The sequence below is a fragment of the Clostridium nitrophenolicum genome, from assembly GCF_055391695.1.
Window position 1 is genome coordinate 1,960,829 of the sequence record NZ_AP042469.1, and the last position, 461,373, is coordinate 2,422,201.

At 30.5% G+C, this 461,373-nt stretch carries 422 protein-coding genes, 11 pseudogenes, 3 riboswitches and 1 other annotated feature (1 of these 437 running past the window's edge); of the genes and pseudogenes, 327 read left to right on the forward strand and 106 right to left on the reverse strand.

Annotation, left to right across the window (positions count from 1 at the left end; all coding sequences use genetic code 11):
• Positions 1 to 287 precede the first annotated feature (287 nt).
• The 6 genes from ACZ5N4_RS09130 to ACZ5N4_RS09155 all read left to right on the forward strand — a co-directional run bounded on the left by ACZ5N4_RS09130 (position 288) and on the right by ACZ5N4_RS09155 (position 9,880).
• Positions 288 to 1,019, forward strand: coding sequence for a YitT family protein (locus ACZ5N4_RS09130; RefSeq protein ID WP_464209205.1), 732 nt, complete (start codon positions 288 to 290; stop codon positions 1,017 to 1,019).
• Between the two features lie 214 nt (positions 1,020 to 1,233).
• On the forward strand, positions 1,234 to 2,607 hold the full coding sequence (locus ACZ5N4_RS09135; RefSeq protein ID WP_464209207.1) for a tyrosine-type recombinase/integrase: 1,374 nt from the start codon (positions 1,234 to 1,236) through the stop codon (positions 2,605 to 2,607).
• Positions 2,608 to 2,644: 37 nt separating this feature from the next.
• Positions 2,645 to 5,404: a hypothetical protein gene (locus tag ACZ5N4_RS09140; RefSeq protein WP_464209209.1), complete on the forward strand. Its 2,760-nt coding sequence runs from the start codon at positions 2,645 to 2,647 to the stop codon at positions 5,402 to 5,404.
• Entirely contained in the window at positions 5,385 to 7,340 is a 1,956-nt protein-coding gene (locus ACZ5N4_RS09145; protein ID WP_464209211.1) for a tyrosine-type recombinase/integrase, read from the forward strand. Before ACZ5N4_RS09140 ends, ACZ5N4_RS09145 begins: the two co-directional genes overlap by 20 nt.
• Entirely contained in the window at positions 7,286 to 7,888 is a 603-nt protein-coding gene (locus ACZ5N4_RS09150) for a hypothetical protein (protein ID WP_464209213.1), read from the forward strand. Before ACZ5N4_RS09145 ends, ACZ5N4_RS09150 begins: the two co-directional genes overlap by 55 nt.
• Before the next feature lie 408 nt (positions 7,889 to 8,296).
• Entirely contained in the window at positions 8,297 to 9,880 is a 1,584-nt protein-coding gene (locus ACZ5N4_RS09155) for a hypothetical protein (protein ID WP_464209215.1), read from the forward strand.
• A 1,215-nt stretch (positions 9,881 to 11,095) separates the two neighbouring features.
• Here ACZ5N4_RS09155 and ACZ5N4_RS09160 read toward each other — a convergent pair.
• Positions 11,096 to 11,590, reverse strand: a complete 495-nt coding sequence (locus tag ACZ5N4_RS09160) for a Csac_0668 family 2Fe-2S cluster-binding (seleno)protein (RefSeq protein ID WP_464209217.1) — start codon at positions 11,588 to 11,590, stop codon at positions 11,096 to 11,098.
• Between the two features lie 373 nt (positions 11,591 to 11,963).
• On the opposite strand from ACZ5N4_RS09160, the gene ACZ5N4_RS09165 reads away from it, so the two are divergent.
• A complete protein-coding gene (locus ACZ5N4_RS09165) occupies positions 11,964 to 12,392 on the forward strand; it encodes a hypothetical protein (protein ID WP_464209219.1) in 429 nt (142 codons plus the stop codon).
• A 235-nt stretch (positions 12,393 to 12,627) separates the two neighbouring features.
• Here the strand turns inward: ACZ5N4_RS09165 and ACZ5N4_RS09170 are convergent, their stop codons facing one another.
• Positions 12,628 to 12,972, reverse strand: coding sequence for a hypothetical protein (locus tag ACZ5N4_RS09170; RefSeq protein WP_464209221.1), 345 nt, complete (start codon positions 12,970 to 12,972; stop codon positions 12,628 to 12,630).
• A gap of 598 nt (positions 12,973 to 13,570) precedes the next feature.
• On the opposite strand from ACZ5N4_RS09170, the pseudogene ACZ5N4_RS09175 reads away from it, so the two are divergent.
• The 3 genes and pseudogenes from ACZ5N4_RS09175 to ACZ5N4_RS09185 all read left to right on the forward strand — a co-directional run bounded on the left by ACZ5N4_RS09175 (position 13,571) and on the right by ACZ5N4_RS09185 (position 15,457).
• Positions 13,571 to 14,605 (forward strand): annotated as a pseudogene (locus tag ACZ5N4_RS09175) (thermonuclease family protein).
• Positions 14,606 to 14,728: 123 nt separating this feature from the next.
• On the forward strand, positions 14,729 to 14,923 hold the full coding sequence (locus ACZ5N4_RS09180; RefSeq protein ID WP_464209223.1) for a hypothetical protein: 195 nt from the start codon (positions 14,729 to 14,731) through the stop codon (positions 14,921 to 14,923).
• A gap of 135 nt (positions 14,924 to 15,058) precedes the next feature.
• Entirely contained in the window at positions 15,059 to 15,457 is a 399-nt protein-coding gene (locus ACZ5N4_RS09185) for a metal-dependent hydrolase (RefSeq protein WP_464209225.1), read from the forward strand.
• A 53-nt stretch (positions 15,458 to 15,510) separates the two neighbouring features.
• On the opposite strand, the gene ACZ5N4_RS09190 is transcribed toward ACZ5N4_RS09185, so the two are convergent.
• Entirely contained in the window at positions 15,511 to 15,732 is a 222-nt protein-coding gene (locus tag ACZ5N4_RS09190) for a helix-turn-helix domain-containing protein (RefSeq protein ID WP_464209227.1), read from the reverse strand.
• A 121-nt stretch (positions 15,733 to 15,853) separates the two neighbouring features.
• On the opposite strand from ACZ5N4_RS09190, the gene ACZ5N4_RS09195 reads away from it, so the two are divergent.
• Positions 15,854 to 17,497: an ATP-binding protein gene (locus tag ACZ5N4_RS09195; RefSeq protein ID WP_464209229.1), complete on the forward strand. Its 1,644-nt coding sequence runs from the start codon at positions 15,854 to 15,856 to the stop codon at positions 17,495 to 17,497.
• A gap of 82 nt (positions 17,498 to 17,579) precedes the next feature.
• Here the strand turns inward: ACZ5N4_RS09195 and ACZ5N4_RS09200 are convergent, their stop codons facing one another.
• Complete coding sequence (locus ACZ5N4_RS09200) at positions 17,580 to 18,536, reverse strand: sulfurtransferase (RefSeq protein WP_464209231.1); 957 nt, start codon at positions 18,534 to 18,536, stop codon at positions 17,580 to 17,582.
• 449 nt (positions 18,537 to 18,985) lie between these two features.
• Here ACZ5N4_RS09200 and ACZ5N4_RS09205 point away from each other — a divergent pair, with 449 nt between their 5' ends.
• The 10 genes and pseudogenes from ACZ5N4_RS09205 (at position 18,986) to ACZ5N4_RS09250 (ending at position 32,472) form a co-directional block, all read left to right on the forward strand.
• Positions 18,986 to 22,810 (forward strand): YobI family P-loop NTPase, encoded by a 3,825-nt coding sequence (locus ACZ5N4_RS09205; RefSeq protein ID WP_464209233.1) that lies wholly within the window; start codon positions 18,986 to 18,988, stop codon positions 22,808 to 22,810.
• A gap of 502 nt (positions 22,811 to 23,312) precedes the next feature.
• The gene (locus ACZ5N4_RS09210; RefSeq protein WP_464209235.1) at positions 23,313 to 24,374 is read left to right on the forward strand and encodes a cyclic GMP-AMP synthase DncV-like nucleotidyltransferase; all 1,062 of its coding nucleotides are present in this window, start codon (positions 23,313 to 23,315) and stop codon (positions 24,372 to 24,374) included.
• Positions 24,355 to 26,013, forward strand: coding sequence for a ThiF family adenylyltransferase (locus ACZ5N4_RS09215; RefSeq protein WP_464209237.1), 1,659 nt, complete (start codon positions 24,355 to 24,357; stop codon positions 26,011 to 26,013). The genes ACZ5N4_RS09210 and ACZ5N4_RS09215 overlap by 20 nt, the downstream gene beginning before the upstream one ends.
• Positions 25,997 to 26,464, forward strand: coding sequence for a Mov34/MPN/PAD-1 family protein (locus ACZ5N4_RS09220; RefSeq protein ID WP_464209239.1), 468 nt, complete (start codon positions 25,997 to 25,999; stop codon positions 26,462 to 26,464). The genes ACZ5N4_RS09215 and ACZ5N4_RS09220 overlap by 17 nt, the downstream gene beginning before the upstream one ends.
• Positions 26,465 to 26,493: 29 nt before the next feature.
• Complete coding sequence (locus tag ACZ5N4_RS09225; RefSeq protein ID WP_464209241.1) at positions 26,494 to 28,179, forward strand: SAVED domain-containing protein; 1,686 nt, start codon at positions 26,494 to 26,496, stop codon at positions 28,177 to 28,179.
• Positions 28,180 to 28,609: 430 nt separating this feature from the next.
• Positions 28,610 to 29,296 carry a hypothetical protein gene (locus ACZ5N4_RS09230; protein ID WP_464209243.1) on the forward strand — a complete coding sequence of 229 codons (687 nt, stop codon included), beginning with the start codon at positions 28,610 to 28,612 and terminating at the stop codon, positions 29,294 to 29,296.
• Positions 29,297 to 29,398: 102 nt separating this feature from the next.
• Positions 29,399 to 29,860 carry a GNAT family N-acetyltransferase gene (locus ACZ5N4_RS09235; RefSeq protein ID WP_464209245.1) on the forward strand — a complete coding sequence of 154 codons (462 nt, stop codon included), beginning with the start codon at positions 29,399 to 29,401 and terminating at the stop codon, positions 29,858 to 29,860.
• 440 nt (positions 29,861 to 30,300) lie between these two features.
• Positions 30,301 to 30,441: pseudogene (locus ACZ5N4_RS09240) on the forward strand (YitT family protein); the annotation flags it as partial.
• A gap of 241 nt (positions 30,442 to 30,682) precedes the next feature.
• Positions 30,683 to 31,651, forward strand: coding sequence for a Gfo/Idh/MocA family protein (locus ACZ5N4_RS09245; protein ID WP_464209247.1), 969 nt, complete (start codon positions 30,683 to 30,685; stop codon positions 31,649 to 31,651).
• 302 nt (positions 31,652 to 31,953) lie between these two features.
• Positions 31,954 to 32,472 carry a class I SAM-dependent methyltransferase gene (locus ACZ5N4_RS09250; protein ID WP_464209249.1) on the forward strand — a complete coding sequence of 173 codons (519 nt, stop codon included), beginning with the start codon at positions 31,954 to 31,956 and terminating at the stop codon, positions 32,470 to 32,472.
• A gap of 57 nt (positions 32,473 to 32,529) precedes the next feature.
• Here the strand turns inward: ACZ5N4_RS09250 and ACZ5N4_RS09255 are convergent, their stop codons facing one another.
• From ACZ5N4_RS09255 to ACZ5N4_RS09265, 3 genes are all read right to left on the reverse strand, one after another.
• Entirely contained in the window at positions 32,530 to 32,868 is a 339-nt protein-coding gene (locus tag ACZ5N4_RS09255) for a hypothetical protein (protein WP_464209252.1), read from the reverse strand.
• 633 nt (positions 32,869 to 33,501) lie between these two features.
• Complete coding sequence (locus tag ACZ5N4_RS09260) at positions 33,502 to 33,861, reverse strand: hypothetical protein (protein WP_464209254.1); 360 nt, start codon at positions 33,859 to 33,861, stop codon at positions 33,502 to 33,504.
• A gap of 362 nt (positions 33,862 to 34,223) precedes the next feature.
• A riboswitch (cobalamin riboswitch) is annotated at positions 34,224 to 34,398 on the forward strand.
• Positions 34,399 to 34,598: 200 nt separating this feature from the next.
• Positions 34,599 to 35,471 (reverse strand): hypothetical protein, encoded by an 873-nt coding sequence (locus ACZ5N4_RS09265; protein WP_464209256.1) that lies wholly within the window; start codon positions 35,469 to 35,471, stop codon positions 34,599 to 34,601.
• Between the two features lie 220 nt (positions 35,472 to 35,691).
• On the opposite strand from ACZ5N4_RS09265, the gene ACZ5N4_RS09270 reads away from it, so the two are divergent.
• The 7 genes from ACZ5N4_RS09270 (at position 35,692) to ACZ5N4_RS09300 (ending at position 41,030) form a co-directional block, all read left to right on the forward strand.
• The gene (locus ACZ5N4_RS09270; RefSeq protein ID WP_464209257.1) at positions 35,692 to 35,868 is read left to right on the forward strand and encodes a hypothetical protein; all 177 of its coding nucleotides are present in this window, start codon (positions 35,692 to 35,694) and stop codon (positions 35,866 to 35,868) included.
• Between the two features lie 15 nt (positions 35,869 to 35,883).
• Positions 35,884 to 36,117, forward strand: a complete 234-nt coding sequence (locus ACZ5N4_RS09275; RefSeq protein WP_464209258.1) for a TIGR04540 family protein — start codon at positions 35,884 to 35,886, stop codon at positions 36,115 to 36,117.
• A gap of 409 nt (positions 36,118 to 36,526) precedes the next feature.
• Complete coding sequence (locus ACZ5N4_RS09280) at positions 36,527 to 37,072, forward strand: DUF4352 domain-containing protein (RefSeq protein ID WP_464210878.1); 546 nt, start codon at positions 36,527 to 36,529, stop codon at positions 37,070 to 37,072.
• A 414-nt stretch (positions 37,073 to 37,486) separates the two neighbouring features.
• Entirely contained in the window at positions 37,487 to 38,566 is a 1,080-nt protein-coding gene (locus ACZ5N4_RS09285) for a TPM domain-containing protein (RefSeq protein WP_464209259.1), read from the forward strand.
• A 558-nt stretch (positions 38,567 to 39,124) separates the two neighbouring features.
• Entirely contained in the window at positions 39,125 to 39,295 is a 171-nt protein-coding gene (locus ACZ5N4_RS09290; protein ID WP_178907396.1) for a hypothetical protein, read from the forward strand.
• Positions 39,296 to 39,495: 200 nt separating this feature from the next.
• A complete protein-coding gene (locus tag ACZ5N4_RS09295) occupies positions 39,496 to 40,755 on the forward strand; it encodes a DNA polymerase Y family protein (protein ID WP_464209261.1) in 1,260 nt (419 codons plus the stop codon).
• An 11-nt stretch (positions 40,756 to 40,766) separates the two neighbouring features.
• Positions 40,767 to 41,030: a hypothetical protein gene (locus tag ACZ5N4_RS09300; RefSeq protein ID WP_464209262.1), complete on the forward strand. Its 264-nt coding sequence runs from the start codon at positions 40,767 to 40,769 to the stop codon at positions 41,028 to 41,030.
• Between the two features lie 101 nt (positions 41,031 to 41,131).
• Here the strand turns inward: ACZ5N4_RS09300 and ACZ5N4_RS09305 are convergent, their stop codons facing one another.
• The gene (locus ACZ5N4_RS09305) at positions 41,132 to 42,844 is read right to left on the reverse strand and encodes a methyl-accepting chemotaxis protein (RefSeq protein ID WP_464209264.1); all 1,713 of its coding nucleotides are present in this window, start codon (positions 42,842 to 42,844) and stop codon (positions 41,132 to 41,134) included.
• A 372-nt stretch (positions 42,845 to 43,216) separates the two neighbouring features.
• On the opposite strand from ACZ5N4_RS09305, the gene ACZ5N4_RS09310 reads away from it, so the two are divergent.
• Positions 43,217 to 43,369, forward strand: coding sequence for a hypothetical protein (locus ACZ5N4_RS09310; protein ID WP_464209266.1), 153 nt, complete (start codon positions 43,217 to 43,219; stop codon positions 43,367 to 43,369).
• A gap of 312 nt (positions 43,370 to 43,681) precedes the next feature.
• Here ACZ5N4_RS09310 and ACZ5N4_RS09315 read toward each other — a convergent pair whose 3' ends face one another.
• The gene (locus ACZ5N4_RS09315; protein WP_464209268.1) at positions 43,682 to 44,173 is read right to left on the reverse strand and encodes a hypothetical protein; all 492 of its coding nucleotides are present in this window, start codon (positions 44,171 to 44,173) and stop codon (positions 43,682 to 43,684) included.
• Between the two features lie 198 nt (positions 44,174 to 44,371).
• The gene (locus tag ACZ5N4_RS09320) at positions 44,372 to 44,653 is read right to left on the reverse strand and encodes a YmaF family protein (RefSeq protein ID WP_464209269.1); all 282 of its coding nucleotides are present in this window, start codon (positions 44,651 to 44,653) and stop codon (positions 44,372 to 44,374) included.
• Between the two features lie 1,974 nt (positions 44,654 to 46,627).
• On the opposite strand from ACZ5N4_RS09320, the gene ACZ5N4_RS09325 reads away from it, so the two are divergent.
• The 15 genes from ACZ5N4_RS09325 (at position 46,628) to ACZ5N4_RS09395 (ending at position 66,044) form a co-directional block, all read left to right on the forward strand.
• Complete coding sequence (locus tag ACZ5N4_RS09325) at positions 46,628 to 48,079, forward strand: amino acid permease (RefSeq protein WP_464209271.1); 1,452 nt, start codon at positions 46,628 to 46,630, stop codon at positions 48,077 to 48,079.
• Positions 48,080 to 48,285: 206 nt separating this feature from the next.
• Positions 48,286 to 48,368, forward strand: a riboswitch (cyclic di-GMP riboswitch).
• A 109-nt stretch (positions 48,369 to 48,477) separates the two neighbouring features.
• A complete protein-coding gene (locus tag ACZ5N4_RS09330) occupies positions 48,478 to 50,181 on the forward strand; it encodes a methyl-accepting chemotaxis protein (RefSeq protein WP_464209273.1) in 1,704 nt (567 codons plus the stop codon).
• A 263-nt stretch (positions 50,182 to 50,444) separates the two neighbouring features.
• Entirely contained in the window at positions 50,445 to 51,152 is a 708-nt protein-coding gene (locus tag ACZ5N4_RS09335) for a lantibiotic protection ABC transporter ATP-binding protein (RefSeq protein ID WP_464209275.1), read from the forward strand.
• A gap of 1 nt (position 51,153) precedes the next feature.
• Positions 51,154 to 51,906 (forward strand): lantibiotic immunity ABC transporter MutE/EpiE family permease subunit, encoded by a 753-nt coding sequence (locus tag ACZ5N4_RS09340; RefSeq protein WP_464209277.1) that lies wholly within the window; start codon positions 51,154 to 51,156, stop codon positions 51,904 to 51,906.
• Complete coding sequence (locus ACZ5N4_RS09345) at positions 51,907 to 52,662, forward strand: lantibiotic immunity ABC transporter MutG family permease subunit (protein ID WP_464209279.1); 756 nt, start codon at positions 51,907 to 51,909, stop codon at positions 52,660 to 52,662. It begins immediately after the preceding gene.
• Between the two features lie 52 nt (positions 52,663 to 52,714).
• The gene (locus tag ACZ5N4_RS09350; RefSeq protein ID WP_464209281.1) at positions 52,715 to 53,374 is read left to right on the forward strand and encodes a response regulator transcription factor; all 660 of its coding nucleotides are present in this window, start codon (positions 52,715 to 52,717) and stop codon (positions 53,372 to 53,374) included.
• Positions 53,365 to 54,741, forward strand: a complete 1,377-nt coding sequence (locus ACZ5N4_RS09355) for a HAMP domain-containing sensor histidine kinase (protein WP_464209283.1) — start codon at positions 53,365 to 53,367, stop codon at positions 54,739 to 54,741. The genes ACZ5N4_RS09350 and ACZ5N4_RS09355 overlap by 10 nt, the downstream gene beginning before the upstream one ends.
• Positions 54,742 to 54,866: 125 nt before the next feature.
• Entirely contained in the window at positions 54,867 to 56,255 is a 1,389-nt protein-coding gene (locus ACZ5N4_RS09360; protein ID WP_464209284.1) for an aldehyde dehydrogenase, read from the forward strand.
• A 116-nt stretch (positions 56,256 to 56,371) separates the two neighbouring features.
• Positions 56,372 to 58,393 carry an N-6 DNA methylase gene (locus ACZ5N4_RS09365; protein WP_464209286.1) on the forward strand — a complete coding sequence of 674 codons (2,022 nt, stop codon included), beginning with the start codon at positions 56,372 to 56,374 and terminating at the stop codon, positions 58,391 to 58,393.
• Between the two features lie 109 nt (positions 58,394 to 58,502).
• Positions 58,503 to 59,744 carry an SGNH/GDSL hydrolase family protein gene (locus ACZ5N4_RS09370; RefSeq protein WP_464209287.1) on the forward strand — a complete coding sequence of 414 codons (1,242 nt, stop codon included), beginning with the start codon at positions 58,503 to 58,505 and terminating at the stop codon, positions 59,742 to 59,744.
• A gap of 161 nt (positions 59,745 to 59,905) precedes the next feature.
• A complete protein-coding gene (locus tag ACZ5N4_RS09375; protein WP_464209289.1) occupies positions 59,906 to 60,607 on the forward strand; it encodes a LysE family translocator in 702 nt (233 codons plus the stop codon).
• Between the two features lie 221 nt (positions 60,608 to 60,828).
• Positions 60,829 to 62,691, forward strand: coding sequence for a cell wall-binding repeat-containing protein (locus tag ACZ5N4_RS09380; RefSeq protein WP_464209291.1), 1,863 nt, complete (start codon positions 60,829 to 60,831; stop codon positions 62,689 to 62,691).
• 146 nt (positions 62,692 to 62,837) lie between these two features.
• Positions 62,838 to 63,773, forward strand: coding sequence for a sugar-binding transcriptional regulator (locus tag ACZ5N4_RS09385; RefSeq protein ID WP_464210880.1), 936 nt, complete (start codon positions 62,838 to 62,840; stop codon positions 63,771 to 63,773).
• A 225-nt stretch (positions 63,774 to 63,998) separates the two neighbouring features.
• Complete coding sequence (gene deoC / locus ACZ5N4_RS09390) at positions 63,999 to 64,646, forward strand: deoxyribose-phosphate aldolase (RefSeq protein ID WP_464209293.1); 648 nt, start codon at positions 63,999 to 64,001, stop codon at positions 64,644 to 64,646.
• A 216-nt stretch (positions 64,647 to 64,862) separates the two neighbouring features.
• Positions 64,863 to 66,044, forward strand: coding sequence for a NupC/NupG family nucleoside CNT transporter (locus ACZ5N4_RS09395; protein ID WP_464209295.1), 1,182 nt, complete (start codon positions 64,863 to 64,865; stop codon positions 66,042 to 66,044).
• A 44-nt stretch (positions 66,045 to 66,088) separates the two neighbouring features.
• On the opposite strand, the gene ACZ5N4_RS09400 is transcribed toward ACZ5N4_RS09395, so the two are convergent.
• From ACZ5N4_RS09400 to ACZ5N4_RS09430, 7 genes are all read right to left on the reverse strand, one after another.
• Positions 66,089 to 66,679 carry a 4Fe-4S single cluster domain-containing protein gene (locus ACZ5N4_RS09400; protein WP_464209297.1) on the reverse strand — a complete coding sequence of 197 codons (591 nt, stop codon included), beginning with the start codon at positions 66,677 to 66,679 and terminating at the stop codon, positions 66,089 to 66,091.
• Between the two features lie 31 nt (positions 66,680 to 66,710).
• Positions 66,711 to 67,478: a ComEA family DNA-binding protein gene (locus ACZ5N4_RS09405; protein ID WP_464209298.1), complete on the reverse strand. Its 768-nt coding sequence runs from the start codon at positions 67,476 to 67,478 to the stop codon at positions 66,711 to 66,713.
• A 16-nt stretch (positions 67,479 to 67,494) separates the two neighbouring features.
• Positions 67,495 to 68,214, reverse strand: coding sequence for a hypothetical protein (locus ACZ5N4_RS09410; RefSeq protein ID WP_464209300.1), 720 nt, complete (start codon positions 68,212 to 68,214; stop codon positions 67,495 to 67,497).
• A 39-nt stretch (positions 68,215 to 68,253) separates the two neighbouring features.
• On the reverse strand, positions 68,254 to 69,927 hold the full coding sequence (locus tag ACZ5N4_RS09415) for an AAA family ATPase (protein WP_464209302.1): 1,674 nt from the start codon (positions 69,925 to 69,927) through the stop codon (positions 68,254 to 68,256).
• Positions 69,928 to 70,025: 98 nt separating this feature from the next.
• The gene (locus tag ACZ5N4_RS09420; protein ID WP_464209303.1) at positions 70,026 to 70,805 is read right to left on the reverse strand and encodes a ComEA family DNA-binding protein; all 780 of its coding nucleotides are present in this window, start codon (positions 70,803 to 70,805) and stop codon (positions 70,026 to 70,028) included.
• A 6-nt stretch (positions 70,806 to 70,811) separates the two neighbouring features.
• Positions 70,812 to 71,354 (reverse strand): hypothetical protein, encoded by a 543-nt coding sequence (locus ACZ5N4_RS09425; protein WP_464209305.1) that lies wholly within the window; start codon positions 71,352 to 71,354, stop codon positions 70,812 to 70,814.
• Position 71,355: 1 nt separating this feature from the next.
• Positions 71,356 to 71,571, reverse strand: coding sequence for a DUF2997 domain-containing protein (locus tag ACZ5N4_RS09430; RefSeq protein ID WP_464209307.1), 216 nt, complete (start codon positions 71,569 to 71,571; stop codon positions 71,356 to 71,358).
• Positions 71,572 to 71,990: 419 nt separating this feature from the next.
• Here ACZ5N4_RS09430 and ACZ5N4_RS09435 point away from each other — a divergent pair, with 419 nt between their 5' ends.
• The 4 genes from ACZ5N4_RS09435 (at position 71,991) to ACZ5N4_RS09450 (ending at position 75,670) form a co-directional block, all read left to right on the forward strand.
• Positions 71,991 to 72,875, forward strand: coding sequence for a LysR family transcriptional regulator (locus ACZ5N4_RS09435; protein WP_464209309.1), 885 nt, complete (start codon positions 71,991 to 71,993; stop codon positions 72,873 to 72,875).
• Positions 72,876 to 73,091: 216 nt separating this feature from the next.
• A complete protein-coding gene (locus tag ACZ5N4_RS09440) occupies positions 73,092 to 73,934 on the forward strand; it encodes a 4Fe-4S binding protein (protein WP_464209311.1) in 843 nt (280 codons plus the stop codon).
• Between the two features lie 269 nt (positions 73,935 to 74,203).
• Positions 74,204 to 74,977: an EFR1 family ferrodoxin gene (locus ACZ5N4_RS09445; RefSeq protein WP_464209313.1), complete on the forward strand. Its 774-nt coding sequence runs from the start codon at positions 74,204 to 74,206 to the stop codon at positions 74,975 to 74,977.
• Positions 74,978 to 75,073: 96 nt separating this feature from the next.
• On the forward strand, positions 75,074 to 75,670 hold the full coding sequence (locus ACZ5N4_RS09450) for a sugar O-acetyltransferase (RefSeq protein WP_464209315.1): 597 nt from the start codon (positions 75,074 to 75,076) through the stop codon (positions 75,668 to 75,670).
• Positions 75,671 to 75,784: 114 nt separating this feature from the next.
• Here ACZ5N4_RS09450 and ACZ5N4_RS09455 read toward each other — a convergent pair whose 3' ends face one another.
• Entirely contained in the window at positions 75,785 to 76,639 is an 855-nt protein-coding gene (locus ACZ5N4_RS09455) for a DegV family protein (protein ID WP_464209317.1), read from the reverse strand.
• A gap of 135 nt (positions 76,640 to 76,774) precedes the next feature.
• Here ACZ5N4_RS09455 and ACZ5N4_RS09460 point away from each other — a divergent pair, with 135 nt between their 5' ends.
• Positions 76,775 to 77,353, forward strand: coding sequence for a TetR/AcrR family transcriptional regulator (locus ACZ5N4_RS09460; RefSeq protein ID WP_464209319.1), 579 nt, complete (start codon positions 76,775 to 76,777; stop codon positions 77,351 to 77,353).
• Between the two features lie 117 nt (positions 77,354 to 77,470).
• Positions 77,471 to 78,493, forward strand: a complete 1,023-nt coding sequence (gene splB, locus ACZ5N4_RS09465) for a spore photoproduct lyase (protein ID WP_464209321.1) — start codon at positions 77,471 to 77,473, stop codon at positions 78,491 to 78,493.
• A 246-nt stretch (positions 78,494 to 78,739) separates the two neighbouring features.
• Here splB and ACZ5N4_RS09470 read toward each other — a convergent pair whose 3' ends face one another.
• From ACZ5N4_RS09470 to ACZ5N4_RS09480, 3 genes are all read right to left on the reverse strand, one after another.
• A complete protein-coding gene (locus ACZ5N4_RS09470) occupies positions 78,740 to 79,351 on the reverse strand; it encodes a LysE family translocator (protein WP_464209323.1) in 612 nt (203 codons plus the stop codon).
• Positions 79,352 to 79,434: 83 nt separating this feature from the next.
• The gene (locus ACZ5N4_RS09475) at positions 79,435 to 80,895 is read right to left on the reverse strand and encodes a HAMP domain-containing sensor histidine kinase (protein WP_464209324.1); all 1,461 of its coding nucleotides are present in this window, start codon (positions 80,893 to 80,895) and stop codon (positions 79,435 to 79,437) included.
• A 1-nt stretch (position 80,896) separates the two neighbouring features.
• Positions 80,897 to 81,613, reverse strand: coding sequence for a response regulator transcription factor (locus ACZ5N4_RS09480; protein WP_464209326.1), 717 nt, complete (start codon positions 81,611 to 81,613; stop codon positions 80,897 to 80,899).
• Positions 81,614 to 81,925: 312 nt separating this feature from the next.
• Here ACZ5N4_RS09480 and ACZ5N4_RS09485 point away from each other — a divergent pair, with 312 nt between their 5' ends.
• The 42 genes from ACZ5N4_RS09485 (at position 81,926) to ACZ5N4_RS09690 (ending at position 120,696) form a co-directional block, all read left to right on the forward strand.
• Positions 81,926 to 82,837 (forward strand): ABC transporter ATP-binding protein, encoded by a 912-nt coding sequence (locus ACZ5N4_RS09485; protein WP_464209328.1) that lies wholly within the window; start codon positions 81,926 to 81,928, stop codon positions 82,835 to 82,837.
• Entirely contained in the window at positions 82,834 to 83,592 is a 759-nt protein-coding gene (locus tag ACZ5N4_RS09490; protein ID WP_464209330.1) for an ABC transporter permease, read from the forward strand. The genes ACZ5N4_RS09485 and ACZ5N4_RS09490 overlap by 4 nt, the downstream gene beginning before the upstream one ends.
• Positions 83,593 to 83,601: 9 nt before the next feature.
• Complete coding sequence (locus tag ACZ5N4_RS09495) at positions 83,602 to 84,336, forward strand: ABC transporter permease (RefSeq protein WP_464209332.1); 735 nt, start codon at positions 83,602 to 83,604, stop codon at positions 84,334 to 84,336.
• Between the two features lie 236 nt (positions 84,337 to 84,572).
• Positions 84,573 to 85,199 (forward strand): YhbD family protein, encoded by a 627-nt coding sequence (locus ACZ5N4_RS09500; RefSeq protein ID WP_464209334.1) that lies wholly within the window; start codon positions 84,573 to 84,575, stop codon positions 85,197 to 85,199.
• 14 nt (positions 85,200 to 85,213) lie between these two features.
• Positions 85,214 to 85,954, forward strand: a complete 741-nt coding sequence (locus ACZ5N4_RS09505; protein WP_464209336.1) for a polymer-forming cytoskeletal protein — start codon at positions 85,214 to 85,216, stop codon at positions 85,952 to 85,954.
• Between the two features lie 197 nt (positions 85,955 to 86,151).
• Entirely contained in the window at positions 86,152 to 86,910 is a 759-nt protein-coding gene (locus ACZ5N4_RS09510; RefSeq protein ID WP_464209338.1) for a polymer-forming cytoskeletal protein, read from the forward strand.
• A 375-nt stretch (positions 86,911 to 87,285) separates the two neighbouring features.
• Positions 87,286 to 87,765, forward strand: coding sequence for an S-ribosylhomocysteine lyase (locus ACZ5N4_RS09515; protein ID WP_464209340.1), 480 nt, complete (start codon positions 87,286 to 87,288; stop codon positions 87,763 to 87,765).
• A gap of 317 nt (positions 87,766 to 88,082) precedes the next feature.
• Entirely contained in the window at positions 88,083 to 88,568 is a 486-nt protein-coding gene (locus ACZ5N4_RS09520; RefSeq protein WP_464209342.1) for a hypothetical protein, read from the forward strand.
• Between the two features lie 160 nt (positions 88,569 to 88,728).
• On the forward strand, positions 88,729 to 88,863 hold the full coding sequence (locus ACZ5N4_RS09525; RefSeq protein ID WP_464209344.1) for a cyclic lactone autoinducer peptide: 135 nt from the start codon (positions 88,729 to 88,731) through the stop codon (positions 88,861 to 88,863).
• A 109-nt stretch (positions 88,864 to 88,972) separates the two neighbouring features.
• Positions 88,973 to 90,829, forward strand: coding sequence for an ATP-binding protein (locus ACZ5N4_RS09530; protein WP_464209346.1), 1,857 nt, complete (start codon positions 88,973 to 88,975; stop codon positions 90,827 to 90,829).
• Between the two features lie 185 nt (positions 90,830 to 91,014).
• Positions 91,015 to 91,362 carry a hypothetical protein gene (locus ACZ5N4_RS09535; RefSeq protein ID WP_464209348.1) on the forward strand — a complete coding sequence of 116 codons (348 nt, stop codon included), beginning with the start codon at positions 91,015 to 91,017 and terminating at the stop codon, positions 91,360 to 91,362.
• A 427-nt stretch (positions 91,363 to 91,789) separates the two neighbouring features.
• On the forward strand, positions 91,790 to 92,905 hold the full coding sequence (locus tag ACZ5N4_RS09540) for an ATP-binding protein (protein WP_464209350.1): 1,116 nt from the start codon (positions 91,790 to 91,792) through the stop codon (positions 92,903 to 92,905).
• Positions 92,866 to 95,283, forward strand: coding sequence for a DUF5682 family protein (locus ACZ5N4_RS09545; protein ID WP_464209352.1), 2,418 nt, complete (start codon positions 92,866 to 92,868; stop codon positions 95,281 to 95,283). The genes ACZ5N4_RS09540 and ACZ5N4_RS09545 overlap by 40 nt, the downstream gene beginning before the upstream one ends.
• On the forward strand, positions 95,276 to 96,406 hold the full coding sequence (locus ACZ5N4_RS09550) for a VWA domain-containing protein (RefSeq protein WP_464209354.1): 1,131 nt from the start codon (positions 95,276 to 95,278) through the stop codon (positions 96,404 to 96,406). The genes ACZ5N4_RS09545 and ACZ5N4_RS09550 overlap by 8 nt, the downstream gene beginning before the upstream one ends.
• A complete protein-coding gene (locus tag ACZ5N4_RS09555; protein WP_464209356.1) occupies positions 96,382 to 98,091 on the forward strand; it encodes a hypothetical protein in 1,710 nt (569 codons plus the stop codon). Before ACZ5N4_RS09550 ends, ACZ5N4_RS09555 begins: the two co-directional genes overlap by 25 nt.
• Positions 98,092 to 98,350: 259 nt before the next feature.
• Positions 98,351 to 98,677 (forward strand): hypothetical protein, encoded by a 327-nt coding sequence (locus ACZ5N4_RS09560; protein ID WP_464209358.1) that lies wholly within the window; start codon positions 98,351 to 98,353, stop codon positions 98,675 to 98,677.
• A 127-nt stretch (positions 98,678 to 98,804) separates the two neighbouring features.
• Positions 98,805 to 99,473 carry an SMI1/KNR4 family protein gene (locus tag ACZ5N4_RS09565; RefSeq protein ID WP_464209360.1) on the forward strand — a complete coding sequence of 223 codons (669 nt, stop codon included), beginning with the start codon at positions 98,805 to 98,807 and terminating at the stop codon, positions 99,471 to 99,473.
• An 87-nt stretch (positions 99,474 to 99,560) separates the two neighbouring features.
• Entirely contained in the window at positions 99,561 to 100,019 is a 459-nt protein-coding gene (locus tag ACZ5N4_RS09570) for a hypothetical protein (protein ID WP_464209362.1), read from the forward strand.
• Positions 100,020 to 100,058: 39 nt separating this feature from the next.
• Complete coding sequence (locus ACZ5N4_RS09575) at positions 100,059 to 100,208, forward strand: hypothetical protein (RefSeq protein ID WP_464209364.1); 150 nt, start codon at positions 100,059 to 100,061, stop codon at positions 100,206 to 100,208.
• Positions 100,139 to 100,591 (forward strand): CbrC family protein, encoded by a 453-nt coding sequence (locus ACZ5N4_RS09580; RefSeq protein ID WP_464210882.1) that lies wholly within the window; start codon positions 100,139 to 100,141, stop codon positions 100,589 to 100,591. Before ACZ5N4_RS09575 ends, ACZ5N4_RS09580 begins: the two co-directional genes overlap by 70 nt.
• 27 nt (positions 100,592 to 100,618) lie before the next feature.
• Entirely contained in the window at positions 100,619 to 101,332 is a 714-nt protein-coding gene (locus tag ACZ5N4_RS09585; RefSeq protein WP_464209366.1) for a HEAT repeat domain-containing protein, read from the forward strand.
• 176 nt (positions 101,333 to 101,508) lie between these two features.
• Positions 101,509 to 102,273 carry a YwqG family protein gene (locus ACZ5N4_RS09590; RefSeq protein WP_464209368.1) on the forward strand — a complete coding sequence of 255 codons (765 nt, stop codon included), beginning with the start codon at positions 101,509 to 101,511 and terminating at the stop codon, positions 102,271 to 102,273.
• 115 nt (positions 102,274 to 102,388) lie between these two features.
• Positions 102,389 to 102,967 carry a hypothetical protein gene (locus tag ACZ5N4_RS09595; protein WP_464209370.1) on the forward strand — a complete coding sequence of 193 codons (579 nt, stop codon included), beginning with the start codon at positions 102,389 to 102,391 and terminating at the stop codon, positions 102,965 to 102,967.
• A gap of 125 nt (positions 102,968 to 103,092) precedes the next feature.
• On the forward strand, positions 103,093 to 106,605 hold the full coding sequence (locus ACZ5N4_RS09600; protein WP_464209372.1) for a DUF4132 domain-containing protein: 3,513 nt from the start codon (positions 103,093 to 103,095) through the stop codon (positions 106,603 to 106,605).
• A 23-nt stretch (positions 106,606 to 106,628) separates the two neighbouring features.
• Positions 106,629 to 107,132 (forward strand): hypothetical protein, encoded by a 504-nt coding sequence (locus ACZ5N4_RS09605; protein WP_464209374.1) that lies wholly within the window; start codon positions 106,629 to 106,631, stop codon positions 107,130 to 107,132.
• Between the two features lie 82 nt (positions 107,133 to 107,214).
• Entirely contained in the window at positions 107,215 to 107,544 is a 330-nt protein-coding gene (locus tag ACZ5N4_RS09610) for a hypothetical protein (RefSeq protein WP_464209376.1), read from the forward strand.
• 38 nt (positions 107,545 to 107,582) lie between these two features.
• Positions 107,583 to 108,011, forward strand: coding sequence for a DUF6892 domain-containing protein (locus tag ACZ5N4_RS09615; RefSeq protein WP_464209378.1), 429 nt, complete (start codon positions 107,583 to 107,585; stop codon positions 108,009 to 108,011).
• An 80-nt stretch (positions 108,012 to 108,091) separates the two neighbouring features.
• Positions 108,092 to 108,535: a hypothetical protein gene (locus ACZ5N4_RS09620; protein WP_464209380.1), complete on the forward strand. Its 444-nt coding sequence runs from the start codon at positions 108,092 to 108,094 to the stop codon at positions 108,533 to 108,535.
• Positions 108,504 to 108,728: a hypothetical protein gene (locus tag ACZ5N4_RS09625; protein ID WP_464209382.1), complete on the forward strand. Its 225-nt coding sequence runs from the start codon at positions 108,504 to 108,506 to the stop codon at positions 108,726 to 108,728. The genes ACZ5N4_RS09620 and ACZ5N4_RS09625 overlap by 32 nt, the downstream gene beginning before the upstream one ends.
• Positions 108,729 to 108,808: 80 nt before the next feature.
• Positions 108,809 to 109,270: a hypothetical protein gene (locus tag ACZ5N4_RS09630; RefSeq protein ID WP_464209383.1), complete on the forward strand. Its 462-nt coding sequence runs from the start codon at positions 108,809 to 108,811 to the stop codon at positions 109,268 to 109,270.
• Between the two features lie 18 nt (positions 109,271 to 109,288).
• Positions 109,289 to 109,606 (forward strand): hypothetical protein, encoded by a 318-nt coding sequence (locus ACZ5N4_RS09635; protein WP_464209385.1) that lies wholly within the window; start codon positions 109,289 to 109,291, stop codon positions 109,604 to 109,606.
• 82 nt (positions 109,607 to 109,688) lie between these two features.
• Entirely contained in the window at positions 109,689 to 110,246 is a 558-nt protein-coding gene (locus tag ACZ5N4_RS09640) for an RNA 2'-phosphotransferase (protein ID WP_464209387.1), read from the forward strand.
• 183 nt (positions 110,247 to 110,429) lie between these two features.
• Positions 110,430 to 111,008, forward strand: coding sequence for an HD domain-containing protein (locus ACZ5N4_RS09645; protein ID WP_464209389.1), 579 nt, complete (start codon positions 110,430 to 110,432; stop codon positions 111,006 to 111,008).
• 87 nt (positions 111,009 to 111,095) lie between these two features.
• The gene (locus ACZ5N4_RS09650; protein WP_464209390.1) at positions 111,096 to 111,257 is read left to right on the forward strand and encodes a DUF7677 family protein; all 162 of its coding nucleotides are present in this window, start codon (positions 111,096 to 111,098) and stop codon (positions 111,255 to 111,257) included.
• A 45-nt stretch (positions 111,258 to 111,302) separates the two neighbouring features.
• On the forward strand, positions 111,303 to 111,827 hold the full coding sequence (locus ACZ5N4_RS09655) for a hypothetical protein (protein ID WP_464209392.1): 525 nt from the start codon (positions 111,303 to 111,305) through the stop codon (positions 111,825 to 111,827).
• 10 nt (positions 111,828 to 111,837) lie between these two features.
• On the forward strand, positions 111,838 to 112,500 hold the full coding sequence (locus ACZ5N4_RS09660) for an SMI1/KNR4 family protein (protein ID WP_464209394.1): 663 nt from the start codon (positions 111,838 to 111,840) through the stop codon (positions 112,498 to 112,500).
• A 169-nt stretch (positions 112,501 to 112,669) separates the two neighbouring features.
• The gene (locus ACZ5N4_RS09665) at positions 112,670 to 116,077 is read left to right on the forward strand and encodes a DUF4132 domain-containing protein (protein ID WP_464209396.1); all 3,408 of its coding nucleotides are present in this window, start codon (positions 112,670 to 112,672) and stop codon (positions 116,075 to 116,077) included.
• Positions 116,078 to 116,135: 58 nt separating this feature from the next.
• Positions 116,136 to 116,849 carry an endonuclease V gene (locus ACZ5N4_RS09670; protein ID WP_464209398.1) on the forward strand — a complete coding sequence of 238 codons (714 nt, stop codon included), beginning with the start codon at positions 116,136 to 116,138 and terminating at the stop codon, positions 116,847 to 116,849.
• 56 nt (positions 116,850 to 116,905) lie between these two features.
• Complete coding sequence (locus tag ACZ5N4_RS09675) at positions 116,906 to 117,640, forward strand: AAA family ATPase (RefSeq protein ID WP_464209400.1); 735 nt, start codon at positions 116,906 to 116,908, stop codon at positions 117,638 to 117,640.
• 100 nt (positions 117,641 to 117,740) lie between these two features.
• Entirely contained in the window at positions 117,741 to 118,811 is a 1,071-nt protein-coding gene (locus tag ACZ5N4_RS09680; RefSeq protein ID WP_464209401.1) for a suppressor of fused domain protein, read from the forward strand.
• A 52-nt stretch (positions 118,812 to 118,863) separates the two neighbouring features.
• Positions 118,864 to 119,739: a helix-turn-helix domain-containing protein gene (locus tag ACZ5N4_RS09685; RefSeq protein ID WP_464209403.1), complete on the forward strand. Its 876-nt coding sequence runs from the start codon at positions 118,864 to 118,866 to the stop codon at positions 119,737 to 119,739.
• 48 nt (positions 119,740 to 119,787) lie between these two features.
• Positions 119,788 to 120,696, forward strand: coding sequence for a hypothetical protein (locus ACZ5N4_RS09690; protein WP_464209405.1), 909 nt, complete (start codon positions 119,788 to 119,790; stop codon positions 120,694 to 120,696).
• A 516-nt stretch (positions 120,697 to 121,212) separates the two neighbouring features.
• On the opposite strand, the gene ACZ5N4_RS09695 is transcribed toward ACZ5N4_RS09690, so the two are convergent.
• Positions 121,213 to 121,455: a HAMP domain-containing protein gene (locus tag ACZ5N4_RS09695; protein ID WP_464210884.1), complete on the reverse strand. Its 243-nt coding sequence runs from the start codon at positions 121,453 to 121,455 to the stop codon at positions 121,213 to 121,215.
• 410 nt (positions 121,456 to 121,865) lie between these two features.
• Between ACZ5N4_RS09695 and ACZ5N4_RS09700 the strand changes: the two genes are divergently transcribed.
• From ACZ5N4_RS09700 to ACZ5N4_RS09710, 3 genes are read left to right on the forward strand one after another with little or no spacing between them, the layout of a single operon-like run.
• Entirely contained in the window at positions 121,866 to 122,633 is a 768-nt protein-coding gene (locus ACZ5N4_RS09700) for an ABC transporter ATP-binding protein (protein WP_464209407.1), read from the forward strand.
• A complete protein-coding gene (locus ACZ5N4_RS09705) occupies positions 122,620 to 124,590 on the forward strand; it encodes an ABC transporter permease (RefSeq protein WP_464209409.1) in 1,971 nt (656 codons plus the stop codon). The genes ACZ5N4_RS09700 and ACZ5N4_RS09705 overlap by 14 nt, the downstream gene beginning before the upstream one ends.
• Positions 124,591 to 124,642: 52 nt before the next feature.
• Positions 124,643 to 126,625, forward strand: a complete 1,983-nt coding sequence (locus tag ACZ5N4_RS09710; RefSeq protein WP_464209411.1) for an FtsX-like permease family protein — start codon at positions 124,643 to 124,645, stop codon at positions 126,623 to 126,625.
• A 141-nt stretch (positions 126,626 to 126,766) separates the two neighbouring features.
• Here the strand turns inward: ACZ5N4_RS09710 and ACZ5N4_RS09715 are convergent, their stop codons facing one another.
• A complete protein-coding gene (locus tag ACZ5N4_RS09715; RefSeq protein WP_464209413.1) occupies positions 126,767 to 126,901 on the reverse strand; it encodes a hypothetical protein in 135 nt (44 codons plus the stop codon).
• Between the two features lie 275 nt (positions 126,902 to 127,176).
• On the opposite strand from ACZ5N4_RS09715, the gene ACZ5N4_RS09720 reads away from it, so the two are divergent.
• Both ACZ5N4_RS09720 and ACZ5N4_RS09725 read left to right on the forward strand, forming a co-directional pair.
• On the forward strand, positions 127,177 to 127,908 hold the full coding sequence (locus ACZ5N4_RS09720; protein ID WP_464209415.1) for a response regulator transcription factor: 732 nt from the start codon (positions 127,177 to 127,179) through the stop codon (positions 127,906 to 127,908).
• Between the two features lies 1 nt (position 127,909).
• Positions 127,910 to 129,316, forward strand: coding sequence for a sensor histidine kinase (locus ACZ5N4_RS09725; RefSeq protein ID WP_464209417.1), 1,407 nt, complete (start codon positions 127,910 to 127,912; stop codon positions 129,314 to 129,316).
• 189 nt (positions 129,317 to 129,505) lie between these two features.
• Here the strand turns inward: ACZ5N4_RS09725 and ACZ5N4_RS09730 are convergent, their stop codons facing one another.
• From ACZ5N4_RS09730 to ACZ5N4_RS09740, 3 genes are all read right to left on the reverse strand, one after another.
• Entirely contained in the window at positions 129,506 to 130,864 is a 1,359-nt protein-coding gene (locus ACZ5N4_RS09730; RefSeq protein ID WP_464209418.1) for a hypothetical protein, read from the reverse strand.
• 86 nt (positions 130,865 to 130,950) lie between these two features.
• A complete protein-coding gene (locus ACZ5N4_RS09735; RefSeq protein WP_464209420.1) occupies positions 130,951 to 132,417 on the reverse strand; it encodes a sensor histidine kinase in 1,467 nt (488 codons plus the stop codon).
• Positions 132,392 to 133,093 carry a response regulator transcription factor gene (locus ACZ5N4_RS09740; protein WP_464209421.1) on the reverse strand — a complete coding sequence of 234 codons (702 nt, stop codon included), beginning with the start codon at positions 133,091 to 133,093 and terminating at the stop codon, positions 132,392 to 132,394. The genes ACZ5N4_RS09735 and ACZ5N4_RS09740 overlap by 26 nt, the downstream gene beginning before the upstream one ends.
• A gap of 358 nt (positions 133,094 to 133,451) precedes the next feature.
• Between ACZ5N4_RS09740 and ACZ5N4_RS09745 the strand changes: the two genes are divergently transcribed.
• Together ACZ5N4_RS09745 and ACZ5N4_RS09750 are read left to right on the forward strand one after the other, a co-directional pair.
• A complete protein-coding gene (locus tag ACZ5N4_RS09745; RefSeq protein ID WP_464209423.1) occupies positions 133,452 to 134,696 on the forward strand; it encodes a WD40/YVTN/BNR-like repeat-containing protein in 1,245 nt (414 codons plus the stop codon).
• A gap of 20 nt (positions 134,697 to 134,716) precedes the next feature.
• Positions 134,717 to 135,589 carry a hypothetical protein gene (locus tag ACZ5N4_RS09750; RefSeq protein ID WP_464209425.1) on the forward strand — a complete coding sequence of 291 codons (873 nt, stop codon included), beginning with the start codon at positions 134,717 to 134,719 and terminating at the stop codon, positions 135,587 to 135,589.
• Positions 135,590 to 135,622: 33 nt separating this feature from the next.
• Here the strand turns inward: ACZ5N4_RS09750 and ACZ5N4_RS09755 are convergent, their stop codons facing one another.
• From ACZ5N4_RS09755 to ACZ5N4_RS09765, 3 genes are all read right to left on the reverse strand, one after another.
• Positions 135,623 to 136,189: a hypothetical protein gene (locus ACZ5N4_RS09755; protein WP_464209427.1), complete on the reverse strand. Its 567-nt coding sequence runs from the start codon at positions 136,187 to 136,189 to the stop codon at positions 135,623 to 135,625.
• A gap of 382 nt (positions 136,190 to 136,571) precedes the next feature.
• Positions 136,572 to 136,781, reverse strand: coding sequence for a DUF1657 domain-containing protein (locus ACZ5N4_RS09760; protein WP_464209429.1), 210 nt, complete (start codon positions 136,779 to 136,781; stop codon positions 136,572 to 136,574).
• Between the two features lie 244 nt (positions 136,782 to 137,025).
• Positions 137,026 to 137,823, reverse strand: coding sequence for a polysaccharide deacetylase family protein (locus ACZ5N4_RS09765; protein ID WP_464209431.1), 798 nt, complete (start codon positions 137,821 to 137,823; stop codon positions 137,026 to 137,028).
• Between the two features lie 424 nt (positions 137,824 to 138,247).
• On the opposite strand from ACZ5N4_RS09765, the gene ACZ5N4_RS09770 reads away from it, so the two are divergent.
• The 6 genes from ACZ5N4_RS09770 (at position 138,248) to ACZ5N4_RS09795 (ending at position 146,773) form a co-directional block, all read left to right on the forward strand.
• Positions 138,248 to 138,445 (forward strand): hypothetical protein, encoded by a 198-nt coding sequence (locus ACZ5N4_RS09770; RefSeq protein WP_464209433.1) that lies wholly within the window; start codon positions 138,248 to 138,250, stop codon positions 138,443 to 138,445.
• A gap of 513 nt (positions 138,446 to 138,958) precedes the next feature.
• On the forward strand, positions 138,959 to 141,559 hold the full coding sequence (locus tag ACZ5N4_RS09775; RefSeq protein WP_464209435.1) for a polysaccharide deacetylase family protein: 2,601 nt from the start codon (positions 138,959 to 138,961) through the stop codon (positions 141,557 to 141,559).
• A 24-nt stretch (positions 141,560 to 141,583) separates the two neighbouring features.
• Positions 141,584 to 143,470 carry a glycosyltransferase family 2 protein gene (locus tag ACZ5N4_RS09780; RefSeq protein ID WP_464209437.1) on the forward strand — a complete coding sequence of 629 codons (1,887 nt, stop codon included), beginning with the start codon at positions 141,584 to 141,586 and terminating at the stop codon, positions 143,468 to 143,470.
• A complete protein-coding gene (locus tag ACZ5N4_RS09785; RefSeq protein WP_464209439.1) occupies positions 143,454 to 145,139 on the forward strand; it encodes a polysaccharide deacetylase family protein in 1,686 nt (561 codons plus the stop codon). Before ACZ5N4_RS09780 ends, ACZ5N4_RS09785 begins: the two co-directional genes overlap by 17 nt.
• A 15-nt stretch (positions 145,140 to 145,154) precedes the next feature.
• A complete protein-coding gene (locus ACZ5N4_RS09790) occupies positions 145,155 to 146,210 on the forward strand; it encodes a glycosyl hydrolase family 18 protein (RefSeq protein ID WP_464209441.1) in 1,056 nt (351 codons plus the stop codon).
• Between the two features lie 41 nt (positions 146,211 to 146,251).
• Positions 146,252 to 146,773 carry a flavodoxin domain-containing protein gene (locus ACZ5N4_RS09795; RefSeq protein WP_464209443.1) on the forward strand — a complete coding sequence of 174 codons (522 nt, stop codon included), beginning with the start codon at positions 146,252 to 146,254 and terminating at the stop codon, positions 146,771 to 146,773.
• Positions 146,774 to 146,845: 72 nt separating this feature from the next.
• On the opposite strand, the gene ACZ5N4_RS09800 is transcribed toward ACZ5N4_RS09795, so the two are convergent.
• A complete protein-coding gene (locus ACZ5N4_RS09800; protein ID WP_464209445.1) occupies positions 146,846 to 147,523 on the reverse strand; it encodes a uracil-DNA glycosylase in 678 nt (225 codons plus the stop codon).
• Between the two features lie 228 nt (positions 147,524 to 147,751).
• Positions 147,752 to 148,414, reverse strand: a complete 663-nt coding sequence (locus ACZ5N4_RS09805) for a cysteine hydrolase family protein (protein WP_464209447.1) — start codon at positions 148,412 to 148,414, stop codon at positions 147,752 to 147,754.
• 239 nt (positions 148,415 to 148,653) lie between these two features.
• Here ACZ5N4_RS09805 and ACZ5N4_RS09810 point away from each other — a divergent pair, with 239 nt between their 5' ends.
• The 10 genes from ACZ5N4_RS09810 to ACZ5N4_RS09855 all read left to right on the forward strand — a co-directional run bounded on the left by ACZ5N4_RS09810 (position 148,654) and on the right by ACZ5N4_RS09855 (position 158,727).
• Positions 148,654 to 149,304, forward strand: a complete 651-nt coding sequence (locus tag ACZ5N4_RS09810) for a hypothetical protein (RefSeq protein WP_464209449.1) — start codon at positions 148,654 to 148,656, stop codon at positions 149,302 to 149,304.
• Between the two features lie 369 nt (positions 149,305 to 149,673).
• Positions 149,674 to 149,805 (forward strand): hypothetical protein, encoded by a 132-nt coding sequence (locus ACZ5N4_RS09815; RefSeq protein ID WP_464209451.1) that lies wholly within the window; start codon positions 149,674 to 149,676, stop codon positions 149,803 to 149,805.
• A 229-nt stretch (positions 149,806 to 150,034) separates the two neighbouring features.
• Entirely contained in the window at positions 150,035 to 151,966 is a 1,932-nt protein-coding gene (locus tag ACZ5N4_RS09820) for an ABC transporter ATP-binding protein/permease (RefSeq protein WP_464209453.1), read from the forward strand.
• A gap of 43 nt (positions 151,967 to 152,009) precedes the next feature.
• Positions 152,010 to 153,503 carry a hypothetical protein gene (locus ACZ5N4_RS09825; RefSeq protein WP_464209455.1) on the forward strand — a complete coding sequence of 498 codons (1,494 nt, stop codon included), beginning with the start codon at positions 152,010 to 152,012 and terminating at the stop codon, positions 153,501 to 153,503.
• Positions 153,504 to 153,515: 12 nt separating this feature from the next.
• Complete coding sequence (locus ACZ5N4_RS09830; RefSeq protein WP_464209457.1) at positions 153,516 to 154,193, forward strand: response regulator transcription factor; 678 nt, start codon at positions 153,516 to 153,518, stop codon at positions 154,191 to 154,193.
• Positions 154,193 to 155,905, forward strand: coding sequence for a HAMP domain-containing sensor histidine kinase (locus tag ACZ5N4_RS09835; protein WP_464209459.1), 1,713 nt, complete (start codon positions 154,193 to 154,195; stop codon positions 155,903 to 155,905). The genes ACZ5N4_RS09830 and ACZ5N4_RS09835 overlap by 1 nt, the downstream gene beginning before the upstream one ends.
• Before the next feature lie 126 nt (positions 155,906 to 156,031).
• Positions 156,032 to 156,163, forward strand: coding sequence for a hypothetical protein (locus ACZ5N4_RS09840; RefSeq protein WP_281396112.1), 132 nt, complete (start codon positions 156,032 to 156,034; stop codon positions 156,161 to 156,163).
• Between the two features lie 233 nt (positions 156,164 to 156,396).
• A complete protein-coding gene (locus ACZ5N4_RS09845) occupies positions 156,397 to 156,936 on the forward strand; it encodes an AAA family ATPase (protein WP_464209463.1) in 540 nt (179 codons plus the stop codon).
• Between the two features lie 27 nt (positions 156,937 to 156,963).
• Positions 156,964 to 157,140, forward strand: coding sequence for a hypothetical protein (locus tag ACZ5N4_RS09850; protein WP_464209465.1), 177 nt, complete (start codon positions 156,964 to 156,966; stop codon positions 157,138 to 157,140).
• Between the two features lie 342 nt (positions 157,141 to 157,482).
• Entirely contained in the window at positions 157,483 to 158,727 is a 1,245-nt protein-coding gene (locus ACZ5N4_RS09855; protein WP_464209467.1) for a chloride channel protein, read from the forward strand.
• Positions 158,728 to 158,902: 175 nt separating this feature from the next.
• Here ACZ5N4_RS09855 and ACZ5N4_RS09860 read toward each other — a convergent pair whose 3' ends face one another.
• The gene (locus ACZ5N4_RS09860) at positions 158,903 to 159,307 is read right to left on the reverse strand and encodes a secondary thiamine-phosphate synthase enzyme YjbQ (protein WP_464209469.1); all 405 of its coding nucleotides are present in this window, start codon (positions 159,305 to 159,307) and stop codon (positions 158,903 to 158,905) included.
• Between the two features lie 163 nt (positions 159,308 to 159,470).
• Between ACZ5N4_RS09860 and ACZ5N4_RS09865 the strand changes: the two genes are divergently transcribed.
• From ACZ5N4_RS09865 to ACZ5N4_RS09885, 5 genes are all read left to right on the forward strand, one after another.
• Positions 159,471 to 161,423 (forward strand): serine hydrolase, encoded by a 1,953-nt coding sequence (locus tag ACZ5N4_RS09865; protein ID WP_464209471.1) that lies wholly within the window; start codon positions 159,471 to 159,473, stop codon positions 161,421 to 161,423.
• 74 nt (positions 161,424 to 161,497) lie between these two features.
• The gene (locus tag ACZ5N4_RS09870; protein ID WP_464209473.1) at positions 161,498 to 162,193 is read left to right on the forward strand and encodes a response regulator transcription factor; all 696 of its coding nucleotides are present in this window, start codon (positions 161,498 to 161,500) and stop codon (positions 162,191 to 162,193) included.
• Entirely contained in the window at positions 162,183 to 163,274 is a 1,092-nt protein-coding gene (locus ACZ5N4_RS09875) for a sensor histidine kinase (protein ID WP_464209475.1), read from the forward strand. Before ACZ5N4_RS09870 ends, ACZ5N4_RS09875 begins: the two co-directional genes overlap by 11 nt.
• 136 nt (positions 163,275 to 163,410) lie before the next feature.
• Complete coding sequence (locus ACZ5N4_RS09880) at positions 163,411 to 164,493, forward strand: GerMN domain-containing protein (protein WP_464209477.1); 1,083 nt, start codon at positions 163,411 to 163,413, stop codon at positions 164,491 to 164,493.
• Positions 164,494 to 165,079: 586 nt separating this feature from the next.
• Positions 165,080 to 168,472, forward strand: coding sequence for a collagenase (locus tag ACZ5N4_RS09885; RefSeq protein WP_464209479.1), 3,393 nt, complete (start codon positions 165,080 to 165,082; stop codon positions 168,470 to 168,472).
• 925 nt (positions 168,473 to 169,397) lie between these two features.
• Here ACZ5N4_RS09885 and tnpB read toward each other — a convergent pair.
• Positions 169,398 to 170,483: an IS200/IS605 family element RNA-guided endonuclease TnpB gene (tnpB, locus tag ACZ5N4_RS09890; protein ID WP_464209481.1), complete on the reverse strand. Its 1,086-nt coding sequence runs from the start codon at positions 170,481 to 170,483 to the stop codon at positions 169,398 to 169,400.
• Between the two features lie 204 nt (positions 170,484 to 170,687).
• On the opposite strand from tnpB, the gene ACZ5N4_RS09895 reads away from it, so the two are divergent.
• The 17 genes from ACZ5N4_RS09895 (at position 170,688) to ACZ5N4_RS09975 (ending at position 188,462) form a co-directional block, all read left to right on the forward strand.
• Complete coding sequence (locus ACZ5N4_RS09895) at positions 170,688 to 170,993, forward strand: PTS sugar transporter subunit IIB (protein WP_464209483.1); 306 nt, start codon at positions 170,688 to 170,690, stop codon at positions 170,991 to 170,993.
• 17 nt (positions 170,994 to 171,010) lie between these two features.
• On the forward strand, positions 171,011 to 172,288 hold the full coding sequence (locus ACZ5N4_RS09900; RefSeq protein ID WP_464209485.1) for a PTS sugar transporter subunit IIC: 1,278 nt from the start codon (positions 171,011 to 171,013) through the stop codon (positions 172,286 to 172,288).
• Positions 172,289 to 172,503: 215 nt separating this feature from the next.
• Entirely contained in the window at positions 172,504 to 173,823 is a 1,320-nt protein-coding gene (locus ACZ5N4_RS09905) for a 6-phospho-beta-glucosidase (RefSeq protein WP_464209487.1), read from the forward strand.
• Between the two features lie 40 nt (positions 173,824 to 173,863).
• Entirely contained in the window at positions 173,864 to 174,166 is a 303-nt protein-coding gene (locus ACZ5N4_RS09910; RefSeq protein ID WP_211144238.1) for a PTS lactose/cellobiose transporter subunit IIA, read from the forward strand.
• Between the two features lie 18 nt (positions 174,167 to 174,184).
• Positions 174,185 to 174,460: a hypothetical protein gene (locus ACZ5N4_RS09915; protein ID WP_464209490.1), complete on the forward strand. Its 276-nt coding sequence runs from the start codon at positions 174,185 to 174,187 to the stop codon at positions 174,458 to 174,460.
• 66 nt (positions 174,461 to 174,526) lie between these two features.
• A complete protein-coding gene (locus ACZ5N4_RS09920; protein WP_464209492.1) occupies positions 174,527 to 177,199 on the forward strand; it encodes a sigma 54-interacting transcriptional regulator in 2,673 nt (890 codons plus the stop codon).
• A gap of 26 nt (positions 177,200 to 177,225) precedes the next feature.
• Positions 177,226 to 178,116: a BadF/BadG/BcrA/BcrD ATPase family protein gene (locus tag ACZ5N4_RS09925; RefSeq protein ID WP_464209494.1), complete on the forward strand. Its 891-nt coding sequence runs from the start codon at positions 177,226 to 177,228 to the stop codon at positions 178,114 to 178,116.
• 10 nt (positions 178,117 to 178,126) lie between these two features.
• Positions 178,127 to 179,221, forward strand: coding sequence for a DUF871 domain-containing protein (locus ACZ5N4_RS09930; RefSeq protein ID WP_464209496.1), 1,095 nt, complete (start codon positions 178,127 to 178,129; stop codon positions 179,219 to 179,221).
• A gap of 673 nt (positions 179,222 to 179,894) precedes the next feature.
• Positions 179,895 to 180,170: a hypothetical protein gene (locus tag ACZ5N4_RS09935; protein WP_464209498.1), complete on the forward strand. Its 276-nt coding sequence runs from the start codon at positions 179,895 to 179,897 to the stop codon at positions 180,168 to 180,170.
• Positions 180,171 to 180,698: 528 nt separating this feature from the next.
• Positions 180,699 to 183,335, forward strand: a complete 2,637-nt coding sequence (locus ACZ5N4_RS09940; protein WP_464209500.1) for a hypothetical protein — start codon at positions 180,699 to 180,701, stop codon at positions 183,333 to 183,335.
• Between the two features lie 12 nt (positions 183,336 to 183,347).
• Positions 183,348 to 183,734: a hypothetical protein gene (locus ACZ5N4_RS09945; protein WP_464209502.1), complete on the forward strand. Its 387-nt coding sequence runs from the start codon at positions 183,348 to 183,350 to the stop codon at positions 183,732 to 183,734.
• Between the two features lie 442 nt (positions 183,735 to 184,176).
• Complete coding sequence (locus ACZ5N4_RS09950; protein WP_464209504.1) at positions 184,177 to 184,761, forward strand: transposase; 585 nt, start codon at positions 184,177 to 184,179, stop codon at positions 184,759 to 184,761.
• Between the two features lie 131 nt (positions 184,762 to 184,892).
• Positions 184,893 to 185,408: a DUF2247 family protein gene (locus ACZ5N4_RS09955; protein ID WP_464209506.1), complete on the forward strand. Its 516-nt coding sequence runs from the start codon at positions 184,893 to 184,895 to the stop codon at positions 185,406 to 185,408.
• Positions 185,409 to 185,625: 217 nt separating this feature from the next.
• Positions 185,626 to 185,802, forward strand: coding sequence for a phospho-sugar glycosidase domain-containing protein (locus tag ACZ5N4_RS09960; protein ID WP_464210886.1), 177 nt, complete (start codon positions 185,626 to 185,628; stop codon positions 185,800 to 185,802).
• A gap of 138 nt (positions 185,803 to 185,940) precedes the next feature.
• Positions 185,941 to 186,348, forward strand: a complete 408-nt coding sequence (locus ACZ5N4_RS09965; RefSeq protein WP_464209508.1) for a (deoxy)nucleoside triphosphate pyrophosphohydrolase — start codon at positions 185,941 to 185,943, stop codon at positions 186,346 to 186,348.
• 131 nt (positions 186,349 to 186,479) lie between these two features.
• A complete protein-coding gene (locus ACZ5N4_RS09970) occupies positions 186,480 to 188,021 on the forward strand; it encodes an AAA-like domain-containing protein (protein WP_464209510.1) in 1,542 nt (513 codons plus the stop codon).
• 63 nt (positions 188,022 to 188,084) lie between these two features.
• The gene (locus ACZ5N4_RS09975) at positions 188,085 to 188,462 is read left to right on the forward strand and encodes an HIT family protein (RefSeq protein ID WP_464209511.1); all 378 of its coding nucleotides are present in this window, start codon (positions 188,085 to 188,087) and stop codon (positions 188,460 to 188,462) included.
• Positions 188,463 to 188,528: 66 nt separating this feature from the next.
• Here the strand turns inward: ACZ5N4_RS09975 and ACZ5N4_RS09980 are convergent, their stop codons facing one another.
• The 6 genes from ACZ5N4_RS09980 to ACZ5N4_RS10005 all read right to left on the reverse strand — a co-directional run bounded on the left by ACZ5N4_RS09980 (position 188,529) and on the right by ACZ5N4_RS10005 (position 193,547).
• Positions 188,529 to 189,146, reverse strand: a complete 618-nt coding sequence (locus tag ACZ5N4_RS09980) for an ankyrin repeat domain-containing protein (protein WP_464209513.1) — start codon at positions 189,144 to 189,146, stop codon at positions 188,529 to 188,531.
• A gap of 825 nt (positions 189,147 to 189,971) precedes the next feature.
• Positions 189,972 to 190,259, reverse strand: coding sequence for a Dabb family protein (locus ACZ5N4_RS09985; protein WP_464209515.1), 288 nt, complete (start codon positions 190,257 to 190,259; stop codon positions 189,972 to 189,974).
• A complete protein-coding gene (locus ACZ5N4_RS09990) occupies positions 190,256 to 191,368 on the reverse strand; it encodes a hypothetical protein (RefSeq protein ID WP_464209517.1) in 1,113 nt (370 codons plus the stop codon). The genes ACZ5N4_RS09985 and ACZ5N4_RS09990 overlap by 4 nt, the downstream gene beginning before the upstream one ends.
• 24 nt (positions 191,369 to 191,392) lie before the next feature.
• Entirely contained in the window at positions 191,393 to 191,734 is a 342-nt protein-coding gene (locus ACZ5N4_RS09995) for a nuclear transport factor 2 family protein (protein ID WP_464209519.1), read from the reverse strand.
• 25 nt (positions 191,735 to 191,759) lie between these two features.
• Complete coding sequence (locus tag ACZ5N4_RS10000) at positions 191,760 to 192,560, reverse strand: SDR family oxidoreductase (protein ID WP_464209521.1); 801 nt, start codon at positions 192,558 to 192,560, stop codon at positions 191,760 to 191,762.
• A gap of 72 nt (positions 192,561 to 192,632) precedes the next feature.
• Positions 192,633 to 193,547: a helix-turn-helix transcriptional regulator gene (locus ACZ5N4_RS10005; protein WP_464209523.1), complete on the reverse strand. Its 915-nt coding sequence runs from the start codon at positions 193,545 to 193,547 to the stop codon at positions 192,633 to 192,635.
• A gap of 258 nt (positions 193,548 to 193,805) precedes the next feature.
• Between ACZ5N4_RS10005 and ACZ5N4_RS10010 the strand changes: the two genes are divergently transcribed.
• From ACZ5N4_RS10010 to ACZ5N4_RS10125, 24 genes and pseudogenes are all read left to right on the forward strand, one after another.
• The gene (locus tag ACZ5N4_RS10010; RefSeq protein ID WP_464209525.1) at positions 193,806 to 194,636 is read left to right on the forward strand and encodes a nitroreductase family protein; all 831 of its coding nucleotides are present in this window, start codon (positions 193,806 to 193,808) and stop codon (positions 194,634 to 194,636) included.
• Positions 194,637 to 194,861: 225 nt separating this feature from the next.
• The gene (locus ACZ5N4_RS10015) at positions 194,862 to 195,341 is read left to right on the forward strand and encodes a hypothetical protein (protein ID WP_464209527.1); all 480 of its coding nucleotides are present in this window, start codon (positions 194,862 to 194,864) and stop codon (positions 195,339 to 195,341) included.
• Positions 195,342 to 195,518: 177 nt separating this feature from the next.
• Positions 195,519 to 196,451 (forward strand): annotated as a pseudogene (locus ACZ5N4_RS10020) (phospholipase D-like domain-containing protein); the annotation flags it as partial.
• Positions 196,431 to 196,679, forward strand: coding sequence for a DUF3427 domain-containing protein (locus ACZ5N4_RS10025; RefSeq protein ID WP_464210889.1), 249 nt, complete (start codon positions 196,431 to 196,433; stop codon positions 196,677 to 196,679). The pseudogene ACZ5N4_RS10020 and the gene ACZ5N4_RS10025, both read left to right, overlap by 21 nt.
• A gap of 623 nt (positions 196,680 to 197,302) precedes the next feature.
• Complete coding sequence (locus tag ACZ5N4_RS10030; RefSeq protein WP_464209529.1) at positions 197,303 to 198,574, forward strand: restriction endonuclease subunit S; 1,272 nt, start codon at positions 197,303 to 197,305, stop codon at positions 198,572 to 198,574.
• Between the two features lie 112 nt (positions 198,575 to 198,686).
• Entirely contained in the window at positions 198,687 to 199,481 is a 795-nt protein-coding gene (locus ACZ5N4_RS10035) for a hypothetical protein (RefSeq protein ID WP_464209531.1), read from the forward strand.
• Between the two features lie 115 nt (positions 199,482 to 199,596).
• A complete protein-coding gene (locus ACZ5N4_RS10040) occupies positions 199,597 to 199,953 on the forward strand; it encodes a hypothetical protein (RefSeq protein WP_464209533.1) in 357 nt (118 codons plus the stop codon).
• Positions 199,954 to 199,966: 13 nt separating this feature from the next.
• Positions 199,967 to 201,868: an HsdM family class I SAM-dependent methyltransferase gene (locus ACZ5N4_RS10045; protein WP_464209535.1), complete on the forward strand. Its 1,902-nt coding sequence runs from the start codon at positions 199,967 to 199,969 to the stop codon at positions 201,866 to 201,868.
• Between the two features lie 12 nt (positions 201,869 to 201,880).
• Positions 201,881 to 203,329 carry a restriction endonuclease subunit S gene (locus ACZ5N4_RS10050; protein ID WP_464209537.1) on the forward strand — a complete coding sequence of 483 codons (1,449 nt, stop codon included), beginning with the start codon at positions 201,881 to 201,883 and terminating at the stop codon, positions 203,327 to 203,329.
• Between the two features lie 33 nt (positions 203,330 to 203,362).
• Positions 203,363 to 204,418: a hypothetical protein gene (locus ACZ5N4_RS10055; RefSeq protein WP_464209539.1), complete on the forward strand. Its 1,056-nt coding sequence runs from the start codon at positions 203,363 to 203,365 to the stop codon at positions 204,416 to 204,418.
• On the forward strand, positions 204,415 to 205,470 hold the full coding sequence (locus ACZ5N4_RS10060; protein ID WP_464209541.1) for a hypothetical protein: 1,056 nt from the start codon (positions 204,415 to 204,417) through the stop codon (positions 205,468 to 205,470). The genes ACZ5N4_RS10055 and ACZ5N4_RS10060 overlap by 4 nt, the downstream gene beginning before the upstream one ends.
• A 12-nt stretch (positions 205,471 to 205,482) precedes the next feature.
• Positions 205,483 to 209,541 (forward strand): hypothetical protein, encoded by a 4,059-nt coding sequence (locus tag ACZ5N4_RS10065; RefSeq protein WP_464209543.1) that lies wholly within the window; start codon positions 205,483 to 205,485, stop codon positions 209,539 to 209,541.
• Positions 209,542 to 209,543: 2 nt separating this feature from the next.
• The gene (locus ACZ5N4_RS10070) at positions 209,544 to 210,347 is read left to right on the forward strand and encodes a hypothetical protein (protein ID WP_464209545.1); all 804 of its coding nucleotides are present in this window, start codon (positions 209,544 to 209,546) and stop codon (positions 210,345 to 210,347) included.
• Entirely contained in the window at positions 210,334 to 211,494 is a 1,161-nt protein-coding gene (locus ACZ5N4_RS10075) for a hypothetical protein (RefSeq protein ID WP_464209547.1), read from the forward strand. The genes ACZ5N4_RS10070 and ACZ5N4_RS10075 overlap by 14 nt, the downstream gene beginning before the upstream one ends.
• Before the next feature lie 10 nt (positions 211,495 to 211,504).
• Positions 211,505 to 212,518 (forward strand): hypothetical protein, encoded by a 1,014-nt coding sequence (locus ACZ5N4_RS10080; protein WP_464209549.1) that lies wholly within the window; start codon positions 211,505 to 211,507, stop codon positions 212,516 to 212,518.
• A 25-nt stretch (positions 212,519 to 212,543) separates the two neighbouring features.
• On the forward strand, positions 212,544 to 214,232 hold the full coding sequence (locus ACZ5N4_RS10085) for a helicase HerA domain-containing protein (RefSeq protein ID WP_464209551.1): 1,689 nt from the start codon (positions 212,544 to 212,546) through the stop codon (positions 214,230 to 214,232).
• Positions 214,225 to 214,866, forward strand: coding sequence for a hypothetical protein (locus ACZ5N4_RS10090; RefSeq protein ID WP_464209553.1), 642 nt, complete (start codon positions 214,225 to 214,227; stop codon positions 214,864 to 214,866). Before ACZ5N4_RS10085 ends, ACZ5N4_RS10090 begins: the two co-directional genes overlap by 8 nt.
• A gap of 3 nt (positions 214,867 to 214,869) precedes the next feature.
• The gene (locus ACZ5N4_RS10095) at positions 214,870 to 216,327 is read left to right on the forward strand and encodes a protein kinase domain-containing protein (protein WP_464209555.1); all 1,458 of its coding nucleotides are present in this window, start codon (positions 214,870 to 214,872) and stop codon (positions 216,325 to 216,327) included.
• 239 nt (positions 216,328 to 216,566) lie between these two features.
• Positions 216,567 to 217,169 (forward strand): hypothetical protein, encoded by a 603-nt coding sequence (locus tag ACZ5N4_RS10100; RefSeq protein WP_464209557.1) that lies wholly within the window; start codon positions 216,567 to 216,569, stop codon positions 217,167 to 217,169.
• Positions 217,170 to 217,478: 309 nt separating this feature from the next.
• The gene (locus tag ACZ5N4_RS10105) at positions 217,479 to 217,874 is read left to right on the forward strand and encodes a hypothetical protein (protein ID WP_464209559.1); all 396 of its coding nucleotides are present in this window, start codon (positions 217,479 to 217,481) and stop codon (positions 217,872 to 217,874) included.
• 126 nt (positions 217,875 to 218,000) lie between these two features.
• The gene (locus tag ACZ5N4_RS10110; RefSeq protein WP_464209561.1) at positions 218,001 to 218,126 is read left to right on the forward strand and encodes a hypothetical protein; all 126 of its coding nucleotides are present in this window, start codon (positions 218,001 to 218,003) and stop codon (positions 218,124 to 218,126) included.
• A 102-nt stretch (positions 218,127 to 218,228) separates the two neighbouring features.
• Positions 218,229 to 218,378: a hypothetical protein gene (locus ACZ5N4_RS10115; protein ID WP_464209563.1), complete on the forward strand. Its 150-nt coding sequence runs from the start codon at positions 218,229 to 218,231 to the stop codon at positions 218,376 to 218,378.
• A 60-nt stretch (positions 218,379 to 218,438) separates the two neighbouring features.
• Positions 218,439 to 220,997 carry an FmdB family zinc ribbon protein gene (locus ACZ5N4_RS10120; protein ID WP_464209565.1) on the forward strand — a complete coding sequence of 853 codons (2,559 nt, stop codon included), beginning with the start codon at positions 218,439 to 218,441 and terminating at the stop codon, positions 220,995 to 220,997.
• 101 nt (positions 220,998 to 221,098) lie between these two features.
• Positions 221,099 to 221,605 carry a hypothetical protein gene (locus ACZ5N4_RS10125; protein WP_464209567.1) on the forward strand — a complete coding sequence of 169 codons (507 nt, stop codon included), beginning with the start codon at positions 221,099 to 221,101 and terminating at the stop codon, positions 221,603 to 221,605.
• 108 nt (positions 221,606 to 221,713) lie between these two features.
• Here ACZ5N4_RS10125 and ACZ5N4_RS10130 read toward each other — a convergent pair whose 3' ends face one another.
• The gene (locus tag ACZ5N4_RS10130) at positions 221,714 to 222,502 is read right to left on the reverse strand and encodes a ribonuclease H family protein (RefSeq protein ID WP_464209569.1); all 789 of its coding nucleotides are present in this window, start codon (positions 222,500 to 222,502) and stop codon (positions 221,714 to 221,716) included.
• Between the two features lie 417 nt (positions 222,503 to 222,919).
• On the opposite strand from ACZ5N4_RS10130, the gene ACZ5N4_RS10135 reads away from it, so the two are divergent.
• Both ACZ5N4_RS10135 and ACZ5N4_RS10140 read left to right on the forward strand, forming a co-directional pair.
• Positions 222,920 to 223,516: a protein kinase gene (locus tag ACZ5N4_RS10135; RefSeq protein ID WP_464209571.1), complete on the forward strand. Its 597-nt coding sequence runs from the start codon at positions 222,920 to 222,922 to the stop codon at positions 223,514 to 223,516.
• A 233-nt stretch (positions 223,517 to 223,749) separates the two neighbouring features.
• Positions 223,750 to 224,331: a sigma-70 family RNA polymerase sigma factor gene (locus tag ACZ5N4_RS10140; RefSeq protein ID WP_464209573.1), complete on the forward strand. Its 582-nt coding sequence runs from the start codon at positions 223,750 to 223,752 to the stop codon at positions 224,329 to 224,331.
• Positions 224,332 to 224,388: 57 nt separating this feature from the next.
• Here the strand turns inward: ACZ5N4_RS10140 and ACZ5N4_RS10145 are convergent, their stop codons facing one another.
• Complete coding sequence (locus tag ACZ5N4_RS10145; protein WP_464209575.1) at positions 224,389 to 226,662, reverse strand: hypothetical protein; 2,274 nt, start codon at positions 226,660 to 226,662, stop codon at positions 224,389 to 224,391.
• A gap of 419 nt (positions 226,663 to 227,081) precedes the next feature.
• Here ACZ5N4_RS10145 and ACZ5N4_RS10150 point away from each other — a divergent pair, with 419 nt between their 5' ends.
• Together ACZ5N4_RS10150 and ACZ5N4_RS10155 are read left to right on the forward strand one after the other, a co-directional pair.
• Positions 227,082 to 228,443 (forward strand): tyrosine-type recombinase/integrase, encoded by a 1,362-nt coding sequence (locus ACZ5N4_RS10150; protein ID WP_464209577.1) that lies wholly within the window; start codon positions 227,082 to 227,084, stop codon positions 228,441 to 228,443.
• 161 nt (positions 228,444 to 228,604) lie between these two features.
• Positions 228,605 to 229,174 (forward strand): annotated as a pseudogene (locus tag ACZ5N4_RS10155) (DUF4351 domain-containing protein); the annotation flags it as partial.
• Between the two features lie 366 nt (positions 229,175 to 229,540).
• Here ACZ5N4_RS10155 and ACZ5N4_RS10160 read toward each other — a convergent pair.
• Positions 229,541 to 229,702: a hypothetical protein gene (locus tag ACZ5N4_RS10160; RefSeq protein ID WP_464209579.1), complete on the reverse strand. Its 162-nt coding sequence runs from the start codon at positions 229,700 to 229,702 to the stop codon at positions 229,541 to 229,543.
• A 52-nt stretch (positions 229,703 to 229,754) separates the two neighbouring features.
• Between ACZ5N4_RS10160 and ACZ5N4_RS10165 the strand changes: the two genes are divergently transcribed.
• The 7 genes from ACZ5N4_RS10165 (at position 229,755) to ACZ5N4_RS10195 (ending at position 234,112) form a co-directional block, all read left to right on the forward strand.
• The gene (locus ACZ5N4_RS10165; RefSeq protein ID WP_464209581.1) at positions 229,755 to 230,192 is read left to right on the forward strand and encodes a MarR family winged helix-turn-helix transcriptional regulator; all 438 of its coding nucleotides are present in this window, start codon (positions 229,755 to 229,757) and stop codon (positions 230,190 to 230,192) included.
• Complete coding sequence (locus tag ACZ5N4_RS10170) at positions 230,182 to 231,294, forward strand: acyl-CoA thioesterase/BAAT N-terminal domain-containing protein (RefSeq protein ID WP_464209583.1); 1,113 nt, start codon at positions 230,182 to 230,184, stop codon at positions 231,292 to 231,294. Before ACZ5N4_RS10165 ends, ACZ5N4_RS10170 begins: the two co-directional genes overlap by 11 nt.
• A gap of 63 nt (positions 231,295 to 231,357) precedes the next feature.
• Positions 231,358 to 231,492: a hypothetical protein gene (locus ACZ5N4_RS10175; RefSeq protein WP_464209585.1), complete on the forward strand. Its 135-nt coding sequence runs from the start codon at positions 231,358 to 231,360 to the stop codon at positions 231,490 to 231,492.
• Between the two features lie 77 nt (positions 231,493 to 231,569).
• Positions 231,570 to 231,842: a hypothetical protein gene (locus ACZ5N4_RS10180; RefSeq protein WP_464209587.1), complete on the forward strand. Its 273-nt coding sequence runs from the start codon at positions 231,570 to 231,572 to the stop codon at positions 231,840 to 231,842.
• Positions 231,843 to 231,911: 69 nt separating this feature from the next.
• Positions 231,912 to 232,139, forward strand: coding sequence for an L-2-amino-thiazoline-4-carboxylic acid hydrolase (locus ACZ5N4_RS10185; protein ID WP_464210891.1), 228 nt, complete (start codon positions 231,912 to 231,914; stop codon positions 232,137 to 232,139).
• Between the two features lie 141 nt (positions 232,140 to 232,280).
• On the forward strand, positions 232,281 to 233,444 hold the full coding sequence (locus ACZ5N4_RS10190; protein ID WP_464209589.1) for a class I SAM-dependent methyltransferase: 1,164 nt from the start codon (positions 232,281 to 232,283) through the stop codon (positions 233,442 to 233,444).
• A gap of 80 nt (positions 233,445 to 233,524) precedes the next feature.
• Positions 233,525 to 234,112 (forward strand): hypothetical protein, encoded by a 588-nt coding sequence (locus ACZ5N4_RS10195; RefSeq protein WP_464209591.1) that lies wholly within the window; start codon positions 233,525 to 233,527, stop codon positions 234,110 to 234,112.
• 326 nt (positions 234,113 to 234,438) lie between these two features.
• Here the strand turns inward: ACZ5N4_RS10195 and ACZ5N4_RS10200 are convergent, their stop codons facing one another.
• Entirely contained in the window at positions 234,439 to 235,428 is a 990-nt protein-coding gene (locus ACZ5N4_RS10200) for a hypothetical protein (RefSeq protein ID WP_464209593.1), read from the reverse strand.
• Positions 235,429 to 235,596: 168 nt separating this feature from the next.
• On the opposite strand from ACZ5N4_RS10200, the gene ACZ5N4_RS10205 reads away from it, so the two are divergent.
• The 6 genes from ACZ5N4_RS10205 (at position 235,597) to ACZ5N4_RS10230 (ending at position 240,657) form a co-directional block, all read left to right on the forward strand.
• A complete protein-coding gene (locus ACZ5N4_RS10205; protein WP_464209595.1) occupies positions 235,597 to 235,989 on the forward strand; it encodes a hypothetical protein in 393 nt (130 codons plus the stop codon).
• A 74-nt stretch (positions 235,990 to 236,063) separates the two neighbouring features.
• The gene (locus ACZ5N4_RS10210; RefSeq protein WP_464209597.1) at positions 236,064 to 236,300 is read left to right on the forward strand and encodes a hypothetical protein; all 237 of its coding nucleotides are present in this window, start codon (positions 236,064 to 236,066) and stop codon (positions 236,298 to 236,300) included.
• Positions 236,301 to 236,622: 322 nt separating this feature from the next.
• Positions 236,623 to 237,522, forward strand: coding sequence for a phosphogluconate dehydrogenase (NAD(+)-dependent, decarboxylating) (gene gnd, locus ACZ5N4_RS10215; protein WP_464209599.1), 900 nt, complete (start codon positions 236,623 to 236,625; stop codon positions 237,520 to 237,522).
• A gap of 264 nt (positions 237,523 to 237,786) precedes the next feature.
• Positions 237,787 to 239,274 carry a glucose-6-phosphate dehydrogenase gene (gene zwf, locus ACZ5N4_RS10220; protein ID WP_464209601.1) on the forward strand — a complete coding sequence of 496 codons (1,488 nt, stop codon included), beginning with the start codon at positions 237,787 to 237,789 and terminating at the stop codon, positions 239,272 to 239,274.
• A gap of 13 nt (positions 239,275 to 239,287) precedes the next feature.
• Positions 239,288 to 239,917, forward strand: coding sequence for a cyclase family protein (locus ACZ5N4_RS10225; protein ID WP_464209602.1), 630 nt, complete (start codon positions 239,288 to 239,290; stop codon positions 239,915 to 239,917).
• A gap of 152 nt (positions 239,918 to 240,069) precedes the next feature.
• Positions 240,070 to 240,657 (forward strand): acyl carrier protein phosphodiesterase, encoded by a 588-nt coding sequence (locus tag ACZ5N4_RS10230; protein WP_464209604.1) that lies wholly within the window; start codon positions 240,070 to 240,072, stop codon positions 240,655 to 240,657.
• 79 nt (positions 240,658 to 240,736) lie between these two features.
• On the opposite strand, the pseudogene ACZ5N4_RS10235 reads toward ACZ5N4_RS10230, so the two are convergent.
• Positions 240,737 to 240,916: pseudogene (locus ACZ5N4_RS10235) on the reverse strand (hypothetical protein); the annotation flags it as partial.
• A gap of 229 nt (positions 240,917 to 241,145) precedes the next feature.
• Here ACZ5N4_RS10235 and ACZ5N4_RS10240 point away from each other — a divergent pair.
• Together ACZ5N4_RS10240 and ACZ5N4_RS10245 are read left to right on the forward strand one after the other, a co-directional pair.
• Positions 241,146 to 241,727 carry a TetR/AcrR family transcriptional regulator gene (locus ACZ5N4_RS10240; protein ID WP_464209606.1) on the forward strand — a complete coding sequence of 194 codons (582 nt, stop codon included), beginning with the start codon at positions 241,146 to 241,148 and terminating at the stop codon, positions 241,725 to 241,727.
• A 27-nt stretch (positions 241,728 to 241,754) separates the two neighbouring features.
• The gene (locus tag ACZ5N4_RS10245) at positions 241,755 to 242,513 is read left to right on the forward strand and encodes an alpha/beta fold hydrolase (protein WP_464209608.1); all 759 of its coding nucleotides are present in this window, start codon (positions 241,755 to 241,757) and stop codon (positions 242,511 to 242,513) included.
• A 320-nt stretch (positions 242,514 to 242,833) separates the two neighbouring features.
• Here the strand turns inward: ACZ5N4_RS10245 and ACZ5N4_RS10250 are convergent, their stop codons facing one another.
• The 3 genes and pseudogenes from ACZ5N4_RS10250 to ACZ5N4_RS10260 all read right to left on the reverse strand — a co-directional run bounded on the left by ACZ5N4_RS10250 (position 242,834) and on the right by ACZ5N4_RS10260 (position 244,601).
• Positions 242,834 to 243,541 carry a DUF5131 family protein gene (locus tag ACZ5N4_RS10250; RefSeq protein WP_464209610.1) on the reverse strand — a complete coding sequence of 236 codons (708 nt, stop codon included), beginning with the start codon at positions 243,539 to 243,541 and terminating at the stop codon, positions 242,834 to 242,836.
• Between the two features lie 11 nt (positions 243,542 to 243,552).
• Positions 243,553 to 243,753: pseudogene (locus ACZ5N4_RS10255) on the reverse strand (hypothetical protein); the annotation flags it as partial.
• Complete coding sequence (locus tag ACZ5N4_RS10260; RefSeq protein ID WP_464209612.1) at positions 243,747 to 244,601, reverse strand: AraC family transcriptional regulator; 855 nt, start codon at positions 244,599 to 244,601, stop codon at positions 243,747 to 243,749. The gene ACZ5N4_RS10260 and the pseudogene ACZ5N4_RS10255, both read right to left, overlap by 7 nt.
• A gap of 564 nt (positions 244,602 to 245,165) precedes the next feature.
• Between ACZ5N4_RS10260 and ACZ5N4_RS10265 the strand changes: the two genes are divergently transcribed.
• From ACZ5N4_RS10265 to ACZ5N4_RS10280, 4 genes are all read left to right on the forward strand, one after another.
• Positions 245,166 to 245,795, forward strand: a complete 630-nt coding sequence (locus ACZ5N4_RS10265) for an SOS response-associated peptidase (protein WP_464209614.1) — start codon at positions 245,166 to 245,168, stop codon at positions 245,793 to 245,795.
• Between the two features lie 199 nt (positions 245,796 to 245,994).
• On the forward strand, positions 245,995 to 246,150 hold the full coding sequence (locus ACZ5N4_RS10270) for a hypothetical protein (protein WP_464209616.1): 156 nt from the start codon (positions 245,995 to 245,997) through the stop codon (positions 246,148 to 246,150).
• A gap of 91 nt (positions 246,151 to 246,241) precedes the next feature.
• Positions 246,242 to 246,427, forward strand: a complete 186-nt coding sequence (locus tag ACZ5N4_RS10275; RefSeq protein ID WP_464209618.1) for a hypothetical protein — start codon at positions 246,242 to 246,244, stop codon at positions 246,425 to 246,427.
• Positions 246,428 to 246,572: 145 nt separating this feature from the next.
• Positions 246,573 to 246,917, forward strand: a complete 345-nt coding sequence (locus ACZ5N4_RS10280; RefSeq protein ID WP_464209620.1) for a phenylpyruvate tautomerase MIF-related protein — start codon at positions 246,573 to 246,575, stop codon at positions 246,915 to 246,917.
• A 503-nt stretch (positions 246,918 to 247,420) separates the two neighbouring features.
• On the opposite strand, the gene ACZ5N4_RS10285 is transcribed toward ACZ5N4_RS10280, so the two are convergent.
• On the reverse strand, positions 247,421 to 247,825 hold the full coding sequence (locus tag ACZ5N4_RS10285) for a spermidine/putrescine ABC transporter ATP-binding protein (protein ID WP_464209621.1): 405 nt from the start codon (positions 247,823 to 247,825) through the stop codon (positions 247,421 to 247,423).
• A 605-nt stretch (positions 247,826 to 248,430) separates the two neighbouring features.
• Positions 248,431 to 249,117: an ArsR/SmtB family transcription factor gene (locus ACZ5N4_RS10290; protein ID WP_464209623.1), complete on the reverse strand. Its 687-nt coding sequence runs from the start codon at positions 249,115 to 249,117 to the stop codon at positions 248,431 to 248,433.
• 150 nt (positions 249,118 to 249,267) lie between these two features.
• Between ACZ5N4_RS10290 and ACZ5N4_RS10295 the strand changes: the two genes are divergently transcribed.
• From ACZ5N4_RS10295 to ACZ5N4_RS10305, 3 genes are all read left to right on the forward strand, one after another.
• Positions 249,268 to 250,107, forward strand: coding sequence for an isocitrate lyase/PEP mutase family protein (locus tag ACZ5N4_RS10295; RefSeq protein ID WP_464209625.1), 840 nt, complete (start codon positions 249,268 to 249,270; stop codon positions 250,105 to 250,107).
• 113 nt (positions 250,108 to 250,220) lie between these two features.
• Positions 250,221 to 250,463 carry an antibiotic biosynthesis monooxygenase family protein gene (locus ACZ5N4_RS10300; protein WP_464209627.1) on the forward strand — a complete coding sequence of 81 codons (243 nt, stop codon included), beginning with the start codon at positions 250,221 to 250,223 and terminating at the stop codon, positions 250,461 to 250,463.
• Positions 250,460 to 251,020 carry a flavin reductase family protein gene (locus ACZ5N4_RS10305; RefSeq protein ID WP_464209629.1) on the forward strand — a complete coding sequence of 187 codons (561 nt, stop codon included), beginning with the start codon at positions 250,460 to 250,462 and terminating at the stop codon, positions 251,018 to 251,020. Before ACZ5N4_RS10300 ends, ACZ5N4_RS10305 begins: the two co-directional genes overlap by 4 nt.
• A gap of 142 nt (positions 251,021 to 251,162) precedes the next feature.
• Here ACZ5N4_RS10305 and ACZ5N4_RS10310 read toward each other — a convergent pair whose 3' ends face one another.
• A complete protein-coding gene (locus ACZ5N4_RS10310) occupies positions 251,163 to 251,531 on the reverse strand; it encodes a DUF3888 domain-containing protein (protein ID WP_464210893.1) in 369 nt (122 codons plus the stop codon).
• Positions 251,532 to 251,603: 72 nt separating this feature from the next.
• Between ACZ5N4_RS10310 and ACZ5N4_RS10315 the strand changes: the two genes are divergently transcribed.
• The gene (locus ACZ5N4_RS10315; protein ID WP_464209630.1) at positions 251,604 to 251,942 is read left to right on the forward strand and encodes a GNAT family N-acetyltransferase; all 339 of its coding nucleotides are present in this window, start codon (positions 251,604 to 251,606) and stop codon (positions 251,940 to 251,942) included.
• 123 nt (positions 251,943 to 252,065) lie between these two features.
• Here ACZ5N4_RS10315 and ACZ5N4_RS10320 read toward each other — a convergent pair whose 3' ends face one another.
• Positions 252,066 to 252,560: a DUF2127 domain-containing protein gene (locus tag ACZ5N4_RS10320; RefSeq protein ID WP_464209632.1), complete on the reverse strand. Its 495-nt coding sequence runs from the start codon at positions 252,558 to 252,560 to the stop codon at positions 252,066 to 252,068.
• A gap of 482 nt (positions 252,561 to 253,042) precedes the next feature.
• The gene (locus ACZ5N4_RS10325) at positions 253,043 to 253,870 is read right to left on the reverse strand and encodes a class I SAM-dependent methyltransferase (RefSeq protein WP_464209633.1); all 828 of its coding nucleotides are present in this window, start codon (positions 253,868 to 253,870) and stop codon (positions 253,043 to 253,045) included.
• 473 nt (positions 253,871 to 254,343) lie between these two features.
• On the opposite strand from ACZ5N4_RS10325, the gene ACZ5N4_RS10330 reads away from it, so the two are divergent.
• The 5 genes from ACZ5N4_RS10330 to ACZ5N4_RS10350 all read left to right on the forward strand — a co-directional run bounded on the left by ACZ5N4_RS10330 (position 254,344) and on the right by ACZ5N4_RS10350 (position 258,391).
• Positions 254,344 to 254,568, forward strand: a complete 225-nt coding sequence (locus ACZ5N4_RS10330) for a DUF1659 domain-containing protein (protein WP_464209635.1) — start codon at positions 254,344 to 254,346, stop codon at positions 254,566 to 254,568.
• Between the two features lie 33 nt (positions 254,569 to 254,601).
• Positions 254,602 to 254,820, forward strand: coding sequence for a DUF2922 domain-containing protein (locus tag ACZ5N4_RS10335; RefSeq protein ID WP_464209637.1), 219 nt, complete (start codon positions 254,602 to 254,604; stop codon positions 254,818 to 254,820).
• Positions 254,821 to 254,841: 21 nt separating this feature from the next.
• Entirely contained in the window at positions 254,842 to 254,994 is a 153-nt protein-coding gene (locus tag ACZ5N4_RS10340; RefSeq protein WP_211144639.1) for a YvrJ family protein, read from the forward strand.
• A gap of 232 nt (positions 254,995 to 255,226) precedes the next feature.
• Positions 255,227 to 257,134 carry an acyl-CoA dehydrogenase family protein gene (locus ACZ5N4_RS10345; protein WP_464209639.1) on the forward strand — a complete coding sequence of 636 codons (1,908 nt, stop codon included), beginning with the start codon at positions 255,227 to 255,229 and terminating at the stop codon, positions 257,132 to 257,134.
• Between the two features lie 57 nt (positions 257,135 to 257,191).
• Positions 257,192 to 258,391, forward strand: a complete 1,200-nt coding sequence (locus tag ACZ5N4_RS10350) for an FprA family A-type flavoprotein (protein ID WP_464209641.1) — start codon at positions 257,192 to 257,194, stop codon at positions 258,389 to 258,391.
• A gap of 113 nt (positions 258,392 to 258,504) precedes the next feature.
• On the opposite strand, the gene ACZ5N4_RS10355 is transcribed toward ACZ5N4_RS10350, so the two are convergent.
• Positions 258,505 to 258,969 carry a MarR family winged helix-turn-helix transcriptional regulator gene (locus ACZ5N4_RS10355; protein WP_464209643.1) on the reverse strand — a complete coding sequence of 155 codons (465 nt, stop codon included), beginning with the start codon at positions 258,967 to 258,969 and terminating at the stop codon, positions 258,505 to 258,507.
• A gap of 189 nt (positions 258,970 to 259,158) precedes the next feature.
• Between ACZ5N4_RS10355 and ACZ5N4_RS10360 the strand changes: the two genes are divergently transcribed.
• Positions 259,159 to 260,034, forward strand: coding sequence for an SDR family NAD(P)-dependent oxidoreductase (locus tag ACZ5N4_RS10360; RefSeq protein ID WP_464209644.1), 876 nt, complete (start codon positions 259,159 to 259,161; stop codon positions 260,032 to 260,034).
• Between the two features lie 55 nt (positions 260,035 to 260,089).
• Here ACZ5N4_RS10360 and ACZ5N4_RS10365 read toward each other — a convergent pair whose 3' ends face one another.
• Complete coding sequence (locus tag ACZ5N4_RS10365) at positions 260,090 to 260,482, reverse strand: metallophosphoesterase family protein (RefSeq protein WP_464209646.1); 393 nt, start codon at positions 260,480 to 260,482, stop codon at positions 260,090 to 260,092.
• Positions 260,483 to 260,719: 237 nt separating this feature from the next.
• On the opposite strand from ACZ5N4_RS10365, the gene ACZ5N4_RS10370 reads away from it, so the two are divergent.
• Positions 260,720 to 261,121, forward strand: coding sequence for a hypothetical protein (locus ACZ5N4_RS10370; RefSeq protein ID WP_464209648.1), 402 nt, complete (start codon positions 260,720 to 260,722; stop codon positions 261,119 to 261,121).
• 228 nt (positions 261,122 to 261,349) lie between these two features.
• On the opposite strand, the gene cooS is transcribed toward ACZ5N4_RS10370, so the two are convergent.
• Entirely contained in the window at positions 261,350 to 263,269 is a 1,920-nt protein-coding gene (gene cooS, locus ACZ5N4_RS10375; protein WP_464209650.1) for an anaerobic carbon-monoxide dehydrogenase catalytic subunit, read from the reverse strand.
• A gap of 350 nt (positions 263,270 to 263,619) precedes the next feature.
• On the opposite strand from cooS, the gene ACZ5N4_RS10380 reads away from it, so the two are divergent.
• Both ACZ5N4_RS10380 and ACZ5N4_RS10385 read left to right on the forward strand, forming a co-directional pair.
• Positions 263,620 to 265,011 (forward strand): glutamate synthase-related protein, encoded by a 1,392-nt coding sequence (locus ACZ5N4_RS10380; RefSeq protein ID WP_464209652.1) that lies wholly within the window; start codon positions 263,620 to 263,622, stop codon positions 265,009 to 265,011.
• Between the two features lie 223 nt (positions 265,012 to 265,234).
• Entirely contained in the window at positions 265,235 to 267,250 is a 2,016-nt protein-coding gene (locus ACZ5N4_RS10385) for a tetratricopeptide repeat protein (protein ID WP_464209654.1), read from the forward strand.
• Between the two features lie 360 nt (positions 267,251 to 267,610).
• On the opposite strand, the gene ACZ5N4_RS10390 is transcribed toward ACZ5N4_RS10385, so the two are convergent.
• Positions 267,611 to 268,132, reverse strand: coding sequence for a LysR family transcriptional regulator substrate-binding protein (locus ACZ5N4_RS10390; protein WP_464210895.1), 522 nt, complete (start codon positions 268,130 to 268,132; stop codon positions 267,611 to 267,613).
• A 111-nt stretch (positions 268,133 to 268,243) separates the two neighbouring features.
• Here ACZ5N4_RS10390 and ACZ5N4_RS10395 point away from each other — a divergent pair, with 111 nt between their 5' ends.
• The 8 genes from ACZ5N4_RS10395 (at position 268,244) to ACZ5N4_RS10430 (ending at position 275,795) form a co-directional block, all read left to right on the forward strand.
• On the forward strand, positions 268,244 to 268,756 hold the full coding sequence (locus ACZ5N4_RS10395) for an N-acetyltransferase family protein (protein ID WP_464209656.1): 513 nt from the start codon (positions 268,244 to 268,246) through the stop codon (positions 268,754 to 268,756).
• A 27-nt stretch (positions 268,757 to 268,783) separates the two neighbouring features.
• Positions 268,784 to 269,125: a GlpM family protein gene (locus ACZ5N4_RS10400; protein ID WP_464209658.1), complete on the forward strand. Its 342-nt coding sequence runs from the start codon at positions 268,784 to 268,786 to the stop codon at positions 269,123 to 269,125.
• 183 nt (positions 269,126 to 269,308) lie between these two features.
• Entirely contained in the window at positions 269,309 to 269,875 is a 567-nt protein-coding gene (locus ACZ5N4_RS10405) for a sigma-70 family RNA polymerase sigma factor (protein ID WP_464209660.1), read from the forward strand.
• The gene (locus tag ACZ5N4_RS10410; RefSeq protein WP_464209662.1) at positions 269,875 to 271,248 is read left to right on the forward strand and encodes a hypothetical protein; all 1,374 of its coding nucleotides are present in this window, start codon (positions 269,875 to 269,877) and stop codon (positions 271,246 to 271,248) included. Before ACZ5N4_RS10405 ends, ACZ5N4_RS10410 begins: the two co-directional genes overlap by 1 nt.
• A 457-nt stretch (positions 271,249 to 271,705) precedes the next feature.
• On the forward strand, positions 271,706 to 272,233 hold the full coding sequence (locus ACZ5N4_RS10415; RefSeq protein WP_464209664.1) for a GNAT family N-acetyltransferase: 528 nt from the start codon (positions 271,706 to 271,708) through the stop codon (positions 272,231 to 272,233).
• 433 nt (positions 272,234 to 272,666) lie between these two features.
• A complete protein-coding gene (locus tag ACZ5N4_RS10420; RefSeq protein WP_464209666.1) occupies positions 272,667 to 273,737 on the forward strand; it encodes an ABC transporter permease in 1,071 nt (356 codons plus the stop codon).
• A 29-nt stretch (positions 273,738 to 273,766) separates the two neighbouring features.
• Entirely contained in the window at positions 273,767 to 275,128 is a 1,362-nt protein-coding gene (locus tag ACZ5N4_RS10425) for an ABC transporter permease (RefSeq protein WP_464209668.1), read from the forward strand.
• A 1-nt stretch (position 275,129) separates the two neighbouring features.
• Positions 275,130 to 275,795 carry an ABC transporter ATP-binding protein gene (locus ACZ5N4_RS10430; protein WP_464209670.1) on the forward strand — a complete coding sequence of 222 codons (666 nt, stop codon included), beginning with the start codon at positions 275,130 to 275,132 and terminating at the stop codon, positions 275,793 to 275,795.
• 181 nt (positions 275,796 to 275,976) lie between these two features.
• On the opposite strand, the pseudogene ACZ5N4_RS10435 reads toward ACZ5N4_RS10430, so the two are convergent.
• A pseudogene (locus tag ACZ5N4_RS10435) lies at positions 275,977 to 276,117 on the reverse strand (IS3-like element ISBce13 family transposase); the annotation flags it as partial.
• A 466-nt stretch (positions 276,118 to 276,583) separates the two neighbouring features.
• On the opposite strand from ACZ5N4_RS10435, the gene ACZ5N4_RS10440 reads away from it, so the two are divergent.
• The 3 genes from ACZ5N4_RS10440 (at position 276,584) to ACZ5N4_RS10450 (ending at position 278,000) form a co-directional block, all read left to right on the forward strand.
• Entirely contained in the window at positions 276,584 to 276,934 is a 351-nt protein-coding gene (locus ACZ5N4_RS10440) for a Type 1 glutamine amidotransferase-like domain-containing protein (RefSeq protein ID WP_464210897.1), read from the forward strand.
• Between the two features lie 41 nt (positions 276,935 to 276,975).
• A complete protein-coding gene (locus tag ACZ5N4_RS10445) occupies positions 276,976 to 277,758 on the forward strand; it encodes an NUDIX hydrolase (RefSeq protein ID WP_464209672.1) in 783 nt (260 codons plus the stop codon).
• 107 nt (positions 277,759 to 277,865) lie between these two features.
• Positions 277,866 to 278,000, forward strand: a complete 135-nt coding sequence (locus tag ACZ5N4_RS10450; RefSeq protein WP_464211089.1) for a hypothetical protein — start codon at positions 277,866 to 277,868, stop codon at positions 277,998 to 278,000.
• 105 nt (positions 278,001 to 278,105) lie between these two features.
• On the opposite strand, the gene ACZ5N4_RS10455 is transcribed toward ACZ5N4_RS10450, so the two are convergent.
• Positions 278,106 to 278,396 (reverse strand): hypothetical protein, encoded by a 291-nt coding sequence (locus ACZ5N4_RS10455; RefSeq protein ID WP_464209674.1) that lies wholly within the window; start codon positions 278,394 to 278,396, stop codon positions 278,106 to 278,108.
• Between the two features lie 181 nt (positions 278,397 to 278,577).
• Here ACZ5N4_RS10455 and ACZ5N4_RS10460 point away from each other — a divergent pair, with 181 nt between their 5' ends.
• From ACZ5N4_RS10460 to hflX, 3 genes are all read left to right on the forward strand, one after another.
• Positions 278,578 to 278,961 carry a winged helix-turn-helix transcriptional regulator gene (locus ACZ5N4_RS10460; RefSeq protein WP_464209676.1) on the forward strand — a complete coding sequence of 128 codons (384 nt, stop codon included), beginning with the start codon at positions 278,578 to 278,580 and terminating at the stop codon, positions 278,959 to 278,961.
• A gap of 492 nt (positions 278,962 to 279,453) precedes the next feature.
• A complete protein-coding gene (locus ACZ5N4_RS10465) occupies positions 279,454 to 280,932 on the forward strand; it encodes an Lsa family ABC-F type ribosomal protection protein (protein WP_464209677.1) in 1,479 nt (492 codons plus the stop codon).
• Between the two features lie 82 nt (positions 280,933 to 281,014).
• A complete protein-coding gene (hflX, locus tag ACZ5N4_RS10470) occupies positions 281,015 to 282,283 on the forward strand; it encodes a GTPase HflX (protein WP_464209679.1) in 1,269 nt (422 codons plus the stop codon).
• 353 nt (positions 282,284 to 282,636) lie between these two features.
• Here the strand turns inward: hflX and ACZ5N4_RS10475 are convergent, their stop codons facing one another.
• Both ACZ5N4_RS10475 and ACZ5N4_RS10480 read right to left on the reverse strand, forming a co-directional pair.
• On the reverse strand, positions 282,637 to 286,011 hold the full coding sequence (locus tag ACZ5N4_RS10475) for a hypothetical protein (RefSeq protein ID WP_464209681.1): 3,375 nt from the start codon (positions 286,009 to 286,011) through the stop codon (positions 282,637 to 282,639).
• Positions 285,986 to 286,963: an endonuclease/exonuclease/phosphatase family protein gene (locus tag ACZ5N4_RS10480; protein WP_464210898.1), complete on the reverse strand. Its 978-nt coding sequence runs from the start codon at positions 286,961 to 286,963 to the stop codon at positions 285,986 to 285,988. Before ACZ5N4_RS10480 ends, ACZ5N4_RS10475 begins: the two co-directional genes overlap by 26 nt.
• Before the next feature lie 365 nt (positions 286,964 to 287,328).
• Between ACZ5N4_RS10480 and ACZ5N4_RS10485 the strand changes: the two genes are divergently transcribed.
• Positions 287,329 to 287,607, forward strand: coding sequence for a hypothetical protein (locus ACZ5N4_RS10485; protein WP_464209683.1), 279 nt, complete (start codon positions 287,329 to 287,331; stop codon positions 287,605 to 287,607).
• 37 nt (positions 287,608 to 287,644) lie between these two features.
• Here the strand turns inward: ACZ5N4_RS10485 and ACZ5N4_RS10490 are convergent, their stop codons facing one another.
• Positions 287,645 to 287,836, reverse strand: a complete 192-nt coding sequence (locus ACZ5N4_RS10490) for a helix-turn-helix transcriptional regulator (protein ID WP_464209685.1) — start codon at positions 287,834 to 287,836, stop codon at positions 287,645 to 287,647.
• Positions 287,826 to 288,053 (reverse strand): hypothetical protein, encoded by a 228-nt coding sequence (locus ACZ5N4_RS10495; protein ID WP_464209687.1) that lies wholly within the window; start codon positions 288,051 to 288,053, stop codon positions 287,826 to 287,828. The genes ACZ5N4_RS10490 and ACZ5N4_RS10495 overlap by 11 nt, the downstream gene beginning before the upstream one ends.
• A 336-nt stretch (positions 288,054 to 288,389) precedes the next feature.
• Here ACZ5N4_RS10495 and ACZ5N4_RS10500 point away from each other — a divergent pair, with 336 nt between their 5' ends.
• Positions 288,390 to 289,700: a S8 family serine peptidase gene (locus tag ACZ5N4_RS10500; protein WP_464209689.1), complete on the forward strand. Its 1,311-nt coding sequence runs from the start codon at positions 288,390 to 288,392 to the stop codon at positions 289,698 to 289,700.
• Positions 289,701 to 290,017: 317 nt separating this feature from the next.
• Here the strand turns inward: ACZ5N4_RS10500 and ACZ5N4_RS10505 are convergent, their stop codons facing one another.
• A complete protein-coding gene (locus tag ACZ5N4_RS10505; protein ID WP_464209691.1) occupies positions 290,018 to 290,278 on the reverse strand; it encodes a hypothetical protein in 261 nt (86 codons plus the stop codon).
• Positions 290,279 to 290,840: 562 nt separating this feature from the next.
• Between ACZ5N4_RS10505 and ACZ5N4_RS10510 the strand changes: the two genes are divergently transcribed.
• From ACZ5N4_RS10510 to ACZ5N4_RS10535, 6 genes are all read left to right on the forward strand, one after another.
• Positions 290,841 to 291,764: a MerR family transcriptional regulator gene (locus ACZ5N4_RS10510; protein ID WP_464209693.1), complete on the forward strand. Its 924-nt coding sequence runs from the start codon at positions 290,841 to 290,843 to the stop codon at positions 291,762 to 291,764.
• A gap of 24 nt (positions 291,765 to 291,788) precedes the next feature.
• Positions 291,789 to 292,751, forward strand: coding sequence for a helix-turn-helix transcriptional regulator (locus ACZ5N4_RS10515; RefSeq protein WP_464209695.1), 963 nt, complete (start codon positions 291,789 to 291,791; stop codon positions 292,749 to 292,751).
• Positions 292,752 to 292,847: 96 nt separating this feature from the next.
• The gene (locus ACZ5N4_RS10520; protein ID WP_464209697.1) at positions 292,848 to 293,477 is read left to right on the forward strand and encodes a type 1 glutamine amidotransferase family protein; all 630 of its coding nucleotides are present in this window, start codon (positions 292,848 to 292,850) and stop codon (positions 293,475 to 293,477) included.
• A gap of 533 nt (positions 293,478 to 294,010) precedes the next feature.
• Entirely contained in the window at positions 294,011 to 294,424 is a 414-nt protein-coding gene (locus tag ACZ5N4_RS10525) for a DUF3788 domain-containing protein (RefSeq protein ID WP_464209699.1), read from the forward strand.
• Between the two features lie 58 nt (positions 294,425 to 294,482).
• Positions 294,483 to 294,950 (forward strand): flavodoxin, encoded by a 468-nt coding sequence (locus ACZ5N4_RS10530; protein ID WP_464209701.1) that lies wholly within the window; start codon positions 294,483 to 294,485, stop codon positions 294,948 to 294,950.
• Positions 294,951 to 295,581: 631 nt separating this feature from the next.
• The gene (locus ACZ5N4_RS10535; protein ID WP_464209702.1) at positions 295,582 to 296,091 is read left to right on the forward strand and encodes a hypothetical protein; all 510 of its coding nucleotides are present in this window, start codon (positions 295,582 to 295,584) and stop codon (positions 296,089 to 296,091) included.
• Between the two features lie 23 nt (positions 296,092 to 296,114).
• Here ACZ5N4_RS10535 and nhaA read toward each other — a convergent pair whose 3' ends face one another.
• Both nhaA and ACZ5N4_RS10545 read right to left on the reverse strand, forming a co-directional pair.
• Positions 296,115 to 297,326, reverse strand: coding sequence for a Na+/H+ antiporter NhaA (gene nhaA, locus ACZ5N4_RS10540; RefSeq protein WP_464210900.1), 1,212 nt, complete (start codon positions 297,324 to 297,326; stop codon positions 296,115 to 296,117).
• Between the two features lie 114 nt (positions 297,327 to 297,440).
• Positions 297,441 to 297,497, reverse strand: a sequence feature (sodium ion sensor (DUF1646 type); this cis-regulatory element may regulate processes involved in with the transportation of sodium ions).
• Between the two features lie 109 nt (positions 297,498 to 297,606).
• On the reverse strand, positions 297,607 to 297,969 hold the full coding sequence (locus ACZ5N4_RS10545) for a YccF domain-containing protein (RefSeq protein WP_464209704.1): 363 nt from the start codon (positions 297,967 to 297,969) through the stop codon (positions 297,607 to 297,609).
• A 641-nt stretch (positions 297,970 to 298,610) separates the two neighbouring features.
• Between ACZ5N4_RS10545 and ACZ5N4_RS10550 the strand changes: the two genes are divergently transcribed.
• The 3 genes from ACZ5N4_RS10550 (at position 298,611) to ACZ5N4_RS10560 (ending at position 300,592) form a co-directional block, all read left to right on the forward strand.
• Positions 298,611 to 299,081 (forward strand): hypothetical protein, encoded by a 471-nt coding sequence (locus tag ACZ5N4_RS10550; RefSeq protein WP_464209706.1) that lies wholly within the window; start codon positions 298,611 to 298,613, stop codon positions 299,079 to 299,081.
• A gap of 417 nt (positions 299,082 to 299,498) precedes the next feature.
• A complete protein-coding gene (gene fosX / locus ACZ5N4_RS10555; RefSeq protein ID WP_464209708.1) occupies positions 299,499 to 299,912 on the forward strand; it encodes a FosX/FosE/FosI family fosfomycin resistance hydrolase in 414 nt (137 codons plus the stop codon).
• Positions 299,913 to 300,130: 218 nt separating this feature from the next.
• A complete protein-coding gene (locus ACZ5N4_RS10560) occupies positions 300,131 to 300,592 on the forward strand; it encodes a hypothetical protein (RefSeq protein ID WP_464209710.1) in 462 nt (153 codons plus the stop codon).
• A gap of 1,072 nt (positions 300,593 to 301,664) precedes the next feature.
• Here ACZ5N4_RS10560 and ACZ5N4_RS10565 read toward each other — a convergent pair.
• Both ACZ5N4_RS10565 and ACZ5N4_RS10570 read right to left on the reverse strand, forming a co-directional pair.
• Positions 301,665 to 301,949, reverse strand: coding sequence for a DUF4183 domain-containing protein (locus ACZ5N4_RS10565; protein ID WP_464209712.1), 285 nt, complete (start codon positions 301,947 to 301,949; stop codon positions 301,665 to 301,667).
• 82 nt (positions 301,950 to 302,031) lie between these two features.
• Positions 302,032 to 303,039: a DNRLRE domain-containing protein gene (locus ACZ5N4_RS10570; protein WP_464209714.1), complete on the reverse strand. Its 1,008-nt coding sequence runs from the start codon at positions 303,037 to 303,039 to the stop codon at positions 302,032 to 302,034.
• A 431-nt stretch (positions 303,040 to 303,470) separates the two neighbouring features.
• On the opposite strand from ACZ5N4_RS10570, the gene ACZ5N4_RS10575 reads away from it, so the two are divergent.
• From ACZ5N4_RS10575 to ACZ5N4_RS10590, 4 genes are all read left to right on the forward strand, one after another.
• Positions 303,471 to 303,893: a GNAT family N-acetyltransferase gene (locus ACZ5N4_RS10575; RefSeq protein WP_464209716.1), complete on the forward strand. Its 423-nt coding sequence runs from the start codon at positions 303,471 to 303,473 to the stop codon at positions 303,891 to 303,893.
• A 275-nt stretch (positions 303,894 to 304,168) separates the two neighbouring features.
• Positions 304,169 to 304,738: an RBBP9/YdeN family alpha/beta hydrolase gene (locus ACZ5N4_RS10580; protein ID WP_464209717.1), complete on the forward strand. Its 570-nt coding sequence runs from the start codon at positions 304,169 to 304,171 to the stop codon at positions 304,736 to 304,738.
• Positions 304,739 to 305,390: 652 nt separating this feature from the next.
• Positions 305,391 to 305,714: a CGGC domain-containing protein gene (locus tag ACZ5N4_RS10585; RefSeq protein ID WP_464209719.1), complete on the forward strand. Its 324-nt coding sequence runs from the start codon at positions 305,391 to 305,393 to the stop codon at positions 305,712 to 305,714.
• A 438-nt stretch (positions 305,715 to 306,152) separates the two neighbouring features.
• Positions 306,153 to 306,404, forward strand: coding sequence for a kinase to dihydroxyacetone kinase (locus tag ACZ5N4_RS10590; RefSeq protein ID WP_464209721.1), 252 nt, complete (start codon positions 306,153 to 306,155; stop codon positions 306,402 to 306,404).
• Positions 306,405 to 306,734: 330 nt separating this feature from the next.
• Here ACZ5N4_RS10590 and ACZ5N4_RS10595 read toward each other — a convergent pair whose 3' ends face one another.
• Positions 306,735 to 307,271, reverse strand: coding sequence for a flavin reductase family protein (locus ACZ5N4_RS10595; RefSeq protein WP_464209723.1), 537 nt, complete (start codon positions 307,269 to 307,271; stop codon positions 306,735 to 306,737).
• Between the two features lie 1,112 nt (positions 307,272 to 308,383).
• Between ACZ5N4_RS10595 and ACZ5N4_RS10600 the strand changes: the two genes are divergently transcribed.
• The 8 genes and pseudogenes from ACZ5N4_RS10600 to ACZ5N4_RS10635 all read left to right on the forward strand — a co-directional run bounded on the left by ACZ5N4_RS10600 (position 308,384) and on the right by ACZ5N4_RS10635 (position 315,977).
• Positions 308,384 to 309,817, forward strand: coding sequence for an esterase/lipase family protein (locus ACZ5N4_RS10600; protein WP_464209725.1), 1,434 nt, complete (start codon positions 308,384 to 308,386; stop codon positions 309,815 to 309,817).
• 135 nt (positions 309,818 to 309,952) lie between these two features.
• A pseudogene (locus tag ACZ5N4_RS10605) lies at positions 309,953 to 310,340 on the forward strand (GrpB family protein).
• A 188-nt stretch (positions 310,341 to 310,528) separates the two neighbouring features.
• Positions 310,529 to 310,642, forward strand: a pseudogene (locus ACZ5N4_RS10610) (N-acetyltransferase); the annotation flags it as partial.
• A gap of 389 nt (positions 310,643 to 311,031) precedes the next feature.
• Positions 311,032 to 311,979 (forward strand): Rossmann-like and DUF2520 domain-containing protein, encoded by a 948-nt coding sequence (locus ACZ5N4_RS10615; RefSeq protein ID WP_464209727.1) that lies wholly within the window; start codon positions 311,032 to 311,034, stop codon positions 311,977 to 311,979.
• Positions 311,979 to 312,806, forward strand: coding sequence for a 3-methyl-2-oxobutanoate hydroxymethyltransferase (panB, locus tag ACZ5N4_RS10620; protein ID WP_464209729.1), 828 nt, complete (start codon positions 311,979 to 311,981; stop codon positions 312,804 to 312,806). The genes ACZ5N4_RS10615 and panB overlap by 1 nt, the downstream gene beginning before the upstream one ends.
• Positions 312,807 to 312,827: 21 nt before the next feature.
• A complete protein-coding gene (gene panC / locus ACZ5N4_RS10625; protein WP_464209731.1) occupies positions 312,828 to 313,670 on the forward strand; it encodes a pantoate--beta-alanine ligase in 843 nt (280 codons plus the stop codon).
• Positions 313,671 to 313,806: 136 nt separating this feature from the next.
• Positions 313,807 to 314,337 (forward strand): CDP-alcohol phosphatidyltransferase family protein, encoded by a 531-nt coding sequence (locus tag ACZ5N4_RS10630; protein WP_464209733.1) that lies wholly within the window; start codon positions 313,807 to 313,809, stop codon positions 314,335 to 314,337.
• A 1,061-nt stretch (positions 314,338 to 315,398) separates the two neighbouring features.
• Positions 315,399 to 315,977, forward strand: a complete 579-nt coding sequence (locus tag ACZ5N4_RS10635; RefSeq protein ID WP_464209735.1) for a hypothetical protein — start codon at positions 315,399 to 315,401, stop codon at positions 315,975 to 315,977.
• Between the two features lie 163 nt (positions 315,978 to 316,140).
• On the opposite strand, the gene ACZ5N4_RS10640 is transcribed toward ACZ5N4_RS10635, so the two are convergent.
• Complete coding sequence (locus tag ACZ5N4_RS10640) at positions 316,141 to 316,350, reverse strand: DUF1657 domain-containing protein (protein ID WP_464209737.1); 210 nt, start codon at positions 316,348 to 316,350, stop codon at positions 316,141 to 316,143.
• A 583-nt stretch (positions 316,351 to 316,933) separates the two neighbouring features.
• Here ACZ5N4_RS10640 and ACZ5N4_RS10645 point away from each other — a divergent pair.
• Positions 316,934 to 317,695: a zinc dependent phospholipase C family protein gene (locus ACZ5N4_RS10645; protein ID WP_464209739.1), complete on the forward strand. Its 762-nt coding sequence runs from the start codon at positions 316,934 to 316,936 to the stop codon at positions 317,693 to 317,695.
• A gap of 245 nt (positions 317,696 to 317,940) precedes the next feature.
• On the forward strand, positions 317,941 to 318,459 hold the full coding sequence (locus tag ACZ5N4_RS10650; RefSeq protein WP_464209741.1) for a class I SAM-dependent methyltransferase: 519 nt from the start codon (positions 317,941 to 317,943) through the stop codon (positions 318,457 to 318,459).
• A 358-nt stretch (positions 318,460 to 318,817) separates the two neighbouring features.
• Here the strand turns inward: ACZ5N4_RS10650 and ACZ5N4_RS10655 are convergent, their stop codons facing one another.
• Positions 318,818 to 319,222 (reverse strand): spermidine/putrescine ABC transporter ATP-binding protein, encoded by a 405-nt coding sequence (locus tag ACZ5N4_RS10655; RefSeq protein WP_464209743.1) that lies wholly within the window; start codon positions 319,220 to 319,222, stop codon positions 318,818 to 318,820.
• Positions 319,223 to 319,893: 671 nt separating this feature from the next.
• Between ACZ5N4_RS10655 and ACZ5N4_RS10660 the strand changes: the two genes are divergently transcribed.
• Positions 319,894 to 320,526, forward strand: coding sequence for a CatB-related O-acetyltransferase (locus ACZ5N4_RS10660; RefSeq protein WP_464209745.1), 633 nt, complete (start codon positions 319,894 to 319,896; stop codon positions 320,524 to 320,526).
• Between the two features lie 245 nt (positions 320,527 to 320,771).
• Here ACZ5N4_RS10660 and ACZ5N4_RS10665 read toward each other — a convergent pair whose 3' ends face one another.
• Positions 320,772 to 321,425: a flavodoxin family protein gene (locus tag ACZ5N4_RS10665; RefSeq protein ID WP_464209747.1), complete on the reverse strand. Its 654-nt coding sequence runs from the start codon at positions 321,423 to 321,425 to the stop codon at positions 320,772 to 320,774.
• 123 nt (positions 321,426 to 321,548) lie between these two features.
• On the opposite strand from ACZ5N4_RS10665, the gene ACZ5N4_RS10670 reads away from it, so the two are divergent.
• The 4 genes from ACZ5N4_RS10670 to ACZ5N4_RS10685 all read left to right on the forward strand — a co-directional run bounded on the left by ACZ5N4_RS10670 (position 321,549) and on the right by ACZ5N4_RS10685 (position 323,970).
• Entirely contained in the window at positions 321,549 to 321,875 is a 327-nt protein-coding gene (locus tag ACZ5N4_RS10670) for a winged helix-turn-helix transcriptional regulator (protein WP_464209748.1), read from the forward strand.
• A 174-nt stretch (positions 321,876 to 322,049) separates the two neighbouring features.
• Complete coding sequence (locus tag ACZ5N4_RS10675; RefSeq protein ID WP_464209750.1) at positions 322,050 to 322,652, forward strand: DUF3137 domain-containing protein; 603 nt, start codon at positions 322,050 to 322,052, stop codon at positions 322,650 to 322,652.
• Positions 322,653 to 323,068: 416 nt separating this feature from the next.
• Positions 323,069 to 323,581 (forward strand): GrpB family protein, encoded by a 513-nt coding sequence (locus ACZ5N4_RS10680; RefSeq protein WP_464209752.1) that lies wholly within the window; start codon positions 323,069 to 323,071, stop codon positions 323,579 to 323,581.
• A gap of 23 nt (positions 323,582 to 323,604) precedes the next feature.
• Positions 323,605 to 323,970: a hypothetical protein gene (locus ACZ5N4_RS10685; RefSeq protein WP_464209754.1), complete on the forward strand. Its 366-nt coding sequence runs from the start codon at positions 323,605 to 323,607 to the stop codon at positions 323,968 to 323,970.
• A 334-nt stretch (positions 323,971 to 324,304) separates the two neighbouring features.
• Here ACZ5N4_RS10685 and ACZ5N4_RS10690 read toward each other — a convergent pair whose 3' ends face one another.
• Positions 324,305 to 324,922: a TetR/AcrR family transcriptional regulator gene (locus tag ACZ5N4_RS10690; RefSeq protein WP_464209756.1), complete on the reverse strand. Its 618-nt coding sequence runs from the start codon at positions 324,920 to 324,922 to the stop codon at positions 324,305 to 324,307.
• Positions 324,923 to 325,058: 136 nt separating this feature from the next.
• On the opposite strand from ACZ5N4_RS10690, the gene ACZ5N4_RS10695 reads away from it, so the two are divergent.
• The 6 genes from ACZ5N4_RS10695 to ACZ5N4_RS10720 all read left to right on the forward strand — a co-directional run bounded on the left by ACZ5N4_RS10695 (position 325,059) and on the right by ACZ5N4_RS10720 (position 328,558).
• Positions 325,059 to 325,610 (forward strand): HXXEE domain-containing protein, encoded by a 552-nt coding sequence (locus ACZ5N4_RS10695; RefSeq protein WP_464209758.1) that lies wholly within the window; start codon positions 325,059 to 325,061, stop codon positions 325,608 to 325,610.
• 127 nt (positions 325,611 to 325,737) lie between these two features.
• Complete coding sequence (locus ACZ5N4_RS10700; protein ID WP_464209760.1) at positions 325,738 to 326,328, forward strand: YdcF family protein; 591 nt, start codon at positions 325,738 to 325,740, stop codon at positions 326,326 to 326,328.
• Positions 326,329 to 326,616: 288 nt separating this feature from the next.
• On the forward strand, positions 326,617 to 326,877 hold the full coding sequence (locus tag ACZ5N4_RS10705; protein WP_464209762.1) for a hypothetical protein: 261 nt from the start codon (positions 326,617 to 326,619) through the stop codon (positions 326,875 to 326,877).
• A gap of 395 nt (positions 326,878 to 327,272) precedes the next feature.
• Complete coding sequence (locus tag ACZ5N4_RS10710; protein WP_464209764.1) at positions 327,273 to 327,422, forward strand: hypothetical protein; 150 nt, start codon at positions 327,273 to 327,275, stop codon at positions 327,420 to 327,422.
• A gap of 157 nt (positions 327,423 to 327,579) precedes the next feature.
• Positions 327,580 to 327,999 (forward strand): hypothetical protein, encoded by a 420-nt coding sequence (locus ACZ5N4_RS10715; protein WP_464209766.1) that lies wholly within the window; start codon positions 327,580 to 327,582, stop codon positions 327,997 to 327,999.
• Positions 328,000 to 328,096: 97 nt separating this feature from the next.
• Positions 328,097 to 328,558, forward strand: coding sequence for a hypothetical protein (locus ACZ5N4_RS10720; protein WP_464209767.1), 462 nt, complete (start codon positions 328,097 to 328,099; stop codon positions 328,556 to 328,558).
• A 364-nt stretch (positions 328,559 to 328,922) separates the two neighbouring features.
• On the opposite strand, the gene ACZ5N4_RS10725 is transcribed toward ACZ5N4_RS10720, so the two are convergent.
• Positions 328,923 to 329,615 carry a manganese catalase family protein gene (locus tag ACZ5N4_RS10725; protein WP_464209769.1) on the reverse strand — a complete coding sequence of 231 codons (693 nt, stop codon included), beginning with the start codon at positions 329,613 to 329,615 and terminating at the stop codon, positions 328,923 to 328,925.
• 211 nt (positions 329,616 to 329,826) lie between these two features.
• On the opposite strand from ACZ5N4_RS10725, the pseudogene ACZ5N4_RS10730 reads away from it, so the two are divergent.
• A pseudogene (locus tag ACZ5N4_RS10730) lies at positions 329,827 to 329,946 on the forward strand (DUF2935 domain-containing protein); the annotation flags it as partial.
• Between the two features lie 241 nt (positions 329,947 to 330,187).
• Here the strand turns inward: ACZ5N4_RS10730 and ACZ5N4_RS10735 are convergent.
• Positions 330,188 to 331,234 (reverse strand): alpha/beta hydrolase, encoded by a 1,047-nt coding sequence (locus ACZ5N4_RS10735; protein WP_464209771.1) that lies wholly within the window; start codon positions 331,232 to 331,234, stop codon positions 330,188 to 330,190.
• 409 nt (positions 331,235 to 331,643) lie between these two features.
• On the opposite strand from ACZ5N4_RS10735, the gene ACZ5N4_RS10740 reads away from it, so the two are divergent.
• From ACZ5N4_RS10740 to ACZ5N4_RS10785, 10 genes are all read left to right on the forward strand, one after another.
• Positions 331,644 to 332,048 carry a GNAT family N-acetyltransferase gene (locus ACZ5N4_RS10740; protein ID WP_464209773.1) on the forward strand — a complete coding sequence of 135 codons (405 nt, stop codon included), beginning with the start codon at positions 331,644 to 331,646 and terminating at the stop codon, positions 332,046 to 332,048.
• Between the two features lie 224 nt (positions 332,049 to 332,272).
• On the forward strand, positions 332,273 to 333,694 hold the full coding sequence (locus ACZ5N4_RS10745) for a L,D-transpeptidase family protein (RefSeq protein WP_464209775.1): 1,422 nt from the start codon (positions 332,273 to 332,275) through the stop codon (positions 333,692 to 333,694).
• A 242-nt stretch (positions 333,695 to 333,936) separates the two neighbouring features.
• Positions 333,937 to 334,701 carry a MerR family transcriptional regulator gene (locus ACZ5N4_RS10750; protein WP_464209777.1) on the forward strand — a complete coding sequence of 255 codons (765 nt, stop codon included), beginning with the start codon at positions 333,937 to 333,939 and terminating at the stop codon, positions 334,699 to 334,701.
• Between the two features lie 51 nt (positions 334,702 to 334,752).
• Positions 334,753 to 335,484, forward strand: coding sequence for an ABC transporter ATP-binding protein (locus ACZ5N4_RS10755; protein WP_464209779.1), 732 nt, complete (start codon positions 334,753 to 334,755; stop codon positions 335,482 to 335,484).
• Complete coding sequence (locus tag ACZ5N4_RS10760; protein ID WP_464209781.1) at positions 335,471 to 336,214, forward strand: ABC transporter permease; 744 nt, start codon at positions 335,471 to 335,473, stop codon at positions 336,212 to 336,214. Before ACZ5N4_RS10755 ends, ACZ5N4_RS10760 begins: the two co-directional genes overlap by 14 nt.
• 343 nt (positions 336,215 to 336,557) lie before the next feature.
• Positions 336,558 to 337,259, forward strand: coding sequence for a DapH/DapD/GlmU-related protein (locus tag ACZ5N4_RS10765; RefSeq protein WP_464209783.1), 702 nt, complete (start codon positions 336,558 to 336,560; stop codon positions 337,257 to 337,259).
• Positions 337,260 to 337,848: 589 nt separating this feature from the next.
• Positions 337,849 to 338,772, forward strand: coding sequence for an AEC family transporter (locus tag ACZ5N4_RS10770; protein WP_464210902.1), 924 nt, complete (start codon positions 337,849 to 337,851; stop codon positions 338,770 to 338,772).
• Between the two features lie 94 nt (positions 338,773 to 338,866).
• The gene (locus ACZ5N4_RS10775) at positions 338,867 to 339,256 is read left to right on the forward strand and encodes an FMN-binding protein (protein ID WP_464209785.1); all 390 of its coding nucleotides are present in this window, start codon (positions 338,867 to 338,869) and stop codon (positions 339,254 to 339,256) included.
• A 118-nt stretch (positions 339,257 to 339,374) separates the two neighbouring features.
• Positions 339,375 to 340,352 carry an alpha/beta fold hydrolase gene (locus ACZ5N4_RS10780; RefSeq protein ID WP_464209787.1) on the forward strand — a complete coding sequence of 326 codons (978 nt, stop codon included), beginning with the start codon at positions 339,375 to 339,377 and terminating at the stop codon, positions 340,350 to 340,352.
• Between the two features lie 109 nt (positions 340,353 to 340,461).
• Positions 340,462 to 340,824 (forward strand): VOC family protein, encoded by a 363-nt coding sequence (locus tag ACZ5N4_RS10785; RefSeq protein ID WP_464209789.1) that lies wholly within the window; start codon positions 340,462 to 340,464, stop codon positions 340,822 to 340,824.
• A 113-nt stretch (positions 340,825 to 340,937) separates the two neighbouring features.
• On the opposite strand, the gene ACZ5N4_RS10790 is transcribed toward ACZ5N4_RS10785, so the two are convergent.
• Positions 340,938 to 341,081 (reverse strand): thioredoxin domain-containing protein, encoded by a 144-nt coding sequence (locus ACZ5N4_RS10790; protein ID WP_464209791.1) that lies wholly within the window; start codon positions 341,079 to 341,081, stop codon positions 340,938 to 340,940.
• A gap of 399 nt (positions 341,082 to 341,480) precedes the next feature.
• The gene (locus ACZ5N4_RS10795; protein ID WP_464209793.1) at positions 341,481 to 341,798 is read right to left on the reverse strand and encodes a hypothetical protein; all 318 of its coding nucleotides are present in this window, start codon (positions 341,796 to 341,798) and stop codon (positions 341,481 to 341,483) included.
• Between the two features lie 248 nt (positions 341,799 to 342,046).
• Between ACZ5N4_RS10795 and ACZ5N4_RS10800 the strand changes: the two genes are divergently transcribed.
• The 3 genes from ACZ5N4_RS10800 to ACZ5N4_RS10810 all read left to right on the forward strand — a co-directional run bounded on the left by ACZ5N4_RS10800 (position 342,047) and on the right by ACZ5N4_RS10810 (position 344,946).
• Positions 342,047 to 343,033, forward strand: a complete 987-nt coding sequence (locus ACZ5N4_RS10800) for a tail fiber domain-containing protein (RefSeq protein WP_464209795.1) — start codon at positions 342,047 to 342,049, stop codon at positions 343,031 to 343,033.
• A gap of 323 nt (positions 343,034 to 343,356) precedes the next feature.
• Positions 343,357 to 344,571 (forward strand): LL-diaminopimelate aminotransferase, encoded by a 1,215-nt coding sequence (locus ACZ5N4_RS10805; RefSeq protein WP_464209797.1) that lies wholly within the window; start codon positions 343,357 to 343,359, stop codon positions 344,569 to 344,571.
• 123 nt (positions 344,572 to 344,694) lie between these two features.
• Positions 344,695 to 344,946, forward strand: coding sequence for an MBL fold metallo-hydrolase (locus tag ACZ5N4_RS10810; RefSeq protein WP_464210903.1), 252 nt, complete (start codon positions 344,695 to 344,697; stop codon positions 344,944 to 344,946).
• Between the two features lie 301 nt (positions 344,947 to 345,247).
• Here ACZ5N4_RS10810 and ACZ5N4_RS10815 read toward each other — a convergent pair whose 3' ends face one another.
• The 3 genes from ACZ5N4_RS10815 to ACZ5N4_RS10825 form a co-directional block, all read right to left on the reverse strand.
• Entirely contained in the window at positions 345,248 to 345,541 is a 294-nt protein-coding gene (locus ACZ5N4_RS10815) for a spore coat protein (protein ID WP_464209799.1), read from the reverse strand.
• A gap of 15 nt (positions 345,542 to 345,556) precedes the next feature.
• Positions 345,557 to 345,763 (reverse strand): hypothetical protein, encoded by a 207-nt coding sequence (locus ACZ5N4_RS10820; RefSeq protein WP_464209801.1) that lies wholly within the window; start codon positions 345,761 to 345,763, stop codon positions 345,557 to 345,559.
• A gap of 348 nt (positions 345,764 to 346,111) precedes the next feature.
• Positions 346,112 to 346,834 carry a PHP domain-containing protein gene (locus tag ACZ5N4_RS10825; protein ID WP_464209803.1) on the reverse strand — a complete coding sequence of 241 codons (723 nt, stop codon included), beginning with the start codon at positions 346,832 to 346,834 and terminating at the stop codon, positions 346,112 to 346,114.
• Positions 346,835 to 346,974: 140 nt separating this feature from the next.
• Between ACZ5N4_RS10825 and ACZ5N4_RS10830 the strand changes: the two genes are divergently transcribed.
• A complete protein-coding gene (locus ACZ5N4_RS10830) occupies positions 346,975 to 347,319 on the forward strand; it encodes a hypothetical protein (RefSeq protein WP_464209805.1) in 345 nt (114 codons plus the stop codon).
• 101 nt (positions 347,320 to 347,420) lie between these two features.
• Here ACZ5N4_RS10830 and ACZ5N4_RS10835 read toward each other — a convergent pair whose 3' ends face one another.
• Positions 347,421 to 347,891 carry a hypothetical protein gene (locus ACZ5N4_RS10835; RefSeq protein ID WP_464209807.1) on the reverse strand — a complete coding sequence of 157 codons (471 nt, stop codon included), beginning with the start codon at positions 347,889 to 347,891 and terminating at the stop codon, positions 347,421 to 347,423.
• Positions 347,892 to 348,092: 201 nt separating this feature from the next.
• Positions 348,093 to 348,773, reverse strand: a complete 681-nt coding sequence (locus ACZ5N4_RS10840; RefSeq protein ID WP_464209809.1) for an HAD family hydrolase — start codon at positions 348,771 to 348,773, stop codon at positions 348,093 to 348,095.
• Positions 348,774 to 348,915: 142 nt separating this feature from the next.
• Here ACZ5N4_RS10840 and ACZ5N4_RS10845 point away from each other — a divergent pair, with 142 nt between their 5' ends.
• Positions 348,916 to 349,833, forward strand: coding sequence for a LysR family transcriptional regulator (locus tag ACZ5N4_RS10845; protein ID WP_464209811.1), 918 nt, complete (start codon positions 348,916 to 348,918; stop codon positions 349,831 to 349,833).
• A gap of 109 nt (positions 349,834 to 349,942) precedes the next feature.
• Here ACZ5N4_RS10845 and ACZ5N4_RS10850 read toward each other — a convergent pair whose 3' ends face one another.
• The gene (locus tag ACZ5N4_RS10850) at positions 349,943 to 350,248 is read right to left on the reverse strand and encodes a hypothetical protein (RefSeq protein ID WP_464209813.1); all 306 of its coding nucleotides are present in this window, start codon (positions 350,246 to 350,248) and stop codon (positions 349,943 to 349,945) included.
• Positions 350,249 to 350,661: 413 nt separating this feature from the next.
• Between ACZ5N4_RS10850 and ACZ5N4_RS10855 the strand changes: the two genes are divergently transcribed.
• The 16 genes from ACZ5N4_RS10855 to ACZ5N4_RS10930 all read left to right on the forward strand — a co-directional run bounded on the left by ACZ5N4_RS10855 (position 350,662) and on the right by ACZ5N4_RS10930 (position 371,965).
• Entirely contained in the window at positions 350,662 to 351,357 is a 696-nt protein-coding gene (locus ACZ5N4_RS10855) for a response regulator transcription factor (RefSeq protein ID WP_464209815.1), read from the forward strand.
• Positions 351,354 to 352,607: a sensor histidine kinase gene (locus tag ACZ5N4_RS10860; protein WP_464209817.1), complete on the forward strand. Its 1,254-nt coding sequence runs from the start codon at positions 351,354 to 351,356 to the stop codon at positions 352,605 to 352,607. Before ACZ5N4_RS10855 ends, ACZ5N4_RS10860 begins: the two co-directional genes overlap by 4 nt.
• Positions 352,608 to 352,845: 238 nt before the next feature.
• Positions 352,846 to 353,508, forward strand: coding sequence for an ABC transporter ATP-binding protein (locus tag ACZ5N4_RS10865; protein WP_464209819.1), 663 nt, complete (start codon positions 352,846 to 352,848; stop codon positions 353,506 to 353,508).
• A 1-nt stretch (position 353,509) separates the two neighbouring features.
• Positions 353,510 to 356,122, forward strand: a complete 2,613-nt coding sequence (locus tag ACZ5N4_RS10870; protein WP_464209821.1) for an ABC transporter permease — start codon at positions 353,510 to 353,512, stop codon at positions 356,120 to 356,122.
• A 234-nt stretch (positions 356,123 to 356,356) separates the two neighbouring features.
• The gene (locus ACZ5N4_RS10875; protein WP_464209823.1) at positions 356,357 to 357,058 is read left to right on the forward strand and encodes a response regulator transcription factor; all 702 of its coding nucleotides are present in this window, start codon (positions 356,357 to 356,359) and stop codon (positions 357,056 to 357,058) included.
• A gap of 129 nt (positions 357,059 to 357,187) precedes the next feature.
• Positions 357,188 to 358,108, forward strand: a complete 921-nt coding sequence (locus tag ACZ5N4_RS10880) for an ATP-binding cassette domain-containing protein (RefSeq protein WP_464209825.1) — start codon at positions 357,188 to 357,190, stop codon at positions 358,106 to 358,108.
• Positions 358,101 to 358,853, forward strand: a complete 753-nt coding sequence (locus ACZ5N4_RS10885) for an ABC transporter permease (RefSeq protein ID WP_464209826.1) — start codon at positions 358,101 to 358,103, stop codon at positions 358,851 to 358,853. Before ACZ5N4_RS10880 ends, ACZ5N4_RS10885 begins: the two co-directional genes overlap by 8 nt.
• A gap of 190 nt (positions 358,854 to 359,043) precedes the next feature.
• A complete protein-coding gene (locus ACZ5N4_RS10890; RefSeq protein WP_464209828.1) occupies positions 359,044 to 359,952 on the forward strand; it encodes a sensor histidine kinase in 909 nt (302 codons plus the stop codon).
• Positions 359,953 to 360,124: 172 nt separating this feature from the next.
• A riboswitch (ZMP/ZTP riboswitch) is annotated at positions 360,125 to 360,209 on the forward strand.
• Positions 360,210 to 360,304: 95 nt separating this feature from the next.
• The gene (locus tag ACZ5N4_RS10895; protein WP_464209830.1) at positions 360,305 to 361,981 is read left to right on the forward strand and encodes a formate--tetrahydrofolate ligase; all 1,677 of its coding nucleotides are present in this window, start codon (positions 360,305 to 360,307) and stop codon (positions 361,979 to 361,981) included.
• Positions 361,982 to 362,558: 577 nt separating this feature from the next.
• On the forward strand, positions 362,559 to 364,481 hold the full coding sequence (locus tag ACZ5N4_RS10900) for an OPT family oligopeptide transporter (protein ID WP_464209832.1): 1,923 nt from the start codon (positions 362,559 to 362,561) through the stop codon (positions 364,479 to 364,481).
• Positions 364,468 to 364,818 carry a PqqD family protein gene (locus tag ACZ5N4_RS10905; RefSeq protein WP_464209834.1) on the forward strand — a complete coding sequence of 117 codons (351 nt, stop codon included), beginning with the start codon at positions 364,468 to 364,470 and terminating at the stop codon, positions 364,816 to 364,818. The genes ACZ5N4_RS10900 and ACZ5N4_RS10905 overlap by 14 nt, the downstream gene beginning before the upstream one ends.
• A 636-nt stretch (positions 364,819 to 365,454) precedes the next feature.
• A complete protein-coding gene (locus tag ACZ5N4_RS10910; protein ID WP_464209836.1) occupies positions 365,455 to 367,377 on the forward strand; it encodes an OPT family oligopeptide transporter in 1,923 nt (640 codons plus the stop codon).
• Positions 367,364 to 367,714 (forward strand): PqqD family protein, encoded by a 351-nt coding sequence (locus ACZ5N4_RS10915; RefSeq protein WP_464209837.1) that lies wholly within the window; start codon positions 367,364 to 367,366, stop codon positions 367,712 to 367,714. Before ACZ5N4_RS10910 ends, ACZ5N4_RS10915 begins: the two co-directional genes overlap by 14 nt.
• Before the next feature lie 386 nt (positions 367,715 to 368,100).
• Positions 368,101 to 368,892, forward strand: coding sequence for an ABC transporter ATP-binding protein (locus ACZ5N4_RS10920; RefSeq protein ID WP_464209839.1), 792 nt, complete (start codon positions 368,101 to 368,103; stop codon positions 368,890 to 368,892).
• Positions 368,892 to 370,529, forward strand: a complete 1,638-nt coding sequence (locus ACZ5N4_RS10925) for a hypothetical protein (RefSeq protein ID WP_464209841.1) — start codon at positions 368,892 to 368,894, stop codon at positions 370,527 to 370,529. Before ACZ5N4_RS10920 ends, ACZ5N4_RS10925 begins: the two co-directional genes overlap by 1 nt.
• A gap of 206 nt (positions 370,530 to 370,735) precedes the next feature.
• On the forward strand, positions 370,736 to 371,965 hold the full coding sequence (locus ACZ5N4_RS10930) for an MFS transporter (protein WP_464209843.1): 1,230 nt from the start codon (positions 370,736 to 370,738) through the stop codon (positions 371,963 to 371,965).
• A gap of 883 nt (positions 371,966 to 372,848) precedes the next feature.
• Here the strand turns inward: ACZ5N4_RS10930 and ACZ5N4_RS10935 are convergent.
• Entirely contained in the window at positions 372,849 to 373,583 is a 735-nt protein-coding gene (locus ACZ5N4_RS10935) for an alpha/beta fold hydrolase (RefSeq protein WP_464209845.1), read from the reverse strand.
• Between the two features lie 995 nt (positions 373,584 to 374,578).
• Between ACZ5N4_RS10935 and ACZ5N4_RS10940 the strand changes: the two genes are divergently transcribed.
• The 4 genes from ACZ5N4_RS10940 (at position 374,579) to ACZ5N4_RS10955 (ending at position 377,957) form a co-directional block, all read left to right on the forward strand.
• The gene (locus ACZ5N4_RS10940; RefSeq protein ID WP_464209847.1) at positions 374,579 to 375,184 is read left to right on the forward strand and encodes a GNAT family N-acetyltransferase; all 606 of its coding nucleotides are present in this window, start codon (positions 374,579 to 374,581) and stop codon (positions 375,182 to 375,184) included.
• A 181-nt stretch (positions 375,185 to 375,365) separates the two neighbouring features.
• A complete protein-coding gene (locus ACZ5N4_RS10945) occupies positions 375,366 to 375,791 on the forward strand; it encodes a gamma-glutamylcyclotransferase family protein (RefSeq protein WP_464209848.1) in 426 nt (141 codons plus the stop codon).
• A 224-nt stretch (positions 375,792 to 376,015) separates the two neighbouring features.
• A complete protein-coding gene (locus ACZ5N4_RS10950; RefSeq protein ID WP_464209849.1) occupies positions 376,016 to 376,840 on the forward strand; it encodes a MerR family transcriptional regulator in 825 nt (274 codons plus the stop codon).
• 70 nt (positions 376,841 to 376,910) lie between these two features.
• Positions 376,911 to 377,957: a serine hydrolase domain-containing protein gene (locus ACZ5N4_RS10955; RefSeq protein ID WP_464209851.1), complete on the forward strand. Its 1,047-nt coding sequence runs from the start codon at positions 376,911 to 376,913 to the stop codon at positions 377,955 to 377,957.
• Positions 377,958 to 378,408: 451 nt separating this feature from the next.
• Here the strand turns inward: ACZ5N4_RS10955 and ACZ5N4_RS10960 are convergent, their stop codons facing one another.
• Complete coding sequence (locus ACZ5N4_RS10960) at positions 378,409 to 379,248, reverse strand: AraC family transcriptional regulator (protein ID WP_464209853.1); 840 nt, start codon at positions 379,246 to 379,248, stop codon at positions 378,409 to 378,411.
• 167 nt (positions 379,249 to 379,415) lie between these two features.
• Here ACZ5N4_RS10960 and ACZ5N4_RS10965 point away from each other — a divergent pair, with 167 nt between their 5' ends.
• The gene (locus ACZ5N4_RS10965) at positions 379,416 to 382,757 is read left to right on the forward strand and encodes a DUF5107 domain-containing protein (protein WP_464209855.1); all 3,342 of its coding nucleotides are present in this window, start codon (positions 379,416 to 379,418) and stop codon (positions 382,755 to 382,757) included.
• Positions 382,758 to 382,762: 5 nt separating this feature from the next.
• The gene (locus tag ACZ5N4_RS10970) at positions 382,763 to 383,692 is read left to right on the forward strand and encodes a DUF5107 domain-containing protein (protein WP_464209857.1); all 930 of its coding nucleotides are present in this window, start codon (positions 382,763 to 382,765) and stop codon (positions 383,690 to 383,692) included.
• A gap of 314 nt (positions 383,693 to 384,006) precedes the next feature.
• Here the strand turns inward: ACZ5N4_RS10970 and ACZ5N4_RS10975 are convergent, their stop codons facing one another.
• From ACZ5N4_RS10975 to ACZ5N4_RS10985, 3 genes are read right to left on the reverse strand one after another with little or no spacing between them, the layout of a single operon-like run.
• Entirely contained in the window at positions 384,007 to 385,005 is a 999-nt protein-coding gene (locus ACZ5N4_RS10975; RefSeq protein ID WP_464209859.1) for a substrate-binding domain-containing protein, read from the reverse strand.
• A 20-nt stretch (positions 385,006 to 385,025) separates the two neighbouring features.
• On the reverse strand, positions 385,026 to 386,660 hold the full coding sequence (locus ACZ5N4_RS10980) for a response regulator transcription factor (protein ID WP_464209861.1): 1,635 nt from the start codon (positions 386,658 to 386,660) through the stop codon (positions 385,026 to 385,028).
• 23 nt (positions 386,661 to 386,683) lie between these two features.
• Positions 386,684 to 388,420: a sensor histidine kinase gene (locus ACZ5N4_RS10985; protein ID WP_464209863.1), complete on the reverse strand. Its 1,737-nt coding sequence runs from the start codon at positions 388,418 to 388,420 to the stop codon at positions 386,684 to 386,686.
• Positions 388,421 to 388,609: 189 nt separating this feature from the next.
• Between ACZ5N4_RS10985 and ACZ5N4_RS10990 the strand changes: the two genes are divergently transcribed.
• The 3 genes from ACZ5N4_RS10990 (at position 388,610) to ACZ5N4_RS11000 (ending at position 392,212) form a co-directional block, all read left to right on the forward strand.
• Positions 388,610 to 390,112, forward strand: coding sequence for a sugar ABC transporter ATP-binding protein (locus tag ACZ5N4_RS10990; RefSeq protein ID WP_464209865.1), 1,503 nt, complete (start codon positions 388,610 to 388,612; stop codon positions 390,110 to 390,112).
• Between the two features lies 1 nt (position 390,113).
• On the forward strand, positions 390,114 to 391,124 hold the full coding sequence (locus ACZ5N4_RS10995; protein WP_464209867.1) for an ABC transporter permease: 1,011 nt from the start codon (positions 390,114 to 390,116) through the stop codon (positions 391,122 to 391,124).
• A 62-nt stretch (positions 391,125 to 391,186) separates the two neighbouring features.
• Positions 391,187 to 392,212 (forward strand): arabinose ABC transporter substrate-binding protein, encoded by a 1,026-nt coding sequence (locus ACZ5N4_RS11000; RefSeq protein WP_464209869.1) that lies wholly within the window; start codon positions 391,187 to 391,189, stop codon positions 392,210 to 392,212.
• 180 nt (positions 392,213 to 392,392) lie between these two features.
• Here the strand turns inward: ACZ5N4_RS11000 and ACZ5N4_RS11005 are convergent, their stop codons facing one another.
• Entirely contained in the window at positions 392,393 to 393,844 is a 1,452-nt protein-coding gene (locus ACZ5N4_RS11005; protein ID WP_464209871.1) for a sigma-54 interaction domain-containing protein, read from the reverse strand.
• A gap of 299 nt (positions 393,845 to 394,143) precedes the next feature.
• On the opposite strand from ACZ5N4_RS11005, the gene ACZ5N4_RS11010 reads away from it, so the two are divergent.
• From ACZ5N4_RS11010 to ACZ5N4_RS11030, 5 genes are all read left to right on the forward strand, one after another.
• A complete protein-coding gene (locus tag ACZ5N4_RS11010; RefSeq protein ID WP_464209872.1) occupies positions 394,144 to 395,682 on the forward strand; it encodes an amino acid permease in 1,539 nt (512 codons plus the stop codon).
• Positions 395,683 to 395,997: 315 nt separating this feature from the next.
• On the forward strand, positions 395,998 to 396,780 hold the full coding sequence (locus ACZ5N4_RS11015) for an SDR family NAD(P)-dependent oxidoreductase (protein ID WP_464209874.1): 783 nt from the start codon (positions 395,998 to 396,000) through the stop codon (positions 396,778 to 396,780).
• Positions 396,781 to 396,866: 86 nt separating this feature from the next.
• Positions 396,867 to 398,267 carry an aminomethyl-transferring glycine dehydrogenase subunit GcvPA gene (gene gcvPA / locus ACZ5N4_RS11020; protein WP_464209876.1) on the forward strand — a complete coding sequence of 467 codons (1,401 nt, stop codon included), beginning with the start codon at positions 396,867 to 396,869 and terminating at the stop codon, positions 398,265 to 398,267.
• 30 nt (positions 398,268 to 398,297) lie between these two features.
• On the forward strand, positions 398,298 to 399,914 hold the full coding sequence (gcvPB, locus tag ACZ5N4_RS11025) for an aminomethyl-transferring glycine dehydrogenase subunit GcvPB (RefSeq protein ID WP_464209878.1): 1,617 nt from the start codon (positions 398,298 to 398,300) through the stop codon (positions 399,912 to 399,914).
• Between the two features lie 5 nt (positions 399,915 to 399,919).
• Entirely contained in the window at positions 399,920 to 401,041 is a 1,122-nt protein-coding gene (locus ACZ5N4_RS11030; RefSeq protein ID WP_464209880.1) for an ATP-NAD kinase family protein, read from the forward strand.
• 155 nt (positions 401,042 to 401,196) lie between these two features.
• Here the strand turns inward: ACZ5N4_RS11030 and ACZ5N4_RS11035 are convergent, their stop codons facing one another.
• Positions 401,197 to 402,075 (reverse strand): YitT family protein, encoded by an 879-nt coding sequence (locus ACZ5N4_RS11035; RefSeq protein WP_464209881.1) that lies wholly within the window; start codon positions 402,073 to 402,075, stop codon positions 401,197 to 401,199.
• Positions 402,076 to 402,413: 338 nt separating this feature from the next.
• Here ACZ5N4_RS11035 and ACZ5N4_RS11040 point away from each other — a divergent pair, with 338 nt between their 5' ends.
• The 6 genes from ACZ5N4_RS11040 (at position 402,414) to ACZ5N4_RS11065 (ending at position 410,928) form a co-directional block, all read left to right on the forward strand.
• Positions 402,414 to 403,796, forward strand: coding sequence for a radical SAM protein (locus ACZ5N4_RS11040; RefSeq protein WP_464209883.1), 1,383 nt, complete (start codon positions 402,414 to 402,416; stop codon positions 403,794 to 403,796).
• 231 nt (positions 403,797 to 404,027) lie between these two features.
• The gene (locus tag ACZ5N4_RS11045; protein ID WP_464209884.1) at positions 404,028 to 404,447 is read left to right on the forward strand and encodes a hypothetical protein; all 420 of its coding nucleotides are present in this window, start codon (positions 404,028 to 404,030) and stop codon (positions 404,445 to 404,447) included.
• A 649-nt stretch (positions 404,448 to 405,096) separates the two neighbouring features.
• Positions 405,097 to 405,645, forward strand: a complete 549-nt coding sequence (locus ACZ5N4_RS11050; protein WP_464209885.1) for a helix-turn-helix domain-containing protein — start codon at positions 405,097 to 405,099, stop codon at positions 405,643 to 405,645.
• 249 nt (positions 405,646 to 405,894) lie between these two features.
• Positions 405,895 to 407,208, forward strand: a complete 1,314-nt coding sequence (locus ACZ5N4_RS11055; RefSeq protein WP_464209886.1) for a DUF4434 domain-containing protein — start codon at positions 405,895 to 405,897, stop codon at positions 407,206 to 407,208.
• Between the two features lie 329 nt (positions 407,209 to 407,537).
• A complete protein-coding gene (locus tag ACZ5N4_RS11060; RefSeq protein ID WP_464209888.1) occupies positions 407,538 to 409,907 on the forward strand; it encodes a glycyl radical protein in 2,370 nt (789 codons plus the stop codon).
• 115 nt (positions 409,908 to 410,022) lie between these two features.
• The gene (locus ACZ5N4_RS11065) at positions 410,023 to 410,928 is read left to right on the forward strand and encodes a glycyl-radical enzyme activating protein (RefSeq protein WP_464209890.1); all 906 of its coding nucleotides are present in this window, start codon (positions 410,023 to 410,025) and stop codon (positions 410,926 to 410,928) included.
• Between the two features lie 189 nt (positions 410,929 to 411,117).
• Here the strand turns inward: ACZ5N4_RS11065 and ACZ5N4_RS11070 are convergent.
• Positions 411,118 to 411,534: pseudogene (locus ACZ5N4_RS11070) on the reverse strand (M56 family metallopeptidase).
• Between the two features lie 149 nt (positions 411,535 to 411,683).
• On the opposite strand from ACZ5N4_RS11070, the gene hpdB reads away from it, so the two are divergent.
• The 5 genes from hpdB (at position 411,684) to ACZ5N4_RS11095 (ending at position 417,246) form a co-directional block, all read left to right on the forward strand.
• The gene (gene hpdB, locus ACZ5N4_RS11075) at positions 411,684 to 414,392 is read left to right on the forward strand and encodes a 4-hydroxyphenylacetate decarboxylase large subunit (RefSeq protein WP_464209892.1); all 2,709 of its coding nucleotides are present in this window, start codon (positions 411,684 to 411,686) and stop codon (positions 414,390 to 414,392) included.
• 4 nt (positions 414,393 to 414,396) lie between these two features.
• Complete coding sequence (gene hpdC / locus ACZ5N4_RS11080) at positions 414,397 to 414,657, forward strand: 4-hydroxyphenylacetate decarboxylase small subunit (RefSeq protein WP_464209894.1); 261 nt, start codon at positions 414,397 to 414,399, stop codon at positions 414,655 to 414,657.
• 11 nt (positions 414,658 to 414,668) lie between these two features.
• On the forward strand, positions 414,669 to 415,607 hold the full coding sequence (gene hpdA, locus ACZ5N4_RS11085; protein ID WP_464209896.1) for a 4-hydroxyphenylacetate decarboxylase activase: 939 nt from the start codon (positions 414,669 to 414,671) through the stop codon (positions 415,605 to 415,607).
• A gap of 287 nt (positions 415,608 to 415,894) precedes the next feature.
• A complete protein-coding gene (locus ACZ5N4_RS11090; protein WP_464209898.1) occupies positions 415,895 to 416,770 on the forward strand; it encodes a Crp/Fnr family transcriptional regulator in 876 nt (291 codons plus the stop codon).
• A 164-nt stretch (positions 416,771 to 416,934) separates the two neighbouring features.
• Complete coding sequence (locus ACZ5N4_RS11095) at positions 416,935 to 417,246, forward strand: CC/Se motif family (seleno)protein (RefSeq protein WP_464210905.1); 312 nt, start codon at positions 416,935 to 416,937, stop codon at positions 417,244 to 417,246.
• An 85-nt stretch (positions 417,247 to 417,331) separates the two neighbouring features.
• Here ACZ5N4_RS11095 and ACZ5N4_RS11100 read toward each other — a convergent pair whose 3' ends face one another.
• The 4 genes from ACZ5N4_RS11100 to ACZ5N4_RS11115 form a co-directional block, all read right to left on the reverse strand.
• Complete coding sequence (locus ACZ5N4_RS11100; protein ID WP_464209900.1) at positions 417,332 to 419,296, reverse strand: FtsX-like permease family protein; 1,965 nt, start codon at positions 419,294 to 419,296, stop codon at positions 417,332 to 417,334.
• The gene (locus ACZ5N4_RS11105) at positions 419,286 to 420,050 is read right to left on the reverse strand and encodes an ABC transporter ATP-binding protein (RefSeq protein ID WP_464209902.1); all 765 of its coding nucleotides are present in this window, start codon (positions 420,048 to 420,050) and stop codon (positions 419,286 to 419,288) included. Before ACZ5N4_RS11105 ends, ACZ5N4_RS11100 begins: the two co-directional genes overlap by 11 nt.
• Before the next feature lie 75 nt (positions 420,051 to 420,125).
• Positions 420,126 to 421,142 (reverse strand): sensor histidine kinase, encoded by a 1,017-nt coding sequence (locus tag ACZ5N4_RS11110; protein ID WP_464209904.1) that lies wholly within the window; start codon positions 421,140 to 421,142, stop codon positions 420,126 to 420,128.
• Positions 421,126 to 421,842 carry a response regulator transcription factor gene (locus ACZ5N4_RS11115; protein ID WP_464209905.1) on the reverse strand — a complete coding sequence of 239 codons (717 nt, stop codon included), beginning with the start codon at positions 421,840 to 421,842 and terminating at the stop codon, positions 421,126 to 421,128. Before ACZ5N4_RS11115 ends, ACZ5N4_RS11110 begins: the two co-directional genes overlap by 17 nt.
• A 407-nt stretch (positions 421,843 to 422,249) precedes the next feature.
• On the opposite strand from ACZ5N4_RS11115, the gene ACZ5N4_RS11120 reads away from it, so the two are divergent.
• Positions 422,250 to 422,447, forward strand: coding sequence for a cold-shock protein (locus ACZ5N4_RS11120; RefSeq protein ID WP_308037795.1), 198 nt, complete (start codon positions 422,250 to 422,252; stop codon positions 422,445 to 422,447).
• Between the two features lie 68 nt (positions 422,448 to 422,515).
• Here ACZ5N4_RS11120 and ACZ5N4_RS11125 read toward each other — a convergent pair whose 3' ends face one another.
• Together ACZ5N4_RS11125 and ACZ5N4_RS11130 are read right to left on the reverse strand one after the other, a co-directional pair.
• A complete protein-coding gene (locus ACZ5N4_RS11125; RefSeq protein WP_464209908.1) occupies positions 422,516 to 423,439 on the reverse strand; it encodes a radical SAM protein in 924 nt (307 codons plus the stop codon).
• A 1-nt stretch (position 423,440) separates the two neighbouring features.
• Positions 423,441 to 423,665 (reverse strand): hypothetical protein, encoded by a 225-nt coding sequence (locus tag ACZ5N4_RS11130; RefSeq protein ID WP_464209910.1) that lies wholly within the window; start codon positions 423,663 to 423,665, stop codon positions 423,441 to 423,443.
• Positions 423,666 to 423,938: 273 nt separating this feature from the next.
• Between ACZ5N4_RS11130 and ACZ5N4_RS11135 the strand changes: the two genes are divergently transcribed.
• From ACZ5N4_RS11135 to ACZ5N4_RS11205, 15 genes are all read left to right on the forward strand, one after another.
• The gene (locus ACZ5N4_RS11135) at positions 423,939 to 424,670 is read left to right on the forward strand and encodes a hypothetical protein (protein ID WP_464209912.1); all 732 of its coding nucleotides are present in this window, start codon (positions 423,939 to 423,941) and stop codon (positions 424,668 to 424,670) included.
• A gap of 46 nt (positions 424,671 to 424,716) precedes the next feature.
• Complete coding sequence (locus ACZ5N4_RS11140) at positions 424,717 to 424,905, forward strand: DUF4250 domain-containing protein (protein WP_464209914.1); 189 nt, start codon at positions 424,717 to 424,719, stop codon at positions 424,903 to 424,905.
• A gap of 208 nt (positions 424,906 to 425,113) precedes the next feature.
• Positions 425,114 to 425,578 (forward strand): MarR family winged helix-turn-helix transcriptional regulator, encoded by a 465-nt coding sequence (locus ACZ5N4_RS11145; RefSeq protein ID WP_464209916.1) that lies wholly within the window; start codon positions 425,114 to 425,116, stop codon positions 425,576 to 425,578.
• Complete coding sequence (locus ACZ5N4_RS11150; protein ID WP_464209918.1) at positions 425,571 to 427,016, forward strand: MFS transporter; 1,446 nt, start codon at positions 425,571 to 425,573, stop codon at positions 427,014 to 427,016. Before ACZ5N4_RS11145 ends, ACZ5N4_RS11150 begins: the two co-directional genes overlap by 8 nt.
• Before the next feature lie 151 nt (positions 427,017 to 427,167).
• Positions 427,168 to 428,244, forward strand: coding sequence for a glycosyl hydrolase family 18 protein (locus tag ACZ5N4_RS11155; protein ID WP_464209920.1), 1,077 nt, complete (start codon positions 427,168 to 427,170; stop codon positions 428,242 to 428,244).
• 193 nt (positions 428,245 to 428,437) lie between these two features.
• On the forward strand, positions 428,438 to 430,444 hold the full coding sequence (locus tag ACZ5N4_RS11160) for a Na+/H+ antiporter (protein ID WP_464209922.1): 2,007 nt from the start codon (positions 428,438 to 428,440) through the stop codon (positions 430,442 to 430,444).
• Positions 430,445 to 430,663: 219 nt separating this feature from the next.
• Positions 430,664 to 431,851, forward strand: coding sequence for a sensor histidine kinase (locus ACZ5N4_RS11165; RefSeq protein ID WP_464209924.1), 1,188 nt, complete (start codon positions 430,664 to 430,666; stop codon positions 431,849 to 431,851).
• Positions 431,852 to 431,872: 21 nt separating this feature from the next.
• Entirely contained in the window at positions 431,873 to 432,523 is a 651-nt protein-coding gene (locus ACZ5N4_RS11170; protein WP_464209926.1) for a response regulator transcription factor, read from the forward strand.
• Positions 432,524 to 432,711: 188 nt separating this feature from the next.
• Positions 432,712 to 433,836 carry an ABC transporter permease gene (locus ACZ5N4_RS11175; RefSeq protein WP_464209928.1) on the forward strand — a complete coding sequence of 375 codons (1,125 nt, stop codon included), beginning with the start codon at positions 432,712 to 432,714 and terminating at the stop codon, positions 433,834 to 433,836.
• A gap of 156 nt (positions 433,837 to 433,992) precedes the next feature.
• Entirely contained in the window at positions 433,993 to 434,673 is a 681-nt protein-coding gene (locus tag ACZ5N4_RS11180; RefSeq protein WP_464209930.1) for an ABC transporter ATP-binding protein, read from the forward strand.
• Complete coding sequence (locus tag ACZ5N4_RS11185) at positions 434,673 to 435,797, forward strand: ABC transporter permease (protein WP_464209932.1); 1,125 nt, start codon at positions 434,673 to 434,675, stop codon at positions 435,795 to 435,797. The genes ACZ5N4_RS11180 and ACZ5N4_RS11185 overlap by 1 nt, the downstream gene beginning before the upstream one ends.
• 17 nt (positions 435,798 to 435,814) lie before the next feature.
• Positions 435,815 to 436,147 (forward strand): hypothetical protein, encoded by a 333-nt coding sequence (locus ACZ5N4_RS11190; RefSeq protein ID WP_464209933.1) that lies wholly within the window; start codon positions 435,815 to 435,817, stop codon positions 436,145 to 436,147.
• A gap of 49 nt (positions 436,148 to 436,196) precedes the next feature.
• Positions 436,197 to 439,286, forward strand: a complete 3,090-nt coding sequence (locus ACZ5N4_RS11195) for an efflux RND transporter permease subunit (protein WP_464209935.1) — start codon at positions 436,197 to 436,199, stop codon at positions 439,284 to 439,286.
• Positions 439,276 to 440,550, forward strand: a complete 1,275-nt coding sequence (locus ACZ5N4_RS11200; RefSeq protein ID WP_464209937.1) for an efflux RND transporter periplasmic adaptor subunit — start codon at positions 439,276 to 439,278, stop codon at positions 440,548 to 440,550. Before ACZ5N4_RS11195 ends, ACZ5N4_RS11200 begins: the two co-directional genes overlap by 11 nt.
• A 362-nt stretch (positions 440,551 to 440,912) precedes the next feature.
• Positions 440,913 to 442,337, forward strand: a complete 1,425-nt coding sequence (locus ACZ5N4_RS11205) for an erythromycin esterase family protein (RefSeq protein ID WP_464209939.1) — start codon at positions 440,913 to 440,915, stop codon at positions 442,335 to 442,337.
• An 82-nt stretch (positions 442,338 to 442,419) separates the two neighbouring features.
• On the opposite strand, the gene kynU is transcribed toward ACZ5N4_RS11205, so the two are convergent.
• Both kynU and ACZ5N4_RS11215 read right to left on the reverse strand, forming a co-directional pair.
• The gene (gene kynU / locus ACZ5N4_RS11210; RefSeq protein WP_464209941.1) at positions 442,420 to 443,703 is read right to left on the reverse strand and encodes a kynureninase; all 1,284 of its coding nucleotides are present in this window, start codon (positions 443,701 to 443,703) and stop codon (positions 442,420 to 442,422) included.
• Between the two features lie 237 nt (positions 443,704 to 443,940).
• The gene (locus ACZ5N4_RS11215) at positions 443,941 to 444,237 is read right to left on the reverse strand and encodes an Lrp/AsnC ligand binding domain-containing protein (protein ID WP_464209943.1); all 297 of its coding nucleotides are present in this window, start codon (positions 444,235 to 444,237) and stop codon (positions 443,941 to 443,943) included.
• A 243-nt stretch (positions 444,238 to 444,480) separates the two neighbouring features.
• Here ACZ5N4_RS11215 and ACZ5N4_RS11220 point away from each other — a divergent pair, with 243 nt between their 5' ends.
• Entirely contained in the window at positions 444,481 to 445,011 is a 531-nt protein-coding gene (locus ACZ5N4_RS11220; RefSeq protein ID WP_464209945.1) for a hypothetical protein, read from the forward strand.
• A gap of 286 nt (positions 445,012 to 445,297) precedes the next feature.
• On the opposite strand, the gene ACZ5N4_RS11225 is transcribed toward ACZ5N4_RS11220, so the two are convergent.
• From ACZ5N4_RS11225 to ACZ5N4_RS11235, 3 genes are all read right to left on the reverse strand, one after another.
• On the reverse strand, positions 445,298 to 445,897 hold the full coding sequence (locus ACZ5N4_RS11225) for a nitroreductase family protein (RefSeq protein WP_464209947.1): 600 nt from the start codon (positions 445,895 to 445,897) through the stop codon (positions 445,298 to 445,300).
• A 90-nt stretch (positions 445,898 to 445,987) separates the two neighbouring features.
• A complete protein-coding gene (locus ACZ5N4_RS11230) occupies positions 445,988 to 446,689 on the reverse strand; it encodes a pirin family protein (RefSeq protein ID WP_464209949.1) in 702 nt (233 codons plus the stop codon).
• 497 nt (positions 446,690 to 447,186) lie between these two features.
• Complete coding sequence (locus ACZ5N4_RS11235) at positions 447,187 to 448,986, reverse strand: aminopeptidase P family N-terminal domain-containing protein (RefSeq protein WP_464209951.1); 1,800 nt, start codon at positions 448,984 to 448,986, stop codon at positions 447,187 to 447,189.
• Positions 448,987 to 449,521: 535 nt separating this feature from the next.
• Between ACZ5N4_RS11235 and ACZ5N4_RS11240 the strand changes: the two genes are divergently transcribed.
• Complete coding sequence (locus tag ACZ5N4_RS11240) at positions 449,522 to 450,424, forward strand: DMT family transporter (protein ID WP_464209952.1); 903 nt, start codon at positions 449,522 to 449,524, stop codon at positions 450,422 to 450,424.
• Between the two features lie 218 nt (positions 450,425 to 450,642).
• Positions 450,643 to 450,918 carry a CD3324 family protein gene (locus tag ACZ5N4_RS11245; RefSeq protein WP_178910390.1) on the forward strand — a complete coding sequence of 92 codons (276 nt, stop codon included), beginning with the start codon at positions 450,643 to 450,645 and terminating at the stop codon, positions 450,916 to 450,918.
• A 71-nt stretch (positions 450,919 to 450,989) separates the two neighbouring features.
• Here ACZ5N4_RS11245 and ACZ5N4_RS11250 read toward each other — a convergent pair whose 3' ends face one another.
• Positions 450,990 to 452,099 (reverse strand): MGDG synthase family glycosyltransferase, encoded by a 1,110-nt coding sequence (locus ACZ5N4_RS11250; protein ID WP_464209955.1) that lies wholly within the window; start codon positions 452,097 to 452,099, stop codon positions 450,990 to 450,992.
• A 248-nt stretch (positions 452,100 to 452,347) separates the two neighbouring features.
• Between ACZ5N4_RS11250 and ACZ5N4_RS11255 the strand changes: the two genes are divergently transcribed.
• Positions 452,348 to 453,745 carry an MFS transporter gene (locus ACZ5N4_RS11255; protein WP_464209957.1) on the forward strand — a complete coding sequence of 466 codons (1,398 nt, stop codon included), beginning with the start codon at positions 452,348 to 452,350 and terminating at the stop codon, positions 453,743 to 453,745.
• A 216-nt stretch (positions 453,746 to 453,961) separates the two neighbouring features.
• Here ACZ5N4_RS11255 and ACZ5N4_RS11260 read toward each other — a convergent pair whose 3' ends face one another.
• From ACZ5N4_RS11260 to galU, 3 genes are all read right to left on the reverse strand, one after another.
• Complete coding sequence (locus ACZ5N4_RS11260; protein ID WP_464209959.1) at positions 453,962 to 455,818, reverse strand: LTA synthase family protein; 1,857 nt, start codon at positions 455,816 to 455,818, stop codon at positions 453,962 to 453,964.
• Positions 455,819 to 455,948: 130 nt separating this feature from the next.
• The gene (locus tag ACZ5N4_RS11265; RefSeq protein WP_464209961.1) at positions 455,949 to 457,913 is read right to left on the reverse strand and encodes a transglycosylase domain-containing protein; all 1,965 of its coding nucleotides are present in this window, start codon (positions 457,911 to 457,913) and stop codon (positions 455,949 to 455,951) included.
• A 54-nt stretch (positions 457,914 to 457,967) separates the two neighbouring features.
• The gene (gene galU, locus ACZ5N4_RS11270; protein ID WP_464209963.1) at positions 457,968 to 458,921 is read right to left on the reverse strand and encodes a UTP--glucose-1-phosphate uridylyltransferase GalU; all 954 of its coding nucleotides are present in this window, start codon (positions 458,919 to 458,921) and stop codon (positions 457,968 to 457,970) included.
• 504 nt (positions 458,922 to 459,425) lie between these two features.
• On the opposite strand from galU, the gene ACZ5N4_RS11275 reads away from it, so the two are divergent.
• The 3 genes from ACZ5N4_RS11275 to ACZ5N4_RS11285 all read left to right on the forward strand — a co-directional run bounded on the left by ACZ5N4_RS11275 (position 459,426) and on the right by ACZ5N4_RS11285 (position 460,783).
• Positions 459,426 to 459,944, forward strand: a complete 519-nt coding sequence (locus ACZ5N4_RS11275; protein ID WP_464209965.1) for a GrpB family protein — start codon at positions 459,426 to 459,428, stop codon at positions 459,942 to 459,944.
• Between the two features lie 191 nt (positions 459,945 to 460,135).
• Positions 460,136 to 460,348 carry a hypothetical protein gene (locus ACZ5N4_RS11280; protein ID WP_464209967.1) on the forward strand — a complete coding sequence of 71 codons (213 nt, stop codon included), beginning with the start codon at positions 460,136 to 460,138 and terminating at the stop codon, positions 460,346 to 460,348.
• Positions 460,349 to 460,393: 45 nt separating this feature from the next.
• On the forward strand, positions 460,394 to 460,783 hold the full coding sequence (locus ACZ5N4_RS11285; protein WP_464209969.1) for a VOC family protein: 390 nt from the start codon (positions 460,394 to 460,396) through the stop codon (positions 460,781 to 460,783).
• Positions 460,784 to 461,047: 264 nt separating this feature from the next.
• Here ACZ5N4_RS11285 and ACZ5N4_RS11290 read toward each other — a convergent pair whose 3' ends face one another.
• On the reverse strand, positions 461,048 to 461,373 hold the 3' portion of the coding sequence (locus ACZ5N4_RS11290) for a carboxymuconolactone decarboxylase family protein (protein WP_464209970.1). It continues 91 nt past the right edge of the window; only the last 326 of its 417 coding nucleotides appear in the window; the start codon falls outside the window, past its right edge; the stop codon is at positions 461,048 to 461,050.

A 461,373-nucleotide genomic window follows, 5' to 3' on the forward strand; every position in this document is an offset into this window, starting at 1 on the left:
TGGTAAATGCTTTTTTTTATTAATGCTACTAGATTGTGATTTTATTAAAAGAATTATTTCTTAGAATGTATTATGTAATAAGGGGCTGTCTCAAAATGATTAAAAAAATCATTATAAGAGGCAGCTCTTTTTATATTTAATTTCAGTTCATATATAATAACTAGCTTTATGTAACATAATATATTTAATTAAATAAGTAACTTTATTTGGAATGTGCAGTAATTATAGTGCATTTCTATAATTAAGTTGAAAATTCAATTCGCAATGTCACTTAATGGGGAGGTAAAATGGATACTAAATTTTTAAACAAAGATAACATTATAGACTTTTTATATATCATATTTGGAAGTTTTTTGGCTTCCATTGGTGTAAATATGTTTTTAATTCACGCTAAACTTTTAAGTGGAGGAGTTACTGGGCTAGCGCTCATAGTTCAATATTTATTTAAAATTGAAGCAGGGTATATAATTCTTTTATCAAATATCCCATTATTTATATTAAGCTTAAAAAGATTAGATAAAAAGTTTACTATATATTCTTTAGTGGGAACGTTATCTTTTTCTTTATCACTTGTATTAACACATTCTATATCTAATATTTTAAATATAAACGATAAATTACTTTATTGCTTATATGGAGGCGTTATTAATGGAATTGGTTTTGGATTAGTTTTTACACATAGGGGATCTACAGGTGGATTTGATATAGTAACTATGATAATTAGAAAAAAACGCTCTAATCTTAATATAGGTACAATATCCTTTATTATAAATTTAATAATTGTTAGTATCAGTGCTTTTATATTCGGACTTCCTAGTGCCTTATATACACTAATAGCAATGTATATAACATCTTTTGTTATGGATAATGTAGTTAAAGGATTACGTCAAACTAAATCAGTATTTATTATTACAGAAAAGGAAGAAGAGGTATCTAAACTTATAATGATGAATTTACATAGAGGAGTTACTTATCTTTATGGTGAAGGAGCTTATACAAAAGAACATAGTTGTTTATAATGAATATATATTTTGTACCACAAAGTCAAAACCTTATAAAATAAGGCTTTTTTTATTTTATAAGCAAAATTTAAAATGGTACAGTTTTTAAAAAAATATTTTAATTCTGACCCTTAGCAGGAATTAACGCTCTTGCATTTTTTTATCTTAAAAGATACAATAAAGTTATTATGAATTTAAAAGTGTACTACTTTTCAGGAAGGAGACTTCAATAATGATAGTTATAAGAGAATGCAAAAGAGGCAATGAAACTTATTACAAGAAACATTTGATTGACGAAAAAGGGAAAGACACCGTAATAGATGAATATTGTTGCAAATCAGCTTCGAAAGAGGTTAATGGTAAGACTTATTGGATTCTATTTGATAGTCAAATGAAGGTGATTGAAACTACATTTGATTTTATAAACTTCTATCGTATAGAGGAATTGAAACCCAACACAAAAAAACAGCATATGCAGGCGTTAAAATTGCTATTCTGTTATCAGGATATGGTAAAAAAAGACCTAAGAAACTTTTCACAAAATGAATTTAAAAGGTTCAAGACATTCCTGAAAGGAATAACAACCCTCGGAACAGTACTTCGTTTTGAACTGACAACAACAAGAGACCCTGATACAATAAATAACTATCTTTTGGCTTATAGAGATTATCTTACCTTCTTAGGTTGCACCAAACACTTTTTGTTTGATGTTACTAAAAAGAATTTTGATATAAGCATAAATGATGTGAATGTTCATGTTACAAAAGAAGTGCAAAAACATAATGAAAAAACACTAAAACCAATCATAGAAGTACCTCGGTATATATCTGTTGTTGAGTTTAAACGAATCCTTGAGGTGATAAGAAAAAAATTCACCCGTCGAGATGAACTTATTATACGCATAATGTGGGAATCTGGATTAAGAATCGGCGAAGTCCTTGGCTCTACCCTTGAAGATATTAGGACTGAAAAAACCAAAGAAAACCAATATAGGCAAGTTGTCTATATAAGAAACAGAGCCTCAGACAAGGAAGACCAAAGAGCTAAAACTTGTATGTATGTTTCTGACAAAAGCCAATACTCCTTACCTAAATACTCCGAACAAGGATACGATGTCGGATATCAAAAGCAACAGCTTACAAAAGGTGTGGTCAAACTTTTAGAGGAATATATTGAAGAGGAACGTCAAAAAATCATTGATAAGAAAGCAGAAAGGTTTAAAGAATGTTCCCTTGCCGATAAAGTAACAGAAGATTGGTACGGAGATAACTCCTATATATTCCTGAACACTCTCGGCAGACCATTATCGCAAGATTTGTGGAACAGGAGATTAAGAAAAATTCTTGATGAATCAGGTATATCAACAGATATAGCTAAAAGGGAGAATAACCTAAATCATAAATTCAGGCATGGTTTTGCCATGTATCAAATTCAAAAACGAGGTATGAAAATAGCTCAGTTGCAAAAACTCATGCGACATCAAAGTATTCAATCTACAAAGGTATACTACAATCCAACGGAAGATGACCAACTTAAACTCCTTGAAGGCTTTGAAGAATCATTACTTGAGGATATTCCAGAACTAACCGTAAGTGGGTGGGATTAGCAATATGTATAGTAAAGACTGTTTTTATAAACCATTTATGAAACAAAAAGAAGCAATGTTCGTAGATAGAGCCATGTATGATGTTGCAATAGCCTTTGATGAATACAATCGAAATATAAGATTCCATACAACCCGTAGCAAACGAGAGAATTCCAAACGTTTCGCTGAAACACTATCAAAATTCTTTGGAAATGTTGGATTAAAAGATGTATCCTCCTTCTTTGTTTTGGATGTACTTACAAGCCCTCACATTACTGATAAAGAAAGTAGAGACATAATAAGATTTGTCGTTTTTTTATTACAGGAAGAATATGTGAAAGACAACATCTTGTTTAGGCTAACAATATTTGATGGAAACATGAGTAATACGGGAAATAAAAGTGATATAATATCAAGCTTAACCATAAGCAAAATAATAAAAATTCTTACCTCAAAGAATTTTCATGAATATATTGATTCAGGGACACTGGTTGCAACATCAGGTAGTGAAGAAAATAGCCGTGAAATTGGTAAACAACTCTTCTTAATAGAATTACCAAACGAATCATGCTTTGATAGTGAAATGTATGAGTTTTTATCAAACCATTTTGAAGGTATTAAACTCAACACTACATTAAATGTACATACAAGAAAAGCGCAAGCTTTAGCATTTGTTGATGTTGCAAAAATCTTCTTTCAAAATATAACCAACAAGGACATTACAAGAGAATATCTTTATAACACCTTAAAGGATAATGAAAAAATCCTAACTTCACCAAAAGGGAAAAGAACAGTATCGGAGCTACATAAAGCTGTTTTATCAATGATTTCGAGAGGATTAATCAAAGATGAACAGTTGAGCCATTTAGCTACTTTGGGAGAACGTTTGCTTTTTGGAGTTCCTGTTATTGAAACTTTCTTGAATGTATTGGGAAATCCAGCAATAGACAAGTTTGTTCAAATACCCTATCCAGACGGATCAACAAAATTTTCTCTTTACCATGTAAATATACAAAGCAATGAAATTCGCGATGCTTTTATAGAGTTTGCTTTGAATTATAGTAATAGAGGATTCGGTTTCGTTAGGTTTTGTGAAGAATTCGATACATCATTGGGCGATTACCATGTCGAAAGAATTAAAGACTTAAATTTCAATACATATAAGTCTCATTTACTTCATTTCAATAAGTATGCCAATGATGAAAATAGAAGCAAAAGTAAAAGCACCTTTATCCTTGCTCCAATAACATCGTTTTACTTGTATATTAAGCAAACCTATAACGGTAATATTTTCGATAAATCAGGTGTTGACTCCAACATACTTGAAAGACTAAAAATAGGGCAAGAGATATTGGATGGTTACATACCAATCCCTTACAATCCCCACGAAGAAATTCCCGATGTTGATAAATGGTTGCTTTGTTATGGAGGTATGGAAACTAATAATTCTTCAGAATTAATATCTGTAACATCTTCTATTTTACTTGATTTTACACAAATAAAGTCAGAAACTTACAGGAAATTTTGCAAACACTATGTATGGTACTACGATTCAGGAATAGATGGCAAAAATAAAAATTTGAAGATAATCATTAAATTTTGCAATTATATTTCTGATCTAAAAAGTGGTGCTGTTCGATATTTAGGGGTTACTCCAACAAAAGATGAAAGAATCACAATGAACGAGATAATCGCCTTTAAATACTATGTAATAGATAGTCACGAAAATAATACCACTATAGCAACATATATATCTCCTGTACGTGTATTCTTGAATTTTATTTCTGAAAACGACTTTATGAATTTTGAAAATGGGGTATTCTGGCATCTAAAAGACATTCCAAGTTACAACAAAAGTAATGCAAATGCTATAGTAGATGAAGATTTGGACAAGGTTTCAGCATTGATGAAGAAAAAGACGGAAGAATCTGTATTTAATCATGTTTGCTTTTATGTTCTCTATCTAGCAATACACACTCCATTTAGGAGTTCCCATATAATTACATGGAAACTTGATGCTATCACAGATACGATAAAAGAGGGACAGTTTAGAACATATTCCAGAACCAAAACAAGTCATGGACGGAAACAGCCAATTCCAGTAACCGAACGCATAAAGAGGGCAATAGATAACGCAATCAGGATAACAGAACCGTATCGACAAGAATGTAAGAACAAAAAAATAAAGAATTATGTATTCATTGTTGAAGGTTTAAAAAAGGGAACTTATAGAGGTCTATCAACCCGAAGGTTTAATGCTTACTTTAGAAAATGCTGTGAGGAAGTTGGAATAAATCCTGAATATACATTGGCTAATTTAAGGGATACCCGAATGAGCAAAGCTGAGGTTGAGGTTGCTAAAAAAGGCTATTCAGATTTAGAACAGAGGGCATTAACACACCATAATGACGCAAATTCAATTAACAGCTATTCTGATATTGATATCAGGGAGTGTCTTGAAGCTGTATACCAAATATACATTGGAAATGTTGATATTAAAGGAAAGGTTGTTAAAAAGATTCCAAAAGATATAGCAACTGAAGAAAGGTCTGTATCCGAAGGATGTGGTTATTGCGGAACAAAATCATGTGATAATTACAGTTTCTTGGGTTGTCTTATGTGCAAACACTTTCAGACTTCTCCAGAACAAATTCCTTTTTTTCAAGAACAGATTAATATATGCGACAAAAAGATAGCAGAAGCTAAAATCAATCATGATAAAGAAGACTTTCAAGCTATAAAAAGATTGATGGTTGCTTTTCTTGAAAGACTAATACTAATCAAAGAGGAGGATAATAATGAACAGCACATCTCTTAAACTCGATAAGATAGCTGAAGACTTACAATATGAGCTTCAAGAAGGTGTTATCCTAAATACTCATGGGATAAAATCATACTTTGACCATTTGAAACTTATTGATAAACTCCCGTTTAGTAAAGTGGAAATTTATTATAGTAGTCCTATTTGGGATTTTTCCCCTCTACGCAAACTCAATATTGGTAAGGATAAAATGAGGCTAAACTTTCACCGAGCCAATCCTGCTTTTGTGGATGATATTAAAAAGTTCATACTTTTACAAATTCTTGATAACAAAAACAAAATACAAAGCATCAAGCATCATTGTGAACGAATAATAAATTTTTTTAATTATGTTGCTGATGAAAAAAAGTATTATTACTTCAAGCTCATCCCATCTAAATTAGTGGCAGAATACTTGAAAGCAGTAGAGACTGAAGCTAATGAGGAAGGCTTCATAGTAGATGACTCTTTAAAGAATGCAAAAGTAACAATTGAAGCTTTCTATACTTTTTATGCGGCTAATTTTGAAGACTTGTATACAACAGAGTTAAAAAAAATACTGAATCGAAAAAAACATCATAAAGCAAGAAAACAAATTAGAGAAAACAACAAAACACCTGATATACCTGAAGATTATTTTAATAAATTTCTTAGTGCCTTAATTAAGGTAATCGATGACGAAGAATCTCCATTGGAAATCCGTGCTATTGCATGTCTATTTTTAATAATGAGCCAAATAGGGCTTCGTTGGGGCGAGATGCTTGGTCTTGAAGCAGGACAATTAAAAACAACCAAACTTTCTACTGGAGAAACTGCATATTACGTTGAATATAAAACTTGGAAACGAGAAAAAGGAAATAACACCTACACTATTGCTAAAACATATTTCAATGAGTTAGCTAAAAAGGGGTATGATACATTGGTTGAGTTGCATAAGGAAAAGCGTGAAAGTATAAAGACGGATTTCCCATATCTTTATATGGGTGAAATTTATGAAGATACATCAGCTCATTTTCCTTTATCACCTACAAGCACATATAAAGTTCGACACAAATTTTATGTATATCTTGATAAGTATATAACTACGATAGACTTGCCTGTAGAACTGCGTAACGAAGGTTTTTCTCACATTGATGCATCCCTTGCTTGCTATGAACATCTTCAATCTTTTGGGATTAAGACGTTGACTTATCCAGATCCCAAACAATTCAGGGTGCATGTTTGTACTGAACTTTATGAAAAGCAAGTTCCATTGAGGTTTATCAAGAAGTTTATGGGACACCTTGCAAAAGAAATGGAAGGATATTATGTTAGGACAGAAAAACCAAGTATTCAAGAAGATGAAGTATATGCAGAAAAGGTTTTTAACAACATAGTGTCAGGACTCAAACCTATCGGTAGAACAAATCTGCAAGGACAAATATTCAGTTTTATCGAAAAAGGCAACTTCAACATAAATACTGACTGTGCTGCTATCGTTGCTAAATTAAAAGCCGAAATGCCTGTACGAGTCAAAACGGGCGGTTTTTGCTGTAAGTCTATGGTTGGATTCCCTTGTATGTCAAACGAAGACGCAAGTAATGATTTTTATTGTGCTTACGATGTGTGTCCAAACATCTTCTCCTTCTTCTACAACGCTGATGTTGCATATCGACAAATGAAGGAATTGGAGTTTGCTATTGAAGACAATAAAAAACGAGGACACAAAGCACAGCTTGAAAAACATTACATCAACTTGTGGCTTATTATCCACGATAAGCTCCTGCCAGAGCTTGAAGATTTGGAAGTTCAAATTGCTAAACACGGAGCAGAAACCATCATAGAGAAATATTCAGAGGATTGTCCAGATTTAAAACATATTATCGAAAACTTGGAAACTATATATACGGAGGTTGAAAAATGGAAAGTAGAGATACGAGCATCGGGAGTAAGGATACGAGAGAATGCGTCCTAAAAGCAAAAGTGGAAGCAGTAATGGACAAGGAAACAGGCAGAAATTATGACTATGATAGCCTAAAAACCAATGTAAAAGAACATCTGCTTAAAATAGAGTCCATTATCGAAGATAAGTTCATAAAAAGGGATGAAGCAACAAGTTTCTTGAAAAGCCATAAAGCAATCCCTTTTTCGCCAACATCAATAGCCGAAGAATTAGATATGTCACGTAACACCATTTATAGAAATAACGTTTTATTGCACTATATTGAGCATTATGATGCTGTTTTCAAAGAAGATAACCCATACATCGTCATCGATGAATTAAAGTGCTTTATCGCTGAATTACAGGCTGAGAATACCAAATTGAAACACGAAGCTATTGACACAGAAATTCTTAGACACACAATTCGTGAACAAGAGACGGAAATACTTGAAAAAACTACTGAAAGAGATGCAAAGGATGAACAGATTCAATTGCTTCAAGCCGATAAATATAAACTTGAAACCACTATTGCCAAGCTGAAATCAAGCTCAAATGTAAAACAATTCGGCACTCAAAAGTAATATAAATAACGAGTTTTCGTTACTATTTAGGAGGATAAAATGAAAGAAGAAATTAAATAAAGTAAGAGAATTAATTATCTTATGTATGTAAAATAATTATCTAACTGGTGTAAATTATGAGATAATTCGAAGAGTGTACCATGACACTCTTCTTTTTTTAGGCGATGTTAAAGAATAATGTTAAAAATAGCATTTTTAAAGGAACTTTTTGGAGTTCCTTTAGTTCGTTTTTAAGAAAGTTCCCACGTAAATTATTAATTATCTCTTACAATTATAATTTCATATTCATAACTTAACAATACTGACTCCCTTTTGCTTCAAATTAAAATATATTCGAAGTAATAGAAATATTATGAAATACCAGATATAATGAGGATAATGAACTATGTTAAGGGGTAGGGGTAAAGTATGGCAAAATTAAAAGAATTAATTAAAGGATTTGAATATGAAAACAAACAAGCTTTTCTTGAATGGAAACACCTTGAATTTAGTTCTATAAATAATTATATATCTTTTTTAAATAAAGTAACGATTCAAGAAAATAAATACCTTAAGTGTATTTTCAAATTAGATGATAAGGAAATAGACAATTTCACTTCAACACTAACCGTTGGCTCAATTAGTTCAATGTCATCTATTCTAAAAGCTTATCATGAATATTATGTAAAGTTTGTAGATGATACAGCAACAGATAAGGTGTGTGAAGCCTTAAAATCATTGAAAAAGAACCCAAACACATACTTAAAAGAAGTAACTAAGTATGTTACTTCAATTAATGAACTAATTGATATATGTGAACGTACTAAAATTAGCAAAAGAAGCACACTTGGAAAAATATTGACCTACATTGGGTTTAACACGAAAGAAATAGTATCTCTAAAGGTAGTAAATGTAGATTTCAATAACAAAACAATTTCTTATTTCGATAAAACCTATACTAATGTAGACGATAGAATATTAAGTGTAATAAGAAACAATATAAACGACATAGAGAATAAGAATGAATTCTTAATGAAAGCACTTAAAGGAAAAGAACAGTTAGGAAGTGCAGGATTATCAAGAATCATCGGAGAGTTACCAGAAGATAAAACTTTAAAACGTAGTATTACTAAGGAAATTAGTTATGATTATTTACGTAATGCAGGTATCCTATCTTATTATTCTACTCATGAAGATGAATTTATTGAAAATGAAATAACTGCTTCTAAGGTGGGCTTATTGAAGTTATATGGGAAATTAACACCTTCTGCAACAAGATATAGCATAGGTGGCGATGAGCTAATCAATAAAGTAAATGTTTTTAAACAAAATGCTATAGATACGACTCCTATGTTTAATGTGCAGATAGAAGTTACTGACGATGAAATAAAAAGATGCAAAACGGCTTACAATCAACTGAACAGTGCTGAATCAAAAGAAATTAATAACGGGATTAAACCAAAAGAGAAAGAAGAAACTGACGAGAGTATTCGTCATAGAATTAGTAAATCATACACTGAACAAGAAAGAAAAAATGATGATAAAAAACCTTGGTACGACAGTAAAAAGGAAAGTGGTAATGCTAACGAGAAATTAGTATTTGACACTTTAAAAAGCACTAAAGGTGTAGAGAGTGTAACTTACATGATGGACTTTAGTGGATATGACTTAAGGTTCAACATAGGAGAAACAAAACATAGACTTGAAGTAAAAACATTAAGTAGTAACTTAGAGTTTATGATTTCCATAAATGAAATAAATAGTATTTTTGATGATAACAAAGATAATTATTCAATAGCTGTTGTTAGAAATGACGAGATATACATAATAGAGGACGTTGAGAGAACATTGAATCTAGATAGAGTGATAATGTATAAAATCAACAATCTAGATAGTTGTAGAATATATACAGAAACATTCGTAATAAAGTTAAATAATAGTTTATTTAACAAGTTAAAGACTTTTGATAACTATATTAAAACATTAGTAGAAGACATTAAAACAATTGTATAAAAACATTTTATTGAATAAATTATGTGAAGATTACCTTACCTAAAGATACTATTGTAGAACGGTTTTACTATCCATGGCTTGGATGATGATTTCCTTGATGATAATAAATAATAAGAGGGGTTGTGGGTTAACTGCATCTCCTCTTTCTTTTAAATATGAATTTATCCTAAAGTGTCAAAACTTTACGGTATTGACATCATAAATTAATATCATAGCATCAATGCATAGAATGGTTTCAAAACTTATATTCAAAAGACAAAAGAGTATTTCTGTTCTTAATGCTACGTAATATAAGAAAAGTACATATTAAAAGTCCAAGGCATTTTTGATAGATTAATTACTGTCCTATATTTTTGTATATAATTTGTTAAATGACTATATTTATCGAATAAAAAATCATTTAGTTGTAGCTTTGTAATAAAGTTTGATCAAAGTATGCTTAACAAATGGCTTGAAATCGTTAGTGTTAAAATTAGTTTTTGAAAAAAAGTTTGATTAAAAAAAGTATTTTAGTAAGCATTTTATGATATTTTTTTAAATAAAGTTTAATCATTTGAAATGTGCCGATGGCTTATAATCAAAGTTTCCATGTCATTTTGATCAAACTTTGTTTTAAAATTTCAAGCATTATTTTAAAGTTACACTAGTGTAAATAATATGAAAGGGTGATAAATTATGATAATATCTTTTAAAAGAAATCTAGGAAGTTTTGATAGAACAGTAAGAATAATATTAGGTTCATTGCTTTTAGTAGAAGGAGTAATTGGTTATTGAATTATTTTGGATATGCTAGGTTGGTCAACCTATAAACCTGAAAATAAAGGTTAGATAGTCGTCCTTTTCTGGTTAACTATTTTGTGGATACTTAATAAAAGATGCTAGAAATGGGCGACTCTTTTATTGAGCAATTTTTGTTATTCAAACACTATCTTCAATGTATCTGTTAGTGCATAATTATAAACACCAATGAATTTAAATTCAGGAGTAATATATCATAATTTTATAATTCTTTCCTTTCGTTTGTAATTAATTCCTTACGATGATGTGCTATTTAAATTTAGTACATAATATTTTACTTATTTTGACTTTACGTACTAATATAATTATATAAATTCCTCTATTATAAATAAAGGAATTTTATTATAGTATATGAGTCTGTATCTACTTAGAATACAGGCTTTTTTAAATTTACAAAAAAGAATATGACATACTATTTCACGATTTCATGCTCAATGCTTTATTTATAGTCTTTCGAATAATCGAACTACAACATGTACCTAAAGGGTTATTAATCTCACATTTCGCATTTTTCATTGCTCCTGTAAGCCTTATAATATCCTTTGTATCTTTTGCTCCGTCATTAAGGACTGCATTAATAATTTGTTGCTCTGTTACTTGATTACAATAGCATATATATTTAGGATTAGTATCTTTTTTATACCAAATAGGAATTTTCATATCTTGTTTATTAAATATTACATTCTTATCTAAATTATAATAAACAACATCACAATTTTCATTTAAGCAAATACGATAATTACCTTCATTCACTTTTTTTACAAGACTATCAAGTATAAAATGCCTGACAGTTATTCCTTTTACTTCTTTAGCGTCTCCATTACATAAAGGGTATACAAAAAGTTGTTCTGCTGAACCAACAGAAGCTTCTTTACTTGCTCAACAAGACATCCTTATATCTTTACCTTTCATCTTTTACACCTCGAGAATTAAACCATTGGTTCGTATTTTTTTACTGAATATGACTTAATATATTAATATAATTATATAAAGTCATATAGTATAAATAAAGTAATTTTATTAAAGTATATGAGCCTGTATCTGAAAGTAGATGTAGGCCATTTTACTTTATTCTAAAATATTATTCCACAAAGTACTCCCATAATAAAAACACAAGCTATAGTTAAAAGTACATCTATTCTTATATAACTTTTCAATAATATCAACTCTAGTAAGATTATTGACAGTTAAAAATAAATTTACACTTGGGGTATTTCCGCATAATTTTAGAAGGGATATTTGGAAATACATAGAATATAAGTCATAAGAAGGAGAAGTGATATATGTGAATTTAAAGACTAAAATTATAATTGTATTAGGTATTGTAATATTAACATGTTGCGGATTAAGTTATTATAAATTACATAATATAGTTAAAGGTGATTTAGAAAAAGTAAAGGTTTTAGAATCTAAAAATGAGCAATTAAAAAATAGTATCTCTAGAATGGATGAAGAGGTAGCAATTCAAAAAGAGAGATTATCAATTATGAAAGATGAAATTAAAAATGAACCCAAAGCTGTTACTAAGGTTGCAAGTTTTAAAGAATTTTTAGAACAGAATCATGCACCAACACAAGAAGAATATGAAAAATATTATGCTAATTATATTTTCAAAAAGAAAGTTTTAGACAATAACAAGGAAGAATTAAATAAGAATCAAAAAGAAATAGATGAAATAAAAAAAGAGATAGCGAGGCTTAATCTGTTTAAATAGGGTGAGATCCTGCAATAAATTCAGACAACTGAGGTTATTTTTTTACTTAGAAAAATAACCTGACACTAAGCTAGAATCATGAGTTTATAATTAAAATAGACCGCAATAATTATTACGCAATTGTACAAACTATAAATATCCTCTATTTCACATTGGAATTTTATTATAGCAATAAATAGTCCTACATTCTTCTTGTTAAGAGTGTAGGACTTGTTAGTTTTACAATATAAGGTAATTATAAATTAAGCGTGTCTGCAGTATTCTCTTCTTTTTTAATTATTTCCTCCTCTTGTGTTAAATAATCTTTTTTGTTAACAATAGCAAAGTTCAAAAAATAAGGTATTAGACTTGTGACAAATACACTCTTATAAGTATCATAATCATTTTTTAACATTGTTAAATATTCTTTAGCTTCACTAAGTCCTGTAATAAAGTTATAAATTGGTGAAAGTAGAATAACTCCAGATATTAAATAGCAAACAAAAATAATAGATTTTAGATTATAAATTATGGGAATGCTATTTCTTTTTTTAGGTATTTTATAAAAAGGATCTAGAAATTTTCTGTTTTTAATTGGCATATATAATATTTTAAAAATAAAACCTAAAGTATTATAAATAGTTGGTTGTTTAAAATTTGAAACTATATATCCTATAATGAGATTAATAATACAAATAAGATATAGTATTAAGAAACATATGATAATCTGAAAGAATAAAAAAAATGGTATAAAAGAATATTTTGAGCAGTAATTAATTGCTTCATTTATATTTTTGCTAATACAACTAATTAACCCAAAGAAAATTAATATCATTAGCAGTAGACTAAAAAAAGCATCTAAATTACCTTCAAAATCAATATTATATTTTAATCTCATAAAAAATCTTAAAGAGTATGCACATACTAAATAAAGAAAAATTGCATAAATCATATATATAATAATCAATAAATATCTCCCCTTTTTTATAATAATTATACAGTTTATTACAATGAAGATAAAGGAATTTGATACTATTTGTAGAAATAAACCATCATATACATATATTTTAAACTAATTTTTATGGAAGAGGGGGATAAAAGTGGATTTTTTAAAAAGGAAAGCAGTATCAATTCCACTAGCTATTATTTTACTTTTAATTTTAATAGGAGTTTCACCTAAATTAGCAGGTGCGTTAATTATGATAGGTTCTATAACTAGAGGGGTATATCTTTATACCAAGAGCGATAAATTTAAGGCTTATAATAAAGGTATAAAAACATTAATTACGGCAGGGTTGGTATTTGCGTTTTTATTTGGTATAGGTGGGTTTAATTATGATCCACAACAGGCAGAACTACAAAAGATAGCTGCAGATAAAGCAAAAATAGAACAACAGCAAAAAGATGAAGCTGCAAATAAGGAAGAAGAGGCTAAAAAAGCAGAAGAAGCAAAGAAAGCAGAAGAAGCCAAAAAGCAAGCAGCTGCACAAGAAAAAGCAAATACTTTAGCAAAGTTCAATCTAAAAGAGGTATGGGTATCTCGGGTGGTAGATGGAGACACAGTAGAGCTTTCTGACGGGAGCAAGGTGAGATTAATAGGAGTTAACACTCCTGAATCAACTACACAGCATGAGCAATACGGAAAAGAAGCTAGTGATTATACAAAAAGTAATTTAACTAATAAATCAGTATACATAGAAAAAGATGTATCTTAAACAGATAAATATGGAAGACTATTAAGATATGTTTGGCTAGACATACCTAAAGAAATAAATGATGCAGAAATAAGAGCCAAGATGTATAATGCTAATTTACTACTTAACGGGTATGCTGAACAGTCTACATATGCACCAGATGTAAAATATGCGGAGTACTTTAAAAATTATGCTGCAGAAGCTAGAAACGCAAGCAAAGGATTATGGGTCATAGATCCAAACGGAACTACAAAAGGAGACACAGATAAGGCAGTTTCAAACAGCAGTGTATCAACCAATAGTAATTCTAGTAGCGCTAATAACTCTTCTGGAGAAAGTTCAAGTGCAAGTTCATCATCTAGTGGATTTAAACCTGCACAAAGTAATGTAAATCAATCAGGTGGAGAGTTTATTATCACAGCTACAGGTAAAAAATATCATAGATCTGGATGTAGAACTATAAAACAAGTTAAAGCTACTGTAAGTAGAGAAGAAGCAGAAAGCATGGGATATGGTCCATGTGGAGTTTGTCATCCATAGTGTTAAGATTAAGTTCTAGATTTATTCTAGAGCTTTTTTCTTTCTTTAGCTTCAGGGAAATAATAATAAATTATAGAATATAAAATAAAAAATAATTATGTAGATTGTATATTTATCTTAAAAATGGGCAAAATAATAATATTAGAAGATGATATATATAACCGCACAAAAGAAATTAAGATAAAAGACGTAATAGATGTACTAGCAGAAACTAAAGCAACAGTAGAATTCTGGATTGTCTGCAAGTGCAAGAGGCGTGAGCAGGTGCGAGGAATAAAATATATAGAAATTAAAAATATAAAAGATATTAAGTTATAAATAAATAGTACTATAGTATCATAGTTTAAATAAATGGTATAAAGTAAGTGAAATCAATAACTTAAGAAACATGAAGATATCCAATTCGTTGGATATCTTTTTTGATATGTTTTTAGATAGAGGTGATAAAAATTTATGATGAAAATAACTCATGTGTTTGCTGGAGCTGTTGCAACATTACCTTTTATAAATACAACTAATATTCTGTTTTTCCCTATAGTTTTAGCAGGATCTTCTGTAGCAGATTGGGATTATAAAGTGGGGCTAAAACACAGAGGGGTAACTCATACCATGTTAGCTCTATTGGCAACCTCATTAGCTTTAAGTTTATACAACGTAAAACTAGGATTATTATGGGGATTAAACTATGGAACTCATCTATTATTAGACAGTCTAACTGTTACAGGTATACCTTTGTTATATCCATTTAAAAACAAAAAGTATGACTTCAAAATATTTAAAACAAGGAGTTCTGAGGATATGTTTATTTGCTTAATCTGCATCTATTTAATATCCTACTTATTTTTATACTAATAGGGCAGTATAAAAAGTACTCTTGATAATATAATTTAGACATTGTCTTATTTTTATTTATCGAACAAATCCTCAACATTCACTCCTAATGCGTTAGCAATAAGTTTAACTTCATAGTCTGTGACTTGTCTAACTTGATTCTCAATTTTGGAAACTATAGTTTGGTCGAATTCAATACCATAAATATTTATACGTGCTGCAAGTTGGTCTTGAGTAATTTTTTTTGATTCTCTTATTAATTTTATTTTTCTTCCGGTTATATTCTTTCCTAACACAGCAACCATCCTTAATATTTAAAATAATATGTATTAATTTTAAAATAAAGAAAACAATAAAATATGCGATAATCGCATAAGTACAAAAATTTTAGTTTTATTTTAAGGTGGTGTAGTTTTAGTGGAAAAATATAAGCCTCAAGTAAAAGATATATCGCTATTTAAGGAAATAGCACAGAATATTGTAAATCCATTAGAAATTCTAAGAGAGGCTATTAGTAATTCACATGATGCCGAGTCAAAAATGATATCAATACTTGTATATAGAAATAAAAGTGGTAATTTTACAATAGAAATACAAGATGATGGTAAGGGTATGAAGATAAATGATATCCATAGATTTTTTAATCTTGGAGATTCAAATAAAAGTAATATAGGAATAGGGGAGAAAGGATTAGGTACTAAAGTTTATTTTAAAAGTAAAAAGATAACACTATATACACAAACAGAAGAAAATGAAGCCTATAAGGTAATAATGAGCAATCCCTGGAAGTCTTTATGTGATAACGAATTGCCAGAATATATTGTTGAAAAAAATGAAATTAAATTAGGGAATGTTGGAACAAGAATATTAATTGAGGACTATGTTATAGATAATCCTGAAAAATATTTTAATTTTGAAACTATAAAAGACTATGTACTTTGGTTTACTGCAGCAGGTAGTTTTAAAACTTATTTTGCAAATTATACAGAATTACATAAGTATATTAATAATATGCAAATAGCACCTAGAATTTTTATAGAAGATAAAATATTAAATTTAAAGGAAGAGATTGCAGGTGTACACCAATTTTCACCACCACAAGAAAACCCAAAAGAAGATGTAGGAGAGCTAATTTATAAAAGGTCTGTTAGCTATTGCAGACATTTTGGACCATATCATAAAGCAACAAATATTGATGGTGAATATGTATCATTTCAGATTTATGGAACTGTATCAGGAATAAATCATAGAAAGAAAATTGCAAAATTAAGACAAGGAGAATCATTAAAATCTAGGTTTGGGATATATTTAGCCAAAGATTTTATACCTTTTACTAAGAAAGTAAATTTAATGTCAGATCCTAATTTTCACCATTATCATTTGATAGTTAACTCTCAAGCATTTGAGTTAACAGCAGATAGAAATAATATATCTAATCTTGATGATGCTAAGGTTAAATGGGTTTTTGATGAAACTAAAAAAATAATAAATGAAAGTATAATACCTCTAGCTAATGATGGATATTTTAGACTAAGAAAAACTGAGGAAACAGAATACATAATAAAGGAAAAACATAGAAAAATTGTAGAAAGGTTAGAGTCATATAATACTATGGATAATTTATGTATAAATGAACTTCCTATTGTAAAAAAACCTGACAATGAAGCTCAGGTAGCATTGTTGTTTGCAATTATAATGTCTAATGAAAAAACTAAATATTTAATAAAATATATAAATAAAATAGGACATTATTCTCATCAAGCTACTACAGACATGATTTGTTTAGATTATAATAACAATAAGACATTAGTCGAAGTCGAATATAAATTAAGCAATTTATTTAAACATGATCATCCGTACAAAACCTTTGATTATGTAGTGTGTTGGTCAGTTGACTTAGAACTAAATGAAAAGAAAAAGCTAGGTGATGGGAATATATTGTGTTTAGCAAAGGAAAAAGATGAATGGTTATTAAAGTATGGAACACAAAAAATAATTCCTATAATAGAATTGAGAAAGATAATTAGCAAATTAAATAATTTAAATCAAGGGATTATTTAGAATCTATAACTGGTTATTGAGATAAAATATTTTAAAGGGGCTGCTGCAAAACTTTCATTTTGCAACAGCCCATTTTTTACAATTATTTTTCGATTTTTAGATTTTCATTGCCTGCCCATTCATAGAAGGATGCATCATAATTTTTAGCTTTATCGTAGCCCGCCATTCTTAGTACAATAGCCATATGACCAGATCTAATACCTTTTGTGCAGTAAGTAACTATTTCGTCATTTTTATTAATTCCCTTTGAAGAGAATAGAGCTTCCAAATCTTTTTGACTCTTAAAAGTACCATCTGAATTAAATACTTGAGTCCAAGGAATATTTATTGCTCCTGGTAAATGTCCACCTCTTTTTTCACCGTACTTTGTTGCCCCATTGTATTCGGAAACATCTCTTGTATCAATTATTTTGATTTTTTCAAGGTTAGCATTGATATAATCTGTAGTTGTATTTAAACTTTGATCCATTGATGCAATAGTAAAGTTTTTAGGTTCGGGAGTTGGTATATTAGCATCAGTTGGGTAGCCTTTTGCTTCCCAAGCATTCCATCCACCGTTTAGTATTTTTACATTCTTAACTCCTGCCATTCTGAGTGTCCATGCGATTCTACCATCTTCACCCCAGGTTTTTTCTGGTGCACCGTTGTAAATAACAACTGGTTTTGAACCATCTATACCAAGTTTTCCAATAACTCCAGAAAGTTTAGTAGGTTCAAGTAATGTTCCCCATCCCTTGTCACCTGGTTTTTTAGCCTCCATATCCGTAAATGGCTGCCATGCAACATTTACGGCGCCTGTTATATGTTTAGCTTTATATGATTTTGCCTCTCTTGTATCAAGTACTACTACATTGTTTAAATTGCTTTTTAGCCAGTCTGCATCGACTAGTAGATCAGGATGAGCGTATGTAGGGCTAGAAGCCTGTTGTTCTTGCTTAGGCTGCTCCTGTGTCTTATTAGTTTGTTTTTGTGAACACCCAGTTGCAAATAGAGAAATTGTCATAATTAATGATGCAGCTAACATTAATGTTTTCTTCATATTTATCCCCCTTTGTAACATTTTAAATTCCACTATAATAATAGCACAATTATATGCTCGCAATTATTTGAATGCTTAATAGTAAGATTAAGTAATATAAGATTAAGTAATATTAGAAAATGTAATGAAGGATAATATTTGCTACGAAACTTAATTTCACTAACATAAGGTCTCTTTTAAATTTAAATAGCCAGAATAAGGTTTTATATTAGTCTATAGCAATAGCCTTGTAATTTATTATTTAAAGATTTCATTGAATAAAAAGCTTATTTTCATACTAAGCAATTAAAAAAATAATTCATAACAATGTAGTTTTATGGTAAATGATATCTAGTTTTGTTACTATAAAAAGATGATGTGTGGAATAATATGTAATTATATGATATGATTAACCATGAAGTTTGATGTATAATGGTGTCTATTGTATTTTAAGGAGAGATTTGACGATTATGGAGTGGTTTAAAAAGTTATTTTGTAATAATAATCAAAGTGGTGCTATGGATAGTAAAGATATTAAAAATCTAAATTTGCAAAAACTAACTCCCACAAAATGTGATAACATGGAGTATTATAGGGAATCCTTAGATTTTGTATTTAATGATCCTGATTTATTAAACATTGCAATTACAGGTGCTTATAGTGCAGGTAAGAGCAGTGTTATTCAAACATATGAAGACTTACATAAAGATAAAAGATTTATTTATATTTCACTAGCGTATTTCGAACAGTTGAAGAACATCAATACTGATGAAAAAGAAGCTAGTAAAAAATCTAATGAAATAGAATTAGAAGGAAAAATAATTAATCAACTTATTCATCAAATTGATCCAATTAAAATACCAATGACACGATTTAAAATAAAGTATGATATAACAGGTGGTAAAGTTTTAAAACATACTATTCTATTAGGATTGTTTGCAATATTGCTATTATATGTGCTCAAATTTAAAGAATGGACAACAATTATAAGGCAATCTGACAGTACTGCTATGAAAGATATTTTATATTTTACAACTAGAAGTGAATCATTTATTTTTTCTCTTATCCTAGGTACAGTAGTATTTTCAAGATACTTATATCAAATTATAAAAATGCAGATGCAAAAACCTATTCTTAAAAAAGTCAAATTGCAAAACACTGAAATTGAGATTTTTGAAAAAGATGACGAATCATACTTTGATAAATATTTAGATGAAATTTTATATCTTTTCAAAAATGCAAATGTAGACGCTATAGTGTTTGAAGACATTGACCGTTATAATAATAATGTTATTTTCAGCAAACTAAGAGAGATTAATTTTTTAGTTAATAAGAGATCTGGGAAAAAGCCTATAAGGTTTTTATATCTTATTAGAGACGATATTTTTACATCTAAAGATAGAACAAAGTTTTTTGACTTTATGATGCCAGTAGTGCCAGTAATTGATAGTTCCAACTCCTACGATCAAGTATTAAAGTATTTTGCAGATGGTGGCATTATAAAAAATTTTGATAAATCTTTTTTAGAGAGACTATCATTATATATCGATGACATGAGAATCTTAAAAAATACTTACAATGAATATGTTATATATCATGGTAGAATTCAATCAACAGAATTAAATTGTAATAAGTTGCTAGCAATGATAGTTTACAAGAATATTTTTCCTAAAGATTTTAGTAATTTACAATTGAATTCTGGACTTGTATATCATATATTTGCTAACAAAGATACTACTATTGAAAGTTGTAAAAAAACGATAGATGCAAAAATTCAAAACAATTTACTTAGAATTAAATCTATAAAAAATGAACAATTAAATGACATAGATGAGCTAGACACTTTATACTTAACATCTGGATTATTTAACTATAACGTGAATGGAAAATATGATGATAGTTTTAATAGTAGACTTGAATATATTAAAAAAATAAAAAGTTCTAGTGGAAATATACAAATTATAAATAACTTGCATAATCAAAATTATACTTTTGTCGATATTCAAGTTAAATTAGATAAAATACATAAAATGCCTGATTATATAGAACGAAAAAGTATTATCGAACAAAAAATGAATAATGGTATAAATGAGCTACAAGAAGAAAATGTGAAATTACAAAATGAAAAAGATAGATTAGATTCTTTAAAAATGCGTGAACTTATTACAAAAGACAATAGAGATGAAGTATTTAAGTACAATCTTTTAGATGAAGACGGAAGGTTAACAAAGTTTGAAGATATTGTTAATAATCAATATTATGATTTGATAAAGTATCTAATAAAGAATGGATATATTGATGAAACGTATTTTGACTATTTAACATATTTTTATGAAAATAGCCTAACTAGATCAGATAAGATTTTCTTGAGAAGCATTACTGATGAAATAGCCAAAGATCGTAAATACAAGTTAAAGGATAAAGCCGCAATTGTTTCTCGACTAAAAGTTAGTGATTTTGAAAAGGAAGAGACACTTAACTTTGATTTATTAGATTATATTTTAGAAAATGAACACAGCTATTTAGGTACACTATTAAAACAAATTAAAGATAATCAACGCTTTGATTTTGTATGGGAGTATCTAATACAAGCTACAAATGTAGGAAAGTTTGTTAGAAAACTAAACGCTACGTGGCAAGAGTTGTGGATATACTTGCTATTGGATCAAAATATTACTGAAGAGCAAAGAAAAAAGTACATGATCTATACACTTTATTATTCTTCTGTAGAAGACATTCAAAGAATGAACATTAATGACTGTATTACTCTTTGCTTTTCTGCAAAGACAGACTTTCTTGATATTATTGAGCCCAATATTAATCTTATAATAAGTAAGCTTATTGCCTTAAATATTGAATTTAAATATATTGATTATGAAAAATCAAATAAAGAATTATTTAATGAAGTCTACAAAAATAATTTATATGATTTAAATTTCTCTATGATTAAGTTGGTATTAGAGAAAATATATAATTTCTCTAATATCGATGAGTTTAAAAGAAAAAATTATACCCTTATTTCTTCTAAGCCTGATGAGCCTTTAAAACTCTATATTGAGGAAAATATAAATTTATATATTAAAGTCTTGCTTGAGAATTTAGATGGTAGAATTATAGACTCTAAGGGTGACGTATTGAATATTTTAAATAATAATGACATTGAAATCAATGACAAAGTTTTATATATTAAAAACTTATCAACAGTTATTTCAGATATAAACGATATAAGCGATAAAGATAGTCTTTGGGAAGAATTATTAAGAAATAATATCATTGAATATTCTACACATAATGTGCTAGTTTATTACTTTATGTATGCAGCATCCATAGATGATACAATTATAAATTTCTTAAATGACAATCCTAGTACAATAATATTTAACTATGAAGATATTGAAAAAGAATTTGAAGGACAAGATATATTAAAATTCTTTGCTGAAATCATTACGAACAAAGCTTTAACTAACAAAAAATATGAAATGATTCTAAAAGGCTATCAGCATATAATAAATGAATTTACATATGAAGATATCGAAGATGATAAGTTGAAAATTATTATTCGACTCGGGATTATCGGTATGACAAAAGAAAACATTAAATTTGTAAGAGCGAATTACTCTAATTTGCTCATATACTTTATATGTAACAATATTCAAGAATATATTAATTGCCTAGATGATGAGATAACTAATCATGATGAGATTTTAAGCTTGTTAGATGAGGGCAATATTGCTGATGAACATAAAATCACTTTAATTGAAAAAACGCCTAATACCATTAGTTTAGTTAATCATGATTACTCTGAAGAAGTGCAGTTATTTATAATTAGGAACAAGTTTGATAACAATGATTTAGAATATCTTATTAAATTATATGAAAAAAGTTCTCCTGTTATAAAAGATGCTATACAAAAGTTATGCATTTTGAATATTGAAGAAATTTACGATAACCAGCTAATACTTTCTTATAATCTTTTATATGAAATAATGTCTAATGTTGAAGTAGATAGTAGTTGTAAAAAGAGAGTCTTATATTATCACTTAAATCTATTAAGTGTTGATAAAATAAAAAAATGCATGACTGATGCTAATTTAACTGATTTTGCAGGCCTTTTTGAAGGGAAAAGACCTAAAGTTCCTATCACAGATGAAAATCAGAATCTACTAATTTATTTTAAGGAGAAAGGTTGGATCGCTAGTTTTGATGAGGAAACCACAAGCCCCGGTTATTATCGTGTAAGAGGGAAAAAATTCACTGAAAAGCAAAACAATACACTACCAGTTGATTTACTTTAATATATGAGAATCTGAAGTTATAGGCTACTTTTTTAGACATTTAATAAAAAACGCAGTTATTAAAGATGTTTTGCTTACAGAACAGGATAAAGCTATATCTTTTTTAATGAACGTATAGCTGTTAGTGAAGATATTAATAAGATTTTAGTGAGTATATAAATTATATACAAATTTTTAGTTATAAGATCAATAAGCGCTCTAAATCTTAATTATGGTTGGAGCGTTTTGTTTTTTATTACTTTTCATAATAAACTTTTACAAAATTGGAGGAAAATATTATGAATTGTAGAATAATGTAATTGTAATATCTAAATTAGAAGATGTTTGTAATACATAATTTAGACTGAATTTAATAATAGTTTGACCATCAAGAATTGGTTTGATAGAAAATTATAATTTCTTAATGAATAGCTTAGTTTAATTTTTATGTATTTAGCTAGTGGTTGATATTAATGTCAATGGAGTAAGTTTAATAACAATTAAAAATAGGGGGAAAATGATAATGGCTATTTTGCAAAAGGAATTCAAAACTTTTTATAATGATGAGGTAAAATACTATGGGAATAAGGAAATAAGAGATAAAAAGCAAAAATTGAAAGATGATTTTACAAGTTCTTTTCCAGAAAAATTTAAAGATAAGTTTGAAGAAGAATTTAAGGTTTCAGATGTTAGATTTATAGATCAAGGAAGTTACTGTATAGGAACTACTATCAATCATGGAAATACAGCATTTGATATTGATGTAGCAACAATAATTAATTTGGATATCAGTAAATATGATAATCCTGTGGAAATAAAAAAAATAGCACAAGATGCTTTAAAAAATACTAATAGACAACCAGAAATAAAGGAGCCATGCGTTACAGTTAAATATACTAAAGCCGGTGAGGAAAAATATCACATTGATTTTCCTGTTTATGCAAATGATAACGGAACTCTTTATCTTGCAAGAGGGAGGAAGACAGCATCTGAAGAGGATAGGAAATGGGAGAAAGCTGATCCAGAGGGGTTAAATGAGTATTTCAAAAAGGATAATTTACAAATAGAAGGTTTGGATTTAACAGATGAAGAAAAAGAAAAAAGAAAACAAAAAAAACGTGTTATTAGATATGTAAAGTGGTGGAAGGCGGAGAAGTATGGAACTGCAAGGGGAGATCATCAAATCCCACCAAGTATAGCCTTAACAATATTAGTATGTCAGAATTTTAAAAGTTACAAGATAGATGATGAATATAATGATTTAAACTCATTATATGAAACAGTAAAAAACATAACTCAAGTAATATTTACTGTAACAAAAGATGAAAATGAAGAAGAATCTATAATCTTAAATGAATGTAGATTGCCAAAGAAACCAGGATCTGATTGTTTCTTTAAAATGAGAAATTCTGATTCATATATTAAAACTTTTTATACTAGGTGGACAACATTTGAAAGTAATTTAAAAGAAGCTGTAGAATCGGATAAAGAAAGAGAAGGTGGAGAAATAATGGTAAAAATATTTGGAGATAAATTTCCACTTCCTGAAACTGATGAGGTAAACAGTGAAGACAGTTTTGCATAATAAATATAGTAGTTATTTAGAATCAATAGAATGCATTTCAAATGTTGAAGTTTGGGAAGATGGCTCTATTAAATTTACTCTAAAATTGAATAGTGAATTGTACAATTTGATTTTTTGTTGGATAGATGAATATACTCTTCCAAAAGTATTATTATGTAATACTGAAGAAGCACCTAAACCTCATTATATGCAAGTGAAAAAAAATGAACTTTTTTTGTTATGTCTGTCAGTTAGAGAGGACATAAGTATTAGAAATAAAACTTATAAAGAGATTATTGATTATACTATTATTAGAATAAAAAGATTACTTACTATGAATGAGGAAGAGGAAAAAAGAGAGTTCAGAAAAGAATTTTTGTACTTTTGGAATTCAAATTCAAAGAATAAAAATAAAATTCAATTATATGCTAATACATCAAATAAAGTAAAGATGTTAAAGTCATATGAAAAGAAAAATATGTTAACATTTATTGATGATGATATTAAGCTTAATGGAACATTTTTTAATAAATATACAGAAAAAAGTTATCAAGTATTATATATTCCACTGATTAACAGCAACATAGTTATGCCACCAATTGAAAATCATAAATGGAATGTTAACACCATTAAAGAGATTTTTAATAATTGTATTAGTGAAGAAAATTTAGAAATTTTAGAACAGTTAATTGTTAAAAATGAAGATTTATTTGTAGTATTTGAAATGTATATACCTGGGGTCGTACCAATTACATTTGTAGCAAGATTGAATTTTAACCGCAATAAAATATTTAAGCTATATGAAAGTCTTAATTATATTGCATCAGTTCACTACTATAGTAGTGAACGATGTAATATGGATCACTTATTTAAAAGAATCGGTGTAATGAATGGTATTGCAGATAAAAATATCATCGTTATAGGAGTAGGTTCTTTGGGAAGTTATGTAGTTTCAGAGTTGCCTAAAATAGGAGTAAAAAATATTACTATAGTTGATTCAGATACTTTGCTTATGGAAAATATACCAAGGCATTACCTTGGAGCTATGAACGCAAACTACAGTAAAGTTGTTGGTATGAAATTTCAGTTACAGGCAAATTTTCCAGAAGTAAATATTAATCTAAAGAAGGGAAAATTTGACGTTAGTAGTATCGACACATACAATTTATTACAGTATGATTTAATTGTTATTGCAACTGGCGGAACCGACTACATGCTAAAGCTAAATAAATATTTTAAAGATAACAATATAAGTACATCAGTTTTATTTACATGGATCGAATCAAGAGGGGCGGGAGTACATGCTTTGTTAGTAGATTATAATAACAAAGGTTGCTTTAATTGTTTATACGAAGGTAGTAAAAATAATAAAGCTCATTTTAGTAACAGTAATAATTATAATGACGAGTTGACAGGTACTGGTTGTGGTGGTGTTATTAATAAGTATGGGAATATAGTACTGCTCAAAGGAACAGCAATGATAGTTGAGGTGATTTTAAATATATTACAAGGAACTAAATGTGATAAAAATTTATTATTTTCAGTTAATACAATGAATAAATATGATGATTGTGGTACTTATATTAGCTGTGGAGGGGAAGTAATAGCAAGTTATTCTTACATAAGTAAAGGGTGTGATATTTGTGGATCTGGAATTTAAAGTAGGTAATATAAGTATTCTGATAGAGAAAAACGTAGTGGTTAAGTTAAATAGATATAAACAATTATTTAGCAATGTACCAGAGAGTGGAGGACTATTATTAGGTAGAACAGATATAAATGGAAATACAAGAATTATAGATATAACAGAACCCGGAAGTAGTGACATACAATTAAGATGTTATTTTATAAGAAGAGATAAGAAGCATAAAGAACTACTATGCAAGGCTAAAAATAGATGCTTATATTTTAAAGGCAATTGGCATACACATCCAACTGAAAATCCAACTCCATCTATAGTGGATATTTTCTCATGGAAAAGGACCTTAAGAAATGATAAACCAGGAGATAGCGATTATGCATATTTCATAATTGTAGGAATTAATAGAATAAAGTTATGGGCTGGAAACATGAAAACAAAAGAATTTGAAGAGGCACTGTTGAGCGATTGAAAATGTATTTAAGACGAGGAGGAAATAAAATGAAATATAGATGGCTTCATTTATCGGACTTGCATTCATACTGTGATCAAATAAAAACTAAAATTATGAGAGAGTCACTTATTGATGAAGTTGAAGAACTTAATAAAGAAGATTCATTCGATTTTATTATAATAACAGGGGATTTAAGTGACAAAAATGTTGGGTATGATATTGCAGAGGATCTTATTTTAGAAATAATTGATAAAACAGGCGTATCTAAAAATAATGTTTTCATTGTTCCAGGAAATCATGATTTAGATAGGAATGTTCCCAAAGATAGAAAAGATATAGTTGAAGAACTTTGGCAAAATAATATTTTAGATAAGGATATTGAGGAAGATAAAATTAAAAAGCTTATAGGTGGTCAAGTCAGATTTTTTGAAACTTATAGAAATATTTTAGATAGAGAGTATCCTAAAGATAAAATTCATTTTGTGGAGAAGATAGATGACGGTGCAAATTTAATACATTTAAATACAGCATGGATGTGTTATGATTCAAATAAAGAAGATGGCAAACTTCATATTGGATTAAATAGCGTTTTCAGATGCTTTGACGGTGTAGAAAAAGAAGATTTTAATATAGTAATTGGGCATCATAGACTGGAGGATCTAAATAGTGAAGTTAGGAATAACCTAAAAACTTTATTTAAGTCAAAAGGTGTTGATATGTATTTGGGAGGTCACTGTCATGAGGCTATTGTAAAACATGATAGAAGAATTAATATAGAATTGTGTTTTTGTAAACAAGCAAGAGCAGAATATGATGAATATCCAGCTGGTTTTATAGTAGGAAACATTGATAGTGATAATAATCAAAGCTATTTTTTATTTTTTAATTGGATTACAGAATATTCAAAGTGGATTTATGATTATTCTGTAGATGTAGCTAAACATGGAAAGTATTATATTGAAGGAGAGAGATTTAACAAGAATAAATCAATGAAAAGAGATACTATTATAGATTTTAAGATAATGGGTCTACCACTTGATTATGCAAATATAAAAACAAAATATAATCTTGAAAATACTGCGGACTATAAATATGGGCATAAAAATATAAGACCTAATACAGATGAAGAGTGGAAGAACTATTTGAGAGACTTAATTAATTTTTATAATTCTATTATAGCCAATATTGATAGTGACAATATTCATATATTTCCTATAGCACCTATACCTTTGCTTGTTGCACTAGGTTACTTAATGCAAAATAATAATCCAAATATAAAGATATATCAGTATAATGAAAACGAACAAGAGTGGGTATTTGATGAGAAAGAGGATAACATCAAATTAGATTGTAATTATGTTGAAAATGATAGCAAACATTTAGCTGTAGCGATAAGTGTAAGTGGCTATGTAAAGGAAGACGATATTAAAGTGGTGATGAGTCAAAAATATGATTTGTTATCAGTTAAAGTAGATACACCTAAGCTTAGCTATTTAAGTTACAGAGCTGATGTATTAAACATAAAAAAAATAGTTAAGGATAGGCTAGATAGTATATATAGTAAATATAACGATATACACTTGTTTATAGCAGCACCTGCTGGAGTGTGTATTGAGGTTGGGAGAATTATAAGAGAAAATATGTATCCTAATACATACATTTATAATTACAGCATAGATGATGATATTCATTATAGGAAGATATATAACTTGAAAAAGATATTCACTACTTAGGTATTGAAAATTATCAACTAAATATTATAGAAATAGATATAAATCTAAATTGTTATGTTTTTAAAAGAACTACAAGAATTGGAGTTGTATTATTGGATTATCCACAAATAATATATCCCTTTCTCAGTTCTTCAATATTTTTTAAAATTAGGTATTGATAATTTTAACCTAATCTTTATTTTTATACCATCAAATGGTAATATAAAATCATAATGGTAAATAAAGGTGACATAATTACTTAACTTGAAAATGTAAACAAGGCTTTTGGACAACTAAACAATGCGGTGGCAGAAAATAGAAAACACTCATTATATTATAAAAATACGTTATGACAACATGAGAATAATGGTATAATTTACATGTAACACATAATTGAACTGTAGAATGTATTAAATATAATATTTTTTAATTTATACGAGGAGTGATTTAAATGAATAGGTTTAAAGAGTGTACTAAAAATAATAAGACAAAAGAGCCATCCCTACACAGTAATCTAAGTATTTTTAGCATACTTTTGATTATTATTGGACTATTACCATTCTTTATGATTATTATAACTGGAAGTCCTGGAGTTGATATGCTTCGATATATCTTTGGCAAAGAAATTATAGAATATATCCCCCGTTTAGATGAGCTTATTTTTTATACAGGGATAACCTTGGTATGTACAGCCTTGACTCATTTTTATATCAGAACAGATTTTGCCAGAAGGATTATTTTCTGTGAGATATTTATAGTTTTATTAATGTATTTTGCTGATATTATAATGATAATACCAAGTGGTTCAGGGACATTTGTTGAAATAATTCGTAATGGTATTTCAATATTGTTAAGTATATCCAATCTCATATGTTTCTATATAATATACCAATATAGTAAAAATATAAAAATTTCTTATTTACCAAGTATTGTTGGAGCATTAAATACTATACTTTTTATAACTGCTAATCAACTCAATATTATAATATATAAAGGTTTTAACACAGGTTTTGGAATCGAAAATTTTCCTCGTACTGTATGTATTATTCTATTTGTGAACTTAATGCCATCCTTTTTAGCTACAATAATTATAAAAATAACTGATGATATTAGAAGAGAAAAGAGAAATTTAGTATAATTTTGAGTGGCATAACAAATAGTAAAATCAATTTGCAAAATAATATAGACATAATAGTTAGAAAATGCGAAGTGATATATTTTGTTAGGTAGGTGTGTTTGTGTGGAAATTATAAAGTTGGAGAAAAATCATATTAGAAATGCTCTTGAGTTAGTGTGGACAGTATTTCAAGAATTTGAAGCACCAGATTACTCAAAACAAGGCATTGAGGAGTTCAGAAAATTTATATCATACAATTCTATCATTGAAAAATTTGATAAAGGAGAAATGTGCTTTTGGGGATGTATAGATAATGATAATTTAACAGGTGTAATTGCAACAAGAGGAGTTAATCATATATGCATGTTATTTGTAAATAAGGAGTACCATAGGCAAGGTATAGCAAGAAGTTTATTTGAAACAGTTGAAAAGATATGTAAAAGTCAGAATAATATTAACAAGATTACAGTAAATTCATCTCCATATGCAATAGAAGTTTATCATCGTCTTGGTTTTCTTGATACAGATGAGGAGCAAACTGTAGATGGTATTAGATTTACCCCTATGGCATATTTGCTAAAGTAAAGAAAAAAAGCAATACTTGTGGTTGAAGTTAAGACGCAATTTTCTTAAATTACGAATCTAAGGGAACTTCAAATTTGAAGCTCCCTTAATATATGCTTTAAAATCAACAACATTCTTAAACAGCACCTAATTTTAATAAAATACGCTACTTATATGCGTTTAAAACATTGATAATTCTTTCTTTATGTCCAAATGAATACTCCTCTTTGTTTTGACCTATTGGTTGTATTGCCCTCCTATAATGGTTATTGCTATCTTATTTGTTACCATCGCATAGGGGTTTGTTCATATCCTATACATTACTCTCCTACAATGGATAAGGTTATCCTATATACTACCTTTCTCTCATATAAAATGTACCACTATTCCATTGGCTATTCTTCTCTACTATTTAGTATTTATGTTATTATATATTAGTACATTATCTATATTCATGATAAAAGAAGATACTTTACTGTATTATACCCCTATCTCAATTACCTGAACTTAAAAATATTGTTACTAAAATAGATAGTAAAGCATTCATATCTATTTTAGATGCTTCTGAGGTTCAAGGAAAAGGTTTTAAAACTAGTTTATAATTTTATTTAATATCATAAGGTTTATTTGTTTTTGGAACCGGTAGGATTCTTAATTAAATCTGTTACTTTTGATTATATTATTTACACTAAAGCTAATGCTTAAAACTAAGCATTGGCTTTAAAATCATTTGATATAGATTTATACTTAAGCTATCAACAAGGGTACAAGGTATTGATAGCTGTTAGCAGTAGTATTACAATAATTTATAAGAGCAGAACTATTAAAGTATGAGGTGAAAATATGGATAAAATAAAATGGGCAATATTAGGACCAGGTACAATTGCAGCGGACTTTGCAAAGGCTATTGTTGAGGTTAACGGAAGTATATATGCTGTAGGGTCACGAACTCTTGAAAAGGCAAAACAGTTTGCAAATAATTATAATGTGCAAAAGATTTACGATAACTACGAGGAAATGTTAAGAGATGATGAAATTGACATAGTGTATATATCAACTCCTCACTGTAATCATTATGAATATATAATAGAAAGCCTTAAAAACAACAAGCATGTGCTTTGTGAAAAAGCAATAACCGTAAATAGCAAACAATTAAGAGAAATAGCTGATTTAGCAGAAAATAAAGGTTTGATGGTTGCAGAGGCCATGACCATTTATCATATGCCATTATATAAAAGATTACGTGAAATTGTTGACTCAGGAAAACTTGGAAAGATTAAAATGATTCAAGTATCTTTTGGAAGTCTTAAAGAATATGACGTTAATAATAGGTTTTTTAGTAAGGATTTAGCTGGTGGTGCACTTCTTGATATTGGCACATATGCGCTATCCTTTACTAGATATTTTCTATCAAGTCAACCGCAGGAAGTTTTAACAACAGTAAAGAAATTTGAAACTGGTGTGGACGAGCAATCAGGTATAATACTTAAGAATTCTGATAACGAAATGGCAGTAATTTCTTTGACAATGAGAGCTAAACAACCTAAGAAGGGCGTTGTAGCAGGAGAGTTAGGGTATATAACTGTAGATAATTTCCCAAGAGCAGATAAAGCTACTATAACTTATCCAGATGGAAAAGTGGAAGTTATAGAGGTTGGTGAAACTTCAAAAGCACTAATTTATGAGGTTGAAGATATGAATAACTATGTGCTAAATAAAAATAATAAGGATACCTTAGGATTGTCTATTGATGTAATGAACATAATGGATGAAGTTAGAGGTCAATGGGGAATAAAATATCCTTTCGAGTAAATTGAATTTAACTTTAAGATAAAAATAGAGCTTACCAAGAGGTGTGCTCTATTTTTATACTTAATTGACTATTTGGGGCAATTTACTTAAGTGGTATCAAAATGAAATGGATTTATACATTTTTATCGAATTGAGACTGAATGTATTTTCAAATTGATAAAATTCACGAGTCTTAATACAGATATCAAGAATTCTGATACTGGCATGCAAATTGCTTTATAAATAAATGTAGTTTTGAAGTAAATTTTAATATTAAAGCCTAATCCCTAAAATAAAAATACTTAAGAGCAGCCCTCCTGCACTTGAGTATTTTTAAATGCAAAATACAGCATGATAGCAGGCAGAATTGTATCCTCTATTGTTGTACGGGTACAGGAGTTTTAGTTCCTTATCTTTCTAACTATGTAGGTAAGGACGGTAAAGTTATAGCAATTGATATTGCTGATAAAATGCTGGAAGTAGCACAAAGTAAATATAACTTTGAGAATGTTTCATTTGTATGTGACGATATTTTAAAGGTAGATTTACCAAAAGAGAGTTTTGATTATATTATATGTTATTCTGTTTTTCCACACTTTGAAGATAAGTTAACAATGATTAAGACCATAAACAGACTTTTAAAAACTGGAGGTAAGTTCATTATATGCCATTCACAAAGCAGAGATGCAATAAATAACCTTCATAAGAATGTGTCAGAAGTAGTGGCAGAAGATAATCTACCGAATATGGAGAAGATAAAAAGTTACTTTCAACAGATTGGGATAACGACAATCAACCAAATTGATAACAATGAAATGTTTGTTATTATTGGACAAAGATAAGTATAACAGAGTAATATAATAAACCAGGTAGTACATGACTACCTGGCAAAAGTTTCACTAGATTATTGTGCAAAGAGGACTTCTTACTAATACTAGTCTTTCTCTAGCGTTTTCTATTTCAAAAACGATAAAAGCTTCGTCACCAACTATAAAGGTGCATTGAAGTTCTACAGTTGTTCCAGCCACAGCAGTAGGAACAGCAGTTAATATAGGACAAATACATACTCCTGCAGCTCTTAGTGCAGCAAATTGAGCAGCTGTAATTTCTATAACAATAACACGTTCAATTGGTGTTTCTATTTCTACAAGAAAAAAGAATCGTGTGCCAATTTGAACTATACATTGAGCACCTAAGGTAACAGCTTGATTATGGTTACATGGCATATTACATGACATATTATATTCCTCCTTTGTAATTATTTTTTATTATTGAGTCAAATCAGCATATATTATACTTGTCCGATTTTCAGGTAACTGATTATCCTCGCTATATACTATGGAGAAGATGAAGAAGTGTTACTATGAACATGAATTCTATTATGACAAAAGTTTTTAAATCTACCTTCAGCTTTTGAAACATATACCCTTGTATAAGTTAACTTTCTGGTTGATTTCTCTATATAGGGTTAAAAATATCCAAATTAACCTACACCTCAGAATATATTGCTGTGAAAATATGCATATTCTTATATCAAAATAATAATTACACCATATACTAATAGCAACAAATTTAATGTCAAACATTTGGTAATCGAGTAAGGGTTGGGTTAATCTTTTAAAGGAAGATTGGTGATCTCAGGAATTAGTTAAAAATTCTAATATCACTGTGGTAAAAACTATAGAGGACGCTTTGGATATAGTATATAAAGAAAAGGGAGAAAAAATTAAGACTTACTTGATGCCGCATGCTGCAAATACATTGCTAATGCTTATGAAACTTTAAGATACGCAAGTTTTTTTATTCGGATAAGTAATAAACAGAGTAATATAATAAACCAGGTAGTACATGACTACCTGGCAAAAGTGTTACTAGATTATTGTGCAAAGAGGACTTCTTACTATTACTAGTCTTTCTCTAGCATTTTCTATTTCAAAAACGATAAAAGCTTCGTCACCAACTATAAAGGTACATCTAAGCTCTACAGTTGTTCCAGCCACAGCAGTAGGAACAGAAGTTAATATAGGACAAACAGGTACTCCTGCAGCTCTTAGTGCAGCAAATTGAGCAGCTGTAATTTCTATAACAATAACACGTTCAATTGGTGTTTCTATTTCTACAAGAAAAAAGAATCGTGTGCCAATTTGAACTATACATTGAGCGCCTAAGGTAACAGATGGATCATGACATAGAGTATTATATTTCTCATTTAGATTGTTATTATATGACATATTACATTTCTCCTTTGCAATTATTTTTTATTATTGAGTCAAATCAGCATATATTATACTTGTCCGATTTTCAGGTAACTGATTATACTCGCTATATACTATGGAGAAGATGAAGAAGTGTTACTATGAACATGAATTCTATTATGAAAAAGCTTTTGTTAAGGAATTTTATAGGTTTTCTAAATGAAAACTTTGATTATACTCCCTTGCTATAACAAAACAGTAGGGGATTTTTTATGATTAGATAAAAATTTTCTTTTGTAGTTTTTATTAGTATATTTAAAATTATTTGTAAAAATTATTATAAGAATATGGTAATATAAAAAATGATATGATATAATAAATAATGTGTTAAAAAGAAAATTTAATATAAAGTTTTAGGTACTTTTATAATGTTTAAAAGGGAAAGTGGTGAAAATCCACTACAGCCCCCGCTACTGTATACGGAGACGAATTCTATATCCACTGGATTTATCTGGGAAGGAAGAAGGAGAACGACCCGTGAGTCAGGAGACCTGCCTTTTACTTTTAATTGCAATCTTTCGGAGGGAAAGAAAATGCATAGGGATTATGTTATATTTATAATAATATTATTCTAAATATAACATCGTATGTGTTTTTATAACTTGTTTATTAGGAACTTCGTAAGAAGTTCCTTTTATTTTTATACAATGGTGTTAATTTAAATATATTTAATCCTTTATCTTTGCACTTACTTTTAAGTAAGTGCAATTTTTTTATAACAAAAGATACATTGGATACAAGGAATAAGGGCATCTCCACCGTTGTATACATTTATCTACGTCTATGATTATAGGCTTCCATTCGTTATTGGTATCTTTAATAAACTGATAAATTTCTATATCAGTTCCATTTGTAAGCTGAAAGAATTGAAATTTATATTCATGTCCATCATTACCAGTTATATAGATATTTTTAATGTAGCCTTTTTGTTCAGTTGGATATCTTTTTTTAAGAAGCTTACACCAGTCTCCATAAACTGTATCTACATAAAATTCCGCATTATGTCTCCATCCGTGATAAGCCGCACATAGAAAATCTTCGCCTCTTAAGTCTATATCAGAAATTTTATATTTCCCATCTTCCTCCTCTATATATACAAACCCATAATAATATGCAAAACTTGTATTACCTTTTATAGAGGGCTCTATTGTTTCTATTTCAATAAAATATTTGTAAGTTCCCTTTGGAGTATTTTCATCAGTTACATTATTAAGCTTAATTAAGTTAATGTGTCCTATATCTTTGAAGAAATTTAAATAAGTTTTATAATCTACATTACTTTGATATTTTGAAGTAAAAAAGTTGTATGAAATAGGATATGGAAGTTTAACAAGTCCGATTGTGCCGCAGCCTCCTGTTGATATACTTTCTGCCTCTCTTAATATGCTAAAATAATTTATGATTGTATCTTCAGGAGAAGTAAATAGCCAATCAGGTAAAATAATTTTATTGTAGTTTCCACTTGAATATTTATCAAAAAAATCAAAATTAAAATTTTTATTATTTAAAGCTGGTAGCGGTGAAGGTCTGAAATATTTTTCATTAAGATTAGCTTCACTAGATCTAGTACTTTTTACATAGTTCAATGTATATACACTCCATATTAATACTAATCAATAATATTATATTCCACTTTAAAAAATTTTCTACTATGAAAGAGCTGTAAGTGGATTTTTAATCATTAATCTACCTATGGTTCTTTTTATTTTGTTGAATATAGGTTATAATTACTCAGGAAAGAGTGTTTAGAAAAGTAGTACTAATGTAAAAACTAAATATATGAACTTAAAGTTAGGAGAAGTTTTTATGAGGGATGTAGTTTCAATAATAATAAATATTGTAGTTATGGCTTTTATAGTTTATGGCTTTGTAATTACAGGTGGTAAATTGAGTATTTTTGGCATAATAATCAATGCTGTAGCTATAATAGCTGTAATAATTAGTACATATATAAATATTAAAAATCTTAAGAAAAGAAATTAAAGGAGTACATTAAAAATGAGAGCAAGTTACAAAAACCCAAAAGAATTAGCAAGTAAATTGAGAGATTTAGTTGATACATATCTAGAGGGCTTACTAAGTTATGAGGAACTAGAGAAAACAGTTGTAGCTATAATAAATGCTAATGGAGATAGAGTTTATAAAAATGGATTTATGCCAACAAAGTTATCTGGAGTTCTAGGTCCTGAAAGAGTGGATATTATAAATAAGATAGCAGAAACAATGAAGTAATTAGCATATTAAATTATGTTGGGGAATATTTAAGGTAAAAAGGCTAGTGGTTGATTTAAATCAATTACTGGCCTAATTTTAGCTGCTTATTCTTTTCTTCTGATAAATTATTATTTTTAGCTTTAAGTGATTTAAATTTAAATGTCAGTGTTACAGTTAAATTATAATATAACTGCGTAAAAATTAAATAGATTTATGCTGTATATTTTTCAAAAATTGAGATTGATTATGGTATTTTCCTCATATTTGCAAAAAACATAAAATTTTGATATAATTAATTCGAATTTTACATACTTATAAGGGGGAATTACTTATGGATAAAATGACAAATTGTAAGGTTTGCGGTAAGGAAATTGTTAAAGGAGTAAGCAAGTGCATTCACTGTGGAAAGGGCCAAAGAAACTTTTTCATGAAAACTAAAATAGTAAGTGTATTGTTAGTAGTTGCAATGCTAGGAATTATTGGAGGTTGTAGTTCTAAGCAAGACCAGCCTACTAAAGTAGCAGAAAACACTAGTACAAGCAGTAAACCAGCATCTGAGGATACTAAAAAGAATGAACCTAAAACATTTAAGGTTGGAGATGTAGTACAATTAAAAGACTATAAAATAACTGTTAATAAAGTATATCCTGTTAGCGGCAATGAGTTCGCTGCCCCTAAAGATGGAAATGAATTTATAGCCATAGATTGTACTGTAGAAAATATATCAAAAGAAGAAAAAACAGTATCTTCATTAGTAATGTTTAAGGTAGTAGATAAAGATGGTAGAGCTTGCGAATATTCTTTAATGGGACAAACAGCAGCTAATGCTGGTCAATTAGATGGCACAATTGGAGTTGGAAGAAAGCTAAGTGGAGTTTATGTAGTTGAAGTGCCTAAGGGAAAAACAGGATTAGAGTTAGTGTTTGACAGCTCATTGCTTACAGGTGGCCAAGTTATTGTTACTCTTAACTAAAAACAATATAATATAAAGTAATTAAGCCCTTAGGGGCTTTTTTTACAATAGATAGCATATTACTATAAAGAATATATATAGTGAAAATTAAAAAGGTAATTCATAAATCTTGTAAATTGGGTGTATATTTTAAATTTAAAACTTGACAATGTTGAAATATTAAAATTATTACAAGCATTAAGAGATGCACGAAGATATTCTATATATTGTTACGAGAATCATAAAGATGAAGAGGAACGAATAGGCATCAAATTTCCTGAAGAGTGTAGGGAGCAATATAATGTAATTATTTAAAAAGAGAAGAATATTAAAGACTGATTCTAGAATAAGACAAATAGAAGAACAAATTCAGGATATGCAATCTAATCTATTTACACTAAAAGATCTATAGAATGGACGTACGGAGGAAGAAAAATGAAAATAAAAACCAATCCAATTTTAACAAGAATTATATTATTTATAGTATTGGTATTATCATCTTTTAATGTAGTTGCTGCAGGGAACTATGTAAATGATGAAGCAAATGTATTAAGTTCCAATGTTATAAGTAAAGTTAACGATAACTTTGCTGAGTTAGAAAAAAATACAAAAGCGCAGGTAAAAATATATATACTTAAGTCCTTAAATGGTAAAAACATAGATGATATGGCCATAGAAATAGCTAATAAAGGGACATCTACGGATAAGTATGCTATTTTTGTGGTTGCTGTAAAAGAACATAAGAATAAATTTATAGTTGGCAAAGGGTTAAATGATGTATTTAGTCGGGCAGAGTTAGATAGAATAGCAAATTTACCTAATAGTTATTTTAAGAGTAATGACTTTAATACAGGTATTTTAAAAGTAGGTGAAGCCATAGATCAAGACATAACAACAAAAGCTGTTAAGACTGGCAAGGCTGTTGTCAAAAATGATGGATACAGTAAAACAGTAGAACCTAAAAAAAGTCATGCTTCATCAATAATATTAGCAATAGTCTTAGTTATAGCTGTGGTAGGGTTTATATATTATATTAGACGTAAATCTGATAAAAGGGTTAGAGAATTTGCTAGAAGACATGATTTAAATGATTCTTCTAGTAATAAGTTCAAATCAGCTAATATGGGAGAAAATACTTATAAGTCAAATAGTTCATCTACATATTCATACGATGAAGAACCGAGACATGCTAGTTATAGTGACCCAAGTTCACGGGTGGTGCATAATACAACAGTAATAAATAACGGTAATAATATGAATGGCTTTGTAGAGGGAATGTTAGTAAATGAAATGCTACATAATCATCATGAGCATCATTCTCATTACGATGAAAATAGAATTATAGATGATAGGCACTTAGATACAACACCTAGCTATACAAGTAATGATGATGACGAAAATAAATTAAGTAGTGGAGATTGGGGACTATCAAGTGGAAGTTCTGATTGGGGATCATCTAGCGACTCTGGATCATGGGATAGTGGATCATCAGATTCAGGATACTCAGATTGGTAATCAAAAAATTTGAGACATAATTCAGACTTAGTCCAATTTTATTTACTATATAATGAATGTAAAGCGAGATATGGCTATTAAATGAAATGGTCAAACAGCAGAGATTACAACTGTGTGACATCAGTAAAGCACTTGGAGAAATCTGAGTGCTAATTTATTTTAAAATAAATTAGGAATGTAATAAAATTGTCACAATAATGTAACATTAGACATTTATAATAGAAATTGTCCTAAGTTAATAAAGCTTAGAGGAAATAGCCAAAATCCCTTTTTATTCAATAATATATTCATATAGGCACTGGTAGGACTACTGGTGCTTATTATTTTGTGAGATATTAATGAGAAAAATGAAACTGAAATAATGATAGCTATAAAGTTAATAAAATGAATATTAACAATATTTAAAAAATATAATATAATATTATTAGATAATAAGTTTTGTTAGTGGTTGGTTTTAATTAAATCAATAGGCACCTTGGATCACATACCCCTATATGCAAATCCATTATAATAAGGATTTTAATTTAGGTACAAAGTTAATTGTGGAGGTGTAGATAAATGACAGACTTAACATCTCAAGAACAATCAAATAAAGATGAAAATATTGATCAATCAATTGAAGTGTTGGAAGAGGATAATGATACTTCGTCAGAAAGTAATGCAGAGACTATAGCGTTAACTGTATTTGCAATTATTATTATGGGTATATTAATAGTTTTGTTTATGTAGAGCCTTAATCGGGCTCTTTTTCATTTCAAAAACAAACAATAAGTGAGATGATGATACTGTAGTATGAGTGACATAAGAACTTAGACTAAGAATAAAAATGCTAAAACTCATGGATTTTTAACCAATAATTGGATTGACTACAAACATATGTTCGTATATAATGGAGTATATGTACAAATAATAGATTCAGGGTGATACTTATGAATGATAGCAAAAGAATTATATTCCATATCGATGTAAATTCTGCATTCTTATCATGGGAAGCAGCGTATAGATTACAGCAAGGAGAAAAAATTGATTTAAGAGAAATTTCCTCTGTAGTAGGTGGAAATGAAGAAAGTAGACACGGAATTGTGTTAGCGCAATCTATCCCTGCTAAAAAGTTTAGCATTAAAACTGGTGAACCTTTGTTTACAGCAAGACAGAAATGTCCTGAATTAGTTGTAGTTCCACCACGCCACAATCTATATCTGCATTGTAGCGATTCATTGGTGGAAATATTAAAGGATTATACTCCGGTAGTACAAAGATATTCTGTTGATGAATGCTTTTTAGATTTTACTAATATGGAACATATATATCCTGATATTATAAAACTAGCTAATAGTATAAGAGAACGTGTTAAAAGAGAACTTGGATTTACTGTAAATATAGGTATCTCTAATAACAAACTACTTGCGAAAATGGCATCAGATTTTAAAAAGCCAGATAAAGTTCACACACTATTTCCAGAAGAAATAAAAAGTAAAATGTGGCCTCTTCCTGTTGAAGATTTGTTTTTTGTTGGCAGAGCTACGCTTCCTAAGTTGAATAAGCTAAATATTTTCACAATAGGTGATTTAGCAAACTACGATTTAAATATTATAAAGAATATATTTAAAAGCCATGGAGTTATGATCTGGAATTATGCAAATGGCATAGATAACAGTGAAGTGAGAAAAAGTAACAGAGTCGAAACAAAGAGTATAGGTAATTCAACCACATTGCCTTTTGATGTGAAAGATAAAGAAACTGCACATAAAATTCTACTATCCCTTGCTGAAACAGTAGGAATGCGACTTAGAAAATCACAAAACTGCTGTAAGTTAGTTGCTATATATCTTAGAGATGCTGACTTCGTAAGCTACTCACATCAAATAAAGTTATATTGTCCAACAGATTCTACTAAAATAGTTTCGAGAATATGTTTCCAATTATTTGATGAGTGTTGGAAATATAGACCTTTAAGAAGTTTAGGAGTATCAGTTGGTGAGCTGTGCAGCAATGATTTTTGCCAGTCATCTATTTTTGACGATCCTAATTTAGAAAAGAATAGGTCTATTGATAAGGCTATGGATTCTATTCGTTTAAAGTATGGTAATAACTCTGTTATAAGAGGTACCTTTTTACACTCAGGGATTCATCCTACTACTGGTGGTATAGAATCCGAAGACTATCCTATTATGTCAAGTATTTTATAAGGAGATAGTATATGAAAGTAGTTGCAAGATCAATAGATATGGTAGCATGGTTCGATAAAAACGGGGTACCAAATCCGGTAAGATTTAGGTTAGATGGGGAAGAAGATGAGTCTATTATTATAAAAATAGATAAGATTATTACTAGAGATAAAGAGAAGTTAGCAGGCAATCATATGATTATTTTTAACTGCAAAGGATGTATTAATGGAACACAAAAGTTATTTGAAATTAAATACGAGTTAAGTACATGTAAATGGATACTGTATAAAATATAAAGATTAAATAAAAGAAATTAAATAGTGTTGCAAATAGTAAAAAGCACTCTTGAATATTCATGAGTGCTTTTAAATCTATTAAAATCTATAAACGTTGATATTTAAACCTTAAATTTTTGTATCATATTGTTAAGATTCTGTGCAAGTTCAGCTTGTGCTTGGGCAGATTTTGATACTTCATCAACAGCCATTGTTATCTCATTTATACTATTTGATATTTCTTCAGAGCTAAATACAGATTCTTCTGATACTGATGACACACTTTGAATGCCGCTAGACACTTGTTTTATTGTTTCGCTAATTTGTGTTGCTGCTGATGCTATGTCTTCAGACATATTGCTAATAAATTCCGAATCATTTTCATACTGGATTCCTGTTTTTAATAATAATTCATAACTTGGCTTTACATTATTTGTGATATAAGCAAGTATTTGAGTTCCACTATCTGATAAGTTGTCAAAGGCTAATTTAACCTGTTTAACCATGTCTTGAATTTGTGTAACAGCATAAGATGATTGCTCAGCAAGTTTTCTAACTTCATCTGCTACTACGGCAAATCCTTTACCCTGTTCACCAGCTCTGGCAGCTTCTATTGCTGCATTTAAAGCCAGAAGATTAGTTTGTTTTGATATATTTGCTATGGTATCTGCCATTACTTTTATTTCTTCAACTATTTTACCTTCTTCTATAGCTCTTATAATATTGGCGTGTTTTTCGTTATAGGTTTTATTTCCAATATCTATTTCTTTTTCTGCTCTAGCTTTTATGTCAATAGCACGTTTTCTAATCTCTCTTACTGAAATAGCTGAATTCGTTGATTTGCTTGCAAGGTCACCTGTTGTTGAGTTTATCTCTTCTGTTGAAGCACTGATTTCTTCTGTGACAGCGCTTAAATCTTGCGTGCCTTTTACTATTTGTTCTGTTGATTCATTTACTGCTTCCATATTTGCTGAAATTTCTTCAGTTGTAGCTGATAATTCTTCACTTGCAGCACTTATATCGCTAGCGTTGATAATTATATCGGAAATCAAATCTCTCACATTGTTACTTGCACTGTTTAATGATTTAGCGAGGTCTCCTATTTCATCTTTAGAATCAATATGTATTGTTTGAGTTAAATCACCTGATCCAAGAGCTTTAGCAAATACTACTACCTGTTTCAACTGTTTTGAGATTATAGAAGCAATTGTAAATCCTAGCACAATTGCTGTAAATAAGCCAAATATAATTACGCCGATCACAGTGATAAGAGATGTTCTATATATGGAGTTGTTTTTCTCATAATCTTTTTGAGCTAAATCCATATTAAAGTCAACATATTTATTTAGAACTTCAGACATCTTAACTCTTGTTACATCGGCTTTATGAAAGGCAGCTAGAGCCTCATCATAATTGCTAGCTTTTACTGATTTTACAACATCTTCCCTTGATATTCTATAATCCTGAAGGAGTTTAGTAAATTGTGAATACATTTCTCTATCCTGCTCTGTTGTAATTGTACTTTGGTAATCGGAAAGAAGTTTATCATTTTTATCTTTTAGTTGATTGATTTCGTTTTCAAGATTTTGAACTTTATTCCTATCTTTCTCGTATACTAATGACAACATATCTGTATGAATTTGCAAAATGTTTTGCTTTATTTCTCCTATAGTTTTTATACCCATCAAATCTACTTTATACATAGAAACAGAATTTGAATTTATTCTTGACATATTATACATACCTATAAAGCCTACTATGCCTATAAATAATGCAATTAAAGTAAAAGTGGATATTAATTTTTTAGCGATTTTAAAATTATTAAACCATTTCATAAAAATAATGCCTCCTAAAAATAAATATAATTAATTTTCGACTATATTCGAAAAATGTTTATATAAAAGTACATATTAGTTTATAATTTTACATATATTTATATTATATATGTAAAATTATACAATTTTATCATAATAGATAAAGAACCTAAATCTACTAGAGATCCAGGTTCTTTGGTTATATTACAAAGTAGGAATATTCTTCATTATTGGGTTATTTTTACATGTAAATACTTATAAAGACATATAGTCTATAAATGTTGATATATCTAAATTATTATATAAAAATATTCGATAGAGAATATTTAACGATTTTAATGGTATAGTATATTTTAAGTGGCATTAATAATTATTAATATGGAGATGGTAACATTGCAGATAGATTTATCAGAAAAAGAAATAAAATTATTAAAAAAAGCTATCATATCTACAGTTTCTATGGCATCAATATTAGACTTGAACGGAACTGAAGAACTGAGTGCTATATATGATAAATTAGATGAAACCAATGAAATGTCTGAATAAAAATACCGAAGGAAAAGCTTAAAAAATTGTGTTAGAATAATATCATAGAAGTTGTGTCACACAGCAGGGATTACAATTGTGTGGTAACAGTAAAGCACTGGTAGAAATACTGGTGTTTATTTTTTATTGAAATGTAACATTATAATAAATTAATCATATAATGAAATTAATTAGGATAAAATACATTAATTACCTCATGTTTATAGTGCTGGCAGAGATGTCAGCACTTATTATTTTTAAAGAAATTAGATAAAAAACAAACCGCAGCGTAAGCTGCAGTTATGTTTAATTGATTTAGGTATATATTTATTATTAATTTTGTCTATGATAGTGAGGATAATATGGATAATATGGATAGTATGGGTAATATGGATAGTATGGATAATAGTAAGGACGCTGATAATAAGGTCTTGGATAGTAAGGTCTTGGATAGTAAGGTCTTGGATAGTAAGGTCTTGGATAATATTGCCTGAATTCATCGCCATTAATGTTATAGTCATTTGCGTTATCATCATTGATGTTATCATCTCTATACATCATATGATCTCCACATCCGCATTTTCCTTTATGGTCCATGCTATATGGCATTGTCTGAGTAGGCATCGTTTGAGCAGGCGAAACCTGTGATGGATACATTTGATAAGGCATCATTTGAGATCCATACATCATAGGACAACACATTCCAAAATCATAATATCCATGATGATGGTGATGTCCATGATGGTGATGATGATGGTGGTGACGAGCATCATCTAAATTTTGATTAAGATCCTGTTCAAAGTCCTGATTTTCGTTTCTATACATTAATAAGCCTCCATAAAATTTTTACACACAATATATAATATGCAGAAGTTAAAAAAAGGTTACTAAATTAAAAAAAATGTGATGGATATATTAGCTTTGCAAAGTATTTATAGAAAAAGGGAGAATATACGGTTATAAAAGTAACTGCCATAAAATATGACAGCTACTTTGAAGTAGTAATATAAATATTCTCTTAAATTAATCAGCGCTTGTATAGCCACTCATATAGTGAATGTGGCCATCTTCAAATTCTACTCTGGTTCTAAAGGAATGATAATGACGTCCATCTGGTAGATCTATTGCAGGACTTGTTTCAGTAACATATCTGTGTTCATGACCATCATTAAAAGTTGTAATACCCCTCATACCGTGATCATGAGGTACTCCAGTTGGTGCCTTAGAAGTGATTCCTCCGTAATGGTGAATATGACCTTGATTATATGTTGTTGTACCTGAATAACTGTGAGAATGTTGTGGCATTGAAATTCCTCCAAGTTAATTTATACATAAATAATATATGATTATCTTAACCATAATGTTACACTTGAAAAACTATAATTAAAAATGTAGATAAATTTAGATACAGAATAAAGGACATTGAGGTAATAAAAAAGTTATTATATCTACAGTTTCTATGGCATCAATATTAGACCTGAGTGGAACTGAAGAACTGAGTGCTATATATGATAGATTACATGAAGCTAATGAACTGTCTAAATAAAAATGCCGAAGGAAAAGCTTAGAAAACTGTGTTAAAATAATATCGTAGAAGTTGTGTTACACAGCAGGGACTACAACTGTGTGGCAACAGTAAAGCACTTAAAGAAATCTAAGTGCTTATTATTTACAAGTTGTTAAAAAAGTATATGATTATTTAACAGTAATGACATATTCATGTAACAATTAGTATTTATAATAATAGTTATCCTAAGTTACCCAAACTTATAGGAAACATTAATGGTCCCCTTTAAAATACATATTTTATAAAGCACTGGTAGAAATACTGGTGCTTATTTTTTACAAAGTCTTAACATGAAGATAACTCATATTATACAATTTGATGTTACTATAAATGTGAGGGCAAAGCTAAGCATTAAAATATAAAAATTATAGCTAATTACCAACCTTACAATTAAATATATTCGACAAAGGCATTAGTAGAAATACTAGTGTCTTTTCATTTGATAATAAAGTTATATTAGATAGTGCTATAAGTGTTTATTTTCGAATGAATGTAGAAGATATATGCTAGTAACTAAAAAACCAGGGATTTTCATCCCTGGCATAAAGATTGTATCAACTGTATCAATATCAAGGCAATATTAAAACTGTTTATTGACAGCGAATATTACTATTAAAAGATATGCATTCAATGATACAGCCTTTATAAAAATAGAATGTGCTAAATTAGTATTATTATTCTGGTAAATATAGGTGATAAGGTTGGGAAATAAATAATTTATTATAGAAATTAAAGAAAAGGTCATAAAAAAGTGCTCCACTAAACCTAAGAATCAAAGAAAGTAATAGAAATTTTACAGTAAATTTATATATTGTAAATAATTTCAATATATTATAGAAGCAGCAAATAAAATAAAATTGGCAGAAGAGAGGAATGGGGTTTGAAAAAAGTAACAATAAACATAGTATGGGCTATTATAGCAACTGCAATGCTGCTTCCTTTCATATTAACAATAGTAATAAATGCTCCTAGAGCTATACGATGGATACTTAAATAAAATTTAATTTATGTCCAGATGTTTTAGCTGAATATAATATGTAAGGAGCTGAGATTTATGATATGGAATTTATAAAACAAAAAAGTACAGGCATCATTATAGATTTAAGAGAACTGGCAAAGATTCATTGATTAAAGGATTTTAAAGATCTTTGTGTATATTTAGAGAAGATGCAAGAAAATGTACTGAAAGCTATTTAGAATTTTAATATAATTTATAATAGAGTAATTACTTAAAGATGTGATTACTTTTTTTGACGTGATAAAAAATACTAGATGTTCTGAAAGAAACAAAAAGAATACTTCTATGAAGAAGAAATGAAAAACACGCAATATTACAAAAAATGATATAGAAATAAAACATTTAAACTATTTTTAGAATATTACAAAAATAATTTAATTTTATATTTTAATAAATAATATACATTTAATTATTAAATTTATGATTTAATAAGCATAAATTTAAATTTAATTCTAATCAGTACAATTATTAGAATTAAATTAATAAATTTGCAACAAAAAGTTTACATATTAAATATTGAAATTTTACACTAACATCCAGTCGGAAATGGATAATCAGAGGATAATACATACAAAAACCCTTCAAAAATGTCGTTGTCAACCAATTAAATCCATGATATTATATGTAACAATAAAATGATTTAAATAATTCATTTTGGAGTTATTTGAATTGCATTTAAGGAGGAAAAAAAAGAATGGAGAGCAACAACAAGAAATTAGGTTGGAACAACCTTGCCTTGATGGCTTTTGTAAGTGTTTGGGGATTCGGAAATGTAGTAAACGGTTTCGCAAGCCAAGGTATGAAGGTAGTTGTTTCATGGATATTAATGTTCTCATTATATTTCGTACCATATGCATTAATGGTAGGGGAAATGGGATCAACTTTTAAAGATAGTAAAGGCGGAGTAAGTTCATGGATTAAAACAACATCTGGTACAAAATTAGCTTTCTTAGCTGGTTGGACATACTGGGTAGTTCACGTTCCTTACTTAGCTCAAAAGCCACAGGGAGTATTAATAGCTTTAGGATGGGCTGTTAATCAAAATGGGTCTATGGTTAAAAATATGAATCCAATGATCCTACAGTCAATGTGTTTAGTAATTTTCTTATTATTTTTATGGATATCATCAAAGGGTGTAAATTCAATAAAGAGAATTGGTACTATAGCAGGTACGTCAATGTTTGTTATGTCAATTCTTTACGTAATATTAGCTATAGCAGCACCAGCTATAACTACTGCTCATACATATAGCATTGATTTCAGCATGAAGGCATTAATGCCAGATTTTAACTTTGATTACTTAACAACTTTAGCAATATTGGTGTTCGCAGTTGGTGGATGTGAAAAGATATCACCATATGTAAACAATATGAAAAATCCTTCAAAGGACTTCCCTAAGGGAATGATAGCTCTTGCAGTAATGGTTGCTGTAACAGCATTACTTGGTTCCTTTGCAATGGGAATGATGTTTGATCCAAACAATATTCCAAAAGACTTAATGATGAATGGTGCATACTATTCATTCCAGAAATTAGGACAATACTATGGATTAGGAAACTTTTTCTTAATAATATATGCAATTGCAAACACACTAGCACAAATTTCAGCTTTAGCATTCTCAATAGATGCTCCAATAAAAGTTTTATTGGCTGACGTTGATAACAGATTCATACCAAAGTCATTAACTAAGATTAATGAAAATGGTACACCAGTTAACGGATATAAGTTAACTGCAATATTAGTTGGAACACTTATAATAGTGCCTGCACTTGGAATAGGTGATATGACATCATTATTTAACTGGCTATTAAGATTAAATGCGGTAGTTATGCCATTAAGATACTTATGGGTATTCTTTGCTTACATGGCATTAAAGAAAGCTGAAGAAGGTAAGTTCCAGGCAACTTATCAGTTCACTAAAAACAAGACATTTGGATTCCTAGCAGGATTATGGTGCTTTGGATTTACAGCCTTTGCTTGTATAATGGGTATGTTCCCTAAGGGAGTTAAAACTTACTCAAGTGAATGGTACTTCCAAATAACACTTAATGTATTAACTCCAATCGTATTATTAGGACTAGGATTAATACTACCGATGATAGCTAAAAAGACAAATAAAGAAGAAACTGAAAATACAGTAGCATAGAAATTAACTCCCTAGTTAAAGGCAAATAAAACCTTTAGCTAGAGAGTTTTTTAGTCTTATAATCATTCCGTTTTTGACTGAATTTAATGGAAAAATTTTAAAAAATAAAATTGACCACTAGAACTTGATACAAACAAAATGGCAAAAATTGTTGAAAATAAAAGTCGTATATGGTAAAATATTCATGGTTAATATTACTTATAATTTAATTATATGGAAACAATGAAGAGCTTTCTATAAATGGGCACCATGAAAGCTTTGAGTTAGTGGTGCAACCGGCCTGTATTTATTAAACAGATATTATAATGTTGTCTGTTTATAATTTAGGCCTTTTTTTATAATTATATATATTTGAGAGGGGGAGTATATGATGTGGTTAACTACATCATATAAAGTGTATGGGGAAATTAGGACTAAAAATACTAAAAAGAGTAGGATTAATATTTATTTTTTCAATGATCATATTGTTTGCAGCTAATTTATTTATATTTCGCCAGGTGTCTTTAAAGATACAAGAGGATGTAGCAAACTGTGCTAGTAAAGCAGTGAGTTCTGTTGATGGAGATAAGGTAGACAAGATTATTAAAAATAAATCTATGAACAGTAAAGAATATAAAGAAATAAAGGAATCTCTTATAATATATAAAAATGATGCAGATGTAAAATTTTTATATATTATGGGTAAAGGAGAAGATAACAGTGCCTACACTTTAGTGGATGCAAACGTAAAGAAAAGTGACAATCTTGGTGAAAAATACGGCCTTGAAAAAGAAATGTCTGAGGCATTTGATGGAAAAATAACTTCTTCAAAAAATCCTGTTGAAGATAAAGATGGTATACTTATGTCTGGATATGCACCTATTAAAAACTCTTCGGGTAAGATTATAGCTATTATGGGAGCGGATATAGATGTACACTTACATACATATACTAAAAAGATTATGTACATAAGTCTTATAGCTACAGCTTTTATTATGTCTATTTTGACTGCTTTAATGACTTTTAGCTTATCAAAGAAAATATCATCAAATGTAAGAAAGATCAAATACGGACTTGATAAAATGTCACAAGGGGACTTAACAACTTCTATAAACGTTAGGAGTGGAGATGAAATTGAGGATATAGCGACATATGTTGATAAAGTCAGGATGGATATTAAAAAAATTATTGAAGATATAGGGTTAAGCTCAAATAGGGTAAAACAGCAGACAGAAAATCTATCTGCTACATCAGAAGAACTAGCAGTTGCTTCTGAAACAGCTGCTGAATCTATTGATGACGGTGCACGAAATCTAAATGTACAGTCGGAACAAATGTCAACTATAAGTAATGCAATGGATAATTTTGGAGGGAAAATTAATCAAATTTCATCATTAGCTGAGAAGTTAAATTCTGAAGTTCAAATTATAAATAATAAGGCACAGGATAGCAATAAGGATTTATTAATTTTTGAACAATCAATTAAGAATGTAAATTTATCTTTTGGTGATGTAAGAGATAAAATAAAAGGCTTTAGTATGCACCTAAATGAAATCAGTAAAATAACTAATATCATAAATAGTATTGCAGAACAAACGAATTTACTTGCACTAAATGCGGCTATTGAGGCTGCAAGAGCTGGAGAAAGAGGAAGAGGCTTCTCAGTAGTTGCTGAAGAAATAAGAAAGTTAGCAGAACAATCAAAGAATTCATCACAGAACATAAATTCTTTAATTGGAGTTATTATAAATGAGGGAGAGTTGATTACTGAGACATCAGAAGATATGAATTATAAGCTTAATGATCAGATGGTAAAGCTTGATAAGTCTACAGATAGTCTTAAGACAGTTATAACCTATATAGAAGGGATTTTTCCTAAAATTAATGATATACACAATAATATAGTTGTTATTAATGAAGAAAAACAAAAGATAATTGAAGATACTAAAGCTGTATCTTCTGCATCGGGGAATATTTCATCTTCTGTAGAAGAAATATCATCCTCTACTCAGGAGATAAGTGGTTCCTCACAAGAAATAGCAAGTGCAGCTGAGCAGCTGACTGATATAACACAGGATATGATAAAACATATAGATAAATTTCAAATTTCTGAAGTGAAATAAAATGTAATATAGCTTTAACAAAGGTTATATTAAATGCAAAAACTAAAGCACAAGCAATAGATAGTTATATAGATGTGGAACTATCAATTTCAATAAAAATAATAGAGAATTTATTATATGAGCCTGTATTCTAAGTTAGATGCAGGCTCTTTGATGTATTCAAAATTACATTTAATGTGAAATTATGATTCCGCAATTTTTCATTCCTTATAGAATCCTTATAATTAGCTATTATGATTTAATTGTACAGGAGGTTGGTAAGAATGAAGGATTTAATTTTAGAAACAAAAAATCTTTGTAAAACATTTAAGAAACAAAAGGTGGTACAGGATATATCACTGTCGGTAAGGAGAAATTCAATCTATGGATTGCTTGGACCTAATGGAGCAGGAAAATCTACAACTTTAAAAATGATAACTGGAATGCTTCGTCCAAGCAGTGGAGAGATTTTATTTGAAAATAAGCCATGGAGCAGAAAGAGCTTAAGCAATATGGGAGCTTTAATTGAGTCAGCACCACTTTATGAGAATCTCACTGCAAGGGAGAATCTGAAGGTCCGTACCACAGTTTTAGGACTGCCTGATGATAGGATTGATGAAGTATTGCATATAGTTGACTTAGAAAACACAGGGAAAAAACAGGCTCACCAATTTTCTATGGGAATGAAGCAAAGGTTAGGTATTGCAATTGCTCTCATTAATCATCCAAAGCTGCTTATTCTAGATGAGCCTACTAATGGGCTAGATCCCTTTGGAATACAGGAACTTCGTGAATTAATTCGTTCTTTCCCAAAGCAGGGGATTACAGTGATTTTATCAAGCCACATTTTAAGTGAGGTAGAACAGATAGTTGATCAGATTGGAATTATCTCAGGAGGGATCTTAGGATATCAAGGAGACATAAAGCAGGGGCAGGATTTAGAACAATTATTTATGGAAGTTGCGGGAAAATATAGAAGGGAAGGGGAATAATATGTATTCTTATTTTAAATCAGAAGAGTTGAAAATGAAGCATACCTTTGCAAGAAAGCTTATTTTTCTGGCGCCAATTTTTACAATACTGCTTTCCCTGGTTTTAGCTCCTATGTATTTTCAAATAGACTGCTATAACTGGTGGTATACCATGATACTTCCGGGAAGTATATCTTTAGGATGCACGCTAGTTGCCGTTAAGGATAAGAAGATGAAAAACAGGGCAGTACTTTCCTTGCCAATTAATCTTAGAAAGGTATGGACATCGAAAGTGCTTGTATGCACGGCTATGCTTATTGGAGCTTCTATGATTCTTTTCTTGGGAAGTTCAGTTCTAGGAGGCATTCTTAACTTAGACAAAGTAGGAAGAATCCCAATCTTCAATGGATTGGTAGGAATTTTGCTTCTAGCGATTACATTCTTATGGCAGATTCCACTTTGTCTATTCCTTGGTAGTAAGATTGGAATGTTTCCAACCATATTGATTAATATTGCTGCTTATATGGTATTGGGGATATTAGCTGCTACAGAAAATATTTGGTGGATGATACCTTATGCAATTCCAGCTAGGCTCATGTGTCCCATTCTAAAGGTTCTTCCAAATGGACTTCCAGCTGTGGAAGGAAGTATGACATTTAAACCGGAGCTATTGTCTAACAGTGTGATTTTGCCTGGAGTCATAATTACAGTAATTCTATTTATTATCTTGACAATGGTAACTGCAAAATGGTATGAAGGACAGGAGGCAAAATAGATGAAGACATTTCTTAGATTAATAACAGCGGATTTTCAAAAAATCCGCCGTAGTCCACTGCATTGGATTCATATTGTGATTCCAATGCTAACGGTAATATTGTTTCTTTCATATTATTCCTTTTCCAGAGCAAGTAGCCCTGGAAAGGTAGGAGGATATATGGAGGTTTTAGCAATAGCATTTCCGCTCCTAATTGGTATTATCAGTGCTAATGCTGTTGAACAGGAAGCTCTGGCAGGACATTTTCAAGAGCTTTTAATGGCAAGATATAAATTAATGAGTTTTTTTAGCAAGGTATGTATGCTGCTTTTGTTGGCATTTGGTTCACTTCTTATAGCAGTAGGCGGGTTTGCTTTTGGATTTCAATTTTTGCTTCATCAGAATATATTTTCAACTAACTTTTATGGAAAGATGATTTTGATTTTGTTTTCCAGCCAGATTTTTCTGTATTTATTACATATTCTATGCAGTTTTCGCTTTGGATCAGGAGCTTCTATAGGTCTTGGAATTGCAGAAAGTTTGGTTGCCGCCCTTATGCTTACGGGCCTTGGGGATGGAATCTGGAGATGGATTCCCTGCAGCTGGGGTGCAAGGCTTTGTAACTATTACATGCTATGGAACACTAATAATAGCGGTATTAGTATCTTTATGAAAGAGTTTCAAAGTGGGGCATTGATTTGTTTTATCATGACAGTTCTTTTGTTTTTTATTAGCTCATTCTGGTTTTACTATTTTGAAGGAAGAAATAAAAATTGAAGTTAATAATTTGGCAAAAAATAAGTTATAATGAATAAAAGGACGTGATAAGATGGCGAATATATTAGCAATTGATGATGAACAAGGAATTCTGGAACTGATAAAAACAGCATTGTCAAGAGAAGGACATCAAATCACCACGGTAAGTAACTTTTCTACATTTCCTGTGGAGCAGTGTTCACATTATGATTTAATTCTACTGGATGTCATGATGCCTGACGTAGATGGATTTACCCTATGCCGAAATATCCGTGACCTAGTAGATTGTCCTATTCTGTTTTTAACGGCCAAAACCATGGAAGAGGACATTATTAAGGGACTTGGTATGGGCGGTGATGACTATATTACAAAACCCTTTGGACTGGGAGAGTTACGTTCAAGGGTGGCAGCCCATTTAAGAAGGGAGCAGAGAGAAAAACATCACAATTTCATTATATCTGGACTTAAGTTCAAGCTATCAGCAAAAGAGGTCTTTGTAGGAGAGGAGCTGATTCCTTTTACAAAGAGTGAATATGAAATTAGTGAATTCCTTGCTCTACATCATGGACAGGTATTTTCAAAAGAAAGAATATATGAGGCAGTGTTTGGTTTTGACAGAGAAAGTGACAGCTCAGCTATTGTGGAACATATAAAAAACATCAGGGCAAAGCTGGCAAAAGTAAATTGCTCGACCATTGAAACGGTTTGGGGGATTGGGTATAAATGGATTTGAAAGGGAAGAGAAGTCTTCGTAGCATATTTATCAAGTATATACTATATTTCATATTGGGAACAGTTCTGCTGCTATTTTTGGATATAATGACATTTTCACTTATGCTCAATAGCAAGATAGTGCTGCCTGCAAATTACTTTGAACAGAAGATTGAAAGCAGTCGTGATACTATCTTAAAAGCAGATATGGTAACAAAGGATATGATACCAGAGGGATGCAGCTATGGAGTCTATAATGAGTCAGGTAAGATGCTTTATGGCAATTTCAATAGTAAAGCATCACAAAATGCCTGGACTGCCATGGAGGGCAACCAAAAGAGCGCAGGGGGAAAAAACTATTATAAGGTATTTCATAGGGAGAATCAGATTTGCATTGTTGAATATCCTTTGATGGCACAGTTTAATCATCCATTATTAAGAAAATACTTTGTAAATCCAGAATTATTCATGGGCATTTTATTAATTTGCCTTTTTATAGGAGAAGTGTTATTGTTGTCCGCTAGATTTGGCAGATATTTTTATAAAGAAATGAAGATTCTAATGAAGGCAACAGAGCAGATAAAAAATCAGAATCTAGACTTTCAACCTGAGCATTCCGACATTCGTGAAATTGAAGAGGTTATTGGCTCTTTAAATCAAATGAAAAGCGCACTAAAGGATTCCCTAGAAAAACAATGGAATATGGAAAAATCAAGGAAGAATCAAATCGCTGCACTGGCACATGATATTAAAACCCCTTTGACCATTATTAAGGGAAATGCAGAATTAATTAAGGAAACATGTCAGGATGCAGAGCAGGTAAAATACAATGATTATATTCTAAAAAGTGCAGATGAAATTCAGCACTATTTAAAAATGTTGATGGATATGATAAAGTCAGAAGAGACATTGATTTTAAACCCAGTTAGAATAGAAACTAAAGTATTTTTTAAAAAGCTTGTAGATCAGGAAAAAGCCCTAGCTTCTGAAAAAAATCTTGAGCTTATAAATGAACAGGACAAAATACCGGAATTTTTTTATGGAGATGAGGAGCTTTTATATCGGGCTATCATGAACGTAATTACAAATGCAGTTGAATATTCTCCTAAAAAGGGAAGGCTGCTTTTTAAAGTTCAAGGAACTGAAAAAAGTCTGCAATTTTTGATTGCAGATAGTGGAAATGGATTTTCAAAAGAAGAATTAGAATCTGCAACAGAACAATTTTATCGAGGAGATAAGAGTAGAAATTCTAAAAATCATTATGGTATAGGATTGTCCATTACAAAATCATTTATAAAATTGCACCAGGGAGAAATAGAATTATCTAATTCTACAAAAATGGGTGGTGCACAGGTGGTATTAAAAATCCCATTAGACGCAAGAATATAATAGATAGAATTCAAAGGTGGAACATGAATCTAATATAGGGTTTCTAATCCGAAAGTTAACATATCCCGGCGTATAAGTTAACTTTCTAGTTAGTTTCCCTATATAATAATCTAAGAGGGAAAATTATGATAAATATAGATAATGAAAAAATATTAGATGTTCTTAAAAAACAAAAAGAGTACTTCTATGAAGGGGAAACAAAAAACATTGATTTCAGGATAAAGCAGCTTCAAAAACTTAAAAGAGCCATTAAAGATAATGAAAAACTTATAATGGAGGCATTATACAAAGATCTTCATAAGCCAGAGTTTGAAGCTTACGCCACTGAAATAGGCTATATATATGATAGTATAGGATACTTTATAAAAAACTTAAAAAAATGGGCAAAGGTAAGAAGAGTAAAGACGCCAACGGTACATTTTGGTTCAAGAAGTTATATACATGCGGAGCCCTATGGATCAGTTTTAATAGTGGGGCCTTTTAATTATCCATTTCAATTAATAATAGAGCCTTTAATTGGAGCTATTTCTGCAGGAAATTGTGTAGTAATAAAACCATCTGAATATACAACGAATGTTTCGAAGATAGTATACAAAATAATAAAAGAAAACTTTCATGAAAAATATATAGAGGTTATAGAGGGGGGAAAAGAAGAAACCTCAATCTTAATTAATTCTCCTTTTGACTATATATTTTTTACAGGAAGTATTGCTGTGGGCAAGATAGTTGCGGAGGCAGCAGCTAAAAATCTCGTGCCTGTTACTCTTGAACTAGGTGGTAAAAGTCCTACTATTGTTCACAAGGATGCAAATATAGAAAGTGCTTCAGAAAGAATAATTTGGGGAAAGTTTATGAATGTGGGGCAGACCTGTGTTGCTCCAGACTATCTACTTGTTCATAAAGAAATTAAAGATCAATTAGTTTCTAAACTTGTAGAAAAAATAAAAATGTTCTATGGAAATAACCCTAAGACAAGTAAGGATTACGGGAGAATAGTCAATGAAAAGCAGCTCTCTAGAATTAAAGGATTAATTAATGAAGATAAGGCCATATTTGGTGGAGATTATGATGTAGAAGAATTATATATAGCGCCTACAATTATGAATAACATAACCTGGAAAGATAAAGTTATGGAAGAGGAAATCTTTGGACCAGTTCTGCCTATTTTAGAGTATGAGGATTTAAGTGAAATTATAAATAAAATAAACAGCAGACCAAAGCCATTAGCTCTATATCTATTTACTGAAAGTAGAGAAGTTGAGAAAAAAGTTGTAGAAAACATTTCTTATGGCGGCGGATGTATTAATGACACAATGACACATTTAGCTAGTCCATTCTTACCCTTTGGAGGAGTTGGAACTGCAGGGGTAGGTTCCTACCATGGACAAAGAAGCTTTGAAACTTTTTCTCATATGAAGAGTGTATTAAAGAAAAGTACAAGATTTAATTTAAAGTTTATTTTTCCACCCTATACTAAGAAGAAGATGGATATGCTCAGAAGAGTTATGAAGTAGCGGAAAAGCAACAAGCACTATCATTACAGTTGTATTGATAGTGTTTTATTTTTGATAAAGGTAAAAATAAGCTATAATATGTATATACAGCATGAGTATTCTGGAGGGAGAGATAAATGAGTATAGGCAATTTAATTAGAAGGTTACAAAACATTATGAGACAAGATGCAGGGGTAGATGGGGATGCACAAAGAATAGGGCAAATAGTATGGATACTTTTTTTAAAGGTATATGATGTCAAAGAAAAACTTTGGGAGCTACATGATGATTATGTTTCTATAATTCCCGAAGAGCTTAGATGGAGAAACTGGGCAGCCTACAATAAAGATGGTGAAGCGATGACAGGAGATACTCTATTAGATTTTGTAAATGAACAGCTATTTCCTACATTAAAGACTTTAGAGGTAAATGAAACAACGGAAAAGAGAAGTGCAATAGTAAAGAATGTATTTGAAGGCGCTTATAATTATATGAAAAACGGAGTTCTTTTAAGACAGGTTATAAATGCAGTAGATGAAATTGATTTTACAGAATATGAAGAAAGGCATGCTTTTAATGATATTTATGAAACAATACTTAAAGACTTACAATCTGCAGGAAAATCAGGAGAATTTTATACACCACGTGCTGTTACCGATTTTATAGCAGAGGTTCTTAAGCTGCAAATTGGAGAAAAGATAGCTGACTTTGCCTGTGGTACCGGTGGATTTTTGACTTCTGCATTGCGTATATTAGAGAAACAAATAAAGACAAGGGAAGACAGAGATCTGGTGCAAAAAAATATATATGGAATAGAAAAAAAGTCTCTTCCACATTTGCTTTGCATGACAAATCTTCTGCTGCATGATATAGACGAACCAAATATTGAACATAAGAATTCTTTGGGAAAAAACGTAATATATTACAAAGAAGAAGATAAAGTAGAGGTAATTATAATGAACCCTCCCTACGGAGGAATAGAAGAGGATGCTATAAAAACCAATTTTCCATTGGAAATTCAATCCTCTGAGACAGCAGATTTATTCATAGCATTAATACTATATAGACTTAAGGAAAATGGCAGAGCTGGAGTTGTATTACCAGATAGCTTCTTATTTAGTGATGATAATACATCAGTAAATATTAAAAGAAAGTTACTAGAAGAATGTAATCTGCATACCATAGTAAGGCTTCCAAAAGGAGTTTTTGCTCCTTATACAGATATACCAACGAATATATTATTTTTTACTAAGACTGGTTCAACTAACGAAGTTTGGTACTATGAACATAAGCTGTCTGAAGGATATAAAAGTTATAGCAAAACTAAGCCTATAAACAAGGAAGAATTTGAAGCAGAGTTAAAGTGGTGGAATGAAAGAGTAGAAAATAAATATGCATGGAAAGTATCTTTAAGTCAGATTATAGAAAACAATTATAACTTAGACATAAAAAATCCTAAGAGCAACATAAATACATATTCACAGATAAGCAATGATATGATATGTGAGCATTTTGATAAATCCAGTACTTCTATTATGAATTATTTAGAAAAAATAAGAAATGAATTGACAGAGCTAACTAAGAATAAAAATGAGATTGACTGTAATACTTACAAAATTGGTGAGTTGTTAACAAGAGTTAAAGAAGCAGTTAATATAGAGGATGAGGATTACTACAACAGAGTAACAATAAAAATAAATAATCAGGGAATAACATTAAGAGATACTAAAAAGGGGAAGGAAATCGGAACGAAGAGACAGTTTAGAGTTAGTAAAGGTCAATTTTTATTATCCAAAATAGATGCAAGGAATGGAGCCTTTGGAATAGTGCCTGAGGAACTTGATAGAGCAATAATTACAGGGAACTTCTGGGCCTATGAAGTAAATCATAAGCTTTTGGATATTGAATGGTTTAATTTATATGTATCGCTTCCTGAATTCATCGAAATTTGTGAGAAGACCAGTTCTGGTTCAACGAATAGAAAATATTTAAAGGAAGAAAAGTTCTTAGATTTTGAGATTGTTCTGCCGTCCTTGGAAGAACAGAATGAAATGATATGTAAGTATAATAGGATAAGAGAGAGTATGGAATGGGTTATATCCAAATTACAGGATAGTAAGGAATTGATACTGGCTAATTTGCTTAATTCATTTAAATAATTAGACTAATAATATAATAAAGGCTTATGAAATAGGTTTTAAAATTGCCAGTAGCATATTCTATGGGCATGTTACTGGAATTTTTGATGAAATAAAGTTGAGGAATAAAATGAAAAAGAAATTTAGGACATCAGTTTTTTTATCATTAATCATATTTTTGATTTTAAGTTTTTATGTTGGTTGTAGTAAAAGAAGTGAATCCATCCATTGGATTGGTGCATGGAATGGAAGTGCAACAGATTTTACTTTTTTTCAATTAAATTATAAAAATCAAACTTTGCGTACAGTAGTAACTTCAACCTTTGGAGGCTCAAAAGAAAGAATAAAAATTTCAAACGAGTTTGGAGCAGAGCCAATTAAAATTGGTGCAGTTAGTTTTGGCATAGTTAACCCTGATGGCACTATTCATAAGGATTCACAAAAGGCACTTACCTTCAACGGTGAATCGGCTGTAACTATTGAAAAAGGGGCTTTTGTATGGAGTGATCCTTTTGAAGTTAATATAAAAGTATTGGATAAGGTAGCTGTAAGTATTTATATTCCAAATGCGGTGAAAAATATAACTGGCGCTTGCGGAGGTGCAGAATCCTATTATTCACAAGCAGGTAATTTTACGAATTCAGTTGATACAGAAAAAGATTTTAAACCTATTGGTGTAAATGGAGTTCCAAAAGTATCTCCGTTTCTTACATCAATAGAAGTGATGACATCTGAAAAGAATGAATCAATTATTGCTTTTGGAGACTCAATAACTACCTTTTCCTGGCCAGACTACCTTGCAAAGGAATTGAATGATGCAAATATAAGAAACTTATCTGTAATTAGAGAGGCAATCGGCGGTAACAGAATCTTGCATAATAGTGAAAGCAAGATTCATGATTTGTTTGGACCCTCAGGAATTTCAAGATTTGAAAAAGCTATTACAGATCATCAAGGGGCAAAGTATATAATTGTTTTAGAAGGAGTCAATGATATAATGCATACAGGTCCAGGAGGACCAGCTCCCGCTTCTGAAATTGTAACTAAGGATCAAATAATTACTGGACTTGAAAAATACATTGAGTTGGCACATAAACATAACTTAAAGATATATGGAGCAACAATTATGCCTTTTAAAGGATACGAAGTATATACTGATGAGCTTGATATCAAACGTAAAGAGGTTAATGAATGGATCAGAACTAGTGGGAAATTTGATGGAGTAATTGATTTTGATAAGGCAACTCTTGATCCTGGCAATCCTTCGAAGTTGTTACCAAAATATGATAGTGGAGATCATCTTCATCCAAGTGATGCTGGTGGTGAGGCTATGGCAAAAGCCATTGATTTAAAATTCTTCTCTGGAAATTGAAATTATTGATTTTGAATACTTTTTGAGCTACTGGTGTTTAATCACGAAAAAACGCTGCTTAGGGTATAAAGAATGCTGAAAGTGAAAATATTATTAGAATCAATGACTAAAAATATTAAATTTTTTCAAGTATGTAGTTAGCCTAATAAGGAGTGAAACTAATGCCGCATATCTTTTTTAAAGGAATAATTATTGGATTAATAACGGGTATGCCTTTAGGGCCTATTGGTGCAATATGTTTAAGAACCACACTTACTAATGGAGCTCTATTTGGGTTTGTAGCAGGATTAGGGTCCTGTATAGCAGATTCTATTTATGCAAGTATAGCTGCCCTTGGCTTAACCTTCATTGCCAGGTTTCTTGCTAGACATCAGCATTATATTCGTTTATTTGGCGGCATACTACTATTAATATTTGGTATTCATGTTATTTTATCAAAGCAAGAAAATAAGCAGGAGATTTCAAATACTAAAACTCTTGCAAAGGCTTTTCTGACAACCTTTATGTTTGCTCTGGCAAATCCAGCAACGATTTTTTCATTCCTATTTATATTTGCTAGCTATGGCTCCAAAAATATTGGTCATGGTGTAATTGCAAGAGCTATTTTGATAGTAGGTGTATTCTGTGGAAGTTTCTGTTGGTGGGTTATCCTTGTTTTGGCTGCTGACAGATTTCATAATCATTTAAATCCTAAAAAAATTTCTACTATAAATAAGGTCATAGGATCTATAATAGTTTTTTCCGGTATAGTTTTTATAGTCAGCATAGGAAACTATAAAAAATACATCAGACCTTCTTATTTGCACTCAAAGCTTTTTGAAATAATACTACATTTAAAGCCTCGCCATCTCCATAAATTCTAAAAGGAACTTAATAAAAAGAGCTAATACTTGTAACCAGGTATTAGCTTTAAATTTTTTTGCAAAATAGCACTGATTATTGGAATGATAAAATACATGCTTATGTCTATATATGAAAAATATTTTATGGAATTGCGTTGTATATTAGGAAAACATATCTTGTATTTTTGAGATGGAATAGGTGTTAAAATAGTAACGAAATAAAATTATTAAAGGGGATGTCTATGAATAAAAAAATTAAATTATCAATTAAACTTTGTTTTGTTCTAATTCCAGTAATGCTTTTTACATCAAAAGTTCAAGCTGCACCACAGCTGGAAAGGCTTTCAGGGCAGGACAGATACGGAACAGCTGCAGCTGTATCCCAAAATGGCTGGAACACTTCGGATTATGTAATAATTGCTAATGGAGAGGATTTTCCAGATGCGCTATGTGCTTCGCCTTTAGCAAAGCTTTATAATGCTCCTATTTTATTAACTTCAAAGGATTCCCTAAATGTAGAGACAGAAAAGGAGCTAATAAGACTTAAAGTTAAAAAAGTTATTATTATAGGGGGAAGCGGAGTAGTAACTGATAATGTAGTGAATAAAATATCAAATCTGACTTATACAGGACAAACTCAAAAGATAGAGTATGAAAGAATATGGGGACAAGATAGGTATGGAACTTCACTAGCTGTAGCTCAAAGGCTAGGAAATTTTAGTGAAGTTGCCGTAGCATCAGGAGAGAATTTCCCAGATGCACTTTCTATAGCTCCTTTTGCAGCTAAAAGAGAAATGCCTATACTACTTTCTTCAAAAAATTCAGTTTCAGAGGATGTAGCTTCCTTTATAAATAGCAAGAAGGTAGATAAAAGTTATGTAGTAGGTGGTCCAGGAGTTATTTCAGATTCTGTAGTGAATAAATTTCCTTCAGCTGAAAGAATTTATGGACAAGATAGGTATGAAACAAATATAAAAATTATAAAGAGATTCGGGCAAGATGTAGATTTAAGCAAAACATTTGTAGCCTTAGGAGAAAACTTCCCAGATGCATTGTCTGGTTCTGCTATAGCAGCACAAAACTCATCAGCAGTTGTTATAACATACTCAAATCCACTAAGTATAACAAGAGATTATATATATGAAAATAAGAACAATATAGGCACAATGTATTTTATAGGAGGAGCAGGTGTACTTCCTGACTATATTGCAGAAACTTTGACTTCTAACAGACATCAAGGTAATACTGCGGCAAATATAAGTAACAATGGATATACTGCTAGGAATAGCGGTTATACTTTTGATGCCTATAGTGATACTTTTTTAAAAATGATTGGAGACAATGGAAATAGAATAGATATTATTGGAACTCAGTATCCTGAAAGTATAAATGTATTAGATAATTATGTATATTATATAGATACTCGACTAACTAAAAAAACATATAGATTAAATTTAGATAACTTAGTTTTAGAAAGTATTAATAATGTAGATGCACCAGAGAATTTATATGTTTATGGAAAATATATATATTATACCAACTTAAATGATAGGGGAAATATATATAGAATGAATTTAGATGGCTCTAATAGGACAAAGCTCACCGATGAAGGCAGCTGTCGATATATTAACGTTACAGATAACTACATCTACTATGTGCAAGGAGCTGTTCAATATGGTGGAGGAGCTATCTACAGAATGAACAAGGACGGATCAGGAAAAACTCTTATTAGAAGTGGAAACAATGCCTTTATGAATGTATATGGAGATTCAATATATTTTACTGATGAGCAGGATTATCGTTCCTTATGTAAAATGAGCATTGATGGCACTAATTTTACCAAGCTGACAAATGACGAGAGTTATTATATTAACATTTCAGGAGATACAATATACTATAACAATAAATGTGATAATGGAAATATGTACAGCATAAAAACAGATGGTACTCATAGAACAAGGGTAACAAATGAAAAGGCATATAATATAAATATCTCAGGTAATTACATTTATTACAAAACGGATTTTGAGTCAGGAGAAACACATAAAATTAAAATTCCTGCAGATAACACCTCGGAAACAACAATGTTCAAAGAATTAAGGTAAAATAAAAAATAGAGGATTGGAGTGAAGTTATACTCTGATCCTCTTTTTATTAGAGGACAATTGTCCTCTAACAAGATTTTGCTTTGTTTAAAAAAGCACTATATAATATGTATAGGAGAATAGTAAGAGGACAGGAAGTGAAAGCTATGGATAATGAAAAACAACAATTAAGTGTGGAAGTGGCAAGGCTATATTATCAATCAGATTATAGCCAGCAAGAGATTGCAACACAACTTGGTATATCAAGACCAACTATATCAAGACTTCTTCAATATGCCAAAGAAAAGGGATATGTCAGAATTGACATTATTGATCCATTTGCAGATTTAGATAAGTTAGCTAGCCAATTAAAGGAAAAATATAAATTAGAAGATGTTCGTGTTGTCTTTTCACCAAAAGACGATAATATTTCTATAAGAGAATATATAAGTAAAGAAGCTGCAGAATATTTGCAGGATACCATTAAAAATGGAGATATACTTGGAGTAAGCTGGGGAACAACAATGTATGAAGTTGCTAAAAGGCTTATGCCACAAAATGTTAAAGATGTAGAAGTAGTTCAGTTAAATGGAGGTATCAGCCATTCAGAGGGAAATACGTATGCCTCAGAGACAATAGCATTTTTTGCTGAAGCTTTTCAGACAATGCCGATATATTTACCGCTGCCAGTAATTTTTGATAGTGCTACTGTAAGACAAATGGTAGAAGAGGACCGTCATATCAAAAATATCATGGAAATGGGGGTTCATGCTAATGTAGCAATTTTTACAGTTGGTGCAATTCAAGATGAGGCATTACTTTTCAGCTTAAGCTATTTAAGCGAAAAAGAGAAAAAAGTTTTAAAGCAAAAAAGTGTAGGGGATATCTGTGCTCGATTTTTCAATGAAAAAGGTGAAATTTGTGATGAACAAATTGATAACCGTACTATAGGAATATCTTTAGATGCTCTTAAACAAAAAGAAAAATCTATTCTAGTAGCAGGTGGTAAATATAAAATAGGGGCAATTAAAGGGGCCTTAAGAGGAAAATGTGCCAATATTTTAATTACTGATCAATATACTGCAAAAAAGCTTTTAGAATAATATTTGGACAAAATCTCATTTATAAATTCATAAGTGTATAACTAATTGTGTAAAGAACAGCTATATTAAAAGCATACTTTTTGTAATCGTTTTTGATAAAAGGATTACAAAAGTATGCTTTTAATTTGTAAAAATATATTTGAACAAAATTTCTCAATATGCTTTACAAGTGTTCAAAAAGGTCTTATTATTAGTACTGTAATAAAGGTGAAAGGGAGATTTATAATGAATATTGCTAAAATGATTGATCATACCGCATTAAAACCGGATACAAAAAGAGAACAAATATTAAAATTAATAGAGGAAGCAAAAAAATATCAATTTGCATCAGTTTGCGTGAATCCATATTGGGTTAAAACAGCAAGTGATGAACTAAAGGATAGTGGAGTAGATGTATGTACTGTTATAGGATTTCCACTTGGAACTAACACAACTGAAACAAAAGTATTTGAAACTAAGGATGCCATTAAAAATGGAGCAACAGAAGTGGACATGGTTATTAATGTTGGCGAGCTAAAAGACAAAAATGATGCTTACGTAGAACAAGATATTAAAGCTGTTGTTGAAGCAGCAAAAGGAAAAGCATTAGTAAAAGTTATTATTGAAACTTGTCTTTTAACAGAAGAAGAAAAAGTAAAGGCTTGTGAATTGTCTAAAAAAGCAGGTGCGGACTTTGTAAAAACATCAACAGGATTTTCTAAAGGTGGAGCTACAGTAGAAGATATTGAATTAATGCGTAAAACAGTAGGCAAAGAGATGGGCGTTAAAGCTTCTGGTGGTATTCACAACAAAGAGCAAGCTATGAATATGATACAAGCAGGTGCAAGTCGTATAGGTGCAAGTGCAAGTATTGCAATTATTTCTGAAAAATAAGGATGGCAATTATTAACAGGATAAACAGCAAGCGCTTATTTAGAAGTACTATTTAAAAGTAATATCTAATTTTGTATGATCTTAGGTTACTAAGTTATACAAAATTGGATGTTAAGATTAATTTAAAGGACGTTAAAGATAAATAAAAAAATATGTAGCATAGTTTTTATATAACGTCGTAATAATAAACTCATAATTTACAGGGAGGACGTCATAATGAAGTACATTATAGGAATCGTAGGATTAGTTGTTGTCTTAGGGCTTGCATGGATTGCCAGTAGCGATAAGAAAAATGTGAAACACAAACCTATTATCACAATGATTATTTTAGAATTCATACTTGGTTTTATCTTACTAAATACAGAGATAGGCAATTTTTTAGTAGGTGGAATAGCAAAGGGCTTTCAAATACTACTTAAATGTGCAGCAGAAGGAGTAAATTTTGTATTTGGTGGATTAGTCAATGAAAATCAGTTTACATTTTTTATTAGTGTTCTTTTACCAATAATTTTTATTTCTGCTTTAATTGGTATCTTACAATATTGGAAGATACTCCCGGTTATAGTGAAATACATAGGATTAGTCTTAAGTAAAGTCAATGGCATGGGTAAATTAGAGTCTTATAATGCAGTGGCATCAGCTATTCTTGGACAATCAGAAGTATTTATTTCAGTAAAGAAGCAACTTGGTTTATTGCCAAAACATCGTCTATATACTCTTTGTGCATCAGCTATGTCAACAGTATCTATGTCTATTGTTGGTTCTTACATGGTCCTTTTACAGCCTAAATATGTTGTAACAGCGATTGTTTTAAATTTATTTGGCGGATTTATTATATCCTCAATTATAAACCCATACAGCGTAACGGAAGAAGAGGATATTTTAGTAGTTCATGAAGAAAAGAGACAGACATTCTTTGAAGTTCTTGGAGAATATATTATGGATGGATTCAAAGTAGCTGTTATAGTTGGGGCTATGTTAATTGGATTCGTAGCAATAATTGCTATGGTTAATGGAATCTTCCAGAGTATCTTTGGGATTTCATTCCAAAATCTACTTGGATATGTATTTTCTCCATTTGCATTTTTAATGGGTGTACCTTTTAATGAAGCAATACAAGCTGCAAGTGTAATGGCAACTAAATTAGTATCTAACGAATTTGTTGCAATGAACTTACTAGCAAGTGGTAGTGTACATCTATCAGTAAGAACAACAGCTATTGTTTCTGTATTTTTAGTTTCTTTTGCGAACTTCTCATCTATTGGAATTATTTCAGGAGCAGTAAAAGGACTTAATGAAGAACAAGCAAATGTGGTTGCTCGTTTTGGTTTAAAATTACTATATGGTGCAACACTAGTAAGTGTATTAACAGCAACTATCGTTGGATTAATTGTATAATGTAAAGCACTGTCATCACAGTTGTAATGACAGTGCTTTATTATTTATACTTTAAACAATTCTTTTACAGATTCAAAATCACCCATACCATTTATTAATATTTTTCCTTGAGAATCCATTCTTACTTCAATTCGATTTTTTATTTCATATAGGTTATCTTTTATGTGTTTATATCTATCTGTTAAAAAATGATATCTTTGATTAGAAGAGCCTACCCAAGGTCTGCTTAAGTCTTTTTTCTCTTTAATATATGGTCCGTCTATTAAAATATCTGTTATACCTAGCAAATTCTTAATATCATCATTTGAAGACTCTTGTAATTCCTCTAATAAATAGCCTGTAAAGGTAACAATAGATAAATTTTCTTTTTTTAATATTGCTCCAAGTTTACTTAAGGTTTGAGCTTGTTCAAAGGGTTCTCCGCCAACAAAGGTAACACCCTCTATTTTAGGGCCATTCAATATTTTTTGTGCCAATTCTTCTACAGTTATTTCATAACCTTTATTCTTGTCCCATGTAGATGGTGCCGCACAGCCAGGACAGTGCCTAGAGCAGCCCTGTACCCAGATGCAGGCTCTTTTTCCTGGCCCCTCCACATTAGTTGCAGATAAAAATCTGTGAATTCTAAGCTTCATTTAAATATGTATCCTTTCATGGTTACTCACTTTAATAATCAACAATTCTTCCCTTAAGCGGGTTATTTATATTGTCATTAATAATTTCTTCACTCTTTTTAACTACTTCACGTTTAGCAGAATTTTTCTTAAGGCTGCTAGTTTTGAAAGATAAATATTCCTTTAAATCTTCTGCTTCATGAGGTTTCAAGTTAAGTATGTCTATAATATCATCCAAGCATGTAAATATTACATTATTTTTTCTTTCAGATAATATTTTTTCTGCTCTTTCTAAAGTAAAGTAGGGAAGAGCAAGTAACTGGTCTAAAGACGCATCATTAATATTATTTAATTTATTTTTATGTTGATTATCTTGTATTATATCTATCTTATCTTCATTGCTTTTAAGTTTTGGTGTGTTTTTATCCTTTTTATCTATTTCATTTTTAATATCTAAAAGAAATTTAGCTAGCTTTTTACTTTGACCATCACCATAGATACAGAGATTATAAAAGTTATTTATTATTAAGTAATAATCTTTTAAACTAAAGTTAATTGAATCAATATCATCCCATAAAATTGAATTTTGACCAATTGAATCATCTTTCCAATATAAGCCATCGCTGCATATAGCTAATCCATTTTTACAACTTCCAAATACAGTGTTGTCATAAAGCGCAATGATTGCCGAAGTTTTAGGTATTCTAAAGCTTCCTATAGCATTTCTTAATTTTTTAGATGGTATATTTTGGTAAAAATATAAATCGTCGCATTCGTGTCGTTTACATATTTCTTTTATACTTTCAAATGAAATTATCATAGCTTTGACCTTTCTGTTAGATATTAATGGTTATAACAATAGAGTTATCCTCCATAACCTCTTCGCTTTCAATTTTATATCCTTTTTCTTCAACCTTAGTTTTTAAATTTTCATAGGTTTTGTTTTGAACATTACGTCTATAATCCTCATCTAAGTTATTTAAGTTCATGATCATATCTTTTAAGTCTTTTTCATTTTCTATCTCTATCATATAAGATGAGTTTTCATTAAGCTTAAATTTAAAAGTATGATTATCAATCCTACAATTTATAGTTCCATTACTTTGTGTTGAATAATTAACTCCATAATCATCTAGAGTTTTCATTAGTATACTTTTATCTTTAAAGTTTGTTGGATAGGATTTGGATACAACCGTATCTGTATTCTCATTTAAATTTGTAACAAATACCTTTCTACTTGAGGTCTTTTCTATTCTCTGCATAAACATAGCTATGTTTTCTTTTAAATCATATTTTGAAAATACTGCTGTCCACGTTCCATCTATAAGCTCCCAAAAGAAAAACTCTTTTTCACCATTAATATGAGTTTTTATACTCTCTCCCCACTGAACAGCATCAAAACCAGCTTTTTTTACAGTGCTAACAAGTTCCTTCTCATCTTTAAAATTTGTTTTAATTTTAACCTGTGAGGCTTCAACCATTTCATCAAATCTTTTTTTTCCCATAACACCACGCACAACTAATGCTAATGGTATTAATGCTAATGATATTGACATTTAAAATTCCTCCTATTCACTATTATTTTAATAAAGTTTTTAAAAATCTATTGCTCTTCCGCCTCTAGTGGATTTAATGTCTTCAGGATTGTTAGAACTTCCTTCAGATTTATTTTCTTCACCAGTTTCTCTTGCTTCATAATTGGTACGATCTTCTCTAGGGGTCGCTGCTACTGCACGTACATTAGCCCATTCACGTATAGCTCTGATTTGTTCTGCCTGAGTTACAACAAGAGGCACTGTATTCTTTATGGTTTTTTCAAAGTCTTCAAAAGTAATACTTCTATCTTCAGAATAAGCTTCAAATAAAGCAGAAATTACTGCCTGTTCGATCTCTGAACCGACAAAGCCTTCAGTTATTTGAGAAAGCTTATTTAAAACTTCATCAGTTAGAGTAAACTCTCCCTTTACAAAGTCATCCTTTACTCTCTTATTTATATGAACCTTAAATATATCTTTTCTTTCATTAAAAGTAGGTAAATCTACAAAAAATATTTCATCGAAACGTCCTTTACGCAATAATTCAGCAGGGAGCTGACTTATATTGTTTGCAGTTGCTACAACAAATACTGGCTCTGTTTTTTCCTGCATCCAGGTTAAAAAGGTTCCAAATATTCTTGTGGTTGTTCCACTATCACCAGAGCCTTGACCACTAAGTCCTTTTTCAATTTCATCTATCCAAAGTATTGATGGTGAAACTGCTTCTGCAGTTTTTATAGCTTTTCTCATGTTTTCTTCACTACTTCCAACAATACCGCTAAAGATTCTACCCATATCAAGACGTAAAAGGGGAAGCTGCCACATAGCGCTTATAGATTTTGCAATTAAACTTTTACCACAACCAGGCACACCAGTTATCAAAACTCCTTTAGGTGCAGGTAATCCATATTTTTGAGCAGAATCAAGCCAGGATTTATTACGTTTCATAAGCCATCTCTTTAGATTTTGTAGTCCTCCTACATCTTCAATGTTTAAGTCACTTTTTATGAATTCCAAAATACCAGTCTTTTTAATAACCTGACATTTTTCATCTAAAATTAATTCTATATCGTTACCATCCAAGCTTCCATCTTGAGCCATTGCACGAGCAAAGGAGTTTTCAGCTTCTTGAAAGGTCAAACCTAATGCAGCTTTTGCTAATCTTTCTTTCTCATCCTCATTAAGATTTATGTTAATTCTTCCAGTAGCTCCGTTTACATTAATCATTTCGTTCAGTAAAGACTTTATCTCCTCAGCAGTAGGAAGATTGAAGTCTAATATACTTATATCTTTTTGTAAGTCTGTAGGTAGCACTAAGCTTGGCGAAACAAATATTACATTTTTAGGTCTAGGGCTTTGTTTTATATTTGATGCTATATCTCTTATCTTTCTTACTATTTCGTTATCTTGGTTTCTTCCGTTAACTCCGAAAAATACGTGAAAATCCTTCAATATAAATACTGCTGCTTCTGAATAATTTTCTATAAACTCTAAGGCTTTAATAGGTGATTTTGTCTCTTGTGAGCCTTTTTCTGCTTGTCCGATTATTCCGGAGGTCAAACTCCAGGTAAATATCTGCCTAGGAGTCCTTATAGTATCTTTATCGCTAGCTACATCTTTTATTACCGATAAGACCCTGTCTTCTTCCCATGTAGGAATATATATGTATGGAAATCTAGCTTTTAATAAACTGCATAAATCTTTTTTAAATTTGTGTGTAGTGTTTTTCTCCATTTGTATCTCTCCTTGTATGCTAAATTATTAAAATCATATTTATATAGAATTCATAAATAAGGTATAGATAACATAAAAGCTATCTATACCTATATCTATTAAAAGTCGACTATTCTTCCACTTGTACTAGAAAACTCATTAGTTTTGTACTCAGGTTCAATTTTATTCACTATGATTAAAGGCTTAATCCTTTCAAGTACATGGGGTTTCAAAGATAAAATTTCTGCAAATTCATCTATTGAATTGAAAGATTCTTTAGTTTCTCTATGATTTATTGCCTTTTTAGCAAGTATTGAGCCTATACCAGGTAAGGAAGCTAATTCACTTTCAGAAGCTGTATTAATATCTATAGATTTATTTTTATAATCTTCTTTATCAGGTTTTTCTGATTCTATAGGTGATTCTTTAACTTCAGTCTTTGCACTTTTTTCAACGCTGAAGCTAGGTTCTACAACATCATTTTTACTAACAGATTGTTGATATCCAATGTCTTCTAAATTCATTTTTGAAAGTTTTATTGTGGTTATAATTTTTTTTACCTCAGAATCAGATAAAACTTTACCTTTTTCAATAGCTTCCAATCTAATAAGATATTCTGTCCTTATCATAAAGGCATGAACTATGCCGATTATTCCCAAAATTATAGTTAAACCAGCTACAAAATCATTAGCTCCTCCTGTTACCATAACTAATATAAAAGGTATTGAATAGATTATTCCACTAAATATCCATTTTTTGCATTTGACCTTACGTCCAATGTGGAAAAAACTTATCCAGTTAAAAAAAGCTAAAGTAAAAGTAAAAAGAATCCATAAAGAATTTAATATTTCCCATTTTTTGCCTCGTGATGTAATACTCATTTTCATACCAACTTTCATAAAATATTAGAAATCTATTATTCTTCCTCTATCTTTTGTTTCATTATCTTTAATATTATTTTCTTTATTTTTTGAGATATCTTCATTTGAAATTATATTTTCAGATTCTTGTGTTAATGTTGAATTTCTATTCTCCGCATAAAAGGGCTCCTTTTCAGCAGAGGTGTTTTGAGAATTTATTCTAGTTTCATTAATAAGTTCGTCTATATCAACGTCATCTAAATACTTACTTTTTATAAATCTACCACCACTCTTTAGCATTCTATCATATCTAATAAGGTATTCTTCTCTTATATTAAAGACATGGACTATACTTATTATTCCTGAGATTATTACTCCATAGAAGGTTAAGTCTGTAAATTTTCCCATTATTATAGTTAAGATTAAGGGCAATGCATAAAGCATACCGTAATACATCCACGTTTTACATTTTACTAACCAACCGCAATATAAAAAAGTAAACCAGTTGAAAAAGCCTAAAAAGAAAGTAGGTAATACAATAATAGAATTAATAATTTCCCATCGTTTACCCCTATCTGTAACAGCCAATTTATTCACCAGCCTTTAATTCTTGATGTTCAACTTCATCTAACATTACTTTTTCTGTTTCATAGTATTCTTTTGTATAATCAGAATCTACCGTCTCAGCATGTAAAATATCTTCTAATATTTTAATGTAATTAGTGCACTTTTTGCCTTTTACTCCTTGAACTTCTGCTTGTACAGTTCCATCTTCAAAAATCTGAACCTTAATTCGTTTTGTCAATTTTACTCCCCCTCAGTAAGCGCAATTTTTGTAGAGTTGTACCATTATATGAATTTAATAGTATACAGGTTAATTATATATTTTTAGAAGGGTTTTTTCAACATTTGCCAATATGTTAATATAATTCCAAGTTCAATTTGTACACAAATAAAAACTAAAAGTTTAAAACTATTTTTAAACTTATTACGAATATATAATATAGATGAAAAAAACTACATAAGAGTGTGAGAAAAATATGGAGAAGAAACTTATAAAGTAGATAAGAAAAGGAAATAGATCAGCTTATTTCTAAATGCTATAAAGAAATATACACAAATGAACTGTCAACGCTAAGGATTATGGATTTTTATCTATGGTTATGATATCATGAACCCGTTAATTCATATAATCAATAATTTCTATAATAGGAGATGGACAATATGGATATGAGACAATTAAAAACATTTATAACCATTGCAAGACTGAATAGTTTTACTCAAGCAGCAAATCATTTGGGATATGCACAGTCATCTATTACTTCTCAGGTTCAGTTATTGGAAAAGGAATTAGGCACTCAGCTATTTGAAAGGTTTGGTAAAAATATATCTCTTACTTCAGAAGGAAAAGAGTTCCTTTTATATGCTAAACAATTACTTGATCTTTGGGAAAAGGCTAAAGGTGTAGTGGCTTTTTCGGAAATTCCTAAAGGTACTCTTACTATAGGTGTGGTAGAATCTATCTGCGCTGTCAAACTGCCTAAATTTTTAAAAGAGTATAATAGATGTTATCCTGATGTAGAAATTGTCTTGAAAATTGGTACTTCATGTGAACTTCAGTCATTACTAAGGGAAAATCAAATTGATGTAGCGATTTTACTTGACCAAAAAATTTCTTCTCCTGAATTTATTATAGAATTTCAGCAACAGGAACCAGTATTGTTACTAGCTGCTCCTGACCATCCTTTAGCAGGAGAAGAGAGTCTTTACCCTGAAGATGTATCCAAGTATTCATTGATACTTACAGGACAGGACTGTATTTGTCGAAATCTCTTCGAAAAATTTTTAAAAGATGCAAATGTAACTCCAAAGTTAACTATTGATACAAGCAATGTTCAAACGATCAAAGAGCTTGTTATTTCAGGCTTCGGTATAACGCTTCTGCCTCGATTTGCAGCTGTTGACGAAGTGGAAAGTAACCAGTTAACAGAGCTTTGCTGGTGTGGTACAGCTCTTGATATCATGACACAAGTTATTCGTCATAAAGATAAATGGATTTCCTCGGCCATAAGAGAATTTATAACAATGATACAAAAAACTAAATTTTAATCGATTCAGTTTTTTTGTTGCAGTTAAACTTTCAAGTTAGATCAATCGATTTTTTCGAATTATGAGATTAAAATTATCAATTTTACTAATAACAAAGTGTATGATATCATAATAAGCATAGGAGGAATTAATTATATTAGGCGACATTTATAACCAAATATAATTAATCTTAAAAGATACTAGCAGTGTATAGGATTATGATTATGGAGGGATTGTATGGACAAGCAGGACATAATAAAAATGGCGACACATTTTGTAGAGAACTCAGAAGAAAACATTATAACAAAGCAAATAGCGCTTTCAGAAAACGTTGTAGGAATGAAGATTTTTGATGCTCCTATTTTTGCCTTTGGTGATGCAAATGATGAGTATTTTAAATTATTAAAAGAACCATCTGCAGTAGGTAATCATTTTTGGCTTCCAGAAGAGTGGTTACCGCAGTCCAAAACAGTTATATCAATCTTTTTGCCATATACAGAAGCAGTAAAAGGTGGCAATAGAAGAAATATGTCATGGCCATCCGAAGAATGGTTACATGGACGTATTGAAGGTGAAGTTTTGTTAAATAAGTTATGTGAGTATTTGAAGTCTAAATTGATAGATAATGGATATAAAAGTATTATACCGTCTTTGGATGAAAGGTTCTGGTATAAAGCAGGATATAATAACGCCACGCCCCATCGTGATGTATCGTTTACAAGTAATTGGTCTGAAAGACATGTAGCTTTTGTTTGTGGACTTGGAACATTTGGCCTTTCTAAAGGGCTTATAACTAAAAAAGGTATTGCTGGTAGCTTTGGCAGCATTATAACTGAATTATATTTATCTCCAGATAAAAGAGAATATGAAAGCACCTATGAATACTGTTCCATGTGTGGCGCATGTATAAAAAATTGCCCTGCAAATGCCATATCCATAGATAAAGGGAAGAACCACATTTTATGTTCTAATTTCTTAGATAAGACAGAAGAAAAACATAAACCAAGATATGGTTGTGGAAAGTGCCAAGTAGGGGTACCATGCCAAAGCAGTATCCCTAAGCAATGTAAAGTTAAATAAGAATGTCTTTTACCAAATCTACTAATTTATCTAATTTGCATTGCAAAATATATAACTAAATCTAATAATGAATCGGGAATAGCTCGTGCAACTAATAACTTCATTATGTCAAAGAATTAGGATATTTTTAAAAATAAGTATTAGCAATAGCGCTGATGCTTATTTTTGTTTAAAGCTTGAAAGGTTGTACCTAAAAAGTGTAAAATTTAGAAGAAGTTAATTTATATAAAAAATGTGATATCTTATTAGTAATAAGGAGTTGATCGTTAATGAGTACAACTATTTACTATTTCACTGGTACAGGAAATTCCCTTAAAATAGCTAAGGATTTAAAAAATGAATTAGAAAATGCTAATATTATACAGATATGCAAGCATAATATGAATATAAATAGTGATATGCAATCAGAAAGGATAGGCTTTGTTTTCCCAGTTTATCTTAGAGGACTGCCACACATGGTAAAGAGGTTTATAGAAAATCTTACTATTAATACTAATGCGTACTTTTTTGCAGTTGCAAGTTATGGAAGTTATGCAGCTTTATCTTTTGAACAGCTACATAGTTTACTTAAAGATAAAGGGGCTGTGTTATCTGGAGCATTTGGAATACCTATGCCTGGAACTATGTGGTCGATGTATTACCCACATCCTAAGGAGGATTATATTAGTAGAATTGAAGCTCAAAAAGAAAAAGCTATAAATATTGCTAAAGAAATTAATAATAAAACTGTAGTTAAACTTCAAAATATACCTATGAGAGCTTCTGAAGAAAAAATGTATAAAGCTTTTCAGCCTGCTGGTGAAGATAAAGACTTTTGGACAGATGAAAAATGCGATGGATGTGGAATTTGTTCTAAAATATGTGCTGCTAATAATATAAATATAATAGATAAAAAACCTACTTGGCAGCATCAATGTGAGCAATGCTTAGCTTGTCTTCATTGGTGTCCTAAAGAATCTATTCAGTATAAAAAGGATTCTTTAAATAAAGAACGATATCATAATCCATATATTAAAGTACAGGAGTTATTTCAAAAAATCTAAATATATAAAAATATATAAATTTCAATGACTTTTCTATAGTATTATATTTCCTTACAGAGTATTTCAATAGATTATTACATATGGAGGTAATGAGTTATGACAGAAAAAGAAAAAATGTTAAATGGGAAACCTTATAAATCCTTTGGAAAAGAATTATTTGATGAACGCCAATATGCAAAAGAAATGGTATTTGAATATAATAACTTATGCCCAAATGAAATTGATAAGAGAAATGAAATTATAAAAAGATTATTTGGTAAGGCTGATGATAATTTCTTTATAGAACCACCATTTAGATGTGACTATGGATATAACATTTTTATTGGGAAAAATTTTTATTCTAATTACAATTGTACTGTTTTAGATTGTGCCAAAGTTACTATTGGAGATAACGTTATGTTTGCGCCAAATGTCAGCCTTTTTACAGCAGGCCATCCAGTTCATTTTGAGCCACGTAACGAAGGGGTTGAGTATGCATTTCCAATTACTATAGGTGATAATGTTTGGATAGGTGGTGGTGTAATTATAAATCCAGATATCACTATTGGTGATAATGTAGTAATTGGTTCTGGCAGCGTGGTAACAAATAATATTCCTTCTAATTCTATAGCGGTAGGTAATCCCTGCAGGGTAATACGAGAAATTACCGACGAAGATAAGCAATACTACTTTAAAAATCTTAAAATTGAATGATTTGATATCCTAATTCATAATTAAGTTTCTATTAATTAAAAAGTAGCTTCATGGAGTTTGATAACCATGAAGCTACTTCAATTTAAGCAAAATAACAATTTAATTTCTGCTATATTAAGAAGAACTTTTATTTATCCAAGAGAGACCAATACTTCTAGTTCCTGTATGGACGCTTATTACAGGGGAGAGTTCTTCAATCATGATTTCAAGTTCAGGATAGATACCCAGCAGCCTTTCCTTTAAATCCAATGCATAATCATATCCATTTGCATGTGCTAGAATAATTTTTGAATCTCTAGAAAGCTTTGCATTTGCAATTTGTTCAACTAAATTATCATATACTTTTCTCATTGTTCGCACTTTCTGATTTACTAATATTTTACCTTCTTCAAAAGATAAGATTGGTTTTATGTTAAACATTTTACCAAAGGAGGCCGCAGACAATGATATTCTTCCTGTACGATGTAAATGGCCTAAATCATCCACCACCAATAATATTCTTGAATTTGCTCTTATGTATTCAAGATTCTTAATGATATCTTCAATACTAGTTCCATTTTTAATCAATTCCAAGGTTTCAATTGCCATTTGTTTTTGAATAGTAGATGTAAATAGAGAATCAAAAACAGTTATTTTATCTTCTGAAATCTGAGCTCTAGCTAACATCCCTGTTTGAAATGTACCGCTCAACTTAGAACTAATAGTTATATATATAATGTGATCGTATTTTTCTACTAATTCTTCTAAAAGTTTAAAAACATCTCCAGCAGATGGCTGCGAAGTAGTTGGTAGGTCTAAAGATTCGTCCATCTTTTTACAGAATTCACTTGGAGTTATATCTAAACCATCCCTAAAATCTTTACCATCAACCATTAGATGCAATGGTATTGAGTATAAATTGCTATTATTTTCAATTATTTCTTTATCAATTACAGCAGTGCTATCAACAACTACAGCTATTTTATGCATATAATCCACCTCAAAAAAATGTTATAAATGTTACAAGTTATACACTTGTAACACTTGTATACTTATAATATAATACTATAAAGTGTGAAGTCAATTAAATATAATAAGTTACACAAATAAGGAGAAAAGTTACAAATGAATCAAATCAAAGAAAAAGTTAATCCTATAACTTTGAGGTCTAAAAGTTTGATTGTAAAATCACTAATCGAATTAATGGATAAAAAACCTTATAGTGAAATAACTTTAAAAGAAATTGCTGAAAATGCAGATTTAACTAGACAAACAGTTTATAGAAACTTTGCTAAAAAAGAAGCCATATTAGAATATTATGTAGATGGATTTTACAATGATTTTATAAATGCAATTTCAGCTAAAAATGATATAACATTATATGATCTGCTTATTACATATTTTGAATACTGGTATGAAAATAGGGAATTTCTTAAAAAACTTGTAGATAACAATGTATATCAAATATTACTTGAGCTACATTTAAAATATTTAAATTCTATGGCAACAGATGAAAATTTTAAAGATTTAACTTTTGTATCAAATAATAGTTATTTTAATCATTTTTCGGCAGGAGGATTATGGTTCGCCCTTAAAAAGTGGGTTGAGGATGATACAGAAAAAACTCCGAAGGAAATGACAAATATTATTTTAAACTTCTACCAAGTGAAGGGCCTAAATGTGAAAAATATGAAGAGAGAGTAGAATAAAAATAGAGCCTCATTTTTATGTACATAATATTATCTAAAATCGTAGAAATTAAAGTATAGATAATATTATTGTAAGGAGAGGAGCAGAGCTTAAAAGCTCTGAAGTATAGACATGTTTATTCCTAAGAGAGTAATATTTGAAAAAGGTTCTTTAGATTATGAAATAGGTAAAAATATATACAATAAATTTAAGGATAACTCTGATGTAGAAATAATAAAGCTAACCTCTAATAAAGTTAAAGAAAATATTCCTGGTGAAGGACTGTTTAATTTTTATAGAGAAGGTAAAAGGACATTGGTGGTTGGAGTGAAGAAGGGGGTTAAGTTTCAGTCATGTAAGCCTTCAGCTCATTATCAATTACCAATAGTGTCTGGCTGCATAGGACAGTGCCAGTATTGCTATTTAAATACCAATTTAGGTGATAAGCCTTATATAAAAGTTAATGCTAATTTAGATGATATTCTAGAGCAAGCACAAAAATATATAGATGAAAGATTGCCTGGAGTAACAATATTCGAGGGTTCTGCGACATCGGACCCAGTACCGATAGAACCATATACTAATGCTTTAAAGAGAACTATTGAATACTTCGGCAAAAGTGAAAAAGGAAGGTTTAGATTTGTTACTAAGTATAGTGATATAGACACACTACTTGATGCAAAGCATAATGGTCGCACAGAGATAAGATTTACACTGAATACAGATAAGGTAATTAAGGAATATGAAAATAGAACTGCATCAGCTGCTAAAAGGATAGAGGCCTGTGTAAAGGTAGCAAAATCAGGATATCCTATTGGATTTATAATAGCGCCGGTATTCTTGTATGATAATTGGAAAGAGGATTATAGAGAGCTATTATTAGAGTTACATAAGCAGTTGCCAAATAATTTAGACTATCCTTTGATGTTTGAGGTTATATCTCATAGGTATACTACGAGAGCTAAGAATATAATATTAGAGGTATTCCCCGATACAACACTGCCTATGAATGATGAAGACAGAAAATATAAGTATGGACAGTTTGGATATGGTAAATTTGTTTACACAAAAGAGCAGCTGCAGGAAATGAAAGAATTCTTTAAAAATGAGATAGAATCTATATTTGAGAATAATATTATAAAATATATAATATGAAGTAAACTAGTTATAAACTTAATTAAGCAATAGTTACTTAATAAATAGTAAATTTTGGGACTTTAAAAAGCAGAACTATAGGTGAATCCATAGAAGGTTATCACCTATGGTTCTTTTGGATTATAGAAGAATAGTTATGGGGCTGATTTTAACGCATAGGCACATACTCCACAGTTTTAGCGCATTTTATTAAGACTTCGGTAGCACAAGACGGGGACATGAAAGCCACAGCTGCTATGCAAATAACTATGGCTTTTTTACTGCAGTTTTTATTCCAAAAGCAATTAATACTAGTCCCACAATTATATTCAATGAATTAAGAATAGATGACTCTAAAAAATTATTTATAAAACTACCTGAGATTGAAATAATTGTTAGAAAAAATAGGGTTGATAACACTGCACCAAGCCCAAAGGAATACATATCCTTTTGCTGCATCTTTTCTTCAGAAATTTTTGTGGAAAAAACGCCTGCCCAAAACAGTATAGTTAGTGGATTAGATAGAGTTAATATAAGCGTTTTCAAAAAAATACCTTCCATACTTTGTTTTGATAGAAAATTTAAGCTTGGTATTAGAGAAATTCCGAAAACTCCAACTACATTGCTTGTACCAAAAATAATAAGTACAAAAGCTCCAAAGTATTTTATCATCTCCTTTGCTCTTTCATATTTATTAAGTATGGTTCCAATGCCAAAGATTGCTGCTAGTATATATAGACCATCAATAATTGTTACGCTCAATACCCCTGTCTCTGCTGCTAAAAAGCCTGAGGAAGCTGCAGTTTGAAAAATAAATAAGCAGATTGGACCAACTGCAATCTGTAATAACATTCCAAATCGAAACCCTTTTAAAATCATATAGAAACCTCCTGTTCAGTACTATTTCTCTTAGTGCCGATAAAACAATTAAGATATTTAATTTTATATGAAACTCCTCTTCCTTACGTCGGAGGAGTAAGCGATTCACACAAAATCACAGATTTTGGTTCTCTGCTTAAAGTTAAGGTTAGAGTAGTACCAATTCCTATTGTGCTCTCTATAGAAATAGAAGCTTCATGAATATCTATTATCTGTTTTGCTATAGCCATACCTAAACCAGAGCCTTCCGTTGAAGATGAGGTGTTTGTTCCTCTATAATACCTTTCGAATATGTGCTTTAAATCTTCAGAAGAAATACCAGTTCCAGTATCTTTTATTTCTATACAAATATCATCCTTTTTATAAATAGAAACATCAATTTTAACATTTTCATCATTGTGAATTATTGAATTAAAAATCAAGTTAACTAAACATCTTTTAAATAAATCTTCATCTACATAGGCAAATATGTTTTCTTCTGAAGCATGAAAGTTTATCTTTCTATTTGCGTATAAGGGGTGATTTAGAATTCCTATAATTATATTTTGAAGTAGATTAACAAGATTTACTTCTTTTTTATTTAGGGTAAAGGCTTTATTTTTTATCTTATAGGTTAAATTTAAATCACCGATTAAGCTTTCAATATATAAAGCTTTATCATAGATTATATTTGAATAATCTAAAATCTCTTCTTGAGAAAAGCTGTATTCATTATCCTTCATAAGCTCTGAATATCCTTTAATAGAGGATAGAGGAGTTTTTATATCATGAGATATAGAAGAAATCCAGGTATCTCTCATTTTATCTAATTCATCTCGCTTATTTTTATTTTCTCTAAGAGTTATTCCTAAATTATTTAGATTACTAAGCACATTTTTATATATACCTTTTTCTTTAAAGTTAACTTCATAGTTTCCTTTAGAAAGTTGATTTATGCCATTTATAATATTTTCTAGAGGCTTACCCATTCGCATACCAAATAAAAAATAGGATAAGATTATTGCTACAAAGATATTTATACACATTAAAATAATAAATCCATTCCAAGCAAAGTTTCTCATTGCAGAAGGATTAAAGATAAGAGTATATTTCGCAATAGTATTAGTAGGAAAACCTATAATATAAGTAAAGCTTTTATTATTAATAACTTTTTCACTTACAAATACGGAGGAATTTGCAACATCATATTTATAAATATGTGCAAAATTTATTGGAGTATATTTTATAGGAACTTCCTTTGGTTTATCAAAGGAATAGACTTCCTTAAAGTCGTTATCTATTATTTGAAGCCATGCAGAATTTTTTTTAAGCTTTTCTTTGCCATCAGCTATTAAATAAGGTGTATTATCACTTATCTGTATATTATCAGAAAAATTTAAAGTGAATCTTTGAGGGCTAAAATGGGACAGATCTTGAGTATATACAATTACCTCAAAATAGATAACTAAATTTAATATAAACTCTACAATAACTATAATTATAAGTGTAACTAAAAATTTTCTTGTTATCGATAGATTAGTTTTTAGCTTATTTATAATCTTCATTTTATACTTCCTTTATCAATTTGTATCCTAATCCTTTAATAGTTATTATATGCCTAGGGTTAGAAGGATCAACTTCTATCTTTTCTCTTAGCTTTCGTATATGCACCATTATAGTGTTGTCATATCCTTCAAAATCGTCTCCCCATACTGCATCGCATAACATTTGTTTACTCAATATCTGATTTGAGTTTTTAGCCATGTAAGATAATAGCGTGTATTCTCTTGGAGTAAGGGAAAGTAGTTCACTATCTTTCACGACCTCTCCTTTATGTAAATCAATCATTACATTTCCAAAGCTTATTTTTTCTTCTTTTAAAGATAACTCATTTTTTATATATATGTTTCTTCTTAAATGAGCCTTAATTCTAAAAGCCACTTCCTTTGGACTGAAAGGCTTAGTAACATAATCGTCAGCACCTAGTCCTAGAGCTAAAATTTTATCTACATCTTCAGATTTAGCAGATAAGAAAACAATTGGAACAAAGGAGAATTCCCGTATTTGTTTGCATACCTCAAAACCATCTATATGGGGCATCATTATATCTAAAACAATTAAATCTGGTTTTTCGCTTTTGCATAAGCTGATGCCTTCTAGGCCATTAGTAGCCTTAATTATTCTTCTAAAACCTTCCTTTTTTAGAACAGTCTCTATAAGTTTTAAAAGTTCAATTTCATCATCAATTAAAAGAATTTTTCTATCTAAAATTTCATCATACACGATTATAGACCTCCTAAGTTTAGATACATAATATCTGGCATTTTTAATTATAGCATTTATTCTTATATATTTAGCAAGATGTTGAAATTTTAAGGTTCCCTTAAGGTTCCAATAAAGATGTGTTAAGTTTGACAGCTTAGGATTATAGTTGACAATTGACATTGGACAGAGGACAGTGAAGGTGAGTTTTCTTCCTTACGTCAGAAAACTATTATATTTTTAAGCTCGTTTCGCTAAGGTGAAACATCGATTCATAGTATAAAGTATTAATTCAGTAAAACATTTTATTATTAAAGAAAGGTAGGACTAAAAATGTCACAATTTATTATTGAAACAAAAAATTTAAATAAAAGCTTTGAGGGATTTAAGGCAGTAAATGAATTAAATTTACAGGTAAAGAAGGGAAGAATATATGGGTTTCTAGGACCTAATGGTGCTGGAAAATCTACAACTATCCGTATGCTTTTAGGACTTATGAAACCAACAAGCGGAGAAATAAAAATCTTTCAGAAGAATTTAAGTGAAAACAAAATGGAGATTTTAAGGAAAATAGGGTCTATTGTAGAAGCGCCCTCATATTACGGAAATTTAACTGCATATGAAAATTTACAGGTAACAGCAAAGCTTTTAGATATTAATTACAAAACTATTGATGAAGTGCTTGAAATAGTAAGACTTACTGAGTGGAAAAATAAGCAGGTTAAAAAGTTTTCTCTTGGAATGAAGCAGAGATTGGGTATTGCTCAAGCTTTAATTTCAAAGCCAGAACTGTTGATATTAGATGAGCCGACAAATGGTCTTGATCCTGCAGGAATACATGAAATAAGAGAACTTATAAAAAGCCTTCCTAAAATCTCAAATATTACAGTAATAATATCCAGCCATATTTTAAGTGAGATAGAGCTTATGGTAGATGATATTGGAATCATAAATAAAGGTAAGCTTTTATTTCAAGGAACTCTTGAAGAGCTGCACAGTAGAAGTAAAGGGGAAATTTGTATAGCTTCCTATAACTTAGATGAAACAGTGAAAACTTTAAATGATTATGGATATAGAACAACAGTAAAAAATAGCAGCATATTTATAAACCCTAAAGAAATTAGTGCAGATGAATTACTTAGGCAATTAGTATTGAAAGGCAATAAAATATTTAAATTTGTAGAGGTTGAAAAAAGTCTTGAACAAATATTTATGGATGTTACTGAAGGAGGAAAGGCTATATGAGCTTAGCATTAATTTTAAGATCTGAATTTATGAAGTATAAAAGAAGCGCTTTATATAAAGTAGCATTTGCCATTCCTATACTTTCTGTTGTTCTATTTTTTATAAACTTGCATTTAAGATTTGATTGGTTAACTTCTGGTAAAAAACTTGAACAAGCAATAAAAATGGGAATAGGCGATAAATTAGGTATATTAATTTATACAAATCATCTAGGCACATTATGGTTTTTCTTTTTACTCACACTAATCGTTCTGCTGTCTGTTATAGTAAATTATACTGAATACAGTGAAAATACTTGGAAGCAGATACTATCAAGGCCAGTAGATAGGTGGAAAATATATTTTTCAAAATGGGTAGTAATTTTTACATTTACCACTATAGCTATAATCATAAATACTCTCGGATTAATAGCTATGAAAAACATTTTTAAGGTAGATGGGAGTTATGCATTAATAGTAAAATATTTTGTATTTCAATTTGCTACTGCTTTAGGAGTTATAAGTATTCAACAGTTTATTAGCTGTTATATTAAAAATTCTTTGATGGCAGCAGGAGTAGGCTTTGCAGCTGTAATGAGTGCCTACATGATGGCTCAAAGTGAGATTTTGGGGAATATTTTTCCTTATTCATGCTTTTTAAGAGCGATGCCTTTTGAAGATGGAAGTGATCCACAAATAGCAGCGATTTTTGGAGTTATTTCCTGTGTTATATGGTTATCTGTAGGAATTTTAGAGTTTAAAAATAGAGAGGTTTAGGAGGCTATTATGAAGAAGTTATTAGAAGCAGAGTTATTAAAGCTAAAACATTCTAACATCCTTGCTTTGATAATGTTTTTGCCACTGTTTTTTGTAGCATTAGGATTTACGAACTTTATAAGGTATAAGGAGTTATTTACATCAAAAGGACAAAATATATGGCAGCAGATATATACTCAAAGTGCAATGTTTTATGGATTATTCATACTTTCTTTATTTGTTACTATAGTAATGTCTATAATAGTTAGAATAGAAAATAGTGAAAATAATTTTAGAAGAATTTTAACTCTTTCAGTGAAAAGAAAAGAAATTTATTTAGCAAAGTTCTTGGTGGGAACTGGTATTGTATTTTTGAACTTACTTGGGTTTATGCTTATGGTTATAGCAGCAGGAAGTATTTTAGCGGGAACTAGTAAAATGCCTTTGGGTATAGTGTATGGCCCTCTATTAGCCTTTGTTGCACTTATTCCGGTTATGGCAATACAATACTATTTAAGCATGAGGTTTTCTAATATAGGAGTTGCATTAGGTATAGGAGCGGTATTTTCTATTCCTTCAGTATTAATATCTAATACTAAATTTTGGATTTTTTTCCCTTGGACATATTCAGGAAGAGCTATTTTGAGTGGAGCAAATGTGAATCCTTTTGAAACAGGATGGTATATGTATGCTATTGGTATAGTTGTAGCTTTATTGTTTACTCTTAGAGGTATGCATGAATTTAGTGAAAAAGATATTGTGTAGCAATGATGGAGCATAGTTTTATGCTTCATTTTTTTATAATGTAAATAATATCATATATATAGCTATAGTCCATATAAATTATCCGCAGCAAATTAGATTCAAGAATTCATAAAAATTCTATTTACAGCGTAACAATGTTATGTTACACTTGATTCATAGAAAGTGAATTGATGCTTTAAAATAATAAGTAGTATATTTTAACCAAAGCTATAAAGTATTAGAGAGGTGTTTATTATATGGAGCAGGATTTAATATCTAAAAAGGATTTACTTGAGCTTACGGGTATCTCTTATGGCCAACTATATAGGTGGAAAAGGAAAAATTTAATTCCTGAAGATTGGTTTATTAGGAAATCTACCTTTACAGGCCAAGAGACATTTTTCCCAAAGGATAAGATTCTAACAAGGATTGATAAAATAATAAATATGAAGGATGACCTATCTTTAGATGATTTGGCAGATATGTTTTCTCCAAATCCTACTGAAACTATACTGAACAAAGATGAAGTAGTGAAACGTAACATTGTTTCAAAAGTGACGCTTAACTTTTTCATAGAACAGCAGGGATATTCCGAGGAGTTTTCTTTTGAAAAGATACTTTATGCTTATATACTGGAAAAATTGCTTCAAACAGGTGAAATCAGTTTAGATGAAGGAAAAATTCTTCTTCAAGTGCTATCCGATAGTTATAAAAAATTTGAAGGTAAAAACTGTGAATTGATTTTTATTCGTAAATTTGGAATTTCTACATGTTTCTTAGTTTCAATTCCTAGTGAAATCTACTTCGAAAGCGGTGTGAAGGTTGTTGCTAGATTTAACCTAGCAAACTGTATTGAAGAGTTAAAAATTAAAATGAATGATTAGTGGAGGTTTATATTATGGAGAATAGATTAAGAAATAATCTTAAAATCACTGGAGAAGGTACTGCATCAGGTGGATTTTATAATAATGTAGTAGTTACCGGGAACGCTGATATAAATGGTGATTTTGATTGTATTGATTTTAGAATACTTGGAGAGTGTAATGTTAATGGAAATCTAAAGTCAAAAACTGGTAAAACCACTGGAGAAGTTAAAATTAAAGGAAACTTAGAATCAGAAGAATTCAAAATAAGTGGCAACTCCGATATCCAAGGAGATGTTGCAGTAAAAAAGCTTAAAATTCAAGGTGCAGCTAACATTGAAGGCAATATCTCATCAGAAGAAGTTAACCTTTTTGGTGAAGTAAAGGTTGAAGGTGACTGTAATGCTGAAGCTTTCATTTCAAAAGGTGCTTTTACAATTGGTGGGCTATTAAATGCCGGTGAGCTTAATATTGTATTATACTCAAAATCAAAGGTAACTGAAATAGGCGGAGAAAAAATAACTGTTAAAAAGGCCATAGCTTCTAAAATAAAAAAAATAATTAAATCTCTTTTTCTCCCATCAGATTTCTTTGATGGAAAATTATATACCGAATCTATAGAAGGCGATGATATATATTTAGAAGATACTAAAGCTAAAGTTGTACGAGGTAATAATGTTACTATAGGGCAAGGCTGTGATATCGAACTTGTAGAGTATAGAAACAGCTTTGAACAACTTGGTAATTGCAAAGTTATAGAAAATAGGAAGGTATAAAGTATTAGTAATTTATAGTCTTATATAACACTATCATTATATGGTGTATAAATTATTGGAGGTTAAAGTCCTAAATGGACTTTAATAGGTAATTTTGCTAGGTAAAAGTTCTAAATGAACTTTTACGGGTAACTTGTGAGCGGAAGCGAAAATCTTAAGTTACCCAGTACCCGAAGGGAAACAAGCAAAATTACCCAGTGTTTCGACTGAAAGGAGGAATTAAAATGGAAAATAGACATGATTTAAAGATTTCAGGTATGACAACTTCATCTGGAGGATTTTATAAGGATGTAGTAGTTAGTGGAACTGCACGAATAAACGGCGACCTAGATTGTATGGATATCAATATTGATGGGGTTTGTAAAATAATAGGTAATGTAAAAGCAAAAGATATAGATATAAATGGGGAAAGTAAACTTGATGGAGACTTAGAATGTGAAAAAATTAAAGTTAATGGTCATTCCAAAATCAGTGGTAATGCAGTAGTTAAGGATATAGATATTTCTGGTGCTGTTAACCTTAGTGGAAGTATTTCAGCGGATAATGTGTCTATTCAAGGTGTTTTAAAAGTTAATGGTAATTGTGATTCTGAAAACTTTGTCTCAAAGGGAGGATTTAATATATCAGGACTTTTAAACTCAGGAAATGTTGAAGTAGAGTTATGCACTAAGTGCAAAGCAAAAGAAATTGGTGGAGAAAAAATCAATGTAAGAAAGGGTGCAGCTTCAATATTTGATAAGCTTATGAAACCTCTTTTTACTATGATGGACATTTACGATGGTCTTACTGTTGAAACCATTGAAGGTGATGATATTTATTTAGAGAATACTAAAGCTAAAGTAGTAAGAGGAAACAATATAAGAATAGGATATAACTGCGAAATTGACCTTATAGAGTATAAGAATAGCTTTGAACAGTCTCAAGATACTAATGTTAAAGAAAGTAGAAAAATATAAATATATAGATATATCTTCATCAAATTGAACTCAATAGATTTTAATGTTATGATATAAGATATTGCAAATTAATGTGCAATATCTTAATTGTTTTAATTTTAAATAAAGTAGCTTTAGGTAAATTTTATTTTAAGCAGGCATCCAAAATCTCTGATTTTGAGATGATCGCTTAAGCAGAGAACTCAAATCTTAAGTAGATATCCCAAATCTTAAGTAGGCATCCAAAATCTATGATTTTGAGATGATCACTTACACAGAGTGCTGATTTGGTGATAGTCACTTACACAGAGTGCTGATTTGAAGTGAATCGCTTACTCAGCGAGTACTCATTCGACAGTATGGAGAAGGAGTTTCATATAATAAGGAGGAAAACAGATGGAGAAAATTACAAGCTTCACTATAAACCATTTAGAACTATATCCTGGTGTTTACGTTTCAAGAAAGGATAACGTTGGACAGTCAGTTGTTACCACTTTTGATATTAGAATGACTAGACCCAATGCCGAGCCTGTTATGAACACTGCAGAGATGCATGCTATAGAACATTTAGCTGCAACTTTTTTAAGAAATCACAGTGACTATGGCTCAAAAATAGTTTACTTTGGACCTATGGGCTGTAGAACAGGATTTTATTTACTTTTAAGTGGAGATTATGAGTCAAAGGATATAATTGATCTATTATCAGAAATGTTCCGTTTTATTGCAAGCTTTGAAGGAGATGTACCTGGTGCTTCTGCAAGAGATTGCGGTAATTATTTAGATATGAATTTACCTATGGCAAAATACTTAGCTAATAAATTTTTAAATGAGGTTTTATTAAATATAACTGAAAAAAACTTATATTATCCAGATTAATAAAAACTTTAGTTAATTTATAATTACACCCCCTGTTGTCGAGAAACAACAGGGGGTTTTGTCTTATTGAGGAAGTTTTTAAAAGCAAGTTGCGGAAGAAGAAGCCGTGATGTACGGCGGAATTATGATGGAATTAAGACAAAAAATATAATTAAAATAAAGTAGAGTTAATTCAATAAAGTAAGAAGGAATTTCACAATTAATATCGAATAATACAATATATAGAAAAAAAGTCAAAGTATATGAAGAAAATTATATATTTGTAAAAAATAAATATTTATTTCCTGTAAAAAATCATAAAATTGTGAAGAAAGGTTATGAAAAATATGATGAAGCTCCATTATATAGAAATTTTATTGAGAAGTATTCCTGAAGCTTTATTGATAATTTTGGGGATATGCATAGTAGCTAGAAAATCAATTGATATGAAAATTTATGTATTTTCCGGCATAATAATAGGGATAATCAACTTTTTTATAAGAATGCTTCCGATTTATTTTGGAATACATACATTTATTGATGTTGTTTTGATTATATGTACTATGGTTATTATTGGTATACCAATAGTAAAGTCAATATATGGCACTCTACTTATGACCTTAATATTAAGCTTAAGTGAATATTTAAACATAGCAATGTTAAGATTACTAAATGTCAATACAAATATTGGATTTATAAATCCTGTTATGAAATCTGTATTTGGTATTCCATCATTAATTATTACAGGCTTATTTATTATAATAATTCACTATTTTATAAAAAGAAAAGAAGAATTTAAAAATATCACTGGCTGCAAGACTTGAAGTTGCTATTGGAAGAAAGACTAGATTAGTTTTAGTTGCTCATGAAGGTAAAGAATAAAATATTTTATAAGTTAATCATATCAACTGTAGTATTAATAATGATGATGTTTATATTACATAAAATTATATTAAAACTATGTTGTTGAAAGGAGGAAGCATCGTGAAAAATAAGGTTGTAAAGTTGTTTGTTAGCCTTGCTACACTAATATGTACATTAGCGGCTTTATCAACTTCAGCTTCAGCTTGTAATTGGGTTTTTTATCAACCAGAAGAGCCTAAGTGCCTTAGGGAATAAGGCGTGAAAAATTATAAATAACCATTTTTGAAGGTAAAAATTACTGATTTATCAATTGGTAATTTTTATCTTTTGTTAAGGATGTCTAGCTTTGGGGGGAGATTTATTTATGAAACAGGATATAAATGAAAATGAAAATAATATACTTATAATATTATCTATTATGAAGATTTCGATAATAGCATTCATTTGTATAATTATATATATTAATGCACCTAGTTATTGGGTAGTTATAAATATAAAAAATAACGATGAATTTAGCTTATGTAGTGCAACGATACTTTTTTTCTTTTCAGTATTAACCTTTGTGACTTGGATAATAATTAATTTAAAATTAAAATTAGTAGCTAAGAGTTCATGGTTAATTGAAAATATTTTTTTTATATTAATTATATCTTTACCCATATATTTATTTAACACATACAATAATGAATGTAAGTATTTATTTTTATTATTAATAACATGTTCAGTTATTAAATATGGGCTACGATATGGAATTCTCACCTCACTTTTTTCATCAATATTTGTCCTTGGAGCAGATTTATTATATACTCCAACAGTTAATGGAATCAATATGAACTTTCAAAAAGATTTAATAATGGTGAGCATTTTTATTTTTATTGCATGGGTTCTTGGGTATTATGTGGAACTAGAGAATGAAAATAAAAGGAAGAAGGACAATCAGCTTAAATTATTGAGTACTGAATTAGAGGAACAGAATACAGAGAGACGTATAATTGAGGAATCATTATTGAAAAATAAAGTATGCTACGATATATTATTTGAAAACTCACAAAATGCTATCATTGTTCATGCTGATGGCAAAGTTTTGTATGCAAATAAGAGTGCAGCTAGATTACTGGGATATGAAAATCCTCTGCAATTAAATGATAAATTAATCTATAAATATTACTCACAAAATAATATAATGTCTATAAAGGAAAAGTATTTAAATATAGTTAGCGATAAGCTTTCTAAAGTTACATATGAAGAAACCGTACTAAACTGCAAAGGTAACTCAATTGCAGTACGTAATACATCTTCTTTTTATATATATGAGGGAAAACCTTCGGTATTGACTTTTTTACTTGATATAACATCAGAAAAACAAATAGAAACATTAAAGCATGATGTAGAAAAAAATTTAAAACTATTGAATGAATCTAGAGAATTTAATACACTTATAACAGAGTTTTTTACTAATATTTCTCATGAATTTAAAACACCAGTTAATGTTATTTCTATTGCTATTCAAACAATGAGTTTGTATTTTGAAAATTTTAACATTGATAATATAGATAAATGCAAATCATATTTAAAAATAATGAAACAAAATTGTTTTAGAATGACCAGATTAATAAATAATCTTATGGATATTACTAAAGTTGATTCTGGATTTGTTAAGGTCAACAAAAGAAATGATAACATAGTCAGTGTTATTGAGGATATTACTCAGTCCGTAGCAGCTTATGTAAAAAGTAAGGATATAGAACTTATATTTGACACTAATGTTGAAGAAAAAATTATGGCTTTTGACCATGATAAAATAGAACGGGTAATATTGAATTTACTAGCTAACGCTTTTAAATATACCAATCCCAACGGACATATATATGTAAATTTAGAAGATAGAGGAGAAAGCGTTATTATTACAGTAAAAGATGATGGACAAGGTATTCCTCAGAACATGATTAATGTTATATTTGAACGTTTTGGACAAGCGAATCGGTCACTTTCAAGACAATGTGAAGGAACGGGAATAGGATTGTATCTTGTTAAATCCTTTATTGAAATACATGGTGGCAAAATAAGTGTCACTAGCGAAGAAGGAGAAGGATGTGAATTTACAATAGTATTACCTGTAGAATTAGTTACTAATGAAAATTATGAAGATAAGGCTTTTTGTGAAAGTAAGGTAGAGAGGATAAATATAGAATTTTCTGATGTATACTCAATATCAACTTAATAGGATGTATTTGATTATGGTTTGTCTTCACTATTAAAACCTAGGAATATACATGGCTGTATTAGAGAAATCTGATACGGTTTTTATATGTTCAGCATGAATTAAAAATACCTTTAGAGTTTTGTAACAAATTTAATAGTTCATGCATACTCTGCTAGTAGATAGAAAGTTAGTAGGAGAGTTATATGGGAAAGCCTAAATTAAAAACAAAACGCCTTACCGTTAATTTAGAGGATTATGTTATAGATGCAGCTAAACAAAAAGCGGAAACTATGTTCAGAGGAAATTTGGATAATTATATCAATTGGCTTATATGTAGCAATAATAGACAGGTAATTAAGAAAAAGATAAAGGAATTAGATAAGGAAGCAGAGAAGAAGAAGCCTGAGGCTATTCCAGATACAGATAAAACAGCTATGTATAATAATGTCTGTGATTACTGCAGTGAGCCTATTTATCAGGGAGATGATATATGTAAGGCTGAGGGCTATGAAAACTATATCCATAAAAATTGCTGTAGGAGAGAGGAATAATTTTAAAGCAAGAATGCAACAGTAATTATTTAGTTTAATTTTTTAGCATAGGTATAGAAATAGAAGTTAAATAAAAGAACTGTAAGTGGATTTTTAACCAATTAATCTACTTACAATTCTTTTTTAGTTTATCCGATGACTTACCCGCTCTAATACTCCACTCTACTTCAAGTGAGAGTAAAGAGCGGCTATGTCCCTGGATAACGACTTCTAAGCTTCAGATGGAGGTTAATGCCTAAATGGCATTTAACGGGTAGAATTGTCCAGTGGTCGTAGACAAACTCCACCTGAAGCCAAGAATTCTGTTTATACAGACCCGAATATGAGTAATGGTTTAAGAAATTATAAAGAATGTCGAGAATAGTAAATATATAACTAAATATAAAATACATGTAAATTAACTATATATTTCATTTGGAGGATTAGAATGAAAAATTTAAATGCTTTAAAACCACCAGTAGAAATTTTTTATGAGGAAGAGCTTAGAGCTTTAGAAGAAAATGATAATGAGCCTAAACCTAAAAATTGGAGATTGTCTCCAAAGGCTGTAAAGACTTTTATATTAGGAAGCAGTAGAGCTATTGAGTATAATGACAAAAAGATTAAGATAAAGAAAAAATTTTATGGAGATGATAGTCTTATAGAAAGATGCATAATAACTTTAGCAGGAAATAGAGGTCTTATGCTGGTAGGAGAGCCTGGAACTGCAAAGACTATGCTCAGTGAACTTTTAAGTGCAGCTATCAGTGGTACAAGCACTAATACAGTGCAGGGAACAGCAGGAACTACAGAGGACATGATTAAATATAGTTGGAATTATGCCATGCTTTTAGGTAAGGGACCTACAAAAGAGGCATTAGTACCTTCACCTCTTTATGTAGGTATGAGCAAAGGTATAATAACTAGATTTGAGGAAATAACCAGATGCCCTTCAGAAGTGCAAGATAGTCTAATAAGTATAGTTAGTGATAAGGTTTTAAACATACCAGAATTAGGGGATGAAGGATTACTATTTGCACAACCAGGTTTTAATATTATTGCTACAGCTAACATAAGAGACAAGGGCGTAAATGAAATGAGTAGTGCCCTTAAAAGAAGATTTAACTTTGAAACTATATTCCCTATAAATGATGTCTCTTTAGAAGCTAAAATTATTGAGCAAGAAGTGCAAAAGTTAGTAGAAGAGTCAGATGTTAAGGTGAAAATAGATAGAGATGTGGTCAATCTATTAGCAACTACTTTCCACGAGCTGAGAGAAGGGGTTACAGCAGAAGGAAGTAGAATAGATAAACCTGCTGCAGTTATGAGTACTGCTGAAGCTGTATCTGTGTGCTACCAAACAGCAATGAGTGCTTATTACTATGACAAGCCAAAAATGAAGGTAGATTCAATGGTACAAAATATATTAGGAACTGTAGTTAAAGAAAGCAGAGAAGATATAGACAAACTAAAAAATTACTTCAATATAATTGTAAAATCTAAAAGCTTAAAAGAAGGTGGATTATGGAAGGAATTTTACGAGGCAAGGAAATGGATAAAATAGAGGAGATATACAAAAGAGCTTATGATTTATCAAGTAATGTAGTATATTTTCCAGTTAGACACCACAGTCCTGCTTGTTCTTTTCATTTAAAGAAGGTAATAGATGCTTATATGCCGCAGGTTATCTTGATAGAAGGGCCTTCAGATGCCAATTCTGTAATACCTTATATTGGCGACGAGGACACAGAGGCGCCTGTATGTATTTATTACAGCTATACAGACGAAAAGAAACTGGTTACAGAAGGTGGAGAAAAGTATAAATGCTATTATCCTTTTTTAGACTATTCTCCAGAGCTTTTGGCTATAAGAGAAAGTAAAAAAAGAAATATTTTAGCTGAATTTATAGACTTACCTTATGGAGAAATATTAATAAATAGTGAGGAAGGAAAAGGTCTTAGAAAAACTGAAGAAAAGAATTCTTATAATGATGATTACTTATTTCAAAAAAGTAAGTTCATAAATTCTCTTTGTGAAAAACAAGGCTGTGGAAGCTTTAATGAACTATGGGAAATGTTATTTGAAATAGATGGACTAAAAATAGAAACAGAGAGTTTTATGAAAAATATGATTGCCTTTTGTTATCTTTCTAGATGCTTTGAAAGTGAGGAAATGCTTAAAGAAGATGGATGTATTGCCAGGGAAAAATACATGGCTTCTAAAATAAAAGAATTTACTTCAAAGTATAATAAAATCTTAATAGTAACAGGAGGATTCCATACCTCAGGACTTATAAAGCTCTCAAGTGAAAATATAGAGATTAAGTTGCATAACATTAGTGAAAAAAACATAGGGGCTTATGCTATGGTATATTCCTTTGAGGAAAGTGATCAGTTAAATGGTTATGCTAGTGGAATGCCTTATCCAGCTTTTTATCAAAGAATATGGAATAACTTATGTGAGAAGATTGAAAACCCATATGAAAAAGCTGTATTGCATTTTATAGTAAGGTGTGGAAGAAACATAAGAAACTCAGTAGGTGGTTTGTCTACTGCAGATGAAATTGAAGCACTAAATATGGCAAAAGGACTTCAAAAGCTTAGAAGTAAATCAGAATGTGGAGTTTATGAACTGCAAGATGCAGTAAGAGCTACTTATATAAAAGGTGAGCTGAACATGGCATCAGATGCTCCACTATTAGATTTGCTGAAGCTCTTAAGAGGTAAAGGTATGGGACGTCTTTGCAGTAATGCAAAAGTACCTCCTATTGTTTTAGGTTTTAGAGAGCTTTGCAGTAAATATAAGATAAAAGTTAACAGTACTTTGCAGCAGGAAGTGGTACTGGATCTTTATAAAAGCAATAAGCATAAAGAAATAAGTGAATTCCTTCATAGAATGAAATTTTTAAATACAGGTTTTTGTTTAAATGTTAAAGGACCGGATTTTATAAATAAAAAAGATGTAAATCTTATAAGAGAAACTTGGAATTACAAATGGAGCGTTAACGTAGAAAGTAGTCTCATTGAAAATTCAGTCTATGGTGGAACAGTAAAAGAAGCAGTAGAATCCTTACTTTTGAAAAAGCTGTCTAGTAATTCAAGTGACAGCGGTGTTATGTCTGAATGCCTTATAGAAGCTTTTATGATGGGATATAAAGATATTATTTTAAATGCTTTATCCACTATAAAAGATATAGTTATAAATGACAACAATTTTTATTCTGTAGCTGAATGTACGTATAATATCTATTTTTTACACAGCGGTAATATGTTATTTTCAGCCTCACAGGATGAAAATATAAGTAAGCTTTTAGTTCAATGCTATAACAAAGCTGTGACTTTAGTTCCAGAGCTTTATGCGGTACCAGAAGAAGAGGAAAATAAGGTTATAGATAAGCTAAAAAATTTATATCATATATGTTTAGAACCAGAATTTGAAGCTCATATAGATATATTTAAAGAAGCTCTATGGGCTATTATAAATAAAAGCTCTCCAAATGCAGCCTTAGAAGGAGCAGCTTTAGGTTTACTACTTGGATTTAATGAAGTTGACACTTCTTATATATTAAAAAGGGCAGAAGGATATCTCTATGGTACTGGAGAGAAATTTTTAAATTCTGCTGCTTTCTTAAAAGGATTATTTTCTACTGCAAGAGATGTAGTTTTAAGTGAAGAAAAAATGATTATAGGAATAGACAATGTCTTAAAAAATCTTAATGAAGAGGACTTTTTAAGACTTTTACCTGAACTTAGACTTTCTTTTAGTTTCTTTGTACCTAATGAAATAGATCAAATAGGTAAGAGCATAAGTGAGCATTATGAAATAAGTGAAAGAAAGCTATTTAATGTAGAGGCAGTAGATCCTGAAGAATTAAATTTAGCTTTAGAACTTGATAAGTTTGGGAAAGAAGCTTTAAGGGAGTTGGGATTATTAAATGAGTAAGGATATAAGCACTATTAACAGATGGAGACTGGTTTTGGGCAAGTATTCTAGTAATCACTTAACTTTTTCTGAAGATAATATAAACTATGCGGATATGGATACTTTACTGGAATTTTTATATGAAAGAGAGTATGGAGAAGAAAGAGGAGTAAGAACTGATAAAAGAGCTGGTTCTTTGGATCCCTCTAATCTTACGGTGCCTCAGTGGATTACAAAGATAAAAGAATTATTCCCAAAAGAAACGGTAGAAATATTAGAAAAACATGCTTTAGATAAATATAACTTAAAGGAATTGCTTACAGATAAAACTGTTCTTGAAAAGTTAGAACCAAATCCAGAGCTTTTAAAAAGTATTCTTCAAATGAAACATCTTATGAAGGGCGAAGTTTTAGAAACTGCAAAGAAAATAGTAAAAGTTACAGCGGAGGAAATAGCTAAAAAGCTAGAACAAGATATAAAAACAGCTATTAATGGTAGACTAGATAGAAATAAATATGGTGGGATAAAGTCTTCTCGAAACATAGACTTCAAAAGAACCATAAAACACAATTTGAAAAATTTTGATAGGGAGTTAAACACTCTCGTGGTGGATAGAGTCTATTTTAATAAGAGAGTAAAGCCTTCTAATCCATGGAATGTAATAATTGCAGTAGATGAAAGCGGCAGTATGTTAGATTCAGTTATTCATAGTGCCATTATGGCTGGAATATTTTCTAAATTACCTATGCTAAAAACAAATCTAGTTATATTTGATACGGAAATAGTTGATCTTACAGAATATGTAGAGGATGTTGTACAAACTTTAATGAGTATTCAATTAGGAGGAGGAACGAATATATCTAGAGCACTTCAATATTGTAATGGATTGATGGAAAATCCTCATAAAACTATAGTGATATTGGTGACAGATCTTTATGAAGGCGGAAGTTATGGAACTATGTATGCTAGAGCAAAGGATATAGTTGAGTCTGGAGCAAGACTTATAATACTTCCTGCTCTTGGTATAGATGCAGAGCCTATATATGACAGAGGTGCTGCAGAAAAAATGGCGGCTTTAGGCGCAAAGGTGGCTGCTGTAACTCCAGGAGGGCTTGCAAAATGGATAGCACAGATAATTTCTTAAAGAAAATAGGAGAATTTTTATTAGCTATAGATGATGAATTTTTAATAGGAATAAGTAATAAAGGTATATTTAATAGAGCTAAAAAGGATTTAGAAAAATCAGGACAAATAAAAGTAGAAACAGAAGGCACATCGTTAAAATGCATCTTAGAAGATGGAACAGAGTGTATCATAAATGAAGATATTAAAGCTTATAAATGTTCCTGCCCTTCAAGAACTACATGTAAGCACGTAGTTATGTGCTATTTGTATATAAAAAATAACTTAAATTCTTTGTTTGGTATAGAAGAGAATAGTTTAAATGAAAATGAAGAAAATAAAAAATTTGATTTTGATGAGTTTTTAAATATAGATATTGAAAGTCTATCAAAATTGCTAGGAGAAAAGGATTTTAATGAAATAGTAAAAAGAATAAATTTTGGTGTACAGATAGAAATAGAAGAGACTTCTCTGCTTACTATAAGATTCAAAGATGAAGAGTATGAGGTTAAGATAATTCCAAATACTAAAGAAAAAATCTCACCTAAAGAAATTTTGGAAGAAGCTATATGCTCCTGCAAAAGTAAAGATATATGTAGGCATAAAGTTGAAGCTGTAATTCATTATGAAATTTTTAGAGGGCTTATAAAAAAAGAAGATTTAGCTATTTTAAATAAAAAATCTAAAGTTGAAAAAACACTTTTGATTGAAGGTGTACTTCTGGTTAAAAAGCTTATGGAAGAGATTTTATTTATAGGAGTATCTAGGCTTCCAGAAAATATTATAGATAAAGTAGAGAGTACGGCGGTATTATGCCACAATTACAATATACCTAATTTAGAAAAAATGCTTAGAAGCGTTAAAAGCGAAATAGAACTTTATATGAATAAAAACGCCTCCTTTTCAATAGCTTCCTTAAGAAAAAGAATAAGTTATATATATACTACTGCTTTAGCTATAGAAAATTGTAAGGATGAAAATAAGCTTTATAAATTATGTGGAGAACATAAATCCGCTTATTATGATATACCACCAATTATCTTATATGGTATAGGAGCAGAAGCTTGGAGTTCTAAATCAGGTTATGAGGGAGTTACATATTACTATTTTGAAGAAACTAGAGGAAAACTACTTACTTATACGAGCTCAAGACCAACCTATTATGATACAAAAAAAAGAAACTATGGAATTGCTTACAGTGAAGTCCCAAGTTGGGGTATAGAAGGTAGTTTAGAGGAAATATCACAACATGTAATAAGACTTACTAAGGGTAAAATTAACGATGAGGGAAGAATTTCCTCCAGCGAACAAAGTAAAGGAGAGCTTTTAGAAAAAACTGATATATATAAATTAAATTTTAAAGAGTTATTTATAGATAATTGGCAGAAGTTTTTAAAAGTTTACTCTAAAGAAAATAGAAATATATATATTATTAAGATTGCAAGCTATGAAAAAAGTTATTTTAACAACATAAATCAAAGATTTATATTGCCTATTTATGATGAAGAAAAAAATATGATTTATATAGAGATAGGCTATTCTAAAGAGAAAAAAAGAATGATACAAAAGTTTGAAAGAATGGAAAGGCTGAAAAAATATCCTGATAGAATTCTTGTACATGCTTATTTTAAGGAAGGCCAGATTAGAGTGACACCTATTGTAGCCTATTATGAAGATGGAAATATGGTGCACTTAACCATAAATTAAAGACTAGTTATCATGCACTATACGCTAACCAAGGATGTTTTTCTATACTTAAGGCATCTTCAAAAAAATAACTAGTCAGTATGCTAGTCTATTTTGCGTCATACTGCGTCTGCAGAATCCTTAGATAGTGCTGACTATCTGCGGAACCTGCCTCCTTGTCTGACACAAAATATCCGTCGCATCATTGACTTGATATTTTCTTTCAGATGCCTAAGAAAAACGTTCTATCTAACTAATAAATGTTGTAAGGAGAGCTTTTATGAGAAAATACGATAATTTATACTTGCTTATTCAAGATGTTGAAGGACTAATGGATAGTATGCTCATAAGCGGTTTTAATGTAGTAAATACAGGATTATTAGATACTATGACTGAAATTTATGAAAACTGTGAAAGAGTTGGATTAAGCTTTGCAGCTGAAACTCTTAAAGAAATTATACAAGCTCAAGAGAAAAAAAGACATGATATGAACTATGACTATAAAGAAATTATAAGTAATTACTTTTTATTAAATAATTATATAGAGATTATTAAAAGCAAACTAGAGCTAGAAAAAGCAAAAAGAGATATGGAGTTAAGTAAATAAGGCAACTGCATTAAGAACAGAAATGAATGAAAATTGGGGAGGGGAGTATGGATAACAATAGAGAAATATTAAAAAACTTGATATCAATTGATAAAAATTAATTTTATTGGAAGGTAAATGATATATTATGGACAAGCATAAAACAATTATAAATAAAATACAAAATTATTTAATTAAAAATGGATTTGATGAGGATAAAATAAACAATGCATTCTCACCTTGTTTAGATAAGGAAAAACTAAAGCCTCTAACAGATTTACATAATTTTTTTAGTTACTGGTCATCTGTATTTTATGAAGAAGATGGTGAGCTTTTAGCATTGAAGAATTATAAAGTGCCTAATAATGTGATTAGTTTTTATAAAAGCTTTGAACCAGGAGAAATTCCTCAATTAGGTGGTGGGGTAGACTTACTAGATCTTAATGGTATTAAGGAAGAGAATTGCAATCTTTCACCAGGAGCCTATCTTATTCAATATGGGCTTATTACGTTTGCTACTACAGTTGGTGGGAATGTAATTTGCATGGACTTGAATACAATAAATAATGGTGAACCAAGAATAATCTATGCAGATAAGTCATGGTTTTTATTTAATGAACAAGAACGTAAGTTAGAATTTAGTTTTTATCCTTTTGAAATACAAGAGGAAGATGAATTTTTAACACAAAGCATTATAAAAAAGTATATGCCGGAAATTAGTAGTACATTTACTGAATTTCTTGAAATGTTGTGTTCAGAAGATGAGTGGGATGCTGAAGATTATTATGAAAAGGTTGGAAATAAGGTTGAAAAATAGAGAGTGATTACAAATGAACAATTGGATTTCAATTGCTTTAGTTTAATACACTTGAGAAATAACATTAATAAAAGGAAAAGGTGATTATTGTTGAGATACAAAGAAGAAATTAGTTTTTTAGAAAAGGTTGAAGATAAAAAGAAAGCTGAAATGAATGAGCGTAAAAAGTGGACAAATGAAGAAATAACGGAATTAAGCCTGCAGTATCCAGGTATTCCAGAAGATTATTTAGACTATCTTAAGGAAATAGGAACAGGATCATTTAGAGAATGTCAATTTATAGTTCATGGAGCTTTAGAAACTATAGAGGATCTTACAGGGCATGATTTGTATGATTTGGATGATAAGAAATTTTTAGTTTTTGGAGATAACTATAGTGGTGATTTTTCTGGATTTCTTATTGAAGAAGAATGGAAGGTTGCTGAATTATGGCATGAAAGTGAAGAGCTGTATATTGCTGGACAAACCTTTCAGCAATATATAAGACATCAGATGTTGATGGACGAAAGTGGTGGAGATAGAAGAATAAAAGCTACTAGTATATAGGAATTAAAACTAGATAAAGAGGAGAGGAATAAATGAACAATGGATTGCGATAGAGTCTTGCCAGAGTTTAAATATAATTTAAATCCAATAGAAAATGGAATTATTGTAAGAAAACAGCAATATGTTCTTGTTGTAATGAAAAAACAGAATTTGTATACGAAGGACCATTCTATTCTATTGAAGATGTAGAAGTTATATGTCCTTGGTGTATAAAGGATGGAAAAGCTGCACAAAAATATAATGGTCAATTTCAAGATATATCAGCTAGTGAGAAAGTTATAAGTAAAGAATCGCTAGACGAGTTTATTTATAGGACACCAGGGTACTCTGGATGGCAGCAGGAAGTGTGGCTAAGTCATTGCGGAGATTTTTGTACTTTTGTTGGATACGTCGGATGGTCAGAGATCGAAGAATTAGCAGACGATCTAAAAGAAGACTTAGATAAAGTAAAAAGAGATTATAATTTAACACAAGAAGAATTGGAAAATGATTTAGAGTATGGATCGCTACGAGGATATCTATTTAGATGTGTTGTATGTGGCAAACATAGATTAGCAGTAGATTGTGATTAAATAACATTACTAAAAGGAGATATAAAAATGAAATATGAAGAACTTAACAGTATATATAAAACTCATATGCCTTTAGAGATTTTAGAAGTGTTAGAGGATCATAGTCACAAACAAGAGCAAAATAAATTTTTTATCAGATTAATGGAAATAGATGAAATATTAGAAATGAAAGATTTTTTTGATGAGTTCGAGGTCTTTAGAAGCTTAATACCAATGTGGACTGATGATAACTCTAATTATGTTTGTATGTACTATTTGGGACCATTAAAGTATAGAATTTGTTATTTAAATCATGAAGAAACCGATATTTCACCAAAATATAGAAGTGTACAAGCATTTGTTACTGAACTTGAAAAAGATGAGGATTGTGACTGGGAAGAATTAATGAAAGATTATCCTGATAGAGGTAAAATGAATAGAAATGACGTAGAGGCAGATTTTAGTTCAATTAAAGAGTTAAACTCAGCATTGGATAATAGTGATTTAAATGAGGATTTGAGAACTCAAATAATATATTCTATTTTAGCATTAACTCCATATGATCATTTAGATAGTATAGTTAAATACTTAGATGATGAAGATGATTATGTACAAGAAAGAACATGTGACATAGTTGGATTCCATAGGTATAGTCCAGCTATCAATAAGCTAAAAGAACTTTGTATAACTGGAATGGTTAATGTGCCAGGAGCAGCGGAAAGGGCATTGAGAAAAATGGAAAATAGTAAAGAGGAACTGTAGTATAAGTTAGACGACTGGTATAGCTCTCTATTAGATAGATTTGATAAAAAAGTAATAAATGAAGTAATAAATATCAAAGGTGATAATGTATGTAAAAAATCATTTTTAGATTTTTCAAGAAAAAAATAAGCAGGCCAGTACAGAAAGGTCTTAGTGATAAGAAGGGGAGAAGTAGAGTGTTATCTAATAATTTAAAATTAAAATTAGAAGATGTTATAGAAAAAAATAATTTAAATGACATTCAATCTTTAATGCTTAAAGATTCGGAGCCGTGTTTTAGTATATATATTGAAGAAAAAGAAGATTACAAAATAACTGACAATAGTAGAATTGCTGGCTATCCAGATTTGCCTCCATCTATACAATGGCCAGTTGAAGATGACAACTATTATACATTTATCGCTCAAATAAATTTATCGGAACTTCCAGAAAACAATATCACTTTTTTACCTAATAAAGGTATAATGTATTTTTTCCTTGGATTTGATGATATGGCATCAGATGTAGAGCATAAAGTACTTTATTATAATGGAGATTTATCCATGCTAAAAAAGACTATGTCACCTGAAGGCAAGGAAGAAGTAGACTTTGAAAACCGTGATTTTACATCTTACAAAATTTCATTTGAAGAAGATATATCAATATCCTCTGATAGTGAAACTGCTGATTTATTATTTGAAAATAATGAAGATATTTATGATATGTTTTGTGCTGGAAGGGATATGCTGTGGGGACATCCTGAAACTATTTATGGAGGTAATCCTTGTGAAGAACTTGATGAAAATGGGGATAAAAGATGGCACTTACTTCTTAAGCTTACATCCATAGACGAAGTAGGAATGTGTTGGTGGGATGCAGGTTATTTAGAATTTCTAATTGATACTAAGTGTTTGAGTAAATTAGATTTTTCTAAAACCCATGCTTGCATAGAAACCAGTTAGAGAATTTTAATATTAGCTTATATTTACTAATTGTAAATTCATAAAAGAAAACAGCTTAAAGTATATTATAGAAAGTTGCTAATACACAAATAAAAATAAAGGGAGGAGACAACTAATGAAAGACCTTATTGCAGATTTAAAGCTTCCACAAGAGACAAAGGATTTTTTATATAATACAAAAATCAAAAAGAATGAATTTGAAAGTATAAATATTAAGTTTTTTAGTAAAGAACAGGGATTCTTATGTGATGTTGTGGAGTGGACAAAGATAAATGATTGTACACTAAAGGAGTTCAATGAAGAATTTGTGAGAAAATTTCTAGGAGAACTTGAAAAGTTTAGGCCATACTATGTTATTGCTGAAAATTATAATAGCGGTAATTTAATAGCTATACATGAGTTAACAGGAGAAGTTTTTGAGCTTGAACATGAGGTTACTGAAGAGGTTGTAAGATATTTTGTGAATTCTTCTTTTACTCAAATGTATGAAAGCATGAAATATTTTAAAAAAATAAAAAGTGGAATTATTAAACTTAAAGAACAGGAAGACGAAGAAGAACTTGACCTATTATTTGAAAAAGCTAAGAAAGATTTAATTTTAATAGATAGTAAAGTAGTTATTAATGATGATGAGTATAATAGGGAATTTTGGAATGGAGTGCTGGAAAGCTATAAAGAGTGGTGCTTAGATTAATACTGAAAATACTAAATATAATTATGAATTGATAATTATATTAAATGAGATGATTTCTAATGTGCTAAAAAATTTTTATTTAAAGTAAAAATGAACAGCGACTAATAAATAGAGAGGAGTTAATAATGATGGGATTACAACAACACTTAATAGAAAAAATAAGTAATGTGTTATTAGAACTCGGGCTATCTAATGAAGTTATTGATAGCTTTGAAGCGTATATAGAAGAAACTTTAGAAGAACAGGAGTTCTTCAAAAGTCTTCCTAATATAGATATGGATAATTTAAATGCTGATTTAGTAGAACAAATGGTCAGTACCTATAAATCCTTAGATAAACATAAAGTCTATGACTATCTTTCAAAGTATATAAAAATATTATTCCAAATGGGAAAAGTATCTGTATTTTCAATCATAGATAAGACAGCCTATTATTATGGAGACGAGTATTGTAGAAGGTTTTTAAAATACAATATAAGTCCATCATTTGTCATAGCATATTATGCTAAGTGTATTACTAGACAAGAACGTACTTTAGAACGAGGATTTATTAAGTTTTATGATAGTCTTTATGAGGAATACAAAGATGCATTTAAAGAAGCCTTTGATATTAGTAAGATAAACGAGCAAGCAATCATAGCAACTTATTTAATTCAGAAAGAAAAAGACAAAGAACTTTGTAGCTGGCTAGAAGAAGATATGGTTAATTCCATAGGTGCTCTATTCAATAATAACATATCCTCTCAGGAAACAAACATTTTGGCGAAATACTTAAAAGGTGAGACTTCAGATTTAGAAGAAACAATAGAACTATTAAAAAGTAATAATAGCTTAGCCTTAAATATTAATACATATATTTTAAAATTCCTTATAGGAATCAGCTCTACCATATCTAATGAATCAGATATAGCAAATAGGTTTATTAAATTTGCTATATTATTCGATTATGAGAAATCCTTTGATGGCTTATATAACTATCTTAAATATAATAGATATAACAAAATTACAAAACTTATGGACGAACTTCAAATTAAAAAAGAATTATATATTGCATGGATGGGAAATTTCAATTCTCTTAGATATCATGATTATACCTTTGAAAAGGAGTTAAAAGAAGAATTAGTTAAAAATAAGGAAGAGTTCACAAAGGCCATTGTAATGTGTAGTGGTATTAATAAGGCTTATATGGCTTCACTTCTTTGGCAAAAAGGAGAGGGGTTAGAATTTGTAGGTGAAGGAGAAGATGTTTTTATTCATGAATTTTCTATGCTCATGGATAAAGTAAATATTGAAATAGATATTTACGAAAACTTTATTGAATATTTAAGAGGTAATATTTCTTTTGATAATATAAGCAAAACATTACAAGGATTATTAGGAAAAAAAGATATGTATATATATAATTCTAATTTTTGTAAGGTCTTGTTTTGGTTAAAAGATGTATCTCCTATGTTTGAAAAAGCTATGAAGATATTCATTACTATAGGAAATCCGGACATATTAAGACACATATATGATGCTTATAAAAAATTTAAAGGTATGAAAATTGGAGATGAGGACTTAAATTCTTTTATAGAATTATTAGATAGTTATGGAGCTTCAATAATGAATTATACCTCTTTCTTAGGAAACTATGCCTTTGGTAATTATGTTAAAGAAATATTACGTAATCAATCAACAAGTATTATTGCGAAACTAATTGAAAAGGATGAAGAGCAGTTTATAGAAAATATACCTTATTGTCAGGCTGAAGCAAGAGCAGGTTTTTTAGAAATATTATTTAAACATTGTGATGGGTCTAAAGGTGCAAAGGCTCTTATAGAGTATTTAGGAGATTCTTCAAAGATTGTAAGGGAAAGAGTTGTAGAACTTTTAAATTTAAGTGAAAAAAGTCATGAAGTAGTAATACCTAGTTTAAGTGCTAAAAAACAAGCAGTTAGAGAATCAGCAGTAAAAATACTTTCAAAGAGCAGTAATGAAAAAGTAATTGAAGCATTAAATAAAGCCTTAGAAGTAGAAAAAAGCGAAAAAATAAAGGCACTTTTAAGAGAAGCTTTAAATGTGGAAAGTGATTTAGAAGAAAATAATGAGGAACTAGATATTTTAGAATACTGTAAAAAAGCTTTAAAGGGTAATAAAGCGGCAGGCTTGAAGTGGTTAGATTGTGATACCTTACTAAAGGTAAGATTTAAAGATAGTGAAAATTTTGCAGAGGATGAAATTATAAAATATATGCTTATATGTTATTCTTCCTGCATTGAAATAGGTTTAAGTAGTGAAGCGAAAATGGTAAGTGAACTTTTAGATGCAAAAGATTTAGCAAAATTAGCTTTGGAAGTTTTTGAAAGATGGCTTAATAGCGGAGCAGAAAGCAAGAAAAAATGGGTGCTCCCTTTTGCAGCGGTTTATGGAGATTATGATGTGATTAGCGCATTGAAAAAGAATATAGAAGAGTGGGCAAAGAATTCAAGAGGGGCTATAGCTAGTGAGGCTGTAAAGGCTCTTGCACTTAATGGAAGTAATGAAGCTCTTATAATAGTGGACAATATAGCAAGAAAGTTTAAATTTAAGCAGGTTAAAAATGCTGCAGCTACTGCACTTCAATTTGCCTCCGAACAAATGGGTATAGATATGGAAGAACTTTCAGATAGAATAGTTCCAGCCTTAGGTTTTGACATAAAAGGAGAAAGAGTTTTTGACTATGGAGATAGAAAGTTTATTGTAACCCTTACTCCTGAGCTTACTTTAGATGTACAAGATGAAAGTGGCAAAAAGTTTAAAAACCTTCCAGCACCAAATAAAAAAGATGATGAAACTAAAGCAGCAGAAGCTTCATTAGAATTTAAGAACTTAAAAAAACAGTTAAAAACAGTGGCAAATATACAGGCTATTCGTTTAGAGTTGGCGCTATCTAGCAATAGAAAGTGGACAAAAGAAGCATGGATAAAGCTCTTTGTTGAAAATCCTATTATGCATCAATTCTCCATAGGTCTCGTATGGGGCGTTTATGAAGACAATATTTTAACTGATAGCTTCAGATATATGGAAGATGGCAGTTTTAATACTAAAGATGAAGACGAATACGAATTAAAGGATGGAGTGATAATAGGAATTGTTCATCCAATAGAATTAAGTAAAGAAGATATGGAATTATGGAAAGAACAGTTTGAAAACTATGAAATTAAACAACCCCTCGAACAGTTAAATAGAGAGATATTTACGATTACTGAAGAAGAAAAAACTAATAAAAAGGTAGAACGTTTTGGAGGAATCATGTTAAATGGTTTATCTTTATTAGGTAAGTTAACTAGCTTTGGATGGAGTAGAGGGCCAATTGGAGATGGCGGCGGTTACTATACTTTTTACAAGGAAGATAGTACTTTTAAAATAGATGTTGAATTAAGTTTTAGTGGTGTAAGTGTGGGATATGAAAATGAAGAAGTGACAGTATATGACTTAACTTTTTATAAAGAAGGAACTGCATCAAAATATAGTTATATAAATGACAAAATATATGAGCAGAATGTTGTATCACCAGAGACACTTCCCAAAAGATTCTTTAGTGAAATTCTTTATCAAATAAATAAAGCAACGGCTTCAAAAACAGGAACTAATGAGAATTGGAGAGAAGAGAAGTAGAGATTTTTAATGTGGAGGAATCAATGTCAAAGGATATTATCGAATGTAAGATTGACGAATTTTTAAAAGAGCTTGAAGGGATTAATTGGTTAAAACATGCTGGTGATGAAAGTGATATATATAGAGTTGTACGTTCTTTTACCGAAGCATGGGATGGTTGGAATGATAAAATGCTTAAAGTATGGCTCAAGGAAAGTAAAAATATAGAGAAAGTTGCAATAGACTCTATTGGTGATGAAGCTATTGATTTAATATTTAGCAGAATCGCTGAGGCAATGGGACCAAGAATTGCTGAAGGATTATTAAAGTTTAAAGATAAAATTGAAAATGATGGGTTGGATAACAATACATATGGATTAGATTATGAAATAATCGATTTTATAAAGCGGGATATGGCTTGGGCTTGTGTTGAGAGGATTACTGATAATATAGGATTTTTCAACAAAGTATTAGGAGTTTTGGTCGAAGGTCGCTGGGCATGTGCCTGGGAAGGAAATTATCCATCAGGACGATTTGTAGTAATGTGATAAGGAAGTCTTTTAATCCTAAAATGCTTAAAATTAATCCGTGTAGTATATGCTGCAGGATATATTTAAAGGAGAAACTTATATGGGAAGTATTGCTATAAAATTAGATCCATCAAAAATGGACAATCCAGATTTAGATTTAAGATATATAATACCAGATAAAATTGAAGAGTTGACAAAAGGAGCAGTTAAAGATGATGGATATGACTATTCGTCTGATGGAACAAATTCTATTATTATTTTTCTAAAGTGTGAAAATCCTAAAAAATATGTAAATGAAGTTTTAGATATTTTAAGAAATGAAGATTTTTTGGACAATAATATTTATGAAGTTGGTGTAGTAGCTATTGATGATGGAGATGGGCTTAAAGTAATTCATCCTAGTAATTATGAAGGTGATTTTGATTTATAGAAGAATAAGGATAAGTAAAGATTATTTAAGGAGAAATAATGAAAATGGGAAAATATATAGATAAAATGGGTATCTTTGAAGATTTCAATTTTAAATTGGTAGTGATTGATGCTTTGCTAGATAAAAGCCCCTCTTTTCAAAAAGAGTTAGAATTATTGGTTGAAAAGTATGCACAAAATTATGAATGGTATACGGGAGCAGGACTCATTAAAGAGATGCTGGAATTTTTTTCTGAGTTATATATTGAGCAAAAGGATTTAGATAAGATTACAGAATTGTGCTTTGATGGTGGCAATGAAATCTACGGTTATATACAACCTGATTGGGATGGGGAAGATTTTTTCTTTGATATTCAATCCGTAAAGGGATTTGAACATATTAAAAATTTAAAATCTGTAGAGTATATCAGTATGGTGGATGAAGAAGTTTTAGAACCAATGAAAGAACGAGGGATTACTATTAGCTAAGGATATACAGTGTGACACTTGAATGTCTTCATTCCACATATTTTCTAATATTGAAAATAGCACAGAAGGAAAGAATTAAAATGCAAAATTGTTTTTTTGAATTTGAAATTAATAATGAAGATAAGTTTAAAAAGTTACAAGACTTTTATTATGCCATAAAATTAAGTAAGGATGAGGAAATAATTATATCAAGTGATTCGAAATGGCTTGATTATTTTGATGAAGATACTCTTATGAAATTTTGGTGGCCTTCATCAGAGGAGATTGAAGAGTATGCAAGGTTGTGGACAGAAACTCCAGTGGAAGAGCGCTTTACATGTGCAGCATTGCAACATCCATGGGATTTTGAATCAATGATAGATGCATTCGCTAATGGAGAGTATCATTTCATATCATGCGAAAAGCTATCTGAAAGAAAAGGAAGAATTGAATATAATCCATGGTGCTGGCCATACGGTGGAGCTGATTCTTTTAGAGCATTAATAGAATATCATGGATTTAAAATACTTAGAGAAAATATTTAAGACATTTCTTAAAGCACTTTTGGCATTTGCACCTTTAATAATGTTTTTTTTCTTAACAACTAATTTAATATTATCAATCATAGATTTAAGAAGAAAAAATAGAAAGAAAATCCTTTCTATTATAGCTATTGTTCTTTCAAGTTTGTATTTTTTATCTATAATTGGTGGAATAATTATTGCTTTATTAATATAAATGATACGGAAACTAATAAATCGAATTATCAATAGATATTGATTTTATTGATATAATTTTAAACTTACAGGAGGAGAAAAATGAATAAAGAAAGAATAAAAAAAACTTTACAGGAATTTGGACTACCTGAAAGTGTAGCAGACTACTATGCTAATCTTGAGATGAAGGATAAGTTTGCATGGTTAGCTGCATTTCGTTTTGTAAGACCGTTAAATAATAGTCTTGAATTTTATAAAAATGAATATGGAGATATGTTAAGGAGTAGAATTGAAAGAGATTTAGAAAATTCAGAAGTTGAAACAGAACTTTTAAAAAAAGGAGCGACACCTGAACTATTAGGCCAATTCGCTTATGAAATAGCTTTAACAGCATTTAATGAAGCTCTATATCGTTTATCAGACCCTGCAGGAGGCGATTACGATTTAGAAAATGAAGGAGAAGGATTACCAGCTTGGAGCTTGAGGGAAAGAGGATTAAACTATGAAGTTACAGAGAGACCTTTAGCTGAAACGCATAGTTTAATTCCGTTTTCAAATTTATAATGAAAAGAGGAAAATTTTATGAGTTATAACTTACATATAATTCGAGAAGATAATATAAATAATTCAATAACTTATGATGAAATAGTTAGGTTAGTAAATACATACTCAGAATTAAATTTGAGAGACAAAATGGAAATTAAACTACCAACAGAGGAAGTAATGACAGTTACAGGGACTTATATAATATGGAATAAAAATGAATTTAATGTTGTGTTAAGTTATCATGAAGGAAAAATAAGTTCAAATTATACAAGTGATGATGGTATAAGCAAATTAAAAGAAATAGCACACCAGTTAAAAACCAAAGTTATAGGAGATGAGGGAGAGGAATATTAACATATAAAAAATAGAGTAGGTTAAGTAAAATCAATTGATGTAGCATAATACACACTAGATACTAGAAGGATGTGGAAATTATATGATAAGTAAAAGAGATATGAAATTTAGTAAATTTATAAGCTTAGTATTAAGACATAAACCTGAAATAATAGGTTTACATATGAATGAAGAAGGATATGTAAGCGTAAATAAACTTATTGAAGGCATGAATAAAAATGGTATGGATATTACAAAACAGGACTTAGATAGAATAGTTGCTGAAGACAATAAACAAAGATATTCTTATAATTTATCTAATGATGAACCTAGAATTAGGGCTAATCAAGGTCATTCTATTCAAGTAAATCTTAATTTAAAACAAGTGGTTCCTCCTACAGAATTATACCATGGAACAGCTAAGAGATTTCTTAATAGTATTCTTAAAGAAGGTATAAAAAAGGGTAGTAGACAATATGTGCATTTATCAAGGGACATTGAAACAGCTACCAAAGTTGGTGCTAGGCATGGTGAAGTAGCAGTATTAAAAATAGATTCTTATAGCATGATTAAGGATGGGTATGAGTTTTATTGTTCAGAAAATGGTGTTTATTTAACAGACAATGTACCAACAAAATATATAATAAACAATAAATTTTAAGTTGAAATTGGATAATAAGATATAGATGAATACAACTTTAATCTAGGGGGAAGTTAAAGTATGAATTTAAAAGCAAGTAATTTAATGCTGGATTTAGAAAAATTAGATGATAGATATAAGTGTTATACAACTTCTTATATTAAAATTATAGGACAAACTATATATTAAGCGAGGTAGAAATATATGAATACAAGACAACTTATCAATATAATGTCTGTTGCAGAAAAATTAAAAAATAATACTCGTCATTCATGGACATCATCTCATCGTCACGAAAGTGTTGCAGAACATAGTTGGCGTTTGTCTTTGATGGCGTACTTGATAAAAGATGAGTTTCCAAACGTTGATATAAACAAAGTTATTCTAATGTGCATATTTCATGACTTAGGTGAAGCTATTACAGGGGATATTCCCGCTTTTAATAAATCGAAATGTGATGAAATTGTTGAGAGCGATGCAGTTTCTCAACTACTTTGTAGTTTACCGCAGCCATATAAGGCAGAATTATCTGATCTATTCGTAGAAATGAACGAACAACAAACGATAGAAGCTAAAATTTATAAGGCACTTGATAAGATGGAGACACTAATTCAACATAATGAAGCGGAGATATCAACATGGATTCCGCTTGAATATGAGCTGAATCTGTCATATGGAACAAAGGAAGTTGATTTTTCAGATTATATGAAAGAATTAAAGCAAACGATATATAAGGATTCCATACAAAAAATAAAGACTGCAAAAGAATCCAAAAATTTTTAAAGGAACAAAAACTAATTTAATAAGTAATTATTATGGCACATTTTTCTTAAGTTGTGTATACATAACACATGAAGGAAGGTTATATAAATGAAAAAATTGAGTAATTCATTTAGTGGAGCTCTAAGGACATTTTCATTTTGGATTGCAAATGGAACAGTCGGTTTTCCATTATTAGAGGATATTGACTATTCATGTATATTTGACGAACCAAGTGCATTAGAGCAAGCATATGCTATATTTGCGAAGTAATAAGTGCGTTTTGAGAGCTAAATATATGAGGAGGTAGTAACAGTTATGTTAAGAAAAGAATTACAACCACCCCCAATTAATAATGAGTTAGTAGAAGAATTAATGCAACTTATTGATGAAATTTCAGAATTGGTTGATGAATATTATGAAGAGTACTATGTTACTGATGAAAAGACGATTTTAAATGATAGAATAAATGAACTTAATTCAAAAGTTGAAAGAAAATATGAACCCATGGACTTTCATGATTATATGGCAGCCGTATCACTTGAGGATTTGGCCAAAGAGGTATCCCTACCTAATCCTCCAATAGTCAGTAATATAACTGTTGAAGAGGCAGCTAAAATAATAGATATGATTGCTGAACTTAAATCACCAGAAGGAATGGAAGAAGTTGAAGAAGTATACCCATATATAAATTATTACATAGAACTATTGGAGAAAAGTATACCACACAATAATATTTCAGATTTAATATATTGGTATGATGTTGAGGAATATGGACATGAACCAACAGCAAGAGAAATCGCAGAAAAGGCATTTAAGGATAAAAACGAAATCATATTGTAGACAAGTATAATTGAAAGTATTCAGTAGTAAAAATAATACGGGTAAAGCAAAATACGGAACCTTAATAAATATTTACAACGGTAATCCTTTGTATAAAGAAGAGGTGAATTATAAAAACATGCAAAAGCAATTGGAAATTTTAGATAAACATCTGAAGCTCTTAAGACCGGATTTTTATTCAAAGCTTAATGTGCCATTGAAAGAAAATGAAATACAGGCTTTAGAAGAACAATTTAGTATTACATTGCCTGCTGACTTAAAAGCTTTATACCAATGGAAAAATGGACAAAATGATCAGTGTTATGATTCTCTTGTAAATAATTCAATGTTGATGCCCTTAGAAGAGGCATTGGATGCTGCTAAAGAGATGACTGAAATGATTGGTTTTGATTTTGAAATTGATAATTGGTGGAATGAAAATTGGATACCTTTATTCCATAATGGCGGTGGAGATCATATATGTTATGACATGGGCGGTACTTTTACTGGTCAGAAGGGACAATTAATTGAATTCTGGCATGCAGATAATGATAGAAATGTCATTGCACCAGATTTGAAATCTTTCATTGAAGCTATAAATCAGTTTTATGAAACAAAACCAGTAATGGAGTTTGATGAATACTTTGAAGTAGATAATATAAAAGATTTTCCAAAAAGATTTTATCTTGAATAGGAAGTACTATATTTAATTGTAGGAAGTTTTTAAAATATAATTTAAGCCCAGCTTTTGTTGATGATGGACAGAAAGAATTATAAACAAATTTGTATTATATGGGAAAAAGCGTGAATATGAAATGAAACTTTAAGCGGAGAATTAGCGGGATAAATAAGGAGGAAGCTATATGGACGAACTATTAAATTTATTACAAGTTAAGCTTTGCAATTGTACTTTAAAAGATGAAGAGGTAAGGGAAATTAAGGACTATATTGAAAGTGGCAGTTCCTTAGATTTCAGCAAAACTCATAAGTATAATATAGAAAATTCTCTTAGAAGCCATTACAATATCAGAGAAAAGTTTTGGCAATTATTAGATGAATTTATGGATAAAGAAGATATTTTTAAAAGGATTTTAAATGTATTTTTTGCTATAGGACAAGAGAGCTTTTTTAAAATCTTATACAACAGATTCTATTCTATAAGTAAAATTTTAGATTATTTAAAATGCATGGATAACAAAGAAAGATTTTTAGTATGGACTATAAAAGATAATTCAAGTTACTCTTTTTATTCAGATTATGTAAGAGAAATAATTGCAGTTTCTGAAGAATTAATAAAGGAAGATACGTTAATACTTTCAAAAGCTTTTTTGCTATCAGAGGATAATTTTATAAAAGTAGTGTTGGCTATTATGGCGGTTAAAAATTCTTGTGATTTACCTGAAGATGGAGAAAAATTTATAAAATCTTATCTTAGCGATATTAAAAATGTAAATAAGGAATTAAAAAATAAACAGATAGCTTTAGTTAAATTTTTATATTATGCTCACAGTAAAAGTGAAGAGTTTGCAAATATTATTACAGATATAGTTAATAACAGTGGTAACAGGAGAAACATATTTGATGAATGGGTAAGGTTTATTAATACATATGATGCTGAGGCTAATATTTATGATATTGTAGAAGCTTTTAACATTGATAAGAGATTATATGTGATTAGATTAATAAATCTATATATTAGAGATGAAAATAAGAAGGTACTTAAAGAGATAAATGAAAAGATAAAAGAAATACCACTAGTTTTCAGAGAAAGTTTAGAATTTATAAATAAGAGCAATATTGAAGATGTTGAAAGACTTATACTTGCTTCTTTTATTTATAATTATTCAAAAGAAGATGAGGACTTAAAAAAGTTTAAGCAATATATTGGACAAATTTTAAGAGGATACATATATTTTTGTAAAGATTCTGATACAGTATCTCCATTAGAAAGAGCTAAGATTTTACAATATGTGTTAGAAGGAAAAAATGAAGATTTTATAAATGAATATACTGCTAAAGCTGGAAATGTAGAAGGTGATGGACGTTTATGGAATTATCATGCTCTTTGTCTTAAATTAACTTATTCTATAAATGAAACTAGAGAAATTATGTATAGATTTTTAGAGTTTGTTTTTAAAGCTGAAAGATATTCATTATCAGCTTCTATTATAGATAAAATAATAGAAAATCAGTCTATGAGTTATATAAGTTTTGCTAAAGAGCTTACAAATAAAGATATAAGTGAAAAACATTTGATTTTAACAGCAGATAGGGCTTTAAATGAATATAATTTTAGAAGTCAATCAAAGGTTATAGAATACTTAAGTAAGTTGTGTTTAGATGAAAATACTGAGCTTATAAATAATATAGACATATTAAATATAAATGTAAAAGAAATAGTACTTGAAAAACTATTTAATGTAAGTAATGAAAAGTATGCTCCTATTCTTATTAAATATCTATCTGATAATTCTAAAATTATAAGAGATAAGATGGTAACCCTTCTCAGCTCTTATGAAGGCTGTAAAAAAGAAGTATTAAATGAGTTAAAGAGTAAAAAGTTAGCAGTGAGAGAAGCAGTTGCTAGGATTCTCACAAACTTTGACATGAGAGATTCAGTTAAAGAGCTTCAAAAGTTTGCAGACTCAGAAAAGAATGAAAAGGTTAAAGTATTATTATTAAATATTATAAATGCGGATTATTTAGATAATGAAATACTTGAAACAGCTGAAAGTATAAGTAGGTATTGTACTGAAAGGTTGAAGAAGACCGCCTATACTGCGCCAGAATGGATTCCTGTAAGTGTACTTCAAGATATAAGATATGAGGATGGAAAAGTAGTATCAAAAGATGTAATAACTTATTTAATAAGCAAATACTCTTTAGAAAATATTGTGGAAAGAAATCTAACAGCAGAAAAGGTAATTAAAAAATGTAATAAGCATGATTTAGATCAGCTTGGAAATGAGATTTTAAACCTTTGGATTAACAATGGTGCAGATACAAAGCAAAAATGGATTTTAGGATTAGTTTCAGCAGTAGGCGGCTTCAATGTTATTAATGAATTGAAAGCTCAAATAGATATATGGTCTAAAAATTCAAGGGGAGCTATTGCCTGTGATGCTATAAAAGCTTTGGCGCTAAATGGAAGTGATCATTGTTTAATAGTAATAGATACAATAGCAAGGAAATTTAAGCACAAACAGATTAAAAAAGCGGCGGAAGAGGCTTTTGTCTTTGCAGCTCAAATGCTTAATTTAACAGAGGAAGAACTGGAGGACAAAATAGTACCGGGTTTAGACTTTAATAAAAGAGGAGAAAGGGTATTTGATTTTGGCAGCAGAAGCTTTACAATAACTTTAAATTTGGATTTTTCTTTAAAAATTGTAGACAGTAGTGGCAAGACAATTAAAACCTTACCAAAACCAAACAAATCTGATGATGAGTTAAAAGCTAAAGAAGCATCAGATGAATTTAAAGATCTTAAAAAGCAAATTAAAACTGTAGTTTCTACTCAAACTTTAAGACTGGAAATGGCGCTTTCAGCAAATAGAATTTGGAAGAAAAAAGATTGGGAAAATTTATTTGTAGAAAATCCTATTATGCATAATTTTTCTCTTGGATTAGTGTGGGGAGTGTACGTTGAAGGAGAATTAAAGGATACTTTTAGATATATGGAAGATGGTACTTTTAATACAAAGGATGAAGAGGAGTATGAACTTCTAGAAGATTCTCTTATAGGACTTGTACATCCTTTGGAGATGGATGAAGAGACATTAAACACTTGGATTCAGCAATTTGAGGATTATGAAATAGTACAACCTTTCCTTCAGCTTCACAGAAAGGTTTATAAGGTAAATGAAAAAGAGAAGGAAATGAAGTCTGTAGAACGTTTTGGAGGTACAAAAATTAATGGACTTTCATTAGTGGGTAAACTTACTAAAATGGGTTGGTATAGAGGCTCTGTGCAAGATGGTGGGGGATACTATCAGTTCTATAAAGAAGATGAAAAAATAGGCATTGGTGCAGAACTTTCTTTTGAGTGGCTTTCTGTTGGTTACGAAAATGAAGAAACCACTATTTATGAGTTGACTTTCTATAGGGCTAATACAGTTGAAAGAGGAAGTTATGTTTATGATGAAATAAGTGAGGAAAATATTATTGTTCCATCAAAAGTACCAGAAAGATTTTTTAGTGAAATACTTTATGATGTAGATAGAACTTTAGAAGCTAAAACTGGTTTCATTGCTAATTGGAAGCTAAACAGATAGAAGGATTTGAAAAGATAGTTTAGCTGAGCATAAATTTATTGAGAAGGAGCTAATTTTAGTGAAGGTAAATTATATTCATGATTTTAATCAAAAGACAGAAGAAGAATTTTTAAATATACAAAATAGTTTAAAAGAGAAAATTAATATTACAAATAAAATAGATTTAGAAAACATAAGAGTGTGTGCAGGCATAGATATCGCTTATTGGGAAAAAAACAATGAAACCTTTGGAGCTTGCAGCATAGTAATTATTGATTTTCAAACTAAAGAGGTGCTAGAAAAAGTTTATAGTGTTGGAAAAATATCTGTTCCTTATGTTGCAGGATTCTTAGCTTTTAGGGAATTACCTTTAATATTAGAAGCTGTAGAAAAAATTACGGTTGAGACAGATGTTTTTATATTTGATGGTAACGGATATCTTCATCACAACAATATGGGTATAGCTACACATGCAGGCTTATTTTTAAATAAGCCTACTATGGGAGTAGCGAAAACATATTTAAAAATAAATAAAGTAGATTTTATTATTCCAGAAAATGAAGTAGGAGCATACACTGATATAATTGTAAATCACGAGGTCTATGGAAGAGCTGTAAGAACTAGTAAAAATGTAAAGCCTATATTTGTTTCTTGTGGTAATAACATAGACATAAATAGCTGCTATGAAATAGCAATGAATTTATTATCTAAAGATAGCAGGATACCTGTTCCAACAAGGCTTGCTGATTTAGAAACACATGTTTTGAGAAACAAATTTTCTAATGAGAGATAGGAAGGTATAGGGCATGCTTTTGATGACATTTAATAAATTAAAGGAGCGGCTTGTAAGTGGAAAGATTTAAATTAAATCAATATTTAAGAACGGTAAAGCTTTGTAGAGAAAATATAAGTTCATTTTCTAAATACCCATTTTCGTTGGAAGCAGTACGAAATTTATCCACTTTAGATTTTCATCCTAAAGTAACATTTATTGTAGGTGAAAATGGTACAGGAAAATCAACCATACTTGAAGCAATTGCTATAGCATATGGGTTCAATCCTGAAGGTGGAACAAAAAACTTTAACTTTTCAACTATGGATACTCATTCAGAGCTATGTAACTATTTAAAATTGATAAAAGGTGTTAAAATGCCGGAGGATGGCTTTTTTCTAAGAGCAGAAAGTTTCTATAATGTTGCAACTAAAATCGACGAATTAGGAGTTGTAGGATCCTATGGAGGTATTTCGCTGCATGACCAGTCACATGGAGAATCCTTCATATCATTATTTATTAATAAATTTAAAGGAAATAGCTTGTATATTTTAGATGAGCCAGAAGCTGCTTTATCACCATCAAGACAAATGACCATGCTTGCAAGAATGCATGAACTAGTGGAGCAGGGATCTCAGTTTATAATTGCTACACATTCGCCTATTATAATGTCTTATCCAGATGCTGTAGTATATGAATTAAAAGATGGATTTAAAGAAGTAGCATATGAAGATACTGAACATTTTCAAGTTATGAAGCAATTTGTAAATAATACCGAAAAAATGTTAGAGATACTTATGAATTCATATTGAAATGTTGTGTTCAAAGGATGAATGGGTACCTAAGATTATTATGTAAATAAGAAATAACAATAGGTAAGTTATTTTTATATAAATTTAAGGGGGAATTGTTATGTGTAAAGAAGATAAAGATGAGGTACAAGCTATAGGATGGCAAGCAATTGATGATGCGTTAAAAAATATATATGAAAATCAAGAGCCTAAACATTATGGTACAATGATACCTTACTTCTTAGGTGGGAATGATCCTTTAGAAGGAATAAGTGTTTATGAAAGGAAGGAGCCTATTCCACATTGGCATTTTGTTACATATGGATTTTCAGAGCTTTATGAAAAAGAATGGGAAGATTTAGATTACAGCGGGTATGGATTTGAACTTACTTTTAGAGTGAAAAAACAAGATTCAGATACTGAACCACCAAACTGGGCGTTAAACTTTCTTCAGAATATTGCAAGATACGTATTTTCAACAGGAAACTATTTTAAAGCAGGACACTATCTAAATGCTAACGGACCAATTGCTGCTGAAACAGACTCACTAATAGGAGCCATAGCTTTTGTTGAAGATCCAGAATTATCAGCTATGGATACACAAAATGGAAGAGTTGAGTTTTTACAAGTAGTAGGAATAACTGTAGATGAGGAAGATGCAATAAAGTGTTGGAACTGCACTGAAGTTTTAAAGGTATTTGCTAAATACATGCCTCTATACATAACGGATTTAAATAGAACTTCTTTATTAAATAATGAAGTTATAAAAATATTAATAGAAAAAGGTGCTGAGAGAGACGGATCAAACACAGGAACCCTGTTTAATGATAAGCTTTCTTGGAAAGAGAACAAGGGATTATTTACCGGGAAAAGTTACGAAATCACTATAGGTGCACACCAAGCTGAAACTATAGGAAAAGTTTTAAAAGGCCGTATCCTAAAGGACAGACCCTTAACTCTTATTGGTAAGGAAAGCAATATAATTATTAATTATTCCAAAGAACCAGCGGTGAAGGTTGATGAAAATGATTTAGAACTTATGATAAGCAAAGAAACAGCACTTGAAATAGCTTCGGAATTAATTCCAAAGGAAAAAAGTTTTACTTTAAATACAATGAAAAAGATAAAGTTTAAAATAGAAAAAACAGAAATAAGAGACCAAGAAGGAAAAGTAGTACAGGTTATTGGTTAAAATTAATGTATTTGTGAAAGAATATAACTCCATTTAATAGGTGGTGAAATAGGTGCAAGAACTATCAAAGTTATTTAAGCCAATAACTGCAAACATATTAAATAAATCAAATACCTATATGGAAATTATACCCAGCGATGATTTAAGACCTTATATTAGATGCTTTTGGGGTAGCCCTGTACCTTATAGAAATAAAGAATCAACTGTAAGTAATTTGAACAAAAATTTAGTGATTCCAGATTGTTGCATGGACATTATCTTTGACATAGATTACTGCAGTAATAAATTAGACAACCTGTTTTGCAGTATAAACGATTCTCCTTTTTATACAGCAGAAGTGAAAAAATCATCTATAGTTTCCACTTTCGGTATTCGCTTTAATTTTTGGGCTGTCCATTTGTTTTCAGATAAGGATTTACCTAAAGCTTGCAATGAATTTTCAGAGGTAGATAAATATTTTAAGAGTTTGAAAAAGGAAATAGAGGAGATAGTTATTAAATGCCCTAGTATTAAAGAAAGAGTATATCATGTAGAAAAGTTATTACTTAGAAAGCTTTATAACAGGCATTTTAGCAATAGCAACTTATTAAATGGAGTATATCATATTTTACAAGCCAAAGGCGTAACGACAATCTCTAATATTAGTCAGTATACCTGTGTAAGTTCACGCCAATTAGAACGTATCTTTAGAGAATACATAGGGATAACTCCTAAAAAATGCTGCAGCTTAGTTAGGTATCAAAATATATGGAAGGATTTAGTCTATAAGAGAAATTTAAGTTTTAGTGATATTACTTATAATTATGGCTATTCAGACCAAGCTCATATGATTAATGATTTTAAAAAATATCATGGCAGCACTCCATCAAAATCTATTGAAGAGTTAGATAAAGAAATGTCGCATTTTTACAATACCAAAATAGATTAAGACAGTAAACTAAACTCATAGTACAAAATAAAACTTGTGAGGTGCGCTATGGAAAAGTTACAAAAAACTCAAATGGAAAGTATACAGAAACATATATTTAATAATGCTAGAGCTATTGAAAAAGCAAAATGGAATTACTTTTTTAATAATGGAAGTAAGGAAGCTATAGTATCAGAGTTAGTTAAATATCAAAATAGTGATGGTGGTTTTGGAAATGGACTAGAAGCAGATATTTTGTTACCAGCATCATCAAGCATAGCATCCACAGAAGCGATTCTTATTGCATATGCTTGTGACCTTAACTGTGAAGAGCCTTGGTTTAAAAACTTGCTAAGTTATTTTGAAAAGACTATTCAAAAAACACCATCCTTCTGGGAGAAGGTGCCAAAGGAAGTGGATAACTTTCCACATGCGCCTTGGTGGGCTTATGCAGAGGATACTAGGTTTAGTCCTAATCCTTGTGCTGTTATTGCTTCAGCTTTTATTAAATATGGAACTGATAAACAAAAGTCTTTGGGTTATGAAATAGCAGTTAAATGCATAGAGTTTTTAAATAGTAGTAAAGCTTGTGATGAACACGATTGTTACTGCATTCAGGAATTGTTTATGGTACTTAAAAACTTAAATTCTACTTTAATTGATGATATAGCTATAAAATCTATGGAAAGAATAATATTAGCTTGTCTTTGTACTGAAGAAAGTAAATGGATTGAGTATGTGCCACAGCCTCTGAATTTAGTAGATTCACCTGAATCACAGTGGTATAAGCTAGTTGAGCCTTTTGTGGAAAAAAACTTGTCCTTTTGGTTTAATACTTTGAAGGAAGATGGCTTTTGGAGTCCTAACTTTTCCTGGGGAATAGATAGTGAAACAGCTAGGAAAGTTACAAAAATTTGGATTTGTTACATAGCTGTAGAGAGAGTGAAGATTTTTAAAACTTTCGGACTTATAAAATAAAATGTAAAAATTACCAGTATATAATAAACATAAAGAGGTTACTATAATAGCATAGGGTATGTGACAGTTGAGCGAAGATTCATATATGCTTCGAAAGAGGTATATATGAATCGACCAAAGATTATATGTAGGTTATTTTATAATAGCTTATATATAGTCAGAGGGAAGATTCTATATTGTAAGGAAAAGCTTTTATATAGTCTAATGATTATATAAAGGTTCCAACTTATGATATAGGGTCGAGCTAAGATTATATGAAGTGTTGAAATGATTATATATAGCCGAGAGGTTATATATAGTTGTGTAGATATTTTATATAGTCGAAGAAACCATTATTATAGGTAATGAACTGCTTTATTATGATGGGAACATCATAGTATGGTAATAGATGTTATCTATAGTGGTGCAACTTAGATTATTACGTGCTCTATTATGAAAGAACTGTAAGTGGATTTTTAATCATTAATCTGCTTATGGTTCTTTTTATTTAGGCTCTGTTAAAGAATGATGTTGAAATCATAGCATTTCATTTAAAAATTTAACTATATTAATATTTTGCAAATTTAACTGGAAGTCAGGTTTTTCTAAGTCCGCTCTTATGTCCTCAAAGGCTTCCATAACCTTTCCTAATTCATTATTGTAAGAGCTATCCACTTTAAAATTTAAATCATTATTTTTTATCTTTTCACTCCAAGAAATAATTTTTTCTAAAGGTTCATTAATATTTTTGGAAAGCAGAAGTGAAAAAATAATATGAATATTGAAACCTTATGCTTTATATTTAAACATTAAAAAATCAACTTTTTATCAAGTTTTCACTTTAATTTTTACTTTAAGAGAGGTGAAGTTTAAAACAAAAACCTTCTTATGTGATATAAAGTTTCTAAAAAACAACATATCACATAATTCTTATTATTCGATGTAAAGAACATATGCATATTTTGGCACATAGGTAAGATAGAACGAAATAGTTTACATTGTATATATTAAAGGAACATATTAGTATGTAGGATAAATGGACGATAGAACAAACACAAGAAATTATATAAGTTTAAATCATGGGTAAAATTAAGATGAAATTAAGATCATTTTAAATTCAGCTTAATACCATACATATACAATCTAACTGAAGTTAAATTTAATAATCTTACAAACAGGAGGCTATTATCATGAATATAATGGAAGTTAGAAATGTAAAAAAAGTATATGGTTCAAAACATGGTGGAAGTGAATCAAAGGCCCTAAATGGAGTAAGTTTTTCTGTTCAAGATGGAGAATTCTTAGGCATTATGGGACCTTCAGGATCAGGTAAATCAACATTACTAAATGTGATATCAACTATTGATAGTCCAACCTCAGGTACAATTTCACTAAGAGGAAAAAGCTTTTTAAATCTTAGTGAAGATGAACTATCAGTATTCAGAAGGAAACAGCTTGGATTTATTTTTCAAGATTATAACCTTCTTGATACTCTAACCTTAAAAGAAAACATTATTCTACCACTTTCTTTATCAAAGATAGATGCTGCATCTATGGAAGTAAAATTAAAAAAAATCAGTTCTATTTTAAGTATTGAGGATATTCTAGAAAAATATCCTTATGAAGTTTCAGGAGGTCAGAAGCAAAGGGCAGCAGCTGCAAGAGCCATAATAACGGAGCCAGAAATAGTTTTTGCAGATGAGCCTACAGGAGCACTAGATTCGAAATCTTCAACAGAACTTTTAGACAATCTTTCTTTATTAAATAGGAATAATAAAGCAACAATTGTTATGGTAACGCATGATGCCTTTGCAGCAAGCTATTGCGATAGAATAATATTTATAAAAGATGGAGTGCTTCATACTGAGATTGAAAAAACAAAGGGTAGAAAAGATTTTTACAACGAAATACTCAGCACCCTTTCTGTAATAGGAGGTACTGAAAGTGACGCTGTTTAGTCTTGGAATAAATAATGTTAAACATAATTTTAAAAGTTATGTTTCGTATTTTATTAGTACTGCATTTTCTGTTTTTATACTTTTTGTATTTTTTTCTATTTACTTCAATAGGCAAATGGAAAGTTATAGTAGTGGAAGGTTAAAGGTATATATTGTATTTAAAGCTGCCTCAATTATAGTAATAATTTTTTCAGCCCTTTTTATTTGGTATGCTAACGGTTTTTTTATAAAAAGCAGAAAAAAAGAAATAGCTATATATTCAATTGTTGGCATGAAGAAAAGAGAAATAGGAATTCTCTTATTTTGTGAAAATATGTTTCTTGGAATATTAGCAATAATTGCAGGGATACCATTAGGTGTTATGGCTTCAAAATTTCTTTTTCAGCTTCTTGTTAATGTAATGAAAGCTCACGTTACTGCATACTTTACTTTGGATATAAGGGCAGTACTTGCTACAACTATAATATTTATGGTTTTATTCGTATTTAATTCAATTAAGGCATATAGAGTAGTATATAAATATAGACTTATTGAACTTTTACACGCAGACAAGGAAGCTGAGAAGGTATCTGAAGGTTCAAAAGTAATGGCACTAGCATCTATTGCTATGATTTTTGTTGGTTATTTTATTGCTCTTACTAAAATTCTTCAAGGTGGAAGTAAAATGATGCGCTTTGCTCTTCTTGTATTGATATTAGTAATTGCAGGGACATATATTTTATTTAATAATTTTATTATAATAATGCTTGCTAAACTTAAAAAAAATAAAAAATTGTATTATAAAGGAGAAAATCTTATAAGTATTTCTCAGATACTATATAGAATAAAAGCAAATTCGAATACTCTTGCTACTATAGCAATAGTATCAGCTGTTGCAATTACTGCAATAGGTTTTACATTTAGTTTTTATATAGGTTTGCAAAAAATGCCTTCGTATCTCTCACCTTTTTCATTAATGTATAGAGGAGGAGATACGGATTTAAATAATAAAGTAGAACAAATAATAAATAAGCACAGTGAGGTAAAGGTTACTCATAAGTCAGAGATTATGCTTATTAATGTGAAGGCACTTACATCAAAGTATAAGGGACCTTATGGTATAGATTTAAAGACACCCTTTGATGCATATATAATGTCTAAAAGTGAATATAGCGAAATTATGAATAATTCGGAAATGAGTAAGACTAATTCCGTAGATGGTTTCCAGGTAGTTAGAGATTTAAACCTCACAAAGGATAATCAGTGTTTTTTTATTGAGGTTACTAATGAAAGTCAACGTGGAAGGCTCAAAGGAGAAAAGGTCAGCGTTCAATCCTCTGTTAACAAATTTAATTTGGATATTATAGATTCTGATGGAAAGGGTGTCATGGGAAAAAATTTTGCAAAAACAACGATTGTTGTTACAGATGATACTTTCAACAAATTACTTAATAGCAATAAAGATAATATTACTAAAATAAGGGGGTATATGTTAGATAATTCCCTAAACTCTGAGAAACTTGTTTTTGAATTAAATCAAATGATTACTCAGGATAGATACTTTGATTCGTTTTATAATGCTTATAGTAATACTTATAGAATATATGGATGTTATGTATTTATTGGTGCATTTCTTGGAATTTTATTTATACTTTCCACTGGGAGTATACTTTATTATAAGCAGTTGACAGAAGCATATGAAGATAAGGAAAGATACAGCATATTAAAAAAAATAGGTGTTAGTAAGAAGGAAACAAGAAATGCTGTCGTTAAACAACTTGCGCTAGTGTTTGGATTGCCTATTTTAGTAGCTTTGTTTCATAGCGCTGCAGCTTTATATATGTTTATTGCCTATACGAGTGGAGCTAAAATCTTGATAGAATGTGTTGTAGGGGTGATATTAGCTTATATTGCAATTTATTCATGTTATTATATGATTTCGGTCAAATCATACATGAAAATTATAAAAAGTACTTAAAGCAGAAAGTAACTAAACACCATATTTTTAAATATAGTAGGGGGAAGTGAAAATGACACTATTTAAACTTGGAATAAACAACGTAAAACACAATTTTAAAAACTATATTTCCTATTTTGTAAGTACATTAACCTCAATTTTTATTCTTATGATATTTTATTCTATGTATTATAGCCATCAAGTACAATTACTAAGTTCAAGTAAGGTTAAGGTAGGAGCAATTTTTAAAGCATCAGCTTTTGTAGTTATAATATTTTCAGCTATTTTTATATGGTATGCAAACAGCTTTTTTATAAAAAATAAAAAGAAAGAAGTTGCCATATACTCACTACTTGGCATGAAAAAAAAGGAAATAGGTATGCTAATGTTCTTCGAAAATATTTTTCTAGGTATACTCGCATTAATTGTTGGTGTGCCTTTAGGAGCTATTACCTCTAAGTTCTTTTTAAGAATACTTGCTATGTGTATGAAATCAAATAAACCTATACAGTATAACTTTGATGTTAGAGCTGTAGGCATGACAAGCTTTATTTTTATGATTATATTCTTAATAAATTCTATAAAAGCTTATGGAGTAATATACAAGTTTAGGCTTATAGAACTTATACATGCAGCTAAGGAAGGAGAGAAGAAGCCTAAATTTTCTAGAGTTTTAGCATTATTATCATTAATAATGGTTATTAGCGGATACATTGGTGTGTTAAAAATAAATTTGGAGTCTGGGGGAGTCCAAATGCTGTACAAAGGTCTTCTTATAACACTGCTTGTTGTTGCAGGAACTTATATATTGTTTAACAACCTAATAATTTATATCTTTAAGTTATTTGAGAAAAATAAAAAAGTATATTATAAGGGAGAAAATCTAATAGGAGTATCTCAAATAATCTATAGAATCAAAGGAAATTCTAATCTTCTGGCAACCATAGCTGTTATTTCCGCTGTTGCCATTACCGCATTGTGTTTTACCTTTAGTCTTAATGTGACCAATGATAAAATTGCACCCAATGGATGTCCTTTTTCAATAATGTATCAAAGCGATGACGAGGAATTAAACAAAAAAGTTGAAGCTGTTATTAATAATCATAAAGAGATTAAAACAACTTATAAAACGGATATTATAATGATAAATGGAAGTGGGCTTACACAAAAATATAAGGGTCCCTTTGGAAAGGATTTAAAGGCTCCTTTTGATATGTTTGTAATATCAGCCTCCGAATACAAGGATATTGTAAATAATTCAGGTTTTAATGATGGTACAGATGTTACCGCTAGAGCTAAAGATATTAAAATTAATAAAGAAAATCAATGTTTCTTTATTGAAGTAAGCAGTTTATCACAAGGAAGAGGAAGATTAACTGGTGATGAACTTAATGCAACTATTGGTGGAAAAACCTATAAATTTGATATATCAGATTCTGATATAAAATGTGTTTTGGGAGTTAAATTTCAAAAAACAACTATAGTAGTGCCAGATACCTTTTTTACTAAGCTTTTAAATGAGAATAGGAATAATATAACTGTTATAAGAGCTTATAATTTTGATAATCCACTAAAAAGTGAAAATGTTGTTAAAGAACTTGCTAAAATGATGCCAAAGGACAGGACTTTCTCTTCCTACTATGATATGTATGCTGAAGTTCATACTCTCTATGGAAGCTATGTATTCATAGGTGCATTTTTAGGTATTCTCTTTGTTGTTTCTACTGGAAGTATAATGTATTATAAACAGTTAACAGAAGCCTATGAAGATAAGAATAGATATTCAGTACTTTCAAAGATAGGGTTAACTAAGAAAGAAAATTTAAGAATTGTATCAAAGCAATTGGGATTTATTTTTGTAATGCCACTTTTATTTGGTATTCTTCATAGCATATTTCCACTTATAGCCTATATGAAATATCTCTGCGGCTTTTCAATATCACAGATAGAATGGATGGGTATGACAATGGGAGTATATGCAGTAATTTATTTATGCTTTTATCTTCTTTCTGTTAAATCTTATATGAAAATTATAACAAAAAATGCTGTGTATTAATTACAAGGTATAAAATTGACTTGATGAGGAAAAGTACAATTATTTTTTTGAGAAATGAGTTTGCAAAAGAATAGAAACCAGAGTGCCTAATTTAATATTATAAGTAATCTGGTTTCTGTTCTGTTATTTTATTACTAACTATTATTTGTTTTTATGATTATTATTTTTACCAGTGGTGCCATTGACAGTATCTAAGGAATGTATACTAGTACTATTGCCCATATTCTCTATAGCTTTATTTATCTTAACGTTTTTATCTTTTTTATTTTTATTCATAAATTTAGACTCCTTTCAATAATAAAAGTTACTAATGTGTATTCATTATAGTTATAGGATTCACATATTATTTATGAATATGTATGGTGTTTTTTGTATTACTTTAATGGATAGTATTTTAATTCGATTTTCAGCTCATGCTTTCTTGTTATTGATATTTACATTCCAATAAACGTATAATAAATATATTAAATTAGTACTGATTTTTAATTATGACATATCACTAATGTGGAAAACATTACAATTGGATATGATAATAAAAGAGGTGTTTTGAAATGAATTTAGTAAATGATGCAGATAAAAGAGTATTACTTATAGATGATGAAAAAGATATAACTGATCTAATAGAGGATGTTTTATTAAAAGAAGGCTTTAAGAATATTAGAAAGGCTCATTGTGGTTTAGATGGTATAACAATATGTAAGGATGAAAAACCTGATGTAGTAGTACTTGATATAATGCTTCCAGATATTGATGGGATAGAAGCATGTAAAAGGATAAGGCAATTTTCCTACTGCCCAATTTTATTCTTGTCTGCAAAAAATAGTGATATAGATAAAATTGTTGGACTAAGTATGGGAGGCGATGATTATATCACCAAACCTTTCAGTCCAAGGGAAATTGCTTTTCGTATTAAGGCACAGCTCAGAAGGCAGCAGCAGTATGACAGCATAAGGGAAGTTAGTGATAGTAGAAATGAGGCTATTAAGATAGGAAATATTATTATTGACAGGCTGCATAGTCAGGTGTATAGAGAGGATGTAGAAGTTAAGCTTACAGCAAAAGAATATCAACTTCTTCTGTATTTAGCAGAAAACCCTAATAAAATAGTTAATAAGGAAAGACTATGTGAGGTAGTATGGGGAGAAGATTATATGGGATATGATAATACAATTTCTGTTCATATAAGACATTTAAGAGAAAAGCTTGAGGAAAATCCTTCTAAACCTGGAATTATAGTTACTGTAATAGGGCTTGGGTACAAGCTTGTAAAAGGGAATGAGTAGAATGGAGAAATCAGGATACAAAATAGTATTCAATTTATATTATAAATTTTTTATTGCTTTTCTTATTTTAGTTTCAATTTTTATTGGAATAGCATTTTACTTATTAAATGTAAGTATTAGCAGCGAAAATAATTATGCCAACTGGAGCAGCTGGCCTGTATACTTTACATCAAATTTTTATAAAAAAATTAGCTTTGAAGGTGGCAAACCACAGCTAACGGATTCAGCAATAAGTGATTTGAAAAAGTACAAGCTTTATTTTCAAATTGTTGATAAAAATGGGGATGTAACTTTAGGATATAATGAGCCAGCAGGGGCTTCAAAGCATTATGCTCCAATAGATGTGGTTCAGTTATATAAAACTGGAGGTAGCCTTGGAAACTATACTATGTTTGTTGGAAGTGTTAATAACAATGGAGAAAAGTGGACATATATTATAGGCTTTCCTGCAAAAATATCAAAAGTAGTTATGTATTTCAATTATAACAATTTTTTAAAGATCAAGCTTGTTATGCTTGGATTGTTTGTACTCATTATTCTTCTTGTTGCAGTTTATGGAATATGGATGAATCGTATATTATCAAATATAATATCAGGTATAAGAAGACTTGCTTCAAATGCCTATGTTCCTATGAAAGAAAAAGGAATGTATAAGGATGTATTTTATAGTCTTAATCTTTTGGATAATAAGCTTAAAGTTAGTGAAGATGAAAGAAAAAGGAATGAAACTTTAAGAGAGGAATGGGTAGCTAATATTTCCCATGATTTAAAAACTCCACTATCGCCAATAAAAGGGTATGCGGAAATATTAACGGATTATGAATATGATGTTATGCCTCAAGACGTAAAAAAGTATGGAGAGATAATACTTAGAAATGCAAAAAATGTGGAAACTATAGTTGAAAATTTAAATTTCACCTATCAATTAAAAAATGGCATGCTTCCTATAAATCGTAAAGAAGGAAATATAGTGCGTCTATTAAAGGAAGTAATTATAAATATACTAAACCATCCAGAATATAAGGAAAGAAATATTATTTTTAACTGCACAGAGAATAGGGTAAACTTTAATTTTGATAATACACTTCTTAATAGAGCTTTTACCAATTTGCTTTATAATTCAGTAATTCACAATGCTCCAGATACTGTAATAAAAGTTTCTATAAAAGAAGAAGATAAAATATATATAAGAATTGAAGACAACGGAAAAGGTATGGCAGAAGAAGAGTTAAAAAAGCTTTTCGAGAGATATTACAGGGGTACTAATAGCTCGGTAAGTGTTAAAGGTTCAGGACTTGGAATGGCAATTGCAAAGCAAATAATAGAAGCACATGAAGGGGAAATCAATGTGAAAAGTGAGCCGAATATTGGTACAAGCATATATATTGAGTTACCAAAGTACACTTAATTTGAAAGAATAGAATCTATTTATGTTTCAAATATGTCACAACTTTATTATATAACGAACTAAAGGCAACCTTGAGGGTTGCCTTTACAATTTCAACATTATTCTTAAACACAACTTTTATTTAATACAATAATTATTATTTTTAAGGAGATACAAAAGTACCTCCCATATACACAAAAATTCAAAGTTTTAGTTGTCAAAGCTAACAATATAAGTATTTATAGGAGCAGCGCTTGTGTTGTTAGCAAAAACGGAGTCTCCATAAGTAAAGGACAGAGCTGTACCTGTGCTATCCCAACGTATATTTGAAAAGTGTGGAGGTACAATTATCCTTCTTTCTTCAATGCTACCATCTTGTTTTGGTTTTTTAACTATAGCATAGTTATCTGGAGCATTCTTATCTTTTAAGCTGGAAAGCTTGACTATTTCTTTTATAGCTCCACTGTGAGTATCTATAACTTTAATAGATGCATCAGAGTCATTATTATTGTTGTTGGAACCTATATGGGAAGCACTTTCAACATAAACAGCTTTACTACCATCAGGGGATAGTATATAGTCAAAATTAAATGCTGCGCCGCCAAATCTACCTTTAGGCAATTTAATCTCTTGAATTGTTTTACCTGATTCATTTAAAACAAGGGCGCCAAAAGTTCTGTTTACATAAACTCCGTCAGAAGATTTTTCACCGTTATTATTAAAGTTATCAATTATAATGGTTTTACCTTTTTTATCTGCATGTAAAGAATACTGATTTGAGAAAATAGTGCTTATTTCTTTAGTCTTAATATCTACAGTGCGTAATTTAACTCCTTCTTTTCCATTTTCATTTTGAGTATAATAAAACTTTCCTTCTACACTGTTTCCTAAATCTTTAATATCATCAGTACCGGATATCCAGGCAGAATCCAGTTCACCAGCCTTATAACTTCCATCAGCATATACTTTACCTGTAGTATCAATAATTGCCCATTTTCGAAAATAATTTGCTAAAATTTTATTGTTACCTACCCATATAAATTCTGCATCACTATTAAGCTTTTCCGTATTTACGGCTGTAATTTCTCCTGTAGATAAATTTAATAACTTTACATTTTTATGAAGCAAATCTCCTGAATCAAGAGCCTTTTTCCATTCTTCACCACCAATTTTAGGAATAGTTCTCGCCTCTGCATAAAGAACATATTTTTTATCAGGAGATACACCTAAAAATTCATCTATGTCCACATTTTTAAAGTCTTTAGAAGCCTTGGTGCTTAAATTATAAATACTGCAGTATCGTATAGGTATAGTAGAATCTGGATTCTTAAATTCACTCTTTTTAGTTAAAGTCAAAACCTCATTGTCATTGAGCCATGCCACACTTTCAATATTTGCATATTTATCAATTTGAAAGCCGTTTTCGTTAGCTTTAGCAGATGACTTGTATGCCATTACTTTTATATTTTTTTTAGATGAAGCAGAAGTGTTATGGGTAATTACAAATTGACTTATACTACCTATAATCCCTACTGTTAAAATTAGTGATATGATCTTTTTCCTACTCATTGAATTTTCCTCCTTTAATCTTCCTGAGGTTATAATAGCAAAAAACATTCACAAAAGTATCAATAAATGTCACAAATTTGTAAACTTTATATAGAAAATTCAATAGAAAACTTAGAACCTTCCTTTAACTTAGAAGCTACTTTTATTGTACCTCTTTGTTTTTCCACCAATTTTTTTACCAAGGCTAGTCCTAAACCTGCTCCACCAGTTTCTCTGCTTCGATGGCTTTCAACTCTATAAAAGGGCTCAAAAATTTTATCTAAAGCATCCTCAGCTATGCCTATACCAGTGTCTTCCACTGTTAAAATTACTTTATCTTCATTTCTATGGCAGGAAATATGTATGTTTCCATTAGGTTTATTATATTTTATGGCATTATCAATCAAGTTAATAACAATGTGACGTAAGTTTTCTTCATCTGTCGTAGTAATAATATCTTCAATATCACACTCTAATGTTAAGTTATTTTTCTTAATTTTACCCATCATTCTACTACAAATTTGATCTAATATTTCTTTTAGATTTACTTGATTTTTATGTATTTCAAAATCATACTTTTCTAAAGCAGATAAATTCAAAACACTATCCACCATAGCTGTTAAGCGATCACATTCCTTTGATATATTTGAGGTTCCTTCTTCAATCAAATCTAAATCTTTATTATAAATTTGAATCAAATCTGCATAGGCTTTTATAGTAGTAATGGGAGTCTTAAATTCATGAGTCACATTGCTTATAAATTCCTTTTGCTGTTTATCCATTTTTTCTAACTTATCTACAGCAACACTTAAAGTATCTCTTTCAATTTTTAGTTCTCCAATGTTCTTTTCTATGGTATCGCTCATAAAGATTAAGCCTCTGCTTAATTCTCCTAATTCATCATTACGATCAATTTGCTCTAGTTTGCTGAAATTACCTTTTTGAATATTTTCCACTGAATTTTTCATCTTATATATGTCTTTAGTAAGAGTTAAAAAATAAAAAATCCCAAGAATTATACCTAGTGCAAGAGCAAAAAAACCTGTAATTAAAAACATTTTTTTTATGTTATTATAAAACAAGTTATTTTCCTTAACAGAATATTCAAGCTCTAAAATTGCTACTATATTATTCTTATATTTAATTGGTGAATAAAAATATATTACATCATTGACTTTCACATAAGATACTTTACCATCAATAGCGTATTGTATCATAGATTCTTTATCTTTATTTTCATTCAATTTTCCGTCGGTTTTAAATCCTGAAAGAAGTTCTCCTTTTGTATTATAGAGACTGGCAGGTATATTTCTAAGCCAGGGTTTATTAAATATACTTCCTCTTGCAAGTTGAATGCTATTGTCAGTAGAGTTATTGTTGCTTAAGCTGGAACGTTCACTAAAATACTGCTCAAACATGTCCTTTTGTTTAAATAAAGCTGCTTCAACTTCTTTATTTTGATAACTTTTTATACCATTAAGTACTAGAATACTCAAAAATAATATAACTGTTAACAAAAGTGAGGCTGTAAAGGCAATGAGCTTAAATTTAATTCCTATCTTCAAGAAGTTCATCAACTCCTTTGTAACCTATGCCGTGGATGGTATGTATTAAATTTTGATAGTTATCACCTAATTTTCGTCTTATCCTCTGTATGTGTGTATCAACAGTTCGGGTACCTCCAATATAATCCATGCCCCAAACCGTATTTAAAAGCTGCTCCCTAGAATACACTATATTTGGATTTGAAAGAAGCAGATATAATAGATCAAATTCCATTGGAGTAAAGTCAAGCTGTAGATTTTTTAGACTTACAGTTCTTTGTTTTTGATTAATATGAAGATCTGCAATGTCAATTATATTGTTATCATTTTTTTCACTTACAGTTTTTTTAAATCTTCTCGATAGAGACTTCACTCTTGCAATTATTTCTCTTATGTCAAAAGGCTTGGTCAAATAATCATCTGCACCTAATTCCAGCCCTAATATTTTGTCCACAATGTCATTTTTAGCTGTAAGCATAATAATGCCAATATTTTCTCCTTCGAGTTTTTTGCATACATCATAACCATTGATTACAGGAAGCATTAAATCTAAAATTACTATATGTGGGCTAAAGCTTTTTACTTTATCGAGTGCTTCCTGACCATCATAGGCTCTTTCTATATGATAACCTTCTTTTTTTAACGCATAGGTTAATACATCTAAAATGCTCTTTTCATCATCTACTATAAGTATTTTTTCGTTCAAGTTTTATCCCCCCAGATTTTATTATTATCTAAGATTTACAGAAAAAGTATTTAATCTTACTGCAAACCAATTTTCTAATTTAAAGCAGGAATTCAATAAATAAATAAAAATACCCTGTGTTAAATTATAACAAAATTTATAAGCTATATACAAATATTGAAATAGTTATCAGTAGGTGTATCTTTTACATGAATTTTATTCAATGACTTCATAATTTTGATAAAAAAGTGAAAATACGTTATGATATGTATATGCTATATTAATTCAATAGTATTGTTTAACGTTGATTTAGATAAGAAAGATCAGTGTATAGGCTTTAAGTAAGGTATATATTGAAGCAGTTTTAGGGGGATAAAATATGAAAAAGAAAAAGTGGACAATTGTCCTAAGCATATGTACTATAGTGATTCTTTCAGTAACAGCTTTCTTATACTTTAAAGGGCAAGATATTGAGGATGGAGAGAATAAAGGGAAAGTAATTTCAATAGTAAATAATAGCGGAGATTTATTAAATATCGGTGGTAAATTAATTCAGGCTTATATGAAACCATTTATAAATAAATCAGATGAGGATAGAGAAAATATCAGAAAGCTCAATGTTAAAAAAGAAGAAATACTTGAATTTAATAAGGACGAAATGGTTGTAAAGGTAGACTTTGATCTTATTCCTCAGAATAATAAAACTCATAAAAGTTGGGGAAAAATTAAAAATGGAACACTTGAAGCAAGCTGGATATTGAAAATAAAAATTTTAGATAACTATACTTATAAAATTATAGACAAAGAAAAATCAAAAGGATCTAAGGATAAATCTAAAATTGTAATTGAAGCAGAGAAAAAGAAAAAAAGTTTAGGAAAAATCAATAGGAGCTATTATTTAGATGGACACAACATAAAAGCAACATATGACAAAGGAGAGAGCTGGATCAATGTACCTATTGATGCAAAGGTACTTTTCGATAGGGGAGAACCATTAACAAATACTGTTGAACTTCAAAATGGAAGTTTTATTATTACCCCTAAGAACACAAGCTTTGTATATGGTGGAAGTGATAGATTGCCTATTACTGTTTTGATATCAGAAGATAAAGGAATAACTTGGAGAAAATCCTTAGTTACTAATGAAACAGAGGCAAGTAGACAACTGTTTATAGATTTTACATCAGACAAAAGCGGTCATATGGTTGCTGCAGGAGATAGAGCAATGTCTTCAGAAATGACTTATGTTTATGAAACAAAGGATGGTGGAAGTTCATGGAGTAAAATAGGAGATACAAGTAAGATAACTCATACTTTAGTAAATGGAGCAGCCTTTTCAACAGATAAGATAGGATTTATATGTTATAAATCCTATGATAAATATCCTAATATAAAATATACAACTGATAAGGGAAACAATTGGAGTCAATTGAAGCTCCCATTGCCTACTGAATATGAAGGCAAATTTACAGAAGCACAACAGCCAAAGTTTGAAGGAAAAAAGGGTGTAATACTTGTTTGGCAAGGGAAAAGCGGAGAATGGGGGAAAGGAAAGATGGCCAAGTTTACAACCGAGGATTATGGGTTAACGTGGAAGTTTGATGGTATTGTTACAGTAGAATAATGTAAAGGAGTGAGAGATATATGTTAAATAATCATAAGAAAATAAAGATATTATTAGTTAGTATTATTATAATGTTAATACTATTGGCATTAGGTATAGAGGTAGTAAAGTTAAAGGGATATTACTTAATTTATGATTGGATGTATTTTATTATAATTTATATGATCTTAGTTCTATTTATTTTGCTATCTAGTAAAAACAAGCGCTTAAAATGGATAGAGTATGGAGTTATACTTATAATTTTTATATTTAATACTAAAGGCTTATTAGATGCTAATCAAAATAAGGTATTTATCTTTAAGTCTCCTAATTTTAAAAATGAAATAATAATAAAGGAAGCTGTTAACAAGAAGGATGGTTCACTTAAAACTTTAGATTTAAAGAGAAGGTTTTATTTGTTTGCCAAGAAAAGCTCTGAATATCCTACTGAAAAACTATATAGATCTTTTTCAGCAGGAACTTATAAAGTAAATTGGATTAAGGATAATATAGCTACAGTCAATTATTTATATAGTGATAAGGGCAGAAATATTAAACAACATGTATATACTTTTAATTTTAAAGAGCCAATTAGCTATAATTATGTAACAGCTAGTATAACAGGAGTATGGAAAGATAAAGAAAATCCTAATAATACTTTAACTGTTGAAAAAAATAAATTTATTTATGTAAAAGGTGGCAAAACCTTTGTATATGATACAGCTAATGCAGAGCAAAAGGGATATACTGCTGTAGTTTTTAATGGACAAGGTAATGTACCTGATTTATCGATTATATTTAATGAAGGTAATATAATAGAAAGTAATTGTTTATTAAATAAGGAAGCTACTATTTTCATAGGTAATGTATTCTTAGAAGATGAGAAATATGGCTTATTTAAAAAGGTAAAATAAAATTGACCAACTTAATAGTTGATCAATTTTATTTTAATTATGTACACTTCCCATACCAACACTATCTATTTTCCAATTATTATCTTGTTTAATAAGTTTAATAAGCATGCCACTTTGAGCAATTGAATTTTTTTGTAGCTTGTTTACTTTTAGGAAATCATCTTTTGCGTTAATATATTGAAATTTCATTACAGCTGTTACTTCTGCAGTATTAAACTCTTTGTTAAATTGTATTTTGGAAATGTTAAGATCTTGAAGCTTAGTTACTAATTCGTTTCCTTTATAATAATCTACAACAGATTTTTTATAGTTGCTATCATTACGTTTCTTTGCAAAGTCTTGTGAAAAGTCTTTAAACTCTTCGTCGCCTTTAATTGTTTTATAATCTCTATTAGAGTATGCCTTTGCATAGTCAGTAACTATTTGTTTTGTTTTAATTACATCTGGATGCTGATCAACGACATACTTAACAACCTCTTGCTTATTGTTAATAACAACATATGGAGTTTCAGTTTTAGAAGTGTATTTACCGCAACCACTTAAAAACAAAACAGTTAATACCATCATACTTGCAATAACTGTAGAAAAAATTCTTTTCAATTTAAATAACCTCCAGTCAAACATAAAATTTACATCTTTGATTAGATTTTTAGAAGCTTTCCCAAAAGCACACCATCTATTATGGACAATCAAAGAGTATACTTGTACTATTATACATTTTTTATCCTGTAACTTCAACCTTTGGTATTACATAGACTATGATTATACTGCCAAAATCGCCTGTTGTTCAGTTTTTTATTGAGGTCAACCATGAGATTTTGAATAAAACAAAATTCATAGATGATATAAAGAATGGTTTATACTGATTCACAATCTTCTTATTTTGTAAATTTAAACAAGCCTGCATCTCTAATAGATACAGGCTTATGTAGACTTTAGAGTAAAGGGCGATATTTTTACTCTCGCCCTTTTTTACTAAGCTCTACTCATTTAATTGATTATTTTGGTTTAGGTAGTCAACTCTGTCATTTAAAAACTGTAAATGTCTGTCAATATCCGATTTCATACTGTTAAACATTTGTTTTGCCTGTGGATCTTCGGTTGATTGTGCCATCATCGAATAACCGCCCTTTGCAGCTTCACAGGATGCTATTGCTTTTTGTAAATCACTTTGTACTGTCAAACTAATCACCTCACTCTCAACGAAATTAGTTTAACCAAAATACACTGAGATATTCCATATTGCTTAGTATAATACATTTGACAATACATTATAAAGAATATAAATATAAAGCCTGCATCTACTTTTAGATACAGGCTTTATATAGATTACAGGAGGCTACTCGGAGGGGGTTCCATCTATAGTTTATACATATATAGAATAATTATTATAATATTGTTCAATTTATATTGAAGTTGTAATAATACAATACCAGCTATTGTTTTTTGTTTATTATTTCAATGTTCATCATTTCTTTCTCTTCTGCTTCACTTAAGTCACCAAAGGTTCTAAAAACAAATCCTTCATTTTTTAAATATGTTATTATTTCAGGTAGTGATTCCACTGTAAAATGTTTGTAGTACGTATCATGCATAAGTATTACTACAATCTTTTTATTTTGGCATTGATTTTTGACATTTCTTTTTATTTTCTCAACAGGTACTTCGTGAGCATCTGCATCACCTGAGCAAACATTCCAATCTACATACTTTATTCCCTTATCATTTAAGGTTTTTTTTATTGAATCTAAGGTTGTTTTTCTCGCCATAGGGTTATTAGATCCACCTGGAAATCTAATATAATTTATAGGCTCTTTATTAGTTATTTTTTGTATTGTATTTTTACATGCTTCATAATCATCCATATAGGATTTTAAGCTTCCATATATTTTTTTATAATTATGTGAATAAGTATGTACGCCAATGCTCATACCATTATCACTTAGCTCTTTTAGTATGGTAGGATTTTCTTCACACTTTATTCCTACTACAAAAAAAGTAGCTTTTATATTGTTATCATTTAATATCTTTAATATTTTTCTTGTGTTATTTACACTAGGACCATCATCAAAAGTTAAAAATACTTCTTTAGGGCACTCTGTTCCATTTTGATTTTTGAAGCTGTTATTAAATATGGTCAGTTCATCTCCATATACATTAGTTCTGATATTTACGCACATAAACAATAATGTGATTATAAATACAATATATGGATGCTTGGCAAATCTCTTCATGATGAAACACCTTCTTTTGTTTAAAATATTAAATTCCAATCTAAATTATATGGTAACCTATAATTAATAAATAATTATAGTAATTTATTCAACTTAAGAACTTTAAAAGAATATGTGTGTATATTACTTCTTCTAAGAATTGAGATTAGCTTTTAGAGGCTAGTTTCTTTTTTTATAATACATAAAAATTTATTATTTGCTTAAACTATTTTTGTATCATTGACCTTACCCTAAGAATAAAGTGCTATTATTCATGGCAAATGTATTTTTTAGTTTAAAAAGCTGGTGTTATATTACCAGCTTTTTTTACATAAAAATAACCCCCAGTATTTTTTGAGGTTAAAATTTGTGAATATAAATATTTTATAATATTCAAACTATTAAGAATATGGTATAATATGATGTATAGAAGGGGGTATATTTTATGGAACAATATAGAGGATATGAAATAATGGTTATAGAGAATCATGAAAAAGAGTACCCATATAAGGCAATTGCCAGAAAAGGAGAGAAGGAAGTTAAGCATAAGGGACAGAGTAAGATTCAGGCAGTGGATTTTGTCAAAGCAAGCATTAATGTCATTGTAGATAAAATAGAAACAAAAAATGAAATGAATGGATAGAAAAGTGGAAAATTTCATGGAGTAATTGATTTAAATGAATTTCATAACATAGTTAACAGATGTACTTTAATAAAGAGAAGAGAGTGTCTTAAACTGCTGTTTTAAGACACTCTTTTTGTATAATCTACTACCAAACATCATAGTCAGGGCTGCAGCTCATTACTTTATCCTGAAGCCAAGAATTCTGTTTATAGAAATACACCTATTTAGTGTTAATTTTATTTTGATAAAAAAGTAAAAATAAGTTACAATATGGATATACATCTTTAAAATGGCAGTGTTATTTGGGAAAACTATACTTTAAAAGAGTGTCAGAACATTATATAATGAAATGATTGTCTTCAAAAAGTAGCAGCTGGCATTATTGTTAGCGAAGATAAAGTAGTGCTTGCTATTGAAGAGAAGATATATAAGGAATAATATATATCCTTGTAAATAAGTTTTTAAAGAAAGTAAAGGTGGTTTAATATAACCAAAGTTAATTAAATGGAAGTTATAACTGTGAGGTGAAATATGAACAAAAAGCGTATTATTGTTACTATTATAATTTTATCCGCAAGCATTTTTACAGGTATCTTTGTATATAAAAATTATAGTGTAACTACTAGCTCAGGAGAAATAGTAATAAGTAAAAAAAGTAATTATGATGCATCAGAGGAAATTAAAAAGGCATTAAGCTCATTAGATAGTAGTAAAAAGGCAGATTTTATAACAAATGTTGATGCATCATCAAATGTAGTATCATTATCCTTTGAGGGACTTAGTGATAAAGATACTATGGATAAAATAATACATATGTTAGATGAACATGGAATTAAGGCAACATTTTTTATTCCAGGAATTAAAGCAGCTGAGGATCCTAGTATAGTGAAAATGATTCAAAAAGGTGGACATGATATAGGAAGTGGAACTCTTTCTTGGACTAAGAATATGGAGAAATTATCCTCAAAAGAATTGGTTACTGATTTTTGTAGGACTAATAAGATTTTAAGATCTATAACTGGAAAAGATCCTGTTTTACTAAAGTGTAATTCTACTGTTTGTAATGATAACATCTTAACAGCAGCTTATGCATCAGGGAATAAATATGTTGTTAATAGTAATCATTATTTAAGTTATCAAAGTTTTAAAAATTATGATCAAGCATATGGGTATATAAAGAACTTAGAAAAAGGAACAATAATCTCCATAAAATTAGAAGGTGTTCTTGATAGCGCTGAATACGGAGAAAAAAGAGCAGAAGAGAAACCTGCAATAGATAAGCAGACTGGTATAAATGAGGAAAAGAGTAAAGAGGAAAAAGAAGTTACTATTACACAAATAGTAGAATGGATTTTAAAATCAATAGATGAACAAAATAGAACTGTTGTTAAAGTATCTGAGTTCTCAAGTGCTCAAAAATACAATAAACCACAAAAAATAAAAAATGTATCAAATAATGAATATACTAAAAAGAACATATTAAATAATAAACCGGTTGAAAAAAATACATTAGGAAACAAAGAGGAAAATAAAGAGACAAACAAAGAAGTTAATAATGCTATAGATTTAATAAATTTTAAAGAATTAATAGAAAAAAATAATAAAAAACAAGCACCTGTTGTTTCAGAATTTTACACTACCCAAAAGTCTTTAGCATATACATTTAGAGGACTAAGCAATAAAACTAGCTTAGATAAAGTATTGGAAACACTTGAAAGACTTAATGCGAAGGGAACATTTTTTGTAACAAAAGAAGAAATATTAAAATATCCTGACAGAATAAACAAAATCTTAAGTAAAGGTCATGAAATTGGAAACGGCGGTATAACAACTAATTTGACTTTATTAAATAAATCAACAGAAGAAATTTGTAAAGAAATATATGAAGTGGATAAATTATTAAAAGAAAAAGGAATAACTACAAATGCATATATGGCTGGGTATGGGTATGCAGATCCTCAAATTCAAGAAGCCTTATCAGCAATAACTAATATTCCTTCCCTTAAAAATTATGAATTATTTACCTACACAAAGGCACCTATTATTAACAAATACAAAGGTATGAGTGCTGAAGACATTGTGTCTGATTATTTCAACATAAATTCATATCTATCACTTCGAAAGGGAGAAATAGTTTACTTTAGATTAGACTCTAATTTATTTAAAAATGATGAACTTATTGCCAATGTAATTGATCTAGTAACTAAAAATTATGTTCAAAATGGCTACATGAGCAAGTATAATGAAAAGTTAAAATCCTATGATTTAGCTCAAAAGCCATTAGGCTATTCAGTAGTAACATTAGATAATTTACAAAAAACTATTGAAACATCATCACAGTTTGGTAGATACAATATTACAGGGAATCCAATCCCTATGAAGGAAAGAACCTATGAAGAAGCACTAGGAATGATGAAAACTAATTATATAGGAAATGAGTATATAGATTTAAGTGACTTTAGTGAAGAGGAAAAACTATCTATTGATAAAAGCGGAACTATTGATACAAAGGGTGAAAATGTTATATTCTTTACCTTTGATGACTGGGGAGGAGACCCAGTAGTAAATGAAATACTAGATGTATTAAATAAACATAAAGTAAAGGCAACCTTCTTTGTAATATCAAAATATGCAGATATTAATAGCGGTATATCAAATGCTAACCCAAACCTACTTAGAACTATTGCTTTAAATGGTCATGATATTGGAAGCCATAATTATAACCATGAGCTTTTGGGTACTAACAGAAAAGAACTTGAAGAGTCCTTAGTTAAATCTTATGACGTTATGGAAAGAGTAATAGGTGATTTAGACTCCCTTAGACCATATTTTAGACCACCTACCTTGCTTTTAAGAAAAGAAGGGTTAGCGGCGGTATATGAAAGTGGCTATAAATATACTGTTAGTGGAAATATTACAACTCATGACTATGAAAGGCCTTCTGCACAGGATATTGTTGATTACATAAGAGATGGACTAGTTAAAAATAGGGGGAACGTAATAGTAATGCATATGAATGACCAGGCTTATTATACCGCTGAAGCTTTAGATATATTCCTAACTAACAATGAAAAAGGATTGTATGGAGAAAAATATAAAATTGCAAAGCTAAGTGATTATTTAGAAAAATAATGCTATAAATTAGGAGTTTGAAGAATGAGGTTTAAATACGAGAAATTAAAAAAAGATCAAGGTAAAGCCGAGGATATTCTTTTAAATCCACGCAGAGATAGGAGATTACTCGCAAATGTTCCTGATAAAGAAGCTATAAGAAGTAGTGTTGATCGTAGAGGGAAAAAGGTATTAGAGGATTATAATGGTGATCCCAGTTTGTTTATAAAAAGTAAAAAAGCTGGGATAAGATATGTAATGCAAACTGACGTTGAAATAATATGTAAAAGCGAAAAAGGCAGCAGTACATTTACAGTTAAATCCTTAGATGTTTCTACTACAGGAATTTTACTAGAATTAAAAGATCAAGAACAATTAAATATAATTAGTGATTCTAATAATATTAAATTAGAATTTAAAGTATTACCTGGTTCTATGCCAGAAGGATATGAAATGAATGTTAAAATTAATGGGAAAAAGGTTCGGGATTCTATTACAGCAGATGGAAAAATAATATGCGGCATAGAATTTACTGAAAGCTTATCACAATATTCCGGTAGAAAGAAGGATAGGTATATATTAGCTGCATCTAGCTTATTATTATTGTTTATAAGTATATTCATTATATTAATGCGTGCAGAAAGTGTTTTATATTTTAGATTTAATAAGTGGCTATATCTATATAGTATTATTGCAGCTGTATTTTTATTAAGTAGATATTTATTTGGTGTTTTGTACAAGCCTATTCCAATAGATGTTAATTACACACCAGGTGTAACAATTATTATTCCTTGCTTTAATGAAGAGGAATGGATAGAAAACACAATTTTAAGCTGCATTAACCAAGACTATCCTATTGATAAATTAGAAATTATAGTTGTAGATGATTGTTCTAATGATAATTCTGTAGATAAAATTAAAGAGACTATAGAGAAACTAAATAAAGAAGCAGAAAGATTTGATGCTCCAAGTAGGGTAAAGTATTTTGTTCAAGAAAGGAACTTAGGGAAAAGAGATGCTCTTTCCAGAGGAGTTTTAAATGCAAAGCATGATTTAGTTGTATTTGTTGATTCAGACAGCTTCTTAGAACCTTTTGCAATAAGAAATCTGGTTCAACCTTTTAAAGACCCTAAGATGGGTGGAGTATCAGGTAGAACCGATGTTGCGAATACTTATACAAATAATTTAACTAAAATGCAGTCTGTTAGATATTATATTGCTTTTAGAATTATGAAAGCAGCAGAAGCTTATTTTGATGCAGTTACATGTTTATCAGGACCACTGTCTTGCTACAGAAAACAAATAGTTATGGATAATATGAATGAATGGATAAATCAAAGGTTTTTAGGCCAAAAGGCAACCTTTGGAGATGATAGAGCTATGACTAATTTTGTATTGAATGGACATAGAACTAGTTATCAAGATACGGCAATTTGTTCTACTATTGTACCTAATAAGTATAAGGTATTTCTTAAGCAGCAAATGAGATGGAAAAGGTCATGGCTCAGAGAGTCAATTATTGCAGGAAAGTTTATGTGGAAAAAGGAACCTTTTATGGCCTCTTTCTTTTATATGGGGGTATTTGTTCCTATTGCTGCACCTGTAATATTTACTTATAACCTAATTTATGTACCAATTGTACACAAGATATTTCCAACCACATTTCTTGTTGGATTATTGATGATGGCATTATTGATGAGCTTTGCCCAAATGTTCTTTAGAAGAAGTACAACTTGGATTTTTGGAATGTTATTTTGTATTTATTATGAAGCGGTATTACTTTGGCAAATGCCTATAGCATGGGTAACATTTTGGAAATCAACTTGGGGGACAAGAATGACTCCAAGTGATATAGAAGCTCAAAGGAAAAAAGAGCAAAGGAAAGCTTCTAGAATACTAATAAAAAAGGAGGAGAATGCATTTGAAGAATAAAAATTTTTCTCCTGAAAAGAAAGATAGAGTTAAGATAATAAGAAGTATATTTCAAGGAATAATTTTATGTGCAGTATTAATAGTTATTATAAAAGCTGTATGTACCTTTTCAGTATATGAGCCCTATAGTTCAAATACTGTTTCTAAAGACAGAAAAAGTGGTTTTATTGCGGTATCATATTTTGGTGTAGATAGAACTGGAGATGCTACACTAATAAGTACTGAAGCATTAGAGAAACAAATAAAAGCATTAAAAGACAATGGATATGTAACAATAACTCAGCAAGATATATTAGATTACTATAAAAAAGGAAAGGCATTACCAGAAAAATCATTGTTTTTATTATTTGAGGATGGAAGAAGAGATACAGCAATATTTTCTCAAAAAATTCTAGAACAATATAACTATAAAGCCACAATGCTGACTTATGCAGATAAATTTGCAAAGAAAGACCCTAAGTTTTTAACGCCTAAAGACTTATTACAACTAAAAGATACCTCTTATTGGGAATTGGGTACTAATGGATATAGGTTGGAGTATATCAATGTTTTTGATAAAGACTCAAATTACTTAGGAAATTTAAATTCTGTTGAGTTCTCAAAGGCAGCCTCTAAAATCAATAGACAATATAATCATTATCTGATGGATTATCTTAGAGATGAACATGGAATTCCTGTGGAAAGCTATGAAGAGATGAAAGAACGTATTGATAATGATTATAAAAGCTTATCAAATATATATAATAAAGAGCTTGGATATGTACCATCTTTATATGGGCTGATGCATTCAAATACAGGAAAGTTTGGTACAAATGATAAAGCTAGTGAAGTAAACGGCAAATGGATTAAAGAGTTATTTAGTATGAATTTTAATAGAGAGGGATACTCATTAAATTTACCAAACAGCTCTATTTATGACTTAACTAGAGTTCAACCACAGGCATATTGGAGCACTAATCATTTATTAATGAGAATTTGGGATGATACTAAAAGAAATACTGAATTTGTTGTAGGAGATGAAGAAAAAGCTAAAAAGTTCCAAGAAATAAAAGGACAAGCGGAGTTTATAGATGATAAAATTATATTAACATCCCTGCCAAAAGAAAAAGGACTTATTAAGCTGTTAAATAGTAAAAATTATAAGAATATTAAAGTATCAACGATGTTAAATGGTAATATTATAGGTTCTCAGTCTATATATTTAAGATCCAATGAAGATGGGAGCAATAGCATATGTGTTCAACTTATTAATAATACAGTTAATGTTATTGAAAATTCAAATGGGAATAAAAATATCCTACATTCTTTAGCCTTAGGTGATAAGAATAAAGAATTTGATATAAAAGAACCTGGAAGTAAGAAAGTTGATATAACATTAATTGATAAAAAGCTGACTTTATCTATTGATGACAAGAAAATAGTAGAAGACTTAAAAGTAAGTAATGAAAATGAGGGAAGTATTCTTCTTGAGTCTTCATGGGGAAACTATGGATATAGCCAAAGAAACATTGCAGATGATGTATATGATGGAGTATTTAAAAGTTTTAAAGTAACTAATATGAATAACGAAGTTTTATATGATTCTTCCTTAAAAGGAGTAGAAGCTGTAACTTATAAAGTTAAAAACTCCTTTAATAAACTTGTGAATTGGTTTATTAAAAATTTATAGTTTGAGAGGTAGTTAATGAGTAATAGTTTGAGAAAAAGATTAATTTTTGTTGGATCAGTAATATTATTAGTAGTGTTAATACCAGTTATATATATAACTGTTAGCTCAAAAGAATCTAATTCTAAGAATAAAGATGTAGCCTTGGATAAAGATACAAAAGTATTTGGTGAGAATATAAATAATCTATCAGCTTGGGTTGTATATTGGGATTTAAATTCTGATAAAGAAATTAAAACCTTAGATGAAAAATTGAAAAATATCTCTTATTTTGCAGCTAATTTTAATTCAAATAATGAATTGAGGATGCCAGAAGAATTAATTAACTACTATAACAAAACAAAGGATTATAAGTACAATAAGTACATGACTGTTGTCAATGATAAATTAAATGATGATGGGAGTTATTCATTAAAAGATACAAATTTATTAAAATCTTTATTAAGTAATCCAGATTCAAGAAGTAAGCATATTGAAGAGATTATAAACTTAGCAGTTAAATATGGTTTTGATGGTATAGAAATTGACTATGAACAAATAAAAAATGACATTAAATTATGGGATAATTACATATTATTTATAAATGAACTATACCAAAAAGCTGAAAAAGGAGGTTTAAAGCTAAGAGTTGTATTAGAAACTAACACACCTTTTGATAAATTGAGTTTTGCTGAAGGTCCAACCTATGTATTAATGTGCTACAATTTGCATGGGGGTTTTAGTAAACCAGGAGAAAAAGCAAATCCTGAATTTATCAGGAATTCAATAGAAAAAATGAGTAAAGTTCCAGGAAAAAAGGATTTTGCAATTGCTACGGGAGGCTTTAACTGGGCATCTAATGGGAAAACTACTTCCGTTACAGAAGCTGAAGCTAGTAATTTATTAAAAAAATATAATGCTAAAGCAGAACGTGACGATAAAAGCCAGTGCTTGTTCTTCAATTATAAAGATGAAGATAATATAGAGCATGAGGTTTGGTATGCTGACAAAACTACCTTGGAGTCTTGGATGAAGGTTATAACAGAAAAGGGATATAATATCAGTATTTGGAGATTAGGTGGCAATTTGTTTTAATGTGAACTTTATGTAGATTTTTAATATGGGGGGTATTGAAAATGAAAGCTGTGGTAATATATAAATCACAAACAAGCTTTACTAAGAAATATGCTGAATGGATTGCTGAAGAGTTAGGAGCAGATATTTTTCATGTATCAGAGGCTAATGTAGACATGCTGAAAAACTATGATACTGTAATTTATGGTGGTGGATTATATGCCAGCGGAATAAATGGCGTAAAATTTATAACAGAAAACAGTGAGAGTCTTAAGGGTAAAAAGATTATAGTTTTTGCAACAGGAGCCTCTGTAGGAAGAGCTGAGGAAGTTGATGGAGTGAAAAATAAAAACTTTACTGCTGAGCAGCAGAAATACATTAAGTTCTTTTATTTGCGTGGTGGATTTAACTATGAAAAACTCAGCACTCTTAACAAAATACTCATGACACTTCTAAAGTGGAAGTTAAAAACGAAAAAAGATTTAACACCTGATGAACGAGGTATGCTAGCTTCCTATGATCATCCTGTGGATTTCGTAAAAAAGAAAAATGTACAAGAGTTAGTTGCCTATGCAAATTCATAATTTTGATAGGAGTTAAATAATATAATTATTAAAAAAGTGATGATAGCGAGATCATCACTTTTTTTGTGAAATTTATATGTTTGGGATTTGCCAATCAATAGGAGCTTCACCAATAGACTCTAAAAAGTTATTAGTTTTTGAGAAGGGTTTACTTCCGAAAAAACCTCTATGTGCAGAAAGTGGACTTGGATGTGGAGATTTTATTATGTAATGAATTTTATTTGTTACAAGTTTTTCCTTTGAAATAGCATTACTTCCCCATAAAATAAAGACCATAGGCTTTTCCCTTTTATTTAATATAGAAATAATTGCATCAGTGAATATTTCCCAACCTTTGTTTCTATGAGAATTTGCTTCTCTTGCTCTTACTGTAAGGGCTGTATTAAGAAGCAGCACACCCTGATCGGCCCATTTTTTTAAATATCCATTGTTTGGAATGAAGCAGCCAAGGTCATCTTTTAATTCTTTATAAATATTAACTAAAGAAGGAGGCGCAGGTACTCCAGGCTTTACAGAGAAGCTAAGTCCATGTGCTTGATTAGGACCATGATAAGGGTCTTGACCTAGGATAACTACTTTTACATCCTTATATGCAGTATAATTCAAGGCATTAAATATATCATATTTGTCTGGATATATAGCTCTAGAGCTATATTCATGTATTAAGAAAGCTCTCAATTCTCTATAATATTCCATTTGAAATTGATTTTCTAATAATCCCATCCAATCATTTTTTATGTTAACAGCCACAGTTATCACTCTCCAATTCTAAAATTTGTGTATGTAAGGTTCTAAATAATAATATCATAATTATGCCAAAAATATAAAGACATTGGCTATTAATTAAATTATTATCTTCATGTAATGTGAGGGTTGAATAGAAAAGAACGACATTCTTTAATTAGGATGTCGTTCTTTTATTATAATACTATCAAAATAAAGAAAAGAAATATTCAATGATTTTTAGTGGTAGATATTTTAAAAGCTAATTAAATTGGCCTTCGTTAGGGTTGCACGATTTCTAGTTCCAGGGCTGTTAACCATATGCCATGCTGTGTATTGCTCGGCATAAGGATTAACTGCAGACATGCCGTCAACAGGAACAATAACATTGTAATCACGAAAAGCAGCAGCAGTAGCTGTATGAAGAACTGCACCATTGGCTGCATAACCAGTAACTATGACAGTTTTAATACCTTTTTTCTGCAATATTTTTTCTAAATTTGTTTTATAGAATTTATCTACATTTGATTTAACAATAGGATCGCCACGCAAAGGACTTAGCTGCCTAAAGATATCTGAGGAATCTCCTGTAGGAATAAGACTATAGACAACTAGCATGTTATTTTTGCGGGCTTTGGTCAATAAGCTATTGATATTAGGGATAGAGCCTATACAACGAGGGTTTTTACATATAGAAGATTCCATATCTAATATCAGCAGTGCGGTGGTTTTGGGATCAACTGTTACCGGCTTTAGTTCAGGGGCTGGAGGAATGGGGACGGTATTCCATTCGTCAATGATTGTTTGATCTGCTGCACCAGCTCGTATGTTCAAAGAAGAGTAGTCCCCACCATAATTAGGATTATCATCACTGAAGTATTCAAAGGATTTACCATATATAGGGCAAAAATATTTCACATTAATCCTCCTAAGATTCTTTATATCGTTATATATTATGTAATTAATTAAGGAAAGGTGACTTAAAATAGATAAGTTACAATATTAAAATAGTATAAAGGATACTATAGTCACTTAAAGAAATGCATAGTTAGACAACTTGAATAATAATATAGTTATAGTGGTTAAGTAATTAATAGGCTTAAAGTTTTAGCAGCTGAATTTACCAATGGAGCAATTTAGATTAAAAAGGAGGTCTTATGAGTAAGAAGGAAGAAATAATTAAATTATTTAATAGTGGTGTCCAAGATAAAGAAATTGCAGATAGGATAGAGACTAGCTTAAAATATGTTAGAAAAGTGCTAAAAGATAAAAGAAAACCACCTATAAGTGACGAAGCAAATAGGGAAAATAATCACAAATCAGAAATAGATTGTATTAATGCAGAGATAAATGAGTTGAAGTTTAAAATAGAAGAACAAGAAAGAATAATTAAGTATATATTTAATGATAAAGAGGGAAAAGCTACTGATAAAGAGGAAGATATTATAGTGAGAATAGAGGAAGTTGAAAGCTTTATTAAAAATATTAAGAAGAATTATAGGTATATAAAAGATTTTAAAGTTAGGTTTACTATAGATTGGGATAACTCTTTTCATGAAAAAGATGAAAATACCATAGATGATAAGCCGTCCTTCAATCCAATTGCTTTTTATAGGAAAGAAGGAGAAAAAAAGTTAAAAGATAAACTTAGTTATCTATCAAATGAAGAATTGATACAAATAATAAAGGAGTATGTCTCAGATCATAAAGGTGATGCTTGCAAGTGGAAAAATAAAGATAAATTAGTGCAGTACATTTTAGAAAGAGTTAAAAATTTCGTAGAGAGTGGTAAGGTGCTTTATACTTAGAAAAAAGTCATTGATTAATAATATAGAGTTACCAGGCCGAAAATTGACTTATACGCCGGTATATGTTTCCAAGCTTCAGCACGTTAAAAACTTTTAGCCAGTCTAAAGCTTGTGTTTCAAGACAACCTAAGAACTTTCGAGAACTCGCTGTGCTCAAACAACTCTAAAGTTCTAAGGTTCTCTTAAAACCCTTCACTAAGACTGGCACAAAGTTTTTAAATCTACTTCAGCTTTGGAAACATATCCCTCTGTATAAGTCAATTTTCTAGTTTGTTTCTCTGCATTAGGTAATGAATTAAAAGTTATAATAAGTTGGCAGGGCTTTGAATATTATATTAATGATTATCAATTTCCTCAGAAGGTGTTTTTATGGAAGCAAAGATATTTATGTCGGTAGCACAGTTAGTTAAGTACATTTTAGTCGTTTTTTTACTTGGAATAATATCTGGCGGCGTAATAGGAGGATTACTGGTTTTAAAGTTTAAAAAGCGTTTGAGATAGAATGATAAGTATAAAATTTAAAAAAGGTTACAGAAACTATAAGAGCTGTAAGTAGATTTTTAATCATTAATCTGCTTACAGTTATTTTTTTATGAAATACATCTAATTGATATTCATCATCCTTCTAGGGCTAATAGAGATAGAATATATACACAAAAAAGACACAACTTCTAAATAAAAAGTAAAAAGGAATATTATATTATCTAAATTGAGAAAGGAAGTGGGTTATGTGATAAAAATAGAAAAACTTAAAAAAATATATAATCCTGAAAAAGAGAAACCTTTAATAGCCTTACAAGATATTGATTTAGAATTTAATAGAGGAGAATTTGTATGTATATTAGGTAAATCAGGTTCAGGGAAATCAACGCTGCTTAATATATTAGCTGGGCTAGACAAGCCAACGGAAGGAACTGTTCTAATAGATGAAAAGGACATTTTTCAATTTAATGATTTAGAAATGGCAAACTGCAGAAAAGACAAAATAGGCTTTGTATTTCAAGATTTTCAGCTAATAGATCATTTAACAGTACTTGAAAATGTAGAGCTAGGTCTTTCTATGGATTCTATAAATAAAAAAGAAAAGAAAAGAAGGTCTATAGAGGTATTAAAAAGAGTTGAATTGGAAGAGCACCTCAATCATAAACCAGGGGAATTATCTGGGGGGCAGAAGCAGAGAGTTTCTATAGCTAGAGCTTTGGTGAAAGAGCCTGAAATAATAATAGCAGATGAACCTACTGGAGCGTTGGATACTAATACATCTGAAAGCATAATGGAATTATTAAAAGACATTTCAGATATGGGTAAATTAGTAATAGTAGTAACTCATGATTATGAGTTTAAGGAAAAAGCAACTAGGATAGTAGAATTAAAAGATGGAGTTATAATAGAGGATACAAAAAAAGAGAGCTTAAATAAGAACTTTTCAGAAGATTTAGCAGAAGAAAAGAAGAGAAGTTTTGATTTAAATGCAGCTTTTAAGCTATCTTTAAAAAGATTGGTTGAGAAAAAATGGAGATATTTTTTAGTGTCTATAAGTATGATTATAGGTATTTGTTCTTTATCTATAGCCTTTGGAATAAGTAATGGAATAAATTCTTATATAGATTACGCAAATAAGAAAATAGTAGATAATAAGAAATTAACATTTGTAAAAAAAGATGCTATAAATTCAGAAGATTATTTTTCCATAAAGAAAAATCAAGCTGTGAATTTTTTTCAAGATGAGTATATATTAAATGCAAAAACAAAATTAGAAGATGAAGAAGAACTAGAGTTTAATGTAAAACCATTAATTAAAAGTGAATACAAAGATACATATACAAGACCAGAAATCTTAGAAGGTGAAATGCCTCAGGATAATAAGAAGGAAATAGCACTTTCTTATAATATAGCAAACAAGATAGCCAAAAATGGAAATATAAAAGAGCTTATAGGTAAAGAAATAGACATGAAGCTTCTGGCAAAAGACGAACTAAATAACTATCCCTCAAGATGGGATGATCAGAAGCTTAGAGTAACAGGAATAACAGAAAAGACACTAATAGGTGATGACTATGCGTATATTCCATATGAAACACACAAGGACATTGTGAGAAGATCGAGATTTCTAGGAAAAGACGAAGATATACCAACAAATAATATAAGTGTATATTTAAAAGATAAAAATCAGATTGACAGTGTATATAATGAATTTAACAAAAATTATGAAATAATAAGACCATCAGATGTGCTAAAGGATTTAACGAAGATATTTAGAAATTTCAACCTTATAGTTCTAGGAGCAGCAGTATTGATATTACTTATATCAGCACTTATGATAGGAATAATATTATTCATAAGTGTACTGGAAAGACAGAGGGAAATTGGACTTTTCATTTCAATTGGAGGCACTAAAAGTGATATAAAGAAGATATTTATAACAGAAGGAATATTGCTTGGAACAATGGCTTCAACTATGGGGGTACTAATGTCGGCAGTGTTGACCTTTGTAATAAATCCAATTGCTTCTAAGTATATGAATTATGGAATATATCAGCCTAATTTCATAACTCTTATGTCCTCATTATGCATTGGTATTGTAGTAAGCTTAGTGTCAAGTACAGTTCCAGCAGCAAAGGCCTCAAAATTATCGCCTATAGAGCTTTTAAGAAGAAATTAGTCTATATAAATATTAAGTTTAAAGAATATGGAGGAATTAACTTATGAATAAAAAATTATTAGCATGTACATTAGCTTTAGTTTTAAGCTTAAGCATGGCAGCTTGTGGGAAAAAATCAGATAATAAAGATCAATTAGCTCAAAAAGAAGTAACACAACAAAAGAATCAGACAAATGAGTTAACGAAAGAAGAAGTTAACAAAGTATTACCTGAATTATCCAAAAAAGTCAAAACTCTTCTAGTTGATAATTCTAATAAAATAGATGAAAAATTTAATATGAAGGATACACAAATATTATTAATGAGTAATATAAGCAAAACAGCTTATTTGATAAATAGTCAAAATGAAAAATACGGTAAGAAAGATGAAATAGTGGAATATTCTACAGATACTTTTAAAGATAAAAGTCTTCTTACAGTACCATATGTGTTAACTGAATTTAATGGCAAACAAACTTATGCATTTAATGTTGATTTTTTTGCTAAAGCAGTAAAAGATAAGCAGCAGTTAGAAACTGGACTTATAAAACCAATAATACATGAAGCTGTACATTTAGTATTGCAAAAAAGCTTAGAAAATGGACAAGTAACTACAGCAGAAAAGGCTATAGCAGGAGATAGAACTCAAAATTATCCTGTACTTTATGACGCAAGAACATATAGAAATCAAACTTTAGACTATTATAAAAAAGCTTTACAAAGTGAAAAAGAAGAAGATAAAATAAAATATATAAAAATGGGAAACTACTTTTATAAAAAATATCTAGATATGAATAATGAAAATAAAAATGAAACAGCTTATGACAAAATAGAAGGACAAGCTAGATATTTAGAATATAGAGCACTTGCAGTATTAAACAATTTAGATAAGGATGAAAACACTATTAAAACAGAAACTAAAAAAGCACTTTTGAATGACAATGCTGTAATGGATGAAAATATAACGACAAAAATGAGCAAAAATGGAGAATATTATGTAATAGGTTCTTTAGCTTATGCCAATATTTATGATATAGGAGAGGAAAAAGAACTAAACTATAGTAATCCATTAGAATATCTATTAAATAAATATGGATATACAGAAAATGAAGGAAATAAAGAAATAAGTAATAAGGTTAAAAGCTACTATGATGAAGTAAATAATAATTTGAAAAACACTATAGATGGAATAGATAGTAAGTTGAATGATGATAAATATATTAAAATTAAAATACCAGTATTACGAAAGTATAAGGAAAATTCATCAGTAAGATTTGAAGGAGAATCCATTAAATATAATTATAATAATGAAAGTGCAACAATTGATACTATATCTAAAGAAATAAGAATTGGAGATAATAGAATAAAGTTAAAGTCAGCTACTGTGTTAACAACAAAGGGGAACACAAATGATGGAATAATGTCCTATCAGTATGTTTTTATTCCTAAAGAAAATGTAGAAATAAATAAGGATAAATTAACTGTACAAACTAAAGAAGTGCAAATTTATGATGCTAAATTTACAATGGAGAATGGCGTATATAAATTAGTAGAATAGTAAGGTGATTAAATGTATAAAGTTCTAATAATCGAAGATGATGTAAGAATAGGGAACTTAATTAAAGATTATTTTTGTAGAGAGGAATTTCAGGTGACATTAGAAGATGATGGAATTGAAGGCTATGCTGCCTTCAATTCTACTCATTTTGATTTAATTATCTTAGATGTAATGCTTCCTAGTTTAGATGGATTTTCTATTGCCAAACGAATTAGAAAAAAATCGAAGGTACCTATAATAATGGTTACAGCCAGATGTGATGATAAAGATCAGTTAATGGGATATGAATTTAAAGTAGATGATTATGTTACCAAGCCCTTCAATCCTGAAATTTTAATTGCTAAGGCTAAAAATCTTCTTGAGAGACTGGAATCTTATAAAGAAAAAGATAATGAAGAGATATTTGAAATATGTGATTTAAAAGTAGATTTTCTTAAGAGAAAAGTATTTATTGAAGAGGAAGAGACTATTCTTGAGCCTAAGCAGTTTGATATTTTAAAGTACTTAATAATCAATAAAAGTAAAGTGATTTCAAGAGAAGAATTATTAGATAAAATATGGGGATATGATTATTTTGGCAGCGATAGAGTTGTGGATACTCAGATCAGAAAACTAAGAAAAAATTTAGGGCATAAAGCATACCTTATAAAAACAGTTTTTTCCGTAGGATATTCTTTTGAGGAGGAATAATGAAAAGGCTAAAAATAAGAGATAAATTAATAATAATCAATATAATTATATTTCTATTTATATTTTTAAGTCAATTTGTTTTTCAAAATATATTTTTTAATAGTTATTACAATTACTATAAAGAAACTAAATTAAAAAATAGTATTAAAGGATTTGAAGAGTTACTTTATGATGATAAGCTTTCTAATGAATATATAAATAAGACTTTAGATGAGAATGAAATAGTAATATCTTATTTAGATAAAGATTTGAAGGCAATAAAAGGAGATTTAACAGATGGAACTAATCTGAGTATAAAAACTAAGGATAATAAGGTTATAAATCTGTCAGCTGGATTTATTCCATTAAGAGGTGACGTTTTAAGCGTAGGAAATTTTGTAGAAATAGATTCCTTTAAATTTAAAAATGATAATAAAATCTATATAAAAGAAATAAAAATTAAAAAAAATGATAAGGATGATAATCCAAAAGGAATCATATTACGATCCAATATTCCTTCAGAAGAAAAAGAAAATATAGATCAAAATATAAGGTTTGAAGGAGAAGTGGTTTCTTTTAGTAATGTTAGTGAAAAAGTTTTTAATCTTAAACAAGGAATTATGATGTATGTATCTTCCTCTAATAAAGAGAAATTTAAAGAAGGTAAAAGTACTTTCACTAATATTAATCAAAAATATTTAATATATGTAAAAAAAGTAAATAATAATTATATTTTAGCTGCCACATCTATGGAAGATTCTAAAGAAATAATTGGAATTTTAAATAATTTTAATGTATATATAATACCTCTTACTTTAATTTTAGTAATTTCAATAGTATATATATATTCTAGGCAAATAACGAAGCCGCTGCTTCAAATGAGGAAAGCAGCAAAATCAATAGCAAACCAAGATTTTGATAAAGAGTTAAGTATAAATTCAAAAGATGAGTTACAGGATTTGGCAGAATCTTTAAATTATATTTCTTCAAATTTAAAAAGTAATATAAGTGAGCTGAAAGAAGCAAATAAAAAGCTTAAAGAAGAGTATGAAGAGAGATTGGAGATAGAAAAAAATCAGAACTTTTTATTAATAAATATATCACATGATTTAAAGACACCTCTTACAATAATTAAAGGATATTTAAAAGCTATAAAAGATGGTATATATAGTAAAAATGAATATATAGATTATACAATAGAGGGCGTAGATGAAATAAGTAAAACATTAAATGAAATGTTAGAGATAACTAAGCTGAAATCAAAATCCTATTCTCTAGATATAGAAATGATTGATTTTACAAGATTAGTATATAAAACATATGATAAGTTAAAATATCTTGCTAAGGAGAAACAGCAATCAGTAAGATTTAATTTAGCAGATGATGCCTTTGTAAATATTGATGAAAAGGAAATGAAAAAGGTACTAGAGAATCTTATAACAAATGCTATAAAATATTCGCCAAATAAAATGAATATAAATATAGACTTAATTGAAGAACAGGATAAATATGTTTTTAGCATAGAAAATGAAGGGGTTCATATACCAGAAGAGGATATAAAGAATATTTTTAAAGAGTTTTATAGAGTTGATAAATCAAGAAATAAAAAAACTGGCGGAAATGGTTTAGGATTGGTAATAGTAAAAGTCATATTAGAAGCGCATGATATCCAGTATAATATAAAGAATAATGAAAAAGGTGTAAAGTTTACAATGTATTTATCTAAAAATTAAACATTATTGAACTTTGTGGTAAAGTAAAATTTTATTTGTAAACAACTATGTATAACAATGTATTAATAAGTTGGCAGGGTTTTGAATATTATATTAGTGGTTATCAATTTCCTCAGAAGGTGTTTTATGGAAGCAAAGATATTTATGTCAGTATCACAGTTAGTTAAGTATCTTTTAGGTGTTTTTTTACTTGGAATAATATCTGGCGGCGTAATAGGAGGATTACTGGTTTTAAAGTTTAAAAAGCGTTTGAGATAAAATTTTATGTGCAAGGCTACAAAGACTATTTTAAGGTAATATTACTAGCCAGTGAAAAACTAAGGAAGAAGTTAATACTACAAAGTATTATAAAAAGCTAGGGAATTACATTCATGTTGTAATGTTTAAGATATACAAATTTTTGTATATCTTATTTGCATTATATGGATGTATAATAAGAAAGAGTGAAAAACGATATTAATTTTTAAAAAGGAGGGAACAAGAGCATTAATATGAAAATACAAGTTATAGGTGCCTCAGGCACAGGGAAAAGTACATTATGCAAATATATAAGTGAAAAAACTGGTGTTTACTGGATTGATACAGACAAATATTTATGGAAAGACAAAGCTTTTACTGAAAATCATCCAGTTGAAGAACGTTTTAAGATGTATAACGACGATATTGCCAATCATCAAGATTATATTGTTTCAGGTTCTGTGCATTCTTGGAACCCTGAAGGATTCAATGATAGGAAGTTGCTGGTGCTGCTGATACTTGATGAGGAGATTCGCATGAAGAGAATTTATAACAGAGAGTTTGCAAGATTCGGAGAAAGGATGCTTCCGGGTGGAGATCACTATCACTTGACCTGTGAGTTTCTTGACTGGTGTAGAACTTATTTGACTGCGGATGAAAATGCGGTTAATTCATTAGCAAGCCATATGCTTCGTTTGAGGGAAGCATCTTGTAAAACATTAGTTTTAGACGGAAATCAGCCAGTATATGCACTTTATGCACAGATCCTAAATGCGTATTGGCAGGTTGGATGAATAACAGTATAAAACGAAAGAAGTGCTATGGAAAAGATAAATGAACAAAACAATTTGTATGATCAGTTTCTAAAATATTCATATAAAGATTTAAAAGAATTATTTAAAAAAGCAAAAACAAAAGAAGAACAAGATTTTTATATTGCTTTATCTGATATAGTGCTGCAAAAGGAACAAGAAAGAGTAATAGGTAAAGAAATATGATTCCTAAATGGAGTAGGAATATTTTAAGATAAGACTAGCTTAGTATATTGATATTAAGCTAGTTTTTTAATATTCAAAATTAAGATGACAGGAGGCGATAGAATTATATACATATATAACAAGAAAACAACAAAAGGCAATTAATCACATGATGTACTATTATGCAAAGGAAGCTATGAATATACTATAAGAATTAATAGCAAACTTAAAGGAGAAAGGTTGCATCCCTTTAAAATTTAGTTTAATATTTTCATATATATCGCAGTACAAAATTATATTTAGTTAGTTAAATATGTTTAAGCATTCATAATCGAAACATGAGAAGGAGGATATGTACATAAGATGAAATCTTTAAGCTTAGCTATTTTAATGCTGTATAGCATAATTATAGGAGGAATTGTAGGGCTTTTGACATGGGGCTTTTTAGGCATTGTTTCTTTGACAACTCATTTTTTATGGGTTAGCTTGCCAGAGTCACTTAATGTTCAGAACTGGACTATATTACTATGTCTAGTTGGAGGCCTTTTGGTAGGTCTATGTCAAAAGTATTTTGGTAATTACCCACGTAATATGGAGGCTGTATTAGCGGAATTCAAGGAAACTAAAAGAGTTGATTATAGGTCATTATATAAGAGTACAATAGCTGCACTTTGTGTTCTTTCCTTTGGAGCTAGTCTTGGTCCTGAGGCGGCGTTAGTTGGACTGATAGGAGGCCTTTCTACATGGGCAGGAGACGCTATTAAATCTATAATTAAGAAAAAAGAAGTTTTAAATGAATATGGAGATATATTAATAGAATATAGTATTGAGGCTACAATTGGCATGATTTTTAGAACACCACTATTTGGTGTTACTACATTCTTTGAAGATAAAAAAGATTCAAGACTTATAAAGATGATAAAATCACTTGTATATTTGATAACTACTTTTGCGGGCTTTGGTGTATTTATATTTTTATCAAAAATAGATAATAGAAGATTTTCTTTGGCTGACTTTGGTCCAGCAGCAATAGGTAGAAATGAAATTATAGCTATAATACCACTTATACTCATAGGGGTATTGTTTGCAATGTTATATGAATTTTTTGGAGATATTCTTCATAAGATATTTAAACCACTTGAAAATTATAAAATAATAAAAGCTGTTATTGGTGGATTAGTATTAGGATTAATAGGAACTATTCTCCCTATTACTTTATTCTCAGGTGAGCATCAGCTTACAGAATTAGCAGTAGAATGGACAAATATGTCTATTTATTTATTATTGATAACAGCTGTTGTAAAGTTATTCATAACAGAATTTTGTTTGGCAACTGGTTGGCGTGGAGGACATATATTTCCTATTATTTTTGCAGGAGTAAGTATAGGATTTGGAATTGCATCCTTATTTTCAATAGATCCAGTAACATCCATTACAATTTTAACTACTTCACTAACAAGTGCAGTACTTAAAAAGCCAATAGCAGTTGTGTTTATTTTAATCCTTCTGTTCCCAATAAAGTTAATTATACCAATGGTATTAGCAGCATATATTCCAATATACATATTAAAGTATAAAGATAACTTTACACGAGTATCACCAACCTAAGTTTCAAGCTTCTTCAGAAAATTACCCGGGAGATGCTAACAAATTGTGAGTACAATTGATCATAATATAGGCAGCGGATTTAAGGAAGCTAATTTTCATATTAGCTTCCTTAACTTATTTACTTAAATAAGATTTTAGAGAAGATATTGCAATGCTCCGAGTTATATGTAAGTTATTACCCTTCAATAACCTTTATATAAACCTTTCTATTCCTAGGACCATCAAATTCACAGAAATAAATACCCTGCCAGGTTCCTGTAAGAAGCTCACCATCTTCTATTATGACAGTAGCACTAGAGCCCATGTATGAAGCTTTAAGATGGGCATGAGAATTACCTTCAAAATGCTTATAATCACCTTTAATAGGTATAAGTTTATCTAAAGTAGCAAGTATATCCCTAGTTACATCAGGATCAGCATTTTCGTTTATTGTTATACCACCAGTGGTATGGGGACAAAAAATTACTGCTATTCCATCTTTGATAGCACTTTCTTTAACAGACCTTTCAACAAGATGACTTATATTAATAAATTGCTCTTCTTTTGTGGTTTTAATGTCATATTTGAATGTATTACTCATGGCTAAATCCTCCTTTTTATATTAATTATACAAAAAATATAGGTATAATACTGCTTTTTATATTTTTTATAGATAAATTTTAATTTTTCGTAAGAAAAAAGTTAAAATTAGAAACTTATTTTTATGTAAAATTTAACTATAAATAATTAAGGAGTTGGTACTCATGAAGATAAAAGCAAAAAGATTTATGGCAATATTATTAAGTATTATTTTTATAATATTAGGTTTAAATAGTGATAGTTTTGCAAGTGAAATTTATAATAATAAGAGAGTAAATGAGAAACATTTAGATGTAAATAATAGTGAAGATTTGCAGCAATTTATGGATGAATTTTTTAAGAAAAATATGGATAAGTATTCAGTGCCAGGTGCAGCTATAGCTGTTGTTAAGGATAGCAAGGAAGTATTTAAAAAGGGATATGGATATAGTGATGTAAAGGAAAAGGTAGTTGTAGATCCTGATAAGACTGTATTTCCAGCTGCTTCTGTAAGTAAATTATTTACTGCAACAGCTATAATGCAGTTACAGGAAGAGGAGAAAATAGATTTAAATGAAAGTATTGATAAATATATAGAACCTTATAAGGTTATAAATAATTATAAAGAACCAGTAACTTGTAGAAATTTATTAACTCATTCTAGTGGAGTTGATGAAGCTAGCGAACTTAATGGAGGTACTAAGGATGAAAAATCAATAAAATCACAAGAGTATTATTTTGATAACCATACACCTAGGGTAGTAAGGGAGCCTAATACCGTTAGCAGATATTGTAATCAAGGCTATAACCTTTTAGGGTATATTGTAGAAAAGGTATCTGGTATTAGTTATGAAGAGTACATAAAGAAAAATATATTAGAACCTCTAAAGATGGGAAATAGTTTAGTTAGATTAAAAAATAGTAATACAGCTAAGTGCTATGGCCTTGGAGGAGCAGATGGAACTTATAATGAAAGTCCTTTAATTTATCAATATACTTCTGGATCTTCTGGAATAAATGCTACAGTTAAAGATATGGAAAACTTTATGATAGCTCATTTAAATAATGGAGAGTTTCAAGGAAAGAGAATTTTAAATGAAAAAACATCAATAATGATGAAGGAGAAACAATTTTCAAATGATAGTAGATTGGCTGGAATGGGCTATGGATTTATAAGAAGCAATAGAAATGGACAAGAAATATTAAAACATGAAGGTGCATTACCATCAGGCAGCACTACAACATTGTTTTTAATGCCAAAGGAAGGATTGGGAATATATATAGCAACTAATTCTTTGAATCCACTACCATTTAATTTTGAAGAGGAGTTTTTAGATTCTTTTTATCCTAGCAAAAATAATAATTTCAATGAAATAAAACCAAATTCATCTAAAGATTTTAGTAAATATGAAGGAACATATAGAAGTTATGATGGAATAGCAAAAAGTAATATTATGAAGATTGGAATGTTATTTGATCCTTCAATGGATATTAAAATTAAAGATAATAAAGATGGTACATTAACACTTAAAACATATACTCATGCTAAAGAGGAAATAACTACAACTATTGTTGAAAAGAAAGATGGATTGTTTGCAAGGAAAGATGGAAAAGGGGAAATTGCATTTAAGACAAATGATAATGGCAAAGTAACCTATGCTTTTAATGATGTAAGTCATGATTCCTTTGAAAAGATAAGTTTTTTTCAAGGAAGAGTCTTTAATATAGTCATATTTGCTATCGCCATGGGTATGTTCATTATAAATATAATTAGAACGATATTTCTATTTATAAAAAGGAAGTTTAGACAAGCAGAGAGTAACAGTATTAAATTAATTAGGACAGTAAACTTAGTTATCGATGTGCTTAATGTAGTTGGAATAATTGGAGCAATTATAGCCGCAGTGGGTATGATTAGTATTAATGATTTTACATTTGCATATTTACTTTATACATTTTTAGGGTTTTTAACAGTATCAACAGTTTTAAGCATTTTTGGCTTAATTAATTTGATATACATTTATATTAAAAAGAGAGTAGAAAAATCAGAAAAAATTTATTTTATAATGTTAACTATAACTAATTTTATTTTTATATGGTTTATATACTATTTTAATTTTTTAGGATTTAAAATATAATACGAAATACTAGTTATTTCAAAACATGATATAATTTTATTTGAAATGTTTGTTTAATAGGAGTGAGAATCGGTATGTTTAATGTACTTATTGTAGATGATGAAGTAGAAATAATTGAACTTATGGAAGTGTACCTACTAAATAATGGATATAAGGTGTTTAAAGCTGAAAATGGAATAGATGCACTTAATATAATAAATAAGGAAGAGATTCATCTTGTAATTTTAGATATAATGATGCCCGGAATAGATGGTTTGCAGGTTTGTATCAAGATTAGAAAGGATTATAATATTCCAATCATAATGGTTAGTGCAAAAGGTCAAGAAATGGACAAAATACAAGGACTATCTACAGGCGCAGATGACTATATGGTAAAACCCTTTAGCACAATGGAGTTACTTGCTAGAGTAAAAGCTCAAATAAGAAGATATGTCTATCTTAACGAAAATCATAAAACTATTGATAATAAAGATATTATTGAAATAAAAGACCTTACTATAAATAAAAGAAATCATAAAGTTCATTTATTTGGTACAGAGTTAAAGCTAACACCAAAAGAATATGAGATATTGGTTCTGCTTGCTAGTAATAGCGGAAAAGTATTTAGTGCTGAGGATATATTTAGAGAGATTTGGAAAGAAAAATATTTCGAAGGAAATAATACTGTCATGGTCCATATATGGAGATTAAGAGAAAAATTAGAATATAACCCTAAAGAACCCAAAATAGTAGAGACTGTGTGGGGAGTTGGATATAAAATTGAAGAATAACAGCATTAAATACAATATACTTATAAACATCTTTACATCTGTGCTATTAGCTATAATATCAACATTAATAACAGTTTTTTCTATAATTATGGCGTTACATATTTTTTCTACAAGTCTTTATATGAAGTTTATAAATGAATATAATACAAATAATTCGTTTATGTTAGAATTTGCTATAGGAATTTTTTTAGTTTTTATAGTATTAATGTGTTTTATATTTATCAAGAGAATGAATAGGATTACTGATTATATAGAAGAAATATCACAGGGGTTAAATATAGTAGCTAATGGGAATATGAATATAAATATACCTATTAAAACAGAGGACGAGCTAGGAGCATTAGCTTCAGATGTTAATAAAATGGCATATAGTATAAAGGAACTCATGAGAAAAGAAAGGCAATGGGAAAAACAGAAGAACAACTTGATTACAAATTTATCTCATGATTTAAGGACTCCTCTCACATCTGTTATTGGATTTTTAGAGTTAATTGAAAAGGGGACTTATAAAAATGATGATGAGCTAAAGCATTATTGCGAAATTTCATTAAACAAAGCAAGGGAATTAAAGAGTTCAGTAGATCAACTTTTTGAGTTTACAAAGATAAGTAATGGGGATATAAATTTAAATAAATCTAATTTAAATTTACACCAATTAATAGAACAAGCTACCATTGGATTTATACCATCCTTTGAAAGTAGTGAAATGGAGTATAGAATATTTTCAAAAGATGCGGGTTTAGTAATAAAGGGAGATCCTATTTTACTGGTAAGAGCATTTGAAAATATAATATCTAATGCAATTAAGTACGGTAGTGAGGGAAAATATTTAGATATAAATATAGAAAAAGAAAATAATATGGCTGTAGTTAGCTTTGTAAACTATGGAGATATAATAGAAGATGTTGATTTGAATAACTTGTTTCAAAGATTGTATAGGGTAGAAAAATCTTGTAATAAAAAAGAGGGAACTGGCATTGGGCTTGCAATTGTAAAAACAATAGTAGATTTACATAATGGTGAAATAGAGGTTACAAGCTCCAATAAAAAAACAGAATTTAAAATAAAATTACCATTGTAGCAAAACAACTTGTTAACGCCTATTATAAAATAGTCCGGTCACAAGAGTACCTATGGTCGGCAATCTTGTAATCTTTTTTGTTTACTAAATATATTATATATTATATAATTTACAAAACATTATATGGGGTGATTTTATGAAAAAGCTAATGGTAGTTATACTATCTTTGTTTATGGCTGCGTTAACAGCATGTAATAAATCCGCAAATTTAACAACAGAGCAAAAACCTACAGACACACAAAATCAAACTCAAACCAAAACAGAAGGTGAATCAAAACAATATGTAATAAATGACTTTTTCCCAATGAAGGGAAACGTCAGAATGAAATATGCTGGATCAGGAAACGAATATGCATCAAAGGATGTATATGTTGACTATTTGAGAGACAATAAAGTTCAGCTGCGAATTATAACTGCAGGTACCACAGTAGGACAAATACTTGAAAATAAAAATGGAGAGTTAAAAACAGTATTTTCCAGAGGAGAGTTTTACTATAGAGATGACTTAACAAAGGAAAATTCAAATACAAATGACATTCTAATTAAAGAGCCAATAGTGAAAGGAAATGCATGGACTTTATCTGATGGTAGAAAAAGAACCATAACGGCTGTCGGAGATATTATAACTACTCCAGCAGGAAAGTTTAAATCTATAGAAGTTACCACAGAAGGAAAAGACTCTACCACAAAAGATTATTATGGATTGGGAGCAGGACTAATAAAAACGGTTTTTCAATCTAATGGATTAGTTGTTACTACTACCTTAGAGAAACTTGATAAAGATGCAGCTGTTACGCAGACTGTTAAGTTCTATTATCCTATGCCTGAAGATAGTAAAATTGGGGAAAAGAAAATAGCTGCAAGCTTTAAAACCAACGATGAAACAAAAGCATTCTTTGAAAAAAACTTTAAAAAAGCTCCAAATTCATCTACAATACCTTTAATGACAGCTAACACTAAGATAAATAAACTTTATTTAAAGGAAGCTGAAAATAAAGTTTATGTAGATTTTTCAAAGGAATTTGTTTCTGAAATGAATGCAGGGACATATAAGGAGCTGGCGGTACTAACTTCTGTAACGGATACTTTAGGAAACTATTATAATGTGGATAAAGTATATATTACAATAGAAGGTAAGCCTTATGCTTCAGCTCATATAATAAAGAAGGCTGGAGAAGTATTTAAAGTAAATTATGAAAATATAGTATCATTAGATTAGCATATAAAGTAATTATCTATAGTTCTGTAACTTAGATTATTACATGCTCTATTATGAAAGAACTGTAAGTGGATTTTTAATCTGCTTATGGTTCTCTTTATTTTTGATAAAAAAGAAATACTATGCTGTGGCTATATTGGTATGTTATTGTCCCTTATTAAATAAATGGTTAATATGTATAATAAATTAAATTTGTATAAATAATAGAATTTTATCGATTATTTTACTTAAATAGTAAAATAATGAATAATATCCACGAAATTTGTATTATTTGGAATTTCTATATATTTGATTATTTGTGTATAATTGTACTGTTGAAGAGTATATATTCTTCAACAATATAAAAGATTATAGAGGGAGGTTGTGGACAAGCACTAATGGGTCTCTAGATAAGTTCTTCTAATGCTCAGATGGAAAGATATTCTCATAAGCCAACTTTACATAAGCTTTAGAACAACTTTATGATTATTTAATTTGTGCATTAAATCATTTAGCACAATCTGTTATGAATTGTTAAGAAATTAACAAATTATAAGAAGAAAAAGTATGACTAAGAAATTAATACATTATAAGGAGAAAAACTATTATGAAAAAATTACATTTTAAAACTCATTCAACTACAAAAAACTTCAAAAAATTCTCTCTATCCCAATTGGGATGCATTTTGTCTATAACTACTTTAATTGTAGCTAATTCTTATGCCCCGGCCTATGCATCAACGAAACAAGACATTAAGCCTATCCCTCCATTCAATATGGAAAAAGTGCTTAGTCATGAAAACGATCTTGGATTCACTTGCACTTATAATATAAAAAATGTTAAAGATGCAAGTTCCGTTTTATCAAGCAATTCTTCTCATATACTAGGGAAAATTGATAAAGAAACAACAGAAAAAACAACTGCAAAAGGACCTCAAGCAGCAAACTCAAGTACACAAAAATATACTATGTCTGATTTAAACCGCATGGATTATAATAGTCTTGTTAATCTTCTTGTTACTCTTCAATGGAGTGACGTTACAGATCTTTTTCAATATAACAATGCTGCACAGGAGTTCTACAGTAATACAAACCGTATGCAAGTACTTCGTGATGCTATTAAAGAAAGAGGAAGCCAATTTACATCCTCTGATACAAAGGGACTCCCTACTCTTATTGAGGTATTTAGAGCAGGAAACTATCTAGGTTTTTACAACAAAGGACTTGAATCAGTTAATACTAAAGCTAATCGTGACAAATGTATACCTGCTATATTGGCAATTGAAAAAAATCCAAACTTCAAATTAGGTACAAAAGAACAAGATGAAGTGATTGCTTCTACAGGTTTATTAATCAATTGTACATCATCTGATTCAGAAGTAGTTAACTATGCTACTCCAATTTTAAAACAATACAATGAAAACTTTGATAATTATATAAAAGACCGTGCAAAGGGTACCGCTTTATTCAATATGCTTGATGGTATTAAGTATTCAAGTGACAAATACGGTTGGGATAATATACCTACTGAAAAGACACCATTTTATAAAAATATTGATTCTTATATTAAGGAAGTAAACAAAATTGCTCTAAAAGGAAATGCTGATAGTGATAATGAATGGTTAATAGATAATGGTATTTACCATACTGGAGAATTATCAAAATATTCAAGTAATCCAGATGATTGCAATAAAGTACTCACAGATACCTTAAAAATATATCCTTATTTAAGTTCACTTTATTTTAAAGCTGCTGTTCAAATAAATAAGAACTTTAATGGTAAAGACTATTATGGAAATACAATTGACATAAACAAATTAAAAGAAGAAGGCAAACAACATTATTTACCTAAAACATATACATTTGATGATGGAAAATTTGTATTTAAAGTGGGAGATAAAGTATCTGAGGATAAAATTCAAAGACTTTACTGGGCAGCAAAAGAAGTAAGGTCTCAGTTCTATAGAACTTTTGGACATGACACTCCGATAGACAAAGGGCCTCATCCAGATGATGTATTAACAGTTGCTATTTATAACAGCCCAGATGAATACAAAATGAATTCAACTTTATACGGTTATAGTACTGATAATGGAGGTATATATATTGAAGGTGATGGTACATTCTTCACCTATGAAAGAACTCCAGAACAAAGCATATACACACTTGAAGAATTATTCCGCCATGAGTTTACTCACTACCTTCAGGGAAGATATATTGTACCTGGTATGTGGGGAAATTCTGAACTTTATAAAAATGATAGACTTTGTTGGTATGAAGAAGGTGGTGCTGAATTTTTTGCAGGCTCTACTCGTACACAGGATATATTACCAAGATACTCTGTTTCCCGTGGAATATCTAATAATCCTTCAGCAAGATATACAGTAAACAAAGAGGTTCATTCAGGCTATAACAGTGGTTGGGATTTTTATAATTATGGATTTGCACTCCATAACTACTTGTATAATAATAATTTAGATTTATACAATAAAATAGCTGATGCTATAGAATCAAATGATGTAAGTGGATATGATAGCTGCATTAATACGATGAGTAATGATAGTAGTCTTAACGATGGATATCAAAAGCATATGCAGTATTTAGTAGATAATCTCAACACATTAACTACTCCACTAGTTTCTGATGATTACTTAGCTAAACATGCAGCTAAAAATGAATCAGAGATTTTTTCAGATATTACATCAGTTGCAAAACTAAAGGATGTTTCTACTGAAAAGCAAAAATCTCCATTCTTTAATACATTTACTCTCCGTGGAACATATACTTTAGGAGCTTCAAAGGGTAAATTAAATGATTGGAAGCTAATGGACAGTACTGTAAATGGTTTTCTAAACACATTAAATAGTTATCCTTGGAGTGGATATAAAACTCTTACTTGTTATTTTGTTAACTACAAAGTAGATTCCTCAAATAATGCTCAATTTGAAGTGGTATTCCAGGGACTACTTCCTGATACCGCAGATCTTAATAATGCTCCTGTAGCAAAAATAAATGGACCTTATACTGGAACTATAAATAATCCTATAAGCTTCAGCAGCAATGGCTCTACTGATTCTGATGGTAAAATAGTTTCATACCTATGGGATTTCGGTGATGGAACTACTAGTAATGATGCTAACCCTACTCATTCATATACAAAGGCTGGCAACTATAATGTTAAACTTACTGTAACTGATGACAAAGGAGCTTATAACTCTGAAAGTACTTCAGTTAACGTAATTGATAATTCTCCAATAGAGATTATAACTGCTCATGAACCAAATAATAGCTTTGAAACTGCAAATGGACCTATGCTTTCTAATACAATTGCTAAAGGAAAGTTTGATGACAGCAATAACCAAGATATTTTCTACTTTGATGTTACTTCAGCAGGAAAAATTGATATTACAGTAAATAACGAAAATGCTATAGGAATGAATTGGACACTATATAGTGAATCCGATCATAACAATTATGTAGCCTATGCTACTAATAGAGACAACGGCAAATTAACAGGATCATATGATGTTCCTTCAGCTGGAAGATATTATTTGGTTGTGTACAAGTTCTCTGGATCAAGTGGATCCTATACTGCTAGTGTTAAAGGAATTAATAATTCTTCAGCAAGTATTATAAATGCTCATGAACCAAATAATAGCTTTGAAACTGCAAATGGACCTATACTTTCTAATACAATTGCTAAAGGAACACTTGATGACAGCAATGACAAAGATATTTTCTACTTTGATGCTACTTCAGCAGGAAAAGTTGATATTACAGTAAATAACGAAAATGCCATAGGAATGAATTGGACACTGTATAGTGAATCGGATCATAACAATTATGCAGCCTATGCAACTAATAGTGACAACGGCAAATTAACAGGATCATATAATGTTCCTTCAGCTGGAAGATATTATTTGGTTGTGTACAAGTACTCTGGATCAAGTGGATCTTATACTGCTAATGTTAACGGTCCTATATATTCTAAGAATAAGTAATTTTATATAAAAGATAAATTTTACTTTAAGCACTTTATATTTTTGATATAGAGTGCTTATAATTATTTATAATTAGAGTAGAAGTAGAAAAAGCACTTAAAGCTGTAGACATGATAAAGTTTATAAACAAAAGTCCTCAAGACTTAGCAGGGGACAAAAACAGAGAGTTTCTTTAGCAGGTGTTCTATCTTCTAATTTAGTTATATGTTTTTGGATAAAGGCTAAATTTTTTACAGGATTGTGGTATCCATTTAGATAGAATTAAGTAACTTAGATTATTATCTGATCTATTATGAAGAACTGTAAGTAGATTTTTAATCTGCTTATGGTTCTCTTTATTTTTGATAAAAGAACATATATGTAGAAATTTTTCAGGTCTTAACGCTATAGTTTTTGCAATTATAATTAAAACTTTAACTTAGATTTGGTATTCCTACATGAATTTATTACATATTTTGATAATTTTCTTCATAATATACATAATTTGCTTGATTTGTATTATGCAATATGTTAATATTTCAAAGGGGGGTGACAACAATGTACGAATTGATAAAATACGGTTCTCTTATAATATGTGTGATAGGAATAGGATTTTGTATACAGCAAATTGCAACAGGAAAAGCTAAGTTTCAACAAAAGAAAAAATAAAAAACTTACTTATACAAAATAGAGGGTAGATTTTACCCTGCCCTTTCCCCATTATTTAGTAAAAGAATTTAATTTTTTTAGACATCCTCTTCTTATAGGACATTCAGAACAATTAGGATTCGTCGGTCTACACCAATTACGGCCAACATTCCAAAAGGGTGAAGGTGAACTACACCCCACTTACTTCATTGAAGTGGGGGCTTCGTGGTCAATACTACTATTGTAGCAAGTTTACCCACGCTCCAAAGGTTGAACCAACCTCAATATAATACCAAAATTACATAGCTAATTTCAGCAAGTTTTTACTAGCATTTATGTCTCTGTCATGATGTATTCCACAGTTAGGACAAGTCCATTCTCTAAGTGCTAGGTTTTTTACTTCTTCATTTTTATAACCACATTCTGAACATAGTTGACTACTAGCATAGTTTGATGGAGCTATTATTATTTCCCTTCCATACCACTCTGCTTTATACTCTAACATTCTCCTAAACTCCGACCAACTAGCTTCACTTATAGCTTTCGCTAATTTGTGATTCTGTTGCATATTCTTAACTTTTAAGTCCTCAATTACTATAGATTGGTTTTCTCTAATTAGTTTAATTGATAACTTGTTTAAGAAATCTGCCCTCTGATTTGCTATTTTTTCATGTAATTTTGCAACCTTTAATCTAGCTTTATTCCTATTATTACTGCTCTTTTGCTTGCGTGATAAATCTTTTTGCAGTTTAGAGAGTCTTTTTTCAAATTTTCTAAGATGTTTTGGATTAGGTTCTCTATATCCATCTGAACATATTGCAAATTCTTTCAATCCCATATCCACACCTATTTTTTTATCTACTTTAGGAAATATAAAATTTTCTGTATCAACTAAAATTGATATATAATATCTGCCGCTTGGTGTCTTGGATATGGTACAACTTTTAATTAATCCTTTGAATTCTCTATGTTGTTTCATTTTTATCATTGACTTTAATTTTGGTATTTTTATATACCCATTTTTCACTGATACAGTTCCGTTTTGATTATTTGTTGTATAACTATTAGTATTGGTTTTCTTTTTGAACTTAGGAAATCCAATAGATTTATCTCTAAAGAAATTTTTATATGCTTTATCCAAATTTAATTGAGCATTTGCAAGGGCTAAACTATCAACCTCTTTAAGCCACTCAAACTCTTTTTTATATTGTGCAGGTGTAGGATACTTAATCTGCTTAATATCTAACTCTTTGTTTTCCTCGTAAGACTTAATCCTATCAGTCAACATCTTATTATAGATAAATCTAGTACAACCAAAAGTTTTGGCTAAATATAATTTTTGTTCTTTATTAGGATAAATTCTATACTTATAAGCTTTTAACATATCTTCACCTCATTTCATTCCTTGATTTTCTATATATTTTTTATAATTTACAATAAACTTATTCGTGTATCAAAAATTGTGTATCAAAAACTTCGGCATGATACAGATCAAATGCAAACAGTTATTATAAAAGGAATTTACGACTATGGCATGATTATTGCTTAGTAATTTAATATAAAAACAAATGTGAGGAGGAATTTATATATGAAAGTTTTAATGGTCTGTTCAGGGGGAATGTCTAGTGCAATAGTGGTTAAAGCTATAAAAGCTGAAGCCGATAAACAAAATTTTCCACTAGAAATTAAAGCCGTAGGAACTTATGAATTTGAGGATGAAATTAAATTAGGGTATGACATGGCATTAGTTGCTCCACAAGTAAAACACAGATTAGAAGTTTTTAAAACACAGGCAGAAGGACTTAATATACCTGTTGAATTAATAGTTCCAATGGGATATACACCAATAGGTGCTCCAAAGGTATTAGAACAAATAAAAAAACATTCAAAATAATATAAGGGGGACTTAAAATGAAATTAATTTTTGAGCTTTTAGAGAAATATCTTTTGCCGCCTATGACAAAAATGGCAGAACAAAGACATCTTAGAGCTATACGTGATGGTATCGTTTCAACTATACCTCTTATAATTGTAGGTAGTTTTTTCTTAGTTATTGCCTTTCCACCTGTAAATTCATGGGCGGAAATGGTAAAGCCTTATATAGGAAAGATATTATATCCTTATAGATTGACTATGGGAATTATGGCCTTATATGCATCCTTTGGAATAGGATATAGTCTTGCCAAATCTTATAAGCTAGATTCATTAGCTGGAGGTAGTTTATCCGTAGCAGCATTCTTATTGACAAGCTTACCAGTAGCAGTTAAAGAAAACGATTTAGGTTGGGTTTTACCTTTAGGCAATCTTGGCGGCGCAGGAATGTTCGTAGCTATATTAATGGCTATCTTTGCTGTAGAAACTCTAAGATTTACAAAGGAAAAGAATTTAACAATTAAAATGCCAGAAGGAGTGCCGGAATCTGTTGCAAACTCCTTTGCAGCATTAATACCAGCAACAATTATTATAGTTGTATTATGGATAGTTAGAGACTTATTAAACTTTGATATACAACAGTTTATAATGAGTATATTTGAGCCTCTTGTAGTTGCAGGAGATACTTTAGGTGGAGTATTAGTTCCTACCTTCCTTATTACTTTACTTTGGGCATGTGGTATTCATGGAGACTCTATTGTTGGTACAGTAGCAAGACCTATATGGCTTGTTTTATTAGATGAAAATACAAAGGCATTAGCAGCAGGCACAGCAATACCACACATAGCTCCAGAACCATTCTTCCAATGGTTTGTATGGATAGGAGGCTCAGGTGCTACTATAGGTTTAGTTCTTTTAATGATGAGGTCTAAATCACAATATTTAAAAGATATAGGTAGAGTGTCCTTAATTCCAGGTATTTGCAACATTAATGAACCAGTAATATTTGGTGCACCAATAATGCTAAACCCATTATTCCTTATACCATTTATTTTAGGACCAATATTAGCGGCATTTATATCATATTTTGCAATGTATTTTAATATAGTAGCCAGACCGGTAATACAAGCACCATGGACACTTCCAGCACCAATAGGTGCATACCTTGCTACAAAAGGAGATTGGAAGGCTATAGTTCTTGTTTTAGTCAACATAGCAATTACAACAGTAATATACTATCCATTCTTCAAAGCTTATGAGAAAAAATTACTTCAAGAGCAAGGAATAAGTGAAGAAGGCAATACATTAGATGCTTAATGATATAAGGAAAATTATAGTTAGGTGAATTAAAATTCACCTAACTATTAATTTAAAGTTAAGAGAGTAATTTTTATGTAAGGCATAATCAAATAAATAATAGACCAGTATTCTTACCATTTTTTATAGGAAACTCCTTCTTTCGAAGGAGTGCAGAACTCTAGAGAGCTAAAGCTCTAAGAGTTCTAGCATATAAATTTGGAGGTGTCAGATTTATGAAGGAACTTAAAGTAGTTGTAATAGGAGGGGGAAGTAGTTATACCCCAGAAATAATAGAAGGATTTTTAAAGAGAATATCAGAATTACCTGTTAAAGAGATACATTTAGTAGACATAAAAGAGGGAGAAGAAAAATTAAGTATAGTAGGCAGCCTAGCAAGAAGAATGATAAAAAAAGCAGGGCTAAATATAAAATTAGTTCAAACCTTAGATAGAAGAGAAGCCCTTAAGGATGCGGATTTTGTAGTTACACAATTTAGAGTAGGCGGATTAGAGGCGAGAGCAAGGGATGAAAGATTTCCTTTACAATATAAAGTATTAGGTCAAGAAACAACAGGACCAGGTGGTTTTGCTAAAGCCCTTAGAACTATACCTGTAATGCTTGATATATGCAGGGATATAAAAGAAGTATGTCCAGATGCTTGGCTTATAAATTTTACGAATCCATCAGGATTAGTTACAGAGGCTGTATTAAAATATACTGATGTAAAGTGCATAGGTTTATGTAATGTACCTATACACATGGCAATGGATGTAGCAAATATGCTAGAAGTACCTTATAGAGATATTTTTATAGAGTTTGCTGGCTTAAACCATTTGGTATGGGGCAAAAAAGTCTGGTATAAGGATAAGGACGTAACTAAGGAAGTTATTGAAAAACTTCTTGATGGTGCAGTGCTTAATATGAAAAATATATCTAACTTAAAATGGGACGGGGATTTTTTAAGAGCCTTAGGAATGATTCCTTGTCCATACCACAGATATTTTTATATGACAGATAAAATGGTTGAGGAAGAAATAGAAACGGCGGAGGATTGTAACAAGGGTACAAGGTCAGAACAGGTAAAGGCAGTAGAAAAAACACTATTTGAGCTTTACAAATCACCTGAACTTAATGTTAAGCCTAAAGAATTAGAAAAAAGAGGAGGAGCTTATTACTCAGATGCAGCGGTGTCACTTATAAGTGCAATTTACAATGATAAAAGAGAAATTCATACAGTTAACACCTTAAACAATGGAATAATTAAAGGAATACCTGATAATTCTGTTATAGAAACAAACTGCATAATAGACAGCAGAGGAGCAACTCCACTTAGCTTAAGAGGAGATTTACCAATAGAAGTAAAGGGATTAATTCAAGCTGTAAAAAGCTATGAAGTACTTGCTGTAGAGGCGGCAGTTAAGGGAGATAAGGAAAAGGCACTATTAGCTTTAGCAAGTCATCCGTTAGTTCCATCCGTAACTGTAGCAAAAGATTTGCTCGATGATTTACTTATGATAAATAAAGAATATTTACCACAATTTAAATTAGATTAGTTAACAATAAGAAAATAATTTGACTTTGGAGGTTTTATCTATGGAAGAACATATTTTCAATATAATTTCTCACGCTGGAGATGCAAGAGGCTATGCTTATGAAGCATTAAAAGCAGCAAAAGCAGGAGATATGGAAAAAGCAGAGGAAAGATTAAAAAAAGCACAGGAAGAGTTAGATTTAGCTCACAACACCCAAACAAAGTTAATTCAAGCAGAATTAAACGGAGATTCCTTTAAGGCTTCTCTTTTAATGATACATGCACAAGATCAGCTTATGACTGCTATATCAGAAAAAAATCTAATTGAAGAGATGGTTGATATGTATAGAGAACTAAGAAAATAATTTTAGGGGGAAATAATTATGAAGTTATTTTACGGCATAGCATTTATAGCTTTAATGCTAGTTGGTGTTAAGTTATCTAATATTATAACCAAAAGATTTAAGATTAATAGATGGCTTCTAGCCTTTAGTGCCCCTTTGGTTATAATGGTACCTATGATAGTTTTTAATATAGAAAATCCTTGGATATTGAATTTATTAATAGTTATATTCTCCATTATGTGTATAATGTTCTTTGAAATATCCAAGGGGATTATGGAACAAAGAGAAAAAAATTTTAAAAAATACAGAAAATAGTGATTAGTAGTTTAATTATCCATTATATTATTTATATAGAGTGATATAAATAAGGCGGTTATAGAAATGAAAAATCAGGAGATAGTATACGAATCATTGAGGAAAATTTGCGTAGAACAAATTAAAAAAGAAGCTATAAATATTGGAGTAAGTACAGAAAAATTGTCCTTATATTTAAATATGCGAAGGGCAAATGTGTCTAGAGAACTAAATAAATTAGTTGCTGAAGGTAAAGTTAAAAAAGAAAAGGGAAAGCCTGTACTTTATTATGTTGAGCTTAATGAAAAGGATTATATATGTGAAGATAAAGCTGAGGCGCCATCTATTTTTGACACTATAATAGGAAGAGATGCAAGTTTAAAAAATCAAATATCCTTAGCAAAGGCAGCTATAGTATATCCTCCTAATGGTCTTCATAGTCTTATAATTGGAGAAACTGGAGTTGGAAAATCATATTTTGCAAAATGCATGTTTAAATATGCTTTGGAAATTGGAAGGATAAAAGAAAAGGATAGATTTGCAGTTTTTAATTGTGCTGATTATGCTAATAATCCTCAACTTCTAATAGGACATTTATTTGGAGTAAAGAAAGGAACATACACTGGTGCAAGCGAGGATAGAGAAGGCATTATAGAAAAGGGAAGAGATGGTATATTATTTTTAGATGAGGTTCACAGACTTCCGCCAGAAGGACAGGAAATACTTTTTACCTTGATAGATGAAGGAAAATATATACCACTGGGAGGAACAGAGGGAATACCTATAAATGTAATGATTATAAGTGCAACTACAGAAAATATAGGTTCCGCTCTTTTAAAGACTTTTACAAGAAGAATTCCGGTAACTATAGCACTTCCTGCCTTAAGAGATAGAAGGGCAGCAGAACGGTTAGAATTAATACAAAGATTTTTTGCAGATGAATCTAAAAGAATATCTAAGAAAATAAACGTAGATGAAGAAGTAATTACTGCATTATTAAATTACGATTGTTTAAATAATATAGGACAACTAAAAAGTGATATTCAGATAGCATCAGCTAAAGCCTTTTTAAGAAACATTTTTAATGAAGAGGATATCCATATTAAAGTAGAGGATTTTTCCTATGAGGTTAAAGGTGGACTTTTAGCTTCGAAGAAAATAAACCCAAGAGGGTTAAAGGTGAGTTTTAGTGATGAAATAAAAAAGGACATCAATTATGATATAGAGGATGAATACAGTGTTTCTAGAGATATATATGAATTTATAGAGGAAAGGACAAAAATATTAACTGCTAAGGGCTTAGATCAGGAGGAAATAAAAAGTAAACTTACTAGTGATGTTGAAGACTTTATAAATACATATATTCTAAGTATTAGAGAAGAAAATGATAAAGATGATATAAAAAGAATAGTAAATAATGAGTTATATGAGTTTTTAAAAAGCTTTATGCATTTAGCTGAATATAAACTTAAAAGGAAAATCCCACAGAATATATTCTTAGGTCTATTGCTACACATAGATACTTTTCTAGCTAGAATAAAAGAAAATAGAGGAATTGAAAATACCAAAATAGATGAGATAAGAAAAAAATATCCTGAAGAATTTAAATTAGCATTAAATTTAGCTTATAAACTAGAAGAAAAGTATGAAATTACAATACCAATAGGAGAGATTGGTTTTATAACTATGTTTTTTGCTGCGGAAAATAAAAAAGTAAGAAGTAAGGTAGCTGTAATAGTGGCTATGCATGGTAACACAACTGCGACTTCAATAGCTGAAGTTGCAAATCAGCTGCTTAACACCAATCATGTAGCAGGCTTCGATATGCCATTATCCATGAAGCCAGAAGAAGCTTTAATAAAAATTCAAGAATTGATAAAAGAAAAGGATCAAGGTAGAGGAGCGGTACTTTTAGTTGATATGGGATCCTTAAAATTCTTTGGAAAAATTATAGAAGAAAATACAGGTATATATGTTGAAACTATAGATATGATAACTACTGCTACTGTAATAGAAGCTGCAAGAAAAGCAATACTGTATGAAAATATAGATGAAATAGTTAAGTGTGTAAAGAGAGAAAGCAGATATATAGGAGATTTTATAGAGAAAAACCTTAAGGCAGATAAAAAAGCAATAGTTACAGCTTGCTCAACGGGTGAAGGTACTGCTATAAAATTAAAAGAACTTGTTTCAATTAATTTTGAAAGTGATAAATATGAAATAATAAATCTCAGCATTAAGGACAGAAAAGAATTTTATAACGCCATTGATAACATAAGAAAAAAGTACACAATTGCATATGTTATAAGTGCTTTTGACCCTCAGCTTGAGGGTGTGGAATATATTCCAATAGATAGATTTTTTAAAGAATTTGTTGGAGAGGATTTTGAAGAAAAGGTCAATGATGAAGATATGATAAGCATAATAAATAAGGTTTATAAAGATCATCTTAACATAAATAATTGTGATTTTATAATAAGAAAATTTATAAAAACTGTTTCAAATATGAAATACTCCCATGGAATTTACGTAGATGAAGATAAATTGATGGGTTTACTAATGCATTTTGGATGTGTTTTAGAAAAATTGATAAATAAAGAAGAAACGAGAAGTTGTAAAAATTTATCTTTAATTAAAGCTAGATATGGTGACTTATTCAAAGACTTAAAAACAAGTATAAAAGATATAGAAGAAAATCTTAATATTGAAATACCAGAAGATGAACTAGCTAATATCATAGAGATATTAGTTAACATATAATCCAGGTATTTGATTGGAGGAATTAGATGAGATATATAATAGGTGTAGATGGGGGAGGAACTAAAACAGAAGCTATAGCCTATAATATGGAGGGCAAAGAAATATGTAAGGCAGCCACAGGATATGGAAGCTTAATAATAGATGAAAAGACAGCTTTAAATAATATTATCCAAGCTATAGAAATCTGTGTGAACATGTTAAAAGAAGATGAACTTATAGGAATTTATTTAGGACTTGCTGGTATAGAGGCTGGAGAAAATAAAAAAATAGTGGAGAAGGCAGTAAAAAGTAAATTTAATACAGATGTAGAGATTTACAATGACGCAGAACTAGCTTTTTATGCATTACTAAAAGGAGAAGAAGGAGTTTTAGCTATTTCAGGTACTGGTTCTATAGCTTTAGGAATTTCAAAAGATAAAAAGATAACCTCTGGAGGCTGGGGGCATCTTTTAGGCGATGAGGGAAGCGGATATAATATAGCTATAAATGCCTATAAAAGGATGATATACGAAGAAGAATTAGGCATTGAAAAAAGCAAGCTGACAAAGACAATATTAAAAGAGTTATCCATACAAAATGTACAAGATATAAAAGGGATAGTTTATTATTCTACTAAAGATGAAATTGCTTCTATTGTTCCAACCATAGCAAAATTAGCAGAAGAACAAGAAGAAAATGCATTGAGAATTCTTAAAGAAGCAGGAATGGAAATAGCTTTAATGGTACACAGGCTATGGAAAAAGCTTAAACTTCAGGGAACCATTAAAGTTGCCTTAAAGGGCAGCATTATAACAAAAATTAAGTTTGTAAGAGAAGCTTTTAATGCTCATTTATTAACCCTTGTTGAAGATGTAGAAATTATAGATGAGGATGTGTCTTCCTGCAAGGGTGCCTATTATTTAGCAAAACAAAAATGAGGTGATGAATATGAAAAGATTAGGTATTTCAGTTTATCCAATGCATGCAAGCTTGGAAGACAACCTTAAATATATAGAATTGGCGAGTAAGTATGGATTCAAAAGGATATTTACCTGCCTTTTGTCTGTAGAGGGAGACAAGGAAAATATACTTAAGGAGTTTAAAGAAACTACAGCCTTTGCAAATACAAAGGGTATGGAAGTTATTGCAGATGTAAGTCCTAGAATTTTCGAAGAGCTTAATATAAGTTATAATGATTTAAGTTTTTTTAAAGAAATAGGTGCTTATGGTATAAGATTAGATATGGGATTTTCAGGCTTGGAAGAATCTATGATGACTTATAACCCTGAGGGATTATTTATAGAATTGAATATGAGTAATGGTACAAGATATATAGAAAACATAATGAGCTACAAGCCTAATATAGAAAAAATTCTAGGATGTCATAATTTTTACCCACATAGATATAGCGGTTTAAGCTATGAACATTTCATAAAATGCAGCAAGCAGTTTAAAGATTTAGGTATAAGAACTGCTGCCTTTATATCATCTCAAGCAGCAAATTTTGGTCCATGGCCTGTAAATGAAGGCCTATGTACCTTAGAAAAACATAGGGAAATGAATATAGTAACACAGGCAAAGCATTTATTTGCTATAGATCTTATTGATGATGTTATCATAGCTAATGCTTTTGCCTCAGAAGAAGAGCTTAAAGCTTTAAGTGAAATAAATAAAGATATGCTGGTAATGAAGATAGAGCTTTCAGAAGGAATCCCAGAAGTGGAAAGAAAAATTGTATTAGAGGAGCGTCATTTCAATAGAGGAGACCTTTCAGAATATCTTATAAGGTCAACTCAAAGCAGAGTTAAGTATAAAGGTCATAAATTTATACCTTTTAATACGCCAGATATAAAAAGAGGAGACATTTTGATAGACACATCCTTATATGGACATTATGCAGGGGAATTGCAGATAGCTTTAAAGGATATGAAAAATTCCGGGAAAACCAATGTGGTAGGCAGAATTGTAAAAGAAGAGGAGTTTCTTATTGATTATATAGAAGGATGGCAAAAATTTAAATTTGAATTGGATTGTGTTAAGTAGTTATGAAAAGTTAGCTTGATTAATCATACAATTTCTTCAAATTATATTAATTTAGAAATTACGCTTTGGATATCCTAATATATGAACTTGCAGATAAAACTGCAAGTTTAATTCTTTATTCTAGCATGGAATTATATACGTCAGAAGGAAAGCTGCTTATATCTTTTGAGTTAAATAAAAGCTACTGTTTTGATTATAGATATAGAGAAACATCTTAGAACTTTAACTTAGATTTGGTGTTCTTACATGAATTTATTACTTATTTTGATAATTTTATTCAAAACATACATAATTTTCTTGATTTATATTATGCAATATGTTAACCTTTCAAAGGGGGGTGACAACAATGTACGAATTGATAAAATACGGTTCTGTTATATTATGTGTGATAGTAATAGCATTTTCTATATATCAAGTTGCAACAGGAAAAGCTAAGTTTCAACAAAAGAAAAAATAAAAAACTTCCTTATAAAAAATAATTGAAACGACCATGGCATATTTAATATAAAATTAAATGGTCTGTTGCATTAGCGATTTTTGAAATCGCTATGAACAGATTTTTTTTCTATACAAAAAAGACAAATTTAAAATGAAAATTGTTATTTATTTATATAAATAAACAATTATAAGTTATCATAATTTAAATTAATTTTTGGAATAAGGGGGTAATTTTATGATCGATATTATTCTTCGTATGGTTTTCCATTGCGTACTGTCAGGGTGGAATCTTCACTCATTTTATAAGAAAAGAAAGATTTATAATTTACTATTTTGCATTTTTTTTGCATTTGAATTATTAAGAGAACTTTTCTTGGAGAAATATTTAACTTCTAATATACGTACAGTTATTATGTTTATACAAGGAGCAGTTTTTATAATTGCTGTTATCTTATTTTTACGTAATAAAATTAATGATGATAAAAAACAATATTCAGAAAATACGAATTAATGGAACTCTTTTAGGAGTTCTATTTTAATATACTATATTATCAACACTATTTTTTAACATAGCCAAAACATAAAGCAGATTAAATTATCAGAGCTCACAGAAGATGATCTTATGAAAATAGGCTCGCAGGAAATGTGCATTTGTATTACGGAATAATTGAATTTTAAATTAGTTTTTTATTTAATATATACATATTAAGAATGAGTAAACTAACAATATGGGGTGATATATTAAGTATTGATTAGTGTAAGAAAATGGAGTGATTGTTTTGAAAGACGTAGTAGCTGGGATTGTTGTAAAGGAAGGATAAAGAAATGATGAATATGTTATTCTCTTTCTTTTATATTTTTTGTGAATGTATATCAAAAGTTACTATTCGGTAGCAAAATTATGCTATTCAGCAATGAAGGAGATAAAATTGGGAAAAATATGATAAAATTTTGCCTCGAAGAGGTGAAAAATTTGTTAGGAGAGTTAGCAATGAAAGAATCATATTTTATAAAAGTTTATAAAGAAAGGAGAAAGTAAATGGGGGTACTTCATGCACTAAGAGTTAAATCTCCTTATCAATTACTACGTATAGAAGACATAAGAATTGATAATAAACCTAATGAACATGGATATTTATATTTAAAATGTTTAATAGATGATTCAATTAATTTTCAGTCTGCTATAAATGCGTCTACTAGTGATAAAATATGTATTTATGAAGAAACAGAAGATGAAAATGCAAGTAATGAAAGTCCTGTAAATATTAATGTAGTAAAGGAAAGCAAAAGTAAGATATTATTTAATGGAATGATAAGCAGTATAAAGACAACAAATAATAATGGAATATATTGTTTAGAAATAGAAGGAATAACATCAAGTTTTGAATTAGATGTAAAAGAAAAAAGCAGATCCTTTCAAAATGCTAACATGACATATAATGAGCTTATAGGAATACTTTTAAAGGATTATTCAGGTTATAGTTTTACTCAATGCATAGCAGAAGGACAAACAATAGGAAAGCCATTATTCCAATACAAAGAAACTGATTGGAACTTTTTAAAGAGAATAGCTAGTGAGTTAAATTCAGAATTATTTTGTGATATAATGGAAACACGTAATATGTTTTATTTTGGGAGACCAATTAAAGCAAGTTATGAAATAGAAGATATGGGTTTTTATAAAGCTCATAAGAATCTAAAAAGATTTCATGAAGCAGGTGGAATTGAAGCAGGACACGATACAGATTACTTTTATTATGAAATAGAAAGAAGAGAAAAGTATGAAGTTGGAGATAACATCTGGTTTAAAAATAAAAAGCTTTATGTAAATCAATGTTCAGCCTATGCTTTAAAGGATGAAGTAATTTATAAATATCGTTTATGCAGGAAAAACGGTATATGGCAAACAAAACTCTATAATTCACTTTTAAGCGGAGGGTCTCTTGAAGGAAAAGTTCTTGCTGTAGAAGGTGAAAAAGTAAAGCTTCATCTTGATATAGACAAAGAACAAAATAAAGAAGCCGCCGCATGGTTTCCATATGCACCGCCAACAGGAAATGCAATGTACTCAATGCCTATAGTTGGAACAAGTGCAAGACTTTATTTTCCCAATGAAAGCAGCGAATCACCAATTGTAACAGGCTGTATAAGAAAAAACGGAAGCAGCTGTGCTAAAACATCAGATACAACTAAAAGATATTTTGGAACAGAACATGGCAGCGAAATAGAAATGACTCCAGGTGCAGTAAATATAAAAGGAGGATCAAAAGAGCCACTTAGTATAAGTTTTGATGATAATGTTGGAGTAACCCTTAAAAGTCCTAAAAAACTAAGTTTAAATGCAGATGGTGAAATAGTAATAAAAACACCACAAAGTGTAAATATAAAAGCACAAAGTCAGATACTTGCAGCCAAAACAGGTACACAAAGTGGTTTTTCAATAGAAAATGAGTTTCATTTTTTAGGCGATAACGTAATAAAAAATGGAAGCGATAGAGAAACATATCCTCCATTTGATGATGAACCAAAGGCAGGCCAAAAGATAGAGAAGAAACAAGAAAAGAAACAGGAAAAGAAGAAAGGATTTAATTGGGGAAAATTAGCAATTGCCGCAATAGCCGCAGTAGCAGTGGTAGCATCAGTGGCGACTTTTGGAGTAGGGGCAGGAATTGCATGTGCAGTTGCTGTAGCATGCATAGGTGCACTATGTGCAGCTGCTAGTGCATCGACTATAAGTTCAAGTACATCAGGTGGAGGAGAAAATGATATCGGTGCTTGTATAATGAATGCATTTAAAGGTGCATTAAGTGGGGCTAATCTCTCACCATTTATTAAATCATGGAATTCACTAAAAGAAATAGGTTGTGATATTTGGAGCGGATTTGAAAATAGAGGGGAAAAATTCTTGAATTCACCATATGATTTTGTAAATTGGGCAACGCTTGGAATTCCGGACGTTATAAAAACAACATTACAATCAAATGCAGAAAGATCAGAGAAAGCATTTAATTCAGTATATGATTGCGTTAATTGGCTTAGCCTTGGTGGTGCAGACATGGTAAAGGAAACATTTAATCCAGAAGATCCTCTATCAAAAGAACATTGGCTAAATAGTTTTGGATTAGCATCAACTATTTTTGGAGTACGAGGAGCTAAGTCTAGTATAGGGAAAGCTAGTATGATAGATGATATTCCTAGTAGTAAGATTGCTAAGGGGGCGGGTAATCCTGAAAGACAATTACTAAGTGGTTCAGAATGGAATGAATATTTTAAGCAAACCTACGGTTCTGAAAATGTTGAGTGGATGACTAAAAATAAGGCCAGCTTTGGGTCAAGAAATCTATTAGAAGGACATTTTGATAAACATGGTAGTGAGTTTGGAGGAATATATAGTAACGCAGATGAATATTTACAAGGTGCAAAGGATGTAATGAATAATGGATATAAGGTACAGTATGATTACAATGTTACAGATAAGTGGGGTATGAAGGTTCCAGAGCAAAGAACTGGTTATATGAAGTTCATGGGTAATAATAGAAAAGGGGAAGCAAAATTTGAATTCGTTGGAACCAATAATAGAGGAGATATAACAACGTATCATACTGAGAGTGGAAAAACCTTATGGAAATTATTAAATGGTTCAAACACTGATAAGACAATTAATCCAGTAAAGTAAGGAGGAGATTATTTGAAATATTTAGTTACTGTTGAAAGTTTTAATAGTCTAATCGAGGAAGAAGTTATAGTGAATATTGATGGACAACAGATTAGATGTTTTATGTCGTATGGAAGTGGAAGTGAGATAGAAATAGGCAATCAATATTATGCAGACATTGAAGTAGAAATATTTGATGATTTAGATGTTAAGGAAGTTGAAAAAAGTGCAAAAGAAATGCAATGTATAAATCAAACTTTTGCATATTATATAACAGGAAAATTAAATATAGATAATAGTAAAATTGAGTCGACAATAGATGTTTACTTAGATGGAGAAGATTTATATGATTATGGTTGTTATGACAGTAAATATGTTGAATTAAAGGTAGATAGATTTAATATTGAGTTTGATGTATAACTAAAAAATAATATAGGATGGCTTTCTAAAATAAATTTAGAAAACTATCCTTTATTTTTACTTGAAATCAGTAAAAGTTTTATTATAACTTATTTACGTAATGGGTATTTAATTATTTTTTGTGGTATTAAAAGTGGATTGGCATTAAAGAATTAGAGAGTATTGTCAAGATGGTATAATACCAGTTTATGGACTAGAGGATGTGGGAGGGAATGGGAGAGTCTTGTCAGTATTCTTAACAGAAACAAAGGAAATAACAAAAGAAGTAAACCCAGCCTATTCATCATCAGAACGAAAAAATAATCCTATGACACAGAAAAATGATAGTTGAGATGCTCAATGTATAGCGAAGGTTTTATTAGATAAACTGGATACTTTACCAGAGGCTAAACCAGATGATTTATACTGAACTTTAAAACAGTTAGTTGGCAGGAGAAACACAATGGTTAAGGAACTTGCAACTACTAAAATTCAGTTGCACAATCAACTTGCATTACATTATCCAAGTTATAAGAAGTTTTTTAGTGAGGTTGATGACAAAACTGCATTGGCATTTTGGAACAAGTACCCATCACAGAAACATTTGGATAATGTATCATTACAAGAATTAAAGGAATTTTTACTGGATAATAGTAATAACTCCTGCTCAACACGAAAAGCAGAGCAAATATTAGAACTTGTTAAATTAGATGGTATCACTACAAGAGACTATCAGAGATTTAGAGACGTTCTTATTCAAAGCATGGTAGAAGAAATTAAGTTTTTCAAAGAAGAAATAAAGAAAATAGAAAGAGAAATGGGTAAGATTTTGAAGTTATTAGATTATAAATTGCAATCTATGCCAGGTATTGACCTTGTAACGGCTTCAAATCTTATAGCATATATCGGTGATATACGTAGATTTGCAAATCCAAATAAACTTGCAAAATATGTTGGAATTGCTCATATAAAGTTCAGTTCCGCTGGTAAGGGTAAAGAACAAATGAGTGAGCAAGGTAGAAGAGTGTTGAATGGGGTCTTTGAATGAATTGTTGAGCCAAATGGTCAAATCAGCCATAGAAGATTTGTTCCAGGTTACGGAGTTACTGGTATACCAAATTATGATCAGTACATTAAACAGTTATTAAAAAATAGTACTAAATAGAAGTAGGTGATTTAATGAAATATAAGTTGGATATTTTTGAAGAAAATAATATCAAGTATGATTGGAATACTGTGTATGTTGGATTAAAACTTAGTCTGTTAGAGCTAGAGGAAGTACAAAATTATGCAGTTTCAATTATAGAAAATACTGAGACATCAAATGAAATCATCATGGAATTAGCTTGGGGGATAGAGGAACAAAGATTAGAAGAAAGTATTCGAAGTTTACTAGAGAATAAAGATATACAAGAAGACTCAAAGAAATTTGAACTCGAGGAACGTAAGTGGAGATATTGTATACTAAAGCAAATAAGTAATAAGTATAGCGGTAAGGATATCCTAAGTAAAATAAATGATGTATTTGCACATTTTGGTTATCCTAGTGATATGATGAGTTTTGTAAGCTATATGACTACAATGGATGGATATAATCCGATAGAGCATACCTATGAACAAAACTTCAATAGACTAATGAATAACTTTAAGTCTTTCCTTTTGAAGGAAAAGTTTATTTTAACAAAAGTATCCTAATAATCTTAGTAAATTGTTGAATCTCACTGCAAAATAGAGTTAAAGGTGACTACAAAAATGGATTAGTGAATTATTAGTCAATCCAAATGATAGTAATAATAGTTTTGTGCGTACCAAAAGGAAATAAGGTCACTACATTATTGTAATAATGCAGTGAGAAAAGGATATAATGGACTAGCTGAAAAATAAGTAAGCTAGTTTAGAAGAGGCTCAAGAAATAAAGAGATTCCTTCCTAATGGTGATTATGAACATTATGCAGGGAAATTGCAGATAGCTTTAAAGGATATGAAAAATTCTGGGAAAACCAATGTGGTAGGCAGAATTGTAAAAGAAGAGGAGTTTCTTATTGACTATATAGACGGATGGCAAAAATTTAAATTTGAATTGAGTTAGGAGAAAGAAAATCATTAAAGACCTCTTTTGGTTGTTATTATGACTAAAAGAGGTCTTTGCTTTGCAATAAAAGATTTAAGATGTGTTATAATATCTATATTATACTAATTTGGAAGTGTTGTTTAATATTGATATGGAGTGATTGTTTTGAAAGACGTAGTAGCTGGAATTGTTGTTAAAGAAGGTAAAATATTAATTGCCAAAAGAGCTGAAGGACAAAAGATGGAAGGTAAATGGGAGTTCCCTGGAGGAAAGATTGAAGAGGGTGAAACACCAGAGGAAGCATTAATAAGAGAATTTAAAGAAGAATTAAATGTAAATATAGAGGTAGAAGGTTTTTTCTGCGAAAGTATTTATGAATATGAATTCGGAGCGATAAGGCTATTGGCTTATAAATGCAAATGTAATGATAAAGATTTTAAATTAAGTGTACATAGTGAAATAAGCTGGGTGAAACCTGAAGATATTTTGGAATATGATCTTGCACCAGCGGATATTCCTATTGGAGAGAAGATATACAAGGAATATTATAAAAGCCTGTATTAGGTAGAAGTTATTAATTATGATAAAACTTATATCCCGGGGTTTAGATTGTTTTGTTATAATAAATATATTGGTAGCTGCACGGAAGAGATTTAAATAGAGTAGCTCACGGTTATGAAAGGAGAGCATTTTAAATGAAGGAATTTAATGTTACGGGGTTATGCATACCTGAAAAACATTTCATGGTTGATATAAGTGGTAAGATAAAGAAGATTGCTCAAATGGTAGATAAAGGAGCTTATTTTACAATCAACAGACCAAGGCAGTTTGGTAAAACCACTACATTTAATCAATTAGTAGAAGAATTAAGCAAAAAATATGTTGTAATTGATGTTAGTTTTGAAGGAATTGGTGATGATGTTTTTGAAACTGAAGAGAAGTTTTGTGAAACTATATTTGAAATATTGGCTAGAAATGTAAAATTTACAAACAAGGAATTGTATAAAATACTGAAAAGTTATGTAGATGCAACAAAAAACTTTAATGATTTATCCGAAAATATCACTGATATGGTTGATAAGTATGATAATGATGTGGTTTTAATTATAGATGAGGTGGACAAAAGTAGTGGTAATAGAGTATTTATGCAGTTTTTAGGAGTACTTAGAAATAAATATTTATCAATGAGTGCTAAGAAAGATTTAACCTTTAAAAGTGTTATATTAGGTGGAGTAAATGACATTAAGAATATTAAGCTTCAAATTAGAGATGAAAAGAATAGGGTTTTCAATTCTCCTTGGAACATAGCTGCAGATTTTAAAATTGATATGTCCTTTTCTTCTGAAGAAATTGAAACAATGCTTAATGAGTACGTAAATGAAACTGAAATAGACATGGATGTAAAGTTTTTATCTAAAGAGATAAGAAATTTTACTAGTGGATATCCTTATCTTGTAAGTAGACTTTGTAAAAATATTGATGAATACCTTGGAAGGGAATGGACGGTAAAAGGACTTCAAAAATCTATAAAAATGACATTAAATGAACATAATACTCTTTTTGATGATGTTATTAAAAATATTGAAAACTATGATGAAATAAAAACAGTAGTTTATCAGATATTAGTAGAAGGAAAACAAATTCCTTATAATCCTTTTGTTTATGAAAAGGGATTGATGTACGGAATACTATCAGAAAATAATGGTAAGCTTATTATGAACAATAAGATTTTTGAAATGTTATTATACGATTACCTTATTGCTCAGAAGGATATCCAAGAAGCTGCATCAAAACTTACACAAGTAGATAAGAATGAGGTCTTAGATGCTGAGGAATTAAATATGGAAAAAGTTTTATTAAAGTTTCAGGAATTTATGTATGAACAGTATAGAGAAGAAGATGAACACTTTTATGAAACTAACGGTAGACTTATATTTTTAGCATACTTAAAGCCTATTTTAAATGGAAAAGGCTTCAGTTTTGTAGAACCTCAAACAAGAAAAAACAAAAGGATGGATGTAGTAATTACTTATGGAAATAAAAAGTACATAGTAGAACTTAAGATATGGAACGGTGAAGTGTATAGAGAAAAAGGGGTACATCAGCTTGCAGAATATATGAAGGAGCAAGGGGTAAAAGAAGGATATCTGCTAACCTTCAATTTTAATAAGAATAAAAAATATACTGCAGAGTGGATTAAAGAAGATGGAAAAAGAATATTTGAAGTAATGGTTTAAGCTAACGGATATGAGATAAAAAGAAAGCTATGTTGTTTTTTATATTAGAAGGAGAGGAATAAAATGTCAGAATGTATATTTTGCAATTACAACAAATCAGAAATAATAACAGAAAATAAACTTGCCTTTGCCATAATGGATAAATTTCCTGTAAATGAAGGCCATGCATTGATAATACCAAAAAGGCATTTCCCATTTTTATTTGAGGCTTCAGAGGAAGAAATAAAAGCTATATACAGCCTTATGTATGAAGTTAAGGAGATGTTAGATATTCAGTATGAACCAGCAGGATACAACGTAGGAGTTAATATAGGCTACTATGCTGGACAGACAATAAAGCATTTGCATGTTCATTTAATTCCAAGATATAAGGGTGATGTAGAAAATCCTAGAGGTGGAGTTAGAAATTTAAAACAAGCCTTAGTTGAATATGATGGGTAAATAAATTGAACCTCTTTATGTTTGGTTTCACTACAAAACCATTTAAACACAAAGAGGTTTATTTATTTACGCGTATTTTTGTATAATAGCTTTGATCTTTTCATTCTGACAAGCTTCTAAAGGAGTTAGTCCTAAGGAATTTTTTGAATTAATATCGAAGCCAAGACTTATAAGGGCTTTTAAAAACTCTTCAAAATTTTCGTCAGGACAGCCGATATAATCATCGTGAATAAGTGTGTTTTTATATTTGTCTCTTATATTTATATCAGCTCCATATTTTACAAGAAGATTCAGAAGCTCTACAGAATAGTTAAAGGTGCAGTAAAATATAGGAGTCTTACCGGATATGTTGAGTCCATTAACTTCCACTCCTTTTTCTAATAGCATAGTTATTACGTCCATGTGAGGTTTACTCCGTGCACAAAGCCTATGAAGAGGAGTTTCTGAGAGATTGCCATGATGGCTGTTAATATCGGCACCGTTATTTATTAGGATTTCAATTACTTCAAAATAATTATTTTCACAATTATCAATAGCAAAAAAAAGCATCTTCTCAAGCTCTGAATTATAATTTAAATCCTTAGCGTCCTTAAAATAATCTCTTATTTCATCAAGGTTTCCTTCTTGAATGAATGTATAAATTGATTTAGGTTTTGAAGAAAATATATTACCAAAAATTTTCATGCTAGTCACCTCCGGTTAATTACACATTTTATCATACTGAAATAGTAAATACTTAAAGCGTTTATGTAAAAATTTTACATTATAAATGGATTTTATCTATTTATAATAATATCCTATACCAGTGCCTATGACTAGTGTTAAAACAATGATTATAATGGAATTTTAGATTGAAAGCTAATTAAGATTACCTGACAACGAGTAATAGGGATGGCAGAGGTAATACTGATATAGCCGATGATAAAATTATCAGGCTCATTGCTAAATAAAGGATGAAGAGTATACAATAAAAATGGCGCTTGTGAGATTGAAAAGTGTAAGCCGGAAGGATGTAGAGAGTACCCATTTACAAATAAGCCAGAAAGATTATTCAGTTTGTATAGTATAGTTGATTCTGCAAGTGTATGTCCAGTAGTTTTTGAAATACTGGAAAGACTGAAGAAAATTTATGGCTTTAAGAGAAGATAAGAAGTCATTCTTTTTAATTCCAAGATATAAGGGTGATGTAAAAAATCCTAAAAATCTTTAATGTTACTTAAATTTTTCTAAGCCAGATAAAAAGTAGAAATTGCAAGTCCACTAATGTCCTTCAAAGGCCTGCAAGTCGTACCTTCATTAAAATGTAATTTTCAAAAGGCCTCTTCCATTAATCATATTGTCAATCTGTAGTAATTTTAGAATAACCATGATGAATACATGTATAATGTGTTTTCTTATACAGAAGGGTGATGCTGTCTATCTCTCAAATAAAGCTCATAAATACATGTGACCGTATTGTAGAAATTCAATACGGTCACATGATCTTAGAATTATATATACTGTTTAGTTTTAAATTTCGTAGCATACGGATGCTTGGGTGTCTAGGACGCTGACTATAAATTTTGCAACTTCTAAGTGTGCGGGATGAGCAAGATATGCATCCAAATCTTCCAATGATGCAAATTTTGTAATCAGAATCAGGTCATAAGCTGTTTGGCTGGGACGAATATTTACTTCAGTTTGTATATCTAATAAAACTTCTATTTTTCCTTTCATACTTAAAAGAACTTCCTGTGTTTTTTTAATATTTTCAGCATCCTTATTTTTAAGTTTTAAAAGCAAATTATTTATGATCATTTTTTACCTCCTGTAATATTCAGTATAGTTTGGGCGGCTTCTTTACCATTTACAAGTAGTACGATCCGGTGAATGCCCGGGTAATGCTTACGAGTTGTAAGGTCTGCAAAGCTGTGACTGCGAGTTCCCGATAAGTGTACATAACCGGATATAGTTTTATCTGATAACAGAAATAGCTTGCGGGAGAGGTTGCCATTGGATTTTATAAAGTCGATGCCATATTCTAAACGGATATGTGCTGGGGCATTCCATACTATATCCATCGAATAATTTAGTTCACAGCTATCTCCAATCTGAAGCTCATTTGGACTAATAGTCAGGGTCGCATTTTTAAACAAGGGTTTTTCATCGGAAAAGTCTGTATAACCAAAGAGAGCCATTGCCGTAGGATTAGCTTTTCGGATGAGGGTACGGCAGCCTTGCCGCAGAATCCAATCTGTTTCAGAACTATAACCTATCCATTTTTGTGCAATATTCAGAACTGCATCCGGGTTATCTTTCGTAATATCATTCAAATTGTTGGCAACACTTTTTCGGACGTAAAGGGAGGGGTCAGCCTTTAGGTTTTCCAAAACTTTAAAAATCGGCGATGGATCTTTTTTAAATATTGGAAGTGCTATCCCCCACGGTAGACGTGGACGGCACCCTTCACTGGAAAAGCGCCGAACATGATCATTTTGATGGAATGACCACCTGAGCATATATTCCATTACACCCTTAGGATCACGGAGTAAAAATGGACGAATGGCAAACTCTGAGGATGACTGCTGAGTAAAACATTCCAGAGCATTCATTGAAATTTCAAAGTGTTTTTCTTGCTGACCGTAAGTAGCTACAAAGTCAGGAAAGAACAGGTATGGAAACCCGATGCAGCTCTCGTTTATAGAAAACAGAATCTGTAAGGCATCCTTAAAAGGAGCGGGAAGATATTCACCCAATTTCTCTGCAATTCTATGAATTCGACCCTTTAGCTGTAATTCATCCCATGGATGTGCAAGCACAGAGCCTATAAACTGTTTTGTATTAAAGTTCTTATAAACTTTGTGTACTTTATCTCCAAAATCCTTTAAAAATTCAACAGAATAAATATCTTTTAACGCATCACCCATAAATCTTCTCCGTTCTTCTGATGATTAATAAATGGATAACTTAACAATTTTATTATTTTGAATATGGAAATGAAAATCCAGCAATAGCGGATCAGGTAGTCCAGCCTTATCGTAATTTCCATCTAATTTAAAGGTCACGGTAATTTTATCTGTGTCTTGTTCTATTTCTCTAGGTTCTAATCTTAGATTAACAGCAAACTGTTTTTCATCGCTCCATTTTTTAATAGCATCTTTACCGTGCATTGTCTCTCCTTCATCGTAAACCACCGCATCTTCTGAAAAACAATTCAGATACGCCATTGGATCGGGATTATTTGTTGAAGTAACAAAGTTTTTGATCACCTGTGACATTTGATTTATATTCATGTTTCATTCTCCTTCGAATAAATTTTTAGATGGTACGGATTATTCCACCATCAATAGTATGCTCGCTACCTGTAATGTAGGAAGCTCTGTCTGATACAAGAAAAGTAACAAGTTCAGCAATTTCTTCAGGTCTTGCCGGACGGCCAAGTGGTATTCCTCCCAGGGCATCCATTAATTCTTGACGTGCACCGTTATAATCACTTCCGGAATTCTGTGCCATTCTTTCAATTAGACGCTCGGCAGCCTTTGTTTCCGTAAAGCCTGGAGCAACTGTATTTATCCGTATTCCATCAGGACCAAACTGAGTCGCCAGGTTTTTACTGTAATTTGTGAGAGCTGCCTTTGCAGCAGAATATGCCATTGTCATATTTCCGGGCAGCCTGCGTTGAATGGAAGAGATATGAATTATCACACCTTTGTGTTGTTTAACCATAGCTGGCAAAAATCCACGATCCAAGCGTACAGAAGAAAAAAGGTTGGCATTAAATGTCTGCATCCAGTCTTCGTCACTCAATGCTAATGCTCCAGCAGTGGAAGACGAGGAACCGCCTACATTGTTGATTAGTATATCCAATCCTCCAAGTTTTTCAAGGGTATCTTTAATGATTTTTTCAGTACCCTCTGGTGTACTGACATCAGCTTGAATAAATCCAACAGAATCCGGTAAATCTTCTGAAACAGTTCGAGCAGTGGTCATTATTGTCGCTCCTGCATTAAGCAAACGTAGAACAATAGCATTTCCAATACCTTTGGTTCCACCTGTTACAAGTACGCGTTTACCCCCAAGTTCTTTGCTCATATCAAATAATGATGAATTATTAATCATAATAGAAATACCTCCTTGCTTTTAATTTATTTTACTTGCTTAGTATAACTAATAAAACATGACGACAGTACGTCATGTTTTAGAGTGATATTTATTTACCATATTATCCAACCGAATTGCGATTTCATCCCGCAGACTTTGAGGTTCTATCACCTCTAGCATTGTACCGAAAGAAAAGAGATAATTGTAAATCCATTCACCACCAGGCATAGAAATAATCACAGTATAAGAGCCATCCTTGTTTTTCGTTACGTTTTCTTCTCCAAAATCGTCGTATACACGGTAGGCACCTTCTGGTGATATTTTGAGAGTCAGATTGATCTGCTCACGAGCTGCTTCATCTGCAGACTTAGTCATAAGCTCTTGTGAGTTTTGGTGCATGCAAGATTCCTCTGTAATATGAATATTTGTCATACGGCTTATTTTAAAAGTTCTGCAGGCCGTTTTCTTCAGGCAATATCCTTGCAGATACCAGGATTTATCTTTAAACAGCAGTTTGAAAGGTTCAACTTTGCGGTGGCTTTTTTCACCATTTACATTGAAATAGGAAAAAGTAATTACCCGTTGTTCAAGTATGGCATCCTTAATAAGGCTGAAAGCTTCTTTTTGATTTTTGTCGCTTCCCCAATTAGAAAAGTCAACTTCAATCCAGTTAACATTGCTTTTTTTGAAAAGGCTGCTCAATTTTAATAGTACTTCATCGAGTCCAGGATATTGCACTGCCGACAAGCTTTGCAGAGCTAGCAGAATTTTATCTTGTTCCTTTTCGGAAAGCAGTGACTTATCAAGCACAAACTTATCTATCAGAGAGATTCCTCCACCTTTGCCTTGGCTCGCATATATAGGAATGCCTGCCTGGCACAGGGCATCAATATCCCTATATATTGTTCTCACAGATACCTCGAATTGTTCTGCTAATTCTCCAGCTGTTATAGACTTCTTTTCAAGCAGGATATATATAATTTTAAATAATCTACTAATCTGCATAACATCACCTCATGTAAAAATATAAATTATATAACTTGACAGCATATTGTCATATTATACGATCTAACCTAGAAATTATGTGTTAATTTTTACTGATTGTATGCTCTAAGCAATATTTGCAGTTTAAATTTGAAAACAGGAAATAACTTGACGTGATGTGGTCAGGTTATATCAGCTATGATAAAAATGATGATCCTAAGTAATACAGGATAGGAGATTCTTTAGGATTATGAATATTTAGGAAAGAAGGAGAATGATATGAATAATACTGATTTTATTAAAGTTAATTTTGAGACATGTACTAAATGTGGCTTATGTGTAAAAGTCTGTAGAGGAACACTGGCGATGAGTGACTTTGGACCTAAAGTTGCTGAAGATCTTTGCATTGAATGTGGTCATTGTGTCGCAGTTTGTCCAAATGCAGCTTTGGACAATATTAGGACTCCATTACAAAACCAGATACCAATAAAAAAAGGCTATATGTTGGATTCTGACACTGCTGCTGGGTTTCTTCGTTCTAGAAGATCCGTTCGCTCCTTTCAGAATAAGGTTGTGCCGAGGGATACTGTTCGTGAGCTTCTTAACATAGCCAGATTTGCACCTACAGCCTGTAATTCCCAAGGAATCACGTATCATGTGATAGATAACCAGGATACCTTGCACCGTATTTCTTCTGCTCTAGCTGACTGGGCCGAACAAGCTATAGAGAATGGTCCTTTGAAGAATTCACCATGGGTGCAGAATACTGCATCTACTATAGCTCAATATCGTAAAGAGGGTAAGGATACTATCCTAAGAGATGCTCCTTGCTTGGTAATAGCAACCGCTAAGAAAGATGAAAAAATGCTTGGCCGTGATAACACACATTTTTCACTGGCATACGCTCAATTATATGCTCCAACATTAGGACTAGGCAGTTGCTGGTCGGGATTGTTTGAATATTGTGTTATGGATGAATATGAGTCACTACTGAAAATACTCAATATTTCCCAAGACAGAATAGTAACCGGTGGACTATTAGTAGGATATCCGTTATATAGTTTTAAACGATTAGTGGATAGAGCTCCTCTGCAGATTACATGGCAATAAGAAAGCTTACTAAATGCTTCCCATTATTCGTATAACTTTCATGAATTGAATTAAAGCATTTTAGCTTTAAAATGCAAAAACTCAATAAAAATTATATTATATAATAAAGCGCTACCATTATATGTCTGTAATTGTAGCGCTTTATTTTTGATAAAAAAGTAAAAACAAGTTATAATATGCATATATTGCCGTAAATCTGGAGAAGGTTTGGGAGGAATAAAACTTATGAGCACATTCAATTTTATAGCTTCTGATACTCAGCTGCCAGAAGTTGACTTAACAAATGTAAGAAGAATAACGGTTAAAGAACTAAAACAATTAAAGCCACAGACGAGAAGTGACATACCATTAGATAAACTGGATGAAAATTTAGAAGTGCTTTATTACGAATCAGAGGAAGATATGAAAGGGTTAACAGTAAGCTTTTGTAATAACCCACCATATAATTTAGATTACCATATAAAGAAAAAATATGTATACTGGTTAAGGTATGACTCTACAGAAAAATGTAAAGATCAGCTTATGGAATATTTACAGAAAAATATAAAGGAAACACAGCAGGTTGAGATGTGGGCAATTACATTTGGTAACAAGGATGACATATATAAAGTAAAAAATATAATACAAATAAAGCTATCAGAAATTACTAAAGAGAATCTTATGGAACTAGATTCACAGGGAATATGTATTCAAATTAGCTGTTGATGAACTTTCTACTGTACCTCTTAATAATCTTGGTGATTCTATTTTGTCTTGTAAAAGGTAGGATATTGGAATTAGTATAAGAATTAATAGTGTAAGATAAAGTTATGTTTAGTTAACATCTCTTTAAAATTTTAATAAATAAGAATTTAGAGAAGCAGCGGGAAGAAGGTATGGGCTATGCTAAAGAATGGAGTTTATGAACAAGTTATATATGAAGATCTTAAAAATAAACTAAAGGAATTGGATTTAGATAAATATATTCTAGAAAAAGAAACTATAGATGTAGAAGAAGCGAAAACTATACTAACAAGTTATATATCCTCTGTAGTAAAAAAGTGTTTAAGATTTATAAGAGAGAATAACAAACAAAATGATAAGGAAGCTTTGCTTTCACAAATAAAAGCTTGTAATGAACTTATAAAAAGCTTAAGTAAAATAGCAGATGAAAAAAATATTGCTGGACTAAAGATTGATGAAGAAGGAGAAATGCTTACAGCTTTATACTCAAAAATAAATAGCATTAAAGCTGTAAAGGAAACTAAGGCAATAAGACCTGTGACGCCACTTTCTCAAAGCTCACTTTTCACTGGCTCAAAACAAGAACCGGACATGATGAGTGAGATAAAAAAAGAAATACTGTGCTGTGACTCTATTGATATGCTGGTTTCCTTTATTAAATGGAGCGGTTTAAGATGCATAATTGAGGAGCTTAGAGAGTTTACAGAGCAGGAAAATCATAAGTTAAGAATTATTACTACTTCGTATATGGGAGCCACTGATTATAAAGCTATAGAAGAACTTAGTAAGCTTAAAAACACTGAAATAAAGATATCCTATGACACTGATAGAACAAGGCTTCATGCAAAGGCTTATCTTTTTAAAAGAGAAACAGGCTTTACTACAGCTTATATAGGATCTTCTAATTTATCTAATGCCGCTCTTACTTCTGGGTTGGAGTGGAATATAAAGGTCACTGAAAAGGATTTTTTTGATATTATAAGAAAGTTTCAGGCTACTTTTGAAAGTTATTGGAATGATGATGAGTTTAATAGCTTCAATGGAACTTTTGAAGAAGATAAGAAAAGACTTATAACTTCTTTAAAAAAGGAAGGTAAAAATGGAAGACTATTTCATTGTCAGAGTCAAAGCAGGACTTCTGTGGAAAGTGAAACGGGGCAGAGGTATATTAATCATATGAATACAGGTAATAAGATAGTTTTGTTTGTTAGGAAGAATAAGAAGAAGGATGGAATGGCTGCAGCTTATACTTATCTTGGAGAAGGAGAGTATGTAAGTCATAGTGGGAGTATGCCTATTAGTTTTGTGTGGAGATTATAAGGAAGAGATGTCAGCGGGATTGATGGGTGTGGCTAATAAGGGTGTAGTTTAAAAATGTTATTTTTATTTTAAGCACTATTGAGAAAGTAGAATAATTTTACCTGCTATTTTCAAAATATAAAAAACACTTAAATTATAAAAATCTATATCGAAAAACTAAGTTTGCTAGTCTCTTATATAATAGTAGAGGATTAATTATAAATGAAGTTAGGAAAATTTAAATTTAAGGAAATCATTATTAGTATTTAGTACTATATTATAGTAAGGAGATTTATAAAATTTTCCTATTTTAACAAAAAGGTAACTTGTAAAAACTTTATTTTATTAGAACCTATAAAAATTGGAAATCAATCTAATAATTTATTTACTTATATTGGTATATGAATTATTAAAAGCAACACTAGGAAGATAGTTTAAAATACAACTATCTTTTTATTATAAAAGTTTATATATCTTGAAAATAAAAAAATGAGGTATTTATATAAGTATATCTAATTAAAAGAGATATACTTATTTTAATTAATGATAAAATTGGAAATAAAACTCTTGATTTTTTGAATATTTAGGAATAATATTATTACATAAAGAAAAAATCAGGGGAAATTATGTGATGGAGATTATAGATGAAATGTATTTATATAAAACCAAATGAATTAGATGGTAACAAAATTTCATATGAGTACGTAACACAAAAGAGAAAACTACAAGAAATTTTAAGAGATTATAAGACTATAAAACTAAGTAGTATAGCAAAAGATGTAACTAGCGGATTAAGAATAAAGAAAGAATACTATGCTGAGGAGGGATATTCAGTTATTGCGACCGGGGACATAAGAAATGAGACAATATATTTAAATGAACTAAAGTATGTAAATAAGGAAGTAATAAGAGAGAAGGATATAATTTTTTCAGGAGATATTCTAGTAACAGCAGCAGGGAGGTCTGGTCAGATAATTTATGTAAATGATGAACTTGAAGGGTGCGTCATAACTTCAGACATAATAAAGATAAGACCAGCAAATTTAGAAAAGAGTTTATTTATATCAAGATTTTTAAAAAGCAAACTTGGACAGATAATGATTAATACCATAAAGACTGGATTGGCTAATAAAATTTTGATTGAAGATATAGCAGAGTTATCAATACCTGAAAATTACGAATTGGATAAAACATATCATAAGGACACTGTAGAAATACAAACACAAGCAGCTCAACTGTATAAAGAAGCAGAAAATATATTTTATAAATTCTTGGATTACAAAGGCGAAGAAAAAAAGAAAAAATGCTTTTATATATATAAGTATCTTGATATTAAAAGACTAGACCCTAAATACTACACTAATTTCTACACTGAACTTTATAAAATTATTAATAAGGATACTAAGTATATTAAATGGCAATGCCTTGGAGATGTAATAAAGGTAAAGGTAGCAGCAAAACCTAAAATTAATAAAAATGAGAAAATCAGATATTTTTCTTTAACAGATGTAGATGAAAAACTTTCTGTTATTAAAGATACACATGAAGAAGAATATGGAAGGCTTAGCAATAGAATGAGGAATGTAGTTAGGGAAGACGAAATTATAACGGCTAAAGGTGGAAGTGCAACCGGTACGAATGGACATGCTACGGCTTTAATTACTAAAGAATTAGATGGAGTGATTACAACAGATGCTTTTTTTAACATAATACCCATAAATATAGATAAATATTATTTATTATTTTTATTTAAACAATCAGTTGTAATAAATCAAATAAACATGATTTCAAAAGGTACTATTTATAAATTAGTTGAGAAACAAGACTTTGAAGATATAAGGATACCAAGGCTTAATATGAATATTGAAAATTTAATCAGTACCAAGATAAAGGAATATATTTGTATCCTACATTAGCTTATTAACAAATAATGGATAAGATGTATTAAGTGTAACAAGTAAAATTGATAATTAAATGAGCGATATCAATTTTATCATAAGTACTATAAACAATATGGAGGTAGATAAAATGGATTTTGAAAAAATAAAAACTTTGGTTACAGCGACATCGGCCTTTGTCACAGCAGGAAACATATATACTAAGTTGAACATAAATGGAAAACTAAGTGAAAGTGAGGTTAGCGAGTTCTTAGAACCTATGTACAAAGATCTTATGAATGTAAAACAAGGGTTAGAGGATATAACAATGGATAGAGTAAGAACTAAGTTCAAGGAAACAATAGACTCACTAAAAGCACCTAAATTTTTAAAAGATAATAGAAAAGTCTTAGTAGAGTTGGAAAATCATATAGGTGAGGTAATTAATAGGTATAATTCAGTTTGTAATTTATGTGTTGGTGTTGTTAATGAATCCTTGAGAATAGAAAACTTAAATTGTTTTTTAAATATCGAAGAGTTGGGGGATATACCACCAAAATTAGTAGATTACTTATTTCATTTTAAGAACAGTGAAGAAGTAAATGATATATGTAAGGATTTAATTAACCTAGTACAAAATAAGATTTCTATCAACGAACTAGATTGGATAGAAGAAAGAAAATTAAATCAAAAAATAAATAACGCAGTTTTAAATGCTATTAATGGAATAAAAGCAATTGATATATCTATAGAAAACCCTATTAATGAATTTGTTAGAAAATATTTTGATAATACTATGACAAATACACCGCTAACAGAATATCAAATTATGTTACAAGGTCACGTTAGAAGTTTTTTAGAGTATAGGAGTCTTGTTTTTAATAAAGTAAGAGAAACTGCTACAAGTATTGAAGAATATTACGAAAAACATAAACCTAAAAAATAGATTTCTTAAGGGAGTTATAAGGAATCTAACTTTAAAAGATTCCATAAATTATAATTTAAAAAAATAATATTACTTACAATCAAGCAATGAAGCTTAATAAATGAGAGGTGAGCTCATGGTGAATCAAATTTATGACCAACTAAAAACCCCTAAAACACTAGAAGAACTCTATCAAAGGTTAAATGAACTAGGCTTTAAATGGAACAATGCCCAGATTGAATTGTTTTTAAGTATGGATAAAAGCATAATAAAAAATGGAAATACTTATAGTGTTGGCGAAAATGATACTAAAGATACTATTTTAGATATAATAGATAAAACCATTGGTGGAAAACCGATGATACCAATAAAAAAAGTGATGGGAAATATACCATTAGATGTAGTTGTAAGTGCAGAGGAGATATTAAAGATTGCACTTAATAGTGGTAAATATTCAAGTCCCAATGGTTCAGTATTAAAGAGGATAAATTAGAGGAGGAAAGAATATGCAAGAATTGATAAATAAAGTGAAGAACTTAGGATATGAAACAATACATGAAATTGATGAAACTACTTTCAGGGCAAGTCATAAAGAAGTTTATGTATATGTGAAAAAAGTAGAGGATGAACAATTAAAACCAGATTTAATAACAAGTATAACTTATGATGCGATGGGTACAGATCCTATGTCGAAATATGCTTGGATTACTAATGGAACAAATAATTCTTATATACTTGTAGAAGAAGAAAAGGCAATTTCAGAAATTCCAGCAGTAATAGCAGGAGAAGAAAAATTCAATTTTGGTAAAAGACAATTAGATGAAAGAGATAAATGGTCAATAGAGAGATATCATGAGTTGCAAAGAAAATTTGATGCAATACATGAGATGATATATGGGATGAAGGATCATGTAAATAATTCAAATGATGCTATAGATGAATTTTGTAAGTTAATATTTATGGAAGTATTTAGATTAAACCATAAAGGTTATATATTAAAAGGCGGAGAATTAGAAGGTAAGCGATTTGATGATATTTTTAAGTTTGAGAATATAGAAAAAGCAAAAGCATTAGAAGATAAAAACAAAGCGGTTCAAGATATTAGAGAAGCCTTTAAAATAGTTAAAAACCATGAGGATTATGTTGCAACATTGGATGATGGAAGCAAGGCATCAATATTTAGTGCTGATGAATATATAAAACTTGAAAATCCCACTATTTACACAACAGTTTTAAAGACATTACAAGATTTAGGGCCAATTAAGGTTGAAGGAGTAGAAAGACCAGGTACACTTTTAGATTTAACTGGAGACGTAGCAGGAAGAGTATTCGATGTGCTTTTAAGAGGAAAATTTGAAAATAAGGGTGGAATGGGAATATATCTTACTCCGAGACAAGTAACAGAAGCAGCAGCAGAAATAGTTATGTATGACTTAACAAAAGATGGAGCAGGAAAATTAGTAGAGATAGAACCTAAGACTGGTTATCCAACTTTTAAAGTAGGAGACTTATGTTGTGGTTCAGCGGGATTTTTAATAAAAATGTTACAAGAGATAAAAAATCATATGCTTACTAAATTAGGTGGTAATACAAAACATTATGAAGAAGTGTTTGAACTTATGAAAGAACACTCTTTTATAGGAGCAGATAACTCTCCAGGAATGGTGTTAAAAGCAAGACTTAATATGGCAATGAATGGAGCCGTGAAGTGTCCCATATTCCAAACTCGAAATTCATTAATGACTGAAAATCTAATGCCAGAGAGTTTTGATGCAATAATTACAAATCCTCCTTTCTCTAAAACAGGAGTATCTAAGACTATAAAGAAGGGAAGTACAACAATAGATAACCCAGAAGGCATAGAGATAATCTCAAAATTTTCTAAGGATATAGATGAAGATGGACAAAATAAAATGAACTCAGATAAATTATCACTTGGTTCTAAGCCAGATAGCAAAGGAAAATGGAAACAAGTAAATTCAATAGATCCAGCAGTATTATTTATAGATAGAAATTTACAATTACTTAAAAAAGGTGGACTATTGATGATTGTTATTCCAGATGGAATACTTTCAAACTCAGGTGATAAACATGTTCGTGAATATATAATGGGCAAGAAAAATCCAGTAACAGGTGAATTTGAAGGTGGAAAAGCAATTCTAAGAGCAGTTATAAGTTTACCACAAGAAACTTTTGGTTTATCAGGAGCAGGTGCTAAAACTTCATTATTGTATTTAAAGAAGAAGGAACATCCAGGAGAAAAACAGGGGCCAGTATTTATGGCAGTAGCAGATGAAGTAGGATTTACAGTAAAGCAAAATGTTGAGATACAACTAGGGGATGACCATAATGATTTACTAAAAATTGTTGAGGCTTATAAAAAAGGTATACCAGAGGATGTAGAATAGGCGGTGAAAATATTGCAGAATTATATATTGATTAATAATAAGCCAAGTGTTATATGGCTTAATAGTAAATTCATAGAAGATAGATTAAGTTTGGACTCATTTAGTGATGAATATCTAAAATGGAAAGAGAATTGTTCGTTAAGTTCATACTATAGAATGAATAAAATGAAAGATATAGCGAGAGGAATTAACATTGGATTTACGTCAAAAAGGAATTATCAATTAGAAGGAGTAAAATTTTTAAACATTTCTAATATTGAGCAGTTTAATTTTAAACTTGAAGATATAAAATTTATATCTAACGATGTCCATGAAAATTTAAAAAAATCTCAATTAGAATGTGGAGATATTCTATTAACTATTACAGGAACTATTGGGGATGCCGTTGTAGTTCCAAGTAACTTTGGAAAAGCAAATATATCAGCGAATATCGTAGCAATAAGATTAAAAGAAGAGTATAATCCTTACTATTTATGTACTTTTTTTAATAGCAAATATGGTAAAATGCAGACCAAAGGAAGTTCAAAATCAAATGTATGGGCTAATTTAGGAGTTCAACAAGTAAAGGAAATTGAGGTACCTATTCCATCTCTTCAGATACAAGAGTATATAGGAGATAAGATTAGAAAAGCGGAAGAATTAAGAGAAGAAGCAAAAAAATTAAAAAAAGAGGCTGAGATAATATTAAATAATGAATTAAATATCAATAAAACAGATAGATTTAATACAAAAAGAGAATATGTATTTATTAATGATAAACCTAATATTTTATATGTTTCCGAAGAGTTAATTGATAGTACAAGAATTGAGTCTATGTTTTATAAAAAAGAAGATTTAGAAATAGACTCGAAATTAGTTGAATATAGATACGGATATAAATTGTTAAAGGATTTATGTGTAAAAATAACTGATGGAACGCATAAAACTCCAAGTTATGTAGAAAAAGGAGTAACATTTATATCATCAAAAAATATTTTAGAAGATGAAATAGAATTTGAAAATGTAAAATACATTTCTGAAGAAGAGCATAGGAAAATTTCTAAACGTTGCAATGTAGAGGTGGGAGATATATTATTTACTAAAATCGGACGTATAGGTTATGCAAAAGTAGTTCCTAACAAAGCAAGTACGTTTAGTATATTTGTAAGTGTTGCATTATTAAAAGTTAAAAAAGAAGTAGATGAATATTATTTAGAAGTTTTTCTTAATAGTGATTATGGGAAAAAACAATCAAATAGACTATGCAAAGGATCGAACCAACCAGATTTTCATCTTGAGGATATTGGAAATATAAAAATACCTATTATACCTATTGAAATGCAAAAAGAAATAGGTAATAAGATGCGTAAAGTTGAGGATTTAAAATATAATATTAGAGTCTTGATTCAACAAGCAAAACAAGACATAGAGGATTTAATAGAAGGTAACTTTGATATGTCAAAAATCAAAGAAAATAACTAAAATTTTAATTTGATAAAAGGTAGGTGAAGCCTTTTGCTTAATGTAACTGAATTAGTTAAAAGTTTGAATTTATCATATGATTACGGGGAAATAGATAACAATGAAAGTCTAAAGTATCTAGTGGATTTAAATTTTCTTAAATGTATTGAAGATAAATTAGTCATTACAAAAAAGTGGATTAAATTTAGTGGTAAAGTTAGCAGAGACGATTTTATTTCTTCTCTTCTCTGCTACTATCCACATTTATTGAATACATTACTTTTAAGAGTATATGCAGAAGCGTGTCTTATAGGCAAGAGTGGTGATAGTAAAGCACTATTTGAGTTTGTTGATAGTATACCTAAATTTGCAGAGTTAATATTAAAAATCCAAAGTGAACAAATTAATGAGAATGAGGAAATAAAAGCATTGTATCAGGATGTATTTAAAGGATATCCTCAATATTCATCTATACTAAACAAATTAAAACTTATGCAATTAACTGAGGAAGAAAATGATTTGGGAATATTACCCATGGGTACTAATCCAAATGAAATTTGGATGCATGGAAGAAGGATAACATCTTCTGTTGAATTAGAAGTCTTAAAAAATAGAAATGAATATACTTTAATTCCTTATAAATACTCTGACTTTCCTGTAGAAAAAGAAGTAGGGAAAGTTCTATCTTACCCATGGAAAACCTTTATTACAATACTATCTATGATAGATTTGGAATATAAGGTTGGTGGCTTTGAGGGGGTATATATAAGGCCTACTGATATAAGTAATCCTTATAATGCTCAAACATTAGAACTTTATATTTTTAATATAAAGAGTAAAGAAATAAAAGTAGGAACTTTAAACAATTTTATATACGAATTTTGTACCGAAAATGATTTATATTTATTCCCTGATAAAGCACCAGAAGCAGATAAAGTAGTTTTTGATTTATTATCAGAACACAAAATTGACTTTAAGGATGGCGAATATGTATTAAATGAAGAATTTAAGGATTTAATCTATTCTAAGGATATAATAATTAAAAACCGTTCTAGAAAATTCAAAAACCTACTTAAAGAGTATATAGAAAAGTTGAGGAATACATTATGATGATAAAAATAGGTACAGATAGATTTTGGGTAAGAGCATCTAATATAGAAAGATGGGAAGAGATATTAAGCACATTGCCAGAAAAAATACTATGTAAAAGTAAAAAAGATATTGCAAAAGATTACCTACATTATAAGGTTGATGAAGGTGGAAGAATTGTAAATGCAGATGAAGTTTATGGTCTTTTTGGAGTAGAAAAAGCGAAAAATAGTTTAACTATTGTTGGATGCAACTTTATTAAAGAAAATGCAGAAGGCTATGAACTAACAGAAGGAGCAATTAAGCTTTTAAATGAATATAAGAACAATGGAGAATGGGAAAAGGGATTAGCAGAGCAACTTTTGAAATATTCTTTAAGGGTTAGAGCATTAGCATTAGCACTACTAAATGGAGGGTATGTTTACTTTGAAAAAGGTTATATGGAAAACTTCATAAGTGCCTATATTAATTATAGAAATACTAATTATTATGTGTTCAGTAGTAAACCAGAAGATGTAAACATAAATAATCTTTTAAATACCAATACATCAGAAGTTTTAGGGCCTTTCTGGAAAGAAGAATTATGTATATTAAAAGAGGAAGAAATTAAATTTCAAGGTATAAACAAAGATTACCCTTCTTTGGGATCAATGAGTACATACCTAAAAATACCTATGATGCTCTTTGATTATTTAAATTGGATTAAAGAAGATGAAGAAAGCAAGTATATTTTTGATAAACAGAAGATTAAAGAAGATATAGAGAAGCAGACTTTTGAAAGTTTAATTATAGATAATTCATTAAATGAAATAGAAGTCTTGAAGGAACTAATACTAAATAATTCAGATGCAAGAGGCTTATTTCCATTAGAAATAGTAGGTTCTTTGTTAAAAGACAGGATAAGTAGAGATGACGGAAAAAATAATGAACAATGGATTGATCATTATTTTATTACTAGAATTAATGAAGGAATATTTAAAATACTAGATCATGAACAAGGACAGCCGAGACATGGTAGAGGACTACTTGGGAAAAAAGATTATCAGTTAATAAAGTTAGAGATTATGGATTAAGGGGGAATTTTTATGTCAATTTGGGCACCTTTTGGAACAAGTGATTTTCCTTTAAATCAACCAATGGTTGGGCAGAAGGAGTTTTATGGTATTTTTAGATCATTTACAAAAACTATGAAAACTGCTGGAATGGCAACGATATTTCCATTGATATCTAAATGGGGTATTGGTAAATCTAGAATAGGATTTGAAGTTATATCAGAGCCTTTAGGAATGGATAAAGGTTGGATTATAAATGATGATGGAGATCAAAAGGAAGTTAGAGTGTTCAAGACTAACTTTGAAGATAAGGTACTTCCTTTATATATAAGATATTCTCAAATGTGTCATGAAGATTTAATAGGAGACCATTGGGTTGCTTATGGTATTTATACTGCATTGTCTTATTTAAGTAAAGAGTCTGACGGAAGCATCCAAGGCAAGATAATGGAATGTATTCAAGACACATTAGCACCAATGGGCTTTGATAGAGAAATGTTAAATAGGATATTAGAAGTAGATAATGTTAATCTTGATGACTTAGTTATTAATAGAGATAAATTAGATAAATTAACTCGTATGGGAATTGATTATATTAAGAAGTTTAATATAGAACATATACTTATAGTTTGTGATGAACTTGAAACAGCAGGTGAAATTGCAAAGTACGGAATAGAAAAAGACAAAGAACTACAAAGTAAAATTGATGGGGAAGCCATTCAGGTAATTACAAATGCTATTAAACATGAAGATCCAAGAAAGAAATATCCTGAAGCAGCCTTTTTACTTTTATGTTCTACTGTAATTGGAGGAAGTATACAAGGAATTGGAGCATTAGACAGAAGAACTGAAATGTATGAAATGCTTCAAAATTCATTTGCAGATATATCAGATTTTACTGAATATCTTAATAAAAAAAGAATGATACCTGAATACCCAGAAGGTATTATAGAAGCAGCATATGCCATTGCAGGAGGGAACTTCGGTTGGTTCAATGTCATTATGCATAATGTTGACCAGAAGATGGAGGATGAAACTGTTAAAAAAGATGTAGGTTTCATATTGGAAAATATATTAAATTCAAGTAATAGATTTAAGGACAGTCTTATTGATAAACCTGCTTTTGACTATATACAGTGTGATGATAAGTTTAGGCAAAAAATAAAACATGCTCTTTTAAAACAAATACCAAATAAAAAATCAAGTTACTCCGAGGAAGAAATTAATGCTATGCTTGAAGCAAAGGCTGAAGATGGAGAGAAACTTTTCAAGGAATTTTATCGTGTTAAATTGAAGAAAGATGATCTAGGAGTTTACTTAAATAGCCAAGGTTATAAGAAGGATATAGGAGATAACTTTGTAAATAGTTTTGGAGGGAGTTTTGATTTAGCAGTTTTGCTTAGAAGTCTTAAAACTTTTTCTATTAGTGTAAATGATAATGAATTTATAGTAGGTAAAGAAGAAGAAACATTCTTAGACCAAGTAAGAATGTTATATCCAAAGGAAGAGGTAGAGGAAGCAGCAAGATATATTTATTCATACATTATTGAAAAATTAGAAATGGATGAAATAAAGAATGCAGAATATATAGGGCCGAACTTTGCTTATTTAAGTAGACTAAATAAAAGGTACAGAGTGGAAAAGGATAATTTTGGATATGTACCAGATACAGAAAAAAATAAAGAAATTGAAAAGTTAATAGCAGAAAGAAGCAAAAATAAAATTGAAGAAGTTAAGAGGGTTCTTTCAGGTGCTTGTAGAGCATTAGAATTAAGTTATCCAAAGGAAGAGCCTTACGCCATTAATGGAGTTGATTGTGTAAGAACATATGTAGAGAATGGCCCTTATCTTGATGTCCATGGAGATAAACTGGTAGATATAGTTTGGGGAAAAGATGAAGAGAAATTAAAAGATGTGCTTCTTGATAATAGATTAATGAAAGATGGAGTTCATCCAGTAATAGTCATTTCTGATTCTGTTATAAGTCAAGAATATACAGAAAAATTTGTGAGAGAAAAATATGAAGGTATAGGTAAATGCTTAATTTTTGTTAATATAACAAGACTTCAAAAAGATATTTTAGAAGCAATGTCTGTTGATAAAGATGTTCTTGATATTAGAGAAAATAAGAATATGATAACATCAACTCTTAGAGAAAGAGTAAGGAAGATAAGGGATCATTTTAAGGTAAAGTCATCTGAATGGTTTGAAGGATTAGATAGCGAAGGCTGGATTTTAAGACCGATTATTTATAAAAAGCATACAGATGAACAAATTAAAGTTTTATCAACTGCTTTCAAGAAAATGCTTATACATAATCTTGATTTTGAAGAACTTGGAAGTAAGAAGGATGTAAAACTTACAGATGTTGAATATACAGAATTGAAGATGGCACTAAGAAATGTATCAATAGGAAGAATAAATGAAGGTCAGGGATATAAGGAAACAGGTATATTTATAAAAGAAGATGAAAATAAGTTTAGCATAGACATTCCGCCTTGTGTAAATAGAATTTTAAAATTTAATGGGAATAGTAATAAGTCTGTAAATAACTATGAGGATAAATTCTTCTTTAGTCTTGTTAAGGAAGTTAAACCAAAGAAAATATTAGAACAGTGGATATTGTTTATGACATCTTTAAATCTTTTGATTAAAACTCAAGATGGTTTTATTGGAAGAATATCATCTTATGAATTGAATGGAAGATATGATTTAGTTAAAAAGTGGCTTGATGATGATTGTAAAAAAGAAATAGAGAGTATGAAGAAAGTAATTAATGGGCCATACCTTAAAGTTCTTGAAGAAAATCAAATTCCATATTATAAGGTGCAACTTCAGGAAGCGGCAAAGATTAAAGATAGTATTAAAATAGAGATATTAGAAGAGAGAGATAAAAATACTAGTGCTAACTTTAAAGAAGTAATTTCCAAGATAGAAGAGTTTGTAGCATTATGCAATCAGGTATATGACAGAGAAATGTGGAACAATATAAAAACTTATAATCCCAATATTATAAAGGATATAAAAATAGATGATAAAGAAAAATCATTATGGTTTAGAATAAGACACATTAGGTTATTTATTGATTATATAAATAACTTAAAAGTGCCTGCTGAGAATAGTATACTTAATAAGATTGCAGAAATAAAGAATAACTGTGTTTATGAAAATATTATGCTTCCTATATCACCTGTTACAAATATACTTCAGAAGTATTGTAATGAACTTCAAAATTCAACGGACTATGATAAAATGACATCCACTGGAACAGGAACTATGGTCTCATATATTAATACCCTTGCATATAGACTTAAAGATGGTGATTTTAGCGGTTCTGCAAAGAGAATAGAGGAAATTTTGCAAGATTGCGGATTGGAACAATTAGATAATAACGATCTTAAATGGTCTAATGATAGCGGTATTATTGGTGAATATAAGAATATTTACAAGAGTTTTAAGTTTATTGTTGATGGATATAAGAAAAAATCAGAAAGTGAAAGATGGGTTCAGTATTTTTCAGATGCTCCAGAACTTTTAAAAAACCATACTGAAGTCAAGAATTTAAACAAATGTATAAAGGAAATTGATGTATTTGTAAATGGTGGTCTTGAACAGGAGATAGAAGATAGTGAACCAGAACTGCTTAGTAAACCAAAACCTTTCCTTGAACTACTTAAAGAGAGAATTAACAATATGTATCAAAATGTTGGAGTAGTGGATGGATATAAGACCAATGTAATGAACTTGGCGAGAACTAAGAAAAATGAGTTTTATGAGGATCTTCTAATTAAAACTATTGATAAAATTAGAAATGCAGAAAGTACAAAGCCAGTTTCAATAGAAATTAATAGAGAAGAGTATCCAAAGGAAAAGACATATGAAGAAACACGAAAAGCAATAGAAACTAAAATGAATGATTTAAATCATGAAGGCGAAAGTTTCTTTAAAAATTCATCTAAAACTAAAAAAGCAACCTTTAGTTTCTTTAAAGAGATAGTTGAGAAAGATGGAAGTATTGATTGGGACAACTATGAAGAAGAAATGAAGGAATTAATTGAAGTTAAATTAATAAAGATTAAAGTTGAGGTGTAGTAATGCTTATACAGGTATTAGAAGAGTATAAAAATAGAACAGAATATAGACTTTTGAATAATTTTTGTACTTGTGAAGTAGTAAGCATTAATATACTAAAAAAAGGAACGTTAGTTTTACCTGGTATACTTCTTACCAAGATGAAAAAGGAAGAGTTGAAAATATTAAATTTATGGTTTGAGCATAAAGAAAATCAATTATTTTTATTACCAGCATGGTGTGAGATAAACTTAAAGGAATACTTTGATATATCTGTAGATATTAAAATAACAAAAACAGAAAGTTACTTTAATAAAATTCCTATAGGTTTTGAAATTAGAGCAGTGGTAAAGGATAAAGTATTCTTTGAAAATGGGAAAAACTTTGGAATAAATTACAGAAGTAATTTAAGCAGTGGTCTAATAACGGTAGTAACTTTACCGTTATTAGATTATAAAATGATAGATTTTGAGGGTGAATTTAAAAATTATTTTAACAGTTTAGTGCAGAGTACAAATTATGTTGAAGAAAAGTTTCAGGAAAATATTGATGAAATTAATATAGACAATGTGCATGTATTATTAATAATATTGGCAGCAGCAAAGGTTCAGTTAAATGCAGGAATTGTTTCAATTATGTTTAAATACTTTGGAGCAAAGCATGATGAAGGACTATTAAATAAAAAATATGAAGAACTAGTTTCAGGTGGATATATAAAGGATGAAAAATTAACTGATAAAGGCATTGAAGTGGTTTTTGAGAAGAATTTAAAGGCATTTATTAGTGTAATAGAAGAGAGGAGGGAAAATGAGGATGGATGGAATTAAACAAGGAAATACAACAATATCCCAAAGTATAGTTGCAAATATCCAGTTAGGACTTCCTGCTACAGTATCAAAGTTATCTGCAAAAATGAGATTTATAGATAAAATTGCTCCTACGTTAAAAGATGGTGGAGTGATTAGAAACATTGAACTTATAAATCCTGTTACTATTAATGCATCAGGAATAGCGTGTTCAAATAGAACATCTAATGCTTTTGGTGGAATACTTTATGTTGCAGGAGCAGTAAGGCAAGATATATTAATTAAAGATGGTACTATATATAAAACAAGGCAAGAGAGTAAAGTGGAAGTAGACGAAATAGATGATTTAGACAGCCAAAAAAAATTAAAATTTATAGATATTATAAATGTTTATAAATTACTGACTGAACTTATGGAAGAAGATGAAAAGCCAGAATTAGTGCTTTTAGATGTTCCACTGTTACTTGAAAGAGCAGATGCTCCATTAGAGGAAAGAACAGATATAGTTAATATATATAACAAGTGTAGAAAAACAATATTGAAGTTTTGGAAGAAATATAAAAATAATGTTTATCCATTTAACAAGAATGGAGTCAAGATTGCTTCTATAGGAGGTAAAAAATTTGGTGCTGTAGTATTTGCTCTTAATGATGAAAATATAAAGTATATACCAGATCCAGTAGATAAAGGTATTATAGCAAAGATTGAAGATTTAATGCCTAAATTACAAGAAGTAGGAATTAAGAGGTTAATGACAGGTATTCTGGTAAAAAGAACAAGAACAGCAGCCTTTCAGTATGATGGAATAAATAAAGATAGTAGACTTGAACCAGAAGAAATAAGAAAAATTGGGCTTATGGGAATGCACGTTAAGGCAGGTAATACTACTCCACCACTTCTTGTAGAGGTGTTAGGAACTGTTATGGATTGGGATACAGATATGCTTGATGAATTGGCTTCACAGATTATTTCATTAATAGCCTTTGATCAAGAAAAAGCACTGCCTATGCCTTTATGGTATGCTAAATATGCTTTAAAGCCTATTGAAGCAACTGATAATGGTAAGAATAGAATACTTGAATATTATAAGGTTCAAGCAAGAGAGTCACTTAAAAATGAAGAACTAGAGAGTATATGGAAAGAGAATTTGGATGTGTTTGAGGAATAGGGGGGGCTAAATGTTATTCTATTTAAATGATAATAATAAAAAGCAATTAAATTCAGTTAAAAGAACTAATCTTGCATCAATAAACTGGAGTGAAAAAGATTTAGAGGATTTGATCGCACATAATATTAGCAAGATAGTTTCAGAAAACAGTTTAATGACTATATTTCAAGAGAGGAAGGGAAAAGAAGAGCCTGATATTATGGCTTTAGATAGAAGTGGCAATTTATATTTATTTGAACTAAAACGTTGGAAATCAGATAAAGAAAATTTATTACAGGTATTAAGATATGGGCAGATATTTGGACAAAGTGATTATCATGCTTTAAATGAATTATATAACAAACATGGGAAAAAAGGAAAAGAGTTAATAAATGATCACAAGGAATATTTTAATTTAGGAAAAAATGAAGAAATAAGAAAAGAAGATTTTAATAAAAAACAACATTTTTTGATTATAACGGATGGAACAGATACAGAAACACGACAAGCAATAAATTATTGGAAAACAACAGGATTATGGATAGACGCTATTATTTATCGTGTATATGAAACCTTAAATGGAGATAAGTTAATAGAATTTAACACTTATAGTCCAGAGGAAGATGTAATTGAATTTGAGGAAGGGTGCTATATTTTAAATACTAACACAAAAAATACTCAAGAAGATGATAAAGATATGCTACAAAATAAAAAGGCTGCTGCTTACTATGATCCATGGAAATATAAAATAAATAAAATTCAAAAGGGGGATAAGGTTTTTTTATACAGAAATGCTACAGGTATTGTTGCTATGGGCAAGGGAAGTGGGATTGTTAAAAAGAAAAACTATCATAATCTAGACACAGAAGTAAATGAAGAATATTATACTGAATTAGATGAATTTGTAATACTACAAACTCCACTTAAACCAGATAAAATTAAACAAATAACAGAAGTAAATTATAGATTTATGTCTACTATGTTTGGGGTTGGTCAAGAAAATGGAAACAAAATATGGGATTATATTATAAAAAACTGTATTTGATATATGAAGAGTGGGGTGATTTTTAATGAAAGATAAATACATAGGAAAACTTATAGGTAATACAGGCAATCCTAATGATTTAAAAATAGTGTTAGAAAATAGTTTTTCTGCTAAAAGAGGCGAATTCGTAAAGATAAGACATACTGAGTCAGAAGAAGATGGAGAAACTTTTGTGCTTGGCAGAATAGTTTCTATAACAAGAAATAATATTCTATATAATTCAAATATGGGAGAGGGACTTTCAAATCTTGAAATTTTACCAGGGGCAAGTATAACAGGTGAAACCTTATTTGGAACTATTGAACTTGTTGGATATAGAGATAATAATGGACAAATTAAAATTCCTAGAAGGCCTTTAAATCCAGGAGAGAAGGTTTATGGTGTTGATTATGAGTTCCTTGCAAGATTTTATAAGTTTGATGAAAATACAAGCCTTAACATAGGAAACTTAATTGGGTATGACAAAGGAAGTAATATTGTACCTGTGTATCTTGATGTAAATAAACTTGTTACAGAGCATCTTGCTGTTCTTGCTATGACAGGTTCAGGTAAATCTTATACTGTAGGAAGAATTATAGAAAGACTTGTAGCAGAGATGAACGGTACAGTTATAGTTTTTGATGTTCACGGCGAGTATGGGAAGGCATTTGAAAAGGGAAAACTACATTTTAATGATGACCTTAGTTTTATAGAAGATGAAAATGAAATTAAGAGTCTAGAAAGAATTCAAGAAAGATTTGTAAAATTATTAAACGCAAATGGTGGAATAAAAGTTTATACACCTCAAATGGATTCTTTTGATTATAAATATAGTGGTAAAAATAATCACTTAGCACTTCAATTTGATAGATTTGACATGGATGACTTATCATCGATTTTGCCAGGATTAACAGAAGCACAGGAAAGAGTTTTAGATGTAGCAATAAGGTACTGGAAAGCAAAGTATAATAATCCACCAAGAGATATTCAAGATTTAACTTATTTACTTTCAGATGAACTAGGTCTTGAAGAATTAAAAAATTGGGATAAACTAACTGAAGGTGAAGCAAAGGCACTAAATAATAGAAGTGCTGCTGTTGCATCAATGAAACTAACTAGAGTAATAAATGAAGCAAAAAGTTTCTATACTAGAGCAATTGGTGAACCCACAGATATATATAAGATGGTTGGGGAAAAGGGAAATAAAGTTGGCAGACTTGTAATCATTGATTTACAAGGTTTATCAGATGATGCAAAGCAAATTATTACAGCACTTATATCAAGTGAAGTAATGAGAGCGGCAGCAGATAAGCAAAGACAAATAAGGCCTTGTTTCCTTGTATATGAAGAAGGACATAACTTTGCACCAGCAGGAATACCTTGTATATCTAAAAAGATAATTAAGAAGATTGCAGCAGAAGGAAGAAAGTTTGGAACAGGCTTTGCAATAATATCTCAAAGACCATCAAAACTTGATCCAGATGTGACTTCACAGTGCAATACTATTATAACTATGAGATTAAAAAATCCAGATGACCAAAGGTTTATCGCTAAAACTTCGGACATGTTCTCTAAATCAGATATTGAGGAATTACCATCACTATCAACAGGTGAAGCACTCATTTGTGGTAGATCTATTCCAGCACCACTTCTTGTAAAAGTAGGAACCAAAGCCTTAATTCATGGTGGAGAGTCACCAGAAGTAATAAGGGAATGGGGAGTATTTAATGAATAAAAATAAAATAGTATCCTTTATAAAAGAAGAGTTTAAGGTTGGAAATATTAGAGATGAAATGTTTCCTATGATGACAAAGTTTGGAGTTAAGGATTATTCGGAAACAGTACATTCTTTAGGTTTAAACTATATTACTGCAATAGGTAGATATGTTGATGGAATTGCTGCTATTTCTGAATGCCCAGTATATCCATATAAAGAAAAGAATACATATAGCGAATACGCTGCTGATGGAGCAGTAGTATATGGTGATACTATTAATGAAGTAAGACCAGACTCCATATGGTTCTCAAAGGAAGATAATATTCCTATACTAATATGTGAATTTGAAAGATATGAGAAAAGTAAAAGAAAAGATCTAAAAATTAAAGAGAAGATAGAAAACTTGCTTCTTGCATACCATCAATTAGGCGGAAACGTACCAATAATATTATTTGTGTATTGGAGTTATGCAACAGAAAATCCAGGCGATATAGATGAATATATTTCTATACTTGATAATGGATTTAGAAAAAGTAATGGTATTTATGTCCCAGGAATAGATGGAATAAAGACCTCTTATTTAATTTATAGATGTGTTGCCATGGGAAATAGTGAAAATCTTAAGCTAAACCAATGGGTAGAGGTAGGATAGATTATGAAGAAGAAAGCAGTAAATTTTCAACCACAGATTGATACTAATATTGGCAGTAAATACTTACTAAAAGAATTTATAGATGAAGGTTCTTTCGGTTCTGTATGGAAGGCTGTTAATCTTGAAAATAATGAGATTGTAGCACTAAAAATACCAAAGGATCAAGAACGAGGAGATAATACTTTATCTGAAGGAAAAGAATTTATAGGGAGTTGCCACAAAAATGTAGTTAAGATAATTTGGATGGGAAGAATAGACGGATTATTTTTAATTGAAATGGAATATTTTAATGGACACAAATTATCAGATGAGCTTTGTGAGAAAGGGTTTAAAAGCCCAAGAACGTTTGAAGAAATATACAAATTGTTTTTACAAATAGTTGATGGAGTAGAATATATACACTCAAAAAACATATGCCATGGTGATATAAAGCCACAAAATATATTAACTGATGGCAAAGTGGCTAAAATAACTGACTTTGGAACAAGTAAGTTAATAGAGGATTTGTTTATTAAAACAATTGATGGTGGAGGAACATGGGCTTATATGGCACCTGAAGTGGCAGGTTCAAACAAGAGATACTTAAATTCTGATATCTATGCATTAGGGGTATTACTCTATAAATTTTTGACTGGCAGAACTCCTCATGAAACTGCAAACCAGTTAATAAATAATATTCCATATCCAAGGCCAAGAGAAATAAATGATAATATATCCCTTGCTGTTGAAGAAGTTATCTTGAAATTACTTAAAAGAGATCCTGAGGAAAGATATAAAGATGTATTTGAAATTAAAAGAGATTTAAAAAATACTTTTAATGAAAACAATAACTTAATATCTTATAGTAAAAACATTAAACAAGAGATTTATGAAAAAGACTGGATTGACGGTGTAATAGGTTTTTATAAAAATAATGAATACGATAATGCAGAGTTGATACTTAGAAATGAATATGAAAATGGTAACAAATCACAAGATATCTTATATCATAGAGCATATACTTATTATAAACAAGGTAGGTTCTTCGATAGTCTAGATGCTTTGAAAAATATTAAAATTAGTAAGGTTGAGGGCATTAGAAGAGATGCATTTGAGGATGATTTCATATATTTAAATGGAAGAGTAATGTTTGAATTGAAAAGATATGATGAAGCCATTGGGTGCTATAAAAAACTTAAAGAACGAAATCCGGAGAATTTAGATTACAGATATAAACTCGCATGTGCTTATGGCTTAAATAATGAACAAGTGGAAGCTCTAACGATACTAGAGGAAATAAATAAGCAAACACCAGGTATGCTGTATATAGTAAAGAAGCTAGGACACGCTTATGATCAAATAAAGGAATACAAAAAAGCAAGAGCGTTTTTCAATTTTGCTTTAAAACTAAATCCTGATGAGCAAAGTGTAAAAAGAAGATTAGAGGAATACAATAAGTATTTTGATTTTTTAGGGTATTAATGATGAAGTTTAAGAAAGATGAATTTATCTCGGAAATGATAGGTTCATCTTCTTTACTTTATGCTTATAGTTAACTTAGATAATGTAGATTATATTAAAATAAACTATATAAAGAGCTTAGTAAATATATTTGATATGTTCAATGATAAAATCAGATAAAATATTTTATCTTATTTTATCATTGACAAATTAGATTATTTTATGTATGATTTAGTTATAAACTTAAAAGAGGTGATTTAATGAATTACGATAAAATTATTTTGGAATTATTAAGCAGGGTTCAGGTGTTAGAAGAAGAAATGGAGAAAATTAGAAGCAATATTGTTTCAAAGAAAGAAATTTCGGAGGACGAATCTTTGGAAGTTTCAGAAGAAGGAGAATATACACGTTCTCAAGCTAGGAATCAGGCAATTAAAGTTATCAGAAGTAAATATCCAGATTATATTGTTGAAAAAGCAGCGCGTAAAGAAGGAAGTGGAATCAAGATAACTAGGCCGGATTCTGAGTCAAAAAGACCTATAATTATTAAATTTTTTCACAGTAAGACACATATCAGTAAAACTATAGGTGATGTTGATCATGCATGGCATACAGTTGATTTGGATGATATCATGGGAACATTTATAGATATATGTATGTTTTCTGTTGTTGATACTAAAGGCAATTGGAACTTCCTTATGTATGAGCCAGAGGAATTAGATATATATAATGAAGCAAACCGATCCGGTAAAAGTGGCCTTTTACATTTATATTTTGTGGTTAAGGAGGATAAAGCTACCGAGATAAGAGAGAATACCGTTGATGTGAGAGACCATTTAAATAATTGGGATATCCTAAAATAATAATTATAACATTTTTATAGAGAATAAGAGGTATTGAGATAAGTGAGTTAGAAAATAAGTTTAATACCGATATGCAAAGCATATATATAACTCGAAGAGAAAATTAAAATACAATGCAACACGATTTTTAAAGTTAGTTTCTGAAAATGGTAGGGTAGAAGGAGCAAAGATACTTATATCCAAGAATAGCGGTACTTATGGCTTGGAAGTTTTATGGGAGAATAATCGGATGGAGCTGAATATTTAAGATTCAATAACCGCCTGTGGGATGAGTTTACTGGGGAAGATAAAGAAAGTTTAAAGTACATTTTGCAGCATAAGCTTAATACTTACTATCTAGAAAAAAATTTAGGAGAAAACGTATCAACATTTATAAATGATTCAAATGATGATATTACTAAAGAGCATCAAGAAATAGATAAAATAGAAGAATATATATCAAAAAAACTTTCAAAATTAGAAGGCTCAACCACAGAAAATAAAGATGTAGTGGAGTACATTCATAATTACATGGCTTCGCAAGGTTATGAATATAGTACTGATATCATTAAAAATCTCTACTTATCTTTAAAAACTAAACCCTTTGTTATCATATACGGAATATCAGGTACAGGCAAAAGTAAATTAGTAGAATTATTTGCTAAGGCTATTGGAGCTTCTAGAGAAGATGGAACTTATAATTTAATACCTGTAAGATCGGATTAGTCAGATGCTTCAGAACTAATTGGGTATAGAAACATAGAAGGAAATTTTCAACCTAGTATACTCACCAACATAATTAAACAGGCTGTAGAGCATAAAGAACTACCTTACTTTGTATGTTTAGATGAAATGAATTTAGCTAGGGTGGAATATTATTTTAGTGACATATTATCTATAATGGAAACAAGGGATAACGTAAATGGGGAAATAAAAACAGACAAGATTATAAGAAGAGAGTTTTTGCAGGAGATTTAGAGGCTGTAGAAAGTTTTGGGGATTTATATATATCACAGAATTTATACATAATTGGCACAGTAAACATGGATGAAACCACCTTCCTATTTAGTTAAGAAGGTATTGGACAGGACAAATACCATAGAATTTAATGTGGTAAATTTAAACTATAACTTTGATAAGGCTGAAAATAAAGAAACTTCCTCAAGCAAAATATATTCTAATGATCTGCTTTGTTCAAAAGAAGATGAATTTATCATAATTTGTAATTAGTTGTATGATATCCAAAAAAATGTGTATAATGGATATATAGGTAGAGGAGGTGCAGCTATTATGATTTTTAATAGTATTTTTGATGGCAAAAATGAAGATATAAATTGGACAGGTTTTTGGAGTGAATTAGGAGTCAATTACTCTAAAATAATTGAGGAAGAGGATGTAAAAGCAATTTTAAATCAGAAATTGAGCAATCTTCATGAATTGGAAGTTGAAAATATATGTAGTATCTTAGGATTAAATATTAATGAAAAAGCAGAAATGATTAAAACCATCCTAGAGGATAACCGAAGTTTTGACATTATATATTTGATTATATTTTTAAAGAGAAAGAAAAAATCTGTTAATGATATGTATAATTATCTTTTCTATAATGAAGATTCAAACTATTTAGAATCAACAGCACTAGTTAAATTGTTTCATATATTTATTAAAGATCATACATATTTATTTGATATAGTTGCATTATGGGAATGGCAATCTAAGGGGACTGGTGTTGAATATATAACAGACAAGATGTCAAAAACTTATTTTGATAAGTTCTCAGAAGATAATAATTTAGAAAAGCTCTGTTCTTTTATGAGTAAAACACCCAAAGTTGGAACAGATTATAAAATAAGGATGCATTGCACTTATAACGATAAGAGAATATATGTAATATATAAATTGAAAAATGATTCTCAGAAAACAGACTTTGATGAGGCTAAGAGAGTTAAAGATATAGATATAATATTATTTGAATTGGATGAAGCAGCACAAATAGTACATATAAAATCTAGAACAATTGGAGAAAGAGCACAATTAAAAAGATATTTTGAAAACTATTTTGGATGTAAATTTGAAGAAGTTGAAAGTCCAGTATATGATGATTATGATGCTGATGAATTTAAAGAAGTTTTTTATAACTTAAACAATTCAACAAAAGTGGAAGTGTCAAACTTCTATGTTAATAAAATAGTATTTTCAAGCAGCTTATTAAATAAATCACCTGAAGTAACTTTTAATACTCCTAAAAGGGATGTATGGCCATCAGTTGTTCATGCATTTGAAATGAGAGTTTTAGATATAGATAGTCTATATTGTATTAAGGAAATGCACATAGATGTTAATGACAAAAGTAGGACAATAAGAATAGTAGGGCTAAAAGATGGTAGTATAATATTCAAACTTGATGATAAAGGGCTGGATAAAAGTAGCTTTGAAATAATTAATAGCAAGTTTAAAGCTAAATTTGGGATTCCTTTAAATACAAGGGTAAAAAATAAGTTAGATAGAGGAATAGCGGACGAAATTGACACAATAATGAGATGTACTACAACAAAGCAGGTCGAAAATTATAATCAAGAAATAATTCGAATGTTGACAGATGATAACATTATAGAAATACAGCCAATTAAGAGATTTGTATGTAAAAATATATCATGTGGGACAACGTTTGATATTAGTACTGAAGACATCAAAGAATGTCCAGATTGTTCAAGTGATGAATTTGATATTCAGGAGTATGAAAGTATAAATGTTAACCATAAAAAAGTAGAGAACTTTATTGTAAATTTTCTATGCAATTCTATAAATTTGAAAAAGGCTGATATTGAAAAATCAGACAAGTTTAGTGGATATAAAGTTATTAGATTTTTAAGAGGAACAAGAGAATACAATATTGTTATTGCAGATAAAATTATATCTAGAAAAGTAATAAAATCAATAGAAAAAAAACTAGTACCAACAATAATAATATATTATGGAATTGATAATAATCAAGCAAAGTTAATGACGCCTAACACAATTGAAATGTTACAATTTGCAACGTTATATGCAAATAAGGATGATGGAAATAAAAATAAAGTAATATTAAACTCTGTTTTTGATAATTTAGAAAAGAGATTGCATTATCAAGTTGTAAAGGCTTCAATATTGGCAAATGAAGATTTAGCAACCATCGTAGATAAGCCAAGCAAAATAAGTAAAAAATACTTATCTAGTGATTTTGAGGATGATATTTATGCTCTATTAAAAGATATAGTTTTTAAATCAGAGAAGTGGGGAAGTGCTGAAATTGGGAAACCATTACCAGAGGGAGTTTTAGCATTTGAATATTCTGAAGTAAGAGGTGGAGATAAAAAGGAATGCAGGTATGCTTTTACTTTTGATTGTAAATTAACATATAAAGATGAAGGATATAATTTAAGTATCGAGGAGAAAAGGAAGGCTATAGAGTATGTTAATAAATTTAATAGTACAAATGAGATCAAAAGGTATTGTACTAAAAATAGCGAGTTGAGTGCTCATATTTTTATAGGTAATCAATTTAAGGATTCGCAAATAGATGGGATGAATAAATATTTTAGGGAGTCTATAAATGAAGGAAATAGTACCAAACCAGTGTTTATAGACTTTAAAGATTTACTCAAGTTTCATAGTTGGTATAGGGTACATTATGAGGGCATTCAAAAGCATAGAGATTACTTTTACGAAGAGTTATATAAAGTTTTTACTATTAATGATAGAATGGTAACTTATGATGATTTTAAAGAGATAATTTATGAGATAGAGGATTGTTTCAAAAATGATAAAGATATTAATATATCTAGAATGAAAGAAAAAGTTCTAAATTAATAGTGGATTTCGCCCTCCATGCTTCGCCTCTACCAACCCTTGCAATAAATAAAATTGAAAAGCTGGAGTAAGCAAATTCATACAATAAGTGTATCCTATAATTGGACAAAAATTATAGGATTTTTCTTTATTTATATAGCTTTGAAGATTCTGCTGGAATACGTTATTATGGGAAAATAAAAGAAATTAAAAGATACAAGAGAAAAGAATGTGTTGAAATTCCAAAGGGAAGAGGGACAGATGAAGAAGAGTATTTAAGATTCGAGTTAGAAGAAATACTCTCTTTAAAACCTATAGTTCCTGTAGAATATGGTGTGGAGCTAATAACTTATACTACTATGTATCTTTTAAAGAATGCGGAGGCAGTACATGAACTGAGCTTTAAAAGCAACAGTGAAATAGAAGTATATAAGATTTTGAAGAAGCTTAGTAAATTAAAGGGGATGAAAATAGTAAGGTTTAAGGGTTATTTTAAACTGGAAAATATAAAGATAGAGGTATTAAATTCTAAAGAGACTAGAGTGAATGATGTTATAGTGAAGATAGAAAATTTGTATGATAAGGCTTTAGAATTAATAAAACAAATAGGAAGCGAAAAGGTACAGTAAAATGTGGTGAAATTCATCACATTTTTGTTTTGTAGAAAATTTTAAATTTCACTGCCTCAAAAACTTAAAATAGGGGATTGCAGTTACAGGACACTGCAATCTCATAATCTAGCTTGAAGTCTCAGCTGCATCTCTTGCATACATATCACAAAGAGAGTTTTCAAAATGGTTGGAGTGTCCTTTTACCCATTGAAATTCAATATATTTCCCATTACAGACGGTATCAAAGAGAAGCCAGTTCTCAATATTTTTAACAGACTCGCCATTTATGGTTTTAAAATCATTTAATTTCCAGCAAGGAATCCATTCTGTTAGGCCTTTTCTTACATATTGGCTGTCAGTTACTATTCTTATTTTTTCGATATTCTTTAATAATTGAATAGCTTTTATAACTGCTATAAGTTCAGCTTGGCTGCTGCCTGTTTCCTGAACTTTTTCTGTGTGTAACTTATAATTTCCTTCTAAATCCTCTATTATAAACGCAAAACCACCATACTTTTTATTTTCAAAATAGCAAGCATCTGAAAATATCTTATAAATTTTTTCTTCGCCTTTATCTTCATCTATAACATAACTATCATTATTATTGTTTCGTTTATCTAAAACTACTATTTTACTCCTATCATTAAAAGCTGCTACATCTTTATGATATCTTAAAATAAGTTTGACATTGAAACCCACATAATAAGTATCTATACGCTTATTGTGAAGCATTTTTCTAAGTTGATATTCGTTAGCCTTAAGACAATCAGTTAAGTTACTATTATGAATAAAATTCAGCTCTTTTTTATAGGGGTTAAATTCTATAAACGTATCCTCTATATCATTACTTATCTTGATTTTATAGTTATTATTTAGGGCATCTATTATTTCCATTTTGAATAGCAGCATTTTCATAAGAGGCACTCCTTTGGTAAAAAATTTTGGAGGTATAAGTAATTACTTTTTGCATTTTAGGCATCTGAAAGAAAATAACAAGTCAAGGATGCGACGGATATTTTGTGTCAGACAAGGAGAAAGGTTCTGCAGATAGCCGATCCTATCTAAGGGTTCTGACGACGCAGTATGACGCAAAATAGACTAGTAGATTGACTAGTTATTTTTTTGAAAATGCCTTAAATATCTCACTATGAAAAAGTATATCACATTGTAAAGAGAAAAAACTTGATTTTTTAAGGTTCAGAGTGTTGACATATATCTAAAAGTTAACTCCTATAAATCTAAGTAGCAATATACCAGCATAGTTCATATTATAAAATAAAATGACCTATATTTGTCTTAATATAGATAAAATATTTTATGAAAGGAGTTAAGATGAATAAGGAAATATATGAAAATTATATTAAAAACTTTAATATTAATCTATTAGACTGCAAATTTCTTGGTAAAGGTCATAATGGTGTAGTTTATCTCCTTCCTGATGGAAAAGTAATTAAAATTTGCTTTGACCCTAAAAGCTGTAAAAAAGAGTACTTAATACTTAAGAAAATAAGCAAGAATAAATATTTTCCTCGAGTTTATTGTATGCTAGGAAACTATATGATAAGAGACTATGTTAATGGAATAACGCTAACTAATTATATAAAATTAAATGGTTTGAATAGAGAAGTATCAATCAAAATACTTAATTTGTTTGAAGAGTTTAATAAGTTGAATTTTTTAAAAGAAGATATAAGATGTAAAGATATTATGATTCAACCGGATGGTTCTCTAATGGCAATAGACCCTAAAAAATTTTATTCTAAAGAAAGAGATTTTCCTAGACATTTATCTAAGGGTCTTAACAAACTTGGTGTACTTGATTCTTTTTTATCTGTAGTTAAAGAGGAAAAACCTGATTTATATGGAAAGTGGAATAAAAAAATAAATAACTATTTAGTAGAAAGACAATTAGAATATGTTTGCAAGTAATTATTTATAGAAAATGCTTGAAAAACTCTGTTGTTTATCTCGGAGGATGAAAGGACATTAATTTTTGAAGAAAATAGGGAATAAAAAAGTTCAGTAATATGTGGTGAATTTCACCACATTTTTGTTTTATAGAAAATTTCAAAATTCCACTGCCTACATCCCCTCAAATTGTATATATATTAGGTGAATTGTATACAAACTTAGGATTATTTTAAAAACGGGGGGATTTAATAATGGATAACATAAAAATAAATGAAATAATTCTAGAGGCAAAACAAGGGGATAAAGAAGCTATTGAAGAAATAATAAAGAAATATACGCCTTTTGTGATAAAAACTGCTAGAAGCATTTATGTAAAGGGCTATGATATACAAGATTTAATAGCAATAGGACAGGCCTCTATAATTAAGGCTATAAATAGGTATGATACTGAAAGAAGCAATGCTTTTACAACCTATGTATTTAATACTATTAGAAGAGAGTTATATTTACTTATAAGAAGCAATGTAAAAGAAGCAAGGTGCTGCAGTCTTCATAGTTTAAATAAGGAAGGCTGTGAGCTTATAGATATTTTGGCCTGCGATTTTAATATAGAAGAAGATAGCATAAAAAAGGAAGAAAAAGTTATCCTTAGTGCAGCTTTAAAAAAGCTTAATGAAAAAGAAAAGGAGATTATTTATTGGTATTATTTTAATAATAGAAATTTAAAGGATTATGCAGGCTTCAAAGAAGTAAGTTATAGAACAGCAGTAGATAGAAAGAAAAAGGCCCTTGTAAAGTTAAAGAAATATTTAAATGAGATGAATTTTTTTTGATTCAAAACAAATAATTAGGAAGCCACGCATAAATTTGAATGGCTTCCTAATTATTTATTATTCTATCATAAAATCCACATCTATGTTATTTTCCTTCAGCTTGTCCACAACTAGAACTGCAGCCCTAAAGGTCTTTTTGATACCATTAAAAGTATTAGCAACATGAAAACAGGTAGGCTTGTTATAAAACTTACAGTAGCTCATCTTGCTTATCTGCTTTTTAAAGCTTCCAAGGGTCAGAACTTCTATGTCCAGATTGTGGTCTTTGCAGTACTTTAGAAATCTATCATAGAAAACAGTGTAGTTTAATCTAAGTACCTTATTACCATCAGAATCCTTTGTGCAGTCATAATCAGCACCCCGTACTAGATCACCATTCGCAGCCATTCTATTGAAGGCTTCAAGGCTGATATCCACCACACTTTTACTTTTGGTGTTATCTTCTAAAAGTTCTTTTATTACAGAAGCTTTAAGTGCGGTTTCTATATCTTTAGAGGAGTAACCAGAAGCTTCTTTAAAGTTAAGTCCTAAATTTTCAAATATTTCTAAAAGAAGAGCTAATCCTAAAAGAGCATTTGTTATAGATTGTTTTATTCTCTCATTATGTACATTGTTCCCAGAGAATTTCTTGAAAAACATATCATAAGTAGCTTTTAGATTTTCTTCACTCATTTTTAATCCTCCCATCAATAAGCTGTTTCCAAGTTTGGATAATAACAGGCTGTTTTCTTTAAGATTAGTGAAGTGATTTTTAGTATTTTTGTTTAGGTTAGAGGTAGATAAAAATATTTTAAGACTTCTTTCAATATTAGCGGTTTCTGTAATACCCATTTCACCGCAGAGTATTACAGAAGAACGGGGTGTGAATTCAATATTTTTACCAAGGTTTTGAGTTCCCTTGATAGTTTTGTGTGCATCATAAGAGTTTCTCATTATATTTGAAATGAGATTAACTCTGTAGGTTCCAATCTTCTTGGGCTTATATTCATCAATAATCAAAGGAAGAAAGTTGCTGCTGCTTGCAAGCTTGGTAAAGGCAAAGTTGGTGCAGGTGCTGGCATCTAGAATGTTTCCTCTATATCCAAGAAGAGGAGCTGCTATATTCTCTAGAGTCTGGCTCTTTCCACTGCCGCTTTGACCTTCTATTAAAAGATGGTTGTATTTTATACCAATATGTTCAAGCTTACCCTTTAAAAATAAGCCGCAAAGATATGGAATTAAAGTAGCAGTTACAGATAAATCATTAAAGCTAAAAAGAGAAGGAGCTAGAATTTGTAATTCTTCTTTTGTAATACAGGAAAATTCTAATAAATTACTGTGAGCTTCCCTGAAATCTTCAAGAACTATAGCTGAAGAATTAAAATAAAGATCCTCACCTACAGTACTATCGTTGTCAACAAAGAACCACTTTTTATTTAGCTTATGAAAGCCTTCATAGGATACACCGTTTATAATGTTAGTTGTATCTGAGGATATCTTTGCCTTTATATGCTGCAGGTCTGAATTTGAACCATTGAAAACTAAGGCAAAACTATTAACTGCTTTTTTAAAGGACAGTGCATCATTAAAATCCTGTGGAGTAAAAGTCCTTTCTACAACATGATTGCTGTTACACAGTTTTAGTTCACATTTTATCAGTTCTTCATAAGGAGATATAATTATGTATTTAGCTTCTATTATAAAGTTTGTAATAAAGATTTTTCTGCCTTTGTAGTTCTTGTAATAGCAGCCATCTTCTATATGAATAGGAGAGTTGTAATTTGTATTTTTTTCAATTACATCTGCTCCTGTTATTAGATTCTCTATAAGTTCTGGTGTTACACCATTATTAATCCACTCTGCAATACTCATATTTTCCTTTAAATCAGGCAAATTAATAATTCCTATGCTTTTGCAGCAGCTTTTAAAACTGTTATATACAGTTTTGGAATATTGATTGCTATGATTACTATTATTCGGGAAAATTATAAGGTTAGCTCTTTTTATTTGCTGAGCATAGTTTTTGCTGAATTTATTAAAACTTTTAAGGCCACCAAAGGTTGTAGTTGCAGTAAAGCCCATGTTCTTTAGTGCATCTGCAGACTTTTCATCTTCCACATATATAATAGTTTCATTGTTTTTTATACTTTTTATTACAGATGGGAGCATATAAAGAACCGGCTCTATGCTTTTAAAATCATTGATCCATTCGCCTTTCTTATCTTTGCTGTAGCATCGAAAGCTTTTCTTTAGGTTTCCGTCTTGTAACCACTTACAGCTTTCGATTTTGTAAACTACAATGCCATCCTCATTTCTGTAATAGTATTGTGATATATTCTTGTTATTTACCATGGTAATTCACCGACCTTAGCCTTAGTTTAGATTACACTTAATATATATGGAAAGTTAAAGAAAATGGGAAAGAAAAAAGTGTTAATGAATTGTAAACATTACAGTATTACAACTTTTATAAAATAGGTAGAGTAGTAATTTTTACTTTTGAAACCTTTATTTTTTATTATAAAATATACATTTTTGTTTTTTTGTAATAGTTGTATTTAATTAGAGGGAGAGATTTATTTTCAAGGGATGAGAAGATTACAGGCTGTTGTAAGTGCGGAGTAATTGATGTAATGTTTTGATTATGATTAAAATAAGAACAAATATTTGCATAAAACCTGAAAATTATATCAATATTTATAGTTGAGTAAAATTTGGTATAATTAAACTAAAAGAATATTTGAATAGAGATTTAATAATGTGAGGAAATAATGAGTTTAATAATTAAGTATAATAGTTATTTATTGAAGCAGGGATATAGTGATAATACTCAAAACTTATATATATACTACCTTAAGAAATTTATGTATTGGCATCAGAAAGAAATGAAAAGGTCTTTGGATAATATTAAGCTGGAGAAAAGTACAGTGACACAATATATACAATATTTATCATCAAAGTATAGTACAAGCTCTGTGAATAGCTATATTAAATTTATAGTATCCTATAATAAGTTTCTTATAGATGAAGGAATACAAGAAACTATGGTTGCTACTAATAATCTAATAATAAAAATTCCTAAGAAAAAGGTTGAAAAGATAAAAATAAATGAAAGAGATGTTGAAGCTTTACTTATGGAAGTTTGTTCAAATGACAGTATTAAAAATTCTACAATTCTCTGTTTTATAGCTTATGCAGGCTTAAGAACTAGCGAAGTAGTTGAACTTCAGTTAAAACATATAGATTTTGATAATAGAAAAATTCATATCAGTGGCAAATATACAAGAGATATACCAATGAATTCATCAGTAGAAAATTCTTTGAAATTATATTTAAAAGATGAAGAGATAATAAAAGATTATTTATTTATAAATGAAAGAAATATAAAATACACTAGTGCAGGAATACACTGGATACTTAGAAAGAATCTTTCTGACTTTAATATAACCATAAATACTTTGAGAAGCTTTTATATGTCAAAACTTAAATCTCAAGGATACAGCGAAAAAGAAATAGATGAGATATGCGGCTACTCAACTAAAAAAAAGGACTATACAAATAAAAAAATAAAAGAAATGCTTACAGTTAAACAGTTTGCAGAATTAGTTGAAGTAACTCCTGCAACTATAGTTAAATGGTGTAATGATAATAAAATTAAAAGTTATAAAGACTATTGGGGACACAGACGAATACCTAGTTTAGAAGTGGAAAGATTGAAAAATGAAAATAAATGTCTAGTAGATAAAAAATATATAGAAAATTTTTTAGAAGATTTGTTATCAAAAGGAAAAATTAAAGTCTCAATAATTCTAATGCTTATAGCTTATGCTGGATTTAATGAAATTGAAATCTTGGATATTAAAAGAGAAAATGTAAACATAGATAAAAAAGTTATTATAATTGAAGAGGGCAAAGAAGTATATATACCTCAACCTATAATGATACCTTTAATTCAGTATTTAAAGGAAATTCCTAGTAACGAAAAATATTTATTTGTGAATAGATTCGGGAAAAAACATGTAAAACATAATATTAAAGATTTATTAAGGGGAAATTGCAAGGATACTAATATAACTTTATTAGTTTTAAAGAAGTTTTATCGTTTGAATTCCAGTTATAATAATAGAGTTTAAAAAGATAGCATGGCAGATTGTCGAAGGCGGCATCTGCTTTTTTATATCTTTATTTGGCATTAAAATCTTTTATTGTTTACAATATCAATATTATGTCAACTAAATTCTAAAGTAAACTAGCTAATTGTGAAAATCTTAAAAAGTGCGTTCCACATGATATTTATGTAATGGAAGATGATACTTTTATACATTTTGAATTTCAAACAACTAATAAAGGAGAGGTAGATTTAAGACGGTTTAGAGCTTATGAAGCAGTGTTAAGCCATCATACTGGTAAAGATGTATTGACCTATGTTGTTTATTCAGGTAATATCAAAAATCCAGAAAATACTTTAAGAACAGGAATAAATGAATATAAAGTAAATTCAATATCTATGGCTGATAGAGATGGAGATAAGATATATAATGATATTGTAGAGAAAATAAAATCTGGAATGGAAATTACAAAGCAAGATATAATATCTTTAACATTTACACCTATAATGGGTGGAAATATAAGTATAGTAGACAAAATACTTAATGCTATTAGTATAGTAAAAGATGTAAATAAAGATTATAAGTATGATGTAGAGTCAATATTATATGCTTTTGCAAATAAATTTTTGAGTGGAAAAGATCTAGAAAAGTTAAAGGAGGAATTAAGAATGACTGAACTTGGTAAAAGTCTAATACAAGAGGGGATAGAAAAAGGTAGAGAAGAAGGAAAAGCAGAACTTTTAATTAAAATGCTATAGGCATTTTGGAGTTAACACAAAGTGTCACATAGCCTTTTTCTAAATGTAGCAAACTCGCTACGCTCATTAGCATCCTCGGGAGATGTAAGCAGAAAATTGTTAACAATTTGTTTTGCTATTGAAGGAAGTCTTAAAAGATAAGTTATAGAATTAAATAAAACGTATTTAAAAAATTAGTTTATTTTTATAAAAAGTTTGATATAATATAAATAAGAAATGCTTAGTGCTGGTAACACTAAGCATCCTTAGAACAAAAGTAGATAGCCCAAATTTTATATTTGGTGCTAGTCACTTTCACAGAGTGCTTATTTTGTTTTAGGGCTATTGGATAAATTAATGAGAAATTAATTTAAGGAAAAAGTGCTAATCGTGTGAGGATGGGGCACTTTTTTCTTTGCTTTTAACTTCTATATTAAGACCAAGCAACTTGATATTAATTTTAAGTTGATATATAAAAAGATTATGTTTTAAAACTAACTTAACAATATAAATAGTAGTAAAACTTTTTATAAATAATTCTAGCATATCCAATACCACCTCCTAAGCTACAGGGAAATAATTCACCAAAATTTTTTATTTGTCAAATAAGATTCAAGTACAAGGTGATAAGATGGATGAAAGAATAACTGTACGTCAGTGGATGGTACTTTTGACAATTTTACATTTACCAGAAGACAATGCATCATACAGCCAGATAGCAGATAAGATGGGATGCACAAAACAGAATGTAAAACACATTATTGATAGTTTACAAAAAAAGAACTATGTGTTTTTGGAGAAAAACGAAAAAGATAAACGTGCCATAAATATTAAAATAACCAAAGAATGTAGAGAAATCATGGAAGAGTATTACGAAAAAGGAAATGAATTTCTGAAAAATATGTTTGGCAATTTTGAGGAAAAGGAACTAGAAAACCTATGGGAGTTGTTAAAGAAAATAGCGAATTACGATGGAAGTAATTGGACTGGCTATGGAGAAAGAGTTAATATAGGGGGAGAAAGTAATGAAAAATAATTGTACAATGAGTATTGTACCGGAAGTATCAAAAGCAGATGAATCTGTAAACATAAAAATAAGCGGTCTTTTAAAAAATGAAAAAGTAACAATTCGTGCTTTAAGTGATGATTATTATTGTATAAATGCTTCTATATTTGATGTAGGAGATAAAGCAAAGTGGGAATCTTATGCAGTTTTTGCAGCAGATGAAAATGGAAATATAGATCTAGAAAATGCTAAGCCTATTGAAGGAACATATAAAAATATAGATAAAATGGGACTTTTCTATTCCATGAGTGTGAAAGAAAATCAAAAAGCTAATGTACCTACAAGATTAAGTGATATTAGAGAAAATAGAAACTACACCATTACTTTTCAGGTAGAGAGTAATGGTGTAGTTATTGCATCAAAAACACATAAAAGGATTTATTGTGATGAAAATATTAGAAGTGTGAATGTAGTAGAAGACAAACTTTTAGCAAGATACTTTACTTCAAAAGACAATACTCCTAAGCCAGCAGTAATTGTTTTAAGTGGAAGTGATGGTAGAATTGAAAAAGCACAGGCAATTGCTGAACTCTTTGCAATGCATGGATATTCAGCATTAGCCGTATGTTACTTTGCTCTTGAAGGAACTAATGAAAGTCTAAGCTGCATAGAGCTTGAATGTGTTGAGAATGCAATAAAATGGCTAAAAAAACAAGCTACTGTGACTAAAAATAAGATTGGAATTTATGGTAGATCTAAAGGTGGAGAAATGGTTTTGCTTGCTGCATCTATGTTTAAAGACATAAGCTGCGTTATTGCTAATACGCCAAGCTGTTATGTTTATGAAGGCTTAAAAGCTAATAAGTTTCCTTCTAAACATTCATCATGGATGTATAAAGGAAAAGAAATCCCTTATATAAAATTTAGTTTTTCTATTTTGATTAGGACACTTATAAAAATGATGTTAAGAGATAAAGGAGCAATAGCTTGGATGTACAACAAGCTCCTTGAGAAAGGAAATACTTACGAAGCTATAATTCCAGTAGAGAAGATAAATGGTCCAATTCTCATGGTTTCATCTTTGAAAGATGAAATTTGGCCTTCTAAAATTCACTGTGAAACAATTGTATAATTGCTGAGAAAAGCTCATTTAAAATATGAATATAAGCATATTACTTACGAAAAATCTGGGCATATGCTAACAGTACCTTATCAGTCTATATATCCTTCAAATAAATATCCAGAGGATGTAGATAGCTTTGGAAAAACAAATGTTAATTGCTGGAAGGAAACCGTAAACTTTTTGGACAAGTGGGCAAAATTAGATTAAGTTACAACTGTAAGATTTTATGAAATAATGGTTATTTAATAATTGTGAAAGAGCGGAGAAGCATTATGTAACAATTTTTGATAAATGAATTTGGCCAGAGTTTAGGTAATAAAATTTATGATTTACAACAGAGGAAATTACAAATAATACTTGAGTTGACTACAGGAAAAAGTAATAATCAGAAGATAACATTGACAAAAATAATTTTTCCAAAGGTTGCATTGTATAAGGTATTGCAAGAGGAATTAGGTGAACAGAAAAAAGCATATGATACGGTTGAAAAGTACATGCTTACTATTGTGGGACCGAAACTCAATAAACAGTATTCAGCGCTTGAATTCATACCTTGATACTTTTATATGTTTAGGAGTATAATGGTTGGTACGGTTAATAAGAGTGATAACTGAGTAACGGAAGTCATAAAAAATGACAGTACATCAGTAGAATATAACATAACCAAATGTCTCTGGTATGATGCTTGTGTAGAGAACGATTGTCTTGAATTTTGCAAAATTTTCTGTAGTGTAGACCATGTAATTTATGATTCAATGAAAAAAGTAAAGTTTATTCGAACAGGAACGTTGGGCACAGGAAGTAAATGCTGTGATTTTTGTTTTTTGAATAAAAAGAAAATAAACGAAGCATAAGCTGGTGGATTAATTAATACGCATTTTTCTCATAAAGCGAATCAATAAGCTATTAGATACATAAAAGTGTATAAAATGAAAGGAGGATAGATTTAGTGGGAGTTTGGTACTTGCAATACACTCTTTCACTAAAGATAAGATATGGATGAATTAAAGAAAGCAATTAACGAAATAACACAAGAAGAAATTATAAAAGTAGTTATCAGCAATAAAGAGAATAAAGACGTTAAATATAACAAAATAACCTTTATTGCCAAGGAGAACAAGGGTAAACAATATTATCAGATAGAAAAATTCACTGATAAACAAGTTTTTCATGAAAATATTGAAGTAAATATATTAGAAGAAAAACTAATTGAGTACTTACAGGGAAACTTTAAACAGCTTTCTGCTTGGTCTAATATACATATATTTGATTTGAAAATATCTAAAAAAGGAAAAGTCTTCTTAGGGAAAAAGAAAAGCGACAATACAAAGATGGCAAATAAAAGTCATAATAAAGAAAAAAACTACATCCTTAAAGAGGGAATGATTATTGAACCTCTTATAGATTTAGGTGTTTTTACAAAAGAAGGTAAAGTAGTTAATTCAAAATATGATAAGTATAAACAAATAAATAGATTTATAGAAATTATAGATGATGAAGTTAAGAAAAACGACTTCAAGGAACTTACGATTTTAGATTTCGGATGTGGAAAATCCTACTTAACCTTTATAATGTATTATTATTTTGTTGAGATTAAAAAAATTGATGTTAAAATGATAGGACTGGATCTTAAAGAGGATGTCATTAAAAACTGTAATGAGATAGCTAAAAAATATAATTATGAAAATTTACATTTTGAAATTGGCGATATAAATGGATTCAAGTATAATAACAAAGTTGATATGGTAATTACACTACATGCCTGTGATACAGCAACGGATTATGCTTTATATAATGCAATAAAGTGGAATAGTAAAATGATTTTCTCTGTTCCTTGCTGTCAGCATGAGTTCAATGACCAAATGAAAACAGAAGCACTTTCTATATTGACAAGGTATGGAATAGTACAGGAAAGAGTAGCAGCACTTATGACCGATGCTGTTAGAGCTAATTTACTAGAAGCTTTAGGTTACAAAACTCAACTTCTAGAATTTATAGATATAGAACATTCACCTAAGAATATATTAATTAGAGCGGCAAAAGGGAATGTATCTAAAGATAAGAGAGAGAAAGCTTTAGCTGAGGTAAAAGCTTTAATTGAAGAATTTAACTTTAACCCAACACTGTTTAATTTATTAAAAGAAGATAAGTTAATATAAAAATTTACATAAAAAAAGAGTTGTCATCATATAAGATTATAAGGATATTATGATTCTGAGTTAGGAGAATTGTTTTAATAATGAGGGTGGAAAATTATTTTAATGGAGTAGATAATATTAATAAGAGGACTCTAAATTATATAATTAACCTTAAGATTCATAAGTATAATGATATTTTTGATAACCTGGATGACTCTCCACTAAAACTAAGAAATATTAATAAAAATATACAGTTATATTTAAAGGATAGTTTTGCTAATATTCCAAGTAAAAATAGTACAGGTATAAGTTTTCATATTACCGGAGAAAAAAAGAATAAAGTAATGGAAGAATCCATAATGCATGCTCTACAAAGGTGCTGCTTAAGGAGACTTAAAACTAAGAGGTCTGAATTAAAGTCTTCTAATATAGATACAGTTATATATGTGCTGACATCCGTCTTGCTGCTTAGCGTAGGTTTTGATTTAGAAACTATATTTATTAAAAAAAGCGTGTTATTAAGTACAGTCTTAGAAGGAGTAAATATAGGGGGATGGATTTTTCTATGGGAAGCAATATCCATGTTACTTTTTAAATCCAAAGATATTAACAGTGAAATCCAGGAGATACATCGCATTTTGAGTTCTAATGTAAGTTTTACATATGAATTTATAACTGGAAAACATTAGACCTAAATGTGATACAAATAGAAAGTTAGCACTATCATATAAGCAATGGTAGTGCTATATTTTTGATTAAATGATTTTGTTCCTCTTCAACGCAAAATGGGGGAATTTACAAATGAAGTGTTCAAAAACAGACAAAGGACATCAACTTCTAATGGAATTCTTAAGACTGAGGGTAATTTTGCAATATTCGTTTTTATTGGATTAGTTCAATAGGATTAAGAAGCAATAATATAATCAATAATATAAAGGGGATGGTTGTATCTCCATTTCATTAAAAACAACTATTTTCCCAGTTACTTCATAGGTATATCCGATCCTAGAATCTGTTACTTCGGTGTGCCAGGCTCTACGGGAATATATGGAGTGCCAACTCCAACGATGCTAAAAGGCGGTCCAACGTAGGCTGGTCTGCCGTCTTCCCCGAGCACTGTTTCCCGACGATTAATCCTATTACCATCCATAAGCCAAAATTGGGTCTCACCGGTGGAACTGTTATACCAAATAATGTTTGGCGTATCCCCAATCTCTTGAATGACTCCAACGATGCTCCAAGGCGGTCCAACGTAAGCTGGTCGTCTGCCGTCTTCCCAAAGCACTGTTCCACGACGAGCGACTTTATTATTCTCCATGTACCAAAATTGAGTCTCATTGGTAGAACTGTTGTGCCAAACGATATGTGAATAGTCGGATGCAACAATGCTCCAAGGCGGCCCAACGTAGGCTGGTCTGCCATCTTCACCGAGCACCGTTCCTCGACGAGTAACTCTATTACCATCCATGAACCAAATTTGGGTCTCGTTAGTAGAATTGTTGTGCCAAATGATCTTCCTATCGGCGATCGCAGCGATGCTCCAAGGCGGGCCAATGTAAGCTGGTCTGCCATCTTCACCGAGCACTGTTCCCCGACGAACAAGCCTATGACCATTCATAAACCAAATTTGAATCTCACCGGTAGAACTGTTGTACCAAACTATATCTGGCTGCCCACCATCATCCATATTGCCCATTCCAACTATGTTCCATGGCGGACCAATGTAGACTGGCTTGCCGTCCTCTCCGAGGACCGTTCCCCTCCGAGCAACTTTATTGCCGTCCATATACCAGAATTGGGTCTCGTTAGTGGAACTGTTATGCCACAGAATGATAGATGTTACATTTTGCCTATTGCCTTCGAAATAAGGAAAGGATGAAGGCATATAATTACAATAAGGACAATAGTTGTTCATTGGATAAGCTGTTCGGGCACCATAATATGGGGGATTATATAAGTAGGGGTAGATTGGGTAAGGTGATTTATAATAAGTATAGTAACTCAACTAATCACATCCTTTCTTTTATCAATATATGAAGGTGCCACTTGTTTCGTTCCTAAAAATTGATATAATACTTGTTGTAGATACATACTCTATATACTAACCTGTATTCATGGAAATTTAGCAATATATAAATTAATTCTCAATAATTATAAAGGGAGGAGCATTTAATTGAACTTTAGAAATTATTTATACAAAATTGCATACTATTTAAGAGATTCAAATGGATTTGATAGGTTTTCTAAGTATTTGATTGTTACAGGATGTATACTTTCAATTAGTAGATATACTATTATGTTAGGATATGCTCTAATTATTTATGGAACCTGGAGAATCTTTTCAAAGAATAAATATAAAAGGCATAGAGAGTTAGTAGTATTTGAAGAATGTCTTTTTACTATAAAGCAAAAATTCTATAGATATAAATATTCAGTTTCGGAATTTCGTGATTATAAAATATTTAAATGTCCAAAATGTTCTCAAAAGCTTAGAGTTCCTAGAAAGAAGGGGAAGATGGTTATTACCTGTAAAAAATGCGGTACTGAATTTAGAGGAAAGTCTTAGTAATTCTATAAAGTCTATATTCTGCATTACGAATTATAATAAAGATAAAAGTAATTTTTAGAGGAGAAAAAGCTATGAAAGTGGTATTTGAATATAAAGATGTAAGTGGAGAAGTACTTACAGATAATAATATGGAGAAGGAATTAACTAATGATGAAATACTTGTAATACTGAATAGCAAGCAAGTAGATTATCCTGTTAACAATGGATTTTTGTTTACTGTTAAACATTGTATAATTGAGAATTCTACATACGATATGTTTACAGAACCATATAAGCTAAAAATAAGTCTTATTGAAAAGCCAGAATAGCTGAGTACAGCATTATGGACATATTTTTTGGCAGTTTGTTAGAATAGAAAGAAGCATACTTCTTCCAAGGTATTCTTCCTTTAAAATAAAGCCTATATCTTACTTTACATGGTAATTTGAGATATAGGCTAATTTATTTTCTACCTGTGTATAACATATTGATACAATTGTTTATTACTTTTGTTCATAAAATAAGAATAATACATCATGTTATGTACTAAAATATTTCTTATAAGAGTATAATTTTTTATACTTCATATAAAAAAAGTGCCTACTAGATAAAAACACTTCTTATTAATTCTTTTGTGTTAGGAGGATAAAGATGAAATTAGGAATAATTGGACTCGGAAGAATGGGCTATAATTTAGCTTTAAATGCAAGAGAACATGGCCACCATGTGGTAGTTTTCAATAGAACCTTGGAAAAGGTAAAAGAAGCAGAAAAGGAAGGGCTAATTGGAGCATATAGCATTGAGGAACTAGTCAAGAAATTAGAAGGAAGAAGAGTCATATGGTTGATGGTACCTGCGGGCAATTCTGTAGATGAAACGATTGACAAGCTAGTTCCTCTATTAAGTAAACAGGACATAATAATAGATGGAGGTAACTCTAACTATAAGGATACATTAAGACGATATAATTATCTTAAGAGTAAAGAAATAGATTTTGTTGACATAGGCACTAGTGGAGGAATTGAGGGTGCTAGAAATGGGGCCTGCACTATGATAGGAGCTGAAACTGAAGTCTTTGAATTTCTTGAACCCTTTATAAAAGATATAAGTATTGAAAATGGATATTTGCATACAGGAGCAAATGGTTCAGGGCATTTCGTAAAGATGGTCCATAATGGTATCGAATATGGTATGATGCAGGCTATAGGAGAGGGCTTTGAAATATTAGAAAAATCTCAATTTAGCTTGGACTTTGAAAAGGTTGCAAAAGTCTGGAATCATGGATCTGTTATTAGAGGATGGCTTATGGAATTAACCGAGAATGCTTTTAGAAAAGATCCTCAGTTAGATGCAATTAAGGGCGTTATGTATTCATCCGGCGAAGGTTTATGGACTGTTCAAGAAGCATTGGAGCTTAAAGTACCAGCAGCAGTTATAACACAATCATTGCTTATGAGGTACAGATCAGAACAAGAAGATACTTTCACAGGAAAAGTTGTAGCTGCACTAAGGAATGAATTTGGAGGACACGCAACCAAGAAAAGTGAATAGTGCCCTCCTTATGTAGCGAGGTTAAAGGTCTAAATGACCTTTAACGGGCAGCCTGCGAGCGGGAGCGAGTGAGATTAGGCTGCCCTGTGGTCGCAAGACAAAGGTCTAAATGACCTTTAACGGGCAACCTGCGAGCGGAAGCGAGTGAGATTAGGCTGCCCCGTGGTCGCAAGACAAAGGTCTAAATGACCTTTAACGGGCAACCTGCGAGCGGGAGCGAGTGGGTTAAACTACTCAGTGTACAGACTAAAAGGAGGAATAAATTTGAATCAAAATGTGGATCTGTCATGCATTGTGGTTATATTTGGTGGAACCGGAGACTTAACCCATAGAAAGCTTATGCCAGCTTTATATAATCTTGCATACCAGCAAATGTTGCCGGAGGATTTTGCTGTTGTTTCTATAGGAAGAAGAATTTTAGCTGATGAAGAATATAGAAATCAGGTCAAACAATCAGTAGAAAAATACTCTAGGTTCCCTATGGAAGAAGAAATATGGCAGGACATTGAAAGTAGGATATATTATTTAGAATTTGACTTTCAGGATAACCATGGATATATAAGACTCAATAATGTATTGAAAAATCTTGATGAGAAATATAAAACAAATGGAAATAGAATTTACTATCTTGCTGTTTCTCCTGAGCACTTCGAACCAATAGTTGATAAATTAAAGCTTTATGGTATGAATGCCAAGGGAAATAGTCATAGGAGAATAGTAATCGAGAAACCTTTTGGGAGAGACCTACAATCAGCTGCTTATCTAAATGAAAAGATAACTTTAGCCTTTAGTGAAGAAAACATTTATAGAATAGATCATTATCTTGGAAAAGAAATGATACAGAATATAATGGTTATAAGATTCGCTAATGTAGTATACGAATCTCTCTGGAACAGCAAGTATATTGATAATATTCAAATTTCCTCAAGCGAAATTGTAGGAGTTGAAAATAGAGGAGGCTACTATGAATCCTCAGGAGCACTTAAAGATATGGTACAAAACCATATGTTTCAGCTCTTTTCACTGATAGCTATGGAGCCTCCTGCCAGTCTCAATACTGAAAACATCAGAGATGAGAAGGTGAAGGTGCTCAAATCTATTGAAAGTGTAACTCCGGAATATATTAAGGAAAACATGGTAAGAGGCCAATACGGAAAAGGTATAATTGGTACTAATGAAGTTTTAGCATATAGTGAAGAAGAAAAAGTAGCAAAAGATTCTGATGTTGAGACTTTTGCTGCCATGAAGCTTCATATACAAAATTACAGATGGGCTGGAGTTCCCTTTTATATAAGGACAGGAAAGCGACTTGCTAATAAATCAACTGAAATTGTTGTACAATTTAAGTCTTTGCATAAAGTGTTATATTTCAAAGAATTTGATTATTTAGAGCCAAACCTATTAGTTATAAGAATTCAACCTTGTGAAGGGGTTTACTTTCAGATGAATGGTAAGAAGCCTGGAGTAGAGAATGAAATAATACCTATTCAAATGGACTTCTGTCAGAACTGTAATCTTGAGAACAATTCGCCGGAAGCCTATGAAAGGCTCATTTTCGATGTAATGAAAGGGGACTCAACCCTATTTACAAGATGGGATGAGGTGGAATATTCCTGGAGGTTTGTTGATGCCATATCTAAGGTATGGAAAAATATTCAGAGTGATTTACCTATTTATAATTCAGGTACTTGGGGACCTGATGAAGCAGATGATTTACTAAAAAAAGATGGACGAAATTGGTGGAACATATAGAAAGGAGAATTAAATGAAGTTATATGATATATCAATGGATATAAATTTTGAAATGCCAGTATATAAAAATAAGGATATAAAAAGGCCTGTTATTACTGTTATGCAGGATTTTTCGAACAGCAGCGCCTATGAATCAAATATAAAGATGGATATGCATACGGGAACTCATATAGATGCACCTCTTCATATGATAGAAGATGGTTCAAATATGGATGAGTTTAATATAGAATCAACTATTACAAACTGCAAGGTTTTGGACTTTACAAAAGTAGAAGATAGGATTACTGCAGATGAGTTAGCTACTAAAGAAATAAATGCGAATGATTTTATCATATTGAAAACTAAAAATTCCTATAGAGAAGATTTTGACTTTGAATTTGTTTACCTTGAGGACAGTGGGGCTATGTATCTAAGAGACCAAAGGATAAAAGGTGTTGGGATAGATTCTCTGGGTATAGAGAGAAACCAAGAAGGTCACGACACACATAAGATTCTCCTTGGTAGTGGCATAACAATTATTGAAGGTCTTAGACTTAAACATATTAATGAAGGAGAATATGAGCTATGTGCTCTCCCTCTTAAAATCAGTGGTGTAGAAGCAGCACCGGCAAGGGCTATTTTAATAGAAAAGACAACAGTTTAATAATAAAGAGCTGCATAGTTTACCAAATTACTATGCGGCTTGTTAATTTAGGAAGCGTACATGTGAGCTTGAACAAACAAAGGGTAAAAATGATATAATAAACACAATCGAAGAATTTTAATATGATCTGATTTATATAGTGAGGAGAACAAATGAATTATTTAGCGCACATATATCTCTCAGACAACAATGATGAAAGTATGCTTGGTAATTTTCTTGGTGATTTTGTAAATAAATCTTTGGAAAATAACTTTGAGTATTCTATAAAAAGTGGTATTTTTATGCATAGAAAACTTGATAGCTTTACTGACTCAAATCCAATTTTTCTAGAGAGCAAAAAAAGAATTTCAAGCTTGAACAGGAGATTTGCAGGGGTATTGATTGATATGTTCTATGATCACTTCTTAGCTAAGAACTGGTCCGAGTATTCTTCAATACCCTTAGAAGAATATGCTGATAATTTTTATAGAATACTTAAAAGATTTTCTTATTGTTTACCAGAAAAGTTAACAACAAGGATGCCTTTCATGATAGAGGAAAACTGGCTTGTTTCCTATAGGGAGATAAATGGTATAAAAAAATCATTAGAGAGAATTTCATGGAGATTTTCTAAATCAAAGCACCCTCTACTGAACCCAATAGATGAGTTGATTAGGAATTATGAAAGTTTAGAACTTGATTTTAAAAACTTTTTTCCTTATGCAATTGAGTATGCAAATAAACTTAAAGGCATTCACTAAATGGGTATTCATTAGAAGTATATGTATTCTTATAATCTAGATGTGTGACAAATAAATTAAATCACAATTAGGTATTTATTTAACTATTAAGGATACGTAAAGACCTAATTTTTGTTTTTTGTATTCCAAGCATAGAAATTGAACTTAGCATCTCTTCAATAAAGCTTACATTTCTTCATAATAAAACCCTTGGTCTGTTTACTTTTTCATCATATTTCATATTAATTGTTGATTTCCCCATTTTGGAATCCTTACAATCTCTCTCTCAAGCGGGACTATTACATCTTTGTTAATACATAATCTTCTGCACAATCAGCTCTGATTCCATTGGAATGGCAAGAAGTTAAGTTATAGTCCCCATAAATATATTGACAAAATGATATCTTAGGTATAATATGGAAATGAATTAATGAATAATTTTACTTTTTATTCATATAAAAACAGGAGTATTAGAACAGATAGTCAGTAGATAAATAGGGGATGAGAAATTGCCAAAGGTATATTCAGAAGAAAAGAGAAAAGAAATAAGAGAGAAACTTATGGCTACAGGGTTGGAACTGATCAAATATAATGGAATGAAAAAAATGAGTATTGAAGAACTTACAAAGAGAGTGGGAATCGCACAAGGTACATTCTACAATTTTTTTAATTCGAAAGAAATGCTTGTATATGAACTAGCTAATGCTTATCATGAAAGATTAAATCACAAGACAGAAGGAATTATTCAATCAAAGGGATTTTTAGATCGAGAGGATCTGCGTGAATTATACTATAATATGATTTTAAAGGATGAAGACAATGTATATCGATTCTTAAAAAACGATGACATACAAGCATTAATTACGAGACTTCCCAAGGATCGTTTACGTAAAATCTCAGATGTAAAAGGAGAAATGGAGAAAAATTTACGTTATGTGAATAGAAAAAAAGAGAATTGTGATTTAAATGCGGTTATTAATTGGATTCAAGTTATGAATCTCACAGTAGAAAATAAAGATATTTTAGAAGAATCAGGGATTGAGAAAATCATTAGCAAAATGATAGAAAATATGTTGGATGAAATATTTTAAAATAAATCCAGAAAGGAAATAAAATAAATGAAATTTTATGAATATGGAGATAAAAATTCACCACATATAATGCTAATTCATGGTGCTGGGTGGTCCTATTGGCTTTATTTACGTGAAGCTAGATTATTACAAGATAAATACCATGTAATATTACCTGTAATAGATGGACATGGTGAAGAAAGAAATGTTCCTTATACTTCTACAGAAAAAATTGCAGATCAATTAATCGAGTACATTGACAATAATTGTGGTGGTAAACTTTTTGCAGTCAGTGGAGTTTCTCTTGGAGGACAGATTACAATAGAACTTTTATCAAGAAGAAAGAGTATTGCACGAAAAGCGATTGTGGAAAGTGGACTTTGTATCCCACAGCCATTTCTTTTAAAGTATAGTACATTTGTAACTAAATTGTTAGGTAAATATATATTTTCGAAAGCCTTTAATAGACAGTCCGTAAAGTTACTTCCAAAAAGAATGCAATTACCAGCAGAAATTGAAGAGTTGTATATGAGAGATTTGACATGTATAAAGTCTGAAACTTTGAATCAGATTTTTAAGACTTATTACCAATATAGAATAAAAGAAAGTTTAAAAGATAGTGAAACAGATGCGATTTATTGGTATGGAAGTAAAGAGATGAAGTGTATCAAGCAATCCGGAGAATTATTTCACTCTTATATGAAAAGGTGTAAAATAATTGAGTTAAAGGGTTATTACCATTCAGAAATAAGTGCCTATCATCCAGAAGAATGGGTTGAAAAAGCAGAGGAATTTTTCATGCAATAAATGGCATCATCAGAGAATGTCCATGGATTTATGCAAGTTAAATCTATGGATGTCCCCGCTTTAACTAATATTTTCCGCCTAGAACTAGCTATATAAACGACTTCAACAAAGTCTACGTCATTTATGGTACGGTTCACCGTGACAGGTATAACGTAGACTTTTTCTAAGCTTTTGCATGGAAATCAGATATAAATATAGATTTACACTATTGATGTAAGCCGCTTTACATGCTTTACTGAAAATTTGTCATTAAAGAAGATAGCGAACTAACATGACTTCATATTATGCTCATACCCTGTATCCTCTCGTTAAACGAGTAATTAACAGTCAATATTTGCTTTTCTTGCTTGACTGCATAAATCTCTGACATTAAGTGTATATTCCTTACCATCTTTGATAAAGCGAGTTCCACATTGTCTAAACTCAAAACGAACTCCTTTAGTTATGCACTGCTCTCGAATAGATAAAACCCAATTGAAATTCAGTGGTCTTGCATTTCTATCAGATTCACCACCAACTACAACCAATTCAACATTGTCAAGATATTCTTCAATATTTATCTCTTCAATAAGTGGCTGGCAAATTACATTCCTATGCTTTATTGGAAAGGTAGCAAACATAGAGAGCCTAAAGTCTGCTCTATCTTGATTTTCAACAGTGCAACCAACAGTCACATTGTCGTATCCATTGTTCCAGTCATTTGGAATACAGTGTAAAAACCTTTCAATTCTCTTTGTGAGAAAAATGAAATTCAAGTCTGAGCGTTCTTTTATCATTTTCCAACATTCTTCTCTCCATTCATCAGCTTCTTCAATAAGAAAGTCTGTAGAAAAGCATAGGTACACGGTTTGACCCGATTTGATTTTATATTCACCTTTTTTATTCTTTGCAACAGGCGCATTAAAATTATCTGTTTTTACAATAGTACTTGTTTCTACTCCTCTTTTGGCATCACCTTTATGAATATAGCAGTATTTACATCCTTCGCTATATTTATTGCATCCACGCCACGGATTCCACATTGCCATAACATCACCACCTAAAATTTCGATTTGTCATAGTTATATGGAATGCTTGTACCAACAACTACATCTTCAATTTTTTCAACAATAAGCCAATCATCCATATTGCCCTGATGTTCGAAGTCAAGAGGCTTTATTTCACTCACATTCTCAAGCTCTATCAAACACATACATTTTTTGTGCCAGCGTTCTTGCTGCTTTTTAGATAAATTCAATTTTCCTTTTTTGAAACTGGAATCCACACCTCATACTTCATATGCTCTGGGTCTGCATTTAAATATACTTCAATATCTGGTGCATTTGCATATTCATATCCTGAAGTTGGAAGCCATTCAGTTACAATTCTTTTTTCTAGTTCCTGCATAGACTGACTATTTCCTTCTCCCGAAAAAATTGCCCACGTGGAACCAGGAACAATGTATTCTTCTAAATCATTTTCTATTGGTCGACTACTTGCAACTGCAATATAATATCTCCAATTATCTAATTTATTACAGGAACTTACCCCTAGCAATCCCATTGGTATTTCCTCCATCATGGCAGCAAGTCTTGGTATTGTTCCATTCATTGCAGCTGTAACCCACATTTGAGGTACTATTCCAAAGTTTTTCTCAATCTCTGTTTCTAATGGTTCTGAAACACCCACAATTCTAAATGCTTCTTTCTTTTCAATTCTGTAATTCATTTCACTATCTCCTTTTATTGTTATTTTGAAGCTGATAGGAGGAAATGCTTTTAATATTGTACTTTCTTTTCTTGCCTGAGATGGTGCTATTCCATGTACACTTTTAAAAGCTCTGTTAAATGCTGTCGGTGAATCATATCCATACCTTAGTGAAATATCTATCACTTTCTCACTGCCACTCTGTAAATCTACAGCTGCCAATGACATTCTCCTGCGACGTATGTACTCCGATAATGGTATATCCGCTATATAGGCAAACATCCTTTGAAAATGATATGTTGAACAACATGCAATCTTTGAAACTTCTTCCAAATCAATAGTTTCTTTTATATTCTCCTCGATATAATTTACCGCACTATTTAATCGTTCTATCCATTCCATATCTTTATCTCCTAACAATAAAATACTCTTTTTTAGATGATCCTACCTCTCTTTTTCTGCACAATAAAGAGAGCTTAATTAAATAATCTTTAGTACACAGATATCTATATAAACGTAACAACTAACTTCAATTGCTTTTTACTATAATATTTACAATTATATCATATACCACCATTTTGTACCTGTAATATTATAATTTTCTTTCAATTACCTTAATCAGCTATATATTTATAGTAAAAACAGAAAAATCCCCATCATCAGAGGATTTTCCTTCCTTATTACTTATGAAATACTTTACAAAATAACTATATCATACTACTCCATATAGTAATATTATAACTATATTTCTTCTCTTTTACTGAATAAGTATTCAGTTTTTAAATCACAGTATAGACTGCCGAAAGTTGCATTTTAAAATTGCTATTCACAGTTTTTTCAATGTAAGATATTAGCAAATTAATAAAAGTTGTTTATGATAATAATTTATTGAGATACAATATAATAAAAGTATTATTTTGGGAACAGTTGTCTAAACAAATAACTTAATGAAATGCGGTGATTATCATGTGTGGACGTTTTTATATTGAAAATGATATAGAAGATATAATGGCAAGGTACGGAATAAAGAATACAAAAAACATAACATATTCCAAGGGTGAAATATTCCCTGGCACTAATATCCCTATAATATTTAATAATGAAGAAAGAAAATTAGACTTTTTTAGATGGGGATATCAGATTAGAGGCCTAAATAAAGAAATAATAAATGCAAGGATTGAAACAGTAGATGAAAAACAAAGTTTCAGAAAAGCTTTTTTGAATAACAGATGTATCATTCCCGCCAATGCTTTTTTTGAATGGCATAATAGGGAGAAGGGCAAGGATAAGTATAAAATTTCTTTGAAGGATACTAAGATTTTTTCTATGGCAGGAATATATGACAATTTCATTGATAAAAATAATAATCCTTATTTTGGAGTTGTTATTTTAACTCGTGCAGCCAATGAACATATGAGTAAAGTTCATAACCGAATGCCTGTGTTTATAAAAAAAGAAGAGGAAGAAGAGTGGCTGCTAGAATCTCCAAACAATGCATTAAAACTTAAAGAAAAACTAGAAAATAGTAATTGTTTTAATTTAAACATAGCTCCAGTAGACGGGAGTAAGCAGCTATCAATGTATGATTTTATTTGAAAACTAAAAATGATTAAATAAAATGAAAGAAGAAGGATATGAGAAATATAGTTCTTTAGTAGAGGATAATTATTCTAGAAAGCCTGTTAGGAAATCATATAATACTTATTATAATTGTAATAATTTTGACACAATACTGTAACAATAATCTTTTATTATATATTTACATACTTTAATAAAATTAGAGGAGAAATGTAATATGGATAATGTATTGAAAAATATAAGAATGATATTAGAAATGTTAAATAGAAAATTATATGAGTATACAGGTATTGGAGTCATTATTCCTAGAGCTAAAAGGGTTAGAGTTAGAGTAAAACCTGTAGAACCAGGAGTAGTCATAAGAAATAGATAAATAATAATTATTAGTTTTTATGGTACATGGAAGGCACAGAGAAGAATTCTGTGTCTTTAAATCTATATATACAAATTGCTAAAAGAAAAATATGTATATATTATTGCCACTTCAGGTATTTAGATTAAGAAAGAAAATGTATCAAATAAGTAGTAGTAGTTTACCTCCTGAAAATAAGAAAAATAAAATGATTGAAGTATATAATGAATTGAAAATAGTTATAGAAGGTACTTTAAAAGCCATAGATTTATCGTATAATAGTAATAAGATAAAGTGAAACTTACTTCAGATGGGGGGTAAACCCCATCTGAAGTTTAGTTGAACGAATCCAGGGACGTAGCCGCTCTTTACTCACATCTTTTAAGATGGGAGTATTAGAGCGGATAGTCATCGGATAAATACAAAAAATGAGGTGAATATTTATGCCATACATAAATTCAAAATTAACAGTAAAACTTTCAGATCAAGACAAGGAAAATTTAAAGAGTCAAATGGGAGAAATTATTGCAGCAATTCCAGGAAAATCTGAAGAGTGGCTCATGGTAAGTTTTGATGACAATGAAACAATCTATTTCAGAGGAAAGAAGATGGAAAAAGCTGCTTTTATTGAAGTAAAAATATTTGGAACTACAGAAAGACAGTACAAGAATAAGGTAACTGATTTGATATGCTGCCTTTATGAAAAGGAACTTAACATACCAAAGGACAGTATATATATAACATTTAGTGAAGTTAGCGACTGGGGCTTTAATGGAAAAATGTTTTAAAAGTCTAACTATGCACAGCCGTGTAAATAATTTTGTGTATTCTCTATATTATAGGAAAGATATTAAGAATGATGTAAATAGAGTTGGACTCATTCACAACATTCTTGTTTTATAAATTTAAACAAGCCTGCATCTTAAGTAGATACAGGCTCTTTTTCTTTAATAAAATTCCTTTATTTATATTGGAAAAAACTATATAATTATATTAATACATAAAGTCATATTCGTAAGAAGATGCGAGCGTACAGATTGTTTTATAACTAAAAACTTTATGAGGTGCCACCAAGGATAACGGATTCCAGTAAAGGAAGAATGAGTTTAGAAAATGCAAAGGGGATAAAAAATATTTAAACTATTACTAACGTACACTTAATTGTCTATATTAAGACGTGTTATCATTGTATCGTGGAACTAACAACTCATATGTTAAAATCGTGTAGCTTGCTTAGTGCCAGCTTATTTTTTATATAAAAAGGCTGGTATTAATTTTACCATCTTTCTTTTTAACAATGTAAATTATATAGTTTCGTATCTCTCATTATTTTCATAGATACTTTCTTAAACTCATCTATTTCCTCTACAAGTCTTCTGAATTCACTAATTTCCATTACACCAGTAGTAGCCTTTAATTTATCAAAATGATTTAGGGCTTCCATAAAGTGTTGAGATGCTGGGATTACAAGATTATTCAACCAATAGCATATACTTGCAGGAGTATAACATTTAGTTACCACAAGACATTCCATGTATCCCTGACATCTAAAATGATAGTATCTTCCTAGTGCAAAGTGGGAAATAAATTGTAAAAAATGAGGATTTTTATTTATTTTATCATTCTTTAATAATTCATCTATAGTTTTTTCTATTGTTAATATGAGTTTACTAAAATTAGTAAGCAGCCCCAACATACGCGTCGAAATTTGATCATATAGGTTTTGTTCTCTGAATAAATACATATTTTCTCCTTAAACACTTTATAACCACAAAATTATAATATGCAAGGAAATATATTAGTGTGCTAATTAAAATTTAAATATCGAATATTAAATATACTAAGCATTTAATATCGTTTATAAAACTTATTAATTTAGTTATACTACACTTAGAATACTTTAATATCGAGATGGCTCCTTATAAAACTCATAGAGCTGGTTTAGTACCAGCTTTTTTATATGATTCCTATAGTGTTTATAATTTTCTTTTGATCTCAACGATTCAAGTAGAGGTGATATTTTGAAAAGTTATATAAGAATAGATGTACTTTTAACTATAGCTTGTATTTTTGCTATAGGAGTTATTTGAGAAATAATATTTTAAGCAAAATAGAAGGGTCTGCATCTTAAGTAGATACAGGCTCTTTTCCTTTATTTATACTAGAAGGATTTGTATAATTATATTAATGCATAAAGTCATATTCGTAAAATTATATGAAGTAAGCACAACAACTACTCTTAATTAAATGAAAATAGGGAACTATAACTTCGGATAGTTCCCTATTTTTCTGAATTTATATTCAAAATTTTATATACCATTTTTGGTATAATTGCTCTTTTCCCTTAGCTGTTAACTTAATAGCTCTACTATTTCCTGTACGCTCTATCCATTGATTATTAAAAAATACATTCATTAGGGCTTTTCCTACACTACCAGCTACATGATGCTTTCTCTCACTCCAATCTAAACACATTCGGCAGTAGCATCTTTTTTCTTTCTTTAATAGCTCAATGTTTACTCCATTAGACTCAAAAAAATTTTCTCCTTCTATACTTAAGCTCCAACCATACTCTGATTTTATGATATAATTCTTTTCAAGTAACCAGTCAGTAAGTTGTACTCCTATTTTTCCTGCTAAATGATCATAACAGATTCTACCTGAATATAGCATCTGGTTTTCAATACTTTGATTTAAGGACCTTGAAGGTTTTAAAGGAGAAATTTGAAGACAACTCTCAAGCATCTGAGCCAATTCTTTATTACTTATTTGATAGTAATGAAATCGTCCGTGTTTTTCCATAGCTACCCATTGCAATTCAGTAAGCTTTGCTAAATGATAAGAAGCAGTATGCGATTTAATTCCAGCGGCCCTAGCTAACTCATTAACAGTGTGAAATTCACCATCCATCATTACCATAAGAATGGTAGATCGTGATTTATCAGCTAAAACTTCTGCTAGTTGTGATATTTGTGGAGTTCCAGTCATAAATATCCTCCTTATAATTTCATATATCGATGAACATTGATACATCCATAGTATATAATAATTTATATTACTTATACAAGGGATGAGTTCATTAATCATAAAATTGTAAATTCTATAGATAACAAGAATGTTTATGAAATGAGGTAAAATATGAATAACACAAAGCAATTATACTTAGCAAAGCAATTTCAAGAGCTTCACCATCGCAATAAAATGTTTATACTTCCTAATGCGTGGGATGTTGGCAGTGCAGTTATATATGAAAAATCCAACTTTCCAGCAATTGGAACAACAAGCGCTGGATTTGCTTATAGTCTAGGTTATCCTGATGGAGAAAAAATTGATTTTGAATATATTGTTCAAACAGTAAAGCTAATAACTGAAAGGGTATCTATCCCTGTAAGTGTAGATATTGAATTGGGTTATGCTAACACAATTGATGGAATAGTAGAAAATGTAACTAAGATTATTGAAGCTGGCGCAGTTGGAATCAACATTGAAGATGGTTATTCTGCTCCAACTCCTTACCTAGAAAATCTAGATATTCAAATAAAAAAAATTCAGGCTATATCTAATCTTAAAGAGAAGTTGGGAATTCCTTTTGTTATTAATGCCAGAACTTGTGTATTTTTTATTAAAGTAGGAAAAGAGGATGAAAGATTATCTATTGCCATTGAAAGGGGCAATGCTTTTCATAAATCAGGTGCTGACTGCGTTTTTGTGCCTGGTGCAATTGAAGAAGGTATCATTTCAAAATTAATAGAAAATATTTCTGCACCTATCAATATTCTTGCCACACCTATGACAAGCAATTTGGAAAATTTAGAACAGTTAGGAGCTAGACGATTAAGCCTTGGTTCTGCTCCAGTTAGAGCGGTTTATTCTAACCTGATAGAATCTGTACAGCAAATACAGAATGAAAATAAAATTTCAAAATTACTTAATCATGATTTTTCTTACGAAATAGCTAATAGAATATTTTCATGTTAATTATATAAAATGTAAATAAAGTGTATTAATTATTATAAAAGCACTGAAATATTATGTATTAAATACTCCAATTTAATTATAAGTACTATTAAATCTTGAATGGAGGAATTTACGTGAGTAAAATAATAGAAACGCCTAAACCACCTTATTATGCAGTTATTTTTACATCCATAAGAACTTCAACTGATAACGGATATGAAAAAGTTTCTGATAATTTAGTTGATATTGTTTCTAAGCAAAAGGGATTCTTAGGAGTAGAAAGTGTCAGAAATAGAGAGGGCTTTGGAATGACAATATCATACTGGGATTCTTTAGAGAGTATTAATATTAGATTTAGCAACAGGAGGTACGTATGAGAAAAAAAGAAATATATTCTGAAAAACTCTATTATGGTTTTCCAATTTTTCTAATTGGGTATAAAGATTCAACCTATGGATATAACTTTACAACCGTAAGCTCGTCTTATTCTTTAGGTGATATGCTTGTCGTGGGCATTTATAAATTTGGTAATGCAATTAAGCAGATTAAGAATGTCAACTGTTTTACAGTTAACATTCCAGACAATAATTTAATGCAGGAAATTGAAATTGGCGGTACTAACTCTGGAAAAGATAAGTTTAAACTTGCTTCGAAACTTAATTATCATATCTCAAATAAAATAGACGCACCAATAATTAATAATTGTATTTTAAACATTGAATGTGAAGTTGTTCAAATAGTTGAATCAGACAAATTTGAAAATTATAGTAATATTATTGCTAAAATCAAAGGTAGATTTATTAACGAGGAACTACAAAAGGATGAAATCATTATACGAGAATGTTTAAATCCAGTCTTATATGTTGGTGATGGATATAAGCGTTCATATAGATATTTAGATAATAAAATCCATGACTTTGGAGACTTTAGTTAATTTGAAGAAAGTAATCACAATTTACAGTTGAGCTAATTAGCAACATTCTTGAAATGCGTAACAAATAAATTAAGAAGTTAGGTAGCCGACTTAACTATTTGTTCTCTACCTAACTTATAAATATGAAATTAAATAAACTAAACTATAATTTTAAGTCTTTATAATACTCTTTTAAATGAGGTGGAATTGGAAAAGTTTTAATATGCTTAAATTCTTCAACTTTGGTTTTGCCTGGACTTATTCTTATAGTAATATCATCAATTCCTATAGTATTATGTGCTCCAACAAATGGTCTGATTTGAAGTTTTATTATAAATTCGAATGAACGATAACTTGGTCTTTCTATTTTTAAAAATTTTATGTCGAATAAATCATATTGAAGTGGTTGCCCATAGTGTATTTCTACTTCATTGCTAATATAAGGTTCAAGCGATGTAACTATTATATCTTTTAAAATACGTAATATTCTTATTGTAAAACTAACAAGTCCTACACTCTTGATTAAAAGAATGTAGGACTATTTATTACTATAATAAAATTCCAATGTGGAATAGAGGATATTCATTTAGATGAGGTTTGTAGTTTGTTGAGGCAGTCCCATTGGGCTAAAAATCGACCTACTGAAATTATTACTAAAACAATTGAAACTTCTCTTTGTTTTTCTATTTATCACACTGATATGCAAATTGGATTTGCGAGAGTTATAAGCGATTATGCTGTTTATAGTTTAATATTAGATGTAATCATTGATGAGAAATACAGAGGTAAGGGCTTGGGAAAAAAACTAATTGATTTTATAAATAATCATCCAAGTATAAAAGATACAAGTAAGGTTCTTTGGACAAAATATGCTCAAGAATTGTATTTAAAGTGTGGATTTAAAGAAGAGGATTGTTATAAATTTATGTTTAATAGACCTTAATTAATATATCTTTAAGACGGAAGAGTAAATTTTTACGAATCTAAGTGAGCTTCAAATGAAGTCTCCTTATGAGAAAAAGTGCGGAGGATTATCCTATCGCACTTTTATTATTTAAAATAAAACTTATGCTAATTTATTGAATTTATCAGCTTTAATATTTCTATATTCTAAAATGGTTAGTATAATCATGATAATATCAACAAAGGTCAAAAGCAGAAGAACAATGGAATGAGTTTGGCTGAAACGTTGCATTTGTAAAATTATAAAAACGGTAAATATAACAACAGACAGTGGATACGCCCATAGCTTTTTTCTCCATAAAAGAATTAAAACCAATATTTTAACTATCCCGTGTGACAATAAATAAAAGGAAGTAAAATGTTGCATGCTGATTGAGAACGTATGGCTGAATGCAACAAGATAATTCATTAAAAAGTCTTTCGGATCCTCACTTAATTCGTTTTTTGATATCAATGTTATAAGCTTACTCATTCTTTCAGGGGTTAGAAAAATCAAAAAAATACCGCACAAAATTTCCCCTATATCGTATAAAGCCTTTAAAACTAAACCAATACGGAAAGTAACATGTACATTCTTTTTATTAAAAATATTATTCAAAATCTCACCTCGATTAACAAACACTCAAAATATAAATTTTCCACTTAATCCTTGTTCATAAAAAAACGGCTTATTATGCCCTTGCGTGGGTTACATTCTCCTATGGCAATCTCTTTAGATTATGAGCAAAAAATCACTATCATATTCACATATAAAATCACAAAAATAATACTGAAAATTTCATGTTCTTTTTTGGTAGAATAAAGTTATTCTACATAAATAACCTTTAATATTAATTATGTAATTTTTACTGATATTTTATCATAAGAATGTTTGTATATCCACTAAAATCAATAAAAAATCACTTGCGATTTTTATGGTAATTCGCAGATGATTTATAATGTTTTTAAGAAATAAAAAGGTATTAAATTTTATTTGATGGCTCTGTTTTAATACAATGTTGAAATATTATATAAAATAAGAGGGTGAACGTAAATTCACCCTCTTATTCGCTTTTCAAGAAAATTGTTAAGCATCAGTCACTAATTTTTAAACCTAAGGTGATAGAAATTTGAGATATGAAATAAGTCATTTAAAGTCATTTGAATATTGTTTAGTATACCCCATTCTTTTTTTCTATTTATTTTTTCAAAGAAGCCAAAGTAATCTTTAACTTCAATATACGGGCTAAATCCTTGAAGTGATTTTAAATTTTTTATTGCTAGTTTCAGTTCAATATTGCCTAAATTATACTTTTTAATGGCTCGATTAGTTCTATTATTGTTTGATTTTGAAGAAGGAGCATCAAATATGATTTCACTATTAGGAAAGTTTTTAGCCAAATTATTAAAGAAAACTTTTATATTTTCTTCATCATAATATGCAAATAAACCTCCTGCTAGGAAAAAAACATTATCATAATCTTTTTTTATATCATTAAACCAACTAACATCTAAAAAGGATTTAGCAATGCACCTTTCTCTATTACTCTCAGGTAATAATTTTTTTCGTAATTCTATAACATCTGGTAGGTCAATATTGTACCAATTCAACTTTCCATTATCGACTCTAAAAAATGTTGTATCTAGTCCAGCACCTAGATTTACTATTGCTGAATTGGGATATTTGCTAATAAAATCTTTAATTGCATTATCAAAGGTTTTTGCTCTAACAACAAACATTAATCTTTTTAATAAAGTTGAATTTTTTTCAATAACTGAAAAGTCATAATCTAATCTTTTCACTAATTCATAAGCAGTTGGGTCATTTATTATAGGATTGGACATTTCAGTTTCTTTTGCCCTACTCCATAACGGTATTAATAATGTGTTTTGTATATTATTTAGTTCAACTTTAACTTTATTTTTCATATTACACCTCTATTTCAAATGAAAAATACATCTTTTATTATTGATTTTTTTCGTCTTATATTACAATTGTTCATTTCAATTTCAATACTATATGCTTATTATAACATAATTACAATAAAATGTATGTTGCTGCACAAATATCGGTTGCCTTTCTTTGAAGTCAGTTATCTAAGTATAAGAATAAGGTATATTACTTTGAACGATAAAATTTTTAGTTCTTATCGTTTCTTTTTCTGTACTAAATCATTGAAATTGATAATAAATTAAGTCTAACGCAGATATTTAGGGATGTCAGATTTTTTGTATAACCAGTTGTTGTATGGGATTGGACCCCATAGCAGGAGCTAAAAATAAGAGATTTAGTACCGAATTTGGTATTAAATCTCTTATTTTGTTATCAACAAAAAAGTTATTATTCCACTTCCTACATCTCCACTAACTGTATATATATTAAGTGAAGGGAGATGATAAATATGGCTGCAACAGCAACAAAATTGCAGACTGCACTAGTACTAAAATATAAGGATGGTGTAGACCAAAAAGGAAAGGAAATAATTAAGAAACAGAGGTTCTCAAAGGTGAAAACCACAGCAATAGAGCAGGACATATATGACGTGTCCGTAGAGATTGGCAAGCTTCTTGGAAAGACTTTAGATGAAGTCATAAGAGAAGACCAAAGTGGAATAATGAACGCTTAACCAATTGTCAATTAAAAAAAGGGGGATATGTATATGAGTAAAACATTAGTTATGAATTTTTTAAACGAGTCTGGTAAAAAGACTGCTATAAGGGTAAATAATGTAAAGGAAGGTGTTACTGAGGCAGAAGTAAAGGCTGCTATGGATGTAATATTAGCTAAGAATGTATTTGCAACCACTGGAGGAGATCTCAAGGTAAAGGACTCAGCACATATTGAAGATAAAAATAGCACTGATTTATCAGTGAAATAAGCGTAAAGGAAGACAGGCCTTATGAATAATGATCTGTTAAACATGATTGGCAATCTTGGTTTTCCGATAGCAGTTTCTGTATATCTGCTTGTAAGATTAGAAGGCAAGCTTGAAGTGTTAACGCAGAGCATAAATAATTTATCCAATGTTATAAATAAATCTAATGCATCTTAAAAAAGTGGGTATAAGAATCAAAAGATTCTTATACCCACTTTTTTTGTTTAAATTTCCTACACAAAGCATATGACAAACTTGAGGCGGAGTAAGGTGTTCCTTTGGCCTTGACCAAAATGAGTTGGAGTTAAGGTTCTAACTAAAACTTTTGATAGATATAATAAATTTGGAGGCTAATATATACATTAAATCAATATATTTGAAGATGTATTGATCAAAAGGAGGGAACTATATGTCTTTTAAGACTACGGTACAACATGAAAATTTGAGAACGAAAATCAGAGAGTTTGCTGAAGAGGAAGTTAAACCTATTGCATTTATGCTGGATCAGGAAAACAAATTCCCATCAGAAGCTATTCATAAGTTGACTGATATGGGGATGATGGGGATACCATATCCGGAAGAATATGGCGGAGCAGGTCTGGATATAATCAGCTATGCAATCGCCGTTGAGGAATTATCGAGAGTGGACGGTGGTACAGGCGTAATTCTTTCCGCTCATACATCTTTAGGAGCATATCCAATTGCTGCCTATGGAACAGAAGATCAGAAGAAGAAATACTTGATTCCACTGGCAAAGGGAGAGAAAATTGGCGCCTTCGGTCTCACAGAGGAAAATGCCGGTAGTGATGCTGGCGGTACGGAGACCACTGCTGTCTTAGAAGGTGATTATTACATTTTGAATGGTGAAAAGATATTTATCACTAACGCAGGCGAGGCCGATATTTACATTATTTTTGCAGTTACCACACCTAATATAGGTACTCGCGGCATCAGTGCCTTTATTGTGGAGAAGGGCTGGGAAGGCTTTAGCTTCGGCAAGCATTACGACAAGATGGGTATTCGTTCTTCTGCCACTGCACAACTGATTTTCAATGACGTGAAAGTCCCTAGGGAAAACCTTTTGGGTAAGGAAGGGGAAGGTTTTAAGATTGCTATGTCCACTTTGGATGGTGGCCGTATTGGTATTGCAGCTCAGGCTCTTGGCATCGCACAAGGCGCTTATGAACATGCGCTGGAGTATTCAAAGGAAAGAGTTCAATTTGGCAAGCCTATTTGTCAGCAACAGATTATAGCTTTTAAGTTGGCGGATATGGCGACAAAGCTCAGGGCAGCTAGATTGCTTGTTTATAGTGCAGCAGAGTTGAAAGAAAACCATGAGCATTATAGTATGGAAGCAGCTATGGCAAAACAATACGCATCTGACGTTTGTCTTGAGATTGTCAATGATGCTCTTCAAATATTCGGCGGAAGTGGTTATCTGAAAGGCATGGAAGTTGAGCGCGCTTACAGAGATGCTAAGATTTGTACAATATATGAGGGAACTAATGAAATTCAGCGTGTTATTATTTCTTCTCACATAATCGGTAAGATGCCGAAGACCGAGGGCACTGCTAAAGTTTCTCAACATGGACTTGAAACAGGTTATCGCAAGAAAGTGATTTTCAAGGACGGAACTGCTGAAGAAAGAGTTGATGCTCTAGTGAAAGCTCTTAAGGCAGAGGGTTATGATTTCACTGTTGGAATACCTATGGATACTCCTATCAGTAAGGCTGAAAGGGTAGTCAGTGTAGGTCTAGGTATAGGTGAAAAGAAAAATATGAAGCTTATAGAAGACCTGGCAGTTCAAGCCGGTGCAGCTATAGGTTCTTCTCGTCCGGTAGCTGAAACCCTTAAATATGTACCACTGAATCGTTATGTTGGTATGTCTGGTCAAAAATTCAACGGAAACCTCTACATTGCCTGTGGTATTTCAGGTGCAGGTCAGCATTTGAAAGGTATAAAGGATGCTACTACAATTGTTGCTATAAATATTGATCCTAATGCGAGAATTTTTAAGAACGCAGACTACGGCATAGTTGGAGATATAATGGAAATCTTACCATTGATCATTGCCGCTTTGGACAATGGAGAAGCGAAGAAGGAGGCGCCGCCAATGAAGAAGATGAAGAGAGTTCTTCCTAAGAAAGTTGTTCCAACTTGGAAACATTATGTCTGCAACGGATGCGGTTACGAATATGATCCTAACTTTGGTGATCTTGAAGATGGAATATTTTCAGGTACACTCTTTGAAGATTTACCAGAAGATTGGACCTGCCCTGATTGCGGTGAAGAAAAAGATATGTTTATAGAAGCTTGATTCCTAATAATAAGTAAGCATAATAATGTGTATTTAGCGTAAAGGAGGATTGAATCCATGTATTGTGTTAGAGAGATAACAGAAGATCTTTATTGGGTTGGTGGCAACGATCGTCGCCTTGCTCTCTTTGAAAACATTCATCCCATTCCACGAGGTGTTTCCTATAACTCTTATCTACTTTTAGATGAGAAAACCGTGCTTTTTGATACGGTGGACTGGTCAGTTTGCCGTCAGTTCCTTGAGAATGTTCAAGGGCTTATAGAGGACAGACCTTTAGATTATATGGTAATCAATCATGTGGAGCCGGATCATGCAGCCTGCATTGAAGAGATTATTCTTCGTTATCCGGATGTAAAGATTGTATGCACAGAAAAAGCTTCTATGTTTATGCGTCAGTTTGGTTTCAATATTGATGACAAAGTAATAGAAGTCAAAGAAGGCGATACTATGTCCTTCGGAAAGCATGAGGTTATGTTTGTAGCTGCTCCAATGGTACATTGGCCAGAAGCTATGGTAACCTATGACACTAAAAGCGGGGTACTATTTTCAGCTGATGCCTTCGGAACTTTTGGCGTCTTAGATGGTAAGCTGTTTAATGACGAGGTGAACTTTGACCGCGACTGGATCGATGATGCCAGAAGGTATTATACAAACATTGTAGGCAAGTACGGTCCTCATGTTCAGGCTCTTTTGAAGAAAGCCAGCAGCATTGACATAAAGACTATCTGTCCGCTGCATGGACCGGTATGGCGTAATGATTTCGGATACTTACTCGATAAATATGATAAGTGGAGTCGTTATGAGCCTGAGGAAAAGGGAGTAATGATCGTCTATGGAACAATGTACGGCAATACAGAGGCTGCTGCTAACGATTTGGCTACAAGGTTAGTTAAAAAGGGAATGACGAATGTGGTTATGTATGACGTTTCAAAAACTCATGTCTCATATTTGATTTCCGAGGCCTTCAAATATAGCCATGTAGTTCTTGCCTCTGTAACCTACAACTTAAAGATTTATCCACCGATGCTGGATTATATAATGGATATGAAGGCATTAAACCTTCAAAAACGTACTTTTGCCCTCATAGAAAATGGCTCGTGGGCTCGTCAATCTGGCAAATTAATGCGTGGACTTTTAGAGGAAATGAAGGAAATGACTATTTTAGATAATGAGGTATCATTGAACTCCACTATGAAAGAAGATGACGGGAATTCAATGGATGACCTTGCTGACAGCATTATCGAGTCAATGAAGTAATTTTAGAAAAAATATAATTTTGGACCGACTCATGAACAAACGCGTGAGCCGATCCTTTTTGGTGTACGTTAACTAACGTTTTTGCACGACAATTTAACTCAGAATAAAAAGAATTATTTGTGATCATAACCGTTGAAATCTCTAAGCAGTTCAATAAACTTTTCAAGCCTTGAATCATCCCATTTTGAAATACGCTCATAGAAAGCAGATTCTTTCTCTTTTAAAGCATTCATGGTCTTTTGTTGTCCAAGCTCTGTTAATGACAACAGTACACCACGGCGGTCATTTGGAGAAGATTCACTTTTTACGTAGTTCAAGGCTTTAAGTTGATTTACAAGTCTGCTGACAGAACTACGATCCATAGCCGTAGATTCCGCCAAAACTGTTGCACTTGTTGGGCCAAATGAGAATAGCCAGCGAACAATGAGAAAAGCAGCAGGCTGTAAAGTGGAATCAAAACATGCTGCAGTCCTTACATTGAGTGCATGTGATGCACTGATAAGTGCATTTAGCTGTTCACCTAATTGCAGTTCCAAATTATTTCTAGAAGTATTTTTAGAATTAGTATTACTCTCCATAGTTCACCTCAATTTAATGAATTTGTGAAAATAAAATAGTTGACATATGTCAAATAAATAAATATACTTGATATATATCAAGTATATTTATTGTGTTAAATTATGTCAAGCAAAAGATGCACAGCATTTCAATAATTTAAAATGTAAATTATAGGCATAAAATGTGCACTTACTATAAGGAGGTAAAATATGAACACATATCCGACTGTTGTAATTACTGGTGGAACTAGCGGACTTGGTCAATTAGTCGCAATCGAGTTAGCAAAACAAGGTGCTCATCTTGTTTTGACAGCGAGAAGCAAGACTCGAGCAGAAACAACTAGGAAAATGTTAGAGAGTATTGCACCAAAAACTAAAGTGGACTTTTTTTTCGGAGACCTGTCCTTGATGAAGGATGTGGAAAGAATTGGGCAGGGAATTAAAGTTGCATATCCTAAAATTGATGTACTTGTAAACAATGCAGGATTGCATGCATTTGAGCAGCGTATAACCTCAGAGGGCTTTTCAGAAATGATAGCAGTGAACTATTTGGCTCCATGGTTATTGACACATACTTTACTACAATCTTTAATGAAATCAGAAAATGCTCGAATTGTAAACGTGGCATCTGAAGCATCACGTAATCATGGTGAACTTAAGCTTCCAGAGGATTTAACAGATACAACTAAATTTACTGCTAGAGGTTCATCTATGCTTTATGGAAAAACTAAACTGTTTAATATCATGTTTACTGCTGAGCTATCACGTCAACTCTCCGGAACAGGGGTTACAGTTAATGCACTTAATCCAGGTTTTAATGTTACTGGTCTTGGACGTGAACTCCGATTTGCTTCAGTACTTGAACGCATATTGAAATTTTTTCATATTGGAGATCCACGCAAAGGAGCTGATATAATTGTTCGTCTGGCTGTTGGGCATCAATATCATGGTGTAACTGGGGGATATTTCAATGTTGGAACTGGTAAGTCGATTACTCCTATATATCCTGGTGCTGATATGATTATGCAAAATAGATTGTGGAATGATACTAAAGAATTGTTACAGCGAAGAGGTTTTATAGGATAAATAGATATAAGTATATGAATATCCTCAAATTCAAAGAGCAAATTTGAGGATATTTTTAATTAACTTTCGTTTTTGGAAATATTATGTTATCCCAGAAGTTTCCTACTTGGAATTTTTTAGGACAATAGTCTGTTGAGTAATGCAAAGGTAAGAGAAATGGCGGAGTGGGCAATTCAAAAACACGGGCACCCCTTTGCAGTTTAGGATTACCATAAGTTGCATAGCCTGCGTTTCCTGCATAACCAAGCAATACACCATCAAGGATAGCTGTGTAGGTGTTACTATGATCATGACCAACAAAAATGCCCTTAACATCACCTGTGTTGACAATAGTATGGAACATGCCGGTATTGATTAAAGAGGCACCTTCAGGCTCAAGTCGTAGGCCATCGACATAGCCGATTTGATATGCAGTATAGAATTCCTGAAGCGGTATATGAAAAAACATTATAGCAGGTATTACTTTTTTATACTGCTTTTTAAGTTTCTTTGCTATAGTTTTATACCAGCAAATTTCCGTAATCGAAAAAGCAATAGATGTCTTAGTAAGAGCACTTGATTCAAAGGATGAAAAAATTCGAGTTGAAGCAGCAAGTGGATTGCTTAAATACTACTTAATTTTTAATCACCAATTATAAAAAATAGCATAAGATAAACTGTAGAAGCTATTTTAATAGGAGGAAATATGGCTTACAGACAAATGCCACCTAATATGATGTGGTATCCAGGAGCAATGTATGATCCAATGATAGAGGAGGAAGATGAACAAGATTTAGCGATGTTATATCCAGAGCTATATCATAGGGTAATGCCTTGGGTAATGTATTATGGTGACCAAATTGAAATGAGGTATGGAGCAATGTATACTCCTACAAGAGATGAAGTAGAAAGAATTACCGACGACATATATGATAGACTAGAAACGGATATGAATATTGATGAGTATGATGAAAACGAAGCAGAATTTAGGCAGCGTCCTCGCAGAAGACGGTTTTTAAGGGATTTAATTAGAATACTTCATTTAAGAGACCTTCATAGAAGAAGACGCAGAAGAAGAAGACGTAGAAGACCTAGAAGACCTTATTAAGGTGGATATGGATACTAAAGATACTTAATTTTTAGAGAGTGGATTTCATAAGTATAATGAGACCCGCTCTTTTTCTATTAATTAATTAACAGAGGCTATAAGAACAGTCATCTCTTGACGGTTACTTTGGATAGAGAAAACTTCTACTACATTGATTATAACTGATAATAAATGTAGTAGAAGTTTTAAAGTTTTGCTATGATTGATTTTTATTAACTTTTTTAATTGCTAACTTAATCCTAAACCTTTTCTTTTTTTGATAATATGAGCTTCTATATTATTGGCTACTTCAACAGGGTCATCGCCTAATGCAATTTTTCCACCTGTTACATCTTCTGCTTTTTTAGTTAAAAGCTCTACTAGCTGAGGAGCTCCTGTCATGAAAGGAGTAGGTGATAGGTGAGTATACGCTCCATAGGCTAGTGCAAAAATGCCGTCTATAGTTGCTTTTTGTTCCATCCACTCTGGTGCTGTAACAGCTATTGGAAGGTCAGATACATCAACATCCAAATGATCTGCAAGAGCAGTAACAAGCATAGATATTCTTCCTGTATCAGTGCAAGTTCCAAAGCTTAACACTGGAGGAATACCTAACATATTACATACTTCTTTTAGTCCTTCACCAGCTAATTCATTAGCCGCTTCTACCGTACACAATCCTGCAACCTCAAGGGCGTGGTTTCCACAGCCGCCGCTAACAACTAATATATCTTTCTTTATAAGTTCTTTTGTAAGATTTATTGTTACCCAATCTTGAGGACCATTTCTTAGGGTAGAACAGTTTGCAAGAGCCACAACTCCTTTAATCTTTCCAGCAGCTATTACATCTACTAATGGATCGAGCTTATTACCAAGGGCACCTAAAACAGCTTCAGTAGAGAAACCAGCTATAGCTTTTTGAACTTTTTTAGGAACCATCGGTTGAATTTTTCTTTCTTTTCTCTTCTTAAAATTTTCAATACTAAGTTCAATTAATCTATCTGCCATAGTGCCAACTTGTGAAGGATCGTAAGGAATTTTTTCACTAATTCCTGGCAAGTCAATGATAGTACTTACAGATACCAAGGTTATTTGATATTTCTCAGCATACATATCGATAGCTGGAGGTGAGCAGTTTTCCTCCATTGCAAATACGTCTACAGTACCAGTAGCTAATAAAGGTTCTATAGTAAGCCAGTTTCCCATGTGACCTACAAATACATCATCCACCTCGAATCTTTGTAATAATTCCTGACCTGTTTCTATGGAGCCTACTACTCTAAGACCTTTAGCTCCAGCAGCTTTTGCTTTTTCTTGAACTTCTTGTGTTCTTGCTTTTAATATGGTAGCAACTCCAGGCCAAGGTTGATGCCCATTAAATACTATATTTATATACTCTGGATCCATGATTCCTAAATCCATATTAACTTCATGTGGCTTTGGAGTTCCAAATAATATATCTTGAACCATTTCTAATCCTATCTGAGTATTATATATGGTGGCTATACCAAGTCTAAGAGCTTTCATTGCCAAAGAAACATGACTTCCATCTACATTTGTAAGACAACTGGCAACACAATTTTGTTCTTCATGTACTGTCCCTGCAGGATATATGTCTAGTTTCTTCCATAGTTCCTTTCTCTTTTTTGGAGCAAAGGCTTCAACCATAATATTATTGTCTTCAACACCAATCCTTTGTTGATCCTCAAGTAGAATAGCTAATTCTATGGCCATATCATTAATTTCCTGATTTGTGTTTATGCCTACCTTTTCACACATCCATTTAAGCTTATCTACATCTGTAATCTTAAATGGAGTCTTTCCTTCAGCTGTAGCTTTTAATGTTCTGAATGCCTCATAGGCATGGTGACTATATGTACCTGCTCCCATTATATTTTTGAGAAGAAAATTTCTCATTGCCATTGCATCAGCAGCTATTCCGCAGACCCCTTTAGTCTGACCTGTTTTTTCACTTATTCTACAAGGGCCATTTGAGCATAGTTGGCAACTTAAACCTTCAAGACAAAACTTGCATCTGATTTTCTCCTGCTGTGCGTATCTGTCAAATGCATTAGACATTCCATCTTCTCTAATTCTTTTAAGCATTTCTTCTACGGAATCATGATAGCTTACTCTACCTTCTGATTTTTCTAATATAGTTTCACTCATAAGATATTTACTCCTTTAACTATTAATATTAGTAATAGTAGTAAATTTTCCTATAATGGATTTAATTATACATACTCAATTTTTGTATGGTTTAAACATAACTTAATGTTACAATTCGTATAATGCACATTAATCATAAATCCAGTTATCATTGCCTTGCGTTATGTAGCTATAACTCTTTGTTGCATAAAATAATACGAAAAGTAAAAAGCTACATTCATAATATTAATGAATGTAGCTCTTTATGTGCAGCAAATAATATTGGTTAATATATATTAAAAAGAGTATATATATAATTTTTTAAAAAATGGATAGTATCTGCTCATCTTAGCAATAGGAGGAATGAATGTATGGCAACTTATAAATGCAAAGTATGCGGTTATGTGTACAAAGGAGAAACACCACCTGAAGAATGTCCTGTGTGTAAGCAACCTGCAAGTGCTTTTGAAAAAATAACAGACATTAAAGAAATAAACAAAAAAGAAGATGGAGATATTCATGTATATCAAAATGAAAATGATTTATCCTATTTAAAGGAATATGAAAGACATGATAAAAACGAACGTTATATGGATGAAATACATCAGATGGCAGTTACAGGAAAACAAATCGTTGGTTCAATGGGAACCAAAATGTATATTCCAAACTGGGATGATATTCTTATATTGGGAAATCAGCTAAATCCACCTCCTTTGGATGAATTCGCTAAAGTTGACACCACAACAATAATCGGTAAAAATGCAAAGAAGCCAATGATACTTGAAAATCCTGTTTATATTTCACATATGTCATTTGGAGCTTTATCTAAAGAAACAAAAATTGCATTGGCAAAAGGAAGTGCTATGGCTAAAACTGCAATGTGCAGCGGTGAGGGTGGAATTCTTACAGAAGAAATGGATGCTTCTTATAAATACATATTTGAATATGTACCAAACCTCTACAGCGTTACTAAGGAAAATCTTGAAAATTCAGATGCTATTGAAATTAAAATTGGGCAGGGAAGTAAACCTGGAATGGGCGGACTTCTTCCAGGAGGCAAAGTAACTAAGGAAATAGCCGAAATAAGAAATAAACCAATGGGACAGGATGTTATTAGTCCATCTAAATTTGAGAATATTAACTCAAGAGAAGATTTAAAAGAGTTAGTAAGTAAACTAAGAAACGAATCAGGCGGAAGACCAATTGGTATTAAAATTGCTGCATGTAAGATTGAAAGCGATATGGAATATTGTGTGTTTGCCGAGCCTGATTTCATTACAATTGATGGAAGAGGCGGAGCTACTGCAGCAAGTCCTCAGATAATTAGAGATGCCACCAGTGTTCCAACCATTTATGCATTATATAGAGCAAGAAAATATTTAGATGACCTTCAATCAAATATACAACTTGTTATTACTGGGGGACTCCGGGTATCTTCTGATTTTGCAAAGGCACTGGCTATGGGTGCAGATGCAGTTGCAATAGCTTCAGCATCTTTGATAGCAGCAGCTTGTCAGCAGTATCGAATCTGTGGAACTGGATTGTGCCCAGTAGGTATTGCAACACAAGATCCGGAAATTAGAAAACGACTAAATGTAGAAGCTGCCGCTAAGAGAGTAGCAAATTTTTTAAATGTTTCCTTAGAAGAGCTTAAAACATTTGGAAGAATTACTGGACATTCAAATATTCATGACATTTGCTTGGATGATTTATGTACGATTAACAAGGAAATATCTGAATTTACAAATATTAGGCATGCATAAAATAGTGCCAGATACAGCGCTTAAGCACTTATTGCACAAAAATCCTCTGATAAAGAATTATCCATCAGAGGATTTATATTATTATTCTACTCCCTAATCACCAACGGGACTGTCTCAACAGGGGCTGTCTATAGGGACATATCCAGTCTCTGCCACAAAAATTCTTTATTCTTATATTGAATTTCATTTATATAGATAACTTTATGAAGGAGGGCAAATGTTTATGGACAAAATTACTATAGGGGATATCATAACAAAACTTAATCCAGAGATAATATACAAAGAATATATTATTAACGTGAAAGATAATAAACTTATCAATAGTAATAAATCAATTGAAGAATATGTTTCGCTGATTAACGAAAGTAATATTGAAATAAACATAGAAACAATTGATGAATTAAATACTGTATTGTTCAGAGAGGATGAAAGTATATCAACAACTTCATTACTTTATATGAACTTCAAAGAAAATAAAACTGATAAAATATATTTCTATTCTTTTCAAGGTTTTAGCGATACATTTATACGTAACTATAAAAATACATACGCTTATTCCTATCTAAAATTTTTATTGGATGGATTTTTAAAAGAGGGCACTATTAATAATAACATTGATGATTACTTAACTATAAAAACTAGGGAGTATATTGAGTACATAGTAAGAACTATATCTGTAAGAAAGAATAAAAGGGTTAACCCAGTTAAGTCTAATATAAGCAATTTGTTTGATGAAATTAACTATATATCTACTTTAACATATGAAGGTATAAGTGTATCTGCTAAATTAGCCATCTGTAATGAAACTTTAATAAATAAGTTCACGAAATGTTTCATAAAATTGGATAATCCTATTTATTTTGGTGATTATAGAAAAATAAGGAAGTTACTTGAAATGTCCGACAAGCATACGTATTTAATTGGGGATAGTGAAAAAGTTTATGGTTTAGGTAAGTTTGCAAATTTTAAAAATTTTCCTTCCGATATCCTTATTTTTATATTTGATTTTATTGGGAAGTTTGAATATAAAATTAATACCTTATCTATTATAAATTCTACTGTAAAAGAAGATAAGAATGCAGATAAAGAAATTATAAAATGGTCTTCAGAAGAATGTAATATTGTAAATATAAAATATGGTAAACCTGATTTAAGAGAAAGTAAGTATTGTGAAACAATGCTTGAACAAGCTCTTGAAGAAATATTTCCAGAATTTTCAAAAGAAAACAATAGTAAAAAACTAGATACAATAAAAAAAGTAATTAATTATGCTATAAATCAAAAGCATGGTACTGCTGTAGTTATAACTAAACCTGATATTGCAGAATCTGAAGTTACACTCCTTGAAGAGCAGTCTATAAAAATAAAAAAAATAGACATCGGTGCAGCAGATTGTTATTTAGAGAGTATTATATCTAAAATAACCAACATAGATGGGGCAATTTATATTGATACAGAAGCTTCATGTCATGCTATAGGTGTAATATTAGATGGGCTGGCAAAAAAAGACTTTGGAGATTCTTCAAGGGGATCAAGATATAATTCAGCTATAAAATATTCAATGAAGGAAAACTTACAGAACAAATGTATTGTAGTTGTTATATCAGAGGATGGTATGGTTAATATAGTTTTAAATGGCAAGGATTATAAAGAGCACATAGTTATAAAGAGAAAAAGACAGATAAATGAATTGCTTAGTGAAGCTTGCAACTTATTTAACCAAAGAAAATATGAAAAAGCCTTAGAAAAAGTAATTAAAGTTATAGAATTAGATAACAAAAATGCTCCAGCTTTTGCTGCAAGGGCAAGTATAGAAGAGAGAAAAGGTAATGTAGAGACCTCTTTATATTATTATGATAAGACTATAAAACTGGCTCCACTAAATGCTCAATATTTAAATAATAAAGGAACTGCATTAGATAAACTTGAAAGATATGAAGAAGCTCTAGAGTGTTTCGAAAAGGCAACAAATCTTAAACCAGATAACCCTCGATACTTAAATAATAAAGGAACTGCATTAGGCAAACTTGAAAGATATGAAGAAGCTCTAGAGTGTTTCGAAAAGGCAATAAATCTTAAACCAGATAGCTCTCAATATTTAAATAATAAAGGAACTGCATTAAGCAAACTTGAAAGATATGAAGAAGCTCTAGAGTGTTTTGAAAAGGCAATAGATCTTGAACCAGATAATTCTCAAATTTTAAGCAACAAGGAAATCGTACTAAAAAGGTTTAAGTAAGCTTGTGAATTTTTCATTAATTTAGTTCGTATTTTTCGTATGTGTCGACATAGTGGGGACTCAAAGGGGTCTCCATTTTTTATACTCAAAATATCAACTTAGTAGTAAACTAGCCCTACTACAGCAGACCCAAGAAATTGGAAGATAACATCTTCACTTAACCCATAATTTTTTCCCTCGGTTACATTCACCTCATTTCTTCAATGAATGACCTTGCTGACAGCATTATTGAGTCAATGAAGTAATTTTAGGAAAAATATAATTTTAGACCGACTCATGAACAAATGCGTGAGTCGATCCTTTTTTAGTGTACATTTATTAAACAAAAGTAGAAATTCCCTTGTTTTATTTTGGGGAAAATTATAATAAAGTTTTTGGTACAGATTTTGCCAGGGCTGCTGTCAAAAAATCAATGTATAACAAAAGCTCTTCTGACAAAAATACGTCCTTTCGCTTCACCAAGCCAACTTGAATCAGACTGCTTTCTTCCAAAGGGATAGAAATAATATTGGGGTTTATGTAATCGTCTACGATACAGCCGGTTCCCAGATTATAGCCATCTGTATTTGATAGGAGATCATTCATGGTGCCTCGATCCTTAAGATAGACCAATTTCTTGATATTGTCCACATTGATGGCTTCTTCCGCAAAATGGAGTAGTACATCGTCCTGCTGGTAAGTCAGATACGGATAGTTCTTTAACTGTTCCAAGGTAATGGATCTGAGATTAGCTAGAGGATGCTCTTTTCGAAGAAAGACGTGTTGCTTCAGGGAAGCGAGGGGAGTAAAGACTAATGAGTTTGAGGTAAAATAACGTTCAAAAAAGCCCTTATTTAAATCAGTCAGAGATAAAATACCAAGGATACTTCTATTCTGCTGAATGTTTTGCTATAACTTTATTCTATAGCAGACGATTAATAAAGTCAATTTTACGGTTTGCATTGGAAGATGCTAAAATATAAAAAAGCAGATTTATTGTAAAAGGAGTAAAAAATGATAAGGAAAGCAAGTGAAAAAGATTTAAAGGATATTTTAGAAATTTATAACGATGCTATATTAAACACAACAGCGATCTATGCTTATAAAATTCAGACTCTTGAAGATAGAAAACAATGGTATGAAAAAAAGAAGCAAGATGGGTATCCAGTGTTAGTATTTGAAGAAGATGATAAGGTTATTGGATTTGCTACATTTGGCCCTTTTAGAGAATGGCCAGCATATAAATATACAATAGAGCATTCCATATATGTTCATAAGGATTATAGGAATCAGGGTATTGCAACAAAATTAATGAAAGAGATAATAAAAATTGCTGATAAAAGAGAATATGCAACACTTGTCGCTGGAATTGACGCAGCAAATGAAGGCAGTATAAAAATGCATGAGAAAATAGGATTTAAGTATTCCGGTACAGTAACAAAAGCAGGCTTTAAATTTGGTAAATGGCTAGATCTTGCTTTTTATCAATTGAATTTAACAGGTCCTAAAATGCCTTTAGAAGGATAAATCAATAAATGAAAGAAGAGATTATAATTGGATTTATTTATAAAATGTATTGTAGCTGTTATTATTATGATTGCTGTTCATTATATATCAAAAACACATAATTATTATATTGCTGGATTAGTATTAAGTTTTCCAGGCTTAAGCATTCTTGCGTATTATTTCATGTATATAGAACAAGGAGTTTCAAAAGTTCGAGTAACAACATATTTTGCTATGTTATCGGCTATACCCTTTGTAATTTTTCTTTTAGCATTAAATTTTACTTTAAAAAAATATAATATATTTAATTCCATTTTAGTATCAAGTATAGTTTGGGTGATTTTTTCATCAATATTGATTATAATATGGAAAAATTTCAATATAATTTAACATTTATTAAACAAGAGTAGAAATGCTCTTGTTTTATTTTGGGGAAAATTATAATAAAATAGTTCTTGATTCAAAATTATTTCTAAATATGTGGGAGATTTTGAAATATTAAACAGTATTATTAATATGAGAAGCAGTTAACAGTTCTAAATGACAAAAATTATAATCGAGGTGATTAAAAAATTGAAGATTACTGAAAATAATTTAACAGATGAAATTGGAAATGGTAATCCTGCAGCTTTAGAATACGCAATTGATACTTATGGTAAATTAGTCTATAAAGTAGTTAATAGTGTATTAAACTTATCTGAGGATAAAGATTCTATTCAAGAGTGCGTAAGCGATATATTTACAGCGATTTGGTACAATATTAAAACTTATGATAAGGAAAAAGCTACATTTAAAGCTTGGCTTATTGCTATTTCAAAATATAAGGCAATAGATTGTAGAAAAAAGCTAATAAAAAATTCTAATATGAAAGATATAAATGAATATGACATAAAAGCAGATAATGATACAGAGGAGTACATAATAAGTTTGGAGAGAAAAAGTGAAATTATTAAAGTTATTAAAGAGCTTGGTGAAGTTGACTGTGAGATTTTTATAAGAAGGTATTTTTTAGAGGAACCAATTGATGATATAGCTAAAAGTTTAGGATTAACTAGACAAGCTGTAGACAATAGACTATGGAGGGGAAGAAAACGTCTAAAGGAAAAAATGTTATTTAAGGTAGAGGAGGGCTTGATATAATGAAAGAAGTAAAAGATTCTTATGCTCAGGAGTCAATTAATGAAAAAGAATTATTTGATATCTTAAACAATGTGAAAATTTCAGAAGAAGAGCTTAACTTAGATAACATTGAAGTAACGGAAAAAGATATAAAAGAGATTAAAACTAGAGTTTTTAAGAATATTAAAGTGAATAGAGAAAGGAAGATATCTGTTAAAGGTGCCGCTATAGCAGCGTCAATAGCTGCAATTTTTATCCTGTCTTTAATAATGTACAATCCAACAGCATTGGCAAATATAAAGGGAAAATTGCAATTTATACAAGGCATGGGGGTTGTAGAGTCAACTCAGGATAATAGAGAAAAATACATGCTTACAAAAAGAGCAGAAGCACAATATGGTAACGGAAAGATTATTATAAATTCTATAGCTTTAGATAGCAAAAGTGCAGCAATAGTAATTGGGGGAGAAAACGTACCTGAGCTATGGACTATAGTATTACAAAACGATAAAGGAGAAAGATATAGAATGTGGAGAAGTGGAGGTATTGCGCATTTTGATAAAACTGCTTGGTGTGCAGAATATAAATACAGTGGGGAAATATCAATTAGTAAAAACTATAGTATTATATTATCTAGAGATTTAAAAATTCCTGTTTCTCTTGAAAAAGTTAATGATATTAAAAATATTTCAGACCTGGGACCTACTGCTACAGTTAACGATGTAAGTGTAACAGCCATTCCTTCTTTAGAAGATGATAAGCTGAGAATAGACGTGTTTAGTCCTAAATATGATTCAAAGAAAGTATTACAATACGCAGTATTTGCTCTACCTTTAGATTTTGAATTTACTTCTAAAAAACAAGAAGACTACCATACTGACCAAAGTCAAATATACCTTAAAGATAGCTCAGGAAAAAAATACATAGGATTTGGAACGAGAAATATAAAATTAATGGATCGTGAATATTATTTTAAGGTTGGGAAAAGTCCAGATAAAGAATATACTTTGACTATTCCTAGAATTTTAATGGAGTATAATTCAAAAGCAGAATGTACTATTGATCTTCCTAAAGTTGGTGAGGCGCCTTTAAATAAGGCTGTTAATTTATCAGGATTTCCTGTGAATTTACTTATAGAAAGAATTAGTGATGATAAACTAAATATTGGAGTGGATGTGAACTATAACAAGGAATTGCCAGAAACCCTTGTAAGTTTTACACTTGATGCTCCATGTATTGAAAAGGAACTTACTGGAGAAATGAGAGATCTGTATAGTTCTCCTAAAGGTTATGAAATTAACGTTTATAAAGATCCAAAACAGCTAAAGTTAGTTTTGAAAAATCCAAGAACTGAAAAGAAAGGCCCTTGGAACATTCCGATTAAGTTTAATTAGGTAATGAAAAGGAGATAAACAACTTTTTTAATTCAAACAAGCCTGCATCTACTTTTAGGTACAGGCTCTTTTTCTTTAATAAAATTCCTTTATTTGTATTGGTAAAAACTATATAATTATATTAATGCATAAAGTCATATTTGTAAGATATAGTACAGTTTTGGAGTAATAATATTCCTTAATTTTATGACGAATAGTGAAAAATTTACGACGTAGCTGCTGAAAACGGAAATACGAACGATGTTCTTTGCTACGAAAATAGATTTAAGGTCTATTTTAATTGACAGCTGTGAAATAACTCATGGAACGTTGAAAATTAAATAATGCAGTGTATAGAAAAAGAAGTATTTATTCTTTTATAGTAAACTGTTATGTAATAGTATTACAAATGTGTTGTAATTTTCATATGTACAGATCGGAGTTGTAATTAATAGCGAATTTGGAGGTGAGATAAGAAATGAATTATTTTAAAAAATTAATAGGCAAACGGGTTTATTTATCACCTATGAATGTTGAAGATGTAGAAACTTACGTTAAATGGCTTAATGATTTTAGTGTTACAGATGGGTTAGGAACTTCGTGTAGAATTACATCTTTGGAAAACGAAAAGGAATGGATTTTACAAAATTCTGATAAATACCAATTTGCTATAGTTAGTTTAGAAAGTGATAAATTAATTGGTAATTGTGGAATTCAGGGAATTGAACAATTAAGGCAATGTGCGGAAGTTGGATTATTTATTGGTGATGAAGAAAATCGTAATAAAGGATATGGAGAGGAAGCACTCAATTTATTATTAAATTACGGGTTTGATTATTTAAATTTAAATAATATAATGTTGAAAGTTTTTTCATTTAATGAAAGAGCAATTAGTTGTTATAAAAAAGTTGGGTTTAAAGAAATAGGAAGAAGAAGACAATCCTATTATTTGAAAGGTAAATTTTATGATGAAGTATATATGGACATCTTAAAAGGAGAACAATAAGGTTTAAACGAATTTTTATTAATTTGCTTTCTTCATATTTAGCGATCTAACTATAAAAAATCAAATAATTTACTGAAACACCGCATTATTCAAAATTGAATTTTGGGGTGTTTTTACGCCACGTTTCCAAGATTATGTTTATTTGTTGTAAATTTACGGGTAAATGGAATTTTTTCTTATATTTTTAAGTAATCGTAAATATAAGTTACTTCGTCTTGAATGATATTTTGTGAATATAGATAGTAAAAAACTTGGCTGGTCATTATTAACAGCTATCTATCAATCTTTAAGTGATTTAGATATATTATTAAGAATAACTATAGAATCAAGTAACTTTTGTTTTTAAAAATTACTTTCTAAACCTAGTATCTGCATAAAGTATTTATACTTCGGATTTTATAATATAAATTTTAACTATAATATGGAGGTAAAAATGAAATATTTACTATGTAATATGAAAAATAGAAAAAGTGCTACTATATTTCTTATATTTGGTATTTTTGTTGGAGTAAGTATTTTATCTTTTAATATAAGTTATACAGAAGCATTAAAAAATAGAAACAAGATTTCATCTTTAAATGAATCAAACTATTCTTTATTTACGATAGTTAGTACTAAACAACTTAATACAATTGAAAAATATATCTTAGATTTATCAAGTAAATCATATGTTAATCTAAGTATTCCAAATTCCAAACACAAAAATGAGAGCTATACATTAGTTGGTGTTGGATTTACAAATTCAATAATTTATAAACCTGATATAGTAAATGGTTCTTTTTTTTCAAAGGAACAAGCAAACTCTAATGAAAAAATTGCAATAGTTGGAAGACGGTTTGAAAATAAGATTTATAAAAAAAATAACAATGAATATATAAAAATTGATAATGAAGAGTTTAAGGTAATTGGCATAAATAAAACTATTAACGATATTAACTCAATTTTTATTCCAATAAAAGTATTTCTCAATATGTATAGTAATGAAGAGATTATGAATGTAAAGATTTTAGCAATAAATAAATTAATAGAACAACAATTATATTATAAAAATATAGTTTCAATGATGACTAAAGATTCTGTTTTAATAGATTTTAAGTCTGAAGCATATAACTTATCTAATTATATTCTAACCTTTATAAGTTTCTTAATATTAATAATTGCTATTATCAATATTATTAATTTTACTGTTTTTTGGATTGCTCAAAGAAAAAAAGAAATAGCAATTAGAAAGGTTGTTGGAGCAACTAATAGTGATATTAGAAAGCTAATATTTAGTGAAATACTTGTGTTATCTTTTATAGCGTTGATATCTTCAATAATTGTACAATCTATCATTTACTTTATAGTTAATAAGTTGCTAATTTTAGACTTTTATCTATCTATATCACTTAAGAACTTATTTTTTTCAAGTCTTATATCAATGCTCATAGCTATTATCAGCTCAATACCTCCTTATATAAAATCAACTCAAATTCAACCTGCTGTCATTTTAAAAGGTGAATAAATCTTATTATTTATAGAAAGGAATTAATAATGAAGATTTCAAAAGTTATTCTAGTGATAAAATCGTTATTTAAAAGAAGATTAGCTACAACACTTACAATACTTCAATTATCAATTTGTATTTTCAGCTTTTTAGTTCTTATACAATTTAATAAATATTATTATACTAGATATAATTTGTATAGTAATATCAATGATCTAAACAAAACATTAGTTGTAGATGGGTATAGTTATAAAACAGATAACTTTTCTAAAATAAAAGCTGAATTTGATGATCTTATTAAGTTAAGAGATGACGGATATATCTCTGAAATAAGAGTCTTCAGGAAAGGTGGTTCTCTTAGAGTAAATAATATTTATTACCCATATTATCAAGCTTCAGAAAGTTTTTTTACAAAATTGAACATTAAAATAGATAAAGGAAGAATGCTTACTCATGAAGAAATGAATCAATCAAAACCTGTTAAGGAAATTCCTGTTATAATTGGGAGTAAGCTTGGAAATACGTTAAAAATCGGAGATACTCTTGAAGAGAGCTTTGCATATAATGGACCAGAAATTAATGGAGAATACAAAAAGGTATTTAAAGTAATTGGTATTGCAAAGCCAACTTCACTTATAATTTTAAAAACCGATGCTACTATTCTTGATACATTTATAAATGATTACGCCATATATACACCATTATCTGTTTGGGAGTATCATTTAACTGATAAAACTAAAGATAAAAACTACATAAATAAATCTATAGATAATCAAAAGAAATATGGGTTAAAATATGAAGTTGATAACAATAGAATAGCTATATATAAGGATGACTTTACCGATTCCATTCTTAATCTTAACTTTCAGATAATAACTCAAGAGAATAAAAACATAGATACTGTAGAACAACTATGTAATACATTAGGTGAAAAAAATGGTAGTAATTTAAAGTTTATACAATTACAGAATAAAAATAAACCTTTAATTGAAATAGTTAATCAAAGTTTTATAGGAATTTTAGTTTTCTCTATTATACTATTTTTATTTTCTATAATTGGCATCATAGTTACTACTTTATACTCAATTAATAGTAGAAAAAAAGAATTTGGTATAAGAATTTCTCAAGGTTCTACATTATATGGAATAGCTAGTTTAGTTTTTAGTGAAATACTAATTACCAATGTACTCGCCACTATAATTGTAGTTATACCATTTAAGATTTTAGAAACTTATTTAAATAAATATTTAAGTAATAATATTGAGTTATCTTACTTACTAAGCTTTAACTTTACAAATTTACTCCAAGTTTTTGTATTGGTTTTAGTTACTACAATTTTAGGTGCAATTATTCCAATTAGACAGATTACTAAATTAAATATTGTAGAATTACTTAAGGGGGAAAAATAAAATGAGTTTAATATCTCTAAAAAATATTGTAAAAGTTTATGGTAAAGGTGATATTGAAACTTACGCATTAAATGGGATTAGTATAGATATTAATGAAGGCGAAATGATTGCGATAATGGGACCATCAGGTTCTGGTAAATCAACTCTTTTAAATATTATTGGTTGTATTGATAAACCGACTAAAGGTGAATACACTCTTAATGGTAATAACATTCATAACTTAAGACAACAAGAACTTGCTGCAATTCGAAATACAGACATAGGATTTGTATTTCAAAGCTTTAATCTACTGAATGAGTATAATCTTATAGATAACGTAACTCTCCCTTTGATATATAAAAAAGGTTTTAATGGATCTATGAAAAAAACTGCTATTGAAATTTTAAAAAAAGTTGGACTAGAAGGACATGCTAATAAGAAACCTACAGAACTTTCAGGCGGACAGCAACAAAGAGTTGCAATTGCAAGAGCTTTGATAACTAATCCAAGCATTATATTAGCTGATGAACCAACTGGAGCTTTAGATAAAAAAAACGGAAAAGAAATTATGGAGCTTCTTACTTCAATAAATTTAACAGGCACCACTATTATTATAATAACTCATGACCCATGTATCGCAAAGTATTGTTCAAGAACAATACTTATTGAGGATGGATTAATAATTTAGTATATTGGAAATTATGTTTCGATGGTAATTGAAGGATGGTATATGTTTTAAAAGCGGAGCTTGTATACTGACAGCCTAAATCGCTGTGAATTATAAGGTTATTACTTGGCTTCTGAAGCCTTACGGCATTTTTTACTGCCTGTAGTGCTAATGTAGTATCAATTGATTTGGACATGGCTTAGCCTATTATTTTCTTACTATATAGATCCATAACCGAGGCTAAATAGCACCATCCATCCTTGATAGTATGAATATAGGTTATATCAGTTACCCATTTCTTGTTGATACTCTCAGCTTGAAAGTCTCTTTTGAGTATATTTTCTTTTTCTTCTATTTTATGCTTAGAAGTAGATGGTCTATATTTCTTTGTTATTACAGATTTTACTCCGATTTTCTTCTTCAAGCGTTGCCATTTTCTTAAGCATTACTTGATAATCTGCTGCTGTTATTGCTGTATCTTTACCTATACTGGAGATTCAGATGCTGTTAGACAATCAATAATAGCTACAAGAGAACTTGGTTTGTCTTTATTGAAAGCAATGGGGCAAGAGGCTCAATCTGCTACTAAACCATATATTTAGCAGATGATTTATTAATCTGTTTTTTTCTTATTAAATTTATATGTTACAACTGTAAAAAAGTGAGAAGTAATAAGAGGAAAAATATCTATGATAAATATGTTATTTAGTTTATATAACTTTCACTAAAGTTGGGCAAAAGATATAGTATCAAAATACATAAATACCAATGATAATATTTTAATAATTCCATTTTCATTCGGTGAGAAAATAAGTAGTGATAGGGATTGGCAGAATGCGTATAGTAAAAATAATGGTAAATACTATGAAAGCATTGTTGAACCATTTTTGAATTATGGAGTTAAAGAAGAAAATATAAATTGGATAAACTATTTTAAAGATACATATGAAAATGCTAAAGTTAAGATAAGAAATAGCAACATTCTATTTTTAACTGGTGGCTTACCAGTTAAAATGATGTCACGCTTAATAGAGTTTGATTTAATTGATGACATTGAAAGTTTTACAGGCGTTATTATTGGAAGTAGTGCAGGAGCAATGGTTCAAATAGCAGAATATCATATTACTCCAGATGAAGATTATAATATTTTTAAGCTATAAAATTATATCTAAAACAGATTCTACAAAGGGGGATACAGGTAGTGAAAGAAATTAACATTTACAAATTTGATAATAATCTCAAGGTTTATTATACAAAAAGGAGAGTGTCATTACCTCAAGATTATCGTGATAATATGGAAAGATATTGGAGGTCATTATTGAAAAATGGTAAAAAATTTTTCAGAGGAGATGTTTTTACTATCACCAATATAAGTTATCATGAACAAAGTATGCATTTATGTGTAGAATTAACTGATTATGCTCACTTTTTATATACTTTAAATAAGAGTGCATTTGATAAGAACGACTGTAGAGTAATTTATACTTCGGCATTAATAGAAACTTGTGATGGGAAATTTGTTATAGGTGAAATGAATAGAAATACATTTTCACCTAAAAAGTTACAATTTGTAGGTGGGGGAATAGATAAAGATGATATAAATGGAGATTTATTGGACTTAGAGCATAATATTCGGAAAGAAATTTTTGAAGAATTAGGTCTGGATACATATGATAAAGATATTATAAAAGATTTTAGGCCGTATTTTTTAAAAGATGGAGGAAAATCAAACTTTTTATCTGCTATTTTCAAACTTGATTTGGCTTTAAACGAAGTAGAACTTTTAGACAGATTTGAGAAATTCAATCAAGGCTTAATTAATCAGGGGGAAAGTCCAGAACTAAGTTCGTTGGTGCTAATCAGAGCAGAACAAAAATCAGTTGAGAATTTTATTAATAACGACTTAAGAGAAAAGGATGAAAATCTTATTCCAACATTGAAGGCAGCTGTTGGGCTATATAACGTCAAAAATTTTTATTTATGAGAATGATGAGTATAGCATCAATATTAAAACGTAATCTTCTTAAACTGCGAAGTAAAAATTATTTATAAAATCCTTAGACAAATAATAATTTTTTCAGGAGATATTATATGTTAGGTCATTTAGGATTTTCATATGTAGGTTTGATATATTTATTGATGTTATTTATTCCAAATATTATTTGGAGTAAGAATCAGCCAATAAATTATGACAATAATCGAAAGAACGTAGAAGCAATAATTTAGAAAAACACGTTAAATTCCAATTTAAAGTTGATTATTATAAATAGTAATTTGTAGCAGAGATTAGTAAGAAAGCCACGCTATCAATGATAGAATGGCTCTTAATTATTAAGCTACGCTATAGATTTTTACTTCTGGGTCTGCATTCCACAGAGGCTGCAATCCTACAAATACATCGTTTTTGAACATTTCACTTGATAAGTAAGCATTTGCATGTTCAACGCTGTCGAAACCATGAAGAACTTGAACATCTTCATCACGAATCAAAAGGTCTTTTGTTAACGCACCTTCGATTGTTTCAAGGAAAGGTCTTCTGTAGTCTGTGTAGACCTTTGCAGCAGCTTGACGATTGTTGTTGTCGATTTTCATTGTGATTTCCAAATAAGCATTTACTTTCATGATAATACCTCCTGAATAACTTTTAGTAGCTCTTATCGATGAGCTTGCATGAATTATAACAAGATGACTTGGAAAACAGAATATATTAGCAAATTTATGAGTCACTAATAAATTTCATAGTAACTTTTATTCTATAAAGAATTGTCATATACTATGATTAAAAAATTAAGGAGTAAAGTCAATGTATAAACCTAAATTAGAAAAAGATATTCGTTGTCCGCTGGAGTATGGATTAACCGTTTTTGGTGGTAAGTGGAAATCAAGAATAATCTGCGTTTTAGCTGAAAAGGAAATCTTGAGATATAGTTCTATTCGGAAGGAAATGACGAATATAACAGATGCTGTACTGGCTGCAACATTAAAGGAATTGATTACAGATGAAATCATAAAAAGACAGTCTTATGATGAAATACCTCCGAGGGTTGAGTATTCATTGACCTCGAAAGGTCAGTCTGTAGTTCCAATTTTGCAAAGTATTTGTAGATGGTCTGGTATTTATCATATTGAGGACAACGAAAATACACTTGCTCAATGTCAAAAGTGTGATTATAATGCGAACATGTAATTCAATGTAGAATGAGAACAAAAAACCTTTAAATCAAAAAATTAATTTGTTTGTTGTATTATTAAAGTTAGTATGATATAATTTGAACAAATATGATGATTGGAGTTGAAAAGATGATTAATTTTTCTTGCTAGTTTTACCAAGTATAACAAAATTGTGGGTTCGAATAATACTGCTTTTTTTGTTGTACCTATGCAAGAAATTAATTGTTTTTTCGCTCAGAAAATATATACCGGTGACGCCCCAATAGGGGTTTGTCTTTGCTGTATTTATGAGCTGCAAGAATAATAATTTCTTGCAGCTCTTATTTTTTACAAATCATGAGTATAAGCAGGAGGGAGTGTAAATAATGAATAATAAAGATACTTTGCTAACACATGATAATCTTCATATAAAGCCGGATACTTCGGGCGACATTTATATGGAGTAATACCAGTCGCCTATGTTCCGACTTTGTTATTGGTACTTTTAATTACAAAGGAGGATAAAAATATGTCTTTAATAAATGTAACAAATCTGACCTTCGCTTATGAAGGCAGTTATGATAATATTTTTGAAAATGTAAGCTTTCAAATAGATACCGATTGGAAATTGGGCTTTACCGGAAGAAATGGACGAGGGAAAACTACCTTTCTAAATCTTTTACTTGGTAAATATGAATATACTGGAAATATTTCAGCCAATGTAACCTTTGAATATTTTCCTTATGAGGTCCAGGAACAAGAATATTTCACTATAGATATCATAAGAGAAATCAGTCCAAATTCAATGGATTGGGAAATAATGAAAGAGTTATCGCTTTTAGATATAGACGATGATGTTTTATACAGACAGTTTTGTACACTATCAAAAGGAGAACAGACCAAGGCATTGCTTGCTGCTATGTTTTTGAAGGAGAACTCCTTCTTGCTTATTGATGAACCTACAAATCATTTGGATGCTGAAGCTAGAAAAAAACTAAGTAATTACCTTAGAAAGAAGAAGGGATTTATTCTGATTTCACATGATAGGCATTTTCTAGATAACTGTATTGATCATGTTCTTTCAATAAATAAGACAAATATCGAAATCCAAAAAGGTAATTTTTCCGGCTGGTGGGAAAATAAACAAAGGCAGGATAACTTTGAGCTTGCAGAAAACGAGAAGCTTAGAAAAGATATTAATCGCTTATCGGAGTCTGCTAAACGAACAGGTAATTGGTCCAATGAAGTAGAAAAATCAAAAAAAGGAACAACAAACTCTGGCTCTAAGCTGGATAAAGGTTATGTTGGACATAAGGCTGCTAAAATGATGAAACGTTCTAAATCAATTGAAAGCAGACAGCAAACTGCTATTGAAGAAAAGTCTAAGCTTCTTAAGAATGTTGAAAGCTCCGACAGCTTGAAGATTTCTCAACTTAATTATCATAAAAACAAGCTGGTGGAACTAGAGAATGTTTCGATTTTTTACGACGATACCATGGTTTGTAAAGATGTTAGCTTTAGTATTGAGAAAGGTGACAGAATTGCGCTTAAAGGTAAAAATGGCTCAGGAAAATCAAGCCTTATCAAGCTTATTTGTGGTGAGGATATAAACTATACAGGTAGTTTCAACAAAGGAAGTCAGCTTAAAATATCCTATGTGTCCCAGGATACATCGCATCTTAAGGGTAACTTAACTGACTATGCTTCAAATAATGATATTGATGAAAGTCTTTTTAAAGCTATTTTAAGAAAACTTGATTTTTCCAGAGAGCAATTTGAAAAAGATATGTCATCCTTTAGCGGCGGCCAAAAGAAAAAAGTGCTCATTGCAAAAAGTCTTTGCGAAAAAGCTCATTTGCATATATGGGATGAACCTCTTAATTTTATTGATGTTATCTCACGTATGCAAATAGAAGAGTTACTGCTTGAATACTCGCCAACTTTATTGTTTGTGGAACATGACAGTGAATTCTGTAAAAATATTGCAACAAAGATTTTTGAACTTTAGTTTATCAATCAGATTATGTTAAAGGGGTAGGATTACCCCTTTTATCTGTCTAAAGTGAACAGCAATGAACGGAGGAAGTTGTATGGAACAAAAGCAAAGAGCAATAATTGTAGGCTGTAATCTCAAGGATGATAAGGAATTTTTAAATATGATGAGTGAGTTGTGTAGTCTAGCTGATGCATGTGATATTGAAGTAGTTGGTGAAATTACTCAAAAATTAGAGCGAGTGTATTCCTCTCATTATATAGGCAAGGGGAAAATCCAAGAATTGTCTACGTTAATTCATGAGAAAGATGTGGACATGGTTATTTTTAATGATGAGCTGTCTCCTTCACAAATTCGTAATCTGCATACAGACTTAAAATGCAAGGTAATAGATAGAACGGTTCTTATTTTGGACATTTTAGCTAAGAGAGCTAAAAGCAAAGAAGCACAGCTGCAGGTAGAAATAGCAAAATTGCAATATGTTCTGCCCAGAGTAACTGGACTTAGAGGATCATTGAGTAGTCAGGAAGATGGAATCAAGTTTATAAATAGAGGTACAGGAGAAACAAAACTTGAACTTCATCACAGAAAGATTAAGGATAGAATCAGTGGACTGAATGCAGAACTGGAAACACTGGTAGTTCAACGTCAGAACCAAAGGAAACAGCGCAAAAAATCAGGAATACCTACAGTTGCTTTAGTAGGATATACAAACGCAGGTAAGTCAAGCATTATGAATTCCATGATTGATTTGTACGGGTCTTCAATTGATAAGAAGGTATTTGAAAAGGATATGTTATTTGCTACCTTAGAAACTTATGTAAGAAACATTAAACTGCCCAATAATAAATCCTTCCTGTTAAGTGATACAGTAGGGTTTATCAGTAAGCTACCCAGCCAGCTTGTAAACGCATTTCGCTCAACTTTGGAGGAAATTACTGAAGCTGATATGTTAGTTCATGTAGTTGACTATTCAAATCCTAATTATAAACAGCATATTGAAGTTACAAAGGATACATTAAAAGAGTTAGGTGCAGATAATATCCCTATTATTTATGCTTATAATAAGACAGATTTAGTAGAGGATGAAATCACAAAAGATGAGAAAGATTGCATATATATTTCTGCTAAAAATAAGGCTGCGATAAATAAGTTAGTAAATGAAATTTGTAAAAAGGTTTTCGCACAGTATGTTTATTGTGAGATGCTAATTCCTTATGAAAAAGGAAATATACTATCATATTTTAAGGATAATGCCAATATCAAATCAACTGAATATAACGGCAATGGAGTGATGATATCCTTGGAATGCAAGGAAGCTGATTATAGAAGATATAAACAATTTGAAAGCCTGATTAAAATATAGTCATCTCTTGACGGTTACTTTGAATAGAGAATACTTCAATAGAGCGAAAAAATATATTTATTACGCTGCTCAAAAGTGTCAACAATGCAGTAAATGATGACATTTGCTGATTTCCATAGTTATATAACTGTGTTATAATTTAGCGAACATAAGACCATGGAGATAGTGAGAACTACAATCCATGGTCTTACTACATTATTTTATCTAATTGGTACTATCGGCCATACCTTTCCTTAATTATTCGATTTAGGTTGAACTCAATACCTTGTAACAATTAGAAGGTTAACAGTTACATTCATATTAAAAATATTGATAATTATTAACCTACCACTTCAATTAGAAGAGGTTTGAAATTATAGATTAATGCTTGCTGTGTTCGAATACGCTGATCTTCCTGCTTCATTAACAGCTGCAACCCGATAGGTGTATCGATTGCCAGGTACGGTAGTTACATCAATATAGGTAACAGTACCTGTGAAAAATCCCGGCCCAACTGTGGCGAGTGTAAGGTAGGCACCTCCATTAACAGAGAGTTCTATCACAAAGCTAGTCTCGTTAAGAGCATTATCCCTCCAACGCAGACGGACTTGCCCTCCAAATAAACGCAGAGCAGTCAAGTTGTTTGGAGCTGCTGGTGGCTGAAGTATATTCACTACGTTTGAAAAATTAGAGTCCGCTGTTATAGTTGGGAAGCCAGGAGTTGCAGTATCACCCACCGTATTGGAAGCAAACACCCTGTAGTAATAAATGTTATTCGTAGTTCCGATTGTATCAGTATATGAAGTTGAACCGGATGGCAGCGTTGCTCGGGCATTCCACGGACCTGCAGCACTAGTAGCTCTTTGTACAGTAAAGCTAGTCTCGTTTATAGAATTGTCCGTCCAGGTTAAGACTACGCGCCTACTAGCGCCTGCACCGGTAATAATGGCAGTAAGGTTTGAAGGTTCTTTCGGTGGAATGGCAAAGGCCATCCCATGCATCATATCCATCTCCTCATGGGCAAGAATGTGGCAGTGACAAACATATTCCCAACCGAAGTTCACATAGTGGTTAGTAATCTGATTTATTGCATTTCCCAATGGGTCGAACCATCCTGCCGGTGGTGGCGGTGTTAGTACAGCGCCTTCGGGCATTGTTGGGTCAATCAGACGAACACTGTTTGGAACTTCAAAAGGTACTTGAGAAGGTGTGGGAATATTCGGTCTTAAAGCAACAATGGTATGCTCTAGTGGGTTTACTCTGAAGGTTTCCTTCCAGCCTAGCTCATTAGCATCAGGGGGCATTAGAGCACCGTCCCAAGCAACACGGTTCACCAGCTGTACAGAAAACAGATGGGTGTGAAAAGTATGGGTATCCACACCATTGTGAGTGATCTTCCAAATCTGAGTTCCATCATTAAGAGAGCCAATAGGAGTGGTACTAAGATCAGCTGTACCTTTAATAATTTCTACCGGAGGACTAGCGAAGCTGTAGACTACAAATTGATTAACAGCTGAACTGGTAACCGGGAATTCAAGTCCAAGCATCCCGCTCATTCTTCCATAACCAATATCGTAAACTTCACCCATCTCGTCTTGTAATGCCTTTGGTTCAATATTCAGTGTAACGGGTTCCAGAAGAGTTCCACTTGCATCAATGGGACGGAAGGTCTTGTTGAATTCATTAAGCTGTACATAGGCATTTGCAGCATCTGCAGGTAGATTCGTAACGTTATAGGCGGAATTGTAAGCCGCCTGCGGTATAATTATCGGATCCTGGGACATTTCAAAGACTCCGCGTTTAGAATCTGTTTTAGCAAATACTTCTTTTAAGGCCACTATATCGTATGCAGGAGCAGGAGGTGAGGCTGATACCCTGATCTGCATGATGGTATGGATGTTTGGACCGTAGCCAGGTTGAGTAGATGGAGCACCACCTTCTCCAGTTAAATCTGGATTGCCGGTGTAATAGTCATAACGAGGATCCGCTGCTGGGAAAGCTGCGGGAGCGTCGTTGTAAAGAATGAGAGTCTTTCCGGCATATTGGGAAAAGTCAACAATCACATCTGCCCGTTCTGCGGCTCCCAGTAGTAGCGAGTGCTGATCGACATTTCCAAAATTGAAATTTGTAGGATTCAGGTTCCAGGTTATGGGCTGGCTTGGTATCTCTACAGGCTCTGGCAGAAAACCACTTTCATTGCCGATTTGAATCCAGTCTGGACCTTTTAAGGCTGGATCAGGTATGCCGCTTGGCCAATCAGCGGGGAGACCGGTTATACCACAGCCGGATATCATCTTAACTTCTGTAGCATATCCTGTATCTGGTGAAATATATCCATTAGGATCAGCCACATACATTTGCAGATTAAAGAAACGATCATCAGCGGCATTCAGGATGCGTAAACGGTAAGTCTTAGGTTCCACTTCCAGGTAGGGGTAAGCAGTACCGTTGACGATAGGAGTATCCATAAAGGCTTCACCAGGCATTGAAGGATAAGGCATATGGGGCATCATAGGTGGTTGCTCAGGTGCATTTATAGGATCGTAGTAAGGGTTAGGAATAGGACCATTCTCTATATTACTTGTAGGAGGCCAGAACCAAGGACCGTACATCCAGCGGCCAAAGGTATTTACCCCATCGGGAGCCCAAGGATTCTGAGCCGGGCTATATACGTGAGGATACCAGAGGTCGCCTGTATTAGGGGTGCCTGGTATTGTCCCCCATGCCCAAGTAGGGTCTGTATTGAGAATAGTGTTGGCATCAACAAAAGTTCTATCCTGGATGACAAGTGGAATTCCTAGGTCTGGAAGAACCTTTTGCAAGCCTGGATTGACACCGGATTCGTTGGTTCCATTCATTAAATCCTTTTCCACCTGATCTGTCACTATATAAGGTGCAGCTTCACCCACATAGACATTAAGCCTGGTTATACCATAGGAGTGATCATGGTAGAACATGAGCCTAGCATTTTGTGCATTAGTATAATACAAGGTCTGAATTCCATCACGGGGATCATCTACGTTCTCCATATCCGGGACATTGACTACGCTGACACCTTGAGGATAGGGAGTGTCTTCTCCCGCTGGGGTTATCCACTGATGTGGTGTTCCATCGCTGATCCAGATGGTGTTATTACCATGGAGATGGATGTTGGCGCGGTTTTGTGAATAATTCATAGGCATGGCATCATGGCCTAGAGGTCCCATTCCCGCACCCATAACCGTTGTATCTACTGGTATAAAGAGGTCACCTTCAGTACCTATAGGAAGTAGATTATAGAATTTGATGCGTACCGGTACATCACTGGTGGCAATAATAGCAGGCCCCATATAATGAGGATTATCTACACCGTAGGCTTGAGTGCCATCACCTTTTAAAATCGGTGAACTATTATAGGTTAAAGCAATTTGGTTACCTGGAACCACTGTTGTGGACAATTGCACATATCCTCGTAGCGTAGTTGGAGGTAGATCTGAGTGCATCTGTTCTTTAAATTCAACTACAGCGATTTCGTAGTAGTCAGATCCAGGATAAGTGATTCTATCTGGCACAGCAATTGGGATGTATTGCCCTAAAGAATTTGAACTGCTAGATCCCAGCCCCGGCATTGCATCGATAAATTTTCTTAGCTGCGGACTAAAAGCCCAGTTAGCGGTACTGAAGTAGTCAGGAATCAAGTATCCAGTGTTCGGATCAACCACTAAGTCTTCCCTAGGTATAGATTTAACATCCAATATTTTCACCTCCATAGCATTTATTTCTCAGGTGTTTAATCTCAAATTCCAGCTTTGAAGTTACTCCAGCATGATCAGAGGGCCAGAGTCCTGTACAGGTTCTATCAATCTCTTCTTCTCCTACTAAATCAGCTTCCACTGAATTCAGATTTTTTATATTTTTAAACAAAATTAAATCAACTCTTTCATTTAAGAGAGATTCAGCGTTTAACAAATCAGCATCCTGGCAGCAGGTGAATCCATTATCTTTACTAGCAGCAATCCAAGCATCCTTAAAACCGGCAGCGATTAGATTTTTATAAGTTTCGGTTCCGCTACCATCAGCATTAGAATTAAAATCGCCCATAAAAATAAGTGGAAGCTCTGTTTTTCCGGGTCCCGCCAACAATTCATTGGACTGATCCATCTGCACATCTGGAGAATATGGATCAAGATGAGTATTAACTAGTCGAAAAGGTTGACCATCAAGGCAAAAATCAATAGCCGACCATCCCCGTAAAATCGTAAATGGCTGTCCAGCAATCTCAACTTGTAAATTAGTTTTAAAATTAGCTTCTTGCTTTTGAGTAATCTCTATCTCCACTGAATCACGGATTAAAATAACATCTCGATCGGTTAATTGAACGAGATTCCCTGAAATGTCCGGCAATTCAACTTTAGTATTACAGTTTTCTGCGGCTATTCTATACTTCATTCCCCAGGATTCTAATATAGTAAGAAGAGTATCTACAAAATTGTATTGAATTTTATCATAATTAGGTCGAGTGAGTTCCCATAATTCTGCTTCCTGTAATCCGATAATGTCTGGTTTTTTTGAATAAATCTGATGAGCTATAGCTCTTGCTCGACTTGGAAAACTAGTGGCGAGAAACTGACGAAAAACCTCTGTGACGCGTTGAGGAAGTGGGTCAGAGCCAGGAACAATAATCGGTATAAGATCCGCGCCTAAATAAACATTCCACGTCATGACTGACAATTTAGCACAATTTTGTGATTGCAATCTTTTCACTTCCTTCTTATTATATTTGATATTTTAGTTTTTCTTAAAAATCTGTTTTGATTCTTGCATCAAGGACATAAGAAATCTGTTTTTTAAATTTTGTATCTTCTGATGCCGAAGCTTTTAGGCAAGTTATTGTAAGGATGCATTCTATTGAAATAAAAACTGAAGTTTTTGTTCAGATAGTATAGTATATTTTACTAAATAAAATAATGTGTATATCTTATCCTTTTATTAAACACAGGAAAAATTAGGATATTTTCATCATGTTTGGTAAGATTCAATTTATCTTGGTGAAATAAAGGAGAACATATAAAAGCGGTAATTTAAAAATGGCAGGCAATCTCTATTTGCCAGAAGGAATGGATGAAAATAAAAAATATCCAGCAATTGTTTGCGTACATCCAGGAGGCGGTGTAAAAGAGCAAACAGAGCATAGACTCCTTGCATTCTCAGCATTCAGTCAAGTTAGTACATTATTGACACAGCCACTATTAGTAATTGCAGGAAGTGAGGCCGATACGAGAGGATACAGCGAACAAGTATGTGCAATGGCAAAGGGACCAAAAGAAATATTCTTAGTAGTCTGTTTCAGAGAAAAAGTTGGATGACTCGCAGGATGACTTGTCATTCAGCTTTTTTTACATATCAATCAAGAAAAAATAATTGTTCAACAGGTACATCCAAAAACTTTGCCATTTTAATTGCTAATTCAAGTGTAGGGTTGTATTTGTTGTTTTCAATTGCATTAATTGTTTGTCTTGTTACATCAAGTTTTTGTGCTAATTCGTCTTGGGTTAATTTAAGTTGCTTTCTAAACTCTTTAACTTTATTCCTCATTTCCTTCACATAATTTCCTTCTATAATATCGATCGAAAAATACAAGTAATGAATTTTGAAAACAAAATAATGCTAAAGCCACACTATGTCTATTGCCTTTTACAAGGTCTATAATACCCCATATCAATAAAAACAATACTGTAAGCCAATATGAAATTTTTAGACTTTTTAAGGCAATATATTTATCCATTTCATCTTCTTGTCTAAAGAAACCCATAGAGTATACCTCCTCTAAAATGTAAAAAGTTCTTTACATAATTATATATTTATAGTACTAAATTATTAACTAAAATGTCAAGATGTTTTTACATTTTGAATTTCGTATAGAAACAAGAGTAGAAATGCCTTTGTTTTATTTTACGAAATTCAGGTATTATGGGGAAAAATTGTTAACATTATCCTTGACAAATATGGATTACAAATGTAATATTAAGTTAATAATTACATTTGTAATCTAAGGAGTGTTAAAATGGATACTTAATTAAGAAATTTTATACCATAAGGATTACAAATGTAATCTTAGATGCAAGAATTACAATAAGGGGGAAGAACGATGTTAAATAACATCAAAAAATTTAGTCTTAAAAAGAAAATATTTTTTATACTTATTACTATTTTAGGGGTATTTTTAATATTTGCTTTCAATTTTCCACTAGGCAAATATGTAAATTCAAAGGTGAATGGAAATAGTGGAATAGCTAGAGTACCTAATGCTGTAGATTATAAAAGAGGAAAGCTTAAAGAACTTCCTAAATATGATGAAAACTCAAAAAAACAGTGGCAGGTTGATTTAAGAAGCTATGATTTATCAGAGCTTAATGTTAAAAATAACTTAAAGGATTTAATGCATGCTGATTTTGATAGTAAAACAAAATGGCCTTCTGATATCCCAAAAGAATTTGATAGACAAGCTATTATGGAATATGGAAAAAACCCGGGATTGAATTTAAGAAAACTTCATGAAAAGGGTATTACAGGAAAAGGAGTGAGCATGGCTATTATTGATCAAACTCTTTTAACCGACCACGAAGAATATAAAGATAGATTAAAATTTTATGAAGAGATTCATAATAATGAAGAGGGTGGTGCATCTATGCATGGAGCAGCTGTTAGCTCTATTGCAGTAGGAAAGACTGTAGGTGTTGCACCAGAGGCAGATTTATACTACATCGCAGAAACTCATGGAAAATTTACTTTAAGTAGTATGGTAACTGGTTTTCCCTTTGATTTTAAGTATTTAGCCAAATCTATAGATAGGATTATAGAAATAAATAAGACTCTACCTAAAGAAAAAAAGATAAGGGCTATTTCTATGTCTATAGGATGGACTGAAGGGCAAAAAGGATTTAATGAGGTAGATTCAGCAGTAAAAAGGGCCAAAAATGAAGGAATATTAGTAGTTTCTACAAGCTTTGATAAATATTATGGGGTTAGTTTTTGGGGACTTGGAAGAGAAAGTATGAAAAATCCAGAGGATTTCAAAAGTTATGAACCGGGAGTATTTTGGAAAGATGCATTTTTAAAAAATGACGAAAAATTTCATAATGAAAGATTTAATATAGAAAAGAACTTTATGGTACCAATGGACAGCAGGTGTACTGCATCACCTACAGGAAAATCAGATTATGTATTTTATAGAGAAGGTGGACTTAGTTGGTCTGTTCCTTATATAGCAGCTTTATATACTTTATGCTGCCAGGTAAATCCTAATATAACTCCAGATGAGTTTTTAAAAGCAGTATTAGATACAGGTGATGTAGTGAAAATAGAGAAAGAAGGGAAAAAATACAATTTAGGCAAAATAGTAAACCCAGAAAAGCTTATAGAAAAAATATCTTCTCAGGAATTAAAAAATCTTCATTAATTCTCAATTAGAATAGAAACCTTATGTTGCATTCTTCTTATGTGTCGGCATAGTGGGGACTCAAAGGAGTCTCCATTTTTTATACTCAAAATATCAACTTAGTAGTAAATATCCAGAGAGTAAAGCCGCTTTAAAGGAAGATAAGTTAACATCTAATTTTAAACGAAGGCAAGCCATTCAGTTAGTAAAGAAGTTCCTAAGTTACTATGGGAAAAGATTTTAAAAAAGCAACTAATGAGTTCGAAAGCTGAGTTTTGTCCAGAAGCCATCTGTTGTAAAAGTTCATTCTTATCTAGATATGGATTATTTGATCATATTTAGAGGTGTTTATAAAATAGCCATAATAGGATTACCACAAGAATTATTACAAGATATCCAAATTTACTTTTCTTGACAATTATGTCCCTTAATCCTATGTTAAAAAACATAAAAATAAGAAGTATGTTAGTTACTATTTCAGTGTATCTATTTGAATAGTGAAATAGTAATCCGTATAGGTTTATAGCAATAGCTATTATTGCTGGAGAAAGAATGCCTATTATATAGCCTGCAGATTTATTACTCTTATTTCCTAGCATGAAACTACCTCCCAATGACACTTGCTTTATTTTTTTATTTAATAAATTAAATAAAAAATATTTTCTATAATATATTAATCTGAGGAGTGTACTTCTATTATACTTGTATACAACAAAACGACAAAACCCATTCTAAGCTAATATTATCCATATTGAGGCATTTAAGACAATTTAAATGCTTCAATATGGTGTTAAGTATAACCTTTAAATGAACAGTTTGTTCACATTTTAATCTTTTAGAGTTCTAATTATTTAAAATTACCATGGTTTCACAGAATCAGGAGTATAAAATTCAGAACCATTATAATAGAATCTATCTATGTGATATTTTGCAACTATTCAACCACGCTTGCAACTTTATTAAATTTAGAATTAGGTATGATGAACCGTACCATAAATAAGTGCGAAAAGTGGTCTTAGGTATTGATTTAACTTGTCTAAGAACATTTTTATAAATAAAAATACCGTATAATAAGTTATATATTTAATTACAAAAAAGAGTAAGTTTTGTGTTGACTGGTGCCTAAGGGGATAGATTAACATAGAAAATAGAGGTGATGATATGTTAATAAATGAAGTTTGTAGTTTAACTGGTTTAACAAAGAAAGCTATGTCTTATTATGAGGAACAAGGATTAATAGAACCTAAAAAGAATAATAATGGATACAGGGATTATTCAGTAGATGATATAGCATTATTAAATGAGATTTCTTTATATAGAAAATTAGATATAGCAACTAAAGATATTAAAACAATATTAAAAAGTAAAGATAAAAAGAACATGATTAATAATATCATTCAGGAGAAGCAGAAAAAAGAAATTCAGATAAAAATGCAAAAAATATATTTAGAAAAAATCATAAATAGTAATTTTGATGAAAAAACTATAAAGGAACTAAATGAGAAAATTATAGAAATTGAAAAAAATAATGGAGAGTTTATTAAGAGAGAATTATCTAGAGTTTTTCCAAGTGGAATAGGAAAGTACTTAGCACATCATTTCGCACCATATTTAAATGAATCTTTAGATACAGCAGAAAAATATAAAGCATGGATTGAAATTGTTGAGTTTTTAGATAATGTTCCAGAACTAGAAATACCTAGAGTTGTTGAGATTGGATATGAAAATATGACAGATGAAATTGCAAAAAGAATAAGTGATTACACAAGTAATGAAATAAATAATATTTTAAATTCTAAAGGTGAAGAATTAGATGCATATAAGAAAAAAATATTAGATAATATAGATAAGCAAAATGATGAATCATTATTAAAAGTAATGAATCCGTTTTATAAGTTTAAAAAGCAACTTAATGAGTTTTTTAATAGTAGTGGATATTATAATATATTTATACCTAACATGAAGATATTAAGCAAAGAATATAGAGAATATCACAATAAGCTTATTAAGTTAAACGAATTAATGTCTAATGAACTAGGTATTAAGTATGATGAAAATATGAGAATAATAAGAATTAAAAAATAGTATAGAATGAGGACGTGAAATTCCATGACTAAAATTGATAATATGATGGCAATTATTTGGATGTTGAAATCTGGAGAAAAAATTACTGCAAAGCAAATATCTGAAAAGTTAGAGATTAATATAAGGACTGTTTATCGTTATATTGATACACTTTCAGCCAGTGGAGTACCCATTATATCGGATACAGGTCATAATGGAGGATACACTTTATTGAATAATTTTATTGAAGCTCCTCTCTTTTTTGATGTTGAGGAGCAAACAGCATTACTTCATGCTGCTATTTTTGCAAAAGAAGCAGGATATTTTTTTGATGAAGCATTAGAAAGAGCAACATCGAAGCTAAAAATGTATTCAAATCAAGAGCAGGAAAGAATGCTTAAGCAGTATTTAGAAGGAGTTGAAGTAATAAGTTCAATTGAAAAACCGCATATAAAGCCAGTATTGAGGAAGCTAGAGGATAGTATAGTCAATGAGTTATCTATAGAAATTGAATATCATACAAGTAAAGAAGAACAATCAAAGTGTAGAACTATTGATCCATATGGACTAGTTTACTGGAGTAATAAGTGGTATATAGTAGGTTTTTGTCATATGCGAAATGAAATCCGTAGTTTTAGAGTAGATCGGATTTATAATATTGCCCAAACAAAGATTAAGTTTAATCGACCACAAGATTTTTCAGCAAGTAAATTTTTTATGGAAAAACTATTGGGTTCAGTAAAAGATAAGAAAAAGTTCATTTATTTAGTTATTGGCGGCAAGGCAAGTTCATTAGATAATTTATGCCAACATTGGTTTTTAGGACATTATTTTAAAGAGCGAACTTCAAATCAAGTTATATTTCTACTTGAAGAGGAAATAATTTATACGTACGTACCATATTTACTTTTACCATATGGCCAATCTATTCAAGTAATTGAACCATTAAGTTTAAAGGAAAAAATTATTGAAACTTTACTAGAATTAATTAAATACTATAAAGTTTAATAACTTCACTGACCAAAAATGTCAGTGAAGTTGTTTTATAATAAGTTATGTAAACAGCAAAGTTATTTGAAATAAGATATAAAAGGAGCGTATATTATGAATACAAAAAAAGTTTATCTTTATGTTTTTGATACTATGTCAGACTGGGAAATAGGTTATTTAACTGCAGAATTAAACTCAGGAAGATATTTTAAAAAAGGAGTACAACCTATACAAGTAATTACGGTAGGAAATAATAAAAGTCTTATTACCACAATGGGAGGGCTAAAAGTATTACCAGAAATCTCTCTTGATGAATGTAACCTTAAAACTACAGATGTTTTAGTTCTACCAGGTGGATTTACATGGACAGAATCAATCCATGATACTGTATTAGAAAAAACTGAAAAAGCCTTAATGCAAGGTACTGTAGTTGCAGCTATTTGCGGAGCAACAGTAGGACTTGCAAAGAGAGGGTTGTTAAATTCTAGAAGTCATACAAGTAATGATTTAGAATATCTTAAAATGGTAGTGCCTAATTATATTGGAGAAAAATATTATAAGTTTGAATCAGCAGTGACAGATAAGAACTTAATTACTGCATCTGGAATAGCACCATTAGAATTTACTATGCAAGTATTGAAAGTGTTAGATGTATTTGAATCAGAAACATTACAGGCTTGGTTCAATGTTTATAAAACTCAAGAGCCAAAATATTTCTTTGAATTAATGAATTCAATGAAATAAATAAGGAATAAAACAAAGATAACTTTAGAAAAGGTTGATAAAGCCATTAGAGAACTCTCCCTTAATGGAGAAAAAATTAATATTATATTTTTCAATAGTAAATTCATTGTATCGCGGAACTAACAAGCCCTACACTCTTGGATAAAAGAATGTAGGACTATTTATTGCTATAATAAAATTCCAATGTGGAATAGAGGATATTTCTGTAGCTATAGTTTATACAATTATATAATAATTATTACAGAATTTATATAAAAATAGATGTACTTATAATCATAGCTTGTATTTTTATCGCTGGAGTGATTTGTGGAATAATATTTTAAGACAAATAGAAGATTCTGCATTCTAAGTAGATACAGACTCTTTTTATTTAATAAAATTTATTTATTTATACTAGAAGAATTTGTATAATTATATTAATACATAAAGTCATATTTATAAGAAACTGTGAAGTAAAAATTATTTATAAAATCCATAGACAAATAATAATTTGTAGCAGATAGAAAAATAGTAATTTGAAAGGAGGCATAAAGATGTTGGATAAAGTACCCACAGGTGAGGATTTGATTGCTTTAATCGGGAAACCATTATTTGAAGTTTGGACAGCATTATGTGATATGATTGAGCAAAAATATAACATGGAACATTTATGGGGCAATGGAGGTAAAGCATGGGAATATGAGTACAAATATCGTAGAGGTGGAAAAACGCTTTGTGCATTATATGCGAAAGAAAATTGCTTGGGTTTTATGGTTATTTTAGGAAAAGATGAACGAACAAAATTTGAAGCAGATAAACAAAATTATTCCCTTGAAGTGCAAAAAATCTATGATGAAACAAAGACCTACCATGACGGAAAATGGATGATGTTTGAATTAACAGATACTTCTCTATTTGTAGATATGGAAAAATTGTTACTTATCAAAAGAAGACCCAATAAAAAGTGATTGTCAAATTCTTATTTAAAGTTAAGTATTATAAATAGTAAATTTTGTGGAGGTAATAATGAGTGAAATATTAGTGGTTTTTTATTCTTTTTCCAATACGACAAAAAGATTGGCAGAAGAAATAGCAAAACAAACAGGAGGAGATATTAGGGAGTTAATTCCTGAAAAGCCCTATGCTTTCAATTATAATACAGCAACAAAGGAAGTAAGAAATGAAATTGAGAGAGGATATTGCCCTAAATTACTATCTGGAGAAGAATCAGTAGCTTCCTACGATTACATTTTTTTAGGAACGCCTAATTGGTTTAAATCATTTGCTCCACCGATATTAAGTTTTTTAAGAAATGTTGATTTGCAAGGGAAAGCTATTATTCCATTCTGTACTCATGGCGGTGGGGGTTTTGGACAAATTGAGATTAATATTGCAAAAGAATGTCCCAAATCAACAATTCTTTCTGGATTTGCAACGATGAGTAATTTTGACAAACAGCAAGTTACAGACTGGATTCAAGAAATTGGTATGTAAAATTAGATAAACAAATTCCAATTTGTCTGACTGAACAAAATAAGCATAATGTGTGGTTGAGTTAATCCGTATATTTCTTATATTGTAAAATTAATAAGTCCTACACTCTTGATTAAAAGAATGTAGGACTATTTATTGCTATAATAAAAATCCAATGTGGAATAGAGGATATTTATGTACTTATAGTTTATACAGTTCTATAATAATTATTACAAAATTTATATAACATTGCTTAACCTACATTAAAGTGGTTATAATTTAATGTGTATTCCTATATCGGAATAACTCCTTTACTAAACTTATACAGCTGGCTTAGTGCCAGCTTATTTTTTTATATAATTCTTATAATTTCCTTTTAATGTTAGCAATTCAACTAGAAGTAATATTACTGAAAATTTATATAAGAATAGATGTACTTATAATCATAGCTTGCATTTTTATCGCTGGAGTGATTTGTGGAATAATATTTTAAGACAAATAGAAGAGTCTGCATCCTAAGTAGATACAGACTCTTTTTCTTTAATAAAATTCATTTATTTATACTAGAAGAGTTTGTATAATTATATTAATACATAAAGTCATATTCGTAATATATTATGAACTAAATAATAAAGCTTGTGAGGTATGTAAAATGAATGCTTTAAAAATAAATACTAAAGTAATTTTGGTAGTGGTTTTGATTATGATTTTTGAGTGGTATGGATTAAAACAGTATTACAAAAATTATTATAAGTATATACCAGAAAGTGCACCTACACTTGAAATTATGTACGAAAATAGAGAAATAGTTTTGAAAAATGCAGATTATAATTGGTTTGAAAAAGATCCAGGTGGAAACAGTAATATTTTTGGAGACCCAGTTGAAACATTAAAAGATTATAAACCAATTGACGTTCGGAGTGAGGGTTCACTTCAATATAGCTTTACAAATAAACCGTCAAAGATTATTTTAATAACTATAAGTAAGTATGTTGATTCACAATGGAAATCAGCAGATAAATATTTTATATTTTATAGTGATGTAAAAGAAAGCAGAACAATTCACCTACCAAAAGAAAAAGGAATTTACATTTATGAAATAGATGGTGTATGGGATGAAACTCATACAACAGCAAATATTTTTAAAATAAATGTTAACTAAGTCAAAAATAATTGTAATAGTAACTACTTAATACTTTTAATGCATACCTCAGGTTTTATTGATCTTAAAACTAAAAATCCTACTATAGCAGAAATAGTTGAGGCTAAGATTATACTAATTTTAGCAGTAGATAGTAAGGTATCCTCTGAAAATGATAATGATGCAATAAATAATGACATAGTAAATCCAATTCCAGCAAGCAAACTAGCACCGTATAAGTGTTTAAATGTTACCTTTGAAGGAAGCTTAGAGATATTTAATTTTATTAATAAATATGAGGTTGTAAATATGCCTAATTGCTTTCCAAGAAAAAGACCTAGAAAAATACCTAAATTAATGGGACTTAATATTAGGTCGGTAAAATTGCTAAATTGGATAGTTACGCCTGAATTAGCTAGTGCAAATATCGGCATTATTAAAAATGCAGACCAAGGTTGTAGAGCATGTTCAAGCTTATATAGCATTGATTTTTTAAAGCTTCTAACATCTCTTCCTGATGGTATAGTCATTCCAAGGAGTACTCCTGCAATGGTTGCATGTATACCAGATTTTAAAAAACAAATCCATAGAATAACACCTAAAATTGCAAAAATAGGAACTGAAGTAACTCCAAATCTATTTATTAGCATAATAGTTATTAGTGTTATAAGCGCTACTAAAAGAAATATCCAAGATATTTTATTAATATAGAATACAGCAATCACTAAAATAGCACCAAGGTCATCTACTATTGCCAAAGCGGTAAGAAATACAGCAAGTCCTTTAGGAGCCTTTTTGCTTCCTACCAGTGAAAGTATACCTAAGGCAAATGCAATATCGGTAGCCATAGGAATCCCCCAGGCCGTGATAGTAGCTTCTTTATAATTAAATATTATATAGATAATAGCTGGTATAATCATTCCTCCAATAGCAGCTGCTACAGGTAGGATAGTTTTTTTAAAATCCTTAAGTTCTCCAACTAGTACTTCACGCTTTATTTCCATACCAATAACAAAGAAAAACAGAGCCATTAGCCCGTCGTTAACCCAGTGAAGAACTGACATTGATAAAGAAAATTTTCCATATCCAATAGTGATATACTTATGAAGTACATCATTGTAAATTGGCGCTAGAGGTGAGTTTGCGATTATTAGTGCAATAGCCGCACAAACCAACAGAATAATACTGCTAGTAGCTTCGTGTTTGAAGAACTCCCTAAATGGGGCAATAATTCTATGTGCAATTTTTACCATAATTAAATCACTCCTTTACATTAGATAATCCGCTTTAAAGTTAATAATATTATGTCCTAAGCTTTTTTAAACGAAACTTTAAAGTGGCAAAAAATAAAAGAGGGAACCCCTAAAAAGAGTTTCCCTCCCTAGAAACTAGCATGCTTGAAAGCAAATTGTATTATTTGCCCAACCGTTAATAATCATATTGCTTAACAATATAAATTATATCGTCATTGGGTAATTAAGTCAATATTAACGTAGATGAAATATCTTATTATAGGATAACATATACTGCATAAACTTATTGAATATCTTTTCCAAATGGTAAAAGTGATAATTTAGCTAATTTAAAACTTTGGATTGCAAATGGTATACCAACAATAGTTATTGCAAAAATAGCCGCAGATATAAGATTAATCAAACATAATTCCCATCCTAAGAATATTAACCATAGAATATTGCCTACTACACCTAATGTACTTCCCCTTCCATTAACAACACTTCTTCCAAATGGAGCTAACTGAAGTGTCGCTAATTTAAAACACTGTTTTCCAAAAGGAATTCCAACTATAGTAATACAACATATAATTCCTGCTATACACCATCCTATAGCACCTACTAGGCCCCCAAAAATAATCCAAACTATATTACCTATTAATGACATGTATAATCCCCCTAAATATATAAAATTCAAATTAATTATAATAAAATTTTACATCTTTTGCAAACTAGTAGTAAATAAGTATACATTACACATAACTTGTATATACCGTATAAAGATGTAATTATGTAGAATTCAAATTAGTGTATTATGGTTTGGGGAATGCACTTATATTACTGTTTATATACATAACAATATTAGCAGCGTTTTTTATAAGACGTTTGAGAAATAGACAAAAAAGGATTTTTAATAGAAAAGAGATATCGTTGAGGGATACCTCAATATATAAGCTTTTATAAACTTTACATTAAATAGGAATTGCCATAATTAATGCCCAAGTAAAATGATCTGATAAACTAAGTTAGCGATATAGTATTCTCTTAATATAAATATTCAAGCCCATCTAAATATGTCACTAAAAATTTTATTGTTTCAATAAAATAAAAGAGCCTCAATTCTAAAAGATACAGTCTCATATACTACAATAAAATTCCTTTATTTATACTAGAGGAATTTATATAATCATATTAATAAATAAAGTCATATTTGTAAGAAACTGTGAAGTAAAAATTATTTATAAAATCTATAGACAAATAATAATTTGTAGCAGATAGAAAAATAGTAATTTTTTCAGGAGGTATTATATGCTAGGTCATTTAGGATTTTCATATGTAGGTTTGATATATTTATTGATGTTATTTATTCCAAATATCATTTGGAGTAAGAATCAGCCAATAAATTATGACAATACTCAAGAAAACAAAATATTATTATTGTTTGAACGTGTTGGACAAGTATGCTGTACCTGTAGCGTATTGATTTTTAGTGATTTTAACATTGCCACCTTTTCAGCATGGAGTTTGTGGCTAATAACATCATTTTTACTAATGATTCTTTATGAGATTTGTTGGATTAGATATTTTACTAATGAGTATACAGAAAAAAATTTTTATCGTAGTTTTTGTGGGATTCCCGTACCTCTTGCGAGTCTACCTGTCATGGCTTTTTTGCTATTAGGTATTTATGGTAAAGTTATTTGGCTGATTGCATCTGCTATCATAATTGGTATAGGACATATAGGGATACACATTCAGCATTTAAAAGCGATAAAATAAGTTTTGCAAATTCCAAATTTGTCTGATTGAACAAAAAGAACATAATGTCTGGTTGAGTCAATGCATGTTTTTCTTATTCAACATAACAACTGAAAAAGCGAACAATTTACATGGATACCGCATTATTCAAAATGAATTTTACGGTATTTTTGTGTCGCATTTTAAAGACTATGCGTAAGATCAAGAGCAGAAATACTCTTTTTGTTTTACTTTTTATTAGGTTAATGCTTAATATGATAATAAAGTGACGTAAGTCTTATAAATAAAAACACAAATGTGGTTCTTTGAAAATCGAGCAATGTGGTGTTAAAAATTCTTATGCTTTCTATAAAACTATGAAAATGTACAGATATCATGGTATAATTTTTGTAAAAATTAAATCATAATTATAAAATAAGATTGAGGAAGGTATATGTTATGATTGAAAGTGTAAGTCATATTACTTTTGTTGTAAAAAATCTAGACAAAACTACTCAATTATTTAAAGAACTATTTAATGCTAAGGAAGTTTATTATAGTGGTGAAAAAAAACATTCTATATTTAAGGAACGCTTTTTTATTATTGGTAATCAATGGATAGCCGTTATGGAAGATACAAATATACTTAACAGGACTTATCATCATATAGCATTTAAAATATCAGATTCTGATGTGAATAGTTATTTAGATAAAATTAAAGCTCTAAATTTAGAATTAAAGACTCCAAGGAAAAGAGTATCTGGAGAGGGCTATTCTATATACTTTTATGACTATGATAATAATTTATTTGAGCTCCATACGGAAACATTAGAGAAAAGATTAGCTTCGTACGCAGAGATAGATAACATATAAACTATATTTAATATTAATTCATAGCATTTTAATTTAATGAAACAACTGAAAAAGTGAACAATTTTTATGAACACCGCATTATTCAAATATGATATAATTACCATTAGTCAAGTTAAAATAATAATCAATTGTATATTATCATATATAACTTAGATCTACTTTTATTTAATATTATGGTGAACTATAAATATTTATATAAAATCGGAGGATGACCTTAATTGATAAATTTAAGAAAATTATCAAAACAAAATCTCATTATTTTAGTAATTGTCCTCGTAATTGCAGATATAATTTATATGTATCCCAAAGATATTGATAAATTATATCAAGGATGTGTATATTTAGGTCCAAATAAAAAAGTAACTACCATTACATTTCATCTAAAAGGCAAATTGTATAAATCACAGTTTTTTAATGGTAAACAAATACTTGGAACAATAGAAATTGAAGGTAATAAATATACTACTGATTTGTGTAAAGGCAATTCACCTCGCTTTATTGGATCATCAAGTTTTGGAGATAATGACTTTATTGTAAGACTTTCTGATGATTTTGAGTCAATTGATATGATTGGAGTCAGTACAACTTCAATGGTAATATTCGCTCCTGCTAAAAATAAGGAAGATTATTTAATTGTACAAAAAAATTTACATGCTAAAAAAATTTCAATCTTAGAATAGTGAAAATAAGATTTAATTTACTTTTTTGATTAATACAAAATTTATAACACGCTAGACTTTTCTTATTAAACGGTACAACTGAAAAAACGAGCAATTTACTAGAACACTGTATTATTCAAGGGAATTTTATGGTGTTTTTGCGTTGTAATACAAAGACTATACGAAATAAATATAGATATACCTAAAATCTAAAGCAAAATAGGGAAAAGTAGATAACTTAGTTCCCTGTTTATTTAATCTGTTTAACCATTTTAGAAAACAACTCTATCATATTCATCATTTCTTTACCATTCAGTTCATGACTTATTGCCATCTCAACAGCATCTTGTCATTCTGTATTAAATCTTTCCTTACTAAAAAGTCTCTATAAGTATAAAAATAAGATGGTTATTAATGAACTTTGGCAGAAATAATGGCAAAGTGGCAAACACTTCAGTTTTAACTATATAGTAATTGTTTTGCAAAAGATTTTGTTTACATTCTGAATATTATGCGAACTAATTAGTTGAATTGAAAATACGAACGATGATCTTTGAAAATGGAATAATGCGGTGTTAAAAATACCTATGTTTTCTGCATAGTAATGAAGATATATAGATATTATGTATAATCTGCGTGTAAATTAAATAACAATTGTAAAATATTATGTAGTAGCTTAAGTAATTTTTGGATTCACGAAAGGAATATTTTATAGTAGTCATTAAAGAAATTATTTTACAAAGCAGAAATTTATATATTTTTGTACTATATTATTGTAGCTTGATATATAAGACAAATTAACAATAAAGAATAGATTATAGTAATACAAGAAATGGGGTTTAAGTATAAGGTTATTTAGCTATAGTATTTTGTAATCTACAGACAGCTATATTAATAGACATGATAGCTTTCTAGAAGCTCTCATGAGCAAAATAAAAAGCACCATCGTACGATGGTGCTCAGATTGATTACAAACCCATATGGCCTGATTAGCGGCGTTCAACCTTGGAAAGTATATGCTACAAAATTGCTCTATAATAGCACTTTATTTCACTTATAAGGAACTACCCCGCGAGAATAAGCGATAAGAGAATTAAGTGACGATAAATTCAACGATAATGGGAGTCCCAGTATCCAGAACGTCGCCTCCAGGAATAGTTATCGCTGTTGTGGTAACGGAAGACGTAGCAGCTGTTTGCAGTATTCCGTTAATAAATAAATTGTAGTAACGGAATGAGCTCGGAAATGCTGTGGCTGCAGCACCAGCATCGTCTGTAGTAGCTGTAGCGGCAATTGCGAATGTTGCTCCCGTTCCTGTCCCGGCACCAATTGTTGAAGAATATCTTCTGCTGTTTATATACGGTGTCACGATTGCCATTTTTCTCACCCCCTTTCGCTAGTACTATATTCAGTTAGTTAAGAATTGGTGACATGTAAAAGGTAAATTTACTACATCACTGTTAAGAGACCGAAGCCGAGAACTGAATGATTTCTAAGGTTATCGGCGTACCCTTATAGATAGTGGTACTTTCGGTGTTCAAAGTCAATGCATTCGAACTTACACTGTATATTTTGCCTATTTGTAATATTCCATTTATGAATAAATTATTATAACTATTCAGGCCGAGACCCAAAAAAAGGTTGGTGAAATCTCCCGAATCGTTTTTGAATAAATTAGCAGATATATTTATTGGGTCCGGTGAAGACAAATCAGATTCTGCAATATAATAATACCTATTAACTAAAGGAACAATGGTTATTTCGGGGAGCGGTCCAGTAGGTCCAGTAGCACCAGTAGCCCCAGTGGCTCCTGTAGCACCAGTAGGTCCAGTAGCCCCAGTGGCCCCTGTAGCACCCGTAGCACCTGTTGCCCCTGTAGCACCTGTTGCACCTTGAGGACCAGTAGGACCTGTAGGTCCTGATATACCATATTGAATATTTAAGAATGGTCTTTGCCCTGTAATTGTCCATTCATTGGACCTATAACCTATGATAGTGTCAATTATATTCTCTATTCCAACTAAAGTAATACCATTGTTTGGGATTACACTATAGAACCAATCAACTACTATATTTGTTATATCAATGCTAATATAATTATTGACATCAGCATCAGTTACATTTATCGAATATGGGGTTGGATTTAATGCAGGTGCATTATTCCAGGTAACTGTGTTCTGTGAAAAGTTACTTGCATTTGTAAATACATTAACTGTTTGTGGCGATAATTGAGCGTCAGTTTTATCTTTTCTATAAACGAATAAATTTAACGTAGCGCCTAATATGATGTTTCCGGGAGGAATAACGCCAGCTAAATTAAACTTTAATAAACTCCTAAAAGCATCTGGTTGATTATTGTACTTTAAATATTCTCCAGTAAATAAAGTTGTATCATTACCAAAGTTCTTATTGGAATAATATTCTGTAATAAAGACATCATCAGTAGGGTTTACTTGTACAAATGGCATAATGATTTCCTCCTAAATTTACCGTATATTAGAACATCGTGCTATACATTTTTTCAGTATATTATATGTTTTTTATAATAAAATGTTATGTAAAATTCTCACTTAATAAAATAGCTAAAAAGCGAACAATTTTTATGAACACTGCATTATTTAATTTCTAGATTTCGCGGTGTTTTTGTGTCGTATTTCAAAGAGAATGTCTATTTATTCAGAGTATATGATATTTAGATATTATGAAAATTAGACGACGCAACTACTAAAATAAAAGGTCCAAACGATGTTCTTTGAAAATTGAATAATGCGGTGTTTTATAGTGAAATTATTTCTAATTCCTCTTGAACATTACCTAACGTAATGTTTTATACTAAAGTTATAAATTATTACTTATGAGTTGTTAAATGGTAATATAAATAAGTTAGGGGGAGATAAAAATGATTTCGTATAAATTTGGATTAGAACAGATTAATTGGCCAGGTCTTTTTAATTTGTATGAGAAGACGGGATTATTAAGACGATTTATAGAAAATAAGGAATTTGATAAAATTCAATCTGCCTTTCAAGATAGTTACAAGGTTGTTACTGCATGGGATGGAAATGTTTTAGTAGGTTCTTGCAGAATGTTATCTGATGGCATATCTTATGGTATGGTTTTTGATGTAGGAGTATTGCAAGAATACCAGAAAAAAGGTATTGGAAAAGGGATGCTGAATTTATTATTAAAAGGAGAACAACATATGTCAATTCATTTAACTTCGACATTTGGTAATGAAGATTTTTATAAAAAATTAGGATTTAAAAAACATAAAACTGCTTATGCAAAATATCCATTTCAGTCAAAGTATCTTGAAGATTAGATGCTGCGTAGTTTCCTTAATTAACTCAACAATAGAAAAAACGAACAATTTTCAAGAACACCGTATTATTCAAGTGAATTCTGCGGTGTTAAAAATATCTATGTTTTCTTCAAAGCGATGAAGCTAAATAGATATTATGGTATAATTTTCATGTAAATAAATAACAACTGTGATTAACTGTGAAATAAAGATTATTTATATAATCCGCAGATAAATAGTAATTTGAATAGTAGTTTGAAATAAATAATATTTATATAATTGGAGGAAATGACAAAATGAAAAGTACTAATATCTATGTTATCCATGGTTATACATCTTCCAGCCAGTCAGAGTGGTTCCCATGGCTGAAAGAACAGGTTAAAAATAGACAGGTTAAAATTGATATTCCCAATATGCCTGATTCCGAGAATCCGCACCTTAAAACCTGGCTTAACCATCTTCGTAAAAATGTTTTGGACATTGATGAAAATACAATATTTATCGGTCATAGTCTTGGAAGTGTTACAGCACTTCGCTATATTCTCGAAAAAAACATAAAAATCAAAGGTGCAATACTTGTTTCAGGTTTCATAAATGAAAATCCGATGGATGAACAAACAGAAGGCCTTCAAGAATTTGTGGATGAACCACTTGACATTGCAAGAATAAAAAATCTAATTCCATCAAGAATTGTTATTACTGCAACAGATGATGATATTGTTCCAACCGAAGCAACACAAAAATTAGCCGAAGCATTAGATGCAAATCTTATTATTCTTTCATCAGGAAAGCATTTTATTGCTCGTGATGGATATACTGATTTTCCTGTTTTATTAAACGAAATCCAGAAATTGATAAATACTTAATATTCTCATTGTAAATTTTTTGTTTGGCGTTACTATATTCATAATGATAGAATGAATATTATCTATGGGTGTAAAATTCCAATTTGTCTGATTGAACAAAACGAGCATAATGTCTAGTTAAGTCAATGCATGTTTTTCTTATTTAACATAACAACTGAAAAAGCGAACAATTTACATGGATACCGCATTATTCAAAATGAATTCTGCGGTGTTTTTACTATAGGCAGTAATATCTTTATAATTAGTATCTCGATAGTCTGTGTTGACTCCCAATACAGACTTTTTTGTTAAATTAGTACGACTTTGTAAGATACTCCAGCTTAGAAGAGATGATATTCTTTAATTTTATGACGGATAGTGAATATAAAGCGACGTAATTAATAGAATTGAAAGTACGAACGATGCTCTTTGACAATTGAATAATGCGGTGTTAGAAAATAAGGTTATTTTACATTTATTATAAAAGTAATCCTTCATCATAACGTAAATGTAGTATAATTACCATTAGTTAAATCAAAAGAGTAACTAATTACGTCTCAATCCTATATAAAATAACAAAAAATTACTTAGCGAAATACAGGAAGATTTTCTGTTGTTAAAGGTGTTATACTCATAACATAAAATAAATTTGTATAAGGAGTTGTTTATAATTATGAGTAAAATTGGCATTATAAATTGTTATAATGAGAGCAGAGAATGTTCAAGTTTTGGATGCTTTAAAGCTTTTAATGATAGAGAGGCATCCTTTAAAAATTATGATTGCAATTCAGAAATAATATGTTTTGCTCACTGCAATGGGTGTAGTGAAAATTCTGTGAATCAAGTATTGGATAGAGCAAGAATAATGAAAAAAAGAGGTGTTGATGCTATTCATTTAAGCACATGCATAAAGCTTAAATGTCCTTTGTATAATAAAATTATTGAGTCTTTAGGCAATGAAATTGATATTGTAGGATATAGTCATGATGTTGAATAGAATTTTAGGGACTTTCTTTTTATTGACATTCATATTCCAATAAATGTATTATAGATTATTAAAGTAGTACGCTTTTCAGCTGAAAAAGCGAACAATTTACATGAACACCGCATTATTCAAAGTTGAATTATGTGGTGTTTTTATGTCGCATTTCAAAAAGAATGTCTATTTATTCAGAGTATATGATATTTAGATATTATGAAAATAAAGTGACATAACTTTTGAATATGAAAATACGAATAATGTTCTTTAACAATTGAATAATACGGTGTTGAAAAGCTTTTGTATTTCCTATACATCTATGAATATATGTTAATGATATGGTATAATTTTTATATTAATTAAGTCATTGGTTTAAGACAATGCGACATATGAAAGATGTAAAACAATTCAATAAACAGTAATTTATAGAATAGAAGGAACAAAGGGGAGTGTATTATGCTTGAATACAAATTTGATACCCAATTATTAATCGAAGGACATAATCTTTCGGAAGATGCAATCAACGAATATATTACAAACAATATTAAAGGTGACTGTTTGCTTGCTGTTGGTGACGATGAAATGATTAAAATTCATTTTCACACCAATACACCATGGAAGGTGCTTGAATATTGTGCTTCTTTGGGAGAAATTTATGATATCGTTGTAGAAAACATGGAACGCCAGGCCAATGGTCTTGAAGGTTAAATAATTTTAATAATTCAACTTATAAAAATATTAAATATGGAAGATTTAATTTTGGAGTCATGACCACCCGTAAAACAAATGTCATCAAGCTAATTTGAAACAATATCAAGATTATTCCAAATTAGCTTGATGACATTGCCCGCATAGCAGGTGCTTTTCTTTTAACGCTAAAGCACATAAAAAGAATCCCCAAAGCACCATCAAAAATGCTTTGGGGATTTTGCTCCCTTGTGAAGATTATCACCATTACCTCGAAAAATTGGCGGTTTCATTACCACACAACAAATTATTTATAACCTTACTTGTGAACTAAAGGAACTTCAAGATATACTATTCGATGATATATGCACTAACAATCTCTCCATAATAAGCAGTATGAAAATCCTTGTTTGCACCGTGAAATAAGCTATCAACATCCTGTGGGTAAAATATGCTCTTGTTTTCTTCTGTAACTTCACACTCATCTTGTTTTTGCTTGTATATAACCCTACACTCAAGCGTTAAAGGAAGTTCCTTAATAGCAGGAACAGAAACATTATTAGGTGTTTCAAGTGTCAAGTTAAGTTCTTTGATTTTATCAATTGCACGACCGGATTTTGTCCCGCAAATCCCCAATATCTTTTTATCAAAAGCACCATATGGTATATTTATTGTGAATTCAGGATTTTTTTCAAGTTGATGTTTTGTAAAGCGATTTTCTCTAACGAAAACTGTAAAAATCGGTTTTGACCATTCAATTCCGAGTGTACCCCAAGAAATAGTCATAGAATTCACTTTGTCATCTACCTTTGTGGTCAACAAAACGCCTGTTTTGACCGCTTTCATAATCTCATTAGCATAATTAAATACTTCAATTTCTTTTTTCATAGTGTTATCCTCCTTGAAATTTCATTGTCTCCATGATATACTGATACGCAATCAATAGCAAGTATGTACTTTTTTGTGAGGTACTATCTAAAAGGAGAGTGTGAATGGATAACGAAGTATATTGGCAAAATGAGTGTAATTTATAATTTAAGTAATTCATGCTCTTGTTATTTAATGTAACAACTGAAAAATCGAACAATTTACCTGAACACCGTATTATTCAAACTGAATTTTAGGGTGTTTTCATATTAGGAATTGTTTTATTGTCTATATATTTACTATATATCTACAAAAATTATCCTAAACGAAATTTATTCAATACAAGTAAGAGCCACTTAAGCGTCACAACAGTAACTTATTATGACGAGGAATAAGGAAATACGTATTTCTAAAAATGAAAACTTGCTCCATAGTATTGAAAAAATTTAATATTAAGTGTTGAAATATAATAAGTCTATATCTTAACAGACCGATTTAAATAATAGGTACTGACTAATTTAGTGCCTATTATTTTTGTTTATTATTTCGACTATACATAGCTTTAAAACTATAAAACGTTCAAGATAAAACTGTTTATAAAACAATTTATATTTTAGTTTCATTTTGATAAAATAATTAAATTATTTTTATTTTGAAATAAAATTTTGTATCATTTTGAGACTTGATTTACAATAATTATCATTTTCTCAGCAGTATTTACTTGGCATCATAATTGCTATATATAATTATCGAATATAGTTTGAGATATATTTCAATAATTCCCTTGCTTAATAAAACCCTAATAAAACCCTTATTTGAAAGTATAATGACGTAATAATTAGATGTCATTATACTTTATGTTTTTTATAGCACTCTAATATATTAGATCTAAAATAATCTTATTAACGATTGAATTTGTAATTATAGAATTAACTTTTATACTGTTAAACATCTATTTTGCATACTTTGTTACAATAAAATGAAAGTTATAAAATTATTGAAAATAAGTCAAAATTAGTATATAATTGCATATATTTAGCAATTATTCAAATAAAGCAGAAGGAGGCTGGGAGAAAAAATGATTTATTTAGTCATAATATTTACTTAAAAATTAAATTAGGGGGAGATGTAGAATGAAAAAAAGCTTAACCAAAATAGCAACTATTATTTTATTAGCATTTTCTATGATACTAACAAATTTCTCAATGAATGCAAGAGCAGTTGAACCAAAGGTACAAGGAACACAGGGTATGGAATCATCTACTGTTAAAGGAGAAGTAAAGGATACAAAAGAGACAATAAATTTACCCATATTAGAAGAGATAAACAATTCAATAGACTTGGGAGAAGAAGAAGTTAAACAAGAAGAAGATGTGGATAAAATACCTTCATTAAAGTTTCCAGAAATTAATACTAAGAATATTACACAGGGAAATAATTATCCAATTATTTTAGTTCATGGTTTTATGGGGTTTGGAAGAGATGAATTATTAGGATATAAATATTGGGGTGGAACAGTTGATCCTCAAGAAAAGTTAAATGCCTCAGGCCATAACACTTATACAGCAACAGTAGGGCCAGTATCTAGTAATTGGGATAGAGCTTGTGAACTTTACGCTTACATAGTAGGGGGAACAGTAGATTATGGAGAAGCTCATGCAAAAAAATTTAAACATAATAGATATGGAAGGACATATACAGGTATATATAAAAATATAAGTAATGAAAATAAAGTACATTTAATAGGCCATAGTATGGGTGGACAAACCATACGTACACTTACACAACTGTTAAGTGAAGGCAGTAAAGATGAAATAAATTGTGGACAAGAAAATATTTCACCATTATTTGAAGGGAAAAAGCATTGGGTTCATAGTGTTACTACTATATCTACACCTAATGATGGTACAACCTTATCAGATTTAATGCCAGCAAAAGATTTATTAAGTTCTACATTTGGTGTATTAGGAACAATAACTGGTAAAAACGATTTATTCAGCTCATTATATGATTTTAAATTAGACCAATGGGGATTAAAAAAGCAACAGGGAGAATCTCAACATGATTATATTGAAAGGGTTTTAGCAAGCGATATTTGGAATAGTACAAAGGATATATCAACTTATGATTTATCCACAAAAGGTGCACAAGAACTTAATACATGGGTAAAGGCTCAACCAGATGTGTATTATTTTTCTTGGGCAACACAAGCAACTACAGAATCTATACTTACAGGTCATTCCTTATCGCAAATTGGTTCAATGAATCCTCTATTTTATGTAACATCAAACTCAATGGGTAGATATTCACGTAATGAAAAAGATCTTCCTATCATTGATAAGAAATGGTTTCCAAATGATGGTGTTGTAAATTGTATTAGTCAAAATGGGCCTAAATTAGGTTCTAATGATGTTATTGAGCAATATAATGGTAGAGCTAAAATAGGTCAATGGAATGTAATGCCTAGAATTATAAATACAGATCATATGGACATAGTAGGTACATTTGGTAACGTTAAAGACTGGTATAATGACTATGCAAACCTTCTAAGTAAATTGCCAAGATAAATAAATAAAATAATAAGATAAAACTAGCTTATTATATTTAAGAATAAATAATGGATAAAATTACAACGAATACTTGCATTTAACAATCGTATGTGATATTCTGTGATAATCTAAATTTTTATTGGGGAGGGAAAAATGAGAACAAAAAATGTGATTGTTCTTTCATATGATTCTAATTGGAGTGATGAATTTGAAAAAATAAAGGTATATCTAGAAAAAGTACTTGGAGATACAATTCTTGGAATTGAGCATGTAGGAAGTACTTCAGTAGAAGGATTAGCCGCTAAACCTATTATAGACTTAGATGTTATTATAGAAAGCTATAATAATTTTGAAGAAGTTAAATCTCGCTTAGAAAGTTTAGGATACTATTATGAAGGTGATTTAGGAATAAAGAATAGACAAGTATAGTGAGGTTAAACTACAAGCAGCAAAGCTGTATCCAACAGATATTGATAGTTATTTAGAATACAAAAGTCCTTGCATTATTGAAATTTATAGGAAAATTGGATTAGAAAAGTAAAATAAAAAAGTTACTACATGACAAATGTTATTACGTATTCTTCTTATATTGTGATGGAACAAAATTTATATTTTACTTGATTTGGAGGCGACGCATGAATATTATTATTGAATTGGGAAAAGAAAATGATATTGATGAATTAGAAAATCTTTATAATGATTTAAATGATTTTTTTGCAGGGGGAGTAAATTATCCTGGATGTTTACGAAGGTAATATACCCGCCATTAAACTTTATGAAAAATGTGGTTTTAAATACATTGATACTGTTGATTTGGGACTTAAAAATTACGGATTAGATTGATTTAAACTATATGAAAAATTAATATAAGATAATATGTATAGTCTTATGTAATATTTTTTGCACACTTTTTTTATATCATAAAGCTAACAAGTCCTACACTCTTGATTAAAAGAATGTAGGACTATTTATTACTATAATAAAATTCCAATGTAGGTAATTTGCCTATTAAAGTACTAACTGCTCCATATGACTCTGAATGGAATAGCAGCCAGACGACTTTGAGTTAATGGATTTCTAACAATTTTTGGGAAGTTTGAAAAATTATAGTTGTTAAATTAAAGATTAAGTGATAGAATATCTCTGGGTAGTATCTTAATAGAGCTATACCAGATTTTTTGCATTAAAATTATAATACAACTCATATCTATTGGAATGAGATTGAAATTAAGATGTTGTATCACACATATGGAGGTGATACTATTAAAATTGGTTTTATTGGGCCTGGGAAGGTAGGCGTAAATTTAGGACGCTACTTTACTCATAAGGGGTTAGACTTAAGTGGTTTTTATGGAAAAGACATAAAAAGTGCTTCAGAAGCAGCTAATATTACTAAATCTAAATTTTATGACAATATTCAAGAACTTATTAAGGAAAGCGATATATTATTTATTACAACATCTGATGACATCATCTCAATTATAGATAGTAAATTATCGAAATTTGATCTAAAAAGCAAGTCAATTTGCCATACAAGTGGATCACTTAAATCAAATGTATTATGTAATGCCAAACATTCTGGTGCATTGATCTATTCTATACATCCAATATTTGCGTTTTCAAATAAAAATATGAATTTAGAAGGATTTGAAAAAATCTATTTTTCCATTGAAGGTGACATTCTTGAAGGTTCAATAGTTTTAAAATTGTTTAAAGTTTTAGGAAATAACTTCTTTATAAGAGATAAAGAAACATCTTCAACTTATCATTTGGCTAATGTATTTATTTCTAATCTTATATTATCTTTACTAGAAGTAGGAATTAATTATTTTAAAACACTTGGTCTAAGTGAAGAGGAAGCTTTAAAAGCTGTAAAGCCACTTATAAATGGAAATATAGAAAGCATTTATTCAAAGGGATTTATAAATTCTTTAACAGGGCCTGTCTTAAGAGGAGATGTTAAAACAATAGAGAAACATCTTTCGGTTTTAAAAGAAAAGGATAAAAAGCTTTATAGTTTATTATCTTTGAATTTATTAAATCTTGTTGCTTTGAAAAATTTTGAAAAAAAAGATTATACTCATTCTTCTATTGTTAATAATGGAGATATACTGAAAAATTTATTAAAGAATTCTAAAAGGCATTTGGAAATCTATGGAATTTTAGGAGGAACAGAATAGTGAAAAATACAGTATTGACTTTTAAAAATGCTAAAACTGAAGGAAAAAAAATAAGTATGCTTACAGCATATGATTATTCAATGGCTAAAATTATTGATGAAAGTAGCGTTAATGGAATTCTAATAGGAGATTCTCTTGGTATAGTTATTAAAGGAGAAGAAGATACTTTAGGTGTTACAGTAGATGAAATAATTTACCATACAAAGGCTGTTAAAAGAGGAGCTAAAAATGCATTGATTGTAAGTGATATGCCATTCTTATCCTATAGTGTTTCAGTAGAACAAGCTGTTTTGAATGCAGGAAGGTTAATTAGAGAGGGCGGAGCTAATGCAGTAAAACTGGAAGGTGGAGCTAATATTGTAGAACAAATTAAAGCGATTGTAAATGCTCAAATTCCAGTTATGGGGCATTTAGGGCTAACTCCTCAATCTGTTAATGTTTTCGGAGGATTTAAAGTTCAAGGAAAAGATGAACTTGCGGCTAAAAAACTTATAAAAGATGCAGTTCTTATCGAAAAAGCAGGTGCATTCTCTATTGTGCTTGAGGGAATTCCAGAAAAAGTAGCAGAAATTATTACAAAATCAGTTTCTATACCAATTATAGGTATTGGAGCAGGCAAACATTGTGATGGACAGATTTTAGTTTATCAAGATATGCTTGGAATGTTTAATGATTTTGTACCAAAGTTCGTAAAACAGTATGCAAGTGTCGGGACGATTATGAGAGAAGCTATTAGTTCTTATGTTAAAGAAGTACAGGAAGGAACTTTTCCAGAAGAAAAACATTCCTTTAAAATTGATGAAAATGAATTAAAAAAACTATATTAATTGTAAAAAGGATATCGGACAATGTTAGTAAAAGAAATAAATGAGCTTAGAAGTTTAATTAAAGCATGGAGGAGAGAAGGACTTTCAATAGGTTATGTTCCAACTATGGGAGCTTTGCATGAAGGACATGAAAGTTTAATTAAAAAAGCAGTAAAAGAAAATGATAAGGTAGTTGTCAGTGTCTTTGTAAATCCAACACAATTTGGTCCAAATGAAGATTATGACAGTTATCCTAGAGATATTAATAGGGATTTGGAAATATGTATAAATGTAGGTGCAAGTATAGTTTTTACTCCTGAGCCAAGTGAAATGTATTATGATAATAGGTCTACAACCGTTAGTGTTTCAAACCTTACAAGTGTACTTTGTGGTGCGAAAAGACCAGGACATTTTGATGGAGTCTGTTTAGTGGTCTCTAAGCTTTTAAATATTGTAACTCCTGATAGAGCTTATTTTGGACAAAAGGATGCGCAACAAGTAGCTGTTATAAAAAGAATGGTTAGAGATCTAAATATAGATGTAGAAATAATAGAATGCCCAATAATCCGAGAAGACGACGGATTAGCTAAAAGTTCAAGAAATGCTTATTTATCAAAGGAGGAAAGAAAAGCAGCCTTAGTATTAAGTAGAAGTTTAAACAAAGCAAAGGAAATGCTAAAACAAGGAGAAAGAAAAGCAAATATTATTAAAGAAATAATAAAAGAAGAAATTAGTAAGGAACCATTAGCAAAAATTGATTATGTAGAAGTAGTGGATAGCGAGTTATTAGAAAATGTTGATATAATAGAAAAAAATATTTTAGTTCCAATAGCTGTATATATAGGGGAGACAAGATTAATAGATAATTTTATTTTTGAAATATAATTATTCTTGATATTGATAACAGATAAAAAGGAAAAAATGTAATTTTGGCAAAAACTATATAATTATATTAATGTATAAAGTCATATTTGTAACTTTATGTGTAATAAAGATTATTTATTTTAGGCGAGGTGGCCAGATGAAAGCAATACCAAATTATATATCGCTTAGTAGAATAATTTTTTCTTTGATCTTGATTTATATTAAGCCATTAAGTGTGGCTTTTTACGCAATATATATTATTTGTGGATTCAGTGATATTATGGATGGGTTTATTGCCAGAAAGACAGGGACAGCAAGCAGACTTGGCGCAAAGCTTGATTCTATGGCTGACATGATAATGGTAAGTGTATTATTAGTTGTGCTTTATCCAATCGTAAATCCTGCAACCGAAATCGTCATTTGGATTATTTCAATTGCTATTATCAGATTAGCATCGATGGTTGTAGCCATGAAAAAATATAAAACCTTTGCAAGTATTCATACTTACGGAAATAAAATTACTGGCATAGTTTTATTTATATTTCCAATATGTATTCCCTATATTAATACAACTCTGCTGATATATATAATTTGTGTTTTGGCAAGCATATCAGCAACTGAGGAATTGATTATTCAGTTGACATCAAGTCAACTACAATTAAATAAAAAAAGTATATTTGTAAAATGACCATAATCTACAGTTCAAATAATTCACATTCTTCTTATTGTAAAACCAACAAGTCCTACACTCTTGATTAAAAGAATGTAGGACTATTTATTGCTATAATAAAATTCCAATGTGAAATAGAGGATATTCATGTATCTATAGTTTATACAGTTATAGAATAATTATTATAAAATTTATATAACATTGCTTACACTACATTAAAGTGGTTATAATTCAATATGTATTCCTATATCGGGACTATTCCTTTACTTAACTTATGCAGCTGGCTTAGTGCCAGCTTGTTTTTTTATATAATTTTTATAGTGTTTATAATTTTCTTTTGATGCCAACAATTCAAGTAGAGGTGATATTTTGAAAAGTTATCTAAGAATAGATGTACTTATAACTATAGCTTGTGTTTTTGTCTTGGGGGCACTTTGTGGAATATTATTTTAAGCAAAATAGAAGAGTCTGTATCTTAAGTAGATACAGGCTCTTTTCCTTTAATAAAACTCCTTTATTTATACTAGAAGAATTTGTATAATTATATTAAAATATAAAGTCATATTCGTAGCTTATTATGACTAAACTGCATCAAAGTATTAGAATGTAGAATGCTGAACTGTACCATAAGTAACGAAGGTTTTTATATTTTTTAAATCTACCCTTTCATAAGAGTTTGATGAATGACATTTTAGTAGTTCTCGATTTTTAATGATTAGTGTCAGGTACCACTCAGAGACAAAATCTATACCAGCTGGACAGAGGATTTAGAAATTCTCTGTCTTTTTAATTTTTACCAGAATCTTTCCTGGATTCGAATTATTTCAGAGTAGGCTGTATTATTGTCACTACTTTTTAAGTGCAATATGGCATGCATAATCCTAAAAGTTATTACATTAATCATTGGAACATTTTTCTTTATTTTTCATATTATAAATGTGAATCGGAATTTTAAAAATTTATTTTATTGGAGGAGTATTATGTACAACTATTACAACTCATATTACAATACCAGTCCATACCATGTTCATCCTTATTATTACGCGGATCCTTTTTATTCGTCTTTTCGACAAATAGATTTGGGTACCCGTTGGGAAGTGGAGGAAGGTGGATGGAGAGGCGTGTGGATACGCAGAGGAAATAGCAATGTTTTTGATGCAACGTGGACCAGAGAAGGAGAGCGTCCGATTACTGCTGTTTTGAGGATGCAATTGCGGGACAATTTTGTATGTATTTCACGCAGAAATAGCAGTGATGGAAATGACTGTCAGTATGTAGGCAGAATTGACGGGAGAAGAGTTACAGGGTTCAACATCTGTAACACTGGAGGAGGCCCTTGGACCGGTACAATACGCAGGGAACCTCGAGTACCGGACTTAGGAAGAAGATGGGAAGAAGAGGAATCTGGATGGAGAGGGATATGGACCCGTCGGGGAAATAGCAATATCTTTGATGCAAGGTGGACTAGACCTGGTGCGACCCCTGTAACAGCCGTTTTAAGAATGGAGCAACAGGGTAACAATGTTCGTATTGAACGGCGGAATAGCAGTGATGGAAATGACTGTAATTACATTGGCAGAATTGATGGGAGAAGAGTAACAGGTACCTATACATGTGACCAAGGGGGAGGTAATTGGAGCGCTACAATAATTTTATGAGTAAACGAGAGAAGATTTAATAGAAAATAACTGTATTATATAACTTTTTCTTTCTAATCTTCATTTTGGGAAACTAAAACAAGAAATACTAAAGTTATCTTACCTTAGTAGGATTTAGAATAAAAGGCGGTGTTTTATACTCCCGCCCTTTTTTTTACTGATTCTACTCATTTAATTGATTGTTTTGGCTTAAGTAGTCTAGTCTGTCATTTAAAAACTGTAAATGCCTGTCAATATCCGATTTCATGCCATTGAACATCTGTTTTGCCTGTTGATCTTCAGTTGATTGCGCCATCATCGAATAACTGCCCTTTGCAGCTTCACAGGATGCTATTGCTTTTTGTAAATCACTTTGTACTGTCAAACTAATCACCTCGCTCTCAACGAAATTAGTTTAACCAAAATGCGCTATGATATTCCATATTGTTTAGAATAATACATTTGCCAATAAGTTATAAAGAATATAAATATCTAAGCCTGCATCTACTTCTAGATACAGGCTTTATATAGATAATAGGAGGGTAATTTGAGGATTTCATTTATAGTTTATACTGTAGGTTAATTATTATACAAGCAAAAAAAGGTACCATCTAATGATACCTCAATATAAACTTTATATTAAATAGTGGATTGCTATAATTAGTGTCCGCATAAACACATATGATAAATTAGGTTAGGGATACGGGGGTCTCTTAATATAGATATTCAAGATCATCTAAATATATCACTAAAAGCTTTATTTATACTAGAGGAGCTTATATAATTATATTAATACATAAAGTCATATTTGTAAAATTAAGCTAAATACACTTCTAGTACTGATATATTATTTAATACGAAATAACAATCGATTTTAACGTACAAGTCTAGTCATGTAAAATAATTTTTATGAATAATAGTTAAAATTAGGCTTATAATAACTTATAAGCCTAAATATATTCATAGGGATGATAATTATGGACGCTTTAGAGAAATCTTATTCATATGTGTTTAAAAATGTACTAAAAGCTGTAAATCCTGTAAAAAAAAGAATAATGAAAACTGAGTGTAAGGTTCATAAGTTTATAAATACTCAGTCTGTAATAATATTAAAAAATGATGGACATATTAAGGCTTATAAATTTATGTCCTCATATATAAATGATATAAATGCAGGAGTGGTTTGGGCTGATCAGGATTTAAAAAGTAGTAATCATTTTTATAATCCATACACGAACAAGGGATTATACGGTAACAGTAATGCCAAAAAGGAATGCATATCTTACTATACCAGAGCATTAAATGAATACTTCCATGGTAACATTAAAAATGCAATGTTCTATTTAGGTGCGTCTTGTCATTTAATTCAAGATTTGACAGTTCCTCAGCATGCTAATGTTAACTTATTAAATAGTCATAGAAGTTATGAAAAATGGGTAATTAGAGTGCATATACATCATGATGAGTTTAAAACCGAAAAAGGAGGAATATATCTTAATTCCTTAAAACATTACATTGATTTGAACAGCAAAAAAGCGATAAATTCATACAAAAAGTATTCGCATGAGAGAAATAGGTATGTAAGGTTTCAGAAAATTACTTCAATGATACTAACAATGGCTCAAGCGACTACCGCAGGTTTGATGTTTAAGTTCTATAAAGATATACAAAAAATCAAGCCTATTATGATTGCAGAACAAAAAAAGCAGTTTGAAAATATAGTCAGCAAGTCACTATAGAAAATATAGTGACTTTGCTATGACGTCATGTCCTGCCTCAAGGAGAGTTCTGATGAAATCCTATCCTAATGTTTGTTGAATAACCATTCCAGTGACATAAATCCAGTTATAAACCACAGGTATTTGGGCAAGCTAAGTTTTGTACAACTTTGTTAAATTGGAGGTTTAATGTCATGGAGTTATCGCCAAAGTTATATCACTACTTTGTTCGGCCCAAATGGTTTTCAAATATATTTTATGACAAAATGTTCCATGATTTAATTGATTTTAGAGGTAAGACTATTCTAGATTTTGGGTGTGGTATTGGTTCCAGTTCTTTCTTGTTTGAACCATCAGCTTATTATGGAGTTGACTGTGATAGTAACAGAATAGAGTATGCTAAAAAATTGTATCCTGAGCATAATTTTATAACTATTAAGGATGAAAGATTACCGCTATTAAGAAATTCCGTTGACTACATTATGATTTTATCAGTACTTCATCATATTTCTTCTGAGTTAGTAGATAAATACCTCAAAGAATTTAAAAGAGTACTTAAATTCGATGGTAGCCTAATAATAGTAGAGCCCTGTTTTTACGAAAAAGCGAGTTTACCCAACTGGTGCATGTCTAACTTTGATAAAGGTAGATATATTCGAGATGAGGATGAATATTTAAACATATTTAGAAAAGCTAACTATAAAACAAAAGTTATAAAGAGATATAATCAACTGTTATTTTACAATAAAATTATATTTTTTGCATCTCCTATTTGTGAGATTTGATATTCACAAAACGAAAAAAGAGCGATGATTGTCTATTATTGTGAAATATAATTATGACGTAATTTTCTTATTTTTGTAAATTTAAACAAGCCTGTATCCATTTTCAGATACAGGCTCATATATTATAATGCACTTCTTATGAAATAGGAGTTAGAATATACATACATAAGTAGTTTATACAGTTATATAATAATTATTATAAAATTTATATAACATTGCTTACACTATATTAAAGTGGTTATAATTCAATATGTATTCCTATATCGGGATAACTCCTTTACTAAACTTATACAGCTGGCTTAACGACAGCTTATTTTTCTACATAAAAAGGCTCGTATTAATTTTATCATCTTTCTTTTTAGCAATGTAAATTATATAGTTTCGTTTCTCTCATTATTTTCATAGATACTTTCTTAAACTCATTTATTTCTTCTACAAGTCTTCCGAATTCACTAAGTTCCATTACACCAGTAGTAGTCTTTAATTTATCAAAATGATCTAGGGCTTCCATAAAGTGTTGAGATGCTGGGATTACAAGCTTATTCAACAAATAGCATATACTTGCAGGCGTATAACATTTAGTTACCACAAGACATTCCATGTATCCTTGACATCTAAAATGATAGTATCTTCCCAGTGCAAAGTGGAAAATAAATTGTAAAAAATGAGGATTTTTATTTATTTTATCATTCTTTAATAATTCATCTATAGTTTTTTCTATTGTTAATATGAGTTTACTAAAATTAGTAAGTAGCCCTAACATACGCGTCGAAATTTGATCATATAGGTTTTGTTCTCTGAATAAATACATATTTTCTCCTTAAACACTTTATAACCACAAAATTATAATATGCAAGGAAATATATTAGTGTGCTAATTAAAATTTAAATATCGAATATTAAATTTACTAAGCATTTAATATCGTTTATAAAACTTATTAATTTAGTTATACTGCACTTAGAATACTTTAATATCGAGATGCCTCCTTGTAAAACTCATAGAGCTGGTTTAGTACTAGCTTGTTTTTTATATGATTCTTATAGTGTTTATAATTTTCTTTTTCTGTTAACAACTCAATTAGAAGTGATATTTTGAAAAGTTATATAAGAATAGATGTACTTTTAACTATAGCTTGTATTTTTGCTATAGGAGTTATTTGAGGAATAATATTTTAAGCAAAATAGAAGAGTCTGCATCTTAAGTAGATACAGGCTCTTTTCCTTTATTTATACTAGAAGGATTTGTATAATTATATTAATACATAAAGTTACATTCGTAAAAAAATACGACATAAGTAGAAATATGTTCTTGAAAATAGAATAATAGATCATAAATTAAAAAATAAAGATTATTTAAGGAGTGATTCTATGAAGAAATGTATTGTAATAATGGAATAGTCAGAAAAATAACATAATACAAAGGAGAGAGTTAAACATGACTATTCCAAATTCAAATAAAATATATCCAAGAAGTAATGATTACCAAACTATATATCTTAAAAATGTAATTACAAGAGATAATATAAAAGTTGGAGATTATACAATATATAATGACTTTTATAATGATCCAAGAGATTTTGAAAAAAATAATTTACTATATCAGTATCCTATAAACAATGATAAATTAATAATTGGGAAGTTTTGTTCAATTGCATGTAAAGCAAAGTTTCTCATGACCAGTGGAAATCATACAATGAAATCACTATCTACTTATACATTTCCAATATTTTATGAGGACTGGGGTTTAGACGTCAGCCATATAACAGATGCTTGGGATAATAAGGGGGATATTGTAATTGGAAATGATGTGTGGATAGGTTATGACGCTATAATTATGTCAGGTGTGAAAATTGGTGATGGTGCAATTATTGGAACCAGAGCAATAGTTACTAATGATGTTCCACCTTATACTATTGTTGGAGGCATACCTGCAAAAGTTATAAAGAAAAGGTTTAGTGATGATATAATTTCAAAATTATTAAAAATTAAGTGGTGGGATTGGTCATATGAAAAAATTCAAGCAAATATTCAATACATTCAATCAGGAAATATTAATAAATTAGTTTAATGTTTTGTGACTAATTTTTCTTATTTTGTAATTCAAACAAGCCTGCATCTATTTTTAGATACAGGCTCTTTATAGATTACAGGAGGCTAACTGGAGAAATTTTCATTATAAAACTCATGAAGCTGGTTTAGTGCCAGCTTATTTTTTTGCATAAAATTTTTTAATATTCTCATGATAAGATTTATAAGATAGACTTATTATATATTTGCAAAAATATAGTGATATAGTAATTTGTTTGAAATATTTTACAAATTAGTTTGTTTAGCAAATCTTACTCCCATATCAAAGGCAGCTTGACAGTCTTTAGGAAATTGTTCTTTTCTGACCTTTGCTTTTTTCTTTTCATCAAATACTGTTACAACATATTTTGAATAATCATCAAATTGGTATGTGTCGTTGACAGTTAATGATTCAAAAGAACCAAAGATTCTTTTCATTGACATTTCTAAAGATTTAAGACTTTGTTCATATTCTAAATCTTTCATTTGCTCATTAGTTATATTCATGGTATAAATGAATCCAGTTTGCATTTTTCTTCCAAAGAGGCTTGGATAACCAGGAGCATAAACTGAATATGGAAACATGAACCTTTCTAAAAAAGACCTCATAGCTCCTGTAACTGATTCGAAATATATTGGGGAACCAAGAATAATGGCATCAGCACTTACGGCTTTTTCAATAATAGGTGTTAAATTATCCTTGAAACCACACTTACCATAGCTTTTACCATTTTTCATTTTGCAAGCAAAACAACTAACACAACCTTTATAATTTTGGTCATAGAGATGGATAATCTCTGTTTCAGCTCCTTGTGAAGCTGCACCTTCAAGTGCTTTATTAAGAAGAGTAGCAGTATTTTTATTCTTTCTTGGACTTCCGTTAATTGCTATTACTTTCATTATTTTTACCTCCATTTATATATACTTGACTTCATAGTATGAATTATATATCATTATAAAAAAATGGGTAAGTATGCACTTATTTGTTATATACTAACTTAATAGTAAGTCAGGAGGTATTACATGAAAAGTTTTGAAAGTAAATATGGCAGTTGTCCAATGTACTATACAATATCTATACTTGAAGGAAAGTGGAAATGGATTATATTATGGGAAATATATGAGGCTAAAGTAATAAGATACAATAAGTTGAAAGATACATTAGAACCCATTGCACATAAAACATTAAGTGAACAACTAAAAGAATTGGAAGGCAGCAACCTAATTCACAGGGAACAGTATAATGAAATTCCGCCAAAGGTTGAATACTCGCTGACAGAAGATGGGAAAACATTAGTGCCAATACTTAAACTTATGTACCAATGGGGTGAGGAACATATCACTAGATAGACATATTTTAACAAAAGTCATCATGTTGCATTAATGTTTTATATTGTTATAGTAAAGGGAATAAATTATAAAACATCAAAGCAAGTGATGCAAGTTTATGAATTAGCAATCAAAAAATGAAGAAATAGAAACAGAATAACTTTTCAAGAATGCTATATTTATAGAAGGGGTAAAATGGCGTTGTTTGGACCAAGCAAAAAAGAAATCTGGGAACAGTTGTCTAGAGAAATTCAAGCTGATTATATTAATGGTGGATTTTGGTCAGGTGATAAGGTACAAGCTCATGTAGATAATTGGATTGTTTTGTTTGATACATATACCGTGTCTACTGGAAAATCTTCAGTAACATATACAAGGGTTAGAGCTCCCTTTAAAAATTTGGAGAGATTTTATTTTAAGATTTACAGAAAAGGTCTTTTCAGTGGTTTAGGCAAACTTTTAGGAATGCAGGATATTAATGTGGGATACAGTGAGTTTGACGAGGACTTTATTATACAAGGCAATAGCGAAGAAAGAATAATTCAGTTATTTTCAAATAAAAAAATAAGAGAGTTATTAGAAATGCAGTCATCAATAAATTTAGAAATTAAAGATGATGAAGGTTTTTTCGCAAATCATTTTCCAAGCAATGTAGATGAATTATATTTTACTGTTGCTGGAGTAATAAAGGATATTGACCGACTTAAAGAATTATACGAGCTATTTGCGGAAGTGCTAAAAGAACTATGTGCTATGGGAATAGCTAGCAATGAGCAAGTAGAGGTTAATCTTAGGTAAGTAATTATATAAGTTTTATTTATGATTTTGATATAAGTTTTGATAACGTTTTACAAGATTTTGTAGCAAAGTTGTTATTCAAAATATTCTTTATCAAAAATCATCGTTTTTAATGAAGAGAAAGAAATTGGAATCCTTGAATTAAAGGAGAATGAATATCAAATATATAGAAGAGATTCAAATAATGTCAAACAGTCAAGGAAGAAGAAGTATATCATAATTTAAACAACGACAAAAGAAAATTTTTGCTGAATACTATAGTACGAGATATTTGAATCTAACAATAATATAAGTACGATTAAAAAAATGGTAATACGGAATATTCTTTAACTGCGAAGTAAAAATTATTTATAAAATCCGTGGGCAAATAATAATTGTATTAGATAGAAAAATAGTAATTTGTATAGGAGATTTTAATGAAAACGAAACATGTAATAGTAGAAGATTATAATCCAGAATGGAAAAATGAATTTGAATGTATAAAAAATGAATTATTAACAGTTTTGTCTGGAAAAATAAATTCAATTGAGCATGTAGGCAGCACATCTGTTGAAGGATTGGCGGCAAAACCAATTATTGACATAGATGTTGTGATTGACAAAAATTTTGAAGAAGTAAATAAAGCATTAGAGTCTATTGGATATATATATGAAGGAGATTTAGGCATATCTGGTAGAGAAGCATTTGGTTATAAAAATAAGCCACATTTAATGGTACACCATTTGTATGTATGCAATAAAGACAATGAAGAATTGTATCGGCATATAACATTTAGAGATTATTTAAGACAACATAAAGAAGATAGATATAGATATAGTTCAATAAAAAAAGAGATGGCTTTGAAATATCCAGAAGATATAGACTCATATATTGAAGGAAAGCAATCTGTAATTTTAGATATCTATAAGAAATGTGGTTTATGCGAATAAATATGAATTTGAGGTGAAATGCTATGGACAAATATACAAGAGAAGAATTGGTAGAAGCGCTACGAGTTGTATCTTCAACTATCAGTAAATGTGAAAAAATGCAGCTAAAATTTGCAGAGGGTACCTCTCAGCACACACTCCTTAAGAACAGGATAAAAGCAATGTATATTTCAAAATCATTAATAACAGATGAAAATGTTATGGACAAATATACAAAAGAAGAATTGATAGAAGCACTACGCCCCGTATCTTCAGTTATCAGCAAATGTGAAAAAGCACAGCTAAAATTTGCGGAGGGTACCTCTCAGCACACCCGCTTTAAGAACATAATAAAAGCGATGTATATTTCAAAATCATTAATAACAGATGAAATTAGTAAAAGAGGTTAATTTCCAGTTTTTCGGTGAGATTATGAGTATAACGCGAAGCCCGACAAATTCCAATTTATAGATTTAAGATAACATAATTTTAGATTCAGTTTAGTGGAACTTTCTTGTTTTATTCATCAATCGTAAATTTACGATAGTTGAATATTAGTAAAATATTGTTCAATAACTTTCAATGAATCAAGAATATGCTACATTATTGAACTATATCCAGCATATTACACATTTTTATTCATATCGGCTACGTCCCAAAAGGCGCCTTAGTTAAATCGGAGCGCCTCAGGCTGTTAAATCTAAGTAGGCCTTTTTAAAATTTGAAATACACTTTTTTAAGTGATTATTGTAGGGAGTCATTCTCTGTTGAAGAGAGTTTCATAACTGACTCGCTTTTTATGGGAGCCGGATAATTACAGATTGAAATAAGATCATTCACGATTCCTGCCATTTCTTCTGGGGATTTCTGCGCGCTGTCATTCAGCCAACGGATAAGAATTCGCATAAATCCGCCTGTGCTGAATGTTAAAGCGTACTGAATACTTTCTCTTGGAAAAGGCGTCTTTTTACCCTTTACATCATCAAATGCAGCAGGTAAAAGCTCATCAATCTTTGAAAGAAAAAGAGGGAGCAAGTGATGATGGTTAATGAGTGAGAGAAAATCGAAATGCTTTTTCATCACTGTAAAAAATATTCTGGCAATATTGGGTAAGGTTAAGTCTATTTGCTGTCGAATAAGTGATTCATATTCGGACCAAATTTTGTAAAAGCGGCCTTCTAAAATTTCATCTTTTGAGAAGTAATTACGATAAAAAGTTCTCCTGGAAAGCCCAGCATTATCCGTAATCTCCTGAATGGTAATTTTTGAGTAATTTTCCTTCTCCATTAATCTTAACAGAGCATCTTCCATCCACAGTTTTGACTGATTGGATACCGGATTTCCTTTATTTTTATCGGACATAATGGTTCTCCTCCTCTATCGTCACAAATTCTCTAATTTGTAGCTATTGGGCCAAAATCATTGACTCTATTTCTTAACTCATTATAATAGATATTATTAATAGACACAACTGTGTCAATTGCGAGGGGGAGATTTTATGAATACAATGAATTTTATCGTCTGGATGCTTCCAATCATTTTCATGATTCATGATTTCGAAGAAATCATTATGACAGAAGTGTGGAGTAAACGCTATAGAAAGGAAATCAACATAGCTTGGCCTAAAAGACAACCATTTGGCTTGAATTATATATATAATTGTCAAACACCAACCTTTTCAGTAGGGGTAGAAGTAGAATTCTTACTTTTTTCACTTATTAGTATGTTTTCTGTAATTTTTCAAAGTTATTTCCTTTGGTATGGTGCCTTCTTAGCAGTGATTTTACATATGGTTTTTATACATATGTTCATGTGCGTCCAGTTTAAAAACTATGTGCCAGGGGTCATCACATCAGCTATTTTTTTACTTCCTTGTATTTGGTTTTTGTATACGGCTGAAAAGATGCTACACTATGGAGCGGGAACAATTCTGTTAGCTTGCTTATTGGGAATTGCTTTAATTATTATTATGATACCGGGGCTTCACAAACTTATGGGTTTTTGGTCTATATGGCTATACAAATATTCAGAAGCACAGACCCAAGAATAAACCAATATTGATTTTAAAAATGTTATAAATTATAAAATACCAACATTATTAGGAGTGGAAATATGTAAATTATGGCCTAAGAAAGTGAGAGTGAAATAATGAACATATATATGAGGGAGTACGTTAAATGGAAATATTATATATTTTATGCTCGATATTATTATGCCTTATAATCATGTATGCTGTGATATGCGGCAGTTTTAAGAAAGCAGCCTATAATAATGGACAAAAAAGAGATGTAATTATTGTACTTGGTTATCATGTAAAAAAAGACGGAGACGTATCACCAATTTTACGAGAGCGAATAAAAAAAGCAGCGATGTTATATCATGAGGGAATTGCCAGAGTCATAATCTGTTCTGGTGCAGCTGTTGCTAACGACTATATAGAAGCTGATGTCATGGCAAATGCCTTAATTGAATTAGGAGTGCACGATTGCAATATAATTCGTGAAAAACTTGCCAAGAATACATACGAAAATTTAGTGAATTCAAAGAAAATTATGCAGGACAGAGAACTGAATACAGCCGTTATTGTATCCTCACCCTGGCATTTGCGAAAAGCCAGTTCGTATGCATTTAGGCTTAAAATCGACCATACAGTAGAAAAATCTAAATTTCCGCATGAATACTTAATAATAGGGGTGGGAATGATTTATCTTTATTTATACACTCAGATGTTCATAAATAATTTACGTTATCATAAAGGTAGACAATAAAGTTAAGACGTCATATTCTTACTATGCGTAAGATCAAGAGCAGAAATACTCTTTTTTGTTTTACCTTTTATTAGATTAATGCTTAATATGAAAAAATTGCGATATAACTATTGAAATTGGTAATACAAACAATGTCCTTTGAAAATCGAATAATACAGTGTCAAAAAAGTAAAGATATTTTACTTTCATTACAAAAATAACCATATAAAATTAAGTAAATATGATATAATTATTATTAGTCAAACTAAAATAGTAATTAATCACGATTTAAAGAATGGAGGGAACAAAGTGTTCAGTAGATATAAAATTCTACCTACTAAAGAACAAAGTATCAGGAGAATAATTGGAAGTTTATTTCTCATGGTTTTTGGAATTTATATGTTATGCCTATTCGCTAAAACTGTTGGAATTATAAGCATCATAACTTCAAGTGGTATTATTTTGTTCCATTTATACTTTCTTATCTTTTCAAAGAATAATTTATCTTCTATTGAGATTAAAATAATTGCAGGAAAGCTAATAAATGACGAAGAAAATAGGTATAAATAAGAGGTTAATTTATAATATTTTTACTTAACGTAACAACTGAAAAGACGAATGATTTAATAAAACACTGTATTATTCAAATTTGAATTTTACAGTGTTTTTACGTCGTAATTCAAAGACTATGCGCAAGATCAAGAGCAGAAATGCTCTTTTGTTTTACCTTTTATTAGATTAATACTTAATATAAAAATTAGACGAGGTAACCATTGAAAAAAGGTACGAACAATGTTCTGAAAATTGAATAATGCGGTGTTAAAAATACCTATGTTTTCTGCGAAGTGATGAAGCTATATAGGTATTATGGTATAATTTTCATGTAAATTAAATAACAATTGTAATTAACTGTGAAGTAAAGATTATTCATTATGGTTTGTGTATTATGTAGTCTGGCTTGTCAAATGGAAAATCAAAAATGTGTACCACAGGCTATTGAATGCATTATAGAGGAGGAAATAGAGGCATTTGTAATATTCATTAATCAAAATATGAAGGTGCATGAAAACATTAAAGAGTGTATAGAGTATTTTGCTGATAATTTATGTTATTAAAGCAAAATAAGTATACAATAATTATTTTATATTGTAAAAATTTGCTATCAATAAGTAAGGAATCTGGATTTTCTAAAAGACTATTAGGATATACAAATTCCAATTTTAAGGTTAAATATTATAAATAGTAATTTGAAGATGCGGAGGAAATATTAATATGACAATAGAGCAACTAATTAAGGATTGGGATTTAAGTGATGATAGATACGATTGCTACCACCCCATAAAATCAGTAGAAATATTCAACTATTTACTTGATGAAGATACTATTAAAGACTGTGAAATTAATATATCAAAAAAATGCAATTTGATAGAAATACTTCCATTGGTAAATAAATATTTGGAATGGTTTAAAGAGTGTGAACATGAGTTGACTTCATATTTTCAAGAAAAGTTAGGTGAAGCTCTTCCAGATGATTGGTTTAAAAATATAGAAGTCTATCATTTTTCTATCACATTTGATACATCAAACGATTTTGGAGCTACTATTTCATGTGGGGATAATATTTTAAGCGATCATATACTCGAATTTGATTTTGAGATGTTTCAGGTTGTTGATGATAGATTAAATGGCTAAATAAGCAAGAGGTAGTTAAACAGAAATTTGTCTGCGATTTAGTAGGATTTCGAGATAGTAGCCAACGAGTTAGAGTGGTGGATAAAGGAGTATGATTATGAATTTTGAAAAACTTAATAAGCTGATATTTACTAAAGAAAATTCAAATAACGATTATGTGCGTTGGGATATTGGAAAAGAGCCTACAAGTCCTCGTTATATATTTGAAAATGTAAAAGAAAGTGGATACCGTCATATTATTCAAGCAAAAACTCGGCTTGATGAAATAGTGTATCAAGCTGTTTTGGAATATGTTAATACAGAGGACTTATGTAATTCTCAGGAAGGTATGTTTCCCCGAAATGACTGCATGACGGGTAACTATTATGTGGCCGAGGAATATTACAGTTCGTGTGGAAATGGAATACAAGGCAATATTCTTACTCACTTTACCGAGATGTTTTGCGGTGGAGTTATCACTGCTCCTACCGAACAGGATTATCTTGGCCTTGAAGTTCACTTTATCATACATAATGATGACAATATCGAAATAATAGGTATTGATTCATCATCTATATAGTCTAATAAGCAAAAGGATGGTAAGGTGTTCAAATTCCAATTTGTATAGTTAAGGTAATATAATTTTAGATTCAGTTCTGTCGGAACTTTCTTGATGAGCGTCACAAGTGTAATTAAATGTGAAGTAATTTAAAACGAATAAATGTAAAGAACGTAAACGATGTAAAAGAAATACTTAATAAATATAAACCTAATGTTGCTGTATGGTGCTTATTGGACAGGATATAGAGAGTAATTGGGATAAAAGAATAGCAAATCTAGTAGATTCGTTATCTCAAAATCAGACAAAACATTTAACTAAGAGCTTATTGTTATTTTACACAATAACAATAAGCTTAAAATCCATAAAAAATATACTAAAAAGTTTAATGATGTACTAACTCCTTTTGATCAGGAGTATTAAAAGAAGGTGTTTTAGGTTGAGTTAGATCACCAAAGTATTTACCAGGGGTTGACAAATCAAAGTAAAGTTTAGAATCTTGAGTAATTCCCCAATCCTTTAGTGAACCTGTATCCTGTAATTTATTAAAGGCTTCTCTAAAAAGAGTATTGTGAGCTTCTTCTCTGTTTAGAAGGAAATCTATAGTTTCTTTAACTTTTTTATCATTGATTTGTCTGTATAAATATTGATATACAACCTTTGCTCTTTGCTCTGCAGAAATATTAGATAATATATCAGCAGCTAAATCACCAGTCTCCTCTATATATGCAGCAGTCCAATATTGTCCAGACGCACTTGTAAGGGCAGGTGTAAGTCCTGTTGAAACATGTGCCTGTATGTTTCCAATTGTTGCATTGCTTGCATCTAGGGTATGACCATTTAGAAGATTTACAGTCTGAGCAACCATTTCCATATGTGCTAACTCTTCAGCAGCAATATCTAGAAATAAATCTTTTATTGCTTGATCTTTTATACGAAAGCTTTGAGACATATACTGAAGAGCAGCTTTCAATTCACCATGAGGACCACCTAATTGTTCTTGAAGCATTGCAGCATAATTAGGGTTAGGTCCTTCTACTCCAACTTCATGTAATAATTGTTTCTCATGTTTAAACATGTAGTTACCTCCTAAAAATGAATTTTTCAGTATTAGTGTTACCCTTTAGAATTCCTATTATGCCTTGATGGTGTTTTATCAACAAGATGCAATCATATGTATGAAATGAAACTTGAATTATGCAATTAAACACAACCTGTGATGTTATATATACTTAATAATATATTTCAGCCATATAATATAGTGTAGAAATATTCAATGGAGGGGAATTTTGAAAACTTGGGATTATAGGAGTGAAGCATTATTTGAGCACCGATTTTGGTTGCAGATATTAGGAGATCATTCCAGATTTATACTAGAAGCTTTGTCAGAAGATGAAAGGGAGAATATACTATTTTATACAGTAGTTATATAAGACTGCACTAGTATATTACCGATGCGGTCTCAATCTATATCACAATATGTATGAAGACTTTATATACATTCCTCATATATACCTTAGCACTGGAAGAAATGTCGGTGCTTATGCATATTGTTTAGTAAGGCATCATTTGAGTTCCATACATCATAGATGTAATCCAGCTAGTATTACATCTATGATTTATTGCAACTTAAAGTGAAAATTTAAAAAATCAAGACTTATCTTTTTGAAACTCCTTTTGAAGATATAAAGAAATTTCATTTAAAGCTTTATCACCTTCCTTTGAAATCTGATCCATTGAAAGAAATCCGTGTGTACTGCCTTTATACATAGTAACAACTACCTCATTATTCGATTCTTTTAACTTTTCAGCATACGCTTCTCCCTCATCTCGCAACGGATCAATTTCAGCTGTTATAATAAGCGCATGAGGCAATCCCTTAAAATCTTTAGCTAACAAAGGAGAAGCATAAGGGCTTTTTCTATCTTCTTTCTTCGGTATATATAGTGATATATATTTCTCCATATCTTCTCTTGAAATACTAAAATCGCTGGACATATAGGACCAAGATTTACTATTTAAGTGATATATGTTTGTAGAGGGATATACTAATACCTGACAAGTTATATGAGGTCCATTTTTATCCCGTGCCAGCTGAGAAACTGCAGCTGCTAGATTGCCACCAGCACTATCTCCTGCAACAGCTATATGTTTTGCATCGCCATTAATACTTTCAGCATTTTTATAAGTCCATTGAATTACATTATATACGTCGTTAAGCCCAGCCGGAAAAGGATTTTCCGGGGCAAGGCGGTAACCTACTGATACTACTATTGCCTTTGTATTTTTTGAAAGCTTCCTGCAAATATTGTCAGCCGTATCTAGATTTCCTCCAATCCAAAAGCCACCATGTGAATAAATGATTATAGGAAGCTTACTACCACCTTCAGGCGTATATATACGAACAGGTATCTTAGTTGAAGATATATCTATACTAACATTTTTTATATTGGAAAAGGGTATAGGCTTAGCACTCCATTTAATAGAATTCTTATTTAAAGTTTCACGTATTTCATTTATATTTTTCCCTTTAATTGAATTAGGATTAAAGTACTTATTAATCTTCATCATTACAGCAACCTTCATATTAAGCTTACCATAACTTGTTGTAGTTAAGTTTTTAATAAGTAAAAAAGCTCCCGTAGTAAGGGTTAGGATTATGACTGAAAATATCCAAATACCTTTCTTCTTTTTCATTTAGTAAACCTCCAATATTATACTTAATTTGATTGCTAAAAATATAAATCCTAAATGTATCTTATACCAATGCTATTTTATTATACTTAGATCTACCCTAATACCAACGTAAGAATATATTTAATTTGGCTATAATCTAATATATGATTATATTTTGATTTCCCCCAAATATAGGGGTTGGTAGTATGGCTACCAGTCTTTTTGTTATGTAATGCTTTGTGTTTTTGCAATAAATTGTATAATTTAACTATTAGAAAATGCAGATTAGTAATATATTATGAATTAAATAATGCTCTATAAAATTTGAAAGCTGGTTTGGTGATTTATGGGATTTGTGGTATAATCTCCACGTAACTAATATTGTAATTATTTATTGCTACGATATTAAATTTATGGATGGGGTGGTTCTATGAGAATAGAAAGAGACGCTAAAATTGATGTAAATGAATTAAATAATCTATTAAAGACAATAGGATGGGAATTAAGTTCAGCACAAAAATTAGATGAATCATTAAAGTTGTCATGGGGATGGATTACTGTAAGAGATGACTCAAATAGACTTATAGGATTTGTACAGATACTTTCTGATGGTATTAAACACGCATATATATTAAGACTACTTGTTCATAAAAATTATCAGGGTAAGGGAATTGGTACAAAAATAATGGAAAATTTAATGCAATTTCTTGAGGAGAACAATTTAAGCCCTGTGCTTCTAACAAAGCCTTCGGAGGAAGCATTTTATTCAAGATTTGGATTATCGAGAAGCAATAAAGGATTTATTTGCCTTTGTGGTTATAGTTATTTTTATTAGTACTATCTGCCTTAGTTCTATGATATGTCTTTACCTGCGTTCCATTTTTCCTAATATACTCACTTACTGATATAGTTGTTTATTGAAAATAGAAAAACAACGTATATTTAAGAAATTTTAAAATTACTATCTAGATATTAGTTATAAAATCAAAAATACAAACATATTTTAAATTAGTTATTATGTTTAAATGAAAGTATTTTTGACGAAAGGTATAAATCGATATGAAGAATATTAATATAGAAAAGCTTTTTAAAAGTAAGGATACAAGAAATATTAGTATTCTAATAGCTTCAATTTTGCTATTTTATTTACTTATTTCAGTATACTTTTCTAATCATTTCTTTTTTAATACAGTAATAAACGGAGCGGATGTCTCATTAAAAGCATATGGCGATGCAGATAATATAATTAGAAGTTATATTAAAGATTATAAGCTACAGTTAGTAGAGAGAAACGGAAAAGTAGAAGAAATAATAGGACAAGATATAGGAGTACAATATAATGAAAAAAATAGTATTTCTAAAATTTATCATAGGAAAAATTCATTTAAATGGATTGTTTCAGTATTAAAGAATCAAAATTATTATGTGAATGATTTAGTTATTTACAATGAAGATAAATTGGAAAATAAAATAAACCAATTAAATTGTATAAATGGAGTTATTATAGAACCTAAAAATGTAAGTTTTAAGTATTCAAATGGTTCATATCAGGTGATTGAAGAAGTATATGGAAACAAGATAAATAAAGATAAATTAAATGAAGCTATAAAAATGAGCATATCAAAAGGTGAAAAAAAATTAGATTTAAATGAAAAACTCTGTTATGAAAATCCAAAGTATACTCTAGGTTCTAGTAAAATTCCTGAAACCAAGAATTTACTAGATAAATATGTATCAACAAAAATCACTTATACATTTGGAAGTAAAAATGAAATATTAGATGCGAATATAATAAATGAAATATTAGATGGGAATATAATAAATGAATGGCTTAATGTTGATGAAAATTTAGAAGTAGTAATAAATGAAAAAGCAGTTTTAGGATATGTACAAGCATTGAGTAAAAAATATGATACAGTTGGAGTATCAAGAAATATTAAAACATCTATAGGTAAAATAATAGAGGTTAAAGGCGGATTTTATGGATGGAAAATTAATTGTGTTGGTGAAACAATGGCATTATTAAAAAATATAAGGGGTGGTGAAGTACTCCAAAAAGAACCTATATATATTCAAAAAGCTGTAAGTAGGGATAAAGATGACATAGGCAATACTTATGTAGAAATTAACATAACAAGACAACATTTATGGTTTTATAAAGATGGAAAGCTTATAACTCAAGGTGCCATAGTAACAGGTAATCCCTATAGAGGAAATGCTACCCCTGTTGGAACCTATATGCTTAATTATAAACAAAGAAATGCAGTTTTAAGGGGTCCAACTTATGAAGCTAAAGTAACTTATTTCATGCCCTTTAATGGAAATATAGGGATACATGATGCAAGCTGGATGCATTCTTTTGGAGGGGATATATATAAAAGTATTGGAACACATGGATGCGTAAATACTCCATTGCATTTAGCTAAAACAATTTTTGATAATATAGAAGATGGAACTCCTATTATTTGTTATGAAGAATAGAACTAATTTGTAATTAATTATAGTTTTACGATTAGTGTAGCGTAGTAACAATATTTTATTAAATTTAGAATTAGGTATGATGAACCGTATCATAAATAAGTGAGGAAAACAGCCTTAACCTAGTAATATCAATGGTTAAGGTGCTTTTTTATAAGTAAAAATATCGTAAACAAATAAAACTCTCCACTATATCACCAGACTTACCACAAGTGTTATGATAATAACATGGAGGTGCAAATAGTATGGATAAGATATATAAAACAGCAGAAGTAGCTAAAAGAGTTGGGGTACATTCCAACACTGTACGTTTGTACGAAAAGCTTGAATTAATACCAAAGGTGAATAGATTACCAAATGGTTATAGAGTATTTACTGACTATCATATAGAGCAGTTTAACCTTGCTAGAACTGCCTTTAAAGTAGAGGTTCTACAAAATGGGCTTAGAAAGAAGATAATCAATGTTGTTAAGCTATCTGCCAAGGGGGAGCTTCAAGAAGCAATTAACTGTACAAATGATTATATAAATCAGATAAAGCAAGAGCGAAAAAATGCAGAGGAAGCCATAGAACTTTCAAAGAAGCTTTTATTAGGGATAGATGCTAAAGATAATTATATATTTTTTACAAGGAAGCAAACTGCAGGCTATCTTCAAGTCACAATGGACACATTAAGAAATTGGGAGATGAATGGTTTACTTACTGTTAAGAGAAAGCAAAATGGATATCGAGTTTATACTGAAAGTGATATTAATAGATTGAAAATAATACGTACCTTACGTTGTGCTAACTATTCCCTTTCAGCAATTTTAAGAATGATTAATGCCATATCAGAAAGTAAGGAAATTGATATTAGAGAGGTAATCAATAAACCAAAAGAGGATGAGGACATTGTTACAGCATGTGATAAGCTTCTTACTTCCTTAAGTGATGCAGAAAAAAATGCAAATAGTATATTGAAGCAATTAGAATTTATGAAAAACAAATTTAATACAAACTCTACACTTTAACACCAGACTTTGAGATGGTGTTATTCTTTTATCAAAAGGAGGGAATAACACATGGAAGTAATAAAAGTTTATAATCTTTATAAATCCTATGGGGATGTTCAAGTGGTGAAGGATGTTAGTTTAACGGTAAAGAAAGGTGAGGTATTTGGACTGCTCGGGGCCAATGGGGCAGGGAAAAGTACTACCATAGAGTGTATTTTAGGTACAAAGAATTTTGATGATGGGCAGGTATCTATCATAGGTATGAATCCTCAAAAAGAAAGAAAACAGCTATTTCAGAAAGTTGGGGTTCAGTTTCAAGAATCTAATTATCAAGATAAGATTACAGTGAAAGAGTTGTGTGAAATAACTGAAGTTCTTTATAAAAATCCATTAGATTGCAATAAATTATTAGAGCAATTTGATCTTGAAGATAAGGTTAAAAATCTAGTAAGCGAACTATCTGGAGGTGAAAAGCAACGATTATTTATTATCCTAGCGTTAATTCCTAACCCAGAGGTAGTATTCCTAGACGAGCTTACAACAGGGCTAGATGTAAAGGCTAGAAGAGATGTGTGGAAGTGCTTATTAAACTTAAAGAAGCAAGGACTCACAATCTTTTTAACATCTCATTTCATGGATGAGGTTGAAGTTTTGTGCGATAAAATATGTATTTTAAAAAATGGAGTAATAGATTTTTATGGAACAGTTGAAGAAGCAGTGGCACTGAGTCCATGCGAAAAATTTGAGGATGCTTATTTATGGTTTGTAGATGAGGAGGAATTGGATGATGAAAGTATTTAGAACAATGTTAAAAACTGAATTAAAGTTATCACTAAGAGGCATGGATATGTTCATATTTGCAATCTGTATGCCAGTGTTGGTAACTGTTATTTTAGGTGTTATTTATGGCAATAAACCCGCATTTCCTGAAGCAGATTTTACATTCATGGAACAATCCTTTGCAGCTGTATCAACCATTGCAATATGTGCAGGCGGTATCATGGGGTTACCATTAGTATTATCTGAGTATCGTCACAGAAAGATATTAAAAAGATTTAGAGTAACACCAGTTAGCCCATCTATGATTTTAGTAGTTCAAGGAGTGATCTATGCTTTATATGCTATTATTTCATTAATTCTTGTTTATTTAACCGCAAAAATATTTTTCAAGTTTCAATTTAGAGGTTCATGGATAAACTTTTTAGGAGCATATACATTAGTAATGACATCAATGTTCAGCATTGGATTTATGGTGGGGGGAATAGCGAAAAATATTAAAATGGCAGGCGTTATTGCCAGTATTCTATACTTTCCTATGCTTATATTCTCAGGAGCAACATTACCATATGAGGTTATGCCAACAGCGCTTCAAAAAGTGGCAGATATCTTCCCATTAACTCAGGGGATAAAGCTTTTAAAAAGTGCATCACTTAACTCAAGCATAGATAATGCAATACTACCAATTTTAGTTGTAAGTATACTTGCTGTGATATGTACTGGGGTATCTATTAAGTTTTTTAGATGGGAGTAATTTGAAACTTATAAATAAACATTAAGAGTTTAAACAGCTTTATAATATTGTTTTCAATACAAGAAATTGAATAAATAAATGTAAAAACCTCATTTAGATAAGATACGGAGAACCGTACCATAAGTAAATGCGGTTTTTACCAATAAGGTAAAGATAGTGTAATATATATGCCTATTAATTATATAAACTCTTTAAAATAATGTAAGTTAAAAAGTCAGCAAGTTTTATTGTAAAATCCACCATAACTAAAATAAAGTGTTATAGTGGATTTTTATATTTATAGAATGATTAATAAATTAATATTAAGTTTAATATAATATAATATTAATTTAAGGAGAAGATTATGATGTATAATAGTATAAAAAAAAATTATAAGCCAATAGGGCCAACTAATTTATATACTTATTTTATTGGAGAAAATCCAATTACTTCATTTAATCCTGTAAGTAGATATCCTCAAATAAGTGAAAGTGCATTTATAGGACCATTTTCAAGTGTAATAGGTGATGTAATAATAGAAAAGAATGTATTTGTAGGTGCTAATGTAGTGCTAAGAGCAGATGAGGGAACACCATTTTATATAGGTTATAATTCTAATATACAAGATGGAGTAATATTTCATGGGCTAAAAGATGCTAAATACTCTGTAAATGGTATAGGGTATTCAATATATGTTGGGAATAAAGTAAGTATAACTCATGGAGCATTAATTCATGGACCAGCTTTTGTAGGAAACAATACATTTGTTGGGTTTAATTCAATTGTATTTAACGCTATAGTAGAGAACAATTGCTATATTGATACTGGAGCAATTGTAACAGGAGGAATTAGGATAGCTGCGAATAGATATGTTCCAGTTGGTGCAATTATAAATACACAAGCTAAGGCAGATAATCTTTTAGAAGTACCAAAGGAAAAATCAGATTTTTCAGAAAAGGTTATTAAAGTTAATGTAGAGCTTTCAGAAGTTTACGACTTGAAATTTGGTGATACACGTTGTAGTTGCGGTCTTTGTTGTAATCATAATACCTTAATTCACAATTAGACAAAAAAATCGCACTTGCTACCGAAATGGAGAACTATATCACAAGCAAAGGATAATAAGCAAAAATAAAGAAAATATTAAAAAACATAATTTTCAATATAATGTATTTAAGTAATGGAGGAGAACCAAATCCAGAGGGAGGAGGCTCTCCTTCTTATTTTGTTTCAAGAAGAAAATTAATGATAAATCCTATGAATATAAAAATTTCTATATAATAATGCTGACTATGTAGATTTGAAGTGTGATATAAAAAATAAAGGCACTGGAAAATCCAATGCCTTATACTATAGCAAACAAACAAAAACCTAAAGGAGTTTGTAACAAACAGGTGCTTATTGCAGCATGGGAATTTTTGCTTTTCTGTAGTTTTATTTTATAATAAATATTAAAAGTGAGACAGCATATGATTACGGTGAAGACTGGAGAATTGATATTTTAATATACTATGTACAAAAATGTATAATTTGTCTAGATTACTTTTGAATTTTTAATTGTCACTGTTTATGGACAGGCTTTTATTAGATTAACATCAGTATTCACTGTAAATGGTATGGCGGTATGGCTCAAATTGAAGTATAGAGGTGGAATTGTGATTAGTTTATTATTAATGAAACAGATTGCTGAACTTTTTTTAGTTATGGTTATGGGATTCGTATTGGTGAAAACACATTTACTGAAAGCAGAAGAGAGTAAAAGCCTCTCAATAGTTGCTCTTTATTTGGTGATGCCCTGCGTAATTATTAATGCCTTTCAGGTTAAATATACAGAAAGCATCCGCAATGGCTTGATTCTCGCTTTCACGGCAGCAGTATTGATTCATATTGTACTGTTGATTTTAGTAAAGGTACTTGAAAAGATATTCCACTTGGATGCAGTTGAAAAAGCATCTATGATGTATTCTAATGCTGGAAATCTGATCATTCCTATTGTAACTTCTATCTTAGGAAAGGAATGGGTTATTTATTCAAGTGCTTTCATATCCGTACAGCTAATTCTTTTGTGGACTCATTGTAGGATGGTATTTCGTAAAGAACAAAAAATAGATTTGAAAAAAATTCTTTTAAATATTAATATGATTGCTATTTTCTTTGGGATTTTATTTTTTGTTACAAGAATCCAGCTGCCAGATATCATTACAAAAACCATGGAATCAGTAAGTGTTATGATTGGTCCTATTTGCATGGTTGTGGTGGGAATGTTGATTGGAAATATGAGTTTCAAACAGGTATTTGCATATAAGAGAATTTACCTAATTACTTTCCTAAAGATGATAGTATGTCCAGTTATAATCCTGCTTCTACTTAGATATGGCGGAATGGCGAATTTATTACCAAATGCGAAGATGATTTTGCTTATCAGTCTACTTGCAACAATCACACCTTCTGCGGCAACAGTTACACAAATGGCTCAAATCTATGGGAAGAATGGAGAATATGCAAGTGTTATAAATGTAGTTACAACTATTGTTTGTATTGTAACAATGCCAATTATGGTTTGGTTGTATCAGATATAAGATATAATTATATAGTAAATAAGCGGCAAGATATTAAAAACATAGTAATAAAAACCAAGTAGTATCAATATAACTGGTATTGGAGGTGGTTGATATGAAAAATAAGATTCTCCTACTTTTTTTATGTTTAATGTTAATTGTAGGTCTAACATATGGGGCTAAATATTTATACGACTTAAAAATATATAAAGATAAGACGTCATCATTAACTATATCTAATATTGACCTTTCAAAAGTAAAAGATGGCGTATACATTGGCAAGTATGACGCAAAACTTGTTGCTGCAAAAACAAAGATAACTGTAAAAAATGGCAAAATAATAAATATAGAGTTATTGGAGCATAAGAATGAAAGAGGTAAAAGTGCTGAATCCATACTTTCTAAGGTTATATCATCACAATCTTTGAATGTTGATGCAGTTTCGGGAGCTACAAATAGTAGCAAAATAATTCTTAAATCAATTGAAAATGCTTTAAAGGAGTAATTTTTTCCTTATATAGAAATGTAAAAAGCAATATGTAACAAATAATATAGACTGTATATGGTGGACTATTATTATAAGCCGAAGTAACAACAAATTATTAATAAGGAGAATTTGAATTATGAAAAATAATTTAAAAAGGCGAATTTATATTGAGGAATATGTACCAATTAATGATATCAATCAATATCTATTTCATTCTGGTACAAAGTATGATAATCCAGTAATGTTATATTTACATGGTGGGCCTGGCAGTCCTGAATCAATATTTGCATATGCATTTCAAGAAAAATGGGAAGATATTTTTACAGTAGTCCATTACGATCAACGGGGTTCTGGAAAAACTCTTACTAAGAATCCAGATAAATATCCTACAATTGATTTGTTGATAAAGGATTTGTATGAAACTATTCAATATCTAAAGAAAAAATATAATAAAGAAAAGATAATTTTACTTGGTCATTCTTGGGGCAGTGTTTTAGGAAGTACCTTTGTAAAGCAATATCCAGAAGAAGTAGCTTATTATATTGGAGTTGGACAGGTTATTAATATGCTTGAAAATGAGCGTGTTGGCTACGAAAAAGTTAAGGAATTAATTATACAGTCTAAGGATAAGAAATCTCTGAAAAAGCTTGAAGTTATAGGCGATTATCCTGGAGATAAGTTTGATAGAAATTGTTTAAAAAAGTGTATGCAAGTACGTAAACTTCAAGGTAAATATAATTTAGCTGTTAAGATGGATCTTTCCATATGCAAAACTGCATTTAAAAGTCCTATTTTTAAATTGTCGGATATTTCTGCAATGATAAAAGGGATTAAAGCAAATGAAAAAACATTAGATTATTTAGGAGCCTTTGATTTAAATTCGGAATCAGCAGAATATAAAGTGCCAATTTATTATATTCTAGGCGGAAATGACTGGCAGACACCCTATGTTATTGCTAAGGAATACTTTAATAAAATCAATACTCAATATAAAGAGTTCTATTTAATACCTAATGCTGGGCATATGACGATGCTGGATCAGCCTCAATTATTTTTTGATGCACTATTAGAAATTAATAATAAAGAGGAACTGAGACTTTCTAGCCATTCATAGGAGTATTGCATATTAAAGATATAGAATAATAATTGATGTGTTGCCGAGAGAGGGGTAAAATGTTATTAAAGGATTTTTTAGAGTTTATAAAATAAGGAGGAACTAAATTATGAAATTTTGCTGGAGTACATTAATGGTTAAAAATATGGAGGAGTCTTTAAAGTTTTACAAGGAGATAATAAGACTTGAGGTGGATAGAAGATACAATGCAGGGCCAGGAGTAGAAATTGCATTCTTAGGGGATGGAGAGACAAAGGTTGAACTTATATGCAATGAAGCTATAAAAGAAGTAAACTTTGGACAGGATATTTCACTTGGATTTGAAGTGAATTCAGTAGATGAAATGATGGCTTTTATTAAAGAAAAGGGTATAGATATCCATAGTGGACCATTTCAGCCAAACCCACATGTCAAGTTTTTCTATGTATTAGATCCAAATGGATTAAAAATTCAGTTCGTAGAGAATATTTAATAGCAAGCTCACTTCACTAGGCACAGAGGGGATTAGCGAAGTGAGCTTGCTAATCTGCCCTCATGACCGTTAATGGAAAATAAAATCTTATAGGACATGATTAAATAATATTTTTATTTGCTGGCTGCTTCAAATGCGTCTATAAGTTGACTTTTAGAGGTAGCTCCCTCATGGATTTTAACTCCATTAACAAAGTAGGTAGGAACATAATAATAATCATATTGCTTAGCTACCGACGGTTCAGCCTCTTCATCCACTATTTTAACCTCAATGTCTGCGTATTTTGGATTTTCCCTCTTTATTTCTTCTATCCAAGAAGCTGCAGTTTTGCAGTGAGGTCACCAACTAGTGATAAGCATCATTATGGTTTTCACTTCTAATCACCACCTAATTTTTTATTTAATGTACTTTAAGATAAAAATTACAGTTTATTGTTTGTTTCCTGGTAACAAAATATTCTAACGTACCTATAAGTAGATTCAGGTAGTATTACATTCTAAATTTCCAAGTTCTCTCCATACATCTATTCTTCACACTTCAGTGAAAAGGCCCAACAAGCAGTTGGTTGCTGCAAGTTGAGTCTTAAAATGTTTATGTACAAAGTTTTTAATTGACTATGTAGTATGTCCTAATTATACTTTAGATAGTTTCCACACTTACTTAGCAGAGTCAATAGTGATTGTATAATGAACATAAACGTCAGGACAACCTTTTACAGGAAGCCAATATTTAATTTTTTCAGAACCTACATTTAGTATTTGTGCAGTGTTCGTAGAAATAGCTTCATTTGCCTTGCAGCCTTTATGAGCTTCAGGAGCTCCAATTGCAAAACATGGCACTTCTGTTTTCATTCCCATGTTATGGGCAGTTTCATTCACAGCTAATACTGTTTTGTTTTTATGAATCAAACGAACAGGGGCTGGAAAGCTATCCCACATCATGTGAAAAGCTTCTATTATTTTTTCATCAATCATTTATAATTCCTCCTATATAAATACATTGTAGTTAATTTACACAACTAATTATACTAATTGTCCATAATATTTGTCCATAGATGATTTGTACTGTTATTATTCTGAACAAAAAGACTTCTACGATTAGTTGGTATTCGCACAAGCTAAAGATTCTTAGTTCTTAATATATAATTCTAGTAATATTTATAAATATATTACTTTTTCAAATTTTGCTATATAAAAATATCGCTTAAGGAGGATTAAAGTATATGGCTATAAACGAGAGTTGTACAGGCGATAATTGTGTTGCTATAACTGGAACAGCTTCAGGCTCAGGTTCTGTTGGTGTACTTGCTAAAGGTGAAGCAGTTGGTGTTCGAGGTGATGGAAAAAATGGGTTCGGAGTTGCAGGATTTAGCGAAAGCACGGCTGGTGGAGTTGGTGTTCAAGGTTATGGGAAAATTTGGCACGGTGTTGCAGGATTTTGCGAATCCCGGGGTAGTGGAGGAGTTGGTGTTTATGGAAAAAACTTGTCTGGTGGCACAGGTGTACTTGGTGAAAGCGACGATACTGGAAACGGCGTATTCGGTCGCAGTGCCAAGGGAGACGCAGTGGTAGGTATCACAAATGCAGAGTTCTTTGAAAAAGCAGGTGTGGTAGGCATTTCCCAAGCCCGCAATGGTCACGGCGTTCGAGGTTTAAGCATTAACGGCAAAGGGGTCTGGGGACTGAGTAATGGTGGCACTGGGGTCGAGGCTGAGAGCTTTACAGGCACCGCCCTTATCGCCACAGCCCGCGGCACGAACACCACAGCTTTGATCGTCAACCAGTGGGGTACTGGAAACATCATTATCGGTAGAGATAACAGGAACGCCGAGGTTTTCCGGGTTCTTAATAACGGTGATGTCCAGGTACGCGGAGTTACGCTCGCCAGCGATAAGAACTCTAAGGAGAATTTCTCAAGCGTCAACACGATCGAGATTCTTGACAACTTATCAAGCATGCCAATCCAGTCTTGGAACTACACAGAGGACTCGTCCAGTGTGCGTCACATTGGCCCGACTGCTCAGGATTTCCAGGCCACCTTCGGACTAAATGGAGATGATGATATACACATCTCAAGCATAGATTTGCAGGGTGTAGCCTTAGCTGCTATTCAAGGCTTAAACGAAAAACTCAAGGCTGAAAACGCTCAGTTACATGCAAGTTTAGCTAACCTCGAGGCGCGCCTTTCCGCCCTTGAGGCCAAGGGCTAAACCCACTTTTGAGTCCCTGAGATATAAAACTCTAGGGGCTCTGACACCATGGCCATCAAGTTTAACTGTAAATTTCATTTACTTCACAGCCACCAATGAAAATATAGAAGCATACATCTTTCTTTATTATTCAATATTTTTTTGAATTAGGTATTGATAAACAGTATCTAATTCTTTTTTATTTTATATTTTTTTAAATGATAGACTCGTAAATGGCTTTATGGTCATGGGATGAGAGTAACATAATATAGCCTAACTGAGTAAAATATCTTATAGCGCAACAAATGAAATAGGCAGAAAAAATGCGATAAGGAGGCTATCATATGTACAAAATTAATGATAATTATTTGAAGCTGCCAGGAAGATATTTATTTTCATTCATAGAAAAGAAAGTAGCTGCCTTTATGGAGAAGCATCCTGATAAGAAGATTATCCTTTTGGGAATTGGTGATGTAACTCAACCATTAGCGCCAACTATCGTCAATACGTTACATTGTGCAGTTGATGAAATGAAAAATGCAGATACTTTCAAAGGATATGCACCAAGTTTAGGCTACGAATTTTTGCGAAATGCAATTGTAAAAGGTGATTACGCATCTCGTGATGTTGATATTTCAATGGATGAAATATTCGTAAGTGATGGCGCAAAATGTGATGCAGGTAATATTCAAGAAATATTTAGTATAGATAATAAAATTGCTGTTTGTGATCCTATATACCCAGTATATTTAGACACAAATGTAATGGCTGGAAGAACAGGAACATATGATGAGACTACTCAAAGATGGAGTGATGTTATCTATATGCCATGTACTCCAGATAATAATTTTGTACCAGAGCTTCCAAAGGAAACGCCAGATATTATTTATCTATGTTTTCCTAACAATCCAACAGGGACAACAATTACAAAAGATCAGCTTCAAGTTTGGGTTGATTATGCTAATAGAGTAGGAGCAGTTATTATATATGATGCAGCATATGAGGCCTATATTTCAGAGGATAATGTACCACATACAATTTATGAATGTAAAGGTGCAAAAACTTGTGCCATTGAGCTGAAGAGTTTTTCAAAGAACGCTGGATTTACAGGAGTAAGACTTGGATATACAGTTGTCCCAAAGGATTTGAAATGTTCTAATGTTTCCTTGAATGCACTTTGGGCTAGACGTCATACAACAAAATATAATGGAGCGCCTTATATAGTTCAAAGAGCAGGGGAAGCTGTTTACTCTGAGACTGGAAGAGAGCAGATAAAAAAGCAAATTGATTACTATATGAATAATGCAAAAGTAATCCTCGAAGGATTAAGGTCAGCAGGTTATCATGTATTTGGTGGTGTAAATGCACCATATATCTGGTTGAAGACACCGAATGATATGACCTCATGGGAGTTTTTCGATTATTTATTGGAAAATGCAAATGTTGTAGGTACGCCAGGAGTTGGATTTGGCCCTCAGGGAGAAGGCTATTTTCGACTTACAGCATTCGGTACTTATGAAAATACAGTAGAATCCATTGAGAGAATTAAGAAACTGTAGGAAGATAAAATTAGGATATACAATTATGAATGGCAGTTATATAAAAGGGGAATGTTTCAAAATTAAGTAATTAGCTTTGAAACACCCCTTTCTTCATACTCATACCCGTCATTCAGACACAAAATTAAATTATTTCATACACCTGGACATACATTAGATTCAATAAGTATTTTAGACGAAGAAGATGATGTGCTTTTACTTGGAGATAATGTTGGTGACAGTATGGAGGATATTATCCCAAGTATTTATTGTGAGAAGGATGTTTATATTAATACTATGAAAAAATATGAGCAAATGGATTTTGATACTTGTATATCAGGGCATAATACAATTCTAAAAAAAGAAGTGATAGGAAAAATATTAAGTATGATGTAATTAGAGTTGGATTCATTTACAACATTCTAATAATAAAGCTATAAATAATAATATGATACTAACTTATTGTATTATATTATATTGAAATCAATGTTATGATTAGCATACGGAGATACTATAATTTAGTACACACTTGTAAGAAAATACGACAAAATGGAAATTGCTAAATTAAAAGACTTCAATAATAGTATATTTTATTTGTTAATAATATGTTTATATATCTTTACTTCTATATTTCAATGTAGATATGATTTAAATGATTTAAAAAATAAAGAGTCAAAATGACTCTTTATTTTTTAATCTACTGAACTGTTGTTCCAGCCTTATTTACAACATCTGAGAGTTGTTGAGTAGGTGGATCATATGGTTTATTCCAACCTCTATTTATGCTTAACTCAGTAAGTGCTGAATGACCACCAACTACCTGATTAAGACTAGATGAATAAAGTGCTCTTAATTCTGGGGTTGTGCTTGTCATTGTTGCATTTAAATAGGCATCTGCTGCGCTTTTAGCAGCGGCAAGCATATTTCCAGCTATAACCTCATCATTTATATCAGTAGTGTTTTGAACTATATTGCTTAAAATAGTTGACATAGCATTTTACCTCCTTTATGCTCTTGTTGCGCCATTCTCATTGATAAATTGCTGTAGACCTTTAATTCTACCTTCAGCTGCCAGTATACTAGATTCTGCTTGCTTTTTTAATTCATCATCTGTTATAAGTGCCTGCACTGCCTTTGAAACTGCTAAGCCATCGCTCTCAAACTTTAATAATCCTGTTAATGAAAGTAATTCTCCTTCAGCAAGTTTTCTCATTTTCAAACCTCCATTCTATGCTTTATGTATTGACTCCTGCATTAGTATATGCAATTTGTATTATATTAAACATATAACTCACATTATATTCAAGAATAATAATAAGATAAAAGAAATATGACATAACTAGAATAATAAAAATAGTACTTATTATTTTCTGTGAAACTATATTGTTCAAAGCTAAGTTTTACGGTTTCTTATGACGTAATTTTCTTAAAAAGCGAATGAAGGAAAGTCAAAACGGCCTTCCTTCATTCGCTTTTTTTGCGGAATATAAAAGAGCTGTTGCAAAATTTCATTTTGCAACAGCCCCTTCAAATTAAAGTATACTAAAAATTCAAATTGACATTAAAAATTTTTCCCTTTGGCTTTTAGAAAATCAAGAAACTCTTCTTTGCTTCTATTTATAATTAACTCTTCAGGCATATCTATCTGCTTCAGCATGCTTAAGGCAGCATCAAAATTACCTATATTGAGGCAAAAATGTGAATCACTATTTAATATTATCCTTACTCCATATTCTTTGCATAGACGAGCTATTTTAGTACAATTTTTTTCACTTCCAATTCTTGAGCTTACAAAGGAACTATTATTTATTTCAACAAGTATATTTTTTTCTTTTGCCTTTTTTACTAATTCTTCTGCATGAATTGGAAATTTAGGGTTGCCTGAATGGCCTATAATGTGTACATTAGGGTTATCCATAACTTTTAAAAAGGCAGAAGTATTTAAATCAGCATTTTCATTTGCTTCCATTACTGGTTCGTGGATACTTGCTATTAATATATCCATTTGTTCTTGAAGAACTATTGGCAAATCTAAGTTTCCTTCATAATCTATAATGTTGGCTTCGCAGCCATAAAGCATAGTAACACCAAAAAGTTCTTTTGGAAGTACCTTGAAATTCCCAAAATACCATTCATGAGGAGCTCCAGGCATGGAAGATCCATGATCCGTAGTACCTAAAAGTTGAAGCCCCTTTTCGCTGGCACATTTTGCATTTTCTAATAAAGTTGAATAGGCATGCCCACTAGTTATAGTATGAGTGTGCATATCAAGAAGACATTTCATATATATTACTCCTTTCAGGGTGTAATTAAAATTAATACTATTTCTATTATATATTATAATTTGTATTTAAGTCAGTTAATTGCTTACTTTTAAAAACAAGTTAACAAATCATAATATGTGCTGTAAGTAATGAATTAAAAATGGTTATAGAAGATACTTTAAAAGCTATAGATTTATCGTATAATAGTAATAAGATAAATTTAGAAGATTATGATGAAATGACATCTGCAATAGAAAACATTAATTCATATTTTTTAAGTACATACAGAAAGTATACAGATTTTGACGAGGTGGTTAAAGAAATGGTAAAGAGTTTTTACGATCATAAGGTTGAGGAAAGAGGAATAGAAAAAGGAAAAATAGAAACAGCAACAGAGATGATCAAAGATGGAGAACCTATAGAAAAAATTAAAAAGTATACAAAGCTAGATGAAAATAAGATTTTGGAATTAATAAAACAAATAGGAAGCGAAAAAGTTCAGTAAAATGTGGTGAGGTTCACCACATTTTTGTTTTATATTACTTGTTTTTAGATAGTGAAGAATGAATATGCCTATGGAGCTGCAAAGAGTAAGAATAATATGTTCTATATAGTCAAATCATTAACTTCTTTTATTTTTATTGCTTTATCAAATACATCTGCTATGAAAAAAAACGTTAATGAAATAATCGCCAGTGATACTAGCTCTATTGTTACGTTAATTCCAAATAGTTCAAATAGACCATGGCCAGGTGTAACTATTGAACTATAAATCGCTTGAACAAGTGCTTCTATGAAAAAAATATATCCGATATAATTAAATCGTTTTACATTGGCTCTAACAAAAGCACTTTCTTTGAAACTGTTTGCTATACCTAGTAAAATATACATTAAAACTGCATATCCTAAAAGTACAATTGCTACAAATATCTTTTTAAATAAAATACTTAACGTAACCTTCCCATTAATTGCATCAAATATAAAAAGAAAACTACCTCCTATAAAAGCCCCGACCATTATAATTAATGAGAGCCACAAAAATGATATCAATAAAGATTTAATCTTTTCATTTTTCATTAAAACCATCTCCTTTTATTGTATCTTATACTATTATAATACAGCGTTTATTGTTTATCAATAAAAATTTATCGAAATTCCGAAAATAGGCATTTGAAATATACTCATTTAGGTTCAAAACAAAAAACTATATAATGATGTTATTATTAAATTTGTAATTAATAATAACATCATTATATAGTTAATTTCTGTGAATCATGCTTATTTTGCAATCAGAATTCTGCCAATATCAGAAACTGCCTTAGCTATATAATCTGCACCTGCATTTTCTAGTTCTTCTCTGTCACCATATCCAAATAAAACTCCCATTGAGTGAATGCCATTCTTTTTAGCGCCTATAATATCATGCTCTCTATCACCAATCATAATAACCTTTGATTTGTCTAAGATATTGCAGCTTTCAAGTGCATAGGATATGACTTCATCTTTTTTTACTCTTGTACCATCAAGGTTCCCGCCTGCAATAAAGGTAAAGTATTTTGCAATATTAAAATACTCTAAGATTTGTTTTGCAAAAACCTCTGGTTTTGAGGTTGCAACAATAAGAGTCCTACCACTTGTGTTTAACAGCTTCAGTAAATCTTCAAAGCCTTCATAGACAAGATTTTCGTAAATGCCTTTGTCCTTGTAATATTCACGATAATATTCAACGGCTTTTTTTGCTTCTTCTTTTGAAAAACTATAATACTTTTCAAAGGATTCCCAAAGCGGAGGTCCAATAAATTTATATAACTTACTTCTATCAGAAACTTTAATGCCGTATTTCTCTAGCGCATACATAATCGAGTTAGTTATACCGATTGCAGGGTCCGTAAGAGTACCATCAAGGTCGAATAAAATATATTCATAGTTTATCTTATGTTCATATTCTTTTGCCGCCATTTCATTTTTACCTCCTTAATTAGTTGATTATTTATGGAATTAACTTTCTTTACCATTTTAATATATTGAATCATATAAATAAAATTGATATAATTTATGTTGGTCATAAATTTCACTTATGTGTAAATTGAGGGATTGTTTAATGAGTAGATATAATGTTTCACTAGAATCATATAAAATTTTTTGTGCGGTAGTTAAATGTGGTAGTATTACAAAAGCAGCGGAAGAGTTATTTGTTACTCAGCCATCTGTTAGCATGTCTATAAAACTACTAGAAGAAAAGCTTGGGTGCAGTTTGTTTATACGTTTGCCCAAGGGTATTAAACTCACCAATGAAGGTAAGGTGCTTTATTCTTATTTAACACAAGCAATTGAGCTTATAGATGTAGCAGAACGAAAATACAATGAAATGGCTCATTTAGAAGCAGGAGAAATAAGTATATGCGCAAGCGATTCGATCATTAGTGGATTGTTGCTGCCTTACTTAGAAAAGTACAATGAACTATATAGTAAAATATCTATAAAAGTTATAAATAGGACAACCAGAGAAACTATTGACTTATTAAAGAGCGGAAGTATTGATTTAGGATTTATAAATTTACCTTTTGATGAAGATGAATATATTGAGATATTGAAGCGTATACCTGTACATGATTGTTTGGTTTATGGAACAAAATTTAAGAAACTCTCCAGGTTGGATTTTAATATAAATGATATTGCAGGTTATTCTTTATTAATGCTAAAACCTTCGAGTCATGTAAGGCGATTATTAGATGATTATGCAAAACAATATGGAGTAAATATAAATCCATTAATTGAATTTGACAGTACTGATTTATTGATAAAATTTGCAAAAATAAATTTAGGGGTCGCATTTGCAATCGAGGAATTTGTAAAGGATGAAATTGATAACAGATCGCTTTTTTTAAAGCGATTAATTCCACCAATTAATAATCGTGCAGTAGGAATAGCAAAGTTGAAGGGCGTCCCATTATCTTATGCAGCTGATAAATTTGCTGAACTATTATTGGAAGGTACAAAAATTGAAAAGCTGGAGTAAGCAAATTCATATAATAAGCATGCCCTATAATTGGGCTGATATACTCCCCTTAAGATAGATTATAAAAAGAATTTGTTATATTACTATTATTAATTAAGTCGCTTGTAAGCTATTTATTTAATAATTGTTCTGCTTTTCTCATGTCTTTATAATACACATCTAAACTTACAGTTTGCATATCTCTTACATTAACCATACCTCTTGCGACTGATCGGTCTGTCACCATTTCACCGACAATTTTTATTCTACATCTTATACTATTGGTTTTTAAATAAGCGTATTTTTCGTTTAGTTTATAACAGTTATTTCCTCTCTCTACCATTATTGAAATCCATTTTTTATCTTCTCTTAATCTATCAAAAACAACCCATACAAAAATAAGAAAAACTACTAAATAAAATAGAATGTTTAGCACAACAAATCCCCCTCTTGTTTTACCTCAAATTACCATTGTCCTCTTATTTAATTATACTGTATATAAATTCAAACATCAAACATTTGTCAAACTATATAAATATTACTTTTCTTGTTTTAAAATCCTTTAACTGTGTATCGAAAAGAGAAGTATATAATTGGATCAACAGATGTTTACATTTATCTTAAACATGGCCTTTATTGAATAAATATTTCAAATTATAAACTATAATTGTATATGAAGATGAATGTACAGGAATTTGTTGGTATAATTTTAGTGTAGATGTGAGTTGTGAAACAATAGGAAAATGTATGATGTTTCCTCTTAATAACAGAAGAGATAATGTACATAGGTATGCTGATTAAGAAAATTAATCTAGAGAACTTAAAACTCATAAGGAAGGTTTATAAAGTATGGCAAAGTTATTATTAGTAGAAGATGATAAAGATTTATCTTATGTAACCACTTATGCATTAAAAAAAGAAAATTTTAGTGTAGATACTGTAGATTGCTTAAAGGAAGCAGAAGAATTGTTTGAGAGAGAAGCTTATGATCTCATAATATTAGATGTAATTTTACCTGATGGATTAGGATATGAATTTTGTAAAAAGGTGAGAGCAAAAAGTGATATGCCCATTATTTTTTTGACCTGCTGCGATGATGAGGTAAATGTAGTAATGGGACTAGACATTGGAGGTGATGATTATATTTCAAAGCCTTATAGAGTAAAGGAGTTAGTTTCAAGAATTAATTCTGTTTTGAGAAGAAATAGACAAGCTGTTAATAAGGAAGAAATAATATCAAGTGGAGATATTAAGGTATTTACTGCTCAATATAAAGTCTTAATAAAGGATAAAGAAATTGTGTTAACAACTACAGAATATAAGCTATTACTTACATTTTTAAGCGCTCCACATCAAGTGCTAACTAGAGCACTGCTGCTAGAGAAAATTTGGGACTTAGAAGGTAACTTTGTAGAAGATAATACACTGTCTGTTTATATAAAGAAGCTAAGGCTAAAGTTAAATGAAATTAGTGAAAATCTTGATTATATTACTACCATTAGGGGAGTGGGATATAAGTGGGATAAGGATGTGGTAAAACTATGAAGAGATACTTTATCAATAGTGAGCTTAAGGTTACCTTTATAAGTTTAATTATTACCTTAGTTTTTGCTTTAGGAATATTTTTAATTGTGTTGAATCTTACTTTAGGTAGTATAAGTGCTAATGTTGCTAAACAAAATATTGAGATTACTGGAAAGCTGGTTGAAAAGTATCCTCAATTAGAAAAAGGTATTATAGATGTTATAAAGGAGCCAACAACAGAGGATCAGACGAAGAAAGGAAGGGAAATTTTAAGTCAATATGGTTATAGAGAAGATATGTCCTTTAAATTTCAAGATCCAATAAACAGCGTTTATGCTAAAGTGGTTTTAGAACTTACAATTACTTTTATAGCCTTAGCAATTAGTATACTTACTATAATGTTTTTGGGATTTTCTAAGGTTTATTCTAAAGTAGAAAAAACAACCTATACAATACAAAAGGTTATTGATGGTGATTTTTCTTATAATTTAAAAGAGGATGGAGAAGAGCTCTTTGACATACTAGGAAACGAATTTAATAAAATGGCTAACTGCCTTAAGTTAAATATTGATAGTTTGAAAAAAGAAAAGGTATTTTTAAAAAATATTATAGAGGATATTTCCCATCAGCTTAAAACTCCAATAGCAACCTTAATAGCTGCAAATGATATTATGGCTGCCGAAACCGATATGCCAGAAGAGACACGTACATATTTTATTGAAAGAAGTAAAAAACAACTGGAACGAATAGAATGGTTAGTTAAGAATCTATTGAAACTAGCCATGCTGGATGCTGGAATTATTGTATTTAACAAATCTAAAGTCCCAGCAGTAACTATGGTAGAAAAAGCTATTTCATCTATAGAATATTTGCGAGAAGATAAAAACATATCCATAAGCATTGATGAAAATGTGCCAAACAGCTGCTTTTACGGAGATCCTAACTGGACTGGTGAGGCAGTGTTAAATATTATAAAAAATAGTATAGAACATACCCCTGAGAGAGGAAAGGTAATTATAAGCATTGAACAAATGAAGTTAGTTACTATTATTAAGGTTTCAGATAATGGAGAGGGAATCGAGCAAGAGGAAATTACTAAAATATTTGAAAGGTTTCATAAATGCAAAAGTAAATATAAAGATGATAGTGTGGGAATAGGGCTTTCTTTATCCAAAAGAATAATAGAGGGACAAGATAGTACAATTACTGTTCAAAGTGAGAAGGGAAAAGGAAGCTGTTTCAGCATTGTTTTTATAAACCAAAATATTTAAATATATCTGGGTCTTGTAAAAATATCCTATTATATAAGTAAACTTGATAACTAGGAACCTTAATGAATAAATTATAAGATAAAATTCACTAAAAATTAAGATAGGAATTTTATACTAATATTACAGATACAGAGTTTCTAGGTAAAATTTTAACTTATGTAATGCCCTAAAACTTCAAGTTTAAGCATTTCTAGGACATGAATAAGTGGAACTCTAACAGGTGATAAGGGGGAGCAGCATGGATATCGTAAAAGTGATTCAGTTAAATAAAACTTATGGAAAGGGTAATACTCAAGTTGATGCATTAAAAGATATTAATATGAGTGTTCAGGAAGGAGAATTTGTAGCGATTATTGGACCTAGCGGGTCAGGGAAAAGTACATTAATGCATATATTAGGCGGTGTGGATACTCCATCTTCTGGCAGCGTAATAATTAAAGATAAAGATATTACGAAATTAGATGAAAAGAGGCTAGCTATTTTTAGGAGAAGATCTATAGGATTCATTTTTCAGCAGTATAATTTAGTGCCTGTTTTAACGGTGGAAGAAAATATTAGTTTACCACTTATTTTAGATAACAAAAGTGTTGATGCTAAACAATTGGAAGAATTAATGAAAAGCTTAGGTCTTTATGATCGAAGAAACCATTTGCCTTCAGAGCTTTCTGGTGGTCAGCAACAAAGAGTTGCTATTGGTAGAGCATTAATAACCAAGCCAGCTATTATTTTAGCTGATGAACCAACAGGAAATTTGGACAAGAAGAACGGAGAAGAAGTATTAAGTTTATTAAAATTATCTGCTAAAAAATATCACCAAACCTTAATTATGATTACTCATGATCCTACAATTGCATCGAAAGCAGATAGAATTATTAATATTGAAGATGGTGTGGTGAAATAATATGATTAAGAATTATTTGCAAATAACACCCAAATATTTAAAAATTCAAGGGAAAAGAACTTTATTGACTATTATAGGTATCGTTCTTTCTACTGCTTTAATTGTAGCTGTGGGAACCTTAGGTTTAAGCTTCTGGGATAAACAGTATAAAGAAATTATGAAAAATGAAGGTGCGTATCAAGTATCTATTTCCAGTAATTCTAAAACAAATTCTGAAAAAGTTAAAAATAATGTTTCTGTTTTAGAATCAGGTACAGTGGTGGAGTTAGGTACAGGTGGCAAAAATCTTGTAGATGGCGAAAAAAGCATATTAACTGATGCAAAAGAATTTGATCCTAATGGATATAAAATTTGCGCCTATGATAAAAAAGCCTTAGAAATGTGGCCAATCCTCCTTGCAGAAGGAAGATTGCCAAAGTCCAGTGATGAAATTATTATAGGTAATGAAACTTTACCTTATCTAAAGGGAAAAATTAATTTGGGTGATAAGATTTCTATGGACATGTCACCTAATAATGATAGTAAATCAAAGACCTATACTGTGGTAGGATTTTTAGATTCTAATTTAAACTTTTCAAGGAGGATGGAAGGAGTTACTTTTTATGATGCTAACTTAGGCTTAGGTAATGCAAAGTATACAACTTACATAAGCTTTAAAAATAGTGGCAATGTTCGTGAAGCAACTAGAAAGCTTCTAGCTGATTTAGGAGATAGCAGCGGAAATAGTATTAAGGTTTCTTATAATGAAAAAGTTTTAAGATTTTTGCTACAAAGTGATAACAATGGATATAATATTGCATTAATGTCTGGGTGCATATTTTTAGGCTTGCTTGTAGTTTTCGCTATGAGTGCTGTCATATATAATATCTTTAATATTGCACTTCTTGAGCGTATTTCGCAATTTGGATTGCTTAGATGTATAGGAGCAACTGAAAAACAAATCAGAAAATTAGTATTTAAAGAAGCAACTATTTTAGGTACTATAGGAATTCCAATAGGAATCTTAGTAGGAACTTTTGCTATAAAAGTTTTATTAAATGCCCTTGCTATTATTGTGCCTAATCTACCTTATGGACAACTTAAATTAAGCATATCACCCTATATTATATTTATTAGCGTTATTCTAAGTTTAATTTCTATATACATAGCAGCTTTTGGACCAGCAAGAAAGGCAGGGAAGACATCACCACTTGATGCAATAAGAAATACAGGAAATTTGGGAAAAGAGAAGTTTAAAGGCATAGCTTCAGGAAAATTAGTAAAGAAACTGCTTGGTGCCAAAGGATGGATCGCAAGAAAGAACTTAGGAAGGAATAGAAAAAGATTCTCTATAACTGTATTTTCTATGGTTATAAGTATTGTGCTATTAATTGTATTTAGTAGTATTATTGACCTAACTTACAAAACTGGAATAGATGATAGTGATAACGAATTTTATCATTTTCAGATATCACATAAGGATAATAGGGGTGATGTAAAACTTACGGAGGAAGATTTTAAAACTATAAGTAGTTTTAGTGAAGTTGATAAAGTATATAAAATGTATTATAGATATTTTGATACTAAACAAGGTGACTCAATAGGAGATGAAGTATTAGTTTATGACAATCTAGTTAGCCCTAGGTTAAAAGAATTCAAAACTGAATGGTTTAATAGCAAAAAAGTATACGATAAATATATTAATTTTGACAGAAGTCAAATAGTAGGGTTATCAGACGAAAACTTATCAACTCTTAATAAGTACTTGCTTAGCGGTGAAATAAATTACAATAAAATGAATAATGAAAAGGGAGTTATCATTGTTAACACAGGATTTAGCTATAATCCTAAAACTAACAAACGTATTATAATGGACAATCTAAATATAAAAGTTGGGGATAAAATACGGTTAAAGGTACCTGTAAGTAGTGATGGTAAAAAATCAAACTCTCTGGATGAATATAAGGAGTATACAGTTCAAGGAATATTAAAGCAGGGAATTTGGGGACAAAAGTTTACTGCCGATGGTGGAATTAATGTATATACTACAGAAAATATATATAGGGAATTAACAAACAAAGATAGAAACCCAGACTATTTAGTAATAAAAATAAAGGATAATAGAGATTCTTCTTCCGTACGAAAATTTTTGACCAGCATGATAAAAAAGTATCCTAATTTTCTTCTAAGGGATCGTGAAGCAGAAATGAAAGAAAATGCACAATATAGCTTAGTAATAAGTATATTTGTATATGGCTTTTTTGCAGTAATTGCAGCCATTAGCTGTGTTAATATTTTTAATACTATTAGTACAAATATTATGCTAAGGACAAGAGAACTTTCTATTTTAAAAGCAATTGGAATGGCAAAGCAGGAAGTTAATAAACTAGTAAGACTAGAATGTGTTTTTTATTCCATAGTAGCTATTGTAATAGGAAATATATTGGGTGTAGTAGGTTCCTATATGTTATATAAAATGTTTTGTAGTGCTGTAGAAATTCAATGGAGCATGCCTTGGGGTGCTGTGTTTGCATCTTCTGTTGGAACTGTTGGTATAACCATGCTAGCTAGTTATTTTCCATTAAAAAGAGTTAACAAGATGGCAATCGTGGAAGGAATAAATAATGCAGAATAGTTTAGCGGGTTTATAGAGGTAATAAGTAAAAGAATATAGGTACGTGCGTAACCATTAAACTGCCAGCTTAGGTTGGTAGTTTATTTTTATACAATTTAAATTTCATTCAATGTCAGAAACGGTGCTTAGGATAGTTGGATTTTATCAAGAAAGTAGAAATGAGTTATGGTAAAATGTACATATAAAAATTACAAGATAAAAAATAACTTTATATAGATTAGAAGGGAATAAATTATGGATAGAAAAGTTAGGATTTTAGTAGTTGAAGATGACAATGATATTAATAAATTACTTTGTAGTATTTTTGAAAATAAGGGATATAGATCTAGAGCGGCTTTTTCAGGAACAGAAGCTTTAATGTGTGTAGAAAATGAAAAGTGGGATATGATTTTACTGGATTTGATGATTCCAGGGCTTAGTGGAGAAGAAGCTATATTAAAAATAAGAGAAATCACAAAAGCTCCAATCATTATTGTGAGCGCAAAAACATCTAAAAAAACTAAGCTGGAATTATTAGAAAAAGGAGCTGATGATTTTATTTGTAAGCCTTTTGATCCAGACGAAGTGGTTGCAAGAGTTAATTCTAATTTGAGAAGATATTTAGAATTTTCTACAGATGAGAAAAAGAAAAATAACATTTTGAGTTATAAAGATATTACGCTAAATACAGAAAGTAAGGAAGTAAAAGTTGGACAAACCATAGTTGTGTTAACTGCAAGAGAATTTGCAGTGTTAGAGTTATTGTTAAATAATCCTAATAAGGTGTACAGTAAATCTAACATTTTTGAAAGTATATGGGGTGAAGAATTTTTAGGTGATGATAACACTGTAAATGTACATGTAAGTAGATTAAGAAATAAGTTATCTAGAGCTAATAGTAATGGTGAAGATTACATAGAAACAGTTTGGGCAATGGGGTATAGATTAAGGAAATAGCTAATTGAAATTTAATATAAAAAATATTTATTAAAAAGATTTAATACTTTTGAAAGGTTTTAGCAAGGTTTTCTTATAAAAGATTGTTTATTATAAAAGCATGATTTATAAGAGGAGGTAAGGACTAAAATGAATGAATATGCAATTAGAGCTAGTAATATTACAAAAATATATAGAAAGCATAAGGTGTTAGACAACCTATCCATTAATATTAGAAAAGGTGATATATATGGGTTTATAGGAAAAAATGGCGCTGGTAAAACAACTATGCTTAGGGTACTTACAGGACTTGTTATACATAATGAGGGACAAGTTGAACTATTTGGACATAGTGAAGATAAAGAAGTTATAAAGGGAAGAGAAAGAATTGGTGCATTAATAGAAGCACCAGCTCTATATCTTAATATGACCGCGAAAGAAAATCTTGAACTTGTCAGAATTCAAAGAGGAATTCCAGGAACTAAGTGTATTGATGAAGCTCTAAATCTAGTAGGACTTAAGGATGTAGAGAAAAAGAAAATCAAGAATTTCTCATTAGGAATGAAACAACGATTAGGAATTGCTATAGCTTTATTAAGTGATCCAGAAGTTTTAATTTTAGATGAACCTATAAATGGGCTAGATCCAATTGGAATAAAAGAAATAAGAGAACTTTTACTTAAATTAAATAAAGAAAGAGGAACTACTGTTTTAATATCAAGTCATATATTATCTGAGCTTACTCATATTTCAAATAGATATGGCTTTATAAATGATGGGAAATTGGTTGAAGAAATAAATGTAAGTGAACTTTCTAGTAAATGTAGAACCCATATTCACTTGAAAACAAGTGATTCTTCAGATGTTTCACTTATTCTAGAAAATGAGCTTAGAATAGAAGATTATGAAGTTTTTTCAGATAACATTATAAGAATATATGATGAATTTGACGAGGAAAAGATTACTCTGGCTCTAGCTAAACATAACATAGGAGTTAAAGAAATAATGAAAATGGGTGAATCTCTTGAAGATTATTTTACTAAGCTAGTTGGAGGACAAGATAATGAGTAATTTAATTAGAGGGGAATTTTATAAATTAAGAAAAAGTAAATATTTTATTGGAATGATTTTTTTGGCATTAGTGGCTTCATTTTTTTTGATGAATGGTTTCGATTCAAATGTGCAGAGATTAAGGGGAGCACATCCTGAACTTGTAAATGGGATGTATTCAATAAAATATGCATTTGAATGCATTTTATTTACAAGTTATATATTTGCGTTATTTGCAGGAGAATTTATCGCTAAAGATTTAAAAAATAATATGAGTAAAACTTTTACTTATGGATATGAGAGAAGTAAATTTATATTAAGCAAGTTAATAGTTTTTATAATATCTTCTTTATTTCTAGAATTAATTTATACAACAATTTTAGTTATATATGCTTCAATCAGCTACGGATTTTGTGAAGCTTTAAATTATAGCACTATATTATACCTAATTAGAGTAGTTGTTATTGGAATAATGTATAATGTAGCAACAATATCTATAGTTGCTATGATTGCCATAATAACAAAGAGTAATTTGTGTACAGTTGTTTCACCAATTTTATTTATATTACCCTTTTCAGCATTATCTTTTACATCATATATTTCAATTATAGCTACATACGCATGTCCTTTTGTCATTGGTGAAGGAGCAATAGCTAGATTTGCACCAAAGTCAGATATCATAATTGGAATAATTTCATCAGTGATAACTTTTATAATAACAATTGGAGTAAGCCTATTATATGTAAAACATGAGGATATTAAGTAATTAAGATAAACAGAGCTCTTGGCTTCAGAGAGACCAAATGTTAAGCAGATATCCAAAATCTTCGATTTTGAGATAGTCTCTTACACAGGTGTGATGATTTGGTGCGAATCGCTTTCGCAGAGTGCAATGGGAGTATTAGAACGGGTAGTCATCGGATAAAAAATTTATTATATAAATTAGGAGAATTGAGATGTACTTATTAGCTATTATTTTAATGGTGATTTTTATGATTATATTTTTAATGGCAATGTGGATTAAATTATTTTCATATAAGCGACAAATACGAGATATTACTAATCAGATTAGAGCCTTTAAAGAGAGAAAAACAAACAAAAAGATTAGTACTCAAATAGTAGATAAAGATATAGAAGAGCTTGCTTTGCGGATTAATGAGTACTTAGAACTCTATAAAAGAAATGAACAAGAAAAGATAATATTTGAAAATACATTAAAACAAGGAATAGCTAATATGTCTCATGATTTAAGAACCCCATTAACTTCAATAATAGGATATTTAAAGTTACTTCAAAATGATGAAATAGATAAAAAAGAAGCACTGGATATACTTAAAAATAAAACTAATAAATTAAATGTACTTGTAAATGATTTTTTTGAGTTAGCTTCAATAGAAAGTGAAGATTATGAACTAGATATGACAAAAGTAAATTTAACTAATGTAGTACGTGATGAAATCTTATCATTTTATGAAGCTTTTCAAAGCAAAGGACTTGAACCAAAGATAAATATTTTGGATAAACCAATTTTTATAATGAGTGATATGGACAGTTTAGAGAGAATAATAGATAATTTAATTTCTAATACATTAAAATATGCAGAAAAAGACATAGAAATAAATTTAGAAGAATCCAATGATAAAGTTATTTTAAAAATCTCCAATATATGCACAAGCATTGATGAAAAAGATGTATTACATATGTTTGATAGATTTTATATGGCAGATAAGGTGAGAAAAGGACAAGGAGCAGGACTTGGTCTTTCTATTGTAAGAAGTTTAATGGAAAAGATGGATGGACTCATAACCTCAAGGTGTGAACAAAATAGGCTCTCTATAATATGCGAATGGAAATACATAGAATAATATTATTTTATATATTTATATTTGATTAAAGACTGCTGTTCATTTTTTAAGAAAGATTGGATTTGATTTTGTCTTTATATTTATAGATTGACATAATTTACATTATCCTTTAATATATAAAATATAATTGAAAAATTCACAATTACATGCATGTTTAAAAAATTTTTAAACAAAAGAGTCACATAACTGGCGGAAGTGGAGTTTACCACAGGGAGTGTGACTTGTAAAGTAGAATGTCGACCGCCTGGGCAAATGTCCAGGGGGTTTTACGTTTTTTTGTTAACTCCTGGACATCTTTAATTAAAATAGGAATAAAAAATAAAAGAAAAATTAGAGATGGAGGTATTTTGAAATGGGTTTTAAATCAGATATCGAAATAGCGCAGGAGTGTAAACCACAAGACATTAGGGAAATTGCTTCAAAAATAGGTGTTTCCGAGGACGACATAGAGCTTTATGGAAAATATAAAGCAAAAGTAGATTACAATCTTTTGAAGAAAACACCAGGAAAAAATGGTAAGTTAATATTATGTACAGCAATCAATCCAACACCAGCAGGTGAAGGAAAAACTACTACATCAATAGGTGTAGCAGATGCTTTATCAAAAATAGGTAAAAATACAATAGTTGCATTAAGAGAACCTTCACTAGGACCTGTATTTGGAGTAAAAGGAGGAGCAGCAGGCGGCGGATACGCTCAAGTTGTTCCAATGGAAGATATAAACCTTCACTTTACAGGTGATTTCCATGCAATAGGTGCAGCAAACAACCTTTTAGCTGCAATGATAGACAACCATATATATCAAGGAAACGCTTTAGATATCGACCCAAGAAGAATTGTTTGGAGAAGATGCGTTGACATGAACGACAGACAATTAAGATTTGTTGTTGATGGTATGGGTGGAAAAGCAAATGGAATGCCAAGAGAAGATGGATTTGACATTACTGTTGCTTCAGAAATAATGGCTATATTCTGTTTAGCAACTGACATAAATGATTTAAAAGAAAGATTAGCTAGAATAGTTGTAGGTTATACAAGAAGTGGAGCTCCAGTAACAGCTGGACAAATAAATGCTCACGGTGCTATGGCTGCATTACTTAAAGATGCTTTAAAACCAAATTTAGTTCAAACACTTGAAGGAACACCAGCATTTGTACATGGTGGACCATTTGCAAATATAGCTCATGGATGTAACTCAATAATGGCTACAAGAATGGCTACTCATTTTGCTGATTATGTAGTTACAGAAGCAGGATTCGGTGCTGACCTTGGAGCTGAAAAGTTCCTAGACATTAAATGTAGAATGGCTGGATTAAAACCAGATGCTGTTGTAATAGTTGCTACAGTAAGAGCGCTAAAATACAATGGAGGAGTACCAAAGGCTGAATTAAATAATGAAAACTTAGAAGCTCTTGAAAAAGGACTTCCAAACTTATTAAAACACGTTGAAAATATAACTAAAGTATATAAATTGCCAGCAGTAGTAGCAATAAATGCATTCCCAACTGATACAGAAGCAGAGTTGAAACTAGTTGAAACAAAGTGTAAGGAATTAGGAGTTAATGTTAAACTTTCAGAAGTTTGGGCAAAAGGCGGAGAAGGTGGAGTTGAAGTAGCTAAAGAAGTAGTTAGATTAATAGAAGCAGGCGAAAATGAATTCCAATTCTCTTATGATGTTGAACTTCCAATAAGAGATAAAATAAGAGCTATATCTCAAAAGATATATGGAGCTGATGGTGTAATATTTACAGATCAAGCTAACAAAGAAATTGATGAATTAGAGAAGAATGGATTTGGAAAAACTCCAGTATGTATGGCAAAAACTCAGTACTCCTTAACTGATGACCAAACTAAACTTGGAAGACCTACAGGATTTAATATAACTGTAAGACAAGTAACAATTTCAGCAGGTGCAGGTTTTGTTGTTGCAGTAACTGGAGCAATAATGAAAATGCCAGGACTTCCTAAAGTTCCAGCAGCTGAAAAAATAGATGTTAATGAAAACGGAATAATAAGTGGATTATTCTAAAGAATTTTTAATAATGGGGCATTTAATAGAAAAGAGATTCAATTACTAATTGGAATAAAAATGTTTTAAAATAAAACTGGCTTAGTATTATGATATTAAGCCAGTTTTTTTATAGATAAAAAATTAGATTTTACAAATTCATACTATCTTTTTTAAGGCATAATTAGTATAGTGAAATTATTAACATTGAAAAATTCAATTATTGATACTATTTTTTTAGGATTATATACGAAATTTTTAATTAAAAAGAGCTATTAACAGTTTGTTAATATGTATATTTAATTTGGAGGTTAAAATTTAATATAAAATTTAACTATATTTTATTATTATCCTTATAAATTGCTCTATTTATTGTTATTTTTACAAATTATTTAATACACATTAAAGGTTAATTATATAATTCAGACTAGTGGAACTATTGAAATTGGCTCACTATTGCAACTTATTCAATGAATGAAATCTTTTATTTGTAAAATTAAAAAAATGTCATTTTGACGAGAATTATGTTATAATCAAGTTGTACTATAAAAATTATAGTGTAACCGTAATCATAATATATAACAAGGAGGTACGTCTTATGGATAATAAATTATCTAAAGATGCATATGGTGGCGTAGCTGGTAAAGACTATGTTCCTTACGTTTCTAGTGGTTCTAAATCTGGTGGAAACGTTGCCGTATTAATAATCGGTATTATTTTAGCTGTTTTATTCGCAGCATCAACTGCCTATTCAGGTATGAAATCAGGGCTTACAGTTGCGGCTGGTATACCTGGTTCTATAATAGGTTCAGCTTTTATAGCTGCATTTGCTAAACAAAAAGGTATCCTTGGCAAAAACTTAGTTCAAGGTATGGCAAGTGGTGGAGAATCAGTTGCTAGTGGTATAATATTCGTTTTACCAGCAATTCTTCTAATAGGTGCTAAAGTTAGTTTCTTAGAAGGTTTTGTTGTTGGTGTAGGTGGAGTTTTATTCGGTATAGGAATAGCTTCTCTTGTTCACAATTACTTAATGGTTGAAGAGCACGGTAAATTGATGTATCCTGAGTCAATGGCTATATCTGAAACACTTGTTGCTTCAGAAGGTGCTGGAGACTCAATGAAGTACATGGGAATCGGTTTCGGAATAGGTGGTATTATAACTGTTATAACTAGTTCATTTTTAAATGTAGCTAACAACGTTATAAGCTATGTAAACGAAACTTTCTACAAGTGGAAATTTGAAGTTGAAGTTAACCCTCTATTATTAGGTATAGGATTCATAGTTGGTTTAGATGTTTCTTTAACTATGTTTGCTGGTTCTATATTATCTAACTTCGGTATTATGCCTTTAATAGGTTATTTTGCTGCTCTTGGAAAAGACGGCGCAACTGTATGGAATAATCCTAATGTTGCTATAAACGCAATGCAAGTTAAACATATAGCTGGTAGTTATGTAAAATATATAGGCGCTGGTATGATGCTTTCTGGTGGTTTAATAGGTGCTATAAAGCTTATACCTACTATAATATCTTCTATAAAAGAAACTCTTAATGCTAAGTCTTCAAATGGTGCTGGCAGTTCATCTGTTGGAAACATAATATTACTTGGTGGTATAGTAATAGGTTTCATAGGAGGTTTCGTGGTATCTGGTGGTAATATAGTAATGGCAATAGTTGCTGCTATTTTATCATTATTCTTATCATTACTATTTGTTATAGTTGCTGGTCGTTTAACTGGTACTATAGGAACTTCAAACCTTCCTGTATCTGGTATGACTATAGCTTCTATAGTTATTGTAACATTATTATTCGTTGTAATGGGATGGAAAAATCCTCAAAACAATAAATCTTTACTTTTATTTGGTACATTTATAGTTACTGCTATATCTATAGCTGGTGGCTACTGTCAATCACAAAAAGTTACTTTCATAATAGGTGGCGACAAAAATGAAATGCAAAAATACTTTGCTATAGCTGGTGTAGTTGGTGTTACAGTAGTTATTGGTACTATATTAGTACTTTCTAGCCAACTTGCGATGACTGGTGATAACGTTCCATTTGCACTACCTCAAGCTAACTTAATGTCAACATTAACTGCTGGTATAATGTCAGGTAAATTACCTTGGGTTATGATAATTGTTGGTGCTGTTATGGGAGTTGTTTTATTCTTATTAAACCTTCCTGTAATGACAATTGCTATAGGATTCTACTTACCAATATCTACAACTTCTATAATATTAATAGGCGCATTAGTTCGTCTATTTATAGAAAAAACTTGTAAATCTGAAACAGAAAAAGAAGTTAAAGTTTCTAATGGTATAAGTTTATCTTCTGGACTTGTTGCCGGTGGTTCTATATTAGGACTTGTAGGTATAATACTTCAAGTATCAGGTGTTATAAAAGGAGCTGGCCCAAGTGGATTCACTGCTTCTAATGGAATGGCAGTTATAATATTAGTAGGTTTAATAGTAGCTACTATAATACCTATAATGAACAGTAAGGTAAAAAATGCTAAACAATAACGAAGATGTTTTAAATATAATATTTAAAATCTCCGACAATTTAGAATATGAAGTAGATAAAGACAATATTGTGACTATACTTGAAAAACAAGATCATAAGGTCCAAAAGTTCTTTAGAAAACTTAAATTCAGAATTCCAGAATATAAAAAAACTTCTCTAGATGAATACGGAAGTTATGTATTTTTACAAATAGATGGCAGGAAAACAGTAAAAGATATTGGAGAAGATCTAGAAGCAAAGTACGGTGATAAAGCTCACCCACTTTATGAAAGATTGTTGTTATTCTTAAATCATATCGACGTTAATTGTCACTATATAGAAAAAACAAATTTTTAATACAAAAGATGGCACTGCATTGCAGCTGCCATCTTTATTTATTGTCAAAAAAGACTATAAGCCTTAAATTGATAAGGTTTATGGGCTCTTGTTGTTTATATCTTGGTGTAAAGACCTTCGAATCAATATAAAGAAATGATAGAGCCAATTTTAAAATATTAAATACAATAAGTAAGTTGGAGTTTGCAATAAATTAGAAATTAAAAAAATTCACAAATTATTAATAATTTTAGCAAATAATGATTATAATGAATTTTCTGATATTTAAAAATTCAAGATGGCGATAAGCCCTTTTTAATGATTATATATCTGATTATACATTGTCTTTTATTAAAAGGGATTATTTACAGCTTTTAACTTGTATGCTTGTTCTGAAAACTAAAATTTCATATAGAATCTAAACATATTTTATCATTATTGTTATAGTAAACACAATTTAATATTATATTTATAATTTAACCCATACTGTTACAAAAAGCTCTATGCCCTTTAAATTTAAATTGTATAATTCTAGCTAGTGGTAATATTGCATTTTTATTAACAAATAAGTTTCTTTATTTTTAAAATTGGCAAAATTCTTTCTAATAATAATTGTGTTATAATTGTGTCTACTAAATATAAAAGGAGGTACGCATTATGGATCATAAGTTATCTAAAGATGCATATGGGGGAGTAGCTGGTAAAGACTACGTTCCTTATGTTTCCAGTGGTTCTAAATCTGGTGGAAACACTGCTGTATTAATTATTGGTATTATTTTAGCTGCTCTATTCGCAGCATCAACTGCCTATTCAGGTATGAAATCAGGACTTACAGTTGCTGCTGGTATACCTGGTTCTATAATAGGTTCCGCATTTATAGCTGCATTTGCTAAGCAAAAAGGTATCCTTGGCAAAAACTTACTTCAAGGTATGGCAAGTGGTGGAGAATCAGTTGCAAGTGGTATAATATTTGTTTTACCAGCAGTTCTTCTAATAGGTTCTAAAGTTACTTTCTTAGAAGGTTTTGTTGTTGGTGTAGGTGGAGTTTTATTCGGTATAGGAATAGCTTCTCTTGTTTATAATTACTTAATCGTTGAAGAACATGGTAAATTAATGTACCCTGAGTCAATGGCTATATCTGAAACACTTGTTGCTTCAGAAGGTGCTGGAGAATCAATGAAGTACATGGGAATAGGCTTTGGAATAGGCGGTATTATAACTGTTATAACTAGTTCGTTTTTAAATGTAGCTAACAATGTTATAAGCTATGTAAATGAAACTTTCTACAAGTGGAAATTTGAAGTTGAAGTTAACCCTCTATTATTAGGTATAGGATTCATAGTTGGTTTAGATGTTTCTTTAACTATGTTTGCTGGTTCTATATTATCTAACTTCGCTATTATGCCTTTAATAGGTTATTTCGCTGCTCTTGGACAAGACGGTGCAACTGTATGGAATAATCCTAATGTTGCTATTAACGCTATGCAGGTTAAACATATAGCTGGTAGTTATGTAAAATATATCGGTGCTGGTATGATGCTTTCTGGTGGTTTAATAGGTGCTATAAAGCTTATACCTACAATAGTATCTTCCATAAAAGAAACTATTAATGCTAAGTCTTCAAATGGTGCTGGCAGTTCATCTGCTGGAAACATAATAATAATTGGTGGTATAGTAATAGGTTTCATAGGCGGTTTCTTGATATCTGGTGGTAATATAGTAATGGCAATAGCTGCTTCTATTTTATCATTATTCTTATCATTACTATTTGTTATAGTTTCTGGCCGTTTAACTGGTACTATAGGAACTTCGAACCTTCCTGTATCCGGTATGACTATAGCTTCTATAGTTGTTGTAACATTATTATTCGTTGCAATGGGATGGAAAAATCCTGAAAGTAATAGATCATTACTTTTATTTGGTACCTTTATAGTTACTGCTATAGCTATGGCTGGTGGTTATTCTCAATCACAAAAAGTTACTTTCATAATAGGCGGCGACAAAAATGAAATGCAAAAATATTTTGCTATAGCTGGTATAGCTGGTGTTACAGTAGTTGTTGGTACTATATTACTACTTTCTAGCCAACTTGCAATGACTGGTGATAACGTTCCATTTGCACTACCTCAAGCTAACTTAATGTCAACATTAACTGCTGGTATAATGTCAGGTAAATTACCTTGGGTTATGGTAATTGCTGGTGCTGTTATGGGAGTTGTTTTATTCTTATTAAATCTTCCTGTAATGACAGTTGCTATAGGATTCTACTTACCAATATCTACAACTTCAATAATATTAATAGGTGCATTAGTTCGCGTATTTATAGAGAGAACTTCTAAAACTGATAAAGAAAAAGAAGCTAAAGTTTCTAATGGTATAAGTTTATCTTCTGGACTTGTTGCCGGTGGCTCTATAATAGGACTTGTAGGTATTATACTTCAAGTGTCAGGTGTTATAAAAGGAGCTGGACCAAGTGGATTCACTGCTTCTAATGGAATGGCAGTTATAATATTAGTAGCTCTAATAATAGCTACTATAATACCTATAGTGAACAGTAAGGTAAAAAATGCTAAACAATAACGAAGAGGTTTTAAGTATAATATTTAAAATCTCTGATACCTTAGAATATGAAGTATCCAAAGACAATATTGTAACTATACTTGAAAAACAAGATCATAAGATACAAAAGTTCTTTAGAAAGCTTAAATTCAGAATTCCAGAATATAAAAAAATTACTCTGGATGAATACGGAAGTTATGTATTTTTACAAATAGATGGCAGGAAAACAGTAAAAGATATTGGAGAAAATCTAGAAACAAAGTACGGTGACAAAGCACACCCGCTTTATGAAAGATTATTGTTATTCTTAAACCATATCGACGTTAATTGTCACTATATAGAAAAAACAAATTTCTAAGATATAGAAGATGGCGCTGCATTTCAGCTGCCATCTTTTTTATTAGCCAATTCTCTATTTTCATTAGTACTCTCGAGGTATGTAAACAAAATAGGAAGCGAAAAAGTTCAGTAAAATGTGGTGAAGTTCACCACATTTTTGTTTTATAAAAAACAAAAGGGTTCTTATAAAGTAAAATAAAAAGCCTATAAGCCTTAAAACGATAAGGCCTATAGGCTTTTGCTGTCTAAACAGAAAACACAAGGAAATTATACCAAATATGTAATTTTGCAGTTTAATTTACTTTAATGTATAATTGTGTGTGACTACTGGAATAAGACCTTTGTTAAAAAGGTCTGAAATTCTACAGATAAAAGACTAATAAGAGAATACGGAGGAAGATATTTATGGAAATTACTAAAGAACCTATTATAAACATAAGAGACTTAAGAATAAATTTTGGTGAAAAACAGGTGTTAAATGGAATAAATTTAGATGTATACAGAGGTCAGATTATAGGATATATAGGACCAAATGGAGCAGGCAAAAGTACTACGATAAAGATATTACTTGGGCTTATAGAAGGATATACAGGGGAAGTCAGGATTTTAGGACAGGACATATCAGATGGAAATATAGAATACAAGAAAAAAATAGGATATGTTCCTGAAACTGCAGAAATATATGATAGCCTTACAGCAAGGGAATACTTGACCTTTATAGGGGAGCTGTATGGCTTAGATTATGAGGATGTTGATCAAAAAGCACAGAAGCTTATGAAAATTTTCGGGATAGAAGGGGTATATGATTCTAGAATGACTTCTTATTCCAAAGGTATGAGACAAAAGGTGCTCATAATATCAAGCTTGCTGCATAATCCTGATATATTGTTTTGGGACGAGCCTTTAAGTGGATTAGATGCCAATAGTGTTATGATTGTAAAAGAAATACTAAGTGAATTAATGGCACAAGGAAAAACTATATTTTACTCATCCCATATAATGGACGTAGTTGAAAAGATAAGTAATAGAATAATACTAATTAAAAGTGGACAAGTAGCTGTTGACGGAAGCTTTGATGAATTAAAGCATAGATGCAAGGATGGGTCCTTGGAGGATATATTTAATGAGCTAACTGGATTTAAAGAGTACAAGTCAATAGCTGAGGAGTTTGTATCTATAGTTAGAGGTGAAAAATAATGAAGGACTTTAAGGTATTGAAGTTTTTAGACAGGTTTAAAGGCTTTTTTGAAAAAATTGGCGTAGATTATGATGTAATGAGAAAGATATTACAGATAAAGCTCATTATGGATAGAAGAAGGGTTTCTACCATAATGAATAATTCATCAAAAAATGGAAGTGAGAGTGAAAATAGCTTTAATAAATCTTTATTGTTTTATGCACTTGTCGGTTTAATTATAGCCCCTATAATTTGGGCAAAAGAAAATTTTATATTTCAAATGAGTCTTGTTTTTGGAATATTAATGTTTATGATTACAACTACTTTAATTTCTGATTTTTCTTCAGTGCTTTTAGATGTCAGAGATAAGAATATTATATTTTCAAAACCGGTGAATAGTAAAACCTTAAGTATGGCAAAGATTTTGCATGTATTAACTTATATGGTTCTTATCACTTTTTCATTATCAGGTGTAGGACTCGCCGTAGCTTTATATAGACATGGGATCTTATTCTTTATAATGTTCTTATTAGAAATAATTCTTATGGATTTATTTATAGTAGTTCTAACAGCTTTGTTATATTTGCTGATACTAAAGTTTTTTGATGGAGAAAAGCTAAAGGACATAATAAACTCTGTTCAAATAATTTTATCTATAACTATAACTGTAGGTTATCAATTTATAGGAAGATTATTTGATTTTACTAATATACATATGGCGTTTACTCCAAAATGGTGGCAGTATTTTATAATGCCTATATGGTTTGGAGCTCCTTTTGAATTAATATTACGTGGTAATCATAATATTTATTTTATAATACTTTCAATACTTGCAGTGCTGGTACCTGCAGCTTCAATAATCATATATATAAAACTAATACCGACTTTTGAAAGAAGCTTACAAAAACTAAATAATAATAGTGGTAAATCTAAACAAGAAAACATAAAAATATTTGACAGATTATTAAAGATAATTTGTTTAAGCAGAGAGGAAAGAATATTTTTTAGATTTGCTTCTAATATTATGAGAAACGAAAGGGAATTTAAGCTCAAGGTATATCCTTCCTTAGGCTTTGCTATAATTTTTCCTTTTATATTCATATTTAATCAATTAAAAGCATTAGGATGGAATGGTATAGTTTCCAGTAGGCTGTATTTAAATATATATTTTTGTGCAATAGTAATGCCAACAATAGTTATGATGATGAAATATTCAGGAGGATACAAAGGAGCCTGGGTTTATAAAGCTATTCCTATTAAAAGTGTTGCAGACATATTTAGAGGAACATTAAAAGCCTTTATTTCTAGACTGCTGTTTCCTGTATATATTGTTGAATGCATAATATTTATGTACATATTTGGAGTAAGGATATTCCCAGATTTAATTGTGGTATTTCTAAATATATTATTCTTTACAGTGCTTTGCTTTAGGACGCTAAAAAAGGCATTACCTTTTTCGGAAGCTTTTGGGGTTTCTAGTCAGAGTCAGGGTCTAGTAGTACTTCCACTTATGCTTTTACTTGGAGTTTTAGCAGCAGCACATTATGCTTGTACTTCCATTAACTATGCAGTGTATGTATACATTGTAGTTATGATTATTGTAGATGTGTTTGCATGGAAAAAAGCATTTAATATATCATTGGAGAAGTTGGGGTAAGATGTAGGTACTTAAACTAATAAAACAAATAGAAAATGAAAAGATTCAGTAAAATGTGGTGAATTTCACCACATTTTTGTTTTATAAAGTATGGTTGCTGAATATTTTAAATTTAATTAAAATTTGGGGAACGGTGAAAGATATTGAATAATTTTTTCAAGATATATATAATTGTCTAAGTAAAATACATCTAGGAGGGAGACTAAATGAATATGGAAACAGCTAATAATAAGAAGCTGAATATTCCTGCCATAGCATTTATATTTTTAATAATGGTGGTTATGGCAATAACAGACAATTTAAAAGGGGCCTTTATACCTACTTATAAAAGGATTTTTTCAGTAAATGACATAAATGTAGGATATATGATTACAGCAGCCTCTATAGGATATATAATATTTACATATATAGGCGGATTTCTTTGTGAAAAAATCGGACAAAAGAAAGTAGTTATTTTAGGAATGATAGCTATGTTATCAGGTCTTACAATATTATCTCAGGCTAACTCTTTCACTATGGTTATAATGGGAACTGTAGTTAACTCTATCGGGGTTTCGCTAATAGGTATAGGAGCCAATACTATTGCACCTGTTTTATTCATTAGTTATCAGGCTATTTTAATGAATTTAACACATTTCTGTTATGGGTTAGGTTCAGCAGCAGGTCAGAGATTTGTTGGAATAATGATAGGCAGAGGAATGGATTGGAGAAAAATATTTGTACTTGTAGCAGCTGCTGTTTTAGTAGTGTTAATTGCCTTTTTATTTGTAAAAGTCCCTAGTGTTCATGAAGAAAATAAAAATAGCAAAATAAATGCAAGAGAAATATTTAGTAATAAACTTATATATTTATACACTATAGCTTTAGGATTTTATATGGGAGCAGAATGGTGTACAGGAAACTGGTTTATGAATTACACAAATAAAGTATTTAATTTCGATCAGGGTTCAGGCTCATATTATGCAGCACTTTTCTTTACTACTTTTGCTATCGGAAGATTTATAGGTGGATTTATAGTAGAGAAGACAGGATACTTAAGATCAGTTATGGTTTCGTTAATATCTGCTTTGGTTGTTTATTTCTTTGGTATTTCAATGGGAATAGGTGGAGTAATGTTTATATCCTTATCAGGAATATTCTTTGCCATTGTGTTCCCTACAGTAATACTTACTGTAAATAAGGTGTTTAAAGAAAATACAGCATATATAACAGGAACTATAATAACTCTTGCATCAATATTAAGTACAGTTATAAATCTATTGATGGGATATTTGAATAAATTTATAGGAGTTAAAAATGCTTTTTATGCTATTCCAGTATGTTTAGCGGTATCGTTAGTGTTTGTATTTATAATACATAACAATATAAAAGAATATCTATATGATGCTACTTATGATAATATAAAAAAAACTAAATTTGATATTAATATAGCTTAAGTTATAAAAGCATCTATACAATTTCATCTGTAATTGTATAGATGCTTTTTGTTAGCTAATGGATAAAAGCTTATGCTTTGAGAGTTAAGCTTTTTATAAACAATTTAAAAACCACTTTATAATATTAAGAACAAGTTTACTCTGTGCTATAGATAGAATAGGTAATATTGTGACAGAGCTAATATGCAAAAGTAGAATTACACACATTGATTTAGATTAGTTTCTTATGTATATCAGGTTGCTGTTCTTTTATTACTTGTCCTATTTTCATTGCCTTTCACTTATTTTGTATCTATATATGATTAATTTATTATAATGTTACATTCCATTAAAAATAAATAAGCACTGGTATTTCTACCAGTGCTTTAGCAAATAGGAATTTGTAAAAGGGATAAATAACGTCTCCTAAAAGTGTGTATGACTTAGGATAACAATTATTATTATAAATACTAAATGTTACACCAATATGTCATTGCTATTAAATAATCATATACTTTTTTAACAACTTGTAAAATAATAAGCACCGGCTTTTACACCAGTGCTTGGTCAAATGTATTGTATCATAGGAATAGGGAATTTATCCTACATACTTACAACGGTTTAGGACAATCATTATTATAACTTCTAATTATTACATAATTATAACTAAATTGTTACATTTTTGTGTATTTTAAAGTAATAAGCACTCAGATTTCTCCAAGTGCTTCATTGTTGCCACACAGTATGTAATCCCCACTACAACCATTAGGCAATTTTCCTTATACTTATTATATAATATTTTCAGGGTGATATCGTTCGGAAATCGTTATGAATGTTCAAAATAATACGGTGATTTCATGGCCGATTTGTTTTTTTTTACTTATATACAGAATTATATTAAGCACTATTTGCAATTTATTTTATTTATAAACGAAGCAATTTCTTCAATGTACTTTTCTGGTTCTTCATCAGGAATCATATGTCCAGATTTTGAAAATTTAATAATTTCACAAGATGGTATTTCTTTTTTATACAATTGTAAAGTCTCATCTAAGATATCGGATGGTATTTTAGCTTCTTTGTTTCTACCAACAAATAAAGTCACTGGAATTTTCAACTGTGATATTCTAGAAGAAAAGTCAACCTCTTTCGCTTCTTTCTCAAGCCCCTCAATCGCTGTACGGCGAATAAAATTAAGTATTGGAACTCCTAAATATTCAAGGCTAGACCAAAATTCAACATGTTTAGAACTTAACTTAGTATGTATTGGAGGTTGGTCACCAAGAATAAGTCCAGACATATATTGTTGATTTTTCAAGCTCCATCCAAGTGCATAGGATGCACCTCTTGAGAATCCAAGAACACAATAATTTTGAAGTTTACAGTGATTAACAACTGCCTCGATATCAGAAAGATGATCATCAAGACTGTAACCAGTTTCAGGTGTTGAACTTAGACCACGTCCTCTCAAACTTAATGCAACAACATGACTAGCAATACCTGAAAGTATCGGCATTGCTCTTTCAGCCGGTTCCCAAATTCCACTAATTACAAGCAGTGATGGTGCTTTACTAGAAGAAACACCACTTTCCAACACATGTATTTTTATTGGTCCATTATTAACAAAAAAGCTTTTCATGAGAAACTCCCCCTTAACAATTTATATCATAATGTACATTTTCAATGAGAAAACTTTATAATTATAACATATATAATATACTAAAATGATAATACTGTATAAAAGTGGATACCATTTCTTTTGTTAACACCATATTAATTCATTTTCAAAGCCCATCATTCATATTCCTATTTTAAATAGTTATGTCGCCTTTTTTTCATATTGTAAAGCTAACAAGTCCTGCACTCTTGATAAAAGAATGTAGAACTATTTATTGCTATAATAAAATTCCTTTATTTGTATTGGTAAAAATTATATAATTATATTAATACATAAAGCCATATCTGTAAGATATTATGACGTAACTATTAAAATTAACTTGTTTAATATTGCTAAATGGTATATAATACAAGCCGTAATAATATTTAGATTAATGTCCTATAATTTTACAAATACGTTAATTTAATTTTTATTGTCAGAGTTTCATCAATGATAATGAGCTTTATTTTTAGAATATTTAAATATAAAAAGGAAGTGTTTATATTGAAAAAAAATAAATGCATTAACATATTAAGTTATAGTTTTAATAGCTACAAACTTAGTTGGACTATGTTCCTCCTTGGCTTATCAGGTGTATTGTATTTATTAGGTAACAAATTTGGTATGATATATTTAGTTCTTGCATTTTTACCGGTTCTTGCATGGGTGATACTTTTAATTAATGAAAGGAACAGTACTCATTTATAAGAAATGCTAAAAAATGTTGTGAAAATCGATGTACATTAATGAAAATGTATTTAAACAAATTTCAGGTCATTTTTATTTCATATTTTTTATATTATGTAAAGAAAGGAAGTGTTTTCGTGATGAACAAAAAGAGCAGTGTATCAAGGGTGGTTTTTGAATAGCACGCCAAAGATACTATTGGAACATATATTATAACTTTGCGTGTTATTCTTTTATCACCATAAAATTGGTTAAGTAAAAAAATAACATATCAAAGGAGTATATTAAAAATGAATATATCAATTAGATTAGAAAATGAAAATGATTTTAGAAATGTAGAAAATATAATTAGAGAGGCCTTTTGGGATGTATATAAACCAGGATGTGTTGAACATTTAATTGTTCATAAAATTAGAAAAGTAAGTGCATTTATTCGAGAGTTGGATTTTATTGCGTGTGATGGAGAAGTAACTATTGGTAATATTATTTACTCGAAAGCAAAGATAATTAATGAAGATAATGAAGAGTTTCAAGTTTTGTGCATGGGTCCTCTTGGAGTATTGCCTTCTTATCAAGGTAAAGGTATTGGAACTTTACTTATAAAGCATTCTATTAATGTTGCAAGAACATTAGGCTATAAAGCAATTATTATTTTTGGTAATCCAAACTATTATCATCGTTTTGGTTTTGAAAATGCTGAGAAGTATAATATTCAAACATCTTGGGGTGCCAATTTTGAAGCATTCATGGTACTTAAGTTGTATGAAGGTTCGCTTAAAGGAATTTCAGGTAAGTACTATGAGGATTCTGTTTTCGAAGTAGATGATAAAGAATTAAATATTTTCGAAAAACAGTTTCCGTATAAGGAAAAACATATTACCGATACTCAATTATGATAGATGGCATAAAATAATTAGATATTTAATTCACATTTTTCTAAAAACACGAACTAAAGGAACTCCTTTTGGAGTTCCTTTAAAAAACCTTATATTATCAACATTATTCTTAAACAGAGCCATAATTTTAAAAAGAGCATTTTTTCATAAAGCTAAAACATGAAGGTAGGAGGGGTTTTAATTGAATAAATATTACATAGCTTACGGATCAAATATGAATCTTGAGCATATGTCACATAGATGTCCAACAGCAAAGGTGAAAGGAGTAGGCAGCATACTGGGATGGAAGCTTGTTTTTAGAAAAGATGATGATGAGGCCTTTGCTACAATAGAACCTTATAAAAATGGAAGAGTACCAGTTGTTATATGGGAAATAAAGCCCTCTGACGAAGAAGCATTAGATGTATATGAAGAATATCCTCTGCTTTACCGTAAAGAAGTTATAAAAGCAGAGTTTGAAGGTGAAGAACTAGAAGCTATGGTTTATATAATGAATGGAGACAGAGCGCTAGGAAAACCAAGTCAAAGATATTATGAAACTTTAAAACAAGGATACATTGGCAATGGTATTGATGTAAAAATTCTTGATGATTTTTTATTTGTATAGGGAAACTAACTAGAAAGTTAACATATCCCGGGGTATAAGTTGACTTTCGGACTTATAACCCTATACAGATAAGTACAGCCCCAAATTGACTTATACACTAAAGCAGCACCAATATTTTTGCGGTTGACTTTGTCCTTACGGTAAGGTATACAGTAGAATTGTACAAAGTATCGATACTTAAAGCATTTAATCCGTATAAAAATATGAAGAATGGAGGGGACCTCTTGCTATCGATTGGAGAATTCTCAAAGATATGCGAAGTATCTACAAAAACGCTTAGATATTATGATGAAATTGGATTAATTAATCCTGATGAGATCAATCCTGAAAACGGTTATAGATATTATTCCATCAGTCAACTAAAAAAGATGCTCTTTATCAATCGTTTAAAAACTTACCATTTTTCTTTGGAAGAAATCAAAGCCATTTTGGAATTGGAAGAGGATGAATCAGAAGAGAAGCTTTGTTCTGCCCTTAATCTCAAGAGAAGGGAAATACAGGAAAAGCTAAATGCTTTTGAATATACCCTAAAACAAATGAGTAATGATATTTTAAGTTTAGAGAAGGGTATACCAATTATGTCATACCTTTACAATATAGAAGTACAACTTGTTGAAACCCAGCCAATGAATATCCTTTACATTCGTCGGATGATGAGTAGTGATGACTATGCTGCAGGATATGGAAAATATTTTAGTAAGCTATATAAAAAGATTGCTACTGAAAAACTCACCTTGCTTGGTACACCAATGACTATTTATCACAGCTCTGAATACAATCCTGCCGGCAATGATACAGAGTTTGCCATCCCGATAGAAGAGGCTGTAAAGGGGACAAGAGATTTACCTGGAGACCTTTGTGCGAAATCTGTTTTAAAGGGTTCATATCCAGAATTAACATCGGTATATACTAAGCTGAGAGAATGGATAGAAAATGAAGGATATGAATTGGTGAAATCACCATATGAAGTATATGTAACCGACCCCAATCAAGTCGCTGCTCCCGAGGAGCTTGTTACCGAAGTGTATTTTCCTGTAAGGAAAAAATAGTAGCAAGACCTGACTTTTCCTTAACGCTCACTAAACAAAACAAAAAAACGTCTTTTAGGAGGTGTCTATAATGCAAAGAAACTACTGGCCAACTACAAAATGGCAAGCCGTAGACCCGTCAACCTTGAGAATGAACTCTGAAAAGCTTTCAGAGCTTGAACCTATGATAAAATCCAAGTACAGCAATATAAACGGTATTGTTGTCGTGAGAAATGGATATATTGCTTATGAAAGATATTATAATGGCTATGGCCCAAATGATGCGCACCATGTGGCATCTGTAACGAAAAGTATAATATCTGCCCTCATTGGTATTGCCATAGATGCAGGATATATTAAAAATGTAGACCAGAAAGTGCTGGATTTTTTTCCCGAATATGTTCCCGATGCTGCTGATAGGCAGAAAAGAGAAATTACCATACGCCATCTTCTCACTATGACGGCTCCCTATTCATTTGAGGATTGGCACGAACCGCTGGACAAGATGTGTATACAACCTGACTGGGTGAAGTATACTTTAGATATGATTGGCCAAAAAGGAAATGTTGGAACTTTTAAGTATTCCACTGCAGGGGCGCACCTACTTTCAGCCATCATCACTCGTAGCACAGGAAAAAGTGCCCGTGAGTTTGCCAACGAACGCTTATTTAAACCCATCGGCATGAAAGAAATTCCGGATTATGAAATGAAATCATTTGGTTTTGAAGATTTATTCGGAAAAAACGTAAAAGGGTGGGTTAAAGACCCAAACAGTAACTCCACAGGAGGATGGGGACTTACGCTAATTCCCCGTGATATGGCACGTTTTGGTTTTCTGTATCTGAACCGTGGCATTTGGGACAATAATCAGGTTATTTCCAAAACATGGATTGACGAATCTATAGCTCCTCATTCTGAGACACAGATTGAGGAGGCAATAGCTAAATATGGATATCTGTGGTGGTTACGTGAAGATGAGGCCGCTTTTGCATATTTAGCACTAGGCGATGGCGGTAATGTCATTTGTTGCATTCCAGAAAAAGACCTAGTCGTAGCAATTGCATCAGAATTCATCATGAATCCTCGTGATAGGTGGACACTGATTAAGGAACATATTATTCCAGCTGTAATAGACTAAACTTATTACCACCAAGTCTGGCAAAGATGAAAGTAGAAAAAAATAAGAAAACCGTTTTTTCTATAAAAACTACCAAATTAGTTTATAGTATAAATTAACTTTAAAGTTGTTTTCCCCATGCAGAGAAACTAACTAGAAAGTTAACTTATATAAAGGGATATGTTTTCAAAGACTGAAGGTAGATTTAAAAACTTTCTGCCAATCTTAGCGAAGAGTTTTAAGACAACCTTAGAATCTTAGATAGTGGTGAAAAGCCTAAATGGCTTTTCACGAGCGACTTATCAATGTTAATTGATAAGTTGGTCCGACTGAGCATAGCGAGTTTATCTAAGTCTTAGGTCGTCTAAAACTTAAGCTTTAGATTGGCTAAAAGTTTTTAACGGACTGAAGCTTTGGAAACATAGCCCGGGTATAAGTTAACTTTCGGCCTTTTAGCCCTGTATTAAGAAATTTAAAATGGAGTATCTCTAAATTCTTTTGGAGTCAAGTTTGTATGGGAACGAAAGCAGGTTACAAAGTTTGCTTCACTATTAAAACCAACCTTAAAGGAAATCTCCTTTATAAGTAAATTAGTGATCTTCAGCAGCTTCTTAGCTTCATTTAATCTAGTCATTATTATATACTCATAAGGAGAATAGCCTGTTTCTTTTTTAAATTTTCTACTGAAATAAAAGGGACTCATATTTACAAATGAGGATAAGTCTTCTAAAGTAATTTTTTCTCCGAAGTGGTCATTTATATAATCTATAGCTAAATTAATAGGATTTTTTAGATTATTATAATCTGAGCTAGAGGAAAGAAGCAATAATTCAGTAAGCATACGTTGTATATAACAGGATACAAGAGGTTCGTTTAGAGTTTTTTTATTCTTAAAGGAATCAATAATTTCAGATAGATATTCTGGAATTATTGAGGAGTTACCAAGTGAAAATACACATCCAGAACGTTCAAACAAAACATCAAAATAATCTTTACTAACATTACCATCAAAATGAAGCCATAGGGTTTCCCACTCATCAGATGCATACATGTGTTCATTATAGCAGTTTAATATAACCACATCATTTTCCTTTACCATATAAGTTTTGTTGTCGTAGACGACTTTACCATTACCTTTTCTAACGTACATTATAAGATAGCTATTATAATTACTTCTTTTTACCTCATAATCTCTAGAACAAAAAAAGTGTCCAGTGCATTTTAAATAAAAAAACATAGATTTTGCCATGCTGCTTGGTGTATGAAAGAAAGTATAGGAATTCTTTAAAACTCCTTTCTCAGAAACATACATAGTGTCAACCTCCATAATTCAGTGAAAATCAAATTATAGTATTACATTTATAAAGAGCAAGATTTTTAAATATAAGAGCAATTATTAGTAATGAAAACCTTATAATTCAATTATATAATGTAGTTATAAAGCATGGCAAGATTTTTAATTATATGGAGGTATTATATATGAGTGGTCAAGATTTACAAGTTAGAGTATGGGAAGAAGATATAGAGATTCCCACATATCCTGTAGGAGCTCCAGATAAAAATCCAATGTTTCTTGAAAAGAGAGTGTATCAGGGGAGTTCAGGAAAAGTTTATCCCCATGCTGTAATCGATAAGATATATGATGAAAAAATTAATAAAAAGTATCGAGCGGTATTTTTAGAAAATGAATATATTCAGATAATGATATTACCTGAAATTGGTGGAAGAATCCAAAGAGCATTAGATAAAACAAACGGTTATGACTTTGTATATTATAATCGTGTTATTAAACCAGCCTTAGTTGGACTTGCAGGTCCTTGGATATCTGGTGGTATAGAGTTTAACTGGCCCCAGCACCACAGACCAAGCACTTTTGATCCTGTGGATTATAAGCTTGTAGAGAATCCTGATGGAAGTAAAACAGTATGGGTTAGCGAAATTGAAAAAATGTTTAGAACAAAAGGAATGGCAGGTTTTACTTTGTATCCTGGAAAAGCCTATCTTGAAATTAAAGCTCAGTTATATAATAGAACTTCTGTACCTCAGACTTTCTTATGGTGGGCAAATCCAGCAGTTGCTGTAAATGACCACACCCAATCTGTATTTCCACCAGATGTACATGCAGTATTTGATCATGGAAAAAGAGATGTATCAAAGTTTCCAATAGCAACAGGTACTTACTATAAAATGGACTACTCTGCAGGAGTGGACATATCTAGATATAAAAATATACCTGTTCCTACCTCCTATATGGCATATCATTCAGACTATAACTTTGTTGGTGGATATGACCATAGTAAAAAGGCAGGAGTACTACATGTAGCTGATCATCATGTTTCTCCAGGAAAGAAACAGTGGACATGGGGCTGTGGAGAATTTGGGCAGGCCTGGGATAGAAATCTTACTGATGAAGATGGTCCATATATCGAGTTAATGACAGGAGTGTATACAGATAATCAGCCTGATTTTACATGGATGCAGCCTTATGAAGAAAAGACTTTTAAGCAATATTTCATGCCTTATAAAAACGCAGGAGTAGTTAAAAATGCATCTATTGATGTAGCAGTAAATCTTGAAGTTTCAGAAGGAAAGGCTGTTGTAGACGTATATGCTACTTCTTGTTTTGCTGACTCTTTTGTTGAACTTAAGAGAATAAAAAAGGCATATATACAAGAGTGTGTTGAGATTTCGCCGGTAAAAACCTACAGTACAGTTGTGGCACTTGAAGCTGACGAAAAAGAAAGTGATCTTGTTTTAACTGTTAAGGATTCTAAGGGAGTAGAACTGATCTCTTATCAGCCTAAAGAGAAGAAGAATGAAAAGATACCAGAAGCTGCAAAAGCTGCACTTCAGCCTGAAGAAATAAAAACTATTGAAGAACTATATCTTGCAGGACTTCATCTCGAGCAATATAGACACGCTACTTATGAACCGGAGGCGTACTATTTAGAGGGCTTAAAGAGAGACGAAGGAGATATAAGAATTAACAATGCTTATGGAAGTCTTCTATTTAGAAGAGGGCTATTTAAAGAAAGTGAGCCTTATTTTAGAGCGGCTATAAATAGGATAACAAAACACAATACTAATCCATATGATGGAGAGCCATATTATAATTTAGGTTTATCCTTAAAAATGCAGGAAAGATATGATGAGGCTTTTGATGCATTCTATAAATCTGTATGGAATGCGGCATGTCAAGATATGGGGTATTTTTCACTGGCGGCTATAGCAGCGCTTAAAGGAAATTATAATGAGGCACTAGAGCTTGTAGAAAAGTCAATCATAAGAAACTACCATAATTACAAAGCTAGGATGCTGAAATCTGCAGTACTTAGAAAGCTTAATAGATATGCAGAAGCAGAAAAGTTATCAAGTGAAACCTTAGAAATTGACGTATTAGATTTTGCAGCTAAAAATGAATTGTATATTATCGCTAAAGAAAAAGGCTTACAAGAGAAAGCTGAAAGTATACTAAAAGAATTAAAAACATTAATGAGGGACAATATAAATAGTTATATCGAAATCTCTTTAGATTATGCAAACTCAGGTTTCTATGATGAGGGGATAGAACTCCTTTCAAGGCTTACTAATATAAGCAACCTTAGTCCTATGGTATATTATTACTTAGGATATTATTATAGTAAGAAGGGAGAAACTGAAAGGGCTAAAGAACTATATGAAAAGGCCATGAAATCATGTCCAGATTATTGTTTCCCTAATAGATTGGAAGATATCACTGTATTACAACAGGCTGAAAAGTTAAATCCAGAGGATTCAAAGGCATTATACTATTTAGGGAACCTTTGGTATGATAAAAAACAGTATATCGAAGCTATAGAGTGTTGGGAGAAATCTAGAGATATTAACTCATCCTTCTCAACAGTATATCGTAATTTAGCTCTTGCTTATTATAATAAATTGAAAGACTTTGAAAAGGCTAAAATATCTTTAGAAAAAGCCTTTAACCTAAATACAAAGGATGCAAGAGTATTCTTAGAACTTGATCAATTATATAAAAAGTTAGGTGTTTCACATAAAGGGAGATTGGGGCTATTTGAGAAAAATAGGGAAATAGTTGAACTTCGTGATGATTTATACCTCGAATATATTTCGCTATTTAATTTATTAGGTAATTTTGAAAAAGCTCAAGAGTTAATATTAAATAGAAAGTTTCACCCATGGGAAGGTGGAGAAGGTAAAGTAACGGCACAGTATGTATATTCTCATGTAGAATTAGGCAAGAAACATTTAATAGAAGGTAATTATAAAAAGGCTATAGAATTGTTTAATGCAGCTCAGGTATATCCTCATAACCTAGGAGAAGGAAAATTAGCAGGTGCTCAGGAAAATAATATTAATTATTTCTTAGGTTGCGCTTATGAAGGTCTTGGTGAGAAAGAAGCGGCTGAGAAATACTTTGAAAAAGCCTCAATAGGGCTAGATGAACCAGCAGGTATGATGTATTATAACGACCAACCGGCAGACATGATATTCTATCAGGGACTTGCTCATATAAAGCTTGGGGATATGACTAGAGCAAAAAGTAAATTTAATAAACTGATAGCTTATGGTGAAAAACATGTTTTTGATAAGGTAACTATAGATTACTTTGCTGTTTCACTGCCAGATTTTCTAATATTTGATGAGGATTTAGATAAGAAAAATATAGTACATTGTCACTATCTAATAGGTCTAGGAAAACTAGGTCTAGAGGATATAGGTAATGCTGAGGAAGAATTCCAGACTGTATTAAAGCTAGATATAAATAATCTAGGAGCACTAACTCATTTAAATATGATTAAATCATTTTTTAGGAGTTAAAAAATATGATATTCGAAACAGAATTTAAAAATTGTAAAGCAATACAGCTAGAAAATGAAAATTTAAGAGTTGTTATACTACCTTATCTGGGAGGCAAGATTGCCTCCCTTTATAAAAAAGACAAAGATTTTGAACTTGTATATCAAAATAAAGAAGAAGTATATAGGAAAGCTAAGGTATATGATAACTTGGCTGAATTTGATGCCTCGGGACTTGATGATGCATTTCCTAGCATTGATGAAGGCATGGTAAGATTCAAAAATAATGAGGTGTTATATCCAGATCATGGAGAGATATGGACAGGAAGCTTCGACTTTAACATAGTAGGAGATACTGTAGAACTTTATTTCACAAGCACAATTTTATCCTATGATTATAAAAAGATTATTTCTTTAAATGAAAATTTATTAGAAATAAATTATGAAATAGTGAATACAGGCAAGGAAAACTTACCATGTATTTGGGCAGCGCATTACCTTGTTAACTGCCATGAGGATATGGAGTTAATACTACCTAAAAGTACAGATTCAGTTATGAATGTATGTAAGAGTAAGTACCTAGGGGAAATAGGTGACCTTCATTCCTATCCAATAACTAAAGACTGTTATAGAAATGAATATAGACTAGATAAGATCTTTCCCCATAATGCCAATAAGTATGAGAAGTACTATATTTGCAATCCTATATCAGAAGGAAAATGCGGTATATATTACCCACACAAAGAGATAACTTACTTAATGCATTTTGATAAAGAAAAACTTCCATATATAGGTTTTTGGGTTACAGAAGGCGGTTTTAGGGGAGATTATAACTGCGCTCTAGAACCTTCAAATGGTTTTTATGACAGTATTGATAGGGCAAAATTAGAAGGAAAACTATATGAATTAAAAGTAGGTGAAAATTTAAACTTTACTATAGGCATAGAGCTTATATAGAAGAGTAATGAGGTAATTATAGATTTTCTAGCTAGAAAGTCAACTTATACAGAGAGATATGCTTCCAAAGCTGAAGTAGATTTAAAAACTTTGTGCCAGTCTTAGTGAAGGGTTTTAAGACAACCTTAGCACCTTCGAGTTGTCTGAGCATAGCGAGTTTCTCGAAGGTTCTTAGGTCGTCTAAAACACAAGCTTTAGACTGGCTAAAAGTTTTTAACGTACTGAAGATTGGAAGCATATCCCGGCGTATAAGTTAACTTTCGGTCTAGTCCCCCTATATTTCTAGTCTTAAGAAAGATTCATAAAATAAAGACTTATCGAGGGGATAAGTCTTTAAAGTTGTCTCTAGTAATTATTTTACCATTTATTAAATACCGTTCGGGTATTTCCTTTTTATACAATATGTTTTCCATAAGTTCTTTAGCTGAAGTTTCTCCTACTTCAATTGGGTTTATATATGAAGTTGCTATAAAGGCTGAACTCTTATTTAGAAATTCATCTTTTGCTAAATTACCGCCTATAGCAACAGCTGCAGAATTCTTAGAAAGGTTGGCTTGTTCCAAGGCTCTTATAGCGCCAACGGTACCTTCATCGTTGGCTGCCATTACGAACCAATTTTTTATATTGCTATTATTAAGTATAGTAGAAGCTGCAGAGTTAAAGGCTTTTTCTATTTGCCCATCATAATTTACTCTAAAAATATTCTCCTTTGGGAAGTCAGGTATTCTTTTAGTAAAGGTTTTTAGTTGAGCTTCTGTTCTAGGTATACAGCTTGTAACAGAGTCCATGGACATAAGTAAAAGGCCAGAAGTCTCAAGTTCGTTTAATCTTTTATTTTTTTCTAAATAATCCACCATCCAATTTGAGATGTCTTCTCCAATTTTACTGGCATTTATGCCTACAAAAGGGGATAGATAATTTCCCTCATTGTCTGTAAGTGGATCGTCACAAGCTATTACTGGGATATTGGATTTTTTGCACCTATCTATGGTAATTTTACTTAGCTTTTGATCAGGAATGCATACTAAAATTCCACTTACTTTTCTGGTAATTAGATTATCCAAAGCTGACAAATATACATCAGGATTCATTTTTGAATCAATTATAATTACATCTTTAGCTCCCATTTTTAAAGCTTGGGCTTTAGCTGCCTTTCCTTCTTCCTCAAACCAAGGGGTATCTAGGGTTTTATATATAATACCAATAGTTATATCAGATTTTTTATTATTGCTAACGATCTTATCAGATGTATTAGTACATCCACTAAAAATAATCAAAACTACAATTAATACTAAAAATATCTTCTTTTTCATATTTAAATTTTCCTGTCCTTTTAGTTGTATTTTGCAGCTGACTCTTTGAATTGATTAGGGGTGATACCAGTAACTTTTTTAAATAATATGCTAAATTGTTGAGGACTAGTAAACCCTAATTTATCAGAGATTTCATAAAGTTTATAGCCCCTTGATAGAATCATTTCTTTAGATTTCTCAATTCTGGCTTTTAAAATATATTGGGTAACATTTTCACCGGTTTCCTCTTTAAATATTCTGCATAGATAAACTTTATGTACATTTATGTGGTCAGCTATATCTGTAAGACTCAGAGCGTAAGTATTCAGATTTTTATTTATATAATCTATAGAATCTTGAACTTTTTTGCTATATTTACTTTTAATAAGACTATTATTTTTAATTATTATTATTTTAGAAAAGCTTTCAATAAACCAACTAGCCATCTCCTCAACAGTTTCTTTAGAGGATAAAGATTCAATAGGTATATAAGAAGATGAAAAAATATCTACATAACTTATGCTGTATTTATTACAGGTTTTCACTATTAAATCCAAAAGGGAGGAATTAATGTAGTTAAGGTAGTTAAGCTGCATAAAGCCTCTCATATCTTTATTATACAAGTAGGTTATTTCATATTTGAGCATATTTACATTATCTTCTTCAAGAGCTTTACCTATATCAGCAATTCGTCTACTTAATATACTGGTATCTAAATTTAGATTGGCAACAAAAGTATTATTTAAAATTATTTTTCCCATTCCTAAAAATACCTTCATTTTAGAAAGTTTAAATACTTCATCAGAGTATTTCTTTATTCCAGTAAGTTTTTTAAAGGTGGAGCTTATACTTATAGTTAAACTGATGTCATTTATGCTGCAAACTTTTCTTTTTATTTCTTCAGCTAAAGAGTAACATTCATTTATTATGTCAGCCTCACTGTTAGTAGGAGTGAGCTGTATAATAGCAGTAAATTCACCATTGTCGTTATAAAAACATTCTCCAGCTTTGGACTCTTCTATTACTCCAGTAACAGTATTAACAATTTCTTTAAGGTTATTAACATAAAAGTTTTCATCCTCTAAGTATTTAAAGAAGTTATCTATTTGTATTAAAAATAGGGCATAAAGCTTTCCCTTTAAGTTAAGATTAAAATCCTGGATAATTTTATGACACTTTTCTTCATCTAAATAGTTAAAGATAAGCTTTCTTAAGGCTATATCCTTATGATCTTTTAATAAAATTAATAGATTGTCCTCTTTCTTGAAAGAATTTTCTTGGAGGCTTATGTTTTTTATACTTTCTAGCTCACTTTTTGTTTTGGAAAGTATGCTGTACAAATCATTAGGACATATTAGGTCCTTAACTAAATAATCTGTTACTCCCATTTTCATAGCTCTTTGAGCATAGGTAAAATCCTCATAACAGCTTAGTATTAAGAACCTTTGCTTTTTATTTATCTTTTGAATTTCTTCTATTAAATCCAATCCATTCATAATAGGCATTTGTATATCTGTAATTATAAGGTCAGGTTTTACTTGGATATAGTTTTCTAAGGCTTCTCTGCCATTGGATGCATTATAGACTATTCTAAAATCTGTGCTTTCCCAATTTATAATACAAGAGAGAATTTCTCTTGCAGGTATTTCATCATCTACAACCATTACTCTATACATACATATCCTTCCCTTCAAAGTCTTTAATAGATATAAGGTATGTTGAACTCAATGCAAGTTCCTATACCACTTTTGCTGTATATATTTAGTTTATATTCATTTCCAAAGTATAGTCTAAGCCTTTCACTTACATTATTTAAACTAATACCATTAAAACCACTATGGGGAGCTTTAGATTTTCCCATTCCCACTCCATCATCTATTATTCTTATATTTATGAAATCCTTTTCTGGAAGTATATCTATTCTAATAGTACCGCAGAAACCTTTAGGTACGATTCCATGATAAAGGGAGTTTTCTACAAGAGGTTGAAGTATAAGTTTTGGTATTAAGCATGTCTCCACTTCCTTTGGTATGTTATATACTAATTTAATTATATCGCCGTATCTGTATTTTTGTATGTTTAAATAATTTTCTACACATATAAGCTCTTCTTTTATGGTTATAAGCTTTTTATTTGTGGATATACTTTGTCTTAATAGCATATTGAAAGATTGAATCATTTCTCGTATTTCAACTTGATTATTTTTCATAGCTAAATAATTTATTGTATTTAATGTATTATGTATGAAATGAGGATTTATTTGAGACTGCAGCAAATCTAATTGAGTTTTCATGGATTCTACTGCCAGTTTTTTATTTTCTTCTTCTTCTTTATAAATCTGCTCAATTAAGTTTTTTATATTATTCACCATTTTATTAAAGCTGTTAACGAGGTATTTAAGCTCGTCCTCAGTTTTGGATTCAAGCTTATCCGGCCAGTGGCCTTCTTCAAACATATTCATGGCCTCAGTTATATCATAAATAGGATCTGTTATCTTTCTTGAAGTAATATAGCTCATAAAAATTACTACTATAATACTGAAAATACCAATAGAATAAACTAAATTAGTAATAATATTTAAATTTTTAGTTAAGGATTCTAAAGATATTAATCCTATGACTCTCCAATCAGGATAAGTCTCTATTATACTGTTGAATTCAATATAAGTTTTATTGTTTATTTTTATATTATTGCTGTTAACCTTTTCAAACATACTCTTATCATAAGCCAATTCTCCTATCTTATATATAAGGTTCCCATTTCTATCTACTATGAAAGCACTATCAAAAACACCGGTACAATAGGCGTCAATATTGGCAAATAAACTTTTCTTTTTAACATTTAACATAAGATAACCTATAGGGGCGTAAGTTTTTTTATCTAAGTACCTAGAAAAATAGGTTATAGTTGTTTTTTTATCATAGTCAGGATCAGTATAATTTAAAGGAAAAGTATTAGGTAGAGAAAATTTATTTGAATAACCACTTTCAATAAAGTTGTCCAATTCCTTATTACTGTAAATTATATTGTTGTATGGGGACATTGAATAAAGAGGGTCTATTATTTTTTTATCAAGTGTTAATGGGATAACTGAAATAATATAATTACTCCATTTACAATACTGAGACAAAGAATTTAAAAACTCAGTCTTATCTACTGTATTGTCAGGTTTACTATTAATTTTAGACATATAATCATAAATATTTTTATCATTTTGAATCATGTAAGAGTCATGTCTTATTAAATCTAAATTCTCATTAAGCATTTTAGATATTACAGTCATCTTTTCCATTGCAACGTTATTGTATTGTTTAATTATTTCACGTGAATATATGGAGCTTATAGATGTAGTTATAGCTAAAGTTAATGCAAGTATAATAACTGAAAAGTATATAGTAATTCTGTTTCGAATTTTTTTAATTTTTATTATCTTCATCCTATCACCCCAGTAAATTATAACATCAAAATTATCCTTATAGAAGTTTTACAATTAAGTTTATTAGTGGAAGTTAATATTTAATAAAAAAAGGTTAATATTTGAAACTCTATTAAGATAACGATTACATTATAATGAAATTAAAGATTGCAGAAAATTTAGTTATCTTACTAAATAGAGGTGAAAAACATGGACAATGTGTTAGAGTTCAGAAATATAACTAAATATTTTCCTGGTGTTAAAGCTTTGGATAATGTGAGTTTTAAGGTTAAAAGTGGAGAAGTGTTAGCTTTTTTAGGAGAAAATGGAGCTGGAAAATCAACTCTTTTAAAAACCTTAAATGGTGATTATCAACCAACTAGTGGTGAATATCTACTTAATGGAGAAGTAAAACATTTTAACAATCCAAAGGAGGCTATAGACGAAGGTATAAGTGTAATATATCAGGAAAGACAAATTCTTATGGAACTAAGTGTTGCAGAAAATATTTTTATAGGAAGGCTGCCAGTAGGGAAAAATGGGTTAATTGATAATAAGGAATTATACTCTAGAGCACAGGAAATAATCGATGAATTCGGATTACCAATAGACCCTACTAGTAAAGTTAAAGATATCAGCATTGCTCATCAACAAATGGTGGAAATAATGAAAGCATACAGCAGGGAGCTAAAAGTAATTGCTTTTGATGAACCTACTGCAAGTTTATGTGATAGTGAAATAGAAATTCTCTTTAAAACAATAGAAAAGCTTAAAAAAGAAAATAAGATCATTATATATGTATCACACAGAATGAAAGAGTTAGACCAATTAGCTGATAAAATAGCAATTTTTAAAGATGGTAAGTTTGTGGCTATGGTAAATAAGGGTGAGGTATCACAAAAAGAACTAATAAAGATGATGGTTGGAAGAGATTTAGGAGATATATTTAATAATTTAGATAGGAAAAAGAATATTGGAGAGACTTTACTTCAGGTTAGAAATCTAACTTCAAATTATGTGAAAGACATTTCCTTTGAACTCAAAAGGGGAGAAATTTTAGGATTTTCAGGTTTAGTTGGATCAGGAAGAACTGAAATCATGAGAGCTATAATAGGAGCAGATACATTAAAGTCAGGAGAAATCCTCCTGGAGAATAATTCTGTTATATGTAAGTCTCCTAAGGAGGCCATGAGAGAAGGAATAGTGTTAGTTCCGGAAGATAGAAAAACCCAGGGAATATTACCTAACATGAGCGTAGGTGAAAATATCAGTATATCAATATTAGATAAGATAATAAATAAATTAGGATTTATAAATAAAAAGAGTGAGGATACTATTGCAGAGGATGGCATAAAAAAGTTTAATGTTAAAACACCAACGGCTGAGAAAAAGATAGTTGAGTTAAGTGGAGGTAATCAGCAGAAGACAATTGTGGCAAGGTGGCTTGCAACTAATCCTAAAATTCTCATTTTGGACGAACCTACGAAGGGGATAGATATTGGAGCTAAGTCTGAATTTTATAAGCTGATAAATGATTTTGCAAGAGAGGGAATGGGCGTTATACTGATATCCTCTGAATTGCCTGAAGTTATAGGGTTAAGTGACAGAATTATTGTCATGAAATCTGGGAAAATAACTGGGGAAGTTGATAGAAAGGATGCAACAGAAGATAAATTACTTGAGTATGCAATGTTAGAGGAAGGTGGAAAGTAATATGAGTAAAAGTAATAAAAAGTTTATGAGCAGGATACCGCACGATAAGATAGGTCTTATGATGGCATTAGTAGTAATAGTTTTAGTTTTCTCCTTTTTTAATAAGAATTATTTCAGCAGCGCAAATATGATGAATATATTAATAGCTGCATCCCTAACAGGGCTTGTAGCAATAGGTGAAACCTACCTGATTATTGCTGGAATGGTTGACTTATCAGCAGGGTCAGTAGCAGCTTTTGCCAGTGTTTTATCTGCAGTTTTACTCTCTAAAGGATTTAATCTTTTTATAACTATAGTAGTGGTAATCATTGCAGGAGCTATTATAGGTTATATTAATGCTTTAGGTGTAAATAAGGTAAAACTAGAGCCCTTTATAGCAACCTTAGCAACCATGTCTATAATAAGAGGTTTTGCTTATATAATTTGCGATGGTAAGCCTGTTTATATATCTAATCAAAGTGTAATTGATTTTGGTAAAAACAGATTGTTAGGGATTCCGATACCTGTAATTATACTAATACTAGCCTTTATTGTATTCGGAATTGTACTTGCAAAAACAAGATTTGGAAGAAGCGTTTATGTTGTAGGTGGAAATAAAGAAGCAGCAAGACTTGCTGGTTTGAATCCTCAAAAGATTACAACTACCTTATTCATGATTACAGGAGCTCTATCAACTTTAGGTGGATTTATACTAGCAGCCCGTATGAGTTCAGGACAACCGGCTGCTGCTAACGGACTTGAATTTGATGCAATTACTGCCGCTGTTTTAGGTGGAACTGCATTTAGTGGTGGTGTTGGTACCATACTCGGTACAGTACTAGGTGTTCTAATACTTCAAGGTTTTAACACAGGTTTAATTATGCTCAACGTTCCAGTATTCTGGCAGTTTGTTGCAAGAGGTCTACTTTTAGTTATAGCTTTAGCCTTTGACTATATAAGAAAGAGAAATAGAGAGAAGAAATTATTAGCTCAAAGTATGGCAGCAACTACAGAAAATAGCGCCGCAATGTAGAAAGTAAAAAGTAGGTTTTAAATTAGTTAATAATTTTTAAAAATAAAAGGGAGGATTTTATTATGAAAAAAAAGGTTTTGGGTATGTTAATAAGTACTCTACTGGTAGGTTCCATGTTTGTAGGCTGTGGATCAAGTCAATCTACTAGTAATTCTTCAGGTGAGAGCTCTGGAGGAAAGAAAAAAGTAGTAATAGCAGGTATTTACAAAGCTGGTGACCAAGTATGGTTCATAGACGAAGGTAAAGCAGCTGAAAAAATGGCTAAATCAATGGGAGCAAGTGAATTCCAGTTTATTGACGCAAAAATGAATCCAGATACTTATTTACAGGCAATTGACAATGTCATTGCTCAAAAAGTAGATGGTGTTATAACTTGTATACCTGATCAAAAGTTGTCAAAGGTTACTGTAGATAAATTAAAAGCCGCAAACATACCAGTTATTGCAGCTGATGACGCTCTTCAAGATGAGAGTGGTAAAAAGTTAGCACCATGGGTTGGTATAAATGCATATAAAATCGGTCAAACAAACGGAGAATGGATGGCTAATTATGCTAAACAAAACGGATTAGATAAAGATAGTAAAGCAGGAGTTCTATTATTGACAATGGATACTGTATCAAGTTGTGTACCAAGAACTAAGGGTGAACTTGATAAATTTAAAGAGATACTTCCAAGCTATCCAGATTCAAAGATTTTTAAAGCCGACTATGATGGACAAACAGATAAGGGCTTCAGTGCAGCAGCAGCCATCTTTACTGCACATCCAGATGTTAAGAAATGGATGATAATGACTGCTAATGAAGAAGGAGCAGTTGGTGCTACAAGAGCCTTAGAACAAGCTGGTTTAGACAAAGAGTCTTGTGTAATAGGTCTAGGTGCTTATTTAGCAAAGGATGAATTTAAGAAAAGTTATTCAGCTATGAAAGCAGCTACTTACTTCTCATCTGACGATGTAGGTGGAAATTCTGCGAAACTTATGATGGATAAAATATTAAATGGTAAGGACATTCCAATGGAAACAGCTGTTGATGCTAAGGTAGTAACAAAAGAAAATTACAAAGAAGTAATGGGAAATGCAGCTAACTAAAATTAAGAAGAATATTATTTTACATTCTAAATTGAACCCTTGATTTGCAAAATCAAGGGTTCTTTTAGATTAAAAGATAGAGATATTGAATGCTAAAAAGATTAGGGCTAATGATGTTATAATGGATATAGGAAATTTGTATGATGAGGTTTTAGGACTAGTATAATGATATTAAGCTAATTATTTATTTTGCATAGCATATAAATTAACTTTTCTGTATAAGGTTCTAAGACCAATGCCCAGTTCTTTTGCTGCTAAGGTTTTACCACTAGCATCCCATCCATATTTATCTAAAGTATTTTTTATAATTTGAAACTCAACATTTTTTATTTTAGGCTTTATATTTAAATTGTTAGTATTAGAATTCATAGTAATTTTTTCTGTAAGGCTGCTTGGGGTAATAATATTATTTGTCTCAACATTTACTGCATACTCGATAGCATTTTCAAGTTCTCTGACATTGCCTGGCCAATCGTAAGCTTTAAGAAAGTCAAGAGTTTTGGAGGAGAAACCTTCAATGTTCTTATCTAGTTTTTTATTATATTTCTCTAGAAAATGGATTGACAATAGCTCAATATCATTTTTCCTATAACGAAGGGGACATATATTAAAAGGAATTACATTTATCCTGTAATATAAATCAGCTCTAAATTCTTTTTTACTAATCATATTCTCAATATTTTGATTAGTAGCGGCTATTACTCTAGCATCTATATTGATTGGACGTATTCCGCCTACACGGTAAATTGTATGCTCCTGAAGTACTCTTAATAATTTTGCCTGTGTATATAAAGGCATTTCACCTATTTCGTCTAGGAAGATTGTACCTCCCTGTGCCAATTCAAATCGACCAGGTTTCCCACCTTTTCTTGCCCCTGTAAAAGCTCCTTCATCATAGCCAAATAGCTCGCTTTCAAATAAGTTTTCAGGGATGCTTGCACAATTAATCGATATAAAAGGAGAATTTGCTCGTTTGCTTGTGTAATGAATTGCTTTTGCAAATAGTTCTTTTCCTGTACCTGTTTCTCCTGTTATTAGAACGGTAGATGAACTATTTGCTATCTTACTAATTCTTTCTTTAAGCTTTTGTATATCACTACTTATTCCTTTTATTTTATTCAAGTGATCATTAGATTCTGTATCACTAGGTATATCTGCTGTGGAATTTAATAATGAGTTTGTATAATCAAATTCCGTGTATTGATAATCATTTATAAAAAGGCTTTCTATCAAATCAGAGATCTCATTTATGATATCAATATAAATATTGATATTATCAGTTAATTTCATTCGACCTTCTTTGGTGAAGGAAGTTAAGCAAAGGACTCCTATAGGGTTATCTTTATATTTTATTGTATTTAAAATTTCAATTGTAGATGGGCATTTATTGTCAAATCTACAACCATTACATTCGAGCATGTGCCCCGGTTTGTTAACTAAAGTACGTCCATTTGAAAGCACTTTTTTGATAGATGGACTATGTACTTCTAGGCCTTTATATTTTAAATAATTTTTTGTAGATATTATTAGATTAAAGTCATCATCAATAATTGCTGATTCAACATTAAGCGAAGTAGAAAGAATGTTAAGTAATTTTTCTATAGTCGGTTTAGCCTTTTTAAAGAAATCCATAAAACCCCCTCCTAAAAGCAAAATTTTGGCAATCTCTATGACAAAAATGGCGAGAGTATCCTAAAAAGAAAATCAATTGAATAGTAAATTAGTAAAAAAAAATAGAATTTATTTGGTATGAATTTTGCTACATATGTCATATATATAAATCAAACATATATGGGACATGTTATATATTATAACAAAAAATGGAACTTGGATAAAGGTCTATATTTACTAAGAACTCAAAGTTAGGTAAACCAACGTTTGCGTAATTGCGCAAGCGATTAAAATAATTAATAAAGATAAGGGGGAAAAAAATGAGCAATATTGAGGGACCTAGTAATAAGCTTCATGGTAGTCTGCAGATAAGAAATACTGAGAAAAGAGATGGGGGACTTCGTCGTAGTCTACAAGCAAGGCATCTTAACATGATAGCAATTGGAGGTGCAATTGGAACAGGGCTTTTTCTTGCTTGTGGTAATGCTGTAAGCTCAGCTGGGCCAGGTGGTGCACTGCTTGCATTTGCTGTTATGGGTATGCTTGTGTATTTTATGATGCAATCTCTTGGAGAAATGGCAACACTTATTCCAAGTTCAGGTTCTTTTGAAACTTATGCTACAAAATTTATAGATCCAGCCCTTGGTTTTGCCCTTGGTTGGAACTATTGGATTAGCTGGTCTACAACAGTAGCAGCAGAGCTGGCAGCCAGTGCACTTATTATGAAATTTTGGTTTCCAAACATTCCAGGTTTGTATTGGAGTATTCTGTTTTTAGCAATTTTATTTACACTTAATGTTCTTTCAGCAAGGTCCTTCGGTGAGGCAGAATACTGGTTTGCAGGAATAAAGGTTGCAACGGTAATTATATTCCTTGTAGTAGGCGTACTTATGATAGTAGGTATTCTAGGAGGTACATCTCCTGGATTCTCAAATTGGGTGGTTTCAGATGGCAAAGGCAATACCGGTCCTTTTATAGGTGGTGCAGCAGCTATATGTATAGCATTTTTTACAGCGGGATTTTCTTTCCAGGGAACTGAACTTGTTGGTATTGCTACAGGAGAGTCTGAAAATCCAGAAGTAAATGTTCCGAAGGCTATAAAAAATGTATTTTGGCGAATATTATTATTCTATATAGGCGCTATTATAGTTATAGGTTTTTTAATCCCATGGACAGAGCCTAACTTATTAAAGAGCGGTGCCATTCAAGACGTTGCAATTTCACCTTTCACACTGGTATTTCAAAAGACAGGAATAGCCTTTGCTGCATCGCTTATGAATGCAGTAATTCTTACTTCTGTTTTATCAGCAGGTAACTCAGGACTGTATGCTTCAACTAGAATTCTATATTCTATGGCTAAAAATGGTAAAGCTCCTAAGATGTTTGCAAAAGTAAGTCCTAAAGGAGTTCCTGTATATGCACTAATGTTCACAACACTTGTAGGTACACTTTGCTTTCTTTCATCCTTTGTAGGTGATGGAACTATATATACATTCCTAGTTTCAGTAACTGGTGTAGCTGGTTTTATAACCTGGATTGGAATTTCAGCCTGTCATTATAGATTTAGAAAGGCATATATCGCACAAGGTTGCAAGCTTGAGGATCTTAAGTTTAAGGCTAAGTGGTATCCGTTTGGACCGATAGTAGCAGGAGTACTCACAGTATTAGTAATTTGCGGTATGAATTTAAGTGCTTTTACAGGTGATAAGATAGACTGGGTAAGTGTTATATTTAACTATGTAGGTGTACCAATATTTATTTTAGCTTGGATAGGATATAAGATTGTCAAGAAAACAAAGGTAGTGCCTTTAATGGAAGTAGATTTCTCAATGGACGAGATAAATAAGGAATCTAAATAAATAGAATGTTTTAACTGACTTGTATGTAAATGAGTGTTCATTGAACACCTGTACATACAAGTCAGTTTTTATTTTAGATTTGCTTATAGTTGTCACTTGTATTGCCAAATATGGCAAAAAAGTAAAATGTAAAATGAATTAATATTGATAATAGCTAATAAAACCTCTGGAAATGTTTGGCACAAATTTTGCTTTAGAGTTATGTAGGATTAGTTTATAAAATAAATCTTCTTTATGGTGAATATAAAATAAAGATGAGAATTTTATATTCATAAGAATATTAGCATCACAATAAAAATAATGGGGGGTTTTACTATGTTTAGAGACAAAGATGTACTTTCATTAGAAGGAAAAGTTGCAGTGGTAACAGGAGGAGCATCAGGAATTGGCCGTGCAACTTGTGAACTTTTAGCTGAATACGGAGCAAAGGTTGCTATCCTTGATATTAACGAAGAACTTGGAAAAAAAGCAGAGGAAGAAATAATTAAAAATGGAGGGCAAGCTTTTTTCATAAAAAATAATGTTGTATCAAGAGAAGATTGTGAAAGAGCTGTAAATATTATTAAGGATAAGTATGGAAGAATTGATATTCTATTTAATAATGCAGGAGTAACAAAAAGAAAGACTGTAGTTGATCTTGAAGAGTCAGAGTGGGACTTTGTAGTTGACGTTACTTTAAAGGGTGCCTATTTAATGTCCAAATATGTAATTCCAGTAATGGCTGAGGGCGGCGGTGGAAGCATTATAAATACTGGCTCAGGCTGGGGACTAAAAGGTGGAGATGATGCTGCCGCTTATTGTGCTGCAAAGGGTGGAATTGTTAATTTAACTAGGGCAATGGCAATAGACCATGGAAAGCAAAATATAAGAGTAAATAGCATTAATCCTGGCGATACTAATACACCATTATTAAGGGATGAGGGACGTCAGCTTGGAATTGATGATGAAGAATTCTTGAAATTATCAGCAGCAGGAAGACCACTTGAAAGGCTTGGAACTCCAAGAGATATTGCTAATGCAGTATTGTTTTTTGCAAGTGATCTCTCTACATGGATTACAGGAGCTGCTCTTGTAGTTGATGGTGGTGGTCTAGCATAGGTAATGAAGTGAAAGTTGAATCAGATGGAAGTATTAGAACTGGTAGTCATCTGATAAAAATAAAATTTAGTTAGGGGGTAAAAAATATGTCTATTAAAGGATATAAAAATCATCCTTATATACCTAATTCAAGTATAGAAGTACAAAAAGAAATGTTAAGAGAAATTGGTCTTGAAAATCTTGAAGACCTTCACGATGAAATACCAGAGGAATTGAAATTAAAAGGTAATATGGAACTGCTTGAATGTTATCATTCAGAATATGAGTTAAAAAGACATGTTGAGGGTATAATCGGAAAAAATAAAACCTGCAGTGAAAACTTGAATTTTTTAGGTGCTGGATGCTGGCAGCATTATGTTCCATCTGTGTGCGATGAAATTAATTCAAGATCTGAGTTTTTAACTGCATATGGTGGTGAACCCTACGAAGATCATGGTAGATTCCAAACACTTTTTGAATATCAAAGTCTTGTAGCTGAGCTTGTTGATATGGATGTTGTAAATGTTCCTACTTTTGATTGGGCACAAGCAGCTGCAACCTCTATTAGAATGGCATCCAGAATAACAGGAAGAAATGAAGTTTTAATTGCAGGAACAATTGATGCGGATAAATTACTTATTATAAAAAATTATTGTGCACCACAAATTAAATGCATACTTGTGGATTTTCATTCTAAAACAGGACAGATGAATTTAACTGACCTTGAAAATAAGTTATCACAAGATACTGCTGCTGTTTATTTTGAAAATCCATCTTTCCTAGGATTTATAGAAGATGCAGGAGCAGAAATATCAAGAAAAGCACATGAAGCTGGAGCAATTAGTATTGTTGGTGTTGATCCAAGTTCCCTTGGAATTCTTATGCCACCTAGCAAATATGGTGCGGATATAGTGTGTGGAGACTTGCAGCCACTTGGAATTCATATGAATTATGGTGGTGGCCAATCAGGATTTATTGCAACTAGAGATGAGGAAAAATATGTAATGGAGTTTCCTTCCCGTTTATTTGGTATGGCTCCAACAATAGTCCCAGGAGAATATAGTTTTGGTGATGTTGCCTATGAAAGAACTTCCTTTGCATTAAGAGAAGGTGGAAAGGAATATGTAGGTACACAAACAGCCATTTGGGGCATAACTGCAGGTGTTTATCTATCCTTAATGGGACCTAAGGGAATGGAAGAATTAGGCCAGACAATAATGCAGAAATCCCAATATGCAATAAAGGAATTAAATAATATTAAGAATGTAACAGGGTCATTATTTACTTCAGTATCTTTTAAAGAATTTGTTGTTGATTTTAATAAAACTGGAAAAACAGTTAAAGAAATAAATAATAAGCTTCTCAATAAAGGAATATTTGGAGGCTTGGATCTTTCAAAGAAGTTCCCAGCCTTAGGTCAAGCTGCTTTGTATTGTGTAACTGAAATTCATTCAAAGAGAGATATAGACAGACTTGTAGGTGCTATAAAGGAAATTGTTGAAGAATAGTAGTTATATTTTTAGGAAGGGAGTATTGTAATGAAAAGAATTGATAGAAGCAATACACTAAGAAAGTTTCATCAGGCAAAATGGGATGAGCCAATAATATTTGAGCTTAGCAAGAGTGGCGAAAGAGGAGTACTTATACCAAAAGCAGAGAAAGAAATAGTGTCTGCAATTGGAGATGGTTTATCAAAAATTCCTGAAAACATGAAAAGAGAAAGTTTAGTAAACTTACCTGAAATTTCACAGGTAAGAGTTTTAAGACATTATCTTAGATTATCACAGGAAACCCTCGGTGCAGATCTTAATGTGGAAATAGGCCAGGGAACTTGTACTATGAAGTACAGTCCTAAAGTAAATGAGCAATTAGCTAGAATGCCAAAGGTTACAGAACTTCATCCATTACAGGAGGAGAGCACTGTTCAGGGAATCCTTGAAATAATGTATAAACTAGATCATATAATGAGAGAAATTTCTGGTATGGATAGATTTTCATTTCAACCAGGTGGTGGAAGCCAAGCAATTATGACTATGGCATCAGTTATGAAGGCTAAGCATGCCTTTGCTGGTGAAGATAATAAAAGAGATGAGGTTATAACAACAATCTATTCACATCCATCAGATGCTGCAGCAGCAGCTTTAAAAGGCTATAAAATAATAACAATCTACCCTGATGAGGAAGGATATCCAGATATAGAAGCACTTAAGCATGCAATTTCAGAAAGAACAGCAGGGCTTATAGTTGCAAATCCTGAAGATACAGGAGTATATAATCATAGAATAAAAGAATTTACAAGGCTTGTACATGAAGCCGGTGGAGTATGTTGCTATGATCAAGCTAATGCTAATGGATTATTAGGTGTAACAAGAGCAAAAGAAGCAGGTTTTGACATGTGTTTCTTTAATTTACACAAGACTTTTTCAAGTCCACATGGCTGTGGAGGTCCAGCTTGTGGAGCAGTTGGAGTGACAAAGGAATTTGAGCAGTTCTTACCTGTTCCATTAGTTGATTTAAAAGATGACAGTTATTTCTTAAACTATGACCTACCAAACAGCATAGGTAAGGTAAGGGCATTTTATGGAGTGCCGCAGGTAGCTTTAAGGACATATTCATGGATTATGAGTCTTGGTGCTGAAGGACTATATGAGGTTGCAAAGATTGCGGTGCTTAATAACAACTATTTATTTAAAAAGGTTCTTCAAATCAAAGGGGCAAGTGCTCCATTTATTGAAGGAAAACAAAGAATTGAACAGGTTAGATACAGTTGGCAAAAACTCACAGAGGATACTGGTATCACAACAGAAAATGTTCAAAATAGAATGTTTGATTTTGGGCTGCACTATTGGACTAGTCACCATCCATACATTGTGCCACAACCATTTACTCTTGAGCCTACAGAATCATATTCAAAAGAAGATCTTGATGAATATATTAATGTATTAGCTGAGATTTCAAGAGAAGCCTATGAGGAGCCAGAAATCCTTAAAAATGCTCCACACAATAGTGTTGTCCATAAAATAGATGATTCAGAATTTGAGGATCCTGAAAAATGGGTGCCAACCTGGAGAATGTATTTGAAAAAGACAGAGAGCCCAAATCTTCGATTTGGTGCGAATCGCTTTCACAGAGTGCAAACAGAAAGTGATAGATAGTAAAGATGAGTGCTATAAAAAAAGTAGGATTAATTATAAATCCAATCGCAGGGATGGGAGGAAGAGTTGGCCTCAAAGGAACAGACGAGGCAGAAACTGTTGAAAAAGCTATAAAGCTTGGGGCTATTCCCGAGGCTCCAGAAAAAGCAATAAAGGCATTAAAGGAATTATTAATACTCAAGAATGAGATTGAAATTTTAACTCTTTCAGGTGAAATGGGTGGAGTTGAAGCAGAAGAGCTGGGCTTTAAAGTGAAACTAATAGGTAATATATCTTCTGATAAAACAACGCGACAGGATACTATTAGTGCCGCTAAAAAATTGCTTGAGGAGAATGTGGATTTGCTATTATTTGCAGGTGGTGATGGAACTGCAAGAGATATTTATAAGGCGGTAGGTACTAATCTTGTAGTTATAGGAATCCCCACTGGAGTTAAAATGCATTCTGCTGTATACGGAGCTACACCATCTAAGTCCGGAGAATTAGCACTGCAATATCTACAAAATAAAATTCGAAAAGTACAGGATGTAGAAGTTATGGATATTGATGAAGAAGCTTTTAGACAAGGCATAGTTACCGCAAAACTTTTTGGATATTTAAAAGTACCTTCAAGTAAAAAGTTTTTGCAAGGGCTGAAATGTGGAGCTATTTTAAATGAGGAAGTATCAAAGGAGGCCATTGCTGTAGATATAATAGATAATATGCAGGAGGATATTTATTATCTAATCGGCCCAGGTAGTACAACAGTTCCAATTATGAAAAAACTCAATCTTCCATATACATTGCTTGGGATAGATGTTATCTATAATAAAAAAGTTATTCAACTTGATGCAATGGAAGAGCAAATCTTAAACATAATCACTGATAAGCCTTTTAAAGTTATTGTTACTCCAATTGGTGGACAGGGATATATATTTGGAAGAGGTAATCAGCAAATTAGTCCTAGAGTAATAGAAAAAGCAGGTAAAGAAAATATAATTGTAGTAGCAGTAAAACAAAAGATATATTCACTTGAAGGTAAGGAATTTCTAGTGGATACTGGTGATTGCGAAACTGATAAGATGCTTCAAGGATATATAAATGTTGTAGTAGGGTATGGTGAAAGAATAATTTATAAAATTGGATAATGAAGGTTTAAATCGCAATAAAGTGAAATCTTTATTTGACTGAATATTTACTAGGAGTAGAAAATACCTCAATAAAAAGCAGGTATAAGAATTAAATGATTCTTATATCTGCTTTTTTAATATAAGAGTATTATGAAATAAGAAAGAAAGGAATTTTAAACATCATCAATAAGACTATCAAAGCCAGATCCCTTGCCCCAAACAGATATAACAGGAGCAACATTTACAAAGGCGTTTGCATCCCTGTGGGCTATAAATCTTTTGATTAACATAGATTCACGTGGAGAGCAAATTGTAACTAACTTAGTTCGGGTTAGATTCATATAGCCACCCTTAATTTGATAGGTACTAACACCTCTTTTTATTTCATGAAGTATATAATTTGTTATCTCCTCATGTTTTTCACTTATTATTTCTATTTGAACCTTTTTAGAGCCGAATCCAAAAAGGACTGTATCTATTGCTTTCATAAGTATTATCTGAGAAATAACTGCGTACAAGGCTATATTCATACCATAAATAATGGCTGAAGATATAATTATTGCACCATCAATACCAAGCAAAATCTCACTAATACCAATAAAAGGGAAAAGTTTATGGTGAAAGATTTTCGCTAAAGTGTCAGTTCCACCGAAAGAAAATCCTCTTTTTAATATAAGTCCACAACCTAGTCCACTTATTATTCCGTAGTAAACTGAGGCTAGCATTAAGTCATTGTGTATAAAAGAAATGTGCAACTTATCAAAGATAATTAGAATTATTGGGAAAAATAGAGATACAGTCATTATTTTAAATCCTTCTCTTTTTCCAAGGGTTAACCATGCGATAGTAAGCACCAATATTGATAGCGCATAGTAAATGTAGGTATACCTTATGTGTATTAACTTGTCCGTTATGATTGATATACCAGTAATTCCTCCAGTGATTAAACCAGCTGGTTTTAAAATTGAAGTAGTTGAAAATGCGCATAATATGCATCCAGTTATTAAAAATACTAAGTCCAGCGCAAGTTTTTTGTAATCAATTTTTTGCATCTTACCACCCTCTATAATGATTTCATACTGAACTAGTATATCACAGGATGTTTTAAGATAAAATATGTAGAATATTAAATTTATGTTAAACGTCTTTTAACTAAGCAAAAGCTCATATGTTATTGAACAAAAGACGGGCAAAGCTAGATGAAAATAAGGTTTTAGAACTAATAAACAAATAGGAGACGAAAAGGTTCAGTAAAATGTGGTGAAGCTCATCACATTTTTGGCGAATTTGCTTCTAAGATTATATACAGTTTAAAATACATATGTATAATTTAAAAAATCAATTAATAGACATATATAAATAAATGTATTATATTCTAGGGGGAATTCGTATGAAAGTAAGAGATATCTTAGAAAGAAAAGCTAAGGATACCCTAGTTAAAGCTGGGTCAGAATTACTGAGAAAGAATCCCGAAGAAAATGCTGATAAATTATTTGAATTAATTAAAAAGACAGTTTACAAAGATAAGGAAAACTTAGAATGGGTGAAATTTGTAGAAGATAAGTACCATAATAATCTTCCTACTAATCAGTTTGTTACGGATATTTTAAAAAATGCAGATAAAAAATGTATACAAAAGCTGTTTACAAATTTTTTTGCTAATGCTGTATGGTATGGCATACCTAAAAGGGGTAGGTATTTTGAAGAAACAGGAATAAAGACACCATTTACACTTTTGATAAGTCCTTCTATGAGGTGTAATTTAAGATGTACAGGTTGTTATGCTGCTAGTTATAGTAAAGAAGATGATATACCATATGAAGAACTAGATAGAATTATTAAAGAAGCAAAAGAACTTGGAATATATTATTTTACAATTTTAGGAGGGGAGCCTTTTTTCACTGAATATATGTTAGATATATATGAAAAGCATAATGAGTGTATGTTTATAGCCTTTACAAATGGCACCTTATTTGATGAAGCTTTAGCAGATAAAGTTAAAGCCTTAGGTAATGTAATACCTATGTTTTCTCTTGAAGGTTTTGAGGAGGATACTGATAAGAGAAGGGGAAAAGGTGTATTTAAAAAGGTTATGCATGCTATGGATCTTTTAAGAGAAAGAGGAGTTCTTTTTGGAGTATCCTCAGCTACAAGCAGAGAAAATGTTGATATTGTAGCATCAAATGAGTTCATAGATATGCTTATAGAAAAAGGAGCAAAAATGGGCTGGTATTTTATGTATATGCCTGTAGGAAAAGATCCAGATGTAAATTTAATGCTTACAGCTGAACAAAGATTGAAATTAGGGGAAAGAGTTAGACAAATGAGAAATGATAAACCTTATTTCATGATAGATTTCTTTAATGATGCACCATATGTAGGAGGATGTATAGCAGGCAAATTTTATTGTCACATTAACTCTCATGAAGATGTAGAGCCATGCATTTTTGCGCATTTTGCAGTAGATAACCTAAAAGATAAGAAGCTTATAGATGTGTTCAAATCGGATTTCTTTAAAGAGTTGAGAAGCAGACAGCCCTATAATGAAAATTTATTGATGCCATGCATGATGATAGATAATACTAATGTAGTTAGAGAAGTAGTAGAAAAAACGGGAGCAAAACCTACAGATGAAGGTGCAAGAATGATGATAGAGGATAAGGATTTTCAAAGAAAACTAGATGAAATAGCGGAAGATTTTAAGCCTTTAGCAGAAAAAGCATGGAAAGAACAATTTGATTGTAAAGGAAATTATAAGATGTCAAAAGGATAAAAATAAAGGGGTCAATCCACTTAGAGAAAAGTAACAATTTGTTCTATATAAACATAAGATAAATTAGTTGTTAGATTTTTATAATCAGTTCTAATAACTATAAATAAGTAAGAGTAAGATAAGGAGTGATTGACTTTGTATTATCATCCATTTTCACCTTGGAGTCAATGGCAATACCGTTGTCCTTATTCCTATTCAGGTCCAACAACACGTTATAGCTATGAAGATTGTGTGCAGGATTGCGAAGCTGAGGGATGGGCTTCTTATGAATGTAAGCCGATGTGCCAGCCGTATAAAAGACCAAGACCTTACTATTGGGACTATCCTTACTCAAGTCCAACAGCAGTAGCACCTGTTATTAGAGCCGGTTTTAAAGGAGTTCCACGTCCTCATCCTGATTGGCAAGTTTTGTCTATTGTGGGGTCAGGGTTTATGCCGTCTGAATCCATAACAATTGAAATTCGAACATTTATTAGGGGAGAGGCTACGACTTATTTAGATACATTTGATCGTCAAGCCGATGCCAACGGAGTTTTACTAGAACCTGAACATGGAGTGCTCTGCAGACGAGGAGTACGAAATCAATCTATTGAAATCATAGCTTATGGAGCTATAAGTGGCCAATCAAATAAAGTTGTTCTTTATTGCTAACTACTTAAATATTCTAATATTAAGTAGAGATAGCATTAGGATTATGCGCTTTTACAAGTAAAAAAATTTATCTTTCTTACTACTTACATGCACAAATAGAAAAACATAAAACAGTTCTCAAACTGCTAATTATCAAGATTCAAAGGCTCTCAACCAATTTGGCTGAGAGTATTTTTTATGCCTTTACTAAAGTACTAGGTTCTTACCGAATTTAAAATGAATAAAACGGTGTACTTGCATATAAACAAAAGGCATGAGAAAAGCCGTTTATCCGATGTCTACCGCCACTAACACCCCAATGCACTCTGTGAAAGCGATTCGCACCAAATCAGAGATTTGGGCTCTCTGCTTTTCTTAAAGTTGGGGATAAGTGGCGCTACGACCCTGGATAACGGCTTCTAAGCTTCAGATGGAGTTTGTCTACGACCACTGGGCAATTCTGCCCGTTAAATGCCATTTAGGCATTTAACCTCCACCTGAAGCCAAGAATCCTGTTTATAGTAATTAACTAAACTACTGGCAAACATATTTTGTCAGCAGTTTGAATTAACAGGATAAAAATTTTTAAATTTTGTATGTTATAATGTATAATATATGTTATAATATACTTATGATAAAAAATGACAAAATTAAGAAAGGCTGATCTAAATTGAAGGATCCAACATATAATATAGGTTCTGTTTTGAAAAGAGTGCGATTTGAAAGAGAATTGACTTTAGAAGAAACATCTAATATAACTGGAGTAAGTAAAGCAATGCTAGGTCAAATCGAAAGAGGGGAATCAAATCCTACAATATCGGTATTATGGAAGATTTCTACCGGTTTGCGTATTTCATTTTCTGAGTTATTAGGAAGTGAAGCTAATAATTACGAAGCGGTATCAATAGATGACATAGAACCGGTATATGAGTCAGATGGGAAAATGTTATTGTATGATGTATTTCCTTTTAACCCAATGTCAGGATTTGAATATTTTTATATTAAACTGCTTCCAGGAGCTGAGCATGTTTCTACACCACATCAAAGTTCAGTAGAAGAGTATATTGTGGTAACAAAAGGTACCTTAAAGCTTACTTTAGAAGACCAAACTTTTGAACTTGCTGCTCCATCAGCATTAAGATTCAAACCAAATAAGAGTCATACTTATAGTAATCCGTATGATACTGAAGTTATATTTCAAAATGTAATTAAATATTAAAATTAATCCAGAGTATTATAGAGTTACCAGGTCGAAAATTGACTTATATTAAAGAAAGCACTAAGTTTTTTATACTTGGTGCTTTTTACGTTATTACATAAATATAATATTAATAATTAAAACTTGTCACGCATATTTAAGTAGTATCAGATCTTTTAATGAAATTATCAGCTTAAAATATGAGTTATCATCAATTTCTGAAAGGAATTAAAAGATATAATGGGGATTTTAAAAGATGTCTTTAGTAGAATGGCTAATAAGTTGACAATATTAAACCTATGTAAGAGTAAGAATCCTAATAAAAAATATCCTATAGCAGATGGGTCATTTATTCAAGATGATATGGTGGAAAAGTGGAATGATTCAAAATGGCAAAGTGAATTTAATTATTTAAAAGAAGTTAATATGCATTACGTTATTATGGGCACTTCTATTACTGAAGGTGATTTAACCAAAACTATCTACCCAACTAAAATTCCTTGTGGACAAATGGAGTATCCAGGTGTAGATATTGTTGACATGTGTCTTAGAAATGCGGAGAAAACAGGCATGAAGATTTTTTTAGGCATTAATTTTAATAGTGATTGGTGGGAAAAAGGACCTAGAGATCCTGTATGGCTTTATGCTCAAATGGAAAGAGGGAATGTGATAGCCGATGAATTATATACTAAATATTATTCCAAATATCCTAATGCTTTTCATGGATGGTATTGGATGTATGAGGTAGATAATTTAAATTTTAAAACAAAGGATGATTTTTCTGTACTAGCTAAAGCAATTGATATTAATTTAAAACATTTAAAAGAAAAAAATCATAGATTACCGTTGATGTTATCGCCTTTTATGAATTCTATTTATGGAAGTGCTGAAGAATATGCAAAAAACTGGGACTATTTATTTCAGCATACAGATTTAGGAAAAGAGGATATATTTTGTCCACAAGATTCCGTTGGCGGCGGGGGATTAAAAATAGATGAAGTAGATCACTGGTTTAAAGAATTAAGAAAGGCTGTAGATACTAAAAAAGGGTTATTATTTTGGGCTAATACAGAAACCTATAATCATTTAAATTGGTCTAGTGCTCCTCTCAATCGATTTATAAGACAGATGGAAATTGAAAAACCATATGTAGATAACATTATAACTTTTGCATATTGTCATTACTATAGTCCTAATAATATTAATAAAGGTTTCCATGAAACTTATTTAAAATATGTTAAAAGTGGTCGGTTAGAAAATTGTAAACCAACACCCCCAAAGAAAGTTAAAGTTAGAGAGTTAGGGGAAAATAAATTTTTAATTTCTTGGTACCCTGCCCGTGATAACATTGGGATATATGGTTATGAAGTTTATAGAGATAAAAAATTAATTTTTACTACTAATGTAGACAGAATATTCAAAGGAAAAAAAGGAAAAAAAGAAGGACTCGTAACGAGTTATATAGATAAGGTACCCTTGAAAGATAAGTTTAAAGAGCTTAGTTATGAAGTAAGAGCAATAGATTTTGCAGGAAATATATCAAAGCCTAAAAAAGCAAAAGTATCCTCTTTGCAAATTCAGTAGACTAGGCTTCCCAAGTTAAAATCAGAGAGTTCCATAGAATGAATAAGGATGAGATTCTCTTAAAGCTATCTTATATTTTAAAAAAATATGCTATAACGCACATTGTATGTTATAATATAAATATACTGAAATATAATTAAATATTAAAATTTAAATTCAGAGTGTCATATAGAGAACCAGGGGGAAAGTTGGTCTATTATTAAAGAACAGGTTAACTTATGGTTTAGCTTTCTATAAGAATGCATTCTGGATTAATTTTAAAAAGTTTATGCGTTATAACGTATAAAATATATCATAACATAAATATGTAAAAATGAAAGGAGATAATTATGGTTACAGAAAGAATTGAATCCGCAAGACAAAATTATATCAATGCAAAGCCAGCAATTTCTTATGAAAGGGCAAGAATTTGGACAGAGTCCCACAAGAAAACAGAAGGGAAATCAGTTGCTATTAGAAGAGCTAAGGCCTTTAAGGACACTTGTGAGCAAATTCAGGTTACAATTTTTGAAGGAGAGCTGATTGTCGGTGCTACTGGCGAGTTTAGAAAATGTGGTATTTTAACTCCTGAATTCTCATGGACATGGGTAGACAGAGAAATGGATAACTTTGATAAAAGAGTTCAAGATCCATATGTTATGACAGATGAACAAAGAGCATTTGTTAGGGAAAATATATTTCCTTATTGGAATGGAAAGTCTTTAGAGGAAGCATTTTTAGCTCAATTACCTAAAGAGACTGCAAAAGTTGCTGTTGATACTGGTATAGTTGATAATGATTCAAAATGGAGGCAAGCTGTTGGTGAAATAACACCGGACTATCAAGATGTACTATTTAAAAAAGGTTTTGGTGGAATTATTAAAGAGGCAAAAGAGCATATATCAAAGCTTTCTCTTACTTCAGCGGAAGATATGAGAAAGAAAGACTTTTATAATTCAATTATAATTACTTCGGAGGGAATTATTACTCTGGCAAATAGATATGCTTCAAAAGCTAGAGAAATGGCGGAAATAGAGAGTGATGATATAAGAAAGGGGGAACTCTTAAAAACCGCTGAAATATGCAGTAAGATACCTGAAAATCCTCCTGCAACTTTTTATGAAGCTATTCAATTCCTTTGGTTTACACAAATTGGTGGAATAATATCTGAAAATCCGCTGGCACTTAATATTGGAAGGTTTGATCAATTTATGTATCCGTACTATAAATCTGATATAGATAAAGGAATTATGACAAAGGACCAAATTCAAGAGCTTATTGAGGCACTTTGGATAAAGCTGTCTGAGTGGGTTTGGACAATTTCTGCAAATACTGCTGAGTTCTTTGCCGGTTACAATCAATTCCAAAATCTCACAGTTGGAGGAAAGACAAGAGAAGGAAAGGATGCTACAAATGATCTTTCATACATGTGTTTGAAAGCTACTGAAAGAGTAAAAACCCATCAACCAGGACTAAGCGTTAGAGTTCATCAAGATTGTCCAAGCAGCTTTTTAGAGGAAGTTACTCATTTGGTAAGTAAAGGCACTGGATTTCCAGCAATTCATAATGATAATGCAGGCTATCAAATGCTTATAAATGCAGGTTATGAACCAGAGGATGCTAGGGATTGGAATAATTGTGGTTGTGTAGTGCCACATTTCCGTAAAACTGGTGAATGGACTTCAGCAGTAAACATTAATTTTACTGCAGCTTTAGAATTTGCACTAAATAAAGGTAAAAGCAGAATTACTGATGAAAAAATAGGTTTAGACGAAAAGGACCCAGTAAACTTTACATCTTATGAAGAAGTTGAAGAAGCCTTCTATAAGCAGTTTGATAATTTAATTGAACACTCAATTATAGCCACTTTAGTAGCACAAAAACTCCATAAGGAGATGGTTCCAAGACCATTTTTATCTTCATGCATAGAAGAGTGTATGATAAAAGGAAAAGATTTAGTTGATGCTGGTGCTAAGTATAATCTAGGTCCTGTGCTTACTGGAATTGGTCTTGCTGTTACATCTAATTCACTAGCTGTAATAAAGAAGCTTGTTTTTGAAGATAAGGTTACAACAATGGAAACCTTGGTGAAGGCACTTGATGCAAATTGGGAGGGTTATGAAGAACTAAGAAGATTGGCTCTCTCTGTACCGAAGTATGGAAATGATATTGATTATGTAGATGATATTGCTATTAAAATGGCAAATCATTATTACAAAGAAGGGCATAAGTATAAAGATATTAATGGTAACAACTTTAACACCGCCTTTATGGGAATTTCTAACTATCTGCCAACGGGAAAAGTTGTCGGAGCAACTCCTTGTGGTAGAAAATCCAAGGAACCATTATCAGAAGGGGTGTCACCTTTCGCAGGATCTGATACTTCTACACCACTTGCAGCTATGCGTTCAGCGGCAAAGCTTAATCAGGATGTACATTCTGGCGGAACATTATTAAATCTAAGATTAAATGAAGATTTAGTAAATACAAAAAGAGGACAGAGTAACTTAGGTTCCATGATTCAATCCTTCTTTTCCTTAGGAGCCTTCCATGTTCAATTTAATACAATATCTACTGAAACACTACGTAAGGCACAAGAAAATCCTGAAGATTACAAGGATTTGTTAGTTAGAGTTGCAGGGTATAGTACACAGTTTGTTAATCTATCTAGGTCAATGCAGGATGCAATAATTGCAAGAACAGCTCATGAAAATTATTAAAACTAGAGTAAAGACATGGTTTATAGATATTCAACATGAGTGACTGACTTATCCACCGAGATATGTTTCCAAGCTTCAGTCCGTTAAAAACTTTTTTTGAGCAGGGGGGATTAATATGGACAGTGTAAGTGGATATTTTATGGAACCACAAAATTTTTCTGTAAATGATGGAGAGGGAATAAGAACAATAATTTTCTTTGCTGGCTGTCATCTTAGATGTCAATGGTGTTCTAATCCAGAAAGCTATACAAATTGTAACAAGGTTGCACACTATGAAAAGACATGCATAAAATGCGGAAGGTGTGTAAAAGTATGTCCGCATGGAGTGGGAATAAACTTAAACAATAACCTTGAACAGAAAAAATGCAAAGCCTGTGGTATTTGCGTAAAGGAATGTCCGACAAATAGCAGAAAAAATTTAGTTTATCATTATAATAGTGAACAAATACTAAAAATAATTGAAAAGCAAAAAATATTTTATAGACATTCAGGCGGAGGTGTTACTTTTTCTGGAGGTGAAGCAACTCTACAGGCAGATATGCTGAGAGAACTTGTGTACAAACTTTATGATCAAGCGGTAGATTTAGCCATTGAGACATCTGGTTACTTTAACTTTGATGAGGTTGAAGACATATTGAAAAAAATGAATTTAATATTTGTAGATATAAAGCATATGGATGACAATAAACACAGGTTTTATACAGGAGTTAGCAACGAGAAGATATTAAGAAATATATGTAGACTTAATGAATTAAAAGTACCTGTGGTAGTTCGAATACCAGTAACCGATGGGGTGAATTCAGATATAGATAATATTAGAAAAACCGCTAAATTTGTTAAAGATAATATATATGATCCTAAATTAGAGCTGCTGCCATATCATTCATTTGGTGATAGTAAATATAAGGCTTTGGGGTTAGAAAAACCGCTAAGACAGTTTAAAACTCCATCACAGGAAGATATAAGGAAACTATGTAAAGTAGTTGAGAGTGAAGGGGTTAAGGTAGTTAGCTACAAGTAAATATATAGATGTCTATAATAGAAAAGTCAAAAGTATACAAGCTATGAAAAGAAGTTAGCCAATACCTGATAAATTTAGGTATTGGCTTTTAGTTTAAGGTTTTCTATAGAAACAGTCAGCTAAGGAAGCACTACAAAGGCTGAAGGAACCTTTTAATCACTGATTTATCCGACAGTATTCTCATAGTTCCTAATAGGGGTTTTGTTTTGAAGCTATTTCTAAAAGATGTATAAGTGTATATCCATATTCAGACTTCTCTTTTTCGCTCATATAGGACATTGCCATGGCATCACAGGCTATTTCACAGTCTTCACGCATTTTATAAAAGTCATACCATATAATAGGGTTAAACCAGTGCAGTATTTTTAAGATTACAACTACTCAGCTAATTAAGTTATCTTTTCTCTTGAAATGGCATAGCTCATGAAGAAATATATGTTTTAGTTCATCATCACTAATTTTATGGTATGTATCCTTTGGTATAAGCAGTACGGGTCTGAAGATCCCAAAAAGTGAAGGTGTAGAAACATTATTAGTGAAAAAAGCAGGTATATCTTTCTTTATATTTAAGGCAGCTTTGCACTCACTAAGCTTTTGGTCAACAATATCATTATCTGCTAATAATCATTTTGATTAATATTTGTTTTATAAATAAATCCATGGACATTTTTATCAATGTGTACTTTACACTATTAGTTATCTGTAAATATAGATTATATTATTTATAGATTACATATATAGGAGGCATATCTACTATGGACAAAATCAAAGAAGATAAAATTAAAAGCATTTTATCAGCCAAAGGTATAGACATTGATAATAATTCTAATGATAACAGCCACCAAGAAGTGGAAAAAAATCCAACTCCTAGAGCTAATGCTCTACGAGATATTTTTTATAATACTCTTGCTACGGCTGATATGGAATTCCCATATTGGTATAACAGAAAGTGGAGAGAATTAGATGGGGAAGTCACAGTTGTTAGAAGAGCAAAGGCTTTAAAAGAAGCATTTTCTCATCTTACACCAAACATTATACCAGGGGAAAAGTTAGTAATGCAGAAGACTCGTCATTACAGAGGTTCTTTTCCAATGCCATGGCTTAGTGAAAGTTTCTTTGTTGCACAAGGTGATGAAATTTCAAAAGAAGCAAATAAGTCAGTTGGAAGTGCAGCAGATGAATTAAGTCATGTTGGACAAGGTGGCGGAAACGTAACTAAGAGTTTTGGAGAAGTAGTTTCAATTGCCGGTAAGTTTGGAATGAGAAAAGAAGAAATCCCTGCGCTTTTAAAGGTTGCAAATGAATGGGTTGATAAGTCTGTTGAAGATGTTAGTCTTAGATATGAAAAGATGGTACCTGAGTATGATACAAAAGAAAAAATAATGAGAAGTTTAGTATGTATGTTTGACTCAGGTTATACAATACCACAGGGTAGAGAAGTAATAAATTATTATTATCCACTTCAGTACGGTTTTGATAAGCTTAAGGAAATAGCAAAAGAGTGCAGAGATAGGGTTGCAGGAAATGCAGATGGTGATGGTTTAATAGGAATGGACAGACTTTATTTTTATGAAGCTGTTATTCACACTATAGAAGGATTACAACAGTGGATTCTTAACTATGCTAAACATGCAAGATTTTTAGAGGAACTTTCAACTAGTGAACAAGAGAAAAAAGAATACAATGATATAGCTGAATGTCTTGAATCTATAACACATAATCAACCACGTAACTTTAGAGAAGCTCTTCAGTTATCTTATGCACTTCATATTGCTGTATTAAATGAAGATGTTATATCTGGACTATCCATAGGAAAACTTGGGCAAGTTTTATATCCTTGGTATGAGCAGGATATTGCAAACGGTAAGATAACAAAAGAAGAAGTTCTTGAATTAATGGAGCTTTATAGAATTAAAATAACCTGTATAGATGTTTTTGCTTCAGCAGGGGTTAACGGTGGAGTATTATCAGGCAATACCTTTAATAACTTATCCTTAGGTGGCTTGACAAGAGAAAATCAATCTGCAGCAAATGAACTAGAAATGATAATACTAGAAGCTGGTATGACTTGTAGAACACCACAGCCGACTTTAACAATAATGTATGATGAAAAACTTCCAGAAGAGTTCTTAATAAAAGCTACAGAATGCTGTAAAACTGGAACTGGATATCCTGCATGGGTTAACAATCGCAATGCAATGGATTTTATGATAAATCAATATGCTGAAGAAGGAATGACTATAGAAGAAGCTAGGTCTGTTGCAATAGGAGGCTGTTTGGAAATATCTCCTTGCTGCTGGAAACCATTAACGCTAAATGGCAAGACTTATGATATTCCTGGTGGAGCTGGACAGCCTACTAGTGTTGGAGTCCACTTTGTAGCTAATCCTAAAATTCTTGAATTAGTTTTAACTAACGGAAAAGACCATAGAACTGGAATGCAAGTTTATCCACCTCACAATAAGAAACTTGAGGGCTTTGAAGAGCTATTTAAAACCTTTAAAGAGTATTATGAAGATACTATACAAATTTTAGCTAAGACAAACAATATCGAACATGACATTTGGAGAAAACAGAATATGGCTGTTATAAACTCCTTCCTTAAACCAGATTCCTTAGATAATGGAAAGCATATTGGAAACATGGGCTATAGATATAATGCAACCTTTAACGTAGAGACCTGTGGAACTGTTACTATGGTTAATTCTTTAGCAGCCTTAAAGAGTTTAGTATATGATAATAAAAAATATACGCTTGATGAAATGATAGATGGTATTTTAAACAACTTCGGTTACAAGCAGGCAGCTGAAATTGATAACTATTCCTTAGCGGAGCAGGTAAAAGTTGATGGTATTGATAAATATGATCAAATATATGGAGACTGCCTAAAGGCACCTAAGTATGGAAACAACGACTTCTATGTTGACAGTATTTTAAAGGAGTACGAAGACTGGCTATCAGTAGCATGCCGCAAAGCTGAATCTTTATACGGAAAGAAAATGTATCCTTGTCAGATATCTGTATCAACCCATGGACCACAAGGTGCAGCTACTTTGGCAACTTCAGATGGAAGATTAGGTGGAACTACTTATTCAGATGGTTCAGTATCAGCATATCCTGGAACAGATAAAAATGGTTTATATGCATTATTTGAATCAGCTAATATTTGGGATCATACTACATCACAAAATTCTCAAATGAATCTTAAAATACATCCAGTTGCATTAAAGGGAATGCAGGGTACAAGAAAGCTATTAGACTTAACAAGAGCATATATGAAAAGAGGCGGTACTCATGTACAATATAATATTATAGATTCTAAGGTGCTTAAATCAGCTCAAAATGAACCAGATGGATATAGAGACTTGTTAGTTCGTGTTGCAGGCTTTACACAGTATTGGTGTGAGCTCGGAAAACCTATTCAAGACGAAGTAATATCTAGAACAGAACATGAAGGAGTGTAATGATATGGCGTTAAAACATAATGATTGTTTAAATTTTTCTAGCATAGATGCGACTAAAGGAATTTGTAGATTAACTAAAGCATTAATAAATATAGATGGTGATACCTGCGGAAAATTTCATTTAGCTCCAAAATGCAATAACTGCAGGCACTTTCATAATGAAGACGAAAAGGGTATAGGAACTTGTAAGGGTTTATCTAAAGAAGATTGGGTTTATGGCAGCCTAAATGCAATAACTTGTACTGGCCATAAATTTAAAAAATAAGAGGTAAAACAGTGAATACTAAAGGAATAATATTTGATATACAGAGTTTTTCTGTTCATGACGGTCCCGGCTGTAGAACTACTATTTTTATGAGTGGGTGTCCTCTTAGCTGCAGATGGTGTGCAAACCCAGAAAGCTGGAGTAAAAAATCTCGCATTATGTTTAGTGAAATGTCCTGTAAATATAATAAAGGCTGTACAGTTTGTAGAGATAAATGCACTAAAAATGCTTTGAGTTTTGATGAACAAAATAAGCCAGTTTTAAACTTACATATTTGCAGCTCCTGCACAACCTTTGAGTGTGCTAAGGCTTGTTATTATAATGCTTTAAAGTCATGTTCAAAGGAATATAGCGTTGATGAATTAATGAATATATTAAAAAGGGATTCAAACAATTGGAGAAGTAATGGGGGAGTAACCTTCAGCGGTGGAGAACCTCTCGGACAAAGTGACTTTTTACTTAAGGTTTTAAAGTTGTGCAGAGAAGCTAGATTCCATACAGCTATTGAAACAAGCGGATATGCACCAGAAGAAACCTTTTTAGAAGTAATGAAGCATATAGACTTTGCCTTTATTGATATTAAACATATGAATAGAGAAACGCACAGGGAAAAGACTGGAGTTTATAATGACTTAATTCTCAATAATATATCTTCACTTGCAAAATCTAATTGGAATGGACGACTCATTATCAGGATGCCTGTTATCAAAGATTTTAATGATGATGATGAAAATATATTACAATTAATCAATTTTATGAAGTCCAACAATATCGTTGAAATAAACATTCTTCCTTTCCATAGGTTAGGAGAGTCAAAATGGACACAGCTCGGTAAAGAATATGATTATAAAGATAATGGAGATGTTAGTCATTCCAGACTAGAAGAAATCCAGGATTTATTTTTAGAAAATAACATAGCTTGTTATATTGCTCACGATACCATGTTTTAAGCAGAGAGCCAAAATCCGTATAGAATACAAATTTTATTAAAACTAGTAATCCTACTATTGGGATTACTAGTTTTAATTTATAATATAGATATCCAACATAGATACTCAAATTATACATAGGGATATGTTTCCAAAGCTGAAGGTAGATTTAAAAACTTTGTATCAGTCTTAGTGAAGTGTTTTAAGACAACCTAAGCACCTTCGAGTTGGTGAAGAGCCTAAATGGCTTTTCACGAGCGACTTATCAATACTGATTGATAAGTTGGTCCGACTGAGCATAGCGACTTATGTTATATGAAACTCCTCTTCCTTACGTTAGAGGAGTAAGCGACTCGCACAAAATCATAGATTTTGGCTCTCTGCTTAAAACACAAGATTTAGACTGTCTAAAAGTTTTTAAGGGACTGAAGCTTGGAAACATATCCCGGTGGATAAGTCAAGCACTAAGGTTGGATATCTATAACTTATTTACAAAGGATGGTTTTGATATGGAGTTAAAGGATATCTGCATTTACAGCTATATAAAGGATTATTTAGATGAAATACCTATTGTAAAATATAAAAAGGGAGAGTACATAACTCATTCTGATGAAAATCTTGAAGAAATTTTTTTTATTTTAGAAGGTAATGTTAAAATAGAAATCATAACTAAATGCGGAAAAAGCTTTTTAGTGGATACACTTTCTGAAAATGAATTTGTGGGAAAAATTAGTTATATTTATGAACAAAATTTGTTTTGCGACATTACTTCAACCAGCAATTCTTCTCTACTGAAGATAAATAAGAACATCTTTAAAAAGTTACAACAAAATTCAGAGTTTCTAAATATATTTTTTTATAAGACAAGCAAAAGAATGTATTATATGTATAAAAAATTGATGATGAAAGATCTTTTTAGATTAGAAGAATTACTTGCTTTTTACATTTTGAAAAATTCTCAAGAGGATATCTTTAAATATAATAGCATGTATGGAATTTGTAAAACTTTATCGGTAAGTAGAAAGAATTTATATAATACTATTAATAGGTTTATTGAAAAAGGGTGTATAAAAAAAGATGAAAATTCAATTACTATTTTAGATAAAAATTATCTTTATGAGCTATCTACTTATGTAAGAGAATTCAATAAGAAGGATACACATGGCTTTAAGTTTGATATTTAAGCACTTACAAAATATCAGGTTCTTACCAAATTTAAAGCAATAAATTTGAAAATTAAAATTTTATGTTCCTGAAAAAATGACAGAAAATGCAGAATGTATTATAATATATTTGATTACTTCAGTAAAAAACTTAAGCAAAAGGAGGGGTTATTATTAATATAGAAATTAAAAAAGGTGTTAAAGAGTATTTAAATCGAAAGAATGTTCAGGATATTTATATAGAAATGGACAATAGAGGAGGATGCTGCTCTGGACCTGTTTTTGTTCCTGTAATCAAGTTAGGAGAACCGGAGGAGAGCGAAAATTATGAGCACTTTGTCCAAGATGAGATTACAGTGTATGTCCCTAAAACAATAATGACTGAAGAAAATAAAGATGTTAAAATTAAGCTTCGTAACATTTTAGGACATAAGTCTTTAATCGTAAACGGGGTACTTGCATATAAACAAAAAACATGGCAAAAGAAGAAGTACTAGGGATATAGTTATTAGTTCAAAGTACTTCTTATAGAAAATAGTAGTTCCATCTGTACATGGAGCTACTATTTTACGTTTCTTAATTCTATTGTATAAAAAGTTCTTCTAGTATCTCATCACTATAAATCTTTTTGCAGATAAAATAATAAACTATTTGTATGAACAAAAATATTAAGGAAACTATTAAATTAGAATATATAGAATACTTTCTTATATCAGATGTTACATCTTGGCCGAAGATTATAGTATAGGTGAAGGCCAATATAATTCCGATGATAGGCCCTATAAAAAATAAGGGTTTAAGTTCACTTCCTATTTGTTCTCTTATCTCTTCATCTGAAATTCCTATTTTGTACATACTGTTAAACCTCTTTTTATCACTATCAATATCTGATAATAATTTCAAAAACAACACTATAGCTGTAGCTATAAAAAAGAATAGTCCTAAAGAGCCTGAGGTGAATAGTAGGAACTTGGCTCCTTGCTTATTATAATTGTAACTGCCAATTTTTGAGGAAATCTCTAGAGGATTTTCATGTTTATTTAAAGCTGGAGGTATCTCTTTTGTATTTTTATTTACTATATCAAGCTCACTTTTTAATTCTTTAACAATAGGTTTTGTAGTTCTCCAATTGCTAAAGTTATATAACTGAAATTTACCAAGCTCACAGATATTTTTTTGATTCTTAATAAAATTATAATCACTCTCATTTAAAACAATAATGTTAGAGTAACAGTAATTGCTGCTTTTAAATAACGCTTTATAAACAACCTCTTGTTCATATAATTCATATGTGCCACTGTTGAGACTAAAATTTAGCTTAAGGGGTTCTATGTTTTTTTTATCAGTTTCATCCTTTCTTTCAAACTGACAAAGAGATATGAACTTACCCTTACTAACATTTAAATTTGTTTTTCCTAGCTTATTTATCTCTTTATCGGTCATAAGTATATAGAGATTTGGCATTTTATTAGTCCCATAATAATATATAAATTCAAGTGTTTCATGCTCTTTTATCTTTTCATTATTTTCAACTACTATTCTTTTTACTTTTTCATTAGAAATTACATTTTTATCTTTAATTTCAGCATAAGAAATGTCATAAGTATTTGCATCTACTGCACTTTTTTCAGCTGTGATACAAAAACTAAGTATAAATCCTACATAAAATATAACTACTGTAACTAGCATTGAAAGAATAAATATCATTTTTCTAGTTTCCTTAAACTTGCTATTTATATAGGTTATGAATATTAATCTATTATAATAGGCTTTTTTGTTTTTTTTGCAAAGCTTTATTAATATTCCTCCAAATTGGGATATTATCATATATACGCCTATTGGAATTAATATAGTTGATAATAGTAATGCCTGCCCTTGGTATCTGCCCATAAATTCTAAATATAAAAATATAGAAGAACACACAACTATACCTATGCCAATAAAAGCTAATAGGGGATTACCGATCTTATTGTTCTGAACTTTTCTATTTTCCTTTAATAGCGTAATTATCTCAAATTTATAGGTAGTTGTTATTGTTGTAATTAAGTTAACAAAATATATACCTAAAAATATACTAATTGAAACCATAAAGTTCTTAAAACCTATAGTATAAGCTATTCCTCTAACTTCTAACAGACTTGCGATAACAATAAAAAATAGCCTTGAGAAAACGGCTCCTGTTAAAAGTCCTAATAGTATTGCACCTAAAGCAACTATTATATTTTCATAAATGATAATTTTTCTAATATCTTCAGTTGTCATGCCTAGATTCATAAATACACCAAATTCTTTTTTTCTCCACTTTATAAATGAAGAATGGGCATAGCTTATAAAAAATATACAAAATACTGCTAAGGCTACATTAGGAATAATCAACATCTGCAAAACACCTTTTTCTATTTGAGATGTTGTCCATAGTTTTTCATTAAAAATTAATGTTGAATACATAAAAAACATTGCTATAATGAAGCTGTTGCATAAGTAGTATACTAAGTATTTTTTTAGATTTCCCATAAAGTTTTTAATCGCTATATCTTTAAATGTCATAGCTGTCACCTCCAAGTACAGCTAAGGAGTTAAAGATGCTATCTAAGAATTCTTTTCTAGTACCTTTTTTAATAATTTCTGAGTGTATTTTTCCATCTTTAATAAATATAATCCTGTTGCAAAAACTCGCTGCAAAAACATCATGGGTTACTACTAATATAGTTGATTGAAGTTCTCTATTCATCTTTTCAAAGCATTCCATAATACCTTTTGAGGACTTTGAATCTAAATTTCCAGTTGGCTCGTCTGCAAAAATTATTGATGGGTCGTTAATAAGTGCTCTACTTACAGCAACTCTCTGCTGTTGTCCTCCTGATATGTTATAAGGATATTTATTTGCTATACTATATATTTCAAAAAGCTTCATAAGCTCTCTAGCTTTCTTTTCCATCTCATCTGAGGGCTTCTTATCTAAAATCATTGGAAGAATTATATTTTCCTTTAAGGTTAAGCTATCTAAAAGGTTAAAATCTTGAAATATATATCCTATTTCTCTTCTTCTAAATAAAGCCAGCTCTTTTTTGCTCATTTCACATATCAATTTATTATTTATTGCTACTTTTCCTGAGGTTAACCTATCAATACCACTCAATACATTAAGCAGTGTTGTTTTTCCGCTGCCAGATGGACCCATTATGCCTACAAACTCTCCGGTATCTATACTAAAAGATATTCCGTTTAATGCTTTTGTTGATCCTTCGCCTCTTTCACTACCATATATCTTTGTTAAATTCTTTGCTTTTAAAATTTCCATAATAATCAGCTCCCTTTCATCTACAATCTTAAGATTATTTGCCACATATAAAAATTTATCTATGTGAAAATAACCTTACAATTTTGAAAGGTATTTAACTGTGAACACCGTACCTATATCAACTTTTGATTCCTCTATATATATTTCATGTCCTAACTTCAGCGCTACTTCTCTGGCTATGTATAAGCCTATTCCAGTTGAACTTCTTATTTTTCTGCCATTTTCTCCTGTGAAAAAAGGTTCAAATATTCTTTTAAAATCATAACTTGGTATACCAATACCTTCATCTCTTACAGCTAAAAATACATTATTACCTTTTTTAAAAATATTGAAATATATATTTTTACTTTTCTTTTTTAATGAGCTGTATTTGACTGCGTTTGTAATTAGTTGTTCTATTATTGCCTTGTTCCATTTTCTATCTGTTATTATACAATTATCTTTTTCCTCACAGTTTAGAATAGGAAACATATCATTATTTATAAATGTACTTCTATTTGCATTGATTATGTATTTTAGCTCGTCGTATAAGTTAATATCTATAGGTTCAAAATCATTACTAAAACTATCAAGCTTTATATAATTTAAAACTTGCTCTAAGGAAGCACATAAATTGTCATTTTCATATTCTATATCCTTTAAAACTAAATCTAATTCTTCATCTTTATATTTATTTTTTTCTATTATAAGTCCGATAACAGACATATAGTTTTTAAACTTATGTATTGCACCGCTTAAAAAGTATATTTTATTTTTATAATCACTTAAGAGCTTTTGTTCCTTCTCAGAATATTTTAGGTTAATATACCTAATTGCTTTTGATACTTCTTTTTGCTCTCTTGTTGATGCTTTTAGTCTGTGATTCCCATCCTGTTGCATTGATATAATGTTTTTATTAAATCCGTAATATCTAAACAAATCAATTATCAGCGCAGCGGAAATAAGAAATACAGTTATTATAAAGGGATATATAATCTCAACATTTTCACCTACAGTAAAGGTATAAAAGGTTGTTATCAAAGCCGAATTTAGTAACATAAAAAATATGTACAAAAGTTTATCTATAAAAAAGTTCTTAATTGTATTTTTCATCTTCGTCCACCTCTATTAGTACACTATCATCAAAAATATATCCAACACCTCTTTTAGTTTTTATAATATCTTTAATTCCTAGCTCTTTAAATATGTTCTTAATTCTAGTTATATTGACCGTCAGTGTGTTCTCATCAACAAATGTATCTTCATTCCAAAGCGCCTGAAACAATTCACCTCTTTTAACTACTCTTCCTGAATTCAGCAAAAACTTATTAATAAGCTTAAACTCGTTTTTAGAAAGTTCAACACTTTTATCTTTAAAATGAATAGTAAAATCCTTTTCTTCTAAATACAAGGCTAATCTTTCAATGTCTTTATTAGTAGAAGAATATTCGCCATAGGTTCTTCTCAAAACAGCCTTAATTTTTGAATATAATATTTCTAACTTAAAGGGCTTGGTCACATAATCATCTGCTCCTAGATCAATAGCTAAAATCTGATCTTTTTCTCCACTTCTAGCTGAAATTATTATTATTGGAATATTAGATTTAGTTCTAATATCCCTGCAAACATAATAACCATCAAAATAAGGTAAATTTATATCTAGTAATACTAAATTGGGTTTTTCTCTACTTATTTCATCTAATATATTAATAAAATCTTTTACTATGTGTACATCATATCCTTTAGCTTCAAAATATTCCTTAACTAATTCACATAGCTTAAAATCATCCTCTATTATACAAAGCTTATCCATATTTCCTCCTAATACCTGTAATGTATGTTTTAAGTATATCATCTTATTTTTTGTATATAAATCCCTTGAAATAGAAAAAGCTTCAAATGTGATCTTTTTAAAATAAGAATAAGTGTTTGTATAAAGAATGAGAATTATACCAATAATATATATAACAAATATTTGTTGTAATGAAAGGAAATATATATTAATAGGGTAAAAATATAAAAAATGAATTATTAAAATACTAAAATAGCTTGCTTTTTGTAATAAAAGGTGGTAAAGTTAAAAGATGCTTAAATAAATCGTAATTAATTTAAACATAATATATTTGATTAGTATTTAAATATAGTATTTTGCTATTGAAATTTATTAACAAATTATTACAACGAGTTTAAGAAAAACAAAATTTTGGAGGTACACATAATATGACTGGTACAGTTAAATGGTTTAATGGAGAAAAAGGATTTGGATTTATTACAGGAGAAGATGGAAAAGATGTTTTTGCACATTTTTCTCAAATAAATAAAGATGGATACAAATCACTTGAAGAAGGTCAAAAAGTTTCTTACAACGTAGTTGAAGGACCAAAAGGACCTCAAGCAGAAAATATTACTATTATCTAATTAGTAAATATTTTACCCCTTAAACAATAATATTGTTTAAGGGGTTTTTAGCTGTTTAAGATTATATTTTAAATACTACTTCTATAGTTTTTTAATCCAGCAAGTTCAGCAGACTTTACAGCATCTTGATATTCTTTTCTAGTAATTCTTCTACTTAATTCCTTAATGTCATAGGCTTTATACTGAGGAAAATACTGTGCCATTATGTTTACATATGTGTCTATAGATATCTCATCAGCAATAAAGCGCATTATTTCTTCTGTGCCGCTAAGGTTTCCAGGCATAACTAGATGCCTTATAAGAAGTCCTCTATATGCAATATTATTGTCGTCAGTTTTGAGATTTCCAACTTGATTGTACATTTCTTTAATAGCGGAAGTTGCAATTTTATAATAGTTTTTAACTCCTAGATATTTATAAGCAATATCATCATTAGAAAATTTCAAATCAGGCATATAAATATCTATAATTCCATCTAGTAACTTTAGAGTATCTGTTAAGTCGTATCCGTTGGTGTTATATACAATTGGTATGTTTAGTCCTTTTTTAGCAGCAATAAATATGCCTTCAACTATCTGAGGTACAATGTGGCCAGGAGAAACAAGATTTATATTATGACATTTTTTACTTTGTAGATATAGCATTAGTTTTGCTAATTCTTCTGCACTGACTTCATTTCCTTCACCACAATGGCTAATTTCATAGTTCTGACAAAAGACACACTTTAAATTGCAGTGAGAAAAAAATATTGTACCTGAACCGAAATTTCCAACTAATTCTTCTTCCTCTCCAAAGTGAGGTTCAGCTCCAGATACGATGGCATTGTCTAAAGTTTTGCAGTAGCCCTTTTCGCCCTTTAGTCTATTTACTTTACATTGATGAGGACATAAGACACAGTTTTCCAGCATTTCTTTTAAATGTGATACTCTAGCTTGTAAATGTCCATTATCTAATAGATTTAAATATGAAGGTTTATACATAGAAATCACCATTTTATGTTTCACCAGGATCGTTGTAGTTGGTATCTTGAGGAGTATCTAGGTATTCAGCACCTTCTGGAAGACCTACTACATAATGAAAAGCAGTTTCGCCTGGATAAGAAAAACGGTCATAACTATTGCTATATGTTCCGATAAGTACCCAACCTTGTTCTAACCTTCTATTTGCATCACTCATAATGGTTAAATCTTCAACTTTTTTAATATTTTTTAAATCCATGGTAATCACCTCTAGCTAATCTATTTTTATAAGCTCATATCAAAATAAGCAAACTCAATTGAGTCTAAGAATTACTTAATAATCTCACTAATTATTGTTAGCATAGTCAGACATTTTATTTAATAAATATTAAATTTTTAGGAGTTAATTATAATGGTATATATTAATAATATTGACTGAAGGTACCATATAGTGTAAAATTACACTAACAACATTGTCGGCAAACTGCTAATTGTAAATATCAAAATATTATAAAAAGGGAGTGAGTTTTAATTGAAAAAGAAATTATTAATTTTCGCTGCTGTAATAATACTTATTTTTCTAGGTAACGGTGTATATAAAAGCATAAAAGACAAAGCCAATTCAGATATAATTACAAAATTAAGAGGACAAATTTATTATACAAAAAGAGTAAATGAAATATTAAACCTATATGAATTTGATACTAATTTAAAAAATGAGCAACTTATATATAGTCATAAGGGAAAAGGCAAGGACAGCTATGGAGGATATAACGATAATATCAGTGATTTTTACTATGATACCAAAAGCGGGGATATAAGCTTTGCAGCTATGCATGATGGAGATTGGGGCTTGTTTTCTATTAGGAAAGGAGACAAGGATGCCAAGTTTATAAGCAAATTAGATTTAAAAAATTCTAAGAAACCAACGATGATTGATACTGATTATATAAAAAATGAAGCTGCTGGTATAAAAGCTATTAAAAAGAATGGCTCTATTTATATAGAAAAAGATGGACAAGAAAAATGTTTATTAAAATTTAATGGTATATATGATGAAAAGTTTACGGGCTATTCACCTGTTGGTTTTTCTCCAGATGGAAAGTATCTTATATATTTTTCTTTGGAGCATCTAACGCCTATAGGAACTCTGATAGAGGGGTTTACTAAAGGCAATATTGGTAAAACCTATATTATGGACATGGAAACAGGGAAGAGTACTAGATTTATTGATGCTTCAAAAATTCAATGGGTTATAAATTAAGCTTTTTCTGTAAAGATTAGAAAATTATTGTTTTGAGGTGAAGAAAATGAATAAAGATCAAATGTTATCTATGGATCCATATATGTTGCTAAGTTTTATAAATACTAAGCTGAGAGATGAATTTGAAAGTATTGAAAGTTTATCTAGTTATTATGATTTAAAGGAGAAAGATATTATAGATAAACTCAGTGCCATAGGTTATGAATATGATAGCAGTACTAATCAATTTAAATGATGAACGGCGAAGAAAGTGAAAAGACTTTAGTTGAGCTAATTTATGATAAAGAACAATAAAAAAGGATAAAATTAAAATTATGAAATCGATGCAACATGGTTGACTAATCAACTATGTTGTGTTATTTTATTTTAGTCAGAAGTTTTGCTTTGTAAGTTAAAGAAATCTAAAGTAAGGAAACAGTAAGATATAGAATAGGAGAAAACATATGGATAATAAAATAAGACCTTTACTTAAGTTAACTAATAGCATATACCGATGTACACAGGCTCATATTGATAAAAAACTTGAAAAATTTAATCTTACTACAGGCACATATCCTTATTTACTTGTATTAAATAGAAATGAAGGTATAAGTCAAAATGAAATAAGCAGGGAACTTAATGTAGATAAAGCCATGTCTGCGAGAACTGTTAAAAAATTAATAGAACTTGGCTACATAAGGAAGGAAGAAAATGAAGAGGATATACGAGCGTATAAGCTTTATATAACAGATAAAGCAAAGAGCATAATTCCTGAAATTCTTGAAATTCTTGATGATTTCACTAATATTCTAGTACAGGGCAATGACAGAGAAACAATAGAAGCTTCTTTGAACTTTTTAGAAAGTGTTTTAGAAAATGGCAAGAGACACAGAAAGAAATGTTGTGAAAGGATGAAAAGTATTGAATAAGATAGAAAATGAAATATACAAAAAAAGATGGATAATTCTATTTACAGTTTTATCTGCAACATTCATGGCTACATTAGACGGTAGTATTGTTAACGTAGCGCTGCCAAATATGTCAGATAAATTAAATGTTAGTATGGCGGCTATTGAATGGGTAGTTACTAGTTTCTTAATAGCTATTGCAGCTACAATCTTAATATTTGGAAGACTTGGTGATATAAAAGGAAAGACAAAGGTCTTCAGGTTTGGTGTAGTTCTTTTTACTTTAGGTTCATTATTATGCGGATTTACAAACTCGCTGCCAGTACTTGTGACAGCAAGAGTAATACAAGCTATAGGGGCCGCTGCTACCATGGCTACTAACCAGGGAATTATAACTCAGGTTTTCCCTCCAAATGAGAGGGGAAGAGCCCTTGGAGTTTTAGGAACTTTCGTTGCTTTAGGTGCTATGGCAGGTCCTCCACTAGGTGGTATAATTGTTTCAGCTGTAAGTTGGAAGTATATATTTTTAATAAATGTACCAATAGGAATAGTTGTTTTTATACTTACAATAAAGGTGTTCCCAAAATCAAATACAGTGCTTAAGGAAAAGCTTGATGTAAAAGGATCCTTTTTATTTACTGTTTTCACTGTGCTATTATTTGGAGCATTAGTTCAAGGTCAAAGTATTGGATATGGCAATCCAATTATGATTTCCGCTTTTGTTATTGCCTTTATATCTTTTATAATCTTTATTATTGTAGAGAGAAAAATGGAATTACCACTTCTTCAATTGAAAATTTTTGATAACAGTTTATTTTCAATAAGTATAGTATGTGCCTTTATTTCCTTTATTGCAATCAGTGCATCAAATATAATACTACCTTTTTATTTTCAAGATGTGCTAAAGCTTTCTCCAGCGGCAACGGGACTTTTTATGATGGTTTCCCCAATTGTCTTAGCAGTAGTAGCTCCTTTTAGTGGTTATTTATCAGATAAGATTGGATCAGAGATTCTTACAGTAATCGGTCTTTCATTTACAAGTTTAGGATTATTACTTATATCTACTTTAAATGAGAAATCCCCAGTTGTTATGTTAATGGTTTATATAGTAATTATGACCATAGGAAATGGAATGTTCCAGTCACCTAATAATTCTCTAATAATGTCTACAGTTCCAAAGGACAAACTTGGTATTGCAGGAAGTGTAAATGCACTTATTAGAAATCTTGGAATGGTTATGGGAACTTCTCTTGCAACTCTTTTACTATACAATAGAATGAGTCACAAGATTGGGTACAGAGTAGTTGACTATATAAAAGGCAGAGAGGATGTATTTATTTATGGAATGAGATACGTATATTTATCTGCAGCAGTCATGTGTTTAATTGGAGTTGCGATAACTGCATTTAGATTATATAATAGCAAAAAAGCTGGAAAAGAAAGTGCAATTTTGAACTAACTACTTAGAAGCTTAATCAATTTTTGTCCACCTATGTTAAAACTTACATTTGAAATTGTCCAAGATCTTATACATAATGGTTATATTCCTATTTAAACTTATATGGGTATGAATAGAAGCCTGTTACGTATAAAATCTAGGAGGAAATCTTATGTTTAATAAAAAAAGATTATTACCAGTTCTTTTAGCTGGAGTTGCTATTTCTATAATTCTTATTACATCATTTATTGTTTTTAATAAACATAATAATAAAGAAAATACAACAGTGCCAACAGCTACTAATAAGGATAAAACTGTCCTAGCATTTACAACCTACTACTATCCAGAGGATAAATCCTCTTATAATCAAATGGTGGAAAATACTAGTTCAATAAATAATATAGCAACAGATACTTATACTATCGACACTAAAGGCAACTTATCTGGTAATGTTCCCAAAGAACAAATTGCATACGCTAATAACAATAAAATTAAGCCTTTAGCTATGATAACAAATAAATTTAATGCTGATTTAGCAAAGACCTTGCTTGAAAATCCTACTAATAGAAAGCTGTTAATAAATAATATCTTGAATACCTTAAAAACAAATAACTATAAAGGTGTAAATATAGATTTTGAAAATGTCTATTACTATGACAGAGATTACTATACAAGCTTTTTAAAGGAACTTTATGAGGAACTTAACCCAAAAGGTTTTACTGTTACAGCTTCGGTGCCAGCAAAAATCAAAGATGATCCTAAGGCCTCTTGGAGTGGTGCTTATGATTATAAAGAAATTGCAAAATATACAGATGAAGTTATATTAATGACCTACGATGAACATTCTCTAGACGGTGCTGCTGGACCTGTTGCTTCGATTAACTGGGTAAAAAGTGTTATTAAATATGCTTCCTCTAATATACCAACATCTAAAATAGTTTTAGGAGTTGCGAGCTACGGATATGATTGGTCTTCGAAGGGCTCAAAAGCTTATGGAATTGACGCAATATATAAATTAGCAGAAACCAATAATGCAGAAATTAAATGGAATGATGCCTATAAAAGTCCATTCTTTAATTATAAAGATAAGTCAGGAGTCAGCCATACTGTATGGTTTGAAAATAGTACAAGCCTTTCTTACAAATTGGACATCGTTAATGATAACAATTTAGCTGGTATAGCTATCTGGAGGCTTGGCCTTGAAAATGCAGATTATTGGTCAACTATTAAGGCAAAGTTAAATAAATAAGCATACAAAATTAGATAAAAATAAAATTTTAAAATTAATAATATAAACTATGAAGCTAAGATGTGGTGAAGTTCACCACATTTTTTTATTTCATACCTGTTGGCTGGTTTTGAATCAATATTTTTTTAAGAGGAATCATAATTACAATATGGTATTATTAATATAGCGATAAAAATAAAAAGGGGAGGATTATTTGGAGATATTTATAATTATTTTAATTTTACTAGCAGGCATTGGAATTTCTAATATTATAAATCGTTTTATTCCTTCATTCCCTATTCCATTGATTCAGATTTCTTTAGGGATGATACTAGCAATCCTGCCGCTAGGTATACATATGGCATTAGAACCAGAGTTATTTTTAGTGTTATTTATTGCGCCTCTTTTGTTCAATGATGGAAAACGAGTATCAAGAAGTGAACTGTGGAATTTAAGAACTCCAATTTTATTGATGGCACTTGGCTTGGTTTTTGTGACGGTATTTATTGTAGGATATATTATTCACTGGATGATTCCGTCCATAACTTTATCAGCAGCATTTGCATTAGCAGCAATTTTGTCACCAACAGATGCAGTAGCAGTTCAAGCTTTATCTAAGAGAATCCATTTACCTAAAAAAATAATGAACCTTCTTGAAGGAGAAGCATTAATAAATGACGCTTCAGGGTTAGTAGCATTTAAGTTTGCGGTTGCTGCAACTGTTAGCGGAAGTTTCTCGTTAATTAAGGCTACGGCTAGCTTCTTTATAATTGCTATTGGTGGGATTTTATGTGGGATTGTTTTATCCTTTTTAATTATTCATATACGTAGACTTATTCGCCGCTTAGGTATGGAGGATGTTACAATTCAAATGTTGATTCAGATACTGACCCCATTTCTCATTTATTTAACCTCAGAACATTTAGGGGTATCGGGAATTTTAGCTGTTGTTTCTGGAGGGATTATACACTCTATTGAGCATGAGCACACAGAGTCCTTTATGTCAAAATTGCAAATTGTTTCAGATAGTACCTGGTTTGTAATTTTATTTATTTTAAATGGTCTTGTTTTCTTAATTCTTGGATTGCAAATTCCTGGTGTAATAAAAATAATATTTATAGATGAGAAATTTAATAATCTACAGGTTTTCGGATATATTGTGGTTATTTCCATCATTTTAACTTTAATTCGATTTCTATGGGTTTACATATTTGGTGAAGGAAAGCTTAGGTTTAGGAAAGAAGAACTTTTCGATAAGCTAAGATTTAAAGCAGCTGTTTTGACATCACTTTCAGGTGTTAGAGGAGCAGTGACTTTGGCGGGAGCATTTTCAATTCCCTATGCTTTACAAGGTGGAGCCCCATTCCCACAACGTGATTTAATTATATTTATATCAGCAGGAGTTATTCTTTTTAGTCTGCTTGAAACAAGTATAATTCTGCCTATTCTTGTGAAAAAAGAGGAACAGTCAAAAGGGGAAGATAAAAATAAAATTGAGCGAAAAGCATTTATAAAAGTAATAGAGGCTTCTATTAAAGTATTAAAGGAAGAGATAAATGATGAAAATAAAAAAGCTGCTTTGTATGTTATTTCTAGCTATAATAGATATATTAGGAAGAGTTATAGAAGTGAAAATCAAGTAGAGCTAAATTTGAAGTCTAGTGAAATGAAAAAGAATATTTATGCTAAGGCACTTAAAATAGAAGAAGATGAAATTGAACAATTATTTAAAGCAGGGAAGATTTCTCAAAATGCCTACAATGTTCTTAAAGAAAAATTTAATCACACCGAAAGTATTCTATCAAATGGACTAAAACATAGAATTATTCTAGCTATTTCAATAATTAAAGGAGCTGTTTTAAAAATATTTTCTTCATCTAATAATGACTCTATGACTGATATTAAGGAGATTGAATCAGCTAAAATATTAGCATACAATGCAGCCATATCAGCTATTAGAAAAGAAATTAACGATGAAAATAGAGGAATCTCATTAGAGATAATTGCACATTATACTGAATTTATTAGGAGAATACAAAGAGGTAGTCAGCCTAAAGATAATGAACAATTTAATAAACATAAGAGAGAGCTCCAATTTAAAGCTATTGAAGTACAGAGAAAAGAAGTTCAATCTCTCTTTGAAAACGGAGAAATCAATCGTGAGCTTGCAAATAAGTTACGAAAATTTATTAATTATTGGGAAGCTACTATAATGGAATAAGAATCTGTATTTTTTAAAAGAATTTTATATAAGTATTATTAAATAATGATGTAAAAGATTGTGAAATTTGGTATAATAACATTGGTAAATATCTATAAGGTGTACGTACAACAAAGTTTCTATGGCAACAAAAACCAAAACAGTTTTTGTTGCTAAAATTATTTTAGGGTTAACTAGTACTAATCATAGCAATGAAAGACTTATTTGGGGGAATTTTTAATGAATAGTAAAGCTAAAAATATTGTAATAATCATAAATTATTGCGTATTTACATTAATTATGCTTGTTGATTGTATATATAATAATACAAACTGGTTTATACTGATGTCTTTATACTTTATTCTTCTAACCGTATACTCAATTAATACATTTTTCCTATATGATCCCTTGAATAAGTGGGGAATTCTAAAAAAGTGTAACTTAATGATTTTGGCTGTATATCTTTTAGAAGTGTGTTTAATATTTTTAATTAATAGATTTGATAGTAGCCATATATCTATAGGATTATATCTTTTTATGTTAGCTGACATAGTTGTAAATCAGGAGATTATAGGAGGAATTTGTGCTTTTTTTACATTATATGCTTTATCCGGTGTTTCCATTTTAAGCAAATTAGATTATGATAATGTTAAAGCTATTTCTTCAACATTATTAAATTTACCAATTTTTATTGTAGTGTATATAATATTTTTCCTGATTAATCATCTTTTAAAACAGACGGAGCTTATAGAAGCAGCGCTAAAAGAAGTTACTGTTAAAAAGCTTGAAAAAGATTCTATGTACAATGATCTTAAAGAAGCTTATGAGAGAGTAGAATCTATAACTGCATTAAAAGAGAGAAATAGGATTGCTAGAGAAATACATGATACAGTCGGACATACTTTAACTACAGTTTTAGTTGAAATGGAAGCGGCCAAAAGACTTATAAAAAAGGACATAGACCTTGCAGAGAGTAAACTTAATCTAGCTCAGGGGCAGGTTAGAAAAGGCCTTAATGACATAAGAAGTTCTGTACGTGTACTTGAAAATGGACAAGATATACTTGATTTTTATTCTGATATAAAGTCAATCATAGCGGAAACAGAAAAACATTCAGGGGCAATAATTAAAGCACAAATAGATTATAATATAGCTCTTACCAAAGCTCAGGAAAAGGTTATTATATCAGCACTTTTAGAGGGTCTCAGTAACGGTATAAGGCATGGTAAAAGCAATGCTTTTTTAGTTAAGTTGTATTTAAACAATGAAAAAGTATTCTTTTCTCTTGAGGATAACGGAAGGGGAGCTGACATAGTTACTTATGGTTTTGGGCTTAGGGCTATGAGGGAAAGAATATTGGAGCTTAATGGAAGTCTTAATATATCATCAAAACTTGGAGAGGGGTTTAGTGTATATATTAGCTTTTAATATAGGATGATGAGGTGGGTTATGGACGAAATAAAAATATTGATAGCAGATGATCAGACTCTAATGAGAGATGGACTAAAGACCATTTTAGAGTTAGAAGATAATTTTAGAGTTGTGGGTACGGCAAAGGATGGTGAAGAGGTACTAGATTTTTGTAAAAAGGACTCTCCTAATTTGGTATTAATGGACATAAGAATGCCTAAAATGGATGGAGTTAAGTGTACTAAAATATTGAAAAGCTTATATCCTGAAATTGTTGTTTTAATTTTAACTACATTTAACGATGTAGATTATATTGTTGAGGCTTTAAATTATGGAGCAGCGGGATACATACTGAAAGACATAGAAGGAGATGAACTTGTTAAAGCTATAAATGATGCCTGCAAAGGTTCGCTTATGCTTCCTTCAAGTGTAGCTAAGAAGCTCGTTGAAAAACTTTCTGAAAAGGCCATAATTAAACCTAAAGAAAAAAAGGTATTGCATGATTTTTCAGAGAGAGAAATCGAAATTGCAAAAATGTTATCAATGGGTTTCAATAACCGCCAAATAGCTTCATCACTTTTTATATCCGAAGGTACAGTTAAGAATTATATAAGTAATATTTATAGCAAACTTGGAACTTCAGATAGGACTGCAGCAGCAGTTGAGATAAAGAAAATAATTGAAGCGTAGTATAGGGAGCCTAGATCGAAAGTCAACTTTCTAGTTAGAAATCCTATAAAAAGTTACTCCAGTCATAAAAAATGTGACTGGGGTAACTTTTTTATTATTGCAATTTCACTTATTATTATATTTGGAAGTAAACCGGATAAGAAATACAGGTAAGGAAAATAAATACTTACTTAGAAGGGAATATAATAATGAAGATTCTATCAATTTTAAATTATAGTAGAAGAAATAAGGATAAAGTTATAAGTTCCATTATTCCGGTGTTAATTGCAGTTTCTTTTTTGTATTTGATTAATACTTTTGTGAAATCAATAGAGAACTCTTTATATAAACTTGGTATTGAGTCGTATAAATACCATGCTACGATTATGTCCTGTGACAATGAAAATATAATTAAAAAAGTTAAGGATAATGAAAGTGTAGAAAGATTAGTTCCTTTTATGAAGTATGGGATAAGGTACAGTATTCCAGGAAGTTTAACCTTCGCGGATGTAATAGGGGTAAAAGACGAAGATATGAATTATTTTTTGGAGAAAGAATCTATACAGGTTATAACTGGAAGATTGCCGAAAAAAGATAAAAAGGAAATTGCAGTAAATTATTTAGTTGCAAAAAATAAAAAAATCACTATTGGAGACAGTGTTGGAAATGCATTAGATAAGTTTGATGGAATAAATGGGGAATATAAGGTAGTTGGAATATTAAAAGGTGCAAGCATGTTGTCTGTTGTATCTTTTAATAATGAAATTTTTAAGGATTATAGTGATAATGAAAAGTCTTTGCAGAGGGGAGTAATAGTTTTTCCTAAGAAAAATAAGATTAGCGAAGTTAATAAACTGGTTGAAAATCTACCCAAAGGTGAAGCTGTATATAATACTTTTAATACTTTAGATAAAGAATTTCATGAGGTTGAAGGGTCTATGAGAATTTTGGAGGTCATAAGTATATTATCTATATTTTTAATGGTAGTTACAGTTGGAAGCTCAAAATATGTTGAGTTTTTTAATAGAAAAGAAGAAGTTGGAATACTAAATGCTATTGGATACACCAAAGGGCAGATACTAAAGATGGCTGTATCAGAAGTGCTGACAATTAATACAATTTCATATATTTTAGGGCTAATTTTAGGTATTGGGATAAGTTATTTGATTAAAAGAAATATCTTTGAGAATGCAGGTGCTGTAGGAGTAGTATTTAATGGAAAGGCCGTGCTTGTATCTTTATATATTCCTCTATTCACTACATTATTTACTATAGTACCTATAAATGAAATGATAAACAAACTTAATCCTATTGGGATGATTGAAAATAACTAAACTTGAAAGTTAACTTATACCCCGAGCTATGTTTCTAAAGCTTCAGTCCATTAAAAACTTTGGAAACATATCCCTTTATATAAGTTAACTTTAGACTTAGTAGCTCTATATGTAAAATAGACTAGCATTTTTGAGGATGCCTAAGGAGAGAATATCATGATTTTTAGAATGGAAAGCGTAAATTTAGTTTATGACATAGGTAAAGAAGCTGAAACTTATGCACTTAAGGATATAAATCTTTCTCTGGATGGTGATAGATTTATTGGAATTATGGGACCTTCAGGAAGTGGGAAAAGCTCTCTTCTTTATTCACTAGCAGGCTTTAAAATACCGACTTCAGGAAAGATTTATTATAAAGATATAGATTATAATAAAATTTCTCCTTCTGAAAGTGCTGGTATAAGAAGAAGAGATTTTGGATTTATTTTTCAGAGACATTTTTTAATTGAGTATATGACTGTGCTAGAAAATGTATTAGTACCAATAAATGATGACAGCAGGGAGGCAAAGGCAAAAGCAGTATCCATATTGGATAGTCTTGGACTTGCACATCTTGTAAGCAAAAAACCTTATCAGCTGTCTGGAGGTCAAAGACAAAGAGTAGCTATTGCTAGAGCATTAATAGGAGATCCAAAAGTAATTTTTGCTGATGAACCAACAGCAGCATTAGATTCTAGTGGTGCTATAGAAGTAATGAAATTTCTTGAGAGCTATAAAAAAGATAAGATGATTATAGTAGTAACCCATGATCATAGTATTTTAAAGAACGCCAATTATGTTATTAACATGTTTGATGGCGCTATTGCTTCCATTGATAAAGGCAGGGGAGGAATATAATGAAACCTCTCTCAACGGTCACTTATCTAAAAAATAACGCAAAGAAGGTGCTGCCAGGTTTTATATGTATGGCATTAGGTGTATTTATTATATATTTCTTTTCAATAATATTATACAGCAGCATACTTCAAATAAACCGGGGTTCTTTAAATATGTTTGAAAAAGTAACAAGTGTAAGGGCTAATACTAAAGATCCTATACCAGATAAAATTTTAAATAAAATTGAGGGATCTAGCAATGTAGAGTACATAATACCCATTATAAATAATATTGGAAGTTTTCAATATAAAAGTCCCTTTGGTGACATTAGTACTGAAGGCTTTAATGTCTTTGAAGAGGATATCCCTAAAGTTCTTAAAGCGTTCGATATAAAACTTGTAGAAGGAAAACTTCCTTCAGCAAACAGTAATGAACTACTTATACCCCTTAAGATTGCCAAACAAAATAAAATTAAAATAGGAGATTATTTAAGTAAAGATCCTGATTTAAATGTAATTTTAAATAGGAGATATAAGGTATGCGGTATAATCGATGGAACTGTAGATACCATGCTAACAACTAATGCTGGAGATACCAAAAGAGAAGAGGTGCTAAACCAAAGTTTAATGTTTTCTCTAAAAAATAAAAATGACAAAATGATTAATGATGAACTTATAGCTATGAAAGAAAGTAAGGTTACTATTATTGATTATAGGTCTGCATATGATGAATTGAATGAGCTCTTTATGATTATGAATTCTCTTAAATTTATTCTGAATTTTATAGTAATCATAGTTTTATGTATTTCACTAGGTAACTTAAATCATATATTGTTTTCAAACAGAAAAGGCGAAGTTGCTATTTTAATTGCTATTGGATATAAAAAAATGGCTATATATAAGAGGATTTTAAAAGAAAATGTAATCTTAAACTTATTGGCATTTATTTTTGGCATTACATTCACCATAATAGCAGTAGAATTACTAAATATAGTAGTTTTTAAACCTAATGGTCAATATGTCTATAGTTTTCATGTAGGTAGCATTTTTACTGCTTTTCTAGTTCCACTATTTGTATCCATAAGTAACATCATTTCACCTTTAAGAAATCTTAAGGCTATGGATTATGAATATCTTAATATTTAAAAAGAGAGGAATTATCAATGAGTAAGGCTATAAATATAATAGTTAGTGCATTTAACATATTTATATTTGCACCATTAATTTTATCTATGTGTTTATTATTTGGCAGTATATATACTATTGCTTATATTTGCTTATTAGCACCTGTTTTTCTTATTATGCACCTTGTTTTTCCGAGTTTGCCAATATATCTTGGAAATAATACGTTATTTTCGGAAGTGCTTGTAACTATGCTATTGCCGATAATTGGATATATGCTGCATAATGTATTGAAAAAATATAATAGTAACTTTAAAAGTTTTATTACTACTTATGCAATTAAAAGTGTAAGGTTTGAAATTTTAAAAAAATAAAAGCTGTATGTAAACTAATTGATAGAAAATATTAAAAAGGGGGACAAACATGAGTATAACCGAATTATCAGTAAAAAGACCAACGGCAATATGGATGGCAGTAGTGCTAGTACTCGCATTAGGTGTCATTGGATATAAAAATATGGGATCAAATTTATTGCCATCCATGAATATACCTGTTATATCAATAACTACTTCTTATAATGGAGCTAGTGCAGAGGATATAAAGAAGGATATTATAAAACCTATAGAGGATTCTGTATCTGGAATTAGTGGTATTGATACAATTAACTCCAGTGCAAAAGAAGGATATGGTACAGTTACAATAACTTTTAAAATGAGTGCAGATACTAATACAGCTTATTTAGATGTTCAGAAAGCAGTTGAAAATGCATCAGGTAAGCTCCCAAAAGACGCTGATAAACCTATTCTATATAAAATGAGCGTCAGTGATCAACCAATTTTAATTTTATCTTTAAATGGAGCTGCTAATTATGACGAGCTTTACAATGAATCTGATAGATTAAAAGATGAAATAGAAAAGGTAACAGGGGTAGGAAAAGTTACATTAGTAGGTGGAGATAAAAAACAACTAATGATAAAACTTGATAAAACAGCCATGAATTATTATGGAGTAAGTGCTAACTCTATAGCACAAAAGCTTCAAGCAGATAATTTAAATATACCAGGTGGAGAAATTAAGCAGGAGGATATGGACGAATCCGTAAGAGTAGTTGGTCAATTTAGCAATATTAATGATGTTAAAAATTTGCAAATACCAACCTTAGCAGGAGGAAGTATACGCCTTTCTGATATAGCTAAAATAGAGTTGGAAGTTCCAGAGTCTAATACCGTAATAAGATTTAAGAATAATAAGACCATAGGAATAATGATTACAAAACAAAGTGATGCCAATATAGTAGAAGTAGCTGATAATGTAAAAAAACAGCTAGAAGAAATTCGAAAAACCATGCCTAAAGGAATGAACATAGATGTTGCATTTGATAATACTGTTTTTATTACTTCTGCCTTAACACAGATAAAACATAATCTTCTAGAAGGAATAGTAACGACTGCAGTAGTACTCTATCTATTTTTTAGAAGTTTACGATCTTCAATAGTGGTGTTAGTTTCTATACCAACATCCCTTATAGCTACCTTTTTCCTTATGTATCAATTCCATTTTACTTTAAACTTAATGTCCTTGCTGGGGTTATCTTTAGTTATAGGTACCCTGGTAGACGACTCTATAGTAGTATTGGAAAGTATACAAAGGCATTTGGATATGGGAAAAAATCCTATAGAGGCATCTATTACTGGACGTAGAGAAATAGGACTTGCAGCCATTGCTATAACTTTGTGTGATATTGTTATATTTGTACCTATTGCTTTTATGTCAGGTATGATAGGACAAATTTTTAGAGAATTTGGATTAACAATAGCTATAGCTACAATGTTTTCTCTCATAGTTTCTTTTACCCTTACTCCAATGCTTGCATCTAGATTACTTAAAAAAACAGATGCTCAAAAGAAAGAAAAAGCAGAGAAAAATGGGTTATTTAGCAAAGTTTTGAAACTATATAAAAAGACTCTTTTGTGGTCATTAAATAATAGATGGAAGGTTTTACTTGTATCTATATCAGGCATAATATTAAGTATAGGACTCCTTTTAACTGGAGCGATAAATACAGAATTTATGGCTAAATCTGATGAAAGCTTTATCACTATAAATATATCACTAAGTCCTGGCTCAACACTAAGACAAACAAATGAAAAGGTAGTTGAAGTAGAGAATTATTTGCATAAAACTAAAGAAATAAAGAATTATTTTACAATAGTCGGAGGAAATGGTGAATCAGGTTCCGATAAAGCTGTTGCTAGACTTTATGTTAATTTAGTTCCTAAGAAAGAACGTAAAAAGAGTCAAAGTGAGGTTGCAAGTGAGGTTCGCGAGTTTGGTAAAAAGATACCTGGAATAGATTTTCAAGTAACAGAATCAGATAGCAGTGGCGGAGGCGGTAAACCAATATCTATTAAAATAAAAGGAAGAGATGAAGAGACATTAAAAGCATTATCAAATGAGGTTGAAAAATTATTAAAATCAATTCCTGGAACAACGGATATAGGAAATTCAACAAAGATAAGAAATAGCGAAATAAGAATCAGCGTAGATAGGTTAGCTGCTTCTAACTATGGACTTAATACTTCGGATATTGGTGGTGTTATAAGAGTTGCATTATCAGGTAATCAGGTAGGAGTTTATAGAGCAAATAATGAAGAAAATAATATAACTCTTAAATTTATGAAGGGAGAAGTACAAAGTATTAATGACATCAAAAATATAAGAGTTTCCAATTCTCAAGGACAGCAAATATTACTAAGCCAAGTTGCAACTATTGAAAAAACAGATACTCCTCCATCTATAGAAAGAGAAGGTAAACAGGATGTAGCTGTTGTAGATGCTAACGTTCAAGGCAGAGTAGCTGGACCAGTTATTAATGATATTAAAGCTAAATTAAAATCACTTAAAGTACCGACCGGATACACTATAGGCTTTGGTGGAGAAGATAAAAGTATGAATGAGGCTGGTAGATCTCTTATGCTGGCACTGGGAGCATCTATAGCGCTTATATACATGATATTAGTGGTACTTTATGAATCTTATTTAACACCAGCTATAAGAATGATTGCATTGCCTTTTGCTTTAATGGGAGCGTTGATTGCTTTAGCAGTAACTGGACAAAGCTTAAATGTAATGTCGGGAATCGGAATAATAATGCTTGAAGGATTATCCTCTAAAAATGGTACATTACTAATAGATTATACCAACACACTGATGAAAAGAGGTATGACTTTGAAAGATGCCCTTATAGAATCAGGTATGACAAGATTAAGACCTATAATAATGACATCTGCCACAATGATAGTTTCCATGCTTCCAGTTACCCTAGCATTAGGAGAAGGAAGTGAAATGAAAAGGAGCATGGGAGTAGTAATAATAGGTGGTATGATTGTATCAACTGTAGTTACACCTATTGTATTACCGGTAGTATATACATTTATTGATGATTTTAAAAACTTTATTTTTAGAAAGAATAGAAGCAAAAAGGTAAAGGGGGCAGGAGAATATGAAGTTTAAAGGGATTAGTATAAAAAACATTAAAAAAAAGAGAGTAATATCAATTGTAGTTATTATTTTAGTAGTTGCTGCTGCATTTCAGGGTATTCGTTCTTTAAAGAAAGATAAAGGAATAGAAGCAAAACAAGAAATAAGAAATGTTAAGACACAAAAAATAAAGCGCGGAAGTATATCGGCAGACGTAGAATTCCCAGGTAATTTAAAAGCCAAAACTCAAGTTGTTGTTTTCCCTAAGACTGGTGGAAGAGTTGCTAGTGTTAATGTCAACGTAGGAGACAAGGTTACTGCAGGACAATTATTATATACATTAGATTCAGCAGAGTTAGAGGCAAATCTTCAGGCACAAAAGGCAGGACTTGAAGCAGCAAATGCTAACTTAGAAAAAACAAGTGATTCAGGATTGGCACAACAAGTATCTCAAGCGGAACAGTCCCTTCAAAAGGCACAAGTGAGATTTAATGATGTTAAGGACAATTATGATAAAATGCAAAAATTATATGCAGCAGGTGCTATAGCAAAAAAAGAATTAGATGATTCAAAAACTCAATTTGACAATGCATCTATAGATTTAAATGCAGATCAAACTAACTTAAATTTATTACTAGATAAAATTGGACCTCAAAACACAAAAGCTGCAGCTGCCCAAGTAGCACAGTCACAGGCAGGGGTAAATTCTGTACAAATTCAAATAAATAATGCTAAAATTACATCACCTATTTCAGGAATAGTAGCAGCAAAAGATGTTGAAGTGGGCCAAATGGCAGGCGGCCAATCTGGTTCTGTTACCGTTATAGATTCAACTACGGTAACTGCAGAGATAACTGTTCCAGATAAAATTTTAGGCAGACTTCAAGTAGGACAATCGATACCAGTAGTTATAAGTGCACTAGAAAATAAAGAAGTGTCAGGAGTTATAGAGACTATAAGTCCAGAAGCTAACTCGAAAGACAACTCCTATATTGTTAAGATTAAGGTTGATAACGCCAGTGGAGAAATAAAATCTGGTATGTTTGCAAAAGTATCTTTACAAACTGAAAGCAAGGAAAACGTGTTAACTGTTCCTAATCAAGCCATCAAAATAGAGAATGGCGTAAATTATATTTATATAGTAGAAAATAGTAAGATTAAAAAGGTGTCTGTAAACACTGGAATTTCAAATAATAAATTCACAGAAGTATCAGGTAATATAAAAGAGAATGATGATATAATTACTGAAGGACAAAGTATATTAGCTGATGGGGAAAAGGTGAATATAGTAAAATAAACATAAAAGAAAACTTCAATTGCTTTCAATTGAAGTTTTCTTTTTAATGCAATTGAAGTATAGAAAAGAAGTATAGATAAATAACTTAAGGCTTCAAAGACCGAAAGTTGACTTATGCGCCTCGATATGTTTCATGATGTTACTCAAACACCTGTCATAGGGCTTTTTAACGGATAAAGATGCTGGCAAAACCTGTATAAATTCTTGAAAAGATTAATTTTACAACTAAATATAAATTATAAAAAGTGACATTTGGTACTTAAATATGTATAATTTGTATCATATTGGTTTAAAATTTTTGCTTATATGTTAATATAAATTAAATGGGTATAAACTAAAAAATTATAAGTGGAGGGATATGTGTGAAAACTTTAAAAAGTTACTTAAGAATTTTATTTTCTACATTATTTTTAAGTCTCATTTTATTTAATTGGGGATGTATAAGTGGAAAAGCAGAAGAGACACAAAGCGTTGATTTGCAAAATAAGATAATACCATTAAAAACTACAAAAGCTGGGAATGGATTTGAAGACTTAGATAAACTTCAAGAAATACTAAAAGATAAAAAAATTGTAGCAATGGGAGAAGCTACTCATGGAACTAAAGAATTTTTTGAAATGAAGCACCGTATGTTTGAGTTTTTAGTTGAAAAAATGGGGTATAGACTTTTTGCCATAGAAGCTGAATTTGGTGGTGCCCAAGATGTTAATGACTATATACTTTATGGAAAGGGAAATGCAGAGGATGCCATTAAGTCTATGAAATTTTGGACATGGTCAACAGAAGAAGTAGTTGACATGGTAGAGTGGATGAGAAATTATAATGAAAATCCTGAACATAAAACAAAAATTAAATTTTATGGATTTGATATGCAGTCTGGTGATAAAAATAGTGCTAGAGTTTTAGAGTATATAAAAAAAGTTGATAATAATAAATTGTCAGAGTTTAAAGGGGAATTATCAGATGTGAACGATAAAATGTATTCATTAGATAAAGAAAAATTAGAGAATATTAAAAAAGGTACTGAACAATTAAAAAATATCTTTGAAGAGAATAAACAAGACTATATTAATAAGACTTCTATTAGTGAATATGAAATGGTGCATCAGAATTTAAACGTTATTAACCAATGCGTAGAATATGTAATAATAACAAAAGATGGAGGTTGGGGAAAAGCAAGTAATACAAGAGACTATTATATGGCACAAAATGCTAAATGGATTTTAGATTATGAAAAACAATTTGGTAATGATAAAATTATGCTTTGGGCACATAATGGACATATAACTAAAAAAATTAGTAGCTATAAATCAATGGGACAGAATCTTAAAGAAATATTTAATGATAATTATTACGCAATAGGATTTGATTTTTATCAAGGGAGTTTTAGGGCTATTCCGAGTGATAGTAGAGGTCAAACAATAGGTTTAGGTTTAGCAAAATTTAATATAGCTAGCTCAGATTCGAATTCTTTTGCATATAGTTTTGAAAAGACAGGTGTTCCTTTAAGTTTTATAGATTTTAAATCGGCATCGAAGGATACCAATATTTCAGCATGGTTATCACAAAAACAATTAATTCATAGCATTGGAGCTATTTATAATGGAAGACCTAACCAATGGATGCTGCCAGAGGTACCTATGGAATCGTATGATGGTTTAATATTTGTTAAGAAAACCACAGCAGCTACAGGAATTAAAGGCTATGAGACAAAAATAGATGATGGAGATGCTGAAACATCTATATACAAAGGAATATTTAGAACAATAAAAAGTTTAACACAATAATTAATTCACCCCCGGGGATAATGGATTTTAAATTTTACCCCTGGGGGTTGTTATGTCAACAAAAGTATTGAAAAATATGGTGTTATAATACTGTTACTCTTTTTAATGAATAGTTTTCAAACTCTTTATCTTTAACAATCCTTTCGAGAATTTCTACTAAGTGATAAACCTCTTCGTAGGATACATATAATGCAACGGGAGCTAGACGAATGACATTTGGTTCACGATAGTCGGGAATTACATCGTTATCACGTAGTGCTAGACTTATTCTATATGCTTCATCATGCTCTAAACAAACATGACCTCCGCGGCGATCATCTTCACGAGGATTGCCAATTGAATATCCATATTTAGATAACTTATTATCAATTAAATACATTAAGTATGCAGTAATATGCAGCGATTTAGCACGTATGCTTTTCATCCCAACTTCATTAAATATATTTAGAACTCCATCTAAAGGTGCCATTGCAAACATATTGTGAGTTCCGAGTAGCCATCCATTTGCATCTTTATCTTGATCAAAATCATGACTCATTAGAAATTGACTTTCATCTTTACATCCAAACCAACCTCTAAGTCCAGTGCTTTTATTAAAGTGTTTTCTATTTATATACATACCAGCAGTTGCGCCAGGTCCAGCATTTAGATATTTATATGAGCACCAAACTGCAAAATCAGGATCAATTTTCTTAAAGTCATGAGGAACGGATCCCATTGAGTGGCATAAATCCCATCCAATAATGATTCCGCGCTTATGAGTTTCGCTAGTAATTAGTTCCATATCTAAAAGCTGAGCACTACGATATAGAACTGATGGCAATAGTATTAATGCAACATCATCAGCCATTTTTGCTATAATATCTTCTTCACAAATAGTCCGACCATCTCTGCTTTTGATTTCAATTAACGCATCTTCAACCTTGTAACCCTTAAGGTTAATCATACTCTTAACAGCATAAATATCTGTAGGGAAATTTAATTCATCAACAATAATTTTGTATCTTTCTTTTGTTGGTTTATAGAAAGTGGCCAATCCTTGATGAATATTTGAAGTAGTACTTCCCATTACAATGATTTCATCTGCATCTGCATTAATTAAATTTTTTAATTTCTCTGCAAGATTTTTTGAAAAATTAAAGTAGCGTCCATCTTCAACACCCCATATTTTGATTCCTTCTTTACGCCAGACATTGAAGACATTCAATAAAGACTCCTCAGCGTCCTTGGAGCTTAATCCTAGAGAATTTCCATCCATGTAGATTTCACCTTCATTTAGATAAAAACGATCTCTAATATTATGGAGCTTATCTAGCTTGTCTAATTCCTTGGCAAATTCTAATCCATCCTTAAATTCATACTTCATAACATATTCCCCCTTAAAATTTTAACTTTATAGAGAAATAATAATATAAATATGCTAATTTAAACATAAATATTCGAAGAATATTACGGTGTATCTCCTTCGAAAAGAAGATGATATTTATAGATAATTTACAACATGAAGGAATATAGAATTTCAGGAGAAATAAACTTATGATTTTTAAAATAAATCAAATAAATAGGGAGTAAAACATCTCATCAATATATATTTAAATTAAGCTTAAAGTGGCTTTATTGGTCTATGAGCTAGAGGTGAGTGTAGAACTATTGATGTAACTACATGGCTATATTTCATTAATTCAGATAATAATTGGTTCATCATTTCAATATTTGGCATGGATGCTCGTACAATATAATTAGTATTGCCAGTTACACAATGAATTTCGGTTATGTATTCATTAGATAGAAGAATATTAACCATTTTATCGAAAGAGATTTTTATATTACTAATCTCCATAAAGAAACTGACCTCATGACCAACTTTATGAGCAGGAACATAGGTGGTAAATTTTTCCAAAACACCTTTTTCAATTAATTTTTTTATCTATTTCATCCATAATAAAACCATCCTCAATATAATTTATTATTATTTTAATTTAAAAAATTATAAAATAAAAGGGGCTTCTTATAACTGGAGATTTGTTTCTATAGTAGTTTTTATTTAATATATGGAATAATATGGTTTATACAAGTATAATATATCATATACTTGTAGTTTATTATGTCTTATTATCACAAAAAACATAGGAGGGGGAGGAAATTGAAAAAACAAATCTTTTCTTTGTTTTTAATTTGTATAGCACTTTTAATTGGTTGTTCAAAGGAAGAAACATTTGAGAATTTCTTTTACACAACTATGGATAAAATGCACAAAGGAGAAAAGAATTATTCGCTCATTCATAAGGAAATAAATGTTGCTCACGAAGATGATGCCATTGCGATATTTGTAGAGAATGACCAACAAGAAGAAATAATTTTTATCGCATATTTTGAAAAAGAAAAGGGCAGGTGGAATTGGAGACAAACAAGAGGATCAAAATGGGATTCACCTATTAAATGGTCTTCAATGAATCAAGTTCCATATATTTATTCAGGAGCAATTAATGATAAATCTATTTCTGAAGTATATGCAGGTGAAAAACCAGCGAAAATAATTGAGGTTAAAGGTGATAAAAGGTTTTGGTATGCTGTCAGTGATGTCAAAGATGTGCAGGTGAAGGCTGTAAAAAGTGATGGTACTCAAGAAATAATTGAAGAAACCGATAAGAATTGGTATAAAGTGGACTATTGATATTAGGTTCACTATAAATTATATAATATAACTATAATAAATAGAGCTTAAAAAGCAGGTATAAGAATTAAAGAGTTCTTGTACCTGCTTTTTATATATTTTATTTATTTCTCGAATCAAGTTAACAATTACAATATTATGTCAACTAAATTCTAAAGTAAACCATAAGATTTCAAACAAGAAAAATGACTTACACAGAGGAATATATTTACGTAAGAAAGAGTTATAAATATATTCCGGAGTGTAAGTCAATTGATCGCCTTGTAACTCTATATTAAATTATAATTTATTTAAATATCTTAATACGATTCTCTAATGGTTGGAATTGTTTTTCATCTGGTTGTGCTGTTGGTTTTCCAAAAGGCATTTGCGCAATAAGCTTCCAGTTATCTGGTATTGACCATTCTTTCTTTACATCAGCTTCAATAAGTTCATTATAGTGTTGTAAGGATACTCCAAAGCCTTCAATTTCTAATGCAGTCCAGATAACATATTGATGCATGCCACTTGATTGTTGAGACCAAATTGGAAAGTTATCCTTATAAAGAGCAAACTGTTGTTGAAGAGATTCAATTACACTATTATCTTCAAAGAATAAAATTGTACCATATCCATTACGGAATGAATTTATTTTATTTTCAGTAGAACTAAAATTATCTGCTGGTACAATTTTTCTCAAGGCTTCTTTTGTAGTGTCCCATAATTTGTTATGATGCTCTCCTAATAATAGGACTACTCTTGCACTTTGAGAATTGAATGATGATGGTGTATGTTTTACAGCATGTTCAATAATCTCTTTAATTCTCTCGTCTGAAACTACTGCCTCCTTGCTAATTCCATAAAATGTACGTCTGTCTGCTACAGCAGTATAAAAATCCTTTGCCATTTAATCATTCCTCCAATTTTAAATAAAATATTTTTTTATTATTTGTAATTAGTATTTAATGTATTCCAATTTTTTATGATTTAGAGAAGCTTAATCTTGTTTATTCATTTCTAAAATTAAAATATGAGAAGTTTCTTTAGACTGTATCAAAATGTCTTCTTCAACTATTTCCATTCCATCTCTATCTGCTAACTCAATATTGTTTAATTCAGATTTTCCTTCTATTTGTACCAAATACGCCTGTCTTCCGTCCTTTATTGGGAACCTAATTTCTTTTCCTTTCTCAAGTTCTAAGGAATAAATATTGATATCCTGATTTATTTTTATCGGTGCGTTTCCAGCTTTACTTGAAACCATATGAAGCCACTTATTCTTTCTATCATCCCAGTTAAATCTGTGGTCTCCATAGTTAGGTTTATAACCTTGCTTATCAGGGAATATCCATATTTGTAAAAGCCTTAATATATTTTCTCCAAAATTATGTTCACTATGATACACTCCTGTTCCTGCACTCATATATTGTACATCGCCGCGAGTTAAAGTGTTCTTATTACCCATACTATCTTCATGAGTAATCTCGCCATTAACTACATAGGATATTATCTCCATATCTTTATGAGGATGAGTATCAAATCCAGTATTAGGATTAACTAAATCATCATTTATAACTCTTAAAACTCCAAAATTTATATTGTTTGGATTGTAGTACTCTGCAAAAGAAAAGTGAAATTTACTTCTTAGCCATCCAAGATTGCTGCTGCCCATATTGTTACTTTCTATCTTTCTTAACATTTTATATTTCTCCTTTTAACTGTTCTTTTAAACTTTAACTTAATACCTAAATAAAATTTTTCTAGTACTTATTATTAGCATATTAAATTATAAATACTTATTTATAAAGTTTATATCAATTAGTAATAATTTTCATATATTTAAGTACATTATTCCATAAATATCATTATTAGTCAATAGTAATTATTAAAAAGACGATAATCTTGAACTCTATGTAAAATAAATATATATTTGAAGCAAGGAAAAGGATTATCCATCACAGAAATTTTATGCGAAAAACGGATTTGAAATAATTGATGGTTTAATAGTTCTTGGTAAATAGCAAAAAGAATTTATAAAGAAATATTCGCTATTTTCTTAAAGTACAAATTAAGGGAACCCCTTGAGGAATTCCCTTATAATATGCTATATTATCAACACTATTCTTTAACATAGCCTTATTTAGAAAAATTTTTGTCAAATAAGAACAGTAATATCCACATACACCATCTAATTTTTTAAACTTCTCTTGTATATAACTTTAACCAAGCTTGCTCTTCATCAGTTAAGTGAGGTGCTAATTTCTGGTACACAAGTTTATGATAATTGTTCAAATACATTTTCTCATCGCGATTAAGGTCTTCTGGGTCTATGGCATCCAAATCAATTGGAGCATATGTTACAGCATCAAAGTACATGAACTGTCCGAATTGGTTTTCAACACCTTTTCTAACAATAAGTTCATTCTCTGTACGGATGCCATGAGATCCATCTATATAAATGCCAGGCTCATTAGTTAAAACCATGCCTTCCTCTAATATATGGGTTTCGTGCTTGGATGGTACTATATACCATCTAAAGCCGGTAGGTGCTTCATGAATAGTTGACAAATAGCCAACACCATGACCAGTTCCGCATTTATAATCTATATCTAGATTCCAAATAGGTCCTCTAGCTAATATATCCAAGTTGTAGCCTTTGCATCCATACAAAAATTTAGCACGTGATAGATTCATCATAGCCCTAGCCACAGCTGTGAAGTGATGCTTAAGCTCTTTGCTCACTTCGCCAAGGGCAATTGTTCTTGTGATATCCGTTGAGCCTTCAAAGTAGTTTCCACCAGTATCTGTTAAGAAGAAGCTTCCTTCTGCAAGTTCCACGTCTGTTTTAGGTGTAGAAGTATAGTGCATCATAGCTGCATGTTCCTTGAAAGCACAAATTGGGTCAAAGCTTTGCCATAAGTAATTATCCTGCATTTTTCTGAACTCTTCTAGTTTTTCAGTAGCGCTGGTTTCTGTAATTTTTATTTTTCCTATATTTGTTTTTAACCAATACATTAACTTTGTAACAGCAACTCCGTCTTTAACGTGAGCTTTTCCAATATTGGCAAGCTCCACAGGATTCTTAATGGCTTTGAATAGGACAGAAGGGTTGTCCATTTTTATTTTTTTTGTATGATCTGGAATGTCTTTATATAGTGCATAGTTGATACGATCTGGGTCGATAAGCACTACATCTTCAGACTTGAAGCCTTTAACATATTCATAAATGTCGTTGTAAGGTTTTAGCACTACATTATCCTTAGCTAAAACTTCCTTAATTTTGGCATCAATTCGGCTTTCTTCAATGAACAAATATACCTTATCCATGGAAACAACCACATAAGAAAGAATCAATGGTGAATACATGATGTCATTTCCACGTATATTTAACAACCATGCGATTTCATCCAAGGTTGCGAGGACATGGTAATTTGAGCCTACTTCTTGCATAACGTCTCTTACCCTGCCAAGTTTTGATGCTGTACTTTCACCAGAATACTTTTCTTCAAGAAGAAAAACAGGCTCATTTGCTAACTTAGGACGGTTTTCCCACACTCTATCAACAAGATCATGGTTATACTCAACCACCACATTCTTATTAGCAAGTGTCTGAACAAATTCTTCTCCTTCTTGCATGGCAATAAGACGTCCATCAAATCCTAGTTTTCCATTGTTAGGCATTTCAGCTTCCAAGTATTCCAATATAGTAGGTACGCCTGGGTTACCCATTTTAAAGAGCTTGATTCCACTGCCTTTAAGCTGATACTCAGCCTGTAGAAAAAATCTTCCATCAGTCCAAAGCCCTGCTTCATCCTGTGTAATGACAACTGTTCCAGCATCACCAGTAAACCCTGATACATAGGCTCTTGCCTTAAAGAATTCTCCTACATACTCACTTTGATGATTATCTGAAGATGGAATAATGTAAGCATTCAATCCCTTTTCTTCCATAACCACTCTCAGTTTTGAAATTATTTCTTTTGCATTTTCACTCATGTTTATTCCTCTCTTTCATAATTTATTGTTAAAGTAGATTAATCCACTTTAAAATTATTTAACATTAGCAACAAAAAGTGAAAAAGTTTTTGTTGCTAAAATGTTTTATCAGAATAATAGTTATTTCACTGTGATAGGGGATTAATAATCAGATCATATTCTTTTAGAGTATATATTTGAAAATTCTTAATTAAGAATATATTCCTATTATATAATATTATTTGATTATTTCATACAATTCTACAGTAAAATTTACAGTGTCACAGTAAAAAATTGTCAAGTTCTAGTGAGCAATTTCTTTTATTATATTTTTTGTTTATTCTTTTCTTTAACCTGTTATATCTGTTATGAAAAGTTGAAAGAAGATATAAACAAAAATTAGTTAATAAAAGCTAGTATAGAATTTTACTTCTGTACTAGCTTTTATGTTATTATTAAGTGTATGGAAAGATATAGTCATGCTAAAATAAGTTAGAAATAGGCGTGTGACATGATATTCCTTAAATGGTAATATATTTGCTAAGGGGCGGGTAAATTGAAAAAAAGCAGTTTAGGATATATATATGTAGCTTTAGCAGCTTTTTTCTTTGCTTTAATAGCTATAATAGGGAAAAGTGCTTTTAATACAGGTATGAAAGTGTATGATCTTCTAGTTATGCAGAATGCAGTAAGTGCAGTAATAATGTTTATGTACCTTTTCATTAAGGATAAAAAGTCAATGATACTTACTAAGGGACAACTTAAAAGGGTAATTATTCAAGGGACTTTTGGAAGTACAGCCACTACAGTATTTTTTTATTTAGCTCTTGAAAAGATAAATGCAGGTATTGCATCAATGCTTATTTTTACACATCCAGTTTTTGTTACATTATTTTTTGTTATAACTGGTATACGTAAAATTAGTTTGGTAAATAATTTGGCACTGATACTTGCAGTAATAGGAAGTGGAATGGTAATAAACCTTTTTAATCTGAATGTTACTGAAACACCTGTTATAGGTCTTGTTTATGGAGTTATATGCAGCATATCTTACGCCTTTTTTAATGTATTTGCGGATTTAAAGCTTAATGACGTAAAGTCAGAGGTTTTGGCAATGTATACATCTGTTGTTATGTTTGTAATTTCAGCTATTCTTAATCCAGGCTTTTTTAGATTTGATATAACTTTGAGTCCACAGATGGTATTTTATGTTTTCGAACTTGCGGTTGTTTCAGGAATTTTACCGGTTGTTTTTTTGTACAAGGGGATTTCATTGGTAGGCTCCGAGAAAAGCACAATAATAGCAACGGCAGAACTTCCCATAACATTAATTCTGGCTTTTTTAGTGCTTAATGAGACAATGGTATTTACGCAAGTTATAGGAGTAGTTTTCATTATTGGAGCAGTACTTGTGCTGCAGAATGAATCAATTATATTGAATAAATTAAGAAAAGTATGATATATTTACTTTATAAATAGACAACTAAGTGAGGGGGAATAAAGTGTGGGAAATACAAGATTAAATGTTGTGGAAGAAGGCTTCGTGCAAAGCTGCATGAAGATATAGAGCATAGTTTTGTTCGGAGCCGGATCTAAGAGTTTTATTTAGGCTAAAATATTTTTGTGCAGACTTTGCTTCATTATTTACAAAATGAAATGTAGATAGGAGCAAGGACTATGAAATATGAAAAAGCACAAAATATATTACCAGAAGATGTGGTTGAATTAATTCAGCAATATATAGATGGTGGTTATTTATATATACCGAGAAAATGTGAAAATAGGAAGGCTTGGGGAGAAAATAGCGGCATAAAGAATGAATTAAAAGACAGAAATGTAGAGATTTTTAATAGCTATAAAAAAGGGAGTTCTATTAAAATACTGGCAGAGAAGTATTATCTTACTGAGCAGACTATTAGAAGAATAATTAGAGAAGAAAAAAAGAAAATATAAAATTAAAGAGGTAAAGCGGTATTTTGAAATTATCAATTGCGATATTCAAGTACCGCTTTTTATAAGTCTACTTAATCTAAGCTTAAAATAAAATCCACAATGTTTTTTGCAACATTAGGATTGATATAGCTTCTCTGGGAGCTTCTAATTTGGTTTAAATTTTCTGCATTATTTGCAAGTAAATCGCTTATAGTATCCTGTATATTTTTAATATTTTCACATACTACTCCAAGTTTATATTTTTCAGCAAATTTTGGATTTCCCTCTTCTTGCCCCGGTAAAGCACCTGTTATTACTAAGGGTAAATTACATGCAATAGCTTCCATCATTACATTTGGACTTCCTCTTGTAAATGCAATATCGGAGGATAGCATTAAATCCTGTATATTTTCCATAAATCCGTAAATCTTAACCTTGTCACCGTATCTTTCAGCTAATGATTGCTTTAATTTGTTTCTTAACCTTGTGTTTCGTCCTGCGACAATGCCTACGGTACAATTAAAGTTATCAAGAAGAGTCTCAGCTATCTTTCTCATATTACCTACGCCTTCTCCGCCACTCATTATTAGGCATTTTAAAGGAATATTAGCATTATAGTTAATAGGTTCTTGGCTATCTTGTATATCTCTATAAAACTTTGAGCGTACAGGAAATCCTAAAACTTTTATATTTTCTTCAGAAACACCATATTCCACACATTTGTCTTTTGCTTCTTGTGTTGGGCTTATAATATAATCCGCTCTAGGATCTGCCCATAGTGGATAAATGCTTACTAGATCTGCAATTAGAGTAATAAATGGAATTTTAATTTTATGATTTTCTAATATATTTATAACGGAACCATTAAAATTTGGATGTACAGATAAAATCAAGTCAGGATTTACGTCTTTTAATAGCTGTAAAAAATTATCTTTTATTATTAATTCAATGAACTCGTTAACCAATGCTGGCCTAATGGAAGATACATTCCAAATTAATTGCCATAAATTCTCGGAAGATCTAGTTATTGGTCCATATGATTTGCCTATTTTAAGTAGTGTGGTTCCTCCAAGGGAAAATCCATCTACAGCATGAACATTAATATCGCTATGTTTTTCAAATTTTTCACGTAAAGACTCTGTTATACTTTTATGTCCATGTCCTGTAAAATTAGATGAAATAATAAGTATATTTTTAATCATGATATTACTCCTTTCCTTGGTTAGATTAATTGATACTTTTATCCGATGTGTATCGCCACTAACATTCCAGTGCACTCTGTGAAAGCGATAATTGTACTTTGCAACTATTTTTCCCCAAAGACTATTTTTTATCTATACTAATAAGGTTAGATAGATATATTAATAGAAATAGGCTATAATAATATATCATTTAGATAAAACTTTATTATATATATTGCAAATCATTTTAAAGGGAGATGTAAGGATTAATGAATACTCTCAATATAAGAATGATCTATACTATATTTGTTTTTATAGCCTTAGCTGCTTTTGATAACATTATTATAGGACTGTTTCCACCACTTTTTTCTTCAATTGCAAAGGATTTAAATGTTAATATATCTGCCCTTGGGATGGTTTCAGCTGTTAATATTTTAGTAACATCTCTTTCTTCAGTTTATTGGGGTTACCTTTCAGGAAAATTTAATCGCAAGAAGCTTATTATTATTGGCACTATCTTATGGTCAATATCAGTATTTTTAACCTCACGGAGCAGTACTTATGTTCAGCTTTTTATTTTTCAAATTTTTACTGGAATAGGGCTAGGATGCATTGCGTCAATTGGATTTAGTGTTTTAACTGACTACATTCCACATAAATTCCGTGGAATGTTATTAAGTCTCTGGGGAATGTCTCAAGGCTTTGGCGGAATTGCAGGAGCATTAATGGCTTCACTTATTGCTACAGCTACAAATTGGAAAAAACCATTTGAAATTGTAAGTATAATAGGTTTTTTCTTGATTATTCTATATCTCTTTATAAAAGAACCTACTTTAGGAGAATCAGAGCCAGAATTGCAGGAACTTGTTAAAGAAGGATATGAATATAATTACAATATCGAGTTTAATCATTTTTCCGAAATAGCCTCAAAACGTAGTAATATTCTATTGTTTTTTCAAGGATTTTTTATGAATATTACAACTGGAAGCTTAATTTGGCTTCCAACATTATATATATCAAAAATCCAACATCAGGGATACAGTTCCCGGATAGCAATCGTTGTATCAGGATATTTATTTGCTTTATTTCAAATAGGAGGTCTTTCCTCAGCATTTTTTGGTTATCTAGGAGACGTATTTCAAAGGAAAACCTATAAAGGGAGAGCTTTACTAACTTCATTTTTTGTTTTTATTACTGCACCACTTTATTTAGCAATGTTTATAACTCCAATGCATAATCTATCGTTGACTAGCAGCAATAATTCTTATTTAATATTAATAAGTATATTGAAGCAAATAGTTATAAATCCATGGATGACTGTAATGTTTGTCTTATCTGTTCTTGCTTCTGCGGCCCAATCAGCCAATACGCCAAACTGGCTTGCCTTAATAACAGATGTGAACCTTCCGGAACACAGAGGAACGGCCTTTAGTGTAGCCAACATTGCTAATAGTTTGGGAAGAACTCTTGGTAACGTTGGTATTGGCTATTTACTTGTTATTGTTTCTAAGTATACAAGAGAACCAAATAACTATATGATTACGCTGATAATCTTTCAATTATTTCTTATACCTTCAGCCTTAGCCTATATAAAAATGGCGAAAAGCAATGTTAAGGATATTAGTGAAGTTAAGTCAACGCTACGCCAGCGGGCAAAGTTAACTTAATTTAATCCAATGAGGTAAACCTTTAAACCTATTAAAATGTAATAAGAACCTAAGTGAAAAATTTATTGTTTAAACCATATATTAGCTAACAATATTTAAAGATTAATTAAAATATTATTAAAACTAGATTAAATTTAAAACCTTAATTAGATACTTAAAAACGGTACAGTGATTGCTCCCTGTACCGTTTATTTTAGAGTAAATAATTATTTGTATTTATTTAGTAGAACCTTCAAATTTTTTAATTAAGTTATGGTTCAAAACATCATCAGAGTAACTGAGGTCATTTAATATTTCTTCCTTTTTCTTCTTAAGTTCTGGGGTTTCAGCAATGGAGTTACCAGTTGCTATATCATAGTAGGTGTTAGCCCATGATATATAAAAAATCTTTCCATCAGTAAAAGAACCTTCTCTAAAAATAACATATTGAGTATTAGTATTCAAAATGTCTTTACCAAATACATATTTAACCGGGAGATTAAACATATTAGCTAAGGTTGGTAACAAATCCATCTGACCGGAATAAGTATGATTTATGCCTTTATGATTATCATTAGGAAAATGTATAAACATAGGTACCTTTTGATACTTATACCAGGTCAAATCTGACTGCTCACTTACATTTTCAAACTTATATAATTGGTCCACATCAGTAGTAGGTATAGCATAATGATCACCATATACTACTACAATTGAATTTTTCATAATTCCTTCTTGCTCAAGTTTATCTAAAAAATTTCCTAATTGAGCATCAGTATAATGTATACCTTTGAGATAATCTCCAAGCAAAGTATTTTCGTATTCTCCAACATCGAAGTTTCCATAACCTTTAGTATCATTAAAAGGGAAATGACTACTTAAAGTTATTAGAAATGCATAGTAAGGTTGCTTGAAAGTTTTAAGTTTTTCAAAGGATTGATTTAAGAATGACTTATCACTGAGCCCAAGCCCTACAGTTTCATCAATATTATAACTATGTTCTCCATAGAATTTATTAAAACCTTCTGTTTTATACATTGATTCTCTATTCCAAAATCCCTCAGCATAACCATGCAATGCAGCTGTATAATATCCTTTATTATTAAATAACTTAGGTGTGGACTCTAAAGTATCTCCTACATATCTATAGTAAGCTGCTCCAGATTCTGCTGGATATAATGAGTTCATTGACATAAATTCTGCGTCAGAAGTAGTACCTGATGCTACCTGATAAAAATAATTATCAAAGTAAAGACTTTTATCTATCCATTTATTTAAGTTAGGGGTTATTACATTTCCATTTATTTTAGAGTTAATTACAAATTGTTGAAGTGCTTCTACCTGAATAACAATTAAATTTTTTCCTACAGCTTCTCCGCTTAGATTCCCTGAGATTTTTATTTGTTTATTATTAAAAAAAGATTTTATTTCATTGATTCTTTCAGTGCTGATATTTTTATTTTTTATACTACTGGAACTAAAATCATATAAATCTAACATATGATAATTTAACACACCCAATGCGTTAGCTATATAAAGTTTATTAGACATAGTTGTTAATAGCAAAGGTTGCTGTTTATTAAGCATGCTTATGCTATAGCCATCTACTATAAATCCTATAGAAAATATAAATGCAAATAAACCCATTCTAACATTAGTGCTGTAGTATTTTATTTTCATTCTTTTTGCAAAAGTTATAAATGGGAGTAATATTATTACGTCTATTAAATAAATAAAATCAGAAAGTACAACCAATTGCTTTATACTTGATGAAACTCCTGAAAGTAAAACACTATTACTTATTACTCTTATGGATATTATATCTTTATAATATTTATAATAAATCATGTCTGCTACTAATAATAAACTTAATATTAGATCTACAATATATAAAAAAGTTAGCCTTCTTTTTGTTAAAATAAAAGCGATTGAAACAATAGGTAATATTGAAGCTATTATAGCGATTTTTAAGGTATTTTCAAGTTTATAGGGGGATATAACTCTAGCATAATGAAAAATTTTTATCATAATTATTATAAAAAATATAATTATATCTGCGTTGTTAAAAAAGATTGATTTTACTCTATTTTTCATATTTTTTAAGTTCACACTCCTGATCTTGTTATATGTCTATCTTATTTAACCATAGAATTTTCTAACTTCATCTGTTATATCCCGGTAATTGATGGAATAATAATTCTTTGTTCCATTTTGTTTATTAAACTTAGGGCGTACTAAAATCCTTATCTTGCAATCCTGCGTGTACCTGCTGCATATAATTATGCCATATTGTACCTGGGTATGTTCCACCATATAAGTTATCAACATGCTTTGGCATATCATATCCAACCCATACTACCGTAGAATAGTAAGCAGAATAGCCACATAGCCAACCATCCTTTTGGTCATTTGTTGTACCGGTCTTAGCAGCACTCGTAATGCCATCAAGTCTCACATTATATGCAGTACCCCAAGTATTTTCTAAAGTACCTTTTAAAATATCTGTCATTAAATAACTTGCATCAGCTGTATATATTCTTCTTTTTTTCATTTTATTTTCATAAATAGTTTTTCCTTGGCTATCTATAATACTACGTATACATGTAGGGTCAATGAATTCTCCACCTCTTGCAAGAGTTGAGAAGCCGCATGCCATTTCAGCAGGCGTTACTCCATAGGTTAAACCACCTAATGCAGCAGATAGAGTATAGTCACTCTTAACAATTTTGCTAAAATCCATATTTTTCACAAAGGATAAACCATAATCAGGAGTTATGCCATTAAATACTTGATATGCCACACTATTTAATGACATTTGAACAGCTTTTCTTATATCTATATCTCCCATATAAACATCACCATCATTATGAGGTCCACCTTCTATATAATGGTCATTTATAATAGTTGTATCAGTATATCCTTTTTGAAAGGCAGGAGTGTACACTGCCAAAGGTTTAAAAGATGAACCAGGCTGTCTAAAGGATTGAAATGCTCTATTTAGATAATCCTTCTGAGGACTTGTTCTTCCGCCTACTATTGCTATAACACAACCAGTGTTATTATCTATTGAAACAGCTGAACCCTGTAATGCATATATTCCATTATTTTGGTCTGTAAAATCTAATAATCCATTATCTACGGAACTTTGTAAGAGCTGCTGTTTATTCATATCTATAAAAGTATAAATTTTATATCCATCCTTACGAATATCATTTATACACCCATTATATACATTAGAATAGTCGTTATAATAGTTAGTTCTATCTTGCTCTGTATCAAAGGTATTTTTAAATTGAAATCCCTTTAGTTTCATGAGTACCTTTGCAGCATTATTGAGGGCATAGGATTCAACCCATACATTTCCGGTATATTTTTCTGGATTTAATACAATTTTATAGTTAATTGCTTTATTGTACTGATCATCTGTAATATAATTATTTTGCTTCATTGATGATAGAATAAGATCTCTGCGTTTTAGTGTAGCATTTGCATTTTTTATAGGATCATAGTAAGTAGGATCATTAGGTATTGCAGCTAAAAAACATATCTCAGATAAATCAAGGTTATTACAACTTTTGTTAAAATATCTTCTTGAGGCTGCTTCAATTCCGTAAGTGTTATTAGCAAAATTAATATTATTAATATAAAATTCTAAGATTTGTTCTTTAGTATATTTTTGATCTAATTTTATAGCAATAAATATTTCTTCTACTTTTCTTTTATAAGTTTTGTCAAAATTTAAAAACACATTTCTTGCTAGCTGCTGTGTAATTGTACTTCCACCCTGTGTAATTTTTCCCTTATTTTTTATAATAGAATACAAAACCCTAAGGTTTGCTTTTATACTAAAAGCACCATGCTTAAAATAATCTTTGTCTTCTATGGATACAAAAGCATTTTTCACCGCTTGAGGTATATTGGGATATGTTAAATATAGGGAATTTCTTGAGCCGTATAAATTATTTATTATGTTATTATTTGCATCATATAAATAAGTTGTTTGATTCCCATGAAAAGTATTATAGGATATAGAATTTACCTTCTTTGTTGCATCCTTATAGAGTGATATTGTTATAGGCAAATACTTAACACAAAAGAAAACTATAACTACTAGAATTACAGAAAAAATCCCAAGTAGTATCTGTTTTCTAACTTTATGAGGTTTTTTGTTTTTGTATTTTTTTGCCAATCAAATCACTTCCTTATAAACTATGTGTATGTTTTTTATTTTATAGACGCAATATTATTTGAAAATTAAATCCCTGACTCCAACTGCCTCTCTTGATGCTAAATTCTCTTTATAATAAAATTCCTCTTTTATTTTGAAATTTTCTCTGTATTTAACACTAAAAAGATATGACATTAGATCTTTTTTCAAATCATCACGTTTCAAGGCATATTCTATATTAGCTTGTAAAAATCCAAGTTTATCGCCAACATCATATCTTTTTCCCTCAAAGTAATAAGCATACACAGCCTCTTGCTTCGCTAATTGATTTAATGCATCAGTAAGTTGTATCTCGCCACCTTTGCCTGGCTTAGTTTTTTCAAGCACTTCAAATATACTAGGAGTTATTATATACCTTCCCAGAATAGCAATGTTTGATGGTGCCACTTCAATTTTTGGTTTTTCCACCATATTGTTAACCTTGTAGACTCTATCTTCAACGCCTATACCTTTTACAATACCGTATTTGAATATTTCTGTTTTAGGAACTGGCTGCACCCCTAAAATAGAAGTTTTATATTTGTCATAGCAATCTATTAACTGTTTCAAACAAGGGACTCTACTATCAACTATATCATCGCCAAGCATAACGGCAAAAGCTTCATTTTCTACAAAGCTTTTAGCGCGGCTTATAGCATGCCCCAGTCCTCTAGGTTCTTTTTGTCTTATATAATAAATGTCAACCATATTAGATATGTTTTGTACTAATTCAAGTAATTCTCCTTTATTACTACTTTCAAGTTCAGCTTCCAGTTCAACAGATTTGTCGAAATGATCTTCTATAGACCTTTTATTTCTACCTGTAATTATTAAAACCTCTTCAATGCCGGAAGCTACAGCTTCCTCAACTATATATTGAATAGTAGGTTTGTCAACTATTGGCAGCATTTCTTTAGGTTGAGATTTTGTAGCTGGTAAAAATCTTGTACCTAAACCTGCTGCAGGAATTATTGCTTTTTTTATGCTCATATAAATACAATCCTTTCTTTAACAATTCCTTGAATTTTATTTCAAATTATATAGTTGAACAGAGTTTCTGCCACTATATCTACTAAATCTTTGATTATTTGAAGGAGTAGAATTCTGCTATTCATAACTTTTACATATAGTTTTTACTTTATCTTCTGTTCTATTCTTGATTCCATAAACTTATAATAATTTAGGGTTTTATTTTCCCTAGATCTATTAAACTTATAATCAACATTTAGTGCATAAAGATTACTTATTTTTTATTTATTTTTGCAATAAACTACTAAAAGAAGACCTTAAAAGATAATTATTCAGCAATACTTTACAAGACATATATTAGGAATAGATATTATTAACCATATTGTTGTAGATTCAGATGATGTTACTATAGCTTTAAATAAAGAGCTCTAATACATTTTTAAATGATAGTTTTTGTGTGAAGATTGCTTTTATTTGTGTATAATGTAAAGTAAAGACAATTTATATTAGAGGATGGAATAAATTATGAAAGTAGTTGTTGTTGAGTATAATCAAGAGTGGTCTTCAATGTACAATAAAGAAGCGAAGAAGATAAAAGAAATACTTGGAGATGAATTAATAGAAATTCATCATATTGGAAGTACCTCAGTGGAAAATTTAAAGGCTAAACCAATCATTGATATTATGCCAGTTGTGCATGATATTGAAAAAGTAGACAAACATAATTATGAGTTTGAAAGATTAGGATATGAACCTATGGGGGAATACGGAATTGTAGGTAGGCGATATTTCAGAAAAGGTTTAGAGGATAGAACACATCACATACACATATTTGAGGTAAGTGATGTTTCTAACATTGAAAGGCATATTGCTGTTAGAGATTATTTAAGAATTCATCTCAAAGACGCAAATGAGTATGGAGAACTGAAGCAGGAACTTGCCAATAGATATCCATTAGATATTGAAGCATATTGTTCAGGTAAGGATTCATTCGTAAAGGAGTTGGAAAGAAAAGCAATTGCTTGGTATCACAAATCAAAATGAGCATAATTTGTAGTTATGGTATTGTAGAGTGGATTGAAAATGCAATAGAAAGAATAAAAGCTTAATGAACAATTTACTTATGAATCCTTTTAATCGTTGCATTGGTAAGATTATGAGTACTTGAAGAATTATATAATTATTATATAATATAACCAGTGTTTATTTTATAAGATTAAAAGGAGTGAAAACATATGCGAAGCGGATTGATAATTGTCGTTATAGTTTTGATATTTGCTGTATTTAGAGCATTGAAAACCCATTTTACCTGCCCTAAATGTGGTGCAAATTTTAAAGTAAGTGTTTTAAAATATATTTTTACATTTCACTCAATGGGCAAGCGTATGGCTAAATGTCCTAACTGTGGACATAGTGAACTGATGTCACCAAGATGGGATAAAAAATAGTTATTTGCATTATACCTTGAAATTTAAGATTAAGGATGTGTTAATATGAAAATCGAACATGTAGCTATATGGACCAAAGATATTGAAAAATTAAAGAAATTTTATGTGAATTATTTTGATGGTATTGCTGGAGATAAATATACTAATACAAAAAAACAATTCGAATCATATTTTATTAAATTTGAATCCGGTGCTAGACTTGAAATTATGCAGATGCCGACAATTCCTTCCAATTTAAATGATACCATTAATCAATATATAGGTTTAATTCATATTGCTATTTCAGTAGGTAGTGTTGAAAAGGTTAATGAACTTACTGACACACTAAGAAATGCAGGTTACAAGGTAGTTGGTGAACCTCGTTATACTGGAGATGGTTACTATGAGAGTTGTATTTTAGACCCTGATGGAAATCGAATAGAGATAACTGAATAATTTTAAGACACCGCATTATAGATATCCAACATGAGTGCTTGATTTATCCACCGGGATATGTTGAATAATGAAGTTGGATATCTATATTCAAACTGATATGCTCTCCTTAAGATAGACAGGGTGCAGTTCAAACTTAAATTTTACGGTGTTTTGACATCATATTTTAAACATTGTGATACTCATGCTAGAATCTTTTGTGCAGCAATAATTATGATATAAATTAACTGAAAATAATATATTAATGCTAAATTATTGCCTAATAATTTAAATTGGACAACTTGGCTGTAAATCTAGTAATGCTCCGAATTTTTGGGAAGCTGTTATAAAGCATATTAAGGCTAAAAGTTCAGAAATTTCTTTGTCACTAAATTCATTTTTTAATAGATTAAAATGTTTATCATCAATAATGTGATTCCTAGAAACTATATTAGCTATTTTAGTAGCAATTAAAATTCTCGAATCAGTTACTTGATTAGATGGTTTACCTTTAGCCATGCAATATTGACATCCATTATTAAAAGCAAGGGTACGCCTTAGCTGTTCCTTTAATTCAAATGTAAATGTATTACTATTAAAAATGCACTCCTCTA

Coding starts and splice junctions, on each gene's coding strand:
- ACZ5N4_RS09495 (WP_464209332.1), top strand. CDS start 83,602: ATGAAGAAGTTATTAGAAGCAGAGTTATTAAAGCTAAAACATTCTAAC.
- ACZ5N4_RS10550 (WP_464209706.1), top strand. CDS start 298,611: ATGCTAGGTCATTTAGGATTTTCATATGTAGGTTTGATATATTTATTG.
- ACZ5N4_RS09280 (WP_464210878.1), top strand. CDS start 36,527: ATGAAAACTAAAATAGTAAGTGTATTGTTAGTAGTTGCAATGCTAGGA.
- ACZ5N4_RS10745 (WP_464209775.1), top strand. CDS start 332,273: ATGAAGAATATTAATATAGAAAAGCTTTTTAAAAGTAAGGATACAAGA.
- ACZ5N4_RS11225 (WP_464209947.1), bottom strand. CDS start 445,897: ATGGCAAAGGATTTTTATACTGCTGTAGCAGACAGACGTACATTTTAT.
- ACZ5N4_RS09865 (WP_464209471.1), top strand. CDS start 159,471: ATGAAGATAAAAGCAAAAAGATTTATGGCAATATTATTAAGTATTATT.
- ACZ5N4_RS09410 (WP_464209300.1), bottom strand. CDS start 68,214: ATGTCAATATCATTAGCATTAATACCATTAGCATTAGTTGTGCGTGGT.
- ACZ5N4_RS10515 (WP_464209695.1), top strand. CDS start 291,789: ATGACTAAAATTGATAATATGATGGCAATTATTTGGATGTTGAAATCT.
- ACZ5N4_RS10395 (WP_464209656.1), top strand. CDS start 268,244: ATGATAAGGAAAGCAAGTGAAAAAGATTTAAAGGATATTTTAGAAATT.
- ACZ5N4_RS09330 (WP_464209273.1), top strand. CDS start 48,478: ATGGGGAAATTAGGACTAAAAATACTAAAAAGAGTAGGATTAATATTT.
- ACZ5N4_RS10145 (WP_464209575.1), bottom strand. CDS start 226,662: ATGGTAAATAACAAGAATATATCACAATACTATTACAGAAATGAGGAT.
- ACZ5N4_RS11040 (WP_464209883.1), top strand. CDS start 402,414: ATGAAAGTAAGAGATATCTTAGAAAGAAAAGCTAAGGATACCCTAGTT.
- ACZ5N4_RS09950 (WP_464209504.1), top strand. CDS start 184,177: ATGGTTAAGGAACTTGCAACTACTAAAATTCAGTTGCACAATCAACTT.
- ACZ5N4_RS10570 (WP_464209714.1), bottom strand. CDS start 303,039: ATGCCATTTGTACAAGTAAACCCTACTGATGATGTCTTTATTACAGAA.
- ACZ5N4_RS10535 (WP_464209702.1), top strand. CDS start 295,582: ATGAATGCTTTAAAAATAAATACTAAAGTAATTTTGGTAGTGGTTTTG.
- ACZ5N4_RS10135 (WP_464209571.1), top strand. CDS start 222,920: ATGAATAAGGAAATATATGAAAATTATATTAAAAACTTTAATATTAAT.
- ACZ5N4_RS10720 (WP_464209767.1), top strand. CDS start 328,097: ATGAATTTTGAAAAACTTAATAAGCTGATATTTACTAAAGAAAATTCA.
- ACZ5N4_RS10650 (WP_464209741.1), top strand. CDS start 317,941: ATGTTCCATGATTTAATTGATTTTAGAGGTAAGACTATTCTAGATTTT.
- ACZ5N4_RS10925 (WP_464209841.1), top strand. CDS start 368,892: ATGAAGGACTTTAAGGTATTGAAGTTTTTAGACAGGTTTAAAGGCTTT.
- ACZ5N4_RS09530 (WP_464209346.1), top strand. CDS start 88,973: ATGAAACAGGATATAAATGAAAATGAAAATAATATACTTATAATATTA.
- ACZ5N4_RS10845 (WP_464209811.1), top strand. CDS start 348,916: ATGAGTAGATATAATGTTTCACTAGAATCATATAAAATTTTTTGTGCG.
- ACZ5N4_RS09680 (WP_464209401.1), top strand. CDS start 117,741: ATGTGTAAAGAAGATAAAGATGAGGTACAAGCTATAGGATGGCAAGCA.
- ACZ5N4_RS10895 (WP_464209830.1), top strand. CDS start 360,305: ATGGGTTTTAAATCAGATATCGAAATAGCGCAGGAGTGTAAACCACAA.
- ACZ5N4_RS10140 (WP_464209573.1), top strand. CDS start 223,750: ATGGATAACATAAAAATAAATGAAATAATTCTAGAGGCAAAACAAGGG.
- ACZ5N4_RS10665 (WP_464209747.1), bottom strand. CDS start 321,425: ATGAAAGTAATAGCAATTAACGGAAGTCCAAGAAAGAATAAAAATACT.
- ACZ5N4_RS10735 (WP_464209771.1), bottom strand. CDS start 331,234: ATGAAAAAGAAGAAAGGTATTTGGATATTTTCAGTCATAATCCTAACC.
- ACZ5N4_RS11235 (WP_464209951.1), bottom strand. CDS start 448,986: ATGAGTGAAAATGCAAAAGAAATAATTTCAAAACTGAGAGTGGTTATG.
- ACZ5N4_RS10655 (WP_464209743.1), bottom strand. CDS start 319,222: ATGTTAGGGCTACTTACTAATTTTAGTAAACTCATATTAACAATAGAA.
- ACZ5N4_RS10415 (WP_464209664.1), top strand. CDS start 271,706: ATGAATTATTTTAAAAAATTAATAGGCAAACGGGTTTATTTATCACCT.
- ACZ5N4_RS09840 (WP_281396112.1), top strand. CDS start 156,032: ATGGAAGCAAAGATATTTATGTCAGTATCACAGTTAGTTAAGTATCTT.
- cooS (WP_464209650.1), bottom strand. CDS start 263,269: ATGAGTGAAACTATATTAGAAAAATCAGAAGGTAGAGTAAGCTATCAT.
- ACZ5N4_RS10575 (WP_464209716.1), top strand. CDS start 303,471: ATGATTTCGTATAAATTTGGATTAGAACAGATTAATTGGCCAGGTCTT.
- ACZ5N4_RS09635 (WP_464209385.1), top strand. CDS start 109,289: ATGAGTTATAACTTACATATAATTCGAGAAGATAATATAAATAATTCA.
- ACZ5N4_RS09395 (WP_464209295.1), top strand. CDS start 64,863: ATGAAGTACATTATAGGAATCGTAGGATTAGTTGTTGTCTTAGGGCTT.
- ACZ5N4_RS10035 (WP_464209531.1), top strand. CDS start 198,687: ATGGATTTTGAAAAAATAAAAACTTTGGTTACAGCGACATCGGCCTTT.
- ACZ5N4_RS10095 (WP_464209555.1), top strand. CDS start 214,870: ATGAAGAAGAAAGCAGTAAATTTTCAACCACAGATTGATACTAATATT.
- ACZ5N4_RS10250 (WP_464209610.1), bottom strand. CDS start 243,541: ATGGCAATGTGGAATCCGTGGCGTGGATGCAATAAATATAGCGAAGGA.
- tnpB (WP_464209481.1), bottom strand. CDS start 170,483: ATGTTAAAAGCTTATAAGTATAGAATTTATCCTAATAAAGAACAAAAA.
- ACZ5N4_RS10490 (WP_464209685.1), bottom strand. CDS start 287,836: ATGAGGAATAAAGTTAAAGAGTTTAGAAAGCAACTTAAATTAACCCAA.
- ACZ5N4_RS11060 (WP_464209888.1), top strand. CDS start 407,538: ATGGTTACAGAAAGAATTGAATCCGCAAGACAAAATTATATCAATGCA.
- ACZ5N4_RS09830 (WP_464209457.1), top strand. CDS start 153,516: ATGTATAAAGTTCTAATAATCGAAGATGATGTAAGAATAGGGAACTTA.
- ACZ5N4_RS09970 (WP_464209510.1), top strand. CDS start 186,480: ATGAAGGAATTTAATGTTACGGGGTTATGCATACCTGAAAAACATTTC.
- ACZ5N4_RS09880 (WP_464209477.1), top strand. CDS start 163,411: ATGAAAAAGCTAATGGTAGTTATACTATCTTTGTTTATGGCTGCGTTA.
- ACZ5N4_RS10290 (WP_464209623.1), bottom strand. CDS start 249,117: ATGACTGGAACTCCACAAATATCACAACTAGCAGAAGTTTTAGCTGAT.
- fosX (WP_464209708.1), top strand. CDS start 299,499: ATGATTGAAAGTGTAAGTCATATTACTTTTGTTGTAAAAAATCTAGAC.
- ACZ5N4_RS09150 (WP_464209213.1), top strand. CDS start 7,286: ATGGAAAGTAGAGATACGAGCATCGGGAGTAAGGATACGAGAGAATGC.
- ACZ5N4_RS09325 (WP_464209271.1), top strand. CDS start 46,628: ATGGAGAGCAACAACAAGAAATTAGGTTGGAACAACCTTGCCTTGATG.
- ACZ5N4_RS10495 (WP_464209687.1), bottom strand. CDS start 288,053: ATGGGTTTCTTTAGACAAGAAGATGAAATGGATAAATATATTGCCTTA.
- ACZ5N4_RS11245 (WP_178910390.1), top strand. CDS start 450,643: ATGAAATATGAAAAAGCACAAAATATATTACCAGAAGATGTGGTTGAA.
- ACZ5N4_RS10585 (WP_464209719.1), top strand. CDS start 305,391: ATGAGTAAAATTGGCATTATAAATTGTTATAATGAGAGCAGAGAATGT.
- ACZ5N4_RS10690 (WP_464209756.1), bottom strand. CDS start 324,922: ATGTCCGATAAAAATAAAGGAAATCCGGTATCCAATCAGTCAAAACTG.
- ACZ5N4_RS11055 (WP_464209886.1), top strand. CDS start 405,895: ATGGCTAATAAGTTGACAATATTAAACCTATGTAAGAGTAAGAATCCT.
- ACZ5N4_RS09520 (WP_464209342.1), top strand. CDS start 88,083: ATGAAAAATATGATGAAGCTCCATTATATAGAAATTTTATTGAGAAGT.
- ACZ5N4_RS09145 (WP_464209211.1), top strand. CDS start 5,385: ATGAACAGCACATCTCTTAAACTCGATAAGATAGCTGAAGACTTACAA.
- ACZ5N4_RS10600 (WP_464209725.1), top strand. CDS start 308,384: ATGAAAAAAAGCTTAACCAAAATAGCAACTATTATTTTATTAGCATTT.
- ACZ5N4_RS09515 (WP_464209340.1), top strand. CDS start 87,286: ATGGAGAAAATTACAAGCTTCACTATAAACCATTTAGAACTATATCCT.
- ACZ5N4_RS09555 (WP_464209356.1), top strand. CDS start 96,382: ATGGATAGCACAGATAATTTCTTAAAGAAAATAGGAGAATTTTTATTA.
- ACZ5N4_RS09720 (WP_464209415.1), top strand. CDS start 127,177: ATGAATTTAGTAAATGATGCAGATAAAAGAGTATTACTTATAGATGAT.
- ACZ5N4_RS09500 (WP_464209334.1), top strand. CDS start 84,573: ATGGAGCAGGATTTAATATCTAAAAAGGATTTACTTGAGCTTACGGGT.
- ACZ5N4_RS10955 (WP_464209851.1), top strand. CDS start 376,911: ATGCAAAGAAACTACTGGCCAACTACAAAATGGCAAGCCGTAGACCCG.
- ACZ5N4_RS10030 (WP_464209529.1), top strand. CDS start 197,303: ATGAAATGTATTTATATAAAACCAAATGAATTAGATGGTAACAAAATT.
- ACZ5N4_RS09455 (WP_464209317.1), bottom strand. CDS start 76,639: ATGCATAAAATAGCTGTAGTTGTTGATAGCACTGCTGTAATTGATAAA.
- ACZ5N4_RS11100 (WP_464209900.1), bottom strand. CDS start 419,296: ATGACATTTAAAGATATAGCGATTAAAAACTTTATGGGAAATCTAAAA.
- ACZ5N4_RS10325 (WP_464209633.1), bottom strand. CDS start 253,870: ATGAAAAATAAAGTTAAAGTTGAACTAAATAATATACAAAACACATTA.
- gcvPB (WP_464209878.1), top strand. CDS start 398,298: ATGAAAAGAATTGATAGAAGCAATACACTAAGAAAGTTTCATCAGGCA.
- ACZ5N4_RS10890 (WP_464209828.1), top strand. CDS start 359,044: ATGTACTTATTAGCTATTATTTTAATGGTGATTTTTATGATTATATTT.
- ACZ5N4_RS11195 (WP_464209935.1), top strand. CDS start 436,197: ATGAGTATAACCGAATTATCAGTAAAAAGACCAACGGCAATATGGATG.
- ACZ5N4_RS09505 (WP_464209336.1), top strand. CDS start 85,214: ATGGAGAATAGATTAAGAAATAATCTTAAAATCACTGGAGAAGGTACT.
- ACZ5N4_RS09270 (WP_464209257.1), top strand. CDS start 35,692: ATGAGGGATGTAGTTTCAATAATAATAAATATTGTAGTTATGGCTTTT.
- ACZ5N4_RS11140 (WP_464209914.1), top strand. CDS start 424,717: ATGAATAAAGATCAAATGTTATCTATGGATCCATATATGTTGCTAAGT.
- ACZ5N4_RS09640 (WP_464209387.1), top strand. CDS start 109,689: ATGATAAGTAAAAGAGATATGAAATTTAGTAAATTTATAAGCTTAGTA.
- ACZ5N4_RS10710 (WP_464209764.1), top strand. CDS start 327,273: ATGGAAAATCAAAAATGTGTACCACAGGCTATTGAATGCATTATAGAG.
- ACZ5N4_RS10430 (WP_464209670.1), top strand. CDS start 275,130: ATGAGTTTAATATCTCTAAAAAATATTGTAAAAGTTTATGGTAAAGGT.
- ACZ5N4_RS11275 (WP_464209965.1), top strand. CDS start 459,426: ATGAAAGTAGTTGTTGTTGAGTATAATCAAGAGTGGTCTTCAATGTAC.
- ACZ5N4_RS09870 (WP_464209473.1), top strand. CDS start 161,498: ATGTTTAATGTACTTATTGTAGATGATGAAGTAGAAATAATTGAACTT.
- ACZ5N4_RS10160 (WP_464209579.1), bottom strand. CDS start 229,702: ATGCTAGAATTATTTATAAAAAGTTTTACTACTATTTATATTGTTAAG.
- gnd (WP_464209599.1), top strand. CDS start 236,623: ATGAAATTAGGAATAATTGGACTCGGAAGAATGGGCTATAATTTAGCT.
- ACZ5N4_RS10450 (WP_464211089.1), top strand. CDS start 277,866: ATGTTAGGTCATTTAGGATTTTCATATGTAGGTTTGATATATTTATTG.
- ACZ5N4_RS09665 (WP_464209396.1), top strand. CDS start 112,670: ATGGACGAACTATTAAATTTATTACAAGTTAAGCTTTGCAATTGTACT.
- ACZ5N4_RS09910 (WP_211144238.1), top strand. CDS start 173,864: ATGGAAGAACATATTTTCAATATAATTTCTCACGCTGGAGATGCAAGA.
- ACZ5N4_RS09935 (WP_464209498.1), top strand. CDS start 179,895: ATGATCGATATTATTCTTCGTATGGTTTTCCATTGCGTACTGTCAGGG.
- ACZ5N4_RS11000 (WP_464209869.1), top strand. CDS start 391,187: ATGAAAAAAAAGGTTTTGGGTATGTTAATAAGTACTCTACTGGTAGGT.
- ACZ5N4_RS10520 (WP_464209697.1), top strand. CDS start 292,848: ATGAATACAAAAAAAGTTTATCTTTATGTTTTTGATACTATGTCAGAC.
- ACZ5N4_RS10860 (WP_464209817.1), top strand. CDS start 351,354: ATGAAGAGATACTTTATCAATAGTGAGCTTAAGGTTACCTTTATAAGT.
- ACZ5N4_RS09610 (WP_464209376.1), top strand. CDS start 107,215: ATGGGAAGTATTGCTATAAAATTAGATCCATCAAAAATGGACAATCCA.
- ACZ5N4_RS09765 (WP_464209431.1), bottom strand. CDS start 137,823: ATGAAGAGATTTGCCAAGCATCCATATATTGTATTTATAATCACATTA.
- ACZ5N4_RS10475 (WP_464209681.1), bottom strand. CDS start 286,011: ATGGAGGTGAAAATATTGGATGTTAAATCTATACCTAGGGAAGACTTA.
- ACZ5N4_RS09385 (WP_464210880.1), top strand. CDS start 62,838: ATGGATAATGAAAAACAACAATTAAGTGTGGAAGTGGCAAGGCTATAT.
- ACZ5N4_RS09185 (WP_464209225.1), top strand. CDS start 15,059: ATGATGAAAATAACTCATGTGTTTGCTGGAGCTGTTGCAACATTACCT.
- ACZ5N4_RS10080 (WP_464209549.1), top strand. CDS start 211,505: ATGTTATTCTATTTAAATGATAATAATAAAAAGCAATTAAATTCAGTT.
- ACZ5N4_RS10130 (WP_464209569.1), bottom strand. CDS start 222,502: ATGAAAATGCTGCTATTCAAAATGGAAATAATAGATGCCCTAAATAAT.
- ACZ5N4_RS09750 (WP_464209425.1), top strand. CDS start 134,717: ATGTTAAATAATCATAAGAAAATAAAGATATTATTAGTTAGTATTATT.
- ACZ5N4_RS10345 (WP_464209639.1), top strand. CDS start 255,227: ATGTCTTTTAAGACTACGGTACAACATGAAAATTTGAGAACGAAAATC.
- ACZ5N4_RS09475 (WP_464209324.1), bottom strand. CDS start 80,895: ATGAAGATTATAAATAAGCTAAAAACTAATCTATCGATAACAAGAAAA.
- ACZ5N4_RS10230 (WP_464209604.1), top strand. CDS start 240,070: ATGAATTATTTAGCGCACATATATCTCTCAGACAACAATGATGAAAGT.
- ACZ5N4_RS09450 (WP_464209315.1), top strand. CDS start 75,074: ATGACAGAAAAAGAAAAAATGTTAAATGGGAAACCTTATAAATCCTTT.
- ACZ5N4_RS11130 (WP_464209910.1), bottom strand. CDS start 423,665: ATGGATTTAAAAAATATTAAAAAAGTTGAAGATTTAACCATTATGAGT.
- ACZ5N4_RS09290 (WP_178907396.1), top strand. CDS start 39,125: ATGACAGACTTAACATCTCAAGAACAATCAAATAAAGATGAAAATATT.
- ACZ5N4_RS09490 (WP_464209330.1), top strand. CDS start 82,834: ATGAGCTTAGCATTAATTTTAAGATCTGAATTTATGAAGTATAAAAGA.
- ACZ5N4_RS09795 (WP_464209443.1), top strand. CDS start 146,252: ATGAAAGCTGTGGTAATATATAAATCACAAACAAGCTTTACTAAGAAA.
- ACZ5N4_RS10000 (WP_464209521.1), bottom strand. CDS start 192,560: ATGATTAATAATTCATCATTATTTGATATGAGCAAAGAACTTGGGGGT.
- ACZ5N4_RS10510 (WP_464209693.1), top strand. CDS start 290,841: ATGTTAATAAATGAAGTTTGTAGTTTAACTGGTTTAACAAAGAAAGCT.
- ACZ5N4_RS10505 (WP_464209691.1), bottom strand. CDS start 290,278: ATGCTAGGAAATAAGAGTAATAAATCTGCAGGCTATATAATAGGCATT.
- ACZ5N4_RS09600 (WP_464209372.1), top strand. CDS start 103,093: ATGATGGGATTACAACAACACTTAATAGAAAAAATAAGTAATGTGTTA.
- ACZ5N4_RS09320 (WP_464209269.1), bottom strand. CDS start 44,653: ATGCCACAACATTCTCACAGTTATTCAGGTACAACAACATATAATCAA.
- ACZ5N4_RS09295 (WP_464209261.1), top strand. CDS start 39,496: ATGAATGATAGCAAAAGAATTATATTCCATATCGATGTAAATTCTGCA.
- ACZ5N4_RS10195 (WP_464209591.1), top strand. CDS start 233,525: ATGAGGGTGGAAAATTATTTTAATGGAGTAGATAATATTAATAAGAGG.
- ACZ5N4_RS10905 (WP_464209834.1), top strand. CDS start 364,468: ATGCTAAACAATAACGAAGATGTTTTAAATATAATATTTAAAATCTCC.
- ACZ5N4_RS10340 (WP_211144639.1), top strand. CDS start 254,842: ATGAATAATGATCTGTTAAACATGATTGGCAATCTTGGTTTTCCGATA.
- ACZ5N4_RS09620 (WP_464209380.1), top strand. CDS start 108,092: ATGCAAAATTGTTTTTTTGAATTTGAAATTAATAATGAAGATAAGTTT.
- ACZ5N4_RS09305 (WP_464209264.1), bottom strand. CDS start 42,844: ATGAAATGGTTTAATAATTTTAAAATCGCTAAAAAATTAATATCCACT.
- ACZ5N4_RS10565 (WP_464209712.1), bottom strand. CDS start 301,949: ATGGCAATCGTGACACCGTATATAAACAGCAGAAGATATTCTTCAACA.
- ACZ5N4_RS10680 (WP_464209752.1), top strand. CDS start 323,069: ATGAAAACGAAACATGTAATAGTAGAAGATTATAATCCAGAATGGAAA.
- ACZ5N4_RS10885 (WP_464209826.1), top strand. CDS start 358,101: ATGAGTAATTTAATTAGAGGGGAATTTTATAAATTAAGAAAAAGTAAA.
- ACZ5N4_RS10075 (WP_464209547.1), top strand. CDS start 210,334: ATGGATGGAATTAAACAAGGAAATACAACAATATCCCAAAGTATAGTT.
- ACZ5N4_RS09855 (WP_464209467.1), top strand. CDS start 157,483: ATGAAATCTTTAAGCTTAGCTATTTTAATGCTGTATAGCATAATTATA.
- ACZ5N4_RS10715 (WP_464209766.1), top strand. CDS start 327,580: ATGACAATAGAGCAACTAATTAAGGATTGGGATTTAAGTGATGATAGA.
- ACZ5N4_RS09650 (WP_464209390.1), top strand. CDS start 111,096: ATGAAAAAATTGAGTAATTCATTTAGTGGAGCTCTAAGGACATTTTCA.
- ACZ5N4_RS09905 (WP_464209487.1), top strand. CDS start 172,504: ATGAAGGAACTTAAAGTAGTTGTAATAGGAGGGGGAAGTAGTTATACC.
- ACZ5N4_RS09955 (WP_464209506.1), top strand. CDS start 184,893: ATGAAATATAAGTTGGATATTTTTGAAGAAAATAATATCAAGTATGAT.
- ACZ5N4_RS10190 (WP_464209589.1), top strand. CDS start 232,281: ATGGATGAATTAAAGAAAGCAATTAACGAAATAACACAAGAAGAAATT.
- ACZ5N4_RS09345 (WP_464209279.1), top strand. CDS start 51,907: ATGAAGACATTTCTTAGATTAATAACAGCGGATTTTCAAAAAATCCGC.
- ACZ5N4_RS10285 (WP_464209621.1), bottom strand. CDS start 247,825: ATGTTGGGGCTGCTTACTAATTTTAGTAAACTCATATTAACAATAGAA.
- hpdB (WP_464209892.1), top strand. CDS start 411,684: ATGGACAAAATCAAAGAAGATAAAATTAAAAGCATTTTATCAGCCAAA.
- ACZ5N4_RS10065 (WP_464209543.1), top strand. CDS start 205,483: ATGTCAATTTGGGCACCTTTTGGAACAAGTGATTTTCCTTTAAATCAA.
- ACZ5N4_RS10780 (WP_464209787.1), top strand. CDS start 339,375: ATGAAAAATAATTTAAAAAGGCGAATTTATATTGAGGAATATGTACCA.
- ACZ5N4_RS09925 (WP_464209494.1), top strand. CDS start 177,226: ATGAGATATATAATAGGTGTAGATGGGGGAGGAACTAAAACAGAAGCT.
- ACZ5N4_RS11145 (WP_464209916.1), top strand. CDS start 425,114: ATGGATAATAAAATAAGACCTTTACTTAAGTTAACTAATAGCATATAC.
- ACZ5N4_RS09550 (WP_464209354.1), top strand. CDS start 95,276: ATGAGTAAGGATATAAGCACTATTAACAGATGGAGACTGGTTTTGGGC.
- ACZ5N4_RS10380 (WP_464209652.1), top strand. CDS start 263,620: ATGGCAACTTATAAATGCAAAGTATGCGGTTATGTGTACAAAGGAGAA.
- ACZ5N4_RS11155 (WP_464209920.1), top strand. CDS start 427,168: ATGTTTAATAAAAAAAGATTATTACCAGTTCTTTTAGCTGGAGTTGCT.
- ACZ5N4_RS10040 (WP_464209533.1), top strand. CDS start 199,597: ATGGTGAATCAAATTTATGACCAACTAAAAACCCCTAAAACACTAGAA.
- ACZ5N4_RS10785 (WP_464209789.1), top strand. CDS start 340,462: ATGAAATTTTGCTGGAGTACATTAATGGTTAAAAATATGGAGGAGTCT.
- ACZ5N4_RS10360 (WP_464209644.1), top strand. CDS start 259,159: ATGAACACATATCCGACTGTTGTAATTACTGGTGGAACTAGCGGACTT.
- ACZ5N4_RS09300 (WP_464209262.1), top strand. CDS start 40,767: ATGAAAGTAGTTGCAAGATCAATAGATATGGTAGCATGGTTCGATAAA.
- ACZ5N4_RS09835 (WP_464209459.1), top strand. CDS start 154,193: ATGAAAAGGCTAAAAATAAGAGATAAATTAATAATAATCAATATAATT.
- ACZ5N4_RS09460 (WP_464209319.1), top strand. CDS start 76,775: ATGAATCAAATCAAAGAAAAAGTTAATCCTATAACTTTGAGGTCTAAA.
- ACZ5N4_RS10750 (WP_464209777.1), top strand. CDS start 333,937: ATGGATAAGATATATAAAACAGCAGAAGTAGCTAAAAGAGTTGGGGTA.
- ACZ5N4_RS09155 (WP_464209215.1), top strand. CDS start 8,297: ATGGCAAAATTAAAAGAATTAATTAAAGGATTTGAATATGAAAACAAA.
- ACZ5N4_RS10420 (WP_464209666.1), top strand. CDS start 272,667: ATGAAATATTTACTATGTAATATGAAAAATAGAAAAAGTGCTACTATA.
- galU (WP_464209963.1), bottom strand. CDS start 458,921: ATGAGCATAAAAAAAGCAATAATTCCTGCAGCAGGTTTAGGTACAAGA.
- ACZ5N4_RS10175 (WP_464209585.1), top strand. CDS start 231,358: ATGCTAACAGTACCTTATCAGTCTATATATCCTTCAAATAAATATCCA.
- ACZ5N4_RS10670 (WP_464209748.1), top strand. CDS start 321,549: ATGAAAAGTTTTGAAAGTAAATATGGCAGTTGTCCAATGTACTATACA.
- ACZ5N4_RS09815 (WP_464209451.1), top strand. CDS start 149,674: ATGGAAGCAAAGATATTTATGTCGGTAGCACAGTTAGTTAAGTACATT.
- ACZ5N4_RS09535 (WP_464209348.1), top strand. CDS start 91,015: ATGGGAAAGCCTAAATTAAAAACAAAACGCCTTACCGTTAATTTAGAG.
- ACZ5N4_RS10830 (WP_464209805.1), top strand. CDS start 346,975: ATGGTTATAGAAGATACTTTAAAAGCTATAGATTTATCGTATAATAGT.
- ACZ5N4_RS10820 (WP_464209801.1), bottom strand. CDS start 345,763: ATGAGAAAACTTGCTGAAGGAGAATTACTTTCATTAACAGGATTATTA.
- ACZ5N4_RS11035 (WP_464209881.1), bottom strand. CDS start 402,075: ATGCAAAAAATTGATTACAAAAAACTTGCGCTGGACTTAGTATTTTTA.
- ACZ5N4_RS10645 (WP_464209739.1), top strand. CDS start 316,934: ATGGACGCTTTAGAGAAATCTTATTCATATGTGTTTAAAAATGTACTA.
- ACZ5N4_RS10915 (WP_464209837.1), top strand. CDS start 367,364: ATGCTAAACAATAACGAAGAGGTTTTAAGTATAATATTTAAAATCTCT.
- ACZ5N4_RS09225 (WP_464209241.1), top strand. CDS start 26,494: ATGAAATATAGATGGCTTCATTTATCGGACTTGCATTCATACTGTGAT.
- ACZ5N4_RS10580 (WP_464209717.1), top strand. CDS start 304,169: ATGAAAAGTACTAATATCTATGTTATCCATGGTTATACATCTTCCAGC.
- ACZ5N4_RS10485 (WP_464209683.1), top strand. CDS start 287,329: ATGGCAGGCAATCTCTATTTGCCAGAAGGAATGGATGAAAATAAAAAA.
- ACZ5N4_RS09985 (WP_464209515.1), bottom strand. CDS start 190,259: ATGATCATAAATAATTTGCTTTTAAAACTTAAAAATAAGGATGCTGAA.
- ACZ5N4_RS09545 (WP_464209352.1), top strand. CDS start 92,866: ATGGAAGGAATTTTACGAGGCAAGGAAATGGATAAAATAGAGGAGATA.
- ACZ5N4_RS10855 (WP_464209815.1), top strand. CDS start 350,662: ATGGCAAAGTTATTATTAGTAGAAGATGATAAAGATTTATCTTATGTA.
- ACZ5N4_RS09335 (WP_464209275.1), top strand. CDS start 50,445: ATGAAGGATTTAATTTTAGAAACAAAAAATCTTTGTAAAACATTTAAG.
- ACZ5N4_RS09565 (WP_464209360.1), top strand. CDS start 98,805: ATGGACAAGCATAAAACAATTATAAATAAAATACAAAATTATTTAATT.
- ACZ5N4_RS09205 (WP_464209233.1), top strand. CDS start 18,986: ATGGAGTGGTTTAAAAAGTTATTTTGTAATAATAATCAAAGTGGTGCT.
- ACZ5N4_RS09315 (WP_464209268.1), bottom strand. CDS start 44,173: ATGTATAGAAACGAAAATCAGGACTTTGAACAGGATCTTAATCAAAAT.
- ACZ5N4_RS10480 (WP_464210898.1), bottom strand. CDS start 286,963: ATGACGTGGAATGTTTATTTAGGCGCGGATCTTATACCGATTATTGTT.
- ACZ5N4_RS10965 (WP_464209855.1), top strand. CDS start 379,416: ATGAGTGGTCAAGATTTACAAGTTAGAGTATGGGAAGAAGATATAGAG.
- ACZ5N4_RS09245 (WP_464209247.1), top strand. CDS start 30,683: ATGGATAAAATAAAATGGGCAATATTAGGACCAGGTACAATTGCAGCG.
- ACZ5N4_RS10920 (WP_464209839.1), top strand. CDS start 368,101: ATGGAAATTACTAAAGAACCTATTATAAACATAAGAGACTTAAGAATA.
- ACZ5N4_RS09340 (WP_464209277.1), top strand. CDS start 51,154: ATGTATTCTTATTTTAAATCAGAAGAGTTGAAAATGAAGCATACCTTT.
- ACZ5N4_RS10675 (WP_464209750.1), top strand. CDS start 322,050: ATGGCGTTGTTTGGACCAAGCAAAAAAGAAATCTGGGAACAGTTGTCT.
- kynU (WP_464209941.1), bottom strand. CDS start 443,703: ATGAAGTATGAATTTAAGGATGGATTAGAATTTGCCAAGGAATTAGAC.
- ACZ5N4_RS10245 (WP_464209608.1), top strand. CDS start 241,755: ATGAAATTTTATGAATATGGAGATAAAAATTCACCACATATAATGCTA.
- ACZ5N4_RS09135 (WP_464209207.1), top strand. CDS start 1,234: ATGATAGTTATAAGAGAATGCAAAAGAGGCAATGAAACTTATTACAAG.
- ACZ5N4_RS09690 (WP_464209405.1), top strand. CDS start 119,788: ATGGAAAAGTTACAAAAAACTCAAATGGAAAGTATACAGAAACATATA.
- ACZ5N4_RS09400 (WP_464209297.1), bottom strand. CDS start 66,679: ATGAAGCTTAGAATTCACAGATTTTTATCTGCAACTAATGTGGAGGGG.
- ACZ5N4_RS09700 (WP_464209407.1), top strand. CDS start 121,866: ATGAATATAATGGAAGTTAGAAATGTAAAAAAAGTATATGGTTCAAAA.
- ACZ5N4_RS09710 (WP_464209411.1), top strand. CDS start 124,643: ATGACACTATTTAAACTTGGAATAAACAACGTAAAACACAATTTTAAA.
- ACZ5N4_RS10775 (WP_464209785.1), top strand. CDS start 338,867: ATGAAAAATAAGATTCTCCTACTTTTTTTATGTTTAATGTTAATTGTA.
- ACZ5N4_RS10545 (WP_464209704.1), bottom strand. CDS start 297,969: ATGTCATTAATAGGTAATATAGTTTGGATTATTTTTGGGGGCCTAGTA.
- ACZ5N4_RS09920 (WP_464209492.1), top strand. CDS start 174,527: ATGAAAAATCAGGAGATAGTATACGAATCATTGAGGAAAATTTGCGTA.
- ACZ5N4_RS10005 (WP_464209523.1), bottom strand. CDS start 193,547: ATGCAGATTAGTAGATTATTTAAAATTATATATATCCTGCTTGAAAAG.
- ACZ5N4_RS11030 (WP_464209880.1), top strand. CDS start 399,920: ATGAGTGCTATAAAAAAAGTAGGATTAATTATAAATCCAATCGCAGGG.
- ACZ5N4_RS10985 (WP_464209863.1), bottom strand. CDS start 388,420: ATGAAGATAATAAAAATTAAAAAAATTCGAAACAGAATTACTATATAC.
- hflX (WP_464209679.1), top strand. CDS start 281,015: ATGGAACAAAAGCAAAGAGCAATAATTGTAGGCTGTAATCTCAAGGAT.
- ACZ5N4_RS10275 (WP_464209618.1), top strand. CDS start 246,242: ATGTATATATTATTGCCACTTCAGGTATTTAGATTAAGAAAGAAAATG.
- ACZ5N4_RS10870 (WP_464209821.1), top strand. CDS start 353,510: ATGATTAAGAATTATTTGCAAATAACACCCAAATATTTAAAAATTCAA.
- ACZ5N4_RS10365 (WP_464209646.1), bottom strand. CDS start 260,482: ATGTTTTTTCATATACCGCTTCAGGAATTCTATACTGCATATCAAATC.
- ACZ5N4_RS10110 (WP_464209561.1), top strand. CDS start 218,001: ATGAATTTAGCTAGGGTGGAATATTATTTTAGTGACATATTATCTATA.
- ACZ5N4_RS09940 (WP_464209500.1), top strand. CDS start 180,699: ATGGGGGTACTTCATGCACTAAGAGTTAAATCTCCTTATCAATTACTA.
- ACZ5N4_RS10120 (WP_464209565.1), top strand. CDS start 218,439: ATGATTTTTAATAGTATTTTTGATGGCAAAAATGAAGATATAAATTGG.
- ACZ5N4_RS09825 (WP_464209455.1), top strand. CDS start 152,010: ATGAATAAAAAATTATTAGCATGTACATTAGCTTTAGTTTTAAGCTTA.
- ACZ5N4_RS10835 (WP_464209807.1), bottom strand. CDS start 347,891: ATGAAAAATGAAAAGATTAAATCTTTATTGATATCATTTTTGTGGCTC.
- ACZ5N4_RS10660 (WP_464209745.1), top strand. CDS start 319,894: ATGACTATTCCAAATTCAAATAAAATATATCCAAGAAGTAATGATTAC.
- ACZ5N4_RS09230 (WP_464209243.1), top strand. CDS start 28,610: ATGAATAGGTTTAAAGAGTGTACTAAAAATAATAAGACAAAAGAGCCA.
- ACZ5N4_RS10170 (WP_464209583.1), top strand. CDS start 230,182: ATGAAAAATAATTGTACAATGAGTATTGTACCGGAAGTATCAAAAGCA.
- ACZ5N4_RS09980 (WP_464209513.1), bottom strand. CDS start 189,146: ATGAAAATTTTTGGTAATATATTTTCTTCAAAACCTAAATCAATTTAT.
- ACZ5N4_RS09585 (WP_464209366.1), top strand. CDS start 100,619: ATGAAATATGAAGAACTTAACAGTATATATAAAACTCATATGCCTTTA.
- ACZ5N4_RS09415 (WP_464209302.1), bottom strand. CDS start 69,927: ATGGAGAAAAACACTACACACAAATTTAAAAAAGATTTATGCAGTTTA.
- splB (WP_464209321.1), top strand. CDS start 77,471: ATGTTTATTCCTAAGAGAGTAATATTTGAAAAAGGTTCTTTAGATTAT.
- ACZ5N4_RS09170 (WP_464209221.1), bottom strand. CDS start 12,972: ATGCCAATTAAAAACAGAAAATTTCTAGATCCTTTTTATAAAATACCT.
- ACZ5N4_RS10595 (WP_464209723.1), bottom strand. CDS start 307,271: ATGAAAAAAGAAATTGAAGTATTTAATTATGCTAATGAGATTATGAAA.
- ACZ5N4_RS09355 (WP_464209283.1), top strand. CDS start 53,365: ATGGATTTGAAAGGGAAGAGAAGTCTTCGTAGCATATTTATCAAGTAT.
- ACZ5N4_RS11250 (WP_464209955.1), bottom strand. CDS start 452,099: ATGATTAAAAATATACTTATTATTTCATCTAATTTTACAGGACATGGA.
- ACZ5N4_RS10795 (WP_464209793.1), bottom strand. CDS start 341,798: ATGATTGATGAAAAAATAATAGAAGCTTTTCACATGATGTGGGATAGC.
- ACZ5N4_RS10615 (WP_464209727.1), top strand. CDS start 311,032: ATGTTGTATCACACATATGGAGGTGATACTATTAAAATTGGTTTTATT.
- ACZ5N4_RS09725 (WP_464209417.1), top strand. CDS start 127,910: ATGGAGAAATCAGGATACAAAATAGTATTCAATTTATATTATAAATTT.
- ACZ5N4_RS10815 (WP_464209799.1), bottom strand. CDS start 345,541: ATGTCAACTATTTTAAGCAATATAGTTCAAAACACTACTGATATAAAT.
- ACZ5N4_RS11280 (WP_464209967.1), top strand. CDS start 460,136: ATGCGAAGCGGATTGATAATTGTCGTTATAGTTTTGATATTTGCTGTA.
- ACZ5N4_RS09365 (WP_464209286.1), top strand. CDS start 56,372: ATGAGTATAGGCAATTTAATTAGAAGGTTACAAAACATTATGAGACAA.
- ACZ5N4_RS11285 (WP_464209969.1), top strand. CDS start 460,394: ATGAAAATCGAACATGTAGCTATATGGACCAAAGATATTGAAAAATTA.
- ACZ5N4_RS10465 (WP_464209677.1), top strand. CDS start 279,454: ATGTCTTTAATAAATGTAACAAATCTGACCTTCGCTTATGAAGGCAGT.
- ACZ5N4_RS09440 (WP_464209311.1), top strand. CDS start 73,092: ATGGACAAGCAGGACATAATAAAAATGGCGACACATTTTGTAGAGAAC.
- ACZ5N4_RS10500 (WP_464209689.1), top strand. CDS start 288,390: ATGTTAAATAACATCAAAAAATTTAGTCTTAAAAAGAAAATATTTTTT.
- ACZ5N4_RS10015 (WP_464209527.1), top strand. CDS start 194,862: ATGAGCACATTCAATTTTATAGCTTCTGATACTCAGCTGCCAGAAGTT.
- ACZ5N4_RS10995 (WP_464209867.1), top strand. CDS start 390,114: ATGAGTAAAAGTAATAAAAAGTTTATGAGCAGGATACCGCACGATAAG.
- ACZ5N4_RS10085 (WP_464209551.1), top strand. CDS start 212,544: ATGAAAGATAAATACATAGGAAAACTTATAGGTAATACAGGCAATCCT.
- ACZ5N4_RS11260 (WP_464209959.1), bottom strand. CDS start 455,818: ATGAAAAATAGAGTAAAATCAATCTTTTTTAACAACGCAGATATAATT.
- ACZ5N4_RS10740 (WP_464209773.1), top strand. CDS start 331,644: ATGAGAATAGAAAGAGACGCTAAAATTGATGTAAATGAATTAAATAAT.
- ACZ5N4_RS10940 (WP_464209847.1), top strand. CDS start 374,579: ATGAATATATCAATTAGATTAGAAAATGAAAATGATTTTAGAAATGTA.
- ACZ5N4_RS10695 (WP_464209758.1), top strand. CDS start 325,059: ATGAATACAATGAATTTTATCGTCTGGATGCTTCCAATCATTTTCATG.
- ACZ5N4_RS09645 (WP_464209389.1), top strand. CDS start 110,430: ATGAATACAAGACAACTTATCAATATAATGTCTGTTGCAGAAAAATTA.
- ACZ5N4_RS09375 (WP_464209289.1), top strand. CDS start 59,906: ATGCCGCATATCTTTTTTAAAGGAATAATTATTGGATTAATAACGGGT.
- ACZ5N4_RS10370 (WP_464209648.1), top strand. CDS start 260,720: ATGGCTTACAGACAAATGCCACCTAATATGATGTGGTATCCAGGAGCA.
- hpdC (WP_464209894.1), top strand. CDS start 414,397: ATGGCGTTAAAACATAATGATTGTTTAAATTTTTCTAGCATAGATGCG.
- ACZ5N4_RS10295 (WP_464209625.1), top strand. CDS start 249,268: ATGAATAACACAAAGCAATTATACTTAGCAAAGCAATTTCAAGAGCTT.
- ACZ5N4_RS11090 (WP_464209898.1), top strand. CDS start 415,895: ATGTTATATGAAACTCCTCTTCCTTACGTTAGAGGAGTAAGCGACTCG.
- ACZ5N4_RS09625 (WP_464209382.1), top strand. CDS start 108,504: ATGGATTTAAAATACTTAGAGAAAATATTTAAGACATTTCTTAAAGCA.
- ACZ5N4_RS09285 (WP_464209259.1), top strand. CDS start 37,487: ATGAAAATAAAAACCAATCCAATTTTAACAAGAATTATATTATTTATA.
- ACZ5N4_RS09130 (WP_464209205.1), top strand. CDS start 288: ATGGATACTAAATTTTTAAACAAAGATAACATTATAGACTTTTTATAT.
- ACZ5N4_RS09895 (WP_464209483.1), top strand. CDS start 170,688: ATGAAAGTTTTAATGGTCTGTTCAGGGGGAATGTCTAGTGCAATAGTG.
- ACZ5N4_RS10825 (WP_464209803.1), bottom strand. CDS start 346,834: ATGAAATGTCTTCTTGATATGCACACTCATACTATAACTAGTGGGCAT.
- ACZ5N4_RS10930 (WP_464209843.1), top strand. CDS start 370,736: ATGAATATGGAAACAGCTAATAATAAGAAGCTGAATATTCCTGCCATA.
- ACZ5N4_RS10090 (WP_464209553.1), top strand. CDS start 214,225: ATGAATAAAAATAAAATAGTATCCTTTATAAAAGAAGAGTTTAAGGTT.
- ACZ5N4_RS10840 (WP_464209809.1), bottom strand. CDS start 348,773: ATGGCGGCAAAAGAATATGAACATAAGATAAACTATGAATATATTTTA.
- ACZ5N4_RS11105 (WP_464209902.1), bottom strand. CDS start 420,050: ATGGAAATTTTAAAAGCAAAGAATTTAACAAAGATATATGGTAGTGAA.
- ACZ5N4_RS11175 (WP_464209928.1), top strand. CDS start 432,712: ATGAAGATTCTATCAATTTTAAATTATAGTAGAAGAAATAAGGATAAA.
- ACZ5N4_RS09810 (WP_464209449.1), top strand. CDS start 148,654: ATGAGTAAGAAGGAAGAAATAATTAAATTATTTAATAGTGGTGTCCAA.
- ACZ5N4_RS10210 (WP_464209597.1), top strand. CDS start 236,064: ATGAAAGTGGTATTTGAATATAAAGATGTAAGTGGAGAAGTACTTACA.
- ACZ5N4_RS10980 (WP_464209861.1), bottom strand. CDS start 386,660: ATGTATAGAGTAATGGTTGTAGATGATGAAATACCTGCAAGAGAAATT.
- ACZ5N4_RS10865 (WP_464209819.1), top strand. CDS start 352,846: ATGGATATCGTAAAAGTGATTCAGTTAAATAAAACTTATGGAAAGGGT.
- ACZ5N4_RS09435 (WP_464209309.1), top strand. CDS start 71,991: ATGGATATGAGACAATTAAAAACATTTATAACCATTGCAAGACTGAAT.
- ACZ5N4_RS09655 (WP_464209392.1), top strand. CDS start 111,303: ATGTTAAGAAAAGAATTACAACCACCCCCAATTAATAATGAGTTAGTA.
- ACZ5N4_RS09900 (WP_464209485.1), top strand. CDS start 171,011: ATGAAATTAATTTTTGAGCTTTTAGAGAAATATCTTTTGCCGCCTATG.
- ACZ5N4_RS09605 (WP_464209374.1), top strand. CDS start 106,629: ATGTCAAAGGATATTATCGAATGTAAGATTGACGAATTTTTAAAAGAG.
- ACZ5N4_RS10765 (WP_464209783.1), top strand. CDS start 336,558: ATGATGTATAATAGTATAAAAAAAAATTATAAGCCAATAGGGCCAACT.
- ACZ5N4_RS10990 (WP_464209865.1), top strand. CDS start 388,610: ATGGACAATGTGTTAGAGTTCAGAAATATAACTAAATATTTTCCTGGT.
- panC (WP_464209731.1), top strand. CDS start 312,828: ATGTTAGTAAAAGAAATAAATGAGCTTAGAAGTTTAATTAAAGCATGG.
- ACZ5N4_RS11110 (WP_464209904.1), bottom strand. CDS start 421,142: ATGAAAAATACAATTAAGAACTTTTTTATAGATAAACTTTTGTACATA.
- ACZ5N4_RS10880 (WP_464209825.1), top strand. CDS start 357,188: ATGAATGAATATGCAATTAGAGCTAGTAATATTACAAAAATATATAGA.
- ACZ5N4_RS09735 (WP_464209420.1), bottom strand. CDS start 132,417: ATGAACTTCTTGAAGATAGGAATTAAATTTAAGCTCATTGCCTTTACA.
- ACZ5N4_RS09715 (WP_464209413.1), bottom strand. CDS start 126,901: ATGAATAAAAATAAAAAAGATAAAAACGTTAAGATAAATAAAGCTATA.
- ACZ5N4_RS09350 (WP_464209281.1), top strand. CDS start 52,715: ATGGCGAATATATTAGCAATTGATGATGAACAAGGAATTCTGGAACTG.
- ACZ5N4_RS10455 (WP_464209674.1), bottom strand. CDS start 278,396: ATGAAAGTAAATGCTTATTTGGAAATCACAATGAAAATCGACAACAAC.
- ACZ5N4_RS09140 (WP_464209209.1), top strand. CDS start 2,645: ATGAAACAAAAAGAAGCAATGTTCGTAGATAGAGCCATGTATGATGTT.
- ACZ5N4_RS09380 (WP_464209291.1), top strand. CDS start 60,829: ATGAATAAAAAAATTAAATTATCAATTAAACTTTGTTTTGTTCTAATT.
- ACZ5N4_RS10725 (WP_464209769.1), bottom strand. CDS start 329,615: ATGTTTAAACATGAGAAACAATTATTACATGAAGTTGGAGTAGAAGGA.
- ACZ5N4_RS09615 (WP_464209378.1), top strand. CDS start 107,583: ATGAAAATGGGAAAATATATAGATAAAATGGGTATCTTTGAAGATTTC.
- ACZ5N4_RS09445 (WP_464209313.1), top strand. CDS start 74,204: ATGAGTACAACTATTTACTATTTCACTGGTACAGGAAATTCCCTTAAA.
- ACZ5N4_RS10010 (WP_464209525.1), top strand. CDS start 193,806: ATGAATAATACTGATTTTATTAAAGTTAATTTTGAGACATGTACTAAA.
- ACZ5N4_RS09995 (WP_464209519.1), bottom strand. CDS start 191,734: ATGAATATAAATCAAATGTCACAGGTGATCAAAAACTTTGTTACTTCA.
- ACZ5N4_RS10700 (WP_464209760.1), top strand. CDS start 325,738: ATGGAAATATTATATATTTTATGCTCGATATTATTATGCCTTATAATC.
- ACZ5N4_RS10225 (WP_464209602.1), top strand. CDS start 239,288: ATGAAGTTATATGATATATCAATGGATATAAATTTTGAAATGCCAGTA.
- ACZ5N4_RS10150 (WP_464209577.1), top strand. CDS start 227,082: ATGAGTTTAATAATTAAGTATAATAGTTATTTATTGAAGCAGGGATAT.
- ACZ5N4_RS10265 (WP_464209614.1), top strand. CDS start 245,166: ATGTGTGGACGTTTTTATATTGAAAATGATATAGAAGATATAATGGCA.
- ACZ5N4_RS09420 (WP_464209303.1), bottom strand. CDS start 70,805: ATGAAAGTTGGTATGAAAATGAGTATTACATCACGAGGCAAAAAATGG.
- ACZ5N4_RS09845 (WP_464209463.1), top strand. CDS start 156,397: ATGAAAATACAAGTTATAGGTGCCTCAGGCACAGGGAAAAGTACATTA.
- ACZ5N4_RS09360 (WP_464209284.1), top strand. CDS start 54,867: ATGATAAATATAGATAATGAAAAAATATTAGATGTTCTTAAAAAACAA.
- ACZ5N4_RS11200 (WP_464209937.1), top strand. CDS start 439,276: ATGAAGTTTAAAGGGATTAGTATAAAAAACATTAAAAAAAAGAGAGTA.
- ACZ5N4_RS09370 (WP_464209287.1), top strand. CDS start 58,503: ATGAAAAAGAAATTTAGGACATCAGTTTTTTTATCATTAATCATATTT.
- ACZ5N4_RS10410 (WP_464209662.1), top strand. CDS start 269,875: ATGAAAGAAGTAAAAGATTCTTATGCTCAGGAGTCAATTAATGAAAAA.
- ACZ5N4_RS11115 (WP_464209905.1), bottom strand. CDS start 421,842: ATGGATAAGCTTTGTATAATAGAGGATGATTTTAAGCTATGTGAATTA.
- ACZ5N4_RS09990 (WP_464209517.1), bottom strand. CDS start 191,368: ATGGGTGATGCGTTAAAAGATATTTATTCTGTTGAATTTTTAAAGGAT.
- ACZ5N4_RS09275 (WP_464209258.1), top strand. CDS start 35,884: ATGAGAGCAAGTTACAAAAACCCAAAAGAATTAGCAAGTAAATTGAGA.
- ACZ5N4_RS11120 (WP_308037795.1), top strand. CDS start 422,250: ATGACTGGTACAGTTAAATGGTTTAATGGAGAAAAAGGATTTGGATTT.
- ACZ5N4_RS09785 (WP_464209439.1), top strand. CDS start 143,454: ATGCATTTGAAGAATAAAAATTTTTCTCCTGAAAAGAAAGATAGAGTT.
- ACZ5N4_RS11170 (WP_464209926.1), top strand. CDS start 431,873: ATGGACGAAATAAAAATATTGATAGCAGATGATCAGACTCTAATGAGA.
- ACZ5N4_RS10875 (WP_464209823.1), top strand. CDS start 356,357: ATGGATAGAAAAGTTAGGATTTTAGTAGTTGAAGATGACAATGATATT.
- ACZ5N4_RS11065 (WP_464209890.1), top strand. CDS start 410,023: ATGGACAGTGTAAGTGGATATTTTATGGAACCACAAAATTTTTCTGTA.
- ACZ5N4_RS09575 (WP_464209364.1), top strand. CDS start 100,059: ATGGATTGCGATAGAGTCTTGCCAGAGTTTAAATATAATTTAAATCCA.
- ACZ5N4_RS09210 (WP_464209235.1), top strand. CDS start 23,313: ATGGCTATTTTGCAAAAGGAATTCAAAACTTTTTATAATGATGAGGTA.
- ACZ5N4_RS10060 (WP_464209541.1), top strand. CDS start 204,415: ATGATGATAAAAATAGGTACAGATAGATTTTGGGTAAGAGCATCTAAT.
- ACZ5N4_RS10460 (WP_464209676.1), top strand. CDS start 278,578: ATGTATAAACCTAAATTAGAAAAAGATATTCGTTGTCCGCTGGAGTAT.
- ACZ5N4_RS10760 (WP_464209781.1), top strand. CDS start 335,471: ATGAAAGTATTTAGAACAATGTTAAAAACTGAATTAAAGTTATCACTA.
- ACZ5N4_RS11230 (WP_464209949.1), bottom strand. CDS start 446,689: ATGTTAAGAAAGATAGAAAGTAACAATATGGGCAGCAGCAATCTTGGA.
- ACZ5N4_RS09560 (WP_464209358.1), top strand. CDS start 98,351: ATGAGAAAATACGATAATTTATACTTGCTTATTCAAGATGTTGAAGGA.
- ACZ5N4_RS10805 (WP_464209797.1), top strand. CDS start 343,357: ATGTACAAAATTAATGATAATTATTTGAAGCTGCCAGGAAGATATTTA.
- ACZ5N4_RS09595 (WP_464209370.1), top strand. CDS start 102,389: ATGAAAGACCTTATTGCAGATTTAAAGCTTCCACAAGAGACAAAGGAT.
- ACZ5N4_RS09780 (WP_464209437.1), top strand. CDS start 141,584: ATGAGGTTTAAATACGAGAAATTAAAAAAAGATCAAGGTAAAGCCGAG.
- ACZ5N4_RS11165 (WP_464209924.1), top strand. CDS start 430,664: ATGAATAGTAAAGCTAAAAATATTGTAATAATCATAAATTATTGCGTA.
- ACZ5N4_RS11005 (WP_464209871.1), bottom strand. CDS start 393,844: ATGGATTTCTTTAAAAAGGCTAAACCGACTATAGAAAAATTACTTAAC.
- ACZ5N4_RS10305 (WP_464209629.1), top strand. CDS start 250,460: ATGAGAAAAAAAGAAATATATTCTGAAAAACTCTATTATGGTTTTCCA.
- ACZ5N4_RS10280 (WP_464209620.1), top strand. CDS start 246,573: ATGCCATACATAAATTCAAAATTAACAGTAAAACTTTCAGATCAAGAC.
- ACZ5N4_RS10755 (WP_464209779.1), top strand. CDS start 334,753: ATGGAAGTAATAAAAGTTTATAATCTTTATAAATCCTATGGGGATGTT.
- ACZ5N4_RS10070 (WP_464209545.1), top strand. CDS start 209,544: ATGCTTATACAGGTATTAGAAGAGTATAAAAATAGAACAGAATATAGA.
- ACZ5N4_RS10335 (WP_464209637.1), top strand. CDS start 254,602: ATGAGTAAAACATTAGTTATGAATTTTTTAAACGAGTCTGGTAAAAAG.
- ACZ5N4_RS11185 (WP_464209932.1), top strand. CDS start 434,673: ATGAAACCTCTCTCAACGGTCACTTATCTAAAAAATAACGCAAAGAAG.
- ACZ5N4_RS09255 (WP_464209252.1), bottom strand. CDS start 32,868: ATGTCATGTAATATGCCATGTAACCATAATCAAGCTGTTACCTTAGGT.
- ACZ5N4_RS10045 (WP_464209535.1), top strand. CDS start 199,967: ATGCAAGAATTGATAAATAAAGTGAAGAACTTAGGATATGAAACAATA.
- ACZ5N4_RS11010 (WP_464209872.1), top strand. CDS start 394,144: ATGAGCAATATTGAGGGACCTAGTAATAAGCTTCATGGTAGTCTGCAG.
- ACZ5N4_RS09975 (WP_464209511.1), top strand. CDS start 188,085: ATGTCAGAATGTATATTTTGCAATTACAACAAATCAGAAATAATAACA.
- ACZ5N4_RS11015 (WP_464209874.1), top strand. CDS start 395,998: ATGTTTAGAGACAAAGATGTACTTTCATTAGAAGGAAAAGTTGCAGTG.
- ACZ5N4_RS09745 (WP_464209423.1), top strand. CDS start 133,452: ATGAAAAAGAAAAAGTGGACAATTGTCCTAAGCATATGTACTATAGTG.
- ACZ5N4_RS10355 (WP_464209643.1), bottom strand. CDS start 258,969: ATGGAGAGTAATACTAATTCTAAAAATACTTCTAGAAATAATTTGGAA.
- deoC (WP_464209293.1), top strand. CDS start 63,999: ATGAATATTGCTAAAATGATTGATCATACCGCATTAAAACCGGATACA.
- ACZ5N4_RS11180 (WP_464209930.1), top strand. CDS start 433,993: ATGATTTTTAGAATGGAAAGCGTAAATTTAGTTTATGACATAGGTAAA.
- ACZ5N4_RS09470 (WP_464209323.1), bottom strand. CDS start 79,351: ATGATTTTAAAAGGGTTTCGATTTGGAATGTTATTACAGATTGCAGTT.
- ACZ5N4_RS11255 (WP_464209957.1), top strand. CDS start 452,348: ATGAATACTCTCAATATAAGAATGATCTATACTATATTTGTTTTTATA.
- ACZ5N4_RS10525 (WP_464209699.1), top strand. CDS start 294,011: ATGTTGGATAAAGTACCCACAGGTGAGGATTTGATTGCTTTAATCGGG.
- ACZ5N4_RS09200 (WP_464209231.1), bottom strand. CDS start 18,536: ATGAAGAAAACATTAATGTTAGCTGCATCATTAATTATGACAATTTCT.
- ACZ5N4_RS10100 (WP_464209557.1), top strand. CDS start 216,567: ATGAATTACGATAAAATTATTTTGGAATTATTAAGCAGGGTTCAGGTG.
- ACZ5N4_RS10630 (WP_464209733.1), top strand. CDS start 313,807: ATGAAAGCAATACCAAATTATATATCGCTTAGTAGAATAATTTTTTCT.
- ACZ5N4_RS09930 (WP_464209496.1), top strand. CDS start 178,127: ATGAAAAGATTAGGTATTTCAGTTTATCCAATGCATGCAAGCTTGGAA.
- ACZ5N4_RS09860 (WP_464209469.1), bottom strand. CDS start 159,307: ATGAGTAATACATTCAAATATGACATTAAAACCACAAAAGAAGAGCAA.
- ACZ5N4_RS10800 (WP_464209795.1), top strand. CDS start 342,047: ATGGCTATAAACGAGAGTTGTACAGGCGATAATTGTGTTGCTATAACT.
- ACZ5N4_RS09915 (WP_464209490.1), top strand. CDS start 174,185: ATGAAGTTATTTTACGGCATAGCATTTATAGCTTTAATGCTAGTTGGT.
- ACZ5N4_RS10960 (WP_464209853.1), bottom strand. CDS start 379,248: ATGTATGTTTCTGAGAAAGGAGTTTTAAAGAATTCCTATACTTTCTTT.
- gcvPA (WP_464209876.1), top strand. CDS start 396,867: ATGTCTATTAAAGGATATAAAAATCATCCTTATATACCTAATTCAAGT.
- ACZ5N4_RS09405 (WP_464209298.1), bottom strand. CDS start 67,478: ATGATAATTTCATTTGAAAGTATAAAAGAAATATGTAAACGACACGAA.
- ACZ5N4_RS09775 (WP_464209435.1), top strand. CDS start 138,959: ATGAACAAAAAGCGTATTATTGTTACTATTATAATTTTATCCGCAAGC.
- ACZ5N4_RS09180 (WP_464209223.1), top strand. CDS start 14,729: ATGGGCAAAATAATAATATTAGAAGATGATATATATAACCGCACAAAA.
- ACZ5N4_RS11190 (WP_464209933.1), top strand. CDS start 435,815: ATGAGTAAGGCTATAAATATAATAGTTAGTGCATTTAACATATTTATA.
- ACZ5N4_RS09850 (WP_464209465.1), top strand. CDS start 156,964: ATGGAAAAGATAAATGAACAAAACAATTTGTATGATCAGTTTCTAAAA.
- ACZ5N4_RS09730 (WP_464209418.1), bottom strand. CDS start 130,864: ATGAGTAGGAAAAAGATCATATCACTAATTTTAACAGTAGGGATTATA.
- ACZ5N4_RS09485 (WP_464209328.1), top strand. CDS start 81,926: ATGTCACAATTTATTATTGAAACAAAAAATTTAAATAAAAGCTTTGAG.
- ACZ5N4_RS10350 (WP_464209641.1), top strand. CDS start 257,192: ATGTATTGTGTTAGAGAGATAACAGAAGATCTTTATTGGGTTGGTGGC.
- ACZ5N4_RS10530 (WP_464209701.1), top strand. CDS start 294,483: ATGAGTGAAATATTAGTGGTTTTTTATTCTTTTTCCAATACGACAAAA.
- ACZ5N4_RS09540 (WP_464209350.1), top strand. CDS start 91,790: ATGAAAAATTTAAATGCTTTAAAACCACCAGTAGAAATTTTTTATGAG.
- ACZ5N4_RS09260 (WP_464209254.1), bottom strand. CDS start 33,861: ATGTCATATAATAACAATCTAAATGAGAAATATAATACTCTATGTCAT.
- ACZ5N4_RS10685 (WP_464209754.1), top strand. CDS start 323,605: ATGGACAAATATACAAGAGAAGAATTGGTAGAAGCGCTACGAGTTGTA.
- ACZ5N4_RS09790 (WP_464209441.1), top strand. CDS start 145,155: ATGAGTAATAGTTTGAGAAAAAGATTAATTTTTGTTGGATCAGTAATA.
- ACZ5N4_RS10900 (WP_464209832.1), top strand. CDS start 362,559: ATGGATAATAAATTATCTAAAGATGCATATGGTGGCGTAGCTGGTAAA.
- ACZ5N4_RS10330 (WP_464209635.1), top strand. CDS start 254,344: ATGGCTGCAACAGCAACAAAATTGCAGACTGCACTAGTACTAAAATAT.
- ACZ5N4_RS10935 (WP_464209845.1), bottom strand. CDS start 373,583: ATGAAAAGCTTTTTTGTTAATAATGGACCAATAAAAATACATGTGTTG.
- ACZ5N4_RS10590 (WP_464209721.1), top strand. CDS start 306,153: ATGCTTGAATACAAATTTGATACCCAATTATTAATCGAAGGACATAAT.
- ACZ5N4_RS10385 (WP_464209654.1), top strand. CDS start 265,235: ATGGACAAAATTACTATAGGGGATATCATAACAAAACTTAATCCAGAG.
- ACZ5N4_RS11125 (WP_464209908.1), bottom strand. CDS start 423,439: ATGGTGATTTCTATGTATAAACCTTCATATTTAAATCTATTAGATAAT.
- ACZ5N4_RS09885 (WP_464209479.1), top strand. CDS start 165,080: ATGAAAAAATTACATTTTAAAACTCATTCAACTACAAAAAACTTCAAA.
- ACZ5N4_RS09770 (WP_464209433.1), top strand. CDS start 138,248: ATGGAACAATATAGAGGATATGAAATAATGGTTATAGAGAATCATGAA.
- ACZ5N4_RS09630 (WP_464209383.1), top strand. CDS start 108,809: ATGAATAAAGAAAGAATAAAAAAAACTTTACAGGAATTTGGACTACCT.
- ACZ5N4_RS10975 (WP_464209859.1), bottom strand. CDS start 385,005: ATGAAAAAGAAGATATTTTTAGTATTAATTGTAGTTTTGATTATTTTT.
- ACZ5N4_RS10260 (WP_464209612.1), bottom strand. CDS start 244,601: ATGGAATGGATAGAACGATTAAATAGTGCGGTAAATTATATCGAGGAG.
- ACZ5N4_RS10425 (WP_464209668.1), top strand. CDS start 273,767: ATGAAGATTTCAAAAGTTATTCTAGTGATAAAATCGTTATTTAAAAGA.
- ACZ5N4_RS10270 (WP_464209616.1), top strand. CDS start 245,995: ATGGATAATGTATTGAAAAATATAAGAATGATATTAGAAATGTTAAAT.
- ACZ5N4_RS10970 (WP_464209857.1), top strand. CDS start 382,763: ATGATATTCGAAACAGAATTTAAAAATTGTAAAGCAATACAGCTAGAA.
- ACZ5N4_RS10910 (WP_464209836.1), top strand. CDS start 365,455: ATGGATCATAAGTTATCTAAAGATGCATATGGGGGAGTAGCTGGTAAA.